We start from the raw sequence: 338,857 nt of genomic DNA, 5'->3' as shown, positions 1-338,857 counted from the left end.
GAGTTGGATTTTCTCTTTATCACTATTAGCCACTGTGCGTGGCGGCACGTCATTTCTTTGTCCAAAGCGACAAAGAAACGAAGCAAAGAAAGCGCTTTAACCGCTCTACCCTAAGTGTCCACAGCGTGCAGTTTCTATTCATAGGTGCCCCAAAAGCACGGTGCTCGCCAGAGCGCCGGATGTGTGAACCCCTCCTTCTCGCGAATCCTGACACGAACACGCTTCGCCCCGTACGCTCTCGGGCAAGCACCATTGCCAAGGAACCCGCACGGCCTTACAGGTATTTACGGCTGCGGTTTTTTGACAGGTTAGCTACCTGGTCTGTGCGACCGTATTCATAGGCCACAGCTTCATGCGTGTTTGTGTTTACTGCTTCAGTTTTTTGTGAATTGGCTGCGCGTTCTGTACGGCTATTTTCGTCGGTTACGGCCGCCCGCATCTTCGCGGCTTCGTTTCTTGGCGGGTTGGCGACGAGGTTCGAGGCGCGTACACATTGGAGGGAGGTCGTCCGCGGATAGCGCGGGGTGCTCCTTGGGCAGGTTCAATCACTGGTGGCGAAGCGTGTGGTTCCTTGGCAATTGTGCTTGCCCGAGAGCGTACGGGGCGAAGCGTGTTCGTGTCAGGATTCGCGAGAAGGAGGGGTTCACACATCCGGCGCTCTGGCGAGCACCGTGCTTTTGGGGCACCTATGAATAGAAACTGCACGCTGTGGACACTTAGGGTAGAGCGGTTAAAGCGCTTTCTTTGCTTCGTTTCTTTGTCGCTTTGGACAAAGAAATGACGTGCCGCCACGCACAGTGGCTAACAGTGATAAAGAGAAAATCCGACTCACGCAGACCACCACGGCCGAAAGCACCAACCCGGCATTGACTCCGACCGCTAACACCGAAAGCACCAACCCGGCACATACCCCTAACACCGAAACCACCACCCCCAACCCTAGCAACCTGCCCCCAACCCCGAGTGCGAACGGAAAAAAACCTCTAATGGATCGGACACACAATGGCGACATATCTGCTGGGCCTAGACAGCGGCTCGACCGCGACCAAGGCCGTTATCTTCGACACCACCGGTCGCACCGTGGCCGTAGGCTCCCGGCGTGTGGAGCAGCGGCAGCCGCGTCCCCGCTACGTCGAACGCGACATGGAAGAAACCTGGGCAGCGGCAAGTGGCGCCATTCGCGATGCGCTCGCGCTTAGCCAAGTGCCCGCCGAGGCGATCGCCGCTATCGGCGTAACCGGACACGGCGACGGCCTCTACCTGGTCGACCACGCCGGTGCTCCGCTCGGCCCCGGCATTCTGTCGCTCGACAGCCGGGCCTTCGACGTTCGCGATCAATGGCGCGAAGCCGGCGTGCTGCAACAGGCACTGGAATTGACCGGGCAGCAGCCGTATCCCTACGCCGCCGTCAGCCTGCTCAAATGGATCCAGGTCAACGAACCCGAGCGGTACGCAAAGATCGGCCATGTGCTCTTCTGCAAGGACTGGCTTCGCCTCTGTCTGACTGGCATCCCGGCAACGGACCCAACGGAAGCCAGTTCATCCTTTACCGATGTCCGCACGCAACAGTACAGCGGCGATGTCCTCGATCTATACGGCCTCGCGTCTATTGGCCACGCGTTACCGCAAATCGTGTCGTCCACGGCACTCGCAGGCCGGGTCACCGCACAAGCCGCCGCGCTAACCGGTCTGAAGGAGGGCACGCCGGTCGCGTGTGGATTGCACGATGTCACCTCCAGTGCCGTGGGACTAGGCAACACCGAGCCGGGTATCTTGTCGATTACGGCGGGGACGTTCAGCATCAACGAGATCCTGTCGGACCGTCCGCAACTGGATCCGCGCTGGTCGTGCCGCAACGGCACACGTCCCGGTCAATGGATGAACATGTCGATTTCACCGGCCTCATCGAGCAATGTCGACTGGTTCCTGCGTGAATTTTTTGCCCACGAAGCGCAACAGGCTTCGCAACGCGGATGCTCGCTGTTCGACCTGATCGGAGACGAATTACAGGCGGCATTCGCCGAGCCGAGTTCCGTCATGTTCCATCCATTCCTGTTCGGCTCCCCCTTCGAGCAGCCCGCGAGCGCCTCGTTTTTTGGCATCCGCGGCTGGCACCGTCGCGCCCATCTGGCGCGGGCCGTGCTCGAAGGCATGGTCTTCAATCACCGATACCATGTCGAAGCTCTGACCAGCGCGCTTCCGGGGCAGCGGGCGGGGCTGACCGGTGGAGGATCATCAAGCCCCATGCTTGCCCAGTTGTTTGCCGATACCATCGGGATTCCTATCGATATTCCGGAAAGTCAGGAAGCGAGTGCACTTGGCGCAGCGCTCTGTGCCGGCGTGAGCGCAGGAGTGTTCCCATCCCTGGCGGAGGCCGCCACGCGCGCATGCCGCATCCAGCGGACACACCAGCCGGACGCGGAACGTCACGGCCAGCTCACCGAGGCACACACCCTGTACATGCAGCTCATTTCAGGCATGAACCCATTGTGGCCGGCGCTCGACCGCGCAGCCACTACGCATTGACGACGACATTGATCACGAGACAAGCAATGACCGAACGATCCCGCGAATTCTTTCTCGACCGGCTTACGCAACAGCGCCGTGTCAGCGTGCTAATTGTTGGTGGCGGAATTAATGGTGCAGGACTATTCCGCGACCTGTCGTTGCAACAGGTCGACTGCCTGCTGATCGATAAAGCGGACTTCGCCTCAGGTGCAAGTTCGGCGCCATCGAGGCTCATTCACGGCGGCCTCAAGTATCTTGAAACCGGTGAATTTGGCCTCGTTGCCGAATCCACACTGGAACGCAATCTCTTGCTGAAAAACGCACCGCATTTTGTACGGCCACTGGAGACGGTACTGCCGATTCATTCGTACTTTGGCGGCATTGTTGCGTCTACGCTGCGATTTTTCGGTGTCAAGTCGAAGCTCGCCGACCGCGGCGCGATCATTTCAAAACTCGGTCTCACGATCTACGATTTTCTCGGTCGCCATCACCGGACGATGCCGCGTCACCACGTCGCGCTCAGAAGACGTTCTCTTCAAAGTCTGCCATTACTCGATCCCGCCATCAAGGCAACCGCCACGTATTTCGATGCACAGGTGACACAGGCCGAACGACTGAACTACGAACTGGTAGCAGACGGACTGGCCGCTTGCGAGGAAGCCGCGGCGGCGAACTACGTTACGGTTGATCACGTGGAAGGCGACACGGTCTGGCTACGGGATCTCGTGTCAGAGCGGCTTTTTCCTGTGACACCGACCCTCATCGTCAACGCCGGTGGGGCCTGGATCGACAGCGTGAACCAGGCGCTCGGTATCAGGCGAAAGTATATCGGTGGAGCAAAGGGGTCGCACCTGATCGTGACGCATGCTGAGCTCCATGCGCAACTGCGGGGCCGCATGGTGTACTTCGGCTCGAAGGACGGTCGCATTTGTCTTGTCTATCCGTTTATGGACCGGCTTCTGGTCGGTTCGACCGATATCCGCGTAAGTGATCCTGACCAGGTTCGCTGCGAGGACAGTGAGGTCGACTATATGCTCGGCGTATTACGGGAGATTTTTCCTCGCCTGGAACTGGATGCATCGAACATCACGTTTCGCTATAGTGGCGTGCGGCCGTTGCCCTATTCCGATGCCACGAATCCGGGCGACGTGAGTCGCGATCACGTGGTGCACGTCGATCATCTGCCTGACACTCAAACTGCTGTGCTTTCGCTGGTGGGCGGCAAATGGACAACCTTCCGGGGATTTGCCGAATCCGTCGCCGACGATACGCTCAAGCGTCTCGGACGTTCGCGCAGGGTCAGCACTCGCGACGAAGCTATCGGTGGAGGCCATGATTTTCCACTGACCTCAGGGGATCGGACTGCGTGGATCAACGAGCTTGCCGCGCGTTGCGGCGTTCCGGTTGAACGAGCTGAAACCTTATTCTCGCGTTACGGTACAAGTGCATCCGTCATCGCAGCGTTCTGCTCGTCGATACACGACGGGCTCCCTGACCGCTCGCTCGCAAGCGAGCCAAGTTATACAGTGCGAGAGGTTCAGTACCTATGCGAGCACGAAGCAGTGACGCATCTTGCAGATCTGCTTTTCCGTCGCACGACGATCGCCATCTCCGGTCAATTGACCGGCGCCGTGCTGGCTGAAACTGCGGCGATCGCGGCGAGTTCGCTGGGATGGGATGCTATCCGCATGCGGCGGGAAATCGAATCGTCCCGCGACATCGCCCAGCAGCGCCATGGAATGGTGATTAGGGATACTGAGCTTACGCATTAGTTCAGTAGTTGGCAGCCTGAACTTAGACGAATCCCGGTGCGGACCTACGCTGAAATGCGGCAGCGGGAGTTGATTGCACCAGGCGGTGATGTCCGCCCGATGCTTGCGGAGCGCGTGAGGTCTTTCCGCGCAGCGCGCTGCGTCGCTTGGACTATTCGCTAGTAGAGTCGACGGGAATCCCGGCGTCGCTGCCGGCCGAGGAGTCTTGCCTGGGGCGGCGAACAGCTCTTACCTTTCCGCTGTTTCCGCCGCCGCAGAAGAATTGCTCGCGGCCATCGGACTCGAGTCCCGACACGCCTGCTCCGGGTGGCATCTCAAGGCTCTCCAGGACCTCTCCCGTTTGCGAATCGACATGTCTCAGCTCGCTCGCGTCATCTTCCCAGGTGCCGTGCCAGAGCTCGCCGTCAACCCAGGTGACACCGGTGACGAAGCGGTTGGATTCTATGGCGCGAAGAATCGCCCCCGTTTCAGGATCGACCTGATGGATCTTCCGGCTCCGGTACTGCCCCACCCAGAGCGTCCCTTCGGCCCATGCGAGCCCCGAGTTACCGCCGCCACCGGGTGCCGGGATCGTGGCGAGCACCCGGCCGGTTTCAGGATCGATCTTCTGGATAATATCCCCGGCAATCTGAAACAGGTGTTGGCCGTCGAAGGCCGTTCCTGCATCGGCGGCGACATCAAGCGAGTGCAGCGGGTTTCCGCTCGCCGGGTCGAAGGCGTTCAGCTTGTCTCCGGATCCAAACCAGACATGCTGACCGTCAAACGTGACCCCAGACACGCTGTCGACACCTGGAAAGGGCCCATATTCACGGATGATTTCGGCTTCTGATCGTTTCATGGTGCCATCCTAATCACTGGGTAGTGAAGTGGGGAGTAACAAGCTTGTCGCGAATCCCGGCACGGGCGGTGTCATCCAGCGACGTGCCCGTCCGCGGCCAAACGACTGCACCTTGCCTGCCGCCGCAAGCGAGTCCAATGAACGCTGCACGGTACGCTGGCTGGCTCCAAGCACAAGCGCGAGAGCTGAGCTCGTCCACGACTCGCCGTCGGCGAGGAAGACGAGCACCGCAGCATGCTTGTCTTCAACGGGCCGCGCCATCACGACCACTTCGCGTGCAGTACGCGGTACCAGCACGAACCCTCGCTTCGTCGCGCTCACACCGGCCAGCGTCCCAAGCACGGTACGAAGCCGTCCGACTTCGACACGCAAGCGCGCGCGATGCGATTCATCGGCATGTTTCGCCCGGAATGCCCGCGCGATGAGCGTGTCCCTGGGCACGTCTTCGGGCCACGCTTCACCCAACGTGCGTGCGAGCGCGAACAAGATTGGACGCCTCGCGAGCGAGACCACGGCGCTTGCATCGCGTACGAGCTGGCGGGATGCATCTACAACAAGCGCCTTCGACGCCAGTAATACTTCGATATCCTCAAGGAATAGGAGTCGCTCCTCACCATTCGAAATCAAGCGTGCGGCGGGCGTATTCAGTATGAGGGATGCACTTTCGACCTCCGCGATGAGCGCAGGAATACCCGCATGGTGCGCAGCGCGTTCGGCCCGGGCAAGCGCCGCGCGCGCTGTCTTGGTCTTGAGGCGCCGCATCGCGATCCCCGCAACGACCAGCTCGTGGACGGCTTTTAACGCGGGCGGGAAGGGCGTGGGGTCTAGCTCGGCGAGCGTCCGCTCAGCTTCGTCGAGACGTCCGATCAGGAGGAGGCGCCGGACTTCGAGATACCGCGCATGCGCTGCGTTGACGCGGTCGCCGTGTGCTTCGAGTGTCGCCCGCGCTGCGTCGAGCGTCTTCGCAGACCAGCCCAGGTCTCTTGAGGCGAGCGCGATCTCGACCTCGGCGACGACACACCTCGCGCGCGCCACGGCTTCTTTTGGACCGAATGCGCGCGCGGCACTTCGCATGAGAGCCTTCGCTCGGACAAGATCGCCGAGCTGCGCCATTGCGATGCCCCGGAGCGCGAGCGCGGGCGCGTCGTCGCGCAAGGCGATCCGGTTAAGTGCGCCGAGAGGGTCACCCGAGGCGAGCGCACGCGCCGCGACCGCAATTAGTGGGTCCATGGTCTATCTGAATCCCGCCACACTTGTCACTCCCATCGTTCGATGCCCGGTACTAATCTATCACCAACCTGCATGTCGGATCGGAAGTTAAACGAACGACGAAGAACACCTGACGGAGGGAAGATGATGACGACACGCATAGCCGGGACACGTGAAGAATAGTTGGCAGCGTTATTCGAGTTGCTCGAGGCGGAGAAGGAATTCACACGCCGTGAGGACGAGTTGGCGCGGCAACGTCAGGCGCCGCCGTGGGTCTGAGTCGACAAGGACTACCGATCCGAGACCAGGGTCTCGCCCGCACAAACGGGAGGCGGAAGATGCCACAAAACATGGTTTCCGAACGAGTTTCCCAGAGAGCTTTCTTTGGCGTCTCGGCGCTACTTTTCGTCGCCAGTGCGGCGGTGACAATCGTCTGGTGTGTGTCCATGTCGGCGATGGGCGAGATGCCAATGCCCGGCGGCTGGACCATGTCCATGGCGTGGATGCCGATATGCGGACAGACGTGGCCCGGCACTGCGGCCTCGTTCATCGGCATGTGGGTCGCGATGATGATTGCGATGATGCTGCCATCCCTCGCGCCCATGTTGTGGCGCTACCGTCAGGCCATCGGCAGGACTGGCGAGACAGGGCTGGATCGGCTGACCGCGCTGGTGGGCGCCGGGTACTTCTCCGTGTGGGCCGTGTCTGGAATGGCCGCCTTTGCGCTGGGGGGCACGCTGGCGGCGGTCGAGATGCAGTTGCCATCACTCGCGCGCGCCGTTCCGGTCGCGTCCGGCGTGGTCGTCCTGATCGCCGGCACGCTCCAGTTCACACCGTGGAAGTCGCATCACCTTGCCTGCTGCCGGGCTATGCCGGGGCAGGGTTGTATGTTGAAGGCGTTGCAGGCGGACGCCGGCACGGCCTGGCGACATGGCCTGCGCCTTGGTCTTCACTGCAGCACCTGCTGTGCTGGCCTGACGGCTATCCTTCTGGTGATTGGTGTCATGGATCTGCGCGTGATGGCTGCCGTCACGACAGCTATTACTGCCGAACGTCTCGCACCGGCCGGCGAGCGCGTGGCGAAGGCTATCGGAGCTGTGGTCGTTCTGACGGGGTTGGTCCTGATCCTGCGAGCAATGGGGCTTGGATGAAGCATCGCGCAACCGCGACCATCGTGGGAGCATGCGCTTCGAGCATCCGCCTACACCCCCGCGCCAAGCTCAGCAAAACTGATCATTTTCGCGCTACAAGCCTGCGTAAAATCCACGTCATAGCTCGAAAAGAAAACCGTCCGGTCTTCGCTCAAGGTCTTGAACAAATCGATCAGAACAGCGCGCGCGGGGGCATCGAGGCCAGCGACTGGCTCATCCGCGATAACGACCTTCACATCGCCGAGTACCGCCGCCGTCAGGAAGATTTTCTTGCGTGTACCAAACGACATTTGCTCGAAACGCTTCTCGAGATGTGGTGTCAAGCCAAAGCGGTCGGCCAAGTCGAGCGCCTGACTGTCGACGGTGGTTTGTCGGTCCGATGCCACCCGTTCCAGATACTCGCGACCCGTCTGCAGCGAGTACGGCATGCAGTCGTCGGGCACGTACGCGAGTAGCGACTTTGCCTCGATCGGGGCGCTATGCATCGAGTGTTTGTCTATCCATACCTCACCTTCGTCAGGTTCGATCTCACCAGCGAGGATACCGAGCAAGATGGATTTTCCGCTGCCGGTTTCATCGTTCAGCGCCACGCATCCAGTGCCGGCGCCATAGCGCAGTCCTTGAAAGATAACGCGCTTGTCGTAACGTTTGCAGAGGTTCTCGAATCGAAGCATGAGTTGCAGACTTTGTCAGAAGAAGAGTGGCCGCGCGGCTGCGGCGGATGCCGGTTGGCATCCGCCGGGCGGCAAGGATTGTGTGGAAATTGACACTGCGGCAAGTGTAGCAGCGCACGCAGGCGCGCTTGGACGGACAGGTCAGCGCGCCTGTGAACCACCCGCGCTGGCCACCCGCAATCAACCGTTCAGCATCCGTCCGCCATCCACCACGATTTCTGCGCCGAGCGTCCACGCGGACTCATCCGACGCCAGATAGACCACTGCCTTCGCCACTTCCTCAGGTGTTCCGAACCGTCCGGCAGGAATGGTATTGATGATCTGTTGAGTAACCTGCTCGCGGTAGGCGTCGGGAATGTTGAGCTTGTCGTATAGCGGAGTATCGACGGGCCCGGGACTGACCGCATTGACGCGGATACCACGCGGCAGCAGTTCGCTTGACAGGGTTCGGGACAGGCTGAGCAGGGCTGCCTTGGTCGCTGCATAGACGCTCGACTGCGCGGCGCCGACGTGCGCATTGATCGACGTGTTCAACACCACCGAGGCGGGTTTGCTGAAGATGGGCAGTAGCGCCTGAGTCAGGAAGTACGGCCCCTTGACGTTGATAGCGAAGGAGCGATCGAACAGCGCTTCCGTCCATTCCTCGATCGGCACCCATACCGATACACCGGCGTTGAGGAAAGCGACATCGAGTTGACCATAGTGCTCCTTGACCGCTTGCGCGAGCGCACTCTGAGCCTCGACACTGGCGGAGTCGGCGCACAGCACGGGCACTTCCTGGCCGAGTATATTGCGGGCGTTCTCGATAGAGTCCGGGTTGACGCCGGTGACAATGACGCGTGCGCCTTCGGTCAGAAACTGCTTCGCAGTTTCCAAACCAATGCCGCTGGTACCGCCGGTAATGAGGGTGCGTTTGCCTTGAAGACGAGGCATGGGAATCTCCGGTAAATGAATGAACAGTCGACGGTGCTTAGCTGGCGCCGCCTCGCTGTACAGACAGAATGGAGTCATTTGCGCACGGGGATAAGTGGGTCGAAAGGTATATCATTCATGCCCTCATTGCATAAATGATCAGGACGCACCGTGGATCGTTTCCTCTTGATGAAATGCTTTGCCCGGGCGGTCGAGACCGGGAGTTTTTCTGCGGCGGCCAGGGAACTGGGCATTGGCCAGCCTAACGTCAGCCGCTATGTCGCTGCGCTGGAACAGCACCTTGAAACACGGCTGATGCAGCGATCCACGCGCAGGCTGACCCTCACCCCCGAAGGCGAGCGCTACTACGCCGAAGCCCGACGGATACTGGACGCAGTCACCGAGGCCGAATCGACCGCCCGTGGTGACGATCAGCCTTCAGGCCTGCTACGCGTGGCATGTCCCACGACGCTTGGGAGGATCCACTTGCTGCCGTTGGTGCGTCCGCTTCTGGAGCGTCATCCCAAACTCGAACTCGAATTGCAGATCAGCGATCGCTACGTCGATCTGGTCAATGAAGCGGTCGAACTGGCCATTCGCATCGGCAATCTTGAGGACAGTACGCTGCGTGCACGGCGTATCGGGATGTTCCAAAGGGTTTGCGTCGCAAGCGTCGATTACCTTGCGCGTCGCGGCATGCCAGGCACGCCGGGTGACTTGCGCGATCACGATTGCATCGTCTATACATTGTTGTCGTCGGCCGGAACATGGCACTTTCGCGATACCGAGGTCTCCGTTACGGGACGTCTGCGCGTCAATTCACCGGACGCTGTCCGCGAGGCGGTGCTGCAAGGCATCGGCGTTGGATATGGACCTCTTTGGCTGTTTGAAGACGCGCTGCGAACTGGGTCCGCACGTTTGATACTGCGCGACTACATTGGGCCGCCGGTGCCGCTGCAGATTGTCTACGCGGCAAGTCGGCTGTTGCCACGACGCGCGGTGGTTTTCATGGATTTCATAGCGGAGGCTTTCGCCGCCATTCCCGCGCTCAACGAAAACGGTCTGGCTGCGATCGATGCGACGGCAGCAGACGCGTGACACACGTGTGCGCTTGGAACCGGGCATTGAATCATCCGGTCCGAATACGGAATTTATCAGGACACCGTCGTTAACTGAGCGCGCGGGGAGAGGCTGCGGCGGCGCCGCAAACCTCCCGCTCCCACCCGTTTTTATCCGGCAACCTTCTCAGAATCCGCAACGGCTGCCTTTTCAGCAACCACTGCATTCTCAACAACCGCCGCCTTTTCAGGAGCCGCGGCCTTCGACGCGACTCTTGCCAAACGGCCTTCTTCCAGCTTCGTCGCGCGGACGCCATCTTCAGGCGATACCCGTCCGGCTTCCTCGCCCGAGAGGTCGACCCGAATTGCGCCTTCAACCATCGACGTCCAGTAACGGCTGCCACGGCACCAGATCTTGATCGCCGCCCGCAACTCGGTCTCGGTCAGCGCCAACTCTGCGGCGTGTGCGAGAAGATCTTCGAAAATTCCGATCTTCAGCGGCACCTTGGGCGACGGGTTTTTCGGGAACGCTTTAGGAAACCGTTTTTGCAGCTTCCCGATGGTCAATACCACAGGGTCCACGGGTTTCGACCTGACCGCGACGGGAGCAGCAGGCCGCGCTGGCCGAGGAGGGCGCGGCGGCTTGGTGACGGGCTTCGAGACCGGTGTGGGGGCGGGCTGCTTAGAGGCATGCTTGGGGGCAGGCTTATGCGCAGGCTTCGCCACGGGCTTCGACTGCGCGCGTTTCGCCTGTTGCTCTTTCTCGAGTTGTTGTTTCAATACAGCGAGCTGTTCAAAGCCCATAGCACATGACCAGGCAAGTAAAAGGTCAATTCTAGCAGCCCGCCACTCCCGGTGTTCTACTTGTCCAGGCAGGCGGAACAATCCTCAGTCAATTGCAGCACCTGTCGACGCCGGCAACGGCCCGAAAGCGGCCGCCATACGCCGATGAATAGCAGGGTGGACGCGACCTGCATCCACCTTCCAGGAACGCTCTCAGGGCCCTCTAATCGTGCCCCCGGCGGCCGCTACTATAGCGGCCGCTGCAATCGCCGCATCGCTCAGAGCGAGATTTCGGTTCCCAGTCGTGCGAGGAACTGACCCAGCCATTGCGGATGAGCGGGCCACGCCGGGGCCGTAACGAAATTGCCGTCAGTGACGGCGCTGTCCACTTCGATGTCCGCATAGTCGGCGCCGGCCAACCGGACTTCCGGCGCACAAGCGGGGTAGGCGGAAATCCGCTTGCCGCGAATGACGTCGGCTGCCGCCAGCAACTGCGCGCCGTGACAGACCGCGGCGATCGGTTTTTCGGCAGCGGCGAACTGCCGTACGATTTCGATTACCCGTTTGTTCAGCCGCAGGTATTCCGGCGCACGGCCGCCGGCGATCATCAGCGCGTCGTAACGGGTGACATCAACGTCATCGAAATTCGCATTCAGCGCGAACAGATGACCCGGCTTTTCAGTGTAGGTCTGGTCGCCCTCGAAGTCGTGAATCGCGGTCTTGATCTTGTCTCCGCTTTTCTTCCCAGGGCACACGGCGTGCACCGTATGGCCGACCATTTGCAACGCCTGGAAAGGCACCATCGTTTCATAATCTTCCGCAAAATCGCCGGTCAGAAATAAGATCTTCTTGGCTGCCATGTTGTTCTCCTGTCAAAGAAAATCACGCGCGAACGCGGCCCGGTCAAACCGGAACCACTCGATTTATCTTAGCTCGTCTTCATGGCAAAACGGGGATACTTTGCCGCCTGCCGGATAAATCGCGATTGAGCATCGCGCCATGGGGAGGCTTTCTTCGGTGCATTTTTTGCCGAAGGTCAGCCGTTTTTGCTAACGTGCTGAACCTTTACCGGACCGCGCGACAATGACGCGGCCGTGGCCCGTCAAACATGATTCCCCGCCCCCTCCCTGACAACTGACCCGCATGACCGATCCGCTGATTCCCGCCACGCTTGCGTTCCGCCCCAACGGGTCGCCGTATTCACCTGAATACGGCGATATCTATCACAGCATCGTGGGCAGTCTTGCCCAGTCGCAGTATGTATTCTTGCAGGGCAACGGCTTGCCCGGACGATGGCAGGAGCGTCAGGCATTTACCGTGCTTGAAACCGGTTTCGGCATGGGCATCAATTTCCTGACGACATGGGCCGCGTGGCGCGCCGATCCCGCGCGCAGCGAACGGCTCCATTTTGTGTCGATCGAAAAGCACCCGTTTTCGGCGGACGATCTGCTTCGCGCCTACGAGGTGACCGTGGACGATGCATCGGTTCTCGCCCTGGCCGACACGCTTGCCGCGGCGTGGCCCGCGCTGAAACCCGGTACGCACCAGCTCGATTTCGACGATGGCAGCGTCACGCTGACGCTTATATTCGGCGACGCGGTGGATATCCTGCCCACACTGCGGTTGCGCGCGGATGCGTTTTATCTCGATGGTTTTGCGCCGGCGAAAAATCCTGAACTCTGGACGCCCGCGATCTTCAATTCACTCGCCGCGCTGGCAGGTGACGACGCGACGTTTTCCACCTACACCAGCGCCGGCGATGTGAAACGCGCGCTGCTGCAAGCGGGTTTTGAATATCGGAAAGTGGCAGGCTTTGGGTGGAAACGCGCGATGCTCGTGGGCCACTTTGTGCGGCGCTAAGAGGCCGGCGGAAAGCTGTATAACGCGTGCGCATTGCGGGAACGCGCCACGGTGATCCGCGCGATATTCCAGGCGTTGCCGATCATCACCGCCATGAAACATGCGATCGCGCATTGGCTAAACGATGAGCAATGGCGCACAGTACGTCCAACGCTCAAGCGATCGGAGCGGGTGGTGGCGCCCCTGGTCGAACAGTTGACCGCAGTCGGCGTCACTATGCCGGGGGCGTCGCAATAGACTCTATATACGCTCTCGCGGCCCGGGCAAACTGGAATCCAACCGGCGCCCAGGCGCGAACCATCATTTACTTCATAGGGAATTCCCCAGTGACCGATCAATCCGACAAGCCGGCTGACAGACCGGACGACAAGCAAGCCCCGGTCCGCGCGACCGGCATGAAGCGAGGACTTACGTCGTACGGCGACCAGGATTTTTCGCTGTTCTTGCGCAAGGCGTTCATCAAGGGCGCCGGTTATACCGACAAGGCCTTGAACCGGCCGGTAATCGGTATCGTCAATACGGGGAGTGCGTACAACCCGTGCCACGGCAACATGCCGCAACTGATTGAAGCGGTGAAGCGCGGCGTGATGCTTGCCGGCGGTTTGCCGATGGACTTCCCGACCATCTCCATTCACGAAAGCTTTGCGTCGCCTACATCGATGTACCTGCGCAATCTGATGTCGATGGATACCGAGGAAATGATTCGCGCGCAGCCCATGGACGCGGTCGTTCTCATAGGCGGTTGCGACAAGACCGTGCCCGCGCAATTGATGGGCGCGGCGTCCGCGGGCACGCCTGCCATCCAGCTCATCACCGGGTCCATGCTGACCGGCTCGCATCGTGGCGAACGCGTGGGTGCATGTACCGATTGCCGTCGCTATTGGGCCAGGTTTCGCGCGGCCGAGATTGACGAGGAAGAGGTCGCCGACGTCAACAACCAGTTGGTCGCGAGCGTGGGAACATGTTCGGTGATGGGCACCGCGAGCACCATGGCCTGTGTCGCGGAAGCATTGGGCATGACGGTTCCCGGCGGCGCGTCGCCTCCTGCCGTCACAGCCGACCGGATTCGCGTGGCGGAAGAAACGGGCGCACGGGCAGTTCAGATGGCAGTCGACGGTCTCACCATCGACAAGATACTTACCGTAAAAGCCTTTGAAAATGCGATGCGCGTGCTGCTGGCAATCGGAGGCTCGACCAACGCGATTGTTCATCTGACGGCTATTGCCGGACGGCTGGGGCATCGGATCGATCTGGACACGCTCGACCGGATGGGCAAGGAAACGCCGGTACTGCTGGATCTGAAACCAACCGGCCAGCACTACATGGAAGACTTCCACAAGGCGGGCGGCATGGCTACGCTGCTGCGCGAACTCAAGCCGTTGCTCCATCTGGACGCGCTGACCGTCACCGGGCGCACGCTGGGGGAGGAGATCGAGCTTGGCGGACCCGGGTATCAGCAGGACGTCGTACGATCATTTAGTCATCCGATCTATCCGGAGGGCGGACTTGCCGTACTGCGTGGCAATCTTGCGCCAGGCGGCGCGATCATCAAGCAGTCGGCGGCTGATCCGGCGTTGATGGAGCATGAAGGACGTGCGGTCGTCTTCGACGATCTGGAGGACATGGCCAGCCGGATCGACGACGAAGCGCTGGACGTCACCGCGCAAGACATTCTTGTGCTGAAGAACATTGGCCCGGTCGGTGCGCCGGGGATGCCCGAAGCGGGTTATATCCCCATTCCACGCAAGCTGGCGCGAACGGGTGTCAAGGACATGGTGCGGATCTCCGATGGCCGCATGAGCGGCACCGCGTTCGGCACGATCGTTCTGCACGTCACGCCGGAAGCGGCCATTGGCGGCCCGCTTGCCCATGTCCGCAATGGGGACCGGATTCGTTTGAGCGTGATCAACCGGGAGATTGCGCTGCTTGTGCCGGAAGCTGAATTGCATCAGCGTGCGCTCGACAACCCCGTCGTTCGTCCGACCGCAGGACGTGGTTACCGGAAGTTGTTTTTGCAGACGGTGACGCAAGCGGATGAGGGCGTGGACTTCGATTTCCTGCAGAGCGAAAGTCTGCAGCAGGAGAAAGAGAATGAGCGCGCGCGGCGACCGCCGCAGCGGTAAGGTCAAGCCGGCGTGCGGCTTCGGCAATCGAGCCGCACTTGAGAACCGCTACGAAACCCTGGAGGTATCGGATGTTAATGAAAGCGATTCCACCGCTCCGGACTCTGTTTGGCACACGGGCAGGGCGGGCCGGGCGGGCAGGAGCACTAGCGTCGCAGATGTTCCAACGGCCGTTGCCGCAGGAATGAACTAGTCCAGGCCAAGACCCGACGGCGTCTCTACATTGCGCATGTTGTAGGCGGACAGGATCCGGTACAGGGTCACACGGGACACGCCGAGTTCGCGCGCCGCGTCGCCTACGCGCCCGCGATTCCTCAGCAGGGCCATTTCGATAGCCTGCCGTTCTCCCACTTCGCGCGCCTGCGCAAGCGACATGGGCACGCATTCCGCAAACTCGCCGAGTTCGAGATCATGCGCGCCGATCAAGCGGCCTTCGGCCATCACGATCGCGCGCCGTACGCGGTTGATCAACTCACGCACGTTACCGGGCCAGCCATAGTTATGGATCGCGGCGATAGCGTCAGGGGCGAAACCGCGCAGACGCCGGTTGGCATCTTTCTCGAATCGATCCAGCATGTGCCGGGCCAGCAATTCAATGTCCTTGCCACGCGAGCGCAACGGCGGCTCCTCGATCTGCAGCACGCACAACCGGTGGTAAAGGTCAGAGCGAAACCGGCCCTCGATCATTGCAGTCTGCATGTCCACGTGCGTAGCCGAGACAATGCGCACATCGACGGAAGTGGACTCATGACCGCCCAGGCGCTCGATCTTGCGTTCCTGAAGGAAACGCAACAGGCTCGCCTGGCTCTCCAGCGGCAAGTCGCCTATCTCGTCGAGGAACAGCGTGCCGCCGTTGGCCGCTTCAACGCGCCCGATCTTGCGCTGATTCGCACCGGTGAACGCGCCGCGTTCATAACCGAATAACTCGGATTGCAAAAGATGCGCGGGAATAGCCCCACAGTTGATCGCGACAAACGGCTCGTTGCGCCGTACCGACCGCGCGTGAATGGCTACCGCCGTCAATTCCTTACCCGTTCCCGATTCGCCGGAGATAAACACGGGCGCGTCGGTCATGGCCACTTTGCGGATCGCGCGGAAGAGCGCAAGCATGGCGTCGCATGAGCCGATCATGTCGCCTTCGGCGTTGCTGTCGCTCTTCGCGTTAGCGGGGTCGCGCGTCCCTCCGTCATGCAAGGCGGCGATTCCATAAGCATGACCCAGCGCGTTCAAAATCCGCTCGCCCGATGCGGGGAGCGTTACATAATCAAAGCAAAAATCCCGGACGAGACGCCGAATAGTTGAATCTTCAAGTTGCGCCGGCGACAAGAGCGCTAACCAGCCCACTGTTTTTACCGATAGCCAGGTTTCAGCCAGCCGCAGATTAGCCAGAACGTTTCGCGCCGAGAAATCGAGCAAACCGCCGCTGGGCTTCGACGAGAAATTCCCCGGTTCACGGTCCAGTTCCAGGGATTTGACTGTCCAGCCGCGCGCATCCAGGAGCGAGCGAAGTTCGAGCGTCAAAGGATCGCCTACGTAAAACAAATGCCTGGGAAGCGATGAAGAAGCAGCCATGAAAGTCATACCGGTTAGTTATAGCGACCGCCGCTATCAAGTCGCTGCGGGGTCAGCACATTTTGGGCACGTGGCGATAAGTTGCAGTTGCCGGCCTCACGAAAACTGCACGCGCTTTAGTTATATCGACTCAGTACGCGGAAACTTGAAGGAATCGAAGGTTGATCGGCTGTGTTGGTCATGCCATAAAACCCCGTTTGAAGTTCGCGTCCCGTTTTCGGAGGAGCATCAAGTAAGAATCAAGTAACAAGTCTTCTGATTCTCGCCGGCAAGCATTTTTTGTGCGGCAATAAGCTTTTTACGGCTCTTATTCGCATATGTTATCTGCGCGTGTAGCCGGCTGTTTACTTTTTGCCGCCACGACTCATTATTTCACGTTATTTCACGTTCGCCCATGCGGGTATCGAGCAGGCGCGATTGTTATGAGAACGCGACACGGCCGGCGAGTTCGAATCAGGCGCCGTTTAACGGACTTTCGTGATCGGCAATGGAAGCAAATACCAATCTAGGATGAAAATAGCGATTTGGCTTGATTATTTGTATGAACATAGCAAAGCCTGGACGCAGCAGGGCCGGGCTCCTATCTGGTCTATGGGGTTATCCCTAGCTAGCCATCATCCCAACATCGGCCGGCACCTTAGAGCGCATGGCGAATTCCAAGCGCCGGCTGGGCTTCGTCGATGGTTCGCATGTTCGCACGGCGCTTTTTTCCGTCCTCGGAGCGTGAAGTCAGCCCGACACATAAGGCCCATGCTGCAGTTCTGATTTCTCCAGCGCTGCCAGCACGGCGTCGAACACGAGCCGGATGCGTGCGGGCACAGGTCCCCGCTGCGGCCTGTAGACGTAGACCGGCCACGGCTCCGGCGCGATGTCGTCGAGTACGCTTATCACCTTGCCCGCGCGCAGCAACGGCAGTGCGAGATAACTCACGATCTGCCCAAACCCCATTCCCGCCACCACGGCGCGGCACTCGCACTCGCCGTCGTCGGTCTGGAATGCAAGGTTTGTCGGCGTCATTTGCTGCCCGTTGGAAAACTGCCAGGGCCACACTCGCCCGGTGTTCCTGTCGATGAATCCCGTCGACGGCAGCAGCGCAAGCTCAGCCAGGTCCGCGGGATGGCCCACGCGTGTGACAAGCTTTGGACTGGCAATGACGGAGAAGCCCACGTGCGATGCAGGACGCACCACGAAGCGACTATCCCGCATGAAGCCGATCCGCACGCCAATATCGATCTGCTCCGCGATAGGGTCGCTGATCGCATCGGATAAACGCAGGTCAAGCGTGATGCGGGGATGCTTCTCGGCGAGCCGCACAAGCGCGGGCATGAGAAAACGTTCGCCGATGGACCTGGGCGCGGTCAGCCGGACCAGGCCGGCAATCTCGGCATCGATCTCGCTGTCCTTCGGTCTTAATAGATCATCCATCTGCTGCACGAGTTTGCGCGCCCGCTGCGCAAAGGCTTCTCCTGCTTGCGTGGCGCGCACGCGCCGGGTGTTGCGATGGAACAGGATTTCGCCCACCAGCGCTTCCGCTTCCTGAACGGCTCGCGTGATTGCCTGAGGCGAAGTGCCCAGCCGGGTAGCCGCTTCCTTAAAGCTCTGTGCTTCAACGGCCGCACAATAGATGCGCAACATTTCAAGGCGATTCTGCATGATGGGTTCTCGGTTTTGCTTCCATAAAATGGAATTATGAAATCGTATCATTTCCATTGAATGGCTGGCTTGAGATTCCCATACTGTCTTCTGTCGCGAGGGCCTTCGCCCTCTCAGGAACACAGGAGCCTGTCAATAATGAGCAATCACGCAAGCAATGGAATTGAAGGCAAGGTCGTTGTCATCACTGGCGCGAGCAGCGGGCTTGGCGAAGCCACGGCGCGTCATTTGTCGGCGAAAGGCGCGTCGCTTGTATTGGGTGCGCGTCGTCTTGACCGGCTTGAGAGCATCGCCGCCGAGTTGCGCGAAGCGGGCGGCAAGGTCGAGGTACTGGCCGCCGATGTCACCCGCCGTGCAGACGTGCAGGCGCTGGTCGATCAGGCAGTGAGCACCTACGGACGCGTGGATGTCGTGATCAATAACGCAGGGCTCATGGCGATCGCGCCGATCTCGGAGATGAAGGTCGACGAGTGGGAACGCATGATCGACATCAACATCAAGGGCGTGCTGTACGGGATCGCCGCCGCGTTACCGGTATTTCAGAAGCAGGACAGCGGCCACTTCATCAACATTTCATCGGTGGCGGGCATCAAGGTCTTTAGCCCCGGCGGCACCGTCTATAGCGGCACCAAGTTTGCCGTACGCGCGATTTCCGAAGGACTGCGTCACGAAGTCGGCGCGTCGATCCGTACGACGATCATCCTGCCGGGCGCGGTCGATTCCGAACTGAAGCTCGGCAGCTCCCATGAAGAGAGCGCGAAGGTGGTGGGGCAGTTTTATCAGCAAGCGATTCCCGCGGACTCGGTGGCGCGGGCGATTGCTTACGCGATCGAGCAACCCGGCGATGTCGATATCAACGAGATCGTGCTTCGTCCGACCATGCAGGAGTTCTGATCGGCGGGCTCCGGCAGCGCGAGTGCGCGTCGCCGGAGTGGGTGCTGGACGTTGTTATTGTCGATTCGTATCCGGTCCAGTCTCAGGCATTGAACCTGTCCAGACGGAACGCCTTCGGGTCCACTCTTGGCGTGTTTCCGGTCACCAGATCTGCCATCAACGCGCCGGCTGCCGGGCCAATGCCGAAACCATGCCCTGAAAATCCCGCTGCCAGAAAGAATCCTGGAATTTTGCCGACCTCCGAGATAACCGGCACCGCATCTGGCGTCACATCGATAAACCCGGCCCAGGCTTCGGCGACCGTCGCATTCTTGAACGCTGGGAACGCATGCTTTAACTTGTCGAGTGCGCCGTCGACCATCTTCATGGTCGGCGGCGGATCGAGCGTCCGGCAAGCTTCGAATGGCGTGGGGGTATCGAGGCGAAAGTGGCGCGGAATGCTCATCTCTTCTATAAAACACCTGCCTACGCGAAGCTTTAAGTACTTGCGCTCTGCCATCCACGCCGGCAGGAATTGACGGCACAAACGGATGCTGTCCGGTGTGAGGTCTGCTATCGACGCACCGAGTTGCGACACCGTATACCCCCCGTCAGCGCGCTTGCGGCACGTAAAATCCGACCCATTGATCGCCATCTCCAAGCCGGTCTCTAATGGCCCCGTTCGCAGCACTGACGCATGTACCTTCAACTGCGGAAAGTCGATCGCGTTGTTGCCGCAAAAAAGCCGTGACCATGCGCCGCCTGCCAGTACCACTGACGCACACTTCACCACGCCAAGCTCGGTGACAACCGCCGACGTTCTTCCCGCGCTGGTCTCTAGCCCGCGAACCGCGCACCGTTCGAACACCATTGCACCGGCTTCGGTCGCCAGTCTGGCGATTGCGGCGGTGGCTAGCGTGGGTTCGGCAACGCCGTCGCCCGCACTGTACAAAGCGCCGATCCACGGGCGGTTCGAGGCGGGAATAAGACGCGCAAGTTCATCCCGTCCCAACAGGCTTCCTTCCGTGCCCGTGTCTTTGGCCGAGTTGAGCCACGCCTGATGACGGGCCATCTCATTGTCCGTCTCCGCCAGATAGGCGAGGCCGGTGCGCCGGTAACCCACGTTGATGCGCGCCTGGATGTCGGCCCACATATCGTTCGCTATGGCGGATAGCGGCAACTCCTTTGGATCGCGCCCGACCGTGCGAATCCATCCCCAGTTGCGCGACGACTGTTCGCCCGCGATCATGCCTTTTTCGAATACAGCGACGCGTACCCCCTCGCGTGCCAACGCGAGTGCAGTGCTGATGCCGATAATTCCGCCCCCGACGATCGCAACGTCGATCTCCGCAGGCAATGTCGAACGCATGTTATGTCCTTGAAGAAAAGCGGTCGTTCATGTCAGTGAGCACGGCTTCGGCTAGCCGACAAGCCCACTAGCGCGACCACGCCGATCACGATCACGTAATAAGCCGGCGACATGATGCTGCCCGTCTGCGCGACAAGGAAGCCGACCACGAGCGGCGTGACGCCACCAAAAAATGTCTGCGATGCAACGTAGGCGATCGACACGCCCGTTGTCCGGCACGACGTTGGAAAGAGCTGCGACAACAGCGAACCGACCGGTGCGTAATAGAAGCTGTAGAACACCAGCGACATCGCGCATTGGAACAAGATAAGTGACTGGAACGAGGGCGTATGCGTCAGCATGAAGAACATGGGAAAGACCATGATCAGGCCCGCGATCAACGCAATCCGCATGACCTTGATGGTCCCGAAACGGTCGGCAGCCAGTCCGCCGAAGATCGGGAAGATCGTGCTGACGAGGCCACTGAAGATGGATGCAATGAAAGCGGAGTCCTTAGCTATGCCAAGATTATTGATGGCGAACGTCGGCATGTAGATATTAAGAAAACTGGCTACATTGCCCGCCGCCACGACTGCCGCGCCAATCAGCAGGAAACGCTTGTGAAAGGTAAAGACTTCCGCAAGCGGCCGATGCGGTTTGTCCGCGACTTCTTCGAACTCGCGCGTCTCGTTGATCTTGGTGCGGATATACAGCCCAACGGGACCGATCAGGCAGCCGAAGATGAACGGCGTGCGCCATCCCCACGAATCGACTTGCTCTTGCGAAAGATAGTGATTGATCAGGTAAGCAAATAGCGAGGCGGTCAACACCGCGAGGCCGGAGGTCGAGAACTGCAGGCTGGCGAAGAACGCTTTCGTGCGCGAGTTTTGCTCGGTCAGGTAAGAGTTCGCGCAGCCGAATTCACCGCCGACCGAGAACCCTTGCAGCAGGCGTCCGAACACGAGCAGGGCGGGTGCCCATGCACCAATCATCCGATACGTCGGAATCACCGCCATCAGGACGGTGCCGCAGAGCATCAGGAACGCAGCGATGGTCAGCGCGGCGCGGCGGCCGCGTTTATCGGCATAGATGCCCAGTACGACCGCGCCAACGGGCCGTACGACATACGCACTCGCGAAGGTCAGCAGGCTGTATAACAAGGCCGACTGCGGATTTCCAGTGGGGAAAAACAGGTGCGAGATGGTGATCGCGAACATCGCATAGACGAGCAGGTCGAACCACTCGAAGAATGTGCCCACGTTTGCCGCCACCACGTCACGAATCTTGTGCGTGGATGCCTGCGAGGATGATGGAATGCCGTCCGAGCCGATACTGCCGATCGCCTGCTTCATCTTTGCGTCCTGTGTGGTGAGCACCGGCCGGTCAGGGCGCGGTGTGTCCAGTACAGCTAAGTAGGCGCACAAGACTGGCCGCGCCCGGGCGAAAAACTAAACGTAGAAATGATTGCTGTTGATGACGAGAATGGTGGTGGGCGACTCCCAGCCGTTCTCCCATCTATACCGGTGGCCTGACGGAAACCCATATATGTCCCCGGCTTCCAGCAACATTTCCTGGTCGTCGACGAACAGGCGCAGCTTGCCGCGCACGATATAACCAATCTTGTCGCCGGTCTGCAAGACGAAGTTCACGTCGGACACAGCGCCCGCGCCAATCTCCATGAGGAACCCTTCCATGACCGAGCAGCCCGCGGGTGTCACCCGATATTTAGTGACGCCGCCGACGCTCACTGGCTTGCGGTCCGCGAGCCGCACGACAAAGTCCGCGCCTGCGCCGTCTTGCGGAGCGGGCGTGTTGCTCTCATCGAACAACGCGGCGCCATCGACGCCCAGCGCATGGCAGATGTTGCGAAGCACGCGAATGGACGGGGAACTGATGCCGCGCTCGATCTGGCTGAGCATGCTGACGGACAGGCCGGCTTGCTCTGCCACGTGTTTGAGGCGTAGGTCCTGCGCCTTGCGCATGGCGCGCAAGCGGCCGCCGATGACCACGTCTTGCTCGTGCACAGGGGCATTCGTCAACGGCAAGGAGTCTTCGGACACGGTGTCGCCTTGTGGAGGCAGATGGGAAAATTACACTGTGATGAAGTTTCTGCCAAAAAATTATTGTTTTCAAGCAAACAATAAGGATTGGGTGAAAATTTTGGCTAAGTTAGCCAGACGACGCGTGTCCCGGCTGGCGACGAATGAGTGGGATTAATCGGTCGATTCGCCGAGGCGAGGCGCAGGCAAAATTCGATGAACCGCAGGCGCTGATCGATCCGCTCAGCGGGCTTGCGATGCTGCATAGTTATCTCGGTGACCTGTCCGCCTACGATGTGGACGGTCCTGTCCCGGAGGTTGTGATTAGTGGCAAGGAGGTGCGCAGCATCGCTGAAAACCTGTTGAATCTGTCTTGGTTTGAAGCGTGTGGTTTTCGGGGCTTAGCGATGCGATGGTTTTGTGCAGCCTGTTGCGCGGACCTCTTGCAACAAGCTGCACGCGCAAGTGTTGCCAGCGCCGCCCCCTTTCTATGCGAACGATCAGAACCTGTGTGTCATCGCGAGCCGGGCCATCAACTGATTCCCGGTTGAAGAAATCCCCGATGAACCCGGAATATCCGCATTGTCGAACTGCGTTCCCGTGTTGCCATTCACGTGTTGATAGGCTCCTTGAATGTAGACCGACGTACGCGTGCTAAGGTCATAGTCAAGCATCAACGAGAACTGATTGTACTTAGGCATCGAGCGCCCGGTCGTAGCGGAAATGTGAGCGAACGTATAAGTGTAGGCAGCCGCCATCCAGAAATCAGGCTTGAAGAAGTACTGGCCATTGACCTCAAAGTTGTCGAACTTCCACGAGTTCTGAGTACCCGCCACCGGCTGATCCGTAAAGTACGCATTGCCAGTCGGGTTGTACACGTCTATATGCGAATACGCGAACGCCAACATTGCCTTGTTCGAGAATGTGTACGACACGCCCGCGTCAATGTTCTGTTGCGAGTCAGCCGTAAAGACCGTTGTATCGTTCGACACGGCGCCCGACGCATTGGCTCCGCCACTATTGGTCTTCATGTACGCGAGAGCCGCAGCAAAGCCTCCCATCTTATAGGTACCCGCGGCACTGTACATGCGGTTCGTCGCGAACCCGCCCGCCTGGTTGCTGAAGCCATACATGGCTTCGCCAGTAAAGCCGCTATAGGTCGGCGACACATACTTGACCGAGTTCTGGATACGATAATCCCAGTCCGAGTTATCGTTGTCGAACGGATGCGCCGCCAGATCGCCAATGGTGTTGCCCGCTGCCGTGAAGCCGCTCCACATGTCGATGGTGGGATCGTACTGGCGACCCATCGTGAACGTACCATACTGATCTGACGATAAGCCAACGTAAGCTTGCCGCCCAAACTCAAGACCGCCTTGACCCAGTTGCCCGTTGTTCGTGTTGAAGCCATTCTCCAACAGGAAGATTCCCTTCAGTCCATTGCCCAGGTCCTCACTGCCTTTCAGGCCCCAGCGGCTACCCACGGTGTCGCCACTGACCATTTCGTAGCCGCGATGGCCTTGACCATTACTCGTAAAGTCAAACCCTTCGTCGATCAAGCCATAGAGCGTGACGCTGCTTTGCGCATGCGCGACGGTGCTCAGAAAAATTGCCGGAATCGCAGCGGCTAGCAAGGTTCTCTTCATGATTTTCAATCCCAATATATAGATTCAGACGCGTGTGTGTCGCTTGATGTCGGTTCTTGCAGCGCAAACGTAATGACGAACTTAAGACTTCATGAAAGCGCCCACGAAGGTTAATGAGCCGTTATTCATAGCTGCGGCGACTAACTGAAATTCAGACTTTCAGGCGCAGGAAGAGACGCGTCAAAAGCGCGTTGCGGCTTGCTGGCGAGGGGACGGATTTCAGCGTGGAGCATCAGGCAGGGACGAACGAGGACGATGCGTGTCGTGAATCCGATACAGCCAACTTCCAAACAATTTGAATTGATGTATTGGGACCGTGCCCAATGCTTCACAGAGTCCGTATACGCATCGCCAAAAAGGGACGGCGTGAAAGTACGGCCTCTCCAAACAGGCAGGGAAGTGTGATGGGTGAAATGTGGTTTGTAAGCGAAACGAGCCTTCACGCAAGCAGGGTGTCAACTCCACGCCATCATCGAAAGCCCGGTGCTCCTGAATCAAACGCGCTTGCCGGTTCGTTCAGTGCGCACGCGGCAGCAGACGATCCTGACGTTCGGCCGGCCCTTGCATAGAGGCACTGCGCTGACCTTAACGAATCTTAAATTACTCTTCATGTTACAGCGGACTTTCCGTCGTAATCAGTTCGCTATCCTGAATCTCGTCACCCGTCGCTAGACAAAACCAGCGAGGCGCAGGCGACTACTCAAGACCGATATCTTTACGGAGAACACCCATGAAACGCCTTTCCGCTGCATTGATTACGTTTTCACTCGCCCTTACCAGCGCATCGGCCTTTGCCGCCCCAAGCCTCACGCAGGCTGAATGTCATGACTATCCGTTCACGCAACTCAAGCACACCGTTACGCACAAACAACTGATGCAGGAGTTAAGCGAACTGGAAGCGGTCGGATATCAGCCGACCTCCGACGACAACGAATATCCGGATGATCTACAAACCGCCGAAGTCAAGCTGCATCAGGAGTTCCGTCACGACTGCATGCCGGCGCAGGTCGCAGGCGATCCCGCCAGTCCGTCCACGAACTAAGTCCTGAGCGTTGCCTCCGGACAACCGGCCGTGGACGAAGCAAGCCGGCAATTCGACCTGTCGCACCAAGCAATGGTTCGCAAACATTTCAATGTTGTCTTAGAGGCTTTCCCCTAAGCGAATTTCAGTAAATATCTTTTCATGAAGCAGATGACGGACCGTTAAGGGTCACCGCGTAGTCTCAACATCGTCGCAACGCCATTAGCGGACAGCGACGCTTAATTCACCCGATTTCCCAGGAGTAGCGACATGAAAAAACTTTTTTTCGCAGCCAGTCTTCTCTCATGCGCAGTGTGTTCTTCGGCATTTGCCCAGTCACCGGCGAAACCTGCTCAAGACCAATCGTGGAAGCCGCCGGTCTCGACGCTCACCCGCGCGCAGGTTGAGCGCTCGCTTGTTCACGCTGAAAAAGACGGTCAGCTTAATTACCTCGATTCGGTGGTTTATCGCGGCGGCCACTAAGGTCAGGCACCTTTCTGATGCCTGTCCGTCAATTCCATTCGCCGATCTCATCGAGTCGGTTGTGGCATCATTTACCCTCTGGTAGTGCAGACGGCACCCGGTTTTTCGCCGGTGCCGACTTTGGATTGGGAACAATGACGACACGAGTGCTCACGGTAGAGGACGATCCGCTAGCAGCGAATGAGATCGTGGCAGAGCTTGAAAAATGCGGGTTCGAGGTGGACTGGGTGGATAACGGACCCGACGGTCTTGCCCGTGCGATGAGCGGCGACTATGACGTGATCATGCTCGATCGCATGCTCCCGGGACTCGACGGCCTGACTATTCTCACCACTTTACGAACGGTTGGCATACAGGCACCGGTGTTGATGCTAAGCGCGCTTGGCGACGTAGATGAGCGTATTCGCGGCCTGCGCGCAGGCGGTGACGACTACCTGACCAAGCCGTTTAATTCAGACGAACTCACAGCACGTCTCGAAGTACTGCTGCGACGCCGGCGCGAGACGCCCACACGCAATGAAACAACGCTGAATGCAGGACCGCTCCTCATCGATCTGATTTTGCGCAAGGTGACGCGCGACGGCATTGAAGTGTCGTTGCTGCCAACCGAGTATCGGATCCTGGAGTTCATGATGCGGCACGCCGGTCAAACCATCACTCGCACCATGCTGTTCGAAGCGGTGTGGGGTTATCACTTCGATCCCGGCACCAATCTGATTGACGTTCACATGGGACGCTTGCGCAAGAAGATCGATTCCCCCGGTGCCAAAGCAACGATTCAGACCGTGCGCGGTTCGGGCTACATCCTGACGTGATCCCTCTCCTATAAGAACACCTTGGCTGACTCAACGAATCGAACGCATCCCGTAGAAATGGGGCGCCGCTGGCATAACACGACCTTCAGGTGGCTTTCGGTCTACGCCGTCATCTTCGCGCTGTCGGTCATGGTGCTGATCGGATTTATCGGCTGGTCCGCAACCACTCGCATGGAGTTCGATGCGGACTCGGTGTTGCATTGGCAGATCTTCTACTTCGGGTCCATTGAGGACCAGGCACTTCCGGCGACCATTTATCGGCGCACGGAAGGCGAACACCTGAATACCAATTACTTTGGGCTGTTTGCCCCCGACGGCACCCATCTCGCCGGCGATATCCGCGTGCTGCCGCCGGACCTGCCGCTCGATCGTCAAGGTCATACGCTCAACGATAGCCTGATCGTCGCCAACCAGGCGAAGTCGCCGGTCGTTCGAGCCGTGGGCGTGCGTCGGCACAGCGGCGAACAGATCGTGGTGGCCCGCGATCTCACGCACGTGCTGGCTGTTCGCGAGACAATGATCAACGCATTGGTTGGCGGTGGCCTGTTCTGCTTGCTGGTGAGCATAGCCAGTGGCTTGTTGCTCAACCTGCGGCAGATGCGGCGTGTGCGCGATATTCGTAACGTAACCTTGCGGATCGCAGAGGGTGACCTGAACCGGCGTTTGCCGATCGGCGGCCGAGACGAGTTGGACATGCTCGCGCATCTGGTGAATCACATGCTCGAGGAAATCGAACGGCTGATGACGGAGGTCAAGAGCGCGTGCGACGGAATAGCCCATGACTTGCGTACCCCGGCCGCGCATATCCGCACCTTGCTCGCCAACGTGGCCGAACGCATGCACGTGATCCAGGACGACGGCGTCGCGCAAATGCTCGATCGTGCGCGAGTCGAGGCCGATATGCTGCTCGACCGTTTCGGTGCGATGCTCCGCATTTCGGAGATTGGCGCCTTGAAGCGGCGTGGCGGATTCTCTTCAGTGGATCTCACTACGCTGGTTCATGAATTAAGCGAACTGTATAACCCGCTCGCCGAGGACCGGGGAATTAGCTGGGCGGTTGTGGTCGAACAGGTTCCCGCTGTCCATGGCGATCGCGCGTTGCTATTCGAAGCATTCAGTAACTTGCTCGACAACGCGATCAAGTTCGCGCCGGACAACGGGTCCGTGCGTATTGAACTGACGGATCATCCGCAGGGCGCCCTACTGGTCATTTCGGATAATGGTCCAGGTATCCCGGAGCGCGAGCGGGAAGCGGTGTTGCAGCGCTTCTACCGAGCCGATCAGACGCGTCATCTGGCAGGCTCGGGACTCGGTCTCAGCATTGTGTCGGCCGTGATGCGGCTGCACGATTTCGCGCTTCGTGTGGGCGCCAATGGGACCGGTACCACCCCCGGCACGACGATGACGGTTGAATGCTGGCCCCACGCGCTCGAATGATGCGCGTGCTGATTGCCGGCCCTGATTACCCGATCAACCGATTAACCGAGTAAGAGCCACCCCTATGCGCGTTCTGCTCATTTCCACCGTCTGCACTGAAGGCGCTTATTTGCATAAGGCTTTACGCGAAAGCGCGCACAGCCTGCAAATGACCGACGATCTACGCGACGGGCTTCATCTCGCGTCGCAAGACACCTTTGACGCGGTGCTGATCGTAGCCGTCGATACTGAATCCATCTGCAACCTGGCTACGCTGTTGTCCGAGTTCGCGCGTTTGCCGGGTTCGCCCGCGATCCTGGTCGTGCTCGGACGCGCGACGCCTGTAGAGAGAGCGCGCATGCTGCGCGCGGGTGCGGACGCGTGCTTCGTGCAGCCGTATTCGTTTATCGAAATGCAGGAACGTATGCTGGCGTTGCATCGATCGTCGGTGCAGGGCGTGGGCGACCCCACGCTTGACCTTTCGCTGAGGCTGGATCCACTTACGCGGGAGCTGGTGGAAGGAGACAAGCGTTTCCCCCTGACCAAGCGCGAGTTCCTGTTGGTTGAGTCGCTGCTGCGCCAGCCCGATGCCCCCGTCGCGCGCGACCAGTTGATTCGGTATGCGTGGCCCGACAAGGACGTCGTGGATCCGTCGAGCGTTAACCTGGTTGTCTCGCGGCTGCGCCGCAAGCTTGAGTTGCATACCTTCGGTGCGCGTCTTGAAACCGTCAGCCGCTTCGGTTATCAGATCATCACGACCCAACCGCCGCCGGTTCTCGCCTTGTCCGTTTCTCGATCGAACCTTGGAAATGCGTAAGCGCGATGCTCCCGTGTAGGGAGTTCGCGCTTTCACGCTTTCATTGCGCTAGTGTCAGACGAGATCAGGAACCGAAGAAGGGTTGGCAGTAATCCACCGGTCCCACACAAGCATTAGGATCGGTCGATGCGCCTTGCATCGACGCGCAACCCGCCAATGAAAAGCCCAACGCCAGCGCGCAAAGCGGCAATCGTAAGGAAGCGAGTATGCGTCTTAAGCGGCTCATGACATCACCTTGGCGAACACGCCTGTCATTCGAATCTATGGTTTGAACGTTCGCATTGCGGCGAACCAGGATGTGGGCCGGCAGTGCGTGACGGAAGGCGTGAAGCTGCGGCGGCGGAACCGGAAACGGTCGTCACACACAAGCTCATTCCATCCGTCACGGCAAGTGGCAATCGACGCTCCATGCCTAGTGATGCCAGTACAACGTGCGGTTCAGGTAATCGAGTTGGCCATCCTGCTCAGACTTCACGAGGTCCTGATAAACCTCCGCGCGTGTTTTAGGCGCAATGGTCTGTCCATCCGGTGGTACCCATTGACCTGCTTGTGCGACGATGACAGGGGCGGGTGCTTGAGCAGGGGCTTGAGCCGGCGTCGTGCTCTGGGCAAAGGCTGAGCCCGTGGTGGCCAGGCCGGCAAAAGCGAGGGCGATCATCATGGTCTTCATGGTGCTTTCCTAAAAGTCCGTTTAACGAGTGACCGGGCTTCGATGCAGAGGTGTGATCGTTGTCCGGTGAATGCAGATTAACGAAGCAGCCCTATCGGGAAAGACGCTCAAACGTGAAGAGTTGTTCATGTAGAGAAGCTCATGAAACGCGCAAAAAAACAACTAAATAACATCGGATAGCTAAGTTAAATATTTTGTGTCGGCTTTATAAATTATTCTTCATGAAGTAACGCGATTCCGACACGGCCACGTCATGCCCGCCGCCTAAATTTGCCCCGGTCCGCATGGCGAGTCGGGCGGCTGCACTTCGCCATCCTGTCTCCGCCCTGCCGGGGAGCGGAACAGCAGCCGCATCATTCTGGAATTGCACACATGAACAAAGCGTTGATCGCCTCCTTGAGCCTGATCGCGGCCGCGGTCTCTCAAGCCGCGAACGCACAAAGCAGCGTTACCCTGTACGGCACACTTGATACGGGTATCGACTATATTTCCAACCAGAAATCCTCAACGGGTGGCAATGCCGCGTGGGGCATGCAGAGCGGTAACGTGAGTACGGATCGGTGGGGCCTGAAAGGCACAGAAGATCTTGGCGGTGGTCTGGCGGCCGTGTTCGACCTCGAGAACGGTTTTAACATTGACAGCGGCAAGTTCTCGAACGGCGGCGACGAGTTCGGCCGTCAGGCATGGGTCGGTATTTCAAGCTCCGTTTACGGAACCGTTACGCTGGGGCGCCAGTACGACTCCATGGTGGACTTCGTGGCGCCGTTGTCGGCAACCGGTTCGGGCTTTGGCGGGAACATAGCCGATCACCCGTTCGACAACGACAACCTGAACAACGATTTCCGCATGAACAATGCGGTGAAGTTTCGCAGCGTGAACTACGCCGGGCTCGTGTTCGGCGGTGCGTACGCGTTCAGCAATTCATCGAATGGCTTCAGCAACAACAACGCCTATACGGCGGGCGCGTCGTATAACAACGGTCCTTTGAGTCTGGCTGCAGCATATTTCCAGGCCAACGATCCGGGCGGTGTCACGGCACCGGCTAACACCGGTGGCGCGCTCTCGAGCGGCGACGGCGACGCAACGCTGGTCGGCGGTCGCCAGCGCATCATGGGCGCCGGCGCGCGTTACGTGATTGGTGCCGCGACCATCGGCGCGGTGTTCACGCGCACGACACTCGACGACCCAAGCGAGATCTCACAGGGCGGCTCATACACGGCGCTATCGGGCAACAAGCTCACGTTCAACAACTATGAGTTGAATGCCCGCTATGCACTGACGCCGGCATTGACCCTGGGCGGCTCGTACACGTTCACCGACGGCAAGTTCGACGCCGCCACGTCGAGCCTCTCGCCGAAGTGGAATGCGTTCATGCTGCAAGCGGACTACGCGCTGAGCCGCCGTACCGACGTCTATCTCGAAGGTGTCTACCAGCATGCGACCGGCGCAACGGGGGTGAATGCGTTGGGCAATGCGTCGATCTACAACCTGGCTGCGTCGTCGAACGGCAAACAAGCAGTGGTCGCAGCGGGTGTGCGTCTCCACTTCTGATCCTGTCCGACCAGAGCTTGATGTAAATACGCCGCCGAGGGCCATGAAATACCCCCGGCGGCGTTTTAACTTCTACGGCTGAATATGCCTCAGGCGGGCTTCCCGGTCCATCCACCACCGAGAGCCCGGATCAGGGACACCGAAGCCGTCAGCTGTCGCGTACGCAGGTCCAGCGACGAAATCTGCGCAGTCAGTTCTGTGGTTTGGGCCGTGACGACATCCAGATAGCTCACCACACCGTCGCGATACTGCGACGTCGCCAGCGCGAGCGTCTGCTGCGCGGCGCTCAACGCCTGATCTTCGTTGACTGATTCGTCGCCGAGATGATGCAGCAGCGCCAAGCCGTCCTCGACCTGCTGGAAAGCCACAAGCACGGTCTGCCGGTACTTCGCACCGTTCTCGGCGAGTTCCGCCCGCGAATTCGCCACGGCCGCGCTGCGCTTGCCGCCATCGAAGATCGTGAACAGCAATTGCGGTCCCACCGACCAGATTTCGTTGGGTGCCGCGAGCCAGGGCGAGAAGGTATCGCTTTGATATCCGCCGTCCAGGCCGAGTGAAATGTCGGGGTAGAACGCAGCCTTCGCTACACCGATATTCGCGTTCGCCGCCGCCACGCGCCGTTCCGCCGCCGCAACATCGGGCCTGCGTTGCAAGAGTGTTGAAGGCAGCCCAAGGGGCACGCGGGGCAGATAGTTGAACGCAACGTCCGGCGGCAGGGAGAACGACGATGCCGGCGTTCCGGTGAGCGTCGCGATCGCATGTTCGAGCAGCGCACGGCTCGCCTGGGTATCGTCGGCGGCGGCACGGGCGGATGCAAGTTGCGTCTGCGCCCGCGAGACATCCATGCCGGAGGCGAGGCCGCCGTTGTGACGGCTGACGGTCAGCTTCAGTGCACGCTTATACGTATCGATGGTGTCGTTGAGCAGCTTGGCGCGCTGATCGAGGCCGCGCAGTTCGAAATAGGTCGATGCGAGGCTTGACTGAAGGCTAAGGCGCAGCGACTCGAGATCGTCCGCACTGGCCTCCTCTTGCGAGCGGCCCGCGCTGACCTGATTGCGCACCTTGCCCCACAAATCAAGGTCATAGCCTATACCGACACCCGCCGTCGCCGAGTTGTAAGTCGACGGCTGACCTGTGCCGCGCAACGGCCGGTTATCCGATTGCCGTTGCCGCGAGACATCGGATTCGGCACCAATAGTCGGAAACAGCCCGGAACGCGCTTCCTGAAGGTACGCGCTGGCTTCGTCATGCCGGGCGACCGCTGCCGCCACATTCGGATTGGCTGTCGCGATCTTTGCTTCGAGCCCGCTCAATACCGGATCGCGATACATGGTCCACCAGCCATCACGCGGGATGCGGTCCGCGGGTTTTGCCGGTTGCCAAGGGCCGGCTTCCTTGAAGGTGATAGGAATCGCCGTGGCGGGCACGGTGTAGGTGGGCGCGAACGAACACGCGTTCAGCGCGACAGCGCAGGCTGCCGCTGCCAGGAGACGGCGCTTAACCATGCTCATGCTCCGGCTGCCCGGTCGCTGCGGTGGCCACGGCAGTCGCGGCGCCGCGCACGAGTTCGCCTTCCGCAAGCGAGTCCGGCGGGTTGTCGATGATCCGGTCGCTCGCTGACAATCCCGATTCAATCAGGACATGGGTACCGAGGTCGGTCGCGATCTTCACGTCTTTCAGATGCACGTGGTTGTTTGGGTCGATGACCGCGACCTGCATGTTGTCAGTACGGAAGATCAGCGTGCTCGCCGGAACCAGCAACGCGCTGCCGGCGTTAGGCAGCGCGAAGTGAACCTGTGTGTATTCCCCGGGCAGCAGCAAGCCCGATGCATTGTCCACCGACAACTGCACGAGCAACGTGCCGGATGCAGGCGTGATGGCGTCGTCCGTGTCGACAAGTTTCGCGTCGAAGGTCATGCCCGGCCGCTCCGGCACAGTCAGCTTGGCAGTGAGTCCGGGCTTGATCGCCGCTGCGTCGCTTTGCGGCACGTTCACATAGAGCCGGAGGCGGCGCGCGTCGGAGACAGCGAACAATTCCGGGCCGGTGCCGCCGCCCGCATCGATCAACGCGCCGATATCGGTTTTGCGCGCCGTGACGATACCGTCAAACGGGGCCGTGATGCGCTTGAACGATTCAAGCGCTTCGAGGCGCGCGACGTTGGCGCGGCTGGCGTCGACCGTGGCCTGCTTCGCGATCAGGTCGCTGGTCTTTTCATCGGCGTCCTGCTGCGAGACCGAGTCCTGCTTCAGCATCTGCGTCCAGCGTTTTGCGGTGGTCGCCGCGAGGTTTTCGTTCGCCACCGTATTGGCGAGGTCGGCCCGTGCCTGTTTCAGTTGCTGATCGAGATCGGGCGTATCGATCAGGCCGAGCAACTGGCCGGCCTTCACGTGCGTGCCGATGTCGGCGGACCACGTTTGCAGATAGCCGGACACGCGGGCATAGATCGGTGCATTGACGAAGGCGGCGAGCTGCCCCGGCAATTCCAGCGACTGCTCGGCCGCAGGCAATTGGGGCGCGACAGTTGCCACGGTCGGTATCGCTTGCGCGTCGGTCCAGGTCGTCAGTTCACGCTCCGCGTGCGAGCGGCTGATGATGCCGTCGGTCACCACGCCCGCGGTAATCAACGCGATGATCACGCTGACCAGCTTCAGATGACGCAAGCGCTTAGGGGAATTGATTTCAATTTCAGTGGACATGCGATTCTCCTGATCCGGAAAGTGGGTGATCCTCTTGAGCCTTTTCATTGCGATGCACGAGGCTGAACACAACAGGCACGAACAGCAGCGTGGCGATGGTGGCGCACATCAGGCCGCCGATCACAGCACGGCCGAGCGGGGCGTTCTGTTCGCCGCCGTCGCCGAGACCCAGTGCCATCGGCAACATGCCGATGATCATCGCGAGTGCGGTCATCAGCACCGGGCGAAACCGCGTGAATCCTGCTTCCATCGCGGCGACCAACGCGTTGCCGGTAATGACCAGCCGTTCGCGGGCGAAGGTGACGACCAGGATGGAGTTCGCCGTGGCCACCCCCATGCAGAGGATCGCGCCCGTTAGCGCCGGGACCGACAATGGCGTGTGCGTAATGAACAGCATCCACACGATGCCCGCGAGCGCCGCCGGCAACGCGGTCACGATCACGAACGCATCACTCCACGAATGGAAGTTCACCACGATCAGCAGGTAGATCAGCACGATTGCCGCGATCAGGCCGAGGCCTAGTCCCATGAATGCGCTGTTCATGGTTTGAACCTGGCCTCGCACGGTCACTTGCGAACCCTTCGGTACTTCCTTCGCGGTCTGGTGCACGATTGTGTTGATCTGTGCGGCAACGGCGCCGAGATCCCGGCCTTGCGTGGTCGCATAGATGTCGAACAGGGGTTCAATGTTGTAGTGCGAAACAACGGCGTTTCCCACGCCGCGCTTGATCATCGCAATGCCGCCCAGAATCTGCGCTTCGCCGGTCTTGCCGGTGACCATCAGGTTGCCGAGATCGTTGAGCGACGTCATTCGATATTGCGGCGTTTGCGCGACGACCGCATACGACACACCATTGCGCGGGTTGAGCCAGTAGGTTGGGGCAACCTGACTCGTGCCCGAGAGATTGGCCACTACCGAGTTGGTCACGTCGCCCTCGGTAATGCCCAGTTCGGCGGCACGGGTCCGGTCAACCGAGACGGTGAATTGCGGGTAGGTCGTCGCCTGCTGAATGCGCGTGTCGGCAACGCCCGGGATTAGTTGTACCTTGCGCAGCAGTTGCTGGGCATACGCATAGTTGCCGGCCTGATTCGGACCGGCCACCTGGATATCGATCGGGGCCGGTGAACCGAAGTTAAGAATTTGCGAAATGATGTCGGCAGGCAGGAACGAGAAGGTCATGCCCGGATATGCACGCGGCAGCAGCCTGCGTAATTTCTTGACATACTCAGCCGTTGGCGCGTGGTCCTCGCCGAGCGAGATGAGGATGTCACCGTCCGACGGTCCCATCGTGCCGCTGTTGTTATACGTCAGGTTGATACCGCTGTTCGGTAAGCCGATATTGTCGATCACAGCACGCAACTGGTTCGGTGGAATAGTCCGGCGAACAGTGGCCTCGACATGATCGAAGAGGTCCGCGGTCTGCTCGATCCGCAAGCCAACCGGACCCCGCACATGCAACGCGATTTCACCCGAGTCGATATTCGGAAAGAAGTTGCGCCCAAGGAATGGCGACAGTAAAAAGGACGCCGCGACCACCGCGAGGAAGCCGATGATGAACCGCTTGCGGCTGCTGAGCGCCATCCCCAGCAGAATGCGGTACATGCCGCGAAAGCGCCCGAACAGTTGTTCAAAGCCGCGCTGGAATCGGACCAGCGGATTTTTCGAAGGCGCATGCTGCATGATGCCGTGCGGGTCCATGCTCGCGGCAAGCTCACCGGATGCATGCCCCCCTGACGCGTGCGGCCGCAGCAGGTACTGCGCCATCATCGGCACGAAGGTTCGTGAGAGCACGAATGAGGCGATCATCGCGAAGATCACGGCCTCGGCCATGGGCACGAACAGGAAACGTGCAATACCGTCGAGCAGCAGCATGGGCACGAACACAATACAGATGCACAGCAGCGAGACGAGGGCAGGCGTCACGATCTGCGCGGCGCCGTCGAGAATAGCGTCCCTGACGGGCTTGCCCTGTTCCAGGTGCCAGTTGATATTTTCGATGGTGACAGTTGCATCATCGACGAGAATACCCACTGCAAGCGCGAGTCCTCCGAGCGTCATGACGTTGAGCGTCTCGCCCATCGCCGACAGCGCCGCAATCGCGGCCAGAACCGCAAGCGGGATGGACGACGCAATGATCAGCGTGGAGCGCCAGCTTCCCAGGAACAACAGGATCATGAGCGAGGTCAGCGCGGCAGCAATGATGCCTTCACGCGCCACGCCGCTCACCGCGCCCTTCACGAATACGGACTGATCGCCCATCGTCACGAGCTTGAGGCCAGGCGGCAGGGTTTCGCGAATCAGCGGTAGCTTCGCCTTGACGCCCGCGATGATGTCGAGCGTCGAGGCCGAACCGTTTTTCAGAATACTCATCAGCACGGCGCGATGGCCGTCGAGACGCACAATATTGCTCTGCGGCGGATTGCCGTCGCGAACGTGTGCGATATCGCGGATATAGATGGTTGCGCCGTTGATCGTCTTGACGGGCAGGTTGTTGAGTTGGTCGAGCGCAAGCGGGCTGTTGTTCAGCTTGATGTTGTATTCGAAGTCGCCGATCTTCTCGGTCCCCGCCGGCACGATCTGGTTCTGCTGCGCCAATGCGTTCGCTACGTCCGTAGCGGACAGCCGGTCCGCCTGCAATGCGTGCGGATCCAGGTCGATCTGCACTTCGCGCGTCTTGCCGCCGTAAGGCGTCGGAATCGCCACTCCGGGTACGCTCAGCAGCGCGGGTCGAATGAAGTTGGTAGCGTAATCGGCAAGCTTCTGCTCATCGAGCGTGTTGCTGGTGAGCGCGATCTGCAGGACCGGAACCGTCGATGCGTTGTAGTTAAGGATCTGGGGTGGCGTAATGCCTGGCGGCATCTGCTTGAGTACCGTCTGCGAAACTGAAGTGACTTGAGCAGTCGCCGTCCGGATATCGACGGTCGGCTGGAAGAAGATCTTGACGATGCCATAACCCCGGAACGACTGCGATTCAATATGCTGGACGTCGTTGACGGTCGTGCCGAGCGTACGTTCGTAGTACGTGACAATTCGGCCCGACATGTCGTCCGGTTGAAGCCCTGCGTAGTTCCAGATGACACTGATGACGGGAATGCGGATATCGGGGAAGATGTCCGTCGGCGTACGGAGTGCCGCGAGCGGACCGATCAACACGATCAGCATCGCCAGCACGATGAACGTATAGGGCCGAGTCAAAGCTAATCGGACAATTTTCAACATTGAGAACGGCTCCGTTCAGGGTGCGCATGATTCGCGCTAACTTAGTGACTTGGTGACTTAACAACATCAGGACATCGGACTGATTGCGCAATGACAGCGCCGGTGTCAGTCATTCTGGAAGGATCGGGTTAACACCCACGCACGGGAAAAATGAAACTAGTTTTAGTTTCGAGAAGGCAAGGGGGACGTGACGAAAATCGAGCGCAGCCACAAGGTGCGGAACACCTTGTGGCTGCGCTCGACGATGAAGAAATTAGTCCAGCAAATAGCCGGAGCCGCGAATGGTGCGGATCGCCGGCCGGCCGCTGGCGTCATCCACTTTCTTTCTCAGGCGGCCGACGTGAACATCGATCAGATTAGTACCAGGATCGAAACGGCAGCCCCATACGCCTTCGAAAATCATGGTTCGCGTGAGCACCTGACCTACATGACGCATCATGAATTCGAGCACGCGAAACTCGGTCGGCTGCAGGTCGAGCACACGGCCGTGAAGCGTGGCGCGGCGGCGCACGAGATTGAGCTCCAGGCCATGCACGCGCAAGACCGTTTCGTCGGATGCGGGTCCCGCCTTGCGTCGAAGCAAGGCTTCCACGCGGGCGCGCATTTCATCGTGAGAGAAAGGCTTGGTGAGATAGTCGTCACCGCCTGCTCGCAGTCCGCGCACGCGGTCATCCACATGGCTCATTGAACTGACGATCAGCACAGGCGTGTCTATGCCGACGCCTCGCATGGTCGTCACAATCGTGAGGCCATCCAGGTCCGGCAACATGCGATCAAGCGTGACGATGTCATAACCGCCGCCAATGGCTTTCGCAATACCGTCGCGGCCCGTGCGGGCAACCTGGACCGTATAGCCCGGTGCGGACAATGCACGTGTCACTTCCTGCGCCATCAGTTCGTCATCTTCTATGGCAAGTACTTTCGGCATTACAACGCGCTCCAGAGTGGGGGATGCACGTCAGGCCGCGGCACGAAGTCCTACCGTGTTATCAGGGGCACGGTACTGGCTCACCGAGAAGTCGATGAAATGCCGGACCTTCGCCGAGAGATAGTTGCGACCCGTATAGAGAATGGACACCTGGCGTACGCCACCCGCAATCTGGAACTGGCCGAGGATGGGCAGCAGGAGGCCTTTCGCCAGATCGTCCTTGACCAGCGGTGCCGGCAACAACGCGATCCCCATGTCCGCCAGCGCTGCCGAACGCACCGTTGCACTGCTGGTTGCGTGCAGCGCATTTCCGGTCGCCACGCGATACACGCCGTTCTGATCCGAGAATTCCCAATTACGCGCGGAGCCGTCGGAGATCGACAGCAGATGATGATGCGCGAGCGCTGCGGGATTCACGGGCGTGCCGTTCTGGGAGAGATAACCGGGCGAAGCGACCGTGACCTCCTTGAACGCGGTGAGATGACGGCAGACCAGCGACGAGTTCGGCAGGTTGCGATAGGCAGAAAAACCGACATCGAAACCTCCCTCGATTAACTCGATCGGCGAGTCGTAGGTCGTCACATCAAAGCCAATGCGCGGATACGCTGCACGATACGCCGCGAGCAGATTGCTCAAGCCGCACGCGGCGTAGGTCGTCGACGCCGCCACGCGCAACGTTCCGCTGAGATCGCGGGTTGAGCGCACGAGGCTCTCTTCAATCGTATCGAGTTGCTGGATGATCGTGCGGCAACCGTCCACATAGGACTGTCCCGCTTCGGTCAACGAGAGCCGACGCGTGGAGCGATTCAGGAGGCGCATGTTCAGGTGCGCTTCCAGCATGCTGATGCTACGGGTGACTGCTGCGGCCGACATGCCGAGTTGCTTGGCGGCCAGACTGAAGCTGGTGAGATCGACCACGCGGGTGAACACGCGCATTGCTTGTAGCTGATTCATGACGGGCAGCCTGTATCGATTTGACTGACCGCATGATCTGCTACGTGACGTAACAAGGACGCGCCTGCTTTATTAAGTCTTTTTTAACTTTGTCGGCCGTTCTTAAGGCAACCATAAATCAATGGCGTGGCGCATTCGATACACGCAAACCCTCGATGATGGGAATGCCACAAAACAAGAACAGCGCTCAAACCTAGCGCACGTCTGCCTTCGCGCTGATCGCCCAAGCCTTGCTTTCGAAAACTGAAAATCTGTCATTCAGTTCGACCACGCTGCCTGGCGACGCTCGCTCCGTAGACTTCGATGCTCTGAGGTCAGGGCCGCACTCAACGCTGCATGTCCTCCCGCTCGAAGCATTGCCTGCTTCGCTTAAGCGTACGGCCGAAGTCACGCAGCGTTGCAAGCTGCCTCCTGACCCGGAACCCGTTATCTATGTGGAGTTCAAGATGAAGAAAGTTCTGTTGGCTGCAACTATTTCCAGCCTGTTCGCAGTAGCCGCTCACGCGCAAAGCAGCGTCACGCTGTATGGCGTGATCGATGCCGGGGTGGTGTATGCGAACAACTCGCACACGCCGGGTTCGGCCTCGTCGGGCCAATCGTGGGGTGTGGGTAGCGGCAACGTCAGTGACACGCTGTGGGGCTTGAAGGGCAGCGAAGACCTGGGTGGCGGCATGCACGCCATCTTCAAGTTGGAAGATGGCTTCAACGTGAACAACGGCGCGTTCTCGCAGTCGAATGAGATCTTCGGCCGTCAGGCATATGTTGGTTTGCAATCGAACCAGTACGGTACGGTGACGCTCGGCAAGCAATACGATTCCACGGTTGATTATCTGGCGCCGCTGTCGGAAGCCGGCCAGGGTCTGGGCAACAACCTTGCCGCCCACCCGTTCGATAACGACAATCTGGACAATAGCTTCAGCATCAGCAACTCGGTGAAGTTCGCGAGCATTGATTACGCCGGTTTCAAGTTCGGCGGTTTGTACGGCTTTTCGAACAAGGCGGGCGCATTCTCGGACAATCGCGCTTATAGCGCGGGCGCGTCTTACTCCAATGGCCCGTTGAGCTTCGCTGCGTCGTATTTGCAGATCAACAATCCCGGCCAGGGCGACAACGCGAATGGTGCAGTGTCGGGAGCGAATAACACATCAACGTTCGTCGCCGCGCGTCAACGCACGTTCGGCGGTGGTGTCAACTACGCTTTCGGCCCGGCCACGGTGGGATTCGTGTACACGCACACGAAGCTTGACGGCCTCGATGCGATCAACATGAACGACGGTTATACGGCCTTGTCGGGTAACAGTCTGCGTCTGGACAACTACGAAGTGAATACGCGTTACGCGTTGACACCGGCGATGAGTCTCGAAGGCGCTTACACGTTCACGAACGGCTCGTTCAACACGGCGGCCGGCGATGCTAAGCCGAAGTATCACCAGTTCTCGCTGCTTGCAGACTATGACTTGAGCAAACGCACCGACGTATATGCGGAAGGCGTGTTTCAACACGCGTCGGGTGGCGACGGCACGGCGTTGGGTGATGCAGCGATCAACGGCCTGAGCCCGTCTACAACGGACAAGCAAGTGGCCGTAACGGTCGGCATGCGTCACCGGTTCTAAGTCGCTGGGCGTGAGTGAGTAAATGATCGACGCCGCGTGGTTTCATGCGGCGTCGTTTTTTTGCTTGTAGATGGGTATGCGGGGCGGATAAAAAAACTAAAGGCTAGCCGACAAGGAAATCGGCTAGCCTTAAAGTTCTTAGCGGCTTGTTGCATCGAAGTTTAAAGATTTTCGATCGTCCAGCATTGCAGTTAGCGATGTCTCGGCAATGCTGCACTCCCGATTCAGCGGACGTGATGAACCTGCGGGCCTGAAGACCCACGCACCTGCCTTGAAGGACACGAACGAAAGGGCGCATTGCCCCGGACCTTCGGCGCGCGCCCGTCTCCATTTCTGCTCCTGATAGCAGTAGCGGGCTGTTTCGCGCCACATCACAGCCAACGTGTTGGCAGTGGGGTGACTCAGCACACGTACGACAAACGTGCCGGCGGCACGCGTGTTCAACTCGGTATCTGGCTCACTTCAAACGACTGTGGCACCGGCTTGACGATAGCGTCCTGCAGGCGCTCGAGGCTCGACTGAGGAATCGCAAAGCCAGCCCAACCGAGCCCGGTATGACGCAGCAGCAGCACGACCCCGTCGAACAACGGATTCTTGTCCAGATACCAGCACGGATCAATTTCGATCACATAGTTATGCGTGCGCGACGGTTCGTGCGGCAAGGCCGGCGACAGCCCCGAGCGAATCTGGCCAAGACGTTCTATCAGCAGGTCGACGTCATCGACATCGAGGATTGCCGCGTTCGATCCAATATCGAAGCGTACTGCCTGACGCCCGGAATCGTGGACCGCCTCGACTAATAGTGTTTGGTACATCGCGAAACTCCCAATGTGTAATCGGTCCATTCATTATGGAATTTCGCGACTTGCGAAATCTGAAACAACGCTATCGGAGAATGAAGTTTTTTTTAGATTTGACCGGATCGTGGGCGCTGCTGCGGTCGCTGCAGGCCGCTTGCCGGCCAACAATGGGTGAGTGGTTCGGCGAAATACATAGTCATACGAAGTAAATGACACTGAAGATCTGGAACGAAATGACGATTCCCGGGCCGACTCGGCCCGGCGTTTTCGCGGTACGTCCGAATCCCGTCTAGCAGCGTAGAGGTGCTTCACCTATACCGACGCTGAACGGATCTGATTTTCCGTGACAGTGAAACGAAAGCACGACTGTAAGAGACGTTCGAGATAGCCCCACGGGTTTTCAACCCGCCGGATGCTCGTCGAGACGTCCCATATTGCGGGTCATGCTCCCGAAAAATATTGTGCGTTCGCACATTTTTATGGTCCATCGGACGTCATGAAACACTTTTAAATCAAGCCACAAGCCTGCATCACGAAAAATTCATCACTGTTGCGCTGCAAAATATTTGTGACTGAATTATGCTCGTTAACCCTTACGCAGGATGCTCGTACTCGCTGGCGAGCTTTCGTTTCCTTACGTCCACGGTTTAACGACAGACCGGGGGAAACAGGCTAACGATTGACTTTCATTCTTTCACACTTAGTAGCGGATTTGCCCCAGGCAGTGCCGATTAGCGCTCAAACAAGGTCTTATCTCAGCGATGTCATCCTTACCGCTTCTCAGTCTTGCCATTTGGCTTCCAATCATCTTTGGCGTCGCGATCCTCAGGATCGGGTCCGACCGCAACCCGATGCCTGCGCGCTGGCTCGCGCTTGCCGGGTCGGCCGTCTGCTTCGTCGTCACGCTGCCGCTGGTCAGCGGATTTGAAACCCATTCTGCTGCGATGCAGTTCGTCGAACGCGTGAACTGGCTGCCGGCTTTCGATATCTCGTATCACCTCGGTGTCGATGGCATCTCGATGTGGCTCACGGTGCTCACCGCGTTCACGACGCTGATCGTGACCATTGCTTCGTGGAACGTGATCACGGTGCGCGTTGCGCAATATCTCGCGTCGTTCATGTTTCTGTCGGGCCTGATGATCGGGACCTTCGCCTCGCTCGACGGCATGCTGTTCTTCGTCTTTTTCGAAGCGACGCTGATTCCCATGTATTTGCTGATTGGCTCCTGGGGCGGAACCGGACGCGTGCTTGCGGCCGTCAAGTTCTTCTTCTTTTCGCTGGTTGGCTCGCTGATGATGCTGATGGCGATGTTGAATCTGTATCAGCAATCGCATACCTTCGACCTCGCCAGCTGGCAGGCGCTGCCCATGAGCTTCACGCCGCAGGTGCTGGTGTTCATCGCGTTCTTTGCGGCCTTTGCCGTCAAGGTTCCGATGTGGCCGATCCATACATGGCTGCCACAGGTCCACCTTGAAGCGCCCACGGGCGCTTCGGTCGTGCTCGGCATGTTGAAGCTCGGCGCATACGGCTTCCTCCGGTTCGCGTTGCCTGTCACGCCGGACGTGGCGCATTTCTTTTCGCCGGTGATCATCGTGCTGTCGTTGATTGCGGTGATCTATGCAAGCCTGGTCGCGCTGGCGCAAACGGACATGAGCAAGCTGCTCGCGTACTCGGCCATCGCGCACATGGGGCTCGTCACGTTGGGGCTGTTCCTGTTCAACGACATCGGCTTGGACGGCGCCATCGTGCAGATGATTTCGTATGGCTTTGTCTCGGGCGCGATGTTTCTGTGCATCGGCATTCTGTGGGAGCGGATGCACACGCGTTCAATGGATGCCTACGGCGGCGTCGCCAACGTGATGCCGCGTTTCGCGGTCTTCGCCATGCTGTTTTCGATGGCTAATGTAGGCTTGCCCGGCACCTCGGGTTTTGTCGGCGAATTCATGGTCATCATGGGTGCGGTCAAGTTCAATTTCTGGATCGGAGCGCTGGCTTGCACGACGCTGATCCTGAGCGCTTCGTACACGCTGTGGATGTACAAGCGAACCATCTACGGACCGGTCGGCAATGCGGGCGTAGCCGGTCTCGGCGATCTCGGCAAACGCGAGTTTGGGATGCTGGGTGCGCTCGCGGTGCTGGTGCTGGCGATCGGCGTTTATCCGAAACCGCTGACCGATTCTATCGATGCATCCGCTGCCAATCTGCTCAAGCAAGCTGATGAGTCGAAGCAACCGCACACGGACTATCTCCCCGGGCCAGACACAGGACTGCACGCGTCGATTCACTCGCCGGCACCGTTTCTGGTTCGTGCAAAAGGGTTTTAGTGCTTGAGGAACGTGAGGCGCATCGCGCTGGATTCGGCGAAGGCCTTACGTAATTCAAAGATCAAGAGTGAACGAGATCACGCGTTTGCAATGCCCCGGACTTTGATACAACGGTCCGGGGTCTACCCGGACCGTCGCATCATCTCCCGGTCGTCATCGGATCGGTGGCATAACCACCTGCTGGATGGCCGGTTTTTACTGCACCGGCCGGTTCCGCGCGATCGGTCGTCAAGCCGAGCGCCTGCCGTTCGAACAACCGCCGGTACAAGCCGTTGTGGAGCTGGATCAGCTTCTCGTGGCTGCCTTCCTCAGCAATCCTGCCTTTGTCGAGCACCAGCAGCCTGTCCAGCGCCCGCACCGTTGAAAGCCGGTGAGCAATCACCAGCGTGGTACGGCCGACCATCAGCCGCTCCATTGCCTGCTGGATCAGCACTTCGCTCTCGCTGTCGAGGCTCGACGTTGCTTCGTCCAGGATCAGGACGGGCGCATCCGCGAGGAATGCCCGGGCAATCGCCACACGCTGGCGTTCGCCACCCGACAACTTGATGCCGCGCTCACCCACGAGCGTTTCGTAACCCTGAGGCAGCGCCGCGATGAAATCGTGGGCGCTGGCCTGCCGTGCGGCCCGCTCGATTTCCGCACGCGTAGCACCGGGCCGGGCGTACGCAATGTTCTCCGCGAGCGAGCGATGGAACAGCACCGGCTCCTGCTGGACGATCGCGATCTGGCCGCGCAGCGACGCTTGGCTGACATCGGCAATGTTCTGCCCGTCGATCATGATCCTGCCGCCCGAGACGTCGTACAGCCGCTGGATCAGCTTGATCAACGTGGTCTTGCCGGACCCCGAATGCCCGATCAACCCTACGCGCTCTCCCGGCGCAATCCGCACCGAGAAGTCCTCATAGAGCGGCTTCGTGTGGCCGTCGTAGCTGAAGGTCACATGCTCGAAGCGGATCTCGCCTTCACGGATCGCGATCGGCCCGGCGTCGGGCTTGTCTTCCACGCCGAGCGGCTGACCTTCAAGCGATACCAGCTCTTCCATGTCGTTGACCGAGCGCTGCAGATTGCGCACGTGCATGCCGACTTCGCGCAGATAACCCTGCAACATGAAGAACATGGTCAGCGTGAACGTGATGTCGCCCACGCTGGCCTTGCCGGCTTCCCACAGCAACAGCGCAGCACCCAGGATTGCCGCTTGCATGACCACTAGCATGCCGCCCTGCACACCGCCGTTGATCGTGCCGCGCGCCCATGTGCGCCGCGTCCGGTGACGCCACTTGCCGATCACGCGGGCAAGCCGCGCTTCCTCGCGCGTTTCCGCACCGAAGGCCTTGACGACCGTGTTGCAGCTCACCGCGTCCGCCAGTGCACCGCCCATGCGGGTGTCCCACGCGTTGCCCAAACGAGCGGCCGGTGCGACAAAGCCAAGCGACAGGCCGACCGTCACCGCGATGTAGAGCAGCGACCCGAGGCCCACGACCACGCCCATGACGGCCCAGTGCATGCCGAGCAGCACGGTCGCGCCGACCAGCATGACGAGTGACGGGAGCAGGGCGATGAGCAACGTGTCGTTGAGCAGGTCGAGCGCCCACATGCCGCGCGTGATCTTGCGCACGGTCGAACCGGCGAAGCTGTTGCCGTGCCAGTCAGAGGAAAACCGTTGCACGCGATGAAACGCGTTGGCGGCAATCTCGCTCATCATCCTGAGCGTCAACACGATGATGTTCATGAAAACGAGCTGACGCAGCAACGTGGCTGCTAGCCCAAGGCAAGCCAGGATGCCGAACGCCGTCGTGGCCGCGCGCCATGCCAGCTCCTTGCCAGCCGCGCCGGCGGCGAGTGCATCCACGAGCCGGCCTGCGAAGAGCGGCGTGAGGACATCGGCCAGTGCCGACAGCAGCGCGAGCACGACAATGGCTACGATGCGCCACGGTTGTTTGCCCCAGTGAACCACAGTGAAACCAAGAACGTCTTTGAACGCCCGTCCGCCGAAGTCGAGTTTTTTTGTGTAAGCCATTTGCCACAGCCCGTAGCGCCCAAGCGCGACGAGGCTATCCGGTCGAAAGAAAATGAGAGCGACAGCCACAGCACGCCCGCATGTGCGGGCGAACTGAAACGGACTGTCTGGACATGGCGCGGGCTGCTGTGCCCGCGCGGACGGCGGCTTAAACTGGCCGGCGCGGCATGTAAGGGACGACGGTATTGAATGCGAGCATCTTTTCGCCTCCCTTTGAGAAATGAAAGTTGATTGACATGGAGCCGGGCGGCTATCCATGTCCCAATATTATCAGGCGCTTATAGCGCTTGCCAACCACTTTCGGCCACGCACATGTTGTCGAGCCGAAACAGCGCAAGGGACTGCTGCAGAGTCGCTGCACGATCGATCCCGATGCATGAATGTCCCTGCGCTGCAGGCACATTGACGAAAAGACCGGGCTCGCGCCGAGCGCTCAGGCTCAGGTTCAGACTCAGGCGAATCCGCCGAAGACAGCGTTCAATTGCTTGCTGGATGCGGCGCCGGCGAGGCCATCGAAAGAACCGGCCTTCATTTGCTCGGCGGCCGTCAGCATGGCCTGCCATGCAACCCGCGCCAACCCTCCGCCAACACTGATTCGCCGCACGCCAAGGTCGGCCAGTTCGGCGACGCTCATGCCGGGCCGCATCATCAGTACATTGAGCGTCTTGGGCGCCACGGCACGAACCATGACCGCTATGTCGGCCTTATCGACCACGCCCGGCGCGTACAGACAGTCCGCACCAGCGGCTGCGAAGGCCACGAGTTTGTCGATGGACGGGCTGAGCGCGGTTGGATCGCTTAGCAGGCCTTCGGTGCGCGCGACCAGGATGACGTCGTCGCCCGACCGGTCGATCGCCGCACGGGCCGCACGAACGCGCTCGACCGAGAGAGCGGTGTCGTAGAGTCCGAACGGCGCTTCCACGTCGCGATCTTCAATCGATAAACCCGCTACACCTGTCTGGATCGCGAGGCTCACGTTGGCCGCGAGCGTCGCCGGGTCGGAGGCGAACCCGGACTCGAAATCGGCGTTGACCGGCAGGTCCACCGCCTCGCAGAGGGCGCCCAGATGCTGCAGGACATCGGCGCAGGTCACCGCGTAGTCGGGCCGGCCTGTAGACCACGCGAAGCCTGAACTGGTCGATGCCAGCGCGGCAAAGCCGAGATGCTGCAGCATCCGCGCGCTGCCTGCATCCCAAGGGTTGGGCAACACGAAACAACCTCGCTGGTGAAGCGCGCGAAAGGCAGCGCGTTTTTCGGCGACAGTACGGGTCATCGGAACCTCATCGTGTGTGGGCGAATAGTGTACGAATAAGTCGGGGTTGGAAATACGATTCCGCTCAACGAGCTTTGGTACGGGTAGCTTCCGGATTCATCGAATCGGCGCGCAAATCCGGCTCAAGCGCGCGGGCTATTGCAGCGTGCTCGCGGCATGGCGTTGCCTGTAACGCTCGGCTTGGCCGGGGGCTCGACGTGAAGCCATCGTACACGAGAGCGGCAGCCCGGTTTTCACAATCACAACGGGCCGCTGTAGGGGTTTTCGTGGCTATCGGGTCATGAAGGCGTCACGAGAAGTCCGTCGAGCGCGATACCTTTTCCCACGTTTCAATCTCGCTGCCGAGGGCCGCCAATTTGTCCCTGACCAGGCTGAGCGCGTCGGTGCCGAGCAGCAGATGTACTGGCGGATGTTCTGCCGCAATCACCTCGAGCAACACGGCGGCTGCCTTGACCGGGTCGCCCGCCTGCTTGCCGCTTTTCGCCTCCCGCGCCTGACGGATCGGGGTGAACAGCGCATCGTAATCCGCGATGCTGCGACCCGCGCGCACCATCGAGCGGCCAGCCCAGTCCGTGCGGAAAGAGCCGGGTGCAACGGCGGTTACCTTGATGCCGAAACCCGCGACTTCTTTCGCCAGCGTTTCAGAGATGCCTTCGAGCGCGAACTTGCTGCCGCAGTAGTAAGCAATCCCCGGCATGGTGACGAAGCCGCCCATCGACGTGATGTTGATGATGTGACCCGACCGGCGTTCGCGCATGGCGGGAAGCACGGCTTTGATCATCGCGACGGCGCCGAATACGTTGACGTCGAACTGATGGTGCAGGTCTTCCAGCGGCGACTCCTCAAGCACGCCCTCGTGGCCGTATCCTGCATTGTTGACCAGCACGTCGATAGAGCCGATTTTTTCCGTGATCGTCGCGACAGCCGGGCCGATAGCCGCGAAATCGGTCACGTCGAGCACAATCGCGTGTGCACGGCCGGCTGCGAGCGCCTCGAATGTGTGTATGTCGGCTTCGCGGCGCATCGTACCTGCGACGACGTGGCCGGCATTCAACGCGGCTTCCGCGAACGCGCGGCCGAAACCCGAGCTCACGCCGGTAATGAGGAACGTCTTCTTGCCCTGGATGGGGTTCATGGTGCTGCACTCCTTGTCGGTGGTCGTGGACAGGCTGAGCGTCGCGATGCATCTCCAATGACGCATGACACGCGCGATCTCAGCAATGGCCGCATGTTAGGAGCGCCGCGCCGCAACGCGAATGCCGGTTCATCTGTTGTGTTTGCCTAATCCTATGAGCCGGTGGATTTCGGCGCTGGCAAGTGGCACATTGCAAGCTGGCCGCAAAATCTGACGAGACCGGACGTGACCCCTGAACGCGATGAACCCGATGACCGGACAACAGCGCAGCAACGCATGGCCGCGTTGCTGGAGGTGTTGGCGCCTGCGGAGGGATACAACCTGACCGCGCTGCCCGACGTGCGGTTCCTGCGGTCGAACCGTCCGTTGAGCCGGACCCCCGTGCTGTACGACCCGGGTATTGTGATCGTCTGCCAGGGCACCAAGCGTGGATTTCTCGGCGACGACGTCTATGTTTATGATGCGCAGCACTATCTTGCGGTGTCGGTGCCGGTGCCGTTTTCGATGGAAACCGAGGCAAGCGAAGCCGAGCCCATGCTGGCCATCTACTTTCGCCTCGACTTCAACGTTGCGGCTGACTTGATGCTGCAGCTCGACGAACGGGCGGGAGGGGTTCCAGCGAAGCCGAAAGGGATGATGTCGACTCCGCTCGACGCCCGGCTGGCTGCATCGGTACTACGTTTTCTGGAGACGATGAGTTCGCCCCTGGAGGCTGGGATTCTCGGACCCGGCCTCGTGCGTGAAATCTACTATCGCGTGCTGACAGGCGAGCAGGGCGGGTCGATGCGCGCAGCACTCACGCGACAAGGGCATTTCGGCAAGATCGCGAAGGCGCTCCGAAAGATCCATATTTCATTTCGCGAACCACTGGACGTCGAACGGCTTGCTTTGGAGGCGAGCATGAGCGTGCCGTCATTTCATTCGCACTTCAAAGCGGTGACCAATACCTCGCCGATGCAATATCTGAAGTCGACGCGGCTTCATCAGGCGCGCCTTTTAATGGTGAGAAACGACGTAACCGCGGCGGTTGCGTGCGCGCAGGTGGGCTATGAAAGTTCGTCGCAGTTCAGCCGCGAGTTCAAACGCCTGTTCGGGCGTAGTCCGATAGAAGAAGCGGACCGGATGAAAAAGACCTTCGCTGTTCCTCAGGCGGGACCCGATTCCATTTATGTTGCGTCGCATTGATCCAGGCATGATGATGCGTGATCCGGTTTGATCCCGATCAAGCGGTGCACAAACAGGGCAGCTCGCTTCTGCAAATAACGTCCTGATATCGATCCTGGAATCACTGCAACTGCTGCAACACGACATTCCATTAATTGGAATTGTGAAATCGCAATATTTCCATTGAGCGGTTGGCCCAGAATTCGCATACTGTTCTGTGAAGGGGCGCTCGCATCTCCCGGGCGTTCGGATTCAGATTCGGATTCGCAAACGAAGCCCGGCAGCGCGCACTCAGGCGCATCTGCGATTGTGCAACCGCACAATCGCAGATGTCGATACACGTGAAGCTGGGTCAGGTTTTGACGCGGGGTTTTGACGCGGTTCCAGACGTCGTCAAGCCCAAGAAGCCTTCCTGCAAACTTGTTGCCTACCGATCGGCGTTGTGACGCAAATTGCCAGGGTTGCCTGCCGACGCGGATGTTCGCGGTTTTTGAACGGACAGCGAGCGCCCCCGGTATCGACGAACAAGCAACGAACACACAACGAACCAACGAATCATTTCAAGGACCACACCATGTACAAGACCTATGGCTATGCCGCTCACTCAGCCAGTACGCCGTTTGCTCCTTTCGCCTTCGATCGCCGGGACACCGGTCCGCACGATGTCCGCATCGAGATCCTGTATTGCGGCGTGTGCCATTCGGACCTGCACACCGCGCGCGGTGAATGGGCAGGTACGGTGTACCCGAACGTGCCGGGCCACGAAATTGTCGGCCGGGTGACGGAGGTCGGCTCTGAAGTCACGAAGTTCAAGGTGGGCACGCTGGCGGGTGTCGGCTGCATGGTGGATTCGTGCCGGACTTGCCCGTCTTGCAAGGAAGGCCTCGAGCAGTATTGTGAAGGCAGTGGTTTTGTCGGCACCTACAACGGGCCCGACAAACACACGGGCGGCGTGACCTACGGTGGTTATTCCAAGTCGATCGTCGTGGACGAAGCTTTTACGCTGCTTGTTCCCGAGAACCTTGAACTTGCCGCCGTTGCGCCGTTGTTGTGCGCGGGCATCACTACGTACTCGCCGCTGCGTCACTGGAATGTCCAGGCCGGGCAGAAGGTCGGCATTGTCGGGCTGGGCGGGCTTGGTCATATGGGCGTGAAGCTCGCGGCGGCGTTCGGCGCGCATGTGGTGCTGTTCACGACGTCGGCCGGTAAGGTCGAGGACGCGAAGCGGCTTGGCGCGCATGAAGTCGTGATCTCGAAAGATCCGGAACAGATGGCAGAACACGTCAACTCGTTCGACTTCATTCTCAACACCGTCGCCGCCTCGCACGACCTCGACCAGTTCACCGCGCTGCTCAAGCGTGACGGAACAATGACGCTCGTCGGCGTGCCGGAGCATGCGCATCCGTCGCCATCGGTCGGCAACCTGATTTTCAAGCGCCGTTCGCTGGCTGGTTCGTTGATCGGCGGCATCGCGGAAACGCAGGAAATGCTCGATTTTTGCGGCAAGCATGGCATCACGTCGGACATCGAGATGATCCGCATGGACGAGATCGACAAGGCGTACGAACGCATGGTCAAAAGCGATGTGAAATATCGCTTCGTGATCGACATGGCTACACTCAGCGCGTAGTCCCTTGCTGGTATGGGTTTGGTCGTCGACGAACTGAAACGATACCCGGTTTTTAGCCGGCTGGATTAGGGGGTTACGATTTCCTTAATCCAGTTTTGCACTTCTGACTCGACCCAAAACTGTAGCGTGGTGTATTTTCCGCGGTTGCGGAAACGCTCCAGATTCATCATCTTGTGCACCATCGGTTTGCTAAAGCCGATCATGTCCAAATCCTGCGGCAAACGCAGCAGTCTCTTGCCAGGGATGTAAGAATGCCGGCGCCGTTCAGGCTCCCCTTCTGAATCACCATCCGAGCCATCATCGTCTGCTGCCTTCTCGTCCGCTGCCTCGCTCGTGGCCGTGCTGCGAGCGCTCGCCTGCCCGCAACTGCCCCCGCCATCGGACTGAAACATGTGATCGCGCCGAGCGCTGTACAAGCGCTTGCAGATGTCTGCATGGCGGTCGGCGGCGAATTGGGGGAACGACCCATCGATACTGGTTGTTGGGTACCCCGCTGATCACCTTCGAGCAGACCTACGCATACGGTGCTAATGTAATCACCAGACGTTTACTGTCGTAACGCGATTGTTTTTTCAAAAAGCTTTCGAATCATGACAAACGTAATTTCCGAACTGGGGCTTGTTTGCCCTAAATGCGGCGTTCCGACTCACGATGACTGGGAACTGCTGGCTGCAGGAGAACTTCACCAACTCACTTGCCAGTGCTGCCGCCAGCAGTTCTACGGCTTTATCGTTGAATGCGACGCTTGTGGGTCAGAGGACTTTATCGCTAGCGACTCAAAAATCGATCCCGAGACGATTGCCTGTTCCTCCTGTGGTCATCGCCGAGAAAAGGAAGGCACTTCAGATGAGCCCATCGCCGCTGATTCCAAGAAACAACTGGTTCTTTGCTAGAACGGGAAGAACAGGTGCTCCTCCTCCCGGCGTCATCGCACGAAGAGCTGGTATAGGCCGTCGCCGACCTGCTTCTGGAAGCTCTGAGGATGCCGATGGAGAATGTGGCTCAGGCGCCGGAGATAAATTCTAAAATCAGTTCCGGGTATCTGAGTCGCGGCGCCGTCGTAACCATCCGCCAGTCGACGCTTGGCAAGGTTCATGGCCACAGAGAACAAGCGCCATCAGTATGATCTTGCCGAGTCCGCGCGCAAAGCCGGTTTCGCCAACGTTACTGTGATCGACGATGACCTGGGTCGTTCGGGATCAGGGCTTACGAAGCGGCCCGGGTTTCAAAAACTTGTGGCTGCAATATGCAGCAGTACGGTCTGTGCGGTGTTCTGTATTGAGGCGTCACGGCTCACGCGCAACGGCCGGGACTGGCATCACCTGGTCAATCTGTGTGCATTGACAGGTACCTTGATTGTCGATCCCGATGGTGCCCACGATCTGCGGCTGACGAACGATCGCCTTCTATTAGGACTGAACGGATCGATGTCGGAGTACGAGCTCAGCCTACTGCGCGAGGAGAGCTCCGTTTCGCATTGCCGCCGGGATACTGCTGGAATGAGTTGGGGCGCATCGAGCTGGACCCGGATGAACGCGTTACGGAAACAATCCGTCTCGTGTTTCGGCGGTTTCGCGAGTTGGCAAGCGCTCGGCAGGTATTTCTATGGGCCAAGCTGGAAAAAGTTCAATTCCCGCTGTGAGGCAAAGCGCCGTTGGCAATCGAATTGCGTGGGAATCACTCCGCTTATCACAGCGTTATCAAGCTACTGCAGCATCCTGTTTACGCTGGAGCCTATGTATTCGGCAGGAAGAGTTCACAGACGCATGTGGTTGACGGGCGGCCAAGAAAAGGTAGTCCACGCAGCAAGCCCATGCAATCGTGGAATGTCTTGCTGGAAGGCCATCATCCGGGCTATGTCACCTGCAATGAATTCGAGGAAAATCAGAAGATGATTGCGTAGAATGTACATATGCAAAAGCGCGTGTCCCGCAAGTCTGCTCGACGTGGCCGTGCGTTGTTGGGAGGCTTGGTACGATGTTGTCGATGTGGCCGGATGATGCGGATCTTCTATGGCATGAGATCGGGGCAGGCTCACCGCTACCACTGCCGCGGGGATGATAGTCACGTTGGTGCTGGACTTTGCATTGGAATTGGCGGCGCACCTGTTGACAAGGACCGTAAGACTCAACTGCTGGAGGTGGTTTGCGGCATACGCGGTAGAAGCAGCGATACGAGCGGGCGAAACGCAGTCCCATGTAGACGATGAAGTCCGAAAGGCACTGATGCACAAGGCGGAAGAAGCACGCGATGAAGCTTCGCTGGCGGAACGACGCTACGAGGCCGTCGATCCAAGCAAGCGCCTGGTGGGACGTGAACTGAAGGCATGATGGAATGCACTCTTGAGCGCGTCGCCGAGCTTCAGATTCGTATCGAACGCCTTGATGCGAAGGTCTTTGCCCGTCCGGGAATCGATCGTGAGCGACTAATGTTACTCGCGCACGACTTGCCGACTGCGTGGAATGCTTCGGGCGCCACTCCGAGAACCAGGCAACGGATAACACGGGTTCTTATCCAGAAAGTGGTAATTGATCTGGATAACTCGTCCAATGAGGCCGTGCTTGCAATCCATTGGACAGGAGGGCGACACGCTCAAGTGCGTACTGCACGGATACGTGCCGGTCGTTACCCGGATGCCGATGCACAGTCCTAGCACGGGTCGGTGGAGGTCATGCGAAAACTCGGTGGCAAATGGCAAGATCGTGACCTGACCGTGGCTATGAACCTGATGCGGTGTAAATCGCCCGACGGCAAGACCTGAACAACTGTGCGGGGTACGGGAACTGCGCGAGCGGCTGGGAATTGCAGCCTTCGATCCGGCGTCAAGAGGCAGCGAAACGATTAGCGTCGAGGAAGCAGTCCGGCGGCTGCAGAACTGCGTTGGCTCCGTTCACCGCCTCATTGATGAAGGCATCATGCCCGTCTTGCAGCTCATGCCGTGTGCCCCGTGGCAGACACCAGTGGCATCGCTAGACTCAGAGGCCGTGCAGATAGGGGGGCGAGGCGCGATTGAGCGACGACCCCGCAACTTCAAGGCTCTACAAGGCGTAAAGACGTTGAGACTGCCTGAATTTTAATGGGAGAGAAGCACTATGAGACTTGGTCGCGTAACCCGATCAAGTTGCTGTTCTTCGATCGCGCTGGCTTCCGGCTGATGCCGCGGCGCCTCGAGGAGGACCGCTTCGTCTGGCCACGTCGACAGCAGGCGGTGATCGAGTTGATGACCGAACAGTTGCACTGGCTGCTCGAGAGCATCGACATTGAAGCCGTGCGCCGCCATCCGGCAAGGCCGTACCGCTATGCGAGCTGAATGCCCAGCGTTGCCGGTAAACAACGGCAGCCCCGGTTGTTACAAAGGGAAGTAAACCCATCGAGTGTGGCCCTGCGCTATCGTCAGGTTCATGTGCGACGGGACTTCACAGGTCCGCCCAAGAGTTGATTGATGCCATCGCGTCGTCGACTGGAACGAACAAGTCGGCAACCGGAGAAGCGGTCGATGCAGTGATCGGGACGATCACCACTGCGCTCGTGAAAGGCGACACCGTCCAATCGATTGGATGTGGCTCGTTCGGCGTAGGTGCGCGAGCGGTGCGCAACGGTCTCAATCCGGCGACCGATGAAGAATTAAAGATCCCGGCTGCGAAGACTGAGAAATTCAGCGCCGGTAAGGCGTTCAAGGATGCGGTGAACGGCCACAAACGATAACTTGTTAATTGAGCGACGACGTGCACGACTCTGGTCCGAGTTCGCTAGCGGCGAGCGCATCGCCATGGTTCTGGGCCTATTCTTGACGAGCTGATGCGGTGCCCTTCGGGCTGGGGTTGCGCGCGTCAATTGATTGTCCGTCTCATTGGGGCCAACAGTCCGGCATGCAGCATAGGTCAGATCTTTGGGGGACATTTCGCAACGCCGGTCATACAGTTGCGTTGTGCGCGTCGACGCGTGGATTGCCATCGCCGCGACGTTCTCCAGCTTGCCACCATTCGGTTCCGGGCTCGACCATGCCGTTATTTTGATTGCATGCCAGTCGCAGCGGGGCGCCGCTGTGACTGGCATGCAGGAGCCGTCTCGAGCGCGGATTCGACGAACGCGCCGGTACGGCGATAGTGCGCGGCCAGCAGCATCGCGGCGTCGTCGCCGCGTCGGTCAAGGGCCGCGCTAAGTATTTCCGCATGTTCGGCTGCCACGTCACGCTGAGGCCAGGCGACCGTATTTGACAGCAGACGAAAACGCATCGCCCGGTCATGCAATTCGCCGCAGAACTCAATCAGCGCTCGCGCGCCACAGGCTTCGATCAAGGCGATGTGAAAGGCACGATGGTGGTTTTCCCATACAGGATTCGATACGAATCTACCGGCTTCCTCGGAGCGCGCCGACTGAGACATCCGATGATGGGCAACCAGCAACCGCTCCTCCCACGCGGTATCGCCACAGGAAACGGACTCTCGGATAGCCGCCGTTTCCGCCAGGCATCGTGTCGCTATGAGATCGCGCAGCTCAGCCGGATCGGCTGCGGCTACGCGGAAGCCGCGTTGGTCGACCCGAAGCACGAGCCCCTCGGCCGCGAGCTGGCTCAGCGCCTCGCGTAGCGGGGACGCGCCGGCACCGTAGCGTGTCCGCAATTCCTCCATTCCTAATCGGCTGCCAGGTGCGAGGGTCGCCCCTAGGATGTCTCGCCGCAGGAGGTCGGCTGTACGGCGCGCGAGAGTGTGAGCAGGTTGATCGAGGTTAGCATCCATGGCGTTCCTGTTTTATCGACAAAAAACTTGTGTTTCACGATTTTATCGGCAAAAATGCTCGTGCTAAACATTTTTTCGAGAAATCACATGCGTATTGTTTCTTTCTTACAAGACGGGCAGCACCGCATCGGCCTGCGCAATGGCAATCAAGTCAGGGTGATCACCGACCCGGCGATCCGTTCACCTCTTGAGCTTATCAGGGACGGTACGGGGGCTCTCGGACAGATTTATCCTTTGGACGCGTTGCATCTGCTGCCTCCTATTCCTCAGCCCGGCAAAGTGATTTGCCTGGGCCTGAATTACGCCGACCATGCGAAGGAAGGCGGCAATCCGATTCCCGACTACCCGGCAGTCTTTCTGCGTGCGACATCGTCTCTGGTCGGGCACGGTCAGCCAATCCTGCGTCCGGCCAATTCCGACAAGCTGGATTACGAGGCTGAACTGGCGATCGTAATCGGCCGTAAGGCGAAGAATGTATCCGAGGGTGATGCCCTGACATGCATAGCGGGATATGCTTGCTTCAACGACGGCACCATACGTGACTATCAGCGTAAATCCACGCAGTGGACCGTCGGCAAAAACTTTGACGCCACCGGCGGTTTCGGTCCCGATCTGGTCACGGCGGACGAATTGCCGATCGGTGCTCATGGCCTGCGTGTCTTGACGCGCCTGAACGGCAAGACCATGCAAGATGGCAATACCGCCGACATGATCTTCAGCATTCCCCGCACTATCGCGCTTCTGTCGGACGCAATGACGCTGGAGCCTGGCGACGTAATCATCACCGGAACGCCAGCGGGTGTAGGCTACGCGCGCAAGCCTCCGGTATTCATGCAACCTGGTGATATCTGCGAGATCGAAATCGAGGGCGTGGGTACGCTCTCCAATCCGATCTCCGCCGCCTGAACAGCTAGCGGCGGAAAGCGCAAGGCCGAATCAATCAGCAATCCAGAGGATCATGATGATAAAGCATACCGTGATGTTTCGGTTCAGAAGTGACTTGGACGATGAGGTTAGGAAAGCTCTCATCGCCGAGTATAAATCGTTCCCGAAAACCTTCTCCTCAATGCGCAATTTTTCTTTCGGAAGAAACATCAGCGAAAGAGATAACACCTTCGAATACGCGTTCTCAGTAGAGTTTGAAAATGAATCGGCTCTTAGAGCCTATCTCTCGAGCAAAGAGCACGAAGAGCACGTCGTAGAGCGCTTTCGACCGGCTATTCAAGCAAGGGCAATCGTAAGTTACGAGATAAACGACTAAGGGAGAATCCCGTTGGACATTCAACGAATTAATTGGAATCTCGCTCCGTGGACGAAAGTACGCGAAGGCGTCGAGCGTAAAGGATTCTCGGGCAACGGAGCGACGATTGCCTTGAACAGGCTGTTGCCCGGGCATGAGCCGCGTCCCCATTCGCATCCCCACGAGCAGATCGTTTACATCGTCAGCGGAAATGTGCGTTTTCACGTTGGCGACGCCGTCTACCTGCTGGGTGCGGAAGAGCTTCTAGTGGTACCACCGAACGTTGAACATTGGGCCGAGGTGATCGGGGACGAACCGGTCATCAACATCGATGTATTTTCTCCAAGCAGGCCGGAATATTCGTGATGCCCATAAGCCATCATTGCCCCTGAACCGCTGTCTGGCAACACATTGTAAGCCTGGAAGAGACCGGCAGGTCCTTCGACTGGAGAGCCGTTGATGAAAATTACCTCGATAGAAACCATGGTTGTGGCGGTACCATTTTCGGTGGACGGTCAACAGAACATGTTCGCCGGCCGACCGTGGACGACGCTGGACACCTTGTTGGTCAAGATTACGACGGAAGATGGCCTGATCGGGTGGGGCGAGGCGTTCGGGCATGTCGCCATCCCGAGTACCAAGGCGGCGCTCGACAGCGTGGTGGCGCCGCTTCTGATCGGTGCCGACACTACCGATATTGGCTCCTTGATCGCTCAGACAGCGAAAAAATTGCATCTGCTTGGCAGGAGCGGGCCCTTCATCTACGCCCTCTCCGGGATCGATATAGCACTTTGGGACATTGCGGCAAAGCGTGAAAAGAAGCCGCTTTATGAATTACTGGGGGGCCTTAAGCACACCCGGTTGCCTGCCTACGCCAGCTTGATCTGGTATGGCGATAGCAAGCTGGTTGCCAAGAACACCGCGGCGGCCTGCGAAGCTGGCTATCGTACCGTCAAGCTTCACGAAATTTCTCGAGAATCGCTGCTGGCGGCGCACAAGGCCTGCGGCGGACAGGCAGAGATCATCCTCGACACAAACTGTCAATGGTCGGGAACAGATGCCGTCTCTGTCGCTCGTTCGCTCGCTCAGGACGGACTGTTGTGGCTCGAGGAACCGGTTTGGCCACCGGAAGACTTTCATGCGTTGGCTGAAGTTCGCAAGCTAGGCGTGCGGGTTGCTGCAGGGGAGAACTGCACGCTGCTGAGCGATTTTCAACGCATGTTCGACGCGGGCGCCGTGGATGTCGTGCAACCGAGCGTAACGAAGATTGGCGGGATTACCGCCATGCTTGCCGTCATTGAGGCGGCTAAAAGGTCCGGTGTCGAAGTCGTGCCCCATAGCCCCTATTTTGGACCAGGGTTTCTGGCGACGCTTCACATTGCGGCCTCTCGACTGCGGGCCCCGCCGATCGAAGTATTGTGGATGGATATGGAGCCAAGTCCGTTCGATCCGTGGATTCGGCCGCAAAATGGTTGGCTGTCTCTTCCGGAAGGCCATGGTTTGGGATGCGATCCGAATCTTTCCTTGCTCGAGCGATATCTCACTGCCGGGCCGACCGTCGCCCGATAGTTTACTCACGCGAAGGATTGGCCGGCATGCCAAAGAAACCATCCTTAGGCGATCTGTCCTTGCAGACGCTTTCTAGTCCTTAATTTTATAAACGACATCGCGCCGTGGGCCACGCCGTGCGCGCAGACAATAGTCGCCACTAACAAACTGGAGGAGATATGACAGCCAAGACCTTGGAACCTACATACAGCACAGAAGTAGGGACGAAAGTCTCCTACCGAATATCCATTTATATTCTGATTTTTCTCTTGGCTTCATTAAGTTATATCGACAGGGTCGTTGTATCGGTAGCTGCACATCCAATCGCGACGGAATTTGGCTTGTCGCCAGTGGCCATGGGGTATCTCTTTTCGTCATTTTTGTGGGGTTATGTTTTATGTGTCGTGCCCTTCGGCGTGTGGATCGACCGGGTGGGTGCCAAGCTTCCGATATCTGTTGGCGTCGCGGTATGGTCGCTTGCCACCGTCGGCACGGGTATGGCCGCTAGTTTCCCGTTGCTGCTTTGCTCTCGCCTGGCTCTCGGCGGTGGCGAAGCAGCCGGCACGCCCGGCGTGAGCCGGGTTATCCGGGATTGGGTGCCTGTCAGGGGACGGGGCCTTGCCTTCGCCTTGTATAACAGCGGTTTCTATGCAGGACCTGCGATCGGTGCTGTAAGCCTGGCCGCGTTGATGGCGTGGATAGGATGGCGCGGCACATTTGCGGTCAGCGGGTTGACCGGCATAATCTGGCTGGCGTTTTGGCTGTTGTTCTATCGAAATGCTGCTTCTCACTCCCCTGACAGAACCGTTCCCGAGTCCCTTGCACCAACAGAACCCACCGGCGGCGCTACAACGACGCTTAGCCAGTTCACGGCGATTCTTTCGTCGAGTTCGATGTGGGGCGTGTTCGTGGCTCAAGGCACTGCGGTCTACGCGCAGTATTTGTTTCTGTCCTGGTTGCCATCTTATCTCCAGGCAACCCGGAATATTTCCATCAGGGAAATGGGCCTTTACACTTCTGTGCCCTACGTGGCGGCCATTGTCATCGGATTGACCGTTTCCCGTCTGAGTGATCGCACTTTGAATGAAAAGACCGCAGCTTCGGGAAAGCGCCGCTGGCTGTCGGCAGCCAGCATCATCAGTGCGTCTATCGTTCTGCTCATTCCATTCGTCGAACCGCTATGGCTAGTGCTGGCCATCATCAGTATTTCACTAGCGGCGGTGGCGACAGCGGTTGGCCTGAACTTCTCGCTTTTGACCGATCTTGTGTCTAGCGAGTCCAATCAGGGCAAAGCGATGGCGATCCTGACTATCGGCGCCAACGGATTCGGTCTCATGGCTCCGATAGTGACCGGCTACGTCATCGCATCAACGGGTACTTATAACTGGGCCTTCGTGATAGCCGGTCTTTTGCTTGTTACTGGCTCGCTCGCCGTACTGACTGCCAAAAGACCAATCGGATAGCTTTTTGCATGGGCAGCATACGTCCGTCAGAAAATGATTGTGCGGAGGATATCTCTGTGCCAGTGCTGTCTTGCGATCGCAGTTGGATGTTGTGCCGCAGAAGGCCGTAGCAGTAAGCCATTGCGACGCTGTAGGTCTTACAAGGCCTATGGAACGACGCTTCAATTGCTTGGATAGGGGGAGGGAAGCAGTTCAAGCGGTTGGACTCTCGGTGGGATAAGTCGCCTTGCGATGCATGATTCGTCCATTGAGCTTGCGCAACCTTAAGAAAAGAATGACTGAAAACGGAAAAATGGGTTGATCACTCAGCGGTGCTTTGCTCGAAGATCGAACTCTTACCGCAGAGTGAGAAAGCGCTTGGCCCATGCGAACGCGCGGTCGGCAATAGTTTACAAATTGATGAGAATTACATGCACCTCCGATGCGAATCAATGTCTCTATATCGGGCCGTAGACGAGATCTCCACATACTCATGTTATCCATCGGGCTACTGGATTGAGGTAGGTTTGCTTTGCGGACTAAGGCAGCTGACGAAACAAATTTTTAGTTTAATTTAATTGATTAGTATTACTATTAATATATTGATTTTATGGCTACAAGAATAATTTTCTGGAGACGAATAATGAAAACTTCCATCAAGGCGGCGTTGCTGTCGTTGGCTGCCATCGCATGCTCGCTGGTCAGCATGGGCACCGCCTACGCGCAAAGCAATGTGACGCTGTACGGTTTGATCGACGAAAGCCTCAACTACGTGAGCAATGAAGGCGGCCACAGCGCTTTCACGCAAACGTCCGGCAACGTGCAGGGCAGCCGCTGGGGCATCAAGGGTACGGAAGACCTGGGCGGCGGCTACCAGGCCATCTTTACGTTGGAAAATGGCTTCGCGCTGAACAACGGGGCATTCGGTCAGGGCGGCCTGGAGTTCGGACGCCAGGCTTTCGTCGGACTCACGACGCCCGCCGGCACGATCACGTTGGGACGGCAATACGACTTCCTGATCTACCTGTACTCGATGACCAACCTGTTCAACGCCGGTACGTACGGTTTCCATTTGGGAGATTACGATCGCCTCGGAGGGGAACGGCTCAATAACGTCATTGCCTACCAGACCCCGACGTTCGACGGGTTGAAGGTGGGCGTGCTCTACGCGCCGGGCGGCCAGCCCGGCCATCTGGCGGCAGGCAGCGCGCAAAGTTACGGCATCTCATACAGCAGCGACAATCTGAATCTCGCCGCCGCGTACACGAGCGTGAACAATACGACCATCACGCCGGCCGCGACGATCGGCGTACCCGACCTGTTCGGCACGCCACAAAGCGGAACGGTTGCGCTCAACCGGATTTCGACTTTCGCGGCAGGAGGCAGCTACAAGTTCGGTCCCGCGTTGCTGCATGGCGTGTATTCGCTCACCGACATGAAGGGCGGTAATTCAACCGCCGTGCTGAGCACCTGGGAGGGAGGCGTTACCTATTGGCTGACGCCGGCGGTATCGGTGCTCGGCGGCTACGCCTACTCGAAGCTGAATGAAACCCGCTGGGGGCAATACATGGTCTCGGCTGACTATTTCCTCTCGAAGCGAACTGACCTCTATGCCCTGCTCAACTATGAGCACGTGCATGGCGGCGACGTCCAGGCTACGCTGTTCACGGCAACGCCTTCGAGCGGTGGCAACCAGACCATCGTCAGCCTGGGCATCCGGCATCGGTTCTGACGCGTCGCTCCAAGTTTTCGCTGCGGGACCGTTTTCGCAGGCCAAAAACGGTCTGGTTGAGCTCTGTCGATAACTATCCGTTTTCTTTGTTACTCAAACGCCGTCTGAACGGCATGCGGGTGGCGTTGACGATTCGGCAGCCGCCAATCCGGGAAGTAGGATGTTTTATTGTTTTGCGATGAGAGTCAACAATATAACCACAAGGAAAATGGATCCCTTCGCGCCGTACATCACACACTCGACGGGCATTGCTGCTATGTCCAGCCACGCCAGCCACCGGATGCGGACTCCCCTCAGCAGGGTAGAACAATGATCCCAGCGCTTGGCTATCGTTTCTGCAGGAAATAGTCTTCCTCCAAGCCGACAGTAGCGCCGATGTTCTACGCCGTTGTACGAACGTCCATTTTGACTACCGTCGTAACGGCTTCCACAATCGATGGATGTTCTCCGATCTCGCCGCAAGTCGCCCCGAACGCATTCTTCAATCCGTATAAGGTAACGGCATCGTCGGCCAATTGTTTTGGCATTGGACACTATTGACCCGCATTTATACTCTTGCGCCGTGTCGTCGCCTGGCATGCGTGGTGCCGCTTCCGGACAGGTCGTGGCAGCGCTGCCGTGCGACGAGGTCAACGACTACAAGGAGAACCCGTGGCACTCACGCCGTCCGATTTGCCGATGCCGGCATCCGTCGCTATCTCAGCCGCACAGATCGTCGCTGCGGTGCGCGCGACGATCCCATATATGACCGATACGCTGGCACGGTTCGTTTCAGTGCGGAGCTTGTCCGGCGAGGAAACGCCGGCAGCGGAATTCATCGAAGATGTCCTTGGGGAGCTTGGACTTGCTTCCGAGCGCATCGTGCTGCGTACGGCCCTGCTCAGGGAGGAGCCGCTCTTTTCTCCGCCATGCTGCGCAGATGGCGGCCGCTACAACGTACTCGCCACGCATCGTCCAACCCGCGGCGGCGGTCGCTCAGTGTTGTTCAATGGCCACCTCGACGTGGTGCCCGCTGGTCCCGCAGCGTTGTGGAGCAGTCCGCCTTTTAGCGGCGAACTGCGCGACGGATGGCTGTTCGGTCGCGGCGCGGGAGACATGAAGGCAGGCCTCGTATGCGCATTTTCCGCCTACCGGGCGTTGCGCATCCTCGGCGTTCAGCCGGCTGGCGTAGTCGGTTTCAACGGCGTGCTCGAAGAAGAGAGCACCGGCAACGGCACGCTCGCCACCGTGTCGGCGCTGCGTCAGGCGATTGATGCGGCGAAACTCACCGCGTTCGATGCGGTCGTGATTCCCGAGCCGACCGGGGAAGCCTTGGTCGAGGCTCAGCTTGGCGTGTTCTGGTTATACCTGGACATTACCGGCAAGCCCGCGCACGCAGCCTATATGAGCACCGGCGTGAGCGCGCTGGAAGCGGGCCTGCGCATCATCGACGCTCTCAAGGCTCTCGAGCGCGAATGGAACTTGCTGGCGCATCGCCACGCGCGGTATCGCGAGCACGATCACCCGATCAACTTCAATGTCGGGCAGTTGCATGCGGGCGACTGGAACTCGTCGGTGCCGAGCACGTGCACGCTCGGCTTGCGTCTGGCCTGCTATCCGGACATGCCGATCGACGAGGCGAAACGGCTCGTCGAAGCGCATGTCCGAGCGGCTCTGGACGCGTTGAGTCAGGACGACATTCGCGTCGAATTTCGCTACGAGGGATTTCACGCGCCGGGCTGCGAATACGACCTGGACGAGCCCGCGATGCAACGGCTGGCCGACGCGCATGCGCGTGTGAATGGCGTGCCCGCTCGTCGCATCGCGCTGACCGCGACCACCGACGCGCGTCACTTCAGGAAGATGCTTGAAGTACCGGTGACCTGCTACGGACCCATCGCGGAAAACGTGCATGGCTTCGACGAATGCGTTTCGATTGAAAGCATGGTGAACGTAGCGACCGTATTCGCTCAGTTCATTGCCGACTGGTGTGGTTTGGAGCCCGGCGGCGTGTAGCCCGGTGCGTCGAGATGGCGGCCTGAGTGCGTCTGCGCGCTCCGGATTTCTTCCCTGTTTCCCTGAACATGACGACGATCCTACTTTGCAGTTTGACGCATGACCTTTCGCGTCTGCAATCGATTCTTCAGCGCACCGCTCCTGAGTTCGACATCCAGGTCTGGCCCGCGCCCGGCCTCGATCCCGACGACGTCGGTGCCGCCGTGTGCTGGTATCCGCCGTCCGGCGTGCTAAGCGGATTCCCGCGCCTGCGGATGATCTCTTCAGTGGCTGCCGGCGTCGACAGCATACTGGCGGATCCGCAACTGCCGGAGGTGCCGGTGTGTCGCGTGATCGATCCGAACCTGGCGCCGGGCATGGCCGAATACGTCGGCTGGGCGACGCTTTACTATCACCGTGGCTTCGATGAAGCCGTGGCCTCACGCCGCCTGCGCGAATGGCGCACACCCGAGCAGCGGGCCGCGGCGCAGACGCGCGTCGGCGTAATGGGACTCGGGGTGCTGGGCCTCGCGGCGGCCAACTTCCTGCGAGGACTGGGCTTCGACGTCAGCGGATGGTCACGCACCCAAAAGCAAGGCGGCGACATCGCGACCTTTGCCGGCATCGAAGAGCTGCCCGCGTTCCTCGCTGATCGGGACATCGTGGTCTGCCTGTTGCCGCTGACGCCGCTCACGCGGGGCATCCTGGGCAAGTCCACCTTCGCGCTGATGAAGCGCGGCGCCGCGCTGATCAACTGCGGACGTGGTGAACACCTGGTCGCGTCCGACCTAGTCGCGGCGCTCGATGCCGGCCAGCTACGCGGCGCGGTGCTCGATGTATTCCCCGTAGAACCGTTGGCCGCCGACAGCCCGCTGTGGAGCGATCCACGGGTCGTGGTGACGCCGCACATGGCATCGGCGGCGCGTCTGGAGGTAATCGCGGAACAGATCGTGGCGAATGCGCGTAAGGTCTTCGCGGGTACACCGCCGCTCAACACGGTCGACCGTGTCCGTGGCTACTGAGCGGCATTGCTGGCAGCACGCCTAGCGGCGTTCGAGATAGGTCTGCAGCTCGCTCACCAGTTGCTCGAGGGTGCTCGCGCCATAGTGTGCCGGATCCCACGCGGCGTACAGCGTCACGGCGAGTCGTGCGAGTTCGGGCCGCCCGGATCCGCCGGGGTCGGCGCCGCCCGGCTCTTCGATGTCGACGCCGAACGCACCGAACTGCGCCTGGTCGGTCGTTATTGCGACGCCTTGTCCGCTTGCTGCGAGCGCGAGGATGGTATGGCCGTCATCGCATTCTTCGAGCCGGTCGTAGCGCAGCCCGTGCTGGGCCACGACCATGTCGAGCATGCGCCGGCTCACGCTGTGCGCGGTGTGTGCGATCAGCGGCTGCGCAAGCAGAGCGGCGAGCCCGATGCGGGTCACGCGTTGTTGTGCCCACTCATGATCCGGCGATACATAGGCGCGCAACGGGAACCGGCCCAGCACGCGAAAAGCGAAATCCTTAGGGCACGGCGCCGGCGAGATTACCAAGTCGTTGCCATTGAGCAGGGTGTCGTAGACGTGGAAATGATCGACCTCATGCGTGAGGATCATTGGCGCGGTGCTGGGCAGTGTCGCGAGAAATGGGGCGACGATCGTGCGCACCGTGGTGGGCGTTGCCGTCACGTGCAGGCGCCGCACCTGGCCACCGGCGAGCGCGCGGGCAGCGGTGTCGACGTGCCGCGCCATGGTCAGCAGCGAGCGTGCCATTGGCACGAATTCGCGGCCCGCTGGCGTGAGTTGCAGCCGGTTGCGGGTGTTATGGAAGAGCTTGAGGCCCAGTTCTTCCTCGAGCGTTTGCACGTGCCGGCTGAGCGCCGGCTGTGCGATGAAGCACTGGGCGGCAGCCGCGGTGATGGTCCCGGTGTCGACGACGGTCAGGAAGTACTCGATACGGCGCAGGTTCATGACGGCAAGCATATAAGACAAAGGCATCGTCAGCCAATTGTTTCGGTATTGGACGGAGCAATAACGGATTTATACCCTTGCGGCTGACGATTCGGTATTCGGTCTTTGATCATCCGGGCGGCACTGGCCGGCAAGCGGTTCTTACAGCAATTAGCGTTTTGACAGAGGAGCAGGAATGAAGAAGCGAGACTTCAACAAGCTGCTGGTCGCGGCCGCCGCAATGGGCCTCGTCGAGTTTCCATTGGGCATCACGCGGGCGATGGGCCAGACGCGCGGGGGAACGCTCAACTCGATCCTGCAGCCCGAGCCGCCGATGCTCAATATCGCTGTCAATCAGCAGACGCCGACGCAAACCGTCGCCGGCAAAATTTTCCTCAGCTTGCTGACCTACGATTTCAACCTCAAGCCGCTGCCGAGCCTCGCTACGTCGTGGGACGTTTCCGCCGACTCGCTGACCTATACGTTCCATCTCGCTCAGGGCGTCAAATGGCACGACGGCAAGTCCTTCAGCGCGGATGACGTAGTCTATACAGCGACAGAATTCCTACCGCAAACCAGTCCGCGTGCGCGCGACATATTTGGCCGCTGCGCGTCCATTACCGCGCCCAATGCGAACACGGTGGTTTTCAAACTGAAAGCGCCGTTCGGTCCGTTCCTGAATGCGTTCGACATTGCCAACTTGCCGGTGATGCCGAAGCATATCTACGCGGGCACCGACGTGGTCAAGAACCCGGCCAACCTCAAGCCGATCGGTACCGGACCATTCAAATTCCAGGAATGGGTCCGCGGTTCGCATATCCGCCTCGTACGCAACGACGATTACTTCAAGAAAGGCCAGCCGTATCTCGACGCGATTATTTACCACATCGTCCCGGACGGTGCGTCCCGTGCGCTCGCGCTGGAAGAGGGCGACGTCCAGCTTACCCAATGGACAGATCTGGAACTATTTGACGCACGCCGCCTGGCCGCCGAACCGCAACTGGCGATGACGACCAAGGGTTACGAATACTTCTCGCCGATCATGTGGCTGGAGATGAACAACCGTGTCCCGCCGATGAACGATAGACGATTCCGACAGGCAGTCATGTACGCGATCGACCGTGAGTTTATCCGCTCTAAAATTCTCTACGGATTCGGCCGGGTCGCTACCGGTCCGATCAATTCGCGCACTCGGTTCTACGAGCCCAACGTCAAGAAGTACGAGTACTCACTTGCCAAGGCGACCGCGCTGCTCGACGAGATGGGTCTCAAGCCGGACGCGAGCGGCGTGCGCGCACGGATCAGCTTGGTAGTTGCGCCGTATGGCGAAATGGTCAGCCGTGCTTGCGAATTCCTGCGCGAGTCGCTGGGCAAAGTCGGCATCGCCGTGACGCTGCAGACTACGGATGCCGGCGGATGGTCACAGCGCATCGCGAACTGGGACTACCAGATGACCATCAACTGGCTATATCAGTTCGGCGACCCTGCGCTTGGCGTCACCCGAAGCTACGTATCGTCGAATATCCGCAAGATCCTGTTCTCGAACACTGAGGGTTATTCGAATCCAGAAGTCGACAGGCTGGCCGATCAGGCCGCCGGCGAGACGGTCGATGCAAAGCGTCAGGCGCTTTACAGCCAGATGCAGAAGATCCTTGTGGAAGACGTGCCGATCGCGTGGCTGGTGGAGCTGGAGTTCCCGACAATCTACGACAAGCGCTTGCAGAACCTCGTGACGACCGCGATCGGCATTCACGAAAGTTTCGATAACGTCTATTTCAAGGGTTGATGCAATGAGTGCGGAAGTCATGCAGCCTGCCGTGGCTGTGCGGTCCGGGCGAGCGCCATGGAATTCGGCGATGGCGCTCTCCACGCAGATCATCAAGATGATCTGCATCGTGTTGCTGATCGCCGTGTTCAATTTCCTGCTGATTCGCGCGGCGCCGGGGGACCCTGCGCTTGTGATTGCCGGCCAGTCGGGTGCGGTCGACGCGCAGTTCGTCGAGCGCATCCGCAGCGAGTACGGGCTCGACAAGCCGCTCGTGGTCCAGCTCGGCACATATCTCGACAAGATCGTGCATCTCGACCTTGGTTATTCGTACCGGCAACAGCGTTCGGTGCTTTCGCTGATTCTTGAGCGTCTACCAGCGACGCTGCTGCTCGCGCTCAGCGCATTCGCGCTGTCGCTGCTGGGCGGTATGCTGCTCGGCTGCCTTGCCGGCGTGAGAGCCGGGCGATGGTTGGACACGGTCATCACGGTCATCTCCCTCGTGGTGTATGCGACGCCCGTGTTCTGGCTCGGCCTGATGATGGTTCTGCTGTTCGCGGTGCGTCTGCCGTGGCTGCCGGCGTTCGGGTATCGGGACGTCTCACGCGAACTCACCGGCTGGGCGGCCGCGATCGACGTAGCCCGGCATCTGGTGCTGCCTGCTGTGACACTTGGCATGCTGTATCTCGCGGTCTATACGCGGCTGATGCGGGCGTCGATCATCGAGGTTAGTCACCAGGACTACGTGAAGACTGCCCGGGCGAAGGGCGCCTCACCTCGCCAGGTTCTCTGGCGGCACATGGTGCGCAATGCGTTGCTGCCGGTCGTGACAATGGCCGGTCTCCAGGCTGGGACGCTGATCGGCGGCTCGGTGGTGATCGAAACGGTATTCGCGTGGCCCGGACTCGGACGGCTGACCTACGAAGCGGTGCTGGCGCGCGATTACCAAGCGCTGCAGGGTGTCTTTTTCGTGCTGTCGGTCGTGGTGGTCCTGTTCAATTGGCTCACCGATCTGCTGTATCGGGTCGTCGATCCGCGCATTCGAGCTGCCTAGCCGCACGGCAACGCCGATGCCGCGTCCGCTTACGTCTCCTTCATCAGGATCCTGTTATGCAAGCACTGATTCGTTCCTATCTGCGCCACCCCAGCGGTGTCATCGGCCTGGTTATCCTGCTGGCGATCATCGTGCTGGCGGTGTTGGCTCCGGTGATCTGTCCGGGCAGTCCGTGGGATTCAGCAGGCCAGCCGTTTATGCCTCCCGACAGCCCCGGCTTGCTGCTCGGTAGCGACAGTCTCGGTCGGGACATCGCCTCCGGTATTGTCCACGGCGCCAGCGTGTCGCTGCTGATCGGCTGTGTATCGACGCTTGCCGCCGTGTCGATCGGATTGGTGATCGGTGCAACCGCCGGGTATCTGGGCGGCCGCATCGGCGACTGGCTGATGCGCTTTACCGAGCTCTTTCAGGTGATTCCAGCCTTCCTACTGGCGATCCTCTTGGTCGCGATCCTCACACCGTCGATCAAGACGCTCACCGTGGCGATTGCGCTGGTGAGCTGGCCGCAGCTTGCGCGCCTCACGCGCGCCGAGTTCATGGCGCTGCGCGAACGCGAATTTGTCCAGGCTGCACGCTGCCAGGGCGAGTCCGGAATGGCAATCGTGCTGCGCCAGATACTGCCCAACGCGTTGTCACCGATCATTGTCACCGCGTCGCTGAGCGTGGCAAACGCAGTGCTGATGGAGAGTGCGTTGAGCTTCATGGGGCTGGGAGACCCGAACCTGATGAGTTGGGGTTTCATGATTGGCGAAGCACGCACGATGATCCGCGTTGCCTGGTGGATGAGCGCCTTTCCGGGGCTGGCCATTCTGCTGACGGTGATGGCGATCAACCTAGTGGGCGAAGGCCTGAACGATGTCCTTAACCCGAGAATATCGCGTCGATGAAGAACTCCATTACTTTCCCGGACCAGCAGGATACCCCGTTGTTGGCGGTCCGCAATTTGTCGATTGCACTCCCGAGCGCGGCGGACCGCGACCGGGCCGTCACTGATCTGTCGTTCGACGTGCGCGAAGGTGAAATCGTCTGCCTCGTTGGCGAGTCGGGCTCGGGCAAATCAATGACCGCGCATTCGATACTTGGGCTGCTGCCGCGAGGCGTGCGAACGCTGCCCGGGACCAGCGTGTCCCTGGCCGGCAAGCAACTAGTCGGACTCGACGATGCGCGAATGCGCGGCCTGCGCGGTCGCGACGTTGCGATGATTTTCCAGGATCCAATGAGCGCGCTCAATCCCTTGCAGACTATCGGTCGTCAGCTAACCGAAGCAGTTCGCCTTCATGACGGCGGTCGTTCGCCGGTCCGCGAATTTGATGAGCGCTGCGCGGAGATGATCGGCTCGGTGGGTTTGCCATCTCCGCAACAGATCATGCGCAGCTTCCCGTTCCAATTGTCGGGCGGACAACGCCAACGTGTAATGATCGCGATGGCACTGCTCAACGGTCCGAGGCTGCTGATTGCTGACGAACCGACTACCGCACTGGATGTGACGACCCAGCGACAGATTCTCAATCTGTTGCGTCACATGCAAGTCGAGCGGCGCATGGGTGTTCTGTTCATCACGCATGACTTTGGCGTGGTGGCGGACATTGCAGACCGGGTGATCGTGTTGCGTCAGGGCCGGCTCGTCGAGCAGGGAACGCGCGAGCAGATTCTCACGCGTCCGGCGCAGCCGTATACGCGGCAATTGATCGATGCCGTGCCGGGGCGCCGGCCGAGCGTTGGAGCCGCGGTCCAGGACATATCGCGCCGGGTCGCGCCGCCGATGCTCGAAGTTGCTGGCCTGTACAAGACTTTTGTTTCGCGCAGCGGCTGGTTCAATCCAGCGCGCGTGGTGGTGGCTGCCGACGACATCAACTTCGTGGTGCGCGCGGGCGAGACTGTATCGATCGTCGGCGAATCGGGTTCGGGCAAGACCACGCTCGGGCGCATGATCATGCGGCTGACCGAGCCCGATGCTGGCACCATCAAACTCGCCGGGAACGACGTGTTGCAGGCATCTGGCGCGCAGTTGCGCGCGTATCGGCGCCAGGTGCAGATCGTCTTCCAGGATCCATTCGCCTCGCTCAATCCGCGCCAGCCTATTGGCGACGCCATCATGCGGGGGCCGGTCGCATTCGGCATGCCGCGTGCCGATGCCCGCGCACTCACCGCCCGCTTGCTGGAGCGTGTCGGGCTCGGTGCTGCGGCGATACCGCGTTACCCGCACGAGTTCTCGGGCGGCCAGCGCCAGCGCATTGCGATCGCACGCGCGCTGGCGCTGCGGCCGCGTGTGCTGATCGCCGATGAGGCGGTGTCCGCGCTCGATGTGTCAGTGCAGGCCCAAGTGCTCGCGTTACTCGAGGAACTTAAAAACGAACTCGAGTTGACGATGCTGTTCATCACCCACGACTTGCGCGTGGCGGCGGAAATTTCTGACCGGGTCATCGTGCTGCAGCGGGGACAAGTGGTGGAGGAAGGTTCATCCGCACAGATCTTTGGTGCGCCTCAGCACGCGTACACCCGCCAATTGCTCGATGCGATGCCGGGCAAGGAGATTTTCGCGCATCCCGGCGACGCGACGCGGTCCGCCTGCGCCAGTCCGGCGGCTTGACGCGGCCGTGATCGGCGCGCTGCCATCGATGTGCCGGGTTTAAGAATTTTATTTTTCGGAATTTATAGGTCTACTAATCATTTACATAATTTCATGGAGGTTTCGAATGCGATTTAAATCGATGCTTGGGCTACTCGCGTTGGCACCTGCCCTTTCCTATGCACAGAGCAGTGTCACGCTCTATGGAATGCTCGACACCGGTATCCAGTACCTGAACCATGCGAATTCGGCTGGCAACTCCCAGGTCGGCATGATCAACGCGGGCTTCTGGCCGTCACGCTTCGGCTTGCGTGGCCAGGAGGATATCGGCGGTGGCACCACGGTGCTGTTTCAGCTTGAAAACGGCTTCGACTCGACTAGCGGCGCGCTCGTGTCATCCGGGACATTGTTCAACCGGACCGCACTGGTCGGTTTGGGCAACAACGGCTTGGGCACGCTGACCGCCGGACGCCAATACAGCGTTCAGTACGACAAGACGCTGAACTACGATCCCACCTCGCTCGCGTCGTATTCGATCCTCTCGATCGATCCGATTCCACTCACGACCTTGCGACTGAACAACTCAGTCAAATACCTGTCGCCAACACTCGCCGGCCTCAACGTCGAAGCGATGTACGGCTTTGGACAACAGCTGGCCGGCAACACGGAGGCTGGTCGCTATATCGGCGCGTCGCTGGAATACGTGGTGGGTCCATTCGCGACGCGCTTCGTGTACGAAGAGAGCCGCGGTACGGTGGGCACCGGCATCGATCAGTCAGGGCTCGCCGATCGCCGCTACAGCCTGGCGGCGCGCTGGTCAGTGCCGAACAGCTACATCGTGTCGGCAGGCGTTACGCGAGTGGGTGGGGATCTGCAACTGACGCCGCGCGGTACCGTGTACTGGGCGACCGGCGGCGTGTGGTTGTCGCCGGATATCAATCTTGACCTGACAGCGGGGCGATACGACTATCAGGGAAAGGGCCAGCACTCGCAGATGCTTACGACGAGCGGTCGCTATTTCTTGTCGAAGACCACTTATCTATATGCAAACGTTGGGTACATGGCTAACCAGGGCAATGCCGACCTCAGTATCTACAACTATGCGACGACCGAGGCCGGAAAGAATCAGCTTGGCATGTCGTTCGGTATCAACAAGCGCTTCTGAGCACGGGACTGGATATCCAGCATACAGCGGCGATGGGCGGCGTGAGCCGTCGGGCGCTGTCATTCACAGATTTCATAGCGGAGTAACCATGGATTTTGACGATCCCGCCTTCACCATCCCTACCGGCTCGCCAGCGCCGCTCGATCCGCAGATTGCCTCGTTCATCGAGCAAATGGCGGCGGAGGGCCGCAAGTATCCGCGTCGCGATACCTTGCCGATCGCCGAGGCGCGCCGCGTTGCTGAAAAAGTGCGCGCGCCGTGGGCTGCGGGTGGCCCGGCGATGGCGCAGGTGGACGAGCAGCGGGTGCCGACACGCCACGGTGACGTGCGTATCCGCGTCTATCGTCCGGCGGTGTGCCATCAGCCGGGCGCGTTGATCTACCTACCCGGTGGCGGCTTCGTGCTTTTCAGTGTCGACTCCCATGACCGTCTAATGCGCGAGTATGCCGAGCGAGCTGGCATAGTCGTAATAGGCGTCGATTACCCGCGTGCACCCGAGGCGCGGTTCCCCCGCCCCCTTGAAGCTTGCATTGATGCCGTGCAATGGATCGCCGCAAACGCGTCCGCGTTGCGCATTGATGCGGGCCAGCTTTTCATCGGCGGCGATTCCGCGGGAGCGAACCTCGCGGTCGGCGTCGCGCTGGCATTGTGTGGCGAAGGTGGCCAATGCGAAGTCGCATTGGCAGGCCTTGTACTGAACTATGGGACCTTCGGCAACAACCTGTTCCGTAATTCCGTGGTGCGCTACGGCGCGGGCGATTACGGCCTGTCCGCACACATGATGATCTGGTTTCGCGGCATGTACATCGAACGTGGACAGGATTTGCGCGACCCGCGCTACGACCTGATGCGGGCTGACGTTGCGGGCCTGCCGCCGGTGTGGATGGTCATCACCGAATGCGATCCGCTGCATGACGACAGCGTCGCGTTCCAGCGCAAGCTTGAGCAGGCTGGTGTCGATGTACTGGCCACCACCTATCGCGGCACGGTACACAGTTTCCTCGAAGCGGTGTCGATTGCCGAGGTGGCCGCGACCGCATTCGATGACACCGCGCAATGGCTTCATCGAACGGCCGCCCGCGCGTCGGGTGGCTGACAACGCAAGACCGGGAAACGGGCAGCGCCCGCCACGCCGGAGAGGTTTCGTATCTGGAGAGCAACACGATGTATATCAAACCACCCTATGCCGAGGACGATCTTTCAGTCCTGCACACGCACATGAAAGACTGGAGTTTCGCGACCCTGATCAGCCGCTCGAATGCAGGCCTGCATGTCTCTCATTTACCGTTCCTGATTGACCCGCAACGGGGTCCGCTGGGAACGCTGACCACTCATCTGGCTCGCGCGAATCCGCATTGCGATGCATTGCACACCGCGATCGAGGTCGTGGTTGTCTTCAATGGTCCTCATGCGTTCGTCTCGCCGAGCTGGTATCGCGAGCAAAGGACGTTTCCTACCTGGAACTATGCGGCGATCCACGCGCACGTCCGGATTGAATGGATTGACGATCCGGAAGCTATTCGCGAGGTGCTCACGCGTACGGTCGTTACGTATGACACGCCGGTCGGTGGATCATGGTTATTTGGTGCGATGCCGGAAGATCTCATCGCGCCGCGGCTTCGCGCGATCGCGGGCCTCGATCTGACGATCACCGGCATTGAAGGCAAGTTCAAGCTGAACCAAGACCGTTCGGCGGACGACCGCCACGGTGTGATCGCCGCGTTGCGACGGGAGGGTACTGCTCAAGACAAAATGCTGGCGCAATTGATGGCTGACAGAGAGACAGTCCGGCCTATACATAACGATGACTTGGTCGGGAATTAAGATGACAAACCCTATTGAACCCGGCCTCGAGCCGGGGCGAAACGACGCGGAGATGAAGGCGCGGCGTGACTTGTCGACGCTATACAGGCTTGTCGCCCATTTGCGCATGACGGATCTGATCGACACGCACATCAGCGCGCGCGTGCCAGGCACCGCGAACCAGTTCCTGATCAATCGCTACGGCGTGATGTTTCATGAGATGACGCCGGATGACCTAGTGAAGATAGATATCGATGGAAATCCGGTCGAGGAGGGCGACGAGGAAAGCCAGAGGATCAACTCGGCAGGCTTCACGATCCATTCGGCAATCCACTCGGCGCGGCACGATCTGGCTTGCGTCATCCATACGCATACCGTAGACGGCATTGCGGTTGCATGCCAGCAGGACGGCCTGTTGCCGATCACTCAACACGCGCTGCGCTACTACAACAGGATTGGCTATCACGCGTACGAAGGAATCGCGCTGGACCTTGAAGAACGAGAACGACTGATTCGCAATCTCGGGCGACACGATGCGATGATCCTGCGTAATCATGGATTGCTGGCTGGGGGGAAAACCATCGCCCAAGCCTTCGTGAACATCCATTTCCTCGAGCGCGCGTGCCAGGCGCAAGTGAAGGCAATGTCGGGCGGTGCGGGGCTTACGTTTCCTTCGCCCGAGGTTTGCGAGCGTACGGCGCAGCAGTTTGAGCGTCCTGGCGGACTGGAGTATTGCGAGAGGGCCTTCGTGGCTGCGCAGAGGTTTCTATAGTGTCACGCTGTCGTGCGTCGCACGGTTTGCCGTGCAAGAGAAAGTCATTTTCTCAAGAATGACCGTGTGATCGAGGACATGGGGCGCGACGCCTCGGCTCCGGTAGGTGACTTGGTGTTCCTTCGGCGAGCGTCCGATTGGGCGCCGGAACATCGCGGTGAATGCGCTGGACGACACGGCGCGCTGGCTTTGCGTGCAGGTAACCGTTTGATCCGACCGGGAGCGGTTAACCAAGCCTGCGGTTGCTACCGATAACGTTAGTTGCTGCGCGGACTCGCACAATGACTGCCGTGCGTCGGAGATCCGCGATGAATCCATCCACGTTTTGCTTTTTAACACAGGAGTTAAAATTGCCCGAATTCACTGGCGGAAAGCCAGACCAAACGGCCGTCCCTTATCAACTGCCGCAGTCCGCTTTCATGTTGCCTGACTTGATACACCTGGGTGTTCTCGGCGATTGGTTGGCCGACGATAAGCTCTGGGTGCCGATCACCCCCTCAGTCGCATTCAAGCCGCTGCTCCTGAGCGCAAGCCAAGGCTATTTCGTCACATTGCTACGAGTTCGTCAGAGCGGTGTATTGTCCCGGCACCGGCATGCCGGGCCCGTCCATGCGCTGGTTCTCAAGGGACGCTGGTATTACCTCGAACACGACTGGGTCGCCGAACAAGGCTCGTATGCCTACGAGCCCGCAGGCGAAACTCACACGCTATACGTTCCGCCGGACGTCAACGAAATGATTACGTGGTTTCATGTCACCGGCGGCTATACCTACGTCGACCCGCAAGGGCAGGCCTTGGGTTACGAGGACGTGTTCACGCGCATCGAAGCGGCAAAAGAGCACTACGAGGCGATCGGCCTCGGCGCCGACTATGTGAAGAGGTTCATTCGTTAGTCCGATTTTTTCATCGCCTTGCTCCGCGTAGCGAGCAAGAGCAGAACTTGGCAGAAAGTGGATATGACTCAACTCATCGCGGTTGTGACGGGCGGCGGTACCGGCATCGGGCGCGCCGTAGCCGAGGAATTGTCCCGAGGCGGTATGCGCGTGCGCTGCCTGGGAATGGATGCAGATCCCGACCTGCATCGTGATCTGGAACTCGTGCGCGCCGATGTCACGAGCACCGACGCCGTGCAGGCAGCGCTCGCGGATCTAGATACCGTGGCGGTCCTGATTAATGCGGCCGGTATCATCAGGCACGAAGGACGGGAATTTACGCCTGACGGCTTCGGCTCTGTCATGGACGTAAACCTGAACGGCTCACAGCGCTTGATTGCCGTCTTGCAGGAGCGTTTGATCGCGTCGCGCGGCGCAGTGGTCAATATCGCTTCGATGTGGAGCTTCTTCGGTTCGGCCAAGAATCCAGCTTATGCCACCAGCAAGGCTGCCATCGTCGGCCTGACCCGCTCCTACGCGGTGGCGCTCGCGAGTTATGGGGTGAGGGTGAATGCGGTAGCGCCGGGCTGGATTCGCACGGAACTATCGGCCGGTGCGTTGGACGACCCTGTGCGCAGCGAGGCGATTATGGCGAGGCTGCCGATGGGACGCTGGGGAACCCCGCAGGAAGTCGCGCGAGTGGTGCACTTTCTGTGCTCGGACAAATCGCGGTACGTGACGGGAATCGTGCTCCCGGTGGACGGTGGGTTTGCGGTAGCTTGAGCTGCGTTGTCAGGTCTGCAAATACCTTGGATGCTTCAGTTTCCCTGCTCGGGGATCTCTTTCATTGTAGCGAGACTCTCGACTTCGTTTTATCTCGGCACTCAAGGGCCGAAGTGACTCCTTGGTACTTGATCTTTTTTGAATCCTCGTTTTTGACTACCGTCTCCGATTGCCATATAGGTCCGCTCGCACGCGACAAACCCAGTCAGTCAGGTGTTTGATAAGCTACAGTTGCATATTCGGGCAGGTCCGGCGATTGGATGCCTCCACGAGGTGCAGTGAGGCCTCGTTGCCTGGAGGAAGTCGACAGGTGCCTGTTGAGCAACATGCGAGGAGGATACCTGTTGGGCGGTTCGCTACCGTCACTTTGCTTTGAGCGCCGGAAAATTTCAGGTCGAGGCGGTTTTGCCGAGAGACCGGCGAGAAGCAGTATTAACGGGATTAACAGGAGGGAGATTCGATGGTTATGCAGGCGACGACGAAGTCCGGCGAAAGGAACAAGCCGGAAATCCGTCGGCCGACCCAAGAGCGGGGCAAGCAGCGGTATGAGGATATATTGAACACGGTCGAGGTCCTGTTGCAGGATCGAGACCCGTCAGATATCGGTATCTACGATATTTCGGCCAATCTCGGTATTTCGCCGCAGAGCGTCTACCATTTTTTTCCTGAAGTTTCGCTCGTCTTTGTTGCTCTTGCAGAACGCTATTTGGCGTCGTTTCGTGCTGTAGAAACCGCCGAACTCGGTCATTTCGAGTCGTGGCAGGATTTGCTGAAGGCGCAACACGCCGGAATGCTGGAGGTGTTCAGCACAAATCCCGCAGTACGCAAAGTGCTCCTGGGCGTCGGATACTCGTCAGAAATCCGCCGGCTCGACCAAGAGAACAACCGGATTTTGGCCCAGCATCTCCTCGATGGATTTCGTCGACATTTCATCTTGTTTGATCTGCCTGACCTGCACGAACGCTTTGTCGAAATGGCTGCTATCAATGACGCGATTTGGTCGCTTTATCTACTGCGGGGAGGAGTGATCGATCCTGAGGCGGAGCGCATCGCGCACCGCGCGCGCGTTGCGTATTTGCGAACTGTGCTGCCTGAATATCTAACGCCGCGCTCGGACGAACTCGGGAAAGCTGGATGAGGGTGTCCCAGCCAAAATAGCGCTGGCGATAGTGCGCGTGGTTGCACGACCCGTCAACGTGCCGGCAGAGTCAGCAGCGGGGTTGCCGAAATGCCCACGGCATTGCTGTCCGAGCGTGGCGCTAACTCCATGGGTTCTGTCGCAGTAAGCCGATCTCCTATGGTGGTCGGTTCCGAGACGAGCGATGTAACGAATGACCAAGACCCCGAACGCCACTGTGAGCAAGGCGCTAAAGCGGCTGCATTACCCGCTGGATATAATGCTGACATGCGTACGTTGGTACGTCGCCTATCCGTTGAGTCTGCGTCATCTGGAAGAAATGATGTCCGAGCGGGCAGTGTCGGTCGATCATTCGACGGTGCACCGGTGGGCTATCAAATTGCTGCCTGCGCTCGGTAAGGCATTCGGACCGTAAAAGAAAAAGGTTGGTCGAAGTTGGCGAATGGATGAGACCTACATCAAGGTCAAGGGCGAATGGAAGTGTGTGTCACGAACACAAGCGAGGAGCTTGTGATGCTGTACTGAAGATGGAAGTTGGCCTTCCGAAGCCGGCCTGCAGGGGCAGGCTTCAAACCGCCCGGTGCTGCTGCGTTCAAAAGGCGTGGTAGTGAGCGACCGTGGAAAAGTCAGCCGTTGAGGATGGCAGATAAGTATTGAGAAGATGAACGAAAGTGAACCGTCCGATGACGCATCGTTATTGCCTTAAAGCACTGTCAAAACTGGGGACGACTTCCAGCTCCAGGATAGGTCGGGACGATACCTGCTTACGGTCCCGATGGCAGTCGGTGTATAGGCGGCATGATCTCAATACAGGCTTTGGTACGGAACGTGAGAACCTTGCTCTGGATGTGAAGGGAAATGACAAGTGGCAGACACCATGAGAAAGAATACCGATGCCAGAGTGAGGGGCGGAGCTGCCCGTAGTAGTGTTGAAGCCGTTGTAATGATGGTGGAGCGAAGGGGCGGCGTTATCCGGTTGACGAAGGTCACCAACCTGCATTGCGGGGATGAGTGACGTGACATCAACAAAACCCTATTGCATAGCAAAGCGTATGGTGTGGGAAGCGTATCAACTGGTGAGGGCTAACCGTGGCGCTGCCGGCGTGGACGATGAAACGATCGCCATGTTCGAGCAGAACTTATCGGGAAATCTTTACAAGCTGTGGAACCGGATGTCGTCGGGGTCGTACTTCCCGCCGCCGGTTAAGCAGGTTGAAATTCCGAAGGCCAAGGGCGGCACTAGGAAGTTGGGCGTTCCCACTGTGTCTGATCGAGTTGCGCAAAGCGTGGCCAAGCTCATGATTGAGCCGGTGCTCGATCCGATATTCCATGAAAATTCCTATGGATACCGGCCGGGCAAGTCGGCAAAATAGGCGATTGCCGTCACGCGAAAGCGTTGCTGGCAGTACGACTGGGTCGTTGAGTTTGACATTAAGGCGGCATTTGACTGGATCGATCATGCGTTGTTGATGAAGGCGGTGCGACGCCACATCAAGGAAGACCGGATCTTGCTGTACATCGAGCGGTGGCTAATTGCGCCGTTCGAGACTGCGGATAGGACTCAGTTGCCACGGGCGCGGGGCGTTCCGCAAGGCGGAGTGGTCTGCCCCATCCTGATGAATCTATTCATGCATTATGCGTTCGACCTCTGGATGGAGCGAACTTATCCTCACTCTCCTTTTGCTCGGTATGCCGATGATGCGGTGGTTCATTGCCGCAGTCGGGCACAGGCAGAAGAACTGATGCGAGAGATCGCATCACGACTGGAGGAGTGCGGATTAACAATGCATCCGGAGAAGTCGCAGATCGTGTACTGCAAGGATAGCAACCGTACCCATGTGTATCCGAACGTGCAGTTTACGTTTCTCGGTTTTACGTTCAGACTAAGAGTGGCATCCAGCAAATACAACCGGCGATTTACCAGTTTCCTGCCAGCGGTGAGCAAAGATGCATTGAACCGGATGCGGCAAAAAGTGCGGGGTTGGCGAATACATCGTCGGACACCAACGACACTTAATGACCTTGCGCAGCAATGTAACCTGACGATGCAAGGGTGGTGGAACTACTACGGTGCGTTCTATCAGACTGCGATGCACGAGCTCTTCCAATACGTTGACGGAAGGCTTGAGCAATGGGCCAGACGCAAGTATAAGACACTGTCGGGCCACAGGCGCCGTAGTGTGGAATGGCTCCGCAAGATGAAAAGGTCCGTGCCGCGGATGTTTGTCCACTGGCGTGTCGTCGAAGGACTGGTTGGATAACGGGAGCCGTATGACGCGAGAGTGTCACGTACGGTTCTGCGAGAGGTTCGGGGCGAAACTCCCGGGCCTACTTACCACCTCTATCGGGCGGTGGACAAGGCGGGCAAAACCATTGATTTCCTGTTCAGAGCCAAGCGGGACAAGGCCGCGGCCCTGCGCTATTTCGAAAAGGCGATCGCTGGAAACGGCGTACCGGAGACGGTGACGATCGACAAGAGCGGAGCGAATCTCGCAGGGCTAAATGCGATCAATGCTGATCGCGAAGTGCCGATCAAAATTCGATAATCGAAGTATCTGAACAACGTGGTGGAGCAGGACCATCGAGCGATCAAACGCATCGTACGACCAATCCTAGGATTCAAGAGCTTCCGTTGCGCCTGCATCATTTTAGGCGGTATCGAACTCATGCACATGATAGCGAAGGGGCAGATGAAGAGTGACGATGGACGGCGTCGTTCAGTCGCCGAGCAATTCTACGATCTCACGAAATAAGCATTCCTATCCGTTCTGTCTCACTTCCACCTAATTTCCTTACTGGACAGAACCCGGAAACGAGAGTATGAGTCTCAGCCACCACGAGCGCGTACGGCAACGATGAGTCCGGCTGTCAGGATGACCAACCCAGCAAGCTGAGCAGGCGAGGGAAGGTCACCGGTCACCGGGATGCCGAGCAGCATTGCCACACCCGGCGAGAGTGCCGGGAACAGAGCCGCCCGGCTGGGACCCAGGTCCTGCACTGCCCGTGAGAAAGCAAACAGCGCAACCACACCGGACAGGCCGCCTTGGGCAATGATTTGAACAACGAGTACAGCCATACTGGTGGTAGTGAAGATCTGGAGTCCGGAGCAAGCGAGATAGACCGGCGTATAGACGGCCGCCGACAACACAGAGACGACCGCGGTGGCGGGAAGCGGCGCGATATCCCAGCGTCGCTGCAGCACTGAAAAGAGTGCCCACATTGATCCGGCCAGTGCAAAGAGCGCGTCGCCGAGCCATGCTATCGAGCTGCCATGCAGCAAGCCGGGACCTGCTGTGACAGCGAGCCCGAATACCACGACAGCGAGTCCCGTCAATCGACTTGCGCTCGGACGCTCACGGAGAATCACGGCTGCGAGCAGAATGCTGACCAGGGTCAGCATGCCGAGCTGGATCACCGCTGCGTGTGCCAGTGGCGCGAAGTAATAGCCGCTGGCGCTCACGATGATGAACAAAGGGCCGGCAAGCGCAGCGAGGCACAGTCCCTTGCGCCAGCCCACACCGGCGAGGCGGCGCGGGGAATGCCGCAGCAGCCAGGGTAGGAGAAGCAGCCCCGACGTCAGATAGCGCAGAAAGGCGAGATCGGTTGCCTTCAGGCCAGAGCCAATACCGTAGCGGGACACAACAAGAAAGCCGCCCCAGATCAGTGTAGCTGTCAATCCGAAGGCTAATCCCTGGTAGCGTACGCCGACTCTACGACCGGCGACGCTAGTATGGATGACAGTCACTGCGCGTCTCCAGCGGCCGCCAGACGTGTCTGGATGAACTCGCCACTGTCCTTGAGCGCACGGCGGGCATCGGGTACGAGGCTCGGGAACAGTTGCCACTGGTGCACCATGCCGGGCCAGACTTCGGCCGAAACTGCTACGTCGTCCATCGCGGCCACTCGCGCGATACGCAGGCTGTCGTCGAGCAGGATTTCGCCCGCGCCGACCTGCAGAAGCAGCGGCGGCAATCCGTGCAGGTCGGCGAACAAGGGCGACGCGTCGGGGCTGCGCGGATCGACGCCATGCATGTAGATACGGGTTACGTTTAGCAGTCCATCGCGGGTTAGTACCGGGTCTCTATCGGCGTTTGTTCGGGTCGATTCTCCCGACGCGGTCAGGTCCATGATCGGACTCATCGCGACCATCGACGATGGCAACGGCCGGTGTGCCGCGCGCAGCCTCAACGCCAGTTCGAGCATAAGGTTGCCGCCGGCCGATTCGCCTGCAAGTGCGATATTCGAGGCCGAATAGCCTTGTTGCAGCAGCCATTCGTAGCTGGCGACAGCGTCGTCGATCTGGGCCGGATAGACGGCTTCGGGCATGCGCCGGTAGTCGATTAGCAATACGTCGGCTTGAGCGTCCTTCGCGAGCGTGGCGGCGAGCACACGATGGCTGTCGCTGGAGCCGCTATAGAAGCCGCCGCCATGCAGATACAGAATCACGCCACGCCTGTGTGCGCCGGATGCACTGCCATTGTCCGGCGAGATCCACTTGCCGGACACGCCGTTCGCGCTGACCGTGCGGATCGTCACGCCATCCGGAACCGGGAATCTCGCCATCAGCTTTTCGAAGGCGGCCCGCCGGTCGATGAAGTCGTGTGTGCCGACGAGGGATTGTTGACGCATGGCGTTGACGGCAGCGATACCGTCGCTACTTGACAGCGGGGCGCTTTGCGCCTGCACAGCGGTAGCGGCGAGCGTGACGGCTATCGCTGACGCTGCCGCAAAACCACGCGCGGAAATACTTCGGGATTTCATGATTCTCCTTGGGACTTGTGGTCATTGACCGAGGAGAGAAGTGTGGCAGAGCGTGGTTCATCGGGCCAATTCGAAGTAGCGGGATTCGCGATAAGTTTTGCTAATCGGCCTTCCTGTCGCCGGTGGGCAGGAGGAGCTGGCTCAATTGCGTACGACGTGCTTCCTCGATCGCGAGTTCGATGAAATCGAGCACTAGCGGACTACGCTCGTGCTCGCGGAAGAATATCTCCACGGCCAGCGGCTCGAAACCGTCGACCGGACAATGCTCGAGAGAGTCGGGCACCGATGCAAAAACGTAGGCTGCGCTGAGCAGCGAGCCGAGCCCCTGGTCGACCAGGGCGATGCCGACTTGCGATTGCATGGTCTCGTAGACGATAGTCGGCTTGACGTTGGCGTCGGCAAAGCGGGCGAGCACCGAATCGTAGAGCGGTTCGTTGACGGCCCGCGCGGGAACGATCAGTCGCTCACCGGCAAGCTCCTCAATACGCAGACGGGTGCGTTGTGCAAAGCGATGATCGCGACGAACCAGCAGACACCAGCCGGAATCCAGCAGGCGTTCAGAGCCTATGTGCGCCTTTGGGTCCGGTTGCTCGACAGGTACGCCAAAACCTACGTCAATCTCGTCCGTTGCGAGCGCCGCTATTTGCCGCCTCGCGTTCATCTCGTGGCGGACAATATTGACATCGGGGTATAGCGCCTGAAGGCGTATTAGCGCGGGCGGAATAAAAGGCAGGTTGGTGTATTCGACCAGCCCGATCGAAAGTGTGAAGCTTTGCACCTTGCCGGATTCGCGTGCGGCCCGGAGTGTTCTTTCGAGCTGCCCCAGCATCTCTTCAATACCGTCGCGGAGTACTTCCCCGGCAGGGGTGAGCGCGACGCCGCGGGGGCTTCGAATGAACAGCGGGGTGCCGACAAGTTCTTCCAGCTTGGCAATCTGCTGACTCAAGGCGGGTTGCGTTACATAGGCAATATCTGCCGCCCGGCCGAAATGCAGCTCGCGTGCAAGGATTGAAAAGTAGCGAAATTGTCGAAGCTCCAGCGCTTTCATTGTGGGCGGTGAGATGTATTCATGGCTCGATTATTACTCGCCAACGCGCGATGGTGTACGTGCGCCTTGAATATCCTTACGACGGCATAGCATTGTGCGTGGCCGCAGTCGAAATGGCTGTGATCATGATCGAATGTATTTCGTTTCGCGCTGACGATACGGGCTGACCTACGCCGCTAGCATCAAAGCACCGGCATAGAATACGATGTTCGCCTACAAGAAAGGTCCATGAAAGGCTGAAGTGCTGCCAGCTAAAGTCGCGGCGACCGGCATGCTTCGCCACCTTCCAGTTCTCGCCTCCATCCACGCTCACTTCGACGCGCGTGACCCCGGCATCGGACCACGCCCAACCTTCTATATTCGTGGGTTCACCGGCACTCACGACACTCTTGTCCGCGGGCGAGACTATCACGCACTCAGGCGCAACATCCCAGACCGGGCGCGGGCCGGTGGGCGTCGGGTCGTTGTAAAAGCGTGTGGTGTACGACCCAGGCGCACGTCTATCGGCGAGCGTGATCTTGCCCACCCATTTTACGGAGTTCGTGCCGTACCACCCGGGAACGACAAGACGAACCGGACCGCCACGTTCGGCCCGTAGCGGTTTGCCGTTAAGCGCTACAGCGAGAAGAACCTCCGGCGCCAGGGCCTTGTGCAGCGGGAGATCCTTGACGAATGGCTCGTCTTTGATTCCCGCGAACTCGCCCCGTTCAAGTCCTTCGGTCCAGACGTACGCCGCTCCGGGTTGGATACCGCAAAGATCAAGTACGTCGGATAAACGTACGCCACTCCATACCACGTTGCCGACTCGCCGCTTGGCGACCTTGGGCGTAAGCGGGCTGCCAGCGCATTCATGCACCGAATGCACATCGTGTCGCGGCAACGCAAGTATTTCATCGAGCGTTATATTTATTGGATTCGTTACCATGCCGTCGACACGCAACGACCACACTTGCGGATCAACCTCGATCAGCGCCATGTGAGTAACGACGAAGAGCTGCTCATCGTCGGTGACATACTCGGTTAGCGCGTGCACTCCACGGTCGGGGACTCGCAGAAAATACCCTTCATGGGTAACCGTTATTCCGCTGGCACACGGCGCCTCGCGTTGCTTTCCCTGGTCCATATCACTTGAACATCGAATCAGACGTTGCAGCTTCTTTTTCAGCGGACGGAGCAGACGCTACAGCGGCTTGCTCGCGCCACGTGACTGGTTCCTGGCGCGTGCGGTCTACTGTCAGCGAGAACACGTCGAAACGGTTGTAGTAACCCACCACGTCGTGGAATTGCTTGGGCTCCACGCAGCGGTTCAGGTCAAACTCCGCATACGCAATGCCTTCTTCCTCGTGCAAAAGGTCGCCGAGCGGCGCGCCTGTCGGATCGACAAACATCGTCGCCGCGCGCGGCGAGCCGTCCAGTACCGCCGCCGCATTTGGATCGCGTTGGACGAGGAAATCGCGCATGGCTGCATCCATGTAACCCGCGCAGACGATACCGAACGCTTTTGCTTCGAATGAGTGCGCGCCGGCACGCAGCCGGTTTGCCGCAACGTTGTCGTAGTTGATACCGCTGGTGGGCCGGCGTGTCGGCCACAGCGCGGGCCAGCTCGAGATGTGGATCTGTTCACCTTGGGCCATGAGTGTGTAACGCGCAAGCGGGTTGGTGTTCTCGCCGCAAATCAAGCCGCCGATGCGGCCAATACGCGTGTCGGCGACCCGCAGTCCCGCACCGTCGCCTGCAGCCCAGACCAGCTTTTCATAGAACGTCGGCACAAGTTTGCGATGGTGATTGACGACCGATCCACGATCATCGATCAGCACGTTCGAATTCCACAAACAGCCTACGCTTGCGTACGACCGCTCGCTGAAACCCAGCGAGACAAAGATACTGCAACGTTTGGCTTCCGCAGCGATCCGGGCGATTTCGGGACCGTCAACGTAGATGCTTTCGGCGGCAAAGCGTTCGAAGAGATCGTGATTGTCGATTGGCGCCCACAGCGAGGTCCATACGGGAAAAGCGGGTATGAACGCCTCAGGGAAAGCGACCAGTTCTGCCCCATTGCGGCTCGCCTCGCGAATGATGGAAACTGCTTTCTCAACGGTCGCGCGGCGGTCCAGGAATACGGGAGCGGCGTGGACGGCAGCGACTTTGACGACGAGAAGACTCGACATATGTTCAGGCTCGCAATGTAGTTACCAAGCTCTTTAAGAGGGCTATCTGTTCAATGATTGACGGTCGCGGCGCTATGCCATCCGGTCTCGCGCCGTACCACGAGTTCGGCCCAGCGCGACGACGCCAGCGGATCGCGCGTGAAGAGCGAAACCAGCACGACAAGCAGGAAACCCAAAGGAATCGACACAATGCCCGGATTACGAAGCGCGATGAGCGGCTTGTGTAGACCCACGATGCTCGTCGCGTCCGGCGCAATGCTGTGCACCGTCGCTCGTGCCTCGGCCTCCTCGGCAAGCAGCGCGCTACGTTGAGCAACATCCTGCTCGTGCTGCAGGTGCAATGCGATGGCTTCGGCTCGATGCTCGGCGGCCTCACGCACGAGTCCGGGATAGGTCATGTTGGGCGAAACGAGCACGAGCGCGATCGCCGCGAGCGTTCCGATCACAATTCCCGCAAGTACGCCTTGTGTTGTACAGCGCCGCCAGTAGAGCGTCAGTACGAGCGCGGGCAGATTCGCGGAGGCCGCCACCGCATATCCCAGGCCGACGAGTTGGACGACGTTCTGTCCGCGCGCCAAAATGCTGGCGCCAATCGCCACGATACCGACGAACAGCGTCGCGATGCGTGCGGCCACGACCTGCTGACGCTCGCTCGCCTGGCCGCCGTGCAGCGCGCCAACGTAGACATCGTGCGCCAGTGACGAAGCCGCGGCTAGGGTGAGTCCAGCGACCACGGCGACGATCGTGGCGAACGCGACAGCGGCAATGAAAGCGATCATCAGGTCGCCGCCCACGCTGCCCTGGCCGCCCGCTAGTGCTTGAGCCAGCAGCGGCGCGGCGAGATTGCCGCCCTTGTCTAGCGACGTGATGAGCGGAGCCCCGACGAAGTACGCTGCAGCAAAGCCGATCACGACAATGAAGAGATGGCATGTGCCGATGCCGAGCATCGCCCACATGACGGAATGGCGTGCGGCCTTCGCATCCTTTACGGTGAAAAATCGCATCATGATGTGCGGCATCGCGGCGGTGCCAAGCACAAGCGCCAGACCGAGCGAGAGGAGTTCAAGCGGCTGCTTCAGATATAAGCCGGGCTCGAGAAAGCGCCAGCCAAGCGCATCGCCGGTGAGCGACGTTCCCGTGGTCAACGAAGCCACGTGAGCATGAACAAACGGACTTGATACAACGGCTTGCATGAATGCCGGTACGCGAAAGCCAAACGGTATCCACGCGAGCACTACGAGCACGAACGAGGCGCCGATAAGCAGGACAGCCTTGATGACTTGCACCCAGGTCGTCGCGCGCATGCCGCCGCACGCCACGTACACCAACATCAGCAAGCCGACGCTAAGCACTGACACGGTGTAATCGATGCCGACAAGCGTGCTGACGATCACGGCGCCGCCGACCACCTGCGGAATCATGTAGACCAGCGCCACGACTACGCTCGACAACGCGGACACGGCCTTGGTCGAGCGAAAACCGTTGCGCATTGCAAGGACGTCGCCGATTGTGTAGTGGCCGAGGTTGCGACATGGCTCGGCAATGACCAGCAGTACCGGAATGAACGCCGCGAAAAAGCCGACAAGATAGATGATGCCGTCGAATCCATAGAGCGAGATCAGCCCCGAGGCGCCAAGAAACGCCGCTGCGGAAAGATAGTCGCCCGCGATCGCCAAGCCGTTCCTTGCCGGACTGATAGCGCCGCCTGCGGTGTAGAAGTCTCCGGCGGTGCGGTTGCGGCGCGACACAAAGTACGTGATGAGCAGCGTCGACGCAATCACGAGGCCGAATACGAGAAACGTCAGTCCGTGATGCTGGATCACGCCGGCACCGGTTTGCGCGCGTGCGGGGAGGGCGGCGGCCAGCATGCAGGCCGCCGTTGTGAAGCGGACGTCAATACGCATTGCAGTGCTCTCCTGAGAGAACCGGTGCATCGTCCCGCTCGACGAGTCCTTGCGCTTCCCGATCCAGCGCGGCGGTGCGGTGCAGGAATGCCCACGCGATCAGTCCGCCGAGCGGGTATTGCGATACGGCGAATAGCGTGCCCAGATTGAAGCCGTCTGTCACGTGGATACGGAACCAGCCGGGCGCCCACGCGATCAGCGCCGGGATTGCAAAGTAATAAACGGCGGCGATCGTGCCAAGCGTAAGCACGGTGGTCCGACGGCGACGTGCCAGACGCTGGAAGCGCTCGCTTTCAAGCACCGCTTGCCAGGGGATACTGTTATTCGACATAGCTCTCTCCATGTAAAGACGCATGGCGCATTGCAAAGCGCCGCAACTGCGGAAGAGTCTACGGAGTACCCCATGAGGAACGGAACAGGAAAAGAATCTATGGCATGTGCAATTTTGCACAGCGAAAATATTTGCGAATGCAAAATTCATCGGGCGACTTTCATGAACATCAACCGGCTGGCGTGGGACGATTTGCGTATTTTTCTGGCAGTCGCGCGCCATGGGAATTTCTCGCGCGCGGGACGCAGCCTCGGCATGGATCACGCAACCGTCGGCCGGCGTATTTCCGCGCTCGAATTCGCGTTGGAGACGCCTGTTTTCGAGCGCGACCGTATCGGCTGCCGGCTCAATGCGCACGGGCGCGAAATGCTGACGCACGTGGAGGCGATTGAAGCGAATCTGCTCGCGCTTGCCGACATCCTCGAAAACGGTGCGCCGGGACCGGCTGGCCACGTGCGCATCGCAACCATGGAAGGCATCGCATCGCTGTATTTGAGCGACCACTTCGCACGCTTCAAGGAGACCCGGCCCGGCATTTCGATCGAACTGGTGACCTCGTCGCACGATGTGCGCATCTCGCAGCGAGAAGCCGATATTTTTCTCGGTTTCTTCGAGTCGCGCGGCGCCAACCTGGAGACGCTGCGTATAGGGCGCTTCCCGCTGCATCTTTACGCGAGCGCCGAATATCTTGCGCGGCGGGGAACACCTCGTTCGCTTTCGGCTCTGCGCGATCACGCCTTCGTTGGGTATATTGACGATCTTGTTCAGCTCGACGCCGTGCGATGGCTTCACGATGTCATCACCGATCCGGTCATCGACTTCTATTCGAGCAGCATGCTGTCGCAGATGTTCGCTGCGGCGGCGGGGGCCGGGATCGTCATGCTGCCTGCGTTCGCGCGAGCGGAACGCTTCGGCCTCGTGCCTGTGCTCCCTCAACTCGTGGATGTCCATCGCGACGTGTGGATCAGCACACACCAGTATCTGAGACGTGTGCCCCGCATCAACGCCGTAGTGGCTTTCCTCACGCAAATTTTCAGTGCGGATTTCCCAGCGTAGAGCCGAATCAAGGGGGAAAGATCGTTTTCCAGATCAATTTATCAAGCTGCGTGCCCCGCCGTCGATAGCGGCAGAGCACAGCGCGATCAATGCGCGGCGATTGTCACCAGTTCTGGCTGAAGATAGCCGCGCAATGCTTCAAGACCGCCATCCGAGCCGTAACCGCTGTCCTTGACACCACCGAACGGTGTCTCCGCATAGGCGATGGCCGTATGATTGATCCCGAGCATGCCGGTTTGTATGCCCGCTGTAATGCGCGAGATGTCTTTTGCCGAGTCGCTAAATGCGTAGGCGGCGAGTCCGAAGGGAAGGCGGTTTGATTCCGCAATCGCTTCATGGAGGTCGCGGTAGGGCCGTAACAGCGCGATAGGCCCAAACGGCTCCTCGTTCATCAAGGCGCTCTCGCTGTCGAGATCTGCAATCACGGTGGGCTCGAAAAAGAACCCGGGCTTATTGAGCCGTTCGCCGCCCGCGAGGATGGTGGCGCCGTGTTCGCGTGCATCAGTCACCAACCGTTGCATGGCTGCGAGGCGCCGCTCGTTGTTGAGCGGTCCCATTCTCGTGTCAGGTTCCAGGCCGTCGCCGACCTTGACGCTTTTGACCTGATCGAGGAATGCCGAAGTGAATAAATCGTACACCGAATCATCGATCAGGATGCGAGTAGGGGAGATGCAGACTTGCCCGCAGTTCGCGTACTTCGCAAGCGCAATCGATTTCGCCGCGGCTTCGAGATCGGCGCTCGCCGTGACGATCACTGGAGCGTGTCCGCCGAGTTCCATCGTGGTCCGCTTCATATGCAGGCCGGCAAGCGACGCCAACTGTTTGCCGACCGGCACCGAGCCAGTGAACGAGATCTTTTTGATAGCCGGATGCGGAATCAGATACGAAGAAATTTCGGTGGGCAGGCCATATACGACGTTGACAACGCCCCGTGGCACACCTGCGTCGACGAAGCATCGTGCGAGTTCCGACGTGCACACTGGCGCTTCTTCCGGCGGCTTGATGATGATCGAGCAACCTGATGCAAGTGCGGCGGAAATCTTGCGGGCTACCTGGGTTAGTGGAAAATTCCAGGGTGCGAACGAGGCGACCGGCCCGACCGGAACCTGTATGACGTTCTGTTGGATGTTTGGATGCCGGCTCGGTACGATCCGGCCATAGGTGCGCCGTCCCTCTTCGGCAAACCAGTCAATGATCTGCGCTGCCATCTCGGCTTCTATTCGTGATTCGGCCAGCGGTTTTCCCTGCTCGATGGTCATTGCCCGGCTGATAACGTCAGAGCGTTCGCGTAGCAGCGCCGCTGCCGCACGCAACCTTCCCGAGCGCTCGATCGCCGGCTTACAGCGCCAGATTTCAAAGGCGCTTGCCGCAGCTTGTGCGGCCCGCGCCAGGTCGGCTTCGTCGGCGACGGCGACATGGCCAATCAGCGCGTGATTGGCGGGATTGCGGTTTTCGAGCGTACGACCGGTCGATCCGTCCGTCCACTCGCCATCGATGAATAACTTCACGTTCAGAAGAGGCTGGGCATCAAGCGTCATTTCATGCCTCCGCACGTTGTAGTGTGCTGACATGAGTCGGGCTATTGGGACTCGCTGTCAAACCGCCATCAACCACGAATTCCGCGCCGGTAATATGGCGGGCTTCATCGGATGAGAGAAACAGGACCATGCTGGCGATGTCTTCCGGCTCGGCAATCCTTCCTAGCGGACTCACCATCTTGCCGAGGTCGTCCACGGTCGCGCCGGCGACCTGGGCGCCGTACTCCGCTATTCCGGTTCGCACGAAACCGGGATACACCGAGTTCACGCGGACCTGGTCGAATGCATACTCGACTGCTACGGTCTTGCTCATGATTCGCACCGCAGCTTTGCTGGCTGCGTAAGCGGTGCGTCCCGCAATCCCGGTCAGCGCGTTGGTAGACGACATGTTGACGATCGCCCCGCCGCCGGCTGCCGCCATCAACGGCGCGATCGTGCGCATGCCCAGAAATACGCCCTTCGCATTGACGTTCATCATGCGGTCCCAGTCGTCCAGCGTCGTGTTGGCAAGGGCGCGGATCAGATATACTCCGGCGTTATTTACCAGCACGTCGGGCGTTCCAAACGTGTCGACTGTTCGCGCAGCGACCTCTGCCCATTGGGCTTCACATGCGGTATCGAGTTCGAGAAAGCACGCTTGGCCGCCTTCTTTCCCGATCTGAGCGACAACGTCGGCCCCGCCGTCAGCGTTCCTGTCCGTCGCAACGACCTTCGCTCCTTCCGACGCCAGCCGTAGACTGATCGCACGCCCAATCCCAGATGCTGCACCCGTTATGAGAACAACCTTGTCCTTCACGCGCATGAGACTCTCCTGATATCTTCTACCGCTTGAAATAATGGTTCTGTTTTTCATTATATGGTTAAACATACCATAGAATGGGGCGAATGCTTAAGCCCTACGCTCTGCATGGCTTTTCTATCTGGAGGAAACAAGACGTGCCAAAACTCGCAACTGGACAAACGTTGCGGTCAGCCGAGCGAATGCTCGACGTACTGAAGATTTTTTCGACGGACGAGCCTTCGCTGACAGTTGCGGAAATCACCGCAAGACTTGGCCTCGCGCCGAGCACGCTCCGCCGGATCCTCGACATACTGGTGCAGCGCGGGTTCGTCAGGCTTGAACCGCGTAGCGGAAAATACTCACCGTTCGTCGAGATCGTGCGACTTGCTGCGGTGGCGGTGCAGGGTAACGACCTGATCTCGGGCGCAAGCCAGCCGCTTGACGATTTGCGCGACAAGACAGGTGAGAACGTGCAGCTCACTGTGCTGGTCGAGAACGACGTCGTCTTCGTCGACCGCCGGGTGACGAACCAGACGATCAAGATATTCAGCCCCATTGGCTACAGGCGTCCGCCTTGGGACGGCCGTGCATCGGGACAAATACTGCTTGCCTGGCTTGCGCAGCCTCAGCTGAATGCGATGCTGCCGTCTACCGCCGAATGGCGGCCGGGTCAGGCGCCGGCGCTTGCCAGTCCCAAAGCATTCCTGTCGCTGCTTGCCGATGTGCGCAGTAATGGCTACGCAATCAACGACGAATACACGGAACGTGACGTATGGGCCGTTGCCGCGCCCATACGCGACCATACGCGTGAGGTCGTTGCTGCAGTCAGCATCCCGGTACTCAAGTCGCGGGCGACCGATCCCGAGCGCGTACGCGCGCTCATCGATGCAGTAATTGCTGCGGGGCAGGACATCTCGCGAAGGCTCAGCTATTTCGAATGAGTGCATCCGGGCAGCCACCCGGATGCCCGCATACCCACCCGGGTTGGGCTTAAATGGACCAAACCCGGGCGTCCGGGAACAGCGTTGCGCCCTCGTAGCGAAGCGCGGGTTCCTGATCCTCAGCCAGTAGCAGCGGCCCGTCCAGATGCACCACATCTGCTTCCTGGGCAAGCACGATTCCAGGCGCCATCGACAGCGATGACGCCACCATGCATCCCACCATCACCTTCATGCCGGCCGCGCGCGCCGCGCCGGCTAACGCGAGCGCCTCGGTCAAGCCCCCGGTTTTATCCAGTTTGATATTGGCGAACGCGTATTTGTCGCGGATGCCGGCGATTGACTTCAGGTCCCGGCACGACTCGTCGGCGGCCAGCGGGACAGGACTCGCGTAGCCAATCAATGCATCGTCTGCATCGGCGGGCAATGGCTGTTCGAGCAGCTCGACCCCGAGAGCCGCGAATTCCGGCAGGTAAAGGCGCAGGTGATCCGGCGTCCACGACTCGTTCGCATCGGCCATCAGCCTGCATTGAGGGGCCGCTTCGCGAACCGCCCTGACGCGCTCCAGATCTCCGTCGCCTCCCAGCTTGAGTTTCAACAGCGGTAAGTGATTATTGGCGCGGGCTATCCCGGCCATGGCGGGGGCGCTGTCCAGGCTCAGCGTGAAAGCAGTGGTAACCGGCGACAAAGGAGCTTTCAGTCCTGCGAAGCTGGACACTGCGTGACCGCTTATCTTGCTGCGCAAGTCCCATAGCGCGCAATCCAGCGCATTGCGGGCGGACCCCGGTGGAAGCAGCGTCTGCAAACCTTGCAGATCGAGGCCATCGCGCACGGCGTCCGCTACCGAGGCGATCTGCGCCGACACGCCTTGCACAGTCTCGCCGTATCGCGCGTACGGGATGCATTCTCCACGGCCGGTCACACCCCCTTCGGTGATCTGCACGATCACGGCTTCCGCTTGCGTCTTCGAGCCACGGCTGATGCGGAAAACGCCACGGATGGGAAACGTGCGGGGCTCGCAATGCAAAGTCCGGCGATTCATTTTTATCCTCCTCGGATGATTAGAAGACGTTGACAATCGGTTTGTAGAGCCATATTATGGATTCAAAGATCATATTATGGATGAGACAAAATGCGAAAGCATGAATCGATACCCCCATCGAATCCGCAGCGGCGGAGCAAGCTTCGTGAACTCGATGATGCGCTGTCGGTAGTCAAGGCGGGTCATCTCGTCGCCCTTGGCGGACTGTGGTTTCATAACAATCCCAGTGCGGCGGTTCGCGCACTGGCCCGGCGAGGGGCGAAAGACTTGCAGATCGTCGCCGCGCCGCCCTCAAGCTATGCCGTTGACTTGCTGATCGGCGCCGGATGCGTTACCCGCGCCACGGTGGGTCACGTGTCCTTCGAGCACCTTGGATTCGCTCCCAATTTTCGCAGGGCTGCGCAGCAAGGCATGGTCACAATTATCGATGCCGACGAGGCCACCATCCTCGGCGGCCTGATGGCGACAGTGGAACACCTCGATTCGCATCCGGTGACGTCGGTGAAGGGCACGGACATCACGCGTTCGTCTATCGCCCCGCGTAATGGCGCGGGTGTTGTCGCCCCTCTGGCAATGAGTCCGGACGTCTGCATCCTGCACGTTCAGGAGGCGGACATTTACGGTAACGTGCGTGACCTTGGCACGCCGTTCTGTGACCCGCTTTTCGCAAAAGCGTCTAAGCACGTGATTGTCACGGCGGACCTTATTGTCGATAACAGAATTGTGCGCCAGGAGCCGCATCGCACCACTATTCCAGGCTATTTGGTCGATGCCGTGGTTGAGGCGCCCTTTGGCGCTCACCCGTGCTCCAGCCATGGGGTGTATGTGCACGATGAACAGCTGATCAATCAGTACATAGCGGCTGGCGCCGATGTCGCCACGTGGTGGCGAGACTATTTTGAACCCTATGTTAAGGACCCCGAATCGCTTTCGGATTATGTCGAACGGGTCGGTGGTGCTGAGCGGATCCTTAAGCTCGCGGAGGCTGTTCGATGAACACCTGCAGCGTGGACGAATTCATGACGGTTCTGCTGGCGCGCGAGTTGCTCGACGGCGACCTTGCAGTGACTGGCGCAAGCTCGCTGGTACCGGTAGCCGCGTGCATGCTCGCGCAGCAGACGCACGCACCGAACCTGACGCTGATCACACCGGCTGGCGTTGTGAATCCGCAGCCGGGCCGTTTGTATCGATCTGCATCGGATGGGCGGTGGCTGAACGGTGCGGAGGCGGTGGGGACGGCGTATGACCTGTTCGAAATGTCGGAAAACGGCCGTCTTGATGTGATGTTTTATGGCGGCGTGCAGATCGACAAACGCGGCAACATCAATCTGACCGGTACCGGTTATCAGGATTCGGGCCGGCCGCGGTTCCGTGGCCCCGGCCTCGCAAATACATCGTTCGCCGTGGTATCGAAGCGGATCTTGCTCTTCAGCGCAGCCCACACATCGCGCACGTTTGTCGAAAACGTCGAGTATCTGACTGCGGCGGGCCATCTGGATGGCGCCGGGGCGCGTGAAAAGCTTGGCATAACAACCGAGGGCCCCGTGCTGTGCGTTACGCCGTTGGTTACGTTCGACTTCGACGAAGGAAAGTCGATGCGTGTACGGTCAATTCATCCCGGTGTCGACCCGGCGCAAGTCATTGCCAATACCGGTTTCGACTTGCCAGATGGTCCGTGGCCCGAAACGCCCCGCCCAACAATGGAAGAACTCGCCATCTTGCGGAGCCTTGTTGATACAACCGGGGAGCTAACCGGCGGCGACGGCCCTGGACTCTCCAAATAGAACAGTTTTTATTGCAGGTGAAAATCATGAATCAAAAAACCTCCTTGCACGGACTGCGCGTGATCGACTTTACGCGCGTAGTAGCCGGTCCCTATTCGACGTCGATCCTGGGCGATCTCGGCGCTGAAATCATCAAGATCGAACGGCCCGGTACGGGCGACGATAGCCGCGGATGGGGCCCGCCTTTCATCGGTGAAGTGAGTTCGTATTTTCTCGGGCTGAACCGCAATCGACGCAGCGTGGCGATCGATCTGCAAACACCGGAAGGCGTTGAGATAGCCAGGAAGCTGATCGCCGGAGCGGACGTGGTGGTCGAAAGCTTTCGGCCGGGCGTCATGGACCGGCTTGGACTCGGCTACGAAGAGCTTAAAAAAACACAGCCTGGCCTGATTTACTGCGCCATTTCCGCGTTCGGTCAGACGGGACCGTACATGGATCGGCCGGGCTATGATCTGATGATTTCAGCGCTCGGCGGTCTTATGGGCGTGACGGGAAATACAGACGGAGAACCGGTCAAGACGGGTGTCGCATTGATCGACGTATCGACTGGCTTGCATGCGGCGATCGGGGTGCTGGCGGCGTTGCATCACCGCACCCTGACAGGCGAGGGGCAGCGTGTCGATGCGTCCTTGCTCAGCACGGAGCTGGCCATACTCATCAACGTCGCGAGCGAGTATTTGATTGGCGGAAGTATTGCGAAACCCCAAGGTTCGGGGCATGCAAACGTCGCGCCCTATCAAGCGTTTCCAACGGAGGACGGTTGGGTGCTCATGGGTTCGCCGAACGACAAGCTGTTCCGCAAGATGTGCGACGCGCTTGGAAAACCGGAATGGAAGGAAGATCCGCGCTTTCTGACAAACGGCGAACGTGTCAAGCATAAGCCGGAACTCGTTGGCATGATCAGCGCGATCACGCGGACGCATCAAACCGCCTACTGGGTAGACTTGTTATCGGCGACCGGCGCGCCAGTTGCCCCGATCAACAAGATGGATGCGGTATTCGAAGATCCGCAGGTCAAGCATCTGAACCAGGTCTCCCACGTTGAGCATCCGCTCTACGGACGTTATCCAGTCGTCACCTCTGGGTTGCGATTCTCCGAGACGCCGCCGGTCGTCGGCAAGGCGGCACCGCGCCTCGGGGAACATACGCTCGAGGTTTTGACCGAAGAACTTGGCATGTCCGCAGCAGCGATAGACGCACTTATTGAGCGAGGCGTGCTCGAGCACCGCCCGGCAGCAGGGTGTGAAGTTGCTATCGAAAAGTAGCGCCTGCAGTGATCGGGCGTGTAAGCAACGCGCGTCAATTCACTTGTGACTCATGCTGTTCGATGCAAGCATCCATAACAAATAATCTATGACAAAAGTGGTTTCCTTTTTCAGGAAAGAGGTGGAGACATGAGCACGCTGAATAAATCCCTGCCGGGAAGAGTGGAAGATGAACTCGAACAGAGTCTCGCCAAGAGCCCCGCCCGGCGACGGCGAATCGTCATTGGTGCGGGTATCGGAACCGCGATCGAGTACTACGACTTCACCATCTACGCATTTCTTGCGACCACGATAGCGCAAGTGTTCTTTCCGAGATCGGACCCGACCGCCGGTTTGCTCTCAACGTTCGCAATCTTTGCCGCGTCATTTTTGCTCCGGCCGTTCGGCGGCATTGTCATCGGGCATTTGGCAGACCGATTGGGACGTCGCAAGGCACTGACATGGTCGGTCGCCGGCATGGTCGGCGCGAGTGTGCTGATCGGCTTTATTCCGGCATACGAGTCGCTCGGTGTCGCCGCTCCGGTGCTGCTCGTCATGCTGCGTTGCGTTCAGGCATTCTCGGCCGGCGGTGAGCTAGGCACGGCCACCTCCTATGTCGCCGAGCAGTCTCCCATGGGCCGTCGCGGCTATCTGACCGGGTTCGTCAATCTCGGTACAGTCGGAGGTACCTTGCTCGCCTCCTTTACCGTTGCCATGACGCGAGCGCTTGTCCCGGACGTCGACTTCGCGTCGTGGGGATGGCGAGTCCCGTTCATGATCTCGTTACCGCTAGGCATCGTTGCAATGCTAATCCGGCTGCGCATGGAAGAATCGATCGCCTTTGAAGAGATCGCCAAGGAGCATGAGATCAAACGTGCTCCCGCGCTGGGCGTTGTCAAGGCAAGGCCGCTCTCCGTTCTCGTCGTGATCGCGCTTGCGCTCACTTCGAACGCGAGCTATTGGACTGTGTTCACGTATATGAGCACCTTCCTGCAGACTCAGCACGTACTCGACGCGAAAACCGCAGCTTGGACAACAACCGCCACGCTGATTCTTGCGGCTGTCACCATGCCATTCTGGTCCAAGCTCTCGGATCGGGTTGGGCGAAAAGTTGTCATGGCGACCGCGAACGCGCTGTTTGTCATCACCGCCTATCCGCTATTCATGTTGGCCACGCATAGCGCCGCGCTCGGCATCATCGCGCAGTTGGTGCTCGGCCAGATCACGGCATGCTATCTGGCGAATCTGCTGGCAACGCTGGCGGAAACGCTTCCCGCTTCCATGCGTGTCAGCGGGGTTGCGCTCGGCTACAACATCGCATCGATCCTGGCAGGCGGGTCAGCGGGGTACATCGCGACATGGCTAGTCGCCCATACGGGCAATCCGGCATCGCCCGCGTTCTTCCTGATGACGGCGACCGGGATCGCGTTCATTGCGTCTGTGCTGATGCCCGAGACCTCCAATCGGCCGCTCCCGCTCGACGTGTGAGGGGAGCGCGGCGCGATGCAAGAATGAGTCTCAGGAATGAAAACGGTTTGATGGAGTAATGTTGAAAACAATCGAGAAACTTCCCACTCAGGATAAATCAGCAGGACTTAGCATGTTGGCGGGGATCCGCGTTCTGGACCTGACAACGTCGATTGCAGGTCCATATGCGACGCAATTGCTAGCCGATATGGGCGCCGCCGTCCTCAAGCTGGAAAGGCCCGGGGTCGGTGACGACACAAGAGCGTGGGGTCCGCCGTTTTTGGGGGAGCAGTCGCTCTGGTTTGCCAGCGTCAACCGCAACAAGGAGAGTATGACGCTTGATGTCACGAACCCTGACGGAAGGGCGATCCTGGAGAGACTGGTCGAAGGAAGTGACGTTATCGTCGTGAACATGGTGCCGGGAGTGCAACGGAAGCTGGGCCTTGACCACGCGCGTTTGAAAGAGATCAACCCAAAGATCATTCACGTGTCCCTGACGGGCTTCGGGTTAACCGGACGCCGCGCCGAGTTGCCGTGCTATGACCTGATCGCAGAAGGCTATTCCAGCGTGATGGACCTGACAGGAGAGCCCGAGTCCGGGCCGCAGAAGGTCGGCACACCTGCGGCCGATCTGCTCGCGGGGCAGGATGTCGCGCTTGCGACGCTCGCAGCCATAGTCGAGCGACAGCGCACGGGAGCCGGCAAGGCTATCGACGTGTCAATGGTGCGAAGCATGGTCCGCTTCATGTCGCCTCGCATCATTGCTTATCTGGGCTCTGGTGAGTGTCCTGGACGCTCAGGCGGCCGGGATTCCGTCATTGCCATCTACCAGGTGTTTGATACAGCGGACGAACCGATTACGCTGGGGCTTGGAAACGACGCGATCTGGCAGCGTTTCTGGACTGCGGTCGAATATCCGGATTACGGCAACCGAAAGGATTTCGCAACGAATGCGCTAAGAAGAAACGCCCGCGCGGAGATCGTTGCGCAGGTGGCTGAAATCCTCAAGATAAAGCCACGTTCCGAATGGTTGGAATTATTCGAAAAGAATAGGATTCCTTCCGGTCCAATCAACCGTATCGATCAGCTCGTCGATGACCAGGACCTGATAGACGAAGGAATGTTCTATGCGGTGAGTGGGCAGGATGGGCTTGTTCCGCAAGTGGGACTGGGGATTTGGTTCGATGGGTGCAGCGAGGTTCATCGAAGTCCTCCGCCTGCGCTTGGGGAAAGCACGGAACACATTCTGAGGGATTGGCTTGGTTTGTCGGAACAGGATGTTGATGACCTGATCGCAAAACGCGTTGTTTAAAGGAGTAATTTCATGGCCTACGAAGAAATTTTGTACGAGGAGGACGGCCCGATCGGCACGATCACCCTCAATCGCCCCGATGACGGAAATATGTTCACTGAACGGATGTGTCATGAGATTCGTGATTGCATCAATGAGATTCGGCGCGAGACGCGAACGCGAGTCATCGTTTTGACGGGAGCGGGCGACAAGTTCTTTTGCACAGGCGGTCGGAAGGACGGGATGCAGGACTCCACGCTCTACGCGGGCGTATTACCGACACTCGAAATGTACGAGAGCATCGATCGTTTGCAAAAGCCGGTGATTGCATCGGTCAATGGTTTTGCCGTTGGAGGGGGAAACGTGCTGCAAGTAGTTTGCGATCTGACGATTGCGAAGGAAAGCGCGGTCTTTCGGCAGGTGGGTCCTATGGTAGGCAGCTTCGACGCCGGCTACGGAACGTGGTACCTGGAAGATCTGGTAGGCAAGAAGCGCGCGAAGGAAATCTGGTATCGCAATCCAAAGATCAGTGCGCAGGAAGCGTTGGAAATTGGATTAATCAACAAGGTTGTACCGGACCTTGAATTGAAGGACGCGACACGACGTTACGCGCTGGAGGTAGCGGAGCGCGGCGCGTTCGCATTGGCTTCAATCAAGGGAGCATTTAACGCGCGCCACGGTGGCGTCAGTGGACTCTCACGTGTCACTCACGATCTTCTGCTGCGCGGTTACCTGGACACGGAGGAACAAGCTGAACTTGCCGCTGCGTTTGGTGAACGCCGTGCGCCTGATGCATCGAAGTTCGGTCACTGAAGGAGCGTTTCATGAGCGTTGAACTCGCCGTGGAAGACGGAATCGCCTTTCTAACGTTGCATCGGCCCGAAGCACTGAATGCGTTGAGCTTTGCCGTACTTAAGGAACTGTCAGGCAAGCTGGACGCGGTGCGTAGTTCCGACGCGCGCGCTTTGATCGTACTAGGCAGCGGTGAAAAGGCGTTCTGTGCGGGTGCGGATATCAAGGAGTTGACCGGACGCGATCTTTCAGCGCAGCGCGACGGCGCTGTGTTTGGACAATCCGTGTTCTGTCAACTTGACGCGTTGCCTATCCCGTCAATTGCGGTGGTAAGGGGCTATGCGTTTGGGGGCGGACTGGAACTCGCGATGGCATGCACATTTCGCGTTGCGACCCCGGACGCCAAAATGGGTTTGCCTGAAATCAAACTGGGCCTTGTGCCAGGTTACGGCGGCACGCAACGGCTACCACGCCTAGTTGGAGCCGCGAAGGCGATGGAGCTCATCATGTCCGGCCGCACGGTCGATGCAATCGAGGCCGAACGTATCGGCCTTGTCAACCGGGTTGTCGAAGCGGGTGACGCGCGGGACATCGGCCGCGAATTCAGTGCTCAGTTCGTGCGGCATAGCAAGCTTGCATTGCTTTTCGCGCGGCAGGCGGTGCAGCGATCCTACGGGCTTGGACTCAACGAAGGCTTAAGCATCGAAGCGGACCTTTCGACACTCGCGTACCAGACTGCGGACGCTGACGAAGGCATGCTTGCGTTCATCGAGAAACGCAAACCGCAGTTCAGGGATGCGTGACCACCGGAAACACGCGGGTATTGGCGCGCGGCATCGCCGACGCAGAGCGTGTCGGGCCGACAAAACCACCGCGATTTGACGATATGAGAGGTTTGAAATGACGAAAGTGAAGACCGTCGCAGTTGCAGGTAGCGGGACAATGGGAACCGGCATCGCAATTGTTGCTGCACGGGCTGGCTTCAAAACGAAAATCTACGATACATGCCAGGACGCGCTCGACCGCGCTCGTGCTCAGACAGAAGGATTTCTCAGCAAATCAGTCGCACGCGGAAAGCTGACCGAAGAAGCTGTGTCGGAGATCCTTGGGCGTTGGTCCAGCACCACCGTGCTTGAAGATCTTGCAGACAGCGACGTTGTCATTGAGGCGGTGTTCGAGGACCTCGATGTCAAACACAAACTGTTCTCTGCGCTGGACGGATTGTGTGGAAAGGACACCGTATTCGCGTCGAATACGTCGACCATCTCGATCACGGAGATTGCTGCTGGGTCGGGTCGACCCGATCGGTTCGTCGGCATGCACTTTTGCCTTCCGGCGCAGTTGATGAAGCTCATCGAGATGTCGTCGGGCTTGATCACTAGCGACGATACCTGGAGTCGTGCGTGGGAATTCGCGCTTGCGATGGGGCAGCATCCGGTCAAGACGAAGGACACGCCAGGATTCATCCTCAATTACTTCCTGATTCCATACAACAACGACGCCATCAGGCTTGTGGAGTCGGGGGTTGCAGAACCTGCCGAGATCGACAAGGCGATCAAGACGGCGTTGGGCTATCCAATGGGGCCAATGGAGCTTCTGGATCTGGTCGGCATGGACACGCAGCGCTTGCTCTGCGATGCAATGCATGGCCTTACCAATGAACCGCGATCGGCCTGCCCACCGTTGGTCAAAAGAATGATCGCGGCGGGCTGGCTCGGCAAGAAATCGGGCCGTGGATTCCACCAATACACTGACACAAAGATGTTTGGAGCTTGAGATGAGCTATTGCATCAAATTGTCCGGCGTTAGCCGGTCGTTTCCCGAGCGCCACGCGTTCCTCGACAACGCGTCAGACGAAGGCGACTGCCAGATCTATCTGGGCGAGTACGCGGGCAAGGAGTACGTCGCCGATCGCGCCAGCCTTCGCACAGACGCGATTGTCGCTATCGAACTCAAGGATGAGTGCCTCGGCGTTTATACCGACGAAGGCGAGGCGTTGCTCGACGCGCAACGCGTATCGGAGCGGGCGTTTGGTTTCGCGCGTTTCCGCCTCGGCAAGGCAGCGCCCACGCAATTGGTCGAGCTCGTAGTACCGCGTAAATATGACGGGACGGCGCTTCTGACACTCAAGGCGCTTTTCGAGGATGCGGGCCTCGTCGTGGCCGTCTGCAACGACTTTCCAGGCCGTATCGTCAACCGCCTGATTCGCCCTTATTACAACGCCGTGCTGCGCCGCTACGACGAGAAACTGGCCAGCGCCGAGGATTTGGACACAACGCTGAAAATGGGACTGGGTTATCCGGAAGGCCCGCTTGCGCTGCTCGATCGAACTGGCCTTGCGGAACACGCGGAAACCTCGCAGGCGCTCTATGAAGCGCTGGGTGAACCGGCGTTCGCACCGGCGCGACTTGCCGCGAATGCGCGGCTCGCCGCGAAGGGCAATGCATAGAGGGTGCAGGCCTGCTCCCCAATGCATTGCATGACAAAATTGGAAAACCCGAACCCATATCTAATGAAAGAAGATTTCAAGACGCACGCTCTCGGCATCGTTGGATCCGGTGCGATGGGACGTGGCATCGCGCAAATCTCCGCCCTCGCCGGCATTGACGTGCGTCTCTACGACATCAGTCGCGATGCGGTCGAAGCGGCGTGCGGATATTTGAGCGACACGCTCACGATGCTCGCCGGAAAAGGCCGTATCACCGCTGCGGCAGCGACCGAAGCTGTCGCGAGAATCAAGCCCGCAGATTCGATCGAGGCTTTGAAAGACTGCGATGTCATCGTCGAGGCGATCGCGGAGAACCTGGAAGCGAAGCGCGCGCTTTTTAAGCAGCTCGATGCAATGGTACTCGACACCTGCATTCTCGCATCCAATACGTCGTCGCTCTCCATCACCGCGATCGCCGCGGCGTGCTCAAAGCCCGAGCGCGTCGCCGGTTTTCACTTTTTCAACCCAGTGCCGTTGATGAAGGTTATCGAGGTGGTCGACGGTCTGCGAGGCGCGCGTTCGACGGGTGATCGGCTGGTTCTACTCGCGCGTCGGCTTGGGCACACGCCGGTGCGCGCGAAAGACATGCCAGGCTTCATCGTCAATCACGCCGGGCGCGCGATGAATACGGAGGGACTTCGCATCGTCGGTGAAGGAATTGCGGACTTCGTCGATATTGATCGCATCATGCGGGAGCAGGCCGGATTCAGGCTCGGACCCTTCGAGCTCATGGATCTCACGTCGCTTGACGTTTCGCATCCGGTCATGGAGTCGATCTATCAGCAATTTTATGAGGAGCCGCGATTCCGGCCGTCCACCTTGGCCGCGATTCGTCTCAGTGGCGGCCTGGTTGGCAAAAAAACCGGGGAGGGTTTCTACAAATACGTGAATGGCAAGCCGGCCTTGCCGCCGGAAGATGCCATCGCAACGGACCTACCGGAGCGGGTCTGGGTAAGTTGCCAAGATTCCGTTGCGTACGCGCAGATCGCAGGTTTGATTTCGGCGGCCGGAGTCACGTTGGAGAAAGACGGGCGGCCCTCGGAACATGCGTTAATCATCGTGGCGCCGCTTGGCAAGGACGCCACGACTGCCGCAATCGAAGAAGGGCTTGACGCAACGAGGGTCGTCGCGCTCGATTGTCTGCTTCCGGTCGGCAATTCCGCGCGCCGCACGCTAATGACGACGCCCGTCACGGACGCACGAGTGCGTGAACAGGCCCGAGCACTTTTCGCACAGGATGGCGCAGCCGTGACGATAATACGCGACTCCAATGGTTTTGTGGCGCAGCGCATTGTGGCGACCATCGTCAACGTCGGTTGCGATATCGCGCAGCAGAGAATTGCATCGCCGGAGGACATCGATCGTGCCGTAACGCTCGGATTGGGGTATCCGAAAGGTCCTCTGGCACTGGGCGACGCGATCGGGGCGGCAAGAATTCTTGAGATTCTGAACAATATGCAAGACGCGCTTGGCGATCCGCGCTATCGCCCTTCGCCCTGGCTGAAGCGGCGCGCGCAACTCGGAGCATCGTTGACGCGCGCGGATACCTGAGCGAGACGGAACTCAAGCGAAAACCACCAAGCGACGGGAATCGGGTGCATTCGCTTCCTGTCGCTAAACAAAGAGTAATACAAGCAACACGCTGTATATCATTAGTACACCATATAAATTAAATGAAATAAGGAGACGGTATGAAAAAGAGTCACTTCTGGCTGGGTCAGGTCATCGCGCTGGTGGCTGCGAACACAGCTCACGCGCAGAACTCGGTCACGCTTTATGGATTGATCGACACCGGTATCAACTATACGAACAGCGCTCAAACCGGCAGAAGCGCGAACGGGGCTCTCGAAGGCAAGTCGCTGGTGAACATGACGGACGGCTCGACGCGAGGTTACGGCAGCCGCTGGGGCCTCAAAGGGTCCGAGGATCTCGGTGGCGGACTTTCGACGATCTTCACGATCGAAAATGGTTTCAATATTGCGAATGGCGCGCTAGGGCAGGGCGGAGCGCTATTCGGCCGGCAGGCTTTCGTAGGGCTCAAGAGCGAGACGTTCGGCACGATGACCTTCGGGAGGCAATATGACTCACAGGCTGACTTCGTCTCGAACTATTCGCCGTTTCTCATTGCTGCGATTTCCGGCACGACACCTGGCGACGTGGATGGCCTCGGACACACACGACGTGTGAACAACGCCATCAAATACTTGAGCCAGAATTATCGCGGTCTGACGTTTGGCGGCCTGTATTCACTCGGCGGCAAGGCTGGTGATTTTACCGGCTCTCAGGTGTTGGCGCTCGGCGCGAGCTACGAGGCCGGTGGTTTCTCCGCTGGGGTAGGGTATTTCAACGCGCGCGATCCGAATCTTTCCGCCTTTGGCAATAACCCGAATTCCGGTGGCGCCGGAACGAACAATATGGGCTCGCTCGGATCAGCGACCTCACCGGAGTCCAACCCGATCTATGCGGGCTATGCCTCCGCGCATACGTTTGAAATCTATTCGGCGGGCACGAGCTACAAGCTCGGCAAGGCGACGCTGGCGGCATCGTTCAGTCATTCGGCATTCGAGAATCTTGGTGATCTGGAAGCCGGCCCCAATCCGTTCGACTATCGTGGCACGGCAGTCTTCAATACGGCGACGGCAACGGTGTCCTACTTCGCGACGTCCACTTTTCAGATTGGTGGAGGCTATAGCTACACGCACGGCGGCGGCGCCGGCGGAAATGGCCCGGCGACCTATCATCAAGGCATTTTCTCGCTGCAGTACTTCCTCTCGAAACGCACCGAGGTTTATTTCTACGGCGTCTATCAGGTTGCGTCCGGCACGGACTCGCTGGGTCAGCCCGCAGTCGCGAATATCGACCTCATGACGCCATCGAGCACGAACCATCAGTTCATCGGTCGGGTTGGCATCGTTCAGCGGTTCTAAGGCGTTGCCGTTGCGGTCCATGGACCGCAACGGAGCAGGCAATTCGTGCCACGCGCCGTGCCTGGTGCAAGGGCGCATGGCATCGCGCAGCGGCGTTCGGGGCAGACGAGGACCGATGAGCCAACGCTATGTGGGCAGACGAATATCTGGGCATTGATGAATTCATCGATTCACATGCCGTCTCGAGGTTTTAGCGGATGGTTTGCCTCCTCTGCTTTTTCGTGGCGGTGCCGGACTGTTTCGATGCTGCGCGCATCGGCTTCGTGGGGCCAGTGATCAGGGCGCGCGCAGGTTCAATCCAATCGACCTAGGCCGACGGCGCCCGACTCAGAGCCAAACGGTGGTCTTCAACAGATTTTCCGTTCCCGAGGGAAAAACGATCAATGGGGCAAGTATCTATGCGGGGCCTTCGCGAGACAAGTTAGGCAGAAGCCGGCACAAGGTAGCCTGCTTTGCGATGTCGGTCCAGTCGTAGAGCATCGGCACCATTTCCAGTTCACCCCACCTGCGATTCTGGTCACTGCGGTGAGGGTTTCCCGGCGCCCCAGAGACGCCCTGAAAAGCGATCCATTCGGAATTCGACCAGTTGCCTACATCGAATGCATAACGCGCTAACGATGAATACACGGTCCGTAGTCCCTGTCCGGCGTTGAACGCGGTTGCCATCACGGTGTCGCCGTCGCCGCCAACCGGCACGCAGTCGAGATTGAGTACATTTGCTGCCTCGGGGAACAGGCGCGACAGCGGATGCTCGAGCCTCGGAGTGTGCAGATCCGACCAGCAAGCCGCTGCCGGTAGCGCGCTCGCCGCACGCTGCAATGCTTCGGTGAGGACGTCTGTCCAGCGCTGGCCGCCGAGGAGCGACGTGTCGTCGTCGCGTAGCAAGGTAGGAACAATCCACCAGAGGTGTGAGACGACGGCTGGCGCGTCGACCCATCCCTGCCAGACCTCATGCACCGGGTTCGAAGAAATGAGGCCACATCGTTCACCGACGAGACGGGCAAGCTCTACGCGGAACACACTGTACGCAGCGGCGTGCGCGGAGTCCGCGCCCATCCGGCCGTCCCAGTTGACGATCATCGCGCGCAGGGCCGCTGCTTCGGGATGCGCCAATGCAAGTTCCGCGAGATGACGCTGGAACAGCGCTGCGGGAATGCTGACCAGGTCGCCGAAGATCGGTTTCATCGAATCGATCGAATATCGGTCAAGCTCCGCCAGGCGACGCGTGATGCGTTGCGCGCGGTGCGGCGGGATACAGTCGGTCGACAGATAAGGCCAGTCGACATCGGCACTCACGCGGTTGTTTGCGGTGACAATCAAGTGGTTGCCCGGGTCGATCATTGTCGGCATGGACTCGAACGGTACGATGCCGCGCCACTCGTATGCGTCGAGCCATCCAGGCACCGGCAGCCAGCCATTGTGGCGACTGCGATCGGGAACCTTGCCACGGACTCGATGCCCAATGTGGCCGTGCGTGTCGGCCGCGACCAGGTTGTGATCGATCAGCCCCCAACCACGCGTTGACTCGAACAGTTCGTCAATGGACGTCGCGCGCTGCATGCGCAGCAGGCAGTCGAAAGAATGGTCAGTCTCGGCGAACTGGATGGATTTCAACGCGAGACCGCAACCCTCGGCTGGGTCGCCAATGATCAGCGGGCCATGTGCCGTTTCAACAATATCGATCTCGACGGTCTTTTCGCCGCGAACTGCTATGAGCTCGGTTCGCTGCACCGTCTTTTCCCAGCCCGTCGATGTCTGGTACTCGGTACCGCCATCACGAAATCGCTCAATATAGAGATCGTGCATATCGACGAACGCGACGGTCACGCACCACGCGGTATGCGCGTTGTGGCCAACATGAGGAAATCCCGGCACGCCCGGGATCGTCAAGCCGATCACGTCGAAATTCGGACTGCGCAGATGGGCTTGCGAATACATCGACAATACTTCCAGTTCGCGGTGTGGATCGCCCATCAGGATGGGCCGGCCACTCTCGGTCAGTTGCGGCCCGACCGCCCAGTTGTTGCTTCCGCCGCCCGTTGCGTCGTGCGGCGCGAACTGGAGCAACTCGGCGATCGAAGGCTGAAGCATGGCGAGATCGACGCCCCACCTTTGTCCCGATGCGCCGCTCGGCACACAGAGCAAGTCGTTGCCGCCATCGTCGTAACGCAGCTTTCCGATGTTTTCTTCGCCAACCTGAGCGAGCGCGGCAGCGCGGAATAGCTTCATCCAGAACGAGCCCATCAGGAAACCAATCTGGCGCATCACCGCGATCGAATGCCAGGGCAGCCACGCCTCCGGGCGCGTGCCGAGCAGTTGATACTCGAGCGGCAAGTCGCCGATGTCCACGCTGTTGATATACGCGTTCACGCCGGTCGCATAGCTTTCAAGCATGTTCACCGTCTCCGCGTCCAGTGCGGCGTAATCGCGCTGGGCCACGCGCGCGCCGCCAAGCCGTCGGGCGAGGGTATCGCCGAAGAGGGCGTCAGCGCCTTTCCATTCGGCCCAGCGACCGACCGCTTTGCGGCGCTGCATTTCCATTTGCCACAGGCGATCTTGCGCGTGGGCGTAGCCGAGCGCGACGAACGCATCATGGTCGCTACGGGCATCGATATGGGGAATTCCCCACTGATCTCGCCACAGCTGAACTGTGTCGTGCAGGCCGTGGATTCGTAGCGTATTGGACTCCGCCATCGCTCTTCCTCTGGTATTGATGTGTTGACTATGATCCCGTTCAGGTCCGTCGCGTTGATTCGCGCCGGACCCAAAACTCAGATGCGTTCTGCACGTTCAAAACGTATGCGTCATACCTACTGTCGCGACAATCTGGTGGTTGTTGCTCGACGGTGTTGCCGCGGTAATCGCGGCAACCGCAGCCGCACCGGTTGAATCGGTGCCCGCCGCGCGCTGATAGATGCCAAAAGCGTACAGCGAAGTACTGCGCGACAGCGAATAGATGGCGCCGACGTCTGCCTGCTGATAGTGCGCGGAACCCAGGTCTCCCGCGCCGCTGTTCTTCATGTAAGTGTAAGCCGCGCCCAGCAAGAGGGCGGGGGACAATTGATATCTGAAGTTGACTTCACCGGTGTTGAATATCGCGGAACCGGTGTAGTGCTTTTCGGCGGCATTGAGCCCCGCCACCTCAACGGAACCCAGGTTTTTGAATTGGGTGTTCGTGTAAAGCAGTCCGACGGTCGCGGATCCGAACACGTAGTTGCCGCCCGCGCCAATGATTTGTTGAGAACCGGCTGACGCGTAACCCGAGTTGACCGGGCTGACAATGTTGACACCCGTCGTGCTGTCATTCGCCTTGTTGCCCCAGAACGAGAAGTTCGGATCTTTCGCGAGCAGATAGCCCGCAGCCAGCGTCACTGATCCGTTCGTGTAGGTCGTAGCAACGTCAATAATCTCGTTGCGGGTGAAATCACCGGAGACACCACCGAGGCTGTAGAGCGTCGTCACCTGCAGACCGCGATACATCGGGCTCTGATATTTGATCGCATTCGCGATCCGGTTCGAGCTGTCGAGATTGTCCACATCGCCCGGATGGGTTCCGTAACCGGCGCCGATCGCAGCCCAGTAGCCACCCGCCGACAACGGGCCGACCGCCATGTAGGTGGCCGAATACTGCCGCCCGAGCGTCAATGTACCGTACGGATTCGACAGGCCGACAAACGCTTGGCGGCCGAACTCGGTGCCGTTGGTGCCCATCTTTCCGGAGTTGATCAGGAATCCGTCCTCGACGGTGAAGATCGCCTTCAGTCCGCCGCCAAGATCTTCGCTGCCGGTCAACCCCCAGCGATTCGCGCCATTCGCGCCACTAACTTCGGCATACTGATGAGCGCCGGCGGCGTTAGAAGTGAACGCGATTCCCGCGTCCACGACGCCGAACAGTGTGACACTGCTCTGGGCATAGGCACTCGACAAGGACAGCGTCATGACTGCCCCCACTGCTAGTTTCGTTTTCATCGGGCGTTTCTCCAATTGCGTCAATGTTGAATGTGAAGGGAAAGTGATCCGGTTACTGCGGAACTGTGCGTTCGCCAATGACGGGCGAAGGCTTGAACCCCGGTGTCTCGCCGGGTTGAAATGACCACGCGGGAACCTTGCCGCGTGCTTCCCGAACCAGCCGGACATCGAGTTCGGCGGTGATCACGCCAGGTTCGTCGGCTGCCTCGGCGAGCACACGTCCCCACGGATCGACGATCAGCGAATGTCCGTACAGTTCGACGCCGTTTTCAAACCGGCCGCATTGTCCAGCCGCCAGCACGAAACACCCGGTCTCGATTGCCCGGGCACGCAGCAGCGTGTGCCAGTGGGCTTCGCCCGTATGGCGCATGAACGCGGATGGAACGCTGATCACGGTCGCGCCTTGCTGCGCGTAATGACGATAGAGATGCGGGAAACGCAGGTCGTAGCAAATGGACATGCCCAACTTGCCGAGTGCGCATGAACTCAACACGGGACCCGTGCCCGGCGAGACTGTGGCGCTTTCGCGGATCTGGCGATCCGGCAGGTCAATGTCGCATAGGTGAATCTTGTCGTACCGGCTTCTGATTGCACCGTCAGCGCCAATCATGAACGACGAATTTAAGATTCGATCGTCATCCGAAAGAATCCCGATCGAGCCGGCAATCACCTCCACGCCCCGTTCCCTGGCAAACGCGGACAAGGCCTTCAATGCCGGATGTTCGTCTTCAGCAAACGCAACCGGCGCAGGCAGGCCGCCGCGCGTGCCGACACCGGCACAGACCTCCGGCAGCAGCGCCAGCGTCGCGCCACGGACGACGGCGATATCGAGCCAATACAGCGCCGTGTCGACGTCACGTTGCCAGTCTGTGCTCGCCGTGTATTGCACACAAGCGGCTATGAGTTTTTCCATGATCGTCTCTTCATTTAATAGCGTGGAATACAAAATTTATTCGTATAACTAATCAAAAACGGCTGGACTGCGGATTCTGGACGGTAACGACCATGGCCCTTATGTAGCGGCGGTTGATCGATACATGATTAGCGCCAGCATCCAGGCAGCGCCGAGGAAGCAGGCCGCCGCTGTCAGTGCCGGCGTGAAACCGTGGAAGGACTGGATCAGCCATCCGGACAACGATGGGCCGATGATCAAGCCAACGCCTATACCCGCCGACGAGAAGGTGACCAGGCGTCCGCTCTTTTCCCTCGCTGCGATGATGGCAAACAGCGGCGGACTCGTGTAGGTCCAGGCAAACTTGAATAGCATCGCGGACACGACGAAGACCGTCACGTCCCGTGCTGAAGCCAATCCGACGACGGCCGCGATGAGCAAGGCAAGGCCGATGGTGACGACCGCGATTAACGGAAAACGCTTGCCGGAAATTGTCGCAACACCGGCGCCTAGCACGCCTGCGCCCGCCGACAATGACAGGATCATGCCGATGTTCGTAACCGGTACGCCAAGGCTCTTGCCGATCGCGCCAGCGAACGTCCAGACACCGCTGAAGCTGATATAGATCATCGTGACCAACGCGAGTCCGCGCAGGAAGTCGCCGCGGGTCGCCATGCTCGCTGCCCGTACCTTTGCCGGGCCGCCCGCTTCATCGGGCAAGAACGGCACGATCAACCATCCGAGCATGCCGGCGAGGACTTCACCAAGAAAGAACGCTGACAGGCCGTAGCGCTGGAATAACGACGGCAGGAGCGCGAGACCAATCACGCCGGAGACAATCTGCCCCAGCAGGAAAGCGCCATTCGCACGGGTCGGATTTTCACTCCGGCCGCATGCTGTAATGCCGATCATCGTTAGCGTGCAACCGCCGAAAATGGCGGTCAGTCCGCGCATAACCAGCAGTAGCGGATAGCTGCCGCTGGCGACGATCGACAAGATATTGCCAAGCACGAACAGCACCAGGGAGACGCGCATGATCGACGCCAGGCGGGCACGCGCCAGTACGTAGGTGCCGAGAAATCCGGCTACCGCATAGCCGCAGAATTCGACCGAGAAGAACAACCCGATTGAACGGGGATCAAGATGATGGGTGCGTACCAGCTCGTTCGCAATCGCGGGAGCGTAGAGCAGTGCAGCGCTGGGAAAGGTGCCGAGGAAGAACAGCGCAACGAATAGCCGCAAATTTTCGATGCGAGGGGCGGAAGTCCGCGAAAGGTCGATTTCCATATGTCCAGCGCCTGATTGGCGGTTCCTCAGAGTGAGTGTCGGTGTCGATGTTCGGACGGCACCGGCCAAGACTTTTCCGGTACCGGGCTGCCCGCGCAATGCTTGACGAGGAGGCTCGCCGGGTTCATTTTTTCGCTTATCCTTTTATTGCATAGCGCATCGCGTAGGCGGCATCGGTCGCTGCCTGGACAATGTCCATGCACTGCGTTGCCTCCTCAATAGTCGTGATCATTGGCAACACGATGTGCAACGTCGAGCCGATTGCGCGCACGATCAAGCCGCGTTCGTACGCTTGCTTCGCGACCTGCTCGCAGAATGCGCTATTTTCGAGGTCGCTTTCAGCGACGTTGAATTCGACGCCCGCCAGCACACCAATCGATCGTGTGTCGCCGATCGCAGGATGCTCAGCAAGCTGGGCGACGCGGCGGGCGATCAGTGGTCCGAGTCGCTCGGCAACGTGGGCGACCAGACCGTTTTCTTCGATTACCTTGATGTTTGCCAGGGCGACCGCCGCGCCGACCGGATGTCCGCAATTCGTGAAACCGTGTTCGAAGTCGTGATTCGCGTTGTTGAGCACCGCATCAATATCAGCGTTGATGCCGACCGCCGACATCGGGAAATATGACGAGGTCATGCCTTTGGCGAGCGTCATCATGTCCGGCACGAAACCCAACGTCTGATGGCAGAACATATTGCCGGTCTTGCCGAATCCGGTGACGACTTCATCGGCGACCAGCAGGATGCGATGACGCGTGCAGATCTCGCGCACGCTAGCCCAATAGCCGTCGGGCGGCACGATCATCCCGCCGGTTGCTTGCACTGGCTCCGCAAAAAAAGCGGCAATGTTATGCGCGCCGATTTCTTCAATCATGCGCTCAAGAGAAGCTGCCGCTTGCTGGCCACATTCATAGGGTGTCTGACCTTGCCCGTAGCGGTACCAGTAAGGCGCGTCGGCGTGCGCGACGAGATTCGGCAGCGGCAGCCCGAATTGTGGATGGTAGTGGTCAATCCCGGTCAGGCTCGTCGCGACCACCGTATTGCCATGGTACGAATGGTGTCGCGACAGCAGCATTCTGCGTTGCGGTTCGCCCCGCAGGCGCCAATAGTGGTACGCAATCTTCACCGCGGATTCATTCGCGTCGGAACCGGTCGATGCGAAAAAGAATTTGCGGAACGCGCCACCAGTTAGCTTAACTAACTTTTCTGCCAATGCACTGGCGGCCTGGTTCGAATAGCCGCCAAAGGTATGGCAGTAGGACAACGAACGCATTGCGTCGTAAGCCGCCTTCGAGACCACTTCGTTGCCGTAGCCAATGTTTACGCAACCCAGTCCGGACAAACCGTCGATCACGGTCTTGCCGTCTATCGTCATATGAATTCCAGCGGCACTTGACACCATCTCCGGCCCTTTGGCGTCAAGGTCTCTTGGATTTGTCATAGGGTGCAGGTGGTATTGGGCATCAGCTTGCTTCAGCGCATCAAGGCCTACGTTCATCAGCTACTCCTAAGTTGATATTTATCAAGTTATATCGAACGTTACCGGCGAAATTTTGTAACGTCAACGAATACAAAAACATTTTTTAGATATTTATCTAAATTCGAGACGGTCGGGTCGGTGCGAATTTCTGCAGCCTGGCTGCGGCTGGAATAGTGACTACGGGGTGAGGGCGCGCAATGGCCGACAGCGGCGCCGAGCTAATCGCACGGCCTCGGTGTCAGATATTCCGGCAGCACAGTGCGCAGATAGGCGGTGCGTCCCCGGCGTGCATAGAGCTTTGCGCCGTCGGATAGATGCCCGTCGCGAAGCAGATACACCGACCAGATTGCGTCATTGATCGCCGCCATTTCAACAAAGCGTTCGAGCAGGTCAGGAATCTCCGGCAATAGGAATTGCTCGCGAAATCCATCGAGTAAATGCTGCGCCAGGATCCGATTGTTCTCCAGGTCGAGCCGCCGGATCTCGGAGGAATACCCCGTGCCTAGCAAGACCTTGAGGGTTGCGGGATTGGCTTCGCACACAGCGAGCATTGCCGTATGTTGCGCATCCAGGAGATCCTGCCAACGCTCGTAGCGCCCAAGATTGGAGGTCGGGACCTCACGAAACAGCGCCAGGTAGCGTTCGGCGAGCGCCACGAAGACCAATGAAGCTTCGGGGAAGAAGTGATAGACGCTTTGGGGCTGAATGTTCAAATGGGAGGAGATATCATAAATGCCGATGTCCGACGGATCGCGCTCCCGCAATAAAGTCTCGACTGCATCCAGAATCTCCTCGAATCGCTGCTTGCCGCGTTCTTGCGTAGGTCGGCGGATTTCGGGTTTTCGCTTGTGCATGTTTGCTTTTGTGGCCCTTTTGGCCATCCAGTTCGTCCTCTTGTTCTGCCCGATCCCCACTCAGTCCGACTTGCGGGTCAAGCATACAAACGCATCAACGCGGCTGGCGTTGACGGTATCTTACCGAAGTTGGCTTGACGTGTTCGACGAGTGAAGCGGGAGAGGTGAGTGACTGAAGTGGCTGGCGCGGGCGGTCAATTGGCCTCTTTTTCGACAAACACAACATCGCGATCGCCGTTCCGGTAACGAAAAATGCTGGTAATGGATTTCCGCAAGTCGCCATGTTGATCGAAGGCGATGGAGCCTGTCACCCCGTCCAAACTGGTTGTCGGCACTGTCCGCAGGATGTCGCCCGCTGCCGTTGATTTGGCGCGCGTCATGGCATCGGCAATCACATAGACGGCATCGTATGAATACGGCGCAAAACCGTCTGGCTCCGCGCCAAAGCGTTGCCGGTAACGCAGAGCGAACGCCGCACCGCGCTGGCTGTTTCGGAAATCCGAGCCGGGTATGGAACAGACCACGCCGTCAGCTGATTTTCCGGTGAGACGCCCGAGTGCTTCAGAGCACAAACCGTCGCCGCCCAGTATCAACGAGCGCAAGTTCAACTGGCGGGCCTGGCGAATAAACGGCACGCCGGCGTTGACGAAGCCGCTGAACAGGATTGCATCGGGATTAAGCGCTTTCAATATAGTAAGCAGTGCATGAAAATCCATCCCGTATGGGCTGATCGCCTCGCGCCGCGCAATCTCGATGCCGTTCTTGCGTGCCGCCCTTTCAAAAGAAGACGCTAGGCTCTCCCCATACTCGCTCTGATCGTCAATAAGCACAATGTTGCGCACAAGCAGACTGTGCGCCGCATAGTCTGCGAGCGCGGCGCCCTGAGCCGCATCCGTTGCGACGAGGCGAAACGCGGTCGCGAAACCCTGATGGGTGTACACGGGGCTAGTCGCACCGGGCGACAATTGCGCAACGCCGGCATTGTGGTACAGGCGAGAAGCCGGCACGGACGTTCCTGACGTCATGTGACCCACGATCGCCACGACGCCGTTGTCGATCAGCCGCTGCGCGACCTGCGTTGCAGCGCGCGGATCGCCGGCATCGTCTTGTGCATCGAGCACCAGTTGCACCGCCTTGCCGTTCACGATCAACGGATGTGCGTTGAGTTCGTCGACCGCCAGCTGCGCGCCGGTCAGCGGCGCGGCGAAGCCGATCTTGACGACCTCGTCCGGGCCGGCGGCACCGGACATTGAGATCATCACGCCCAGTGCGGCCATTACACCTCTCATGCCCCGTATGCAGGCAATAAGGGGAATTGAACGACTACGCAGGCGCATAGCAAGATCTCCTGACGACACAATGGGTATCCGCGATCATGGCTGCAATCTGACGATCGCCGGCATCAGAACCAGTGCCGCATGCCCGACTGCGAACTCCGTCTGATTGTTCGAATAGGGCAATTGCACGCGGGCAGCGCCGGACGTGTGATTGTAGTCAACCTGCGCGTAGACGCTGCTGCGCTTCGAAAACGAATATTCCACTTCCGACACCGCCGCCCACCGGACACCATCGTTGCCGCTGATCTTCATCGCGTCGTGAATGTCGTCGTAGTAGTACGCCTCGCGCAGCAACACATACGGTGTCAGTTGCCACGCCACGCCACGCCGGCGAATGCGCCCTGATCCTTGCGCGCGACGTTCGCGGATCCGTAGGGCGCACCCGCGATGTTAAGTTGCGCGTCGCCGATGTCGGCGTTGTCGTGGTTGTTCTGGTACCCCGCGTAAAACGTCGCGTCACCGTACTTGTAGGAAGAGGCTACGCCGAAGATCTGTTGCAATCCCCCGGCCACGGCGGCTTTCGTCTGTTGATACACGGCGGCGAGCGAAAACGCGCCCTGCGCATAGGTGAGTCCTGAGCCCCACTGTGAACCGCGCGCGACGCTGCCGGCGATACCGCCGAACGCGTAACTGAGTGACGCGGTGAACGGCCCGAACTGCTTCGTGTAGTTGACTGAACTGGGTTTGCGGAACGTATCTGTTGCGTACCACCACGCGGTATCGTAATAGTCACCGACGGTCAACGGGTCGAGCGCGCCCATGATTGAATAGAACTGCGTGTCTTGATTGCCGACGCTGAGCGAACCGAAGTTTCCCTTTAAACCGACTATCGCCATCCGGTCGAACACTGTGCCCGGCGCCGCCATCGTGCCATCCTGCAGATTAAAGCCGCTCTCGAGTTGAAAAAATGCGCTGGTGCCGCCGCCAAGATCCTCATTGCCGATCAAGCCAAAACGGCTGTGATTGATCGCGCCGTTGCTCACCAGTACTGCATGGTCGCCCTGCGAGTCCGCGTGAGTTTGCCAGACGACGCTGGCATCCGCGACACCGTATAGCGTTACCGACGACTGCGCGTGGACGGGTGGACTGCAAACGAGTGCCGCGTACGTCAGTGCGCTTAATGGAAAAATGGGGCGAATGGACATATCAGAATTCCTGTCTTCGAGCAAACGCGTTGATTCCCTGAATCGACGCATGATCGAAACTATGTTGTTATGGAATGGAGACTTGCGAATCGGACTTGCGAATCGGACTTGCCAAGGGCAACGCGCGCCGCCCATGCCTTTCCGGTTGACGAATTCGGGCCTCCAAAGCCAGCTAAAAGTTGGTGGCCCGATTTAAGCGACCCGGTTTATCTATCGGAGTCCGGATTAAATGTTCCTGCAATACCGCGGCCACGTGGATCGGCGACGGCACTTGGCGTGCCGCTGACGACCTGGATTGCCTGGATGTCGCCGGAGAAATCCTGGGAAGCCAGTGTGTAGCCGAGCGCTTCAAGTTGATCGGCGAGCTTGCCGGTGATCGGCATGTAAGGCTCGTAGAAGATCGTGTTTGGCGGTAGCAGTTGATGGTGGAAGCGCATCGCCGCCACGGCCTCTTTAAGCGGCATCCGGAAGTCGTACAGGTTCGTGATCACCTGGAAGACCGAAGTGAAGATGCGCGACCCTCCCGGGGTGCCGATGACGAGCATCACCTTCCCGTTTTTCGTCAGGATTGTCGGCGTCATCGATGAAAGAGGGCGCTTCTTCGGTGCGATTGAATTCGCGTCGCTGCCGACCACACCGAACATGTTCGGCACGCCGGGCTTCGACGAGAAATCGTCCATCTCGTCGTTCAACGCCATGCCAGTGCCTTCGGCAATGAGGCCCGAACCGAAGCCTCCGTTCAGCGTGTACGTGTTCGATACCGCGTTGCCCCACTTGTCGATGACGGAGAAATGCGTGGTTTCTGATTTCTCCGGCATCACGCGTTCCGGCATCGACGTCCCGAGACCTGGCTTGACCGACAGCGTATCCGACGGTTGCGTTGGGTTGACTTCCGCCGCGCGCCTACGGATATAACCCTCGTCGATCAGGCTTGCGACAGGCACTTTGTAGAAGTCAGGGTCGCCAAGATACTGCGCGCGGTCCGCGAACACCCGTTTTTCAATCTCTGCAATCAGATGAATATAGTGCGGCGAGTTCAGCTCGACGCCGTTGAACAGCGGCGCATTGTCTTCCTTCATCTTCAGCAACTGGACGAGTCCAATGCCGCCGGAGCTCGGCGGTGGCGCGGTGATGACACGGTAGCCGTTCCAGTTCGATTGCACCGGCTGGCGCCAAAGTGCCCTATAGGATCGAAGGTCTGCGCGCGTAATCAGGCCGCCGTGTTGTTTCATTGAATTGGCGATCAGGTTGGCCGTTTCGCCGTCGTAAAAGTCGGATTCGCCCTTTTCGGTGATGCGGGTCAATACGGCCGCAAGCTCTGGTTGCCGGAATGTCTCGCCGGCCTTCAGCTTGCCGAAGTAGCGATCGAAGTTGGTCTTGCCGGCAAAGTATTTCGATGCGTCGTCGCGACGCGACTGCAGTTGTTCGTCGACGATGAACCCGTCCGTCGCGTAGTGCAGCGCCGGTGCGAGAACCTGTTTCCACGACAGCCTGCCGAACCGATGCTGCGCTTGCCACATGCCGTCCACCGTGCCAGGCACGCCGACGGCGCGAGCGCCGATCAGGCTGCTGTCCGGGATTACCTTACCGTCCTGATCCAGATACATGGTCGCACTGGCAGCGAGCGGCGCACGTTCGCGATAATCGAGGAAATGTGGCGCGCCGTTCATGTAGAGCGTCATGAAGCCGCCACCTCCAATATTTCCCGCCTCCGGGTAGGTAACAGCAAGCGTAAATGCGATCGCGACGGCGGCATCGACCGCGTTGCCGCCCAATTTCATAATCTGCTCGGCTGCGGCCGCGCTGTATTTATCCGGGACCGCATACGCGGCGGCCGTCAGCAAGGCCGGCGCGGCAGCGCCCGAAGTCTTCGCAATGGCGTCCACCGTGCCCACGAATGCGCCGCTCCATGACACGCAGGCGAAAATCGCAGCGCTGAGTACGCCGGTTGCTGACCATCCCTTTCCTTCCATCGTCTTCTCTATCTGTTAGCAATACGAAATAAATAGGTTGGGATGGACCTTGCACGATCTGCACGGATTCAAACTGCAGTCCGAGGCTCACGGCGGGAGGCCCAGGCGATTCATGCGCGACCCGACCGTCGTCAGGCGCGCAATACATGCTGCTATTCGGGATGCCCGCAGTCGTCCGGGAACGTTGGCAGGGCGGCTATCAAAGCCCGTCATTGTCGATAAAAAGTATATTGACTAGACTATAGATATTTAAACTTAACGGCAATCTGGTAGTTGCCCCTAGCTGCGAGAGCAGCAGAGGGCCGGACGGTCGACGGGCGGGGGTTCCGTGGATCCCACGGGCATCGTCGCGACCTCCACTCATGCCATACTTCGCGGTAATCCATTTCACAGACATGTGGTTAAACGTATGTCCGAGCCACTTCCTGCTGTATTCAGCAAGCCCTTTAGCAGCATCAGCGCGCCGGAAGCGATCGTGGAGCGGATTCTTGAGGCGCTGACTTTGGGCGAATTGAGGGCCGGTGACAAGTTGCCGGACGAAGCGCAACTCGCGACGTCGTTCGGCGTTGCACGGATGACATTGCGCAATGCGCTCGTCGTGCTTCGGGAGTTGGGCCTGGTCTCGACCGCCAGAGGGCGGTTCGGAGGCACCTTCGTCACGGCCGACGTTCGCGAGCGGTTGCGCGAAATGGCGCTGGAAAAGAAGATCAGCAGCGAAGCGTTGCGCAGCCTGTGCGATTGGCGGCGCGCTATTTCGGGCGAGGCGTGTTTTCTTGCGGCCCTGCGTGCGTCGGACGCGCAACTGTCTGAGATTGAAACGGCTGCAAAGGCTTTCGTCGACGGGATATCAGACGTCGATGTCCGGCGATCAGCCGACGCCCGTTTTCATTTGCTGATTGCCGAGATTGCCGGGTCGCATCATCTGGTCGAGCAGGAGCGGGCGATCCAGGACGAGTTCGGCGTCGTCTATACGTCGTTGCCGTTGCTTCGGCAGCCGGTCGACACGCTGTCGATGGATCACGATCCGCTGGTCAAAGCGCTGCGTTCGCGCGATGCGGACGCAGCGCGGACCGAGATGGTCGCGCATATTGAATCAACCTATACGTGGTGCTGCTCGCTGCTGCGCGTAAAGAAAATGGTTTGACCGGAGAGGAGGACAGATCCAATGGTTATGCAGGCGACGACTAAGGTCGGTGATAAGAGCAAGCCGGAAATCCGTCGGCCGACCCAGGAGCGTGGCAAGCAGCGGTACGAGGACATCTTGAATACGGTCGAGGGCCTTTTGCAGGATCGGGATCCGTCAGACATTGGCATCTATGATATCTCGGCTAGTCTCGGTATATCGCCGCAAAGCGTTTACCATTTTTTCCCTGAGGTTTCGCTGGTTTTTGTTGCGCTTGCCGAGCGTTACCTGGCGTCGTTTCGCGCAGTCGAAACCGCCGAGCTCGGTCACTTCGAAGCATGGCAAGATTTACTGAAGGTTCAGCACGCGGGAATGCTGCGTGTGTTCGACACGAATCCTGCCGTACGCAAAGTGCTTTTGGGCGTCGGATACTCGTCGGAAATTCGCCGGCTCGACCAGGAGAACAACCGAATTCTGGCCCAGCATCTTCTCGACGGATTTCGTCGACACTTCGTTCTGTTCGAACTGCCTGACCTGCACGAGCGCTTTGTAGAAATGGCCGCTATCAACGATGCGATCTGGTCTCTCTACCTGTTGCGAGACGGAGTGATCAGTGCTGAGGCCGAGCGGATGGCTCACCGTGCACGCATTGCTTATTTGCGAACGGTGTTGCCTGACTATTTAACGCCTCGTTCAGGAGAATCCTCGGAAGCGGTATGAGGACATGCGGACATGCGCGCTTGCAATAGGGCTGACGCGCCTTCCGACTGCTTAATGCAGTCATAACGCTCGGGCGTTCCAGCCCGTTGCTACCGATCCAGTTCTTTTATGAAAGACAGGAACGTACGGAAGCCGTGCGACATGTGTCGTCAGCTGGGATAGTAAAGATGAAAGCCGGATCGTTTGGGAAGCCAGTCGTCCAGCGCCAGAGATAGTTTGCCTGTTACTACGTAACTCATGACTTGATCTACGAAAAAGAGCCCGACACCCGCCCCATGCAGCACGGCATCCAGGTGCAGCCAGCCGAACTGGTGACGTTGAACTCGCACGAATTTGACCGATTGAAAGTGATTCAAGCCGTTCGTGGATGCTCGAGCCAGGGCTGCCCGCTTAGCCATCTGACAGTGCGTCAGGTTGAGCGCTTCGTGCTTCGACACAAACAAGCGGGCGCCGACATGAGTGGGAGTCTGGTTGGCCAAATTCATGGGGCTTATAACGATGGCGCCCAAAACCGGCGGTAGCCTATCCTGCAATACCTCGATTTCAGTGTCGTGTGCAGATCCGTGAGATAAACCTGGATCAGCAAAATCGCGCTTTCAGGCAAGTTACGTATGTACGGCAGGCAAACGGCTATCCACGCGCGATCAATAAACGGCATCAACCCAGCGCGAACGCGAGGGACGTTACCGAACATATCGATATACGCCTGCCACGCGGTCCGCGCCGCCCCTAACTGTCCGTTGCGCAATAGATTGGTGATGGAAACCGGCGCGAGCAAGGCCGGTCCGGAGGCGGGCGTGAAACCATCGCTGATAAACGCGCTCCAGCCTGCATGGACGGTCGCGAACATATCGGGCGGGTTTCCTTGCGCCGGCCACGTGTAGGTCTGTCCTTGATAACCGAGATTGGTCAGCACTTCGCCGGGATCGGGGAAATTCGAGTTTGCCTGGATACCGAAGCGGTCGAGGTAATGGAACAGGCTGTACTCGCTGGGCGGGAAACGCATGGCGCCGAGTTCGGCCAGGAATGCGGGCGCCTGATTCGTAAAGGGAACACTGCAGGCCCGTCCGCCAATGCGTCCGGACGCTTCATACAGCACGACATTCGACGCGCCGGCGCGCAGAAGTTCATATGCCGACACGAGGCCGCTTATGCCTGCGCCGATAATCGCTATCGTCCGGTTGCCGGCAGCAGGCAGTTTGCCGAGCGAATCCGGCGATTCAACGAGCAAAGCGCCATAATCGAACAGGGTATCGATATAACCAAAGCTTGGTTGTGAAGCTGGGGCAGTTTCACCGGCTGCAATAATGGGCTTGCGGCGACGTAGATTAGGAATGAAGGCCATGCATTTTCCCTGTTTGGTAAAAGTACTTCCGCGTTGGTAGAAGTCGGGATTGGGTGCCGGCGGCCTGATCCTGTTCCGCCGCCGCTTCGTGATGCGACGTGACGTGATGCGATGCGATGCGTTCAAGCAACTGGCCCGTCAGTTGAAACGACGGCAAACTATTTAACGGCACGAATAAAACAGACTTGAATCGGCAATATCGTCCGTGTAGTCTGCGGGGCAGCATCTTAAAATATGGAGGCTTGCGCGTAGAGAAAACGTACGCGAGCCATTGACCCGGGGACTGACCAGCATGTCCGTGAAATGTATTTGACGAGCCGGGAGACCGGCCTGGTTTCCGATATCTTCGCCGTGCTTGCTGATTCACTTCCTGAGCAGTTGATGCGTCAGGAGGTGGGCGTTCGCATGCTCAGCTTGCTGCGTGCGGACCATCTCGGGTCGTATGTCTGGGACGAGACGAAGAAAGAATTCGTCAATCGGGTCTCCTTCAACATGTCGGAAGATAATCTGTCCGAGTATGAGCAGTACTACCAATACCGCGATACCGTGACCCCGCGGCTACAAAATTTCCGCGAAGCAGTTCGTGTGACCAACGTGATTCCGCAGGGCGAGCTGATGCGGACCGAACTGTTCAATGACTTTCTGCGTCGCGACGGTTTGCACTGGGGCATGAATGTCTATGCATGGGCCGGCGATTCGAACATAGGCGACCTGCGCATCTGGCGCGGCAAACATCGGGAAGATTTCTCCGATCACGACCTTGCCATGGCCGAGTTCGTTCGCCCGGCTTTTACCGCAGCACTGGCGCGGGCGCGCGCCGCGGCGGGCATGACGCAGCCGTCTGGACCGCAAGCCAAGCTGATTTCAGAGGACGTGCTGAAGAACCTGACAGCGCGTGAGCGGGATGTAGTCGGGTTGGTGGTGGAAGGTCTGCTCGACAAGGAAATTGCATTCCGGCTGGGTATTTCTTATACGACGGTCCGTACGCATATTGACCGTTCTTTCCATAAGCTGGGTGTTGGAAGCCGCTCCAAACTGATTCGCGTGGTGCAGACGAACGGGCGGTAGCAGGGCGGCACACGGGTGAAAGTATTTTTATAAATACCCGCTGCTCGGAAATAATCTTCTCTAAACACTGCGTTCGGCCGACGTGCGGTTCGAATTGGCGTGCGTAGACAGTTGAATACGGTGGAATAACTGCTTCAACAGAAGTCCGGCGAAAATGTCAGTCTGGCATGCCAATTGAATTGAAGTCGCTCTGGTTATCGCACGCTCTGGACAATATTCCCCTTTTGTTTGATAACGGCATTTGTCGCACTGGCATGGTGCGTCTGCGCTATTTATCGTTTTTGCCTGAAGATGATGACTAGACGTTACCGTCTAACGTAAATCCTCAGAATTGAGGATTCGCTGTCGGCAAAGTCGCGGTAATGTCGGCTGCCTTGCTACTGGAGCATGAGCCGTGAGCCTTGACCAGACCTTCGAAGCAGCCCCCCGACATCCATTATTGGTCGAGCAGGAAATCGCGCATCTGGAACGGATCGTTCCGCGTTGGAGCGACGAGGGCAGCGGTTCGCTACTTGGCCAGGCTTATTGGCGCAAGCGTGTCATCGATCTGGCGCGTTATCCGGAACTGACGCCAACCCAGCACGCCACTATGCAGCGAATGCTCGAATGCGTGAACCCGGTAGTTTGATGGTGGCGCGGAGCGTTATGCAACGAATTGTGCGGTAAGGTGAATTAAAGGACTGTCGCAGGCAACATTCAGTTATCCGGGTTTGAGTTTCACGTTTTTGACATATTGATTCCAAAACGTTGCGCATAGACGCATAGACAACTAAAACGTTTCTGGTTTTTTACTCCGGCTTCCATTGCATCAACCTATGAGAGAGGGCTGAATATGGAAATGCAATACCGAGGATCGACTATACGACCCGTGGTTGCCCCCGCCCGGGGCGCCTTTGATTCATTTGTGATCATCCGGGACGAGCATGGAAATCAACGCTCGCACGGCACACTTGGCCGTTTCGCTTCGCATAATGCCGCCACGAATTTTGCGGTCGTCTGGGCGATAGCCACTCTGGACGGAGATACAGTACCGAGAGCGCCGTTCCAGGTTCTTTGAGGACGGGGGCCGATACCGTTTGGGTAGCGGCCCGGTTCTACGAACCGGCAGCAACGCGCCGCGTGCGACGGCGCAAATTTTGAAGGTCGATGCACCGAACGCGTAGATCACCCAGCACAGCGCGCCCACCACAATCAACGCGTTCGCCGAGTAATGCCGGGGCTCGTTCAGCAGTGCCGCATATCGCCTTTTGTCACGACCAGCGCGACCCCGGCAAACGGCATCAGGATAAACAGAAACGAATACAACGGCGGCGCAATCCTGCGCGCGCTCGAATTCACGATCAGGCCAATCGTCGGCTGCGTTGCCATCATGATCGATGCAGTAAGCGCGCCGTCGCGTCCGGCCAATTGTTGTCCGAGAAAAACAAAGGAACCGAAACCGGAGAAACGCCGACGCCATTAAATGCCGACTCAACCCAGTTGCCCCGTCAGCGCCGGATTACCCGCCAGAGTCTCTACCAGGAAGTCGATGAACACCCGGACCTTGGTGGGCAGCCGGCGGCCAGCGGGATGGACGGCGCTGATGGCCAGCGGGCCGGGAGCGTAGTCGGCCAGCACGACGCGGAGCGCGCCCGAGGCGATCTCGGGCGCGAACGCCCAGACCGGGCCGTGGGCCAGGCCGAGGTCGGCGAGCGCCGCAGCCCGGATCTGTTCGGCGTCGGCGGTGCGGAAGTTCGACCTTGGATGATGCAGAACAGACCTCGACCCGTCCCGGAACTCCCACGGTAGCGGTTCGTGGAGCGGGGCAAAAATCAGGCAGGCGTGGGCGTCCAGGTCGGCGGGGGTCCGCGGCTCGCCGCGAACTGCGAGGTACGCCGGCGTGGCGACGGTCGCGAAAGGCGCCATGGCGATGCGGCGCACGATCATGCTCGAATCGGCGAGCTCGCCGTTGCGGATCGCCAAGTCGACCCCTTCCTCGATCAGGTTGATGTTGCGCCCGGAGCCGGTGAGCTCGACGGAGATGTCCGGATAGCGAGCAAAAAACTCGGGGAGGCGCGGCACTATGTAGAGTCGCCCGAACACCGGGGCGACGGTCACCCGGATCAGGCCGGACGGCGCCGACTGGCCGCGGCCCACCAGGGACTCCGCTGCATCGAATTCGTCGACCAGCCGCAAGGCAGATTCGTAGAAGATCTGGCCGGCGTCGGTGAGGGTCATGCTCCGCGAGGTGCGGCGCATCAGTTGCGCACCCAGGTGGGCTTCAAGGGCGGCGATCTGTTTGCTGACCGCCGACTGGCCGACCCCGGCTTCCCGGGCAACCGCCGAAAAGCTGCCGCGCTCGACCACACGAACGAAGAGGCGCATTGCGTCGAGCCGATCCATTGAAGGTTCCCAATAATTCCTATTGGGAATGGATTGTATTCCAGGGTCCGGGGTTCTACGCCAGATGGAAATGGATGATTCTGTCGGCAGATGAGGGCCGGTGCTTTCTGGCCTCAAAAACCCTGAGGAAAATTCCATGACCACAACCACTGTTGCCACGACAGCCTTTGTCGAGACCCGGCACGTTCTATCAGACGACGAGCGCCAAATTGAGCAAACTGTGCTCGCCGAGATCCACCAGCTGTTCTCGAACCCGACCGGCGATCAGCGCGAGACCTATGACACGCTGATCGCCAGGACACCGATCGCCGACGGCGTCACCCTCGAAGCCATTAACCGAGACGGCGTCAGCGGCTGGTGGGTGCGCCCGAGCGGTGCCCCGGCCGATCGGGCAATCCTCTTCCTGCACGGCGGTGCCTACCTGCTGGGCTCGGCCAAGGCCTATCGTGGCTTGGCCAGCCAGGTCGCGGTCCGCGCCGGGGTATCGGCGTTCGTGGCCGACTATCCATTGGCTCCGGAGCACGTGTTCCCGGCCGCGCCTGAGGCCGCCGCCGCTGTTCGCCGCTGGTTGGGCAGCCAGGGCCAGGGTGTTTCGCAGGTCGCGCTGGTCGGCGACTCCGCAGGCGGCGCGCTGGCCCTCAGCGTGCTCGGCGATGCAGCGACTTCGCCGGCGATAACGGCCGTCGCGGTCTTTTCGCCCTGGCTCGATCTGGCGATGACCGGCGCCTCGTTCACCAGTCCCGACATTCACGACCCTATCTTTCAGCCGGAAATGCTTGCTGGGCCTGCAGGAGCCTATCTTGCCGGCGCCGATCCGAAGGACGGCCGGGCGTCACCGCTCTACGCCGTGCCCGAGGTCCTGCCGCCGTTGCTCATCCAGGTGGGCGGCGACGAGATCCTGCTGGACGACGCGCGGCGCTATGCGCAGGCGGCCGCGGACAAGGGCGGCGAGGTGCGGCTCGATATCTTCGAAGGGCTGCACCACGTCTTCCAGGGTGCGACGAGAGACCTGCCGACCGCGCGCCGCGCGCTCGACGAGGTGGCGGCGTTCCTGAGCCGCCACTGGGCCTAGCGCGACACGTTCAGAAGAGGAGCCAAGACCAACCAGATCCCGGCGCTCTTGCGAGAGCGCGGCTTAACCCGGTTTTCCGTTCCCCTGCGCCTTGGACCCCAATGAAGCGGCATCCCTCACCGTGGCAGAACTGCACAGACAGACCCGGCGAATTGCACGGTGACGGTTTGCTCATTTCTCGTATGCCGCTGGACGAGGCCGATTTCACGCGTGAAGGTATCGTCTCCAAGAGACAACGCGCGCACGGTCTCCGGTATATGCAGCGCGGACGATTGCGGGATGAGCGCAATGCCTGCCCCGTGCGCCACGAGCCCGACGATTCCCTGCAATTCATCCAGTTCGACCACGTCCTGCACCGTCACGCGAATCCTTCTGAGAAAGCGGTCGACAAGGCGGCCTCCAAAGGAGCTCCGCTCGTATCGGATAAAGGGCTCTGACTTGAGCAGCGTGCGCCACGGCCGGTCCGCAAGCTCGCGCGGGACCAGCAGCACGAAGGTTTCGGTGAGCAGCGTGCGCCATTGCAATTCGGCCGGCAACGCGAAAGGGGGTTTGATGATCACCGCGACGTCGACCTCGCCGGAGTCCACCTGCGCGAGCAAGTTGAGCGACACGCCGGGAACCACGCGGATTCGCCACCCGGGCGAAGTCCGCCGGAACAATTCGATTGCGCTGACGAGAAACGAAGCCTGTGCAGAAGCAATAGCCCCCACCCGCAGCAGGCCGGACTGTTCCGCCGTGCCGCCACGCGCGGCGAGGCGTGCGTAAACCGACAACAATTCCTCGGCCGTGTCGACCGTCTGCTTGCCGGCGGCATTGAGCGTGGCCGAGCGTCCGGTCCGGTCGAATAGCAGGAAACCCAGGTCCTCCTCCAGCCGCTGGATCTGCGCGCTGACAGCCGATTGCGTCAGTCCAATATGCGCCCCGGCACTCGCGAACGTCCCGAAACGCACCACCGCCAGAAAGGTTTTCAGCTCTCGCATCATGGTTTTATCGACCGCTTTGGTGGATCTTTGGCAGGTTTTGATTAATCAATTTTATTGATGCTGAGCTAAAAAAACTATCATTATTCAACTATTCTCGTTGCCCCTAAACTGTCCATCCATGGCGTGACATCCATTTTTCGCGCACCATGAAGGCGGTGCGGACGGACCTCGTCCGCGTCGTCGAATACGTAATTCAACCGATATCCGAGCCTGCCATGAGCGACACCACTGCTGCCATTTCCCCATTTCATCTCGCCTTTCCGGTCCATGACATTGCGGCCGCCCGTGAATTTTATGGCGACCTGCTCGGTTGCCCGGAAGGCCGCAGCTCTGCCGACTGGGTGGACTTCAATTTCTACGGGCACCAGATCGTGGCCCATCTCGCGCCGGACGAAATCGGTCATCGGAAGACGAGCGCGGTAGACGGCGATGCAGTCCCGGTCCGGCACTTCGGCGTGGTGTTGCCAATGGATCAGTGGCAAGCGACATCGGACAAACTCACGGCGGCCGGAGTGGAATTCATCATCGAGCCGCATGTGCGCTTCAAGGGCGAAGTCGGTGAACAGGCGACCATGTTTTTCCTGGACCCGTCGGGCAATGCGCTAGAGATCAAGGCGTTTGCGAACATCGCTTCGCTGTTTGCGAAGTAACACCGGCCGCCATCTCCACGTAGCGAACCGATGCACTGAACTGCTGCGTCAGCCGGGCAATCCGGCTGACGCAGCGTGGCCGTTCCTCGATCATTTGTCCGCGGATGTGGTCCAGCAGGCATACCGGCCTGCCGGGATCGCGGCAAGCTACGGCCATTACCGGATGCAGCCGCCTGGTTTGCCCATCGCACGGTCGCCACGGTCGTTATGTAGCCCGCCATTCCCGGCGAACGACCCGATGAAACGCACCAGGCGCAACAGTCCGTTGTATTCGGGTGTTTCAGGGGTATTAGCGTGAACCGGGGAACAGGACATGAATAACGAAAGCACCCGCAAGCTGTTTCGGGAGGCCATGGCGTACCTGTCGGCGGCCGTCAACATCATCACCACGGACGGTCCGCGCGGCCGCTGTGGCATGACCGCCAGCGCGGTGTGTTCGGTTACCGACACGCCGCCCACCATGCTTGTCTGCGTGAACCAGTCCAGCGCGGCGCATGCCGTGCTCGCGGGCAATGGCAACGTCTGTATCAACGTGCTGCCTGCCGATCACCAGGAGCTGGCGCGTCATTTCGCCGGCATGACCAATCTGCCGATGAGCGAACGATTCGAGCAGCAGGCATGGACTGCTGGACGCCTCGGCTTGCCCGTTCTCGCCGATGCACTCGCCAGCCTTGAAGGCCGCATTGTCGATACCAAAACGGTTGGTTCGCACTCCGTGATGTTCGTGGAAGTGGCGGACATCGTCGTGCGCGGCGACGGTGACAGCCTGATTTATTTCGGCCGCCACTTCCATAGGCTGGCTCGCACGGCGCCTGCGCTTTGCTGAATTTTCCTGGTTGAATATGTCGTGCGGATTACTGAGGTTCGCAGACCACGCTGAACCTCACCAGCGTGGTGGCGCCGAACGTGTTGCTCAACGCGACGTCGGCGGCGTCGCGGCCTCGCGCCATCAATACGCGTCCGGTGCGCGGCGCATTGTTGCGCGGATCGAATGTCTGCCACGTGTTGCCCAGATACACCTCGATCCAGGCGCAGAAGTCCATGGGTGCGTAGGGCGGTGGCAAACCGACATCGCTGATATACCCCGTGCAATAACGTGCCGGAATGTTCATCGTGCGGCATAACGCGACGGCCAGATGAGCAAAGTCCCGGCACACGCCCACGCCTTCCCGGTACGCTTCGAACGCCGTCTTGGTCGGACGCGCGCAGTTGTAGTCGAACCGTATGTGCCCGTGAACGTAGTCGCAAATAGCCTGCACCCGGGCGCGTCCGAGCGGCGTATGGCCGAACATCTGCCAGGCGGCATCGGACAGCAAATCGGTCTCGCAATAGCGGCTGCCGAGCAGGAACTGCATGCACTCGTCGGGCAGTTCTTCAACGGCATGCTGATAACCGTTTGGCTCCGGCAACTCCATATAAGGCGGCACGTCGATCAATCCCTGCGTGGATAGCGTAAGCCAGCCTTGCGGTGCAACCAGCCGGCTGCACAGGTTGCCGAATGAATCGTGATACTGCGAGTAGGGCACCGGCGGGTTGACCCTCAGGATGTCCGGGACGAGGATGTTCTGCGCCCGCGATGCGTGCATGTTCAACATCAGCAGCATCGGGGTTGGCTGCACGCATTCGTAGACCAGTTCGTAACCAACGCGGAGCTTCATCGGACTGACCTTTTTAGGTTGGGGCGCATGAGTGGCCGGGGAGTTAATGCATCGACATCGACATCGGCATCGACCTCGCTTGCTTCACCAGGACGATGTTCAAGGCGGAGTTAAAACCATCGAACTCCTGATTAATTTCCGATCAACCCGCTGCCGCCGGCTGATCCTGCTTGATGTCTTGCTGAACGTCGGCAGTCGCTTCGTCCGCTTGTTTCGGGGCACTCGCGCTCGCAATCACCCTATGCACGAAACGCAGTTTGGCGACGACCTTTGGCGAGAGCGTGAACGGATACGCATCGGCCAGGCCCAGGCTTCGATTCAAGCTGTTCAATGCGTACATCAGCGGAAACCATTGCTTCATGAGGTTATCGAAACTGGTGTTCTCGACCGGCTCGATCTCGGTAAGCGACGGTTCATTGTCGGACTTTGGATCGAGCTTGAATCCGCATGCGGCGGCGGTGTCCACCGTATCGACGATATGCAGGTAATGTGCCCACGTCTCCGCCCAGTCTTCCCACGGATGCGTGGTGGCGTACGCGCTCACATAAGACTGGTCCCAGTCGGCTGGCGGTCCATTGTCGTAATGGGCCTGGAGTGATTGAGCGTAGTCGGCGCGCTCATCGCCGAACATCTCGCGAAACGGTTCTTCCCAACTGGTGTTCGATACGAGCCGGTCGAAATAGTAGTGGCCTATCTCATGCCGGAAATGCCCGAGCAAAGTCCGGTACGGCTCGTGCATATCCGCGCGCATGCGTTCGCGCAGGGCGTCATCGGCTTCGGCGATGTTCATCGTAATGAGGCCGTTGTCGTGACCGGTCAGGACCTTCGCCCCCATCTCGCCGTCTTCCAGAAACTCGAACTGCAACCCGGTTTCCGGATTGGTTCGCCGTGAGTCCGTGTTCAGCCCGAGTGCCGAGAGCGCGAACAGCAAGCGCCGCTTGGCCGTCTCCAGCTTGTACCAGTAGACACGATTGTTTGGCAGGGTGAGGTTGGGGATGGTCTGCGTCAGGCTGCACGCCGGGCACAATACGTCGGGCGAGTCGGCCGGAATCATCCAGTTGCAGACATTCTCGAGCGCGTAGTTATTGCACTGCCGAAACAGCGCGCCGTTCGCCGATGGATTCAGGGCCCGCCACAGCGTGTCCCCGGCCGGTTCGAACGCGCAAACTTCGGACAATTCAGGCACGAAGCCCAGCAACGCGGCACAGGATTCGCATTTCACGTTCTCGAAAAAAACGTGATGCTGGCAACGGCCGCAATGGAATGTTTTCATATTGAAGAGATAGGCTGGAATGCAGCGCGTAATGGCTTGTTGAAAGCTATCAAGCAAGCCACGTGCCGCCGCAGGAACGGTCCTGGTCAGAGGCAAAGGGCGTTTTACGCGCTAGTTTGGTGCATCGGCGGACGCTGGAAACGATTTAATCGCAGTATTGAGTGCATGGAAGTTCCCGGGATCCTTGCCCGATGGTGCATTCGACCAAACGGCATGGAGTTTGCTTTTGAAGAGTGCCAAAATTCGTCCAGGAGTCAGGTGTGTCAATCCGTGTCGCGTTGAACCATGTCACGCACTACCGTTATGACCGCCTAGTCGGCCTTTCACCGCAGGTCGTGCGCCTGCGGCCTGCGCCGCATTGCCGTACGCCGATCGTTTCGTATTCGATGCGGGTCGAGCCAACCGACCATTTCATCAACTGGCAGCAGGACGCGTTCGCCAACTATCAGGCGCGGCTGGTCTTTCCCGAGAAAACCCGGGAATTCAAGATCACGGTCGATCTGGTCGCCGAAATGGCGGTGTACAACCCCTTCGACTTCTTCCTTGAGCCCTACGCCGAGAAATTCCCGTTCGCGTACGAACCGGAACTCGCGGCTGAGTTGGCGCCGTATCTGATCAAGCGCGAGCCCACGCCGTTGCTGGCGAAGTTTGTCGAGAGCATCGACCGGACGCCCAAGATAACGGCCGATTTCCTGGTCGAACTGAACCAGCGGCTGCAGCACGACATTGGCTACGTGATCCGCATGGAACCCGGCGTTCAGACGCCGGAAGAGACGCTCGAAAAAGCGTTGGGATCGTGCCGCGACACCGGTTGGCTGCTCGTCGAAACCTTGCGTCAGCTCGGGCTGGCGGCGCGTTTCGTTTCGGGTTACCTGATCCAGCTCACCCCCGACCAGAAGTCCCTCGATGGCCCGAGCGGCACCGAAGTCGACTTCACCGACCTGCACGCGTGGTGCGAAGTCTTCCTGCCCGGCGCGGGCTGGATCGGACTCGACCCGACCTCCGGGCTGCTGGCCGGCGAGGGGCATATCCCCGTCGCCTGCACGCCTGAACCGGGGAGCGCCGCGCCTATCTCCGGCGCTGTCGATGAAAGCGAAGTCGAGTTCGAGCACATCATGCAGGTGCAGCGCGTACTCGAAACGCCACGCGTGACGAAGCCGTACACGGAAGAAGTGTGGAGCGCGGTGCAGAAGATGGGCGCGCAAGTCGACCAGGAACTGACCGACATGGACGTGCGCCTGACGATGGGCGGCGAGCCCACGTTCGTCGCCGTGAGCGACCGCGATGCGGCCGAATGGAACACCGACGCGCTCGGGCCGACGAAGCGCGGTTATGCCGTCTCGCTGATGGACAAGTTGCGTGCACGTTATGGCGTAGGCGGTTTTCTGCATCTCGGCCAAGGCAAGTGGTATCCGGGCGAGCAGTTGCCGCGTTGGGCCATGTCGCTGTACTGGCGCGCAGATGGCGAGCCGATCTGGGAAGACCCCAAGCTGTTCGCCGATGAACGCGATCCCGGCAACTACACAGCCGAAGATGCGCGGCGGTTCATCGAGCATCTGGCGAGCAAGGTCTCGCTGGATCCGTCGTATATCCAGCCCGGCTACGAAGACACGTTCTACTACCTGTGGCGTGAACGTCGTCTGCCGGTGAACGTGGACCCGTTCGAATCCGAACTCGACGACGAGATGGAACGCATGCGCTTGCGTCGCGTATTCGATGCAGGCTTGTCGCAGGTGACGGGTTATGTGATGCCTATTGCACGCGAGCGCGATGTTCCGATGCAAGCGCCGACATGGGTCAGCGGCCCCTGGTTTTTCCGCGATGGCCGCATGTACCTGATTCCCGGCGACTCGCCGATGGGTTACCGCTTACCGCTCGAATCGCTGCCGTGGGTGAGTGCGGGGGACTATCCGTATCAGCATCCGCACGATCCGTTCGGGCCGCCTGCGCCGTTGCGTCAGGCGATGGAATTGCGCATGCAATATCGCGGTGAAGCCGTGGTTGGGGAGAGCGTAGGCGCAAGCGCGGGTGAAGGTGTGGGCACTGAAACTGGCGTGGCCGCAGGCACCGGACACGCGCCTGCAACGTCAACGTCAACCCGCGAGCCGTCGCGCGGAGAGTCTGCTTCGTGGATCCGGCGTACGGCTTTGTGTGTTGAAGCGCGCGATCCGGCGCGTGCGGCAGGACCTGACGTGGAAGAGAAATCGTTTGGAAGCGGCAAGAGCCTGTTGCATGTGTTCATGCCGCCGCTGACCGAACTCGATGACTACCTCGACCTGCTGGCGGCCATCGAAGCAACCGCTGCCGATCTGCACATGAAAGTGGTGATAGAGGGGTATCCGCCGCCACGCGATGCCCGTCTCAAGATGCTGCAAGTTACGCCGGACCCGGGCGTGATCGAGGTGAACATTCATCCGGCGTCGAGCTGGGATCAGCTCGTCGATCACACCGAGTTCCTGTATCAATCGGCGCATGAAAGCTACCTCAGCACCGAGAAGTTCATGACCGATGGGCGACACACGGGCACGGGCGGCGGCAATCACTTCGTGCTCGGCGGCGCAACGCCTGCCGACAGCCCTTTCCTGCGACGTCCCGACCTGCTTGCAAGCCTGATCGCGTACTTCATCAACCATCCGTCGATGTCGTACCTGTTCTCGGGATTGTTCCTCGGACCGACCAGCCAGGCACCGCGTGTTGACGAAGCACGCAACGATCAGCTTTATGAACTGGAGATCGCCTTCAAGGAGATCGAGCATCAGCTCGAACGTCTGGGCGGACGCGACAGTGCATTGCTGCCGCCGTGGCTGATCGACCGGACGTTGCGCAACCTGCTGATCGATGTGATCGGCAACACGCACCGCGCGGAATTTTGCATCGACAAGCTGTATTCCCCCGATGGTCCCACCGGCCGCCTCGGCCTGCTTGAACTGCGGGGCTTTGAAATGCCGCCGCACGCCCGCATGAGCCTCGTCCAGCAGTTGCTGCTGCGCGCGCTGGTCGCGCGGTTCTGGGACAAGCCGTACACCACGCGCCTCACGCGTTGGGGCACGGAACTGCATGATCGTTTCCTGCTTGGCACGTTTATCGAAATGGATTTCCACGATGTCATCGCGGACCTCAATGAAGCCGGTTATGCGTTCGATGCCGCGTGGTTCGCACCGCATTTCGAGTTCCGTTTCCCGATGGTGGGAGCGGTCCAGACGAACGGGATCGAACTGGTGGTGCGCAGCGCGCTGGAGCCGTGGCACGTGATGGGCGAGCAGGGGTCGCCGGGCGGGACGGTGCGCTATGTGGATTCGTCGGTGGAACGGCTCGAAGTGCGCGTGCTCGGGCTCAACGACAACCGCCATGTGGTGACGGTCAACGGCGTGCCGCTACCGTTGCAACCCACCGGACGGGTAAGCGAGCATGTGGCCGGCGTGCGCTTCAGGGCATGGTCCCAGCCGACGGCGCTGCATCCGTCGATTGGCGTGGATGCACCGCTTACCTTTGACATAGTTGACACTTGGAGCAACCGGTCTATCGGCGGATGCCGGTATCATGTAGCCCATCCGGGTGGCCGCAATTACGTGACCTATCCGGTCAACGCATACGAGGCGGAAAGCCGGCGGCGCGCGCGCTTTTTCAGAATCGGCCATACGCCTGGACGGATGGTCGTGGAAGAACCGAAGCGCAGCCTGGAGTTTCCGTTCACGCTCGATTTGCGCCGACGGTAGCCTCATCAACTCTTCAACGGTAGCTGCTCAATTTGGCCTTCCAATCCACGCTTCCGTTTGAAGCAATCACGAACCGCGCGAGTGTGTCGTCACACCTTCGCGCGGTACCGGCCCGGGAGGGTCATTGGGACGAACTGCGCGACGCGTCGGGCCAGTTGCGCGCTCCCTGGCGGCAATTCTTCGATGCGCTCGGCGACGACGGCATAGCCGGCCTCGACCGGGCGACCGCTTCCATCGCGCAGCAGGTCCGCGACAACGACATCAGCTACAACGTCTACGCGGACAAGGGCGAGCCGCGTCCGTGGGCGCTGGACCTGCTGCCGTTTCTTATCGATGAAGGCGAGTGGTCGGTGATCGAGCGCGCGGTGACGCAGCGCGCGAAGCTCCTCAATGCAATCGTTGCCGATATCTACGGGCCGCAGACGCTGCTGCACGATGGCCTGCTGCCGCCCGCGCTGGTGTTCGGGCACCCAGGCTATCTGCGCTCGGTGAAGGGCTTCGTGCCTCCCGGCGCGCAGTATCTGCAACTGGTGGCCGTAGACCTGACGCGTGCTCCCAACGGCACCTGGACCGTGATGGCGCACCGCACCGAAGCGCCGTCCGGACTCGGTTATGCGCTGGAAAACCGGTTGATCGTTTCCGACGTATTCACCGAGCCGTTCCGTTCCATGAAGGTCCGGAGGCTCGCCCCGTTCTACTCGCAACTGATCGCCGCGCTGGTCCAGGGCGGCCGGGCGATGATGTCGGGCGAAGGCTCGCCGCACATCGCATTGCTGACGCCTGGGCCTTTCAGCGAAACCTTCTTCGAGCACGCGTTCCTTGCGCGTTATCTCGGCGTTACGCTGGTCGAAGGCAAGGACCTGACCGTGCGCGACGACATGCTGTTCCTCAAGACATTCGCCGGACTGGAACGGGTTCACGTACTGATGCGCCGCCTGGACGATGCATTCTGCGATCCGGTCGAATTGCGCGCCGATTCCACCATCGGCGTGCCGGGCCTGTTGCAGGTGATGCGGGCCGGCAACGTGATGGTGTCCAACGTGCCGGGTTCGGGTTTTGTCGAATCGCCGGCGCTGCATGGTTTCCTGCCGGCCATCTCGCGTGCGCTGCTGCGCGAGCCCCTGGAACTCGCCAGCGTGCCCACCTGGTGGTGCGGTGAAGCAGCGGCGCGCGAAGCGGTGCTGGCACGTCTGGACAAGGCATTCGTGATTCCCACCTGGCCGGGCTTGCCGCTCAACGGCGGCGGTCCGCGCGGTTTCGGCGACGGCCTGCAACCGCTGGCCGGCTGGCGCGCGCGGATCGACGCCATGCCTGATGCGTTCACCATCCAGAACCTGTTCCCGAGTTCACACGCGCCGCGTTATGAAGACAACACGCTGACGGGCCGGCCGTCGGTGCTGCGTGTTTATGCGATTGCGAACATCGATGGCGGCTGGTCCGTGATGCCGGGCGGATTTACGCGGCTTGGGGCTGAGCGCCAACCGTCGGTATCGATGCAATACGGCAGCAGCAGTGTCGACACCTGGGTGCTGTCGAGCAAGCCGGGTTCAACCTTCTCGCTGCTCCCCACGCCTATTAAGCCCGCCGACCTTGCGCGCAAGCATCGGACGGTATCGAGCCGCGCTGCGGAAAATCTCTTCTGGGCCGGACGATACGGAGAACGCGCCGAGAACAACGTGCGGCTGCTGCGCGTGATCCTCTCGTCTATTGATAGCAACGACTCCGAGGGCATGCTGGAGACCATGGTGGACCTCGCGTGGCAGAGCGGCCTTCTGCCGCCGGGCACGCCGCTCCAGGGGCACACCGCGCGCGGGCTCGAACGTTTGCTGGTCGCCAATATAGGCGAGAACGGCACGGCGGCGAGTATCGGCCAGAACCTGGCGAGCCAGGTGCGCGCGAGCAGCGAAATCCGCGGACGTCTTTCGACCGATCACTGGCGCACCATCCTCGCCGCGCGAAACGATTTCCGCGACGCCATCCAGCAGTTCAAGCCGGGACCGGGCGTGGAGCGTTACGACCGGGTGAAGCTGACGCGAACGCTTGAAGCACTATCGACGCAACTGCTCGCGATCAGCGGCGCGCAGGGCGACCGCATGACGCGCGATGAAGCGTGGAAGCTGGTGTTCGCGGGAAGGCATATCGAACGGGTATGGACGATGACCACCTTCCTGCGCGTAGTCGCCGAGCATGGCCAGATGACGACGCCGGCCGGGTTCGATCTGCTGCTGCAATTGTTCGACAGCACGCTCACGTATCGATCGCTTTATCCGGGGCGTTTCGAGGTTCCCGCGCTGATCGACCTGCTGGTGGTCGAGCCGACCAATCCGCGCGGGCTGTACGGTGTGTATTCGCGCTTGTGCACGAAGCTCAACGAGATTTCGATTGCGGCCGGCAATACAAATCACGGCGCGTTCAGCGACGCAACGCTGTTGCTGAAATCGTTGCGAGGACTTGAGCAACTCTGCACGACCGACGAGGAGGGCAACTATGGCGAACTCATCCAGGCCTGCGAGGCACTCGGCGATCACGTGAGCGCCGCTGCGCATGAAATCAGCGCACGTTACTTCAGCCACGCGAATACGCAGGCATTGCAGGTGTCGTCGTGAAGATTCCGAAAACCGTGTTGTGGGTGTCGCACCGCACGACCTACCGCTATTCAACGTACGTGGAAACAGCTCAGCATCTCGCGACTATCCGGCCGCAGAATTGCGCATGGCAACGCGTGATCTCACACACCGAAAGCATTGATCCGAAGCCGCCGTACATCAATAGTCGCGTCGATACCTTCGGTAACGACGTGCTGTATTTTTCGCTCGAGTCACCGCACCGCTCGTTGCAGATGGTCAGCGAAACGACCGTTGAACTGACGCCGCGATGGGCTTCGCTCGATCCGGCGACCACGCCGGCGTGGGACGAGGTCGCGAAGGGTATGCGTTTTAGCGCCAGTGCGCCGTTTCGCCCTGAGACAGAGTTTTGCTTTGCGTCGCCCAATATCAGTCTCGGACAGGACCTGCGGGATTACGCGCTGGAGAGCTTTCCCGCGGGCAAGCCGCTGGCGGAAGGCGCGATTGACTTGATGCACCGGATTCACGGGGACTTCAAGTACAAGCCGTTGGCAACGTCCTATGACACGCCTGCGCATCGCGCGTTTGAAATGCGCCGGGGCGTCTGTCAGGATTTTGCGCAGGTGATGATCGGCTGCATGCGTGCGCTCGGGTTGCCGGCCCGGTACGTGAGCGGATATTTGCGCAATGATCCCGCGCCGGGGCAGGAGAAGCTGATCGGCGCGGATGCATCGCATGCTTGGGTGTCGGTGTTTTGTCCCGGCAGCGGCTGGATCGATCTTGATCCGACAAACGACGTGCTCGCCGATCTCGAACATGTGACGCTCGCCACGGGGCGGGACTATAGCGACGTATCGCTGCTGCGGGGGATGATTCTCGGCGGCGGGTCACATCGGATCGATGTGGGGGTGACAGTGCTGGCGCTGGACGCTGAAGCTGAGGCTGGTTCCGACGCCGATTAATTGAGGGTTATGCGCTCGCGCCAGACGCACCGCGAGCGCTCGCCTCACTTATCTAACCGTAAATAACCGCACGGCGTCATCGAGCACATCGGCTCGTTCGGCCAGCCGTTGCGCAGTCACGGCAGCTTGCTCGACCAGCGCGGCGTTCTGCTGCGTTGAACCGTCCAGATGCGCTACCGCCTGGTTCACTTGACGAATGCCCTCGGCCTGTTCGCTGCTCGCATTCGCCACCTCTCCGATGATTGTCGACACCCGCAGCACGGCCGCGTCGATTGCATGCATCTGGAGGGTTGTGCGTGACACCAGGTCGGTCCCTTCCGCGATCTGTGCCACGCTTGTTTCCACCACCGCCTTGATCTCCTTCGCCGACGCCGCGCACCGTTGCGCCAGGTTGCGCACTTCTGTTGCGACCACCGCGAACGAGCGGCCCGCTTCGCCTGCACGCGCTGCTTCCACCGCCGCGTTCAATGCGAGGATATTCGTCTGGAACGCGATACCGTCGATCACGCCGATAATGTCCGCGATACGCTGCGACGCCGTGTTGATGCCGGCCATGGTCTGCTCGACCTGGATCGCGATCTTGCCGCCATCGCTGGCTGCGGTCTGCGCGTCCTTCACCAGATCCAGCGCGCGCACGCTCGCGTCCGCGTTGCCCTTTACCGTGGCGGTCAACTGGTCCATCGTCGCGGCGGTTTGCTGCAGCGACGCAGCCTGCAATTCGGTCCGGCGCGACAGATCCATGTTGCCGCTCGAAATTTCCCGCGTGGCATCCATCATCCCGCCGATTTGCCCGCGTACATCGAGGACCATTGCGGACAGGTTCGCCTTGAGCTGGTTCAGCGCGCGCTGGACGTCGCCGAGGTCGTCGCGAGCGCCGGTTTCCATCGCCGCCGTCAGATCGCCGGCCGCCATGCGCGCGGCAAATCGGGACATGATGCGCACGGGCGCGCCCACGTGATGTGAAACGGTCACCCAGCCGATGGCGCCCGTCAGTGCGCTCACGCCAAAGGCGATCCACAAGGGCAGCGGCGGAAGTCCCTGGTAGGCGATCAACCCGGTCGCGAGCACCGCCAGCGGTCCGGCTGCATAGCCAATCGCAATACGCGACGCGACCGGCATGCGCATCAGTTCCCCAAGCTTGCCGGCCAGGCCGGTGCGTACAAGCGCGCCTCGTTTCAGGCGCAGCGAACCCATTGCGCCGGCCTGCATCCGCGCATACAGGCCGGACGCGCTTGCTACTTCGTCGCGGCCCGGCTTCACGCGCACGCTAAGAAAACCGACGGCCTTGCCATGCTCGATCACCGGCGTCACGTTCGCGCGAACCCAGTAGTAATCACCATTCTTGCGACGGTTCTTGACTAGGGCAGTCCACGGGCGACCTTCCTGGATCGTCGACCACATGTCGGCGAAAGCCTCGCGGGGCATGTCGGGGTGGCGGATCAGATTGTGCGGCTGGCCGATGAGTTCTTCTCTCGAATAGCCGGAGACTTCGACAAAGGCGGGATTGCAGTATTTGATGTTGCCTGAAAGATCCGTGGCCGAAACGAGCATGTCTGATGCGGGAAAGTCGTACTCCTGCTGCGAGACGGGCTGGTTATTGCGCATTTATTGTGTCCTTTCTTCGATCTGGAACGTAACGCGAGAACGCGTTTCGCGTTACAAGGACATAACGGCAGTTAACCCCTTTAACTTGAAAGGTTTTTACGTTTAAGAGATGGCGTGCGGTGTTACGCCGCAGGAAACTGCGCGCGCGACAACGCGTTTTTGGCTGCATGGCTGGCTCGGATGACGGCTTGAATCCTTCGCCAGCGCTCACTCACTTAGGCGGAGTGCTCTCGAAAGCAGACTGTTGCTCCGCGAATGCGGAGAGCGATTGGATCGCTTATTTCGTGCTCCGTCGCCTCATTCTTGAATCATTCTCACCTCATTCTTGAATCAAAAATGGCCCCTCAAATCAAATTTTGATTTAAGATTGATTCAAGAATCATTCTTGAATCATTTTTAGGTGGCCACCATGGCAAAGCGCGAGCTGTACAGCGCCATTTCGGACCTTCTTGTGAGACGGGCAGCAGCAGGCCAGGATCTGTTATCACGCCGCGAGATAGCCGAGGCAATGGGCGCTCCGTCAGCAACGGTCCTGCGCTATCTGGACAGACTCATCGGCGATGGCAAGGTCGAACGGGTTGGAGCAACTTCCGCCGTCCGTTACAGGTTACCGGGGCGCAAAGTCGAACCCATGGCTTCAGTGGCGGCTGCGAGCCCGGCCAAGGCGAAACTGACGGCTTCGCCCGCATGGTCTGAGGCTGCTGCGGCGCTTATCGACGAACTGAACGTCCCGCTGGGGGCGCGTCAGCCCATCAGCTATCAACGGCATTTTGTTGACGGTTACGTGCCAAACCAGAGCTACCTTCTTCCCCAAGCGCTCGCCGACGATCTGTATCAAGAAGGACGATCACCGGGCCAGCAACCCGCCGGCACGTACGCGCGCAAGGTCATCGAGCCGCTGCTGATCGATTTATCCTTCTCCTCCTCACGTCTTGAGGGCAATCGATATTCGAGGCTCGACACCGAGGTCTTGTTCGACGCGGGAACCGCCGATCCGGCCGATAAAGACGCCACCATGTTGCTTAACCATAAGAGGGCGATCGAGTTCCTGATCGACGACGTGCCATCGTACGGATTGACTGCGATGGTCATTCGCAATCTGCACACGTTGCTGATGCAAGGACTACTTAATGATGAGGGCGCACTTGGCTCGATTCGCGAAAGAGTCGTGAATATCAGCAATACCGTTTATATCCCGTCTCATGTGCCTTCTTTGCTTGGTGAAATGCTGGAGCAGATCACCGAGAAGGCGCGTCACATTAAGAATCCGGTCGAAGCCGCGTTTTTCCTTTGGGTGAACCTGGCCTACCTCCAGCCTTTCGAGGACGGCAACAAACGAACCAGCCGCCTCAGTGCCAACATCCCGTTGCTGCTGTACAACTGCGCGCCGCTCAGCTTTCTGGATGTGGGTGACGAAGACTATGCCCGTGCAAAAATCGGTGTCTATGAGCGGCTCGACACGAGTATTGCAGCCGATCTTTTTGCCTGGACTTATCGCCGCTCCATTGCCAAGTACGCAGCGCAGATCGACGCCGCCGGAGTGCCAGATCCGTTCCGTGCAAGGTATCGCGAAGCCATCAATGAGATGGTCTCGCGGATCGTGCGGGATCGGGAAGCACTGGGAACCGTTATCGCAGAGTTCAAGCTTCGGGACGACGAAGCGGTGCGCCTTATCGACATGGTGAGAGGCGACATTTCCAGGCTCGGCGAACACAACTTTGCCCGTTACAGGTTGCGGCTGAAGGAGCTGGAGCAATGGATATTGGCCGGTCGCCCATTGATCGAGTAGCAAGAGCGATTGTTTCGGCACGTTAGCCGGAAACGCTGGAATCCACCCGTGAAAATACCTAAGAATTTTGAATGCTGACCGCTTACTCTTAAGCCTCTGTTTACCTATCATGAAGAGGTAAGTGCAGAGGACGCGGGAGGGCATCATGGACGAGTTTGTGAACACGGTAATGGATATCCTTGGATCCGCGTCGCGACTAACCTTGCACAGTTCCGCCATCGATTTAATCAACGTACTGGTCGGTCTCGGCGGCTTGGCGCTGGTGGCAATTATCCTGTTAATTAACGAGTCGAAATGGCCCGCTCAAAAACGCGAGCGCACGACTGAGCATCCTCGGCATTGGTGGATGCATCATCGGCACTGAATAGAGCAGGGCGTAGCCAAAGCCAAAGCCAAAGCCGGCTACGAAGCTCTATGTTGGCCGCGCTGCTGCTCACGCTCAGGTCTGGTCGGAAGAAGCGAGCCAAAACGATCCTTCCATCACGCTGACACATTTGCCGCCAATGCGGACTCTTGTCTTGCCGTTGTCAGTATCCACGCTGGCGATCAAGATGCTCGGCCGCCCCATGTCTACGCCTTGACCCACGCGCAGCACCAGATCCGATTGTCCCTGGACCTGGGCGACGAGCGCCGCCATGGCGGCCGTTGCGCTGCCTGTCGCCGGGTCTTCCGTCATGCGAGGCGTGAACATGCGGGCTTGCAGATCGCAGTCAGCGTTAGTCGCGTCGCGGCTTGCATCGCGTGTATAGGCGTAGATGGATACAGCGCCGTCAATGGGCAGCAAGCCTTTGTAAGCGACGAGGTTGGGTGTACACCGGCGCAGTGCATCCCGGGACGCAAGTTCAACAACGACGAACGGGAGGCCGACCGAGGCGACCTGTGGTGGGTGAGCGTCGACGAGGATATCGGCGGGATCGAGGGAAAGACAAGCTGCTACGCGCTCCCGCGGCACGTGCGACAGCCGGGCGAGCGGCTCTGGCGCAATGAGCTCAGCCCCGACCAGCTTCCCGTCTTCTTTCAGTTGAGTAACCGGAACCAGACCCGCGGCCTCCTCAAACACGAGTTGATCTCGCAGAGGCGTCTGACCCGATGCCGCTCTCGCAGCCAGCACAAACGCCGTACCGATGTTCGGATGTCCGGCGAAAGGAATTTCGCGGCTCGGTGTAAAGATTCTCACCCAGGCCGTGTTGGCAGGATCGCGGGGCGGCAATACAAATGTGGTTTCGCTATACCCAAATTCTGCTGTGATCGCCTGCATCTGGTTTGCCGACAAACCTTCAGCGTCCAACACGACAGCGACCGGATTGCCTTTGAATTTTTCGTCTGTGAATACATCGGCTGTGACATAGCGACGGTCCATGAGTGCTTCCCTGGTTTGATAGTGCTGACCAATAACGAGCCGTTATTATTGCTTCACGGACCGCCAAGGCGCCCTATACAGATAGGCGAGGATGGATCGGGCCAGTCACTTTGATTCGATGCGCTCATGGCCCGCCAATAAGGCCGCTTCACTCAGTCCGAAGCAATCCGCGTTTGCGCAACATGGGTTCGGCGCGTGGATCGCGGCCACGAAAAGCGCGGAACGCCGAGCCTTGTTCGCGGCTGTCGCCAGCGCTGTACACGTATCGATGCAGCTTGTCCGCCAGCGTGGGATCGAATGCGTTGCCGGCTTCTTCGAATGCATCGAACGCGTCGGCTTCCAGGACCTCCGCCCACATGTAGACGTAATACCCGGCGGCGTAATATCCGCCGCTGAAGATATGGCCAAAGTGGGGCAGCCGATGGCGCATGCCCACCTCGCGTGGAACGCCGAGACGCTCCCGCTCAGCTATCTCGAACCGGGCGATGTCGATGCCATCAAGATCGTTCCGCAGATGCAGCGCCATATCGATCAAAGCTGACGATGTATAGGCGACTGTCTGAAACCCCTGGTTGAAAGTCTGGGAAGCTCGGATACGCTCGATCAACGCAGCCGGGATAGGCTCGCCAGTCGTTACATGACGCGCGTGCTTCGCAAGCACTTCCGGCACCGTGGCCCAGTTTTCCATCAACTGGGAAGGAAGTTCCACATAGTCTTGCGGGACATTGGTACCCGACAGGCGACCGTAGTTCACATCGGACAGCAAGCCATGCAGGCCGTGGCCGAACTCGTGAAACAGCGTGCGTACGTCATCGAAACTCAGCAGCGTCGGACCATCGTCGGTGCGGGCGAAGTTGTTGTTGTTCACCACGATCGGCGTCACCTTGCCGCCATGACGCCTTTGCTTGCGATAAACGTGCATCCACGCGCCGCCCTGTTTATTAGGCCGCGCATAGTTGTCGCCAAGGAAGAGTCCCACCTGTTCAGCTCCGCGGCGCACCTCCCACAGGCGCACGTCCGGGTGATACAGCGGCACGCCGGTCTGTTCGACAAACTGCACGCCGAACAGGCGTTCCGCGCAATCGAACATGGCGGCGAGCATAGCGTCCAGACTGAAGTACGGTTTCACTTGCGCATCGTCGAGTGCGTAGCGGGTAACCCGTACCTTCTCGGCGAGGTAATACCAGTCCCACGGTTCAATGTCGGTAGGTTCGCCCAGCGCGGCAGCCTGCGCGGCCAGTGCCTGCCGCTCCTGTTCAACGCTGGCCTTCGCCGGCTCCCATACCTGACTAAGCAGCGCATGGACCGCAGACGCCTTGCCCGCCATGCGATCGGCAAGCGCGTAATCAGCGAAGTTTTCGTAGCCGAGCAAACGTGCTTGTTCTTGCCGCAGCATCAGTATTTCTCGAGCGATCGGCCGGTTATCGCGTGCAGGGTTTTCTCCGCGGCTGGTCCAGGCGCGCCATGCCGTCTCGCGCAGATCACGGCGGGTGGACCACGTAAGAAAGGGCTGCACCAGCGAACGAGATAACGTGATCACGTAGCCCTCTATACCGCGTTCTTTTGCGGCGCTACGTGCCGACTGGCGCAGAAAATCAGGCAACCCGGCCAGTTCCGCTTCCGATGTCAACGGCAACTGGTAGCCGGATTCATCCGCGAGTATGTTTTGCGCGAACTGCGTCTGCAGATCAGCGAGCCGCGTGGCAATGGCCGCGAAACGCTCGCGGTCGAGCCCTTGCAGCGTGGCGCCCGTACGGACGAAATCGGTATGCATGCGTTGCAGCAGACGCTGCTGCTCTTCGTTAAGATCCAGCACGGCAGCTTGCCGGTGGACAGCGTCGAGCCTCGCGAAGAAACCGGCGTGCATGGAGACCTTGCTGTCGTGCATGGCCAGCAGCGGCGCCATCTCGCGCTCCACGGCCTGCAACGCGGCCGGCGACTCGGAGGCGCACAGGTTTTCGAACGTCAGCCGCACACGATCAAGCGTGGCGCCGGCGGCATCGAACGCGGCCACGGTGTTGTCGAATGTGGGCGCGGCCTGATTTTCAACAAGTGCATCAATTTCCGCCAGATGCTGCTCGAAGAGCACCGCGAATGCGGGTGCGAAGTGCTCGGACTGGATCTGCTTGAAGGGCGGCAATTGGTAGGGCGTTTGCCAGTCTTGTAGCAGCGGGTTGCCGTTGTCGGTCATGTCGATCTGCCTGTGGGGTATTGATGGTCGCGAAGCAAACATGATATGACATCGCGGTTAAAGGTTTTCGAGCTGGGTGTGATTGCAGCTTTGGGAGGTCTGGGCAGCGCGCCCCGCTCAAAAGTTGGATCATGAACCCTGCGGCGCGTCTCTTCCGCATCTCCTCCTATGGGATGCTGTGTCGGCTGCTTCTACCGCGCCCGGACCTGTGATCGGGCAGTAAGCAGCGAGTGCTACTCTGGATAAGTGACAATGCAAACCATTATTGTGTCGAACTGGCAGGAGTTCATGAGTCTCACCATAGAACTCGATGGCTGGGCGTTTCGCGGTCAGCAAGACGCGCGATGGCCGTTGCAAAGTTCGTTATCGCGCTACCTGTCCGCATTCGTGCCTGACCGCTCGGCGTGGCGGATTCAGGAGCAGCGCGCCATTCGCATCTTCAGGCGAAAGGCGCATAACTATCTTTCCGATGTCCGCGCGCTGTCCGACGACCTGCGTTGCCTCGGGCTGATGCAGCACCACGGTGCGCCGACCAGACTGCTCGATTTCACCAAGTCGCCGTTTGTTGCCGCGTTTTTTGCGCTCGAGCGCGCTGTGACGGACGCAGCTGTTTTCGCGGTAAACACCCCCGCGTTGTGGACGGATCGCGCAGTCCCGGTTTCGGCACCGCATCTTATACGAGAGATGATCGATCCACGCTTGCCCGGAAATTTCGAAAGGTTTTATCTTAGCGACGAAAACCCGGTGATGTGGTTTGGCGAACCCGCCGAAATGGATCAGCGGCTGATCGCGCAAGCGGGCACGTTCGTGTTGCCCGGCCTGCTGCATCAGCCGCTCGACATGATCCTTGATCAATACACCTGCAGCGACGAACTGCTGCGCAAGATCGTGTTGCCGTCGACTTTACGGGACGAAGCCATGCGTTCGTTGTACAGGATGAACATCACGAACGCATCGCTTTTCCCGGACCTCGAAGGACTGGCGCGTTCAATTGCGCTGGAACTGGAGATCGTATGGCCCGCGCAAGTGGTCAAGACGCGCGATTGATTCCGAGTCGATCGGGGACACAAACTCGGGGGAGGGTTTGCCTTCGGCATGCGTGCGTCGCGGCGCTAAGCTAGAGCGATTAGCGCCTTTATATTTTTCGATAAAATATTATGAATTGTTTGATAAACCACTAATACCATTTATCATCCCGTCATCTAGCATCGCTTGCCTGCGGTGCACTGAAAAACCATTCTGGAGTAGAAGCAGTCAGCTAGTGCTGATCGTCGACATCGCCCATACCGAGCGCATGGCGATGGCACAAACGCGACTTTTAAGATCCGCGTTTTCACATGTTTCACACGTTAATGCGTAAGCATGCTGCAGTGGTGAATTGAACCCAAACAATGCGTGGCGTGGAGACGAAAACGAATGCTCAAGCTCGGTGAGCCGAAGTCACAATTCAAAATCAGGCGTCACCCGATTAATTCTTCAGACAATATATCCAGCAATTTTCATAAGCTCCTCGATACGAGCTTAATTGGATTCGCAGTCGGCTTAGCGACATTGCCCGTTCTGATGAAACCCGCACAGCGCGCCGGTATGGGGCCGTCTCGAGCGAAAAACATTACCCGCCCGACGAACTTGCGCCGAGTAGTGGGCGCGCCCCTGTCCAGGTTTATGCCAGCAACACCACTGCCATTTCATGCAAGGCGCTGCCTTCTGCAGAAATAGCGCTGTACCTAAAAATGCTGGACTCCCGCCTTTTCAGGCCGGGGGTTTTTATCTTTCCACACCGAAATAAACGATGATAAAACTCGATAAAGTTTCGATGTTTCTTGTGATCAGCAGCGTCATCCTGAGCGCGTGCGGAGGCGGCGGAGGAAGCGGTGACACCGGTACGTCGGGTCAGCCCAACGGCGTTTCCGGCTCGGCAAGTAGCCCATCTTCTGCCAGCGCACCGGCGGGCGCTTCGTCTCCAGCATCGTCGGGCGGTGCAGCGGGCGGATCCAGCCTTGGGCAGACCTCTCCCACCAATGCCGGCACATCAACGTCAGGCGCCATCATCATGCCTCTCGAAGTGATGAGCGCCGCCAGCGGCAAGATCGTTAGCACGACGCTTACTATTCCAGCCGGTGCGTCGGCTAAAGTCCTGACCATGAAGGTCAACAATTTATCGTACGACGCTAAAGGTTCCGTTCAGATCAATGGCGGAACCTGGATGGATCTAACCAACGCAAATGTCACGGTACTTGGTAATGCTAAATTGTATGGCGGCATAGGAGGCGGCTACGACACCATTAGCTTGAATGTGCCTGTCTCCGGCGCGGTCAATGGCAGCAACGTTATTAATTTTCGATACAACACAACCGATGGCGTCAGTTCCGGTTATCGGGTTTTATCGTTTAATTTGCAGGATGTGTCGGGGCAAAATTTAATCCCGAGCACCAACTTTACTCAAGATGATCCAACCCAATGGACCGCGCCGCTTCCGGGAGCGAGTGATATCAGCGCCGGCCAGGCATTGTGGCAAAGCGCTACGCTGATAGACTCGCCCATCAACGCCGGCCAGCAACTCAAGGCTCATTGCATGGACTGTCACGCCGCCAGCGGAAGCGACTTGTTCAAGTTCAACTATTCGAATAATTCCATTGTTGTTCGAAGTGAATACCACGGTTTGACTCAAAATCAGGGCGTGCAGATTGCCAGCTACATTCGCAGCCTGGCTAGCCGATATCCAACACCGGGTGTCAATTGCAGACCGTGGAACCCGCCTTATCAACCGGGCCCTGGCCTGGACAGTGCTCCGGTCAGCGACTGGACGTGCGGGGCCGGCGTAGATGCGGTGTCCGAGAACGACCTGGACACGCTCGCCGCGATCTTCCCCAGCGGCGTAAATAAAGCCGCCATAGCGACCAAAGGGCAACTCAATATCAGGGAAATACCGATTGGTTTTCAACTGCCCGATTGGAATCACTGGGTCCCGCATATCCATCCGAAAGATGCGTGGGGCGACTATTTCACCAACAGCAATCTAAACAAGTTATACGCGGGAGAGGGCACCGGGAACGGAACATACAATATGAAGACCCAGCTTGCCACGGGCGGGACGCCCTACGCTCAAGGCAAGACGGGCGATATATTTAACGACCTTTATTACTGGGGAGTCGCACTTGGCGAAGATTTCGCGCCACCGAATGCGGGCGTGTCCGGAAGTTATACGATTCCTCAACAAGAGAATCTCTACGGGACGGTGCAATGGCAGCTTTTGAAGTCATGGGAACTCGCCCAGGACTACTCGCTGGAGACAAATTGTCCGGTCGCATGGGTTAATGAAGAGCAGGCGCCGAAAGCCGAAGCACGGGGCTGGTGCGGATATTGGCGATTCATATTCAATGTCTCCCCGCATATACAAAATTTTCCGCCCAATAACAGCATGTTCGGTAGTGCCGTTGGCCACTATGTGAAGGCCAATCAATGGTATTACCTGCAGATCCTGCTGAACCCTGGATCGGGCGCGCACAACGTGCATTTGCCGACGGACTGGCAATACGCGTATGGCCTGCTCAACAACCTGTATCAGAGCAGCGGCAGGGCCGAGCCGATCAGGAACTTCCTGTATGTCTTGAAGGGCGCCCAGGAAATGGATAACGGCGTGGGGGTCACCAACGTCGACCGTGGCTGGACGATTCGCGATTCCAGCCCTCTCGATGTATGGAATGGCGGCCAGACCGGTGTTTGGAAAGGCACGAGCCTGGCGACGGAGCAGGCGGTTGTCGGCGCGTTCCTGTCGAACTGGATGGATACCACAACCAGCTTCAACATTAACGCGTGGCAGCGCGAAGGGCAGACGAATGCTGTGCCTGGCGAGACGACCTGCTATTGGAGCATGAGGAGCTTATGCGCGATCGACTATGTTCACGGGACAATGTCCGGTGGCACGGTCGAGAATTTTCCCACCTGGACGTGGAATCAGATCCCCCTGATGCAAGGAGAGGGAATTGATAAAACCCAGGTAAATCGCCTGGCGACGTGGCTGAACACCGCGTATCCGAGCGGCAGTTACCTGAGCCTGCTTCAGAACTGATCAAGGCCTGGAGGCAGGGTGCTGGGGCACGTGCTTGATGATGCATCCGGCGGCTGCCTTACCGCGCTGCTTTTGCATCTTGCACGAGTACGTCGGGTTCACAGCCGAGCCCGACGACTGCACACCACAACAGTTTTGCTGCGATTTACCCCACTGGTGCACCAAGCGTAAAGGGCGGTGGGCGCCAAGGCTTGAAACTTTTTGGAAGCGGCTGGCCGCGCTTGATAAAAAGCCGGGCCAGACAGGAGGCGGACACGACGCCGACCGCCATCGATGCAGCCAGCGCCCGGGGTGCCTGACACGCCTGGAAGTTCTGCTGCACGTGCAACATGCTGCCGCGTTTGATAGTCGCCGATTCTTTCGCCTGTTGACCCACGAAAAATGCGGGTGAGACGGCGACGGGACAACGGGAATTCGTCAGCAATGTACAGTCCCGGATTCGCTGAAGCACGCGCTAGCGATGGTGCTCGGAAATTCCGGATAGGGCCGGTAATCAAGACTGGGTCGTAGTGACTTTTCTATGCTGAGCGCCAGGATGATTCGTAGGCAAGCGCGCTTCAGTCTCGAACAGTTTTTCCCGATAGGACCCTTGCTCGTAGTGCTCCCGATAAACACCGCGCCGTTGCAACTCAGGCACGAGTAACTCCACTACGTCCTGAAAGGTGCGGTGCGCCGAGACATAGGTTAGGTTAAAACCGTCAAGATCAGTCTCGTCCATCCAGGCCTGCATCTCGTCGGCGACCTGTTGCGGCGTTCCAGTAATGACAGGTCCACGTCCGCCTATGGACACGTACTCAACGGCTTCAGCGACGGTCCATACCCGCGACGGATCCGCCGATGAAAACGAAGCGAGTGCGGAACGGCCGGCGTTGGTGTCAACGTAAGTTAGCTCGTCTTCCGGTTGATAAGTCGATAGGTCGATTCCGGTCCATCCTGACAGCAGCGCAGCCGCGCCTTCGGTGCTCGCGTGCCGCTGGTATTCCTGAAACTTGGCAAGCGCCTCTTCCTGCGTGCGGCCAAGCACAACCGTGAACATCGCGAAGATCAGCACTTGCTTGTTGGCGTCGCGACCATTTGCGCTCGCTGCCGCGCGGATATCCGCCACGTTGCGCTTTACGATGCCACGCGTTGGTGCTGCGACGAATACGCATTCGGCGTGTTGCGCGGCGAATTGCTTGCCGCGACCAGAGCTGCCTGCCTGAAACAGCACCGGCGTGCGTTGCACTGAGGGCTCGCACATATGGAAGCCGGGAACCTTGAAGTAACGGCCCTCGTGAGCGATTCCATGTACCTTCGATGGATCGGTATAGATGCCGCGCTCGCGGTCGCGCACCACCGCCCCGTCTTCCCAGCTCCCTTCCCACAGTTTGTAGCAGACCTCCATGTATTCGTCGGCGAGATCGTATCGTTCGTCATGGGACAACTGCTGGTCGAGGCCGATATTGCGGGCGGCGCTGTCCAGATAACCTGTGACGATGTTCCAGCCGATGCGCCCGTTCGTCAAGTGATCCAGCGTGCTCATGCGGCGGGCAAAAGTGTACGGATGCTCATAAGAAAGCGAACACGTCACCCCGAAGCACAGATGCTCCGTTACCTGGGACATGAGCGGAATGACGGCCAGTGGATCGTTCATCGGAACCTGCGCCGCGTGACGCAGTGCTTCATCGGCGCTCGAGCCGTAAACGTCGTAGGCGCCGAGGACATCGCCCAGGAATACCCCTTCGAAAAGTCCTTGCTCCAACAGACGCGCGAGGTCGGTCCAGTACACCGGGCTTAGATAATCGACGGCGCGATCTCCCGCGGCGGTCCATTGCCCCGGCGCAAGATGTCCGACGCAGTTCATCAGGAAGGCATTGAGCCGGATCGGTCTGGTCACAGGATGGTTTCGCGAAAAGTGAAAGGATGAAGTTTAGGGCTCGTCAATCCGATCGCAAATCGTGATGGACGATTTGCTTATATCTGCACGTGTTATGGGAGGCGCTGCATACGAAACGCACTTGTGCCAAGCACAGGAAAATGCCAATTGATAGCTGACATTGTTGGTTTGCTGGACGGTACGGTTCTGCTATTTTCGAACGTTCGCGAAAGCCGGATCACACCTTCGCACCTTCTTACCCGCCGCCCTCATCAATGCCTCCTGCTGTCACACCGCGTCTTCTGGACGTTCGTAACCTCAACGTGTCCTACGGCACGCATCGCGCGGTCACCGCTCTCGACTTGCACATTGAAGCCGGGGAGGTCCTCGCATTGGTCGGCGAGTCTGGCTGTGGAAAATCCACGACGGCAATGGCGTTACTGCGCCTGCTTCCTCCCGTAGCCCGCGTCCACGGTGAAGTGCATTTCGATGGCGTCGACCTGCTGGCCCTATCGGAGTCGCGCTTGAGCGCCATACGAGGTCATCGGATATCGATGATCTTCCAGGAGCCGACGACGTCCCTCAACCCGGTCCTGAAGATTGGCGATCAGATTGGCGAGGCATTGCGGCTGCACCTCGGAATGTCCAGGCGGGCCGCTCGCGCGCGGACGCTCGAACTTCTCGATCTCGTGCAGATTGCCGAGCCCGCGAGGCGCATAGACGACTACCCTCATCAGTTTTCCGGCGGTCAGCGTCAACGCGTGATGATCGCCGCCGCAATCGCATGCGAGCCTAAGTTGCTCGTTGCCGATGAACCCACCACGGCGCTGGATGTCACTATCCAGGCCGACATCCTGGCGCTGCTGGACAGGCTGCGACGTGATTTGTCGATGGGCTTGCTGCTGATCACTCATGATCTTGGTGTGGTCGCGGACTGGGCGGATCGCGTGGTCGTGATGTACCGCGGCCGCGAGATGGAGCAGCAAACAACGCGGGCGTTTACAGCGAAGCCGAGGCATGCCTACTCGCGCGGCTTGCTGGGCGCGTCGCTGCACCTTGGGGCGGATCGCCATTACCGGACGTCGCGGCTTGCGGAGGTGCGGGTGAAAGAGACGCCGAAAGGCGAACTGGCATTCTCACTCGAAACGCCACCTGCAAAGCCTGAAAACCAGGTGAGTTCCGCCGATGCAACGCCCATGCTTGTCGTCGACCACGTGAACACAATCTACCAGACTGCCGAGGGTCCGCGGCACGCTGTCCGTGATGTCAGCCTCACGGTCAACCGCGCGGAGACGGTGGGGCTCGTGGGCGAATCAGGTTGCGGAAAAACCTCGCTGTCGCGCACGATCATGCGGCTCGTCGATTCCGCATCCGGTCGCATTCTGTTGAACGGACAGGATATCTCGAGCCTGTCGCGCAAAGCGTTGCTGCCCCACAGGCGGCACCTGCAGATGATCTTCCAGGATCCGTTTGCATCGCTGAATCCTCGGCAAACGGTAGATCAGATCTTGCAGTTTGCGTTGACCGTGCAGGGCGGCCTGTCCAAGAGTGAAAGACGGGCAAGAATAAACCACATACTCGATGCCGTTGGATTGCCGGCCGACGCGCGGCACCGCTATCCGCACGAGTTTTCGGGTGGCCAGCGGCAGCGCATTGGCATTGCAAGAGCGCTGGTGCTAAAGCCGGCCATGCTTATTTGTGACGAACCCGTGTCGGCACTCGATGTATCGATTCAGGCGCAAATACTGAACCTGCTGGTCGACCTGAAAGCCGAGTTCAATCTGTCGATGTTGTTCATCTCGCATGATCTTGCCGTGGTTCGGTATATAGCGGACCGGGTGCTGGTCATGCACGCTGGCCGCATTGTAGAAAGCGGCGATCACGATGCTATCTGGTCCCGCCCCGCGCACGCCTACACGCGTTCCCTGATCGCATCGGCGCCCGGGCATCGGCGCGCATTGGAGCGCGCGCGGGACGGCGTCAATGTTTGATCAACTCAGTGAGCAGGAGCGCCTGCCACATCTTCTTCCACTTCAATTTCCAGCGCTTCATTGAATCGTGCGAAGAATGCGCAGAGTGAAGCCCGCAAGGTTAGCTCGACCACCTGTTCTTGAGAAAAGTGCTCGCGCAGGCGTTCGACCAGCCGGTCCGTCACGCGCTGCCGCGTGACTGCTGACGCATAGTCGCGAACCAGCCGTTCCACCGGATCGAGCCCCGGTACGTCGGGGTCGAGAATGTTCTCGACAGTATGGGTGTCGATACCCAGCGCGCCCAGTTTCGGCGCGTGATGCGAGACGCAGTATTGGCACTGATTTTCGCGCGACGCCGTCACGAGTACGATTTCCAGGTGCCGTCGCGTAATCAGCGCGTCTTTGGCCGACTGCAGCAGCAGTCCATAAATATGCTCGATGGACGCCGGACGATGGGCGAGCACGCCAAGCATGTTGCCGAATGCACCGTAGTCACGCTCGACAATCTCGAACACTTCGAGCGCGCGTCCTTCAAGTCCTTGTTTGCCGATGTTGTCGATGCGGCTCATGTCAGTATCCTCAGAAAATCGGTCGTTGCCATTAGTCGTTTCCGCGCGGGTCGAGTACTTTCGCCAGCCCGTCGCTAAGAAGATTGAGCGCCAGCACTGTTACCACGATAGCCAGTCCGGGAAGCGTGGCGATATACCAGTCCGTGCGCAACACTTCGCGCCCCGAGCCCACCATATTGCCCCAACTCGCCACGTTCGGATCGCCGAGTCCCAGGAACGCCAGGGCGGATTCGGTGAGGATCGCGGTTGCGACCAGCAGCGATGTCGACACCAATATTGGCGTGAGCGTATTCGGAAGGATATCGCGGATAATGATGCGCCAGTCGCTCGCGCCGAGCGCAATGCTCGCCTGAACCATCTCGCTATGACGCAGCTTCTGCGCCTCGGACCTGACGAGGCGCGCGAGATTCGGCCATGACGTGATACCGATCGCGATCGCAATGGTCGCCACGGAGGGCCGCACGATAGCCACGATGGCGAGCGCGAACAGGAAAGGGGGCATGGTCTGGAAAAACACGGTGATGCGGCTGATCTCGCGGTCGACGCGCCCGCCAAAATAACCGCCCGCTAGTCCCCCCGCGATGCCGAGCGCCGCTGCGATCAGGGTCGCGACACTCGCGATCAAGAGCGAAGCCCGTGAGCCGTGGACAATGCCCGCAAGAATATTGCGCCCGAGCATATCGGTGCCGAGCAGGTACGCGGGATCCTGCCCGGGACGCAAAAAGGGCTCGGCCACGAGTTCGAGCGGATCGCCAGGGCAAAGCCAACCTGCTGTCGCCGCCATGACAAGAATGGCCAGCAGCAGGCCACCACCGATCACGCAGGACGGCGAGCGCAGCAGGCGCATCAACCACGAACGCCGTTCGTATGAAACCGCGGCAGGGCGAGGGGTGATTGGTTCGATTGAGCTGGACATGTCAGTCTTTCGCGATCCGGGGGTCAAGTCGACGATTGACGAAATCAGTGGCCCAGTTGATCAGGACGACCAGGATGGAACTGCACAGGAGAATGCCGAGGAGCACGTTCAAGTCGCGCTGTACCAGCGCGTCAAAAGCGAGCCTTCCAAGGCCCGGCCACGAGAACACGGTCTCAACGACCACCGCGCCGCCGATGATCGAGCCGATCTGCATGCCGAGCATTGTGACGAATGGAATCAGCGCGTTTCTCAGTACATGCACGCGAAACAGCCGCGCCGGCCGTACACCGCGTGCAACCGCTGTCCTCACGTAAGCCTGCCGTCTCACGTCGATCACGCTTGCCCGAATCAGCCGGGTATAAATCGCCACGTAGAAGAGTGCAAGCGTGACGCTCGGAAGAATCAGATGACGGAGAACGTCGACCAGGTAGGCGAGGCCGGTCAACCCCGACGAGACCGTTGCCATGCCGTCGACCGGCAGCCAGTCGAGCCAGACGGAAAATACAACGACCAGCATCATGCCGACCCAGAACAGAGGCGTCGCGAAGCACAGCAATGCGAGCGTGGACACCAATATATCGACGAAGCGACCCGCGTGGTAAGCGGCCAGAGCGCCCAGCGTGACGCCGATCACGGCGGCCAGCAGCACGGCGCTGCCCATCAGCAGCAACGTGGCCGGCAGCCGGGTGCCTATCAGATGCGCGACCGACATACCTTGTCGATACGAATAGCCCAGGTCGAAGTGCGCCAGGCGGCCGAGGTACTTGGCGAACTGAACATAGAGCGGCTGGTCGAGGCCGAATTGCTGCCTCAAGGCGGCAATGTATTCAGGCGATGCCGATCCGGCCTCACCGGCGATGACCTGAACCGCGTCACCCGGCGCGAGGCGTAACAAAAAGAAGTTGACGATCGCCACACCGAGAACGATACCGGCGAGCTGCCACAGCTTCCTGAGCCATCTCGACACAATCGAGGAATGAAACCGCGATGGGCGAGTCGCGTCAGAGTCACTCATGTTTTGAAGGATCGGTGTACCAGAAATTCTTGAACGAGCCGTACACCTGGTCGACACCACTCACTGTATCGTGCAGATCGGATGCTTCGAGCGTGAAGAAGTGCATTTCGAGCAGCGGCAACGAAGGCAGATCGGTTTGAACCTGACGCTGGAACTCCTTGAACAGCTTCACGCGCTCAGCTTGGTCGCCGGAACCCTGGGCATCGCGAATCAGCTGGTCGACCTTCGCGTTGCGATAGCCCGGACCGTTGCTGAAAGGAATATTCTTGCCGATGCTGTCCGACTGGTAATTACGCGTTACCCCGACTTGCGGGTCTGAAAAGCCCGCATACCACTGGATAGTCACATCGAAATCGCGGTCGCCGTAAATGCGGTGCGTGTAGGTGGGAACGTCCTGGTTACGAATCTCCGCATCCACGCCGACTTTCTTGAACGCCTGCTTGATGAACTCGGCGCTGCGTCGAAACTCGTCGCCATAAGGCAGATAGTCGATAACGATCTTGAGGCGCGTACCGTCCGGACCGGCCTTGTAACCCGCTGCATCGAGCAACGCGTTAGCCTGCTTCACGTCATACGGATACTTCGGCACGTTCGGTTCGAAGAACTCCGTCAACGTGGAGACCACTGGGCTGACTGCCGCTTTGCCGAATCCGGACCAGACCACGCGGATGTACGCATCGCGATCGATCGCACGGTAGAGTGCTTCGCGTACCCGCACGTCCTTCAGGTAGGGTCGCTCGACGTTGGTATCGAGGAACAGCCAGGGTGAGAGCCATTCGTAGCCCTTGGTCTGGATGCGCAGGGTGGGCAGCTTCGCCAGACGTTGCGCATCACGGGCCGGCACCGGGCTCAACGACGCATATTGCACGTCTCCCTTTTCAAGCGCGGCGGTGCGCGCGCCGCCGTCCGGAATCACGCGATAAATCACTTTATCCAGATAGGGCTTGCCCTTGTCCCAGTAGTCCGGATTACGTTCGAGCAGGATGTAGTTGCCCTTCACCCATTGCTTGAAGATGAACGGACCCGTACCAACCGGCTTGTTGTTGTACGGATTGTTGAGAATGTCCGTGCCTTCATACAAGTGCTTTGGAAGCACTTGTGCGCCATTGCTGTTGAGCGAACTCAGTACCGCGAGCGAAGGTTTGGAGAAGTGGATGACGACGGTGTAGTCGTCTGGGGTATCGACCTGATTTGCGTTCGCAAACAGAGCCTGGTTACGCGGATGGTATTTTTTCCAGACGTTCTCAAGGGTCCATTTGACATCAGCGGATGTGAATGGCTGGCCGTCATGCCACTTCACTCCGTGACGCAGATTGAGCGTCAGGGTCTTGCCGTCTTTCGACAGGTCCCATTTTTCCGCGAGGCCGGGTTTCAGGTGAAAGTCGTTGTCGTATTCGATCAAGCCATCGAATACATTGGTACTGAAGGTTCCGGTGGGTGACGATGTGCTTAGCGCTGCCGTCAGGATGACAGGCTCGGGCTGCGCGATGACGGTCAGCGTGCCTCCGCGTTTGGGAGTTTGTGCATGAGCCAATATTCCCTGACTTAGCAGGGCGACGATCATCACGCTACGCCCGAGCATGCCCCATGCGGACGTTTTCAACTGTATGGACACCGTTATTCCCTCTGTGTGACTGCGTGTTCGAATGATTCGCTTGAGGAGTGCTTCCCTGGAGGCCGCATACACTATCAGCGGAAAAGGCGAAGGTGAACCAACAAATCGGAATGTCGTTATCGCGAGGAGGTGTAAGTATTTGAGGAAAGCTGCGCAAGGGCGGCTTATTTGAAAATATTGAATGCCAAGCAGATACTCGACGAGCTATCGGCAGATATTCATCATTTTCAGCGCGTTGCCAAGTACCGGAAAAAGTACGACTGCCGGGCGATTTAAGATTTTTAAATCTTCATGCGAGCACTTAGCGCAGGTAGTCGGGGCGCGTGAATCCCTTGAATCGCTCGTCGACCACGCGCCTGAACTCGGGAGACTTGTAAGCGTTGGCGATGTCCTGAACGTACGGCTTTTCGAGGTCGCTACTACGCACGGCGACGAGGTTGAGGTAGTGAGGCGGAATCTTTTCGAGCAACAACGCGTCGGTAAGCTTCAGCCCGGCGGCCAGCGCGAAATTTCCATTGATGAACGCGTAATCTACGTCGTCGAGGGAGCGGGGCAATTGCGCGGCGTCAAGTGGCAGCAGCTTGAGCTTATGCGGGTTGGTGGCTATGTCTCGCTCGGATGACGTGACCGGATTGGTCCCCGGTTTGAGCGTGACCCAGCCGATCTGTTCAAGCAGCACGATTGCACGCGCCTGGTTAGTGACATCATTGGGCAACGATACGGTCGCGCCGTCCTTCACGTCCGCAAGACTTTTGAATCTGTGGCTGTAGGCGCCGATCGGTGCGGTCGGGACCTTGATCAGTTCGGAGAGCTTGAGATTATGATCATCGGAGAATTTCTTCAGGTAAATCTCATGCTGAAACGCATTGGCGTCGAGCGCTCCGTCCGCCAGGGCGAGATTGGGCTGTACATAGTCGGTGAATTCGATGATCGTGACCTTATAGCCTTCCTTCTCCAGCACCGGTTTTATGCCATAGCGAATCTGGTCGGCATAAGGACCCGCTGTCGCGCCAAAGCGGATCTCGTTTTTCGCGGGATCTGCCGCGTATGCAGACACCGCCACGACCGGTACGAGCAGGAAAGCACAAATGCCACGAACCCAATTCATCTCAATCTCCACGTAATTTGCTTTAGTCGCAGCAGCGCCACGAGCCTTTGTAGTCTTTTGACGCCCACTCTTTCAGGAAGCCGACGCGAAGATAAGCGAATCAAATTCTGGCGCAAAGCAAGCAATTCTGCTTTGCTAAGAATCGGGTGTGTTTTCGTCCGTGCTGCGATTGCCCGATGGTCTGATCAGTGGGGCAATGCCTATCGAAGAGTCTTCAAGTCCCTGTGTCTTTTTAGTGGCCTGGTTCGTTATGCAACCCGCAGCTTGAGCCGCCCAGCAGGCCTCAATCGCGGCACAGCCATAAGCAAAGCAGGCATTGTTCGTTGGCGACGCATGACATGCGTTCTACGATTAAATCGTCTTACTCGCCACCCTCTCCCGTGTTGCGCGCGAAGCGACGGCGGTGCCGAGCGCGCCGTGCGGTAGCCGGCCGGGGATTACAGGATGAGCGGAGGGCAGCACATGGCACCGGACAAGGAATTTGCCGTGAAGACTGGGCTTTGGGCAAGGCTCAGAAATATCCTGCGACGCGGGCCGTCAAGGCCTGCTGCAGCGGCCTGTGCGAGTAAGGCGGGACAGCAGGAGGTTGGGCCGGCACTGCACGCTTCGGAGCGGCTGGAGTGCATCGCTGCGTACGCACGTGCGGGCTATTTTGACATGGGCTACGTCGCGGATCTGTTCGTTTTTATCCCCGAAATTCCCTTGAGCGACTGGCGGGATGAGCCGTGACGCTTGTCCGTCACGTCACCGGGAAAGCCTGTCTATCCTCTATCCAACGCGGCGAGGTCACCGCGTCGATTGTGACGCTCTCGCGCTTTCGACGTCTCCACAGGAAATTTACGTCAGGGCGTCACGCTTCGTGAAAACGCCATCTTGGTGCTCGTGCCGGGCTAATCTCGATTGCTGATAAGCAACTTCCATTTTGATAGTAGGCCCGTGAGATTGGCACTGTTCCAATTGAGGATAAGGATCCGTTTCGGTGACTACCCTTCGCGGTGGCCGCACCGCTCCGGTGTTCGGCAGTAGCGCTTTGCGATTTCCAAAATATCGAAAGCCTGCGAGCAACCTTTCCCTCTGGAACAATCATGTCGACCAGTACTATCGCAGGCGCTGAAGTGCGCTTTCCAAAACTTCCCGATCCAAAGCGCGTGCGGCGTATTTCCGATGACGCACAGGCGCTGGACGCGGCTCGCCGTCTGGCCGATGAATTCGCGCCCGGGGCCGCGAGCCGGGATCGGGAACGCTTGCTACCCTGGGCCGAACTCGATCTCTGGTCCGAAAGCGGCCTCGGCACCATCACGGTACCGAGCGAATACGGCGGTGCCGACGTGTCGCTTGCGACCCTTGCCGAAGTATTCGTCATACTGTGCGCGGCCGATCCGGCGTTGGGGCAGATTCCGCAGAATCATTTCGGTGTGCTGGGCGTATTGCGCGAGATCGGCACGCCCGCTCAGAAGCTGCGCCTGTACAACGAGGTCTTGGCTGGGCAACGGCTGGGCAATGCCGGACCGGAGCGCCGCTCAGCCGAGTCCTCGACCATTCTCCAGGGCACCACGCGTCTGCGCACGACCCCCGATGGATTGCGCCTCGACGGCCGCCGGTTTTACTCCACGGGTGCATTGTTCGCGCACCGCGTGCCGACTCGAGCGACAGACGACGAGGGCCGCGCGGTCCAGGTCTGGGTACCTCGCGACGCGCCGGGACTCAGCGTGATCGACGACTGGAGTTCGTTCGGTCAACGCACCACGGCCAGCGGCAGCGTGGTGTTCGATCAGGTAGCAATCGACCCGCAAGACGTGCTTCCAATCTGGCAACTGGCCGATCGTCCCGGGCTATACGGTCCGACTTCGCAACTGATTCAGGCCGCGATCGACCAGGGCATCGCCGAAGCGGCAGTGGCTGATGCCATGACTTTCGTGCGTGAACGCGCCCGGCCGTGGATCGATTCGGGGCTGGAGCATGCTGTGGATGATCCGTACATCATCGCTGATGTCGGCCGCCTGCAAATCGACCTCCATGCCGCCCACGAAGTCCTGCTCGAGACCGGCCGTACCCTGGATGCGATCGCCTCCTCAGGAACGCTTGACGCCGAGCTCAGCGCACGCGCTTCGGTGGCGGTTGCCGAAGCCAAGGTATTAACCACGCGCATCGCGCTCGAGGCCAGTGAAAAACTGTTCGAGCTGGCCGGCTCCTCGGCCACGCGCGCGGCCCATAACCTGGATCGTCATTGGCGCAACGCGCGTACTCACACGCTTCATGACCCGGTGCGCTGGAAGTCGCACCTGATCGGCAACTACTATCTCAACGATGTGCTGCCCGCGCGGCACTCCTGGAACTAAGCCATGACTTTTTTTGTATCCGAGGGGAGCACGGCCGCCGCGCTCGCAGGACCGATCCCCAGCCCGCGTCCGGCTCGCGTACCCGATCTGATAAAAGACGACGCGCAGGCGCTAGCGGTCGCGCAACGGCTCGCCGCTGAATTCGCGCCGAATGCGGCGCTGCGTGACCGCGAGCGTCACTTGCCATGGGCCGAGCTGGATGCCTTCGTCCTGAGCGGCCTGTGGGGTATCACCGTACCGCGCGCATACGGCGGCGCAGGCGTCACCAACGGTGTGCTGGCAGAGGTGACAGCGATCATCTCGGCAGCCGACGGGTCGCTCGGCCAGATTCCGCAAAACCATTACTACGCGCTCGAAGTCTTGCGCGTGGGCGGTAGTCACGCCCAAAGACGCTTCTTTTACGAGCGTGTCCTGGCGGGCGAACGCTTTGGCAATGCGCTCGCCGAGATCGGCAACAAGGACTTCAAGCGCCGCACTCGGCTCACGCGCGCGCCGGGCGACTGGCATATAGACGGCCAGAAGTTTTATTGCACTGGCGCCCTCTATGCGCACTGGATTCCCACGCTGGTCGTGGCGGACGATGATGGCCGTGACGTGACGTACCTGGTGTTCGTGCCGCGTGGAGCGCCGGGAGTGACCGTCACCGACGACTGGGACGGCTTCGGCCAGCGGGTGACCGGCAGCGGCTCGGTCCGCTTCGAACACGTAGCGGTGCAGCCGGAATGGGTCATACCGTTCCAAACCTCGTTTGATCGCCCCACCACCATTGGTCCGCTGGCGCAGATCATCCACGCGGCCATCGATCTGGGTCAGGCCCGTGGCGCATTCAATGCGATGTTGCCGTTCATCCGCGAGCGTTCGCGGCCGTGGATCGATGCGAAGGTCGCGCGTGCCAGTGACGACCCGCTGACGATCGCCCAGGTCGGCGATCTCGCGGTGCGCCTTCGGGCAGCGGAGGCCCTGGTGCGTAGAGCAGGACGGGCAGTCGACGCGGCGCAGGCCGATCCCACCGAGCGCTCGGTGGCAGAAGCCTCCGTCGCGGTGGCCGAGGCGCGTGCGCTCACGACCACCGCGTCACTCGACGCCGGCTCGCGCCTGTTCGAACTCGCGGGTACGGCCGCTACGCTCGACAGCCTCGGTCTTGACCGCTTCTGGCGCAATGCGCGCACCCATACGCTGCATGACCCGGTGCGCTGGAAGTATCACGCCGTGGGTAACTTCTATCTCAACGACAAGCTTCCGCCCCGGCATGGAGCGCTTTGATGGTTGGGTGGGCGAGTGAATGCCGGGGCACGAGGATGTTGCTGAATCGGGACACGGACCAAGCGGCAATTTCGTGCCTTATTCCCCAAGTCATGAAACGCCCGCCTGCATCTCCGGCACCACTTCGGCGCTGCGTTTTCTTCGCAGCCGCGGATTGAATGCGGTATGCAGTGCGTCGCTCAGCAGGTTGAGTCCGAGCACGGTCAATGCAATCGCCGAGCCCGGCACCGCGATCATGTACCAGGCAGTGCGCAACGCTTCGCGCCCCGTGCCGACCATCGAACCCCAGCTCACCACATTCGGGTCGCCGAGCCCGAGGAACGACAACGCTGCTTCCGACAGGATTGCATTGGCGACCAGCAGGGCGGTGGAGACGAGAATGGGCGTCATCGCGTTGGGCAGGATTTCGATGAAAATCAGGTGCGCATCGCTGGCGCCTATCGCGACGCTCGCACTGACAAACTCGCGCTCTCGCAACACAATAAACTCACCACGCGTCAGGCGCGCGATGCTGGGCCATGCCGTCACGCCGAGCGCAAAAACGATGGTGGTCAGTGAAGGCGTCAAGATGGCGACAAGAATGATGGCAAGCAGGAAGGGCGGTACGGTCTGGAAGAACTCGGTGAACGCCATGAGCACCTGATCGATCAGACCGCCGAAAAAACCTGCGATGCCACCAATCAGGATGCCTAAAACAAGTGCGATGACTGCGACCGATCCGCCCACGTACAGCGAGACACGTGCCCCATGAAAGAGCCCTGCCAGCAGGTCACGTCCCATCAGGTCCGTGCCGAGCGGATACGCACTATCGGCGCCGGGCCACTGGTAGGGCGCGGCGACCATATCCAGCGGATCGCCCGGAAAAAGCCAGTTCGCCGAAAGTGCCGCGCCCAAGGCCAGCACGAGCAGAAGTGCGCCGAAGAACGCCGACGGCTGACTAAAAAAATGCAGGAATTTTTTCATTGCCGGTGCCTCGTACGCGGATCGATCAAGCCATAAAGCAGGTCGACAACCAGATTCAACACGACCACCAGAACCGCCGACAGCAGCAACACGCCGACCAGCAGATTGACGTCCCGGCTCTTGATCGCTTCGAACGAGAGTTGCCCAAGTCCCGGCCAGCCGAACACCGTTTCCACGATGATCGAGCCGCCGAGCAACGCGCTGCTTTGCAGGCCCAGCATTGTGAGAACGGGCAGGATGGCATGACGCAATGCGTGGTGCGTCACCACGTACCAGGGCCGTCCACCCTTGGCGCGGGCGGTGCGAATAAAATCTTCCTGCAGCGTCTCGATCATCGACGCGCGCGCCAGTCGTGCGAAGACGGCGACGTAATAAAGCACGAGGGTGGCCGCAGGCAGCACGAGGTGGCGCAGCCGGTCGAGCAGCAGCCCGAAGCCGTGATGAGCGATGTTGGTATCGACGATACCGCCGATCGGGAACCATTCGAGATGCACGCCAAACACCACGATGAGCATCAGCGCTGTCCAGAACATTGGCGCGGAATAGCCGAGGGTTGCAAGCGTTGACAAGAAGGTGTCGACGAAACCATGCGGCCGGCGCGCGGCGAGCACGCCCAGCAATACGCCCAGCAGCACCGAGATGACCAGTGACGTGCCGATCAATACCAGCGTGGCGGGCAAGCGTTCAAAGATCAGCGTCGCGACCGGTTCGCCGAAGCGAAACGAAAAGCCGAGATCGAGCCGTAGCGCATGCCCGACGTAATGCAGCAACTGCCACACGACACTATGGTTGAGCCCGTAAGCCTCACGAAGCTGGGCCACGTACTCCGGCGAGACGTTGCCGCTTTCGCTCGCGATGACATCGACGAGATCACCCGGCATCAGCTTGAGCAGCACGAAGTTGAGCACCGTGGTGCCGAGCAGGACCAGCACCAGTTGAATCAGGCGCCGTCTGATCCTGCCTCCGTTAATGCCAGATGTCAGTTGCAGCATGGTTGTTACGCCTTGTCGAACCAGACTTGCGCGAAGTTGGCACGCGAATGGCTGGCGGTATCGGTGACATTGCGCAGGTTTTTGGCCCACACGCCGAACCAGCGGAACTCGAACAGGTTGATGAGCGACAGGTCGCGTTGAGCGATCTTTTGCAACTGGAAGTACAGGTCGCGTCGTTTGGCCGGATCGGTTTCCGTTTGTGCCGCTTCGATCACATGATCCATCTCGGGACTTGCATAGCCGGACGCGTTGAACCAGGGCGTACCTTTGGCTTCCGCCTTCGACCAGTAATGCTGTTCTATGCCGATCTGCGGATCCAGGCCGTCTGTGCCCCAACTGCTGATGAGCTGGAAGTTGTAGTCCGTGAAGACGTTCTTGATCCAGGTCGGCAGATCCTGTCCCCGCAAGGTCACGTCGATGCCAACCCGGCGCAGCGCCTGACGCACGAATTCACCGGTACGACGATAGTCGTCGCCATACGGGATGAAATCGTGATTGAGCTTGAAACGCCAGCCATCCGCTTGCTTCGGGAAGCCCGCTTTGTCGAGCAGGGTTTCGGCGAGTTTGGGGTCGTACGGGTACTGCTGCGTGTCGGGCGTGTAGAACGCCTTCACCAGCGACGATTCCGGGCCCGTAGCGGGCACGGCGTAGCCACCCCACACAGTCTTCACCAGGACGTCCCGGTTGATCGCGTGCGCGATGGCCTGACGAACTTCGAGCTTGGCAAGGATTGGGTCCCGCAGGTTTGGTTCGAGCCATAGCCACGCTGCGTAGCCGTTGTAACCTTCCTGCGAAACCACGAGGTTGGGCAGTTTGGCGAGCCGGTCCGCGTCCGCGAACGTCACCGGGTTGCGCTCGCCATATTGCGCGGCGCCCGTCTCGAGCGCTGTGGCTCGCCCCGACACGTCGGGCGTGATCTTCCAGGTCAGGCGATCGAGATACGGCTGACCAGGCGCCCAGTACTTGTCGTTGCGATCCAGCACGATACGGTCGCCGCGCAGCCATTCCTTGAATACGAACGGCCCGGTCCCCACCGGTTTGTTGTTGTACGGATTGTTGCGGATGTCCGTATTTTCGTAGAGATGCTTCGGCAGGATCGGCGTGCCGAGCGAATCGAGAATACCGAAGGTGGCAGGCGTCGATTTCGATAAATGCAGAACGACCGTATGCGCATCCGGCGTGTCGATTCTTGTCAGGTATTGCAGCACACGCCGCGATGCCGGGCTGATCTTGAGCCAGACTTCTTCGGCGGAAAATTTCACGTCGGCGGCGGTGAACGGCTGGCCGTCGTGCCAGGTCGCGTTCTGACGCAGCTTGAAGGTCCACGTGAGGCTGTCGGGCGAGACCGTCCAACTTTCCGCCAACTGCGGACGCGGCTTCAGGTCGGGGCCGTATTCAACAAGACCATCGAATATCTTGCTCGCGACCGCTCCAATCATGGTGGCGGAATTCACAAAGAACGCGAGGGTCGGCGGTTCCGGATGAATGACGGCGGTCAACGTGCCGCCTCGTTTGGCGCCCTGCAAGGTGTTCGACAGCGGTTCGGTCAACGCCCATGCTTCGCCGGTGAACATGAACGGTGTTGCCGCGCCCGCGAGCAATGCGCCGGCGCCTTTGAGCAAGCGCCGCCGCTTGAGGTCGGCCACGGCCGCCCCTAGCGAATCATCGCGAAACAGGAGTGTCGAGGTCGAAGGCGGGAGTGGCTTGGGGCGCTTGGATGTCACGATGGATTTTCCTTGTGGTGAACGGCAACGGCACATGCGACGACGGTACGGCGTCGATCAGGGCACGCGTGTAGGGATGTTGCGGCGAGGTCCAGATCGAGCGGTGATCGCCGGTTTCGACGAGACGTCCCGCTTGCATCACGAGCACGCGATCAGCGATATAGCGAACAACAGAAAGGTCATGCGAGATGAAGAGCAGCGCGAGCCCGAGTTCGGCCTTGAGGTCGGCGAGGAGATCGAGAATTTGCGCCTGGATGGATACATCGAGGGCCGACACCGGCTCATCGCAGATCACCAGTTCAGGTTCGAGCACAAGCGCTCGCGCAATGCCTATGCGTTGTCGCTGGCCGCCGGAAAATTCGTGCGGATAGCGCTGCAGTGCCGAAGCCGGCAGGCCAACCGCATCTACTATGCGGCGAATTTTTGTTTCGCGTTCGCGTCGTTGCGACACGCCATGAATCGCCAGGGCAAGGCCGAGCGTTCGTTCGACGGTGTGGCGCGGATTGAGCGAGCCGTACGGGTCCTGAAAGATCATCTGCACGCGTCTGCGGTAGGGACGCAATGCACGGCGCCGGCGATGCGTGACGTCGTCGCCATCGAATACGATGCTGCCCGCGGACGGTTCCAGGAGTCGCGTCAACGCGCGGGAAAGCGATGACTTTCCGCAGCCCGATTCTCCGACGAGTCCCACCGTCTCGCCTTCTCGAATGTTGAACGAAACACTGTCGACTGCGCGCACATTGTGTCCCGTGCTGGGATAGTCGACCTGCAAGCCGGTTACCTCAAGCAGGATGCGCGGGGCGGTACTCGCTATTGCGTTTGTGGCTTCTGTGGCTGTCAGCCGCTCGCTGATGGTCTCCGTCAGGCGGCCGTCACGATAATGCAGTCCCGCGCCGAAGTGCAGCGACGCGCCAAGGAGCGCGCGCGTGTACGGCTGCGCAGGATGCGCGAACAACGTCGCAGTGTCGGCTTCCTCCACCTTCGTGCCGTCCTTCATCACGATCACGCGGTCTGCCCAGCGCGCGACGACACCGAGGTCGTGCGTGATCAGCAATACCGCCATCGACAACTCGCGTCGCAACTGATCGATGAGTTCTAGAATTTGCGCCTGGATGGTGACGTCGAGCGCCGTCGTGGGCTCGTCGGCGATCAGCAGGCTCGGGCGGCACGCTACCGCGATCGCGATCATCACGCGTTGTCGCTGGCCGCCGGAAAGCTGATGCGGATACTGATCGAAGCGCAGTGCTGGCTCGGGCAGACGCACGAGATCCAGAAGCTCAAGCGCCTGCTTGCGCGCCGCTGAAAACGACATCGGCCGATGCAGCGTCAGCGCTTCGGCGACCTGCCGCCCGATCGGCTGAAGCGGGTTGAGCGACGTCATCGGCTCCTGGAAAATCATGCCGATGCGATTGCCGCGCAACGCGCTCCATTCCCGTTCTCGCAGCGTGAGCAACGCCTGGCCTTCGAAGCGTATCGATCCTTCTACATGCGCTTGCGCCGGCAGAAGTCCCATTGCAGCCAATGCGATGGTCGATTTACCGCTGCCCGATTCCCCGACCAGCGCCAGCATTTCGCCATGTTGAATGGAGAGGTCGATGGGGTGAACCGCCGGACGTCCGCCGAACGATACGGCCAGCTTGTTCAGTTCGAGCAGTGGAGTTGTCGGGTTCATCTCGACAGCGCGCCCGTGCGTTGTTCTGGCAGCTGCGCCGCGCTGCCGGGATAGCCGATCACCATGTTCCCTTCGGTTCTTTCATTGATGAGATGCTCGATTGTCGAAAATCGTCGCTTAAGCAGATAAGGCGTTTTGCAAGTCCTGTCCACGTTGATGTCGAAGCCGTCACGGCTGAAGAAATGCACGATGAAAGCACTCAGAGGGATGTTCTGGCTCATGGAGGGCCATGTGACGGACGAATGGAAATGAAAGAGGATCGATCGCCTTGCAGCATTGGGCAGTGCGCGAGCGACAAGGCAGGATCGCTAGGATGGCATGGTTGCGTTTTTTGGCTAACCATCGAATTGACATTTGCATTCCACGAAAGCGACGTGACCCCACGATGCGACGGCCGTGGCGATGGCGCACGCAGGTCAGCGGCTAATTGCTTCCCGAATCACGTTGGCCAGCGCCAAGTGCGGCGCGCGCAGCAATACCGCGCAACAGCGCTTTCGACGGCGCACGAATCTGGCAGCAAAGAACATTGCAACGGTGCAGCTCTAACGCGTCGCGACGCGCCAGCCCACGGTTGCCCGCGAGATCGATCGCAAGCCCTGCTGGCACCTGGCAAGGAACTTTCGATGAAACGTTTCATTGACAACGCCAGGGACATTGTCTAGATTAGGGCGTGCTGCGGGGCGTGCTGTGATTCGGGGTTTCAAAGATCTGATCCGCGGCGGTGCCATAACCAGGCGAAAGGGCTTTCTCATGAGCGAACGAGATCCTACGGTGGTGGAGCTTGGGGACGACTTTCCCGAGATCCGTACAGCTATCCAGGCAATCTGCAAGCGGTTCCCCGGTGACTATTGGCGCGCTCTGGAAGACAAGGCCGCTTATCCGGACGAATTTGTCGGGGCGTTGACCAAGGCCGGCTATCTGGCGGCCCTGATTCCTGAGGAATACGGCGGCGCCGGGTTGCCACTGCGCGCGGCAGCGGTGATTCTCGAAGAAATTCATGCGAGCGGGTGCAGTGCGGGAGCATGCCACGCGCAGATGTACATCATGGGGACGCTGCTGCGGCACGGCAGCGCCGCGCAAAAACAGAAGTATCTGCCCGAGATTGCCGCTGGACGCTTGCGCCTGCAAGCGTTCGGCGTGACCGAGCCGAACACCGGCTCAGACACGACGCAACTCCGGACTCGTGCTGTGCGCGATGGTGACCACTACGTCATCACCGGGCAGAAAGTGTGGATATCGCGCGCCCGTCAGTCCGATCTGCTCTTGTTGCTGGCCCGAACCAAGCCATTGGAAGAGGTCACGAAGCGCTCCGACGGCCTGTCGGTATTCCTGATCGACATGCGCGAAGCCGTCGGCCACGGACTCGAGATCCGCATGCTCGACGCAATGATCAACCACCAGACCACCGAACTCTTTTTCGATGGCTTGCGGATCCCGAGCGACAACCTGATTGGTGAGGAGAATCGCGGGTTTCGCTACATTCTCGACGGCATGAACGCGGAACGCATACTCGTGGCGTCGGAGGCGATCGGAGACGCGCGTTTCTTCATCCGCAAGGCGGCCGCCTATGCGAGCGAGCGCGTGGTATTTGGCCGTCCGATCGGGCAAAACCAGGGCGTGCAATTTCCCATCGCGCGCGCCTATGCCGAAACCCGGGCCGCCGATCTCGTCAACCGCAGTGCCGCCGCGTTGTTCAGCGCCGGGCGTGAGTGCGGCGAGGAGGCGAACCTGGCCAAGCTGCTTGCCTCGGAAGCCACGTGGCATGCAGGGGACACGGCGATGCAGACCCACGGCGGTTTCGGCTTTGCGCGCGAATACGATATCGAGCGCAAGTGGCGTGATACGAGGCTTTTTCAGATCGCGCCGATCTCGACCAATCTCATCCTCTCGTATCTCGGGGAACATGTACTCGGCATGCCACGTTCGTACTAAAAACAAGTGGAACACAAGTAAGACTTGACGGGGGAGACACCATGTCGAGGTCCGGATTCAGACTGACGAGATGGCTGCTGGGAATAGGGCTAGGCATAGGTCTCGCGGTGCTTTGCGAGACAAGTTTTGCAGCTTACCCCGACCACGCCATTCGTCTGGTCGTACCGTTCGCTGCGGGCGGTTTCACCGACACGCTGGCACGCGTCGTCGCGCAGAAACTGGGCCAGAAGCTTGGACAGGCGGTGATCGTGGATAACCGCGCGGGCGCGGGCGGCAACATCGGCGCCGAGGTGGTAGCGAAATCAGCGCCCGACGGCTACACGCTGTTTCTCGCGACCAATGCCACGCACGGCATCAATCCGACCCTCTACAAGGACATTCCCTTCGACGCGGTGAAGGATTTCACGCCCGTGGTCCTGATGGTATCGACTCCCAACCTGTTGCTCGTCACGCCGTCGTTGCCGGTCAAGAGCGTGGCCGAACTGGTCGCGCTGGCGAAGTCGAAACCTGGACAACTCAGCTATGGGTCGACCGGCATTGGCACGTCAACGCACTTGCAGGGTGAGTTGTTCAAGTCGGTCGAGGGCATTCAGATGACCCACGTTCCGTACCGGGGAAGCTCGCAGGCGGTTATCGACCTGATCGGCGGCACCGTGCAGGTGATGTTCGACAACATCCCGTTCGAGTATCCGCAGATCAAGGCGGGCAAGGTCCGCGCGCTGGCGGTGACGAGCAAGAAGCGTTCGCCGCTGTTGCCGGACGTGCCGACCATGACCGAGCTAGGCATCCCCGGGTTCGAGTTCGGCGCCTGGTTCGGCATTGCGGCGCCGGCCAATACGCCGCCGGATATCGTCGCGAAGATCAACGCGGACGTGAACCAGATACTCGCGATGCCGGATGTGCAAGCCAAGCTGCCCGGCACCGAGATGCTGGGCGGTTCGCCCCAGCAGTTCGCCGTGTTCATTGCCGCCGAGATTGCCAAGTGGCGCACGGTGATTCGATCAATCAACTTACAGGCGCAATGATGACAGACACACTCGGGCAGAACGCGGAGCCGTCGTGGGACGAGGAAGCGGAGGTGGTCGTGATCGGCGGCGGTTTGGCTGGACACTGCGCGGCCCTGGAGTTGGCGGCGCAGGGTGTCGAGGCGCTGCTGCTCGAAAAGCAGCCGGAAATAGGTGGCTCGACGGTCCTGAGCGGCGGTTCGTTCGCCTTCGCCGGCACGGAACTGCAGCGCAGCAACGGCATCGAGGATTCGGTTGCGATGCTGTTCGACGACCTGCGCCGGGTGGGCGGTTTCGGCAATGAAGAGCGCCTGGTGCGCGTGTATGTCGACAATCAGCTGGACACCTATCACTGGCTGGCCGAACACGGTGTCGTGTTCGAAAAGGTGTTTCTCGCGGCGGGTCATTCGGTGCCGCGCGCCCATTCCCGCAATCCGCGTGTCGTGCTCGAGACGCTCGCCGCAGCGGCGCAAGCCTCCGGACGGGTCTCGACGCGCACTCGCGCCGCCGTGCGGCGGCTGGTGCGCACGAGTAGCGACGGGCCCGTCGAGGGCGTCGTGGTGGACGTGGAGGGCCGGCAACGCGCGATCCGCGCGCTGCGCGGCGTAATCCTTGCAAGCGGCGGCTTTTCCCGAAACGACGACCTGCTGAAGCTGTTCGCGCCCACCCAGGCCGGCGCCATGCGAGCGGGCGGTCCGGGCAACGTCGGCGATGGCTTGCGCATGGCCTGGCGCCTCGGCGCCGGCATGCGCGACATGGGCTACATCAAGGGCACCTTCGGGGGTTATCCCGGGGCGAAACCCGGTGAACATGCGCTCATGCTGCCGATCTACGTCGGCGCGATTGCGGTGAACGCACAGGGAGAGCGATTCATCGACGAATCGAAGTCGTACAAGCTCATCGGCGACGCGGTGCTGCAACAGCCCGACGCGACCGGCTTCCAGATATTCGACCAGCGCATCTTCGAGCGCGGCCAGCCCGACATTCCGACCATGGCGTTCCAGGCGAAGTTTGCGCTCGGCCAGGTGGTAAGCGCGCCGACGCTGCGCGAACTGGCCGCGCGGCTCGGCATCGACGAAGCCGGCCTGACAAAAACGGTCGACGCCTATAACGCCTACGTGGAAGCGGGCAGCGACCGCACGTTCGGGCGTTCCGCCCTCAGCAATGGCTATGGAAAGCTGGAACGGATCGACGCGCCGCCGTTCTACGGATATCCATCGAAGAGCGTGATCGTGGCGACGTATTGCGGCGTCGCGGTCGATCCCGGCATGCGGGTGTGCGATGTCTACGACACACCCATCGCCGGGCTTTATGCAGCGGGAGAAGTCGTGGGCGGCCTGCACGGCAACGCGTACATGACGGGCTCGTCGCTTGGCAAGGCGGCGATCTTCGGCCGGCTCGCGGCGCGCGGCGCACTGGGTGTCGCTCGGGAGCGCGCAGGAGCGTCGGCATGAGCTTCGGCATGAGCGATGCTGCGCTTCCCCGGGAGGCCGACCTCATCGTGGTGGGCGGCGGGCTCGCGGGCTATTGCGCCGCGCTCGAAGCGGCTGAAACAGGCGCCTCGGTGCTGTTGCTCGAACGGGAACACAAGATCGGCGGCGCGACCATTCTCAGCGGCGGTTCGTTCGCCTTCGCGGGCACGGAATTGCAGCGCCGCCTGGGCATTGAGGACTCCCCGCAGTTGCTGTTCGATGACCTTCGCCGTGTCGGCGGCTATGAGAACGACGCGGCGCTGGTGCAAGTCTACGTCGACCTGCAACTCGATACCTACGCGTGGCTGGCCGAGCGCGGCGTGCGCTTCGAACAGGTATTCGTGGCGTCGGGGCAGTCGGTGCCGCGCGGCCATTCGCGCAATCCGCTCCAGGTGTTGTCGGTGATCGCGGCGCGTGCGCATGAAACCGGCCGCGTCCAGACCCGCTTATCCGCCCGCGCGCTGCGATTGATCAGATCCGGTGCCGATGGCGAGATCGAAGGCGTAAACGCGCGAACAGCGAGCGGTGTGGAACAGGTCAGGGCGCGCCACGGCGTGGTGTTGACGACCGGCGGATTTTCGCGCAACGAGATGCTGCTGACGCTGTTCGCGCCCGGGCAGGCTGGCGCGCAACGCATGGGCGGCCCCGGCAACACGGGCGACGGCCTCCTGATGGCGTGGCGGGAAGGCGCCGCGTTTCGCGACATGGCCTATATCAAGGGCACCTTCGGGAGCCATGTCAGCGCCGGAGCGGAAGACCATTTCCTGCTGTTCCCCATGTATGCGGGCGGTATCGTGGTCAACGCCGAGGCCCGGCGCTTTGTCGATGAATCGCTCTCCTACAAGCTGATAGGCGATGCCTGCCTGCGCCAGACGGATTGCCGCGGCTACCAGATCTTCGACCAAGCGATTTTTGAACGGGGCCGCCCCGGCATTCCATCGATGGATTTTGCGGCGGACCTTGCCGCCGGACGCGTCATCACGGCGCCGACGCTCGACGAACTGGCGCAACGGCTCGGCCTGGATCCGCCACAGCTTGCCGCGACTGTCGCCGAGTACAACTGTTTTGTCGCGAGCGGGCGCGATCCGGCATTCGGCCGCGACGGCTTGTGCAACCACTACGGCGCGCTCGTGCGCATCGAAACCGCGCCGTTCTACGCATTCGTCAGTACAAGCGTCGTACTCGCCACGTATTGCGGCCTGAGCGTCGACGCCTCGGCCCGGGTGCAGGACGTATTCGGCGCGCCGATAGAACGCTTGTTTGCAGCGGGAGGGGTGATGGGCGGATTTCATGGCAAGGCCTACATGACAGGCACGGCCAACGGCAAGGCGGCGATCTTCGGCCGCGTCGCCGCGCGCGCCGCGTTGGCATCATGATCGCGCAAGGCGCGCTCGGCGCGCGGGATCATCGCTCAGGCGAGCGGACCGTTCGATACATCGACGAAGGAACGGGACCGGCGCTGGTGCTGCTGCATGCGTTCGCGGAGGACGGCACGCTCTGGTCGCCGCAGATTCGCGCGCTCGGTACGCAGCGCCGAGTCATCGCGCCCGATCTGCGGGGCGCGGGCGGCTCGGGGCACGCGAACGGCACGCACGCCGCCGTGGTGACAATGGATACCCACGCCGACGACATCGTGGATCTGATGGACCATCTCGGCGTGCAAAAGGCGGTGATCGGCGGCATTTCGCTTGGCGGCTACGTCGCGCTTTCGCTGGTTTTACGTTATCCGGACCGGGTATCCGGACTGATTCTCGCCAACACACGCGCCGGCGCTGACTCAGAGCAAGGGCGCGCGCAACGCGAGGCGCTGGCGCTCGAAGTCGAGCGGCGCGGCCCGCAAGCTGTCGTCGACAGTTTCGGGGAGCGGCCTTTCGGCCCCGATTGCTCCGAAGACGCGAAGACCTTCGCGCGCTCGATCACCCTGCGGCAAAGCATCCCGGGACTCACCTCGTTCATCCGGGGCATGGCACAGCGTCCGGACCGGACGCCGGCGCTCGCGTCGATCCGCACCCCGACGCTGATCGTGAGCGGGACCGAGGACATCCTGATTCCCTCAGCCGAAAGCGTTGCGATGCAGCGCTTGATCGCGGGCAGTCATTTCGTCGATATTCCGCGCGCCGGGCATCTGTCGAATATCGACAAAACCGATGTGTTCAATGCGGTGGTCGAGAACTTCCTGACCGGCTCGGGTTTCGTCGCTTGACTGTGTGGTCATCCTTGCCGGATTTCATCTGTCTTTTTTGGCGTGAAACGTTTCATTGACAGTGCTATCCTTCTTGCATAGACTTTTTGAAACCTCGACTTCCGGGACTGCTCATGGATCTCCCTCTCGCAGGCATCACCCTGGTCGAAATGGGCCATAGCGTCGCGGCGCCCTTTGCCGGTCAGATATTCGGAGATCTGGGAGCGCGCGTCGTCAAGGTCGAGAACCCCGCTGGCGGAGACGACGCCCGTTCGTGGGGACCGCCGTTCTGGCACGGCGCATCGGCGACATTCCAAAGCCTCAACCGCAACAAACTCTCCGTGGCGCTCGACCTCAAGGACCCAGTCGAATGTGAACGGCTGCGCGCTTTCATCGTGGATGAAGCCGACGTGGTGATCCAGAACATGCGCCCGGGGCTGGTCAAACGGCTTGGACTCGACGACACGTTGCGCCAACTCAATCCACGTCTTGTCTACTGCAATCTTGGCGCGTACGGCGCAGGCAGCCCGATGGCCGACAAGCCCGGCTATGACCCGCTGATGCAGGCGTTCGGCGGGATCATGAGCGTGACCGGCGAGGCGGGCCGCGCGCCGGTTCGGGTGGGGCCTTCCATTGTGGACATGGGCGCGGGACTGTGGACGGTGATCGGCGTGATGGCGGCGCTGGAACGGCGCCATCGTACCGGCGAGGGCTGCACGGTCGATACCTCGCTGCTGGAGACGGCGCTCTCGTGGATGACCGTGCCGGTCGCACTCGCGCTCGCGTCGGGAAAAGACCCGCAGCGCACGGGCTCCGAGGCGGCGATGATCGTTCCGTATAAAGCGTATCTGGCGGCGGACTGCTATCTGATCATCGCCGCAGGCAACGACGCGCTGTTCCGGCGGCTGTGCGGCGTGCTCGACCGGCCCGACTGGGCCACCGATCCCCGCTTTGCGACCAACGCGGCACGGGTCGAACATCGCGAGGTGCTCAATGCACTGATCGACGCAATCGTGCTGACGCGTAGCGCTGATGAATGGGTGACGCGGCTCGATGCGGCCGGCGTGCCGGCAACGGTGCTGCAGTCGGTCAGCGAAGTCCTGGCGCATCCGCAGACGCGGGCGCTGGATATGGTCCGGCCGCTGCCCGACGGTTCCATGTCGCTGATGAGCCTGCCGCTGCGCTTCGATGGCGAACGCCTGCCATTCCGCTCCACGCCGCCGGCTCTCGGCGCGGACAACGGTACCTTCTTCGAGCTGACGCAACCGGAGCCTTCGTAATGAGCAGCCGCTACGAAACCTTGCTGGTCGATGAAGTCTCCCCGGGCGTCATACAGGTCACGCTGAACCGCCCGCACGTGCGCAACGCCCTCAACACGCAGATGGGCAGGGAACTGCGCGAGCTGTTCCTGCCGTTGAAGTTCACGCCGGGCGACTGGCGCGGCATCGTGGTCACCGGGTCCGGCGTACAGGCGTTCTGTTCCGGCGGGGACCTCAAAGAGCGGCGTGGCATGAGCGATCACGACTGGCGCCTGCAACACGCGATCTTCGAGGAAGCGTATTACGCGATCATGGACTGCACGGTTCCGGTGATCGCGGCCGTGAACGGAGCGGCCTATGCCGGCGGCTGCGAACTGGCGTTGGCGTGCGATTTCATCTACGCCTCGGCCGAAGCACGGTTTGCGCTCACGGAAGTCACGCTTGGCATCATGCCTGGCGCCGGCGGCACGCAGAATCTGCCGCGCGCCATGGGCGAACGCCGCGCGAAGGAGATCATCCTGTCCGGTACGCCATTCAGCGCGCAGCAGGCGTTTGACTGGGGCATGGTGAACGCGGTGCACGCGCCCCACGAGGTGCTGCCCGCCGCGCTCGCCACGGCCGCGAAGATCGCATCGAATGCGCCAATATCAGTGCAACAGGCGAAGAAGGCGATTCACTACGGCCTGCAAGGCGACTTGCGCAGCGGGCTGGTGCTGGAAGTGCAGGCTTACGAACGCATGATCCCGACGGAGGATCGGCGGGAAGGCATAGCGGCATTCAACGAGAAGCGTCCGCCGAAGTTCGTCGGCCGATAGGTAGTCGGGCCAGCAGACGCGGGGCTGTTACAGGATCTGTGGAGCGCGGGACATGGAAGCCATTGCCGGAAACAGGATCAGCGTACGCGAAGTGGGTCTGCGCGACGGCTTGCAGAGCATCGCCACGATCATGCCAAGCGCCGTCAAGCTCGACTGGTGCGGGCGCGAATTTTCAGCGGGCGTGAGCGATATCGAAGTCGGCTCGTTCGTGCCGCCGAAGCTGCTGCCGCAAATGGCCGATACGGCCGAGATCGTGGCCGGCGCCCGCAAGCTCCCGGGACTGACCGTATCCGTCCTGGTGCCGAACCTCAAGGGCGCCGAACGCGCCGTGGCCGCGAACGCGATGAAGCTCAATTACGCGATGTCGGTCAGCGAAGGACACAACTGGTCAAACGTACGCCGCACCGTTGCTGATTCGGTCGCTGACTTCGGGCAGATCGTCGCGCTGTGCCGCCAGATCGATCGCAGCGAAAGGCCGGTGGTGAGCGGCGGCCTTGCAACCTCTTTCGGCTGCACGATCGAGGGCGAGGTGGACGAGTCCCGCGTGCTGCGGCTGGCCGTGGAACTCGCGGAACTGGGCGCGCAAGAGATCGTGCTGGCCGACACCGTCGGCTACGGCAATCCCGCCGCGGTGCGCAGGCTGTTCGGCGCGGTGCGCCGCGAACTGGGCGACCTGCCGCTGGCGGCGCATTTCCACGACACGCGCGGCCTCGGGCTCGCGAACGTGGTGGCCGCGCTTGACGTCGGCGTCACGCGTTTTGACGCCTCGCTCGGCGGCCTCGGCGGATGCCCGTATGCACCGGGCGCGACTGGCAACATCGTGATGGAAGACCTCGTGTTCCTGCTCGAATCGATGGGGTACTCCACCTCGGTCGATCTGGCCGCGCTGATCGAAGTGCGGGCGTTCGTGCAGGAGCGGCTTGAGCGGGAGTCGTTCTACGGCGGCATCGCGAAAGCCGGGTTGCCGAAGCATTATCGACCGGTGCTGGCGGGTGGTTGAGGCGCGTGAACATGCAGGGCGGAAGATAACAATAACAACGTGTAAAGCGATCACAAGATAACGTGTCAGGAGACAGCAATGTTCAAGGGAAGATACCGTTTCGCGATTGCCGCCATGTTGTTTCTCGCGACGGCGATTGGCTATATCGACCGATCCGCAATCGGTATCGTGGCGCCCTTGCTGACCCCGGAGCTGCACCTGTCGCCGTCGCAGATGGGCGTGATCTTCAGCGGCTTTTTCTGCGGCTATACGGCGTTTGCGTTCATCGGCGGATCGCTCGCCGACCGCTTCGGCCCCGTGCGCGTGATGTCGTGGTCCATGGGCATCTGGTCCGTGTTGTGCGGACTGACGGCGGTGGTCTTCAGCTTCAGCTCATTCTTCATCCTGCGGGTGTTCTTCGGCATGGGTGAAGGCCCGACACTCACTACCATCAACCGCACCGCGGCGAACTGGTTCTCGCGCCGCGAAGTCAGCACCATGGTAGGAACGATCTTCTCGGGGCAGATGTTCGGGGCGGCCATTGCCGGGCCGATTGTCGGGCTGCTCGCGCTGCGGCTGGGATGGCGTGTCTCGTTCGTTGTCATCGCGGTGCTCGGGCTGGTCTGGCTGGCGGTTTTTCGCCGCATGGCGACCAACCGGCCCGCCGATAATCCGCGCGTGACGAGCGACGAACTGCAGCGCATCGAAGCCGGCCGCGAAGAACATGAACTGCAGGCCAACGACAACCGCACGCTGCGGCAGTGCCTCATCAGCCGTAATACGCTCGGGGTGTGCATCGGCCTGTTCGCGGCGAACTACACGATCAATAACCTGCTGTTCTGGCTGCCCACGTATTTCGTCTCGGCGCAGCATGCCGGGGTCCAGCAGATGAGCCTGCTCATGGCGATTCCGTGGATCGCGGGGATGATCGGGTCGTCGGGCGGAGGGTTGGTATCGGATCTCGTCTACCGGCGCATGAGCAATCCCGTCAGCGCGCGCAAGCTCTGCGCGTGGGTGCCGCTGGCGCTCTCGGGCCTGGCGGCGCTGCTGTTCAGCACGGCTTCTTCGCTCGTGACGGCGGTCCTGCTCGTGACCGCGGCAATCACCTTCATCTCGGCGGCGGGGCAGGCTCACTGGGTGATCAACCATGAACTTTATCCGCGTCGCCACGTGGGCGGGGTGGGTGGGTTCATCCACTTGATGGGCAATATCTCGGGCATCGTGGGGCCGGCCATCACGGGGATGGCAGTGCAGCATTTCGGCGGCTTCGAGGTGGCGTTCAAACTGTGCACGGCAATCGACGCCGTCGGCGTGCTGGCGATGATCTTGCTCGTGCACCGGCCGCTCGAGCGCGTCGCCGAGCTTGTGGCGAATCCGGGCGTATGACGTGAGACCGGGGAGATCGACTGTGATGGTTCAACCAAGGGATGTGCAGGAAGCCGCGTGGCGGGTTCAGCTTGGCGGCGATGCCCACCTGTACTGCGCGCTCGACGATTACACCGACGCGTGGCGTCCCGCCGATACGGTCGTGCTGCTGCATGGCATCGCGGAGCACGGCGGCATATGGCGGCCGTGGGTGCCCCATCTCACGCGCCGCTATCGCGTCCTGCGGCCCGATCTCCGCGGCTTTGGCCGGTCCAGCGCGCTTCCGGCAGGGGGCGCGTTCACGCTCGCCGACTGGGCCGACGACATCGAACGCATGATCGATTCGATCGGGTCAGGGCGGGGGCCGGACGACGCGCCTCCCCGCGTGCACCTGATCGGGACCAAGCTCGGGGCGCTGGTTGCATTCGAACTGGCGCAGCGCCGTCCTCCGTGGATTGCATCCATGACGCTCGCCGGCATGCTGCCGTCGCCGAGCAAGGCACTGGGGCCGTGGCTCGACGAATGGGTCGGGGTTATCGAGCGGGAGGGCGTCGAAAGCTGGGCGCGCCTGACCATGCCCGGACGCATGGGCACGACGCTGCCGCCCGAGGCGCTGGAGTGGTGGGCGCGATTGATGGGCACGACCTCGGCGGCCACGGTGCTCGCGTGCATGCGCTTGCTGCCCGGTATCGACGAACCGCCGAACCCGGAAGGGATTGCCTGCCCCACGTTGTTCATCGTGCCGGGCGCCCATGAAACCGGCGGGACCTACAATCAGCGTCCCGCGCCGGCCGACCTGCTGCGCCTGCAATCCAGGGTGCGGGGCTCCACGCTGCGCGAGATTCCGGCCGATTCGTACCACATCGCCGCGACTCATCCCGATGCGTGCGCGATCATGGCAGCCGAGTTTATAGAGGAATGCTGAGGAGATGACCGATGTCCAGTAATTCGATCAGCGGGCAGTTTGCGCAGGCCATCGTCGCGATGTCGACGAACACGCTGCCGGCCGGCGTGGTCGAGAAGGCGAAGCTGCGCATTCTCGACTCACTCACCACGGCGGTCGCCGCCCACGGCCTGGCTGTGCCGGGCGTTGCCGCTGCCCTCGTCGGCGAGAACCGCGGCAAGTCAACGATCATCGGCCAGCAGCAGAGGGTGCCCGCGATCGATGCGGCATGGGTCAATGCGACGCTCGTCAACGGGCGCTCGCAGGACGACTTCCTGTGCAAGTCGCACCCGGGTGCGATCGCGGTTCCGGCCGCGCTGGCCATTGCCGAGCAGGAGGGTGGCAGCGGCGCGGACTTCATCGCCGCCGTGGTGGCCGGCTATGAAATCACCGGCCGGGTCTACCTGGGCGGTCCGGGCATGCTGCCGAAATTCCGGGCGACCGGTGTGGCCGGAACAATAGGCGCGGCTGCCGCGGCCGCGCGCATGCTCGCGCTCGATGCCGAGCGCACGCGGCACGCGCTCGGCTGCGCGGCGGTGTTTGCATCGGGCTTCGGCGCGGGTTTCCTGAGCGGCACGATGGAGGTCAAGCTGAACGTGGGCATGGCGTGCCGCAACGGTGTGAGCGCGGCATTGCTCGCACAGGCCGGTGCGACCGCGAGCGATCTCGCGTTCGAGGGCGAGGCCGGCTTCTATCTGGCCATGGCCGGCACGACCGATCACGCCAGCGCTGCGACGCAGGACCTCGGCGAGCGCTATTTGCTCGGGGACACCGTCTACAAGGAATATCCGGTCTGCATTTTTGTGCAGACACCGATGACGCTTGCTCGCGAAATTGCGCACCTGTACCCGCTGCACGTCGACAGGATCGAGCGCGTGACGGTGCAGGTGTGTGAGCTGACTTACACCAATCCTGGCTTCACCAATGTCGCGCCGTTCACGAGCGCGCTGCGCGCCCGCGTCAGCGCGCGTTTTTGCGTGGCCGCCGCGTTGCTCGGCAAGCCGATCGACGAGCACGATTTCTACGCATGCGTCGACGATCCCGATGTGCTCGCGCTGGCTGCGCGCATCGACCTCGTGCTGGACCCGCAAAGCGTGGATACGGTCAGGGTGGCGGTGGAACACGGTGGCCATACGCTGGCGCTTACCGGCATAGAAGGGGAAACGCTGCGTCCTTCGCGCGAGAAAGTGATCGCAAAGTACCGGCGGCTGACGTCGGAAATATTGGGTCCGAAGACGGAAACGGTGCTGCGCCAGATCCTGGACCTTGAGCACTTGCCTCATCTGCACGATCTGATGGGCTCATTGCGCGGCGCCGGCACACCACCGGCTCAGCGCTGAGCGCAGGAATCGCGCAAGACGAGCTCGGTCGGGATGGTGATGCGCTGAGGATCGCGTGCGGAGGCGGTCGAGTTCATCCGCGCAAGCAGCAGTTCGGCTGCGGCCGTCCCGACTTTGGCAAGCTCCCAGCGCACGGCGGTCAACGCGGGTTCGAAGAGACTTGCGACGTCGGTATCTCCGAGCGTAATGAGGGATAACTGGCCCGGCACCGCCAGCTTCAGCATCCGCACGACCTTGAGGACCTGCGGCATCTGATTGGCGCCCGCGACGATCGCGGTGGGCGGCTTCGACGAGACCAGCATCCGGTAGGCTGCCTGGTAGCCCGCGTCGGGCAGGAAGACGTCCGGCGACAGCAACGACTCGTCGATGGGAATACCCGCCTCGTGGTGTGCGCTGCGGTAGGCCAGCCGGCGCTGCCGGCCGGGCAGCGCGGCTTGCGTCACCGTTACCAGACCGATGCGCCGGTGCCCGAGCTTGATCAGGTAGTTCATCGCCTGGAGCGTGCCGCCGAAGTGGTCGACCGAGACGGCATCAATTGGCAGGCTCGATTCGCGCTCAAGCAGGATGGTCGGGATGGTGCAGTCCGCCAGCAGCTTGAGGGTGGCGGGATCTTCTTCCCTGCTCAGGGTGATGATCAGGCCATCGAAACGGCGGCGCTGGAACAGCGTCAGGATCTCGGCTTCCGTGTCCAGGCGGTCGCGGCTGTTGGACAGCATCATGCTGTAGCCGTGCTGGTGCAACACCTCTTCCGCCGCGCTGACTGTGGCGGAGAACAGGGGGTTGGAGATGTCGGAGACCATGCAGCCCACGACCTGCGTCGACTGGGTCCGCATGCTCTGGGCGACCGAGTTCGGCACGTAACCCAACGCACGGGCGGCCTCGTTGACGCGTTCGCGCAGCGCGGGGGCCACCGACTCCTTGTTGTTGATGACGCGTGAAACGGTTCCCAGCGCGACGCCGGCGCGGACCGCCACGTCGACGATTGTCACGCGCTTCGCCTGCTTGCTGGCGAATTCGCTTGGCGGTGGGGAGGATTTGCGGCGAGGTGGCATGCGTCGGTTCTGGTTGAGATGACACTTGAGATGGCACGGAAGTGACCGGATTATAGGGGCAAGAGGGCGGCATATCTTGATTGATCGCGCGGTTTCATGCTTGCATCCGGCATTTTGCATGAAACGTTTCATTGACGTTGGGACGAAATTTACCTAGGCTAGCAGCGTGTGATGCATTGACCGTCGAAGCCCGATCCAGGAGGACGAATGTGTATACCGAACGACGCATCGAACCGGCCAGCGCCGATCATCAGGGGAGCGTCGACATGAGTGCATCGCACGCAACGCAACTGACGCAGCTTTACGACTCGTGGAGCGGCGGTTCGCTCACGCCGTCGAGCCGGGCCAGTGCGCGGATGGGGATTCTGGATATTCTCGGATGCATCGTCGCGGGTTCGCAAACGCACACGGCCGCGACCGTGCGTGAGCTGGCCATCGAGCAGGGCAGTGCGCAACAGGCGGCGGTGTTCGGTACGGGCGTGCGCCTGTCGGTGCCGCTTGCGGCCCTGGTCAACGGCGTGGCGGGCCATGTGCTCGATTACGATGACATGAACGCCACCCTCATCGGACATCCGAGCGTGGTGCTCGTTCCGGCGATCATGGCGCTTGGCGAAGCGAGGGCGATGAGCGGATCTGCTTTCCTCGACGCCTACGTGCTTGGCTTCGAAATAGCCGCCCATTTCGCCCGGACGATGGTGCCTCGCCACTATGACGCGGGCTGGCATACCACCTCGAGCATCGGCATCTTTGGCGCGGCGGCGGCCTGTTCGCGCGTGCTCGGGCTCGATGCGCGCGGCATGCTCAACGCGCTTGCCATCGCGGCGTCCAATGTTGCCGGCCTGCGGGCCAATTTCGGTTCCGAAACCAAATCGCTCCATGCGGGCCAGGCGGCCGAGGGCGGTGTGCGCGCGGCCATGCTGGCTGCTCGCGGCTTCACCGCGAATGTCGGTTTGTTCGATGCGCCGGACGGCCTGTTCGCCACCTACGGCGCCAACCCGGTACCGAAGGAAGCCCCTTTGGATGAGGCCCTGGAGATCGATGCTTCGGGGATTGGAATCAAGCCCTATGCGTGCTGCGGGGCGGGCATCTCCGTGATCGACGTCATGCTCGACCTGCATGAAGGCGGCTTGCCGCCGGTGGAAGATCTGCTCGATATCGACTGTGCGGTGACCAGCATGGCGACGCGCATCATGCCGCTGCAACAGGCGGCCAACGGACTCGAGGGCAAGTATTGCATCGCGTATTGCGCTGCCGTGGCTTACCTGGACGGAGCAGGCGGCCTCGCCCAGTTCGACGATGCACGCGTGCAGCGCGAGGACGTACAGGCGCTGATGAAACGCGTGAACGTGCGCGTCGCGCCTCATCTTGCCTCGGGTGCGGGCCGTTTTGGCGTGGAGCTGACGATCAGGCGGCGCGACGGCACTACGCTTGCGGCTCAAGTCGAGCTGCCGCGTGGTCATCCGCACAGGACGCTGTCGTCCGCAGCCCTGCTGCGTAAATTCACCGATTGCGCGACGCCGGTGCTTGGAACTGAGCGGACCACCGAGGTAGCAGGAATCGTCGCTGCACTGGAAGACCTTGCCGACATCCGGCAACTGTCAGCACTGCTGCAGCCATGACCGACGCGCCGGACGCACGGCCGATTATCGTCATGCTCGACGACTACGAGCGCTCGTTTCGCGCGCTGGCGGACTGGTCCGGCATCGACCGGCTGGCAAGCGTGCGGGTCGAACATGCTCCGCTATATGGCAACGCATTGCTGGCGGCGCTCGTAGATGCCTCCGCGATCGTGTTGCAGCGAGACCGCACGCCGTTCCCCAGCGAACTCATCGGCCAACTGCCGAAGCTGGAATACCTGGTTTTTACCGGTTCGCGCAACACCACGCTCGATCTCGACGCGCTGAACCAGCGCGGCATTCCCGTGAGTTTCAGCGGCCGCGCGGCAACCCGCGACGGCACCTGCGAAATCGCCTGGGCGCTTATTTTCGCCGCGGTGAAACGGCTGGAAACCAATTTTGCCCTGATGCGTGCCGGCGGCTGGCGCGAGACCGGCCGATTGCCCGGCTCGCTCGCGGGCGAACGTTTTGGAATCATCGGGTTGGGTGATATCGGCCGGCAGATGGCCCGGATCGCGCAGGCATTCGGCATGGAAGTTGTGGCGTGGAGCCCGCACATGACGCCCGAACGCGCCCGCGAGTGCGGTTGCGTCGCAGTGCCGCTCGACGAATTACTGTCGAGTTCGATAGTCGTCAGCTTGCATATCGTGCCAAGCGAATCAACTTACCGGCTCCTCGATGCCAAACGGCTGGCGCTGATGCGGCCCGAAGCAATCCTCGTGAATACGGCGCGCGCGGAACTTATCGATACCGCCGCGCTGATCGACGCGCTGGACGCTGGCCGTCCCGGTGCGGCGGCGCTCGACGTATTCGATACGGAGCCGCTCGCGCATGACCATCCGCTGCGCCAACGGGCGGATGTCGTGCTGACGCCGCATCTGGGTTTCGTGATCCGTCCGGTCCTGGAGACGTTTGCTCGCGGCGTCGTGGAATGTCTGTCGGCGTGGCTGGAGGGCCGGCCGTTGCTGAGAACGCTTGGGTGATGGCGGCGCGCCTCTTCGAGCAGCGGGGGTTTCGCCGGCGGCGGACTCAGCGGACTCAGCGGCGGATTGTCGTGGCGTAGATAAAGCGCTCGGGATGGTAGATCGAGCGCCCGGCGACCATCGGCATGCCGTCGGCGCCGATCAACTGGCTTTCGCGCAGCAGCACCGGCGAATTCGGCGGGATGTTCAGCAATTGCGCTTCCTCCTCGGAGGCCGCCGTCGCGCGGATGGCCGTGTTCGAGAGCAGGGTCGGCAACTTGAGCGTGCGCTCGATCGTCTCCCAGACGGTTTCGTGCACCAGGTCGGCATCGTCGAGCCGCTCGAAGATTTCCACCACGATATAGCGATAGTCGATGCTGACCGGATGACCGTCCGCATGGCGCAGGCGCCTCATATAGCCGACCGGCTGGCCCGGTTTTATGTTCAGCGAGGCTGCGACCAGCATGTTTGCCGCGGTGACGCTGCGCTCGAGCAGGCTGATGCGCACATCGCGGCCCTGCACGCGCCATTCGCTGAGCGTGGCCTCGAAGTGATCGACGGAGCCTTGTGCCGGCTTCTGGACGACGAAGGTGCCCTTGCCACGCTGCCGCGTGAGCAGGCCGCTGCGCACCAGGTCTTGCAGGGCCTGACGCACGGTCAGCGGACTCACGCCGAATTCGCGGGTGAGTTCCTGGTCGGTGAGACCGGTCAGGTCAGTACCGTGCTCGGCGATACGCTGACGCAGGATCGCGGCAATCTGCATCCAGCGCGGTACCGATGAATCCCGGTCAATGAGTTCAGTGTCCATGTCTGCTGCTAAGTAACGTTCCAGGTAATGCGTTCAATGGGACCGGTGGGCAGGCCGCGACTTCCGCGACTTCCTCGATGACGCAGCGATGGTAAAGCTCAAACCGCGTTATCCCGGGGACGTGAATGCCCGGTATGAAGCTCCCCGATTACGCTGAACTTTTCGAATACATCATGACGCGATGTCAACGGCGGCTCGGCGAATACTATAGAGTATTCACCCCGCTTTCAACGGCCCGTCCCGCCTGGACGTTTCGCCACCATCGGCTCGATCACCCCCGCTTCATGCAGTTCACGCAGCCGGGCGGGCGTCAGGCCAAGGATCTCACCCAGCACTTCGTCCGTATCCTGCCCCAACGCCGGCGCCGTGTGACGGACTTCGCCCGGCGTGCCGCTCATCCGGAACAACAGATTTTGCATCTTGACCGGCCCGAGGACGGCATCCGGCACATCGGTGATCGTGTCGAGCGAGCGGTACTGCGGATCCTCCATCACCTGCGAAATGTCATAAACCGGCGCGACCGCCGCGCCGGCCTCCGCAAAAGCGCGCATGACTTCGTCGATGCCGCGTTCCCCGATCCACCCGCCGACCACCGCATCCAGGAGGTCCGCGTGCTGCGCACGTTCGCCCCCGCTTGCAAACCACGGTTCGTCCACCAGATCAGGCCGTCCGGTCAGACGCAATACCCGTTCGGCGATTGCCTGCGAGCTGGTGGATATCGCGACCCACCTGCCTTCCTTCGTCTTGTAGGTGTTGCGCGGTGCGTTGTTGTGCGTGCGGTTGCCGGTGCGTTGCTGGATCTGGCCGAGCTGGTCGAAGACGGAGGCCTGTGCTCCCATCAGATGCAGGATCGGCTCGATGATGGCGATGTCGATCATCTGTCCCTCGCCGTCGCGCAGGTCGCGGTGATAGAGCGCCAGCATGACCGCGTAAGCCGCCGACAAGCCCGCGATGCCGTCCGCGAGACCGAACGGCGGCAAGGTGGGCGGCCCGTCGGGATGACCGTTGATATGGGCGAAACCGCTCATGGATTCGGCCAGGGTGCCAAAACCCGGACGCGCCGAATAAGGCCCGGACTGGCCGAAGCCGGTCATGCGCAGCATGACCAGGCGCCGGTTCACCTCATGCAGCTGCTCCCAGCCCAGATGCCATTTCTCCATCACGCCGGGCCGGAAATTTTCCAGGAGCACGTCGCTTTTGGCCGCAAGGTCACGCAGGATCTGCTGTCCGTCGGCGCTCGACAGGTCCAGCACGATGTTGCGCTTGTTGCGCCCGTAGAAAGCGTAGTTCAGTCCCACGCCATTTTTTTGCGGACCGCTCAGGCGCAGGCCATCGCCGCGCGGATGTTCGACCTTGATCACTTCCGCGCCATAGTCGGCAAGCAGCATCGCGCCGAACGGCGCGGCGATGATGGTCGAGCAATCGAGCACGCGTACGCCTTCCAGCGGTCGCGGCCGGCCTGCGGCGGTTTGCTTGTCTGTCATGGAAGTCTCCTCCGTGGCTTGGCGCCGGCGTCTCGCGTGCCGCTTGCGCGAGCCTTGCGTGATCCTAGGTAAATATCAGTAGTTGACGTTACCAATACTAGATAATAGTATCAAATACTATATAGATTTAACCTTGGCCGCAACCCTCCATGATCATCGACTCCCACCTGCATTTCTACGACATGCTTGCCGAGCCCCCCGGCGATGTTCATCACGATCACTTGCCGTTCGAGCGCGTCATTGCAGAGGCGCGCGAGATCGGCGTCGGCCAGATCGTGCAGGTCACGCCGTTCGCCGCCGGTTACGACAACCGACATGGTTTCGCCGTCGCCGAGCGTCATCCGGCCGACGTCCTCGGCGTGATTGCGCGGATCGATCCGCTGCACGCGGACGTCCAGCAACACCTGCGCGCCTTGCTCCAGAATCCAAAGATGCTGGCGCTGCGCCTGACGCTGATAGAGGACAACGAACACTGGCTGGCCGACGGCACTGTGGATGATTTTTTCCGGTTGGCCGAACGGCTGCAGGTACCGATGGAACTGTTCGCGCCGTTCCATGTGGCGCAGATGCACGACACCGTCAAACGTTTCCCCGGCGTGCGCTGGCTGATCGACCACATGGGCCTGCGTTATTACGCGGGCAAGGACAATCGCCAGGCATTTCGCCAATGGGATGCGTTGCTCGATCTCGCACAGGAACCCAACGTGTGGATCAAATGCAGCTACTTCCCTGAAGCGGCGAAGGACCTCGAAGACTATCCATTTCCTCTCGCGCGGAGTTACATGCGCCAGTTGTACGAGCGGGCCGGCGCGGGGCGGCTCATATGGGGTTCCAACTTTCCAAACGTTCGGCGGGCATGCACTTATCGGCAAGCACTCGATTTCATCCGTACCGGGTGCGACTTCATGAGCGTGGCCGAGCGCGAGGCAATCACCGGCGCCAACTTCTTGAGGTATGTGGCTCGCGAAGCTACACCGGTGTGAGACCGGCGCTTATCGCTCAATCATCGCTCAATCATCGTTCAATCGACCAGGAAATCATCATGGAATCGAAGCCATTCGACATCAAGCCGTTAGCGCCGTTCGGCGCTCAGGTCGTGGGCCTGGACATGCATCAGCCCGTGTCCGAAGCTGAACGCCAGGTCCTGCGCGAAGCGTTCAGCGAGCATGCGCTGCTGCTGTTTCGCGATCAGGATCTCGACAAAGCCGACCTGCTGCGCGTTGCCGATATCTTTGGAAAAGTCTCCGAGCAGGGCGAGGCGCCCGGCGGCTTCAACTATGTGTCGAACCTGCATCCGCGCGGCTTGAACGCCGCGGGCGAGATGATCCTGGCCGCGGGCGACGGCGAACTGCAATTCCACTTCGACCACTGTTTCCAGGAAAACGTCCTGAAGGCGATCCTGCTGTACGGCGTCGAGATTCCTCCAACGGGTGGCGATACACTTTTTTCCGACATGCGTCTCGTCACCCGTCATTTGCCCGAAGATATCCGCGAACGTATCGACGACAAGATCATCCGGCATAAATCGGACACCCGTGCGGGTTGTCCGCAAGCCGATCACCCGATCATGTATCCGCATCCACGCACGGGCGAACGGGTTCTCTTCTTCAGCAAGCTGCACGCGCGGCAGATCCTGGGCTTGTCGGTGGAGGAAAGTCAGGCGTTGTTCCAGCGTTTCATTTCCATGATCGAAAACAAGGAGATCATGTACCGCCATGTTTGGGCGAAGCGTGACCTGGTGGTGTGGGACAACCTCGCGCTACAGCACGCGCGCGAAACCTTCGACCCGAAATATAAGCGCCACTTGCAGCGTCTGCAGATCGACTAGGAGGGCGAACGTCATGGGCTTGCAACAAAGGTCGGGCCTGCCGTTCTGGCGCTCGCTGCTGTTCGTACCGGTCAACGTGGAGAAGTATGTGCAGAAGGCGTCCGCGTGCGGCGCCGACGCGATCATCCTCGACCTCGAGGACAGCGTGGCCCCCGCCGACAAGGAAGCCGCGCGCGCACAGGTTGCCGCGGCCGCCGAGCGATGCGCTACAGCAGGAGCGGACATCCTGGTGCGTGTGAATCGTCCGCTCGAACTCGCTGTGCGGGACATCGAGACGGTCGTCGCTCCGCAGGTCAGCGCGCTGATGCTGCCGAAGGTAGACAGTGCGGGGCACGTGAGGCTGCTTGCCGAACTGGTGGAAAGCATCGAGCGGCGAAAGGGCATGGCCGTGGGTCACACGCGGTTTTACGCGGTGGTCGAGTCGGTCACCGCGTTTGCGCAGATCTTCGAGATTGCCGCCGCGCATCCGCGCATCGTTGCTTTTGCGTGCGGAGCGGAGGATTTCACCGCGTCCTGTGGCGCACAGCCGGACCCCGACGTGCTGCTTTATCCGAAGCAACAAGGGGTATTGGCGGCGCGCGCGGCAGGCGTGCTGCCGCTCGGCATTTTCAGTTCCAGCGCGAACTACCGGGACCTCGACGGCTTTCGCGCCGCTGTCGCGCAGGCGCGTCGCTTTGGCGTGGAAGGCAGCACCTGTATTCATCCCGCGCAGGTGCCCATCCTGAACGAAGGCTTCAGCCCCGGTGCTGACGAGATCGCCGCCGCGCAGCGGATCGTCGATACCTACGACGAAGCGTTGCGCAGCGGTCGTGGTTCCATCGGCCTGGACGGCCGGATGCTGGACGTGCCCGTGGTGGAGCGCGCCGAGCGCATCCTGGCGATCGCCGCGCGCATGCGCGCCTGACGGCGTTCGCCACGCGCGCGGTGTCGTTCACGTTTCGCTGCGCTGCATGCGCGCCACATCGAGATTGTGGCGTCGACGCCGCGAGGCACGCAGCGCGAAGAACACCTGGGCCAGGATCAGCAACGCACCGGCCGCGATGAACGTGGCGCTGATAGGCCGTTGCAGGAAAACACTCAGGTCGCCGCGCGAAAGCAGCATGGTGCGCCGGAAATTCTCCTCCATCAACGGTCCGAGTACGTAGCCGAGAAGGATGGGCGCCACTGAAAACCTGAGCGCGATCAAGAGTGCCCCCAGCACGCCGAATACCAGGGTTTCGCCTATCTCGAACAGGGCGTTGTTAGTGCTGTACACGCCCACGGCGATAAAAAAGAGCGCGGATGGAAACATGAAACGATAGGGCACCTGCAACAGCTTCACCCAGATGCCGATCATCGGTACATTCAGCATCACTAACAGGACGTTGCCGATCCAGAAGCTGGCGATCAAGCCCCAGAAGATGTCCGCATGTTCGGTGATCAATTGCGGCCCGGGCTGGATCCCCTGGATCAGCAAGGCGCCGAGTATCAGCGCCATCACCGCGTCTCCGGGAATGCCGAGACTCATGGTGGGAATGAAGTCCACCTGGGTCTTCGAGTGCGATGCCGCCTCCGGTGCCGCCACGCCCTCGAGCGCTCCGTTGCCGAAACGTCCCGGCGTCCTGGAGATCTTTTTTTCCAGCGCGTAGGCGATGAACGTCGTGATCGTGGGTCCGGTGCCCGGCATCGCGCCGAAGAGCGTGCCGACCAGCGTCCCGCGCACCATCGGCAGGAACGCCTGCTTCATTTCAGCCTTGCTCGGGCGCATGTCCTTCAGGCGCAGCTTCGTGCCGCTGCCGACCACCTGCATGCGGTTGACGTTGCACAGGAAGTCCGCCACGCCGAACAGTCCCAACGCCAGCGCCACCAGTTCGACCTTGTCGGAAAGCTCGATGAAGCCGAAGGTGAAGCGCATCGTGCCGCTGTTGACGTCGGTGCCGACAATGCCGATCAGCAGCCCGAGCGCGGTCATCGCCATGCCCTTCAACGCGGAACCCTTCGCCAGCGTTCCGCCCGCCAGCAAGCCGAGCAGCATGATCGAGAAGAGTTCCGCCGGCCCGAACTTGAACGCAATGGCGACCAGCGGCCGTGACAGAAAGATCATCACAAGGATTCCGAACGATGCCGCGAAGAACGACGCCATCATGGCGATACCGAGCGCGGTTCCGCCTTTGCCCATCCGGGTCATCGGATAGCCGTCGAGACAGGTGACCGCGTGCGGCGGATGGCAGGGCAGATTCAGCAGAATCGCGCCGATCGCGCCGCCGTATTGCGAACCGTAGAAGATGCCGGCCAGCATCAGGATGGCCGGCACCGGATGCAGCGTGTAGGTAAGCGGCAGCAGCATGGAGATGGCGGACAACGCGCCCATCCCCGGCAATACGCCGATCAGGTTGCCCATGAGTACGCCGAAAAACGACCACATCAGGTTGTGCGGTTCCAGGGCAACGCCAAACCCCTGCATCAGGTCCGTCAAGGTTTGCGACAGCATCGCTCAGGCTCCCCAGGCGAACAGGGGAAACTGCAGCTTCAGCGCCCACCAGAACACCACGACGCAGATGGCGCACATTGCCAGCGCGAGGATCGCCGCACTCCTGAGCGTGTTCTGCCGGTCGCCGAGCGCGGCAATGAAGACGATCGCGAACGTGGCGGGCAACAGGCCGCCGAACCGGCCGATCACGACGAAGGCGGCAATGCTGAGCATGATGCAAAACCAGCCGCGCCATTCAGGTCGAAGAGGGGCATCGTCGGCTTCGGCTTCGGCTTGTTGCCGGGCGCCCGCACTCATCGCGATCAGCATGCCGAGCAGCGCCAGGATGGCGCCCACGGAGACGGGAAAGAATCCCGGCCCCATGCTGCGCAGATCGCCCATGCGGTACTGGAAGCCCATCCATGCCGCGCCGAGCCCGATCAGCAGCATCAGCACGCCGCCGTAATACTCCCGGTGAATGTGGCCCGGGAAACCAGCCAGGTTGCTGCGTTCCATGTCAGGTGTCTCCTGATTGACGGGCGCGCAGCCGGATATGGGTTGTTCCGGCTGCTGCCCGTCTTGTTATGTGTTCGAAGCGGGGAAAATCGTACCCTGCGCCAGACGTTGCAGGCTCAGTCTCGCAGTAGCGCCGTCAGGTCATGCAGGTTCGGCAAGTGTTCCAGCCGCAGGACATCCCGCAGCAGGGTCTCCGTCTTCGGACCCAGAATGGGCGATGTCAGGCGACGGAATTTGGCAATGACCTTGTCGGACGAAGAAAGCAGCGTCTCTCCTTCGATACCTTCCAGAGCGCGGCTCCCGTTACCGTCAGTGATCGATACCGTGACCCGGTCCTTGCTGGCCGGGTCGATGACGAGGTCGATGCGTTCGGCCAACGCGAGCACGTCGGCGGCGTCGAAATGCTCGTAGAACGCGTAATCGTCAATGGGCTTGTCCAGCAGTGCAGCCGCCACGCAAAAGCGTGCGCTGACTTTGGCATGCAGTGAACTCTTGAAAGGGGCGACGTTGGTAAAGCCGGGGAAGGCGTACGTCGATGGGGACACCGTGACCGTGATCCGGGAGGTGGTGTCGGCCGGCAGGGGGCGTTGGCTGATCAGTTCCCGGGCAAGGGTCATCGGCGTCTGCACGAAAATGCAGACCGGGAATTCCTTATAGACGGTTTCTTCCAGCAGATAGCGTTCGCCGAGGCCTTGCGTCGCGTATTGAATATCGTCGAGCGTTCCGGCCATCGCGCTATAAAACCCCGCCTCGCCTTCGAATGCCAGAGGACTGGCGGTCGCGCCGCCCCGCGCGAGGAGCGCCGCGCTTACGCCATTACGGCAGGCCATGCCAACGTTGAGCTTGACCTCCGCCGTGCCGGTCAGGAAGCCTGCGCCGAAGCCGGACGCGAACACCGCCGCGCAGCCGAGCGCGTGACTGGTCTGCTCCGCGTCCAGCTTGAGCACGCGGGCCGCGGCTGCCGCGGCTGCGATCGTTCCCGCCACGCCCGTCGCCCTGAATTTCGACACCATGCCCGGTCCGCCCAGATACACCCTGCCCACGATCTCGTAGCCCAGGATCACCGCCGCGATCAGTTCGGCGCCGCTGGTGTCTTCCTGCTCGGCCAGCGCGAGTGCGGCGGGAAGCGTGACCGCGCCGGGGTGTGACTTGCAAAGAAAGTCGTCCTGCGAGCGGCCGTTCACGAGCGTTGCGTTGACCAGCGCGGCGTCGATGGCGGGTACGGTCCGGGCCTGCCCGATGATCGTTGCGCGGCCGCGATTGTCGCCGACAAGGGCCGCAGCAATGGCAGGCACGGGAAGGTCCCGCGCGGCAATCGCCGTGGCAAGCGAATCCAGGATGCGGATTTTCGCTTGTTCGATCAGCGCCGGTGGCAGGGTCTCGAACGAGAGCGTGGTGATGAACTGAGCAAATTGCTGGCTGATCGTTGTGTTGGACATGTCCGGAGTACGCTTTCGAGGCGAAAGGAAATATGAACGCGGAACTGCCGCCATCAGGGTCGATGGGGGATGCGGTTGTCGGCAATAAATAAGCTATTGCTCTCACTCACTGTAGAAGTGTTGACACATGGATGTCAAGTATCTACGATCCCTAGTATTAAGCGGCGCTTGGGGCGAGGCGGATTGCCCAAGCGTGATATCGGTTTTCAACGGTTTGTTTATCGTCGCGTTCCTGTTGCCGGATGGTTGCCTAATGGTTGCCGACGGCTGGGCAGGCGAGGCGCACCCGCGAAGGGGCATCATCCATGCAGAGCATCAGGAATCACGCGAAAGCGCGTCTCGCTGCCGGAGAACTGGCGTTGGGCATGGGGTTGCGGCAGGCGCGCACCGTCGATATCGCGCAGATCGCGCACACCAGCGGTTTCGACTGGCTCTTCATCGACATGGAGCACAACTCGATGGATGTCGATGCCGCGGCGCAAATTTGCCAGGCCGCGCTCACGTCCGGCGTGACACCCATCATCCGTGTGCCGGGTCATGAATCCTTTCACGCAACGCGGCTCCTCGACAACGGTGCGATGGGCATTGTCGTGCCGCATGTCAGCACCGCCGCGCAGGCCGCGTGCATTGCCGACATGTGCCGTTTCCCGCCGGCCGGCAGCCGTTCCATTCCAGGCCTGTTGCCGCAAATGGGCTTCGAGGCGCATCCCATCGCGGATGTCGTGCGGGCCGTGAACGACGAAGTCCTGGTCGTTGCAATGATCGAGACACGAGAGGGTCTGGAAAATGTCGATGCAATCGCGGCGGTGCCGGGTATCGATGTGCTGCTTGTCGGTGCGACGGATCTCGCGGCCGAGTTGGGTGTGACGGGACAACTGGGCCATCCGCAGGTAGACGCAGCGATCGACGCCGTGTGCGCCGCCTGCGCGAAACACGGGAAGGTGGCGGGCGTGGGGGGTGTCTATATCGAGGCGCTGATGACGGCTTATATCCAGAAGGGCGCGCGCTTCATTCTCAGCGGATCCGATCTGGCCTTCCTCATGGCGGGTGCGCAGGCTCGCTCGGTCATGCTTCGCTCGATTCCGCTGCATGCCGCCAGCCAGACGGTGACGTCATGAAGTTGATTGAGCCGATTGCCGACCGTGTAAGAGTGGATTGAACATGCCGCAAACAAAAACCATGTCGGGAGATGGACCCGTCATAGAAGTCAAAACGAATGCACGTGCGCCCGAGACGATAACCTCGAAGCTCGATGGAATACGCGAACAGGTTCGTGGAATGATTCAACGAGGGGAACTGCGACCCGGTGAACGCGTCAACGAGCAGGCCTTGGCCAACCATATCGGCGTGGGGCGCAACTCGGCGCGCGAGGTGCTCCGCGCGCTCGAGCAAGCCGGTCTCGTGCAGATCGTGCCCAATCGCGGCGCGCATGTAAGGCGTCTTTCTCTCGAGGAGGCCATGGACTTGTACGAAGTTCGCGCAGGCCTGGCGCGTACGGCGGGCCGGCTGGCGGCATTGCGCATGACGGGCGACGAGGAGCGTGCGCTGTGCGACTTGCTCGCGCGGATGGACCTCGCGAGCGAGGCTCATGACGCGCACCTTTATCAAAGCCTCAACATCGAGTTTCATCATCATCTGATGCTGGCAACCAAGAACCCGCGACTGATAAAAGTGAACCGGGCAGTCGAAGAAGAATTGACGCTGTACCTTCACAAAGGCGTTTACTCGCCCGTGCAGATGCGCCGCTCGGCAAACGAGCATCGCAATATTTTCGATGCACTGCGTAACGGCCAGGCCACTCAAGCCGCAGAGGCGTTCGAGTTCCACGTGCTGACCGGCAAGCAGCGAATGCTCGATACAGTATCGGTCCAGCCGGTTGGCCTTTGATGAGGATAGGCCGTCATTCATGTTTGCGGGATGGTTGGTTATCCGGGCGGCAAGAGCTGACAACCCGGAGCCGACGAACGTAACGCACGCGTTCGTCAAAGCAGCGGCCGGGCTGAACAATAGGGCTGAAAACAGTCATCAGCCGATACGCGAACGCCGCATGCCCCAACGGGACTTTCTTCGGAGCGGGTGCGGCTTTCGCGAACCCTTTCTCTACCCACATTCCTCTCGATCTTTGGGGCGATCCGGCAACACTTCCGAAAATCCACCGTTCGCTTTCTGAGGGATGCGCGTCCCTTCTGCTACTACGCCTCGCTCGCGACAAGTTGACGAAGCCACGCGGACTTATGCGAATTGATGACTTAATTTAGTTTGCACTACAAATAAAATATTAGACTTAAAGTCGATTTTTCCTACGGCACCGAGATTCCGAAGTAACGGAATTAACGCGGTCTACGGTGAGGGCGTCGATCAACGCGCTGCATTGCACAAGCGAATGCACGCGCTTGGCTCAGCGAGATGTAGTTGCGTCATCGCAATATCTTCTAGTCATCAAGGTAATGCCTGTTGCAGGTAAATCCAGCAGGTTTGCAGACATTCCTTAAACCAAATGCCTTCCCTGTGGCAACGGACGAGTCATGGCATTTAGAGAGACCAATACATATACGCACCGTGGATACTCGCAATAGATTGTGTGGCTCCGCACATCGCCTTTCTCCTCAGCCATAGACACTTTCAACAAAATATGGGCGCGGCGGTCGTATGCATGTACGCAAGTGCGAAGCCTCCATGCCCGAATGAACTGGAGACGATCTATGACTGCGCACGCAGCGCGTCCGCCTTTGCCTGGGCGGCCCATGGTGCATGCCGAGGCCGCTACATGGTGGGGTTTATCACCCGATGGCCAGGCACGGGACTTCCCCGTTGATGTCCGGAGATCATCTCGTTCAAGAGCAACTTATTGCGTTGCAACGCGGTCCCATAAACGGTCGGCGTGTCAACGGCAACGCTCCGCATCTGAATCAGAAAATGGAAATGAACAAAGCTGGTATCTGCTGACGCGGCCGATGGTGACTCGGCCGATTCTCAACGTCGCTGCGCAATGTTCGAGAACACAAAGACAAAGGCCATTGCGGCAGCGCACCACGACAGCTTCGTTCTCCTACTGTACAGGTGCAACATGAGCGTTTTAGAGAACCTTGCCGGCCGTACGACTCAATGGGTGATAGTCGATACGTCGTATTTCGATTCCACCACGCATAGCTTTATGCGCGGCGACATCGAAATAGACGGGGCGAAAATAGAACGTATCCTCCCGCCGAAAACATCGCGGCGCACGGAGGTTCTTCCGGGCCATGAGATTGTCTGCGTTCCTGGATTCATTAATGCCGATACTGGCCTTGATCAACAAGATTGGCCTGAATACTCGCACGAACTCGCGCGCTGCGGAATCACGACTGCCGGTTCGTTCAATCGCGACTTACCCGATTGCGACGGATTCGAAGGGGAGAGCAGCGTAAGACGGCTGATTTACGTTGAATTAGGGGAGAGCCAGTCTGGGCTCGCGGAAATCGACAGACAATCATTGGAGAGATTCGAGCGGGCCGCCAATTCAAGGGCATTCGACAGATGCACCTTATTGCCTGCCGTGGTTCCTCGAGAAATATGGTCGGCGTCGTCGTTGATAACAGTCACGTCACTTGCCGAGCGAGTGGGGCGGCGGCTTTGTGTGCGGCTTTCCGGGACAAAAGCCGACGCCCAAAATTATGTGGAAACGCGATTTTTTTCGGAAGTCGGCCTTCTTTCGTATCTGCACATTCTGACAGCCCATGTGACGATTTTCGAGCTTTCCCAGCTTTCTCGTCGAGACGTCATTATGCTGCGCGACTCTTCAGCGAGTCTCGTGTGCGCACCCAAGGCCATGAGCGAACCCTCGACTCGGCAGGGTTGTACGACACCATCGTTCAGAGATCGCGCGATAGCTCTTTCCCTTCGCAAGGAATCGGATGCAGATCTGAATCGGCATGCATCGATGCTCATGTCGTCGACAACGCTGATGCACGCGTCCGAGAACAACACGCAAACCTGCAACGCACTCGTCGACGCGCTCACGCACTCGGCTGCATCGGCACTTGGACTCAACGACATCGGCGCAATAGCGGCGAATATGAAAGCCGATCTTTGCCTCTTCGATCGACCGCCCGACCTCTACGGCGGCTACGGCAGTCTTCACTTCCTCAGACTGCTGGTTAGCGGAAGGCCACGCCACGTATTGATTGATGGCTTGCCCGTAGTGGTCAATGGCGTGTTTGTTGGAGAAGCCGCTCATGTTTGATTCATCGATACGCAATGCGCAGCAAACTGGCTTGCCGACACGCTGGACGAGACGTGTCATGGCACCTGATCAGGAGTGTGTGGCTCCGCACATCGACAGCTAGTCGTGCGCCACACAATCTCGTACACAAGATTAGCGCGCTAGTCGAACCCTTGACGGCACCAGGACGATAAGTTTTGGGATCCGACAAACTCGACAAAACCGTGCTACATAATCAAGACGGAGACAATCAATGAATGCGCGCGCAGATATTCCACCGCTGCACCGGCAACTGATGCAGCACGACGATATCCTCGGGTACAAATTCGCACCGGGTCTGAAAGTGAGAATCCCCCATGAGGGCGGTGGTTATCTCGTCAAGACCAACAAGGAAGGCTTCCGTTGCGATAACGAAGTGACGTCTAAAAAGCCCCAGGCACGCCGGGTCCTTGTGTTCGGCGACTCTTACACGGCAGGGGATGGCGTCAGCAACGGCAAACGGTATTCAGACGTTCTCGAGCAAACGCTTGAAGATACGGAAGTCCTGAACTTCGGATTGAGCGGCAGCGGTACCGACCAGCAATATCTGATCTTCCAGAAATATGCGAAAGAGATTGAATATGACGCCGCGGTGATCAGTGTCCTCGTGGAGAACATTGAGCGCAACGTCGCAAAATCGCGGGAATGGACGGACCGCTCGGGAGAATCGCTACGCGTATCCAAGCCGTGGTTCGAGTTATCTTCGTCCGGCGACTTGAGCCTGAAGGGCGTGCCAGTCCCGGTGCCGCAGAAGAAAGGATCGGAACAAGTGGCGGACCAGGGTGGGGTGGACGTCCTCGCGACAGCCCGAAAAATGGTGAACAAGTTGGGACCCGGCTTCAAGGACAAGGTCCAGAAACTCACGCGATTCCAGCCCCTTCCGGATTACGACTCGGCGGATAACTATGGCTGGCGGCTTATGCAAGCCATTCTCACCAAGTGGGTATCCGAGTTGAGCGAGTTGAACGTGCCGGTCATGATCGCGGTGATTCCCGTCTACCAGTACGTGGAAAAGACCGCAAGTTATGCGGACGTCCGCAAACGCTTCAATGAGTTTGCGAATGCGACCGGGGCACCCGTCCATCACGTGATAGATGATCTTTGGCCCTACCCCGCCGACGTCCGGAGATCGTTCCGATTTCAATCGGACGTTCACTTGACGCCACTGGCGCATAAAACGATCGGTGAATCGATAGCCAGATATCTCGCACCGTTGCTCGGGGAAAAATAATGACACGATACGTACTGGGTATCTCGGCGTTTTATCACGACTCAGCCGCGGCGATCCTGAAAGACGGAAAGATCATTGCGGCAGCGCAGGAAGAGCGATTCACCCGGCGCAAACACGATCCGGGTTTCCCGCGTGGGGCAATCAATTATTGCCTCGAAGAGGCGGAGATCGACGGCAGCGACTTGGCCGCAATCGCTTTCTACGACGATCCTGCATTGACCGCCGACCGGATCATCAGATCCTCGATTGCATTTGCACCCGAGTCGGAAAAATTCTTCACGAAGGCCGTCAAATCGTTTTTCGGAGTAAAGCCTTATTTCAAGGAGCAGGTTGAGGAAATGCTCAACTGCGACGTGCCCATTTACTTTGCGCGCCATCACTATTCACACGCCGCGTCGGCTTTTTTTCCGTCGCCTTTTGAAGAGGCTGCGGTGCTCTGCGTCGATGGCGTCGGAGAATGGGCTACCACGAGCCTTGGAGTAGGCCGGGGCAGCAAGCTCGATATCCTCAAGGAAATCCGCTATCCGCATTCTCTCGGGCTGCTCTACAGCGCCTTTACGTACTACTGCGGCTTCAAGGTGAATAGCGGTGAGTACAAGTTGATGGGACTTGCACCCTATGGCCAGCCCATTTACGCCGACAAGATCAAGGACCACCTGATCGATATCAAAGCTGATGGCTCATTCAGGCTGAACCTCGATTTCTTCGATTATCACCGGGGTTTGACGCTGACCAACGATCGCTTTCACGAACTCTTCGGTGCAGGACCTCGCCAGCCGGAGTCCAGAATCAGCCGCCGCGAAATGGATCTGGCGGCATCGATCCAGAGCGTGACAGAAGAAGTCATGCTCAAGATCTGCAGGTCCTTGCGAGCGCTCACCGGCGCTTCGAAATTGTGCCTCGCGGGCGGTGTCGCGCTGAACTGTGTAGCCAACGGCAAGATCCTGCGCGCAGGCATTTTCGATGAAATATGGATACAGCCCGCGGCGGGCGACGCCGGCGGCGCCATTGGCGCCGCGTATCTCGCGGACTTCGAGATGTCAGGGGGGCATAGGCCGGCCGTATCGGCGGACTCGGACTCTCAGGGTGGCAGTTTCATCGGGCCTGAATACAAGAACGACGAAATCCTTGCTTTCCTGCAGCGTTCGGGTGCGGTGTATCACCCACTCGACAGTGCAGACGGTGGCGCGGCAGAGATTGCGGCATTGCTCGCCGAGGAGAAGATCGTCGGGATGTTTTCCGGGCGCATGGAGTTCGGTCCCCGGTCGCTTGGCGGCCGCTCCATACTCGGCGATCCGCGCGGCGCGTCGACGCAGTCACGCATGAATCTGAAAATCAAGTTTCGCGAATCGTTCAGGCCTTTTGCGCCGATCGTTCTACGGGAGCGCGCGTCCGAGTATTTCGAACTCGATTCGGACAGCCCTTACATGTTGCTGGTAGCGCCAGTCAAAGAGGCTCATCGTTTGACTCCGGATGCTGCCTCCGATCCCGATGACATGCTTCAGATCGTCAACGCGGTACGAAGCGATGTTCCTGCCATTACGCACGTCGATTACAGCGCCCGTATTCAGACCGTGACGGAGGACGTCAATCCGCGCATGTTCTCCGTGTTGAAAGCGTTCGAATCGTTGACCGGATGTCCGCTCCTCGTGAACACCTCGTTCAATGTTCGCGGCGAGCCGATCGTGTGCACGCCGGAGGACGCGTATCGCTGCTTCATGAGAACGGAAATCGACGTGCTTGTCCTGGGTGACTATGCATTGCATCGCGTTGAACAGACGGTGACTGAAACCGACGATTCCTGGAAACTGGAGTATGAACTTGACTGACGCCGACCTGAATCAATTCTTCGCTTCGAAGCTTGCGCCACTTCAGGCACTCGTTTCGCCGTTCATTCCGGTGAAGGCGGACCCGAGTTGCGAGTCCTACTTCGAAGATGTGTTCGAGCCTGAACCCATTATCAGCCAGGCCGATACGATCACGTCGCTGGTGGATATCTGGCATCGGCTTGGACTCGAACCGCTTGCCGCGCTGGAGCCGGATTTCCGCAAGCTCGCGAACGCACTGCGTGCGACTGACGTGCAAACGCAAAAGGTATCGAACTTCATCTACGCGATGTATTAGGCGTTCGCGAGTCGAGGTGGTGGGCATCGACACGGCAAGCCACGTGCCTCCGTTGCACACCACGGCTTCGCGTTTCGCTGCGTACCCACATCAGTCACGCTGTGTGGCCCACGGAAGTTTCGTGACCAGTTCGTCGAACACTAGCCGTATTCGCTTCGGCACGGGTCCCCGCTGCGGCCGATACACATGCAGCTTCCACGGCTCGGGCTCAAGGCGGCGCAGTATTCGCAGCAGCCGTCCGCTTTTTATATGCGGCCTTACGAGGTACTCCGTGCACTGGCTGAGGCCGATGCCCGCGCATGCGGCATCGATTTCGGCCTCCGTATCGTCTGTCACGAACGCAGGTGAATGCGGCTGGAAATGCCGCTCGCCCCGAAACATCCAGGGCCATGGCCGGCCGCTCGTGCGGTCGATCAGGCTGGTGGCCGGCATGGCTTCCAGATCCTTCAGGTTCTTCGGCTCGCCCCTCCGCTCGATCAATGCGGGCGATCCGACTACCCAGATCGGCAGCGGTCCAATTACACGCGCGACGAAACGGTTGTCGCCAATCACGCCGGCACGCACGCCGATGTCGATCTGCTCATCGACCACGGCGGACGGTGTATCGGAGAGACGCAGGTCCAGGACGATACCGGGGTGGCGCGCCATGAGATCGTTCAGCAGGGGCTGCACGTAGTGCCGTCCCAGTCCGCTCGGCGCGGTGATCCTGACCGTGCCGGAGGCCTCGTCCGAGTCGCCCGCAATCGGGCCGAAGAGCCCGTCAACCGCGCCCAGCGCCGCTTGCGCCTTAAGCGCGAACGACTGGCCGAACGCTGTGATCTGCATGCGCCGCGTGCTCCGGTGGAAGAGCGTTTCCCCCAGTGACTGCTCAAGTTCGCGCACCGCGCGAGTGACGACCTGGGGCGAAACACCGAGGCGCCTCGCCGCCTCGCGAAACGTAGGCGAAGCTGCCGCAGCCGCGAAGATCTTGAGGATTTCAAGTCGGTTCAGCATCGTACGGAGCGCTCCTTTATTCCAGTTGGAAGAACGACGGCTGTTCTGCCGTTTCGGTTTCCTGTTCTCGCCGTACCCCGGAGGGCTTCGTCAAGCGACGACCTCTGGCGTTCCCGAGAGGGGAATTTTCAATGCCTGATTGTTCCATTCTAATTCATCTGTTTCTTACCCATACTTGGCTGCAGGCGTGAGGTGACAGTGATGGATATACCTCACGCTCACTCAACCAATCGGCGGTAACGCCACAGCAAAGAGGGATGAAATCATGAACGCAGTCACGACAACGCAACGCCAGCTCGAAGGCAAGGTCGCGCTGGTCACGGGGGCCAGTTCCGGCATCGGCCGCGCAACGGCGCTGGAGCTCGCCCGGCGCGGCGCAAAGGTAGTGGTCGCGGCCCGTCGCAAGGACGAACTCGATCAGGTGGTCCGCGAAATCGCCGCAGCGGACGGCGAAGCGGCAGCCATCACGGTGGACGTTGCGAACGAGGACGACATCAGGAAGCTGGTGGACTTCACGGTATCGACCTACGGACGGCTGGACGTCGCATTCAATAATGCGGGTACCGAGGGCGTGTTCGCGCCACTCGTCGAACAGGATGCCGCACGCTACGACATGGTGTTCGAGCCCAACGTGCGAGGCGTGCTGAATGCGATGAAGTACGAAGCCCAGGTCATGCTCAAACAGGGATCGGGAAGCATCATCAACAACGCTTCGATGGGCGGCGTGATCGGTTTCGAGAACGCGTCGGTGTACATCGCGAGCAAGCACGCGGTGGTCGGCATGACCAAGAGTGCATCGATCGAATGGTTCCGCCGCGGCGTGCGCGTGAACGCGCTGTGCCCGGGTCTCATCGAGACGCCGTTCCATCACCGTGGCATCTGGCCCTCGGTGGACGTGCAGCAGTCGTTTGCCGCGGGCACGCCAGCGGGGCGCTGGGGCTCGGCCGAGGAGATGGCCACCATAGTGGCGTTCCTGGCATCGGACGATTCGAGCTATGTGTCAGGCCACGCGCTGGTCGCCGACGGCGGTTACTCGATCGCCTGATCCAGGCGGGTCGCTTACGCAGGATTGCCAGGACGGTCTTGGCAACGGGTGAGCGATGGGCCCGCTGGCTGGCGCGCAATATGTTCACTCACCTCTCATGATTTCGCCAAGGATGAATGTCATGAAAGCGCGTCAACTTTTGCGGCTCAGCGTCTCCGGCATGGCAGTGGCCCGCTCGGCGAGGCCGATTTTGCGTACGGCGATCACTCGCGGCTTGTCGTTGCCGCGTCGGCACAACCGGCCGAGGATGGATGGCCGAAACCCGGGACGCTGACGCTGGAAGGCATCGGATAGATCAAGACGGCCTTCCTCGCGGCGGCGCGCCAGCCAAGGCCGATCGCTTATACCTCCGGGCCTTGCCGGCCCAGCTTTCGTTTGGGAATCCTCATTTATCCCATTCGTTTTGCGCTCGTCATAGATTGAGCATCGACATTTCGTTGTCGCCGTAGCGCTTGCCTTCGACGGCGTGCTCCGCAATGACGGCCTCGATCGCGTCGCGATCGGCTTGCGTGAGCGTCACGCTGGCTGATGCGATGTTCTCTTCCAGACGCGCGCGCTTGCGGGTGCCGGGAATGGCCGTGATCCAGGGCTTCTGGGCGAGCACCCAGGCGAGCGCAAGCTGACCCGGGGTGATGCCCTTGCCGCTGGCGATGTCGGTCAGGCCGTCAACCAGCGACAGGTTCTTCTGCATCGCGTCCGGCTGGAAGCGTGGGTGCCGGCGGCGCAGGTCATTTGACGCCAGCGCGTCACCGCGCTTGAATGCGCCAGCCAGAAAGCCGCGGCCGAGCGGGCTGTAAGAGACGAAGCCGATGCCCAGTTCTTCGAGCGCACCCAGCAGTTCCGCCTCCGGGTCGCGGGTCCAGAGCGAATATTCGGTCTGCACGGCCGTGACCGGAAACACCGCATGTGCCCGGCGAATTGTCGCGACGCTCGCCTCGGAAAGTCCGAAGTGCTTTACCTTGCCCGCCTTGACGAGATCGGCGACCGCGCCCGCCACGTCTTCGATCGGCACGTTCGGATCGACACGATGCTGGTAGAAAAGATCGATGTGGTCTGTGCGCAGCCGTTTGAGCGCTTCGTCCGCCACCTGCCTGATGTGCTCGGGACGGCTGTTGATGCCGACCGGCATCGGGCCGCCGGCGGGATCGAGTTCGAAGCCGAACTTGGTCGCGATCACGACTTGTTCCCGCACCGGCTGCAACGCTTCGCCGACCAGTTCTTCGTTAACCTTGGGGCCATAGACCTCGGCTGTATCGAAGAACGTGACGCCGAGCCCGACCGCGTCGCGGATCAGCGTGATCGTCTCCTGCCTGTCGCTCGCGGCGCCGTAGGCCCAGCTCATTCCCATACAGCCAAGGCCGAGCGCGGATACCTCGAGCCCGCTTTTTCCGAGCGTGCGTTTTTCCATCATGTCATCTCTCCTTTGGTTAGCAGGCGCAGCCGCTGTATCAAGGCTGCGCGATGAGTTCAGCGGCCCTCGCATGTGCCGCGCGGCGGCTTTGTTGATCTGCTTGCGGACCGAGCAGCGTACCTTCCACGACGATCGGCTCGAAGCGGGTGATGCCCACCATCCGGCCCCAGGTCCGCAGGTAAGCAACCTGATGATCGAAGTCCGCTTCCGGGTAGTCGCCGCCAAGCGGCGCTCCTCTCGCGGCGATGACGATGAGTTGCTTGCCGGTGAGCAAACCGTTGAGGCTCTGTCCGTCGAACGTGAACAGCAGGTCCTTCTGCGACACCGCATCGATCAAGTGTTTGAGCCGGTACGGAATGCCAAAATTCCACATTGGCGTGCTGATGACAATGACGTCGGCGCGTGTAAAGCGCCCGGCGAGTTGCCCGATCTGCTGCCACGCCTGGTCCTGTTCGGCGCTCAGCGGCGTGCCCTCGAGACCGGCGTATTTCGCGCCGAGCGCCGGGCCATCGAAGGGCGGTAAGTCGGTGTGCCAGACATCGAGGGTATCCACCTCGCCTTGTGGGTAGCGGGCACGCCAGTGCGTGATGAGACCGTGGGCGACATCGAGCGAAGCGGAACGCTCGGCGCGTGGAGACGCGATGACGTGAAGCAGGCGCATGGGACCTTCGACAGGTGAGGTGGGCTGCCTGGATTATGGGCGCGCGAAGAGCAGGAATATAGGGGAACAAGTCAGCATTCAAAATTCCCCGCTGAGGAACAGTGACGTCTTAATCTGCCTGCAATGCCGGTCGCTGTCAGCTCAGTTGCTTGTCGCGTTGAACCTTGCCGAAATGAAGCGACAGGTAGATTCCCATCACAAGGCCTCCTGCAAGTCCCGCTACGGCATCCAGCCCGATATCCGGCATGCTCGCGTGGCGCGCGGCGATCAGAATGCTCAGGGCCAGGTTGGCGAATCCCCACAGGACGTTGACGATCGGCGGAGAATTTCCCACGCCTCTTGGCCGGGCAAACGGCGTAGGAAATGAAAACCCCTGCAAGCCGGAAGCAAGGTGCGGGACGCAATTGCACAGAAGCGCTCCGGCGAGAAACACCCAAACGTGCTGCATGTGATTACCTCGATGGTAGTAGGAAATTGAATGGGGCTGACGCGCCGTGCCGCCGCCTCAGTTATCTGCTATCTGTTATCTGTTGATGAAGCGGCGGCGGCGACGTTCGCGTTCGCCGTGGCGCGCCGCGCGAGGAATCTGGCGGTGGCGGGTCCAATGGCCAGCACGGCGACAAAGCGCGCCATCTGCATGGCCATCACGAAGCGGACATCGACGTTGCTCGACGCCGCGATGATCGCGACAGAATCTGCGCCTCCAGGACTCGTCGCCAGATAGGCCGTGAGGGGATCGACACCGGCTACCGCCACAAGCACTGCGCCTATCGCGCCGCACACCACGATCAAGGCCAGCGAGCATGCAATGATGCGGGGCAACGCCCGAGCGGCATGAGCGAGAAGAGGGCGTGTGAATCTCAGGCCGATTCGCCAGCCCACGAATGCATAGGCAATGGCCAGCAACCAGCGCGGCAGTTCGATGCTCAGCCAGCCATGGTGAACCATGACGACGCCCGCCACGAGGGTCACGAGCATCGGGCCCATGGGGATTCGCAGCCGTTGTCCGAGGAGAGGACCCAGCACCGCGAGGGCAAGCGTCTTGGCGAACGGCAGCCACGCGATTGCAGGAAACCAGGTGACGGCCGCCACGGCGTGATGCGGGTTTGCACCGACTACTTTCGCCAGGACGGAAGCGATTGCCGCAACCATGAGGACTCGCAAGTATTGCATGACCGCAACCAACTGCGCGTCTGCGCCGAAGGCCTCGGCCATCAAGGTCATCACGGTTGCCGCCCCCGGGCTGACGCCCCACAGGGGGGTCGTACCCGGCAGGACACGCATGCGGACCAGAACCCACCCGAGGATGCCGCTTGCCACGATCACGGATAAAACGCCTGCTGCAAAGACCGGCCAATGGACGCCAAGCTCGCCCCCGGTTGATGACGGCAGCATCCTGGCAATCATGCAGCCGATGATCCCCTGCACCGGCACAAATGCATGCCGGGAAAGCCGCAGTTTTCCGCCATTGCCGCTGATAACGATTCCCGCCAGCAGCGGACCGATCAGCATGGCAGCGGGCACGCCGAGCCAGAAGAGGACGGCGCCGAACCCGAGCGAGAGGCCAATGAGCGCAGTCCATTGGACGGCTGGCCTCGATCTTTCAATCCACCCCGAGGGCCGTTGAAGCGTTTGTTGAGTCATGAGCGAACGAGACGTGGGTTGTGCCGTTGTAACTTATGCGATGTATGCGACGGTCCGTTCAGGGCGTCGGGGAAAAGTGTCGTACGTGCCGACAGTCAGCGAAGGCGAGCGGCCAGCCGGTCTGCGTGGAAAGTGCGGCACTTTTGCGAGGGCATCTTCGCAAACAATGTTAGAGGGCATCCTCGCATAAGTCAACGAGAATGCATGAACCCAGGAACGACTGAAGCACGATAGAGCAGTCGGCGAGTAGAGACAGTCCGAATCACGCGGCATGCTAATATGCGAGGAATACCTATCAAATACTCGCATATCGGAAGAGCAGCATGACTTCGTCTACGCCCACTCAGGACTCCCCGCGCGCTTGCGAACCGAAAAGGGAAAGGGGGCGCCTGCGCGTCGCCGCGATCATGGAGGCCGGGGTCGAAGTGTTCACGGAAAAAGGCTATGACTCGGCCACCATGACCGAGATCGCCGCCCGCTCGGGGACCGCGATCGGCTCGCTTTATCGATTCTTTCCGTCCAAGGAATCGCTCGCCGACGCGTTGCTGCTTCGTTACGCGCAGCAAGTAAAGATGGGGCTCGCTGAACTGGAGCAGCAGGTACCGGACATGACGCTTGAAAGCGTGGCCGATGCATTCGTCGACTTCATGCTCGTGCTTCAGTCGCGGCGCAGCTTCGCGGTCGCGCTGGTGGATGCACGCGGGGGCAGCGTCGACGAACGCAAGCGGTTTCGCCAGGCGATGCGCGGGGGCGCGGCGAACATCCTGCGCCAGGCGCTTCCCGACCTGAGCCCGGCGAGGGCGAAGGTCATGGCGGTGGTCCTGCTCCACCTGCTTAAGGGAGTGGTCAGTATTGCCAACGAAGAGGCCGCCGCACGCGCCATGCTGATGGCCGAAATCCGTGAACTCGTTCGCCTCTATCTGGTGTCGGCATCGGGGAAGCGGGCTCAATGAAGCGTGCGCGCTGCGATCAGCTTGCAAGCGTGCGCGGGCAATTCGGCCAGCACCGGCATGCCAAGACTGAGGCCCGGCGTTTCCCGCTGCGTGGCGTGAAGCCGGCACAGTCGATCTAACGACGGGCCCACGGCGGCTTATGCCAGGATGGTTCTGGTCATTACCCGGAAGAAGGGCAAGACGGGCGCGCCACGCACGCGATTAACTCTGCTTGGCTCGTCCGTCTGTGGCAAGACTGCTCTGTGTATCGGACTGATGCAGACGCAAAGGGCGCACAGCGGAGACAAAGACGCCACCGAGAATGCCGACCGCACCGAGCACGCCAAAGGCCAGCGAAAAGTTGCCGGTCATCTGCTTGAGGCCTCCCACCAGCAGTGGCCCGATGAACCCTCCCGCCAGATTGCCGATCCCACCCGTGACGGCAATGGTCGGAATCGCGAGTTCGCGGGGAAAGATGTCCGTGATCAGAGCCGAGACGAGTGGCACATTCATGAACAGAAAGAAGCCGATCAGCGTGAAGACCACCATTTGCAAGAGAATCAGATGGGCGCCCAGACGGGAACCGGCATAGAGCAGCACGCCGATCAGGACGAGCGGGATGGCCACGTGCAGCCGGCGCTCCTGGAAGCGATCCGAGCTATGGGTAATGAAAAGCAGGCCGAGCACGCTCGCGAGATAGGGCAGCGCATTGAGCCAGCCGATCATCTGCGGGCTCACATTCAGCGCGCTGGCCGCCTTGATGGCCGAAGGCAGCCACAGGCCGAATCCATAGGCGACCATGTTGGCCATCGAGTACGTTGCCATGAAGAGCCAGACCGCGGGCTGGCGAAGGACATCGCGCCAGCGTTTGGACAAGCCCGCGCCGGCGAAGGCGGCCTTTTCTTCGGCAAGCCCTTTTTCAAGGCCCGTGCGCTCGTGATCGGGCAACCAATGAGCGGTCTCGATGCCGCTTGGAATGGCTTTCCACCAGACGATCGCCCAGAGCCACGCCGGCAGGCCTTCGAGTACGAACATGGTGTGCCAGTTCGCGTGGGTGAGCACGAAGCCCGAGATCGGACCGGAGAGCAGCGCGCCGAACGGGATGGCCAGGTTCCAGAAGCCGAAGGCCCGGCCTCGCTCGGACTTGACGAACCACTGCGATAGCAGCAGCGACATCGACGCCTATACGGGTCCCTCGGCCAGACCGAGCAAAAAGCGCGCAAGGGACAGCTCATAGACATTGCGCACGAGGCCGGTGGACATCGAAAAGAAACCCCAGAGCAGCAGTGCGCCGAGGATCGTGCGCTTCGCCCCGAAGCGCGGCGCAAGCCAGCCTCCGGCAATGAAGCTGATCAGATAGCCCCAGAAGAATACCCCGGCGACAAAGCCCGCTTGCGAGGACGACAGATCGAGGTCATGCGACATGCTCGGCAGCGCCATGCCGATATTGACGCGATCGAAGTAGGCAATGGTGTAGAGCAGGAAGATGACGGGCATCAGGCGGCGCCAGCGTACCCAGCCGAGCGTATGGAAGGCGTGATCGGGCATCATCGTCCTCCTTGCCGGATCTGTTGCGATACCGTGCAGGGACCACTACAGCAGCGGGGCGGCGTGCCCGCCATGCCCGCCATGCCGACAGGAAATCGCGAAACTGTCATGAACGTCTCCATTGATATTGTCGGGTCGCGCTCGCCGGCGCGATTGTCGGGTGCCTTGATCGACGGCTGACTGCTGACTGCAGACGATCGGCGGCGTGAAAACACACGGACCACTATTCCAGAAGCATCCTGCGCATGACCTTGCCGGAAGCAGTGGTGGGAAGCTCGCTGCGGAATTCAACCTGACGGGGCACCTTGTAGGCCGACATGTTCTCGCGGCTCCAGGCAATCAGCTCACTCTCGCTGACCGAGCCGGACGCCTCGCCCTTCAGGACCACCACAGCCCTCACCACTTCGCCGCGGTTCGCATCCGGCATGCCGACGACCGCCGCTTGGCGCACCATTGGATGCCGGACCAGGATGGCTTCCACGTCTTCGGGAAAGACGCTGTAGCCTGAAACCTTGATCATTTCCTTCGTTCTGCCAAGCAAGGTAAGGTAACCGTCCTCGTCCAGCTTGCCGATGTCGCCGGTATGCAGCCAGCCGTCGCGCAAGGTTTCGGCGGTTTTCCCCGGCTGCTTCCAGTAGCCGTGAAAGTTGCCCGGGCTGCGCAGGACGATTTCACCGTGCTCGCCCACGGGAAGATCGCGTCCGTCAAACGCGTCGACGATCCTGCATTCCACGCCGGGAAGCGGGCGGCCGTTGGTTCCCCAGCGCACCGTGCCCGGCAGCGTGATGACATCGCCCGTATGGGTTTCGGAGAGACCGTAGCCCGCTTCTGTCGCCATGCAGCCCGTGAAGGCTTGCCAGCGCAGCGAGAGCGCTTGCGTCATGCGGATACCGAAACTCGACGCGCTCGTCGTTTGCAGCGACGAAAGGTCGAAGCGCCCGGCGTCGGGCGCATCCATGAGCGCCACGAGCATCGGCGCGATTGCTTTCCAGTAGGTCACCTTGTGCCGCGCGATGGACTCGAGGGTCGAGACCGCGTCGAAGCGGTAGTGAAGGACCGAGGTCGCGCCGCTGAAGAGCGGGATGTCCAGGCCATAGAGCATCCCCGAGATGTGATAAAGGGGAGGGATGGCCAGGTGCACGCCGTTCGCGTCGAGACCACTCAGTTTCGTGATGCCGCTGGTCTTGAACCAGGCGTTGCCGTAACTCAGCATCGCCCCCTTGGGCCGGCCCGACGTGCCCGAGGTGTAGATGAGCAAGGCAATGTCATCCATGTGAAGCCGAGGGCGCGGCGGCGGGTCCGTGCAGCGCGCCATCTCCCAGAGCAGGTCGGTGGTCCCCGGCGCGATCACGCGGGAATGACGGATCTCCTGCGGCACGGCGTAGGTGAGATGCGCCGGCAACATGTCCTGATAGTGGACCAGCAGCACGCTGCGCAAGGCCGTTTCATGCCGGACCTGCTCGACGACCGGATAAAGCGTATCCGCGGCGATGATGACGCGCGCACCCAGATCGCCAAGCTGATACGCCAGTTCGTGACGCTTGAACAGCGGACTGCACGGGCTGACGATCGCGCCCAGTTTCTGGATGCCGAGGAATGCGATCACGAATTGCGGGCAGTTCTGCATGAACAGAACGACGGGCTCGCCTTGCTTCACACCCTCGCGGGCCAGGACCGCCGCGCATGCGTCGCTCGATTGATCGAGCTCAGCGTACGTGATTTCGCGTCCATACCAGACCAGCGCCACCTTGCCGGGTGCGCGCCGCGCGTGCTCTCGCACTTGCTCGTGCAAAGGCGTGGGCATCCCGTGAAGAGGAAGGGGAAACAGCGCAACGCTTTGTGTCATGGGTGACCCGACGCCAATCCGATCGACGATGTACTGACCCGGCGCCGCCTGCGTCACTGTGTCAGCCAGGCGGCGATTCGCTGCAAAGCTCGATGAAATGGACCTCGGCCTCGCGATTCAAAAAAAGAATAGACCAGTCTGTTCAAAAATACAATAATGTTAACCGACGACCCAACGCAACGACCCAACGGACCCGCCTGCCCATCTGATGAGTACTCGACACAAACCCACCGAAGCCACCGAAGCCACCGCGCCGCCTGCGCGAATCGACCGAAAGGCCCGTGCGTCGGCGCGTACCGACACGCGCATGGCGCTGATCCGATGCGGCACGCAGATGTGCACGGAACGCGGCTTCCAGGTAACGAGCATCGACGAACTGCTGCGGCTGGTCGGCGTTCCGAAAGGGTCGTTCTATCACTTCTTTCGCAACAAGCATGAGTTCGGCGAAGCCGTCATAGAGAACTATGCGGCGTATTTCCAGCGCAAGCTGGATCGGCTGCTGAGCGATTCGTCCCGTTCGCCTTTGCAGCGAATGGGCGATTTCGTCGACGAGGCCGTGCGCGGCATGGAGCGCTTCGGCTTTCAGCGCGGCTGCCTGGTGGGCAATCTCGGACAGGAACTCGGCGGTTTGAATGACAGTTTCAGGCATCAATTGGAAGCCGTGCTGCTTGCCTGGCAGCATCGCACCGCTGACTGTTTCCGCGAGGCAATCGCATGCAACGAACTGTCCCCTGATCAGGATTCCGAAGCATTGGCGCAATTTTTCTGGATCGGCTGGGAAGGCGCGATCTTGCGTGCGAAGCTGACGCGCGATGCCGGACCGATGCGGTTGTTCGCCAATATGTTCTTCATGACGCTAGCGAGGAAGCACGATGTTTAAAGCACTGCTGCTTGAGCAGGACGGCACGGAGACCCGGGCACGCGTGGCCTTCGTGGATGAAGCGCAGTTGATGCCGGGTGACGTGACGGTCGCCGTGGAATATTCCACGCTCAACTACAAGGACGCGCTGGCCATCACGGGGCGCGGTCCGGTCGTCAGGCGTTGGCCCATGATCCCGGGTATCGATTTCGCCGGCGTGGTCGAGTCGAGCGAGCATCCGCGTTTTCATGCGGGCGATAAAGTCTTGTTGAACGGCTGGGGCGTCGGGGAAAATCATTGGGGCGGTCTCGCGCAAAAGGCGCGCGTCCCGGGCGATTTCCTGATCGCGTTGCCAGCGTCCATGAGTGCGCGCGACGCCATGGCGATCGGCACCGCCGGCTACACCGCAATGCTGTGCGTGCAAGCGCTTGAGCGCGCCGGGACCGCGCCGGATCAGGGCGAGGTGCTGGTCACCGGCGCCAACGGCGGTGTCGGCAGTTTTGCGGTGGCAATACTCGCGGGGCTGGGCTATCGCGTGATCGCATCGACGGGCCGCGCGGAACATGCCGAGCGCTTGCGGGCGCTCGGCGCGGCGGAGATCATCGACCGGCACACGCTTTCGGAGGCCGGCAAGCCTTTGCAGAAGGAGCGCTGGATCGGCGCGATCGACAGTGTCGGCAGCCATACGCTCGCCAATGTGTGCGCGGGTACCCGATACGGCGGCGCCGTGGCGGCCTGCGGTCTCGCGCAAGGAATGGACTTCCCGTCGACGGTCGCGCCGTTCATCCTGCGCGGCGTCACGCTGGCGGGGATCGACAGTGTCAAGGCGCCGCTGGAGAAACGTCTGTCCGCGTGGGAGCGGCTGTCCAGGGCGATCGACCCGAAGATGATCGCGGCGATTGCCACCGAGATTACGCTTGCCGAAGCCATCCCGACCGCGAGCGCCTTGCTCGACGGAAAGGTCGAGGGGCGCGTCATAGTCAATCCGGACACCTGAAGATGACACTGACCGAAGAGTTCGATTCCGCGCTGCCCGCGGCCGAGCGGGAGTTCATCGAACGATGCCGCCGCTTCGCCGAAATATCGATCGGGCCGCATGCCCGGCAATGGGAATACGCGCGTTCCTCGCCGCGCGATGCCTTGCGGGCTGCCTGCGTCGAAGGCTTCGCCGGCGTCGAACTGGAACGGGAATCAGGCGGCCTGGGCCTGCTGTATTCGGCGAAGATGCGCATGGCGGAGGAGTTCAGCAAGCACGATCTCGCCTTCACCTTTGCGTTGATGCAGCAGCACAACGTGATCGTCAGGCTGGCGGAATCGGCCGCACCGGAGGTCGCGCAACGGCTCGTTGCGCCGATGCTCGAAGGAGAACTGATCGGTTGCACGGCCATGACCGAACCGGGCGCGGGCAGCGACTTCGCCGCCATTGCGACCCGCGCGCGCAAGGTTGCGGGCGGCTGGCGGCTCGATGGCGAGAAAGCGTGGATATCGAATGCATCGGTGGCGGATGTCTGCCTGACTTATGCGCAGACGGACGCCTCTCTCGGCAAGGACGGGATTGCGTGCTTTGTCGTGGAAGCCGGCCGTGACGGCTTCACGCGGCTGCCCGCTTATGAGTTGCACGGCTGCCACGCCATTGGCGTGGGCGGCTTTACGCTTGAAGACTGCTTCGTTCCGGACGACATGCTGCTCTATCCGCCCGGCCAGGGATTCAAGGCGGCAATGCAGGCAGTGAATCGCGCGCGCGTGCATGTCGCGGCGATGAACGCAGGCATGCTCGACGCGTCGCTTGCCGCCGCGTTGCGCTATGGCGCCGAACACCAGGCGTTCCGGCAGCCCTTGCTGGATTTCCAGGGCTTGCGCTGGTCCCTCGTCGATGTGGCGACGGACCTTGAAGCCCTGCGCTTGCTGACGTATCGCGGTGCCCGGCTGATCGATGCGGGCGCCGACGCGCAGGAAGCCGCCGCGATGGCCAAGAAATTCGGCAATGACTGTGCGTCGCGCGGCATTGCCGCGTGCGTCCAGGCGATGGGCGCGAACGGCTTGCTCGCCGGGATTCCGCTTTCACGGCATCTCGCCGCGGCGAAGCTGCTGTGCTACACCGACGGGTCGACCGAGATGATGAATGAACGCATCGGCCACCTGCTTCGCAAGCGCGCAACGCAATGAACGGCTTTCCCGGCCGCCCGGCCTTGCACCTGTCGTGCATGCCGGGCGCCGGTCCATCATGCTTTCATCGGGGCTGCCATCATGAAGATCGTCGAGGTTCGTTCGTTTCCCATTTCCTTTCCTGTTCCTGCCGACAAATCCGTGACGCTGAGTCTCGGCCGCACCGTCAAGCGCGATGCCGTGCTGGTGCGCGTGGAGACCGATGAAGGGATCGTGGGCTGGGGTGAAGCGCATCACGGCCGATGTCCGGGGGCGGTAAGCCGTGTCGTCGATACGACCTTGCGCGATCTGGTGCTCGGCAAGGATGCGTTCGACGTGGTCGGCATCTGGGCCTACGTCTACAAGATGCAGTTGGCCAGTCACGGTGTGGGCGCTGCCGCGAGCATGGCGTTGAGCGGCCTGGATTGCGCGCTGTGGGACATCCGCGCGCAGGCAGCCGGATGGCCGTTGTACCGCCTGCTCGGCGGCGCCAACAAGCCGATCAAGGCTTACGCGGGCGGCATTTCGCTGGGCTGGCAACCTGCGGACATGCTCGCGGACGAAGCGCTCGGGCTTGTCGGGATCGGCTATCGTGCGCTCAAGCTGCGCATGGGCGACACGCCGGCGCGGGACATAGAACGGGTCCAGGCGGTGCGTCGCGCGGTGGGGCCGGACGTCGATATCCTGGTGGACGCCAATACCGCGTACACGGTCGAGGACGTGAGGAAGGTCATGCCGGCCTTCGAGGAAGCGGCCATTGGCTGGCTCGAAGAACCGTTTCCGCCCCACGACCGCCGCTCGTATGCGCAAGGCGCGGCGCTCGGCCGGGTACCGTTTGCTGCCGGCGAAAATCATTTCACGCGGTTCGACTTCAACACGCTGCTCGATGACGGCGTGGTGCGTTTCGTTCAACCGGACTTATCGAAGACCGGCGGCGTGACCGAAGGCATGCGTATCGCGGCGATGGCCAGCGCGCAAAAAATCTCGGTCAACCCGCATACGTCCACCACCGCGCCGAACATGGCGACATCGATCCACTTTCTGTGCGCGATCGAACAGCCGGGTTATTTCGAAGCCGATGTCACCGTGCTCAATCCGTTCCGCGACCATCTGACGAACCGGCCGCCTTACGAACTCGACGCGCAGGGATGCGTCAGCGCCTATGACGACGTGAGCGTGGGTATCGTGATAAACGAAGCGTTCGTGAAGGAACATCCGCTGATCGACGGCCCCTGCTATGTCTGAGCATCCGGCGCCGAGGCGAGACGCCCGAGGTGCTCGACCAGCGCGCGGGCGGCGGACGGCAGGCTGTCCAGGTCCCTGATCATGATGCAGATCATCGGATGCGCCCACGCGTCGGTAAGCGGAATGAACCGCAGGTTGTGCATCCTGCCGTAGGTCGCTTCCAGGAACGACGGTACGACGCCGATGCCCAATCCCAGTCCGATCATGTTGCAGACGCTGTCGAATCCCCGCACCCGGATGCGCGTCTTCTTGGCCGCTGAACTTTGCCGGGCCGCGTAGTCCAGCAGTTGCGACAAGGCGCTGGCCTGGTTTTGTTCGACTTGCTCGTATTTCAGCGTCTCGGCGTAGCGGACATCCCTGCGTCTTGCGAGCGGGTGTTTCGCGGGCACGGCAACCGCGAGGTCATAGCGCTTGTACGGGATCAGGCGCAAGCCTTCATGACCGAAGAAATCGGGACCGAGGCCAATATCGGCGCGACCCTCGGCCACGTCGCGCACGATGAACGGCGTCTCGTGCTCTTCGAGGTCGATCTTGACGCCCGCATGCTGCTTGACGAACCGCTGTATCTGCGAGGGCAGGCCGGCCGCGAGCGCCGACGCGCTGATACGCACGCGAATGTGGCCGCGCACGCCCTGGGCGTACTCGGACATCTCTGTCTGCATATGGTCGAGCGCCTGGACGACCATGCGGGCGTGGTGTGCCATCGCTTCCCCGGCAGGCGTGAGCCGGATGCCATGCTGGCCCCGCTCGACGAGCGCCACGCCCGTCATCGACTCCAGTTGCGAAAGCCGTTTGCTCACCGCCGAGGCGACGATATGTTCGCGGGCGGCGGCCTTCGCGATACTGCCTTCCTCGGCGATCGCCACGAAGAGCCGGGCGGAGGTGGTATCCAGTCTGCGCATAGGCGAGCCATCTCATTCGGAGAGGGGGGGAGCCTTCAATCGTCGCTTGGCGGTTGGCGCGCGTCGCGGCGATCATATGTGTCGGCCCGGGGCTGCCGAAGCAGGCACTCGATTGTCTCACCAACGCCCTCACCAACGCCCCGTCATTACGACAGCCTGGAGATCCACACGATGAACCCGTCCAACGCCGAACCGCAACCCCATCACGACGATCGATTCGTCGAAGTCACCGAAGTCGGCACGCGCGACGGCTTGCAGATCGAACCGGTCATGATCCCGGCCGCCCGCAAGATCGGCTTGATCAACGACATGATCGCCGCAGGCATCGGCAGCATCGAGGTGACGTCGTTCGTTTCGCCCAAGGCCGTGCCGCAGTTGGCCGACGCGGAGGAGGTGATCGACGGCATCACGCGCGCTCCCCATACGCGCCTGCTGGCGCTGGTGCCGAACCTGCGGGCGGCCGAACGCGCCGTCGAAACCTCGCTCGACGCGGCGGTACTCGTGTGTTCGGCATCAAACACGCACAACCGCAAGAACCTCAACCGCAGTGTGGACGAGACGCTCGCCGGCGTTCCTTCGGTCGTCGCCCGGCTCGCCGAAGGCAACCGCCGCGAGCGTCGCATCGACGTGATCGGCGCGGTCGCGACGGCGTTTGGCTGCCCGTTCGAAGGCGACATCGCGGTGGACGACGTGCTGAAGATAGCCCGGGCGTATGTCGAGGCGGGCGCCAGCCAGGTGACGCTCAGCGACACGACGGGGATGGCGACGCCGGCCAACATCCGCACGCTGGTGCGCGCGGTGCGCGCCGCGTTGCCCGGCACGCCGCTCGCGCTGCATCTGCACAATACGCGGGGCGTGGGGCTGGCGAACGTGCTCGTCGGACTGGAAGAGGGCATCCGCCGCTTCGATTCATCGGTCGGCGGTCTGGGTGGCTGTCCGTTCGCGGCGGGCGCGACCGGCAACATCTGCACCGAGGACCTGCTGTTCCTCCTGGAAGGCAGCGGCTACGAGACCGGGGTGGACCTGGAAGCGGCCATTGCCGTGGCGCACAAGATGGAGAAGCTGCTCGGCAAGCGCCTGGTGGGGCAAGTCATGCGCGCCGGTCCACGCCTGCGCCTGCATGACGCAGGCACTGTCGCCACGGCCGCGGGCTGAGTGATGACGCGACCCTTGTCCGGCATCCGGGTTATCGACCTGACGCGCATCCTGTCGGGCCCCTTCTGCACGATGCTGCTTGGCGACATGGGCGCCGACGTGGTGAAGATCGAGGCGCCGCGCAACCCGGATCCGATTCGCGCCCAGGGCACGATCGTCAACGGACTGAGCACGTACTTCGCGGCATTCAATCGCAACAAGCGGTCGATGACCGTCGATCTGCGCACTGAAGAAGGCAAGCTGCGGATGGCCGCGCTGCTGGCGCGCGCGGATGTGCTCGTCGAAAACTTCCGGCCCGGCGTGCTCGCGGCAATGGGATTTTCCGCCGAGCGGCTGGACGAGATCAACCCGCGGCTGATCGTGGCCAGCATCAACGGCTACGGTTCGAGCGGACCTTATGCACAACGTCCGGCTTTCGACTTTGTCACGCAAGCCATGAGCGGCTTCATGAGCCTGAACGGCGACGAAGGCGGCAAGCAGTTTCGGGCAGGCATTCCGGTGACGGACCTCGTCGCCGGGCTCTACGCGGCGTTCGGCATCGTCAACGCCTTGCGCGCGCGGGACCAGACCGGCCGCGGGCAACGCGTCGAAGCGGCGATGATGGACTCGATCATGAGCCTCTTCGCCTGGTATGCCTCCGATCATCTTGCGACCGGCGAAACGCCGCGCAGAACGGGCAACGATCATCCCATCACCGCGCCGTATGGCATGTTCAACGGCCGCGACGGTGATATCGCCGTGGCCTTGAGCACGGAAGCGGTGCTCGACCGTTTCCTTGAAGTCGTGGGTCTCAGCGACCTGCGCGCCGACCCGCGCTTTCGCACGAATACCCTGCGCATGCACAACCGCGATCAGCTCAACGCTATTGTCAACGAACGCATTGGTTCGGATACCCAGGCGAACTGGGTTCATCGGCTGAACGCGGCGGGCGTGCCCTGCGGTCTCGTGCAGAGCCTGCCGGAAGCGTTCCACGATCCGCAGACGCTGCATCGCGAGATGGTGATCGAAGTCGATCACCCGGGACACGGCCCGGTTCGCATGCTCGGGTTTCCGGTCAAACTCTCCGATACCCCCTGCACCGTGCGCTATCCGGCGCCAAGGCACGGCGAGCACACGCAGGAAATCATTTCGGAGTGGGAAATATAACGGCCGCTATCGAACACGGGAAAATAAACGATGTCTTATCCACTGGATCCGGGTTTCTCCCTCGACTTTACGGATTTGCGGATTGTCGCGCGGGGCCTGACACGCCCCGAATGCGTGCTGGCGCTGTCCGATGGCACGCTCGTCGCGGCGCATGGAGCCGCCGGCTATTCGCTGATTGACGCGCACGGCCGCGTCGAGCACACGCTGATACGGCAACCCGGCCCGCGCGCCTATCTGCCCAACGGTATCGCGGTGGCGCCGGACGGCCGGGTCCTCTTCGCCGATCTCGGCAAGGATGTTGGCGGTATCTTCGCAATCGATGCCGCCGGCAATGTCGAATCGATCCTCGACGCGCTTGACGGGCAGCCCCTGCCGCCGAGCAACTTCGTTCTGGTCGATGGCGAAGGCCGACTCTGGTTCACCGTCAGCACCCGCAAACGGCCGCGTACCGACGCATGGAATCATCGTGTGGCTGATGGCTTCATCGGTGTCGTGGACGCGCGCGGGGCCCGCATCGTCGCGGACGGCATCGGCTATACAAACGAAATTGCCTTCTCTCCCGATGGGCACTGGCTCTACGTCAACGAAACCTATAACCAGCGCGTCAGCCGGTTTTCACTGCAACCCGGCGCCGTACTGGGCGCCAAGGAAGTCATGGCCGAGTTCGATGGCGCGGATCTGCCCGATGGCCTGACCTTCGACGCCCACGGCGGCGCGTGGATCACGTGTATTGGCAGTAACCGGCTCGTGGTCCTGCGCCCGGATGGGAACATGCAGGCGGTGCTGTCGGATACGGATACCGCCTATGCAGAAGGGCTGGCGCGCAAGTTGCGCGAGGGCACGCTTGCGCAGGAAGACATGAAGACCGCGGGACAGTCCCGCCTCGGGAATATTTCCAGCCTTGCGTTCGGCGGTCCGCAACTGCGCACCGCCTATCTCGGTTGCCTGCTCGATGATTGCATACGCGCCTTCGAAAGCCCGGTGCCGGGCCTGGCTCCGGCCCACTGGCAAAGGCGCGTACGGTCGCAACCAGGCGGACGGCTGGCCTAGAACCTGTGCCGCATGCCCACGGTGACGCCCAACTGCCGGTTGTTGTTCGACGCCGTGGACATGCCGAAGATATCGGCGCCGATCTTCAGCCCGTCTTCGCTCACCTGCTGTACCTCGGTCTGGATATAGACGTCGGTACGCTTGGACAGCAGGTAGGAGGTCTGGAGGCTGAGCTGATTCCACTTCGGATTGCGCCCGTTGAGCTTGCCGTCCGTGTAGGTATAAGCACCGGAAACCGACCAGGCCGGCGTGAACATGTATCGGACATTGGCTTCGTAGTTGTTAAAGCGTGCGTTGTCCCCGTTCAGGCTGAGTCCGCCGCTCACCCCGGATGAACTGGAAAGGATTGCGAACGGATTGTCGAGCAAGGTCTGCGTGAACACCAGGCCGAGCGTAAGCTGGCCGAGCGTATAGTTGGCGCCGGCGCCCCAGGTGCGCTGGCGCGAGGCGGTAAAGGTATTGTCCGAAACAATCGCGCCGTTGCTGTTGCTGATCTGCTGCACGCCGCCGGTGAGCGCGACGGTATTGTTGAATTGCAGGTAGGACGCCACGAGATTCAGGCCGCCGTAGATATACGACGTGGCGAAACTGTAGGCGCGGTTGTTGGCAAAGTCCCCGGCCGCGTTGGAGAAGCCGTACATGCCGCTCACGAGCAAGCCGTGGAAGCGCGGGCTCGTGTATTTGACGGAATTGTCCACCCGCAGCGATCCATTGAGGTTGTCGTTGTCGAACGGATGGGCGAACTGCGTGCCGCCCGCAATGGTTCCGGTCAGCGAAAGCGGCCCGAGATAGTCGAAGATGCTGGTGTACTGCCTGCCGAATGTGGCTGAACCATATTGGTTGCTCGCGAGGCCCACGAATGCCTGCCTGCCGAATTCGCGGCCGCCTTGCGCAAGCGTGCCGGTCGGCAAGGTGAAGCCGCTTTCCAGGGTCAGGATGGCGCTCAAGCCGCCGCCGAGGTCTTCGACTCCGCGCAGTCCCCACCGGTCGCCCTGGATCTGACTGGTCGTTTCCTGGATGTTGCGGTGGCCGTTCTGATTGGTGGTGTAGGTCAGGCCGGCATCGAGCAGGCCATACAGCGTCACGCTGCTTTGCGCATGAGACGTCTGCGCGCACAGGCCGAGAATGGCGGCCAGACAGGCAACAGTTTTCACTCTTCACTCCTTTGGGTTGGAATCGTATGGGCAGCCGGATGCCGGCCGTCGAGAAAACGCGGCATCGCATGGACGAAGGGGAAAGCAATCGCGGCGTAAGGTCCGTTACCCTGGACCTTGCGCCGTGGACAACGAGTTCTAGTGCGTCACGACAGTGTCCGCCGAAGCCTCGTACTCCTGATAATTCGGCTTGGCGATGATGTAGACCACCATCGCCGCCGCTGCGAACAGGGCGTAGCCGAGAATGTAGAAGCTATTGGAGAGGTTGCCGCCCCGGGCAAAGAAGCCGACCACGAGAGGACCGACCACGCCGCCGCAGCTCGCGAACACGTTGATCAGCGCGACCGACGGCGCGGCCTGGTTGCGTGGCACCTTGCTCAGCACCCAGGCCCACCACGTCCCGCCGGGCGAATACAGTCCGGCGCCCGCAATGCAGAACATCACCATCGAGAACGGCAGGCCGCCATCCACATAGTGCTGGGTGAGCAGCGCGACACCCGAGACGATCAACGGCAACGCGACAAACCAGCCGCGCGAGATGGTCGACGGCCGATCCGAGAGCCATGAGTTGAGAAACATCGAGATGGCGCCGAATAACGGCGGCAGGGCGGTCAGCCAGCCCACGGCCTGGAAGCCACTGACGAAATGCTGCTTGATGAGGCTCGGCATCCAGAGGCCGAAGCTGAAGATCACCATGATCCAGCAGAGCGCCGCAAAGGACAGCAGCCATACGGTCGGGCGCAGCAATACGCCTGAGAACGTACCGTCCGCGCCCACGCCGGCGAGACGCCGCTGCACGATGAAATCCCGCTCGGCAGGGCTGATCCAGCGGTCCTTCGCCGGATCGTCCGAAACGAAGAACCAGATCAGCAGGGCCATCGCAACGGCGGGGATGCCTTGCAGGATGAACATGGTCTTCCAGTGAAAGACATCGATCATCCAGCCGGCAAGCGGCGCCATTACAACCGACGACAACGGCAGTGCGTATTGCGCGAAGGCAATCCCGCGCGCGCGTTCGCGAGCCGGGAACCAGCGCACGAAAATGACCGCGAACGATGGCCAGATCACGCCCTCCGCCAGTCCCATCACCACCCGTACCGCCAGCAAGGCCGGAAGGCTGTGAACCAGGCCCGTGAGGCAGGCGGTCGCGCCGGTGATCGTCATGGCCACCGCGATTACGCGGCTGGGGCCGATCCTGCTCGCGAGCCATCCGCCGGGAATCTGCGTGACCAGGTATCCCCAGAAGAACGCCGACAGCAGCGCGCCGGTGATCGTGGTGCCCAGTTGCAGGTCATGCGCCATCTGCGGCGCCGCCACGCCGATGTTCGAGCGGTCGGCAAAGGCGATCAGATAGCTGATGAACACCAGCAAGCCGATGCGCTTCCACCTCGTTTTCCCGATTTTCGCTCCGTCGTCCCGAATCTGCATCTTTGTCTCCTGAATTTTGCGGTTAGCAAATGTCTTTGTTTTCAGTGCGGGCATTCAACACTTCCAGCGCTTCCTTAGCGCGATGTTTCGTTTTCGAACGACGCCAGTTCTTCAGCGAGAATCGGCAGGGTGACTTCGAAACTGTGTATGCCCATGATGCTGGCCAACTGCATGACCTCCAGCACTTCCGCCGGGGTCGCACCATACGCGAGCGCATTCTCGATATGCACCAGGGTGCCGGGCAGGTATTGATGGGTGACGGAAACATCCACCGCGATGTACATGAACTCCTTCACCTTCGGGTCGAGCGTTCCGCTGACCCACGGAACAGCCGAAAACGTGGTGAACGCTTCGAAGTAGTCGGGATCGAGCGCGAGCAGCCCGTCCCAGATCGGGCTCCAGTAGCCGCGCTTGGCCTCGAAATCGGCCTTGATGGCCTGGCGCCTCGCGTCGGGGTGGCTCAGGTCGAGCGCGCGTGCGGGATCGTGTGCGACCTTCTCGGCGAGGGCCGGCATGCCGATCACGCAGGCGTGCACGCCGATCACGCTCACCAGTTGCAATACTTCGAGCAGTTCTTCCTTGCTGGCGCCCAGACGCAGTGCGTCGCGGCAGTGCCTCCGTACGCCCGGCGCGTAGAGGTGGGTGACCGAGGCGTCGAGCGCGAGACTGACGAGAGCCTTTGTCTTGGGGTCGAGCGGCCCCGAGCGATGCGGCGAGCCCGCAAAGTCCAGATAGGCGCGTACGAATTCCGGGCTGCTGTCTATCAGGGACGCGAGCGTGTCGGGCCAGTAACCGCCATGGCGGACAAACGTTTCGACCTGTTCGCGTAACGATATCATTCAGTAATCCTTTATTCTGTTGATGAGGCATGGGTGACAAGGCATTGACTTGCGTGGCCGGTGAATCCGCCGGCTGGCCAGCTTCCCACTTGTACGGACAGGTGAATCATATGAGCGCAGCGCGGGCTGTGCAAATGGATTGTCAGCAGGCGGCGAATGTTGCGCAGCAGCGTCCCGGTTTTCACCGGCACGCCTCAGGGCCTTTTCAGGAAAGGATCGGAGGCAGACTGGCAGGTCGTGACGCGGTGCATTATTTTGCGTTCCTTATGACGCAGTTTTGATTATTTCAATAGACGCTCGCCGGGTCGGGGTCGACCATCGCATTCAATCGAACCATTCAACGGGAGTGGCATGAAAGCTTTGGAAGGCCTTCGGGTGCTGGATCTTGGAACCTTTGTCGCCGGTCCTTTCTGCGCCACGATACTCGCGGAATTCGGCGCCGAGGTGATCAAGGTGGAACCGCCGGGCGTGGGTGATTCGCTGCGCCGCTTCGGTACCGAAACGGACTGTGGCGACACGCTGATGTGGCTGACTGAAAGCCGCAACAAGAAATGCGTCAGCCTCAATCTCAAGGATCCGAAAGGGCAGGAGATGCTGCGCCAGCTCGCGGCGAGCTGTGACATCGTGGTGGAGAATTTCCGGCCGGGCGTCATCGAAAAATGGGGGCTCGATTTCGATACGCTTCACGCGCTCAATCCGCGCACTATCCTCGTCCGCATCTCGGCGTATGGGCAGAACGGGCCGAGCCGGCTGAAGCCCGGTTTTGCGCGCGTCGCGCATGCGTTCTCGGGGCTTTCCTACCTCGCCGGCGAACCCGGGCGGATCCCCGTGACGCCCGGCTCGACGTCGCTCGCCGACTATGGGTCGGGTATGTACGGCGCGATCGGCGCCCTGATCGCGTTGCAGGCGCGTGAGAAGACAGGACGCGGGCAATGCGTCGATCTCGCCTTGTATGAATCGATGTTCCGCGTGCTCGACGAAATGGTCCCCGTGTATCACAAGCTCGGCAAGGTGCGCGAGCGCATGGGCGCCAACGCGGTCAACGTCGCGCCGCACAGTCACTACCGGAGCCGCGACGGCCGCTGGATCGCCATTGCCTGTACCAATGACAAGATCTTCAAGCGCTTCGCGAGCGTGATGAACCAGCCGGAACTCGCTTCCGATGACAGCTGGGGCCGGGTGGGGCCGCGCGTGGCCGCCGTTGACGAAGTCAACCAGGTCGTGCAGGAATGGGTCGGCATGCGCAACCACGACGAAGTCCTCGCGCTGTGCGACCAGGGCGAAGTGCCCGCCAGCCTCCTGTACAGCGTCGCCGACATCTTCGAGGACGAGCAGTACCAGGCGCGGGAAAACATCCGCGTGATGGACTCGCGCGCGGGCGAGGTGGCCGTGCCCAATGTGATCCCCAAACTCTCGGAGACGCCGGGAGCCCTGGAGTGGCTCGGCGAGGAACTCGGCGGCCACAACGATGAAATCTTCCGCGACGTGCTCGGCCTGAGCGTAGCGCAGATCGAAGCGCTGCGCGTGTCGGGCGTTATTTGAGCCGCTGCATGACAAAACCGGAGACCCGCATGTCTGAATCAATCCGTTCCTATCTGTTCGCGCCCGCCACGCGTCCTGAGCGCTTTGCGAAAGCCGCGCAGTCCGGCGCCGGCGCGGTGATCGTCGACCTGGAAGACGCCGTCGAGCCGGCGCGCAAGGAAGCGGCGCGCGTCTCGCTCGCCAAGACCATGCCGGGCCTGATTCGTGAAGCCCGCGCGCGCGACGTGGAAGTGCTCGTGCGCATCAACAGCCGCGGCAGCGACTGGTATCACGACGATCTCGCCGCCTGCGCCTCGTTCGAACTGGATGGCATCGTGATACCGAAGGCCGAGGACCCCGATGCGATCGCCAGCGTGGCGCAGCGCCATCCGTTCTGGGCCTTGCACCTCCTGATGGAAACGGCCGTGGGCTTCGAGCATATTGGCGCGCTGGCGAAGGCGCCGGGCGTGCGGCGCATGATGTTTGGCTCGGTCGACCTCATGTTCGACCTCGCGGCGAATGAAACTGGCGAGCCGTTGAATTACTATCGGAGCCAGATCCTGCTTTATTCGCGCCTGGCGGGATTGATTCCGGCTGTCGACGGCGTGTGCACCACCCTTGACAACCCGGCGGTCCTCGAGGATGAAGTGCGGCGCGCGCGGGCTTTTGGCTTTGGCGCCAAGCTGTGCGTGCATCCGCTCCAGATCGAGCCGGTCAATCATGGGCTCGGTCCCACGCCGCAGGAGCTGGCGTGGGCGCTGCGCGTGTGCGAGGTCGTGTCGAACGGCGCCGCGGTCGCGGTGGACGGACGGCTCGTGGATGCACCGGTGCTGGCGCAGGCACGCCGCATCGTGGCGTCCGCCGGCCGTGGCTGAGGTCGTCATGAAAGAAGGCGCGCAACGCTTGCTACGAGTGCGCGCGCCCGCGCCTTTCCCGATGACCCTTTTGAAGAAGCCGATGCCCGGCGTGCTGTCATGCCGTAATGTCAACGACCTTCAGCACATCCGCGCGTTCGTCGCGGTGGCGCGCGAAGGTAGCCTGACGCGCGCCGCGCAACTGCTGCATCTCACCCAACCCGCCGTCAGCCTGCAATTGAAGAGCTTCCAGGACCAGTTGAACCTGCGCCTGCTCGCGCGCTCGCCGCGCGGTCTCACGCTCACCACCGACGGTCTCAAGCTGCTGCCGTATGCGGAGAATATCCTGCACGCGATCGGCGATTTCGAGGCGGCGGCGGGCAACATGCTGACGGTCCTGAGCGGCACCGTATCGATCGGCACGATCCTGAATCCGCAGACCATCCGCCTGGGCGCAATCCTGCAGCACATGGCGAGCCACTACCCGGAAGTGCGCACGCGCCTGCGCCACGCCATGACCGGCCAGGTGCTCGACCAGATCCGCAGCGGTACGCTCGACGCGGGCTTTTACCTGGGCATGCCGGGGGATATCGATGGGATCGAGTTCCATGCCATCGCGCTCATGCCGATCACCTATTACGTCATCGCGCCCAAGGGCTGGCAGGACCGCATCAATGGGCGCGGCTGGACGGAGCTGGCCGCGCTGCCGTGGATCTGGACGCCGCCTACCTCGACGCATCACCGCATGCTCTCGCACGCGTTCGATGCCGCCGGGGTCCGGCCTCAAGTCGCGGCCGAAGTCGATCTCGAAGCGTCGATGGTCGAGCTCGTGCGCGCCGGCGTGGGCTTGTCGCTCGCGCGCGAGTCGGTGGCTATCGACGAAGCGCAGAAATACGGAGTCGCGATCTCGCGGGAGTTGCCGATCGAGATTCCGCTGTCGTTCATCACCCAGGCCCGCCGCCGGGAGGAACCGCTGATCGAGGCGATCTTCCTTGCGGCACAGATGGCGTTCGCATGATGCGCTGCCTGGCCGGCAGCACATAACGATACAGGAGACAACCATGTCGGCTCGCGCAGCAAACGTGGCACAACGGCTCGATTCGCTGGAGATCGGCCCGTTTCACTGGCGCCTTCTCGGGCTCATCGGCGGGGGCATGTTTTTCGATGCCTTCGACAACTTCCTCTCGGGCAGCGTGCTCGGCGCGCTGGTGCACCAGGGGCTGTCCGACATCCACATGAACGCCCTTTTCATATCGATGGGGTTCGCCGGGCTCACGCTCGGCGCGTGGTGGGCCGGCATCGCGGGCGACCGGTTCGGCCGCCGCTTCTCGTATCAGTTCAACCTGCTGGTGTTCGGCGTGACGTCGCTCGCGGCGTCGCTCGCGCCCTCGATGACCTGGCTGATCGTGCTGCGCTTCATCATGGGCATCGGGCTGGGCGCGGAGATCGTGGTGGGCTACAGCACCTTGAGCGAGTTCATGCCGGCGCACGCGCGCGGACGCTTCTCGTCGCTGCTGAACCTGATTACCAATTCTTCGGTACTGGTGTCCGCCGCGGCCAGCTACCTGATCATTCCGCATTTCGGCTGGCGCTGGATGTTCGCGATTCCCGGCATCGGCGCGCTCGTGATCTGGTACCTGCGCAAGTCGATGCCCGAATCGCCGCGCTGGCTGGCCGCGGTCGGCCGCGACGCCGAGGCGCAGGAAATCATGCAGCGCATAGAAGGTGAGAGCGTGCGGCTCGCCAACCCGCCACCCGTCGTGCACCACAGCGAGGAGCCGGGGCGACTGCGCGACCTGTTCGCCCCCCGGCAACTGGCCCGCACCGTGGTGGGCATCGCGGTGATCTGCATCTCGTTCACGGCGATGTACGCGTTCATCGCCTGGGCGCCGACCTTCCTCGTGAAGCAGGGCTTTGGTATTTCCAACTCGCTGCTGATCACGGCGGCCATGTTCGCCGGGGGCCCGGCGGGCTCGCTCATCAGCATGGCGATTGCCGACCGGATCGGCCGCAAGTGGGGCCTCGTGATCTTCTCGCTGGCGGGCGCAGTGATCGGCATGGCGTATCCGTTCGTGAAGACCCCGGTGACGATCGCGCTGGTGGGTTTCGGCGTGACCACCTGCATCTACGTGACATCGGCGCTTGGCGTGGCCTGCTATGTGACGGAGCTGTTCCCGACCCGGCTGCGCCTGCGCGGCGTGGGCCTGTGCAACGCCGCGGGACGCTTCGTCAACGTCGGCGTGCCGTATGCGGTGGCGGCGGTATATGCCTTCGCGGGCCTGCTCGGGGTTGTCTCGTTCATCGGCGTGCTGTTCCTGGTGCTGGTCGCCGTGTTGCTCGCGCTTGGCGTGGAGACGAGGCAGCGCACGCTCGAGGAAGTGCAGGCGCCAGTCGAGCCCGCCGATGACATGGCGGCGCAAACCAAACTTCATATAGGAGGCATGTAATGAAAGACGGGCTACAAACATATGAACTCTTCGCCATCAAGTATGCGCGGCGCGACGGCTGGCGGGCCGACAACTTCATCGGCGGCGATGACGACCACAGCAGCGCGATGCCGCTCGACTACTACATCTGGGCGGCGCGCAACAGCGAGCGCTCGGTGGTCATCGACTCCGGCTTCAACGCCGAAGTGGCCGCCCGGCGAGGCCGCAAGATATTACGTTGTCCGATCGATTCCCTGAGGTTGGTCGATATCGATCCGGACGCCGTGACGGACGCGGTGATCACGCACCTGCATTACGACCATGTGGGCAATTTCACCTTGCTGCCCTCGGCGCGCTTCCATATCCAGGAACCGGAGATGCACTTCGCGGCCGGGCGCCACATGAAACACGCGCATTTCGCCCATCACTACGAGCCTGACGATGTCGCGGCCATGGTGAAAATGAATTTCGCGCAGCGCGTGGAGATGCACAACGGACCGGCCACGCTTGCGCCGGGCATCGAACTGATTCCGGTGGGCGGCCATACGCCGGGCCTTCAGATCGTGCGGGTTCATACGGCGCGGGGATGGGTGGTGCTGGCGTCCGACGCCTCGCATTTCTACGACAACATCGAGAAGGGCAAGCCGTTTTCGAATGTGTATCACGTCGAGGAAATGCTGGAGGCTTATGGCACGGTCTACGCCGCCGCCAGTTCACGGCAGCATGTGATCCCGGGGCACGACCCGCTCGTGCTCGACCGCTATCCGGCTCCCACGCCCGAACTGCAGGGGATCGTGGCGCGTCTCGACGTGGCGCCGTCGAACGGCTGAAAGGTTGGCTTCCGGATGACCGTGGCACGGCGGCTTGACATCGCGCCCACGGCCGTCATCCTTCATGTACGGTTGTACGTACAAGCTATTTGAAAAGCATTGACCTCAACGAAGAGAGACATCAGATGATTGTCGGAGATGAAAGCGAATTGCGCATCATGGCCGTGGCGGGAAACCTGGGCTACGGCTTCCCGGAGAGTTCGTTGAAGGTGGGGCTTGCACGCAAGCCGCACCTGATCGGCGCCGACAACGGCTCGTCGGACCCGGGCCCTTATTACCTGGGCAGCGGCAAGTCCCTGATCAAGGACGAGCAATTGCGCCGCGACCTGGGGTTGTCGCTCGCGGCCGCGCGCTCGGCCGGCGTGCCGTATGTGATCGGCACGGCAGGGACCGCGGGCGGACAGCCGCACCTGGAAGGCTTCCTCGATATCCTCGACGAAGTCTCTCGCCGCGACGGCCATCGTTACCGGCTGGCGACCATTCCGGCGGAGATCGACAAGGCCGTGATCAAACGCGCCATTCGCGAGGGCCGGGTCAAGTCGATGGGCGTCTTGCCGGAACTGACGGAGCAAACGGTCGATGAAGCCGTGCGTATTGTCGGGCAGATGGGCACGGACCCGTTCGTCGCGAGTCTTGAGGCGGGGGCGGATGTCATCGTGGCCGGGCGTGCCTGCGATACCGCTATCTACGCGAGCCTCGCGGCATTCAGGGGCTTCGACATGGGTCTAGCTTTCCACATGGCGAAGCTGCTCGAGTGCGGAGCTCAATGCGCGGTGCCGCTTGCGGCCAACGATTGTCTGCTCGGCACGCTGCGGCGCGATCACTTCGAACTTGAGCCGATGAACCCGGAGCGCGGCGTGACGCCGGTGTCGGTGGCGGCGCACATGATGTACGAGCAGCCGGACCCGCATCACTTCTTCGAGCCCGAGGGCATGGTCGATCTCGAACACACCACGATCGACCCGATCGATGCGCGCCGCGTGAAGGTGCGCGGCAGCAAGCTGGTGGACATGCCACCGAGCATCAAGCTGGAAGGCGTCAGGTTGCGCGGCTACCGCACCATCACCGTGGCGGGCATGACGGACCCGCGCCTGCTCGCGAGCCTCGACGAAGTGGAAGCCCGCGTGCGCGACGACGTGGCGCGCCTTGTCGCGCATGACATGAAGCCCGGCGAGTACGAACTGAACTTCATCTACTACGGCCGCAACGGCGTGCGCGTGCAGCAGCGCGTGCCGCGACTCGCTCATGAAGTGGGGATGGTCATCGAGGCTATCGCGCCGACGCAGGAGCTGGCGAGCATGGCGCTCTCGCTTGCGCGCAGTTCGTTCCTGCACGGCTATTTCAAGGGCCGCAAGGCCACCGCCGGCAACCTGGCGTTTCCGTTCTCGCCGTCGGACCTCATCGGCGGTCCCGTGTATGAATTCACGATCTACCACGTCATGCAGGTCGACGACGCGGCCTCGCTGTTTCCCATTACCACCACCCAGATCGGATGAGCGCCATGGATTTTGCCCAAGCCTTCGACCCCGCCCGCGGCGACAGGATCTACGATCTCGCCGAAGTGATGCGCAGCAAGAATGCCGGACCGCTGTACTTAACCTTCGACCTGATCTTTCCTGATTCACGCGTCTATCGTCGGGTGCTCGACAGCGGCGTGCTGACGGCCGAACTGGTGAGCGCGCTTTACGACGTGGGGGAGACGTTCGTGAGCATCGTCTCGTTCGACGCCGCCAACGCCATCAAGATCACGATTCCACGCACGGGGCCAACCTCGGGCGCGCCGGGCGACCGCGACGTGTACGGCGCGCAGCAGCACGAACCGCTGATCGGCATTCGCATTCCGCAATCGGCTGAATCCAATGGGACGACCACGCAACGTTGATCGGAAAGACGGATGCGTTTGCGGTTAAGGCTGCTGTCCGGAATCTCGCCCGATACGCACCTTGGTCGTGTGCACGAGTCGATCCGACGGATAGATGCCCACGCTGACCTGCGTCAGCCGGTGTTGCTGGTCGACGAAGCGGCGCGTGATCTGCAGGCCGTGCGACCCGGCCGGCGTGTTCAGCCGTTCGCAGATGTCCTGGGGAAGCAGGACTGAGGCAATGTCCTGTTCCATTTCAACCAACCGTATCCCATAGGTCTTTTCGATCAGGGAGAAGTGAGGATGCCGGCTGCTCTCTATCTCCGAGACGATCGAGGCGAATTCAGGGCGCAAGTAGACCCACAGGTGACCGATGGGATCGGCGCCGCTCGCAGCGTAGCGCAGCAGTGACAATTCGAGCCATGCCTGTCCAGGCGGGCAGTGCAGCGACTGCGCGGCCATTTCGTCGGCAATGAAATGGCGCTGGCCGATAAGGCGCGTGCGGGTTGCTTTGGAGAACTGCACCAGGTCGTCCATGGTCGCTCCCGTGTGCACGAAGCGAAACGTGGTGCGCTGCGCGCGCACCGTGGTTCCAATGCCTTGCTGCGTGCTCGTGAAGCCCTGTTCGTTGAGGTGGCGCAATGCCTGCCGCACGGTTTGGCGGCTGACGGCAAACATCTGCTGCAGGGTGGCCTCGCTCGGGAGCGTGTCGCCGATCGAGTAGCGCCCCGACTGGATATCGGTTATGAGGGCAATCGCCACGGCCGAATATCTCAAGCCCTGGCGCCCTGTGAAAGCGGGCGCCTCAGCAGGAGACGTTTGGATTGATTTTCGCATCGGCGATCCTTCAACGGGCTGATAGAAGTTCTTTCCGGCGATATTGGACACAAAGCGTCACCCAGTAATGATGGAGTATTCCATCTTGCATCTCGATCCTGGTCCACTGAACCGGATGAATCGCACCGGACGCGGACACGACGTTTGGGATTCGCATAGTTCCATTTCGACGGAGCGGCTTGCTTGTTGCACCGGCGAATCTAGCACATAAATTTTCGTCGAGGTCTGCGCTGCCGAGCACGCGCGCCACAGCTGAATTCATGGTCTGCTTCGGCTATCACATGCAATAAGAATGTCCAGGCGAGAAAATTCTAGATGATATGGATAACTTATTTTTTCAACGAATAAAACAGCTCGGCGAAAGTCTGCCCGCTCCGCCTGTCTTTCAATTGCCCCTTCTAGACGCTGTCCAATCACTGACAAATTTTACGCTTTGTAAATATAAGTAGTGCTAGGCATAGTGATCTCGTTGGCGCTGCGCTTTTGCCGTACAAAGCGGTCCGAGGGAGCCTCACGCCATCAGGCAGATTGTTTTAGAAAATCTTAACTACCGCTCAGAATAGATCCCCTATTCATTCTTTTTTTGAATTCCTAAGCTAGCGCTGTATCAATGAGCCAGCACCCGGCCGGATTTCGGTCGATATTCCTGGCGCGGTAGTGATTGGCTCAATTGATAAATATGACTACTGGCTCGATCAAGAGGATGCAAAAATGAAAAGGGTATTTGCTGGTCTGGTGATCTGGATGACCGCATTTTGTGCGCACGCCAATAATGCCGGTGAGCTTCGATTTGGCGTGGATCCAACTTACCCCCCATTCGAATCAAAGGCGTCGTCGGGGCAACTGGCAGGTTTCGATATCGATTTAGGCAACGAAATATGCCAGCGTCTTAATGTCAAATGTATCTGGATCGAAACGGCGTTCGACGGAATCATCCCCGCGTTACAGGGACGCAAATTCGATGCAATACTTTCTGCCATGTCGATCACGCCGAAGCGCGAAGAACAGATTGCGTTCTCGACATCGGTATACAGCACGCCGAGCGGCCTGATAGGCAAACAAGGAAGCACCATCCGCCCCACTATCCAGTCGCTGAAGGGAAAGAGTATTGGCGTCAACCAGGGCGGGACACAGGAAGCCTATGCAAAGGCGTATTGGGCGCCTGCAGGCGTAAATGTTGTCTCCTATGCCGATCAGCAGGAGGTTTATGTCGATCTTCGGTCCGGGCGTATCGACGCGACATTGACCGATATGATTTCCGGCAGCCAGTTTTTGAAGACGCCACAGGGCAAGGAACTCGCGTTCCTGGGCGATCCGATTACCGATCCGAAGACGCTCGGCAACGGTGTTGGTATCGGGCTGCGTAAAGATGAACCCGCGCTACGCGAAAAAATCAATCAGGCAATTGCCGGAATAATCAAGGATGGAACATATCAGAAAATCGAGCGCCGATATTTTGATTTCGATATTTTGAATCATTGAAATGGGACATGCCGGTAATTTTTAGTATCGCGATTTTAATCTGGAAATAATTCTGGATTGATTTGTACCCAGACCGTTCCGGCGCCCCTGCGCTGCTTCGGGCGTCCTTCCGTGGGCCAGGCCGATCGACCAACGGCCAAACATTCAACGCTTTACCGCGACGGGCCTCATTTTGTCCGTCACCTGTCGAAAGAATATCGCCCGGATGCAACTGATGGCTTCTGACCTCGGTTAGTCGAGACGCCGAGCGCGTTTGCATGTCCGCCATTTTGCCTGTCGTTGAACTGACCTTGTTAATCAGATCTTGTTAATCGGATGACTTTCCAATCGGAGATGAAAGTGAAGAAATCGTTATTGGCTATGTGCGCGGTGAGCGCAATCACCAGTGCTGCTCATGCGCAAAGCAGCGTCACGCTGTACGGTTTGATCGACGAAGGGCTTGATTATACGAGCAATGCAGGAGGGCATAGCCTCTACGCATTATCCAGTGGAGACGAAGTCGGTTCGCGCTGGGGCTTGAAGGGAACAGAGGATCTGGGTGGTGGTGTGCGCGCGATTTTCGACCTTGAATCGGGTTTCAACGTAGACAACGGAAAGTTTGGGCAAGAGGGACAAGCATTTGGCCGCCAAGCCTTTGTCGGACTGTCTAGTTCGAAACTGGGGGAGTTGACGTTCGGGCGGCAATATGACTCGCTCGTCGACTTTCTGAGTCCGCTCACTGTCAACGGCAGCTGGGGCAGCACGCTATTCGCCCATCCCTATGATAACGACAACACGAACAATACGTTCCGTCTCAACAACGCGATCAAGTACACGAGCCTCGACTATCGTGGTTTCTCGTTTGGGGGCGCTTATGCATTCAGCAACTCCACCGGCTTCGCCATGAACCGTGCCGAAAGTATCGGCGCACATTACACCAACGGTCCGTTGAGTGTCGCTGCTGCATACCTGAATGTCGACAACCCTAACGACGGAACTAACGGAGCCGTAGCGATTGGCCCCAACGGCAATCCAGACGGTAGCTGGACTGCCAACCGCCAACGAATCTATGGTGTAGGCATCAACTATACGATTGCGCCAGTAACATTGGGATTTGTATTCACGAACACCGATTTGTCGCAACCAACCGCGACGCAGTACGCGACACTTTCGCCAAGTCCAACGATCGGTGCGGCGTCGTCGATCAAATTCAATAACTTCGAGTTCAATGCCAAGTATCAGTTGACGCCTTCGCTATTTGTCGGCGGCATGTATACCTACACGCAGGCCACGTACGACGGTACATCGGGTAATAGCGCGAAAGCGAAATATCATCAGGCCGGCTTGATGGCCGACCTCAATATCTCGAAGCGCACGGATGTGTATATTCAGGGCGCCTATCTCAAGTTGATTAGCGGTTCGAATCTGGCCGGCACCGGACTGGACGTTGCCGCTAATCCCGACACGGCGTCGCCTTCATCAGGTGACAAGCAGTTCGTTGCCAGAGTCGGCATGCGTCACAGCTTCTGATTGGCAAGCGGGCCTGGCCGAGCGCTGCGTTCGCCGTCTAGTCCGGCGTGCGCAGCATGCAGTCGTTGATCTGCTGCTGCTCCTTGCTATGGGTCAGAATCCACCGATGAAAGCTGCGGCAATGCTGCCTGTCGAAGGTGTTCGACTTCCAGGTCAAGAAGTAAGGCCAAGGTAACGACAATCCGGTCGGCAGCGGTACGACCAGGCGGCCGCCGGCAAGGTCATCGCGGATTAGCGAATATTGCGCAAGCACAAAACCCTGGCCATCAATAGCCGCTTGGATCGCAACGCTCGCTAGTGTGAAGACTCGCCTTTTGTCATCGAGTTCTCCGCTGTCCACATGATTGGCGTCAAACCAGTCCCGCCACATTGGCGGCGAGACGAACTTCGGGCCCCAGTCCACTGAAATCAGCGAGTACTCGAGAATATCGGCCGGCTTCCCGATTGGATCCCGGCCTTCCAGTAGTTGCGGACTGCATGCGGGCACCACGCTGTCGCGGAACAATTCGACGGCGTTGTCCATACTGGCGACCCGATCACCGTAACTGATGCGGAAATCAAATTCATGTCCCTCCGGCACAGGTTCCGAATGCGAGCCGTCGAGATAAACGCTCAGTTCGGGGTGCTTCGCTTGCCATTCCAGCACGCGCTTTGAAAGCCATTTCGACAACATGGACGGCAGCGCACTGATGCTCAGGTTGAGCATGTTCCTCGATCGTTCGACCTGCGCATGCGCGGCGCGTAGACCTTCGAACGCGGCCGAGCAGCTTTCGTGGAACTGGCGCCCCGCCGGGGTAAGACGTAGCCGCTTGCCTTCTTTCTGCATCAAATGCAAGCCAAGCGCGTCCTCAAGCAACTTCATCTGCTGGCTGACTGCGCCTGCCGAGATGCCAAGCCGCTTCGCCGCTTCCACTACTCCACCGCTCCTGCCGACTATTTCGAAGATTTGCAGCGCGCGCAATGGCGGAAGCGTACTCATTCTTTTACCTCTTCTACAAAATGACGAACAACATACACCACAGTTAGTTTAGATAGTCTAAACGAACGAACAGGACTCGACATCTATTATTTTCCCAGCAATTTCATTATGCTTTTTTAAAGGAAAACATTGCATGTACTGCTGTTAAATAAGCCAAAAACAAAGATGGGGCAAGTCGTTGTTCTTGATGAATGCTCCGGCTTGACCTCTTTTTTTGCTGGCAGCATATGTGATGCCGCACGGGTTACAGGTAGCTATTTTCGATCATCCGGTTGGGCTTTTCCGCATGGCAAGAGATAAGGCTACATAAGGCGACGTAGGTCTACGCATGCGGCTCGCAAAGACACAATGTCGATCGATCGCTGGCTCTGCAAGAAGGGAGCCGGAAGGTTGCCGGCGAGCATTTGGCGGTCTTGGCGAACGCGCCTCGGTCTAAGCATTCGGCGCTGACGAACGCTGCATGCGCCACGCAATTCCACGCGAGTCGCTCAAACAGGTGCGATGGATTGCCCTGTAGCATCGCTGCCCGACTTCTGGGTGCCAACCGGGTTTGCCACACGAATGACGACTCCTTGAGCCGCCGCCGGCCGGTATGGCCGCAAGCGCAACGGACACGGGACGTAAGGAGTCGATCCACGGTATTGAAGGTTATTTATCTCGACAAGAGGAGCACATGAGGCACGGATTTCCTGTTCAAGCGCGTTTCGAAGCGCAGCGAATGCAGTTTCTGGAAGCGGCGAATGCAGCGGGTGCGACGCTGACTTCGTATGTCCATCCCCTCAAGGGGCCGGCTGACGAGACATTGGCGACGGATGTCGCGTGGCTGGGTGCGCCAACCGCGCGCCGTGTCTTGGTGACGATTTCGGGCACCCACGGGGTCGAGGGGTATTACGGCTCTGTCTGCCAGACAGAGTGGCTGCATGAGCTAGCGACGCGCGAGCTTCCGGAAGACGTCGCCGTGCTGATGATTCACTTGATCAACCCGTGGGGCACGGCCTGGGTGAGGCGTGTCAACGAGGACAACATCGACCTGAATCGCAATTACCTGGACTTCGACAACCCGTTGCCCCGTAATTCGCGGTACGAAACGATCCATGAAGTCTATACGTGCCGCGACTTCGACGGCCCCGGGCGGCGCCGTAGCGACGAATTGCTCGCCGCTCATCTGCAGTCACTCGGATGGGCCGAGTATCAGGCGATCGCCGGCGCGGGCCAGTACGCGCACGCCGACGGCCTCTACTACGGTGGTCAGAGACCCGCGTGGTCGAACCGGACGCTGCGTGAAATCGTCGAACGCTTTCTGCGGCCAGCCGAAGCGGCCATCGCATTCGACCTGCATACCGGCGCAGGCGCATTCGGCCATCCGATGCTACTGGCGATCGCGAGGTCGCGCTATCCGGCGCTGGCTGACGCAGAGGCACTGTACGGCCCGTGGCTATACGAAGTGTTCACCGATCCTGACGCGGCTACGAACCAGACCGGCGTGGTCGCGCGTGCGGTCGGCTACACGTCTCAAGCGTTACTCGAAGCGCTTCCAGATACGCGTCTGATGCAGCTCGTGATCGAATGCGGCACCTATCCCGAGGAACGCGTGCATACGGCGTTGCGCAACGATCACTGGCTGCATCTGTATGGCGATCCTCGCGACCCGCTCGGCAAACAGATCAGCCGCTCACTGTTCGAGGCGTTCGTGCCGGCGGACCCGGATTGGGGCGCCGTTGCGTGGCAACGAACCCGCAATACGTGGGAGCGCGCGCTCGCTGCATTGAGCGAGAAATCCGGCGCGTGATGACGGATGGTGTGAATCGATGCAGTCGAGGGCGGCGCGAGCCGAGGTTCAGTTTGGGATGCGCGGATCGGGCGCACGCAACAACAAACAATGAAGGAAGACGGTCATGCTGTTCGAAGGTTATGGTTCGCAGCTACTCGCCGGAACGTACGAAACGCTTGCGCTCGCGTTGTTGGCGCTGGCAGTTTCGTTCGCTCTCGGATTGCTGGGGGCAGCAGCGAAGCTATCGCGCAACCGCGCTTGTAACGTCGCCGGCATGACCTACACGACGCTGATTCGCGCTGTTCCCGACCTTGTGCTCATGCTGCTGCTTTTCTACAGCATTCAGATACAGCTGAACCGGATGACGGACGCGCTGGGGATCGAATCGATCAGTGTCGATCCGTTCGTTTCCGGCGTCATGACCTTGGGCTTCATCTACGGCGCGTACTTTACTGAAACGTTTCGCGGCGCCTTCATGTCGGTTCCTCGGGGGCAGATCGAAGCGGGGTATGCGTGCGGCATGTCGCCGTGGCAGGTATTCAGCCGCGTGATGTTTCCCCAGATGATTCGCTTCGCACTGCCAGGTATTGGCAACAACTGGCAAGTGATAGTGAAGGCCACCGCGCTAGTCTCCATCATCGGACTGGTCGACGTTGTAAAGGTTTCGCAGGACGCCGCGAAGAATACCCTGGACTTTTTCTTCTTCGCGGTAACCGCGGGTGCGATCTATCTCGCGATTACGACCGTATCGAACATCGTCCTTGTGTGGCTGGAAAAGCACTATTCGGCGGGCGTGAGGAGAGTGGCGCCGTGATTGAACTGGTACACGAGTATTGGAAAAATTATCTGTACACCGATGGTTACCGGCTCTCGGGATTCGTGGTCACGCTCTGGCTGCTCGTCGCATCGATCTTTCTGAGCTTTTGCCTTGCGGTGCCGCTCGCGGTCGCCAGCACGTCGCGCAACAAGTTCGTTTCGATGCCTGTCCGGCTTTACACCTATGTGTTCCGGGGCACGCCGCTCTATGTGCAATTGCTGCTGTGCTATACCGGACTCTACAGCCTGCAGGCCGTGCGTTCGCACGTGTTGTTCAACGCATTCTTCCGCGATGCGATGAACTGTACGCTGTTGGCCTTCATGCTCAACGAATGCGCCTATACCACGGCCATTTTTGCCGGCGCGATCAAGGCCACTGCACATGGAGAAGTGGAGGCAGCCAAAGCCTTCGGCATGTCGCGCTTCACGCTCTATTCGCGCATCGTGCTGCCATCCGCGCTACGGCGCGCGTTGCCAGCCTACGGCAATGAAGTGATCCTGATGCTGCACGCCACCACGCTCGCCTTCACCGCGACGATACCGGACATCCTGAAAGTGGCGCGCGATGTTAATTCCGCAACCTATGAACCTTTCCAGGCGTTTGGCATTGCTGCGCTGCTCTACGCGGTCATTGCGTTCGCGCTCGTATGGGCGTTCCGGAGACTTGAAAGCCGCTTGCTGTATTTCCTCAAGCCGCAGGGTCGTTGATCGATGATTCCGACACCCATGATCCGCGAGCATTGAAGCATTTGACAGGACGCACGCTGGAATTTTTCCGGTATGCGGCGGACCGATTCAAGCAGGGACGATTAAGCACGGCATCGTCCTCGGGTTCGAAAGCTCGTCTTGTCTCCCAATAAGCGGTCTTGTTTTCTTGAGAGAAGGAATATCGAAATGGAGTTGTGTGTGATCGGCCGGGCACTTGTCCGAGAACTGCTGCCGATGTCCGCTTGTATCGCCCTCATGGAGGAGGCGATGCGCGCGACGTCGGCGGGCCAGACGATTCAGCCCCCGCGCTGGATCGTTGCGCTGCCCGGTGACCGGGGGCGCTGCCTTGGCTTCATGCCGGGAGCCGTATCGGACCCGGACTGCTTCGGGGCGAAAGTGACCGCTGTCTATCCCGAGAACGGAGCGCGTGGGATGCAGTCGCATCAGGGCGCGATTTTTCTGTTCGACACCGAGAGCGGCGCGCCGGTCGCGATCGTGCACGGGGGCGAAGTGACCGCGATCCGTACCGCGGCGGCGAGTGGACTTGCCACTCGTCTCCTGGCCCGGCCGGATGCGGACGATCTTGCAATCCTCGGCTACGGAGAGCAGGCGCTGCAGCATCTGCGGGCGATGTCGATCGTCAGGCCGCTCAGACGGGTACGCGTCTGGGGTCGCTCGCGTGAACGGGCTGAGATGTTCGTGCATGAGGCAATGCAATTTGTCGATGCATCGTTCGAAGTCGTTTCCACGGTCAAGGCCGCAGTAGACGGCGCCAGTCTGATCTGCACGGTGACGGCCGCGCTCGAGCCCATTCTCGAAGGGCGGTGGATCACGCCGGGCGCGCATCTGAACGTGGTCGGTTCCAGTGTCGCGGCGGCTCGGGAAATCGATAGCGACGCGGTCGCGATGTCGCGTTTTTTCGTCGACTACAAGCCTTCCACGATTCTGCAAGGCGGGGAATTCCTGGCGGCGCAGGAGGACGGCCGCGTCACGCACGAGCACATCGCCGGCGAGATTGGCGAGGTTCTGCTGGGCCGAAAATCGGGCAGGCTTGCGGATCACGAGATCACCCTCTACAAGTCGCTCGGCATCCCGGTTCAGGACCTGATCTGCGCGCGGCATTTGTATCTGGAAGCGGGGAGACGAAATCTCGGCGCCCGCATGGAATTTTGATGCAACTTGACCTTAACCAAGGAGAACCATTTCATGCTTTCGATTGACGAGATTATGAAGGCAAGGACGGCCATTGCCCCGTACATACACCAGACGCCGCTATGGCGTTCCCAGGCCCTTTCCCGGCTAGCGGGACGCGACATCTACCTCAAGGCCGAACTCTTCCAGAAGACCGGATCGTACAAGCCGCGCGGCATGCTGTGGGCGCTCATGTCGCTGTCGGACGAGCAGCGCGCCGCGGGTGTCATTACGTTTTCCGCCGGCAACGCGGCGCAAGGGTTGGCTTATGCCGGGTCGATCCTCGGCATCCGGACGGTTGTCGTGATGGCCGCGATGGCGAATCCGACCAAGGTGCATGCAACCAGGGAATACGGAGCAGAGGTTATCCTGCACGGCACCCCGCAGGAAGCTGCCCAGCATTGTCTTGACGTCGCCGCTGCGCGCGGGTTGAGCTATATCTCGTCTTATGATGACGACGTGCTGATGACCGGGCACGCGTCCCTCGGCTGCGAGATTTTCGAAGCTGTTCCAGATGTTGCCGGGATCTTCGTTGGCATTGGTGGCGGGGGGATGGCGGGCGGTCTCGCGAAGGCGGCGCTGGCGCTTGAGCACAATGCGGCCCTCGTTGGTGTCGAACCCACGGGCGCGCCGGCGATGTACGAAAGCCTGAAGACTGACAGCGCGGTCCGACTGCCGACGGTGCGCACGATAGCCGATGGCCTCGCGGCTCCGAGTGCCGGCGTAGCCTGTTTCGAGCTGGTGCGCCGGCGCTTTACTGACGTCGTGCTAGTGGAGGACGATCAGATCATCGATGCGATGAAGTTACTGATGCAACGCTGCAAGCTAATGCCGGAACCGGCGGGCGCCGCCGCGGTTGCCGGGTTGCTCGCACATGCCGGCAAGGTAACGCTGCCCGGGCCGATCGTATGCATTGTCTCCGGCGGCAATGTCGATTTGGCGCTCCTCAAGCAATGGCTCTAACACCCTCCGGCAATTCGATGCCGGCTCTTGCCGTGGCCAGAATGCTCAGACATCTCGGCTTCCAGGGAAAGACAAGAACTGCCATGACTGACAGGACGGAAGACAGCCGCACAGCGAGACGTGATGCGGGCGAGCATTGCGTGATTGGCTCATGAGAGCCAATCCAATACGAAGATTGCGCAGGAACCGGGCGTGTCCGTGCAAACGGTCGGCCCGCGCGCATCACGCAGGAAACGCGACTGCAGTTTGATCGCGCCGCCTCGCTTGCTTTAGTTTTCCTGAGCATTACGACGAAGCGCCGTCGTTTCATTCAAGACATCACTTTGGTAGAACGCAGGGAACCGCTCGAATTGACGCTGGGCGTCGGCGGGATCCACGCCTTCTTTCAATACCGCGCTGGAGAACCCCGTGCGTTCCATCTGAATGAGCTGGTCGATCAGGACATCACCGGTCGCTCTCACATCACCTTTGAAACCGAGCCGGCGGCGAAGCAGATACGCCTGGCTATAAGCACGCCCGTCGGTGAAGTGAGGGAAGTGCAGTTCGATACGACCAACCCCGTCAAGCTGGTCCTTCAACGTCAGGGGATCTTCGTCATTGGCGAGCAATACAACCCGTTGGCCTGAGTCCAGCGAATGCTCTAGCGTTGTAAGAAGCCCGATGTGCGCGGTATCCGTCATGCGACTCGCTCCCCGCTCGTGCGCACATTGTTTGCGGCCGCCTTGAAGGGATCGAGTCCAACGCGCCTTACCGTCTCGATGAAGTGCTCTTGCCTTATGCCGGCGCTTTGCCTGATGGCCAGGTAGGTCGTCAGGACCGACTCGATGACTTCGGGCACTTCCGGCGCTGAAAAAGACGGCCCGATCACTTTGCCCGGTTGCGCGGCACCGCTCGTGGCTGAGCCGTCCGATCCGCCGAGCGTGACCTGATACCATTCCTTGCCGTCCTTATCGACGCCGAGAATGCCGATATGGCCGCTATGATGATGACCGCACGAGTTGATGCAGCCACTGATATGAAGATCGATTGGGCCGATGTCATTGAGTTCGTCGAGATCCTGATAACGCTCGGTGATTGCTTCGGCGACCGGGATTGAGCGTGCGTTCGCCAAGGCGCAAAAGTCGCCCCCGGGACAGGCGATCATGTCGGTGAGCAGATGCACATTCGCGCTTGCCAGTCCCGCGTTGCGTGCTGCTTCCCAAAGCGCGAACAGGTCGTCGACATGGACCCACGGGAGCACGAGGTTCTGCGTATGCGTGACCCGCGCTTCGCCTGCGGAAAAGCGATCGCAGAGTCCCGCTACCAGTTCGAGCTGATCGGCCGAGGCGTCGCCTGGCGCCTGAAGGAGCCGCTTGAACGAGAGCGTGACGATGCGCATCGACGGGTCTTTATGCAGGGCGACGTTACGCTGCAGCCAGCGTTCAAACAGCGGGTGCTGCGCGGCTTTTTCCTTTAGCGTATCAATGACGTCCCCGGATGTGGCATGCCCACGTTCCACGAACTGCTCCGGCAGTGTCGGTGGGAGAAAGGACGCGCTTACGCGGTCTAATTCGCTTTGCGGGATGGTATGCGGACCGCCATCGTGTTCCACGATCTGGCGAAATTCCTCCTCCACATCATCGATATAACGCTGGCCCTCGGCCTTCACCAGAATCTTGATGCGTGCCTTGTATTTGTTGTCGCGGCGGCCATACCGGTTGTAGACGCGCACGACCGCCTCGATGTAATTCATGATCTGGTTCCACGGCAGGAACTCACGCAGCACGGTTCCAATGACAGGCGTGCGGCCCATCCCGCCTCCGACAGAAATACGAAAGCCCAATTCCCCTGCATCGTTGCGGAGTAAATGGAGGCCTACGTCGTGCCAGTCCGTGGCAGCACGGTCTTCGATCGCGCCGGTAATGGCGATCTTGAACTTGCGCGGCAGGAATGCGAATTCAGGGTGCAGCGTCGTCCATTGGCGCATGATTTCCGCAAAGGGCCGGGGATCGGCGACCTCATCGGGTGCAACGCCTGCCCGTTCATCGCAAGAGATATTGCGGATGCAATTGCCGCTGGTCTGGATGCCGTGCATGTCCACGCTTGCCAGGAGGTCCATCACGTCGGCCGCCTTTGACAGCGGGATCCAGTTGAACTGGACATTCGTGCGCGTGGTGAAATGAGCGTAGTGGGTGGGCAGACGAACGGTGCCGAGCTTTCGTTGCGCCTCTGATGCGAGCCGATATACCTCCGCTTCGGGTTCATCGTACTCACGGGCTACCCGGGCGAGCACGCGAAGCTGGACGCTTGATAATTCGCCGTACGGCACGGCCACGCGCAACATCGGCGCATGGCGCTGCACATACCAACCGTTCTGCAGGCGCAGGGGACGGAAATCATCTTCACTCAGCTTGCCGGTCTGCCACCGCTCGATCTGGTCGCGGAATTGCGCAGCTCGACCGCGCACGAAGGTTCTGTCGAATTCGGTGTATTGGTACATTGTCAGGACGATCTTGCGACCCTGTCGATTGAAGCCGATGGGGCCGCGTTGTTGTTTTCAGTGCTTTTAAATGGCAGCGCGCGAGGAGCAACAGGGGTGCTCATGAGCCGGCCTTTACGTAAATCGCCCGGACCCAGGGCCGTGCCTCAAGGTAAGGGAGTCACGCGCCCGGTACAAGAAGCAGATGGCGCCGGATACAGGGCAGCAGATCGCGTCGGGAATGAATTTCAAAGATCGGCTTAATTTGACTGCTGCCGTAAAACTTCGCCCAACTGCTGCTGTTTCACGCGCCTCGACCCCTCTATGATGGAATCAATGAAAATGTTTTGCCGTTGATCAACCGCGGGAGGTGAGTCATGACTTTTCTGAGAATGCTGAGAATCGTACTGTGGAGTTTTTTTGGCGTCCGCAAAGGCGCGTCGCATCAAGCCGATATAGCGGCGATAAAACTGCCATTGCTACCGGTGGTCGCAATCGGATTGGCTGGGGGTTTTGGTGCGATTCTGTTCTGTCTCGCACGGCTTGCGACAGCCGTGGCGCACTGAGTTTTTTTGACCACAACAGACCACTTCTGGTTTCCGCCGGCTAGAGCAGCCTCACAATTTGGCACGCACCGACGGCCGCGCAAGTAACTCGCCCAGTACGCGAATAGCGTCGTCGATCCTGGGACTCCACGGATGACCAAAGTTAAGCCGCACATAATGCTCGAATGCGTGCGTGGCAGAAAAGATCGGGCCCGGGGCAAGGCTGATGCCTTGTTCGATTGCAAGGCGATGCAGCTCCATTGCGTCGATCGCTTCGGGAAGTTCGAGCCAGAGAAAATATCCGCCGCTCGGATGCGTGCGGCGTACCCCGTGGGGTAGCCAGCGCCGGATAGCGTTATCCATTTCACCGAGTTGCTGGCTCAATGCTGCGCGCAATTTTCGAAGGTGCTTGTCGTAGCCCCCATGCTGAAGATAGTCGGCCATACCGGCCTGTACCGGAATGCTGGCCGACAGCGTCGTCATCAATTTCAGCCGCTGCACTTTGTCGGTGAATCGTCCTGCCGATGTCCACCCGATTCTGTACCCCGGCGCGAGCGTCTTCGAAAACGAACTGCAGTGCATCACGAGTCCGTGTTTATCGAACGCCAATGCCGGCAACGGATACTCGGGCTGAAAGTGCAACTCGCCGTAGACGTCGTCTTCGATCAACGGTACTTCGTGCTGCGCGAGCAATTCGACGAGGGCCTTTTTCTTCTCAAGCGAGAGCGTCACCCCGGTCGGGTTTTGAAAGTTCGTCATGAACCAGCACGCGCGGATTGGATGTTTCTTCAAGGCGTCGGCGAGTGCGTCGAGATCGAGGCCGGTCACCGGATCGACCGGGATTTCGACGGCCCGCAAGTCCAGCCGTTCAATAGCCTGAAGTGCGGCGTAGAAACCGGGAGACTCGACGGCGACCACGTCGCCAGGCCGGGTGACCGCCATCAGGCACAGGTTCAATGCCTCCAGCGCACCGTTGGTAATGACGATCTCCTCGATGGGCTGCGATATACCCATGCCCATGTAACGCATGGCGATCTGGCGGCGCAGGTGTTCATTGCCCGGTGGCAAATCGACCACGGTGCTCCACGGGCTGAGCAGCCGCGAGGCTTGTGCGAGCGACTTCGCAAGACGCGGTAGCGGGAAAAGAAGAGGGGAAGGGAAGGCGGAACCCAGCGGCACGATGCCCGGCGTTTTTGCCGCGTCCAGCACGGAAAACACCAGGTCACTGATGTCGACCTTGCGCGATTCGGCAAGGGCCGCCGTACGAGGCGTTCGTGCGGCGGTGACACTCGCGCCGGGGGCCACGTAATAACCGGAGCGTTCCTGCGCGCGCACCAGGCCCCATTCTTCAAGCAGGTAGTACGCACGAAACACCGTGGATTGACTCACGCCGTGTTGCGCGATGATCTGGCGCAGCGAGGGCATGCGCGAGCCGACCGCGATGCTGCCCGAGCGAATTTCAGCCGCCATTGCGTTGGCCAGTATTTCGTATCTGTTCATCGGCTCTCAATGTCCCTGCGTTTGTTCCTGCGCTTGTTCCTACGTTTGTCCCTGCACCACCCAACTGCTTCGTTAAAAAATCGTCATCTGCTGCTATGGCAATGCCTGCCATTTTCTTATGCTTCGTATCAGAAGGAAAGCGTCGTCGCGTGATGCCATTGTGGCTGATTGTCCGCGGTCCCAATCATTTTGTACGCGGTTCTTGGAAGCTAGCTCGAATTGACTATCGAAACTTCATCGTATGCGAGTGCGACCCGTCGCGTTCGACCATCGGCTATTCGCGAGTTGTTTTCGCTGTTGTCCAGACCCGATGTCATTTCGCTCGCCGGCGGTTTCCCAAGCCCGGCTGCACTCGATCTGAACGGGCTGCGCGGCGCCACCGAGCGTGCACTCATCTCATCGCTTGCGACTGCGTTTCAGTATGGCAAAAGCGAAGGTCATGAGCCGCTCAGGGAATTGATCGCCCAGCGGGCGAAGACGAAGGGCATGAAGCTCGACGCATCGGATCTTCTCATTACGACGGGGTCTCAACAGGCGATCGATCTGATTACACGCGTGCTGGTTGATCCCGGCGACCGGGTAGTGGTCGAGGCACCGACCTATCTCGGTGCGCTGCAAACCTTCCAGTTTCAAGGCGCTGACGTGCTGCCCGTGCTGACCGATCACGAAGGGGTGAGGGTGGACGAATTGGAAGCGATGCTCGTGCGGCATCGGCCGAAGTTGCTGTATCTGATTCCGAACTTTGCCAATCCGACGGGCTACGTGATGTCTTTACGGCGCCGCAAGCAAGTGCTGGCGCTGGCGAAGACTCACCGTTTTTTCATTGTCGAAGACGATGCATACGGGGAGCTCTATTTCCACGAACCACCTCCGCCGTCGCTATTTGCGTTGGCCAATGAAGAAGAGCGCCAGTGGGTGATTCATCTGGCGAGCTTTTCGAAAATACTTGCGCCCGGGCTTCGGCTCGCATGGCTCTCAGCGCCAGCGGAACTCTTGCGCCATGTGGTCGTCGCGAAGCAACTGGGCGACACCCACGCCTCGACTCTGTCGCAACTTGTTGCCTTCCACTACCTGAATGCGGGGTCGCTCGAGCCTTCGCTCAGCCGCATGCGGCGCTTCTATGAAAATCAGGCCCGCGCGATGCAGCGCGCGATCAAGGCGGAACTGAGCGGTACGCCATTCAACGCGATGCATCCCGAGGGCGGCATGTTCTATTGGGCCGATCTTCCGTTCGTGGACACAACGGCGATGCTGCGCAACGCGATCGATGAGCACGGCGTGGCTTACGTGCCCGGCGCACCGTTTTACGCCGGGCATCCCGAGCGCACGCGTTTGCGGTTGTCGTTTGCCAGTGCATCGGTCGAGCAGATTGGCGAGGGTATCCGGCGTCTCGCACGCTGTATCCGGTGGGAGCGCGTCGAGGCATCGAATCAGATGACGCGGGCGGAGCAATTGCCATGACAGACTCGTCATTGTTGCGGGGATCAATCGTGGCGTTGCTCACGCCGATGACCGCCGATGAGAAAATCGATTTCCCGCACTCGAACGGCTCATCGATCTGCATGTGGACGCGGGCACGAGCGCGATCGTGGTTGCGTCGACAACAGGGGAAGGGCCAACGCTCACGTTCAAAGCCGACACGAATCCTCTCCCGGAGAAGTGGCTCGCGCACCGGATCGGATGGATGAATGCGACGTTGCGCTTGTCCCTTGTCATTCCCCTGGAACTCTCTCGCCGTCTTTCCGGCAGCGATACGCTCGCCGCTTGTGCAGCGTTGCTTGGTCACTAGCGCCAACATTCAAATCAACACGAATAGTCGGGTTCAGCGTCTATTTTCAAAGCACTCCCGATTGTTTCGCCAACTCTGGATCATGAATAAAAATGAGTGATATGACCTCCGATATCGTTGTTGAACACCACGACGCTCACGATATTCCCGTCGGTTGGCGTCGATGGTTATTCGCGACCAATCACAAGGACATTGGCACGCTATATCTCCTGCTCTCGATCATCAACCTGATGATCGGCGGCGTGATGGCGCTGATGATTCGCGCGGAATTATTCGAGCCCGGCCTCCAGATCATGCGGCCGGAGTTCTTCAACCAGTTGTCGACCGAGCATGGGCTCATCATGATCTTCGGGGCGGTCATGCCCGCTTTCGTCGGTCTTGCCAACTGGATGATTCCGCTGCAGATCGGGGCATCCGACATGGCGTTTGCCCGGATGAACAATTTGAGCTTCTGGCTTCTGCCTGTGTCCAGCGTGTTGTTGATCGGCTCGTTCTGGGTACCCGGCGGCGCACCAGCCGCAGGATGGACCATGTATGCGCCGCTTTCCACGCAGATGGGACCCGGGATGGACCTGTCCATCTTCGCAATTCATCTGGCCGGCGCGTCCTCGATCATGGGTGCGATCAATATCATCGTAACGATCCTCAACATGCGCGCGCCCGGCATGACCTTGATGAAGATGCCGATGTTCGCGTGGACATGGCTCATTACCGCGTTTTTGCTGATCGCAATCATGCCCGTGCTGGCTGGCGCGGTGACCATGCTGCTGTTTGACCGGCACTTCGGCACGTCGTTTTTCAACGCGGCGGGCGGCGGAGATCCGGTCCTGTACCAGCACATTTTCTGGTTCTTCGGTCACCCCGAGGTCTACGTCATGATCCTGCCGGGTTTCGGGATGGTGTCTCAAGTGATTCCGGCGTTCTCCCGCAAGCCTTTGTTCGGCTATGCCTCGATGGTGTATGCCACATCATCCATCGGCATTCTCTCCTTCATGGTCTGGGCGCATCACATGTTCGTGACCGGCATGCCCGTGACCGGCCAACTGTTCTTCATGTACGCAACCATGACGATCGCTGTCCCGACTGGCGTGAAGGTGTTCAACTGGATCGCAACGATGTGGCGCGGTTCGCTCACCTTCGAAACGCCCATGCTCTTTGCGATGGGGTTTATCTTTGTGTTTGTCGTAGGGGGACTGACCGGTGTGACGCTCGCCATGGCGCCGTTGAATGTGGCCTTGCATGGCACCTACTACATCATTGCGCACTTTCACTATGTGATGGTGGCGGGTTCGCTCTTTAGTATCTTTGCCGGCTGGTACTACTGGGTGCCGAAATGGACCGGCTACATGTATAACGAACTGCGCGGGAAGATTCATTTCTGGGGATCGATGATCTTATTCAACGTCACGTTCTTTCCGATGCATTTCCTGGGACTGGCCGGCATGCCGCGACGCTATGCCGACTACCCCGCGCAGTTCACGGACTTCAACCAGATCGCGACGATCGGTGCATTCGGCTTCGGTCTTTTGCAGGTCTACTTCCTGTTCTGGGTAGCGTTGCCGACCTACCGAGGGACGGGGCAGGTACGCGCCGACGCGAAACCGTGGGATGGTGCCGAAGGTCTGGAGTGGACATTGCCAAGCCCCGTGCCGTTTCATTCCTTTGAAACACCTCCTCACGTTGAATAACGCTGGTAAAAGGCGCATGGGCGGAAAGGAGGTTTTGTCGCAGTAAGGACCCAAGCGCCAACGAGATCGATATGCCTGGAACTCGTTATGCTGCCGATGAGCAAAATCGGCCAGCGGTTGACCGATGGGTTCCGGGAGCGCAATTCATCGGTCCTTTGGCGATTGTATGCACCCTGGCGGCAGGGCGTGGCGGGCACATCTCCCGTCAATTTGTTAATCTCGCATCGAGATACCTATCCCCCATGACGCTAGGAGCATTGAGCATGAGCAATTCGTCCGATTACGTGCCGCCGAAGGTTTGGACCTGGAACAAGGATAGCGGCGGCCGCTTCGCGAACATCAACCGCCCGATCGCGGGGCCGACGCACGACAAGGACCTGCCCGTTGGCCGCCATCCTCTCCAGCTCTACTCGTTGGCAACACCGAACGGCGTGAAGGTCACGGTGATGCTTGAGGAACTGTTGGCGCTCGGGCACAGCGGCGCGGAGTACGACGCCTGGTTGATCAAGATCGGCGAGGGTGAACAGTTCGGCAGCGGCTTCGTGGCGGTGAATCCGAATTCCAAAATTCCCGCGCTGCTGGATCGCAGCGGCCCGAAGCCGATCCGGGTCTTCGAGTCCGGCGCGATTCTGCTATACCTTGCCGAAAAATTCGGGGCTTTTCTGCCGACCGAGTCCGGCGCGCGTGCCGAGTGCCTGTCATGGCTGTTCTGGCAGATGGGAAGCGCACCCTATCTGGGCGGAGGCTTCGGCCATTTCTATGCCTACGCTCCGACGAAGATCGAATATGCGATCGACCGGTTCGCGATGGAAACGAAGCGTCAGCTCGACGTGCTCGACAAGCAGCTCGCGGTCAACGAATACCTGGCGGGCAGTGAGTACACGATTGCCGATATGGCCGTCTGGCCCTGGTATGGTGGCTTGGCAAAGGGCTGGCTTTACGGGGCGGCCGAGTTTCTGGCGGTGCAGGACTACAAGCATGTTCAACGCTGGGCGGATGCGATCGGGGAACGCCCGGCCGCGCGGCGTGGACGCATGGTTAACCGCGTATTTGGGGAGCTTTCAAGTCAATTGCATGAGCGCCATGACGCCGCCGACTTCGAAACCAACACGCAGGACAAGCTGACCGCGCAGAAATAGCCGCCCCTTGTGGTGGCATTGGGTTGTCCCGTCGGGCTGACGAGCGCCAAGGGCTGTTAGCAGCGGTTCCCGCAAGCGCGAGCCTGATTCATAAGAGGGCAGACCTGCGCGCTGCGTCTGCTGCGGTGGCGCGATGGTGATATCGTCGCCTGCTGTGATTGTTCCCACCACCGAACTTTTGACGAGAAAGGCTGAACATGAGTGAGCCGATTACTGAGTCTATTACTGAGCCCATTACGACGAGCGATGACGTACCGGACGCCGGAACTCTGCATGCGCTGCTACGCGACCGCTACGGCGCTTCGTGGTTGCCGACGCCCAATGCGACGGATACGCCCGTTAGCGATGTGATCGAAACCTTGCTGAGCCACCGGTCGGTGCGTGCCTATTCGGACCAGCCGCTGCCGGCCGATGTTCTTCAGACGGTCCTGGCGGCGGCACAGTCCGCGGCCAGTTCGTCGAACCTGCAGGCGTGGAGCGTGGTGGCCGTACGCGATGCCGCCCGCAAGCAGCGCCTTTCCGTTTGCGCGGGCAATCAGAAGCACGTGGCGGCGGCGCCCCTGCTGCTGGTGTTTATCGCGGACCTGTCGCGTCTGCGCCGCATCTCCGATGCTGGCGGGACGAATGCTGGTGGTCTCGACTATCTCGAAGCTTTCCTTGTCGCGGTGGCCGATGCGGCTTTCGCGGCGCAAAATGCGGTCGTGGCGCTCGAATCGCTGGGCCTGGGCTGCTGCTATATCGGGGGCATGCGCAACAAGCCGGAGGACGTTGCAGCGGAATTGGGGTTGCCGCCCGAAGCGTTTGCGGTGTTCGGGCTGACCATCGGCTATCCGGACCCCGCGGTCAAGACGGACATCAAGCCGCGCTTGCCTCAGCGCGTGATCATGCATCTGGAGCGCTATCAGCAGGAATCCGTTGAAGCGTTGGCGGACTACGATGCATCGATGAACGCGTTCCAGCGCCTGCAGCAGTTGCCTGAACTGGACTGGACCGCGCAGGCCTCAAGCCGCATGCGGGGTCCCGAGGCGCTATCCGGGCGTGATCGGCTCGTGAGCGCCTTGCGGACGCTCGGGTTCGGACTGAAATAGATCGGAAAGACCCAGGAGAACGACAGTACGAGTCAGCAGCGTGAGCAGTTCGGAATTCTGTGACCGGTGCCATTGCTGATACCGGTAGAGCGGTTCGATCGCTCCAGCCGCTGACTCATAATCGCGGCGCCTTCGCAGCGGCGAGGTTATGGCTGGCCTTCGCATTTGGCTTCGATACCGGGATGGTTCGGACACTTTCCCGGGCGGTACATCGCCCTGCAAAAACCTGATTTTACGGGTACCATCGCCTCGCGAATGCTCGCGTACGAGGATCGGGTGGTTCTCCGTTCACGTGATGACCCGACACCTGCGCGGACAGCGTGCCGGATGCGCCTGCGGTTTCGTGGCATCATCGTGTGCACCTTCTCACCGCTGCAGGAGCGCACGCCATGGCGACTTATATTGTCTTCACACGAGAAAGCACGCAGGATCAGGGCGAACTCGACATCTATCAAAGCAAGGTCGGGGAGACCTTCAAAGGTCACTCGGTCAAGATTCTTGCCGCCTACGGACCTCAGCAGGTGCTCGAGGGTGACGCGCCGGAGGGCGTCGTGATCGTGGAATTTCCGTCCACGGCGGCCGCCCGGGCGTGGTATGACAGTCCGGCTTATCAGCACGTCGCGCAGCACCGCTTCAAGGGGGCGCGCTATCGCGCTGTTCTCGTCGAAGGCGTATGACGAAACCCGGCGACGATTGAGCCCGTCTTTGCGCCGCATGCTCCAGGCTAGTGTGCCGTGAAGATTTGTGATGAACGATCGAAGGGCAAGCACGCAAAAAGGCAGCTTTGCGAACGGTCAGGCCATGCCGTATTTTCCCTACGGCTGAAAATGCCTCCTCACGGAACTCGACCGCGACGCACGAGGCGGTCGCGCGTACGCAAAACGCGACGATTGGCGGCATCGGCCAGGTGTGGACATATCTGCGCCTTGGCCTTGGATTACTTCGGGCGAGCGCGTGGACTCGCGTGAACTCGCGTGAACTTGAAGAAAAGATAGCTCTCGTCAACCTACAGGTAGGGTAGTTGTGGATATTTTTTATTATTGGAAGAACTACGCGTCGGATATGAAAGAAGGGCGCGTAGGAACATTGGGTTCAGAGGGTGACAAGCTGGAAGAATTGAAGCAGCGGCTCCCTCGAAAAGTTTGGACTTTCGTGACCCCCAAAGGCATGAAGGGCAAGCTTCAGGTGGTGGGTTCATTTCTTATCACCGAGACGAAACCTGATACGTTTGTCCCGAAGTGGAAGCACAACCTGTTCTACGATGCTGCGTCGCCGAAATCAGTTCTCTACACCAATGCGGCAACATCTGAACGCATCAAAGAGGTGAGCGACTACTTCAACAACCGGTTCAATTCGGCCGTTCGCTCAAATTTTCAGGGTGACAGGGGAGTGATAGAGATGGAAGCAGATGTCGTGCGCGGCTTCGAAAAACTCGTGCAGGGCTATGAGACCGTCCAGTTCATGGAAGGTTTGAGCAAGTAGGGCATCGCTCAGACCCTTGCTGCGTATGGGCTGTGCGCGTCCGACCTTAAACCAGTTCGGGTAGCGGCTGCGCACCGTACCGCGCCTGAGCGCCCGTGCCGCAGCGCGACACCTCAGGCAGCCTCAGGCCATCCAGGGCCTTACATCATGAACCGACAAGCACACGTCTCATGTCCCGACTGGGTGCGGCGTGCCGAGCCGATAGAAGGTGTCGAGCGCATCGAAGCGTGGTTTCACGGCAAGGCGTATGCCATGCATCGCCACGATACCTATGCGATTGGCCGCACGCTCGCCGGCGTCCAGAGTTTCAGCTATCGGCGCAGCCAGCGAAACAGCCTGCCCGGCAACACGATCGTGCTGCACCCCGATGAGGCTCACGACGGTCAGGCGGGCACCGACGAAGGGTTCCGGTACCGGATGATCTACATTGAACCGGCGCTCTTTCAGGAAGTCCTCGGCGGACGCGCGCTACCGTTCCTGGAGGGTGGCGTGACGACCGATCCGCGCCTTGCGGTGGCCACTGCGAGATTGCTGCTGCACATGGGTTATACGCTCGAACCGCTCGAACAGAGCGACGCGCTCGCCGAACTGGCGCATGCGCTTGCCGCCGTTGCCGGCACGCCCGTACGACGCTCGAAAGGCGACTTCCTCGCGGCGCGGCGCGCACGCGACTATCTGCACGCGAACTGCGCGCGCGTCGTTACGCTTGACGAACTCGAAGCGGCGACGGGCCGTGATCGCTGGAGCCTCTCGCACGACTTTCGCACGTTCTATGGCACGAGCCCCTACCGTTATCTGACGATGCGGCGCCTCGATGCGGTGCGCCGCATGCTGCTCGCTGGCACCTCGCTCGCTCAGGCCGCGGCGGCTGCGGGTTTCGCGGACCAGAGCCACATGACGCGACACTTCTCGACCACATTCGGACTGACGCCGGGGCGCTGGCTCCGTGTCGCCGGTGGCGTCCAGCGCGGCTAAAACACCCACGATCGTTCAATACGGCCGCAAGGAGCATGCGTATCCTCGACGCATTGGCCCTTTATTGGCCCTTTATTGCCCCTTCAACGGAGAGAACAATGTCCCAATCCTCGAACCCCACCACCACGCCCGCCGAGCGCGGCCAGTGTCAGACCATCGACCTGGCGGGCAAGATCGCGCAGATCAATGAGCACTGGCAACCGCGCGTCGTCGCTGAAATGAACGACTATCAGTTCAAGGTCGTGAAGGTCGAGGGCGAGTTCCCGTGGCACCGGCATGCCGATACCGACGAAACGTTTGTTGTGCTCGAAGGCGAGTTGCGTATCGACGTTCGCGGGGGGCCTTCGGGCGACGATACGATCGTCCTGCGCGCCGGTCAGATGGCCGTGGTGCCGAAGGGCATCGAGCATAGGCCCCGTGCCAACGCAGAAGTGAAGATGCTGCTGATTGAGCCGAGAGGCGTGGTGAACACGGGCGATGGCGCGAAGGGCGAGCGTACTGTCGAGAACGACCAGTGGATTTAAAGGCGGCCCCTGGCGTATGCCGGTTGAGATGTTGTTAGAGCGGGCGAGTCTGCGGAGGTGCGATTGTCGTCGATTTGAGCGCGTCAGTTCCACGCCTCCTTCAGGCCGGCTTTTGCCTGTCACTCACCTGCGCCGTTCCCGAACATCTGACCGTCTGCCTAGTCCGTGACGGCGGCCTTTCTCTGGATGATAGCCTCCTTAGTAAAATATAAAATACCCGTCATACTCGGCTTAAACGCATCGGAGCCTGCATTCAGTGGAAGCTTCGATGTTGCAATACGGCGGGATGTACCGAACGGCGGCCAATTTCAGTCGTGACCGTTGTTTCGAGAATCAAATATCGTGATTGCGAGTCCGTCCCTACTCCGCCGTTCGGGCATGAGGACCACTGAGCAGTTTGTTACTGAGACCTGGCTAACGAGCGAAAACCGTCCACGCGACTGGGAAGCCTGGCTTGAAGCGGCGGGTCAACCCACGCTTCGGGCGAGTCGAACCTCACGGTTCGTTTCGCCGCAGGATTACGGGTTTCGGAACTTGTCGGAATGCGGCGTTGCGTGGATCGAGCCCTACGCGTGGCTCAAGCGAACGCTTGAGCAATTGCCGTCTTATTCCGTCAATCGCGTGCATGAGCTCTTGCCGCTCGCCCGTTAAAACACCTCTAAGCATGGACATTCTCGACTCGCTTCGGCAGGCACCCAGTGCCGAGCTATATTGCCTCTATCTCGCTGTCGGAAAAATGCTTGATGATCCCCGACGTATTCTCGAAATACGTCAACGCCTGCATGTGGAGATGGTCGTCAACTAGGGAATTGGCCCATACACATTTCCGTTCGGGTTCCAAGGACGCCGACAACTCATGAAGGCGTTGGTGTGTCGACTATGGCGAATCCCATCGTACGGCAATGGTAATAAAACCCCCCGTCCTGCACGATAAGCAGTAAAGCATTCCCGGGAGATTCGTTGTGGTGAGAGTGCGATGCACCGCCTGGCGTGACGAAGGTGGCAAACCTGGACCAATGCACCGTATTACCGTTGACAATCGAATAACAGGACTCTCCTTCCAATACGAGCGAGATCGCAACTGAGTTGTGTCTATGTGGAATCTGGGAGGTCCCGGCAGCGACCGAATTCAACGCCAACGTCAAACTTGGCGTGATAGTTCCATACTTCGACGACTCCGACGCAAGCATGATCGCCATCGATTTCATGCCATTTTTCATTTCAAGCTTTTTTGCGTCGGCCAACGCCCGATGCATGGCCGCTTGGGGGTAATGCGTAGGCCGGATATGGGATTTGTCGATCGGCGGCGGAAGGGCGCCTTCGTAGGCGAGTTGCGGTTCGTTAGTGCATTGCCATAAGACGGCATTCGCTTTGCCCTCCGCCCAATGCGTCTCCTCGCCCCCGCCAGGCAGTAGAAAAACGTCGCCGCTTTGCCAGCGTATCTGCTCATCACCCCAGGTCGTTACGCCTGCGCCCTGGATGACGTAAAAGATCTCGGATGTCGCGCCGCTCGTCAGCACGAGCGGTGTTCCCGGTTTCAACCTGACGTAGGAAGCAAGCAAAAGCGGGGCCGTTGCTTCTACGTCACCGCCGATGACCGACTTCATATCGCAAGGAATACGTACCGAATCGTCATGCTCGAGGAGTGCCTCGTCGCGCTCCCGGCTGAAGATATGAGCAGGCACCTGCGGGCGCCCCAGGTTGAATCCTTCATCAAGGGTAAGGTATCGGCTTCTATCGACGTATGTTGTCATGGGTTCTCACGGCATTTTGGCGAGATGCAATGTTATGGGTCGACTCTCGAAGCCCGTTCACTCTACGGGAGCGTCATTATTGGTGCTCGTCTTGCGTTGAACGAACGGGCTGCTCGCGAAAATCAAGCAACATGTGGCGTACAAACCCGTCCTGCACTCGCCGTCATTGGCTGACGGGTCATGGTCAATGTAACGACCGCGCCAACCAGGAGGAGAAATCCGGCTATTCCGAACGCCCAGTCATAGCTGCCCGTCATTGCAATGACATAGCCCGTGGCAATGGGTGCCACCAGACCGAAGACATTGCCTCCCAGTACTATGAATGCCGTGGCTTTCCCAACATCGCCCGGGTTGGGAAGAAGGTCGTTCAACAACGCGTAGTTCAGGGCGGAAGTAGACGCGTTGCCGGTCAGCGTAACGCAGAAGATCAGCAGCAGTGCGCTGATGCTCGATGTGAATGGCACAGCAAAAATCGCCATGCCGGCGATTAACGCCAAGGCGACGGCATTTCTGCGGCGACCGGAATTTACCCCGCTTTTCTTGAGATAACGATCGCTCAGGGTGCCGATCAGGATGCAGCCAACCACCGCCGTACCGTAAGGCACAGCCGAGAACGCACCTGTCTTTAGGATACTCATGTGACGGGTTGCCTGAAGATAGCTCGGCAGCCAGGTCAAGAGCAGATATTGCGTGTACGCATTGCATCCTTGCGCAATCGCCAGTCCCCAGAGCGTTCGGGTACGCAGTAGCGACCGGAAACTCGCCATTTCCGTTTCGCCGGTTACGACAGTTCTCGGGCGCTGCTCATCCAGTATCTTTGCACGTTCGTCCGCCTTGAGCCATCGTACCTTTTCGGGCAAATCGAAGAACACGAGCCATGCCGCAAGCCATACGAAACCGATGCCGCTGGCGACGATGAACGAGGCCCGCCATCCATACAGAGCGATCAATGAGCCGAGCATGATCGAGCAGAAGGCCGGCCCGGAATACGAGCCGCCGGTGAAGAGCGATGTCATGATGCCGCGCTCCTTCACCGGGATCCACTGACGTATCACCTTCGCCCCGATCGGGTTGCTCGTCGATTCTCCCGCTCCCATGATCAGCCGTGAAGCGAAGAGGGTGACAATGCTGGTGGACAGGCCTGTCAACGCAGTCGCGAGAGACCAGACAAATACCCCCCAAGCCGCCATCCGCTTCGCACCGAAACGGTCGATCATGATTCCCATCGGCAGGAGCAACAGGGCGTAGCTCCAGATGAAGGAAGAAAAGAGGTACCCCATGGCAATTGAAGACAGATGGAATTCCTTGGCCAACGGAGTGGCGGCCATCGACAGAGCAACGCGATCCATGTAGTTGATCATCGCGAGCGTAAACAAGAATACAGCGATCCAACCCCGACGAAACGACATCATGATTTCCAGTTGGTTGACGGCGAAATTGTTGCCGCCGGAAGGGGCAAGTGACGAAGCGTCCGAGCGTTAACGCTTTGGCGAGGATGGCCTTGTCGAAGCCCGTAGGCGATATGGACATTGTATGGGGACCGTGTAATTCGTGATCCATGCCGCATCGTCATTGTCCGGTCAGGCAAGGTCGTGGCCCGCTGCATGAGCGAGGCATTCGCGTCGGAATGCGTATGCCAGAGAAAGCATGAATTTTCCAATTAGATATCCTTTGTATTGATGTGGTCGCACTCATTGGCCACATTCATTGGCCGCACTCGGTGCGCGCATTTGACCCGCGTTATAACACTATGGAAGCTGCGGCGATCGCTTCGCTAGCCGCAGCAATGCACAGCTTTTTTTGCTGGTGGAATTGCAGCCGACTTTACGTGCGGGTTCAAGGCATGTCAATTTGTGAAAACAGCAGGTACGGCACTTTTGCCGGTGCCAATAAGTCCGCCTTTCAGCGGGATTTCCGGCCGCTGCGGTCGCGGCGATTTTTTGCAAAGGCATGCCGGCTAAGGAGATGCCAGCCGTCCGGGCCAAGGGAGCGAACCCGTGGCCTTCGTCATTGCTGACTCGCAGGCATGACTGTTCGGATTTCGGAAGGGTAATACGTGGAGGCATTCCGATCGGACAGGCCTCTTGATGTCGGAATGCAGGTGAAGAGAGGATCTCAAGATATTAATGAACAGGTGTCATCTCTGTTCGGATTTCACCCGGCGCAATCGCTGCGCGACTGCAAGCTATAGTTGGCGCAGTCAGTTATCTCTCGTCTTATTCAACGGTCGCACCGCTCACTTCCAGGATGATGAACATGTTCACCTTGCAACTCTTGATCAATGGCAAATGGCGAAACTCGAGCAATGGGGAGACGGCCAGGATCGTCAACCCGGCAACCGAACAGGTTGAAGGCGAGTTCCACGTCGCTCAGGATCAGGACCTCGATGAAGCGGCCGAGGTAGCGGTAGCGGGATTTGAAAAATGGCGCCGGGTTTCGGCACTCGCTCGCGGCGCAGTGTTGCGCAAGTCTGCGCAACTCATGCGTGAGCGCGCCGCGAGCATCGCGGAATCTATCACCCGGGAAAACGGCAAAACCTTGCAGGAGGCCACGATGGAGGTGACTTCCGCAGCGGACTATCTCGACTGGTTCGCGGAGGAGTCCCGCCGTGCGTTCGGCCGGATCATTCCGGCACGCGCCCCCGGCGTGCGGCAGATGGTAACGAAAGAGCCCATTGGTCCCGTGCTCGCGTTGTCGCCGTGGAACTGGCCTTTGATGACCGCCACGCGCAAGTTGGCGCCGGCACTTGCCGCGGGCTGTTCGGTCATCCTCAAACCCGCTGAGGAAACGCCCTCGGGCGCCGTCGCCCTGGCAAAGATCCTGATGGAAGCCGGCTTGCCTGACGGCGTGCTGAGCGTCGTCTATGGCGTTCCTTCCCACATCTCGCGTCGGCTCATCAACTCTCCCCACATACGCAAGGTATCGTTCACCGGGTCCATCGCAGTAGGCCGATTGTTGGCGGCGCAGGCGGCTCAGGCTCCGAAGCGCATCACGCTGGAGTTGGGTGGCCACGCGCCGGTGATCGTGTTCGACGATGCAGATGTCGACGCCGCGGTGGCGAAGATCATGCCCTTCAAGTTCAGGACTGCGGGCCAGGTGTGCAGTTGTCCGAGCCGCTTCTTCGTACAGGAGGGCGTGTACGAGCGCTTCTTGACGCTGATAAGCGCAGCCAGTGAAAAGCTCAAGGTGGGCAACGGCCTGGAGCCGGGCATGGACATGGGGCCGCTCACCAGCGTGAGGCGCCTCGAGGCGGTGTCAGGGTTCGTCGACAAGGCGCGCGCGCAGGGTGCTCGCGTCGTTACCGGCGGTAATCGGGTTGGACGAACAGGCAATTTCTATGCACCGACCGTTTTGCGAGACGTGCCTCTGGACGCTGCTCTCATGCAGGAAGAGGTCTTCGGCCCGTTAGTGCCAGTGGTGCCGTTCAAGAGCTACGAAGAGGTGGTCAGGCATTCGAATAGCCTGAGCATCGGACTCGCGGCTTATGCCTTCACGCGGTCTCTATCGACGGCGCAAGCCATCTCGGATGACCTTGAAGCCGGGATGGTGGGGGTCAATACCCTTGGCGTCTCGATTCCGGAGGCGCCGTTCGGCGGGATCAAGGACAGCGGTTATGGGCACGAAGGCGGTAGCGAAGGTCTTGAGGCCTACCTGAACACGAAATTCATCGCCCAGGCGTGGCAGTAGTCAAGGACTGCTCAACCGCTATTCCAGGTGACCACATCAGTGGCGGCTATTAGCAAGCGTCTGGCATATCTTAGGTTTGCATGCCTGACGAATCCGTATCTTTAGAAGAAGGGATCACAATGACGAAGCAAATGTCTCTTCCGTTCACCCTCATGCGCGGGGGCACCTCCAAAGGTGTCTTCCTCCGTGAAGGCGATGTTCCGGCGGATCGTGCGAGGCTGGTGCCGCTCATCCTTGATTTGTTTGGAAGTCCAGACCGGCGACAGATAGACGGCATGGGCGGGGCCGACAAACTGACGAGCAAGGTTGCAATCATCGGGAAGCCTATTCGAGCTGAAACCGACTTGACCTATCTATTCGGGCAGGTCGGAGTCTCCGCCGCCGAAGTTGACTTCAAGCCCAATTGCGGCAATCTGACGTCGGCAGTGGCCATGTATGCGATCCAGGAGGGCCTGGTCGCACCGGAAGAAGGGGTCACGACGGTCCGTATTCACAATATCAACACCGACAAGGTCATTCATGCGGAAGTCCAGGTCCGCGGCGGTATTCCCTTGATCGAAGGACAACTGACGATCGGGGGCGTGCCTGGAAGCGGCGCGCCGATTGCATTGGATTTCAGCCGTGCCGCCGGCGCGACCACAGGGAAGCTGCTGCCGCTCGGCGATCCGGCCGTCAACTTGCCTGTACCAGGATACGGGTCGATCGAAGTGACGGTGGTCGATTGTGCGAATCTCGTCGTGTTCGTTGCCGCCGACTCGTTGGGAATGACCGGAACGGAGACTCCCGCCCAAATCGACGGCGATATCGCCCTGGTCGCCCGGATCAATGCAATTCGCAAGGCGGTGGCGCATGAAGTCGGACTGGGCGAGTACTGGGACTCGCGGGTGTCGCCTGCGATACCGCTCTTGATCGCGGTGCAGAAGCCGACCACGTATAAGAAATTTACCGACGGGACGGAAGTCCATGCCGAGTCGATCGACCTCGTGTGCCGGTCATACGCCACCGGCAGCACGGCCCAGGCCCTGGCGACGACGGGCACCGCCTGCACGGGTGCTGCCTGCCGCATAGAAGGTTCGATCCCGTCTCGCTACCTGTCCAAGAGGGCGTTGTCACGGGAGCTGATCGAGATCGGGCATCCGTCGGGCGTCATTGGGGTGGAGGCGCGAGTGGATGAATCGTCGACGGGCCGCACGGTGCATTCCGCGAAAATCCTGCGTACCGCGCGACGTCTCGCGGACGGGACCGTGTACCTGAAGCAATCCGGGTATTGATTGCTTCAGGCTGTGAATAGCCTGAAGCAGCATCACTCTCGTTCGCAGACGAGGATCCTCAAGACAGAATATGCCGCGCATTGATGACGCCGCGGCATCGCTGTACGTATCGTCAACGCGTTTATCCACCCGGGCTGCACGAGTAAGCTCATTCTCAATCAACAATCTCAATCGCAGACGGTTTATGGGCATGAACATAGTCGAAAAGATACTGGCTCATGCGAGCGGCAGCGCAGCAGTGGGTCCCGATGATCTGGTTGTGACCCAGGTTGAAACCTCGGTGATCATCGACGGGATGTTTGCCCAGGGAGCGTGGCGCGAAATTCTTCACGTCGCCGATCCTTCGAAAGTCGTGATCGTGTATGACCACCTGGTACCCGCTTCGTCGGCGAGCAGCGCCGCAGCCCACGGCGTCGGCCGGCAGTTCGCCAGTCGCTTTGGCGTAACGCGTATGCACGACGTGGGTTTCGACCAGGGCATCAGTCACGTCATTGTCAGCGACTACGCCTATGCCTTGCCGGGTACCGTCATGGTGAACGGGGATTCTCACGCGTGCGGGGCGGGGGCATTCAATTGCGCGGCCCGAGGCGTTGGATTTCCCGACCTGTACCTGGCCATCACGAAAGGGGAAGCGTGGTTCCGGGTCGGAGAGACTGTTCGCTACAACCTGCATGGCGTCTTGGGGCCCGGCGTATCGGCCAAGGACGTTTTTCTTCACATTGCCGGGCGCTACGGTGGTCACGTCAACCAGAACATTGAATTCGGCGGCCCTGGAATGGCTGGCCTGAGCCTGAACGCCCGCCGTACGATCGCAATCATGGGGGCTGAGCTCTCTGCGCAGTTCGTGATATTTGAGCCTGACGACACATTGATCACCTATGTCCGGGAGCGCAACCCGACACCCTTCACTCCGCGCTGGCCGGACTCGGATGCGCAATATAAAGAAGTACGAACCATTGATCTTGCCGAAATCATATCCCTGGTCGCTCTTCCGGACGAGGTAGTCAATAATTCGGTTTCGACGCATGACGCCGCGGGCATACCCATTCATCAGGCGTTCATTGGCTCGTGCGCCAACGGAACCCTCGATGATCTCGCGGTGGCGGCAAGGATCATGCAGGGAAAACGCGTGGCGGCGGGCGTGCGCCTGATCGTCACCCCTGGTTCGCAGGCGATTTTCAGGGCCGCAGTCGATGCGGGTTTCGTCAAAATTCTGATGGACGCCGGCGCCGTGGTTACGCCTGCAACTTGCGGGGCGTGCATCGGCGGACACATGGGCGTGCTCGGACCGAACGAGACTTGCATCACGGCCAGCACCCGAAATTTCAAGGGCCGCATGGGGGACCCGTCAGCGCGCATTTACATGGCCTCGCCGGCCACAGTCGCGGCATCGGCGGTTGCCGGCGTCATCGCAGATCCCTCAGTCTATTTCCAGGGAGAGATGCAGTGATAAGCGGACGGGTCTGGAAATTCGGCGATGACATCAGTACCGATCTCATCATGCCAGGACGGGTGATACGTGAGCCAGTCAGCGTACAGTTGCGCCATGTATTTTCTGCCAATCGTCCGAGCTGGGTCGACGAAATGCGTGCCGGGGACGTGATCGTCGCGGGCCGAAATTTCGGAATGGGATCCGCACGGCCGGCCCCTCGGTCGCTGAGGGAACTCAAGCTGGGATATCTGCTCGCGGAACAGATTAATAGCCTCTTCTTTAGGAACTGTATCAATCTGGGATTTCTGGCGCTGGATTGTCCCGGTGTACTCGGCATATTCGACGAAGGCGATACCGCGGAGTTGTGCCTCGAGCAATGGATCGTGAGGAATCCGCGCACCGGAACGACTCTGAAACCCTTGCCGGTTCCGCCTAGGTTCCTTGCGATGATGCGCGGTGGGGGAATCTTTCCGATGCTTGAAGCCGAAGGGCTGATAAAACCGCTTGCGTCCGATACGACCCGTTAGCGAACCAAGGAAATGGATTTAATCGGGTCGAGCAATTAATAAGGATTACATATGGAATACAGTGTTTTAGTACTGCCTGGTGACGGTATAGGTCCAGAAGTGACCGCGCAGGCGGTCAAGGTGCTGCATGCCCTGGATGGGGGCCGGTCCCGATTCGATATCGTCGAACGGCAGATGGGAATGACGGCGTATGAGCGTGAGGGTGAGGTTCTGTCTGCCGCCACCCTGGATTTGGCGAAGCGCTCCGATGCCATTCTGTTTGGCGCTACCGGTGGCGCTGCCTATGACGCGCTTCCCGCGGAATTGCGCAACAGGACCGGGCTGCGCTTGCTCAGGAAGTCGCTTGGGCTCTTTGCCAATTTCCGGCCGGCATTCATGTTTCCCGAATTGCTCGGCGCCTCGACACTGAAACCCGAGGTTGTCGAAGGATTGGATTTGATGATCCTCCGGGAGCTGAACGGAGACATCTATTACGGTGAGCCGAGAGGCATCGAGACGACCTCATCTGGCGAACGCGTCGGGTTCAACACTATGAGGTACTCCGAATCGGAGATTGCACGGATCGCACATGTCGCATTTCAGACTGCCAGGCAACGGCGGAAGAAAGTCTGCTCTGTGGACAAGGCCAACGTCCTGGAAACCATGGCGCTGTGGCGGGAAGTCGTAACGGAGGTTGGAAAGCGTTACCCGGACGTCGAACTGTCGTTCTTGTATGTCGACGCTGCCGTGATGACCTTGATGCGTTCGCCGAAGCAGTTCGACGTGATGCTGACGCCTAATCTGTTCGGCGACATTCTGTCGGATGCCGCAGCCATGTTGACAGGCTCGATCGGCATGCTTCCGTCTGCCGCCGTGGGACTGAACAGGAAGGGGCTCTACGAACCCGTGCACGGGTGCGCGCCGGACATCGCGGGCATGAATGTGGCGAACCCGCTGGCCGCCATCCTTTCGGCTGCATTGATGCTTCGTCACACGTTCGATTTGGAAGAGGACGCGAAGAAAATCGAACAGGCAGTTAGAACGGTACTGGCCGAGGGGCTGCGAACCCAGGACATTTTCGAAGCAGGATCACACCTAACCGGTACGGCGGAAATGGGCGACGCGGTAGTAGCCGCGCTCTCCAGGGCTTCCAGGACATAAGGAGAGGGTCATGCGTGAAAACCGCGTGCGCACGCTGCTCACAGATAGCAAGCCTGTACTGAATGGATGGCTGATGTTGCCGAGCAGCCTGTCGGCGGAATTGATGGCGCAAGCAGGATTCGATTCGCTGACGGTGGACATGCAGCACGGCATGATTGACTTCCCATGCGCGCTAAGCATGTTGACGGCAATCTCCACCACCTCGGTCACACCGATCGTCAGAGTGCCGTGGCTCGACCCCGGCATCATCATGAAGATGCTGGACGCAGGCGCGTACGGAATCATTTGCCCGATGATCAATTCGCGTGAAGACGCCGAGCTGCTTGTGGCCTCCACACACTATGCGCCGCGCGGGAAACGCAGTTGGGGGCCTTTGCGAGCGGTGCTTTATGCGGGCACGGATTACTTGTCTGGCGCGAACGATACCGTCCTGAACTTCGCCATGATCGAGACGGCGCAGGCGGTGGATCGGATCGACGAAATATGCTCAGTCGAAGGCCTCGACGCGATTTACGTGGGGCCTGGAGACCTAAGCCTGTCGCTTACCGGAAGACCGCAGGCAGACACGATGGAAGGTGAAGTGGGGGACGCCATTCGCTACATTCTTGCTAAAGCGAAGGAGCATGGCGTCTTTCCTTGCACGCACACCTCGAGTCCGCAATTTGCCCGAAAGATGCTCGATCTGGGGTTTCGCTTCGTGACCTGTTCAAACGATTCACGATTGATAACTGCCGGGGCGAACGACGCCGTTGCGCAGATGAAGGTCTGACGCGTTTCACGCGGCCTCGCACGGTTTCTGCGCGGGGCTGACAAGGGTCGATGGCTTTCCAGCCGGGCTTGCAGCAGTGGATGGACGACCGATTGCCCGCCATCGGCGGGCGGGTAACTCGTCAAATTTTAATCATAAAAATGTTGGAGACAGTCGATGAAAAAATCAATAGTAGCCTTCGCGGTGCTCGGCAGTTTCGGCGCGGTGGCGCATGCACAGGGCAGCGTGACCCTATACGGAATCATTGATGAAGCCGCGGTCTATACGTCCAACGTCAAGACCGGCGGAGCCAATACGGCAGCCAGTCCCAACGTTGGGGGCAAGCGGTTTTGGCTCGATTCGACCAATGGCGTCAGCGGCAGCCGCTGGGGCTTGAGAGGGGAGGAGAATCTCGGCGGGGGTTTGTCAGCCGTGTTTCTTTTGGAGAACGCATTCAACCTGAACAACGGCGCGCTCGGAAATGGCGGACTGGAATTCGGCCGCCAGGAGTATGTCGGGTTGAGCGACAAGAGGTACGGAACATTCACCATGGGCCGTCAATACGACCCTATCACGGAGTTTATCGGGCCGGCGACGTTTTCCGATACGATCGGATCGTCATACGCTGCGCTCCCCGGGGATGTAAACGGACAAACCGTCGGTCAGCGCATCAATAATTCGGTGAAGTATCGAAGCCCGGTTTTGTACGGCGTGTCGTTTGAAGCACTCTACGGCTTTGGCGGCGTAGCCGGTTCGGTTGCACGTAACCAGATCTACTCATTCGGACTGGGCTACGCACTGGGTCCGGTGGCTCTGGCAGCTGCCATATTGCACGTCAATCAGCCAAACACATCGTACTTCAGCAACAGCGCCATCGCGGCCGGTTCGCTGGGGACCGCTACGAGCAGCATTACCACAACGAGCACTCCTGTTTTTGGCGGCTATGTTAGCGCTAATTCTTACCAGAGCGCCGACGTGTCGGCGACCTATCAGGTTGGTCCGGCCAAGATCGGCTTGATCTACTCCAATACGAAGTTCAGCGATATGCAGAGTTCGCTGGCGGGGTCCGGGCTGACTCCATCGGCCACCGGTGCACAAGGCACCGCGATCTTCAATGCAATCGAAGCGAACCTGACCTGGCAATGGACGCCGTCGTTCCTGACCGGAGTTGCCTATTCATACACCCGCGGCAGCAGCGTCCGGTTTGGCCGGCTCCTGAGCAACGGTACGCACGATACCGGTGGCGTTACCTACAACCAGGTTTCGGTGTCGGCGCTTTACGCTTTGTCGAAGCGCACGGACCTCACACTCGTGGGCGTCTATCAGATCGCGTCCGGCATCGATTCCACGGGTACTTCCGCCACAGCGGGGCAGTATCTGGCGGGCGGCTCGACAAACAACCGCGAGGCGCTGGTGCGGGCGGGTATCCGCGTCAGGTTCTAGTCGGAGATGTTGGCGTGGCAGATCCCGCGATGCAGTCGAATCACGGATAATCTTTGTCATTGTTGACGGTGGGTCATCATTGTTCGGATCACCAGGGTCCTAATACCCAACCCGCGCGGCTCTATAATTTTTATCACTGGAGCGTTAGCGCGCGATGCTGTGGAACTGGCCTGGTTTATCGGATATCTAGCGTGAATATTATTTGTAGTACTACCGAAAACAGAAACTCGACATGAGACGTTTTCTGAAACATACCTAACGAAGAGTAATCAGTGGAGTAACCATGGACGGCTGGGATTTACGCGACAAGGTTTGCATTGCAGGAGTAGGGACAACGGCGTCGGGATCGTTTCCCGACAATGACAGCTATGGGTTGGGCGCGGCGGCCTTGAACATGGCGCTGGAAGACGCAGGACTGGATCACGGTGACATAGACGGGCTTCTGGTTTCCCGGATCCCGTCCTATGAGCGCTTTGCATTGATGACGGGGGTCAATCCCCGCTACTGCCTTCCTATTGACATGGCCGGACGCTTTGCGTCGGTTGCAGTGATGGTTGCCGCGCAAGCGATAGCGACAGGCGCGGCCCACACCGTGGCATTGGTCTATGGCAACAATGGCCGGTCAAAGAGGATGCTTTACGGAGGCGCCGAGGGGGGGCAATGGAACCCCTGGGGCATGACGTCTCCCGGAGCGACGCACGCCATGATGTATCGAGCCTACATGAATCAATTCGGCGCAGACACCGAATCGCTTGGAGACGTGGCGGTCGCTTTCCGAAAGCACGCGTGCCTGAATCCGGCAGCCTTAATGCGGACACCGATCACGCATGGCGACCATCGGTCGTCGCGGCCTATCTGCGAGCCCTTGAGGCTGCTGGATTATTGCCAGATCAACGACGGCGGTGTGGCCCTGATCATGACGTCGGCGGATAGAGCAAAGGATCTTCGCAAACCACCGGTCTTGCTCTCGGGATATTCGCGCTATGACGTGTTCGATGAAGCCGCTCCCCGGCTTGACTACTGGTATCCGGTCCTGCAAAAGATCGCCGGTGAAGTCTACGATCGCGCCGGGATATCCCGCAATGATATCGACGGGTTGATGATCTACGACAACTTCTCTCCAACGGTGCTATTCACTCTGGAAGGCATGGGGTTTTGCGCGCAAGGCGAAGCCGCGGATTTCGTGAAAGGAGGCACGCTGGAGCTAAATCGGGGCCGGTGGCCCACCAACACGAACGGCGGCCACTTGTCCGACAGCTACATGCAGGGTTGGGGACTGATCGCGGAAGCGGCGCGCCAGCTTCGCGGCGAATGTGGCGAGCGGCAGATTCCGAACGCGCGGGCCATTCAGTACACCGCCGCGACGAATATTTCGAGCTCGTTGATTTTCAGGAGAGATTAGACCGTGATCATGATGCCCCAACCCGCAATCGACGTATGGAACAAGCCGTTCTGGGACGCATGCTCGGAGAACCGGCTGATGGTGCAACTGTGCCAGACCACGAAGAAAACCTGGTTTCCTCCCTCTCCTGTCAGCCCATACAACCCGAAAGGCAGTTGGAACTGGATCCAAAGCACGGGCGAGGGGGCAGTGCTTTCCTGGGTGGTATTTCACCAGAAGTACTTCCCTGGATTTGCTGAACGCATCCCCTATAACGTTGCAATGGTTCGTCTGGACGAGGGCTTCGATCTCGTGACGAACATCGACGCTCCAAACGACGAAATTGCAATTGGCCGGCGTGTGTCATTGCGGTTCGAACGGCGCGGCGACGTGAACGTGCCGATTTTTGTGTGGGCGGATGCCAATGCGCAGTGACGAACAGAAAGTATGGGGCGATATCGTCGTGACGGATCGGGGATCGTTCGCCATCCTGACGATAAACCGGGAACCGAAGCGAAACGCAGTCAATCGCAGTTGCCGGCAAAACCTGATGCTGGCGCTCAGTTATCTGAACGGTCGCTTCCCGGTGGTCATCCTCACGGGAACGGGGTCCTCTTTCTGCGCGGGCATCGATCTGAAGGAGCGGGCGGACGACGTGGCCCGGGGAGATTTCTCCGCGTCGGCGGAATGGATCGACGTGAATGTTGCGATCCGCGAGCATCCGTCGATTTTCATTGCCGCCGTCAACGGTCTTGCATTGGGAGGCGGAGCTACGCTAATCAACGTCTGTGACCTGGCGATCGCGGCCGACACGGTCGAAATTGGCATGCCGGAGATGAGTTTCAGTACCTACCCGGCCATGGCGGGCCCGTCGACGCAACTGGCTCTTTCGCGCAAGCGAGTCTCATGGATGATGCTGACAACCGAGCGGATCACCGCGGCCGTGGCCGTGGAGTGGGGGCTGGTCAACCAGTGTGTTCCGCCGGCGCGACTCATGGCTAGCGCCGAAGAACTCGCGCAACGGATAGCGCAGTTCAACCCTATAGCGCTGTCTGCGGCCAAGCAGGCTATCGGTCAAATTCCCGCGAACATACGCGATTTGCGTCAGGCATTCCAATACGGCGAACTCGTCAACGCGAAAATCCAGTTGCGCAATGCCAATGCGAATCCATTCAAGGATGCGCTGCCGGGCGAGAAAGGAAACTGACATGCCATACCGGAACGCTTTTCCGCCAGCATCCGCAGCTGGGTCCAGGGTGGGCCCGCTGGATGGTCTGGATGTCATCGAAGTATTCGGGCCGCAATCCTGTGACATCGGCCGCGCTGCGGTGTCGTTTGCCGGGATGCTGGCTGCTCGCATGGGAGCGCGCGTCAAGCGGGTCCAGCCAGAAGGCGGTGACCCGATGCGCAATTGGGCACCTTTGATGGCGGACGGATCGAGCGCCGCGTCTCGCTTCTTGCTCGATTCCAAGCAACTCGTCGACAGTCCTGCGGAACAGGAGCCCGGCAGCTATCTGCTCACCGACGATGCCGGGGTGGCCGAGCAATGGGGAAACCTTCGCAAGGTGCTGGTGCGTTCGAGCTTCGAGTCGGACCGGCGCGCGCAGAGCGAGCTCACGATTCAAGCCGTCAGCGGCTTGCTGGATATTGTTGGCGAAGCGGGCCGGCCTCCCTTGGCGCTTCCTGGCTATCAGATGGCTTATGCCACGGGGTTGACGGCGTTTTCCGCTTTGCTCGCGCTGCACTGCTCGCAACTCTTCGCAGGTAAGTCGCAGTCGGCACAGGTCGCAGCCAGCGAGGTCGCGACGTGGCTCAACTGGAAGCACGGAATGTCCTCGGTGAGCGGAGTGCGCGAGACAGGCGTCAATCGTCAGGAGGAGTGGGAGGTCGTGCGTTGCCGCGACGGGTTTGTCGCAGCGATTTTCAGGGACCGGGACATGCCGGCTTTGGCCCGGCTGATGCGCAGCACCCGGCTCGAAGCGGAAGAATTCAAAGTGCTGAAAGTCAGGGCGAACCACCTCGGCGAGTTGCGCAGCATCATTGCGGACGCGCTTGTTGACAGGTCGAGGGATGAGATCGTCGCCGAGGCGCAGTCGCTCGGGCTGCCTTTCTCAGCGGTTTTACCGCCGCGGGAAGTGATCGACGATCCGCAGATGCATTACCGGGAATTCTTCGAAAGGGACGGCGGCGTTCTTTCTCCGCGTCTGCCGGTCCTTTGGAACGGATATCCCTTGACGCAGGCAGTGCGCGAGTACTCATGGAGGACGCTCTAAATGACCTACGAGTCTCTGCAAGGAATCCGCGTGCTCGACCTCGGAATCATCACGGCCGGGGCCAGCACGTCGGCCGTGCTCGCCGATCTGGGCGCGGAGGTGATCAAAGTCGAGGGCCCTTCATATACGGATCCGTTTCGCGAATGGCTGGGAACGACCAATGCACCAAATTGGTGGAACGAGAGTCCACAGTTCAGGGCGACCAACCGGAACAAAAGCAGCGTTTGTCTCGACCTCAAGAGCGAGCGCGGCCATGGCCTCTTCATGAAGCTGGTCGCGCAAAGCGATGTCGTGGTCGAGAATTTCAGGGCAGGGGTACTGAAGCGCCTCAGGATTGATTACGAAACGCTTTGCGCGGCGAATCCGGGGATCATCCTGGCGTCGATTTCCAGCCAGGGGCAGACGGGACCCGATTCCGGCAATACCTCCTTCGGCTCGACGCTCGAGGCCTCCAGCGGCCTTGCATACCTGATGCGTTATGCTGGGGAAACCCCCAAGATCACCGGTCGCGGCCTGAACTACCCCGATCAGGTCGCGTCACTGTTTGCCGCCAGCGCGATCATGGCCGCGCTCGTCGAGCGGCACCGCACGGGAACAGGGGTCGTGCTCGATCTCTCGCAGCGGGAACTGACTTCTTTCCTCGTCGGGGAAGCGCTAGTTGCGGCTGCTGAGGGAAACCCGCTAGAGTCGTATCCGATCGGGGTGCCGGCTGCAGTCGAAGGACTGTTCAGGGCGCAGGACGATCAGTGGGTCGCGGTGACGGTCGGGCGCGCTTCTGCAGCGGATGCGGCAAGCCTGATCGGGGAAGCACTGACACCGGACTCGTTGCGAGGCTGGATCGCCGTCCAACCGGCGGCGACGGCCGCGCGACGGCTGCGAGCGTTTGCCGCTGCCGAGGTTGTGTTGCAGGCAGGACAGCGCGAGGATCCAGACCGGCTTTCCACGACGAGCGCCTTCTCCAGGGATGATCAGGGATTGCAGGTCAAAGGGCTGCCAATGCAGATTGGCGAACATTGCCGCGATAAGTTCGTGTCCGCGCAGGCTTTGGGCGAAGCGAACGAGCGCGTGGCCTTGGACCTTATGGGCCTTCGTCAGGAAGAGTTCGATGCGTTGGTGAGCGAAAGGATTTTCTCCAACCGTCCCGACAAGGCGGGTTGAGGAATCGGAAACACCTGCCTTGGCGGTCTGCTCGCTAGTGTCGCATGATGATTCAAAGCCTGAGACGCGGATTTCGATAACGCGAGCGGCGAGGAGACGAACATGAAAGACCTGAACAACATTTTCGTGTTTGTGAAGGTAGCGGAGGCCAAGAATTTCACGGATGCGTCCCGCGTTCTTGGAATCACCAGTTCCGGTGTGAGCAAGATCATCACGCGTTTCGAGGCGGAACTCGGGGTGCGGCTGTTCAACCGCTCGACACGTTCGGTGAATCTCACCAACGACGGACTGAGCTTCCTTGAACGTTGCAAGGAAGTGTTGGGGGCCATCGCCGAAGCCGAAGACGGGCTGCGGCAAACCTGCGGATCTCTCAAGGGGACCATCCGGGTTACGATGCCGGTCGGGTTTGGCAGGCGAGTAGTCGCCCCTGCGCTCTTCGCGTTTGCCAAGCGATATCCCGGCATAACGATCGAGGCGGAGTTGAGCGACAGAGTGGTCGACCTCGCCTATGAACCCGTCGATGTGGCTATCGTGAGAGGCACGGTCCCTGATGCGCGGCTGATAGCGAAGAGATTGTGCACGCTGAATTTCGTCGCCTGTGCGTCGCCGGAGTACATCGCCCGTCACGGTGAGCCGAGCGACCCGGAGGACTTGGCGAAACATCATTGCCTGGCCTACATGGGGCCTCAGATGAGCCGCTATCGGGATTGGACATTCGAAAAAAACGGGCGTCCCCTGCATCTCACGGTGGGAGGGCGCGTCAACATGAACAGCGCCGAATCCTTGCTGGAGGCCGCAATTTCCGGTCTGGGTATCGTCATGCTCAGCACCATGTACACCGCCGACGCAATACGGGCGGGTCAGCTCAAGATGTTGCTGACCCGCTACGTGCCCCAGGGAACGCCGGTGTCCGCGGTCTATCTGCCCAACAAGCACTTGTCGCCGCGTATCCGTGTCTTTATCGACTTCCTGTCGAAACTGGTGCCGCCAACGCCGAACTGGGAACAGTTGCCGTGTCACGAAGGCGTCCTGTCATAGGGTCGATCCCGTCATGACGACCGGGAATCTGCCAGGCGGCAGTCTTTACGCAAGGACCCGGATTATCACGAGTCTGCGAATATCTCGGCGCGTCGGAGTTCCTGCTGCCGCTGATGTTGCAGCTTGGCTTCGGACTGTCGCCGATGACTTCCGGACTTTTGACGATGGCAACCGCGCTCGGCTCCCTGAGCACGCGCACCATTACCACTGTCGCGATGCGCCGTCTCGGCTTTCGCCGGCTGCTGGTCGGCGCAACGATATTCACCAGCCTGTTCTATGGCCTTTACGGCCAGTTCCGGCCGACTACCTCGCACGTGCTGATCTTCTGCACATTGATCCTGGGCGGCCTCTTCAATGCGCTGGCCATGGTCACGCTCAATGCGATCGGCTACGCGGAAATACCTAAGGCGAGGATGAGTCATGCAACCACGCTCGCCAGCATGGCGCAGCAACTGTCGGTCAGCCTGGGAGTGGCTATCGGGGCGGCGCTCCTGTCCCTGACCGCATGGTCATACGGCAGCAATGTTGCGCTTCCCGGCCCGGCCGACTTCATGCCTGCCTTCACCGCGGTTGGCTGCATGACGTTGATATCCGTCATGTTCTTTACGGGACTGCCGAAAGCGACTATGCCGAAGTGAATCGCAAGGAATGCGATGGCATCCAGATTAAGTTGAAGCATGGAACTTAACCCGAGCGGCTTCCAAAGGTACATCACATGCGCTTTCCTAGACGGCCCGCCAGGGCGTAGAGCATTCTCTTTCACGTTTCCTTGCCACTCCACGAACAGGGCAATCCCGATGAATAGCGATAACCGAAGCCCCCACGATTGGCTTGCCATGCTGGACAGCCGTGCGAGCCATCATCGCTGTCGCCTTAAGAGCGGTTTGATGATTTCATGGCGCGCTTTCGGCTCGGGTCCCAAACTGATTCTTCTTCACGGTGGTCACGGCAACTGGAAGCACTGGGCTCGTAATATCGACGCTCTCTCCGCCCGCTATGCGATATGGCTGCCCGACATGCCCGGATTCGGCGAGTCGGACGACCTGCATTCCCCCCATGACTTCGATGGGTTGGTCGATGCACTACTCGAGTCGATGGACGTTCTTTTTGGACCTGACGAGTACATCGGGCTTGCCGGGTTCTCGTTTGGCGGCCTCGTAGCCGCGCATGTGGCATCGCAACGCCGGGTGAGCGCCCTGGCCCTGTTGGGCGCGGCCGGACATGGCGGCGCACGGCGCGAGTACAGCCCGTTGAGGAATTGGCGGGACGCCGCGACGAGTGTCGAACGCCTCGATGCGCTGGAGCATAACCTCAAGGCGCTTATGCTGAGCGGCGATACGCCGGCCGATCCGCTCGGGATGGCGATCTATGAGGACGCGTGCGAGAACGCTCGATTTCGCAGCAAACATCCGTTGGCGACGGGCAAGCTCTCGCGAAACCTGTTGGACGTGTTGCGTAACGTGACAGCGCCTTTGTTGTTGATCTGGGGTAGTGAAGACGTGACCGCCAGGAATCCCGCACAGTTCGCGGTTCAACTTGACCACGTGCCACTCTGCCATGAGGTTGTAATCGTACCCCGGGCCGGCCATTGGACTCAGTACGAAAGGCCGGACGAAACAAACCGCATCTTGTTGTCCTGGTTCGACGATCAGAATCGTCGTCCACTGAATGGGGATTCGTCGACCGAAGAATTCATTAGGACTTCTCCAAATTCCTCACGAACGTCGGCTTCAGGGACCTAGTTGAAGCTTGGCCTTGGAACAGAGCCGGTACAGCGATGAGCGAGATCACCGAAGGGATCGAGCGAATAAGCGGTTTAGTCGGAAAGATGGCACTCGTGTCTACAGTTCAGGCAGCGAGCTCGAACATGGCAACTAGCCGGACAGGCAGCTGGGCGACGTACCGCAGCAAGACGCGGTGCTCGTCATGACATTGGTTATCGAAACGGTTCATTGCAAGGCGGCTGCCGGAATTTGGCTGTCAGCATTTCTAATGCGCGAAGCTGCTTGCAACCGGGGAATGCTTCGAGGGCCTAGCGAAAACGCTGATTTCAATTTGCATTTATTTTAAATAAAGTACAATTTATCCGTGCGCCAGCTCAATCGATCTGCAGGTAACGCTTCAGTGAGGTGCCGAACTCTTATCGAGCAGTCCGTGTTCGGCTCCGGTGGGACGTAGAAGATACCGGAGGAATCTTCTACGCGCGTATCCGTCAAATCGGTCAGAAACGGTGACGCACGCCGAACACGATGGCGGTTTGGACGTCGCTCGACGAGTTGGACAGGTTCGGAATGGCCGCAACTGCCGCCTTGCCGGTGGAGTCCACGCCGCTCGCGTGCTGGTGGATGCCGACAAGGTACAGGTCGGTTCGCTTCGACAGCAGGTAGTTCGCTGCGAGGTTGAACTGGCTATACGACGCGCCCGAAATCGTCCCGATCGAGCTGCCGCGCGTATAGCTGTACGCGACGCCAAGTTGCAGGAACGGGGTCACCAGGTAGGCGAGATTGATTTCGCCGATATTGAACGTCGCCGTGCCGGAGAGGTGACCTGGATTCAGGCCGGCCCCGGAGACGGATCCGACGTTCTGGAACTGTACATTGCTATATACGCCGCCGATCGTTGCATTGCCAATCCGGTATGCGCCGCCTGCGGTGATCAGTTGCCACGCGCCGGCTGACAGATAGCCGCTGTATACCGGCGTCGATGCGTTGATTGCACTCGTCGAAGTCGCTGTGTTGGCGCTCGGGTTGGTACCGAAGAGCGAATAGTTCGGATCTTTGGCCTTCTCGAACGCTGCGCCGAGTGCAAGCGGGCCATTCGCGTAGCCGGCGGCGAACCCATACAACTGGTTGCGCGTGAAATCGCCAGCCTGGCCGCCAAAGCTGTACAGCCCCTCGGCCGACAGGCCACGATAACTGGGGCTCGTGTACTTGACTGTGTTGTTGATGCGGAACGAGTTGTCGAGGTTGTCCATATCACCCGGGTGTGCGCCATAGATGCTCCCCCATTCGGTGGCGGTGACTTCACCATAGGCATTGCCAGATTCAAAGCCGCTCACGTAGTCTCCGGCGGGATCGTATTGGCGACCAGCTGTCAGCGTACCGTAGGCCGCACTCGACAAGCCAACGTAGGCCTTCCGCCCGAAGAGCGCGCCGCCCTGGCCGAGCGTGCCGTTCGCGGGGCTAAAGCCTCCCTCGAGGCGAAAGATCGCATTGAGTCCGCCACCGAGATCTTCGATGCCCCGCATGCCCCAGCGCGAGCCCTCGAGGTTACCGGCGGTCATTGAATACTGTGAACTGCCCTTCGCATTGGAGCTGTACGTGAGACCGTCGTCGATCAAGCCGTAAAGCGTCACGCTGCTTTGCGCATGCGCCACGCCGACGAACGAGGCGAGCGCGGCGATCATGGGGAGCGTTTTTTTCATCTTTGATTCCTCTGTGGTAGTAATTGTCGCCAACCGATTCACGTATATATATGAAGGATTGCAAATTATTCTAGTTAGCCGTTTTTTGATCAGGAAGACCGCTTCGTGGCATCGCGATCTAAAACAGGGATCATGAAGACGCATTTGATTAACGCGTGACGGTTCGTCGAACCGTTGATGTGACGGAATAACCTGAAGAGCAGGTATCGAGATGACGTTGAGCCAGTTGAGGGCGTTTTGTGCAGTGGTAGATCAGGGGAGCTTCAGGGCGGCAGCTCGGGCGCTCGATGTCGCGCAGAGTGCGCTGACCCGTGCTATTCAGACTCTGGAAGCGGAGTTTGCGGTGCCGCTGGTGAACCGCACGCCTCGCGGCATTAGCTTGACGCCGTTCGGCGAACAGTTGCGGGGGCGCGCGCGATCGATCCTTGCCGATTGCGACCGTGTCGGCCACGACATGCGCCTGTTGCAGGGCGAGCCGAGCGGCAACATCGCGGTGGGCCTGACAGCCGAACCTCTTTCGGAGCTCCTGTCCCCCGTATTGACCCGGTTCGCTGTCCGGTTTCCTCGGGTGTCGGTCCACGTGTCGAGCGGCTCGACGCAAACGCTGATACACAAGGTGCGCGACGGTCAGCTCGACTTCGCATTGTGCCCAATCGCACCCCATGTCACGGACATCGACCTGTCTATCGAGCGGCTGTATCAGTCGGTGCCGGCGATCATCGCGCGCCGTGCCCATCCGAAAGCGCGTGCAACGTCGATTCGCGAACTTGCCGATTGCAAATGGGTCGGTTTCAGGACCGACGGCATCACCGGCGGCTCGGCGAACCGTTTGTTCAGCGTGTTCGCGACGCTCGACCTGACGCCGCCGAAGATCACCATCACGGCTGACTCGCTGCTGGAGTCGCTGCATCTGGTATTGTCAACCGACTACCTGATGCTCGGGCCGAAGGTGCTGACCGAACAGGATCTGTTCGCGGGCTCGGTGACCGCGGTGCCGGTGCGCGAACGTTTCAGCCAGCGCGACGTATGCTTCGTCCGCCGCCACGCGTCATCGCCCACGCTTGTCGCGCAGGAACTGGCCGGCATGCTGGTCTCATATTCGCGCATGCAGAGGCGACCGGTCGCTGCCGGTCTTACGGACGGCGAGGTCACCGTCCGGCGTTAGAAGACGGGCCCTGCCGTCGCGAGAACCAGCCCATGCGTCTCACATCTGGCTGGACGTTGACAGGTGGTGCTTCATCAGCGCGATTGCCCATTCCCGGTCGCTTCGCTCTAGCGCATCGAGGATTTCCAGATGCTGTTGGCACGAGTCGACGAGATTGATGTTGCGCGTCACGAAGTTCGAATATTCCTCGAAGCGCCGCAACTGGTTCTGCTGACGTACCGCCTGCTCGACGAAACGGTTACCGGAAAAGCGCGCGAGCATCTCGTGGAAGCTCGCATTCATCGCGAAGAAGTCTGCCGGCGATTTCGCCCGGCGCCGCGTATTGATGTAATGCAGATGTGCGCTTCGCGATTCCTGCAATTCTTTCTCGTCAACGTGGAATCCCGGCTCGGCGAGCCCGCCGCACTCGATCATCATGCGAAACCGGTAACTCTCATTGATTGCCTCGGTTGATTCGAGCATGGGCGAAAAGGTCCAGCCATGACCGCGGCGCCGCTCGATCAGGCCCTCGCGCGTGAGTCGCAGCAGCGCGCGCGTGACGAGCCGCTTTGGCGCGTCGTAACGCCCAAGAATCTCCGATTCCGAGAACGGCGACGACAGCTGGTTGGTCGCGCGATCCGCGATGATTGCGCGGTAGATCTCTTCTTCGCTCGCCTGCTCGGAGGTAAGCGGATCGAGGGCAAGTTCGGGCGCGACTTCGGCGACGAACACGCCGCTGTTCGCGCGCGATTCGACGAAGCCTTGTTCCTCGAGCAGTCTGAGCGCCTGTCGCACGGGCGTGCGCGAGACGTCGTATTGCTGCGCGAGCGCAGTCTCGGTCAGATGCTCGCCACGCGCGAATTTACCGTCCTTGATCTGCTGCGCGATGCGTTGGGCCAGATCAGTCTGGAGCGAGCTCGGCTGCTGGCTCGGATCGTGGCGTACGGGTTTCAGTCGTTTGTTCATCCCTCATTGTCTTTCTTTTAAAGAATATGCACAACCTGCCGCGCGTACAGTATCACGCGAATGCCAGTTGCTCGCCCGTGGGGATGCGACTAGGTATCAGACGTGACGACACGGGCGCGGATCGGCGGCCGTTCGAGCGCACCGGAGTTCACGTTGACGCTACGTTCGAGCGTGAGGTTGTCGCCGTCGAAACGGCAGACGACCGTGTCGCGGAATGCTGATTCGACAAAAATCCAGGTCATCACGAACGTACGGTCGTCTTGCCACACGCCGCTTGCGACGACACGCATCATGTCGGGCTGATATTCGTGATGCAGCTTGTGCCCGGTCATCGACGTATTGCCCTCGACCGGCTCGGCCAGCCCAACGTCGATTTCGTGCGTACCACGCGCGTCTTCGACAATGAACCGGCATTGATCGTCGCGGAATGCAAAGCGGAGTGCGCGAACGCCGTCCTCGTTATCGTCGGCGACGTAGGTTTTGCCGGAAACGCGGACTGCGCATTCCGCCCAGGCGGGACCGGTCGGTAACGTCAGACACAGCGCGTTCGTGCGTGCCTGAAGAGCGGCGAACGCGTCGTCGTTGTCCGGCAGGGGCTGCGTTTCGAACAGCGCCGGGAAGTACCGGAACGCGAACCTGCCAGTGAAGTTGCTGCCGGCCGGCATCGCGGCGGTTACCGCGAGCACCGCATCATGGTTCGGAAACACGAACACGAACTGGCCGAACAGCCCGCGTGCCGAATAATTGTCGGGTCCGAGCCACCACTGGTAACCGTATTTGCCGGGCACATGCGCGGCCTGCACTGCGGCGACCCAGTCCGCCGGCAGGATCTGCCGCCCGTTCCACAGGCCGTTGCGCGCATGCAGCACGCCGAGCTTCAGCGCGTCGGCGGTGCGGCAGCTCAACCCGTTCGCCCCCGGGCTGATGCCATGGGGGCCGGTCGGCCACTCGTAACCGGTGATGCCGAGCGGCTCGAACAAGCGCGGCCGCAGATATTCGCTCAACGGCTCGCCAGTGGTTCGCGTGATGATCGCCGACAGCATGTAGCTCGCCGCGCTTGTGTAGAGGTGTGCCGTGCCAGGGACATCGGGGACCGGGATCTTGAAGAACTCGGCGATCCAGCTCGTGCGTATCGGGCGCCATGCGGAACCCGATACGTTGATGCGGTGTCCGGTGCGCATCGTCAGCAGGTCTTCGATTGTCATCGCGGCGAGGTTCGCATCGGGCACGCCAGGTAGCAGGTCGTCGAAGAACGAAGTCACTTTGTCGTGCAACCCGAAGCGGCCTTCGGCAAGCGCGAGGCCGACGCCACATGCGGTAACGCTCTTGGTCAGCGAATGCATCATGTGCAGCCGGCCCGCATGATAGGGCGACCACCAGCCTTCGGCGATCACCGCGCCGCCGCGGTACAGCATGAAACTGTGTAACTCGAGATTGGCGGCGGCGACTTCGTCCAGAAATGCAACGATGCCTCGTGATGACACGCCGTGGGTCTCCGGGCGGCCGCGGGCCAGACCATCGAAAAAAAGATGCGCAGGCGCGGCGTGATTGAAATTCATCGGGAAGTTTCCTCGTAGCCGAAGACTACGCGTAGGTTGACGATGCCGCGCTGTTACGCAGCGACGATCCTTTCGAGCGCGAGCAGCAAGAAATCGGCGTTCTCACGGTTGAATGGCAGCGGCGGGCGGATTTTCAGCGTGTTGCCATTCTTTCCTGTCGTGCCCGTCAGCACGCCTGCGCGACGCAGTTCGTTGACGATCCGTGTCGCTGCCTGCCGGGGTGTTTCGTTCGCGTCGCGGCCCTGTGCAATGTCGACGCCGACAAAAAGCCCGCTGCCACGGACCTCGCCAATTGTCGGGTATTTCTGCGCGAGCCACGCAAAGCCGCCCTTCAGATATTCGCCGGTGAGGCGAGCGTTGTCGATCAGCCGTTCGTCTTTGATCACGTCGAGTACCGCGAGTGCGACAGCGCACGATACCGTGTTGCCGCCGAAGGTATTGAAGTACCGCGTGTGCTTCGAGAACGCCGCCATCAGTTCGGGACGCGCCGCCAGCGCAGCGATGGGATGACCGTTGCCCATCGGCTTGCCCATTGTGACGATGTCGGGCACGACGCCATGCCGCATGAAACCCCACATGTATTCGCCGGTGCGTCCGAAACCGGGCTGCACTTCATCGGCGATGAACAGGCCACCCGCGTCGTGGATCGCGCGCGCGGCTTCGGCGAGAAAGCCGGGTGGATCGCAGACGACGCCGTCGCTCGAAAAAATTGTGTCGACGAGCAGGGCCGCTGGCTTGACGCCGTCAGCCCGCATGCGTCCGATGCACTCGCGCACGCGCTCGGCGAACTGCGCGGGACCGTCTTCGCCAAGCGGTGCGGCGATCGCGTAAACGTCGCGGCCGAGTGGAACGCGCGATGATGGCGACATGCCGGAAGTCGTCTCGCTGGTGCCGTGGTACGCGCGCTCGGTGATGATGAAGCCGGTTCCCCCGGTGACGAACTTGCTGACGCGGATCGCGAGATCGTTCGCTTCGCTGCCCGTGCAGACGAACACCATGTTGCCGATCTCGGCCGGCATGGTCGACAGCAGCCGGTCCGCAAGTTCCACCGGTGCGTCGGCGAGATATCGCGTATGCGTGTTGAGCCTGGCTGCCTGCGTCGCGAGTGTCGCGACGACATGCGGATGGCAATGGCCGACGACCGGCACGTTGTTGTACGCGTCGAGATACGCGCGACCGTCGGCGTCGTACATCCAGACCCCCTGTGCACGGACCATGTGCAGCGGTTCGTCATAGAACAGGCCGTAGGTTGGGCCCAGCAGATCCCGCCGGCGCGACAGCAGGTTCGGATTGGTCGAATGGTTCGTCATGTCTTTCCTTGTCATGGGGGGCCGGCGCGCTAGGTGAAGCGGATCGACATGACCTTGCGGACCATGTCAATGCGCCGCGCGAGGTCGGCTTCGGTTTTCGGTATGAAATGTCCGCTAGACGGGTTGCGCAAGTGATGCCACGCCGGAATCAGCATGCCCATCACCAGACGCGCCGCGATATACCAGTTCAGCACCGCGAGCTCCGCGGGCAGCAGCGGCTCGACAGAGCGATAGGCGTCCACTGTCTCGGCAAGATCACGCTCCAGCGACTCAAGCGCAGTGATCTGCGAACTCGCGACGATCGCGACATCGGCGACGAGTGCCGTCTCGACGATGTCGCCGAAATCGATGAGTCCAACGATACGCGTGTTGTCGTGCGGGTCGACGAGCAGGTTGCGCACGTTCATGTCGTTGTGCACGACCTGACGCCGCAGCAGCGCCGAGACTGGGCGCGTTGCCGCCTCGAACTGCGTCACGAAGCCGCCGATGAACGTGGATGCGCTAAAACCGGGCACCTGGTCGAGGATGTCAAGTAGCGCCGACACGCGGGACACATCCCACAGCAGGGGCCGGCGCGCCGCCGGATGGTCGAACGTGCGCAGAATACTTCCGAGCCGTGCCGCGAGCCGGCCGCAGGCCACGCGCTGCGCGGCTGAGCGTTCTGATGTCAATAGCGGCTGGCCCGGCAGCCACGTCAGCATTCTGGCGATTCGCGGATGCCCCGCGGCGTCGACGATTGGGGTAGCCGTGCGCGCGCGCCGATCGATGCAGACGCGTGGGCAAGGGAACTCATTGTCGGAAGCTGCGACGTGCAACAGCGCGGCCGTCGCCAGGTCGATCACGCTCGGGTCTTCGGCAGGACTGGCGACCTTGAGAACATAGCGCGTTGCGCTGGCTGTCTCCAGGCGGAAATTCTCATCCTGTTCACCGGTCAGCCGCCTGGCCAGCGCGTCGATGCCGTAGTGCTCCAGAGCGATTGCACGCGCTTCATCGCAGGAAATCGTAGCGGTATCGCAACCCGCTGCCGCCTCTGACATGTCAGGTCGATCGTCGTATTCGTCGGTATTCATGCGCTTTTCAGGCGGGTTCCCGCAGTTAAGGCCGCCGGCGGACCGCTTTGGCGGCGGCGCACGGAGCTGGATGGCATGGCAGTGCCGCAATCATAGTGTATTTTAATAAATAAAAAAACAATTAGACTCACCGTGGTCCACGGTGATGCCAGTGCGCTTTACGCCTCGGGTAATGATGCAGTACAGATGGCCGTGGCGCTTGATTCAGCGGAGATGTCCGTAATTTTCCGATTCCGATCTGCTGACGAAACGGACCGACCGGGTGGTGAGCCAGGTCGGCCAAGAGAGTCAGTGCCGCGCCAGGTCAATCATCGTCCTCGATTTATTTTGACAATATTGTATTTTTCATCGAAATAGACCATTATCGGCGCATTGCTTCCCAACCCGAAATCTCATGTCCCTGCCAGCGCCTTTCCCGTTCGTAGAAACTTCCGGTTCGCCTTATCAGCGCGGTTTGCAGCATGGCCAGGCCGTGCCGCAGCGCGTCGCCGCGAGCATTGCCCTGTATCGCGAGCAACTGCTTCGCCGCGACGTCGGCGAGCCGCAGATCCGCGTGCTCGCCCAGACGATGGCGTCATGCATCGAGCGTTTCGATGCCGACTATCTTGCCGAAATGCGCGGTATCGCCGACGGAGCGGGCGTGTCGCTTGAGGACGTGATCGTGATCAACTGCCGGACCGAGATGATGTTCGGCCACGACGCGCTTGTCAGCAACGCGAGGCTCGCGGACGAACCGGGTGATGGCTGTACCGGACTCATCGTGTTGCCAGACGCATCGGAAACGGGGCGGCTGATCCATGCGCACAATTGGGACTGGCGTGAGGAGTGCACCGAGACCGGTATCGTGCTGCGGATGCAGCGTGGCGACGGCCCGGACCTGCTGATGTTCACCGAAGCGGGTTCGCTTGCGCGCCACGGTTTCAACAGCGCCGGTGTATCGCTGACCGGCAACTTCTTGTGGTCGGACCGTGATTACACCAAGCGCGCGGACGTCCCTCTCGTGCTGATCCGCCGCAAGATGCTGGAAGCTGAGAACCTCTGTCAGGCGATGAAGCTGTTGTGGAGCGTCGATCGATTCTGTTCGAACAACCTGATGCTGGCGCAGGCGGGCGGTGAAGCGGTTGACCTCGAATGCGCGCCGGACGAGATCTTCTGGCTCACGCCGGAAAATGGCTTCATCGTGCACGCGAACCACTGGATCTGCCCGGTCGCGCGGACCAAGCTGCGCGATCTCGGCCCGCGCGCCAACCCCGATTCGATCTACCGGCAACGGCGGGTGAGCGCTCGACTATCGGCTGCGCGCCTTGAGGCGCCGCATCGGATCGGCTGGGACACTGTGAAGGCTGCGCTGGCTGACGATTTTCCGGCGCCCGACGGCGTGTTGCGCCGTCCGAAACCCGCAAGCCACGCGAGTATCTCGGCGACGGTTGCGACCACGCTGATGGATCCCGCGGACCGCCGGATGTGGGTTGCGCGTAAGCCATATGAGGGCATCCAGTTTGCCGAGTACCGGCTGTAGCGCATGTAAATGGCAGGCCCGGCGCGAATGCGGCAAGCCGTCGGAGGTCTGCATCGGGCCGATGCCATTCCCGGCGTCCGGCGCATGCCGGAACGTTTTATTCAGTTCGAGGAGTGCACTATGTTTCGCTTTGCGGTAAGCCGGCTTGGCTCGATAGTGCCGACGTTGCTGGTGGTGACGCTCATTGTCTTCGCGATGCTGCGGCTGTTGCCGGGCGACCCCGCGCAGCAGATGCTCGGCGACGCGGCGACGCCTCAAGCGCTGGCGGCGCTGCGGGCGAGCTACGGCCTGACCGATCCATTACCGATGCAGTACGTACACTGGCTCGGCCACGCGTTGCGTGGCGATCTCGGCCGTTCGCTAATCAATCAGGAAAGCGTAACAGTGCTGATCTGGTCGCGCTTCAAGTTGTCGCTGTCCATCGTTCTCGCTGCGGTACTGCTTGCAACGGCAATCGCGGTACCGGCTGGGATTGTCGCCGCCCGCTTCAGGAAACAGTGGCCGGATGTGGCGATTGTCGCCGCCTCCGCGCTCTTGCTGTCGATTCCGTCGTTCTGGCTCGGCATTTTGCTGCTGATGCTGTTCGGCCTGCGGCTCGGCTGGGTGCCGGTGGTCGGCTACGTGCCTGTCAGCGAACATCCTCTGCAAAGCCTCAGTTATCTCGCGTTGCCGGTCCTGGCGCTGACGATGATCCAGGTCGGCGCGCTAACGCGGATGATGCGTGCAAGCGCAATGGACGTGCTGCAACTCGAGTACATCTCCCACGCGCGCGCAACCGGTCTGTCCGAAGCCCGGGTGATGCTGCGCCATTGCCTGCCCAACGCGTTCGCCCCGACATGGACCTTGATCGGTTTGTCGCTCGGGCATCTGCTAGGCGGCATCGCAGTGATCGAAACAGTGTTCACGTTGCCGGGCCTCGGCCGGCTGCTCGTCGATTCAATCTTCGCTCGCGATTATCCGGTGGTACAGGGTTGTCTGCTCTTTACCGCGGTTTTTTACGTGCTCGTCAACCTCGTGGTGGATCTGTGCTACTTCTTGTTCGACCCGCGAGTCGCCGCATGATGCGCCGGCTCAAACTGCGCAGGCCGTTTGCGGCCGCACTCGGCGGCATACTACTGGCGGTTCCGCTTGGCTTCGCAGTACTTGCCATCTGGTGGACGCCCTACGGCATCACCCAGATGGACTTCGTGAACCTGCTCGCACCGCCGTCTGCGCAGCACTGGCTAGGCACTGACGAATTCGGCCGGGACGTGTTGTCCCGCTTGATGGCAGGCGCCTCGCTCAGCATGATGATCGCCTTCGAGACGATGCTCGCGACCGCCGCGGTCGGCGCGCTGCTAGGCGGCATTGCCGGCTATTTCCGCGGTATGTTAGAGCGCGCGCTGAACCTTGTCGCGAACGCGCTGCTGTCGTTTCCGGGGATCATGCTGGCGCTCGGGGTGACGATGATAGCCGGCCAGTCGCCTGGTGGCATCGTGCTGGCACTGTCGTTCGCGTACGCACCATCGGTATATCGGATCGTGCGTGCGTCGGCGCTCTCGGTGCGCAGCCGTGAGTATGTCGAAGCATCTTGTCTGATGGGCAACTCGTCGCTGTACACGCTGTTCCGGCATGTGCTGCCGAACTGCCTTTCGCCGCTGATCGTGATCGCGACCAGTATTTTCGGCTGGTCGATCCTCGCCGAGTCGGCGCTGTCGTTCCTCGGCATGGGCGTGCCGCCTCCGGCACCGAGCTGGGGCAACATGCTGGCCGATGCAAGGCAATACATGGACAGCGACGCATTGCTGTCCATTGTGCCGGGCCTGTGCATCGCCGGTGTGCTACTTGGCGTGAATCTGCTCGGCGATGCGCTGCGCGACCGCTTCGACCCGCGCATGGAGGGGCATTCGTGAACCCGCCTTTCTCCACGCTGCTGAGCGTCGATCACCTCGTCCTCGGCGTGCCAGGCCGGGAACGGATCGTCGACGACGTGTCGTTGAGCGTCGGGATGGGCGAATTCGTAGCGGTGGTCGGTGAATCCGGCAGCGGCAAAACGATGATCGCGCGCTCGATTCTCGGCTTGCTGCCGGCACCGGTGTGTCATCTGTCTGGCACGATCACCCTGCAAGGCACCGAGCTGACGAACCTGAATCCGCATGCGCTGCGCAAATTACGCGGCGCGCGTATCGGCATGGTGTTCCAGGAGCCAATGGCCTCGCTCAATCCGGCAATGCGCATCGGCGCATCAATGGCGCAAGGCCTGAAGCAGCATACGCGCATGAGCGCCGCCGAGATCCGCGATGCGTCCCTGGCGATGCTGCGGCGCATCGGTATCGACGATCCTGCCCGCTGCCTCGCCGCGTATCCGCACGAGTTCTCCGGCGGCATGCGCCAGCGCATCATGCTGGCCTCCGTCATGCTGCTCAAGCCCGCGCTGCTGATCGCGGACGAGCCTACTACCGCGCTCGACACGGTTACGCAACGCGAAGTAATGGAGGTCATGGTCGAACTGACCCGCGAAGCCGGCACGGCGGTGCTGCTCATTACGCACAACCTCGGTCTCGTGGCCCGCTATTCGAATCGTGCGATCGTGCTGTGCCGCGGCCGCGAGATCGAAAAGGGCGCGGCGCGTACGTTGCTGCAGGCGCCGCGCGATCCCTACACGCGCCAGCTGATCGCCGCGCTGCCGCGTCGCGAGGTTCGAGCGCCGGTCGCACGCGAAGGCATGCCGCTGTTGTCGGTGATCGACCTCGAAGTCGTGCATCCGGGCCGGCGCGGCTTGTTCGGCGCCCGCAGTGCACCGCTGAAGGCCGTCGACCGCGTCAGCTTTGACATCTTTGCTGGCGAGACCGTGGCGATTGTCGGCGGCAGCGGGTCGGGCAAGACGACGCTCGGTCGCGCCATCGTGCAACTCGTGCGCATGAGCGGCGGCCAACTGCTGTTTCGTGGCCGCGACGTGCTGCGCGCCGACGGCGCGCAATTGAAGGCGTTCCGCAGACAGTGCCAGATGGTGTTTCAGGATCCGTATTCGTCGCTCGATCCGCGCATGCGGATCAGCGCAATCGTCGCCGAACCGTTGCGGCATTTGCCCGAATTCGCCACCCGGACGCAGCGCGAGCGGCGCGTGGAAGACGTGCTGACCGAGGTCGGCCTCGCGGGCTTCGGGCGGCGCTTTGCGCATCAGCTGTCGGGCGGCCAGCGGCAGCGGGCAGCGATCGCGCGGGCGATCGTCACGCGTCCGGCGCTGATCGTTGCAGACGAACCGATCTCGGCGCTCGACATGACGCTGCAGAAACAGGTTCTGGCGCTATTTCAGCAACTGCAGTCAGAGCATGGCTTCGCGTGCATCTTCATCTCGCACGATCTCGCCGCGGTCGAGCAGATCAGCGATCGGGTGCTCGTGATGCACAAGGGGCGAGCAGTCGAGACCGGCGAACGCGATGCCGTATTCGACGCGCCGCAGCACCCCTATACGCGCACCCTGCTCGACGCATCGCCGCACGTTGACTTGCCGGCCCAGCCATTCGCCACCAGCGCCTGAAGTGTCTATTTACGTCCCGGTCATTCCATGATCCATTTATTCAGACCGGCGGCGCGTGTTGCTGCCGCCTTCGCCCACCTGGCCGCCTGCGTCCTGATCGCGGTCGCGGTCGCGCCACTCGCAGCCCATGCCGCCGATCCGCACACGCTGACGCTCGCGCTGAACGCCGATATCCGTACGACTGAGCCCGGCAAGACGTCCGACGATCCGACCGGAATTGTCCTGTCGCAGATCGTCGAGGGGCTGGTCGCGCCGACGCTCGACGGCACGCCGATGCCGATGCTTGCCGAGCGCATCGACGTCTCCGCGGACCATCGCGTCTATACGTTCGCATTGCGGCAGGGCGTCCGGTTCCACAACGGGCAGCCGCTCGATGCGGACGCGGTAGTGTGGACGTGGCATCGCTATCTCGATCCGAAAACCAACTGGTCGTGCCGTGCCTATTTCGACGGCACGCGCGGGCTCAAGATCCAGTCGGTCAGTGCGCTCGACGCTCTGCACGTGCAATTTGTTCTCGCCCAGCCGAGCCCGGTGCTGCTCAACATGATGGCGCGGCTCGACTGTGACCAGACGGCGATTCTGAGTCCTGCGTCGGTAGACGCCGCGGGCCACTGGCGTGCGCCGGTCGGCACGGGCCCATACGTGTTCGGGCAGTGGCTGAAGGGCCAGTCGATCTCGCTGACGCGCTATCGGGACTATCGGCCGGCGCCGGGCATTGAGGATGGCTACGCGGGCGACAAGACGCCGTTCATCGACAACGTGCGCTTCGTGGTGATCCCGGATGAGGCGTCGATCAAGGCGGCGCTCGAAGTGAGCGACATCGATATCTGGTACGGCATCAATCCGCAGTTCCAGCGCGAGTTCGAGCGAATGGCGTCGCTGCGGGTAACGCACGCGCCGAGCGTCGGCCCGTCGATCCTCGTGCTGCAGACCGCCGATCCCCTGCTCGCCGACGTCCGTGTGCGGCGCGCGATTGCGATGTCGATCGACGCCGCGGCAATCAGCAAGGTCACCGCGCTCGGACTCGCGCCGGTGGATGGTTCGCTGGTGTCGCCAGCGAACCGCTTTTACGACGCCGTGATGCAAAAGCGCATTGGCTACGACGTCGCCGGCGCGCGGCACCTGCTCGCCTCGGCCGGATACCACGGACAGCCGATTGCGATCTCGACCACGCCGCGCTTCAAATCGATGTATGACACCGCATTGATGGTGCAGGCAATGGGACAGCAGGCGGGCCTCAACATGGTCGTCAAGCCGCTCGAATTCGCAAGCATGGTGAGCGATTTCTTCGCCGGCCACTATCAGGTCATGGTGTTCCACCTCGCGCCGTCGCTCGACCCGGCGTTTCACTACGACCGTTTCATTGGCAGCAAGGCGACGGATGTCAGCAAGGTGTGGGACGACCCCGACGCACAGGCCGCGCGCGATCGCCTGATGCAGGCGTCAGACGATCCGCAGAAACAAGCCGCGTTCGACCAGTTGCATGAACTGATGCTGCGGGACGTGCCGATGATCGGCCTCGATGCGGGTGCAGTAACCGCGGCGGCAAACCGGCGCGTGATCGGCTTCGCCGCATGGCCGGGGCGCCGGCCGCGGCTGTGGGGTATCAAGCTCGCGCAATGAGCGATCAATAAACAGGAAACCTATCGATGAGCTTCACAACGACAGCGTCCAGACTGGACGCATTCTGGATGCCATTCACGTCGAACCGGAGATTCAAGGCGGATCCGACCTTGTTCAGCGGCGCGCAGGGCATGTACTACCATCGCGCGGACGGCTCGCGCGTGCTCGACGGCGTCGCGGGACTATGGTGCGTCAACGCGGGCCACGGCAGGCCGGAAATTGTCGACGCGATTCAACGCAGCGCAGCGCAGCTCGACTACGCTCCGTCGTTCCAGTTAGGCCATGCAACGGCGTTCGAATTCGCCGATGAGCTCGTTGCCGAAGCGCCCGTTGGCTTCGGGCACGCATTCTTCTCGAATTCGGGCTCGGAGGCGGTCGACACCGCGCTGAAGATCGCACTCGCCTATCACCGGGCACGCGGCGACGCGCAACGTGTCCGGTTAATCGGCCGGGAGCGTGCGTATCACGGCGTCGGCTTCGGTGGTTTGTCGGTTTCCGGTATTGCGAGTCAGCGAAAAGCGTTCGGCAACCTGCTGCCGAGCATCGATCATTTGCCGCATACATACGACCGCGAGCAGATGGCCTTTTCGCGCGGCCAGCCGAACTGGGGCGAACATCTCGCGGACGACCTGACGCGTCTCGTGGCGCTGCATGATGCATCGACGATCGCTGCGGTGATCGTCGAGCCGGTGTCGGGTTCGACTGGCGTGCTGGTGCCCCCGCCTGGCTATTTGAAGAGGCTGCGCGAGATCTGCGACGCGCACGGCATTCTACTGATCTTCGACGAGGTGATCACCGGGTTCGGTCGTATCGGCGCGCCGTTCGCGGCAAGCCGGTTCGACGTCACCCCAGACCTCATCACGTGCGCCAAGGGACTCACGAATGGCGCGGTGCCGATGGGCGCAACGCTGACAACACGAGCGGTCTACGACGCGCTGATGGCCGGACCGGAAGACGCGATCGAATTGCCACACGGCTATACGTATTCCGCGCATCCGCTCGCCTGCGCAGCAGGTCTTGCCGCATTGCGGGTGTACCGCCGCGAAGGACTACTGGTCCGCGCAAGGGAGCTCGAGCAGACCTGGGAGGATGCCGCGCACGCGTTGCGCGGTCTGCCCGGCATACTGGACATTCGCAATATCGGGTTGCTCGCGGCGATCGACCTTGCTGCGTCCGGGGAGGGACCAGGCCGGCGCGGCTATGCCGTGCATCGCGATTGCCTCGCGCACGATGTACTGGTGCGCGCATCCGGCGACACGATCCTGCTGTCGCCGCCGCTTGTGATCAGCCACGACGAGATCGAACGGCTGTTTTCGACGCTCGCCGATTCGATCCGGAGGATCGGTTGATGGGCCAGGAGAGCGTGGAACTGACGGCCGCGAATGTCATGATCGGCGGCGCCTGCGTTCGCGGTGCCGGGCCGGAGATCCGGATCGTCGATCCGTCGACGGGCCGCACGCTGGTCAACGCGATCGGCGCCGATCATGCGCAGGTTGAGGCGGCACTCGCGGCCGCGCACAGCGCCTTTCGCGGCTGGAGCCGCACGAGCGCACACGAACGCGCGCGGGTGCTGCTCGGCGCGGCGGAGCGTTTGCGCGCGGATCGCGAACGGCTCGCCGCGCAGCTTACTCGCGAGCAAGGCAAGCCGATAGCCGAGGCAGCCGCCGAATGGAACGCGGCGCTCGAAACGCTCGAATGGTACGCGCACGAGGGCATGCGGGCTTACGGGCGCGTAGTGCCGGCGCGACGCGCGGCGCTGAGACAACTGGTTGAACGTGTGCCGGTCGGACCGGTTGCGGCGTTCGCGCCATGGAATTTTCCGGCATTGACGCCGATGCGCAAGATAGCGGGTAGTCTCGCTGCGGGTTGCACCTGCGTCTTGAAGGCGCCTGAAGAAACGCCGCTGTCCGCGCTCGCGATTGCGCATGCGTTCGTCGAAGCGGGCCTGCCCGAGGGCGTGTTGAGCGTCATATTCGGCGATGCGCCCGCGATCGCCGGGCAACTGATCGACTCTCCGGTGATCCGCAAGGTCAGCTTCACTGGCTCTACGGCGATCGGCGAACAGCTCGCGGCACGCGCGGCGAAACGGGCCGTGCGCTGTACGCTGGAGCTCGGTGGTCACGCCCCGGTGATTGTGTTTGCCGACGCGGACCTCGAGCACGTGATCGCGCAAGCGGGGGCTGCGAAGTTCCGTAACGCGGGGCAGATCTGCATCGCGCCGACGCGCTTCATCGTCGATGCGTCGATCCACGATGAGTTTGTCGAGCGTCTTACGGACTACGCAATATCATTGCGCGTTGGTGCGGGGCTAGACCCGGCGACGCAGCTTGGGCCAGTCGCGACAGAACGGCGACAGAACGCGCTCGACGCGATGCTGGCATCGGCTTGCGCCGACGGGGCCGAAGCCGCGCGGGGAGCGGTGCCGGCGCAGGGGTTCTTCTGGCCGGCAACGGTCGTGAGCGGTCTGCGCCGCGAGTCGCCTCTGCTGCACGAGGAGCCGTTTGGTCCAATTGCGCCATGTATCGCATTCGACAGCTTCGATGAAGCGATCGATATCGCGAACAGCACGCGCTTCGGTCTCGCAGCGTATTTGTACAGTCGTTCGCTCACGACGACACACCGGGCCGCCGAACTGATCGATGCGGGGATGGTCGGTGTGAATACGACGCGGGTGTCGCTGCCGGAGCTGCCGTTCGGCGGCGTGAAGGAAAGTGGCTATGGCTCGGAAGGGGGCATTGAGGGGCTCGACGCGTATCTGATCACGAAGTCGATCAGCGTCGATTACAGCTGAGGGACATCTGCAACCAGTGGGCGACAGCTCAGGATGACCACGTCGCGTATTCGACCGCGCCAGTCGATCCTGCTCTACCGAGTTGTTCAGGTACTCGACCTGACTAGCGACCGGACAGCCCTCGGGTCAGTAGTGCGGCCAAACGGTCAAACCAGGTTTGGTTGGCGCATGCGCTTTCTATTGAAAAACCGGACGATATCCGCGATGAGACCTTGTGGAGAGTCTTGTTCAGGCTTCCTTCATACTGGGAATCAGCTGTATGGAGATCGGAACCTCCGTGGACGGCGATGAAGAACCGGGCAGGCAGTCGCGTTTATCCGGCAACCGTTCGAACCATATCGATGAACGCTCGCAAACTCGTCGGCATATGACGAGTGCGAGGAAAATAAAGGAAGAGGTCAGGAATCGGCGGGCACCAATCCTCCAACACAGCAGCGAGTCGCCCATCGTTCAATGCCGTGCGAGCATAGGATTCCGGAACATAAGCGATGCCCAGGCCGTCTATCGCGGCCTCTACGATCAACTGGTTGTTGTCGAGCGTCAGGGCTCCGGGTACGTCGATCGCCACTTCCTGCCTTCGCTTGAGAAACTCCCATCGATAGCGTTTGCCACTGGGGAGACGTTGCCGGATGCATTGGTGCTGCAGCAGCGCATCGGGCGTTTTCGGCGCAGGATGAATCGCCAGATATTCCGGAGCGGCAACCGCCAGAAAGCGCATGTCAAGGCCAAGACGAACCGCCACCATGTCCGGACTCTGCCACCGACTCTGCATTAATCAACGGCGGCCGTTCCGAAATCAAGACGCCACGTAACACGCGCCGCGACCAACAGATTGCAGCAGAACCCTTTGCCGTCGCGGACTTTTTCACCTTGCCGGACTTATCGCTACAAGATAGTTACAGCTGTTCAGAAATCTGCCGCGCCACATCAAGCATCCGATCGAGATATCTATCGACCGCTTTCTCGCTCGTTAGCGCCGAAGAAAACCACGTCAGCCCAATCGACGCGGCGACGAATTCCTTCGCCATCACCGGCACGGCGATCGTGCCGGACACCGGCCGAACGGTGGAATCCCGCAACGCGTACCCCCGTCCACGAGTTTGATCGAGCATCGCTTGCATCGCTTCGCGATCCTGGGCGAGCCGGTCTTCGGGATGATGGCTTTGCCGCACGACTTCGAGCAGCATCTCCTGTTCTTCGGACGAGCAGAACGCGAGATACGCGCGTCCCAACGCACGCGAGACGAGGCTCAGGCGCATGTTGATCGACGAATGCAGCAGAGACAGCGGCGAATAGGGAATCGTGCTGTAGCGCACGACCAGCGCGTCGACGTCGAGCATGCCGACAGCGATCGGCCACTTGATTTCTTCAGTGAGTTTTCGCACGAGCGGCGCGGCGATTTCGACCACATGCGGCACATGGTGATAGCCCGAATTCAGTGCATTGACGCCGTCGAGCAGACGGTATTCGCCAGGGCGCGCGCCGCGTGCGGCGAGGCCCAGTTCTTCGAACGTCCGCAACAGCCGGATCAAGGTGGGCTTCGGCAGCGACGTCGACTGATGCAGGCTGTCGAGCGTCGAAACGGGCATCCGGTTCAGCGCGCGCAGCAACGTGATGGCTCGCTCCACTGCCCGGATCGAGGATTCGCGTTCCGCCATCTTTTCGCCTTGCATGGTCTCAGTGGTCGGCCGCGCCGGGTGAGTCAGGCGCAGGCTCCTCGAAAAACGCGAATTATCGCAGTTTTTCGGCGGCCCCGAGGCAAGGCGAATACCTAGGCCATCAACGTCAGCGCGCCCTTGCGAAGCAGCGATTGATCCGATCCGATCACGAACCACGAGGCGCCCATCTGCTCGAATTCGGCGCATTCGCTGACTTCGCCGAGCGCGACGCCGGGCGTTTTGCCGGCCCGCCGCGCGATGTCGAGTACTTCAACGGTGGCTCGCATCACGTCGGGCGCGCGGGCGCTGGTAAGCCCGAACGACAAAGCCAGATCGGCGCGGCCGACGAACAGACCGGACACGCCGTCCACCTCCGCGATTTCACGCGCGGCTTCACAACCCGCACGGCTCTCGATCTGACACATGACGACCGTGCCGTTGCCGGCCGCGATGGCCGCCTGCATCCCGAGCGCGCCGTAGCCGGCAAAGCGCGGCGAACTCGAAAAGCCGCGTTCGCCGTCGATGAACCGGGTGCGCGCGACCAGCGTGCGCGCCTGGTCGGCGGAGTCGACGTGCGGCACCAGCAGCCCCGACGCGCCGAGATCGAGCGCGGACTGGATCGTCGCGGCGTTCATGTCGGGAATCCGCACGAACAGCGGCAGCTGCACGGAGCGCGCGGCGATCACCATGACGTCGAGCATCGCCCGGTCGAACGGTGCGTGTTCTGCGTCGATCACCGCGAAATGAAGACCCGCGGCGCCGAGAATCTCGATGATCTGCGGCGCGCCCGTCTTGACGAAAGTGCCGATCTGGCGTGCGGTGTGGTCTTGCGTAGAAGTGGACATGGACGAAAGCAGAAGGGAAGCGCCGTATCAGAACGCGGCAGGATTGAGCGGCTCGCGAGCGCTGTTGAACTGCATCGCGAGTGCGGTGCAGCCGAGCAGCAGCAGGCACAGCGCCGGCAGCAGCATCGCGTAACCGGGGTGGCCGAGCGTCTTGCCGATCCACGGCATCGCGTTCTGGGCGAGAAAGCCGCCGAAGTTGCCGATGCTGCTGATGATGGCGAGGCTCGCGGCGGAGCGCTTGCCGCTGAAATACTTCGATGGCAGCGACCAGAAGCACGGCAGCAGCAACGACGTGCAAGGCGTGCCGACCACGAGCGCGAGATAGCGCAAGGCTGGATCGCTCACCAGCAGGCTGACCACGAACGCCACGCAGCCGATCATGCCGATCGCCGCGGCGGCCACCCGCACGTGACGCTCTTTCGTCAGCAGGCGCGGCACGATCAGCAGCAACGCGGCGGTCAGCGCCCACGGAATCAACGTGAGCAGGCCGTTCATCGAACTCGAGACGCCGAACCCCTTGATCACCGTCGGCAGCCAGTAGATCAGCCCGTAGAGCGACGTGAGCAGCAACGTATAGCCGAGCGAGAACGCCAGCACCCTGCGGTCCCACAGCATGGTCCACAGGCTGCCTTCGTGATGCGCGGCCGGCGCTTCGTCGGCGACCATCCGCGCGAGGCGGCTGCGCTCCTGCGGAGTCAGGAACGACGCGGTTTCCACGCTGCGCGGCAGATAGAACAGCACGATCGGTGCGAGCACCAGCGCCAGCACGCCGGTGACGATGAACACCCACTGCCAGCCCGCGTGATGCCAGACGCCGTCGAGCGACAGCAGCAAGCCACCGAACCCCGAGCCCAGCATGTTGCCGAGCGCGCTGCCCAGCGTCAGCAGGGCGAGCGCGCGCACCTGATAGCGGCGCGGAAACCACACGGTCAGGTAATAGACGATGCCCGGATAGAGCCCGGCCTCAGCCGCGCCGACCAGGAAGCGCAGCGCCGCGAACATCGAACCCGACGAGGTGTACGCGATCAGCAAGGTCGCGATACCCCAGCTAAATACGATGCGGAAGATCCATTTCGGCGCCCCGAAGCGGTGGACGCCGAGCGCGCTCGGCAGCTCGAAGATCAGGTAGCCGATGAAAAACAGCGACGACGCCAGGCCATAAGCCGTTTCAGTCAGGCCGATCTGATGCACCATTTGCAGCTTGGCGAAGCTGACGTTCATCTTGTCGATGACCGACACAAGGTAGATCACCAGGATCAGCGGCATGATGCGCCACCAGACGCGCCGGATCAGGCTTTCATCCTGCGCCACTTCAGGGTGGGCCGCCTGGGCAACTGAAATCTGCATGTCTCCTCCAACGTAGCGGACCGGCTGAACGGCGCGCAAGACACGCGGCGCGGCACCGGTTTTATAGGGTGACCCCGGTCGGAACGGCGCGAGGTCAATGGCGAGCAATACTACGTCGCGGCCAGCGGTCGTCCAAGTGCGAATCATGAAGATTTCGCGTGGCGGAATCGATCTCGGGAGGATGGAATTGAGGGCCACACGGCGACGCGTGCTTTTCGCGGTGCGGAAAGTTGCGGAAGCGCGCTTGGCGCAGCCGGGTTCGCATGAAACCATATGAGGCATCGAAGGTTGCGCTGCCAACGTAATGGCGGCCGGCTTTCGGAAGATCCGTCATGCAAGCGCGAACGGGCCAACATATTGTGAGGAGACCCCACATGAAAAAATCGCTACTTCTGATTGCCGCCTGCGGCACCGCCGTCACCGCACATGCGCAAAGCAGCGTGACGCTATATGGCATCGTCGATGCCGGGTTTCGCTACAACACCAATGCGGGCGGCAAATCACAATTCGCTATTGCCGGCGGCAACGAGAGCGCGTCGCGCTTCGGCCTGAGCGGTGTTGAAGATCTGGGCGGCGGCTATAAAGCGGTCTTCACGCTGGAAAACGGTTTCACCACGACCACCGGCGCACTGCAAGGCGGACTGATGTTCGGCCGCCAGGCTTTCGTCGGACTTGGCACGCCTTACGGCACGGTGACGCTCGGCCGCCAGTACCTGACACTGTCGAGCTATCTGGGCCCGTTCGCGTCCGGCACCGACTGGGCGGCGCGTGGCGCCGGCTGGGGCTATCACCCGGCCGGCCTCGACGACGTCGACGGCACAGAGCGTGCGAACAATGCGGTCAAGTATGTCAGCCCGCGTTATCACGGAGTGCAGGTCGGCGCGACGTACAGCCTCGGCGGCGTAGCGGGCAACGCCACGCAGAACGAGATGATTTCCGCCGGCGTGGATTACGACGGCGGACCGTTCAAGTTCGCTGCGGCCTACCTGTACCTGAAGAATCCCAACTACTCGCTGTTCGGCAACAACGCTACCAGCAGCGCGACCGGCAACAACTTTGCAAGCCCGATCTTCAGCGGCTATGCGACCGCCGCTTCGCAACAGGTGGCGGGCGCCGGTGCGTCGTATGCGTTCGGATCGTTCACGGTCGGCGGCATCTACACGAACACGAAATTCTTTAATATCGGCAGCGTTGCTGTCGCGGGCGCGAAGCCGCCGGCAGGCGAAGTCGGCCAGACCGCGACGTTCAATACGGCCGAAGCGAATTTGAAATATCGTCTGACACCGTCGTTGCTGCTCGGCGTTGCTTACGCGTACACGCGCGCGAGTTCGTACAACGGCGAGAGCGGCGCGAGCTATCAGCAATGGAATCTCGGCGCGGACTACGCGCTGTCGAAGCGGACCGATCTGTATTTCGTCGTACTGCGTGAGACCGCCGGCGGTTTCGACTCGACCGGCCATCGCGCGGTCGCCGCGCTGACGTTCGCGACGCCGTCGACGAGTGACGCGCAAACTGGCGTCACCGTGGGCATCCGCCATATGTTCTAGACGCGACGCGCGCAAGCCCGGTGATCGAGCGCGACCGCCGGCCTTGGTGCCTGATCCGCTTTTGCACCCCCCGTACTTCATTGGAGACATCATGCCTTCCCCGCAAGACAACACGAATGCCGCTGCTGGCCAGACCATCAAACTGTTCGACTCGCACGCGCATCTCGTGGCCGACGACCAGGTGCGCTATCCGCGCAATCCGATGAAGCGCTCGCCGAATGCGCCGCCGCGCCTGCCCGGCGTGATCGGGCTGCCCGGCGGCAAACACGGCGAGCATCCGGTCAACGAAGTGCCGGACGTGGCGCGCATGCTGCCCTGGATGGCGGATGAGCGTGTCGAGGGCGCGGTGGCGGTGCAAAAGCGCATGGTTTATCGCTTCGACAACAGCTACATCCTCGATTCGTCGGATGAGCATCCGGAGATCTTTTCCGCCGTCGTCATTCTCGATGCGGAAGACGAAGGCACGCCGTCGCTGGTGCGCTCGTACATCGAGAAACACGGCCTCGCGGGCGTGCGCCTGTTCGGCGGCCGCGAAGCCGACGGCACGATGCCGTGGCTGAATTCGCCACGCGCGCTGCAGACGTGGGCCGTGGCCGACGAATACGGCATCGTGATGGATCTGGAAGTGCTGGCGATTGGGGGCGGCGGACCGTCGGTGCCGGCCATTATCGAATTGGCGCGACGCTTCCCGAACCTGCGGGTGGTGCTCGATCACATGCTCGAACCGGAGGTCGAAGACGACAACTACGGTTTCGACGCGCGCTTCGTGCCGCTCGCGGCCGAGCCGAACATCTTCTTCAAGTTCACGTCGATCAACCTCGACATCTATCGCGAGACCGATACGCCGGCGGATCAGGTGCTGCGCCGTGCAGTCGATATGTTCGGCGCCGACCGGATCATGTGGGGTTCCGATATCGGCACGTCGTCGGGCACGTACCAGGACATGGTGCAACGCATCCTTGACGCGACTGTTCTGCTGACCGATGCGGAGCGCCACGCCGTGCTGTACGAAACGGGCAAGAAGGTGTTCGTGAAAGGCGGCGTGCGCGCCTGAGGGCGCCAGGTCCCCACAAGGAGATAACAATGTTTCTAGACCCGGCGGCTACGCCCGGCTTCAAGCGCACGCTGTTCAACGCGATCGTCGCGCCGCGCCCGATTGGCTGGATCAGCACGATCAACGGCAAAGGCCAGGTGAATCTCGCGCCTTTCTCGCATTTCAATCTCGTCTCGACGTCACCGCCGGTGGTGATCTTTTCGTGCAACGCGCCGGCCGACCGGCACGAGAAGGACACCATCGCCAACGTGCGGGAAACCGGTGAATTCGTCACGAACCTCGCCACCTGGGATTTGCGCGAGCCCATGAATCTCAGTTCGATGAACGCGCCGTACGGCACTGACGAGTTCGAACTGGCCGGCCTCGAAAAAGCGCCGAGCGTGATGGTCAAACCGCCGCGGGTCGCAGCGTCGCCGGCCAGCATGGAGTGCCGGTTGCTGAGGATCGTCGACATCGAGCCGACAGGGCCCGGCGAAACGTTCAGCAACGTGGTGTTCGGGCGCATCGTCGGCGTGCATCTGGACGAGCGTTTCGTCGATGCGGACGGGAATTTCGACACCGCTCGCGCCGAGCCACTGACCCGCATGGACGGCAACCGCTATTCGACCGTCGGCCGCATGGACATCCTGGGCCGGCCGAGCCCGCGGCGCGACTAACTCCACATAATATTGAAGGAACCAACATGACGACTACAACCGAAACCGGCGTGCGGGAAACCGCTGTCTACGATCTCGCACCCGGCGCCGTGGCGCGCGGCCAGAACTTCTTCGTGCAATGGCTGGAAGGCGACGGCAAGGTGTTCGAAGCGCACAGCGCGCATGAAATGCTGCTGCTGCTTCCCGGAGACGGCGCTGAAGTGCGCATCGGACGCAGCGGACAGAACGCCGCGCAAACCGTGGCGGGCCGCAGCGTGTGCGTGCTGCCGGCCGGCGAGATCGCCGTGCAGCCGAACCACGGCGCCCGCGCGGTGCTGATCGCGTCGTCGCGTGAGGATCTCGCGCCCGGCACCGCGCGCAATGACCACGACTATGCGTCGCCCGACGCCCGGATTATCGGCAGCGACGCCGGTTACCGGCGCACGCGCGGCAACGGTGAACTACAGGTGATCGCGATCGACGGCATTCAGCCGCCGGCTGACAAGCCGCGTCTGAAAATGCTGCAAACGGACACGCTCAGCATCAACTGGGTCGAGTATCAGGACGCGCGTGACCGCTCGAAATTGAGCCCGCACAGCCACGGCGAGTTCGAACAGGGCTCGCTCGCCATCGACGGGCATTTTGTTCATCACCTGCGCGTGCAATGGGGCGCCGATGCGAACCAGTGGCGCGACGACCAGCATCTCGAAGCCGGCCCGGCTTCGATGATCACGGTGCCGGTTCAACTGATCCATACGACCGAAGGCGTCGGCGCGGGCCGTCATCTGCTGATCGACGTGTTCTCGCCGCCGCGCAAGGATTTTATCGACAAAGGCTGGGTCGCCAATTCAGCCGACTACACGCGCGATCACACGCGCGGCTGAGCGCTCGTGTCCGAATCAGCATCAGAGACAGCGTGCGCCATACAGGCCGGCTTGCGCCGCGCGCAGGCGGCTCAGCGCAAATATGGTCTGCATCAATGGCGCGTCGAAATCGAGCCTTGCAGCACACTCCAGCGGCGCGCCGAGAATCGCGTCGAGCTCGACGCGGCGTCCGGCCTCGAGGTCCTGCAGCATCGAGGACCTGACCGCGCCGAGCTGGCGCGTCTGGGCAATGCGTTGCGCGATGTCGATGTCGAGCGTGAGACCGGCGCGCCGGCCGAGCGCGAGGCATTCCGCCATCAGGCTTGCGAACAGCGCGTGCGTGCCGGGATCGTCGAGCAGGCGGTCGGTGCTTGCCTGCGTGATCAGGCTGAGCGGATTCGAGCACACGTTACCGAGCAATTTGATCCACAGATCGCGGCGAATGTCGTCGCTGGCGTGGGCGGGCAGGCCCGCGGCCGTCAGCACTTGCGCCCAGTCGCTTGCGCGCGCGCTAATGCCGCCGCACGGCTCGCCGATCACGATCTTGCCGCCGCTGTGGTGATGCACCACGCCGGGCGCCGGCGAACTGCACGACGCCATCACGCTGCCGCCGAGCACCTGTTCGAATGCCAGTGCCCGCTCGATACCACCGTCCGGGTCGACGCTGGCGAGGCGCAAGCCTTCGAGCGGGGCGCTGGATTGGGTGGCTTGGCCTGGCGTGAGGAAGTACCACCACGGCAAGCCGTTTCCGACCGGCAGTATGACGGTTTCAGGCCCAAGCAGCGGCGCGAGCGATACCGCGATGCCGGGCAACGCATGCGACTTCAGCGCGATGACCACCAGGTCCTGCGGCCCCATGTCCGCGCAGTGCGCGTGGGCGCTGACCGGCACGGCGCGTTCGGCTTCGCCGGGGCACGTATAACGCAGTCCGGAAGTTGCCAGTGCCTCCAGCGTCGCGCCGCGTGCGAGTATCGACACGCGATGGCCGGCGAGTGCGAGACGCGCGGCGAAATGGCCGCCGATAGCGCCCGCGCCGACGATGCCAATGTGTCTCGTAGTAGTAAGGCGTGGATTCATGGTGGTCTCATTTTTATCGATGGAATTCGCTTATTGTCGCTGCGCCGCCCGTTCGGTCTCCGCGTTTTTACGGGCTTTTCTCCTGGCGGAATCCGGCGCGCTCGCATGACATGCGCCAGCCGTGGCCGGCCCGGTTATATCTGAAGGAAGCACGACAATGTCTATTGACAGCTCGATTCTCAAGCGCGTCACCGCGCAACTTTACGAACGCTCACTCAAGGCGATACCCAACGACACGCGCGCGTTTCTGCAGCGCGCGTCCGGTGCGGAGACCCATCCGACCGGGAAGGCCACGCTGACCATCATGCTGGAAAGTGCCGACGGCGCGAAGCGCGACGGCACGCTGGTGTGCAGCGACGTCGGCATTCCGACCTACAGCATCAAGATCGGCACCCGGGTTCAATTCGACGGGCCGGTGCGAGCCGCGATTCGCGAAGGCTTTGCCGAGCTCGCGGCGAACATCTCGCCGCCGATCCTCAAGATGGTCACGAACCCGCTGACGCACGAACGCAGCTATGCAGGCAAGGACATGCCGATCGTCGCCTTCGACGTGATCGACGACGCCGACTACGTGGATATCGTCTGCGCGCCGAAGGCGATGGGCACGGGCCGCTGGGAAGCAATTGAAGCGTTCGTGTATCCGACGCTCGATCAGATCGAGCGCTTCGTGCTCGACACAATGTTGCGCGCCGGCTCGCAGCCCTGCTTGCCGCTCGTGATCGGTGTCGGCATAGGCGGCACCTTCGACTACGCGGCGCGGCTCGCGAAAGAGCAGATGCTGCGGCCGTTCGGCCAGACCAATCCCGAGCCCATTCTTGCACGCATGGAGCAGCGCCTGCTCGACGCCGTCAACGCGATGGGTTTCGGACCGATGGGAACCGGCGGGGATACCACGGCGATGGCCGTGCACATCGACTATGCCGCGAGCCATGGCTTCGTGCCGATCGCGGTGTGTTTCAACTGCTGGATCAACCGGCGCACGGCGGCCCGTATTCACGGCGATGGCCGCGTCGAATTCATGGAAAGCTGATGATGAGCAAATTACACGATCTACGTTTGCCGCTCACGCGTGACAGCGTGCTCGATCTCAAGCTCGGCGACATGGTGCGGCTGTCCGGTGAGATCACCGTCAGCATCGGCCTGCCGACCCACCGCCGGCTCGCGGAAGCGGTGACGCAAGGCGCACCGTTGCCAATCGACCTGCGCGGCGGCGCGTTCTTTCATCTGAGCACTTATGTTGACGAGACGGCGGACGGACCGGTGCCGCTTTATCTGAACCCGAGCACCAGCACGCGCTATAACCCGTGGATGCCGACACTGATCCGCGGGCTCGGCGTGCGGCTGGTGGGCGGCAAGGGCGGCCTCGACGAAGCCAGCACGACGGCGTTGCGCGAAAGCGGCTGCGTCTATCTGTCGTTTCTCGGCGGCGGCGCGAATCTGCTGTCGCGTGCGCTGCGCCGGGTCGTGGCGATGAACTGGACCGAGTACATCTCGCAGTTCCGGCTGCTCACGCTCGAAGTCGAGCAGCTCGGACCGGCGACAGTCGCGATCGACGCGCATGGCAACAGTCTCTATACGCAGCTTCACGAGCAAGCCACGGCGCGGATGCCGGGCATTGTCGATACGCTCGGGCATCGCTGATCGTTGCTCGCTGACCGGTCAAATGGTCAGCGAGAGTGAATTTACAACGGACTCCGAAAGAGCGAAGAGCGGACTCAGTTCAGGGGCGGGACGAGAGCAACGCCGGCTGGCTGTCGGGGCTGGCGACGACCATGACGCGAGCCAGGCCCCACGCGCATACCGACAACGCGCAGGTGATAGCGGCCAACGCCAGCAGGCCGTCTTCGACATGTCCGGTACGCTGACTGATCCATCCGATCAGCACGGGACTTGCGTAGCCGCTAAGGTTGCCTACGGTCGCCATCAGCGCGATCGCCGCGCCGGCGGCGGTACCGCTCAGCAACGTGCCGGGGATCGCCCAGAGCACGGCGAGACCGCCCAGCGCGCCGGACAGCGCAAGCGCGAGACCGGTCAGCGAAAGCACCGGCATGCCCGCCGAGACGGCAGCGAGTGCAAGGCCGGCCGCCGATGCGAAAGAACTCGCAATCAAATGGAAGCGCCGTTCACCGTGGCGGTCCGAGCTGCGGCTGATGACGAGCATGGCGATCGAAGCGACGACAAACGGCAGCATGGTCACGAGTCCGTTGGCCATCGGATTGCGCACGCCGAGACCGCGGGCGATCTGCGGCAACCAGAACGACACGCCGTAAGTGTTACCCAGCAGCGCAAAGTTCACGGCGGTCATCAGCCACACGTTGCGATTGCGGAAGGCATCGGCGAAACGGTGTTGGGATTCGCCGGCGCGGCTCGCATTCTCCTGTTCCAGCGTGGCGGCAATCCGCTCCCGGTCCGCGGCCGGCAGCCACTTCGCCTTGGCGGGGCCGTCGTCGAGCCAGAACAGCGTGACGACGCCGAGGAGTACGGCGGGCAGGCCTTCGAGCAGAAATAACCAACGCCAGCCGTGCAGTCCGTGCACGCCTTCGAAGATCGTCAGAATCCCGCCCGACAAGGGTCCGCCCACGACACCCGAGAGCGATATGCCGAGGAAGAATAATGCGCAAACCTGCGAACGCAGCCGAGCCGGAAACCAGAAGGTCAGATAGAAGACGACCCCCGGATAGAAGCCCGCTTCAGCGACGCCGAGCACGAAACGCGCAATGAAAAACTCACGCTCGGTCGTGACGAACATCATGGCGACCGAAATGGCGCCCCACACGATCATGATGCGGGCGATCCACACGCGCGCACCGAAGCGTTGCAACGCCAGGTTGCTCGGGATTTCGCAGATGCAGTAGCCAATAAAGAATATGCCGGCGCCTATGCCAAACGCTGTGTTGCTGAGCCCGAGTTCCGCCGACATGCCCGCCTTCGCAAACCCGACATTGATCTTGTCGAGAAACGAAACGATATAGAGCAGCATCAGGAACGGCAGCAAACGCGTGGCGACGCGATTGTAGATTCGATCGTCGACTGGATCGTCGAACGAAGCGGCAGTGAGAAATCTCATCATGTCTCCTTGCGCACGCAGGATCTGCGGTGCGAGTGGCCGGTCGAGCCGGCTCGTATCGTGAGTTCGGTCTGTCCACGCCATGAATGACGGGCAGGGGTGTCCCGCCGCGTTCGACAGATCGGACGCGGGCTTGGGCGTATTCAATAGATGCAGCGGGGTTGCAACGACTTAAGGCCAGGTAAAGCAACCTGATGCGTTTGAATCAGCTACGGCCGCAAATGACAGCAGGCTTCCGGCGCCCGGGCAGGCTATCCAGCGGGCGGCGCGAACTCCTGCCAATACTGCGGCCGGTCATTCTGTTCCTGATAGGTTTCGACGCGGTCGGCGGCCGAACCCAGCAGTTCTTCCACCGATTTTCCGCGTTGTTTTACGTATCCATCCAGTTCTTCGATCGCCTCCGTGAGCACGCGATAACCACGCGTGAAAACGGCCGAGGTCATTTCAGTCGCAGCCGCGCCCGACAGCAGAAAGCGCGCGACATCGAGGCCATTGCGGGCGCCGTTCGTGGCGAGCAAGGGAAACGACGTGCCCAGCTTCTTGCGTGTGAGCATCAGCCAACGCGCTGTCAGCGGCAATGCCCAGCCGCCGCCGAAAGCCGCCGATGTGCCCAGCACAGGCGCGCCGGTATCGAGGTCGGGCAGGAAGCCCATGAAGCGCCCCATCATCACGACCGCGTCCGCGCCGCCCCGTCTCGCGGCATCCGCGAGTGCAACGACGTTCTCGCTTTGACCCGTCAGTTTGATCCACAGCGGCAGGCGGATCGCGGCACGCACGCGGGCCACGATTATTTCGATACGTTCGACGTCGCGTTCGAGAACGATGGCGCCCTTTGCGGCCTCTTCGCCATGCGGTGCGCCGATGTTCACCTCGAGGACACGCAGCCCACGCGCTTCGATCCGCTGCGCCTGTTCAACGCAGCGATCCAGGTCGGAGAGAATCAGGCTGGGGATCACGTAGGCGTTGCGCTCGGCAGCTTCTTTATCCAATGCCGCGAGCTGGTCGAGCCACGGCTCGAATTCGCTCTGCACGAGACCCGAGCGGCAGAAGAGCGAGGCGTCGGCGGGCGGCTGGAAATTCCAGGGCAAGCGCGTCCAGTTGCTGTCGAAGAGCGCGTAATCGGTCTTGTCGAGCTGAGCTTTGGCGGCGTTCGATTCATTGGTCGATTTCGCCACCACGGCGGCCGCGCCGGCCTCGAGTGCGGCGCGGATGCCGGAGGCCGTCATGGTGTGCTCGCCCGATCCGCAGATCACCGGGTTTTTCAGCACGATCGACCCGATCCGGGTGGTCAGGGAGGTCATCGGTGATTTCCTGCTAATGCTTTTGTCTGGTCACCCGCGGTCGAAGGCAGACCGGCGCGGCGATATTTGTCGCAGTTAAGCCGCTCACTCAATTCGGCGGCGGCCTGCTGCACGTGTTCAAGCAAGGCCGGCGGCGGCGGCGACGGCACGTCGTGCGTGGGACCGATAATGCCAATCGCGCCGACCATTACGTCGTTGTCGCGAAAGATCGGCGCGCTCAGCACGTTGATGCCGTCGATCACTTCACCGTTCGCATCTTCGTACAGCTGCGCACGCACGGCTTCGAGGCGCCTCGCCAGCACCACCGGGTCCGTGATCGAGCGGGCCGTGAACCTTTGCAGCTTGCGGCGCAAGATGCGCTGCTGGTCCTCCGGCGGCAGGAACGCCAGCACGAGCCGTCCCTGGGCGGAGCAGTGCGCCGGCACCCGGTTGCCCGGCTTGACCGTGATGCACACGCCGTTGTTCGAGTCGACCGCGGCGACAACCAGTGCCGAATCGTGCGTGACGACCGACAACACCGCGCTTTGACCGAGTGTGTCGCGCAGCTTCGTCAGATACGGATCGGCGATGGCGCGCAAGTCGAACTGCTCGCTGGCGGCCGTGCCGTAAATAACGAGCTTCGCCCCCAGCCGGTATTTTTCGGTCGAAGGGTCCTGTTCGACGGCGCCCATTTGCCGCATCGACGCCAGATGCCGGTACACACGCGGCTTCGGCTCATCGACGATATCCGCAAGCTCGGTGACGCCGAGCGGCCGGCGTGCCGCCGACAGCTCGTCGAGCAGCCTGAACACGATGGCCACCGATTCGAGCAGCGCGGGGCCGCTCTTGTCGATCGGCGTGGTATTGCTGGCCTCGATAGCCGGCTCTGAAGGCAATACGGCGTTCTTGGGCCGGGGCAGACTCTTGGGCAACTCGATCTCCTGTGCCGTTTTCGTGATGGTTGGCGGGGGATGCTCAGCGGGACGCGGGCAATTCAATGTTCATCAATCGCGCCGCATTCGTGGAGGTCATCTTCCGGATGTCCGCTTCACTATACCCAATGTCGAGCGCGGTTTCGATCACGCTGCGAAAGCCCTCGACGATTGTCGGGTTGCCCTTCTGACCGAGGTCGGAGCCGAGAATGGTGAGATCGACCGTGCCCGCTTCGATGACGTCGCGCAGGAACTCCGGATCATAGAAGCGGAACTTCGAGCCCGGCACCCACATGCACATGGAATGCTCCATGTACACGCCTTCTTTTGCGAGTTGGCGCATGTCGTCGAGTGTCGCGTCCACCACATAGGTCGGATGATTCACGAGCAGCCGCTTGACGCCGCGTTTGCGCGCTTCTTCGAAGAGCGGCCAGATTTCAGTTATGTTCAGGTGCCCGGCTGAGAGAACAATGTCCGCATCCGCGATGAGATCGAGGATCGCCTTGACTTCCTCCTTGAGCTTGCCGTCGCTGTCGAGCACCGAGAGCGGAATGGGAGCAAGCATCTTCTGCGTGGTCTGCGGGAATTTCTGGTCGAAATGCGCGTCTTGCTTGTGATGGTTGATATGGTTCGCCGACGAAAACGTGGGCATCCACACAAGCCGCGCGCCCAGCTTGATGCCGTGCTCGACCGCGTGAACATTGATGCCGCCGACCGTGTTGTTGAGCGGAACGCCCGAGAGCATCAGCACGCCGAGATCCGCGAAGTGCTTGTTCAGCAGCGCCGTAACGGGCGTTGCCGAGTAGTAGTGATCCTTGAGCAGCACCGCGCGCAGGCCCGCCGATGACGCTTCGCGCATTGCTTCGATGTGGTCCAGGTAACGCGGCATGACTGAGGGGCCGCTATGACAATGCAGGTCGATCGTGCCGCGCAGCAGGCTGCCGATATAGGCCGGATCGCGCGTGGTGCGGGTGTCGTCTAGTGTGGACATGAGTTTTTCCGTCTGGTTGAGCACGTCGTAACGCGCTATTGAATTTGGCTGCGCAGTTCGGCAACGCTCTGGCTGAGTTTGCTGAAGCCGCTGCGCAAGAGGCTCTGGTCTGATCCGATCACGAACAGCGTGACGCCGAGGGCGGCATAACGGGCCATCGCCGCGGTATCGGCGACGAACATGCCAACCGGCACGCACGCCGAGCGCCCAGCCGACGCCACGCGCTGAATTGCACGTTCGACCTCGGGATGATCGACGTCGAACAATCGATACGACACCGAGAGATCCGCACGCCCGATGAAGAGGCAGTCGATGCCCGCTACACCCGCGATCTCGTCGATTGCCTCGACCGCTTCGCGGTCTTCGATCTGGCAGAGGACCGCGGTTTCACTATCGCTGCGCTCGATGTGTTGGAGCATCGAATGGCCGCCGTAGGCACCGGCGCGCGGCGAGTTGCTGAAGCCGCGCAACCCGTCCCGGTAACGCGCGCTCGCGACGATCTCACGCGCCTGCCGGGCGGAAGTGACGTGCGGCACCAGTACGCCGGTAGCGCCCATGTCGAGTGCCTGCAACACGTCAGAAGGGCTTGATTGACGGAGGCGCACCAGCGATGCAATGCCCGCGGCGCGTGCGCCGAGCAGGCAATGATCGAGTTGGGCGGCGGAAAAGGGCGCGTGTTCGCTGTCGAACACCACGAAATCAAGCCCCGCGAGACCGGCGATCTCCGCGTGATGCGACTGCGGCGTCTTGATGAACGTGCCGCCTAACAATTGCCGGTCCCGCAGGCGGGCCGCGAAATGCTGGCTCATTCAGACACCTGTGCTTGCGGGTTGTGGTTCGAATTCCGCGGCTTGATATTCCACCAGATGCCGGTAGTCCTCACGCAGCGGTGCAAATACGTCCAGGTTGAGCACGACCTCGTCGCCAACCGGTTCTGCGTAGTGCATGACATGCGGCGGGATGCGAATCATGGTGCCGGGGCCGCCTTCCACCACCTCGTCGCCGAGGTGAAACCGCACCCGGCCCTGCACGATGATGACGAGCTGTTCGAAAGTATGGCTATGCGGAAAAACCGTCATGCCGGGCGTCAGCCAGTTCATCACGCACATGGCGTTGTCGCCGCGGAAGCCAACCCGCTCGACTCCCTTCCGAACGACTTCACGGGGCAGGTCATTCCAGTTATGCAGCAAGTCTTGAGTTGTCATTCTGGCTGTCTCTCCATTCTGGTGGGGGCGGTCGGAAGCGACCCGTCTCGTCGCTTTCCGATGATCTTTTAAGTTCTTTTCAAAAGAATCGTATTTCGTTTGTAGAAACAATACTAGACATCGGCCGATGCGGTGTCAAGGCGCTTTAGTGCTTCGGCAACCTTCTTTTTCCCGTTAGAACGTATGGCGCATGCCGAACGTCAGCACGGTTTGCTCGTTGCTCGTGGAGGGGGTCGCGAACGTCATGGCAGCGACGGCGGGTTTGCCGGTCGAATCAATGCCTGCGGCCTTTTCGTGGAGCCCGACGAGATACAGGTCGGTCCGCTTCGACAAGAAGTAATCAGCGCCGAGACTGAGCTGCTGGTAGCTCGCGCCGCTCTCCCCGGCATACGAGCTTGCCCGGGTGTACGCGTACATCACGCCAAGCAGAAAGGACGGGGTGAGCTGGTACTTAAGGTTGATTTCGGCGGTATTGAAGGTGGGCGATGAACCGGCGATGGCCGTAGCCGGCTTCGCACCGTTGATGACCGTGCCGCCGATGTCCTTGAATTGCGTGCTGGTAAATATTCCGCCGACCGTTGCCCGGCCGATGGTGTACGACGCACCCGCGCCAAATTCCTGCTGGGAGGCCGCCGATGCATAGCCTCTGAACACGGGACTGGTGATGTTGATGGCACTTGCGCTCGTAGGTGCATTGCTGGTGCCGTTATTGCCGAACAACGAAAAGTTCGGGGCCTTGACGAACAGGTAGGCCGCGGCAAAAGCGAACGGGCCATTGTTGTACGCCAAACCCGCGGAGAGCAACTCGTTCTGCGTTACCGCGCCGGCTACGCCGCCGAAGCTGTAGGTGGCGCCCACGCGCAAGCCGCGATAGGAATTGCTGGTGAATTTGATTGCGTTGTTGGCGCGCTCGGAGCCGTCCACATCGTCCAGGCCGCCGGGGTGATAGCCGTAGCCCGATCCGCGCGCTGCCCAGTCCGCGCCCGCTTCGAACGGCGTGAGGAACGCGGTCAGCGTCAGATACTGGCGTCCCAGACTGATCGTGCCGAATGGCCCGCTCAATCCGACAAAGGCCTGACGGGCAAATTCGAGCCCGCTCGACATTGTGCCGTTGGCGAGATTAAACCCGTTCTCCAGTGTGAAGATGGCCTTCAGCCCGCCGCCAAGGTCTTCCGTGCCCGAAAAGCCAAAGCGATTGGCGCTCTGGTTACCGCCTGTAAGCGCCGTTAGCGGCTTGCCTCCCGCGTTCGTGTTGATGAGAATGCCCGCATCGACAATTCCGTACAACGTGACGCTGCTTTGAGCGAATGCTCCACTTGCAAAGGCAGAGGCGAGCGTAGCAACGAGTATTTTCTTCATCAAGGGTCTCCTGTTTTTCTATATTTATTAGAATGACTAAATAAATTAAAAAAGATGCATTGAAGTAAAGCCGATGTCACTATCCACGCGCCGCGAAATTCGCGGCGCCTTGATCGAAAAACGAATGGTCAGGCCGGACGGGTGAACCGGGCGGCGTCAGGCTTTAGCGGGGAGCGCCGTCCGCCGGGTGCGAAAACGGATCGCGCCGATCGCCAGCACAACGAGGCATGCGGCCGGGACGTACATCGCGGCGCCGGGAGTGCCGGCCTGTTTAGCGACCCAGGGCATGATGTTTTGGGCGAGAAAACCGCCAATGTTGCCGAAGCTGCTGATTGCCGCAACGCTTGCCGCCGCTTGTGCACCATTGAAATATCGCGGTGGAATCGACCAGAAACAGGGCAGGACAAGCGAGATGCAGGGTGTGCCGATGGCCAGCGCAATGAAGCGCACCATGACGGAATCCGCGCTGATGCTGACAAGGAAACACACCACGCCGAGCGCGGCGATTGCTGCCATGGTCAGCAGTACCTCCTGTTCGTCGCGCAAGCGCCGCGGCAGGATCAACAGCATGACGGTGGCGATGCCCCAGGGAATCGCATTGAGCAAACCATTGAGCGAACCGGTCGCGCCGAACCCTTTGATGACCGTCGGCAGCCAATAGATCACGCCGTACAGGGAGGTCAGGATGAGCACGTAGGCGAAGGAAAACAGCAACGTGCGCGGGTCGACAAGGGCGGACCAGATACTTGCATGCCCGGTAACAGGGATGCGTTCACGTTCGATCGCGGCGAGGAGGCGGGTTTTCTCCGGGCTCGTCAAGAAGCCGGCGCGCTCTGGTGTGTCCGGCAGATAAATCCATATCAACGCGGTGACGATCAGGGCGGGAATGCCGGTGGCGATAAACACCCACTGCCAGCCTGCGAAACCAAGCCAGCCATTGATGTCGAGAAACAGGCCGCCCATGATGGAGCCAGCCATGTTGCCGATCGCACTTCCGAGCGTCAGCACGCCTAGCGCGCGGACCTGATAGCTCCGCGGAAACCACAGCGTCAGGTAATAGATGAGACCCGGATACAGTCCGGCCTCGGCGGACCCCAGGAGAAAGCGCATGGCGGTAAACATCGAGCCCGATACGCAGAAGCCGAGCAGGATCGTGAGCAATCCCCACGTGAGCACGATGCGCGCAAACCATACCCTCGCGCCAAAGCGGTGGACCGCAAGTGCGCTCGGCACCTCGAAGACGAGATAGCCGATAAAGAATAGCGACGAGGCGAGGCCATACGCCATTTCACTCATGCCGAGCGCATGCACCATTTGCAGCTTGGCGAAGCCGACGTTCTGCCGGTCGATGACCGCGACCATGTACATCAGCATGACGATGGGCATTACCCGCCAGAACACGCGATTTAGCAACGCGTGGTCTGCCGGCGAATCGGAACTTTGCATTTTGAGGCGTCTCCTGCGAGCCGTTTTGTGTGACACGGAGCGGTATTACTCGCGCACTTCATTTTTTTGTAGAGAATTATGTTCTCTTGGGCGAAACAATATGTTGATCATTTGTTTTTGTCAAGGACGAGCTTTGCGACGAGCGGCGGGAGCCGGCAGGGCGGCCCAGAACAGCGCGGGTAGATTGGGTATTGCTGAGGGAACACGAGCATGCGGCTCGCGGGCATGATCGGGCCGCCTTTATTGGAAGGGGGGGTTGCGCTTACCCGAACGGGCTGCCGGGTGAGGGCATGTCTGGATATGCGCACATCCAAACCAGTCCCTTCCTCTTAATTTCGCCTTACGTCGTCTTGATTTTCTCAAGCGCCAACTTCATATCCGCCACGAACGCAGTCACGAGACTCGACGCAGGCGATCCCACTGCACTAACAAGATAAAGCTCATCAGCGATAGCCGGTTCGAACCGGCGAACTGCTACGCGCTCACCTGCAAAGCTCGCCGTGACCGGATCGATAAGCGCGACTCCGGCGCCCTGTGCCACGAATGCAACGATGGTCTGCGAGAGTTGCGCTTCGACTGTCATCTGCCGCGCCACACCGTGCTCAACGAACACCCGGTCGATCGTGCGGCGGGCGTCGAAGGAAAGCGGAAATGACACGAAAGGTTCGTCGCGTAGATCTTCCGGTTTCAATACGCGCTTGCGCGCCAACCGATGGCCTGCCGGCAGAATGCAGCGCATGGGTTCGTGCGTGAGCCGGTCGAGCCGGACGGCAGGATGAGGCATGGCTTCGGCAATGAAGCCGATGTCAATTCGTTGCGACGCCACGAGCTGGACAACTGTCGAGGAACTGTGGGTCAGGAGCGTGATATCCACACCCGGATGCTCGCGCGCGAACGACGTCAACACGCGCGGCAGCCATTCCAGCGCCACCGCGGGAGAACCTGCTATGCGCAAGGAACCGCGTCGCATTGCGCGTATCTGCTGCGCTGCCTGGGTGATGGAATCGAGTCCGACAAAAGCCCGCTCGACCTCCGTATAAAGCACATTCGCCTCGACAGTCGGCAACAGCCGTCCTTGCTGCCGCGTGAACAATGCAAAGCCGACGCGCTCCTCGAAATCGGCGATAAGACGGCTCATCGCCGGCTGCGAAATATGCAGCATCTGTGCGGCGCGGGTGACGGTGTGCCGCTGCATCAGCGCCCGGAACGCTTCTACCTGGCGAATCTTGAGGTCGGGAGAGGCCATAACATTAGTGAATGGTTGACGAAAAAAACGGTATTTGACCACGCATTTTGTATCACCGAAGCTCCGGACAAGCTTGTTTTAGCGCATAAAAGGCTTCCATGGTTGTTCATAATATAAATCTTAAACGATGCACTCGTTGAGCGCTCCCGGCAACTTCGACGTCGTGGTCGTCGGCGGCGGGCTCGTGGGCATGGCTATCGCATATGGCTTGGTGCGCGAGAAGCTGCGCGTAGCAGTCTGTGACGGTGAGGACACGTCGTATCGCGCGGCACGCGGGAATTTCGGACTGGTATGGGTTCAGGGCAAAGGCGGGCGCTGCCTGCCATACGCGCAGTGGTCGCTCGAATCGTCACAACGCTGGTCGGCGTTTTCCGCGCAATTGATTCGCGAAACGGGTGTCGATCCCGCGTTCGAACGTCCGGGTGGTTTCGAACTGTGCGAGACGCAAAACCAATTTGCCGATGCCCAGGCTTTGCTCGCGTCGCTGCATGGTCGCGATGCCGGGCTCACCTACGAGGTCTTCAGTACCACCGAGTTGCGTCGCAGGATTCCGGCGGCATCGCCCGAGTTGACGGGGGCGCTCTATTCCCCGAACGATGGCCACGCCAACCCCCTCACTACGTTGCGCGCCATGCACGCGGCGTTTCAACTGCGCGGCGGCGCCTATTTGCCGGGGCGCAAGGTATCGGAGGTTCGGGCGCGGGTGGGTCACTTCGAGATTGTCTCGGCAGAGGGCGTTTTAGAAGCGGGGCGGGTGGTTCTCGCCGCCGGCCTGGGCAACGCCGAGCTCGGTCAGATGCTCGGTTTCGATGCGCCGATCAAGCCGCTGCGCGGCCAGATCATGGTGACCGAGAAGCTCGCGCCATTCCTCGCGTATCCGACGCTCGTCGTGCGTCAGACACGCGAAGGCTCGGTGATGATCGGCGATTCAGCGGAGGACGTCGGTCTGCACGACGGAGTGAGTACCACCGTCATGGCCGATATTGCCCGTCGCGCGCAGAACGCGTTTCCCATGCTCGCCCACGCGCGCATTGTCCGCAGCTGGGGCGCGCTGCGCATCATGACGCCGGACGGATTACCGGTCTATGAAGAATCACCGACGCATCCCGGCGCATTCATCGCGATCTGCCATAGCGGCGTGACGCTCGCCGCGACCCATGCGGATTGCATCGCGCCGTGGATTGCGGGCGGCGCGCGACCCGCCGCGCTGGACACGTTCAGTAGCCGTCGTTTTCACATTCAACCCGGACCGAGCCATGTTTGAACTGTTGCCGCTTTCGGAAGGGGCGAAGGTTTGCGTCGATATAAACGGAGAGGCGCATGTCGTTTCCGGGCATTTGAACGTCGCGGCCGCGATGCTTGAGGCGGGACTGCAGGCGTGCCGTGCGACCCCCATCAGCGGCTTGCCACGTGGCCCGTTTTGCATGATGGGGGTGTGCTTCGATTGCCTTGTGGAAATCGATGGCGTGCCCAATCAACAGGGCTGCATGGTGCAAGTCCGCGATGGCATGCGAATCCATCCGATGCATGGCAAAGCGAGGATTGCATGACCAGTGACGCTGGCACGGGGACCGGCGCGGCCCGCTGCGACCTCCTGATCGTGGGCGCCGGCCCGGCCGGGATGGCAGCGGCCATTGCCGCACGCCGGTACGGCTTGTCGGTCGTCGTCGCCGAGGAGGGCACGGCACCGGGGGGGCAAGTCTATCGGCAGGCCAGTGACTCGCCCCTGGCCGATGCCACCCTGCTCGGGCGCGACTACGCGCATGGCAGACCGCTGATCGAGCGTTTCAGGCAGAGCGGCGCGTCGTTTCTTCCGCAGACGCTTGTCTGGCAGATCGGTAAGGATGGCGAAGCGATGCTGACACGCCGTGGCGATTCTCCAGGCACGCTGCGAGTTCAGGCAACCGCAATCCTCCTCGCCACCGGCGCGCAGGAGCGGCCATGGCCTGTGCCCGGCTGGACGCTTCCCGGCGTCATGAACGTGGGCGCGGCGCAAACCCTACTCAAGTCGGCCGCCCTCGTTCCCGGCGCGGATACGGTGATTGCCGGAAGCGGGCCGTTGCTGTGGCTCTACGCATCTCAACTGATCTGCGCGGGCCGTTCATTTCGCGCAATCGTCGATACAACGCCGGCCGGCGCGTATTGGCGTGCGATGCCGCAATTGCCGCGTGCTCTGCGTGCAACGAGTTATCTGGCGAAAGGTTTGAGCATGATGCGGGACGTCCGCCGCGCCGGCGTAAGTATTTATCGCTCGGCGCAGGCGGTGGAAGTGCTCGGAGAGCAGCGCGCCGAAGGCTTGCGCTTTCGCGTGGGCACCAAGAGGCATGAAGTCGCGGCTGGCCTGGTACTGCTGCATCAGGGCGTGATCCCCGGGACGAACCTGAGTCGATCCGTCGGCTGCCGGCATCGATGGAGCGAGGCGCAAGCGTGCTGGCATGCGGAAGTCAACGCTTTCGGTCGTACGAGCGTACCGCTTATATGGATTGCCGGTGACGGTGCTGCGATTGGCGGCGCGCAGCTTGCCGAATGCGATGGCGAGATGGCCGCGCTTGATATAGCGCGGGTGCAGGACCGGATCGATATGGCCGCGTTCGAGCACGCCATCAAGCCAATCCGCGCCCGGCGTGCGCAGCACGCTGCAATCCGGCCATTGCTTGACGTTTTATACACGGCGCCGCGCGCGCAGCGCCTCCCCGCCGACGATGTCATCGTCTGCCGATGCGAAGAAGTGACAGCGGGGGACATCCGCAAGATCGCCGGACTGGGCTGCACCGGCCCGAACCAGATGAAAGCGTTTTCTCGCTGCGGCATGGGGCCGTGCCAAGGCCGCTGGTGCGGCAACACAGTCACAGAACTGATCGCCGATGCACAAGGACGCACTCCTGGCGATGTCGGTTATTTCCGAATCCGTCCGCCGGTGAAGCCCGTGACGATCGCCGAAATCGCGGCAGCCGTTCCCGCTGATGCTGTCCTGCATCGAGGCGAGTTTCCAAGTTGACGACATCGGATCATTAACTGAATGGCCAGAGACAGAGTTATCAACAGCGACTGCAGTTTCTTTATCCTTTCCCTGCCGGAGTAATGCAATGAGAACAAGCCTCAAATTGAGTGTTTCCGCCGCGCTGCTTGCGTTGTCTTGCGTTGCATCGGCGAAGGACTGGACGACGATCCGCATTGGTGTGGACCCGACCTATGCGCCATTCGAATCGGTGGCGCCGGATGGTCGTGTCGTGGGATTCGACGTGGATCTGGGCAATGCACTTTGCGCCAGGCTCAAGGCGAAATGCGTCTGGGTACAAAGTAGTTTCGATGGTCTCATTCCTGGCTTGCAGGCGCGCAAGTTCGACGTGATCCTCTCGTCGATGGCCGCCACGGCAAAGCGACGCGAGCAGATCGATTTCACGAACCGGCTGTATCGCAATCAGACGAAGCTGGTGACGCGCAGGGATTCCGGCGTGAAGCCGGAGGCGTCGTCATTGCAGGGCAAGCATATCGGCGTCGAGCAAGGTACCGTGCAGGAAACCTACGGACGCGAGAAATGGGCGCCATCGGGCGCGCAGATCGTTTCCTATCAGAACTACGATCAGGCATACGACGATCTGACCACGGGCCGGCTTGACGGGGTGCTGATGGACGCGGTCCAGGGCAAGCTCGGCTTTCTGGATACGCCGCGTGGTAAGGACTACGCTTTTGCTGGCGATACGGTCTACGACGCGACGATCATGGGCGACGGCGATGCTGCAGGTATTCGCAAAGGTGATTCCGATCTCCGCGACGCGCTGAATACAGCCTTTGCCGATTTGCTCGCCGACGGCAGCTACAAGAAGATCGAAGCGCGCTACTTCGACTTCGACATGTATGGCAAATAAAATGCGCAGACGGGCGGTGCCTTCGACCGCGGGGGCGCTCGACTTTCGTGGAAAGCATGGTCTCTTTCATCATTGAGAGTTTGCTCTGGCTCGACACGAGCTACGTCTTGGCATGCCAAGAGTTCCGTCCCGCTGATTCCGATGCAAAGCCGATGTATCTTGGCCAGGATGGAGTCGGTGGGAGCGGTCCAGACAAACGCGTGAACTACGTGACTGCCGTGCGCCAGAACTATACGGCGGTTGAAGCGTTCTCCGCCAAGCGGCTGTGGACCACGTTCAGACAGGCGATCTGGGCGTTGCTGACGCCGGTGGATCATTCTGGGCGGCATCCTCGGCGGCGTCTTCACGCCGGCTGAAGCAGGCGTCGTCGCGGCGCTCTATGTGACGCTGGTTAGCGCCTTCATCTTCAAGTCGCTCAAGCTGTTGCACTTCAGGGAAATACTCACGCGCACGGCCATCAATACTATGCGGGTATCGTATCTTCTCGGGCTCGCGTTCGTGCTCGGCCGCTATCTGATTGAGGCGCAAATTCCGTTACACGTCGCCAACACTTCCTGGCTGTGGCGACCAGCGCGTTCGTGTTGCTGATCCTGATCAATCTCTTCCTTCTGGTAGCCCATACCGTACAGGCTTTCGAAGCGTGGCGAACCGTGACCGGCAAATTCAATGCTGAATCGCCTTGCCGCATAAATCAGGGACACTTACGTCATATGTCTTCGCTCGCACGTCCTTTAACAACGTGACAGTACCTGCCAGACTGAGGAAATCAGCTAAGGTTGTCATGCTGCCGCCGAGGTTCGATCGGATAGACCGGAGAATGAATCGGGAGAACGGGAAGTGGTCGCCCGCTATTAAGCGGCGACAATGGTTGGGTCCGGACTTAATGTGCGCCGTTTCAATGTGCCGGGTGGTCCCCTGGGCTCGTCTGCAGGACGCGGGGTCAATGCCGCGCCCGGCAATTCTACTGAATCAGCGCGCCGCTTTTCCGGTACCCAGCAGCGCGCGGATATCCTCGGCGGACGTCGGCACCGCCGCGAAATCGTCGAACGCTCGCTGCGCCACGGGAATGATGTGTCGCTCGATGAAGGCGGCGCCTTCCTTGGCTCCTGCTTCGGGATGCTTTAACGCACACTCCCATTCAAGGACCGCCCAGCCCGGGAAGTCGTACTGCGCCATCTTTGAGAAAATCACGCTGAAATCGATCTGGCCATCGCCGAGGGATCGGAACCGTCCAGCCCGGTCGACCCAGTTTGCATAGCCGCCATATACCCCCTGGCGACCACTTGGACGGAACTCGGCATCCTTCACGTGAAAGGCGCGAATGCGATCGTGGTAGATGTCGATGAACGCGGCGTAATCCAGTTGCTGCAGCAGCATGTGACTCGGGTCATACAGGATGTTGGCGCGCCGATGATCGTTGACAGTCGCGAGAAAGCGCTCGAATGTAACGCCATCGAACAGGTCTTCACCGGGATGCAGTTCGAAACAGACATCGACGCCGACGTCATCGAATGCATCAAGAAGGGGTCGCCAGCGGCGTCCCAATTCTGCAAACGCCGCATCGACCAGACCCGCCGGCCGCTGCGGCCACGGATACAGATACGGCCACGCAAGAGAGCCGGAAAACGTCACATGCGTGCTGAGGCCAAGACGGCGCGAAGCCTGGGCCGCAAGCAGCAGTTGCTCATTTGCCCAGGCTGCGCGTGCGTCCGGGTTACCGCGCACCGCCTCGGGCGCGAAGCCATCGAACAGGCGATCGTACGCCGGGTGGGTGGCGATCAGTTGGCCCTGCAAGTGAGTGGACAGCTCGGTGATGACAAGCCCGTGAGTCGCCAGCATGCCGGTGATTTCATCGCAGTAGGTCTGGCTTTCGGCTGCGCGCCGGAGATCGAATACAGGTTCGTTCAAGGTGGGCAGTTGCACGCCGCGAAACCCCTGAGCCGCTGCCCAGCTTGCGAGGTGGGGAAGCGTATCGAATGGGGCGTCGTTGCCGATAAACTGCGCGAGGAAGATGCCAGGTCCAAGAAGTGTTTTCATTGTGTGTGTGGATCGTGAAGATCAGGCGGAGCCGCGAATAATGAGTTCATGGTCGAGCAAGGTGCCGACCGGTGGCATGCCCGGGTCGCGCATGCGCTCGAGCAGCAGCAGAGCCGCGTTTTCGCCTAGACGAAACATCGGTTGTGCAATGGTGGTCAGCGCGGGCTGCACCATGGCGGCAAGCGGCACGTTGTCGAAGCCGATTACCGCTACGTCCTCGGGCACGCGCAAGCCCGCTTCGTGGAGGGCTTGCATGGCGCCGATCGCAAGCGTGTCGGACACGGCGAAGATTGCGTCCGGCCGGGTTGGGTTCGCGAGCAGGCGAGCCGCGACGCGCCTGCCATCGTCGAAGGTCAGGCCTTCGGTCTTGACGATCGCGCCGTCAAAAGGCGTGAGACCGGCTTGCGCGAGCGCGGCCATGTAGCCGTCCTTGCGTTGCCTCGCGTACAGGAAACGCTCGTCGCTATTGATGAAGGCGATGTTGCGGCGGCCGCGCTCGACGAGGTATCTGACCGCGTCCTGTGCCGCCTTCGCATTGTTGATGCCCACATAAGGAACCGGCCCTTTCGGATCGAACTCGCAGCAAGCCACCCACTGCAGCTTGCCTGTCTCCGAGGCCATTGCCCGTTGGGTCGAATCGGGATCGAGGCAGATCGCGCCGTCGGCCAGGCGGGTTCGCAGCATGTCGAAGTAGGTGCGCTCGGCGGTGAGGCTCGCACCGGTGTCGCATAGCAACAGGTGGTAACCGTTCTTGCGCGCGACGGAGTCGATGCCTTTCACGATCTCCGCGTAGAAGGGATTGCTGAAGTCCGGAACCATGGTGAGCAGCAAGCGGCTTTCGGCCGTTCTCAGATTCCTTGCAAGACGGTTCGCCGAATAGCCTTCCTGCGAGATCACGGCTTCAACGCGCGCGCGCGTCGAAGCCTTGACCGACGGCGAGCCGTTCATCACCCGCGACACCGTGGCCGTTGATACTCCTGCCTTGCGTGCAACCTCATCGATCGACATTTAACCATCCATTTTGTAAACGATTGCAATTTAAAAGCAGTACCCGAACCTGTCAACAAAAGATGCTTTTTTGGCCGAAAATCCCACTATAACCCCTGTCATGCGAGGTGTTTACGCGTTAACCATGACGATAAAAATCCGTCACAATACTTGACGATGTATCGAATTCGCGAATAAAGTTTCGAAAAATGCAATCGATTACAAAATCTGCGGGCAACCTTGCCGGATAGCAGAATGATCATCAAGGAGACGGTGTGCGCGGTTTCGGATTAGGCGTTGCGATAGTGGGAACCGGCATGATCGGCGCGGTCCATGCGCGGGCTGCACGGCTGGCGGGAGCGAGATTGATCGGTGTCGCCGCGTCGGAACCGTCGCGTAGCGAGCAGGCCGCGGCGCGACTCGGTGCCGGGCGAGGCTACGACTCGGCCGAGCAGGCGATCGCCGATCCAGCCGTCGACGTAGTCCACATCTGCACGCCGAACGCTACGCATCTCGAGTTCGCGCTTGCCGCTCTCAAAGCAGGCAAAGGCGTGATTTGCGAGAAGCCCCTCGCCACCACCGCCGCCGATGCGCGGTTGCTCGTCCAGACAGCACGCGAATCCGGGCGCGTCGCCACTGTTCCGTTCGTGTACCGCTTTCATCCGATGGTGCGTGAGGCGCGAGCCCGTATCCACGCCGCCGAACTCGGGCCGTTGCAACTGATCCACGGCAGCTACCTGCAGGACTGGCTACTCGATTCAAACGATACCAACTGGCGAGTCGATGCCGCGAAAGGTGGCGCCTCGCGTGCGTTCGCGGACATCGGGTCCCACTGGTGCGACCTGATTGAATGGGTGAGCGGCGAGCGCCTCGTGTCGGTGATCGCGGCGCTCAATACGACAGTCCCGGAACGCCCAGGCGGTAACCGGCAGTCGTATGCGAGCGCGGCGCAGGGCGAGGCGGCCGCACCGGTGCCAGTGACTACAGAAGACGTTGCGGGAGCGCTTTTCAAAACACAGTCCGGTGTGCTGGTCAATCTCACCGTGAGCCAGGTATCGGCTGGCCGCAAGAATCGCTTGTGGTTCGAGATCGATGGGGCGCAGGCAAGCGTCGTGTTCGACCAGGAGGAACCGGAACGCTTGTGGCTTGCCCGGACCCGTTCCACTGAACTTCTGGTGCGTGATCCAAACACCGGCTCGGCAGAGCAACGCCGTCTCGCCACCTTGCCCCCCGGGCATGCACAGGGTTATGCGCAATGCTTCGAGGCTTTCGTCGCGGACACCTACGCAGCGGTTCGCGGGGAAACACGCGACGGCCTGCCGACGTTCGACGACGGCCTGCGCTCGGCGAACATTATCGAGGCGGTGTTGAAATCGTCCGCCACGCAATGCTGGACGGCGATCGAACCTGAACATCGCGCTGAAGCACGCCCGCGTTCATCCGACCGGACGGCATGAAGCCCCAGCCGCGCGGCGGTGATGAAGAATTGAGTTGCTTTCACTGAGCGAAAGCGCCTGCAAGACCACTTATCTTAAGAAAGCTTATGTCCAACATCGTTGCATCACATGAAGCCGAGGCGCCTGTTTCTGCCGACGCCCAAAGGCTTGCGCCGCTTTTCGCGCCGCTCAGGATTCGTGAAGTGGAACTGCGCAATCGCTTCGTATTCCAGCCACACTTCACCGCGCTCGGTCATATCGACGGACAGCCGTCGGACGATCTCGCGGCGTACTACGAGGAACGCGCACGCGGTGGCGCGGCGCTGATCGTGACGGAAAGCCAGGCCATCCACATGACCGGCAAGATGTCGCGCCGCTTTATTCACGCATGGGACCCGGCGGTCATTCCGAACCTTCGCAAGATCGCCGATGGCGTGCATGCCCATGGCGGCCGCATCTTCAGTCAACTAACCCACGCGGGGCATACCTCGCTGGAGCATCCGCCGCATATCCTGTGGGCGCCGACCCAGATGCCCGAACCGTCCAGCCATTTCAGCACCAAGGCCATCGACGAAGACGATATCCGCACGGTGATCGACGGTTTCGCGGCCAGCGCGCGCAATGCGGCTGAAGCGGGCTTTGACGGTGTCGAGATCAAGATTGCCCACGACGGCTTGCTGCGCTCGTTCGCGTCGCCGCACTTCAACCGCCGCACCGACGGCTACGGCGGATCGTTCGAAAACCGTATGCGTTTGTCGTACGAAGTGCTCGAGGCGATCAAGCGGGCCACCTCGGACACGTTCCCGGTTGGCGTGAGGCTTTGTCTCGACGAGTTCACGCCCTTCGGCTACGACCTCGAGTACGGACTGCAGATGGCGCGGGGGCTTGAAGCGACCGGCATGGTCGACTACTTCAACTCGGACGCCGGTTCCTTCTCCAGCTACTGGATGGAAATCCCGCCCGCGGCCGTCGCGGCGTCGGATTTTCGCCGGCTGTGCGCAGAGCTCAAGCGCAACAGCAAGATTCCGGTCGTGGCGTTTGGACGTATCAACGCGACCCAGCAAGGCGTCGACATGTTGCGCGCCGGCGAGGCCGACTTGCTGGGCTTCGCGCGCCAATTGATCACGGATCCGGAAACACCGAACAAGATCAAGCGAGGGCGCGGCGATCTGGTTCGCATGTGCATCTCCTGTAACGACGCCTGCCTGCATCAGGTCAACCAGGAAAAAGGCATTCGCTGCATCCAGAACCCGGGGGCCGGGCGGGAACGCACGGTCAACGAGCGTTTTATCACGCCAGCGGACACGAAACGGCGTGTGGTGGTGGTGGGCGGCGGCCCGGCTGGACTCAAGGTGGCAGAAGTCGCAGCGAAGCGCGGCCACACGGTCACGGTGCTGGAGCGCCAGCGTGTGCTGGGCGGTCAGGTGATGCTCGCGGCCAATCAGCCCGAGCACGCGATCATCGGTGAAGTGACGTCTTATCTGGAGTCGGTGATCGCCGACCAGGGCGTTGAAGTGCGCGTCGGCGTGAGCGCCACGCCCCAACTTCTGCGCGAGCTCTCGCCGGACGTGATCGTGATGGCGACCGGCTCCGAGCCCAATCTCCCGAATCAAGCCGAAGACAACGGCCGTCAGGCCCGCGCGCTAGGACGCCAGATCCTGCCAGAGATTCCTGGCCTGGAGCTGCCGTTTGTCGTGTCATCGGACCAGGTGCTTTCCGGTGATGTGAAGCTGAGCGGCAAGGTCGTCGTGATCGATGACAACGGTCATTGGGAAGCAGCCGGCACTGCGGAATTCCTGGCCGATAACGGTTGCCAGGTCGAGGTGGTCGCGTCGCACGCAGCGGTGGGAGAAGACCTCGAAAGCGGCACGCGCACGTTGTTCCACCGGCGCGCGGCGATCAAGCGGATCCGCCTGCGCACCAGCACGATAGTTGCAGAAATCGCGCCCGGCCGCGTGCAGATCGCGCAGGTCTTCAGTTCAGGCGATGCCGTAGGCGTAGGGCAGTACCTTCTGCTTCCCGGGGACGAGGAATGGATTGAAGGCGTCGACTGGGTGGTAGCGGTGATCGGCCGCCGCTCGCGAGAGGACTTGTACCTTGAGTTGAAAGCGTCGGCCGATTTCACCGGCGTCCAAATCGAGCGCGTGGGCGACTGCCTCGCGCCCCGGCTCATCCAGAGCACCATCGGCGAAGCATTCGCGCTCGGCCAGACGCTCTGATCACCGCACTTGAGCGAAGGAGACATTGATGAAACTTGCATTCAATACCTGGGTGTATTCCAGCTTCCCCGTCTGGGTTCCGTCGTATCCCCTCGATGAAACCATCGAACGGATCGCGAAGATCGGCTACGACGGAATCGAGATCGGCGCCGCCGCACCGCACGCGTATCCGGATTACCTGAGCACCGAGCGCCGTCGCGACATCAAGCAGTTGCTGCAGGCGAACGGCATCGCGCTGTCGAGCATGTTGCCCGCGCCGGGAGGCGGCCCGGGCTTCAATGTGTCATCGCCCATGCCCGAAGAGCGGGTCGCTGCGATCGACCAGTACACGAAGGTCATTCGCTTGTGCGCAGAGCTGGGCGGCAGGACGGTCATCTACGTGGCCGGGTGGCAGATCTACGGCACGACACGTGAGCAAGCGTGGGAATGGAGCCGGCAGGCGCTAAGCGCACTGGCGCCTATCGCACGCGAAGCCGGCGTCACGCTGGTGATCGAACCGACCTCGGCGGACAGCAATCTCGTCGACGATTGCGACGACGCGCTGCGGATGATGCGCGAAGTGAACGAGCCGAACGTCAAGCTGATGTTCGATACGTACCACGTGCTGTACAGAAACGAAGTGGCGAGCGACTACGTGTATCGCTTCGGCAAGGATCTGCACCACGTCCATTTCGCCGATTCGAACCGGCTTCCGCCGGGCGAAGGCAAGGGCGACTTCCTGTCGGTCGTGCAGGCGCTGCATGACATTAACTACGACGGTTACATCGCGATGGAGATCGGCTACGACCGTCGCGACGTCAGTCCGGACGCCTTCGCCCGGCGCGCGCTCGCGAACGTAAAAGGTTTCCTCGGTTCGGTGCGCCGTGATGGAAGCCGTGCATGAGCGCGAACCTGCAAACGGCGGCGCGACGCAGCGAGTCTCGCGCCTGGACAGCCGGTAACCCGATCCTGGTTGCGCGAGGCATCGGCAAGTCGTTTCCCGGCGTGGTGGCGCTCGACAACGTGGACTTCGAGATCAGGGCCGGAGAAGTCAATGCGCTGGTCGGCGAGAACGGTGCGGGTAAATCCACGCTGATCAAGATGATGGCGGGGTTTCACGCTCCCGACGAAGGCGAGATCAGAGTGGATGGCAAGCTGCTGAGCGCGAGTCCGGACGCAGCGCATGCGGCGGGTGTGGCGACCATTCACCAGGATCACCACCTCGTGCCGAACATGACCGTGGCCGAGAACATCATGCTCGGCCGCTGGCCTTCACGCTTCGGCATCATCTCGCGGCGCGAGCAGCTTGCCCGCGCCGAGGAAGTGCTCGCACGCGTGGTCCCCGACTTGTCGCCGATGACGCTTGCCCGTCAACTGTCTCCCGCAGAGGGGCAACTTGTCGAGATCGCGCGGGCACTGTCCGAAGACTCGCGCGTGCTGGTGATGGATGAGCCGACCACATCGCTGTCGCCGCCGGAAATCGAGCGGCTCTTCGAAGTGGTCGATGCATTGAAGGCGCAAGGGCTCGGCCTCGTGTTCGTGTCGCACTGGCTGGAAGAAGTATTTCGCATCTCGGACCGGATTACGGTGCTGCGCGACGGCAAGCTCGTGGACAGTGTTCCCGCGGCCGAACTCGACCATGCGAAGGTCATCAAGATGATGGTGGGCCGCGATGTCGAGGAAGTCAGGTCGTCGCCACGGGAGCCGGGAAAGGTCGTGCTGCAGGTCGACGGGTTGAGTCGCGCGGGCGTGCTGGACGATATCTCGTTCACTGTGCGCGCAGGCGAGATCGTGACATTGGCGGGTCTGGTCGGTGCAGGCCGCAGCGAAGTGGCGAATTGCATTGCCGGGATTGATGGCTACGATGAAGGCACCGTGTCCATCGACGGCGTGCGCGTCGCGCCGGGCAGTCCGAAGAAAGCTATCAATGCGGGCATCGCCCTGGTGCCGGAGGATCGGCGCCATCAGGCACTGGTCCCGCAACTGAGCGTGGCGACCAACATCTCGCTTTCCATGCTCGACCGGATTTCGCCCGGGGGCATGATCTCGGCCTCGCGCGAGGCGAAGATCGTGCAGCACGCGGCACATTCTCTTTCGATCCGGATGGCCTCGCCGAGCGTGCGCATCTCGACGCTTTCGGGCGGCAACCAGCAAAAGGCGGTGATCGGGCGTTGGGTGGCGCGCGGGCCGAAGCTGCTCATTCTCGATGAACCGACCAAAGGCGTGGATATTGGCGCGAAGGCGGAGATCAGCGAAATCATAATCCAGCTGGTCGCGGTGGGAGCAGCAGTACTCCTGATCAGTTCTGAACTGCCGGAGGTGCTCGCACTCAGCGACCGGGTGCTGGTGATGCGCTCGGGCCGTATTGCAGGGGAACTGAATCGCGACTCGCTGTCGCAGGAATCGGTCATGAACTTGGCCACGATGGGCTGACAAGGAACTCACATGAAGCAAGTACCGCAATCTCAAGCGCCAGCGCCGGCCGCATCGCGAGGCAAAGCGCCTTCCAGCCGGCTGTCGGTCCTCGACGCAATCCAGGACCTGGGCCTGCTTGCCATTATCGTGATCGGCGCAATCGCATTAGGCCTCCTGAGCCCGGTCTTCTTTACGCGGATCAACATAGAGAACCTGCTTTATTCGTCGACGATCATCGCCGTTGTTGCAATCGGTCAGGCGTTCGTCGTACTCGTTGCGGGCATCGACCTGTCCGTGGGGGCGGTGCTGGCGCTGTCGTCTGTGTTATGCGTGGCGCTGCCGCTCAATCTCGGCTTGCCGGTCGGGCTCGCCGCAGTGGCTGCCATTGCGATGGGTGCGCTCGTCGGGCTGGTGAACGGACTGGCCGTCACGGTGATCAAGATCCCGGCGTTGATCGCGACGCTTGCAATGATGAGCATTGCCCGAGGCATTGCGTTCATCTACTCTGACGGCCGCAATATCGCCCCGGTTCCGGATGTCTACCTCGACATCCAGGCGATGCGCGTCTTCGGTATTCCCGTCGTTATCCTGCTGACGCTGGCGCTTTTTATCGTCGCCCATTTCGTGCTCAGCCGGACCCGCTTCGGACGCTCGGTTTATGCAACGGGCGGCAATGCGGTCGCGGCTCGCCTTGCCGGCATTCGCACCAATCGCGTGATCGTGATTGCCTATGTGCTCTCAGGCGTGGCGGCGGCAGTGGGCGGCCTGATGATCACTGCGCGGCTCGAAGCAGGCGCGGCGACCGCTGGATTCGGTTACGAGCTCACGGTGATCTCGGCCGTGGTGATCGGCGGCGTCAGTCTCTTCGGCGGTGAAGGAAAAATCGGCGCCGTGCTTCTGGGCGTGCTGCTGCTCGGGCTCGTTCAGAACGCCATCAACCTGCTTAACGTGCCCGCCAATTACGACTATGTCGTGAGTGGACTGGTCATTGCGATTGCGGCCTCGCTCGACGTCTATCGGCGTCGCTATGTCGAAGCCGGTTTGCTGCGGCGCTCGATTGCGGGCAAGCAGGCAGAAAGAAACCGTCAGGAAAACAAGCCGGAAAAACAGCATGCTTGACCAACACCCACAACCAGAGAACGAAGGAGACAATCGCATGAAAGGTTTTCGCTCAACCAGGCGCGCCATGCTTAAGCAAGGCGCAGCGCTCGCGGTCGGGACCGCATTGCTCGCCGGCGGTGTCGCATCATCGGGCGCGGCGTTAGCCGCCGGGCAGACTGCAAAAGGCAAGAGCGTCCAGTACGTCACCTTTGGCCTGCAGTTCGAATATCAGGTTGCGATGGTCGACGGCATCAGGAAGAAGGCCAAGGACGCAGGCATCAACTTGCAGATGATCGACGGCAAGGGCGATCCGAACCTGCAGGTGACACAGGCGCTCGACGCAGTGAGCAAGAAGCCTGACGCGCTGCTGATCGATCCGGTGGATGCGAAGCTCATCACGGCCGGCGTGAAGCGCGCAAACGAGAACAACATACCGGTCTTCATGATGGAGAATCCGCCGCCTGAGGGGAAATACGAAGCGTTGGTCGAATTTGACAACGCGGCGGCCGGAGCGATGGGTGCCGATGTTCTCGCCAAAATGGTGGATTACAAAGGGACGGTAATTGAAGTTCGCGGCTCGGTCGGCTCCGAACAGGCGCAGGCGCGGCACACCGGCTTCATGGACCGGATGAAGGCCAAGTATCCGAACATTCAGGTCAAGTCCTTGAATACGGAGTGGATCGCCGACAACGCGTACAAGATGGTGCTTGACGCGATGAGCCAGAATCCGGATATCAAGGGCGTGTTCAGCCACAACGACGAGATGGTGCGCGGTGTTGTTTCGGCGCTTCGCCAGACTGGCAAGCTCGTGCCTCCTGGCAAGCCCGGTCATATCTATATTGTTGGACTCGACGGCACGCCGCTCGCGTTGAGCAGGATTCGGGGCGGGACACAGGATGCGTCAATCGGTCAGGATCCGATCGCGATGGGCGGGAACATTCTGGACGCCGTCATTGCGGATTTCGAGGGTAAGCCGTTTCCCAAGTCCACCAGCATCGAGCCTGTTCTGATCACAAAAGCGAATGTTGATGACCCCAAGCTCTGGGGTAATTTCGGCAAGAAAAAATAAGATTGATAGCGACGGCAATACCGGAGTCAATGGCCCGGTATTACCGCCGTCAAAGGAAATACGATGAAAATCCTGGTGCCAGTCAAACGCGTGGTCGACTACAACGTGAAAGTCCGGGTCAAGCCGGATGGCAGCGCAGTGGACATCGCGAACGTGAAGATGTCGATGAATCCGTTCGATGAAATCGCCGTGGAAGAAGCCGTGCGTCTGCGTGAAGTGGGCGTGGCGACGGAAGTGATCGCCGTGTCCTGTGGCGTGACGCAATGTCAGGAGACGCTGCGCACCGCCATGGCGATCGGTGCGGATCGCGCGATCCTGGTCGAATCGACTGAGGAATTGCAGCCGTTGGCGGTGGCGAAGATTTTGAAGGCGCTGGTCGATAAAGAGCAGCCGCAACTTATCATCCTCGGCAAGCAAGCCATTGACGACGACTCGAATCAGACGGGTCAGATGCTCGCCGCATTGGCCGGTTTGCCGCAAGCGACGTTCGCCTCGAAGGTGATGGTCGCCGATGGCAAAGTCACGGTGGCCCGTGAAGTCGATGGCGGTTCGGAAACGCTTTCCCTGACGTTGCCCGCCGTGATTACCACGGACTTGCGCCTGAACGAGCCGCGCTACGTGACGCTGCCCAACATCATGAAGGCCAAGAAGAAGCCGATGGAAACGCTCAAACCCGCGGACCTCGGTGTCGACGTCACGCCGCGCCTGAAGACGCTCAAAGTTGCTGAACCGCCGCAGCGCTCCGCAGGCGTGAAGGTGCCGGACGTGAAGACGCTGGTCGAGAAGTTGAAGACCGAAGCCAAGGTTCTGTGAGGGAGTTTCCAAAGTGACTATTCTTGTAATTGCAGAACACGACAACGCGTCGATCAAATCGGCGACGTTGAACACCGTCGCGGCCGCGCAGAAGATCGGTGGCGATATCCATGTGCTGATCGCAGGCTCGAACGCGCAAGCGGCGGCCGATGCAGCGGCGAAGATTGTGGGTGTATCGAAGGTATTGCTTGCCGACGCACCGCAACTCGCCGATGGCCTGGCCGAGAACATCGACGCAACGGTGGTCCTGATCGCGAAGAACTACTCGCATATCCTGGCGCCGGCGACCCCGTACGGCAAGAACATCGCTCCGCGGATTGCAGCGCATCTGGATGTGGCGCAGATCAGCGATATCACGGCTGTAGATTCGCCGGATACCTTCGAGCGTCCTATTTACGCGGGCAACGCAATCGCGACGGTTCAATCGAGCGATGCGATCAAGGTCATCACCGTGCGTACCACGGGTTTCGATCCAGTGGCGGCAGAAGGCGGCAGTGCTACGGTGGAGAAGATCGAAGCCTCGGCCGACACGGGTATTTCCAAGTTCGTGAGCCGCGAGTTGACGAAGCTGGACCGCCCGGAACTGACGTCGGCGAAGATCATCGTGTCGGGTGGGCGGGGTTTGGGCAGCGGCGAGAACTACACGAAAGTGCTCGAACCGCTCGCGGACAAACTCGGCGCGGCGCTGGGCGCATCGCGTGCGGCAGTCGACGCGGGGTTCGTCCCGAACGACTATCAGGTCGGTCAAACCGGCAAGATCGTGGCGCCTAACTTGTATGTTGCCGTCGGTATTTCGGGTGCGATCCAGCATTTGGCGGGGATGAAAGACAGCAAGGTTATCGTGGCGATCAACAAGGATGCGGAAGCCCCGATCTTTGGCGTGGCGGACTATGGCCTCGTGGGTGATTTGTTCGGCGCCGTACCAGAACTCGTTGAAGCCCTCTACTAATCGCCGTAAGACCAACACCATACACCGTGTCGAGGCGTTGCAATCGAGCATGATGGCCACGTCAATGATGTGTTCATCATGCTGTTCTCCTTCCGTATTTGTATCGTTCCCTCCCATTCCATTCGCCGCTCCCCGTCCTTCGTCCTGGACACCGCTGACTTGCGCGCGTCCTTATCAACCCAGGACGGGGCGCACGGTGCAACCTCCTGACCGCCACTTAGCGGTCGTCTCTAGCTCAAGGCGCTTCCGGTACAAGTTCGCTCTTCGGAAAGTTAGCGTTTGGCTGAGCGGGCATGTTGCTTCGGTCGTGGCGAACTGGCCTGAACATGGTCCAAGAAACGTGAATCAAGCGTTCGAGGCAGTTGTGAATCCACTGTCAACGATCCGTAGCGCCAACGAGCATCGCCACGCTGTTTCATTCGATCGGCAGGTCAACTGCGTCACCCGATTTTCGTCTGGGCACACATCGCAAATTTGTTGGACAGCAGCAGCATGAGCGACGGACTTCGCGACCGGCGCCTAGCGAGCTCTCCATATCGCTCGCACGGTTCCGGCGCCTTGCCGTTTGGAACGTCGGCAGAGGTAGATGATGAAACGGAAGGCCCTCAACTCAACCCTATCCGGATTTGATCAGTAAAACGGTCCACTCAAATTGGCATAGTGGTAATACCAATATACCAATTATTAATTGGTTACTACACTGCTTCCTCGTTCACAGATAACGCAAAACACATGAGAGTATTGATCACGGACTACGACTTCCCGGATGTAGAACTCGAGAGGTCACTCTATGAAAAGGCGGGTATCGAGGTAGTCGTCGCTCAATGCCGTAACGAGCAAGATGTCATTGCAGCCGCCGAAGGCTGCCAGGGTCTTCTCGTTCAATACGCCCCAATCAACGACCGCGTTTTCGCCGCGAGGCCAGAGATCCGTATCGTCAGCCGTCTTGGTGCAGGCTTCGATACCGTCAATACCGCTGATGCTCGCAAGCATGGCGTATGGGTAGCAAATTCTCCCGACTACGGCGTAGGGGAAGTGGCAAGCCATGCGCTCGCAATGACCTTGGCGCTGGTGCGTCACGTGGTCCTGTATGACCGCGATATCAAGGCGGGAAACTGGCACTACTCGAGCTCGGGGCGGCTTAACCGGGTCTCCGACATGACGCTCGGCATTGTCGGACTTGGCCGTATCGGCAAACGTATGGCATACATTGCACGCAACAGTTTCGCGCGTGTCATCGCCTTCGACCCCTATTTGATTGACGGCGATTTTCCCGCGTATGTGGAACCTGTCGACCTGGTGACGCTCTTCAGACAAGCCGACACCGTGTCCCTGCACGTGCCGCTCAATGGCGAAACGACCGGCCTGGTGAACGCGGCGCTGCTCGACTTGATGAAGCCGGGAAGCTTTCTCGTCAATACCGCGCGCGGCGGGGTCGTGAACATCGACGATGTGCTGACGGCACTCGACACCGGCAAGCTTGATGGTGCAGCGCTCGACGTGCTCCCGGTCGAGCCGCCGGCAACGAACTCACGCATCGTGCAGCATCCCCGTGTACTGGTCTCTCCGCACGCCGCCTTTTATTCGGTTGTCGCCGGCGCAGAGTTGCGGCGCAAGGCGGCACAGAACCTGATCGACTGGGCGCGCAATGGACGTCCGTCGTACGTAGTCGTGGAAGGAAGTTAGAAGCAGGTCGCAACATCGCCAAACGCGAAAGAGCTGTGCATCACACTCCATCAATTATAAAAAGGAATCCTATGAATACAAAAGAGACATCCACATGGATTGCACGGGCCGTCGTCGCGCTTGCGATCGGCGCCGCGACCTCCACCGTGTACGCGCAAGTGGCTACTGGCAACACATCGCAGGCCAAAATTGCGCTGTCCAACAACTACGCCGGAAACTCCTGGCGACAGGCGATGCTCAAGAGCTGGGACAACGCTTCGGCGGCGGCGATCAAGGCTGGGACCATTGCAGGAGCACCCGCTTTCACTACCTCGGGCAACCAGATTACCGAGCAGGCGCAGCAGGTCCAGAACCTGATCCTGCAGGGGTATAAGGCGATCGCAATCGATGCGGCGTCACCGACTGCACTCAACGGTGTCATCAAACAGGCATGCGACGCGGGCATCGTGGTCGTGTCCTTCGACGGGATCGTGACCGAGCCGTGCGCATACCGGGTGGTTGTCGACTATAAAAAGATGGGTGAGATGCAGTTGGATTATCTCAACGAGCGGATCAAATCCGGGAATCTGCTCGAAATCCGGGGTATCGCTGGTTCATCGATCGATGAACAGATCCATGGGGGCATCGCGGCCGGGGTGCAGAAGCACAGCACGTTCAAGGTCGTTGGTGCGGTCTATGGAAACTGGACTCAAACAGTGGCGCAAAAAGAGGTAGCGGGTATTCTGCCGACGCTTCCCAAGATCGACGCCATTGTCACTCAAGGCGGCGACGGTTACGGTGCGGCGCAGGCGTTCAAGGCAGCCGGGCGACCGGTGCCGGTCATCATCATGGGCAACCGCTATGAAGAGCTCGAGTGGTGGAAGCAGCAATCGAAAGAGGGCTATCAGACGATGTCCGTTTCCATCGCACCGGGCATCTCGACTTTCGCATTCTGGGTTGCACAGCAAGTGCTTGCAGGAAAGAAGATGCCGCACGACGTAATTGTCCCTCTGGTGATGGTCGACCAGAACAACCTCGACGAGATGCTCAAGAAAACCCCGCCGGGCGGCGTTACAAACGTCGAATACACGCGGGACGATGTCGTGAAACTGGTCGACAGCATGCCGAAGCATTAATCGGACGGCCTGGCGAATTCCGCACCGCGCATGCGGTGCATTCCTTCCCCGATTTCCCGACGATCCATGAGATGAGCATGTCCGAGACGATCGTTTCACTGACAGACATTCATAAGCGCTTTGGCAGCAACCATGTCCTCGATGGTCTTGACTTCGCAGTCAAGAGCGGCGAATGCGTGGGACTTGTCGGGCACAACGGCGCCGGCAAATCAACGCTGATGAATATTCTTGCGGGCACGCTCGCAATAGACAGCGGAGAGATGCGCATTGGCGACCGGCAGGTCGCTGCGCATTCGGTGAACAATGCTCATTCGTCCGGTATTCGCTGCGTGTTCCAGGAGTTGTCGCTATGTCCCAACCTGACCGTAGCCGAGAACGTGCGGGTCCTGCACCATGGCCTGTCCGGGTGGGGTTGGCGCAGGCGCGCCGCACGCCTGATAGCGGACAAGCTCGACGAGATTTTTACTGGCCATGGAATTCGATCGGATGCGGTGACAAGCGACCTGACGCTTACGCAGCGCCAGATGGTCGAAATCGCGCGGGCGTTCACCGAAGTAGACGCACCGGTCAGGCTTGTACTGCTCGACGAACCGACCTCGAGCCTTGATTCGACATCGGCGGACCAACTACTGAACTACGTGTACACCGCAACCGCGCAGCAACAGTCGGTCATTCTGATTTCGCACATGCTGGGCGAGATCGTGCGCGCGGCCGATCGCAGCGTCGTGATGCGCGACGGCAATGTTGTCGCTACGTTTGGTCGCGGTGCGACCAAGAACGAGGTCGTTGCCGCGATGGGTAACGTTGCTACTGAAACTCACGTCCGCGCTCCCACGCGCAAGAGCAACGCGGGCGAACTGCGCGTCGATCTCGCGGTTAAGGGGAAACACATTACCGCGCGCAAGGGCGAGATCATCGGGCTCGCGGGGCTTGCTGGTCACGGTCAGACGGAACTGCTACTCGAGGTGTTCGAGCAAGCGCGGCGAGGATCGGCAAGCGTGAACGGCACCGTTGCTTTCGTGGCAGGGGATCGCGTGAAAGACGGTGTGTTCCCATCGTGGTCGATCGGCGCCAATCTTTCAATCGGCGCAATGCCGGGGCTGTCGCGCGCAGGGTTCATATCGCCGGAGGGGGAAGCCGCACTCGGACAAGCGTGGCGCGACCGTATCCGGATCAAGACGGCCGACATGGATCAACCGATCCTGTCGCTATCCGGCGGTAATCAGCAGAAGGTGTTATTCGCACGGGCGCTCGCAGCGGACTCCCAAATCGTGCTGATGGACGATCCGCTGCGGGGCGTGGATCTCGGCACCAAGCTGGAGGTGTATCAGTTGATTCAGGCGGAAGCGGAGCAAGGGCGGACGTTCCTCTGGTACTCGACTGAACTCGAGGAGCTGGTCTATTGCGATCGCGTGTATGTCTTTCGCAGCGGCCACATGACCGGGTGTTTCTCCGCTGACGAGTTTTCGGAAGACAAGGTGATCAAGGCTTCATTCGATGAGGTGGCGGCATGAACGCATTGCTCCAACCCGCGCGACTGCGCGCAGCATTGCCGATGATCTCGCTGCTGATTGTGGTGTTGCCGATCTTCTATCTACAACCGCAGACGCTCAGCTATTTCGGCATCAACATGCTGATGAATCTGGCCGTTCCGATCGTGCTCGCGACAATGGCTCAGATGTGCGTGATCACCGTCAACGACCTGGATCTGTCGATAGGCAGCTTTGTCGGCTTCGTGGCGTGCGTCGGCGCTTCGCTCTTGCAGCAGAACACTGTGTTCGGCATTGCGGTGCTGGTCGGGTGCGTGCTGATGTATGGCGTGGTCGGCATGCTGATCGAGTGGCGCAACCTGCCTTCTATTGTCGTCACGCTCGGCATGTCGTTTGTCTGGCTTGGACTAGCCCTCCTGCTGATGCCGGCACCCGGCGGCAGCACGCCCGAGTGGCTGCAGCATCTGGTTCAGTGGCATATGCCGCTGATCCCGTTTCCGATCGTGGCCGCCGTTGTCATCGCTGTCGCGACGCATTTTTTCCTGATGCGCTCAGCGTGGGGCACGCTTTTGCGTGGTGCCGGCGGTAACGGACGCGCACTCGCTCGCGCCGGATGGTCGCTGCTCTGGGCGCGCGGCCTGATGTACGCTCTCGCGGGCGTGTTCGGCGTGCTGTCGGGGCTGACGCTGGTGGGTTTCACAACCTCGGCGGATGCCAATATCGCGCTGCGCTACACCATGATTTCTATTGCGGCGGTCATTCTCGGCGGCGGTGAATTCGTCGGTGGAAGAGTGTCGCCGTGTGGCGCGGTTATCGGGGCGCTCACGCTGACGCTCGCTGCATCGTTCCTTTCTTTTCTGGATATCTCACCGACATGGCAAATTGGAGCGCAAGGCGCAATCCTCATCGCAGTATTGTCGCTGCGGGCAGTGATCGGGCGCGCGCGAGCATGAGTTCGTTCGCGGCGGCCCGTACGGTCCTGAGAAAACCCTGGCTCTGGTCGTATGCCGGCGCCTTGGTAGTGTGGCTCGTTACCCTCGGTGGCGTCCGGGGGCAGGGCGCCGGCGGCATCATTGCCGCTGCACTGACCTTCTCGGTATTCCTGGTCCTGGTCGGTTTCGGGCAGATGCTCGTGATCACATCGGGCCCCGGCAACATTGACCTCTCTGTGCCCTCGACGATCACCTTCGCAGGCGTTGTCGCGACGCAGTTGATGGGCGGACAAAACGACATGATCGTGCCCGGCGCCCTGGCTGCCGTCGCTGTCGGCGTCGTGGTGGGGAGCCTTAATTATGGCCTGATCCGGTTGCTGCGGATCCCGCCGATCATCGCTACGATGTCGTCCAGCTTTCTCGTTCAGTCCATGGCTATCAGCTATGGCCGGGGCGCACGCGCAATCCCGCCGTCCGATCTCGTCGCTTTCGCAAACGGCCGCGTGCTGGGCGTGCCCTACACGGCCATCGCAGCCGTCGCGCTGGCCATCGCGCTCGGCTACGTGACTGCTCGCAGCGTGTATGGCCGCTCTCTGTCAGCGCTCGGCCAGAGCGCGGGGGCCGCGCGCCTGGCGGGCATCAGGGTCGAGCGCACGCGCTACTTCACTTATGCCTTTTGCGCCGTGCTCGCGGCCCTGACCGGATACCTGCTGGCTGCGTTCTCGGGCGGCGCAACACTCGACATGGGCGACGACTACATGCTGTCCTCGATCGCTGTGACGGTCATAGGCGGCACAGCCGTCGCGGGCGGCCGCGCAAGTGTCCCGGGAATCTGGGGAGCGGCGCTGTTCCTGTTCCTGATGGTGACCATGCTTAATGCGCTCGGCGTCGGCGCGGGTCTTCGCCTTGTCATTACGGGTGTACTGATCATCGGCATTATCATCTTCGCAAGTAATCGAAAAAACTGATAAGGAATGCGAATGTCTACAGAAGGCTGTGGTTACGAGATCATCGACCCGTCATTCCGTGAACTGGTCCTGCCCAATGCGTGGGTCGAGAAACTCTACGGCGGCTGCCGTTGGGCAGAGGGACCGGTGTATTTCACGGATGGTGATTTTCTCGTGTGGAGCGACATTCCGAACAACCGGATGATGCGCTGGGTGCCAGGCCTGGGCGTGTCGGTGTTTCGCCAGTTTTCGAATTACAGCAACGGCAATACGCGTGACCGGCAAGGGCGGCTTGTCTCATGTGAGCAGGGCGGACGGCGCGTCACGCGCACGCAACCGGACGGCACGATCGAGGTGATCGCTGACCACTATCAGGGCAAGCGGCTCAATTCTCCCAACGATGTCGTGGTCGCATCCGACGACAGCGTCTGGTTCACCGATCCGACCTACGGCATTCACAGCGACTACGAAGGTTATAAGGCGCAAAGTGAAATTGGCGCCTGCTATGTGTACCGATGGGACGCGGATAGCGGCGAGTTGTCGGTCGTCGCGGACGACTTCCTGAAGCCCAACGGGCTCGCTTTCTCTCCCGATGAAAGCCAGCTCTACATTGCCGATACGGGTGCTACGCACACGGAAAACGGCCCGCACCACATTCGCGTATTCGACGTGATCGACGGAGCGACGCTCGCCAATGGGCGCGTATTCGCGGAAATCGATCCGGGACTCGCCGATGGATTTCGCCTCGATGTTCAGGGCAACGTGTGGACGTCGGCGGGCGATGGCGTCCACTGCTATTCCCCCGCAGGGAAGTTGCTCGGCAAGATCAGGATTCCTGAAGTCGTGGCGAATCTGACCTTTGGCGGACCGAAGCGGAATCAGCTTTTTATTGCTGCTACGAGTTCGATCTATGCAGTGTACGTCGGCGTAGCCGGGGCACAAAGGCCTTGAAGCTGTCTCCGGCGTTTTTTCTTGCAGCGAATTTCAGGTAGATTGAAGTGGAAAATATGCAAACACATAACGAGAACGCGGTGCGGGAACTCAGGATTTCCCCGGACGACTTACATGCCTACGTCAGTAAGATATGGGAGACCGCAGGCAGTGATTCAAGAGAGGCGCGGTTGGTCGCGGACCACTTGGTTCTCGCCAACCTTTCCGGTCACGATTCGCACGGCGTGGGGATGATCCCACGTTATATGCGTTCGCTGCACGAGGGAGAATTGAAATTGAACGGGCACGCACGGATCGTGCGCGACGCCGGCGCGGTCCTGACTATCGACGGTGCTTACGCGTTCGGTCAGACGGTGGCTTACGAATCAATGGAGCACGCGATCGATCGAGCGAAAAGCTTCGGTGTCTGTGCGCTCGGTCTGAGAAATGCTCATCACATCGGCCGGATAGGACATTGGGCCGAACAGTGCGCCGCAGCCAATCTCGTCTCGTTTCATTTCGTTAACGTAGCGGGTGATCCGCTGGTTGCACCCTTCGGTGGTAAGGACCGCCGCTTCGGCACGAACCCTTTCTGCGCCGGTTTTCCACGCGCAGGCAAATCGCCGCTAGTGTTGGATTTCGCGACGGCGCGTATCGCCTATGGGAAAACCCGAGTCGCGTATAACAAGGGTGTCAACGTGCCCGACGGTTGCCTGATCGATCACGAGGGACGGCCGACGAACGAGCCCCGTGTCATGCACGCACAGCCTTTTGGCTCGCTGTTGGCGTTTGGCGAGCATAAGGGATCCGGGCTTGCCGCGATGTGCGAAATCTTCGCGGGCGCGCTGTCAGGCGGGTTCACGACTCACGAAAGCACGCTGGTAAAAACGAACGCTATTGTCAATAGCATGTTCTCTGTGGTCGTCGATCCTCGCGCGTTGGATGCACCTTCGAGCGAGGCGGAGGCTGAGGCGTTCATCGAATGGGTCAAGGCGTCGCCGCTTGCCGAAGGTACCGACAAAATCCTGGCGCCAGGTGAACCCGAAATGGCGTTGCGGGAAGAACGGCGCAAAAGGGGAATACCTGTCGACGCGACGACGTGGCTGCAGATTCGTGAAGCGGCGATTTCGGCAGGCATGTCGCCGGCCATCGTTGACACATTCGCCTCGAGGGCAGGTTAATTATTTGACGATGCATCTGCGTGGCGCTGCTAAAGCACGCCAGGTTTGTCTAAGAGGGCCGCTTACGGAGCTTTCCCGTTCCGCCAGCCGGCGCCGCCACGGAAACCGTGGTGGCCTCCTGCGTCAGGCTCGACGTCAGCCGTTTGAACGACACATCCATATGCTTGTGCATCGCAGCGCGCGCGGCAGTACTGTTCCTTGCGCGCAGCGCGCTCAAGATCGCCCTGTGTTCTGCGACCGCCTGGGCCCATACCGCAGTCGTATCGAAATGACTGTTTAACAAGTCAAAGAGCGGCCCCATCCGGGCATCGAACAAGCGCGCGACCAATCCGACCAGCACGCTGTTGCCCGTTGCCTCAGCAAGGCATACGTGAAACGCGCGGTCTGCCTCGAGCGGATTGACGCCCGCCGCGATCTGGGTCTCCATTGCGTTGATCGCTTCTTCCATGATCTCGAACTGGGCCTTACGCCCGGTCTTCGCCGCGGTCGCCGCGACTTCGCCTTCCACCATCTTGCGGGCGCGAATGAGCTCGAGTGGACCTTCTTCGCTCGACAGGTCGAGAACATCATTGTTGCGAGGCTGTCGCAGTGCCCGCACGTAAATGCCTGAGCTGACGCGTACCTCGATCAGACCTTCCACTTCCAGCGCAATCAAGGCTTCTCGTAACGAAGGCCGACTGACGCCGAGCTGTACTGCCAGATCCCGTTCCGCCGGCAGGCGAGTCCCCACTGCGAATTCCCCGTTCATGATGAGCGCGCGTAATTGATCGCTGATCTGCCGGTAAAGTCGTTGGGGTTCGATTGCCTTGATGGGCATAGGCTATTCCGTTGCTGTTACTGATTTTTGACTCGGGCACGAGCCAGTGAATGAGGACGGGGCAGGCGGTTGAACCCCGCTCTAGCCTGCTGGCTCGCGCGATTCGGACTGTTGAATTATACCCGCCCGGAGACCCTGCGAACTCGCGGGGAAAGCTAATCAAAAGTCGACGCCAGGTGCAGTGCGTCGCGCGAACGGATCGCTCGGCGTGCGTACCATGCCCCGGATGTGTGCGCCGCGACTTCTCCCGGTGCCGCCCACGCGTCCTGTGAGCGGGCCGGAATCTCAACAGCGTGGAGGTCTTGTTTGGGTGTTGCGAGAGATCGGTGCCCCGGCAGCGTTTGCGAGAGGCTTAACGCTGGGAGAAGCGCTGAACCCTGCCGTTAAACCTCGCTCCCAATCCGGCTCCCCATTGTGTTGTTTTGGATGAACGTTTCATTCAGGAAGTCGCGCGTGTACGAACTTGGGGTCTTCCCTGTGAACGAAGAAAAGGCCAGCGTAAAAGCGGCTACGCTATTGAAGCCCACTTCCAGCGCCGTTTGCGTGACGGACAGACGTTTGCGCGTCATCAGTTCAATCGCGCGCGCCATGCGCAATTCTTGCAAGAAGCGGCGCCAGCTCATTCCCAGCTCGTCCTGGAAGTATCGACGTAACGTGCGCACCGACGTGCCGGCCGCTTGCGCCGCCAGTTCGATAGTCGCCGAGTCCAGCCGCGTGCGCGTATAAGCGATGGCGCGCTTGAGTGCAGGCGACTCGCCGAACGGAATCCACATCATGCGCGAGCACTCGAACCAGTCCTTGCATAGGAGGCCGAGCGCCTGGAAATAAGCGTTGGCAATCGCGTCATCGGCGGCACGTTCACGGCCCCAGCGCAGCGCATAACCGAACATCTCGCGCGCCAGCCCGCTAACTGGTGCCGCCCAGCAGCCTTCGTGCTGCCACACCGTATGTTGCGCGCCAAGGTGGGTCACGACCACTACCGCATCGGCGCTGGTGTAAAGCCGGTACGGCCGGCTATGCGGGATAAAAACCATATGAGCGGGCAGCAGCAACCACTCACCGTGCGGCCCTTCAAGTTTCAGGCGCCCCTGCTCGACGCACAGGATCTTGTTCTTCGGGTCGCCGCGCGAGCCGATCACCGCCTTGCCCGGTTCCACGCGTTCGACACATTCCGGCAGCGGATCGCTGCATCGAAACGGGTTGACGGGATCGTCCTCCGGCATTGCCCAGTCGATGAGTTCGTCGTTCTCTTTCATGGTGTCTCACTCCATTCTTCAGCTTTTTACGGTCATTCCACGCTGGCCGTTTTTCGATGTTCGGCTGGCCGATTTTCGATGAACGGTCGCGAATGCCTGGTCCAATAATAGTAAAAACAAAAAAAGGGTATGACAAACACTAAATTCGGCCAACGGCTGATTGATGGAGTGAGACATGTCTACAACGATGCAAAGCGCGGCCGAGCCGCGTGCAGCACCGCGTATTCCGGTGCTCGAAGTGCGCGGCGTCGGCAAGCGCTTCAACGGCGTGAGCGCGCTCGAGGACGTCAGCTTCGACGTTGCCGCCGGTGAAATCGTCGCGTTGCTTGGCGAGAACGGCGCCGGCAAATCCACCCTCATCAAGATATTGGCCGGTGTTCACGCACCGTCGAGCGGCACGCTGCTGTTTCGCGGCGCGCCGACGGATGCGCGTGCCATGCGCGGCCGTGTCGCGTTCGTGCATCAGGACCTGGGACTCGTCGACTGGATGACGGTTGCCGAGAACATTGCGCTCGCGACCACCTATGCGAAGCGGCGTGGCCTGATCTCGTGGGGCGCAGTGCGCGCGTCTGCTGAGGCCGCGCTGTCGCTGGTAGGCGGCGACATCGATCCTGAACAGCGCGTGTTCACGTTGTCGCGCGCGGAGAAGTCACTGGTGGCCATAGCGCGTGGCCTGTCGAGCCGCGCCGATCTGTTGGTCCTCGACGAACCGACCGCGAGCCTGCCCGAAAGCGAAGTGCAGCGCCTGCATCGCGTGTTGCTGGGTCTGCGCGAGCAAGGCGTCGCGATGATCTATGTATCGCACCGGCTGGACGAGGTGTTTGCGTTATCCGATCGCATTGTGGTGCTGCGCGATGGCCGGCGCGTCGCGCAGCAGAACACGGCCGACACCGCGCCTGCCGAACTGATTCGCCATATTGTTGGACGTGAACCCGACTCGGTATTCGTGCGGCCGCCCGCGCCGGGTGCTGCGCCCATCGCGTTGTCGGTGCGCAGGTTACATACGGAAGAAGCAGGTCCGCTTAACTTCGATGTCCGCCGCGGCGAGATCCTCGGACTGGTCGGCTTGCGCGGCGCGGGCCACGACTCGCTTGGCAAGGCGCTGTTCGGCGCGGCGCCGATCCTCTCCGGCACCGTGCTGCTCAACGGTGAACAAGTGGATCTGTCATCGCCCGGAGCGGCCGTGGCGAACGGCTTGTGCCTGGTGGCCGGCGACCGTTACGGCGAGTCGATAGGACCCGGCCTCAGTGTTCGCGAGAACCTCTTTCTCAATCCTCGCGCAAGCGGCCGCAAGGCGTTGCATATGCGCTCGGCGGCCAGCGAAACCGTCGAAGCGCTGGCACTGGGACGACGTGTTGCGTTGCGCCCGAACGATCCGGCGGCGTTGATCGAAACGCTCTCGGGCGGTAATCAGCAGAAGGTCGTGATCGCGCGTTGGCTGCGGATTGGCGCGCATGTACTGATTCTCGAGGACCCCACCGCAGGCGTCGATATTGGTGCCAAGGCGGAAATTTACCGGCTGCTTGGGGAGGCGGTGCGCACCGGCATGGCGGTGGTGCTGATCTCGTCGGACTTCGAGGAGACAGCCCAGATCTGCCATCGGGCACTGGTGTTTCGGACGGGCACGATTGCTCGCGAGTTGCCCGTCGACCAGCTCAGCGTGTCGGAGTTGCTGCATTGCGCGTCGCTGGATTATGGCGTGACGCCCGTCGATGTCATTCCCCTTTCTGCCTGAGGCACCCCATGCAATCGCTCAAATCCAACGCGCTCGAACCAACGCGCCGTGAACTCGCCGGCCTCTCACCGATCTCCCGATTCGTGCGCCTGTTGCCTGTGTTCGGCTTGCCGGTCCTCACGCTCGCGCTGATCGTGCTGTTCTCGCTGATCCTGCCTGACACGTTTCCCACCTTGCTGAACGTGCGGTCGATCGTTGGTGATAAATCGATCATCGCGATCCTCGCCCTTGCCGCGATGATTCCGATGGCAACCGGACGTATCGACCTGACAGTCGGCTATGGGATCGTGCTTTGGCACATCCTCGCCATCAGCCTGCAGACGTCCTATGGAATCGATTGGCGGGTCGCGGTAGTCATTGTTCTTGCGCTTGGCGCGCTGCTGGGATTGCTCAACGGGCTGCTGGTCGAAGTCGCGCAAATCGATTCGTTCATCGCCACGCTGGGAACAGGCACCGTGCTTTACGCCATTGCGATGTGGCATA

General features: G+C 60.5%; 294 protein-coding genes and 8 pseudogenes (1 of these 302 cut by a window edge). 186 read left to right on the top strand and 116 right to left on the bottom strand.

What is annotated here, in order from left to right; all coding sequences use genetic code 11:
- Positions 1–1,002 precede the first annotated feature (1,002 nt).
- Both ACSQ8V_RS37925 and ACSQ8V_RS37920 read left to right on the top strand, forming a co-directional pair.
- On the top strand, positions 1,003–2,526 hold the full coding sequence (locus tag ACSQ8V_RS37925) for an FGGY-family carbohydrate kinase (RefSeq protein ID WP_436209206.1): 1,524 nt from the start codon (positions 1,003–1,005) through the stop codon (positions 2,524–2,526).
- 26 nt (positions 2,527–2,552) lie between these two features.
- Positions 2,553–4,280 (top strand): glycerol-3-phosphate dehydrogenase/oxidase, encoded by a 1,728-nt coding sequence (locus tag ACSQ8V_RS37920; RefSeq protein WP_436209205.1) that lies wholly within the window; start codon positions 2,553–2,555, stop codon positions 4,278–4,280.
- A gap of 151 nt (positions 4,281–4,431) precedes the next feature.
- Here ACSQ8V_RS37920 and ACSQ8V_RS37915 read toward each other — a convergent pair whose 3' ends face one another.
- The gene (locus tag ACSQ8V_RS37915; protein ID WP_436209204.1) at positions 4,432–5,118 is read right to left on the bottom strand and encodes a Vgb family protein; all 687 of its coding nucleotides are present in this window, start codon (positions 5,116–5,118) and stop codon (positions 4,432–4,434) included.
- Between the two features lie 9 nt (positions 5,119–5,127).
- Positions 5,128–6,348: a helix-turn-helix domain-containing protein gene (locus ACSQ8V_RS37910; RefSeq protein ID WP_436209203.1), complete on the bottom strand. Its 1,221-nt coding sequence runs from the start codon at positions 6,346–6,348 to the stop codon at positions 5,128–5,130.
- Between the two features lie 317 nt (positions 6,349–6,665).
- Here ACSQ8V_RS37910 and ACSQ8V_RS37905 point away from each other — a divergent pair, with 317 nt between their 5' ends.
- The gene (locus ACSQ8V_RS37905; RefSeq protein WP_436209202.1) at positions 6,666–7,478 is read left to right on the top strand and encodes a DUF2182 domain-containing protein; all 813 of its coding nucleotides are present in this window, start codon (positions 6,666–6,668) and stop codon (positions 7,476–7,478) included.
- 50 nt (positions 7,479–7,528) lie between these two features.
- Here the strand turns inward: ACSQ8V_RS37905 and ACSQ8V_RS37900 are convergent, their stop codons facing one another.
- Together ACSQ8V_RS37900 and ACSQ8V_RS37895 are read right to left on the bottom strand one after the other, a co-directional pair.
- The gene (locus ACSQ8V_RS37900; RefSeq protein ID WP_436209201.1) at positions 7,529–8,152 is read right to left on the bottom strand and encodes an ATP-binding cassette domain-containing protein; all 624 of its coding nucleotides are present in this window, start codon (positions 8,150–8,152) and stop codon (positions 7,529–7,531) included.
- A gap of 180 nt (positions 8,153–8,332) precedes the next feature.
- Positions 8,333–9,085 (bottom strand): SDR family oxidoreductase, encoded by a 753-nt coding sequence (locus ACSQ8V_RS37895; protein WP_436209200.1) that lies wholly within the window; start codon positions 9,083–9,085, stop codon positions 8,333–8,335.
- Between the two features lie 150 nt (positions 9,086–9,235).
- Between ACSQ8V_RS37895 and ACSQ8V_RS37890 the strand changes: the two genes are divergently transcribed.
- Entirely contained in the window at positions 9,236–10,162 is a 927-nt protein-coding gene (locus ACSQ8V_RS37890; protein WP_436209199.1) for a LysR family transcriptional regulator, read from the top strand.
- Positions 10,163–10,293: 131 nt separating this feature from the next.
- On the opposite strand, the gene ACSQ8V_RS37885 is transcribed toward ACSQ8V_RS37890, so the two are convergent.
- Positions 10,294–11,007: a ProQ/FinO family protein gene (locus ACSQ8V_RS37885; protein ID WP_255631278.1), complete on the bottom strand. Its 714-nt coding sequence runs from the start codon at positions 11,005–11,007 to the stop codon at positions 10,294–10,296.
- Positions 11,008–11,183: 176 nt separating this feature from the next.
- The gene (locus ACSQ8V_RS37880; protein WP_436185195.1) at positions 11,184–11,765 is read right to left on the bottom strand and encodes a DJ-1/PfpI family protein; all 582 of its coding nucleotides are present in this window, start codon (positions 11,763–11,765) and stop codon (positions 11,184–11,186) included.
- Positions 11,766–12,048: 283 nt separating this feature from the next.
- Here ACSQ8V_RS37880 and mnmD point away from each other — a divergent pair.
- The 3 genes and pseudogenes from mnmD to ACSQ8V_RS37865 form a co-directional block, all read left to right on the top strand.
- A pseudogene (mnmD, locus tag ACSQ8V_RS37875) lies at positions 12,049–12,762 on the top strand (tRNA (5-methylaminomethyl-2-thiouridine)(34)-methyltransferase MnmD); the annotation flags it as partial.
- A 36-nt stretch (positions 12,763–12,798) separates the two neighbouring features.
- Positions 12,799–13,002 carry a hypothetical protein gene (locus ACSQ8V_RS37870; protein ID WP_436209198.1) on the top strand — a complete coding sequence of 68 codons (204 nt, stop codon included), beginning with the start codon at positions 12,799–12,801 and terminating at the stop codon, positions 13,000–13,002.
- A 158-nt stretch (positions 13,003–13,160) separates the two neighbouring features.
- Positions 13,161–14,888, top strand: a complete 1,728-nt coding sequence (locus ACSQ8V_RS37865; protein ID WP_436209270.1) for an IlvD/Edd family dehydratase — start codon at positions 13,161–13,163, stop codon at positions 14,886–14,888.
- Positions 14,889–15,077: 189 nt separating this feature from the next.
- Here ACSQ8V_RS37865 and ACSQ8V_RS37860 read toward each other — a convergent pair whose 3' ends face one another.
- On the bottom strand, positions 15,078–16,460 hold the full coding sequence (locus ACSQ8V_RS37860; protein WP_436209197.1) for a sigma 54-interacting transcriptional regulator: 1,383 nt from the start codon (positions 16,458–16,460) through the stop codon (positions 15,078–15,080).
- A gap of 729 nt (positions 16,461–17,189) precedes the next feature.
- Positions 17,190–18,113, bottom strand: a complete 924-nt coding sequence (locus tag ACSQ8V_RS37855; protein WP_436209196.1) for a LysR family transcriptional regulator — start codon at positions 18,111–18,113, stop codon at positions 17,190–17,192.
- A 138-nt stretch (positions 18,114–18,251) separates the two neighbouring features.
- On the opposite strand from ACSQ8V_RS37855, the gene ACSQ8V_RS37850 reads away from it, so the two are divergent.
- Positions 18,252–19,007: an SDR family oxidoreductase gene (locus ACSQ8V_RS37850; RefSeq protein WP_436209195.1), complete on the top strand. Its 756-nt coding sequence runs from the start codon at positions 18,252–18,254 to the stop codon at positions 19,005–19,007.
- Between the two features lie 82 nt (positions 19,008–19,089).
- On the opposite strand, the gene ACSQ8V_RS37845 is transcribed toward ACSQ8V_RS37850, so the two are convergent.
- The 4 genes from ACSQ8V_RS37845 to ACSQ8V_RS37830 form a co-directional block, all read right to left on the bottom strand.
- Complete coding sequence (locus ACSQ8V_RS37845; protein ID WP_436185192.1) at positions 19,090–20,355, bottom strand: NAD(P)/FAD-dependent oxidoreductase; 1,266 nt, start codon at positions 20,353–20,355, stop codon at positions 19,090–19,092.
- A 32-nt stretch (positions 20,356–20,387) separates the two neighbouring features.
- Complete coding sequence (locus ACSQ8V_RS37840; RefSeq protein WP_213763752.1) at positions 20,388–21,686, bottom strand: MFS transporter; 1,299 nt, start codon at positions 21,684–21,686, stop codon at positions 20,388–20,390.
- A gap of 96 nt (positions 21,687–21,782) precedes the next feature.
- Positions 21,783–22,394 (bottom strand): helix-turn-helix domain-containing protein, encoded by a 612-nt coding sequence (locus tag ACSQ8V_RS37835; protein WP_213763751.1) that lies wholly within the window; start codon positions 22,392–22,394, stop codon positions 21,783–21,785.
- Between the two features lie 479 nt (positions 22,395–22,873).
- A complete protein-coding gene (locus ACSQ8V_RS37830) occupies positions 22,874–24,019 on the bottom strand; it encodes a porin (protein ID WP_436185190.1) in 1,146 nt (381 codons plus the stop codon).
- A 730-nt stretch (positions 24,020–24,749) separates the two neighbouring features.
- Here ACSQ8V_RS37830 and ACSQ8V_RS37825 point away from each other — a divergent pair.
- The 5 genes from ACSQ8V_RS37825 (at position 24,750) to ACSQ8V_RS37805 (ending at position 28,571) form a co-directional block, all read left to right on the top strand.
- Positions 24,750–25,061, top strand: a complete 312-nt coding sequence (locus ACSQ8V_RS37825) for a DUF4148 domain-containing protein (protein WP_213763749.1) — start codon at positions 24,750–24,752, stop codon at positions 25,059–25,061.
- A 249-nt stretch (positions 25,062–25,310) separates the two neighbouring features.
- Positions 25,311–25,523 (top strand): DUF4148 domain-containing protein, encoded by a 213-nt coding sequence (locus ACSQ8V_RS37820; RefSeq protein ID WP_089164691.1) that lies wholly within the window; start codon positions 25,311–25,313, stop codon positions 25,521–25,523.
- A gap of 134 nt (positions 25,524–25,657) precedes the next feature.
- Positions 25,658–26,338 carry a response regulator transcription factor gene (locus tag ACSQ8V_RS37815; protein WP_436209194.1) on the top strand — a complete coding sequence of 227 codons (681 nt, stop codon included), beginning with the start codon at positions 25,658–25,660 and terminating at the stop codon, positions 26,336–26,338.
- A gap of 57 nt (positions 26,339–26,395) precedes the next feature.
- Positions 26,396–27,775, top strand: a complete 1,380-nt coding sequence (locus tag ACSQ8V_RS37810) for an ATP-binding protein (RefSeq protein WP_436186435.1) — start codon at positions 26,396–26,398, stop codon at positions 27,773–27,775.
- Between the two features lie 64 nt (positions 27,776–27,839).
- Positions 27,840–28,571, top strand: coding sequence for a response regulator transcription factor (locus ACSQ8V_RS37805; protein WP_213763746.1), 732 nt, complete (start codon positions 27,840–27,842; stop codon positions 28,569–28,571).
- Between the two features lie 412 nt (positions 28,572–28,983).
- On the opposite strand, the gene ACSQ8V_RS37800 is transcribed toward ACSQ8V_RS37805, so the two are convergent.
- Positions 28,984–29,241: a DUF4148 domain-containing protein gene (locus tag ACSQ8V_RS37800; protein WP_213763745.1), complete on the bottom strand. Its 258-nt coding sequence runs from the start codon at positions 29,239–29,241 to the stop codon at positions 28,984–28,986.
- 372 nt (positions 29,242–29,613) lie between these two features.
- On the opposite strand from ACSQ8V_RS37800, the gene ACSQ8V_RS37795 reads away from it, so the two are divergent.
- The gene (locus ACSQ8V_RS37795) at positions 29,614–30,792 is read left to right on the top strand and encodes a porin (protein ID WP_436209193.1); all 1,179 of its coding nucleotides are present in this window, start codon (positions 29,614–29,616) and stop codon (positions 30,790–30,792) included.
- A gap of 89 nt (positions 30,793–30,881) precedes the next feature.
- On the opposite strand, the gene ACSQ8V_RS37790 is transcribed toward ACSQ8V_RS37795, so the two are convergent.
- The 5 genes from ACSQ8V_RS37790 to ACSQ8V_RS37770 all read right to left on the bottom strand — a co-directional run bounded on the left by ACSQ8V_RS37790 (position 30,882) and on the right by ACSQ8V_RS37770 (position 38,591).
- Entirely contained in the window at positions 30,882–32,297 is a 1,416-nt protein-coding gene (locus tag ACSQ8V_RS37790) for an efflux transporter outer membrane subunit (protein WP_436209192.1), read from the bottom strand.
- Positions 32,290–33,489 (bottom strand): efflux RND transporter periplasmic adaptor subunit, encoded by a 1,200-nt coding sequence (locus ACSQ8V_RS37785; protein ID WP_213763742.1) that lies wholly within the window; start codon positions 33,487–33,489, stop codon positions 32,290–32,292. Before ACSQ8V_RS37785 ends, ACSQ8V_RS37790 begins: the two co-directional genes overlap by 8 nt.
- Positions 33,479–36,709 (bottom strand): efflux RND transporter permease subunit, encoded by a 3,231-nt coding sequence (locus ACSQ8V_RS37780; protein WP_436209191.1) that lies wholly within the window; start codon positions 36,707–36,709, stop codon positions 33,479–33,481. Before ACSQ8V_RS37780 ends, ACSQ8V_RS37785 begins: the two co-directional genes overlap by 11 nt.
- Before the next feature lie 253 nt (positions 36,710–36,962).
- Positions 36,963–37,637, bottom strand: a complete 675-nt coding sequence (locus tag ACSQ8V_RS37775; RefSeq protein WP_213763740.1) for a response regulator transcription factor — start codon at positions 37,635–37,637, stop codon at positions 36,963–36,965.
- 30 nt (positions 37,638–37,667) lie between these two features.
- Positions 37,668–38,591 carry a LysR family transcriptional regulator gene (locus ACSQ8V_RS37770; RefSeq protein ID WP_436209190.1) on the bottom strand — a complete coding sequence of 308 codons (924 nt, stop codon included), beginning with the start codon at positions 38,589–38,591 and terminating at the stop codon, positions 37,668–37,670.
- A gap of 446 nt (positions 38,592–39,037) precedes the next feature.
- Between ACSQ8V_RS37770 and ACSQ8V_RS37765 the strand changes: the two genes are divergently transcribed.
- Positions 39,038–40,204: a porin gene (locus ACSQ8V_RS37765; RefSeq protein ID WP_213763738.1), complete on the top strand. Its 1,167-nt coding sequence runs from the start codon at positions 39,038–39,040 to the stop codon at positions 40,202–40,204.
- 138 nt (positions 40,205–40,342) lie between these two features.
- Here the strand turns inward: ACSQ8V_RS37765 and ACSQ8V_RS37760 are convergent, their stop codons facing one another.
- Both ACSQ8V_RS37760 and ACSQ8V_RS37755 read right to left on the bottom strand, forming a co-directional pair.
- Entirely contained in the window at positions 40,343–40,612 is a 270-nt protein-coding gene (locus ACSQ8V_RS37760) for a DUF3331 domain-containing protein (protein WP_436186434.1), read from the bottom strand.
- Between the two features lie 32 nt (positions 40,613–40,644).
- Positions 40,645–41,019: a hypothetical protein gene (locus ACSQ8V_RS37755; protein WP_213763736.1), complete on the bottom strand. Its 375-nt coding sequence runs from the start codon at positions 41,017–41,019 to the stop codon at positions 40,645–40,647.
- Between the two features lie 746 nt (positions 41,020–41,765).
- Here ACSQ8V_RS37755 and ACSQ8V_RS37750 point away from each other — a divergent pair.
- On the top strand, positions 41,766–43,328 hold the full coding sequence (locus ACSQ8V_RS37750; RefSeq protein ID WP_213763735.1) for an NADH-quinone oxidoreductase subunit M: 1,563 nt from the start codon (positions 41,766–41,768) through the stop codon (positions 43,326–43,328).
- A 139-nt stretch (positions 43,329–43,467) separates the two neighbouring features.
- On the opposite strand, the gene ACSQ8V_RS37745 is transcribed toward ACSQ8V_RS37750, so the two are convergent.
- From ACSQ8V_RS37745 to ACSQ8V_RS37735, 3 genes are all read right to left on the bottom strand, one after another.
- Positions 43,468–45,345: an ABC transporter ATP-binding protein gene (locus tag ACSQ8V_RS37745; RefSeq protein ID WP_436209189.1), complete on the bottom strand. Its 1,878-nt coding sequence runs from the start codon at positions 45,343–45,345 to the stop codon at positions 43,468–43,470.
- Between the two features lie 451 nt (positions 45,346–45,796).
- Entirely contained in the window at positions 45,797–46,618 is an 822-nt protein-coding gene (locus ACSQ8V_RS37740) for an isocitrate lyase/PEP mutase family protein (protein ID WP_436209188.1), read from the bottom strand.
- A 289-nt stretch (positions 46,619–46,907) separates the two neighbouring features.
- Positions 46,908–47,753 (bottom strand): oxidoreductase, encoded by an 846-nt coding sequence (locus ACSQ8V_RS37735; RefSeq protein ID WP_436209187.1) that lies wholly within the window; start codon positions 47,751–47,753, stop codon positions 46,908–46,910.
- A gap of 276 nt (positions 47,754–48,029) precedes the next feature.
- Here ACSQ8V_RS37735 and ACSQ8V_RS37730 point away from each other — a divergent pair, with 276 nt between their 5' ends.
- Together ACSQ8V_RS37730 and ACSQ8V_RS37725 are read left to right on the top strand one after the other, a co-directional pair.
- Positions 48,030–48,938 (top strand): AraC family transcriptional regulator, encoded by a 909-nt coding sequence (locus ACSQ8V_RS37730; RefSeq protein ID WP_436209269.1) that lies wholly within the window; start codon positions 48,030–48,032, stop codon positions 48,936–48,938.
- A 553-nt stretch (positions 48,939–49,491) separates the two neighbouring features.
- Entirely contained in the window at positions 49,492–50,547 is a 1,056-nt protein-coding gene (locus tag ACSQ8V_RS37725; protein WP_436209186.1) for an NAD(P)-dependent alcohol dehydrogenase, read from the top strand.
- Positions 50,548–50,612: 65 nt separating this feature from the next.
- Here ACSQ8V_RS37725 and ACSQ8V_RS37720 read toward each other — a convergent pair whose 3' ends face one another.
- Positions 50,613–50,939: a helix-turn-helix transcriptional regulator gene (locus ACSQ8V_RS37720; protein WP_436185183.1), complete on the bottom strand. Its 327-nt coding sequence runs from the start codon at positions 50,937–50,939 to the stop codon at positions 50,613–50,615.
- Positions 50,940–51,137: 198 nt separating this feature from the next.
- Between ACSQ8V_RS37720 and ACSQ8V_RS37715 the strand changes: the two genes are divergently transcribed.
- The 5 genes and pseudogenes from ACSQ8V_RS37715 (at position 51,138) to ACSQ8V_RS37695 (ending at position 54,252) form a co-directional block, all read left to right on the top strand.
- Positions 51,138–51,440 (top strand): hypothetical protein, encoded by a 303-nt coding sequence (locus ACSQ8V_RS37715; RefSeq protein WP_436185182.1) that lies wholly within the window; start codon positions 51,138–51,140, stop codon positions 51,438–51,440.
- 201 nt (positions 51,441–51,641) lie between these two features.
- Positions 51,642–52,004 (top strand): annotated as a pseudogene (locus ACSQ8V_RS37710) (recombinase family protein); the annotation flags it as partial.
- Between the two features lie 197 nt (positions 52,005–52,201).
- Complete coding sequence (locus ACSQ8V_RS37705) at positions 52,202–52,450, top strand: recombinase family protein (RefSeq protein WP_436186432.1); 249 nt, start codon at positions 52,202–52,204, stop codon at positions 52,448–52,450.
- Positions 52,451–53,623: 1,173 nt separating this feature from the next.
- On the top strand, positions 53,624–53,857 hold the full coding sequence (gene tnpB, locus ACSQ8V_RS37700) for an IS66 family insertion sequence element accessory protein TnpB (RefSeq protein WP_436185181.1): 234 nt from the start codon (positions 53,624–53,626) through the stop codon (positions 53,855–53,857).
- Between the two features lie 125 nt (positions 53,858–53,982).
- Positions 53,983–54,252 (top strand): HU family DNA-binding protein, encoded by a 270-nt coding sequence (locus ACSQ8V_RS37695; protein ID WP_436185180.1) that lies wholly within the window; start codon positions 53,983–53,985, stop codon positions 54,250–54,252.
- Between the two features lie 302 nt (positions 54,253–54,554).
- On the opposite strand, the gene ACSQ8V_RS37690 is transcribed toward ACSQ8V_RS37695, so the two are convergent.
- Positions 54,555–55,286: a GntR family transcriptional regulator gene (locus ACSQ8V_RS37690; protein WP_436185179.1), complete on the bottom strand. Its 732-nt coding sequence runs from the start codon at positions 55,284–55,286 to the stop codon at positions 54,555–54,557.
- A gap of 87 nt (positions 55,287–55,373) precedes the next feature.
- On the opposite strand from ACSQ8V_RS37690, the gene ACSQ8V_RS37685 reads away from it, so the two are divergent.
- The 8 genes from ACSQ8V_RS37685 (at position 55,374) to ACSQ8V_RS37650 (ending at position 64,244) form a co-directional block, all read left to right on the top strand.
- Positions 55,374–56,192: a fumarylacetoacetate hydrolase family protein gene (locus tag ACSQ8V_RS37685; RefSeq protein WP_436185178.1), complete on the top strand. Its 819-nt coding sequence runs from the start codon at positions 55,374–55,376 to the stop codon at positions 56,190–56,192.
- 52 nt (positions 56,193–56,244) lie between these two features.
- Complete coding sequence (locus tag ACSQ8V_RS37680) at positions 56,245–56,547, top strand: Dabb family protein (RefSeq protein WP_436185177.1); 303 nt, start codon at positions 56,245–56,247, stop codon at positions 56,545–56,547.
- 12 nt (positions 56,548–56,559) lie between these two features.
- Positions 56,560–56,892: a cupin domain-containing protein gene (locus ACSQ8V_RS37675; protein ID WP_436185176.1), complete on the top strand. Its 333-nt coding sequence runs from the start codon at positions 56,560–56,562 to the stop codon at positions 56,890–56,892.
- A 93-nt stretch (positions 56,893–56,985) separates the two neighbouring features.
- Entirely contained in the window at positions 56,986–58,095 is a 1,110-nt protein-coding gene (locus ACSQ8V_RS37670; RefSeq protein ID WP_436185175.1) for a mandelate racemase/muconate lactonizing enzyme family protein, read from the top strand.
- Positions 58,096–58,253: 158 nt separating this feature from the next.
- Complete coding sequence (locus ACSQ8V_RS37665; RefSeq protein ID WP_436185174.1) at positions 58,254–59,537, top strand: MFS transporter; 1,284 nt, start codon at positions 58,254–58,256, stop codon at positions 59,535–59,537.
- A gap of 622 nt (positions 59,538–60,159) precedes the next feature.
- On the top strand, positions 60,160–61,248 hold the full coding sequence (locus ACSQ8V_RS37660; protein ID WP_436185173.1) for a porin: 1,089 nt from the start codon (positions 60,160–60,162) through the stop codon (positions 61,246–61,248).
- A 678-nt stretch (positions 61,249–61,926) separates the two neighbouring features.
- Positions 61,927–63,243: an ArgE/DapE family deacylase gene (locus tag ACSQ8V_RS37655; protein ID WP_436186431.1), complete on the top strand. Its 1,317-nt coding sequence runs from the start codon at positions 61,927–61,929 to the stop codon at positions 63,241–63,243.
- Between the two features lie 68 nt (positions 63,244–63,311).
- The gene (locus tag ACSQ8V_RS37650) at positions 63,312–64,244 is read left to right on the top strand and encodes a 2-hydroxyacid dehydrogenase (protein ID WP_436185172.1); all 933 of its coding nucleotides are present in this window, start codon (positions 63,312–63,314) and stop codon (positions 64,242–64,244) included.
- A 21-nt stretch (positions 64,245–64,265) separates the two neighbouring features.
- On the opposite strand, the gene ACSQ8V_RS37645 is transcribed toward ACSQ8V_RS37650, so the two are convergent.
- Positions 64,266–65,186 (bottom strand): LysR family transcriptional regulator, encoded by a 921-nt coding sequence (locus ACSQ8V_RS37645; RefSeq protein WP_436185171.1) that lies wholly within the window; start codon positions 65,184–65,186, stop codon positions 64,266–64,268.
- A 163-nt stretch (positions 65,187–65,349) separates the two neighbouring features.
- Between ACSQ8V_RS37645 and ACSQ8V_RS37640 the strand changes: the two genes are divergently transcribed.
- The 15 genes and pseudogenes from ACSQ8V_RS37640 to ACSQ8V_RS37570 form a co-directional block, all read left to right on the top strand.
- Complete coding sequence (locus ACSQ8V_RS37640; protein ID WP_436209185.1) at positions 65,350–66,939, top strand: ABC transporter substrate-binding protein; 1,590 nt, start codon at positions 65,350–65,352, stop codon at positions 66,937–66,939.
- 70 nt (positions 66,940–67,009) lie between these two features.
- A complete protein-coding gene (locus tag ACSQ8V_RS37635) occupies positions 67,010–67,972 on the top strand; it encodes an ABC transporter permease (RefSeq protein ID WP_436186430.1) in 963 nt (320 codons plus the stop codon).
- A 56-nt stretch (positions 67,973–68,028) separates the two neighbouring features.
- A complete protein-coding gene (locus ACSQ8V_RS37630; RefSeq protein ID WP_436185169.1) occupies positions 68,029–68,859 on the top strand; it encodes an ABC transporter permease in 831 nt (276 codons plus the stop codon).
- Complete coding sequence (locus ACSQ8V_RS37625) at positions 68,856–70,562, top strand: dipeptide ABC transporter ATP-binding protein (protein ID WP_436185168.1); 1,707 nt, start codon at positions 68,856–68,858, stop codon at positions 70,560–70,562. The genes ACSQ8V_RS37630 and ACSQ8V_RS37625 overlap by 4 nt, the downstream gene beginning before the upstream one ends.
- A gap of 106 nt (positions 70,563–70,668) precedes the next feature.
- The gene (locus tag ACSQ8V_RS37620; protein WP_436185167.1) at positions 70,669–71,706 is read left to right on the top strand and encodes a porin; all 1,038 of its coding nucleotides are present in this window, start codon (positions 70,669–70,671) and stop codon (positions 71,704–71,706) included.
- Positions 71,707–71,794: 88 nt separating this feature from the next.
- Complete coding sequence (locus ACSQ8V_RS37615; RefSeq protein ID WP_436185166.1) at positions 71,795–72,802, top strand: alpha/beta hydrolase; 1,008 nt, start codon at positions 71,795–71,797, stop codon at positions 72,800–72,802.
- Entirely contained in the window at positions 72,763–73,530 is a 768-nt protein-coding gene (locus ACSQ8V_RS37610; protein ID WP_436185165.1) for an FMN-binding negative transcriptional regulator, read from the top strand. The genes ACSQ8V_RS37615 and ACSQ8V_RS37610 overlap by 40 nt, the downstream gene beginning before the upstream one ends.
- 1 nt (position 73,531) lies before the next feature.
- On the top strand, positions 73,532–74,281 hold the full coding sequence (locus ACSQ8V_RS37605; protein ID WP_436185164.1) for a class II aldolase/adducin family protein: 750 nt from the start codon (positions 73,532–73,534) through the stop codon (positions 74,279–74,281).
- 419 nt (positions 74,282–74,700) lie between these two features.
- The gene (locus ACSQ8V_RS37600) at positions 74,701–75,174 is read left to right on the top strand and encodes a 2,4'-dihydroxyacetophenone dioxygenase family protein (protein ID WP_436186429.1); all 474 of its coding nucleotides are present in this window, start codon (positions 74,701–74,703) and stop codon (positions 75,172–75,174) included.
- A 63-nt stretch (positions 75,175–75,237) separates the two neighbouring features.
- The gene (locus tag ACSQ8V_RS37595; protein WP_436185163.1) at positions 75,238–75,936 is read left to right on the top strand and encodes an SDR family NAD(P)-dependent oxidoreductase; all 699 of its coding nucleotides are present in this window, start codon (positions 75,238–75,240) and stop codon (positions 75,934–75,936) included.
- Between the two features lie 460 nt (positions 75,937–76,396).
- Positions 76,397–77,074, top strand: a complete 678-nt coding sequence (locus tag ACSQ8V_RS37590) for a TetR/AcrR family transcriptional regulator (protein ID WP_436185162.1) — start codon at positions 76,397–76,399, stop codon at positions 77,072–77,074.
- A gap of 193 nt (positions 77,075–77,267) precedes the next feature.
- Positions 77,268–77,567: pseudogene (locus tag ACSQ8V_RS37585) on the top strand (IS6 family transposase); the annotation flags it as partial.
- A 514-nt stretch (positions 77,568–78,081) separates the two neighbouring features.
- A complete protein-coding gene (locus ACSQ8V_RS37580; RefSeq protein WP_436185161.1) occupies positions 78,082–78,447 on the top strand; it encodes a hypothetical protein in 366 nt (121 codons plus the stop codon).
- A 3-nt stretch (positions 78,448–78,450) separates the two neighbouring features.
- A complete protein-coding gene (locus ACSQ8V_RS37575; RefSeq protein WP_436186428.1) occupies positions 78,451–79,335 on the top strand; it encodes a reverse transcriptase domain-containing protein in 885 nt (294 codons plus the stop codon).
- A gap of 63 nt (positions 79,336–79,398) precedes the next feature.
- A pseudogene (locus ACSQ8V_RS37570) lies at positions 79,399–79,827 on the top strand (IS6 family transposase); the annotation flags it as partial.
- A 74-nt stretch (positions 79,828–79,901) separates the two neighbouring features.
- On the opposite strand, the gene ACSQ8V_RS37565 reads toward ACSQ8V_RS37570, so the two are convergent.
- The 7 genes from ACSQ8V_RS37565 to ACSQ8V_RS37535 form a co-directional block, all read right to left on the bottom strand.
- On the bottom strand, positions 79,902–80,819 hold the full coding sequence (locus ACSQ8V_RS37565; RefSeq protein WP_436185160.1) for a DMT family transporter: 918 nt from the start codon (positions 80,817–80,819) through the stop codon (positions 79,902–79,904).
- Positions 80,816–81,835, bottom strand: a complete 1,020-nt coding sequence (locus tag ACSQ8V_RS37560) for an alpha/beta hydrolase (RefSeq protein WP_436185159.1) — start codon at positions 81,833–81,835, stop codon at positions 80,816–80,818. Before ACSQ8V_RS37560 ends, ACSQ8V_RS37565 begins: the two co-directional genes overlap by 4 nt.
- Positions 81,836–81,935: 100 nt before the next feature.
- A complete protein-coding gene (locus ACSQ8V_RS37555; protein ID WP_436185158.1) occupies positions 81,936–82,883 on the bottom strand; it encodes a LysR substrate-binding domain-containing protein in 948 nt (315 codons plus the stop codon).
- Positions 82,884–82,959: 76 nt separating this feature from the next.
- The gene (locus tag ACSQ8V_RS37550) at positions 82,960–83,916 is read right to left on the bottom strand and encodes a molybdopterin-dependent oxidoreductase (protein WP_436185157.1); all 957 of its coding nucleotides are present in this window, start codon (positions 83,914–83,916) and stop codon (positions 82,960–82,962) included.
- A 91-nt stretch (positions 83,917–84,007) separates the two neighbouring features.
- Positions 84,008–85,051, bottom strand: a complete 1,044-nt coding sequence (locus ACSQ8V_RS37545) for a carbon-nitrogen hydrolase family protein (RefSeq protein WP_436209184.1) — start codon at positions 85,049–85,051, stop codon at positions 84,008–84,010.
- A 50-nt stretch (positions 85,052–85,101) separates the two neighbouring features.
- Positions 85,102–86,955 carry a solute symporter family protein gene (locus tag ACSQ8V_RS37540; protein WP_436185155.1) on the bottom strand — a complete coding sequence of 618 codons (1,854 nt, stop codon included), beginning with the start codon at positions 86,953–86,955 and terminating at the stop codon, positions 85,102–85,104.
- Positions 86,945–87,286, bottom strand: a complete 342-nt coding sequence (locus ACSQ8V_RS37535) for a DUF485 domain-containing protein (protein WP_436185154.1) — start codon at positions 87,284–87,286, stop codon at positions 86,945–86,947. Before ACSQ8V_RS37535 ends, ACSQ8V_RS37540 begins: the two co-directional genes overlap by 11 nt.
- 162 nt (positions 87,287–87,448) lie before the next feature.
- Here ACSQ8V_RS37535 and ACSQ8V_RS37530 point away from each other — a divergent pair, with 162 nt between their 5' ends.
- Positions 87,449–88,342: a LysR family transcriptional regulator gene (locus tag ACSQ8V_RS37530; protein WP_414969123.1), complete on the top strand. Its 894-nt coding sequence runs from the start codon at positions 87,449–87,451 to the stop codon at positions 88,340–88,342.
- A gap of 86 nt (positions 88,343–88,428) precedes the next feature.
- Here the strand turns inward: ACSQ8V_RS37530 and ACSQ8V_RS37525 are convergent, their stop codons facing one another.
- Together ACSQ8V_RS37525 and ACSQ8V_RS37520 are read right to left on the bottom strand one after the other, a co-directional pair.
- Complete coding sequence (locus ACSQ8V_RS37525; RefSeq protein WP_436185153.1) at positions 88,429–89,880, bottom strand: NAD-dependent succinate-semialdehyde dehydrogenase; 1,452 nt, start codon at positions 89,878–89,880, stop codon at positions 88,429–88,431.
- 1 nt (position 89,881) lies between these two features.
- Positions 89,882–90,682: an SDR family NAD(P)-dependent oxidoreductase gene (locus ACSQ8V_RS37520; RefSeq protein ID WP_436185152.1), complete on the bottom strand. Its 801-nt coding sequence runs from the start codon at positions 90,680–90,682 to the stop codon at positions 89,882–89,884.
- 134 nt (positions 90,683–90,816) lie between these two features.
- Here ACSQ8V_RS37520 and ACSQ8V_RS37515 point away from each other — a divergent pair, with 134 nt between their 5' ends.
- The gene (locus ACSQ8V_RS37515) at positions 90,817–91,602 is read left to right on the top strand and encodes an IclR family transcriptional regulator (RefSeq protein ID WP_436185151.1); all 786 of its coding nucleotides are present in this window, start codon (positions 90,817–90,819) and stop codon (positions 91,600–91,602) included.
- A gap of 49 nt (positions 91,603–91,651) precedes the next feature.
- Here ACSQ8V_RS37515 and dgcA read toward each other — a convergent pair whose 3' ends face one another.
- Positions 91,652–92,641: an N-acetyl-D-Glu racemase DgcA gene (gene dgcA, locus ACSQ8V_RS37510; RefSeq protein WP_436185150.1), complete on the bottom strand. Its 990-nt coding sequence runs from the start codon at positions 92,639–92,641 to the stop codon at positions 91,652–91,654.
- Positions 92,642–92,731: 90 nt separating this feature from the next.
- Here dgcA and ACSQ8V_RS37505 point away from each other — a divergent pair, with 90 nt between their 5' ends.
- The 11 genes from ACSQ8V_RS37505 to ACSQ8V_RS37455 all read left to right on the top strand — a co-directional run bounded on the left by ACSQ8V_RS37505 (position 92,732) and on the right by ACSQ8V_RS37455 (position 104,634).
- Positions 92,732–93,637, top strand: a complete 906-nt coding sequence (locus ACSQ8V_RS37505; RefSeq protein ID WP_436185149.1) for a CoA transferase subunit A — start codon at positions 92,732–92,734, stop codon at positions 93,635–93,637.
- Complete coding sequence (locus ACSQ8V_RS37500) at positions 93,634–94,425, top strand: CoA-transferase subunit beta (RefSeq protein WP_436185148.1); 792 nt, start codon at positions 93,634–93,636, stop codon at positions 94,423–94,425. The genes ACSQ8V_RS37505 and ACSQ8V_RS37500 overlap by 4 nt, the downstream gene beginning before the upstream one ends.
- 26 nt (positions 94,426–94,451) lie before the next feature.
- Positions 94,452–95,690, top strand: a complete 1,239-nt coding sequence (locus ACSQ8V_RS37495; RefSeq protein ID WP_436185147.1) for a CaiB/BaiF CoA transferase family protein — start codon at positions 94,452–94,454, stop codon at positions 95,688–95,690.
- Positions 95,691–95,819: 129 nt separating this feature from the next.
- Positions 95,820–97,157, top strand: a complete 1,338-nt coding sequence (locus ACSQ8V_RS37490; protein WP_436185146.1) for an MFS transporter — start codon at positions 95,820–95,822, stop codon at positions 97,155–97,157.
- A 58-nt stretch (positions 97,158–97,215) separates the two neighbouring features.
- Positions 97,216–98,448 (top strand): CaiB/BaiF CoA transferase family protein, encoded by a 1,233-nt coding sequence (locus ACSQ8V_RS37485; RefSeq protein ID WP_436185145.1) that lies wholly within the window; start codon positions 97,216–97,218, stop codon positions 98,446–98,448.
- A 12-nt stretch (positions 98,449–98,460) separates the two neighbouring features.
- The gene (locus tag ACSQ8V_RS37480) at positions 98,461–99,240 is read left to right on the top strand and encodes an enoyl-CoA hydratase-related protein (RefSeq protein WP_436185144.1); all 780 of its coding nucleotides are present in this window, start codon (positions 98,461–98,463) and stop codon (positions 99,238–99,240) included.
- Positions 99,241–99,251: 11 nt separating this feature from the next.
- A complete protein-coding gene (locus ACSQ8V_RS37475; protein ID WP_436185143.1) occupies positions 99,252–100,022 on the top strand; it encodes an enoyl-CoA hydratase/isomerase family protein in 771 nt (256 codons plus the stop codon).
- A 97-nt stretch (positions 100,023–100,119) separates the two neighbouring features.
- A complete protein-coding gene (locus tag ACSQ8V_RS37470) occupies positions 100,120–100,995 on the top strand; it encodes a 3-hydroxyacyl-CoA dehydrogenase family protein (protein WP_436185142.1) in 876 nt (291 codons plus the stop codon).
- Position 100,996: 1 nt separating this feature from the next.
- The gene (locus ACSQ8V_RS37465; RefSeq protein WP_436185141.1) at positions 100,997–101,668 is read left to right on the top strand and encodes a 3-hydroxyacyl-CoA dehydrogenase family protein; all 672 of its coding nucleotides are present in this window, start codon (positions 100,997–100,999) and stop codon (positions 101,666–101,668) included.
- A gap of 63 nt (positions 101,669–101,731) precedes the next feature.
- Positions 101,732–103,258: a 3-hydroxyacyl-CoA dehydrogenase gene (locus ACSQ8V_RS37460; protein WP_436185140.1), complete on the top strand. Its 1,527-nt coding sequence runs from the start codon at positions 101,732–101,734 to the stop codon at positions 103,256–103,258.
- Between the two features lie 140 nt (positions 103,259–103,398).
- Complete coding sequence (locus tag ACSQ8V_RS37455) at positions 103,399–104,634, top strand: porin (protein ID WP_436185139.1); 1,236 nt, start codon at positions 103,399–103,401, stop codon at positions 104,632–104,634.
- A gap of 396 nt (positions 104,635–105,030) precedes the next feature.
- Here ACSQ8V_RS37455 and ACSQ8V_RS37450 read toward each other — a convergent pair whose 3' ends face one another.
- The 10 genes from ACSQ8V_RS37450 to ggt all read right to left on the bottom strand — a co-directional run bounded on the left by ACSQ8V_RS37450 (position 105,031) and on the right by ggt (position 117,568).
- Complete coding sequence (locus ACSQ8V_RS37450) at positions 105,031–107,328, bottom strand: penicillin acylase family protein (RefSeq protein ID WP_436209183.1); 2,298 nt, start codon at positions 107,326–107,328, stop codon at positions 105,031–105,033.
- 96 nt (positions 107,329–107,424) lie between these two features.
- On the bottom strand, positions 107,425–108,603 hold the full coding sequence (locus ACSQ8V_RS37445) for a porin (RefSeq protein ID WP_436185137.1): 1,179 nt from the start codon (positions 108,601–108,603) through the stop codon (positions 107,425–107,427).
- A gap of 52 nt (positions 108,604–108,655) precedes the next feature.
- Positions 108,656–109,516 carry a carbon-nitrogen hydrolase family protein gene (locus ACSQ8V_RS37440; protein WP_436185136.1) on the bottom strand — a complete coding sequence of 287 codons (861 nt, stop codon included), beginning with the start codon at positions 109,514–109,516 and terminating at the stop codon, positions 108,656–108,658.
- Positions 109,517–109,615: 99 nt separating this feature from the next.
- Positions 109,616–110,782, bottom strand: coding sequence for an MFS transporter (locus ACSQ8V_RS37435; protein ID WP_436209182.1), 1,167 nt, complete (start codon positions 110,780–110,782; stop codon positions 109,616–109,618).
- A 136-nt stretch (positions 110,783–110,918) separates the two neighbouring features.
- Positions 110,919–112,277, bottom strand: a complete 1,359-nt coding sequence (locus ACSQ8V_RS37430) for an aminotransferase family protein (protein ID WP_436209181.1) — start codon at positions 112,275–112,277, stop codon at positions 110,919–110,921.
- 200 nt (positions 112,278–112,477) lie between these two features.
- The gene (locus tag ACSQ8V_RS37425) at positions 112,478–113,140 is read right to left on the bottom strand and encodes a TetR/AcrR family transcriptional regulator (RefSeq protein WP_436209180.1); all 663 of its coding nucleotides are present in this window, start codon (positions 113,138–113,140) and stop codon (positions 112,478–112,480) included.
- Between the two features lie 167 nt (positions 113,141–113,307).
- Entirely contained in the window at positions 113,308–114,390 is a 1,083-nt protein-coding gene (locus ACSQ8V_RS37420; protein ID WP_436209179.1) for a branched-chain amino acid ABC transporter substrate-binding protein, read from the bottom strand.
- A gap of 96 nt (positions 114,391–114,486) precedes the next feature.
- Positions 114,487–114,771 (bottom strand): hypothetical protein, encoded by a 285-nt coding sequence (locus ACSQ8V_RS37415; protein ID WP_436209178.1) that lies wholly within the window; start codon positions 114,769–114,771, stop codon positions 114,487–114,489.
- A complete protein-coding gene (locus ACSQ8V_RS37410) occupies positions 114,756–115,595 on the bottom strand; it encodes a porin (protein WP_436209177.1) in 840 nt (279 codons plus the stop codon). Before ACSQ8V_RS37410 ends, ACSQ8V_RS37415 begins: the two co-directional genes overlap by 16 nt.
- Before the next feature lie 206 nt (positions 115,596–115,801).
- On the bottom strand, positions 115,802–117,568 hold the full coding sequence (gene ggt / locus ACSQ8V_RS37405; protein ID WP_436209176.1) for a gamma-glutamyltransferase: 1,767 nt from the start codon (positions 117,566–117,568) through the stop codon (positions 115,802–115,804).
- A gap of 409 nt (positions 117,569–117,977) precedes the next feature.
- Here ggt and ACSQ8V_RS37400 point away from each other — a divergent pair, with 409 nt between their 5' ends.
- Entirely contained in the window at positions 117,978–118,712 is a 735-nt protein-coding gene (locus ACSQ8V_RS37400) for a FadR/GntR family transcriptional regulator (RefSeq protein ID WP_436209175.1), read from the top strand.
- Positions 118,713–118,733: 21 nt separating this feature from the next.
- Complete coding sequence (locus ACSQ8V_RS37395; RefSeq protein ID WP_436185130.1) at positions 118,734–119,411, top strand: TetR/AcrR family transcriptional regulator; 678 nt, start codon at positions 118,734–118,736, stop codon at positions 119,409–119,411.
- A 149-nt stretch (positions 119,412–119,560) separates the two neighbouring features.
- Here ACSQ8V_RS37395 and ACSQ8V_RS37390 read toward each other — a convergent pair whose 3' ends face one another.
- Positions 119,561–119,896: a hypothetical protein gene (locus ACSQ8V_RS37390; RefSeq protein ID WP_436209174.1), complete on the bottom strand. Its 336-nt coding sequence runs from the start codon at positions 119,894–119,896 to the stop codon at positions 119,561–119,563.
- Between the two features lie 5 nt (positions 119,897–119,901).
- On the bottom strand, positions 119,902–120,756 hold the full coding sequence (locus ACSQ8V_RS37385) for an FAD-dependent oxidoreductase (RefSeq protein WP_436209173.1): 855 nt from the start codon (positions 120,754–120,756) through the stop codon (positions 119,902–119,904).
- Between the two features lie 303 nt (positions 120,757–121,059).
- Here ACSQ8V_RS37385 and ACSQ8V_RS37380 point away from each other — a divergent pair, with 303 nt between their 5' ends.
- Both ACSQ8V_RS37380 and ACSQ8V_RS37375 read left to right on the top strand, forming a co-directional pair.
- Complete coding sequence (locus ACSQ8V_RS37380; RefSeq protein WP_213763729.1) at positions 121,060–121,824, top strand: response regulator transcription factor; 765 nt, start codon at positions 121,060–121,062, stop codon at positions 121,822–121,824.
- Positions 121,825–122,218: 394 nt separating this feature from the next.
- Positions 122,219–122,452, top strand: a complete 234-nt coding sequence (locus ACSQ8V_RS37375; protein ID WP_213763728.1) for a hypothetical protein — start codon at positions 122,219–122,221, stop codon at positions 122,450–122,452.
- Between the two features lie 596 nt (positions 122,453–123,048).
- Here the strand turns inward: ACSQ8V_RS37375 and ACSQ8V_RS37370 are convergent.
- Both ACSQ8V_RS37370 and ACSQ8V_RS37365 read right to left on the bottom strand, forming a co-directional pair.
- Positions 123,049–123,231 carry a hypothetical protein gene (locus tag ACSQ8V_RS37370; RefSeq protein WP_436209172.1) on the bottom strand — a complete coding sequence of 61 codons (183 nt, stop codon included), beginning with the start codon at positions 123,229–123,231 and terminating at the stop codon, positions 123,049–123,051.
- A gap of 63 nt (positions 123,232–123,294) precedes the next feature.
- Positions 123,295–124,206: a LysR family transcriptional regulator gene (locus ACSQ8V_RS37365; RefSeq protein WP_436209171.1), complete on the bottom strand. Its 912-nt coding sequence runs from the start codon at positions 124,204–124,206 to the stop codon at positions 123,295–123,297.
- A 136-nt stretch (positions 124,207–124,342) separates the two neighbouring features.
- On the opposite strand from ACSQ8V_RS37365, the gene ACSQ8V_RS37360 reads away from it, so the two are divergent.
- Complete coding sequence (locus tag ACSQ8V_RS37360; RefSeq protein WP_436185124.1) at positions 124,343–125,278, top strand: alpha/beta hydrolase; 936 nt, start codon at positions 124,343–124,345, stop codon at positions 125,276–125,278.
- 116 nt (positions 125,279–125,394) lie between these two features.
- On the opposite strand, the gene ACSQ8V_RS37355 is transcribed toward ACSQ8V_RS37360, so the two are convergent.
- Positions 125,395–126,261, bottom strand: coding sequence for a LysR family transcriptional regulator (locus ACSQ8V_RS37355; RefSeq protein WP_213763724.1), 867 nt, complete (start codon positions 126,259–126,261; stop codon positions 125,395–125,397).
- A 215-nt stretch (positions 126,262–126,476) separates the two neighbouring features.
- Between ACSQ8V_RS37355 and ACSQ8V_RS37350 the strand changes: the two genes are divergently transcribed.
- Entirely contained in the window at positions 126,477–126,911 is a 435-nt protein-coding gene (locus ACSQ8V_RS37350) for a VOC family protein (RefSeq protein WP_213763723.1), read from the top strand.
- Positions 126,912–127,224: 313 nt separating this feature from the next.
- On the top strand, positions 127,225–127,737 hold the full coding sequence (gene hpaC / locus ACSQ8V_RS37345) for a 4-hydroxyphenylacetate 3-monooxygenase, reductase component (RefSeq protein WP_436209170.1): 513 nt from the start codon (positions 127,225–127,227) through the stop codon (positions 127,735–127,737).
- 28 nt (positions 127,738–127,765) lie between these two features.
- Here the strand turns inward: hpaC and ACSQ8V_RS37340 are convergent, their stop codons facing one another.
- Positions 127,766–128,569 (bottom strand): transglutaminase-like domain-containing protein, encoded by an 804-nt coding sequence (locus ACSQ8V_RS37340; protein ID WP_436209169.1) that lies wholly within the window; start codon positions 128,567–128,569, stop codon positions 127,766–127,768.
- Between the two features lie 142 nt (positions 128,570–128,711).
- Entirely contained in the window at positions 128,712–129,842 is a 1,131-nt protein-coding gene (locus ACSQ8V_RS37335; RefSeq protein WP_436209168.1) for a zinc-binding metallopeptidase family protein, read from the bottom strand.
- Positions 129,843–130,102: 260 nt separating this feature from the next.
- Here ACSQ8V_RS37335 and ACSQ8V_RS37330 point away from each other — a divergent pair, with 260 nt between their 5' ends.
- From ACSQ8V_RS37330 to ACSQ8V_RS37320, 3 genes are read left to right on the top strand one after another with little or no spacing between them, the layout of a single operon-like run.
- Positions 130,103–133,558: a DUF2126 domain-containing protein gene (locus ACSQ8V_RS37330; RefSeq protein WP_436209167.1), complete on the top strand. Its 3,456-nt coding sequence runs from the start codon at positions 130,103–130,105 to the stop codon at positions 133,556–133,558.
- Positions 133,559–133,590: 32 nt separating this feature from the next.
- Complete coding sequence (locus ACSQ8V_RS37325) at positions 133,591–136,164, top strand: circularly permuted type 2 ATP-grasp protein (RefSeq protein WP_213763718.1); 2,574 nt, start codon at positions 133,591–133,593, stop codon at positions 136,162–136,164.
- A complete protein-coding gene (locus ACSQ8V_RS37320; RefSeq protein WP_436209166.1) occupies positions 136,161–137,084 on the top strand; it encodes a transglutaminase family protein in 924 nt (307 codons plus the stop codon). Before ACSQ8V_RS37325 ends, ACSQ8V_RS37320 begins: the two co-directional genes overlap by 4 nt.
- A gap of 48 nt (positions 137,085–137,132) precedes the next feature.
- Here ACSQ8V_RS37320 and ACSQ8V_RS37315 read toward each other — a convergent pair whose 3' ends face one another.
- Positions 137,133–138,689 (bottom strand): methyl-accepting chemotaxis protein, encoded by a 1,557-nt coding sequence (locus tag ACSQ8V_RS37315; RefSeq protein WP_436209165.1) that lies wholly within the window; start codon positions 138,687–138,689, stop codon positions 137,133–137,135.
- Positions 138,690–139,098: 409 nt separating this feature from the next.
- Between ACSQ8V_RS37315 and ACSQ8V_RS37310 the strand changes: the two genes are divergently transcribed.
- Both ACSQ8V_RS37310 and ACSQ8V_RS37305 read left to right on the top strand, forming a co-directional pair.
- Positions 139,099–140,478, top strand: coding sequence for a Fic family protein (locus tag ACSQ8V_RS37310; protein WP_436209164.1), 1,380 nt, complete (start codon positions 139,099–139,101; stop codon positions 140,476–140,478).
- A gap of 145 nt (positions 140,479–140,623) precedes the next feature.
- Positions 140,624–140,842 (top strand): hypothetical protein, encoded by a 219-nt coding sequence (locus tag ACSQ8V_RS37305; RefSeq protein ID WP_436185115.1) that lies wholly within the window; start codon positions 140,624–140,626, stop codon positions 140,840–140,842.
- A gap of 75 nt (positions 140,843–140,917) precedes the next feature.
- On the opposite strand, the gene ACSQ8V_RS37300 is transcribed toward ACSQ8V_RS37305, so the two are convergent.
- Both ACSQ8V_RS37300 and ACSQ8V_RS37295 read right to left on the bottom strand, forming a co-directional pair.
- Positions 140,918–141,838 carry a PhzF family phenazine biosynthesis protein gene (locus ACSQ8V_RS37300; RefSeq protein WP_436209163.1) on the bottom strand — a complete coding sequence of 307 codons (921 nt, stop codon included), beginning with the start codon at positions 141,836–141,838 and terminating at the stop codon, positions 140,918–140,920.
- A gap of 148 nt (positions 141,839–141,986) precedes the next feature.
- Positions 141,987–144,029, bottom strand: coding sequence for a M3 family metallopeptidase (locus ACSQ8V_RS37295; RefSeq protein ID WP_436209162.1), 2,043 nt, complete (start codon positions 144,027–144,029; stop codon positions 141,987–141,989).
- A gap of 252 nt (positions 144,030–144,281) precedes the next feature.
- Between ACSQ8V_RS37295 and ACSQ8V_RS37290 the strand changes: the two genes are divergently transcribed.
- Both ACSQ8V_RS37290 and ACSQ8V_RS37285 read left to right on the top strand, forming a co-directional pair.
- Positions 144,282–145,076 carry an FRG domain-containing protein gene (locus ACSQ8V_RS37290; protein ID WP_213763712.1) on the top strand — a complete coding sequence of 265 codons (795 nt, stop codon included), beginning with the start codon at positions 144,282–144,284 and terminating at the stop codon, positions 145,074–145,076.
- Between the two features lie 745 nt (positions 145,077–145,821).
- A complete protein-coding gene (locus ACSQ8V_RS37285) occupies positions 145,822–148,101 on the top strand; it encodes a hypothetical protein (protein WP_436209161.1) in 2,280 nt (759 codons plus the stop codon).
- Between the two features lie 493 nt (positions 148,102–148,594).
- Here the strand turns inward: ACSQ8V_RS37285 and ACSQ8V_RS37280 are convergent, their stop codons facing one another.
- A complete protein-coding gene (locus ACSQ8V_RS37280; protein WP_436209160.1) occupies positions 148,595–149,977 on the bottom strand; it encodes an LLM class flavin-dependent oxidoreductase in 1,383 nt (460 codons plus the stop codon).
- 254 nt (positions 149,978–150,231) lie between these two features.
- Here ACSQ8V_RS37280 and ACSQ8V_RS37275 point away from each other — a divergent pair, with 254 nt between their 5' ends.
- Positions 150,232–151,947, top strand: a complete 1,716-nt coding sequence (locus ACSQ8V_RS37275) for an ABC transporter ATP-binding protein (RefSeq protein WP_436209159.1) — start codon at positions 150,232–150,234, stop codon at positions 151,945–151,947.
- 5 nt (positions 151,948–151,952) lie between these two features.
- Here the strand turns inward: ACSQ8V_RS37275 and ACSQ8V_RS37270 are convergent, their stop codons facing one another.
- The 5 genes from ACSQ8V_RS37270 to ACSQ8V_RS37250 all read right to left on the bottom strand — a co-directional run bounded on the left by ACSQ8V_RS37270 (position 151,953) and on the right by ACSQ8V_RS37250 (position 157,149).
- A complete protein-coding gene (locus ACSQ8V_RS37270; protein ID WP_436185110.1) occupies positions 151,953–152,495 on the bottom strand; it encodes a carboxymuconolactone decarboxylase family protein in 543 nt (180 codons plus the stop codon).
- A 31-nt stretch (positions 152,496–152,526) separates the two neighbouring features.
- Positions 152,527–153,411, bottom strand: a complete 885-nt coding sequence (locus ACSQ8V_RS37265) for an ABC transporter permease (RefSeq protein WP_213763708.1) — start codon at positions 153,409–153,411, stop codon at positions 152,527–152,529.
- A 1-nt stretch (position 153,412) separates the two neighbouring features.
- Positions 153,413–154,426 carry an ABC transporter permease gene (locus ACSQ8V_RS37260; RefSeq protein ID WP_436209158.1) on the bottom strand — a complete coding sequence of 338 codons (1,014 nt, stop codon included), beginning with the start codon at positions 154,424–154,426 and terminating at the stop codon, positions 153,413–153,415.
- Positions 154,419–156,029, bottom strand: a complete 1,611-nt coding sequence (locus tag ACSQ8V_RS37255; RefSeq protein WP_436209157.1) for an ABC transporter substrate-binding protein — start codon at positions 156,027–156,029, stop codon at positions 154,419–154,421. The genes ACSQ8V_RS37260 and ACSQ8V_RS37255 overlap by 8 nt, the downstream gene beginning before the upstream one ends.
- Positions 156,030–156,342: 313 nt before the next feature.
- The gene (locus ACSQ8V_RS37250; protein ID WP_213763706.1) at positions 156,343–157,149 is read right to left on the bottom strand and encodes a MetQ/NlpA family ABC transporter substrate-binding protein; all 807 of its coding nucleotides are present in this window, start codon (positions 157,147–157,149) and stop codon (positions 156,343–156,345) included.
- Between the two features lie 462 nt (positions 157,150–157,611).
- Here ACSQ8V_RS37250 and ACSQ8V_RS37245 point away from each other — a divergent pair, with 462 nt between their 5' ends.
- The 3 genes from ACSQ8V_RS37245 (at position 157,612) to ACSQ8V_RS37235 (ending at position 160,751) form a co-directional block, all read left to right on the top strand.
- A complete protein-coding gene (locus ACSQ8V_RS37245; RefSeq protein WP_213763705.1) occupies positions 157,612–157,878 on the top strand; it encodes a hypothetical protein in 267 nt (88 codons plus the stop codon).
- Positions 157,879–158,234: 356 nt separating this feature from the next.
- A complete protein-coding gene (locus ACSQ8V_RS37240; RefSeq protein WP_436209156.1) occupies positions 158,235–159,488 on the top strand; it encodes an SfnB family sulfur acquisition oxidoreductase in 1,254 nt (417 codons plus the stop codon).
- A gap of 3 nt (positions 159,489–159,491) precedes the next feature.
- Entirely contained in the window at positions 159,492–160,751 is a 1,260-nt protein-coding gene (locus ACSQ8V_RS37235) for an SfnB family sulfur acquisition oxidoreductase (RefSeq protein ID WP_436209155.1), read from the top strand.
- 90 nt (positions 160,752–160,841) lie between these two features.
- Here the strand turns inward: ACSQ8V_RS37235 and ACSQ8V_RS37230 are convergent, their stop codons facing one another.
- From ACSQ8V_RS37230 to ACSQ8V_RS37210, 5 genes are read right to left on the bottom strand one after another with little or no spacing between them, the layout of a single operon-like run.
- A complete protein-coding gene (locus tag ACSQ8V_RS37230; RefSeq protein WP_436209154.1) occupies positions 160,842–161,714 on the bottom strand; it encodes an ABC transporter permease in 873 nt (290 codons plus the stop codon).
- Positions 161,711–162,706, bottom strand: coding sequence for an ABC transporter permease (locus ACSQ8V_RS37225; protein WP_436209153.1), 996 nt, complete (start codon positions 162,704–162,706; stop codon positions 161,711–161,713). Before ACSQ8V_RS37225 ends, ACSQ8V_RS37230 begins: the two co-directional genes overlap by 4 nt.
- 5 nt (positions 162,707–162,711) lie before the next feature.
- A complete protein-coding gene (locus ACSQ8V_RS37220; RefSeq protein ID WP_436209152.1) occupies positions 162,712–164,430 on the bottom strand; it encodes an ABC transporter substrate-binding protein in 1,719 nt (572 codons plus the stop codon).
- On the bottom strand, positions 164,369–166,102 hold the full coding sequence (locus ACSQ8V_RS37215) for an ABC transporter ATP-binding protein (RefSeq protein ID WP_436209151.1): 1,734 nt from the start codon (positions 166,100–166,102) through the stop codon (positions 164,369–164,371). The genes ACSQ8V_RS37220 and ACSQ8V_RS37215 overlap by 62 nt, the downstream gene beginning before the upstream one ends.
- A complete protein-coding gene (locus ACSQ8V_RS37210) occupies positions 166,099–166,323 on the bottom strand; it encodes a hypothetical protein (protein ID WP_436209150.1) in 225 nt (74 codons plus the stop codon). The genes ACSQ8V_RS37215 and ACSQ8V_RS37210 overlap by 4 nt, the downstream gene beginning before the upstream one ends.
- A 529-nt stretch (positions 166,324–166,852) precedes the next feature.
- Here ACSQ8V_RS37210 and ACSQ8V_RS37205 point away from each other — a divergent pair.
- The 11 genes from ACSQ8V_RS37205 (at position 166,853) to ACSQ8V_RS37155 (ending at position 179,393) form a co-directional block, all read left to right on the top strand.
- Complete coding sequence (locus ACSQ8V_RS37205; RefSeq protein WP_436209149.1) at positions 166,853–168,034, top strand: acyl-CoA dehydrogenase family protein; 1,182 nt, start codon at positions 166,853–166,855, stop codon at positions 168,032–168,034.
- A gap of 41 nt (positions 168,035–168,075) precedes the next feature.
- On the top strand, positions 168,076–169,059 hold the full coding sequence (locus ACSQ8V_RS37200) for a tripartite tricarboxylate transporter substrate binding protein (RefSeq protein WP_436209148.1): 984 nt from the start codon (positions 168,076–168,078) through the stop codon (positions 169,057–169,059).
- Positions 169,056–170,492 (top strand): FAD-dependent oxidoreductase, encoded by a 1,437-nt coding sequence (locus ACSQ8V_RS37195; protein WP_436209147.1) that lies wholly within the window; start codon positions 169,056–169,058, stop codon positions 170,490–170,492. The genes ACSQ8V_RS37200 and ACSQ8V_RS37195 overlap by 4 nt, the downstream gene beginning before the upstream one ends.
- Positions 170,489–171,886: an FAD-dependent oxidoreductase gene (locus tag ACSQ8V_RS37190; RefSeq protein WP_436209146.1), complete on the top strand. Its 1,398-nt coding sequence runs from the start codon at positions 170,489–170,491 to the stop codon at positions 171,884–171,886. Before ACSQ8V_RS37195 ends, ACSQ8V_RS37190 begins: the two co-directional genes overlap by 4 nt.
- Positions 171,883–172,713, top strand: a complete 831-nt coding sequence (locus ACSQ8V_RS37185; RefSeq protein WP_436209145.1) for an alpha/beta fold hydrolase — start codon at positions 171,883–171,885, stop codon at positions 172,711–172,713. Before ACSQ8V_RS37190 ends, ACSQ8V_RS37185 begins: the two co-directional genes overlap by 4 nt.
- Positions 172,714–172,826: 113 nt before the next feature.
- Entirely contained in the window at positions 172,827–173,972 is a 1,146-nt protein-coding gene (locus tag ACSQ8V_RS37180; RefSeq protein ID WP_436209144.1) for a CaiB/BaiF CoA transferase family protein, read from the top strand.
- Positions 173,972–174,766, top strand: a complete 795-nt coding sequence (locus ACSQ8V_RS37175; RefSeq protein WP_436209143.1) for an enoyl-CoA hydratase-related protein — start codon at positions 173,972–173,974, stop codon at positions 174,764–174,766. Before ACSQ8V_RS37180 ends, ACSQ8V_RS37175 begins: the two co-directional genes overlap by 1 nt.
- Positions 174,767–174,818: 52 nt before the next feature.
- Positions 174,819–175,766 (top strand): hydroxymethylglutaryl-CoA lyase, encoded by a 948-nt coding sequence (locus ACSQ8V_RS37170; protein WP_436209142.1) that lies wholly within the window; start codon positions 174,819–174,821, stop codon positions 175,764–175,766.
- Between the two features lie 78 nt (positions 175,767–175,844).
- Positions 175,845–177,131, top strand: a complete 1,287-nt coding sequence (locus ACSQ8V_RS37165) for an MFS transporter (RefSeq protein WP_436209141.1) — start codon at positions 175,845–175,847, stop codon at positions 177,129–177,131.
- Positions 177,132–177,156: 25 nt separating this feature from the next.
- Positions 177,157–178,035: an alpha/beta fold hydrolase gene (locus ACSQ8V_RS37160; protein WP_436209140.1), complete on the top strand. Its 879-nt coding sequence runs from the start codon at positions 177,157–177,159 to the stop codon at positions 178,033–178,035.
- An 11-nt stretch (positions 178,036–178,046) separates the two neighbouring features.
- Positions 178,047–179,393 carry an MmgE/PrpD family protein gene (locus tag ACSQ8V_RS37155; RefSeq protein WP_436209139.1) on the top strand — a complete coding sequence of 449 codons (1,347 nt, stop codon included), beginning with the start codon at positions 178,047–178,049 and terminating at the stop codon, positions 179,391–179,393.
- Here the strand turns inward: ACSQ8V_RS37155 and ACSQ8V_RS37150 are convergent.
- On the bottom strand, positions 179,384–180,382 hold the full coding sequence (locus tag ACSQ8V_RS37150; protein WP_436209138.1) for a LacI family DNA-binding transcriptional regulator: 999 nt from the start codon (positions 180,380–180,382) through the stop codon (positions 179,384–179,386). The genes ACSQ8V_RS37155 and ACSQ8V_RS37150 overlap by 10 nt on opposite strands.
- A gap of 272 nt (positions 180,383–180,654) precedes the next feature.
- Here ACSQ8V_RS37150 and ACSQ8V_RS37145 point away from each other — a divergent pair, with 272 nt between their 5' ends.
- Both ACSQ8V_RS37145 and ACSQ8V_RS37140 read left to right on the top strand, forming a co-directional pair.
- Positions 180,655–182,064: an MmgE/PrpD family protein gene (locus ACSQ8V_RS37145; protein ID WP_436209137.1), complete on the top strand. Its 1,410-nt coding sequence runs from the start codon at positions 180,655–180,657 to the stop codon at positions 182,062–182,064.
- Positions 182,061–183,044 carry a D-2-hydroxyacid dehydrogenase family protein gene (locus tag ACSQ8V_RS37140; RefSeq protein WP_436209136.1) on the top strand — a complete coding sequence of 328 codons (984 nt, stop codon included), beginning with the start codon at positions 182,061–182,063 and terminating at the stop codon, positions 183,042–183,044. The genes ACSQ8V_RS37145 and ACSQ8V_RS37140 overlap by 4 nt, the downstream gene beginning before the upstream one ends.
- 55 nt (positions 183,045–183,099) lie before the next feature.
- Here ACSQ8V_RS37140 and ACSQ8V_RS37135 read toward each other — a convergent pair whose 3' ends face one another.
- Complete coding sequence (locus ACSQ8V_RS37135) at positions 183,100–183,831, bottom strand: GntR family transcriptional regulator (RefSeq protein WP_436209135.1); 732 nt, start codon at positions 183,829–183,831, stop codon at positions 183,100–183,102.
- A gap of 227 nt (positions 183,832–184,058) precedes the next feature.
- Positions 184,059–185,315, bottom strand: a complete 1,257-nt coding sequence (locus tag ACSQ8V_RS37130; RefSeq protein ID WP_213763683.1) for a CaiB/BaiF CoA transferase family protein — start codon at positions 185,313–185,315, stop codon at positions 184,059–184,061.
- 149 nt (positions 185,316–185,464) lie between these two features.
- Between ACSQ8V_RS37130 and ACSQ8V_RS37125 the strand changes: the two genes are divergently transcribed.
- From ACSQ8V_RS37125 to ACSQ8V_RS37115, 3 genes are read left to right on the top strand one after another with little or no spacing between them, the layout of a single operon-like run.
- Positions 185,465–186,298 carry an amidohydrolase family protein gene (locus tag ACSQ8V_RS37125; protein ID WP_436209134.1) on the top strand — a complete coding sequence of 278 codons (834 nt, stop codon included), beginning with the start codon at positions 185,465–185,467 and terminating at the stop codon, positions 186,296–186,298.
- Between the two features lie 59 nt (positions 186,299–186,357).
- On the top strand, positions 186,358–187,143 hold the full coding sequence (locus ACSQ8V_RS37120; RefSeq protein ID WP_436209133.1) for a TauD/TfdA dioxygenase family protein: 786 nt from the start codon (positions 186,358–186,360) through the stop codon (positions 187,141–187,143).
- A 13-nt stretch (positions 187,144–187,156) separates the two neighbouring features.
- On the top strand, positions 187,157–188,047 hold the full coding sequence (locus tag ACSQ8V_RS37115; RefSeq protein ID WP_436209132.1) for an HpcH/HpaI aldolase/citrate lyase family protein: 891 nt from the start codon (positions 187,157–187,159) through the stop codon (positions 188,045–188,047).
- 27 nt (positions 188,048–188,074) lie between these two features.
- Here ACSQ8V_RS37115 and ACSQ8V_RS37110 read toward each other — a convergent pair whose 3' ends face one another.
- The 3 genes from ACSQ8V_RS37110 to ACSQ8V_RS37100 all read right to left on the bottom strand — a co-directional run bounded on the left by ACSQ8V_RS37110 (position 188,075) and on the right by ACSQ8V_RS37100 (position 191,547).
- The gene (locus tag ACSQ8V_RS37110; protein ID WP_436209131.1) at positions 188,075–189,613 is read right to left on the bottom strand and encodes a tripartite tricarboxylate transporter permease; all 1,539 of its coding nucleotides are present in this window, start codon (positions 189,611–189,613) and stop codon (positions 188,075–188,077) included.
- A 3-nt stretch (positions 189,614–189,616) separates the two neighbouring features.
- The gene (locus ACSQ8V_RS37105) at positions 189,617–190,108 is read right to left on the bottom strand and encodes a tripartite tricarboxylate transporter TctB family protein (protein ID WP_436209130.1); all 492 of its coding nucleotides are present in this window, start codon (positions 190,106–190,108) and stop codon (positions 189,617–189,619) included.
- Positions 190,109–190,224: 116 nt separating this feature from the next.
- Complete coding sequence (locus ACSQ8V_RS37100; protein ID WP_436209129.1) at positions 190,225–191,547, bottom strand: MmgE/PrpD family protein; 1,323 nt, start codon at positions 191,545–191,547, stop codon at positions 190,225–190,227.
- Between the two features lie 305 nt (positions 191,548–191,852).
- Between ACSQ8V_RS37100 and ACSQ8V_RS37095 the strand changes: the two genes are divergently transcribed.
- The 7 genes and pseudogenes from ACSQ8V_RS37095 to ACSQ8V_RS37065 all read left to right on the top strand — a co-directional run bounded on the left by ACSQ8V_RS37095 (position 191,853) and on the right by ACSQ8V_RS37065 (position 199,142).
- Entirely contained in the window at positions 191,853–192,665 is an 813-nt protein-coding gene (locus tag ACSQ8V_RS37095; RefSeq protein ID WP_436209128.1) for an HpcH/HpaI aldolase family protein, read from the top strand.
- A gap of 43 nt (positions 192,666–192,708) precedes the next feature.
- Positions 192,709–193,434: a GntR family transcriptional regulator gene (locus ACSQ8V_RS37090; protein WP_436185076.1), complete on the top strand. Its 726-nt coding sequence runs from the start codon at positions 192,709–192,711 to the stop codon at positions 193,432–193,434.
- 46 nt (positions 193,435–193,480) lie between these two features.
- Positions 193,481–193,692: pseudogene (locus tag ACSQ8V_RS37085) on the top strand (IS6 family transposase); the annotation flags it as partial.
- A gap of 922 nt (positions 193,693–194,614) precedes the next feature.
- On the top strand, positions 194,615–195,769 hold the full coding sequence (locus ACSQ8V_RS37080; RefSeq protein ID WP_436209127.1) for an amidohydrolase family protein: 1,155 nt from the start codon (positions 194,615–194,617) through the stop codon (positions 195,767–195,769).
- A 232-nt stretch (positions 195,770–196,001) separates the two neighbouring features.
- Positions 196,002–197,018, top strand: a complete 1,017-nt coding sequence (locus ACSQ8V_RS37075) for an SGNH/GDSL hydrolase family protein (RefSeq protein WP_436209126.1) — start codon at positions 196,002–196,004, stop codon at positions 197,016–197,018.
- Positions 197,018–198,847, top strand: a complete 1,830-nt coding sequence (locus ACSQ8V_RS37070; protein ID WP_436209125.1) for a carbamoyltransferase family protein — start codon at positions 197,018–197,020, stop codon at positions 198,845–198,847. Before ACSQ8V_RS37075 ends, ACSQ8V_RS37070 begins: the two co-directional genes overlap by 1 nt.
- Entirely contained in the window at positions 198,834–199,142 is a 309-nt protein-coding gene (locus ACSQ8V_RS37065) for a hypothetical protein (RefSeq protein WP_436209124.1), read from the top strand. Before ACSQ8V_RS37070 ends, ACSQ8V_RS37065 begins: the two co-directional genes overlap by 14 nt.
- Before the next feature lie 90 nt (positions 199,143–199,232).
- On the opposite strand, the gene ACSQ8V_RS37060 is transcribed toward ACSQ8V_RS37065, so the two are convergent.
- A complete protein-coding gene (locus ACSQ8V_RS37060; protein WP_436209123.1) occupies positions 199,233–200,135 on the bottom strand; it encodes a LysR family transcriptional regulator in 903 nt (300 codons plus the stop codon).
- Between the two features lie 265 nt (positions 200,136–200,400).
- On the opposite strand from ACSQ8V_RS37060, the gene ACSQ8V_RS37055 reads away from it, so the two are divergent.
- Entirely contained in the window at positions 200,401–201,180 is a 780-nt protein-coding gene (locus ACSQ8V_RS37055; RefSeq protein WP_213763671.1) for an SDR family NAD(P)-dependent oxidoreductase, read from the top strand.
- A gap of 412 nt (positions 201,181–201,592) precedes the next feature.
- Here ACSQ8V_RS37055 and ACSQ8V_RS37050 read toward each other — a convergent pair whose 3' ends face one another.
- The 4 genes from ACSQ8V_RS37050 to ACSQ8V_RS37035 form a co-directional block, all read right to left on the bottom strand.
- Entirely contained in the window at positions 201,593–202,588 is a 996-nt protein-coding gene (locus ACSQ8V_RS37050; RefSeq protein WP_213763851.1) for an aldo/keto reductase, read from the bottom strand.
- 40 nt (positions 202,589–202,628) lie between these two features.
- Positions 202,629–203,252 (bottom strand): FMN-dependent NADH-azoreductase, encoded by a 624-nt coding sequence (locus ACSQ8V_RS37045; RefSeq protein ID WP_436209122.1) that lies wholly within the window; start codon positions 203,250–203,252, stop codon positions 202,629–202,631.
- Positions 203,253–203,388: 136 nt separating this feature from the next.
- Positions 203,389–203,700 carry a hypothetical protein gene (locus ACSQ8V_RS37040; protein ID WP_436209121.1) on the bottom strand — a complete coding sequence of 104 codons (312 nt, stop codon included), beginning with the start codon at positions 203,698–203,700 and terminating at the stop codon, positions 203,389–203,391.
- 68 nt (positions 203,701–203,768) lie between these two features.
- Positions 203,769–204,896, bottom strand: a complete 1,128-nt coding sequence (locus ACSQ8V_RS37035; RefSeq protein ID WP_436209120.1) for an AbrB family transcriptional regulator — start codon at positions 204,894–204,896, stop codon at positions 203,769–203,771.
- A 323-nt stretch (positions 204,897–205,219) separates the two neighbouring features.
- Here ACSQ8V_RS37035 and ACSQ8V_RS37030 point away from each other — a divergent pair, with 323 nt between their 5' ends.
- Positions 205,220–205,849: a TetR/AcrR family transcriptional regulator gene (locus ACSQ8V_RS37030; protein WP_436185068.1), complete on the top strand. Its 630-nt coding sequence runs from the start codon at positions 205,220–205,222 to the stop codon at positions 205,847–205,849.
- On the opposite strand, the pseudogene ACSQ8V_RS37025 reads toward ACSQ8V_RS37030, so the two are convergent.
- The 4 genes and pseudogenes from ACSQ8V_RS37025 to ACSQ8V_RS37010 form a co-directional block, all read right to left on the bottom strand.
- Positions 205,843–205,964: pseudogene (locus ACSQ8V_RS37025) on the bottom strand (polyamine ABC transporter ATP-binding protein); the annotation flags it as partial. The gene ACSQ8V_RS37030 and the pseudogene ACSQ8V_RS37025 sit on opposite strands and share 7 nt — an antisense overlap.
- Positions 205,965–206,050: 86 nt before the next feature.
- Complete coding sequence (locus ACSQ8V_RS37020; RefSeq protein ID WP_436209268.1) at positions 206,051–206,629, bottom strand: MFS transporter; 579 nt, start codon at positions 206,627–206,629, stop codon at positions 206,051–206,053.
- Positions 206,606–207,325, bottom strand: a pseudogene (locus tag ACSQ8V_RS37015) (MFS transporter); the annotation flags it as partial. The pseudogene ACSQ8V_RS37015 and the gene ACSQ8V_RS37020, both read right to left, overlap by 24 nt.
- 274 nt (positions 207,326–207,599) lie before the next feature.
- A complete protein-coding gene (locus ACSQ8V_RS37010) occupies positions 207,600–209,222 on the bottom strand; it encodes an AMP-binding protein (protein ID WP_436209119.1) in 1,623 nt (540 codons plus the stop codon).
- A 208-nt stretch (positions 209,223–209,430) separates the two neighbouring features.
- Here ACSQ8V_RS37010 and acuR point away from each other — a divergent pair, with 208 nt between their 5' ends.
- The 4 genes from acuR to ACSQ8V_RS36990 all read left to right on the top strand — a co-directional run bounded on the left by acuR (position 209,431) and on the right by ACSQ8V_RS36990 (position 213,471).
- Entirely contained in the window at positions 209,431–210,102 is a 672-nt protein-coding gene (acuR, locus tag ACSQ8V_RS37005) for an acrylate utilization transcriptional regulator AcuR (protein ID WP_436185066.1), read from the top strand.
- The gene (gene acuI / locus ACSQ8V_RS37000) at positions 210,095–211,078 is read left to right on the top strand and encodes an acrylyl-CoA reductase (NADPH) (RefSeq protein ID WP_436185065.1); all 984 of its coding nucleotides are present in this window, start codon (positions 210,095–210,097) and stop codon (positions 211,076–211,078) included. Before acuR ends, acuI begins: the two co-directional genes overlap by 8 nt.
- Before the next feature lie 2 nt (positions 211,079–211,080).
- Positions 211,081–212,247, top strand: a complete 1,167-nt coding sequence (locus ACSQ8V_RS36995; RefSeq protein WP_436185064.1) for an acyl-CoA dehydrogenase family protein — start codon at positions 211,081–211,083, stop codon at positions 212,245–212,247.
- Positions 212,248–212,328: 81 nt separating this feature from the next.
- Positions 212,329–213,471, top strand: a complete 1,143-nt coding sequence (locus ACSQ8V_RS36990; protein ID WP_436185063.1) for a mandelate racemase/muconate lactonizing enzyme family protein — start codon at positions 212,329–212,331, stop codon at positions 213,469–213,471.
- On the opposite strand, the gene ACSQ8V_RS36985 is transcribed toward ACSQ8V_RS36990, so the two are convergent.
- Entirely contained in the window at positions 213,462–214,373 is a 912-nt protein-coding gene (locus ACSQ8V_RS36985) for a LysR family transcriptional regulator (RefSeq protein ID WP_436185062.1), read from the bottom strand. The two genes, ACSQ8V_RS36990 and ACSQ8V_RS36985, sit on opposite strands and share 10 nt — an antisense overlap.
- Before the next feature lie 171 nt (positions 214,374–214,544).
- On the opposite strand from ACSQ8V_RS36985, the gene ACSQ8V_RS36980 reads away from it, so the two are divergent.
- From ACSQ8V_RS36980 to ACSQ8V_RS36970, 3 genes are read left to right on the top strand one after another with little or no spacing between them, the layout of a single operon-like run.
- Positions 214,545–215,528, top strand: a complete 984-nt coding sequence (locus ACSQ8V_RS36980; RefSeq protein WP_436185061.1) for a hydroxymethylglutaryl-CoA lyase — start codon at positions 214,545–214,547, stop codon at positions 215,526–215,528.
- Positions 215,529–215,531: 3 nt separating this feature from the next.
- Positions 215,532–216,674, top strand: a complete 1,143-nt coding sequence (locus tag ACSQ8V_RS36975) for a CaiB/BaiF CoA transferase family protein (RefSeq protein ID WP_436185060.1) — start codon at positions 215,532–215,534, stop codon at positions 216,672–216,674.
- A 30-nt stretch (positions 216,675–216,704) separates the two neighbouring features.
- Complete coding sequence (locus tag ACSQ8V_RS36970) at positions 216,705–217,724, top strand: SMP-30/gluconolactonase/LRE family protein (RefSeq protein WP_436185059.1); 1,020 nt, start codon at positions 216,705–216,707, stop codon at positions 217,722–217,724.
- On the opposite strand, the gene ACSQ8V_RS36965 is transcribed toward ACSQ8V_RS36970, so the two are convergent.
- The 3 genes from ACSQ8V_RS36965 to ACSQ8V_RS36955 all read right to left on the bottom strand — a co-directional run bounded on the left by ACSQ8V_RS36965 (position 217,721) and on the right by ACSQ8V_RS36955 (position 221,145).
- A complete protein-coding gene (locus tag ACSQ8V_RS36965) occupies positions 217,721–218,878 on the bottom strand; it encodes a porin (protein ID WP_436185058.1) in 1,158 nt (385 codons plus the stop codon). The two genes, ACSQ8V_RS36970 and ACSQ8V_RS36965, sit on opposite strands and share 4 nt — an antisense overlap.
- A gap of 138 nt (positions 218,879–219,016) precedes the next feature.
- Positions 219,017–220,306, bottom strand: a complete 1,290-nt coding sequence (locus tag ACSQ8V_RS36960) for an MFS transporter (RefSeq protein ID WP_436185057.1) — start codon at positions 220,304–220,306, stop codon at positions 219,017–219,019.
- A 74-nt stretch (positions 220,307–220,380) separates the two neighbouring features.
- A complete protein-coding gene (locus ACSQ8V_RS36955) occupies positions 220,381–221,145 on the bottom strand; it encodes a carboxymuconolactone decarboxylase family protein (RefSeq protein WP_213763655.1) in 765 nt (254 codons plus the stop codon).
- A 351-nt stretch (positions 221,146–221,496) separates the two neighbouring features.
- Between ACSQ8V_RS36955 and ACSQ8V_RS36950 the strand changes: the two genes are divergently transcribed.
- The 7 genes from ACSQ8V_RS36950 to ACSQ8V_RS36920 all read left to right on the top strand — a co-directional run bounded on the left by ACSQ8V_RS36950 (position 221,497) and on the right by ACSQ8V_RS36920 (position 228,658).
- On the top strand, positions 221,497–222,687 hold the full coding sequence (locus ACSQ8V_RS36950) for a CaiB/BaiF CoA transferase family protein (RefSeq protein ID WP_436185056.1): 1,191 nt from the start codon (positions 221,497–221,499) through the stop codon (positions 222,685–222,687).
- A gap of 29 nt (positions 222,688–222,716) precedes the next feature.
- On the top strand, positions 222,717–223,541 hold the full coding sequence (locus ACSQ8V_RS36945) for an HpcH/HpaI aldolase/citrate lyase family protein (protein ID WP_436185055.1): 825 nt from the start codon (positions 222,717–222,719) through the stop codon (positions 223,539–223,541).
- A gap of 7 nt (positions 223,542–223,548) precedes the next feature.
- Positions 223,549–224,538 carry a LysR family transcriptional regulator gene (locus ACSQ8V_RS36940; protein WP_436185054.1) on the top strand — a complete coding sequence of 330 codons (990 nt, stop codon included), beginning with the start codon at positions 223,549–223,551 and terminating at the stop codon, positions 224,536–224,538.
- Positions 224,539–224,581: 43 nt separating this feature from the next.
- Complete coding sequence (locus tag ACSQ8V_RS36935; protein ID WP_436185053.1) at positions 224,582–225,967, top strand: MFS transporter; 1,386 nt, start codon at positions 224,582–224,584, stop codon at positions 225,965–225,967.
- The gene (locus tag ACSQ8V_RS36930; RefSeq protein WP_436185052.1) at positions 225,967–226,776 is read left to right on the top strand and encodes an N-acyl homoserine lactonase family protein; all 810 of its coding nucleotides are present in this window, start codon (positions 225,967–225,969) and stop codon (positions 226,774–226,776) included. The genes ACSQ8V_RS36935 and ACSQ8V_RS36930 overlap by 1 nt, the downstream gene beginning before the upstream one ends.
- Before the next feature lie 125 nt (positions 226,777–226,901).
- Positions 226,902–228,272: an acyclic terpene utilization AtuA family protein gene (locus ACSQ8V_RS36925; RefSeq protein WP_436185051.1), complete on the top strand. Its 1,371-nt coding sequence runs from the start codon at positions 226,902–226,904 to the stop codon at positions 228,270–228,272.
- 5 nt (positions 228,273–228,277) lie between these two features.
- Positions 228,278–228,658: a DUF4387 domain-containing protein gene (locus tag ACSQ8V_RS36920; RefSeq protein ID WP_436185050.1), complete on the top strand. Its 381-nt coding sequence runs from the start codon at positions 228,278–228,280 to the stop codon at positions 228,656–228,658.
- A 24-nt stretch (positions 228,659–228,682) separates the two neighbouring features.
- Here ACSQ8V_RS36920 and ACSQ8V_RS36915 read toward each other — a convergent pair whose 3' ends face one another.
- Positions 228,683–229,399: a GntR family transcriptional regulator gene (locus tag ACSQ8V_RS36915; RefSeq protein ID WP_436185049.1), complete on the bottom strand. Its 717-nt coding sequence runs from the start codon at positions 229,397–229,399 to the stop codon at positions 228,683–228,685.
- 786 nt (positions 229,400–230,185) lie between these two features.
- Between ACSQ8V_RS36915 and ACSQ8V_RS36910 the strand changes: the two genes are divergently transcribed.
- Positions 230,186–230,956: an ABC transporter substrate-binding protein gene (locus ACSQ8V_RS36910; RefSeq protein WP_436186425.1), complete on the top strand. Its 771-nt coding sequence runs from the start codon at positions 230,186–230,188 to the stop codon at positions 230,954–230,956.
- Between the two features lie 339 nt (positions 230,957–231,295).
- Positions 231,296–232,465: a porin gene (locus ACSQ8V_RS36905; protein WP_436185048.1), complete on the top strand. Its 1,170-nt coding sequence runs from the start codon at positions 231,296–231,298 to the stop codon at positions 232,463–232,465.
- Positions 232,466–232,502: 37 nt separating this feature from the next.
- On the opposite strand, the gene ACSQ8V_RS36900 is transcribed toward ACSQ8V_RS36905, so the two are convergent.
- On the bottom strand, positions 232,503–233,444 hold the full coding sequence (locus ACSQ8V_RS36900) for a LysR substrate-binding domain-containing protein (RefSeq protein ID WP_436209118.1): 942 nt from the start codon (positions 233,442–233,444) through the stop codon (positions 232,503–232,505).
- Positions 233,445–234,117: 673 nt separating this feature from the next.
- On the opposite strand from ACSQ8V_RS36900, the gene ACSQ8V_RS36895 reads away from it, so the two are divergent.
- The 5 genes from ACSQ8V_RS36895 to ACSQ8V_RS36875 all read left to right on the top strand — a co-directional run bounded on the left by ACSQ8V_RS36895 (position 234,118) and on the right by ACSQ8V_RS36875 (position 238,893).
- Positions 234,118–235,233, top strand: coding sequence for a DUF2817 domain-containing protein (locus ACSQ8V_RS36895; protein ID WP_436185046.1), 1,116 nt, complete (start codon positions 234,118–234,120; stop codon positions 235,231–235,233).
- A 106-nt stretch (positions 235,234–235,339) separates the two neighbouring features.
- The gene (locus ACSQ8V_RS36890; protein WP_436185045.1) at positions 235,340–236,029 is read left to right on the top strand and encodes an ABC transporter permease; all 690 of its coding nucleotides are present in this window, start codon (positions 235,340–235,342) and stop codon (positions 236,027–236,029) included.
- A complete protein-coding gene (locus ACSQ8V_RS36885; RefSeq protein WP_213763643.1) occupies positions 236,026–236,739 on the top strand; it encodes an ABC transporter permease in 714 nt (237 codons plus the stop codon). Before ACSQ8V_RS36890 ends, ACSQ8V_RS36885 begins: the two co-directional genes overlap by 4 nt.
- A gap of 186 nt (positions 236,740–236,925) precedes the next feature.
- On the top strand, positions 236,926–237,912 hold the full coding sequence (locus ACSQ8V_RS36880) for an ornithine cyclodeaminase family protein (protein WP_436209117.1): 987 nt from the start codon (positions 236,926–236,928) through the stop codon (positions 237,910–237,912).
- Between the two features lie 33 nt (positions 237,913–237,945).
- Positions 237,946–238,893: a threonine ammonia-lyase gene (locus tag ACSQ8V_RS36875; protein ID WP_436185042.1), complete on the top strand. Its 948-nt coding sequence runs from the start codon at positions 237,946–237,948 to the stop codon at positions 238,891–238,893.
- A gap of 269 nt (positions 238,894–239,162) precedes the next feature.
- Here ACSQ8V_RS36875 and ACSQ8V_RS36870 read toward each other — a convergent pair whose 3' ends face one another.
- Positions 239,163–239,573 (bottom strand): DUF934 domain-containing protein, encoded by a 411-nt coding sequence (locus ACSQ8V_RS36870; protein ID WP_436185041.1) that lies wholly within the window; start codon positions 239,571–239,573, stop codon positions 239,163–239,165.
- A complete protein-coding gene (locus ACSQ8V_RS36865) occupies positions 239,570–241,372 on the bottom strand; it encodes a nitrite/sulfite reductase (protein WP_436185040.1) in 1,803 nt (600 codons plus the stop codon). The genes ACSQ8V_RS36870 and ACSQ8V_RS36865 overlap by 4 nt, the downstream gene beginning before the upstream one ends.
- A gap of 356 nt (positions 241,373–241,728) precedes the next feature.
- Here ACSQ8V_RS36865 and ACSQ8V_RS36860 point away from each other — a divergent pair, with 356 nt between their 5' ends.
- Entirely contained in the window at positions 241,729–241,917 is a 189-nt protein-coding gene (locus ACSQ8V_RS36860; protein ID WP_213763638.1) for a DUF2970 domain-containing protein, read from the top strand.
- Between the two features lie 51 nt (positions 241,918–241,968).
- Here the strand turns inward: ACSQ8V_RS36860 and ACSQ8V_RS36855 are convergent, their stop codons facing one another.
- Entirely contained in the window at positions 241,969–243,396 is a 1,428-nt protein-coding gene (locus tag ACSQ8V_RS36855) for a PLP-dependent aminotransferase family protein (protein ID WP_436185039.1), read from the bottom strand.
- Positions 243,397–243,615: 219 nt separating this feature from the next.
- On the opposite strand from ACSQ8V_RS36855, the gene ACSQ8V_RS36850 reads away from it, so the two are divergent.
- The 10 genes and pseudogenes from ACSQ8V_RS36850 to ACSQ8V_RS36805 all read left to right on the top strand — a co-directional run bounded on the left by ACSQ8V_RS36850 (position 243,616) and on the right by ACSQ8V_RS36805 (position 252,732).
- Positions 243,616–244,857, top strand: a complete 1,242-nt coding sequence (locus tag ACSQ8V_RS36850) for a PLP-dependent aminotransferase family protein (RefSeq protein WP_436185038.1) — start codon at positions 243,616–243,618, stop codon at positions 244,855–244,857.
- Positions 244,858–244,942: 85 nt separating this feature from the next.
- Positions 244,943–245,185 (top strand): annotated as a pseudogene (locus ACSQ8V_RS36845) (hypothetical protein); the annotation flags it as partial.
- Between the two features lie 92 nt (positions 245,186–245,277).
- Positions 245,278–246,873, top strand: coding sequence for a cytochrome c oxidase subunit I (ctaD, locus tag ACSQ8V_RS36840; RefSeq protein ID WP_436209116.1), 1,596 nt, complete (start codon positions 245,278–245,280; stop codon positions 246,871–246,873).
- A gap of 263 nt (positions 246,874–247,136) precedes the next feature.
- Positions 247,137–248,012 (top strand): glutathione-dependent disulfide-bond oxidoreductase, encoded by an 876-nt coding sequence (gene yghU / locus ACSQ8V_RS36835; RefSeq protein WP_436209115.1) that lies wholly within the window; start codon positions 247,137–247,139, stop codon positions 248,010–248,012.
- A gap of 197 nt (positions 248,013–248,209) precedes the next feature.
- On the top strand, positions 248,210–249,100 hold the full coding sequence (locus tag ACSQ8V_RS36830) for an NADPH-dependent oxidoreductase (RefSeq protein WP_213763633.1): 891 nt from the start codon (positions 248,210–248,212) through the stop codon (positions 249,098–249,100).
- Positions 249,101–249,489: 389 nt separating this feature from the next.
- Entirely contained in the window at positions 249,490–249,777 is a 288-nt protein-coding gene (locus ACSQ8V_RS36825) for a DUF1330 domain-containing protein (protein WP_436209114.1), read from the top strand.
- Between the two features lie 385 nt (positions 249,778–250,162).
- Positions 250,163–250,582, top strand: a complete 420-nt coding sequence (locus ACSQ8V_RS36820) for a hypothetical protein (RefSeq protein WP_218627224.1) — start codon at positions 250,163–250,165, stop codon at positions 250,580–250,582.
- Positions 250,583–250,729: 147 nt separating this feature from the next.
- Entirely contained in the window at positions 250,730–251,557 is an 828-nt protein-coding gene (locus tag ACSQ8V_RS36815) for an AraC family transcriptional regulator (RefSeq protein ID WP_436185033.1), read from the top strand.
- A gap of 98 nt (positions 251,558–251,655) precedes the next feature.
- Entirely contained in the window at positions 251,656–252,081 is a 426-nt protein-coding gene (locus ACSQ8V_RS36810; RefSeq protein WP_436185032.1) for a cupin domain-containing protein, read from the top strand.
- Positions 252,082–252,459: 378 nt separating this feature from the next.
- Entirely contained in the window at positions 252,460–252,732 is a 273-nt protein-coding gene (locus tag ACSQ8V_RS36805; protein WP_213763628.1) for a transposase domain-containing protein, read from the top strand.
- 203 nt (positions 252,733–252,935) lie between these two features.
- On the opposite strand, the gene ACSQ8V_RS36800 is transcribed toward ACSQ8V_RS36805, so the two are convergent.
- Together ACSQ8V_RS36800 and ACSQ8V_RS36795 are read right to left on the bottom strand one after the other, a co-directional pair.
- Positions 252,936–253,835: a cupin domain-containing protein gene (locus tag ACSQ8V_RS36800; protein WP_436185031.1), complete on the bottom strand. Its 900-nt coding sequence runs from the start codon at positions 253,833–253,835 to the stop codon at positions 252,936–252,938.
- Positions 253,836–253,957: 122 nt separating this feature from the next.
- Positions 253,958–255,211 carry an MFS transporter gene (locus ACSQ8V_RS36795; RefSeq protein ID WP_436209113.1) on the bottom strand — a complete coding sequence of 418 codons (1,254 nt, stop codon included), beginning with the start codon at positions 255,209–255,211 and terminating at the stop codon, positions 253,958–253,960.
- An 880-nt stretch (positions 255,212–256,091) separates the two neighbouring features.
- Between ACSQ8V_RS36795 and ACSQ8V_RS36790 the strand changes: the two genes are divergently transcribed.
- The 15 genes from ACSQ8V_RS36790 (at position 256,092) to ACSQ8V_RS36720 (ending at position 271,675) form a co-directional block, all read left to right on the top strand.
- Complete coding sequence (locus ACSQ8V_RS36790; RefSeq protein WP_436209112.1) at positions 256,092–257,522, top strand: NAD-dependent succinate-semialdehyde dehydrogenase; 1,431 nt, start codon at positions 256,092–256,094, stop codon at positions 257,520–257,522.
- Between the two features lie 119 nt (positions 257,523–257,641).
- The gene (locus ACSQ8V_RS36785; RefSeq protein WP_436185028.1) at positions 257,642–258,793 is read left to right on the top strand and encodes a 2-methylaconitate cis-trans isomerase PrpF family protein; all 1,152 of its coding nucleotides are present in this window, start codon (positions 257,642–257,644) and stop codon (positions 258,791–258,793) included.
- Between the two features lie 190 nt (positions 258,794–258,983).
- On the top strand, positions 258,984–260,243 hold the full coding sequence (locus ACSQ8V_RS36780) for an aconitase/3-isopropylmalate dehydratase large subunit family protein (RefSeq protein WP_436185027.1): 1,260 nt from the start codon (positions 258,984–258,986) through the stop codon (positions 260,241–260,243).
- Entirely contained in the window at positions 260,240–260,752 is a 513-nt protein-coding gene (locus ACSQ8V_RS36775; protein ID WP_436185026.1) for a 3-isopropylmalate dehydratase, read from the top strand. Before ACSQ8V_RS36780 ends, ACSQ8V_RS36775 begins: the two co-directional genes overlap by 4 nt.
- Positions 260,753–260,803: 51 nt before the next feature.
- Positions 260,804–261,892: a 3-isopropylmalate dehydrogenase gene (leuB, locus tag ACSQ8V_RS36770; protein WP_436185025.1), complete on the top strand. Its 1,089-nt coding sequence runs from the start codon at positions 260,804–260,806 to the stop codon at positions 261,890–261,892.
- Positions 261,893–261,902: 10 nt separating this feature from the next.
- Positions 261,903–262,661: an HpcH/HpaI aldolase family protein gene (locus tag ACSQ8V_RS36765; protein WP_436185024.1), complete on the top strand. Its 759-nt coding sequence runs from the start codon at positions 261,903–261,905 to the stop codon at positions 262,659–262,661.
- A 156-nt stretch (positions 262,662–262,817) separates the two neighbouring features.
- The gene (locus ACSQ8V_RS36760; protein WP_436185023.1) at positions 262,818–264,083 is read left to right on the top strand and encodes a porin; all 1,266 of its coding nucleotides are present in this window, start codon (positions 262,818–262,820) and stop codon (positions 264,081–264,083) included.
- A gap of 283 nt (positions 264,084–264,366) precedes the next feature.
- Positions 264,367–265,485, top strand: coding sequence for a thiolase family protein (locus ACSQ8V_RS36755; RefSeq protein WP_436209111.1), 1,119 nt, complete (start codon positions 264,367–264,369; stop codon positions 265,483–265,485).
- 9 nt (positions 265,486–265,494) lie between these two features.
- Positions 265,495–265,899: a Zn-ribbon domain-containing OB-fold protein gene (locus ACSQ8V_RS36750; protein WP_436209267.1), complete on the top strand. Its 405-nt coding sequence runs from the start codon at positions 265,495–265,497 to the stop codon at positions 265,897–265,899.
- Positions 265,889–266,671, top strand: coding sequence for an enoyl-CoA hydratase/isomerase family protein (locus ACSQ8V_RS36745; RefSeq protein WP_436209110.1), 783 nt, complete (start codon positions 265,889–265,891; stop codon positions 266,669–266,671). Before ACSQ8V_RS36750 ends, ACSQ8V_RS36745 begins: the two co-directional genes overlap by 11 nt.
- A 1-nt stretch (position 266,672) precedes the next feature.
- Entirely contained in the window at positions 266,673–267,737 is a 1,065-nt protein-coding gene (locus ACSQ8V_RS36740) for a CoA transferase (protein WP_436209109.1), read from the top strand.
- Complete coding sequence (locus ACSQ8V_RS36735) at positions 267,738–268,895, top strand: CaiB/BaiF CoA transferase family protein (protein ID WP_436209108.1); 1,158 nt, start codon at positions 267,738–267,740, stop codon at positions 268,893–268,895. It abuts the gene before it with no gap.
- A 102-nt stretch (positions 268,896–268,997) separates the two neighbouring features.
- Entirely contained in the window at positions 268,998–269,933 is a 936-nt protein-coding gene (locus ACSQ8V_RS36730; protein ID WP_436209107.1) for a LysR family transcriptional regulator, read from the top strand.
- A 26-nt stretch (positions 269,934–269,959) separates the two neighbouring features.
- Positions 269,960–270,571: an MFS transporter gene (locus ACSQ8V_RS36725; RefSeq protein ID WP_436209266.1), complete on the top strand. Its 612-nt coding sequence runs from the start codon at positions 269,960–269,962 to the stop codon at positions 270,569–270,571.
- A gap of 249 nt (positions 270,572–270,820) precedes the next feature.
- Positions 270,821–271,675, top strand: coding sequence for an alpha/beta fold hydrolase (locus tag ACSQ8V_RS36720; protein ID WP_436209106.1), 855 nt, complete (start codon positions 270,821–270,823; stop codon positions 271,673–271,675).
- Positions 271,676–272,154: 479 nt separating this feature from the next.
- Here the strand turns inward: ACSQ8V_RS36720 and ACSQ8V_RS36715 are convergent, their stop codons facing one another.
- Entirely contained in the window at positions 272,155–273,357 is a 1,203-nt protein-coding gene (locus tag ACSQ8V_RS36715; RefSeq protein WP_436209105.1) for a porin, read from the bottom strand.
- A 211-nt stretch (positions 273,358–273,568) separates the two neighbouring features.
- Between ACSQ8V_RS36715 and ACSQ8V_RS36710 the strand changes: the two genes are divergently transcribed.
- Positions 273,569–274,522, top strand: coding sequence for a LysR family transcriptional regulator (locus ACSQ8V_RS36710; RefSeq protein WP_436209104.1), 954 nt, complete (start codon positions 273,569–273,571; stop codon positions 274,520–274,522).
- Positions 274,523–274,561: 39 nt separating this feature from the next.
- Here ACSQ8V_RS36710 and ACSQ8V_RS36705 read toward each other — a convergent pair whose 3' ends face one another.
- The 4 genes from ACSQ8V_RS36705 to ACSQ8V_RS36690 form a co-directional block, all read right to left on the bottom strand.
- On the bottom strand, positions 274,562–275,467 hold the full coding sequence (locus ACSQ8V_RS36705; RefSeq protein WP_436185013.1) for a GntR family transcriptional regulator: 906 nt from the start codon (positions 275,465–275,467) through the stop codon (positions 274,562–274,564).
- 89 nt (positions 275,468–275,556) lie between these two features.
- Complete coding sequence (locus tag ACSQ8V_RS36700) at positions 275,557–277,026, bottom strand: serine hydrolase domain-containing protein (RefSeq protein WP_436209103.1); 1,470 nt, start codon at positions 277,024–277,026, stop codon at positions 275,557–275,559.
- Between the two features lie 53 nt (positions 277,027–277,079).
- The gene (locus tag ACSQ8V_RS36695; RefSeq protein ID WP_436185011.1) at positions 277,080–278,336 is read right to left on the bottom strand and encodes an aspartate aminotransferase family protein; all 1,257 of its coding nucleotides are present in this window, start codon (positions 278,334–278,336) and stop codon (positions 277,080–277,082) included.
- A gap of 29 nt (positions 278,337–278,365) precedes the next feature.
- On the bottom strand, positions 278,366–279,406 hold the full coding sequence (locus tag ACSQ8V_RS36690; RefSeq protein ID WP_436209102.1) for a phosphotransferase: 1,041 nt from the start codon (positions 279,404–279,406) through the stop codon (positions 278,366–278,368).
- A 394-nt stretch (positions 279,407–279,800) separates the two neighbouring features.
- Between ACSQ8V_RS36690 and ACSQ8V_RS36685 the strand changes: the two genes are divergently transcribed.
- The 7 genes from ACSQ8V_RS36685 to ACSQ8V_RS36655 all read left to right on the top strand — a co-directional run bounded on the left by ACSQ8V_RS36685 (position 279,801) and on the right by ACSQ8V_RS36655 (position 288,859).
- Positions 279,801–280,925, top strand: a complete 1,125-nt coding sequence (locus tag ACSQ8V_RS36685) for a C45 family autoproteolytic acyltransferase/hydolase (RefSeq protein ID WP_213763619.1) — start codon at positions 279,801–279,803, stop codon at positions 280,923–280,925.
- 120 nt (positions 280,926–281,045) lie between these two features.
- Entirely contained in the window at positions 281,046–281,987 is a 942-nt protein-coding gene (locus ACSQ8V_RS36680; RefSeq protein ID WP_213763618.1) for an ABC transporter permease, read from the top strand.
- A complete protein-coding gene (locus ACSQ8V_RS36675) occupies positions 281,984–282,817 on the top strand; it encodes an ABC transporter permease (protein WP_213763617.1) in 834 nt (277 codons plus the stop codon). The genes ACSQ8V_RS36680 and ACSQ8V_RS36675 overlap by 4 nt, the downstream gene beginning before the upstream one ends.
- On the top strand, positions 282,814–284,445 hold the full coding sequence (locus ACSQ8V_RS36670) for a dipeptide ABC transporter ATP-binding protein (RefSeq protein ID WP_436209101.1): 1,632 nt from the start codon (positions 282,814–282,816) through the stop codon (positions 284,443–284,445). Before ACSQ8V_RS36675 ends, ACSQ8V_RS36670 begins: the two co-directional genes overlap by 4 nt.
- A 27-nt stretch (positions 284,446–284,472) precedes the next feature.
- Positions 284,473–286,068, top strand: a complete 1,596-nt coding sequence (locus ACSQ8V_RS36665; protein WP_436209100.1) for an ABC transporter substrate-binding protein — start codon at positions 284,473–284,475, stop codon at positions 286,066–286,068.
- Positions 286,069–286,094: 26 nt separating this feature from the next.
- Positions 286,095–287,417 (top strand): aspartate aminotransferase family protein, encoded by a 1,323-nt coding sequence (locus tag ACSQ8V_RS36660; RefSeq protein WP_436209099.1) that lies wholly within the window; start codon positions 286,095–286,097, stop codon positions 287,415–287,417.
- Positions 287,417–288,859 (top strand): NAD-dependent succinate-semialdehyde dehydrogenase, encoded by a 1,443-nt coding sequence (locus tag ACSQ8V_RS36655; RefSeq protein ID WP_436209098.1) that lies wholly within the window; start codon positions 287,417–287,419, stop codon positions 288,857–288,859. Before ACSQ8V_RS36660 ends, ACSQ8V_RS36655 begins: the two co-directional genes overlap by 1 nt.
- Before the next feature lie 313 nt (positions 288,860–289,172).
- On the opposite strand, the gene ACSQ8V_RS36650 is transcribed toward ACSQ8V_RS36655, so the two are convergent.
- The 4 genes from ACSQ8V_RS36650 to ACSQ8V_RS36635 form a co-directional block, all read right to left on the bottom strand.
- A complete protein-coding gene (locus ACSQ8V_RS36650; protein WP_436209097.1) occupies positions 289,173–289,604 on the bottom strand; it encodes a LysR substrate-binding domain-containing protein in 432 nt (143 codons plus the stop codon).
- Between the two features lie 151 nt (positions 289,605–289,755).
- Positions 289,756–290,517: a DNA-binding transcriptional regulator gene (locus tag ACSQ8V_RS36645; RefSeq protein WP_213763613.1), complete on the bottom strand. Its 762-nt coding sequence runs from the start codon at positions 290,515–290,517 to the stop codon at positions 289,756–289,758.
- 113 nt (positions 290,518–290,630) lie between these two features.
- Entirely contained in the window at positions 290,631–291,362 is a 732-nt protein-coding gene (locus ACSQ8V_RS36640; RefSeq protein ID WP_436209096.1) for an HpcH/HpaI aldolase family protein, read from the bottom strand.
- Positions 291,363–291,389: 27 nt separating this feature from the next.
- Positions 291,390–292,856 carry an MFS transporter gene (locus ACSQ8V_RS36635; protein WP_436209095.1) on the bottom strand — a complete coding sequence of 489 codons (1,467 nt, stop codon included), beginning with the start codon at positions 292,854–292,856 and terminating at the stop codon, positions 291,390–291,392.
- Between the two features lie 227 nt (positions 292,857–293,083).
- Here ACSQ8V_RS36635 and ACSQ8V_RS36630 point away from each other — a divergent pair, with 227 nt between their 5' ends.
- The 4 genes from ACSQ8V_RS36630 (at position 293,084) to ACSQ8V_RS36615 (ending at position 296,829) form a co-directional block, all read left to right on the top strand.
- Complete coding sequence (locus ACSQ8V_RS36630; protein ID WP_213763611.1) at positions 293,084–294,256, top strand: porin; 1,173 nt, start codon at positions 293,084–293,086, stop codon at positions 294,254–294,256.
- A 91-nt stretch (positions 294,257–294,347) separates the two neighbouring features.
- A complete protein-coding gene (locus ACSQ8V_RS36625) occupies positions 294,348–295,310 on the top strand; it encodes an amidohydrolase family protein (protein ID WP_436209094.1) in 963 nt (320 codons plus the stop codon).
- A 29-nt stretch (positions 295,311–295,339) separates the two neighbouring features.
- Positions 295,340–295,966: a flavin reductase family protein gene (locus ACSQ8V_RS36620; protein WP_436184998.1), complete on the top strand. Its 627-nt coding sequence runs from the start codon at positions 295,340–295,342 to the stop codon at positions 295,964–295,966.
- 26 nt (positions 295,967–295,992) lie between these two features.
- Positions 295,993–296,829: a hypothetical protein gene (locus ACSQ8V_RS36615; protein ID WP_436209093.1), complete on the top strand. Its 837-nt coding sequence runs from the start codon at positions 295,993–295,995 to the stop codon at positions 296,827–296,829.
- A 21-nt stretch (positions 296,830–296,850) separates the two neighbouring features.
- On the opposite strand, the gene ACSQ8V_RS36610 is transcribed toward ACSQ8V_RS36615, so the two are convergent.
- Positions 296,851–297,885, bottom strand: a complete 1,035-nt coding sequence (locus tag ACSQ8V_RS36610) for a ketopantoate reductase family protein (protein WP_436209092.1) — start codon at positions 297,883–297,885, stop codon at positions 296,851–296,853.
- Between the two features lie 157 nt (positions 297,886–298,042).
- Between ACSQ8V_RS36610 and ACSQ8V_RS36605 the strand changes: the two genes are divergently transcribed.
- A complete protein-coding gene (locus ACSQ8V_RS36605; RefSeq protein ID WP_158937369.1) occupies positions 298,043–298,915 on the top strand; it encodes a fumarate hydratase in 873 nt (290 codons plus the stop codon).
- Positions 298,915–299,526, top strand: a complete 612-nt coding sequence (locus ACSQ8V_RS36600; protein WP_436209091.1) for a fumarate hydratase C-terminal domain-containing protein — start codon at positions 298,915–298,917, stop codon at positions 299,524–299,526. Before ACSQ8V_RS36605 ends, ACSQ8V_RS36600 begins: the two co-directional genes overlap by 1 nt.
- 79 nt (positions 299,527–299,605) lie before the next feature.
- Here the strand turns inward: ACSQ8V_RS36600 and ACSQ8V_RS36595 are convergent, their stop codons facing one another.
- The 9 genes from ACSQ8V_RS36595 to ACSQ8V_RS36555 all read right to left on the bottom strand — a co-directional run bounded on the left by ACSQ8V_RS36595 (position 299,606) and on the right by ACSQ8V_RS36555 (position 309,411).
- A complete protein-coding gene (locus ACSQ8V_RS36595) occupies positions 299,606–300,955 on the bottom strand; it encodes an MFS transporter (RefSeq protein WP_255631269.1) in 1,350 nt (449 codons plus the stop codon).
- A 248-nt stretch (positions 300,956–301,203) separates the two neighbouring features.
- On the bottom strand, positions 301,204–302,253 hold the full coding sequence (locus tag ACSQ8V_RS36590; RefSeq protein ID WP_436209090.1) for a hypothetical protein: 1,050 nt from the start codon (positions 302,251–302,253) through the stop codon (positions 301,204–301,206).
- Complete coding sequence (locus ACSQ8V_RS36585; protein WP_436209089.1) at positions 302,250–303,164, bottom strand: IclR family transcriptional regulator; 915 nt, start codon at positions 303,162–303,164, stop codon at positions 302,250–302,252. Before ACSQ8V_RS36585 ends, ACSQ8V_RS36590 begins: the two co-directional genes overlap by 4 nt.
- 43 nt (positions 303,165–303,207) lie before the next feature.
- On the bottom strand, positions 303,208–304,155 hold the full coding sequence (locus ACSQ8V_RS36580; RefSeq protein ID WP_436184991.1) for a DUF6282 family protein: 948 nt from the start codon (positions 304,153–304,155) through the stop codon (positions 303,208–303,210).
- A 35-nt stretch (positions 304,156–304,190) separates the two neighbouring features.
- Positions 304,191–304,964: an HpcH/HpaI aldolase family protein gene (locus ACSQ8V_RS36575; RefSeq protein ID WP_436209088.1), complete on the bottom strand. Its 774-nt coding sequence runs from the start codon at positions 304,962–304,964 to the stop codon at positions 304,191–304,193.
- The gene (locus tag ACSQ8V_RS36570) at positions 304,965–305,360 is read right to left on the bottom strand and encodes a cupin domain-containing protein (RefSeq protein WP_213763600.1); all 396 of its coding nucleotides are present in this window, start codon (positions 305,358–305,360) and stop codon (positions 304,965–304,967) included.
- A gap of 174 nt (positions 305,361–305,534) precedes the next feature.
- Complete coding sequence (locus tag ACSQ8V_RS36565; RefSeq protein WP_213763599.1) at positions 305,535–306,719, bottom strand: porin; 1,185 nt, start codon at positions 306,717–306,719, stop codon at positions 305,535–305,537.
- Positions 306,720–306,875: 156 nt separating this feature from the next.
- On the bottom strand, positions 306,876–308,165 hold the full coding sequence (locus ACSQ8V_RS36560; RefSeq protein WP_436184989.1) for an MFS transporter: 1,290 nt from the start codon (positions 308,163–308,165) through the stop codon (positions 306,876–306,878).
- 340 nt (positions 308,166–308,505) lie between these two features.
- Positions 308,506–309,411 (bottom strand): LysR substrate-binding domain-containing protein, encoded by a 906-nt coding sequence (locus tag ACSQ8V_RS36555; protein WP_436209087.1) that lies wholly within the window; start codon positions 309,409–309,411, stop codon positions 308,506–308,508.
- A gap of 136 nt (positions 309,412–309,547) precedes the next feature.
- Between ACSQ8V_RS36555 and ACSQ8V_RS36550 the strand changes: the two genes are divergently transcribed.
- The 6 genes from ACSQ8V_RS36550 to ACSQ8V_RS36525 all read left to right on the top strand — a co-directional run bounded on the left by ACSQ8V_RS36550 (position 309,548) and on the right by ACSQ8V_RS36525 (position 313,868).
- A complete protein-coding gene (locus tag ACSQ8V_RS36550) occupies positions 309,548–310,675 on the top strand; it encodes an NAD(P)/FAD-dependent oxidoreductase (protein WP_436209086.1) in 1,128 nt (375 codons plus the stop codon).
- Entirely contained in the window at positions 310,668–310,961 is a 294-nt protein-coding gene (locus ACSQ8V_RS36545; protein ID WP_436184987.1) for a (2Fe-2S)-binding protein, read from the top strand. The genes ACSQ8V_RS36550 and ACSQ8V_RS36545 overlap by 8 nt, the downstream gene beginning before the upstream one ends.
- Positions 310,958–312,409, top strand: a complete 1,452-nt coding sequence (locus tag ACSQ8V_RS36540) for an NAD(P)/FAD-dependent oxidoreductase (protein ID WP_436209085.1) — start codon at positions 310,958–310,960, stop codon at positions 312,407–312,409. Before ACSQ8V_RS36545 ends, ACSQ8V_RS36540 begins: the two co-directional genes overlap by 4 nt.
- A gap of 88 nt (positions 312,410–312,497) precedes the next feature.
- The gene (locus ACSQ8V_RS36535; RefSeq protein ID WP_436209084.1) at positions 312,498–313,280 is read left to right on the top strand and encodes an ABC transporter substrate-binding protein; all 783 of its coding nucleotides are present in this window, start codon (positions 312,498–312,500) and stop codon (positions 313,278–313,280) included.
- Between the two features lie 56 nt (positions 313,281–313,336).
- Positions 313,337–313,636 carry a hypothetical protein gene (locus ACSQ8V_RS36530; RefSeq protein ID WP_436209083.1) on the top strand — a complete coding sequence of 100 codons (300 nt, stop codon included), beginning with the start codon at positions 313,337–313,339 and terminating at the stop codon, positions 313,634–313,636.
- Positions 313,593–313,868, top strand: coding sequence for a TRAP transporter large permease subunit (locus ACSQ8V_RS36525; protein WP_436209265.1), 276 nt, complete (start codon positions 313,593–313,595; stop codon positions 313,866–313,868). The genes ACSQ8V_RS36530 and ACSQ8V_RS36525 overlap by 44 nt, the downstream gene beginning before the upstream one ends.
- A gap of 381 nt (positions 313,869–314,249) precedes the next feature.
- Here ACSQ8V_RS36525 and ACSQ8V_RS36520 read toward each other — a convergent pair whose 3' ends face one another.
- Both ACSQ8V_RS36520 and ACSQ8V_RS36515 read right to left on the bottom strand, forming a co-directional pair.
- A complete protein-coding gene (locus ACSQ8V_RS36520) occupies positions 314,250–315,317 on the bottom strand; it encodes a sugar phosphate isomerase/epimerase family protein (protein ID WP_436209082.1) in 1,068 nt (355 codons plus the stop codon).
- Between the two features lie 21 nt (positions 315,318–315,338).
- On the bottom strand, positions 315,339–316,325 hold the full coding sequence (locus ACSQ8V_RS36515) for a LacI family DNA-binding transcriptional regulator (protein ID WP_436209081.1): 987 nt from the start codon (positions 316,323–316,325) through the stop codon (positions 315,339–315,341).
- A 254-nt stretch (positions 316,326–316,579) separates the two neighbouring features.
- Between ACSQ8V_RS36515 and ACSQ8V_RS36510 the strand changes: the two genes are divergently transcribed.
- The 15 genes from ACSQ8V_RS36510 (at position 316,580) to ACSQ8V_RS36440 (ending at position 334,566) form a co-directional block, all read left to right on the top strand.
- Entirely contained in the window at positions 316,580–317,761 is a 1,182-nt protein-coding gene (locus tag ACSQ8V_RS36510) for a Gfo/Idh/MocA family protein (protein ID WP_436209080.1), read from the top strand.
- An 86-nt stretch (positions 317,762–317,847) separates the two neighbouring features.
- On the top strand, positions 317,848–319,959 hold the full coding sequence (locus tag ACSQ8V_RS36505) for an FAD-dependent oxidoreductase (RefSeq protein ID WP_436209079.1): 2,112 nt from the start codon (positions 317,848–317,850) through the stop codon (positions 319,957–319,959).
- A gap of 28 nt (positions 319,960–319,987) precedes the next feature.
- Positions 319,988–320,842, top strand: a complete 855-nt coding sequence (locus tag ACSQ8V_RS36500; protein WP_436209078.1) for a sugar phosphate isomerase/epimerase family protein — start codon at positions 319,988–319,990, stop codon at positions 320,840–320,842.
- A complete protein-coding gene (locus ACSQ8V_RS36495; protein WP_436209077.1) occupies positions 320,839–322,371 on the top strand; it encodes a sugar ABC transporter ATP-binding protein in 1,533 nt (510 codons plus the stop codon). Before ACSQ8V_RS36500 ends, ACSQ8V_RS36495 begins: the two co-directional genes overlap by 4 nt.
- A 12-nt stretch (positions 322,372–322,383) precedes the next feature.
- On the top strand, positions 322,384–323,472 hold the full coding sequence (locus ACSQ8V_RS36490) for an ABC transporter permease (protein ID WP_436209076.1): 1,089 nt from the start codon (positions 322,384–322,386) through the stop codon (positions 323,470–323,472).
- A 37-nt stretch (positions 323,473–323,509) separates the two neighbouring features.
- The gene (locus tag ACSQ8V_RS36485; protein ID WP_436209075.1) at positions 323,510–324,523 is read left to right on the top strand and encodes a sugar ABC transporter substrate-binding protein; all 1,014 of its coding nucleotides are present in this window, start codon (positions 323,510–323,512) and stop codon (positions 324,521–324,523) included.
- A 63-nt stretch (positions 324,524–324,586) separates the two neighbouring features.
- Positions 324,587–325,336 (top strand): electron transfer flavoprotein subunit beta/FixA family protein, encoded by a 750-nt coding sequence (locus tag ACSQ8V_RS36480; RefSeq protein ID WP_436209074.1) that lies wholly within the window; start codon positions 324,587–324,589, stop codon positions 325,334–325,336.
- A gap of 13 nt (positions 325,337–325,349) precedes the next feature.
- Positions 325,350–326,285 (top strand): electron transfer flavoprotein subunit alpha/FixB family protein, encoded by a 936-nt coding sequence (locus ACSQ8V_RS36475; RefSeq protein WP_436209073.1) that lies wholly within the window; start codon positions 325,350–325,352, stop codon positions 326,283–326,285.
- 732 nt (positions 326,286–327,017) lie between these two features.
- Positions 327,018–327,971 (top strand): C-terminal binding protein, encoded by a 954-nt coding sequence (locus ACSQ8V_RS36470; protein WP_436209072.1) that lies wholly within the window; start codon positions 327,018–327,020, stop codon positions 327,969–327,971.
- A 71-nt stretch (positions 327,972–328,042) separates the two neighbouring features.
- Entirely contained in the window at positions 328,043–329,086 is a 1,044-nt protein-coding gene (locus tag ACSQ8V_RS36465; RefSeq protein WP_436209264.1) for an ABC transporter substrate-binding protein, read from the top strand.
- 77 nt (positions 329,087–329,163) lie between these two features.
- Positions 329,164–330,600, top strand: coding sequence for a sugar ABC transporter ATP-binding protein (locus ACSQ8V_RS36460; protein WP_436209071.1), 1,437 nt, complete (start codon positions 329,164–329,166; stop codon positions 330,598–330,600).
- Complete coding sequence (locus ACSQ8V_RS36455; protein ID WP_436209070.1) at positions 330,597–331,529, top strand: ABC transporter permease; 933 nt, start codon at positions 330,597–330,599, stop codon at positions 331,527–331,529. Before ACSQ8V_RS36460 ends, ACSQ8V_RS36455 begins: the two co-directional genes overlap by 4 nt.
- Positions 331,526–332,476, top strand: a complete 951-nt coding sequence (locus ACSQ8V_RS36450; protein ID WP_436209069.1) for an ABC transporter permease — start codon at positions 331,526–331,528, stop codon at positions 332,474–332,476. Before ACSQ8V_RS36455 ends, ACSQ8V_RS36450 begins: the two co-directional genes overlap by 4 nt.
- Positions 332,477–332,488: 12 nt before the next feature.
- The gene (locus ACSQ8V_RS36445; RefSeq protein WP_436209068.1) at positions 332,489–333,406 is read left to right on the top strand and encodes an SMP-30/gluconolactonase/LRE family protein; all 918 of its coding nucleotides are present in this window, start codon (positions 332,489–332,491) and stop codon (positions 333,404–333,406) included.
- A 56-nt stretch (positions 333,407–333,462) separates the two neighbouring features.
- A complete protein-coding gene (locus ACSQ8V_RS36440) occupies positions 333,463–334,566 on the top strand; it encodes a malate/lactate/ureidoglycolate dehydrogenase (protein WP_436209067.1) in 1,104 nt (367 codons plus the stop codon).
- 49 nt (positions 334,567–334,615) lie between these two features.
- Here ACSQ8V_RS36440 and ACSQ8V_RS36435 read toward each other — a convergent pair whose 3' ends face one another.
- Together ACSQ8V_RS36435 and ACSQ8V_RS36430 are read right to left on the bottom strand one after the other, a co-directional pair.
- Positions 334,616–335,383, bottom strand: a complete 768-nt coding sequence (locus tag ACSQ8V_RS36435; RefSeq protein WP_436209066.1) for a FadR/GntR family transcriptional regulator — start codon at positions 335,381–335,383, stop codon at positions 334,616–334,618.
- 383 nt (positions 335,384–335,766) lie between these two features.
- A complete protein-coding gene (locus ACSQ8V_RS36430) occupies positions 335,767–336,639 on the bottom strand; it encodes a helix-turn-helix domain-containing protein (RefSeq protein ID WP_436209065.1) in 873 nt (290 codons plus the stop codon).
- 175 nt (positions 336,640–336,814) lie between these two features.
- Here ACSQ8V_RS36430 and ACSQ8V_RS36425 point away from each other — a divergent pair, with 175 nt between their 5' ends.
- Both ACSQ8V_RS36425 and ACSQ8V_RS36420 read left to right on the top strand, forming a co-directional pair.
- Complete coding sequence (locus tag ACSQ8V_RS36425; protein ID WP_436209064.1) at positions 336,815–338,374, top strand: sugar ABC transporter ATP-binding protein; 1,560 nt, start codon at positions 336,815–336,817, stop codon at positions 338,372–338,374.
- Positions 338,375–338,382: 8 nt separating this feature from the next.
- Positions 338,383–338,857: the beginning of an ABC transporter permease gene (locus ACSQ8V_RS36420; protein WP_436209063.1), read on the top strand. Its footprint extends 620 nt past the window's final position; the window shows 475 of its 1,095 coding nt (coding positions 1–475); its start codon is at positions 338,383–338,385; its stop codon lies off the right edge, out of view.

This window comes from Caballeronia sp. LjRoot31 (genome assembly GCF_964253885.1).
Classification (GTDB): domain Bacteria; phylum Pseudomonadota; class Gammaproteobacteria; order Burkholderiales; family Burkholderiaceae; genus Caballeronia.
This window is presented reverse-complemented; position numbering and strand designations above follow the sequence as displayed.

Coding starts and splice junctions, on each gene's coding strand:
- ACSQ8V_RS37925 (WP_436209206.1), top strand. CDS start 1,003: ATGGCGACATATCTGCTGGGCCTAGACAGCGGCTCGACCGCGACCAAG.
- ACSQ8V_RS37920 (WP_436209205.1), top strand. CDS start 2,553: ATGACCGAACGATCCCGCGAATTCTTTCTCGACCGGCTTACGCAACAG.
- ACSQ8V_RS37915 (WP_436209204.1), bottom strand. CDS start 5,118: ATGAAACGATCAGAAGCCGAAATCATCCGTGAATATGGGCCCTTTCCA.
- ACSQ8V_RS37910 (WP_436209203.1), bottom strand. CDS start 6,348: ATGGACCCACTAATTGCGGTCGCGGCGCGTGCGCTCGCCTCGGGTGAC.
- ACSQ8V_RS37905 (WP_436209202.1), top strand. CDS start 6,666: ATGCCACAAAACATGGTTTCCGAACGAGTTTCCCAGAGAGCTTTCTTT.
- ACSQ8V_RS37900 (WP_436209201.1), bottom strand. CDS start 8,152: ATGCTTCGATTCGAGAACCTCTGCAAACGTTACGACAAGCGCGTTATC.
- ACSQ8V_RS37895 (WP_436209200.1), bottom strand. CDS start 9,085: ATGCCTCGTCTTCAAGGCAAACGCACCCTCATTACCGGCGGTACCAGC.
- ACSQ8V_RS37880 (WP_436185195.1), bottom strand. CDS start 11,765: ATGGCAGCCAAGAAGATCTTATTTCTGACCGGCGATTTTGCGGAAGAT.
- ACSQ8V_RS37865 (WP_436209270.1), top strand. CDS start 13,161: ATGAAGCGAGGACTTACGTCGTACGGCGACCAGGATTTTTCGCTGTTC.
- ACSQ8V_RS37860 (WP_436209197.1), bottom strand. CDS start 16,460: ATGGCTGCTTCTTCATCGCTTCCCAGGCATTTGTTTTACGTAGGCGAT.
- ACSQ8V_RS37855 (WP_436209196.1), bottom strand. CDS start 18,113: ATGCAGAATCGCCTTGAAATGTTGCGCATCTATTGTGCGGCCGTTGAA.
- ACSQ8V_RS37850 (WP_436209195.1), top strand. CDS start 18,252: ATGAGCAATCACGCAAGCAATGGAATTGAAGGCAAGGTCGTTGTCATC.
- ACSQ8V_RS37845 (WP_436185192.1), bottom strand. CDS start 20,355: ATGCGTTCGACATTGCCTGCGGAGATCGACGTTGCGATCGTCGGGGGC.
- ACSQ8V_RS37840 (WP_213763752.1), bottom strand. CDS start 21,686: ATGAAGCAGGCGATCGGCAGTATCGGCTCGGACGGCATTCCATCATCC.
- ACSQ8V_RS37830 (WP_436185190.1), bottom strand. CDS start 24,019: ATGAAGAGAACCTTGCTAGCCGCTGCGATTCCGGCAATTTTTCTGAGC.
- ACSQ8V_RS37825 (WP_213763749.1), top strand. CDS start 24,750: ATGAAACGCCTTTCCGCTGCATTGATTACGTTTTCACTCGCCCTTACC.
- ACSQ8V_RS37820 (WP_089164691.1), top strand. CDS start 25,311: ATGAAAAAACTTTTTTTCGCAGCCAGTCTTCTCTCATGCGCAGTGTGT.
- ACSQ8V_RS37815 (WP_436209194.1), top strand. CDS start 25,658: ATGACGACACGAGTGCTCACGGTAGAGGACGATCCGCTAGCAGCGAAT.
- ACSQ8V_RS37810 (WP_436186435.1), top strand. CDS start 26,396: ATGGGGCGCCGCTGGCATAACACGACCTTCAGGTGGCTTTCGGTCTAC.
- ACSQ8V_RS37805 (WP_213763746.1), top strand. CDS start 27,840: ATGCGCGTTCTGCTCATTTCCACCGTCTGCACTGAAGGCGCTTATTTG.
- ACSQ8V_RS37800 (WP_213763745.1), bottom strand. CDS start 29,241: ATGAAGACCATGATGATCGCCCTCGCTTTTGCCGGCCTGGCCACCACG.
- ACSQ8V_RS37795 (WP_436209193.1), top strand. CDS start 29,614: ATGAACAAAGCGTTGATCGCCTCCTTGAGCCTGATCGCGGCCGCGGTC.
- ACSQ8V_RS37790 (WP_436209192.1), bottom strand. CDS start 32,297: ATGGTTAAGCGCCGTCTCCTGGCAGCGGCAGCCTGCGCTGTCGCGCTG.
- ACSQ8V_RS37785 (WP_213763742.1), bottom strand. CDS start 33,489: ATGTCCACTGAAATTGAAATCAATTCCCCTAAGCGCTTGCGTCATCTG.
- ACSQ8V_RS37780 (WP_436209191.1), bottom strand. CDS start 36,709: ATGTTGAAAATTGTCCGATTAGCTTTGACTCGGCCCTATACGTTCATC.
- ACSQ8V_RS37775 (WP_213763740.1), bottom strand. CDS start 37,637: ATGCCGAAAGTACTTGCCATAGAAGATGACGAACTGATGGCGCAGGAA.
- ACSQ8V_RS37770 (WP_436209190.1), bottom strand. CDS start 38,591: ATGAATCAGCTACAAGCAATGCGCGTGTTCACCCGCGTGGTCGATCTC.
- ACSQ8V_RS37765 (WP_213763738.1), top strand. CDS start 39,038: ATGAAGAAAGTTCTGTTGGCTGCAACTATTTCCAGCCTGTTCGCAGTA.
- ACSQ8V_RS37755 (WP_213763736.1), bottom strand. CDS start 41,019: ATGTACCAAACACTATTAGTCGAGGCGGTCCACGATTCCGGGCGTCAG.
- ACSQ8V_RS37750 (WP_213763735.1), top strand. CDS start 41,766: ATGTCATCCTTACCGCTTCTCAGTCTTGCCATTTGGCTTCCAATCATC.
- ACSQ8V_RS37745 (WP_436209189.1), bottom strand. CDS start 45,345: ATGGCTTACACAAAAAAACTCGACTTCGGCGGACGGGCGTTCAAAGAC.
- ACSQ8V_RS37740 (WP_436209188.1), bottom strand. CDS start 46,618: ATGACCCGTACTGTCGCCGAAAAACGCGCTGCCTTTCGCGCGCTTCAC.
- ACSQ8V_RS37735 (WP_436209187.1), bottom strand. CDS start 47,753: ATGAACCCCATCCAGGGCAAGAAGACGTTCCTCATTACCGGCGTGAGC.
- ACSQ8V_RS37730 (WP_436209269.1), top strand. CDS start 48,030: ATGGCCGCGTTGCTGGAGGTGTTGGCGCCTGCGGAGGGATACAACCTG.
- ACSQ8V_RS37725 (WP_436209186.1), top strand. CDS start 49,492: ATGTACAAGACCTATGGCTATGCCGCTCACTCAGCCAGTACGCCGTTT.
- ACSQ8V_RS37720 (WP_436185183.1), bottom strand. CDS start 50,939: ATGTTTCAGTCCGATGGCGGGGGCAGTTGCGGGCAGGCGAGCGCTCGC.
- ACSQ8V_RS37715 (WP_436185182.1), top strand. CDS start 51,138: ATGACAAACGTAATTTCCGAACTGGGGCTTGTTTGCCCTAAATGCGGC.
- tnpB (WP_436185181.1), top strand. CDS start 53,624: ATGGGAGAGAAGCACTATGAGACTTGGTCGCGTAACCCGATCAAGTTG.
- ACSQ8V_RS37690 (WP_436185179.1), bottom strand. CDS start 55,286: ATGGATGCTAACCTCGATCAACCTGCTCACACTCTCGCGCGCCGTACA.
- ACSQ8V_RS37685 (WP_436185178.1), top strand. CDS start 55,374: ATGCGTATTGTTTCTTTCTTACAAGACGGGCAGCACCGCATCGGCCTG.
- ACSQ8V_RS37680 (WP_436185177.1), top strand. CDS start 56,245: ATGATGATAAAGCATACCGTGATGTTTCGGTTCAGAAGTGACTTGGAC.
- ACSQ8V_RS37670 (WP_436185175.1), top strand. CDS start 56,986: ATGAAAATTACCTCGATAGAAACCATGGTTGTGGCGGTACCATTTTCG.
- ACSQ8V_RS37665 (WP_436185174.1), top strand. CDS start 58,254: ATGACAGCCAAGACCTTGGAACCTACATACAGCACAGAAGTAGGGACG.
- ACSQ8V_RS37660 (WP_436185173.1), top strand. CDS start 60,160: ATGAAAACTTCCATCAAGGCGGCGTTGCTGTCGTTGGCTGCCATCGCA.
- ACSQ8V_RS37655 (WP_436186431.1), top strand. CDS start 61,927: ATGCCGGCATCCGTCGCTATCTCAGCCGCACAGATCGTCGCTGCGGTG.
- ACSQ8V_RS37650 (WP_436185172.1), top strand. CDS start 63,312: ATGACGACGATCCTACTTTGCAGTTTGACGCATGACCTTTCGCGTCTG.
- ACSQ8V_RS37645 (WP_436185171.1), bottom strand. CDS start 65,186: ATGCTTGCCGTCATGAACCTGCGCCGTATCGAGTACTTCCTGACCGTC.
- ACSQ8V_RS37640 (WP_436209185.1), top strand. CDS start 65,350: ATGAAGAAGCGAGACTTCAACAAGCTGCTGGTCGCGGCCGCCGCAATG.
- ACSQ8V_RS37635 (WP_436186430.1), top strand. CDS start 67,010: ATGGCGCTCTCCACGCAGATCATCAAGATGATCTGCATCGTGTTGCTG.
- ACSQ8V_RS37630 (WP_436185169.1), top strand. CDS start 68,029: ATGCAAGCACTGATTCGTTCCTATCTGCGCCACCCCAGCGGTGTCATC.
- ACSQ8V_RS37625 (WP_436185168.1), top strand. CDS start 68,856: ATGAAGAACTCCATTACTTTCCCGGACCAGCAGGATACCCCGTTGTTG.
- ACSQ8V_RS37620 (WP_436185167.1), top strand. CDS start 70,669: ATGCGATTTAAATCGATGCTTGGGCTACTCGCGTTGGCACCTGCCCTT.
- ACSQ8V_RS37615 (WP_436185166.1), top strand. CDS start 71,795: ATGGATTTTGACGATCCCGCCTTCACCATCCCTACCGGCTCGCCAGCG.
- ACSQ8V_RS37610 (WP_436185165.1), top strand. CDS start 72,763: ATGGCTTCATCGAACGGCCGCCCGCGCGTCGGGTGGCTGACAACGCAA.
- ACSQ8V_RS37605 (WP_436185164.1), top strand. CDS start 73,532: ATGACAAACCCTATTGAACCCGGCCTCGAGCCGGGGCGAAACGACGCG.
- ACSQ8V_RS37600 (WP_436186429.1), top strand. CDS start 74,701: ATGTTGCCTGACTTGATACACCTGGGTGTTCTCGGCGATTGGTTGGCC.
- ACSQ8V_RS37595 (WP_436185163.1), top strand. CDS start 75,238: ATGACTCAACTCATCGCGGTTGTGACGGGCGGCGGTACCGGCATCGGG.
- ACSQ8V_RS37590 (WP_436185162.1), top strand. CDS start 76,397: ATGGTTATGCAGGCGACGACGAAGTCCGGCGAAAGGAACAAGCCGGAA.
- ACSQ8V_RS37580 (WP_436185161.1), top strand. CDS start 78,082: ATGAGTGACGTGACATCAACAAAACCCTATTGCATAGCAAAGCGTATG.
- ACSQ8V_RS37560 (WP_436185159.1), bottom strand. CDS start 81,835: ATGAAATCCCGAAGTATTTCCGCGCGTGGTTTTGCGGCAGCGTCAGCG.
- ACSQ8V_RS37555 (WP_436185158.1), bottom strand. CDS start 82,883: ATGAAAGCGCTGGAGCTTCGACAATTTCGCTACTTTTCAATCCTTGCA.
- ACSQ8V_RS37545 (WP_436209184.1), bottom strand. CDS start 85,051: ATGTCGAGTCTTCTCGTCGTCAAAGTCGCTGCCGTCCACGCCGCTCCC.
- ACSQ8V_RS37540 (WP_436185155.1), bottom strand. CDS start 86,955: ATGCGTATTGACGTCCGCTTCACAACGGCGGCCTGCATGCTGGCCGCC.
- ACSQ8V_RS37535 (WP_436185154.1), bottom strand. CDS start 87,286: ATGTCGAATAACAGTATCCCCTGGCAAGCGGTGCTTGAAAGCGAGCGC.
- ACSQ8V_RS37530 (WP_414969123.1), top strand. CDS start 87,449: ATGAACATCAACCGGCTGGCGTGGGACGATTTGCGTATTTTTCTGGCA.
- ACSQ8V_RS37525 (WP_436185153.1), bottom strand. CDS start 89,880: ATGACGCTTGATGCCCAGCCTCTTCTGAACGTGAAGTTATTCATCGAT.
- ACSQ8V_RS37520 (WP_436185152.1), bottom strand. CDS start 90,682: ATGCGCGTGAAGGACAAGGTTGTTCTCATAACGGGTGCAGCATCTGGG.
- dgcA (WP_436185150.1), bottom strand. CDS start 92,641: ATGAATCGCCGGACTTTGCATTGCGAGCCCCGCACGTTTCCCATCCGT.
- ACSQ8V_RS37505 (WP_436185149.1), top strand. CDS start 92,732: ATGCGAAAGCATGAATCGATACCCCCATCGAATCCGCAGCGGCGGAGC.
- ACSQ8V_RS37500 (WP_436185148.1), top strand. CDS start 93,634: ATGAACACCTGCAGCGTGGACGAATTCATGACGGTTCTGCTGGCGCGC.
- ACSQ8V_RS37495 (WP_436185147.1), top strand. CDS start 94,452: ATGAATCAAAAAACCTCCTTGCACGGACTGCGCGTGATCGACTTTACG.
- ACSQ8V_RS37490 (WP_436185146.1), top strand. CDS start 95,820: ATGAGCACGCTGAATAAATCCCTGCCGGGAAGAGTGGAAGATGAACTC.
- ACSQ8V_RS37485 (WP_436185145.1), top strand. CDS start 97,216: ATGTTGAAAACAATCGAGAAACTTCCCACTCAGGATAAATCAGCAGGA.
- ACSQ8V_RS37480 (WP_436185144.1), top strand. CDS start 98,461: ATGGCCTACGAAGAAATTTTGTACGAGGAGGACGGCCCGATCGGCACG.
- ACSQ8V_RS37475 (WP_436185143.1), top strand. CDS start 99,252: ATGAGCGTTGAACTCGCCGTGGAAGACGGAATCGCCTTTCTAACGTTG.
- ACSQ8V_RS37470 (WP_436185142.1), top strand. CDS start 100,120: ATGACGAAAGTGAAGACCGTCGCAGTTGCAGGTAGCGGGACAATGGGA.
- ACSQ8V_RS37465 (WP_436185141.1), top strand. CDS start 100,997: ATGAGCTATTGCATCAAATTGTCCGGCGTTAGCCGGTCGTTTCCCGAG.
- ACSQ8V_RS37460 (WP_436185140.1), top strand. CDS start 101,732: ATGAAAGAAGATTTCAAGACGCACGCTCTCGGCATCGTTGGATCCGGT.
- ACSQ8V_RS37455 (WP_436185139.1), top strand. CDS start 103,399: ATGAAAAAGAGTCACTTCTGGCTGGGTCAGGTCATCGCGCTGGTGGCT.
- ACSQ8V_RS37450 (WP_436209183.1), bottom strand. CDS start 107,328: ATGGCGGAGTCCAATACGCTACGAATCCACGGCCTGCACGACACAGTT.
- ACSQ8V_RS37445 (WP_436185137.1), bottom strand. CDS start 108,603: ATGAAAACGAAACTAGCAGTGGGGGCAGTCATGACGCTGTCCTTGTCG.
- ACSQ8V_RS37440 (WP_436185136.1), bottom strand. CDS start 109,516: ATGGAAAAACTCATAGCCGCTTGTGTGCAATACACGGCGAGCACAGAC.
- ACSQ8V_RS37435 (WP_436209182.1), bottom strand. CDS start 110,782: ATGGAAATCGACCTTTCGCGGACTTCCGCCCCTCGCATCGAAAATTTG.
- ACSQ8V_RS37430 (WP_436209181.1), bottom strand. CDS start 112,277: ATGAACGTAGGCCTTGATGCGCTGAAGCAAGCTGATGCCCAATACCAC.
- ACSQ8V_RS37425 (WP_436209180.1), bottom strand. CDS start 113,140: ATGGCCAAAAGGGCCACAAAAGCAAACATGCACAAGCGAAAACCCGAA.
- ACSQ8V_RS37420 (WP_436209179.1), bottom strand. CDS start 114,390: ATGGCCGCACTGGGCGTGATGATCTCAATGTCCGGTGCCGCCGGCCCG.
- ACSQ8V_RS37410 (WP_436209177.1), bottom strand. CDS start 115,595: ATGTCCATTCGCCCCATTTTTCCATTAAGCGCACTGACGTACGCGGCA.
- ggt (WP_436209176.1), bottom strand. CDS start 117,568: ATGGAAGGAAAGGGATGGTCAGCAACCGGCGTACTCAGCGCTGCGATT.
- ACSQ8V_RS37400 (WP_436209175.1), top strand. CDS start 117,978: ATGTCCGAGCCACTTCCTGCTGTATTCAGCAAGCCCTTTAGCAGCATC.
- ACSQ8V_RS37395 (WP_436185130.1), top strand. CDS start 118,734: ATGGTTATGCAGGCGACGACTAAGGTCGGTGATAAGAGCAAGCCGGAA.
- ACSQ8V_RS37390 (WP_436209174.1), bottom strand. CDS start 119,896: ATGAATTTGGCCAACCAGACTCCCACTCATGTCGGCGCCCGCTTGTTT.
- ACSQ8V_RS37385 (WP_436209173.1), bottom strand. CDS start 120,756: ATGGCCTTCATTCCTAATCTACGTCGCCGCAAGCCCATTATTGCAGCC.
- ACSQ8V_RS37380 (WP_213763729.1), top strand. CDS start 121,060: ATGTATTTGACGAGCCGGGAGACCGGCCTGGTTTCCGATATCTTCGCC.
- ACSQ8V_RS37365 (WP_436209171.1), bottom strand. CDS start 124,206: ATGGATCGGCTCGACGCAATGCGCCTCTTCGTTCGTGTGGTCGAGCGC.
- ACSQ8V_RS37360 (WP_436185124.1), top strand. CDS start 124,343: ATGACCACAACCACTGTTGCCACGACAGCCTTTGTCGAGACCCGGCAC.
- ACSQ8V_RS37355 (WP_213763724.1), bottom strand. CDS start 126,261: ATGATGCGAGAGCTGAAAACCTTTCTGGCGGTGGTGCGTTTCGGGACG.
- ACSQ8V_RS37350 (WP_213763723.1), top strand. CDS start 126,477: ATGAGCGACACCACTGCTGCCATTTCCCCATTTCATCTCGCCTTTCCG.
- hpaC (WP_436209170.1), top strand. CDS start 127,225: ATGAATAACGAAAGCACCCGCAAGCTGTTTCGGGAGGCCATGGCGTAC.
- ACSQ8V_RS37340 (WP_436209169.1), bottom strand. CDS start 128,569: ATGAAGCTCCGCGTTGGTTACGAACTGGTCTACGAATGCGTGCAGCCA.
- ACSQ8V_RS37335 (WP_436209168.1), bottom strand. CDS start 129,842: ATGAAAACATTCCATTGCGGCCGTTGCCAGCATCACGTTTTTTTCGAG.
- ACSQ8V_RS37315 (WP_436209165.1), bottom strand. CDS start 138,689: ATGCGCAATAACCAGCCCGTCTCGCAGCAGGAGTACGACTTTCCCGCA.
- ACSQ8V_RS37310 (WP_436209164.1), top strand. CDS start 139,099: ATGGCAAAGCGCGAGCTGTACAGCGCCATTTCGGACCTTCTTGTGAGA.
- ACSQ8V_RS37305 (WP_436185115.1), top strand. CDS start 140,624: ATGGACGAGTTTGTGAACACGGTAATGGATATCCTTGGATCCGCGTCG.
- ACSQ8V_RS37300 (WP_436209163.1), bottom strand. CDS start 141,838: ATGGACCGTCGCTATGTCACAGCCGATGTATTCACAGACGAAAAATTC.
- ACSQ8V_RS37295 (WP_436209162.1), bottom strand. CDS start 144,029: ATGACCGACAACGGCAACCCGCTGCTACAAGACTGGCAAACGCCCTAC.
- ACSQ8V_RS37290 (WP_213763712.1), top strand. CDS start 144,282: ATGCAAACCATTATTGTGTCGAACTGGCAGGAGTTCATGAGTCTCACC.
- ACSQ8V_RS37285 (WP_436209161.1), top strand. CDS start 145,822: ATGATAAAACTCGATAAAGTTTCGATGTTTCTTGTGATCAGCAGCGTC.
- ACSQ8V_RS37275 (WP_436209159.1), top strand. CDS start 150,232: ATGCCTCCTGCTGTCACACCGCGTCTTCTGGACGTTCGTAACCTCAAC.
- ACSQ8V_RS37270 (WP_436185110.1), bottom strand. CDS start 152,495: ATGAGCCGCATCGACAACATCGGCAAACAAGGACTTGAAGGACGCGCG.
- ACSQ8V_RS37265 (WP_213763708.1), bottom strand. CDS start 153,411: ATGTCCAGCTCAATCGAACCAATCACCCCTCGCCCTGCCGCGGTTTCA.
- ACSQ8V_RS37260 (WP_436209158.1), bottom strand. CDS start 154,426: ATGAGTGACTCTGACGCGACTCGCCCATCGCGGTTTCATTCCTCGATT.
- ACSQ8V_RS37250 (WP_213763706.1), bottom strand. CDS start 157,149: ATGAATTGGGTTCGTGGCATTTGTGCTTTCCTGCTCGTACCGGTCGTG.
- ACSQ8V_RS37245 (WP_213763705.1), top strand. CDS start 157,612: ATGGCACCGGACAAGGAATTTGCCGTGAAGACTGGGCTTTGGGCAAGG.
- ACSQ8V_RS37240 (WP_436209156.1), top strand. CDS start 158,235: ATGTCGACCAGTACTATCGCAGGCGCTGAAGTGCGCTTTCCAAAACTT.
- ACSQ8V_RS37235 (WP_436209155.1), top strand. CDS start 159,492: ATGACTTTTTTTGTATCCGAGGGGAGCACGGCCGCCGCGCTCGCAGGA.
- ACSQ8V_RS37230 (WP_436209154.1), bottom strand. CDS start 161,714: ATGAAAAAATTCCTGCATTTTTTTAGTCAGCCGTCGGCGTTCTTCGGC.
- ACSQ8V_RS37225 (WP_436209153.1), bottom strand. CDS start 162,706: ATGCTGCAACTGACATCTGGCATTAACGGAGGCAGGATCAGACGGCGC.
- ACSQ8V_RS37215 (WP_436209151.1), bottom strand. CDS start 166,102: ATGAACCCGACAACTCCACTGCTCGAACTGAACAAGCTGGCCGTATCG.
- ACSQ8V_RS37210 (WP_436209150.1), bottom strand. CDS start 166,323: ATGAGCCAGAACATCCCTCTGAGTGCTTTCATCGTGCATTTCTTCAGC.
- ACSQ8V_RS37205 (WP_436209149.1), top strand. CDS start 166,853: ATGAGCGAACGAGATCCTACGGTGGTGGAGCTTGGGGACGACTTTCCC.
- ACSQ8V_RS37200 (WP_436209148.1), top strand. CDS start 168,076: ATGTCGAGGTCCGGATTCAGACTGACGAGATGGCTGCTGGGAATAGGG.
- ACSQ8V_RS37195 (WP_436209147.1), top strand. CDS start 169,056: ATGATGACAGACACACTCGGGCAGAACGCGGAGCCGTCGTGGGACGAG.
- ACSQ8V_RS37190 (WP_436209146.1), top strand. CDS start 170,489: ATGAGCTTCGGCATGAGCGATGCTGCGCTTCCCCGGGAGGCCGACCTC.
- ACSQ8V_RS37185 (WP_436209145.1), top strand. CDS start 171,883: ATGATCGCGCAAGGCGCGCTCGGCGCGCGGGATCATCGCTCAGGCGAG.
- ACSQ8V_RS37180 (WP_436209144.1), top strand. CDS start 172,827: ATGGATCTCCCTCTCGCAGGCATCACCCTGGTCGAAATGGGCCATAGC.
- ACSQ8V_RS37175 (WP_436209143.1), top strand. CDS start 173,972: ATGAGCAGCCGCTACGAAACCTTGCTGGTCGATGAAGTCTCCCCGGGC.
- ACSQ8V_RS37170 (WP_436209142.1), top strand. CDS start 174,819: ATGGAAGCCATTGCCGGAAACAGGATCAGCGTACGCGAAGTGGGTCTG.
- ACSQ8V_RS37165 (WP_436209141.1), top strand. CDS start 175,845: ATGTTCAAGGGAAGATACCGTTTCGCGATTGCCGCCATGTTGTTTCTC.
- ACSQ8V_RS37160 (WP_436209140.1), top strand. CDS start 177,157: ATGGTTCAACCAAGGGATGTGCAGGAAGCCGCGTGGCGGGTTCAGCTT.
- ACSQ8V_RS37155 (WP_436209139.1), top strand. CDS start 178,047: ATGTCCAGTAATTCGATCAGCGGGCAGTTTGCGCAGGCCATCGTCGCG.
- ACSQ8V_RS37140 (WP_436209136.1), top strand. CDS start 182,061: ATGACCGACGCGCCGGACGCACGGCCGATTATCGTCATGCTCGACGAC.
- ACSQ8V_RS37135 (WP_436209135.1), bottom strand. CDS start 183,831: ATGGACACTGAACTCATTGACCGGGATTCATCGGTACCGCGCTGGATG.
- ACSQ8V_RS37130 (WP_213763683.1), bottom strand. CDS start 185,315: ATGACAGACAAGCAAACCGCCGCAGGCCGGCCGCGACCGCTGGAAGGC.
- ACSQ8V_RS37125 (WP_436209134.1), top strand. CDS start 185,465: ATGATCATCGACTCCCACCTGCATTTCTACGACATGCTTGCCGAGCCC.
- ACSQ8V_RS37120 (WP_436209133.1), top strand. CDS start 186,358: ATGGAATCGAAGCCATTCGACATCAAGCCGTTAGCGCCGTTCGGCGCT.
- ACSQ8V_RS37115 (WP_436209132.1), top strand. CDS start 187,157: ATGGGCTTGCAACAAAGGTCGGGCCTGCCGTTCTGGCGCTCGCTGCTG.
- ACSQ8V_RS37110 (WP_436209131.1), bottom strand. CDS start 189,613: ATGCTGTCGCAAACCTTGACGGACCTGATGCAGGGGTTTGGCGTTGCC.
- ACSQ8V_RS37105 (WP_436209130.1), bottom strand. CDS start 190,108: ATGGAACGCAGCAACCTGGCTGGTTTCCCGGGCCACATTCACCGGGAG.
- ACSQ8V_RS37100 (WP_436209129.1), bottom strand. CDS start 191,547: ATGTCCAACACAACGATCAGCCAGCAATTTGCTCAGTTCATCACCACG.
- ACSQ8V_RS37095 (WP_436209128.1), top strand. CDS start 191,853: ATGCAGAGCATCAGGAATCACGCGAAAGCGCGTCTCGCTGCCGGAGAA.
- ACSQ8V_RS37090 (WP_436185076.1), top strand. CDS start 192,709: ATGCCGCAAACAAAAACCATGTCGGGAGATGGACCCGTCATAGAAGTC.
- ACSQ8V_RS37080 (WP_436209127.1), top strand. CDS start 194,615: ATGAGCGTTTTAGAGAACCTTGCCGGCCGTACGACTCAATGGGTGATA.
- ACSQ8V_RS37075 (WP_436209126.1), top strand. CDS start 196,002: ATGAATGCGCGCGCAGATATTCCACCGCTGCACCGGCAACTGATGCAG.
- ACSQ8V_RS37070 (WP_436209125.1), top strand. CDS start 197,018: ATGACACGATACGTACTGGGTATCTCGGCGTTTTATCACGACTCAGCC.
- ACSQ8V_RS37065 (WP_436209124.1), top strand. CDS start 198,834: ATGAACTTGACTGACGCCGACCTGAATCAATTCTTCGCTTCGAAGCTT.
- ACSQ8V_RS37060 (WP_436209123.1), bottom strand. CDS start 200,135: ATGCTGAACCGACTTGAAATCCTCAAGATCTTCGCGGCTGCGGCAGCT.
- ACSQ8V_RS37055 (WP_213763671.1), top strand. CDS start 200,401: ATGAACGCAGTCACGACAACGCAACGCCAGCTCGAAGGCAAGGTCGCG.
- ACSQ8V_RS37050 (WP_213763851.1), bottom strand. CDS start 202,588: ATGGAAAAACGCACGCTCGGAAAAAGCGGGCTCGAGGTATCCGCGCTC.
- ACSQ8V_RS37045 (WP_436209122.1), bottom strand. CDS start 203,252: ATGCGCCTGCTTCACGTCATCGCGTCTCCACGCGCCGAGCGTTCCGCT.
- ACSQ8V_RS37040 (WP_436209121.1), bottom strand. CDS start 203,700: ATGCAGCACGTTTGGGTGTTTCTCGCCGGAGCGCTTCTGTGCAATTGC.
- ACSQ8V_RS37035 (WP_436209120.1), bottom strand. CDS start 204,896: ATGACTCAACAAACGCTTCAACGGCCCTCGGGGTGGATTGAAAGATCG.
- ACSQ8V_RS37030 (WP_436185068.1), top strand. CDS start 205,220: ATGACTTCGTCTACGCCCACTCAGGACTCCCCGCGCGCTTGCGAACCG.
- ACSQ8V_RS37020 (WP_436209268.1), bottom strand. CDS start 206,629: ATGGTCGCCTATGGATTCGGCCTGTGGCTGCCTTCGGCCATCAAGGCG.
- ACSQ8V_RS37010 (WP_436209119.1), bottom strand. CDS start 209,222: ATGACACAAAGCGTTGCGCTGTTTCCCCTTCCTCTTCACGGGATGCCC.
- acuR (WP_436185066.1), top strand. CDS start 209,431: ATGAGTACTCGACACAAACCCACCGAAGCCACCGAAGCCACCGCGCCG.
- acuI (WP_436185065.1), top strand. CDS start 210,095: ATGTTTAAAGCACTGCTGCTTGAGCAGGACGGCACGGAGACCCGGGCA.
- ACSQ8V_RS36995 (WP_436185064.1), top strand. CDS start 211,081: ATGACACTGACCGAAGAGTTCGATTCCGCGCTGCCCGCGGCCGAGCGG.
- ACSQ8V_RS36990 (WP_436185063.1), top strand. CDS start 212,329: ATGAAGATCGTCGAGGTTCGTTCGTTTCCCATTTCCTTTCCTGTTCCT.
- ACSQ8V_RS36985 (WP_436185062.1), bottom strand. CDS start 214,373: ATGCGCAGACTGGATACCACCTCCGCCCGGCTCTTCGTGGCGATCGCC.
- ACSQ8V_RS36980 (WP_436185061.1), top strand. CDS start 214,545: ATGAACCCGTCCAACGCCGAACCGCAACCCCATCACGACGATCGATTC.
- ACSQ8V_RS36975 (WP_436185060.1), top strand. CDS start 215,532: ATGACGCGACCCTTGTCCGGCATCCGGGTTATCGACCTGACGCGCATC.
- ACSQ8V_RS36970 (WP_436185059.1), top strand. CDS start 216,705: ATGTCTTATCCACTGGATCCGGGTTTCTCCCTCGACTTTACGGATTTG.
- ACSQ8V_RS36960 (WP_436185057.1), bottom strand. CDS start 220,306: ATGCAGATTCGGGACGACGGAGCGAAAATCGGGAAAACGAGGTGGAAG.
- ACSQ8V_RS36955 (WP_213763655.1), bottom strand. CDS start 221,145: ATGATATCGTTACGCGAACAGGTCGAAACGTTTGTCCGCCATGGCGGT.
- ACSQ8V_RS36950 (WP_436185056.1), top strand. CDS start 221,497: ATGAAAGCTTTGGAAGGCCTTCGGGTGCTGGATCTTGGAACCTTTGTC.
- ACSQ8V_RS36945 (WP_436185055.1), top strand. CDS start 222,717: ATGTCTGAATCAATCCGTTCCTATCTGTTCGCGCCCGCCACGCGTCCT.
- ACSQ8V_RS36940 (WP_436185054.1), top strand. CDS start 223,549: ATGAAAGAAGGCGCGCAACGCTTGCTACGAGTGCGCGCGCCCGCGCCT.
- ACSQ8V_RS36935 (WP_436185053.1), top strand. CDS start 224,582: ATGTCGGCTCGCGCAGCAAACGTGGCACAACGGCTCGATTCGCTGGAG.
- ACSQ8V_RS36930 (WP_436185052.1), top strand. CDS start 225,967: ATGAAAGACGGGCTACAAACATATGAACTCTTCGCCATCAAGTATGCG.
- ACSQ8V_RS36925 (WP_436185051.1), top strand. CDS start 226,902: ATGATTGTCGGAGATGAAAGCGAATTGCGCATCATGGCCGTGGCGGGA.
- ACSQ8V_RS36920 (WP_436185050.1), top strand. CDS start 228,278: ATGGATTTTGCCCAAGCCTTCGACCCCGCCCGCGGCGACAGGATCTAC.
- ACSQ8V_RS36910 (WP_436186425.1), top strand. CDS start 230,186: ATGAAAAGGGTATTTGCTGGTCTGGTGATCTGGATGACCGCATTTTGT.
- ACSQ8V_RS36900 (WP_436209118.1), bottom strand. CDS start 233,444: ATGAGTACGCTTCCGCCATTGCGCGCGCTGCAAATCTTCGAAATAGTC.
- ACSQ8V_RS36895 (WP_436185046.1), top strand. CDS start 234,118: ATGAGGCACGGATTTCCTGTTCAAGCGCGTTTCGAAGCGCAGCGAATG.
- ACSQ8V_RS36890 (WP_436185045.1), top strand. CDS start 235,340: ATGCTGTTCGAAGGTTATGGTTCGCAGCTACTCGCCGGAACGTACGAA.
- ACSQ8V_RS36880 (WP_436209117.1), top strand. CDS start 236,926: ATGGAGTTGTGTGTGATCGGCCGGGCACTTGTCCGAGAACTGCTGCCG.
- ACSQ8V_RS36875 (WP_436185042.1), top strand. CDS start 237,946: ATGCTTTCGATTGACGAGATTATGAAGGCAAGGACGGCCATTGCCCCG.
- ACSQ8V_RS36870 (WP_436185041.1), bottom strand. CDS start 239,573: ATGACGGATACCGCGCACATCGGGCTTCTTACAACGCTAGAGCATTCG.
- ACSQ8V_RS36865 (WP_436185040.1), bottom strand. CDS start 241,372: ATGTACCAATACACCGAATTCGACAGAACCTTCGTGCGCGGTCGAGCT.
- ACSQ8V_RS36860 (WP_213763638.1), top strand. CDS start 241,729: ATGACTTTTCTGAGAATGCTGAGAATCGTACTGTGGAGTTTTTTTGGC.
- ACSQ8V_RS36855 (WP_436185039.1), bottom strand. CDS start 243,396: ATGAACAGATACGAAATACTGGCCAACGCAATGGCGGCTGAAATTCGC.
- ctaD (WP_436209116.1), top strand. CDS start 245,278: ATGAGTGATATGACCTCCGATATCGTTGTTGAACACCACGACGCTCAC.
- yghU (WP_436209115.1), top strand. CDS start 247,137: ATGAGCAATTCGTCCGATTACGTGCCGCCGAAGGTTTGGACCTGGAAC.
- ACSQ8V_RS36830 (WP_213763633.1), top strand. CDS start 248,210: ATGAGTGAGCCGATTACTGAGTCTATTACTGAGCCCATTACGACGAGC.
- ACSQ8V_RS36825 (WP_436209114.1), top strand. CDS start 249,490: ATGGCGACTTATATTGTCTTCACACGAGAAAGCACGCAGGATCAGGGC.
- ACSQ8V_RS36820 (WP_218627224.1), top strand. CDS start 250,163: ATGAAAGAAGGGCGCGTAGGAACATTGGGTTCAGAGGGTGACAAGCTG.
- ACSQ8V_RS36815 (WP_436185033.1), top strand. CDS start 250,730: ATGAACCGACAAGCACACGTCTCATGTCCCGACTGGGTGCGGCGTGCC.
- ACSQ8V_RS36810 (WP_436185032.1), top strand. CDS start 251,656: ATGTCCCAATCCTCGAACCCCACCACCACGCCCGCCGAGCGCGGCCAG.
- ACSQ8V_RS36805 (WP_213763628.1), top strand. CDS start 252,460: ATGAGGACCACTGAGCAGTTTGTTACTGAGACCTGGCTAACGAGCGAA.
- ACSQ8V_RS36800 (WP_436185031.1), bottom strand. CDS start 253,835: ATGACAACATACGTCGATAGAAGCCGATACCTTACCCTTGATGAAGGA.
- ACSQ8V_RS36790 (WP_436209112.1), top strand. CDS start 256,092: ATGTTCACCTTGCAACTCTTGATCAATGGCAAATGGCGAAACTCGAGC.
- ACSQ8V_RS36785 (WP_436185028.1), top strand. CDS start 257,642: ATGACGAAGCAAATGTCTCTTCCGTTCACCCTCATGCGCGGGGGCACC.
- ACSQ8V_RS36780 (WP_436185027.1), top strand. CDS start 258,984: ATGAACATAGTCGAAAAGATACTGGCTCATGCGAGCGGCAGCGCAGCA.
- leuB (WP_436185025.1), top strand. CDS start 260,804: ATGGAATACAGTGTTTTAGTACTGCCTGGTGACGGTATAGGTCCAGAA.
- ACSQ8V_RS36765 (WP_436185024.1), top strand. CDS start 261,903: ATGCGTGAAAACCGCGTGCGCACGCTGCTCACAGATAGCAAGCCTGTA.
- ACSQ8V_RS36760 (WP_436185023.1), top strand. CDS start 262,818: ATGAAAAAATCAATAGTAGCCTTCGCGGTGCTCGGCAGTTTCGGCGCG.
- ACSQ8V_RS36755 (WP_436209111.1), top strand. CDS start 264,367: ATGGACGGCTGGGATTTACGCGACAAGGTTTGCATTGCAGGAGTAGGG.
- ACSQ8V_RS36750 (WP_436209267.1), top strand. CDS start 265,495: ATGATGCCCCAACCCGCAATCGACGTATGGAACAAGCCGTTCTGGGAC.
- ACSQ8V_RS36745 (WP_436209110.1), top strand. CDS start 265,889: ATGCGCAGTGACGAACAGAAAGTATGGGGCGATATCGTCGTGACGGAT.
- ACSQ8V_RS36740 (WP_436209109.1), top strand. CDS start 266,673: ATGCCATACCGGAACGCTTTTCCGCCAGCATCCGCAGCTGGGTCCAGG.
- ACSQ8V_RS36735 (WP_436209108.1), top strand. CDS start 267,738: ATGACCTACGAGTCTCTGCAAGGAATCCGCGTGCTCGACCTCGGAATC.
- ACSQ8V_RS36730 (WP_436209107.1), top strand. CDS start 268,998: ATGAAAGACCTGAACAACATTTTCGTGTTTGTGAAGGTAGCGGAGGCC.
- ACSQ8V_RS36720 (WP_436209106.1), top strand. CDS start 270,821: ATGATTTCATGGCGCGCTTTCGGCTCGGGTCCCAAACTGATTCTTCTT.
- ACSQ8V_RS36715 (WP_436209105.1), bottom strand. CDS start 273,357: ATGAAAAAAACGCTCCCCATGATCGCCGCGCTCGCCTCGTTCGTCGGC.
- ACSQ8V_RS36710 (WP_436209104.1), top strand. CDS start 273,569: ATGACGTTGAGCCAGTTGAGGGCGTTTTGTGCAGTGGTAGATCAGGGG.
- ACSQ8V_RS36705 (WP_436185013.1), bottom strand. CDS start 275,467: ATGAACAAACGACTGAAACCCGTACGCCACGATCCGAGCCAGCAGCCG.
- ACSQ8V_RS36700 (WP_436209103.1), bottom strand. CDS start 277,026: ATGAATTTCAATCACGCCGCGCCTGCGCATCTTTTTTTCGATGGTCTG.
- ACSQ8V_RS36695 (WP_436185011.1), bottom strand. CDS start 278,336: ATGACGAACCATTCGACCAATCCGAACCTGCTGTCGCGCCGGCGGGAT.
- ACSQ8V_RS36690 (WP_436209102.1), bottom strand. CDS start 279,406: ATGAATACCGACGAATACGACGATCGACCTGACATGTCAGAGGCGGCA.
- ACSQ8V_RS36685 (WP_213763619.1), top strand. CDS start 279,801: ATGTCCCTGCCAGCGCCTTTCCCGTTCGTAGAAACTTCCGGTTCGCCT.
- ACSQ8V_RS36680 (WP_213763618.1), top strand. CDS start 281,046: ATGTTTCGCTTTGCGGTAAGCCGGCTTGGCTCGATAGTGCCGACGTTG.
- ACSQ8V_RS36675 (WP_213763617.1), top strand. CDS start 281,984: ATGATGCGCCGGCTCAAACTGCGCAGGCCGTTTGCGGCCGCACTCGGC.
- ACSQ8V_RS36665 (WP_436209100.1), top strand. CDS start 284,473: ATGATCCATTTATTCAGACCGGCGGCGCGTGTTGCTGCCGCCTTCGCC.
- ACSQ8V_RS36660 (WP_436209099.1), top strand. CDS start 286,095: ATGAGCTTCACAACGACAGCGTCCAGACTGGACGCATTCTGGATGCCA.
- ACSQ8V_RS36655 (WP_436209098.1), top strand. CDS start 287,417: ATGGGCCAGGAGAGCGTGGAACTGACGGCCGCGAATGTCATGATCGGC.
- ACSQ8V_RS36650 (WP_436209097.1), bottom strand. CDS start 289,604: ATGGTGGCGGTTCGTCTTGGCCTTGACATGCGCTTTCTGGCGGTTGCC.
- ACSQ8V_RS36645 (WP_213763613.1), bottom strand. CDS start 290,517: ATGGCGGAACGCGAATCCTCGATCCGGGCAGTGGAGCGAGCCATCACG.
- ACSQ8V_RS36640 (WP_436209096.1), bottom strand. CDS start 291,362: ATGTCCACTTCTACGCAAGACCACACCGCACGCCAGATCGGCACTTTC.
- ACSQ8V_RS36635 (WP_436209095.1), bottom strand. CDS start 292,856: ATGATTCGCACTTGGACGACCGCTGGCCGCGACGTAGTATTGCTCGCC.
- ACSQ8V_RS36630 (WP_213763611.1), top strand. CDS start 293,084: ATGAAAAAATCGCTACTTCTGATTGCCGCCTGCGGCACCGCCGTCACC.
- ACSQ8V_RS36625 (WP_436209094.1), top strand. CDS start 294,348: ATGCCTTCCCCGCAAGACAACACGAATGCCGCTGCTGGCCAGACCATC.
- ACSQ8V_RS36620 (WP_436184998.1), top strand. CDS start 295,340: ATGTTTCTAGACCCGGCGGCTACGCCCGGCTTCAAGCGCACGCTGTTC.
- ACSQ8V_RS36615 (WP_436209093.1), top strand. CDS start 295,993: ATGACGACTACAACCGAAACCGGCGTGCGGGAAACCGCTGTCTACGAT.
- ACSQ8V_RS36610 (WP_436209092.1), bottom strand. CDS start 297,885: ATGAATCCACGCCTTACTACTACGAGACACATTGGCATCGTCGGCGCG.
- ACSQ8V_RS36605 (WP_158937369.1), top strand. CDS start 298,043: ATGTCTATTGACAGCTCGATTCTCAAGCGCGTCACCGCGCAACTTTAC.
- ACSQ8V_RS36600 (WP_436209091.1), top strand. CDS start 298,915: ATGATGAGCAAATTACACGATCTACGTTTGCCGCTCACGCGTGACAGC.
- ACSQ8V_RS36595 (WP_255631269.1), bottom strand. CDS start 300,955: ATGATGAGATTTCTCACTGCCGCTTCGTTCGACGATCCAGTCGACGAT.
- ACSQ8V_RS36590 (WP_436209090.1), bottom strand. CDS start 302,253: ATGACCTCCCTGACCACCCGGATCGGGTCGATCGTGCTGAAAAACCCG.
- ACSQ8V_RS36580 (WP_436184991.1), bottom strand. CDS start 304,155: ATGTCCACACTAGACGACACCCGCACCACGCGCGATCCGGCCTATATC.
- ACSQ8V_RS36575 (WP_436209088.1), bottom strand. CDS start 304,964: ATGAGCCAGCATTTCGCGGCCCGCCTGCGGGACCGGCAATTGTTAGGC.
- ACSQ8V_RS36570 (WP_213763600.1), bottom strand. CDS start 305,360: ATGACAACTCAAGACTTGCTGCATAACTGGAATGACCTGCCCCGTGAA.
- ACSQ8V_RS36565 (WP_213763599.1), bottom strand. CDS start 306,719: ATGAAGAAAATACTCGTTGCTACGCTCGCCTCTGCCTTTGCAAGTGGA.
- ACSQ8V_RS36560 (WP_436184989.1), bottom strand. CDS start 308,165: ATGCAAAGTTCCGATTCGCCGGCAGACCACGCGTTGCTAAATCGCGTG.
- ACSQ8V_RS36555 (WP_436209087.1), bottom strand. CDS start 309,411: ATGGCCTCTCCCGACCTCAAGATTCGCCAGGTAGAAGCGTTCCGGGCG.
- ACSQ8V_RS36545 (WP_436184987.1), top strand. CDS start 310,668: ATGTTTGAACTGTTGCCGCTTTCGGAAGGGGCGAAGGTTTGCGTCGAT.
- ACSQ8V_RS36540 (WP_436209085.1), top strand. CDS start 310,958: ATGACCAGTGACGCTGGCACGGGGACCGGCGCGGCCCGCTGCGACCTC.
- ACSQ8V_RS36535 (WP_436209084.1), top strand. CDS start 312,498: ATGAGAACAAGCCTCAAATTGAGTGTTTCCGCCGCGCTGCTTGCGTTG.
- ACSQ8V_RS36530 (WP_436209083.1), top strand. CDS start 313,337: ATGGTCTCTTTCATCATTGAGAGTTTGCTCTGGCTCGACACGAGCTAC.
- ACSQ8V_RS36520 (WP_436209082.1), bottom strand. CDS start 315,317: ATGAAAACACTTCTTGGACCTGGCATCTTCCTCGCGCAGTTTATCGGC.
- ACSQ8V_RS36515 (WP_436209081.1), bottom strand. CDS start 316,325: ATGTCGATCGATGAGGTTGCACGCAAGGCAGGAGTATCAACGGCCACG.
- ACSQ8V_RS36505 (WP_436209079.1), top strand. CDS start 317,848: ATGTCCAACATCGTTGCATCACATGAAGCCGAGGCGCCTGTTTCTGCC.
- ACSQ8V_RS36500 (WP_436209078.1), top strand. CDS start 319,988: ATGAAACTTGCATTCAATACCTGGGTGTATTCCAGCTTCCCCGTCTGG.
- ACSQ8V_RS36495 (WP_436209077.1), top strand. CDS start 320,839: ATGAGCGCGAACCTGCAAACGGCGGCGCGACGCAGCGAGTCTCGCGCC.
- ACSQ8V_RS36490 (WP_436209076.1), top strand. CDS start 322,384: ATGAAGCAAGTACCGCAATCTCAAGCGCCAGCGCCGGCCGCATCGCGA.
- ACSQ8V_RS36485 (WP_436209075.1), top strand. CDS start 323,510: ATGAAAGGTTTTCGCTCAACCAGGCGCGCCATGCTTAAGCAAGGCGCA.
- ACSQ8V_RS36480 (WP_436209074.1), top strand. CDS start 324,587: ATGAAAATCCTGGTGCCAGTCAAACGCGTGGTCGACTACAACGTGAAA.
- ACSQ8V_RS36470 (WP_436209072.1), top strand. CDS start 327,018: ATGAGAGTATTGATCACGGACTACGACTTCCCGGATGTAGAACTCGAG.
- ACSQ8V_RS36465 (WP_436209264.1), top strand. CDS start 328,043: ATGAATACAAAAGAGACATCCACATGGATTGCACGGGCCGTCGTCGCG.
- ACSQ8V_RS36460 (WP_436209071.1), top strand. CDS start 329,164: ATGTCCGAGACGATCGTTTCACTGACAGACATTCATAAGCGCTTTGGC.
- ACSQ8V_RS36455 (WP_436209070.1), top strand. CDS start 330,597: ATGAACGCATTGCTCCAACCCGCGCGACTGCGCGCAGCATTGCCGATG.
- ACSQ8V_RS36450 (WP_436209069.1), top strand. CDS start 331,526: ATGAGTTCGTTCGCGGCGGCCCGTACGGTCCTGAGAAAACCCTGGCTC.
- ACSQ8V_RS36445 (WP_436209068.1), top strand. CDS start 332,489: ATGTCTACAGAAGGCTGTGGTTACGAGATCATCGACCCGTCATTCCGT.
- ACSQ8V_RS36440 (WP_436209067.1), top strand. CDS start 333,463: ATGCAAACACATAACGAGAACGCGGTGCGGGAACTCAGGATTTCCCCG.
- ACSQ8V_RS36435 (WP_436209066.1), bottom strand. CDS start 335,383: ATGCCCATCAAGGCAATCGAACCCCAACGACTTTACCGGCAGATCAGC.
- ACSQ8V_RS36430 (WP_436209065.1), bottom strand. CDS start 336,639: ATGAAAGAGAACGACGAACTCATCGACTGGGCAATGCCGGAGGACGAT.
- ACSQ8V_RS36425 (WP_436209064.1), top strand. CDS start 336,815: ATGTCTACAACGATGCAAAGCGCGGCCGAGCCGCGTGCAGCACCGCGT.